Here is a 456767-nt window from a genome sequence, read left to right on the forward strand (position 1 = left end):
GATGGTCCCGGCGGTGCGCCCCGAGGACGACGGCGTCATCGGCTCCGGGGTCCAGGAGAAGGTCGGCAACGGGATCCCGGCCGTCCAGCGCGTCGAGTCCGACGGCCGCCCCTGGCTCGTCATCGGCCTGCCCGTCACCTACCAGAACAGCAGCACCACCTCCGGGCTGGAGGTCTACGCCCGCGTCCCGCTGCGCGAGGACGACGCCAACGTCGAGTCCCTGGTCAAGGCGGCGCAGAGCGGGGCGCTGCTGTCCGTCGGACTCGCCGTCGTCCCCGCCCTGTTCGCCGCCCGCAGCGTGCTGCGGCCCGTCCGCGAACTGCGCCGCGGCGCCCAGCAGATCACCGACGGCGCGCTCGACACCCGGCTGAAGATCACCGGCGGCGACGAACTCGCCGACCTCTCCCGGACGTTCAACGGCATGGCCGCCGCGCTGGAGAAGAACGTCGCCGAACTGCGGCGCATGGAGGCCAACTCGCGGCGCTTCGCCGCCGACGTCTCGCACGAACTGCGCACCCCGCTGGCCGCGATGACCGCCGTCGTCGACGTCCTCGACGAGGACGCCGGGACCCTCGACCCGGACACGGCCCACGCCGTGCGGCTCATCAGCGAGGAGACCGGAAAGCTGGCCCGCATGGTCGAGGACCTGATGGAGATATCCCGCTTCGACGCGGGCGCCGCGGCGCTGCACCTGGACGAGGTGGACGTCGCCGAGACGGTCCGCAAGACGCTGCAGGCCCGGGGCTGGCAGGACAAGGTCGCCGCGGACCTGGCGGAGGGCGTGCGCGCCCGGCTCGACACCCGGCGCATCGACGTCGTGGTCGCCAACCTCGTCGGCAACGCGCTGCGGCACGGCGGGGAGCCGGTACGGGTCTCGCTGCGCGCCGACGAAGAGCGTCTGTCCATCGAGGTCGCGGACCGCGGCCCCGGCATCGACCCCGAGGTCCTGCCGCACGTCTTCGACCGCTTCTACAAGGCCGACGCGGCCCGGACCCGCTCCGAGGGGAGCGGCCTCGGCCTCGCGATCACCCTGGAGAACGCGCGGCTGCACCACGGCACCGTGCGGGCGGCCAACGGCCCCGAGGGCGGGGCCGTGTTCACCGTGGAGCTGCCGCTCTGCGCCGGAGGTGAGGAGGAATGACGATGCGACGCGTGCTCGCCGCCGTGGGGCTGCTGGCACTGCCGGTGCTGCTCACCGGCTGCGGCATCGAGCGGACCGAGGCCATCGACTTCGGCCTGCCCGCGACCGGCGCCAAACGGCCCGGGGAGCGTGGATGGAGCGCCCGGCTCTACTTCGCCGTCGCCAACAACGTGGTCGGAGCGTCGCGCCCGGCGGACGGACCCGTGAGCGCGGAGGACGCGGTGAAGCTGATGCTGCAGGGACCCAACGAGCCGGAACGTGCCCGGCAGTTCGTCAGCGAGGTCATGCTGAAGTCGGGGGTCTCGGTGACGGCGGCGCGGGGCCAGGTGTCCATCCAACTGCCGCTGGATGTCAGTAAGTTGACGCGGACGGCGCGGACGCAGCTGGTGTGCACGGCGGCGCACAACGAGGTGCCGGGGGCTTCGCGGTGGCAGGACGTGAAGGTGACGTTGGTGGGGGACGGGAAGAAGCTGCCGGATTTGGTGTGTGATCGGTGGTAAGGGGGTGCAGGTTCCGCTTCGCGGGAGTTGTGCCCCGGTCCCGCCCTTTCACCGTTTCTTCCGGGGAGACCCCGGACCCCATTCGCCCTTCGGGCGAAGTCCTCAAACGCCGGACGGGCTGAATTTCAGCCCGTCCGGCGCTTGAGGACACCCGCGCGGAGCGCAAAGAAACGGTGAAAGGGCGGGCCAGGGGCAACACCCCATAAGGTGCCACGCATGATCGCACCGAACGCCTACCTCTCCCACCTCTTCTCCCTCGACGGCCGAGTCGCCCTCGTCACCGGCGGCAGCTCCGGCATCGGCCGCGCCATAGCCGGCGCCCTCGCCCGCGCCGGCGCCCGCGTCGTGGTCGTCGCCCGCGGCGAGGCCGCGCTCGCCGCGACCGTGGACGAGCTCACCGAGGACGGCTGCCGGGCCGCCTGGGTGAGCGGGGACCTCGGGAGCCGGGACGGCGTCCGTGAGGTCGCCGACCGTGCGGCGGAGGTCTACGGCGAGCCCGACATCCTCGTCAACTCGGCCGGGATCAACCTCCGTCCGCCCATGACCGACCTGGGCGAGGACGTCTGGGACGCCACCATGGCCGTGAACCTGGAGGCACCGTTCCTGCTGGGGCAGCGATTCGGGCCGGGCATGGCCGGACGGGGGTACGGGCGGATCATCCACGTCACGTCCCAGCAGGCCCACCGCGCGTTCGTGCAGAGCGGCGCGTACGGCGTCTCGAAGGGGGCGCTGGAGTCCCTGGCGCGTTCACAGGCCGAGGCGTGGTCCCCGCACGGGGTCACTTGCAACACGCTCGTGCCGGGGTTCGTGATGACGCCGCTCAACGAGCGGCTGTCGTCCGACCCGGCCAAGGTGGAGGCGCTGGCCGCGCGCACGCTCGTGGGGCGCAACGGGCTGGCGGAGGACTTCGCGGGGGCGGCGGTGTTCCTGGCGAGCGGGGCCTCGGCGTACGTCACCGGGCAGGCGGTCTTCGTGGACGGGGGCTTCTCCGTCCACTAGCTCCGTCCGTCGGCCTGTCGCCGTCAGCGGCCGGGGGCCTCGTCCACGACCTGGACGACGCCCCCGGCCGGCTGCTCGACCACCACCGGCGCGCTCGCGTCCGTCCCCCGGCCGACCGCGTCGGCGGTGACGGCGGCGGTGACGGTCCCCGCGAAGCCGAGCACCGTGGCCGTCACCAGTGCCGCGATCCTCTTCCTGTACAGCTGCGGCAGTGCCATGGTCCCGTCCTGCCTCTCGGTCGTGCGTTCATCCTTGCGTTGTCACAGGTGATGACGGGCCCGAGGTGACAGAAGATCCCGCTGTTACAGATTTCTCATGAAACCTGCCGGAGTTCTCATGACCGGATTTCTCATGAAGCCTGCGGCAGACCGATGGGATTCAGCTCGGGCAGCACCGCCGCGCACGCCCGCGACAGCGGCGCGAGGGCCGTCAGCAGCGCGTCGACGTCCTCCGGTGCCGGGCCCTGCCAGGGCCGGGACGCCGCCAGGTCCGTCGCCGCCTCGACCTCCGCGTACAGCCGGCGGCCCTCCTCCGTCGCTCTGCCGTCCGCGTCCAGCAGTCCGCGGTCCGCGAGGCGTCCGGCGGCGGCCTCCCACTCCTCGTCCGTCCATCCCCGGAAGGGCCGGAGCGCCTCGCGCGGCACGTCGATGCCGCTCCGCAGGACGAGCGACTCGCAGCCGTCGACACCGGCCGCGACCAGGGCCGCCACATGACCGTCGCCCCGGTGCTCGCGCAGCAGCGTCGCCGCGTGCCACAGCCGGTCCAGCGGGTCGACCGGGAGGCCCAGCGCCGCGTTGGCCGCGCCCAGCGCCCGCCCGGCGCAGTCGAGCCCTTCCAGGCGCCGGCCGAGCAGCTCCGCCGCCCGTGCGGCCTCCGTCTCCAGCCCCGCGAGCAGTCGGCGCAGCGCGGCATGTGCGCCCGCGCGCCGCAGTTCCAGCGCGCGGCCGGGGGAGACGATCTCCCACACCGACGGCAGGGCGCGGGCCACGGTGCCGGGGGCGAAGCCGAAGAACGTGGCCGTCACCAGCTCCGGGCCCACCGGGCCGAACGGTGCGGAGCGGCCCGCGAAGTAGGCGCGCCACCAGCCGCGCAGCCCGGCTTCCTCGAAGACGGCCCGCCCCTCCGGGGCGAAGTACGTGACGGCGTGGACCGGTTCGGTCAGCTGCCAGACGGTGCGGGCCGTGGCTGCTGCGTCCATGGTGCGAACCTCCGGGAGAGGGAGCTCGGTTGGGCGGCCAGCCTAAACGGTCGTCAGGACAGCATGCTTTTCAGGAGACGACATCTTTCAGGAGACGACATCCTTCGCCCGGAAGTGCCGGAAGGCGAGGGCGAACAGCACCAGCGCGTACGCCACCGACACCGCCGCTCCCTTGACGAGGCCGCCCCATTCGGCGTGCGGCTGGAGCACGTCCACCCACGCGTACTGCCAGTGCGCGGGCAGCAGATCGCGCCAGTGGCCCAGGGCCGTGACCGCGTCCAGGACGTTGCCGAGGATGGTCAGGCCCATCGCCCCGCCGACCGCGCCGAGCGGCGCGTCCGTCACCGTGGACAGCCAGAACGCCAGTGCCGCCGTGACCAGTTGGCTGACGAAGACATACGCCGCCACGGCCGCCAGCCGCTCCACCGCCGTGCCCGCCGGGAGCGTCCCGCCGGTGGGGATCTGCAGGGGCCCCCAGCCGTACGCGGCGGACCCCGCCGCGAGCGCCACCAGCGGCAGCAGCAGGATCGCCGCCGCGCTGAAGCCCAGCGCCACCGCCAGTTTGCTCAGCAGCAGCCGCGTCCGTGGCACGGGCGCCGCCAGCAGATAGCGCAGCGACGACCAGCTCGCCTCCGAGGCCACCGTGTCGCCGCAGAACAGGGCGACCGGCACCACCAGCAGGAAGCCCGCCGAGACGAACAGCGCCGTGGCGGCGAAGTTGACGCCGGAGGCCGTCGCGGTGTCCATCAGCGAGACGCGGCCGTCGCGGCCGCCCGACCGGCCGCCGATCGCGAACGCCGCGATCAGGACGAACGGCAGCACGGCCAGCACCCCGCCCACCACCAGCGTGCGCCGACGGCGCAGTTGGCGCGCCGCCTCGACGCGCAGCGGCAGGGTGCGGCCTGCCCGATAGCCCGGTGCGGCCGTGCTCATGTCGTGCCTCCGATCAGGGTCAGGAACGCGTCCTCCAGCCGCCGGTGCGGGCCCACGCCCGTCACCGGGATCTCCAGCCGGACCAGTTCCACGAGCAGTTGTGGAGCGGCCAGGCCGTCGAGCCGCACCAGCAGCCCCTCGTCGCCGCGCACGGCCGAGGCGACGCCGGACAGGGCGGCCACCTTCTCCGCGACGGCGTCGGTGACCCCGCCCGCCACGCCGACCAGCAGGGTGTCGCCGGAGCCCGTGATCTCCGCGACCGGCCCGGCGGTGACCAGCCGCCCCCGGTCCATGACGACCAGATGCGTACAGCTCTGCTCGACCTCGGCCAGCAGATGGCTGGAGACGATCACGGTGCGGCCGCCCGCCGCGTACCGGATCATCACCTCGCGCATCTCGCGGATCTGCGGCGGGTCGAGGCCGTTCGTCGGCTCGTCCAGGATCAGCAGGTCCGGCAGCCCGAGCATGGCCTGGGCGATGGCCAGGCGCTGGCGCATGCCCTGGGAGTAGGTGCGGACGGCGCGGTCCAGCGCGGAGCCGAGTCCGGCGATCTCCAGGGCTTCCTCGGCGTGCGCGTCCCCGGCCGGGCGGCCCGTGGCGCGCCAGTACAGGTCGAGGTTGGCCCGTCCCGACAGGTGCGGCAGGAAGCCCGCGCCCTCCACGAACGCGCCCACCCGGGAGAGGACGGGCGCGCCGGGGCGGATGGCGTGGCCGAAGACGCGCACCTCGCCGCCGTCGGGGCGGATGAGGCCCATGAGCATGCGCAGGGTCGTGGTCTTGCCCGCGCCGTTCGGCCCGAGCAGGCCCAGCACCTGGCCGCGCTCGACCCGGAAGGACAAGTCCCGTACGGCGTACCGGTTGTGGGACCCGGCATAGCGCTTGGTCAGCCCGCTGATCTGCAACGGGACGTCGGCGAGGGCGGGTTCGGGCGCGGGCGCGGAGGTCCGGCGGCGGCCGGTGAGCAGCAGCGCCAGCGCGACGGCGGCACCGGCGGCCGGCAGGCCCCAGGTCCACCAGGGGAGTCCGGACGAACCGGCCGTCACCCCGGGCGCGGTGGGCACGCCGATCGCGTCGTCCGCGAGGGAGACGGTGTAGGTGTCCGGGGCGGCGGGGGAGGCGTAGCCGAGGTCGGTGGCGGAGAGGACGAGGCGCATCCGGTGCCCCGCCTCGAAGGTGTGGTCGACGGCGGGGAGCCCGACCTCGACGGTCCGGCCGCCGCCCTCGGCGTCGTCCATGCGGAGCGGGGTGACCTGCTGGCCGGGCAACTGCCGCTTCCCGTCCGGCCCGACGTCGTAGAGCTTGGCGAAGAGCGTCGCCCCGCCGCTCTCCGAGGCCACCTTGACCTTCACGACCGGGCTGCCCGTGACGCGTACGCCCTCGGTGAGCCGGGCGGAGTCGAAGCGGGCGTACCGGCCCGGGATGTCCAGGGCCGGGCCGAGGCCGAGCCTTGACAGGCGCGCGGCCGCGCCGAGTCCGGGGACGGAAGAAATGGAAGGCGGCGCTCCGCCCGGGGGGTTGGCGAAGCGCTGCTCACGGCCGGTGAGGGCGACGGGACGGGGGGCGTTGCGCAGGCCCGGGTAGCGGTCGCCGCTCGCCCCGTGCAGCCGCTGCCTTCCGTCGGCGGAGTCCAGCCCTCCGGTCCTGCTGATGCGGAACGCCGGTCCGGTATCGGCGTCTTCGTCACCCTTGAGGTAGCGGTCGAACCAGGCGCGGGTGCGCTCCGCGATCCGGTCGTTCTCCTCCTCGGTCCCGGTGTCGTGGCCGCCGGCGATCCAGTCGACGGCGACGGGTGCGCCGTTGCGGCGGATCGCGTCGGCGGCCCGGTCGGCCTGGTCGAGCGGGAAGAGCGAGTCGCTCTGCCCCTGGACGAGCAGCGTCGGGACGTTGATGCGGTCCGCGAAGGCGGAGGGGCTGCGGCGTTCGAGCAGTTCGCGGGCCTCGGTGTCGGGGCGGCCGGCGGTGGCGACGCGCTCGTACATGGCGCAGACGGCGGGCTCGAAGCGGCCGCAGCGGGCCGCGGACCCGGTGCTGAAGAAGACGCCGGACCAGAGTTTCTTGAACACGCCGCCGGGGAAAAGGGAGTCGGCGAGGTTCCAGTAGGTGATGCTCGGGGCGATGGCGTCGACGCGCTTGTCGCGCCCGGCGGCGAGGAGGGCGGCCGCGCCGCCGTAGGAGGCGCCGGCGATCCCTACACGGGGATCGCCCTCGGCGTCGAGGCGGACCTCGGGGCGGGTGGCGAGCCAGTCGACGAGCCGGCCGACGTCGGCGATCTCACGGTCGGGGGCGTTGAGCCCGATCCTCCCGCCGGACTTCCCGAACCCGCGCGCCGACCAGGTCAGCACCGCGTACCCGTCCCGGGCCAGCTCCTCGGCCCGGCCGCGGAGTTCGTCCTTGCTGCCGCCGAAGCCGTGGGCGAGGAGGACGGCGGGTCTGCGGCGCCCGGCGTCACCGGCGGTGAAGAAGGACGTGTCGAGCCGGACGCCGCCCCCGGAGGCCGCGAGGAACCGGTCCTCGCGGTGGACCGGTGGATCGCCGCGGGTGGAGGCGGCCACGGTCCAGGTGCCGGTGCCGGCGAGCACGGCGAGGGCGGCGGTGGCCGCCGCGAGCCGGGTACGCCGATGGCGGGGCAGGCGGAGCTTCATGACGGCATGTTATGTGGGGGCTCGGGCGGATGTGCGGGCCGGTGGGGGAGGGGGTTCGCTCCCCGCCGAGAGGGTTTGCTCCCCGCCGCCCCGCCCCCTGGCCCCCCGAAGCGTCCTCCGGGCGCCGTCCTCAATCGCCGGACGGGCTGGGAGGGCCCGCCGATCCGCCCCCGTCTGTGCGCATACGCACCATCCGCACGTTAAGGAAGGGAATACTCCGAATAATCTTTCTATCGATCACTTGTTCCCTCTTCCGTGCGTACCCATAATGGCCTCTGCGCCACCGCGGCACATCCGCGACACGCGGGCGTCGCCGCGCCGACGGGCGCAGCGGATGTTTCACCGCTGTTGTTCCTGCACATGGCTGCCGTCCGTGACGGACGCGGCCTCAGAACCGTTCGGGGGAGAACCTGGTGACCCAGGCCACCAAGCCGTCCATCGCCACCGAAATACTCGATTACGTCTTCCAGTACCGCCGTTTAATCCCGGGAGCCGACGCCGACTGCGGCGGCAACACCCCCTGCGCGGAGTGCATGGCTCCGCAACAGGCCAAGCTGGAGAAGTTCATCCAGGCCGGTGAGCCCATCCACTTCGTCCTCCCGGCCTTCCCCGCGAAGTCGCCCAACATCCACAAGGTCCTCGGCGAACTGCCGGACCTCGCCGAGCGCCTGGCGCTGGAGTTCCTCCAGTCGTTCTGCGACCACCTGGGCCACTACTACGCGCCCGGAGCCCGTGTGACCGTCTGCTCCGACGGGCACACCTTCGCCGACGTGGTCGGCGTCTCCGACGAAGCGGCCACCCGCTACCGCGACGAACTCGAGCGCGTCGTCGACACCTTGGGCGCGGACGCCATCGGCTTCTACTCCCTCCAGGACGCCTTCGACAGCACCGACTACCCGGCCGTGCGCCGTACGCTGCTGGAGAAGTACGCCGAGTCGCTGGAGGACCTGCGCGGGCGCGCCGCCGGTGACGAGGGCCTGAAGGTGATGTTCAACGGCATGCACCGATTCATGTTCGAGGACCAGATCGCGGTGCGGCAGGACGCGAGCCGCAACCGCGTCCGCGAGGACGCCAAGGTCCTTGCCTGGCAGGTCATCCGGCACAGCAACGCCTGGAGCCGGCTGGTCGCGGACGAGTTCCCGGACGCGCTGCGGCTGTCCATCCACCCGCAGCACCCGCACTCCGAGAAGATCGGCCTGCACCTGATGCGGACCGGCAACCCGTGGCTGACCCCGTGGCACGGCGTCGCGCTCGAGGTGGCGGACGGCATGCTGCTGACCAAGCGCAGCCACGCCGAGGAGCTCAACGCCTCGCTGGTGTGGCGCAACGACCGCCCCAGCCACTTCGTCGCCCCGCACCTGACGGTGCAGCAGGTCATGGCGTGACGTCCAGGTGAGATGACGGCTCCCCCCGGCGCGGTCAGCGCACGGGGCGGGGGTCGCCGAAGACCTTGGGGAGCGAGCCCCGCGGACGCCAGACGGTGCCGCGGCGTTCGTACGCGAGCAGGATCTCGACGGAGTGGACGATACGGGGTCCGAGCTCGCGCTCCACCAGGTGCAGGGCCAGGTCCAGACCGGACGTCACCCCCGCGCTGGTGACCAGGTCCCCGTCGTCCACGACGCGGGCGGACACGACATGGACTCCTGCCGCGCCGAGAAGGTCCATGCCCAGGTGGTGGGTGGTGGCCCGCCTTCCCGACAGAAGACCGGTCATGGCGAGGAGAAGAGAGCCGCCGCACACGGCCGCGACCGTTGTCCCGGGTTGCCTCATGGAGTGGGTGAGAAGGGAGAGCAGGGTGCTCTGCGGGGCCTGTTCGCGCAGCGCCCTGGTGGCCGACGTCAACTGCCCGTAACCGCTGCTCTCGGCTGCCTCCAGTTCGTCGCCGGACGGGGCCGAGCCGGGGACGAGCACGAGATCGGCACGGTAGGGGTCGAGTCGCCCTGTCGCGTTCAGCGTCAGGCCTTCGATGCTGCTGGGCACCGGGCGGGCCCCTTCGGCCGAGACCAGTTCCGCGCTGACGGCCCCGCCCGAGACGATCCCCGCCGTGTGCAGCACCTCGTACGGCGCGATGACATCGAGAGGGTCGAAGCCATCGAACAGGACAAACTGGGCATGCATGGAAATCCTCGAATCGGTCATCTTCGCTGTCGGCTGTGATGACCACCACGCTATGAACCGCCGACCCCCCTCCCAAGGGGCCCGAGTGACAGGGGTCAACGGAATATCGCCATCCGACTCCGCCGTAGCGGGACTATGTTGTGCATATGCACACGGTTGCCGTCCTGGCTCCTGAACAGGTGGTCTCCTTTGATCTGGCCACACCCGTCGAGGTCTTCACCCGGACCCGGCTGCCCGACGGTGCACCGGCCTACCAGGTCCGCATCTGTGCCGAACGGGCCGAGACCGACGCGGGCCCCTTCACTCTCCAGGCCCCCTGGGGACTCGACGGTCTGAAGGGTGCCGACACGATCGTCGTCCCCGGCACCGCCACTCCCGCCACGCCCCTTCCGCCCACCATGTGCGAGGCGTTACGGACCGCTGCCGCGGACGGTGCCCGGATCGCCGCCATCTGCTCGGGCGCGCTCCCCCTCGCTTCCACGGGCCTGCTCGACGGGCTGCGGGCCACCACCCACTGGGCGGTGGCCGGTCTCCTGGCGGACACCTATCCGGACGTCGACGTCGACCCGGATGTGCTCTACGTGGACAACGGACAGATCCTCACGTCCGCCGGCGCCTCCGCCGGTCTCGACCTGTGCCTCCACATGATCCGTCGCGACTACGGATCCGCCGTGGCCGCCGACGCCGCCCGCATGGCGGTCATGCCCCTGGAACGCGAGGGCGGCCAGGCCCAGTTCATCGTCCAGCCCTGCATCCCGACCCCCCGGGGTTCGGTCCTGGAACCGGTCATGCTGTGGCTGCAGGACAACCTCGGCCACGACCTCACCCTGGCCGACATCGCCGCCCGGGCGGGCACCAGCCCCCGCACCCTCATACGTCGCTTCCGCGAACAGACGGGAAGCACCCCGCTGCAATGGCTCCACCGGGCCCGGGTCCGTCAGGCACAGCACCTGCTGGAGACGACCGATCACACCGTCGAACGCATCGGCGCCCAGGTCGGCTTCGGATCCCCGACCTCCTTCCGCGACCGCTTCAAGCGCGTCACCGGCGTCAGCCCCCACTCCTATCGCCGCAGTTTCGGGCGGACTCCGGTCTGATCCCGCGCCACCCGCAACGTCACGATCTCGAACGGCCGTAGCGCCAGCCCGATCGTCCCCTCCACGACCCGGACCGCCTCCGACGGGCGTTCCAGCAGGTCGCAACGGTGGGCCGACACGGCCTCGAAGCCCAGGGACAGTTGGGCATCCGCCCGGCCGCCCAGGGACTCGTACAGCCGCAGGACGACATCGCCGCTGCCGTCGTCGGCCAGCTTCACCGCCGAGATCACCACCGCCTCGTTCGCCGAGTGCACCAGTGAGCCCACGCCCCGGTCGCCCGGGACGCGCCGCTCCGGCAGGTTGATCCGGTAGCCCTCGCGCACCGCGTCGCCGATCCCCGCGCCCGGCACCAGCGCGTACCGGAAGCGGTGCACGCCCTGGTCCGTGCGCGGATCGGGGAAACGGGGGGCCCGGAGGAGGGAGAGGCGGACCGTGGTGGTCGTGCCGCCGTCGGCGGGACGGACGTCGCGCGTCACGTCGTAGCCGTACGTCGAGTCGTCGACCAGCGCCACGCCCCAGCCGTTCTCCTCCAGATGGACGAAACGGTGTGCGCACGCCTCGAACTTGGCGGCATCCCAGGTGGTGTTGGTGTGCGTGGGCCGGTGGAGGTGGCCGAACTGGGTCTCGGCGGCGATGCGGTCGCTGCGGATGTCCAGGGGGAAGGCCGCCTTGAGGAACTTCTCCGACTCGTGCCAGTCCACTTCCGTGTCGATGTCCACGCGCCGTACCCCGGCCGGGAGTCCGATGCGTTGTACGACGCGTGAGCTGCCGAAGGAGCGGACGATGCGCACCGCGCCGTCGTCCGTGAGCTCCACCGCGTCGGCCTCCACCAGATCCGTGACCGTGTTGCGGTAGAACTCGTCCACGTCCCAGGCGTCCCACATGTTCGGGAAGTCCTGGTGGAGCTGGAGGAGGTTGGCCGGCGCGCCCAGCGTCTCCCGGCCGCTCTCCGTCTCGCGTACGGACACCAGCAGGCCGCGCCCGTCGATCTCCACCCGCAGCAGGCCGTTGGCGAGGACGTACCCGCCGCCCTCCCGGGGCGCGGCCGTCGGAGGCTCGGGGGCCAGGGCGTCCGCGAGACGCGCCGACAGTGCCGCGGCCCCGCCGCGCCCGTGCGGCGCCGCGTTGAAGACCACCGTGCCGCCCGCCGTCCCGTCCCCGGCCAGCGCGGTCACGGCCGCCCCGATCAACTCCTCCAGCTCCGCCGCCACTTCCGTGTACGTCCGCGCGGCCTCCCGGTGCACCCAGGCGATCGACGTGCCCGGCAGGATGTCGTGGAACTGGTGGAGGAGCACCGTTTTCCAGAGGCGGTCCAGGCGCTCGTACGGATACGGGAAGCCGGTGCGCACCGCCGCCGTCGCCGACCACAACTCCGCCTCATGCAGCAGGTGTTCGGCCCAGCGGTTGCCCTGCTTGGTACGCGCCTGGCTGGTCAGCGTCGCCCGGTGCAGCTCCAGATACAGCTCGCCCGCCCACACCGGCGCGTCCTGCGCGTACTCCGCGTGCGCCTTCTCGAAGAACGCCGACGGCCGCTCGAAGACCACCCGCGCCGAACCCTCCAGATCCGCCAGGCGCTTGGCCCGCGCCACCATCTCCCGCGTCGTGCCCCCGCCCCCGTCGCCCCAGCCGGTCGGCGCCAGCGAGCGCGTCGCCCGGCCCTTCTCCCGGAAGTTGCGGACGGCGTGCGCCAGTTCCTCGCCCGACAGCTGCGCGTTGTAGGTGTCGATGGGAGGGAAGTGGGTGAACACGCGCGTCCCGTCCAGCCCTTCCCACCAGAACGTGTGGTGCGGGAACGTATTCGTCCGGCTCCATGAGATCTTCTGCGTCAGGAACCACTTCGAGCCCGACAGTCGCACCAGTTGCGGCAGCGCGGCCGAGTAGCCGAACGAGTCCGGCAGCCACACCTCCTCCGTCTCGATCCCGAACTCGTCCAGGAAGAACCGCTTCCCGTGCACGAACTGCCGAGCCAGCGCCTCCGACCCCGGCATATTGGTGTCCGACTCCACCCACATCCCCCCGACCGGCACGAACCGGCCCTCCGCCACCGCCTTCTTCACCCGCGCCCACACCTCGGGCCGGTGCTCCTTCACCCATGCGAACTGCTGCGCCTGCGACATGGCGTAGACGAAGTCCGGCTCGTCCTCCAGCAGCGCCGTCATGTTGGACGTCGTACGGGCCACCTTGCGCACCGTCTCCCGCAGCGGCCACAGCCACGCCGAGTCGATGTGCGCGTGCCCGACCGCGCTGATCCGGTGCGCGGAGGCGTGGGCGGGGGCGGTGAGGATGCCGGTCAGCCGTTCGCGGGCCCGGGCCGCCGTCCCGCCCACGTCCTGGAGGTCGAGGACGTCCAGCGCCCGCTCCACCGCCCGCAGCACCTCCCAGCGGCGCGGCGCCTCCTCCGGCAGGCCCTTCATCAGCCCCTCCAGCACCTCCAGATCCTGGACGAGCTCCCACACGGCCGTGTCGAACACGGCGAGGTCCATCCGCCCCAGCCGGTAGCGCGGCCGGTCGTCCGCCGTCTCCCGGTCGCCCAGCTCGGTCGGGACGAACGGGCGGTAGTCGAGGATCACCGGGTTCGAGGCGGCCTCGACATGGAGCTCGACCCGTTCGCCCCCGGCGGCCGGGGCGGCGACGCGCACCCAGTGGTTGCGCGGGTTGAGCCCCTTCACCGGCGAGCCGTCGCCCCGGTAGACCAGCCCTTCGCACTGGAAGCCGGTCATGTTCGGGTCGAAACCCAGATCGAGGACGGCCTCGACCGTCCGTCCCGCCCATTCCTCCGGCACCGCCCCCGACACCGTGAACCAGCTCGTCCCCCAGGCCGGACCCCACGCCGCGCCCGGCGCGACCGGTTCGCGCGGGGCCGCGATGCCCTCCGGCACGGGCACGGGCTCGCCGGGCGCCTGCCAGACGCCCACGTCGAGGGGGACGGACTCCGGGTACACGGCCGGCCGGATCCGTTCGTCCAGCACGCGCTTGAGACGGGCCTCGGTGAGCGAGCGGTCGTTGTGCATCACGTGTCCTTACGTGTCCTTACGCGGCCAGTGAAAAAGGAACGGAGCGGGGGCCGAGGAGGCGTACAACTCGTCCACGGCGCGCACCTCGATGCGCGTGACCGCCTCCCCGGCCGGACGGATCAGCGCCGGAACGTAGTAGGCATGCCCACAGGTGCCCCCGAGGAAGCGGGTCCCTCCGCCGGGGAGGGACTGGTGGAGCACGTAGTGGCGCACGCCCCGGGAACGGGAGGCGGGCCAGGTCACCCGCAGGGCGGCGGTGCCGTCCGGGGCGACGGCCGACGCGGTCACGGCCGGGGTCCCCGGCCGGGCCGGCGCCGCCGGAGCCGCGTCGCGCACGGCGAGCCGGCCGAGGCGCCAGCGGACGCGGCTGCCGCGGAGGCGGATGCCGAGGGCGTCGATCGTGCCGCCGCGTCGGCCGTCTGTGCCGCCTATGCGGAGGACCGCAGTGGTCCAGCCCGGCCCGGGCTCCGGTATGGGCAGGTACGAGGTGTGTCCCGCCACTGTGACCGCGAGCTCGGCCCGGACGGGGGACGCGCCGGGGTCGGCGCGGTGCGTCAGTTCGATGACGGTCGCGGGGGAGAGGGGCAGCCGGGCGGTGAACAGCCCGACCGTGTCCGTGTCCGCGTCCACGAGGAGACTGCTGCCACCGCGCCAGGCGTCGGCGAAGTCGAAGCGGACGGACCGGTCGCGGCGGGCGGGGAGCCTGTCCTGGAGCCCCGGGTGCGACCAGGGGCGGTCGGAGACGCGCCGGCCTTCCTCCCACCAGCCCAGGCCATGGCCGGTGTTGAAGGTGGTGGCGAAGGGGAGGGCGGTGAGCGTGGAACGGCCGGCGACGACGGCGGCGGGGGCGCGCCACGTGCCGTCCGACTCCAGCCAGAACCGGTCGTCGCGGGCGTGGAAGGCGGCGGGGTCGTCCCTCGGCGCGCTCTTCCACGTCCACTCCGGGCGGTAGAAGCCGTACGAGGTGACGTGCGGGGCGCCGTCGGGCGGGGCGATGGCGTCCCAGTCGACCGGGGTGTCCCGGCCGCGCGCCTCCACGTCGACGCCCGCCCACAGCTCGTAGCGGTCGCGGCCCAGGCGCTCGGCGAGTTCGCCGGAGGAACGCAGCCCCGAACGCGTCCAGTTGAAGTTAACGAACATCGAGTCGGCGGCGCGGAAGAAGGCGGCGTTGCGGTCGTCGAGCTCGTTCCGCCAGTCGATGTCGCCGGTGGTGGTCATGGCGTCGTACCAGGTGACGCGGAGGCCGTGGGGCCGCCCCCGCGCCTTCAGGTACGCGATGAAGTCCCGCATGTCCGTGCCGAGTCCGCGGTCGCCGCCGCCGGTCTCGGCGTTGACGAACCAGCCGTCGAAGCGGTGCGTGCGTGCGACGCGGACGAGCTGGTCGGCGAGCGGGAACCGGCCGTCCCGCGCTCTGCGGACGAGGTCCCGCGTCCACTCCAGACGCCCGCCGTAGGCGGTGGGCGGCAGGAAGACGGTGCCGAGGACGGGGACGCCGTTGCGGTGCGCGGCGTCCACGACGGGCGCGCTCGGCGCGACGACCAGCCCCTCGCCGGAGGACCCGCCCCAGAAGACGAGCTCGTCCAGATACGCCCAGTGCGTGAACGCGTACGAGTCCGCGGTGGGCGCCCCCTGGGAGGGGTTGCCGGAGGTGGGCGCGAAGGAGACGAGGGCGCTGATCTGGGCCTGGCGGAGGCCTGCCGGGAAGCGGTTCGCGAGGGGGACGGTGGAGGTGTTGAACGGGAGGTCCGCGTCGTCCTCCGGTCTCCACCGGGCGAGACTGCGCCAGGTGACGCCGGGCGGGGGAGCCCCTGGGGGGAGGGAGTCGGGGAACCAGTAGGGGGTGTGGGGTGGGAGGGCGCACGGGGTGTGGGCGTGGGCGGGTGCCAGGGGGCCGGTGACGGCGGCGGCTGTGGCGGTGAGGAGGATGTGGCGGCGGGTCGGGTTCATGGTGCGGCTCCTTTGGTGGTGGGTTTTTTGCCCCTGGCCCGCCCTTTCACCGTTTCTTCCGGGGAGACCCCGGACCCCATTCGCCCTTCGGGCGAAGTCCTCAAACGCCGGACGGGCTAAATAGCCCGTCCGGCGCTTGAGGACGAGCGGCGGAGCCGCGATACGGGGTCCGGGGCGGAGCCCCGAAGCGGGGTGCAGGGGGCGCAGCCCCCGCCCCACCGCGGCGCAGCCGCGGTGTCGGGCCCCGGGGCTTGCCCCGGAAGAAACGGTGAATCCCGAAGCTCGTAAGTGGGGGTTCTGAGGCTAACGCCTGGTCGTGGCATGCAAAAGACCCCGCCGAGCCGGAGTTGGCTGGGCGGGGCTGGTGGCCTTGCTGGGGTCTACCGGTCGTGCTCGGGGTGCTGCCGGGCCGGGACGTCGTCGGCGCCGGGGCGGTGGTTGCGGGGGTCGGGCGCGCAGGTCGGGCAGGCGTAGATGCCGGGGGCCGAGGCACTGGACCGTTCCTGGCACCCCACTTCTACGGGCGCGACGGTCGTTTCACCGCAGGCGTTGCAGCGGACGGCGGGACTGACGGCCGGGGCGTCCAGCGGGATGTAGTCGGCGATGTTCACGCGGAGTCCCCCGTCCGGCGGGCGCGCTCGTACTGCTCGAACTGATCGCCCTTGTACCGGTGGGGGTAGTCGTAGCCGCGTTCGGCCCACGCGGTGGCAAACCAGTGGTCGCGCTGCTCCGGAGTGCGCCCCCAAACCTCGGGCGACCGGAAGATCTCTCGGGCTTCCGCGCTGCTCGGAGTGCGCCACGGCTTCCGCCAGACGGAGATGCCCAGGGTGACGGGGACGAGCTCCGGGGCGGGTTCGGGCGTCGTCGGGGCGGTGGTGCGGTGCTCGCCGTGGGCGGGCAGCAGCAGCCGCAGGGCCCATCGGAGTACACGGAGGATACGATCACGCATACGTCGTTCAGCTCCTATGCAAGCTGGGTGGCGAAGCCCCGATGAACCGGTCCTAAGCGGTTTGTCGGGGCGCTTTCGTTTTCGACGGTAGACCCTTCCGGTATAGGTCCGTCTAGCCCTGTTCAACCCTGTCTAGATCTGTGGGGTGTATGGCCTGTTGTCTACGCTTCATCTATGGCAGCGCGCGAGATCGATCACCGGGCACCAAAGCCCCCGTACCAGCAGATCGCTGCTGATCTGAAGAAGCGGATCAGCAAGGGCGAATTGGAGCCGGGGAAGCCAGTCCCCTCCGAGAAAGAGCTTGTTGAGCTGTACGGCGTCGCGCGCAACACGGTCCGGTCGGCGCTCACGCTGCTCCGGGCTGACGGGCTGGTCTACACGGTGCCCGGTCGCGGCACCTACGTCGCCGACCGGAGCGCGCCCGCCGCCGATGAGTGACCCATCGCTCCGACTAAGGTGATAACGGCCCCGGTCTGCTGACTGTCGTCACCATCGGGCGCCGACTGGTGATGGTGGTTTCTGAGTACAGGCCGGGGCCGCCCTCCTAGCCGAGCAGGTGCCGATACCTGGTGTTGCTCCGGTGCGCGGCTTGTTCGCCGAGCTTTGCTGTCCAGCGTCGGCATGTGACGCCCACGAAGGTCTCTACCGCTTTCGGGTCCGCGTTCTGCCAACTGGTGAACCTGCCAAGCCACGCCAACGCGTCGGCAGGGTCCTGACCGCATTCCATGAGCCGTACGGACGTGCTCGCCGGGTCCACCCACGCGGGTCCGGTCGCGGGCATGGCCCAGTCCACGACATAGGCAACGCCGTCGTGGTTGTTGATCAGGATGTTGTGCGGGTTCGTGTCCGTGTGGAGCAAGGCGGTTCCGTTCAGGAACTCGGCTTCACCGGGCAGCAGGTATGACGTGAACCGGTCGGCGAGGGGCGGGGCGGGGAAGGCTGAACCACTGAACGTCTGCATGCGTTCTAGGGCGGATGTCACGGCTGGCAGATCGCTCGTTCCGGGGCCGAGGTCGGCGTGTCGGCCATCGATGAACGTGAAGGCGAGGCAGGACCACCCGCCGGTCCGGAAGCGGTGGTGGACCGTAGGGCAGACATCCTGCACTGCGCCGTTGATACGGGTCTCGCAGTTGAGTGCTGCGATGGCTGCAACGTCAGCTTCACGAGCGCCCTTGAAGAACAGGCGTCCGCTGCGTTCCGTGGTCAGGACAAGGGCGGTGGCGCAGTTGAGCCCTTCGGCGACGATCTCCGATCCGGTTACCCGCCCCGCACGTTCCTCCACTGCGTTGCGCAGTTCGGCGGGGAGCTCTTCCCAGCCGACTCGTTCGATCACAGGTTCTCCCTTCAACGCTGGGAAGGGGCACCGCGTGACCGGCACCCCTTCCTGCTCTCGGCGTTACTACTGTGTCTCGCCGCACTTACGGCAGCGGGTGGCTCCGCTCCACTGCACCCAATCGTGGTCGCATTCGTCGTTGCTCAACGTGTGCCACATAGCGAACTCCCTTTGTGTTGAGTTCTGTTGCACTTGCTGACCCGCCCGGCCATCTCCGCTTCACGGGGGCGTGCGACCGGGCGGGGGTCGTTCGCGTCCCGCCGAGGACCGGCTGTCACCCGGCGGGACGGAGTCGCGGTGCCCGTCCGGCCCTCCGGCGCATCGGAGGTTGCGGCCGGACGGGCTTGCCCGGTCCTCCGTGCATCGGAGGTTGCGTGACCGGGCGGGGTGCTCGCCGTTCCCATGGCCAAAGCCGGCGAGCGCCTGTCTCTCTGCGGAAAGGAGACACAGAGCGACAGGGGTCTAGGGGTCTAGAGGACGAGCGCAAGCAGCGTCACCAGGGCGACGACCCCGACGGCGACGAGGACCAGGGCGAGGATGAGCGGACCGGACCTCATCCCTGCTCCCCGTGGTCGCGTTTGCGGTGCTCGTTCAGCAACACCCTTGCGCATGCCGCGATTTCGGTCAGGCCGAGAAGTCGCGCCGCGCTGAGGACTGCAAGGATCTTGTAGCAGTCGTCGCAACTCAGGTCCCAGACGTACTGAACCTGCGGCTGCTGATCACTCGTTCCGGTGGTCACCACGCCCCCGGGTGCCGGGACCTGTGGTGCTTGACGTACGCGCCCGCGAACTTCTCCGCCGATGCCTGGTCGCCCCTCGCCCGCGCGGCTCGCCATGCGCTGTCGAGCCGGGTGCAGATCGCGCAGCCCTTGACCGGGGTCGGCATGGCCGGGGGTCCGCTGCTGTGCGGCAAGGGGATCACGGCGCGGCCCCCGTGGGGAGCCCGAGGCCCCGACGATCCGTCGAACTCGGCTCCATGAGCCGGTACTTCGGACACGTCCACTCTTCACCCGACTCCTCGCCCACGCCGCGCAACGTGACCTTGCCACCGTGGTCCTTGACGACGAGCCCCAACCGGTCCGTCTCGGCGTCCTTCAACAACTTGCCCCGCCTGTAAGTCACTTGTTCGAGCCTCCACGTGTCCCGACCATTCGGATCGGGCAACTCCCGTTGTGACACCAAGATTTGCTCCCGGCGCGCGCGGTCGCTAGACAGAAATCCATGACACGGCGACGGTCATAGGAGGAATCGAACGCATGCCTGAATCAAGTGAGGCCCCGGACCCGACGCGATCACTCCTCGCGTTCTTCGGCGCAGAGCTCACTCGGCTTCGCAATGAGGCAGGGTTGTCCCAACAGGAGGTAGCACGGCGGGCACTCAGCACACAGTCCATGATCAGTAAGGTGGAGAACGCTCAACGCGTGCCCTCCAAGGAGCTTGCTCACGCTCTGGATGAAGTGTTCAGCACTGGCGGGCACTTTCGGCGCCTCCATCCGTTGGTACTCACCTTTGCGTACCCCTCATGGTTTCTGCCCTTTGTTGAACTGGAACATGAGGCGACATCCATCCGGTCGTTTCAGGCCCAGATCATCCCCGGACTCCTTCAGACGGAGGGGTACGCAAGAGCGATGCTGGATGCCGTACGCGCAGTCAACCTAGAGGACCTGGTCGCGGCACGAATGTCCCGACAAGGCGTCTTCGAAAGGGAGACGCCGCCGGCGTGCTGGTTTGTCATGGACGAGCCAGTATTGCTGCGGCACATAGGAGGTCAGGGTGTGATGCGTGCGCAACTCCAACGCCTCTTGGACGCTGCGACGGATCCTCGGAACGTCGTGCAGGTCATCCCTCGGCGGGTCACCGCGCACCCGGGTCTAGCAGGCCCCTTCACCCTTCTAGGGTTCGACGACGGCGATGACGTCCTCTTCGTGGATGGTTTCTCCCAGGGGAGGTTGGCGCTCGAAGCGCGTGAAGTGACCGATGGGGCCCGAGCCTATGATCTTCTCCGGGCGGTGGCGCTGTCACCTGCGGACTCCGTTGTCTTGATTCACGAGCATTTGAAGGAGCTAGGCCCATGAACCCGAGCAGGCTGCCCGTCACGTGGCGCAAGAGCAGTTACAGCACTAACGGTGGGGACTGCGTAGAAGTGGGCATAGGTCCCGTGATCTCCACTCCTGTTCGCGACAGCAAGCGCCCCGATGGCCCCACGTTTGCGGTCTCGCCGTCCGCCTGGTCCGCGTTCGTGGCGACCGTCAAAGCCGGGGCGCACGCCCTGTAGCCTCGGGCTGTCACCAGTGGACCGGGGCGTCTCACTCTTGAACGCAACGAAGCCCCGCTAACCCAGGAGTATGGGCTAGCGGGGCTCGGTAGTGCGGGCACTCAGTCCCATATATCCGACTCGTCGTCCTCGGGATCTGGTGCAGTGATGGCGGTACGGGAACTCGGCGATAGCCCCAACTCGCGTATATAGCGGGAGAGTTGGGTTCGGTACTGTGCTGCAATGGTGGCCGCGCCGTTCTTCACCGTCCCTCGCTCGGCGGTCACCATCAACCCGCGCTCGGACAGGTCCCGCTCGGCCTGGTCGATACGGGCGACGCACACGCACAGATCCTTGACGGTCGCGTGGTCTACCTCGCCGATACCGGCCGTGACCTCCAGGACGGGGACGACGCGTCGCCACTCCTCCGAAGCCATGTCCCGGCACCGGGCGTTCGCCGCTTCGACGGCCGGATCCGGCGAGGACTTGAACACCTCGGACCAGTCCGGTTCCGTGAGGACTGCGCGCGGCACGATCACGCCTTCTTTGATCGCAGTCTTTGAGGGATTGCCCTCGCGGACCCGCTGAAATGCGGGTGTCGGCCGGTATCTGTCAGCCATGCAGCCTCCTCTTCATGCCATGGTCCTTTCGTTGGGGCCGCCAATAACGCCCACAGCCCCGGCGCGAGTTTCTTGCCTCCCTCTCGTGAAATCTCAGAGCGGATAGGGGGACGGGCCCTGGTCGGATCGGACTGTCACGACCGCTGCGGCTTGGCTCGCTCGGCAGCCCAACCACCAGGTTGGTGTTTTGCTGTCTCGCGGTTGTGGCACGACGTGCACAGCGGACGCAGACGCGACCATGCATCCGGATCAGAGACGCCACGAGCCAGCAGCGAACGCCGCGACTCCGGAAAATGGTCGGCAACGGTCGCTTGCTTACCGCACAGCACGCACCAGGGATGGGCGTACAGGAATCGCTTGCGGACCTTCGGCCACTGTTTCCCGTACGCGCCCGTTCCTGGTGTCTCCCGAAGTTTGGTTGCCTGTCGTTGGTGCGTCGGGCAGCGTCCGCCGGCTGTCAGTTCCGGGCAGCCGGGGACAGTGCAAGGGGTAGGGGGTTTCCTCGGCATGGGGGTTCCTGTCCAAAGCCGGGGGCTCATTGTGAACCCCCGGCTCTCTACGGCTACTTGGCTGCGTTCTGGATTCGGACGTGCGCAGCCTCAACAGGGAACGCGAACCCGATACGCATGGTGCCCCTGACCGCCACGCGGTCGCTGGTGAAGTGGACGGACTTGTCTACGTCCAGTCGTGTGCCGTCGCGGACGATGGTGAGCATGTCGTCCCGGCTGATGCCGTAGACCACATCGGCCGGGGCATACGGCGACACGAACACGGGGCGGCCGAGGATCTGCCGTCGCCCGTCGGCGGTCATGTCGGAGTTCAGCAGGCTTCGGTTCGAGTTCGCCTGGTCCTTCAGCTTGGCAAGCTCCAGCGCCGTTGCCGCGTCGGTCACCCATGCCGTGATGTTCCCGCCCGCAGCCTCGGACAGCGACAGGGCCTCTTCCAGCGGGTCGAGATCCTTGTAGGCGACGGGCGCTGTCACCTTCGATATCCCGGCGAGCGATGCGAGACCGGACGGGTTCGGCGCGGCAAGCGCGTTCAACAGGGCGTTGTCCACGCTGTTGGCTATCTGCCGGGCGATGGAACGGCCCACCTGCTCACCGGCGGACGGGGAACTGTCCTCGGCCATCTCGCGGCTGATGATGGTCAGTCCCGCAAACTTGGCCGGGGTCACTACGATTTCGTCGAACTTGACGTCAGACGGGGTAATTTCCGCGCCCTCGGCAACGGCTCCCACGGTGACGTCAGAGGCGAGCAGCGGGACCCGGTACCGCGTACTGCCCGTGTGGACGACGGTTCCGACCTGCATGGCGAGCGAGAGTTCCTTGACGGGCTTCTCGACCAACGCCCCGTACTCGTCGGGCAGGATGCTCTGCGCGCCGGTCGTGTTCGTGTAGATGCTCACGTGCTCTTCTATTCCTTTCGGGTGTGTCGGACCGTGTTAGCGGGTGCGTCCTCGAAGGGCGGTGTTCCAGTCGGGCGTGTCGTCGTCATCGTCGTCGTCATAGGTCCCGCGTCCGACCCCGACATCAGGCCATCGCATCCCCTGCGCCGCGAGATTGGGACGAGCCTTCAACAGCGCGTCAATGGCGGTCTTAATCTTTTCGCTGTCCACGTCTCCCGAGTCGTCCAGCAGATCGGCGACTTCATGCTTTCCCAAGTCGAAGAGATCAGAGGGCACCTCAAGCCGTTGCTTGACCTGATGCTCAATCTCCCGCGACAGCATCGCGTCAATGCGCTTCTGTGCCGCCTCCAAGCGGCTGTGCGCCTCTTCGAGCGCCGTACGGTCGTCATTGGGCGCAGACTGCCCGGGGTCGGCCACGGGGCTTTCAGCGGGCGGCGTGGCGGCTTCTCCGGTGGTCTGCTGTGGTGCGTCGTCAGTGCGGGCGTTCTCGGTGTTGTCCATGGCTAGTTGCCGCCCCGACCAACAGGTGTGCCGCGTGGGGGCGATGCTCCTCCCGATTGGCTTCGGATATCAAGAAATCCCCCTCCATGCGGAGAGGGATCTACTTACTGCGGGCGACGTTGGGGGGCCGTACGGCTTCAACCCCGTTCGGCGCGCCCCGAAGGGCGGGTTACTGATGGGCGGTACGGCCCCCGCGCGCTCCCCGGACCTCCGCAGACCACCCCGAGTAACGCAGGGCGCGTGATGCGCGAGGAACGCTGTTCCGAGACACGGGCACTCAGACCGCCGGATGCCCCCTCGGGGTGGGCGCGCGGTAACCCGGTCTCGGAAGTAGTAGGGAGCAGACCTTGCCCGCGCCCCCGGCGGGGCGGCAGCGGCTGGTCTTGCTTCCGGATGTAGTAGGGAGCAAGCCTTGCCCGTGCCGTTCAGCGAGCGGAGTGGAGCGGCTTCTCTCCCGGATGTAGTGGGGAGCAAACCTTGCCCGGGGCCCCGGCGGGCGGGGTCAGTCCCTCTCCCGGGTTTGGTGGGGAGCAGACCTTGCCCGAGGCCAGCCCCTGGCGGTCTGACGTTTGAGGGTGCTGGTTTGTTTTCTCTTAGGTTTTTTCTAGTGCATCAAAAAACATAGATAGAAACGTCAGTCCGCCAGGATCTTCCTGCTGTCCTGCCGACCGGCCGAGCCCTCGGTACGGAGCCTCAATCGGTCGTGTACGGGCGCGCGGAAGCCCGGACGACCAAAGGGGCATCCGAGGCTCCACGAAGGGCCTGATGCGCCGTCAAGCGGCTTGCGTGAGGCGCGTGCGGGCGCCCGGGGCGGGCAGGTGTTCGGGCTGGTTCTCCCGCTGGACGGCATCGGCGTTGCTCATGGCCTCTTCGATGGTGGGGTCAAGGTCACCCTTGACCGTGAAGTTCACGCGGCGTGTGTCGAGTCGGCGCCATCCGGCCCGGCTGCCCCGGCGGACCGTCAGCCGTGCCCCGGCCTCTATGAGCATCGTCCGGCGCCCGATGGTGTCGGCGTCCGTCCAGTCGTCGGCGTAGGTGCGGCCGGTGGGGATGACGATGCGCTGCGGCTCCGTCTTCTCGCGCGTCTCCAGTTCGGCGAGCCGTGCGTCAAGGGCGTCCGCCCTGCGCTGCCACTCGGCCTTGGCTGCCTTGGAGCGCTGCCGTCCCTTCTGTTCCTGGTGCTCGTGGAACTCTGCCGTGGTGGCGTCGATTTCGGGTTGGGGGTCGTAGCCGGGTATCTCGCGGGTGCGGGTGAACGGGACGGGGCCGACGAGCCGCAGGAACTCGGCGGTGACGTACTCGTCCACCCAGTCGGCGCGGATGGTGGACGGCTCCGGGCAAGGGGTCCCCTGGCTGTAGGAGTCGCACTCGTAGACGTTCTTGTGCCGCTTGAGATACATGCGGTGGCCGCACCCGGAACAGTGGATGACCCGCAGCAGCAAGGATGCGGAGTCCTTGCGTTCGGGGGCGCGTCGCTGCCCGCCGTCCTTGGGCGCCAACAGTGCGCCGATCTGGTCGAACTCCTCACGGGTCAGGACCGGCGTCGTGGTGATCATGACGGGGTTGCCCTCGGCGTCCCGGACGGGCTTGCCCTGGTGCATCTTCCATCCGAGCAGCGTTTCCCGCCGGAGCATGCGCGTGATGGTGGTCGCACGCCACTGCGCGGGGGTGGTGCGCTTCCTGCGGCGCCCGGTGGTGGCGGCCTGGTCGGCGTCATCGCCGTGCTTGAGCTTCCGCTTGAGCGCTGCCCAATGCTCGTTGGGGGACAGCACCCCCTCCGCGTTGAGGGTCTGCGCGATGATCTTGGGCGTCTTGCCCTCGATCAGCATCGAAACGATGCGCTTGATGACCTTGACGGCCTCGGGATCGGGGACGAGCGTCCAGCCGGACCCGCCGTGCTTCGCAGGCATGGGAGCGGGCATGTAGCCGTACGGGGCCTGACCGCCACCGCGCCACCGCAGGGGCATCGTGCGCATGGCTGCCTGTGCGCCGGTGACGCGTTCTTTGATGTTCTGGGCTTCGACCTGTGCCGCGAACGCGAGCATGACCATTTGCAGCTCGGCCATGGGGTCCATGGGGTTGCGGAAGTCGAAGATCAGACGGCCCCCGCCGACCCCTTCGGCGAACACAAGGATCTTGCGGTGAGCCTTGGCCCACTTCGCAAGCTCGTGCATATCCGCCATGGACCGGATAGCCCGGTCGAAGCGCCAGAACACCAGGGCGTCGAAGGTGTCGGGCAGGGACAGCCACATGCCGAGCTGCGGACGGTCGAACGGGCTGATCTTCGACGCCGACACGTCAAGGTCTACGGCTTCACGGAGGTCATCTCCGTCGCCGAAGTGGATGCCGAGAGCGGCAGCGGCAAGATCGGCCGCTTCGCGCTGCCGCTCCGGGCTCGTCGTCTCGTCGGTCCACACCGACAGACGGATGCAGCGGACCCCGCGCAGGGTCTCAGAGGAGAGGATCCCGGGGAGAGCATGGGTATTTTCCATGCCCTCTGTGGGGAGCGGACCTTGCCCAACCTCTATGACCTGCGACGATGCCGCCACGTGTGATCACTCCAGAACACCTAGTGTGATGCGCCAGAAATCAGAGGCGTAAGTGGCTAGGGTTTTCTCATGTCACCAGGGCCTCGTGCTGTTGAAATTGTGTTGTCCGCTGAGGAGTTCACGGAGCTGACGCGGTGGGCCGACGGGGCGGCAGGGGCGCGTCTGGCGGAACGGGCGCGGATTGTCCTGGCCTGCGCCGAGGGGCTGCCGACCGTGCGTGTGGCGGCGAAGCTCGGCGTGACGGCGGACACGGTCCGCAAGTGGCGAACACGGTTCGCTGAGCGGCGGATGGATGCTCTGACGGACGCGCCGCGGCCGGGCCGGCGCAAGGCGGGACTGGTCCTGACCGACGAGGAGCATGTCCAGCTGACGCGCTGGGCGAGGCGGGCGAAGACCGCGCAGTACCTCGCTCTGCGCGCGAAGATCGTGCTGCGGTGCGCGGAAGGCGGGACGAACAAGCAGGTCGCCGCCGAGCTGGGCATTGCCCATGCGACGGTGAACCGCTGGCGGTCCCGCTTCATCGCCCGCCGTCTGGACGGACTGGCGGACGAGCCGCGCGTGGGCCGTCCGCCGTCGATCCTGCTGGACCAGGTCGAGGACGTCCTCGTGGCGACGCTGGAGTCCACGCCCGGCCGGGACACGCACTGGTCGCGGGCCTCCATGGCGAAGCACTCGGGCCTGTCGAAGTCGACGGTCGGGCGGATCTGGAAGCGGTTCGATCTCAAGCCACACTTGCAGGACACCTTCAAGCTCTCCACCGACCCGCAGTTCGTCGCCAAGGTCGTCGACGTCGTCGGCCTGTACCACCACCCGCCCGAGAAGGCGGTAGTGCTGTGCGTGGACGAGAAGAGCCAGATCCAGGCTCTGGACCGTTCCCAGCCGGTCCTGCCGATGATGCCGGGGATGCCCGAGCGGCGTACCCACGACTACTTCCGGCACGGCATCACCAGCCTGTTCGCCGCCTTCAACATCGCCGACGGCACCGTCATATCGGAACTCCACCGCCGTCACCGGGCCATCGAGTTCAAGAAGTTCCTGGTCACGATCGACAAGGCAGTGCCGCGCGAACTCGATGTGCACCTGGTATGCGACAACTACGCCACCCACAACACCCCCGAGATCAGGACGTGGCTGGGCCGGCATCCCCGCTTCCACGTGCACTTCACCCCCACCGGTTCCTCCTGGCTCAACCAAGTGGAGCGGTGGTTCGGCCTGCTGACCGACAAACTCATCCGCCGCGGTGTCCACCGCTCTGTGAAGGCCCTGGAAGACGACATCAGGGCATGGATCGAGACGTGGAACGAGAACCCACGGCCCTTCACCTGGACCAAGACCGCCGACGAGATCCTCAACTCGCTCGCGGACTACCTCGCGAAGATCGCCCCGCCCGACACCAAGACTCCCTAGCCACTTACGCCTCTGATTTCTGGCGCATCACACTAGTCTGGAGCTTCGGTGAAAGGGCGGGACCGGGGCACAATCAACCACCTACAACACCTGCTCCACCGTCACCACCTCCTCAACCCCCCGCCCCACCAAATGCCCCGCCTCCCCCACCCGTTGCGCCAGCACCACCGCAGGGCGCGCCCCGTCCGACGCAAGCCGCATCCACGCCTCAAAATACGCACCCCCAGGCGCCAACATCGGCCGCAGCGGCGCGCTGACCACATCCCCCGCGTCCACGACCAGCGCCGTCCGCCGCGGCGCGGCAGCCGGAAGGGAATCCCGAGCCACCCCCGCCACCGCCTCCCCCACCGGCTTCACCTTCCTCCCCTGCGTGAACAACCCCAACTCGTACTCCAGCTCCGGGAAGTCCGCCAACGCCCGGTCCACATCATGCGAGCACCACCACGTCACCCCCCAAAGCCCCTCGCAGTCCAGCACGTTCAGCAGCGTCGTCCGAGCGAAGGACGCCGCCCGCTCCGGCGGGACGAACGGCGCGGGAGCGCCCACCTCCTGCAGCCACACCGGCCGCGCCGGATCCGTCGCCCACGCCTTGGACAGCTCGACGAGGTACGCCGCGTGCAGCCCCGTCGCCGCCCCGTCCGAACCGTGCCGCTGCGCCGTGCCGTTGAACACCCAGGAGTGCACCGCGGTCATGGCCCCGATGCGGGCGGCGTGCGCGGGGGTGAAGGGGTGCGTGCCGTCGTACCAGGCCGCGTCGTACGAGGCGTGCAGGTGCGCCCGCCCGGGGGCGGCGGCGTCGCAGGCCTCGATCATCCGCCGCGCCCAGCTCCCCGCCTCCCGGGCGTCCACCCGGTCCGGATCGGGATGCGGGTCGCCGGAGAACTGGTTGAATTCGTTCCCGACCGTCATGCCGAGGAAGTGGGGCCGTTCGGCCAACGCGCCTGCCAGCTCGGCCAGATAGCGGGCCTGGGCCTCGACGACGTCGGGGTCGGTGAAGAGGTTGCGCCGGTGCCAGGTGGTCACCCAGGACGGCAGGAAGTCGAAGCTCGACAGATGGCCCTGGAGCCCGTCCACCGCCACGTCCAGCCCGCGTTCGGCCGCCGCGTCCACGAGCCGCACGAGCTGCTCGACGGCGCGCGGCCGGATGAGCGTCCGGTTGGGCTGGAAGACCGGCCAGAGCGGGAACACCCGCACATGGTCCAGCCCGAGCGACGCGATGTCGTCGAAATCGGCGCGGACCTCGTCGAGATCGAAGTCGAGCCAGTGGTGGAACCATCCTTGCCGGGGGGTGTAGTTGACGCCGAAGCGCACGGTCATGAGCGAAAGTCCTCTCAGCCCTTGAGGGCGCCCTCCCCGACCCCGCGGAAGAAGTACCGCTGGAGGACGGCGAACATCACCAGGAGCGGGGCGACCGCGATGACGGTCCCGGCGGCGACGAGCCGCGGGTTCTGCTGGAACGTGCCGTGCAGGAAGTTGAGGCCGACGGTCAGGGTGAAGCGGTCGGAGTCCGAGAGCACGATCAGCGGCCACAGGAAGTCGTCCCACGCGCCCATGAACGCGAAGATCGCGACGACCGCGAGCGTCCCGCGCACCGAGGGCAGCGCGATCCGGGTGAAGCGCTGCCACACGTTCGCGCCGTCGATGATCGCGGCCTCCTCCAGCTCGTACGGGACGTTCGCGAACGCGTTGCGCATCAGCAGGACGTTGAGCGCGCCCACCGCACCGGGCAGGACGACGGCGACGAGGGTGTTGCCCAGCCCGAGATCCCGCACCATCGTCAACTGCGCGATGATCACGGACTCCAGCGGGACGAGCAGCGCCGCCACGAAGGCGAGCCCCGCCGCCCGCCGGCCCCGGAACCGCAGCCGGGCCAGCGCGTACCCGGCCGTCGACGCGCCGACGAGATTGGTGACGACGCTCGCCGCCGCGACCTTCAGCGAGTTCAGCGCGTAGTCCCAGACCGGGATGACGTCCGCGACCTCGGTGTAGTTGCCGCCGGTCGGGTGCTCGGGCAGGAAGCGCGGCGGAGAGGTGTAGACGTCCTCCGTCGCGCCTTTCAGGGAAGTGGAGAGCTGCCAGAGGAACGGGCCGACGGCGACGGCCAGTACGACGAGCATCAGTGCGTACCGCAGGACCGCCTCCCGGCGCCTCATCGGCCCTCGTCCTCCTTCCGGTTGGCCCGCAGGACCAGCAGCATCAGCAGCAGCGCGACGACGAAGACGACCAGCGAGATCGCCGAGGCGTAGCCGACGCGCCCGTTGAGACCGGTGCCGGTCCGCTGGACGAGCATGACCAGGGTGGTGTCGGCCCCGGCCGGCCCGCCGGTGGGACCGGCCAGCAGATAGACCTCGGAGAAGACCTTGAACGCCGCGACCGACGACAGGGCGCCCACCAGCACCATGGTGGAGCGCACGGCCAGGACGGTGACGCTGACGAAGCGGCGCAGGGCGCCCGCGCCGTCCACGGCGGCGGCCTCGTGCAGCTCGCGCGGGACGTTCGCGAGGGCGGCCAGATAGACGACCATGTAGTAGCCGAGGCCCTTCCACACCGTCAGCGCCATCGCGCTGAACAGCAGCAGCCATTGGTCGCCGAGGAAGTGCACGGGTCCCGCGCCGAGCACCCCCAGCATCCCGTTGACCAGCCCCCGGTCGTCGAGCATCCAGCCCCAGATGAGCGCCACCACGACGACGGAGGCGACGACGGGCGTGTAGAAGGCGGACCGGAAGAACGCCACGCCCGGCAGCCGCTTCTCCACCAGCAGCGCGAGCAGCAGCGGCAGCAGCACCGCGAACGGCACGACGACGAGCACGTACAGCCCGCTGTTGCGCAGCGCCACCCAGAACTGCTCGTCGTGCAGCATGTCGCGGAAGTTCCGGAGCCCGACCCACCCGCCGGGGTCGAGCGTACGGGCGTCGGTGAACGCGTGGTGGACGGTGGTGAGGAAGGGGTAGAGGGTGAAGGCGGTCACCACCGCGAGGCCCGGCAGGAGGAACAGCCAGGGGCTGACGGCCCGGTGGATGCGGACGTGTCCGGCCACGGCGAACCGTCAGCCCTGCCGCAGGAGTTCGTTGCTGCGCGCCACGGCATCGTCCAGCGCCCGCTGCGGCGACTTCTTGCCCTGGAGCGCCTTGGCGACCTCGTTCTTCAGCACGGTCTTCATCTCGTCGCTCATCACCACGGGGGTGTAATTGACCGCGCCCTTCAGCATCTTCGCCGAGGCGACGCGCACCCGGCCCTCGTCCGTGCCGTCGTCCTTCGTCCAGTACGGGGTGTCCAACGAGCCCTTGGTGCTGGGGAAGACGGCCACCCGGTGGGCGAACTCCTCCTGGTTCCTGCGCTCGGTCACGAAGTGCGCGAAGGCGACGGCCGCCGCCTTGTGCTTGCTCCGTGCGCTGATGCCGAGTCCCATCACATACATATTGGGCTTCCCGGTGTTGTTCGGCGCGTCGGTGATACCGAGACTGCGGTACAGACCCGGCGCGTTCTTCTTGAAGTTCGCCAGGTCGAGGGCGCTGCCGGGATTCATGGCCACCCGCTGTTCCAAGAATTTCTGGCCGACTTTCTCCGGGGTGTTGGTGAGCGCCTGCGGATCGAGCCCGCCGTGGTCGTAGAGCTCCTTGTACTTGCCGAGCAGTTCGACGCCCTTGGGCTCGTTGTAGGTGAATGCGGTGGCCTTGTCGTCCATCAGCCGGACGCCGTACCGGCCGAAGTCCTCGATGGACGGGGTGCCCGCCAGGGTGGCGACCTTGCCGCCGGACGCCCGGGCCATGGCCTCCGCCGCGCCGAACAACTCGTCGTAGGTCCTCGGCGGCTTCTCGGGATCCAGCCCGGATTCGGAGAAGAGCTTCTTGTTGTAGAAGAGCGGGCCGGTGTTGAGATACCACGGGAAGGCGTACGAACCGACCGGCCCCGGCCCCGGGAGGACGTTGCCCGCCCACGCCTCCGGCGTGTACTCGCCCTTGTACCGCGCCGTGGCCTTCTCCTCGTCGAGGTTGACCAGCATCCCCGCCCTGGCCAGCGGGTAGGAGAGGTCCGGGGAGACGTTGACGACGTCCGGCAGCGTGCCGCCCGCCGCATCGGCGCTCAGCTTGTCCGCGTAGTTGTCGGCGGGCTGGTCCAGCCAGGTCACCGTGACGCCGGGCTGCTGCTTCTCGAAGTCCCGTACCAGGCCCTCGAAGTAGTCCTTGTACTTCGCGCGCAGATTCCAGGTCTGGAAAGTGATCTTTCCTTCCGGCTTTCCGTCGGCGCTCGATCCGCTGCCACCGCCACCGCCTCCGTCCGCACCGCAGGCGGCCGTCAGGACGAGGGCGGCAGCCAGTAGCGGCACGGTGGCGAGGGCCGTTCCACGGGACAATGCCATGCCCGAAAAGGTGCACCCGGCAAGGGAGTTGCGTCAATACTTCCGTCAGGAACTAATGCGCTTTAGCTTGTTGGGGGATCGGACCGGACCGGGGAGGAGGAGCATATGACGCGCCGCCTCCCCGCCCGCCGTCCGACGATCAAGGACATCGCGCGCCGCGCGGGTGTCTCCGAGAGCGCGGTCTCCTTCGCCCTCAACGGCCGCCCCGGCGTCTCGGCCACGACGCGCGAGCGGGTCCGCCGCGTCGCCGAACAGCTCGGCTGGCGGCCCAGCACGGCCGCCCGCGCCCTGTCCGGGGAGGGCACGGCCACCGTCGGCCTGGTCCTCGCCCGCCCCGCCCGCACCCTCGGCGTCGAGTCGTTCTTCCTCCAGCTCGTCTCGGGCATCCAAGAGGCCCTGGCCGAGCGCTCCTTCGGGCTCCTCTTCCAGGTGGTGGAGGACGTCCGCGCCGAGTGCGCCGTCCACCGCCGCTGGTGGGCCGAGCGGAGGGTGGACGGCGTTCTCGTCGTCGACCCGCGCGAGGACGACCCCCGTTACGAACTGCTGGCCGCCCTCGGCCTCCCGGCCGTGATCGTCGGTGCTCCGGCCGGCCCGCTGCCGCCGACCGGGGCCGCGATCTCCACCCTCTGGGCGGACGACGCGGCCGCCATGGCCGCCGTCGTCGGCCACCTCCACGCGCTCGGCCACCGCCGCATCACCCACATCGCCGGGCTGCCCGGCCTCGCACACACCCGCCGCCGCATCGCCTCGCTGCGCGCCGAGGCCGACCGCCGGTGCCTGCGCCACACCGCCTCGGTGATCACCGACTACTCCGACGCCCAGGGCGCCGAGGCCACCCACCGGGTCCTCGCCGCCCCGCACCCGCCCACCGCGCTCGTCTACGACAACGACGTGATGGCCGTGGCCGGTCTGGCGGCAGCCGGTCGCCGCGGCCTGTCCGTCCCCGGCGACCTCTCGATCGTCGCCTGGGACGACTCGGTCCTCTGCCGCGCCACGCACCCGCCCCTGACGGCCCTCTCCCGGGACACGGCGGCGTTCGGCCGCCGCGCGGCCCGGCACCTCCTCGCCCTCCTGGACGGCGCGCCGCCGGTCTGCGTCCTGGCCGATCCGCTCCGGCTGGAGCCGCGGGGGAGCACGGCGGGCGTTCTCCAGGACGGATCCTGAGCAAGATCGCCGGATCCGGCGAACGCGGGCGAAATCGGAGAATGAATTTCAGGGAACCGGGCCTTCAGGGTGCTTCCCGGCCGCCCCGCCGGAGCGGGATCGGGCCAAGTCCCCTGGCTGATCGGCGCCTTGGCGGCTCGGCGGGATGCGGAGGCGTCGGACTCCGGGTCCGGGGGCGGACGAAGGTCACAGGCGCAGTCGAGTGATATGCCCCATTTCTTCGCTTTTTTGGTTACCTTGAAATGGCGGACGAGCGGTTTCCCGCGCCGTTCTCCGCGCTCGCGCCGATTGGGCAAAACCATGCGGGCGGCGTCAGCATGAGGTCCTCCCCCCCAACGGCCCTCCGTCCCGGAAGGAACACCCCCATGCGACCCCGCGCCCCCCGAGATCTGGCCGGACTGCCGTTCGCGGACCGCCTCGAACCCTTCACCGGCGAGATCGAGCGGGCGGGCAGCTACGAATGGGTTCACTTCGACGGCTCCGTCTTCGAGGACGTGGACGGCGGCAGCTCCCTCTTCAGCGAGTCGGCCTTCTCCTCCGTGACCTTCAACCGCGGCCGCTACCGGCGCTCCCGCTTCGACGACGTCTGGCTGCACAACATCCGGATGGTCGGCACCGACCTCGCGGAGAGCCGATGGCTGGACGGCGAGTGCATCGGCGGCGTCCTCGCCGGCACCGAGATCCACGGCGCCGAGATGTACCGAACGGTCTTCCATCAGTGCAAGCTCGACTCGGTCAACCTGCGCGCCACCCTGCTGAGGGACGTGACCTTCGTCGACTGCCTCCTGCGCGACGTGGACTTCGGCGGGGCGACGCTGAACGGGGTCACGTTCCCCGGCTCGACCCTGGACGGGGTCCGCTTCGACAGGGCCACGCTGAACAGGGTCGACCTGCGCGAGGCCGGCGCGCTGCGCATCGCCTCCGGGCTGGAGGGCCTCAAGGGCGCGATGATCAGCACGGGCCAGCTGTTCGACCTGGCGCCCGCGCTGGCGCAGTACGTCGGCCTCACGGTGAAGGACGACTGACGGGCAAGCTGACGGCCCGTCAGGCGACTGCCTCTCTCGTCTCGGGCCCTCCGGGCCCAAAGAAGCGGGCTACGGCGGGGGAGGGGGCGGGGCCGGCGTCCGTTGCCGGGCGCGGCCGCCGCCTCCCTGCAGCCGAAGGGCGGTGAGCGGAAGGTTGTAGTCATTGAAGGGGATGCGCCGTGCCCTAACCTTCCATAATTCAGCGTTCAATGACCACATGGTCAACAAGTGTCGCGCCTGACCCTCCTGGGGCGAGTCCAGGCCGCACTCGAACGCCGGCCCGGGCCCTCCCCTTCCGTAGCCGGCCGTCTTTGGGTCCGGAGGGCCCGAGGCGAAAGGGGTAGCCGGACGACGTCAATGCCGCGTGTGCCGGGCGTGGTGGGCGATGTAGGCCGCCGCCAACTTCTCGGCGTACGAGCCGAGTCCGGCCCTGCGGGCGGATCTCCACGCCGTGTCGAGCCGACGGCAGAGGGCGCAGCCGTCGATGGGGACGGGCATGGCGGGCGGGCCGCTGGAGTGGGGCAGCGGGATCATGAGTTATCCCAGAGGTCCGGGGCGGCGGCCTCTTCTTCCGTCACGACGGAAGGGCCGACCCAACTCACCCTGAAACGACGCTTGGTGAGCGGGTGCACCCCCGACCGGTGCCGCTCCTCGGGAGTGGCGAGGCGCAGCGCCTCGGCCCGGGCCTCCCACTCGCGGCCTCCTCCGGGCGGCCGGAGCCAGACGTTCTGGCCGTTCCTGTCCATGACTTGGCCGACCTTTTCGCGCCGCGTGTCCATCAGCCACGCACCTCGGGGGAACTCCGGTCCCGTTGTTCGCATGTTCGATCCTCTGGGTGTCCCGCCCGGGTCGGGAGGGAATCAACTGGGGAGGATCAGATTCCAGCCACGCGGCGCCGCTGACCAGGGTATTTTGCATGCCAAGTCCGCAGTGGAATGGGGGAATTGAACATATGGGCGAGGAGCGCGTGTCGCCTGCCGTGGAGTTCGGCAGGGAGATCAGGATCGCTCGCGGGGACCGTGGGTGGTCGCAGGAGCGGCTCGCTCATGAGATGCACTTCCAGCAGCCGTACGTCAGCAAGGTCGAGACGGGCCAGCAGCTGGCGAGCCCGCAGTTCGCGGAGCAGTGCGACCGGGTGTTCGGGACGCCGGGGGTGTACGCACGGATGCGGCAGAGGGCGGCGGATGCGGGGAGTCCTGTTTGGTTCATCCCATACCTGGAGTTGGAGCGGGAGGCGCTCGCCATCTGCGACTACTCAAGCGTGTTCGTCAAGGGCGTTCTGCAGACCCCCGAGTACGCGGAAGCTGTCTTTCGCGCCTGTCACCCACAGGAGTCGACAGAGCAGATCAAGGCGCGCGTTGCCCAACGCATGCGGCGCCGAGAAGTGTTCGACCGCACCAACCCGCCGAGGCTGTGGGTGATCTTCTACGAGTCGGTGCTGTGGTCCGGTTTGGGGGGACCCGCAGTTATGCGAGATCAACTGCGATTCCTGGCGGATGCCTCAGAGTCACCGAACATCACGCTCCAAGTGTTCCCGTTCGGATCGGGTGCTCCGGCTTGGGGTTTCCCCTTCAGCGTGATCACCCGCCGGAATGGAACCGATGTCCTGTACGAAGAGAGCTACACGCGAGGCCAGGTGACTGCCTCGGCGGAAGAGGTGAACGATGCGCGGTTGGCATACGAGCACCTACGTGCTGGCGCCTTGTCATGTGATGACTCGCTTTCACTTATCCGGAACATCATGGAGGCCCGTAGGCATGAGCAATATCCCCGACCTGTCCCGCTTGGAGTGGATCAAGTCGAGTCACAGCGCGGGAAACGGCGGCGACTGCCTCGAGTGGGCTCCCGGATCCATATCCGCCATCGCCCCCACCCGGAGTGAGTCGGAGTGGGCCAAGTCCAGCCACAGCGAGGGGAACGGAGGCATGTGCCTCGAATGGGCCCCCAGGTCCCTACCCGCCACCATCCCCCTCCGCGACAGCAAACGCCCCTACGCCCCCGGCCTCCTCATACCCGCCCCCTCCTGGTCCGCCTTCCTGGCCTACCTCAAGGCCGGGGCGTAACCGCGCCGCGTTCGAGCGGAAGTGCCCCCGCCAGCTCGCGCCACTGCCGCCGCAGCACGGCCAAGTCCTGCCCGTCCGCCACGACCTGCACGGCGACATGGTCGGCCCCTGCCGCCAGGTACTTCTCGACGCGCGCACGGATCCGCCCGGTGTCGCCGAGGGCGAAGAGCGTGTCGATGAGGCGGTCGCTGCCGCCGCCCGTGAAGTCGTCCTCCGTGAAGCCCAGTCGGGCGAAGTTCGCGGTGTAGTTCGGCAGGCCCAGGTAGGGGCGGAGGTGCCCGCGGGCCGTCTCCCGGGCGCGGGGCAGGTCGGTGTCGAGGACGACGGGCAGCTCCGGCGCGAGGAAGGGGCCGTCGCCGAGCAACGCGCGTGCTTCCGCGGTGTGTTGCTCGGTCGCGAGGTACGGGATGGCGCCGGCCGCGCGGTCGCGGGCGAGGTGGAGCATCTTGGGGCCGAGGGCGGCCAGGACGCGCCGGTCGGCCGGTACGGGCGTGGGCGCGTCGTCCAGGGCGGCCAGGTAGTCCCGCATGGCCGAGTACGGACGCGCGTACTGCGCGGCGAGCTTGGCGTGGCTGACGCCCAGCCCCAGGACGAAGCGCTCCCGCGCGGCGGTGTCGAGCGCCGCGTACCGGGCGGCGACGTCCGCCGCCTCGTGCTGCCAGATACTCAGGATGCTGGTGCCCACGACGGCGCGTCGGGTCGCCGCGAGGACGTGTGCGGCCTGCGCGGGGCTCGGACTGCCGCCGATCCACAGGGCGGTGAACCCCAACTCGTCCAGTTCCGCCGCCGCGTCCCGGATCTCCCCGGCCTGGTCGGCGTCGTCCGCGCGCAGCTGCATGCTCCAGATCCCGGTCGGGCCGAGTCCCTCGATGGGTGCCATGGTCTTTCTCGCCTGCCTTCCGCTCCGAGCCCCGGACATCATGATCCGACGGCCGGGGCCGTGCGGCACGCCGACGGTGGCGGGCGCCGCTCGTCCGACTCGCTGAGCGTGGGAGGCCGTGATGGAATACCGGTGCGGCCGGTCCTGCCGCCGGGGGGGGCGAAGGAGCCTCCATGAAGACTTCCCGATCCATATGCGCTGTGGTTCCCCTGACCCTCGCCCTGTGCTGCGTCGGCGCCCTTCCGGCCGGAGCCGGGCAACTCCCCGCGCCACGCGGCGGCGTGGACTGCGGCGGCTGGGAGCGGGAGTACGAGGACGCGACGATCCCCGCGGTCGGGCAGACGTGGACCCTGGACTTCGGCAGCAACACCCCCATCGGACCTGGTCCGTTCGTGGCCACGATCGCCTTCGCCTCGACGACCCAGGCGACGATCAAGGTGACCCAGGGGCCGGGGACCACCCAGGGCCTGACGCAGGACATCACGTACACCAGCACCCGGTTGCGGCCCTGCCAGTACGCCGTGACCTGGCACGAGCCCAAGACCGGCGTGTTCGTCACCCAGGTGGAGGACTTCGCCGAGCACCGGGCGTACGACACCATCGTCGACCCCGCCAAGGGCACGATGATCCATATGACGGCCACGTTCTTCCGCAGCCGGTAAGAGCCCCGCTCCCCGTCACTCCGCCGTCCGTCGTGGGCGGGCGGGAGCCGGGAGCGTGTGCGACGGTGAGGCCATGAGAGTGGGAATCATCGGTGCCGGCCGTGTCGGCACCGCTCTGGGAAGGCACTTCACCCGGGCCGGGCATCAAGTGATGCTGGCGAACTCCCGTGGTCCGCAGACCCTCGCCCAACTCCTGGACGAGCTGGGGGAGAAGGCGTCGGCGGGAACGCCGCAGGAGGCGGCGGACTTCGGGGAGGTCGTCGTCCTGGCGGTCCAGTGGGACCAGAAGGAGGGGGCGGTGGCCCTGGTCTCCTCCTGGGACGGGCGGATCGTGCTGGACCCGGTCAATCCCAGCCGGGAGACGGCGAACGGCCTGGAGCACATCGACACCGGAGGCCGTCGCACCAGTGACGTCGTGGCCTCGCTCGTGCCGGGAGCCCGCCTGGTGAAGGGCTTCAACACCTACCCCGCACAGACCCTCGCCCAGGACCCCGCCGTCGACGGCGGCCGCCGTGTCGTCCTCCTGGCCGGCGACGACCCCGAAGCCAAACGGAAGGTCGCCGAGCTGGCCGACAGTTCCGGCTTCCAGGCGGTCGGCACCGGACCGCTCGCCGAAGGCGGTGCCCTCTTCGAGACGGGCGGCCCGCTGAGCGGCCCGCACACCGCGCTGATCGCCCTCTGACACCCCCGCGGTACCCCGGCCGGTCGCCCGTTCGGGCCGCCCTGATGGCAGGGCGGGCTCCGAGCGCATCGAATGGACACCCGGAGGTGACGTGATGCCGGTCGTGAACACCGGATCCGGCCCGGTGCGCGGTGTCGAAGAGGGGCCGGTGGCCGCCTTCCGGGGCGTGCCATACGCGGCCTCCCCGGTGGGGGAGCTGCGGTTCGCCGCGCCGCAGCCGCACCCGGGCTGGAGCGGGGTGCGGGACGCGGCGCGTCCCGGTCCGGCCGTCCCTCAGGAGCACTCCCGGCTGGAGGCGGTCATGGGGGCGCGTCCGCCGGACTGGGACGAGGACGGGTGCCTCAACCTCAACGTCTGGACGCCCCTGACGGCCCTCGCCGGAACCGGGGCCGGGGCCGGGGCGGCGGAACCACGCCCCGTGCTGGTGTGGTTCCATGGCGGCGGCTGGTCCAGCGGTTCCGGTGGGTGGGACTGGTACGACGGCGGCCGTCTGGCCGCGCTCGGCGGGATCGTCGTGGTCACCGCCAACTACCGGATCGGCCCGCTCGGTTACCTCCACCTGCCCTCCATCGGCGCCGACAACCTCGGCCCCCAGGACCAAGGGGCCGTCCTGCGCTGGGTGCGCGACAACATCGCCGCGTTCGGCGGTGACCCCGGACTGGTCACCGTAGGCGGGCAGTCGGCCGGTGCGTACTCGTCCCTCCACCTCGCCATCGACCCCGGAACCAGCGGTCTCGTCCGCCGGATGATCGTCCAGAGCGGACCCCTGGGGCTGGCCCCGCAGGACCCCGTCGACGCGGACGGGAGCGCCGCCGCCTATCTGCGCGTCCTCGGTGTCGACCGGGCCGATGACCCCGGCAGGGCATTGCGCGCCCTGTCCATCGAGGAGTTGCTGGACGCGTACCAGCGACTGGCGGCCGTACTCGACCGTCCGCCCGGCGACATCGCGCCGCCCATGTGGCCCGTACTCGGCCACCCCGGCACACCCCGCACCTGGCAACAGGCCGTGGCCGACGGCGCTTTGGACGGCAAGGACGTCCTCATCGGCACGGTCGCGGACGAGATGACGGCCTTCCTCGCCTTCGACCCGCGCATGCGGGACCTCACCCGGGACGGTGCCCTCGGCCTGCTCGCCGGCCTGACAGGCAGGCTCGGCCCCGACGCCCCGGCCGCATACGAGCGCTACGAGGCCGAGCGCCCCGGCGCCGCACCCGACCGCGTCTACACCGACCTCGCCACCGACCGCGTCTTCCGCGACGGCGGTACGCGGATCGCCGCACACCGGGCCGCCCAGGGGGCCGCGTCCTACCTCTACCGCTTCACCCGCCGCCCGGACCCCGACGAGCACGGCCTGCGTGCCACACACTGCTGCGAACTCCCCTTCCTCTTCGGGACGTTCGAGACCTACCCGGACGCCCCCATGCTCGGCCCGGTCGGCGACCGGGACCGTACGCTGGGCCGCGCCTTCGGCGGCGCGCTCGCCGCCTTCGTCGCCACCGGATCCCCCAACGGCGACGGCCTCGCCCAGTGGCGTCCGTACGGCCCCGGGCCGGACACGAACGTCATGTGCTTCGGCCTGCCGTGACTCCGGCGTTCCGGCTCCCCGTCCACACGCGGCAACTCGCCGTCGCGGCCTATGCGGTGCTCGCCGCCGCCATCGGGTTCGACCTGAGCACCGGCCCGCACTGGACCATCTCGCCCGTGCTCGCCGCGGCGCCCGTGCTGGCCGGCGTCGGCACCCGGCGGGCCCGGATCCCGCTGGCGGTGGGGGCGGTCGCCCTGGTGCTGGTGGTGGTGCTGGGGGTGCACGACCGGGCCGTCGCGCTGCTGGACCAGGTCGCCTCCGGATTCGCGGTGCTGGCCACGACCTGTATCAGCGCCGCCAACGTCGTTCTGGTGGCGACGCGCGAGCGCGAGCTGGTGCACTCGCGCTCGGTGGCCGAGGCGGCCCAACTGGCCCTGCTGCGCCCGGTCCCGGAGCGGATCGGCGGGCTGCGGGTGGCGGTGCGGTATCTGGCGGCGGCCGCCGACGCCCGGGTGGGCGGGGATCTGTACGAGGTCCTGGAGACGCCTTGCGGCGCCCGGTTGATCATCGGTGATGTACGGGGCAAGGGCCTGCCCGCCGTCGAGACCGCGGCCGACGTCCTGGGCACGTTCCGGGAGGCCGCCCAGGTCGAGGCCGGCCTGGGCGACGTGGCGCGGCGGCTCGACGCCGCGGTACGGCGGCGCGGGGGCGGCGAGGAGTTCGTGACCGCCGCCCTGCTGCACATCGGGGAGCCGGACGCACCGGCGGAGATGGTGAACTGCGGCCATCCGCCACCGCTGTGCAAACAGGGCGATGCGGTCACCAGGATCGAGGCGCGGACGGCGGACGGCGATCCTCCGCTGGCGCTGCGGGAGTTGGACGAGCGGCCGTACCACACCGAGAGGTTCACGTTCGGCAGGGGCGACCTGCTGGTGCTCTACACGGACGGTGTGACCGAGGCACGGGACGCGGAGGGGCGGTTCTACCCGCTGGAGAGCCGGCTGGCGCGGATGCCGGAGAACTCTCCGGACGCGCTGGCCGACCGGCTGGTCGCGGATCTGCTGGCCCATGCCGGTGGGACGCTGTCGGACGACGCGGCGTTGCTGGTGGTCCGCCGCCAGCACTGAAGGGTCAACTGCGCGCCCGCAGATACGCGGTGACCCGCTCCACCTCGTGGTCGTCCGCGGCGGAGACCGCGCGCAGGATCTCCGGGGCGAGCGCCACGTCCCGGCCGAGCCGGTCGTACGCCCGCCGGGCGCGCCGCCGGTACAGGTCGGTGATCGGTGACGCGTCCAGGAGGGGATGCGGGATCCGGAGTTCGAACTCGGTGGCGGTGTCCAGCATTTCGGCGGCACTGAGCTCCGTCGCCTCCGCCGCGGTCATCGTCCCGATGGGTGCGCGGCCCGGCTCGAAGGCGGCGTACGGTCCGGGGTCGTACGCCGGATCCGTGATCAGACCGGCCAGCAGGTTCGCGATGACGGGGGAGGCGTGGAAGCCGTCCCGGTAGGTCCCGGTGGCGAAGAGGAGTCCCGGCAGCGGGGAACGGCCGAGGAGGGGGAAGGTGTCGAGGGGTCCACGCCCTACGGCCGGCAGAGCCTGTACATCGTCTGCTGAGCGGTACCGGCTCTACCGGCTCCGGGCCCCTGTCCGACGGGCGGGGGCCCGTACCCGCCGCGACCAGCCCATACGGTTTAATTGCGACTGATTCGCAACAGCAATGAACCGAGAGCAAGGGAGCGCGGCGCATGACGGCCCGATCCGCCCGATCGATTCGGGGAATGGCCGCCATGGCCATGGCAGGCGTCCTGGCCGCGGGAGCCGCCACCGCCTGTTCCAAGCCCTCCGACAAGGGGACGAAGGGCGGCAAGGACTCCCTCGTCGTCGGTCTCGCCAACGAGCCGGACACCCTCAGCCCGCTCCTCGGCTACGGCAAGGACGGCAACTCCAAGATCTTCGACGGGCTGCTGACCCGCGACGCGGACATGAAGCTCAAGCCGGCGCTGGCCGCCGCGCTGCCCGAGGTCGGGGACGGCGGCCGGACGTACACGTACAAGCTCCGCAAGAACGTGAAGTTCAGCGACGGCAAGCCGTTCACGGCCAAGGACGTCGTCTTCACCTACGAGACCATCCTCGACAAGAAGACCAACAACGAGGCCAAGGGCGAGCTCGACGCCATCGACGGGGTCACCGCGCGCGGGGACGACACCGTCGTCTTCAAGCTGAAGTACGCCTACGCGCCGTTCGCCGAGCGGACCGTGCTGCCGATCGTCCCCGAGCACGTGGCCAAGGGCCAGGACGTCAACACGGGCGCGTTCAACACCAAGCCCGTCGGCACCGGCCCGTACGTCCTCACCGGCTGGAGCAAGGGCGAGAAGCTGACCTTCACGGCCAACCCGGACTATTGGGCCGGCGAGCCGAAGATCAAGAAGCTCACCATGGCGATCATCAAGGACGACGACGTGCGCGCCACCCGGCTGCGCTCCGGCGACCTCGACGGCGCCATCCTGCCCCCGAACCTCGCGGACGGCTTCAAGAAGGACCCGGGCAAGAAGCTGATCACGGCCCGGACGACGGACTTCCGTGGTGTGACGCTGCCCACGGCCAACAAGGTCACCGGCGACCTCGCCGTCCGCCGCGCGCTCGACCTCGCCGTGGACCGCAAGGCCATGGTCGACAAGCTGCTGGAGGGCAAGGGCCACGAGGGCTACGGGCCGGTGCCGACCGACAGCCCGTGGTTCGCCAAGGGCACGGAGCGCCCGTACGACCCGGACAAGGCGGAGAAGCTGCTCGACGACGCCGGCTGGAAGGCCGGGGACGGCGGGATCCGCGAGAAGGACGGACAGAAGGCCGAGTTCACCCTCTGGTTCCCGGCGGGCGACAAGCTCCGCCAGGAGCACGCCCTCGCCTTCGCCTCCGACGCGAAGAAGATCGGCATCAAGGTCTCCGTGCAGAGCGGCACATGGGAGGTCATCGAGCCGAAGATGAAGAACGAGGCGGTCCTCGCGGGCGGCGGTAACCCGGCCGACCCCGACTTCGACCTCTACAACCTCCTCCACTCCTCCCTCGCCCTCGACGGCTTCAACAACATGGCCGCGTACGACAACCCCGAGGTCGACAAGGCCCTGGAGGACGGCCGGCACGCGAGCGACAAGGCCGCCCGCAAGGCCGCCTACGACAAGGTCCAGCGCGGCCTCGCCGACAACCCCGGCTATGTCTTCTTCACCCACGTCGACCACCTCTACGTCGTCGACGACGGCTGGCAGGACCTGACGACCCAGGTCGAGCCGCACGACCACGGCCTGGGCGCGGGCCCGTGGTGGAACGTCGAGGCGTGGCAGCCGAAGAAGTGACCGTTCCCTGGGCCCCCATGGCCCGCATGGCGGGACGGCGGCTGCTCGCCGCCGTCCCCGTGCTGGCCGTCGTCACCTTCGCCGTCTTCGCCGTCGCGGCGGCCTCGCCCTTCGACCCGGCCTACGCCGGCTCCTCCGGGCCGGTCGCCGGGCGGGGCGTGCTCGACCAGGTGCGCGAGAACCTGGGCGCCGACCGCCCGTTCGCCGTCCGCTGGTGGGAGTGGATCACCGGCGCCCTCACCGGCGACCTCGGCGACTCCACCAGCCTGCGGCAGCCCGTCGGGCAGGTCATCGGCGAGCGCATCGGCTGGTCGGTGCTGCTGTGCGCGGTCGCCTTCGCCCTCGCCGTGGCCGTGGGCACCGCCCTCGGCGTGCTCGCGGCCCGCCGCCGGGGCGGCTGGTTCGACCGGATCGTGACCTCGCTGGCGTACGCGCTGGAGGCCGCGCCCCCGTTCTGGCTCGGGCTGCTCGCCGTGTGGTTCTTCGCCCTCAAGCTGGACGCGCTGCCGGCCGGCGGGCTCACCGACACCGGCAGCGACGCCGTCACCGCCGGCCAGGTGCTCTCCCATCTGGTGCTGCCCGCCTGCGTCCTCGCGGTCACCCAGCTGCCGTGGTTCGTGCTCTACGTCCGCCAGGGCGTCGGCGACGCGCTCGCCGAGGACCCCGTGCGCGGCGCCCGGGCCCGCGGCCTGAGCGAGCGCACCGTCCTGCTCGGCCACGCCCTGCGCTCCGGCCTGCTGCCCGTCCTCACCCTGATCGGCTCCCGCGTGCCCGAACTGATCACCGGCGCCCTGCTCGTGGAGACCGTCTTCAGCTGGCCCGGCATCGCCTCGGCCACCGTCGAGGCGGCGACCTCCGTCGACTTCCCGCTGCTCGCCGCGCTCACCGTGCTGGCCACGGCGGCGGTGCTCGTCGGCAACCTGCTGTCCGACCTGCTCTACGGGCTGGCCGACCCGAGGGTGGGCTTCGATGGCTGACCGCCTGCGCCTGTCGGCCGCCGCTGTCGTGCTCGTCGTCCTGACGGCCGTCGTCGCCCCGCTCGTCTGGCCCTTGGACGAACAGGCCGTCGATCTCGCGGTCAAGCTCCAACCGCCCTCCTGGGCCCACCCGTTCGGCACCGACGAGGTCGGCCGTGACCTGCTCCTGCGCTGCGTCCACGGACTGCGCGTCTCGCTCCTCGTCGGCGTCGTCGCCGCGCTCGCCGCGACCGTCGCCGGCACGGCGGTGGGCACGCTCGCCGGGGCGCTGGGCGGGTGGACCGACCGCGTGGTGATGCGCGTCGTCGACCTCTTCTCGTCCGTGCCGCACCTGCTGCTCGGGATCTTCGTCGTCGCCATGTTCCGGCCCGGCGTCTGGCCGGTCGTCGCGTCCGTCGCCGTCACCCACTGGCTGTCCACCGCGCGCATCGTCCGCGCCGAACTGCTGTCGCTGCGCACCCGCCCCTACATCGACGCGGCGATATCCGGCGGCGCCTCGCGGTGGCGCGTGACCGTGCGGCACCTGCTGCCCGCGGTGCTGCCGCAGGCCGGGCTCGCGGCGGTGCTGATGATCCCGCACGCGATCTGGCACGAGTCCGCGCTGTCCTTCCTCGGCCTCGGCCTGCCCGCCCACACGGCCAGCCTCGGCTCGATGGCCCAGGCCGCGCGGGGCACGCTCCTCGCCGGCGACTGGTGGCCGACGCTCTTCCCCGGCCTGTTCATCGTCGTCCCCACGCTGGCCGTGGCGGGGCTGGCGGGGGCCTGGCGGGCACGCCTCGACCCCCGCCGCCGATCGGAGCTCGCGCTGTGACGTCCCCCGTCCTCGACGTACGCGGCCTGACCGTCCGCTTCCGCATGCCCGGCGGCGGGGAGGTCGCGGCCGTCACCGACGCCTCCTTCCGCCTCCGGCCCGGCGAGTGCCTCGCCCTCATCGGCGAGAGCGGCTGCGGAAAGTCCGTCCTCGCCTCGGCGCTGCTCGGCCTGCTGCCCGGCAACGCGCACGCGAGCGGGCAGGCGCTCCTCGGCGACCTGGACCTGCTGACGGCGGACGAACGCCTCCTCGCCCGCACCGTGCGCGGCCGGCGCATCGGCCTCGTCCCGCAGAGCCCGTCCGCGCACCTGACCCCGGTGCGCACCGTGCGCTCCCAACTCCGCGAGACCATCCGCGCGTTGACCGGCCGCCGCGGCGGCGAGGAGGCCGCCGCCGACCGGGCCGCGTTCCCCGCCGACCACCTCGACCGCCACCCCCACCAGCTCTCCGGCGGCCTCGCCCAGCGTGCGGCCACCGCGCTCGCGCTCGTCGGCGACGCGCCGCTGCTGCTCGCCGACGAGCCGACCACCGGGCTCGACCGGGACCTCGTCGAACGCACCGCGGACGAACTGCGCCGCCACGTGGACGAGGGACACGCCCTGCTGATGATCACGCACGACCTGGCGGCGGCCGAGCGGATCGCGGACCGCGTCGCGGTGATGTACGCGGGCCGGATCGTCGAACTCGCCGACGCGCGCGCCTTCTTCGGCCTGCCCGGCCCCCGCCACCCCTACGCGAGCGCCCTCCTCGACGCCCTCCCGGAGCGCTCCTTCACCCCCATCCCCGGCATGCCGCCCGAGCTCGGGTCCCTCCCCGACGGCTGCGCCTTCGCGGCGCGCTGCCCGTCGGCGACGGACGCCTGCGCCGCCGTGCCGGCCTTCGACGGCGCCGTCGCCTGCCACCATGCCCGGAGCCCCCGTGCTTGAACTGCACCACATCACCGCCGGATACGACCGTCGCGACCCGGTCGTCCGCGACGTCTCCCTGACCCTCGCCGACGGCGAGTCCGTCGGCCTGCTCGGCCCCAGCGGCTGCGGCAAGTCCACGCTCGCCCGGGTCGCGGCCCTGCTGCACCGCCCGGACGCGGGGACGGTCGTGATCGACGGGACCGAGGCCCGCGGCTGGCGCCACCGCGCCCCCCGCTCCCAACGCACCGCCTTCGGCGTCGTCTTCCAGCAACCCCGCCTCTCCGCCGACCCGCGCCTGCGCCTGCGCGACCTGATCGCCGAACCGCTGCGCGCCACCGGCGCCGCCCCGGACGTCGCCGAACTCGCCACGACCGTGGGCCTCTCGGACGAACTGCTCGCCCGCCGCCCCCACCAGGTCAGCGACGGCCAACTGCAAAGGGCCTGCCTGGCCCGGGCGCTGGCCCTGCGCCCGCGCTGGCTGATCTGCGACGAGATGACGGCGATGCTGGACGCGTCGACGACGGCGGCGCTGGTCTCCGTCGTCGAGGCGTACCGGGAGGAGAGCGGGGCGGGGTTGTTGGCGGTGGGGCATGATCCGGTGTTGTTGGGGCGGTGGTGTGATCGGGTGGTGCGGTGGGGGGAACTAGGGCGTGACGGAGCGGTGGAAGTGCCGTGACCTGACCGCATCGGCACGATCCTTCTGGCCTGTTGAGGCATTCCGCTCGAAGCTGCTGCGCTGTACTTTTTCCGGGTATTTCGTCAGGGCGGGGACGGCATGTGCGGCCGCCGGCCGCCTCCTTCGAGGAGGCAGGGTGAAACCTTCTTGGCGCAAGCCCGCGCCACTCGGCTGGTCGGCCGCGCGAGAGGGGCAGTACACGACCGCGGCGCCCCTCCTGGGCGGCGCGAGCATCACGCTGCTGGGGCTCGTCATCACGGACCGCGACAGGTTTCGCTGGCCGGACCCCACGCTGCTCGCGCTCGCGCTGACGGCGCTCTTCATGGTCATGGCGGTGGTATGGGGAGTGCGCTCCCGCCAGTATCTGTACTCGCGCGGCGATGTCGAAGCCTGGTGGGGTCCGCTTTCCGAGATGTCCGACGACCGCCACGAAGAGCTGATCCAGGATCAACGGATGCACTACTCCATGTGGTCCAGGCTGGCCGGTAGAGCAGACTTCTGCTACTCGTCGGGGCTCCTGTGCCTGGCGACAGCAAGCAGTCTTGCGCTGGTCCCTCCGGCTCACGCGGCGGCGCCCGCGTGGAGGTGGCTCGCCGCAGGAACTACGGCAGCCCCGGTCGTCGTTGTGCTGCTCGCCTGGGCGATGCCCTACTTGTGCAACGTGATTCGGAAATGGCAAGCCGACGACCACGGCTCGACGTGACGACAAGGAGCGCCATGCCTCCTCGACAGTGCCCCGGCTGCGACGCCGCTCCGAGCGAGAGGACCGACCACTACGCCGACTGCCCGCTGAAGGACATCCCGCTCGCGCAGGTCGCCGGACTGACGCTCAAGGAGGCCAAGGCGAAAGCGGAGCAGTGGCGATCGCAGAGCAAGTGACCCCCGAATGAACAGTGTCGGACAGGGCGACGGTACGGCCTGCGAGAAGGAAGCCGCTGACCGGCGGCACCAGGCGCTGCTCCGCGCCGGTCGGTGAGCCTGCTGATCCGTGAGTGCAGTGGTGTCTGCTTCGGCCCCCATGCGGATGCTGCGCGTCGCCGAACGCCGATATGGCCCATCGGTCTCGACATTATGTCGGTTCAGTGGCTGCTGCCTGCTGAGTTCCGAGGGCATCGAGGAGTTGTCCAAAGCTGATCATCTCGTCGTCGTGACTGAAGTCGAGGGCCTGCAGCAGGGCGTCCCACCGCTCAGGGGCACCACCGCACCGGGCGATCAGAATGGGCATGGGCAGGTTGGGCTCGTCCCAGGTGAGAACCCTGTCGGCGGGCATCTGGCGCAGATGGTCCATCGTGCGGTGCCGGGATCGCAGGACGGCGTGATACACGTCGTTGCGCGACAGCACGCCCTCCGTCTCGGGGGCGTCAAGCCAGGACTGCAGGACCGCGGCCGGGTCGGCGAGACGGTCGAGTTCGTCGTCGGTCAGCAGTCGCAGCACCCCGTCGCCTTCTTCGGCCGGAGTAAGGTCGGCCGCGGTTGTACGCAGCCAGTCCGGTGCGCCGTCCTGGTGGGAGATCCAGGCGAGTTCAAGTGGGTGCAGCGTCGGGAGTAGTTCGGTGACCGCGGTACGCGGAGTGCGTGGGTTGCCGGCGAGAGCGACGAGGGCTTCGGCCCGATGGTGCTGGTGATTTCGTTGCAGTAGCCGGGCCGGACTGTCGAGGTCGGCATCGTCGTTGATATGGGCCCAACGAGGGTCTGGCGGGACGGAGACGACTTTGGGCTGCTCCAGGACGGCCAGCAGGGCGCACGCCTTCGCCAGGTGCCCGGAATTGTTACTGAGGAGGGCCAAGTCCTCGACGAGAGAGAGTGTTTGGTGATCGGGCGTACTTTTCCGGGGTGAGGCCAGCAGTCGACCGCGGCGGACGCAGGCGTCGGCGACAGCATGCAGCTCTTCGGCTGCCATGTCGGCCAGGCGAGGGTTCCGGCGTACTCGTTCGGCGATGTGGTGCAGTCGATGGCGACCGGTCACGCTCGGTTTGGGCAGTTCGGTCAGCTCCGGCAGGCAGAGTGCCGGTAGACAAGCGCGCAGGAGGTCCTCGTCCAGTGCAGGAGGCGGCTCGGCCGGAATTCCGCGCTCACCCGTTTCATCGTCGGGAAAAACGCTGGTTGATGCCTGGAGATGCCGACGATGAGCCTCGAGTTCGGCCTGATCGAGCAGAAGGTGCCGTACCGCTGGGCCAAGGGTCGGGTGACCGATCAGCTCGTGCCACCGCTCCGGGCATGTGGCGAGAATGCGCCAGTCGAGGCCATCGCCCAATCGGCTGGACCAGCCGAACGGGCGTGTCCAGTCATCGCACTCCTCGGGGGTGAGAAGCGCGGAGGCCAAGGGTGTCAGCGAACGCTCCAGGACGGCGTCGAACAAGGCCCGGGGCATTGGCGGAACAGAACTCTTCTCCGAGCGATATTGATAGAGGTCCCAGCCGGTGACGATGTACTCGATATCGGTGTCGTTCAGCAGCGGCAGCAAGGAGATGGCGGCATCGACCTGTCCGGTATGGCGTGCCAGACCGACCACCAACTCCCGCGAGACGCGATGGGTGCGCAGGATCGCCGGGAGGTCACCAGCGGTCACCACGCCCGTCTCGACGAGGTCGGCCACCTGCTGGCCGTCGGTCTGTTCGAGCAGCCGTCCGCGCAATTCCGGGTCGGTTGTCCTGCTCAGCAGAGCGGGCACCGCTTCGCGGAGCGCCCGCTTGCGCCACTCCTCACCTTGACTGTCGGTGCCGTACCAGGAATGGGAGACCGCGCACAGTGCCTCGATCACTGAGGGCAGTGCCGCGTCCGGCAGTTCGTCGCTCACCGCCAGGTGCTGCCACAGTCGGTACGTTCGGGCGTTCACCATGCCCTGTCGCTCCCCACACTCCGACCATGCGTGACCGACCGGTCACGGCTCTCGAGGAAGGACCGTACGCGTCGACGGCCGTGTGGCGGGGTGGAACGGTGAAAGTCGTCGCACCCGTACCGTCCGGCGCGCGGCATCTCCCAAGTCAGGGCGGTGCGTTCCGGCTCGGGTGCAGATCTTCCTGAAGGGCCGTGCTGGTCCGGCGGTTGTCCTGGGCAACGTCGGAATGGACACGACGGGGTTCTTGGGCTGGGTGGTGTTCCCGGTAGGCGTCGAGGCCGTCGCTGCAGGGCGCCGGCCGGCCGACGCCGTGCCTGCGGCACCGACTCGGCGCGGTCGGTATCGGCCCTCCGGGCAGAGATAAATCGGTACGCTTCATGCTCCGTACGTCCGTAGGCTCTCCCCCATGGCAACGGACCCGAACCCTCAGGAAACGACCAAGCGCTCGGACCATCAGGACCAGGTGCGTCGCATCGCCAACGAACAAGCAGCGAAGTGGCACGCGCTTCTGGAGCGGCTCAAGTGACGCTTCATTACCTGAGTGCGGCTGACGTCCTCATCGTCGCAGAACCTGCCTGTGGTGAGACGGAGCTTGTGCTCCGTGACGTCAACTCGCTTGAATCCGCAGCGCATCGACCACTCGCGGAGATGTATGGGCAACAGGTCCATCCTGACCTTATCGGCAAAGCCGCAGCGTTGCTCCAAGCCATAGCTATCAACCATCCGCTTTTTGATGGCAACAAGCGCACGGCCTGGCTCTCCTGCGTCACCTTTCTGAAGTTGAACGGTATCGACTTGCGGCCGGACATCGATGCTGCAGAGCGTCTGGTGATCGCTGTGACAACCGGTGAAATACGCGATGCGCGCGACATCGCCCAGGGGCTGCGGGATCTGATGGAGGATCGCTCTTTGGGCGCGGCTCTTCCTGATGAATCGGACTGATCATGGTTCGGCGTTGTCGAGGCCCATCGGGCCGCGGGCATGAGCAGATGGGGAATGTCGCTGTGTGCGGGTGTCGGGCTTTGGCCGACGGCCGGCCCGGGTTGAGTGACCGGCCGTGCGGTCAGGGACGCAGCCGGCGGAGAGAAACCTCTTCGCTCACAGATGCCGCACCAGCGGAAACGGCAACGTCTCCCGAATCGACAACCCCGTCAGAAACATCACCAGCCGATCCACCCCCACCCCCAACCCACCCGTCGGCGGCATCGCATACTCCAGCGCCCGCAGGAAGTCCTCGTCCAGCTCCATCGCCTCCGGGTCACCGCCCGCCGCCAGCAGCGACTGCGCCGTCAGGCGGTTCCGCTGCTCGACGGGGTCGGTCAACTCCGAGTAGGCCGTGCCCAGTTCCGTGCCGAAGGCGACGAGGTCCCAGCGCTCGGCGAGCCGCGGGTCCACCCGGTGGGGGCGGGTCAGCGGGGAGACGTCCGTCGGGAAGTCCTTGTAGAAGACGGGAAGAGTCGTCCGTTCCTCCACCAGCCGCTCGTACATCTCCAGGACGATGTCGCCGCGTCCGTGCTCGGGACGGTGGGGGACGCCCGCCGCGTCGCAGAGCCGCCGCAGTTCCCGCTCCGGGGTGCCGGGGCCGATCTCCTCCCCGAGGGCCTCGGAGATCGCGCCGTGGACCGTACGCACCGGCCACTCGCCGGAGATGTCGTGCTCGACCGCCTTCCCGGAGGAAGGGTCCGTCCGCAGGGCGACCGGCGCGCCGTGGGCGGCGACGGCGGCCTCCTGGATCAGTTCGCGGGTCAGGTCCAGCATCACGTCGTAGTCGGCGAACGCCTGGTACGCCTCCAGCATGGTGAACTCGGGGTTGTGCTTGTAGGAGACGCCCTCGTTGCGGAAGGTGCGGCCGAGTTCGAAGACCTTCTCCAGGCCGCCGACGCACAGGCGCTTCAAGTAGAGCTCGGGGGCGATGCGCAGGTACAGGTCGAGGTCGTAGGCGTTGATGTGGGTGGTGAACGGGCGGGCGTTGGCGCCGCCGTGGACCTGCTGGAGCATCGGGGTCTCGACCTCCAGATAGCCGCGCTCCAGCAGACCGCGCCGCAGCGCCTGGACGGCGGCGCTGCGGGCCCGCACCGTGCGCCGGGCGTCCGGGGAGACGGCGAGGTCGACGTAGCGCATACGGACGCGGGCCTCGGGGTCGGTGAGGCCGTGGCGCTTGTCGGGCAGCGGGCGCAGGCACTTGGCGGTCAGCCGGGCGCGGGTGACGAAGAGGGTGAGTTCCCCCTTGTCGCTGGTGCCGACCTCGCCCTCGGCCTCGACGTGGTCGCCGAGGTCGAGGAGGGTGAAGCGGCGCAGCAGCTCGGGGCCGGACCCGTCGCGGGAGACGGCCAGTTGGATGTCGCCGGACCAGTCGCGCAGGACGGCGAAGGCGATCCCGCCGTGGTTGCGGAGCAGCAGGACGCGTCCGGCGACGGCGGCCCGGTCGCCGGTGCGGGTGCCCGCGGGGAGCGCTCCGTGCGCGGCGCGGACGGCGGCGCAGGTGTGGGTGCGGTGGGCGGTCGGCGGGTACGGGTCGACGCCTTCGCGGCGCAGCCGGTCCAGCTTGTGGCGGCGCACCCGCACCTGCTCGGGCAGGCTCTCGAGTTCGTCCTTGACCAGTTCCCCGGCGGTGTCGGTGCCGAGTTCGAGTTCGGAGAGCGGGGGCAGCCCGGCGGTGGAGGACGGGCGGGCGGAGCCCCGGGCCCGCCCGCGCCCCCACAGCTGGCCCAGGCTGGGCACGGAGACGAAGCCCTCTGCGATGCCGGAGGCCAGCCCGATCCGGGCGAGCGCGCCCGCGTCGGCGTAGCAGAGGAAGCGCGGGTGCCACTCGGGGTTGTACTTGACGTTGGAGCGGTAAAGGGCTTCCAGCTGCCACCACTTGGAGAAGAAGAGGAGCAGCTTGCGCCACAGCCGCAGCACCGGGCCCGCGCCGATGCGCGCGCCCTCCTCGAACGCGGCGCGGAACACGGCGAAGTTGAGCGAGATGCGCTTGATGCCGAACCGGCCGGCCTGGGCGCAGAGCCGGGCGACCATGAACTCCATGACGCCGTTGGGCGCGGCCCGGTCGCGGCGCATCACGTCCAGGGAGACGCCGTCCCGTCCCCAGGGCACGAAGGACAGCAGAGCGATCATGTTCCCGTCGCTGTCGAACGCCTCGACGAGCAGGCAGTCCCCGTCGGCGGGGTCGCCGAGGCGCCCCAGGGCCATGGAGAAGCCCCGCTCGGTCTCGGTGTCCCGCCAGGCGTCGGCGCGCCCGATGACCTCGCCCATCTCCTCGTCGGTGAGCGAGGCGTGCCGGCGGACGCGGACGGTGGCGCCGGTGCGCTCGACCCGGTTGACGGCCTGCCGGGTGACCCGCATCTCGCGGCCCTCCAGGTCGAACTGGGCGACCTGGAGGATCGCCTCGTCGCCGAGCTGGAGGGCGCCCAGTCCCGAGCGGGCGTACGCCCGGGCGCCGGCCTCGCTGGCGCCCATGACCGCGGGCTGCCAGCCGTAGCGGCCGGCCAGCTCCAGCCAGGCGTCGACGGCGGGCGTCCAGGCCTCGGGGTCGCCCAGCGGGTCGCCGGAGGCCAGGCAGACGCCCGCTTCGACCCGGTAGGTGACGGCCGCCTTGCCGCTGGGGGAGAAGACGACGGCCTTGTCCCGGCGCGTCGCGAAGTAGCCGAGCGAGTCCCCGCCGCCGTAGCGGGCGAGCAGGGCGCGGATGCGCGGCTCCTCGTCGTCGTGGAGGGCGGCCTCCAGGCGCTGCGAGCGGAACAGCGTCATGGTGGCGTTGATCAGGGCCAGCGCGCCGAACAGGCCGAGCAGGAAGTAGACCGGGTGCGGGGGGTGCCCGGTGAAGACGCGGTTGCTGACCAGTCCGCCGCACACCTTGTTGGCCACGAACATCAGCCGGTTCCCGCCGCCGCGCTCCAGGGAGCCGGGGAACAGCGTCACCAGGCCCCAGCCCGCCAGCGTGCCGGCTGCCAGCCCGGCGACCAGCACCAGCAGGGCGCGCAGGAAGGCGCCGCGCCGCACCTGCGCGCAGAACTCGCGGCGGGCCAGCACCAGCAGGGCCATCGCCGCGAGCGAGAGCACCAGCGAGGGGACGGTGTCCCAGTAGCCGGCGACCAGCAGCAGCGCGTCCGCGAGGACCAGCAGCGCCAGGTAGGCCAGGACGAACCAGAGGGCGACGCGCTTGCGGGCGGCCATCGCCGTGGCGAGCAGCAGCAGGAAGACGGCGTAGGCCAGGTTGGGGGCGGTGGGGACCGTCAGGGTGTCCAGGGCGTCGGTCACCGGGTGCGCGCCGCTCCGCAGCGGCGGGATCAGCGAGGTCAGGGCGCAGAAGACGCCGAGGAGGCCGAAGAAGAGCGCGAAGCCGTCGGGCACTCTGCGCAGGAACCGTTGCCCGGGTGAGTCCGGTTCGCCGTCCTCGGCCGTCCGGACCGCCGTCTTCTCCGTCGTGGTGCGCCCGCGCTCCCGGACTGTGCGGCTCATTCCGTCAGCCTAGGCAGGCCCGGCACCGTCCGCTCGTCGAACATCCCTAGAACGTAGGCGCGTGGAGTCACCCGTGCTGACGGGATCGTGGCGGCCACTCGGGCTCCCCTATCTGATGTGCCACCCGAAAGGAGCACATTCACTGTGAGAGGGGACATGGTGCGATACGCGACACTGAGCGGACGTCCGCAGCTGTGCCGAGGAGGTACGTCATGGCCGTTTCGATCTCCGTGATTGTGTTGCTCGTCGTCCTGGCAGTGGTGTTCCTCCGCAACGGCGGTATGCGGATGTCCCACGCACTGGTCTGCGTCCTGCTGGGCTTCATGCTCGCGAGCACCAGCATCGCGCCGACCATTCACCACGGCATCACCGCGACCACCAACCTCGTCGCGAGCGTCCGTCCCTGACCCCGGTACCGAGGCCGCCGGGGTCGCCGGGGTCGTCATCAGGCTCGCTGTCCGGGGTCGTCATCCGACGAAGACGCCGATCCCGTTGGCCACCGCCCGCTCCGCACCGCCCGACGGATGGTTGCGCACCGTGGCCCGGCCGCCGTGCGGATCGCGGGTGACCAGCGTGCTCGACCCTCCGCCGTCCAGGTTGAAGGCGTCGTCCGCACCCAGCCCGCGCATGGCGGAGGCCAGCTCGGCCAGGGTCAGGCCGCCGCGGTAGGCGGCCCGGCCGTCCAGCGCCAGCAGATACAGCCGGTGCCCGTGGTCGGCCACGCCCGCCGCCGTGCGCACCGCGCCCGTCGCCGCGTCCAGCCCGCCCAGGGCCCGGCCGTCGCGCAGGATCGGGAAGCCGCCCAGCGCGCACCGCAGCGCGCCCCCCTCGCGCGGCCGCAGCCGCTGCACCACGTCCACCTCCTCGCCGACCTCCAGCCGGCTCAGGTCCCGTGCGCCCCCCTCGCGCCCGACCAGCACCACCGTCCCCCGGGGCACCGCGCCCCGGCCCGGTCTGCGCGACACGGCCGTCACCCGCCCCCGCTTCACGGTCACCTCGTAGGTGGTGCGGCTGCACGGGGCGGCCCGGTCGCGGTCCGTCCCGCAGGTCGCGCGCAGCCGTGACGCGGAACCCCAGTCCGAGGTGTACGCGCCGACGCCGCCCACCGGCAGCGCGTACTGGTTGAAGCCGCTCAGCTCCAGCTCGTCCTCCCCGGCCCGGACCGTCCCGTCCAGCCGGAGCCGGTCCAGCCGCGCCACCCGGTCCGTGCCCACGCCCAGGACGTCCTCCGTCGAGACCCCGCGCGGTGTCTCCGGGCCGAAGCGCTGCCCGTACGGCACGGCCGCCTTCAGCGGCCGGCCGCCCGCCACCGCCGGGCCCACCGGGGCGCCGGTGGCCTCCACCCCCGGGTGCTGCTCCTCCGCGATGTTGAAGAAGTCCCCGTTGACCCCGCCCACCACGCCTCTGCGGTCGGCCAGTTGGGAGATCGGGGACCGTGCGCCCACCACGCCGGGGTACAACAGGTCCACCGACACCCGTCGCTCCCGGAGGTCCACCGTCAGCAGGTGGCCATGGGCCGGGCCGTGACGCCCCTTCAACGAGAACTCCCGGTAGCCCACGCCCGGGGCGACCGCCGACACCGCGCCCACGCGCAGCCCCGCGGCCTCCCGGCCGGGAGCGGCGGAGGCGGCCCGGGCCGCCCCCGCCGTGCCCCCGCCGACCAGCGAGACCCATGCCACCAGCACCGACAGCACCGCGCGTACGCGGCATCCGCGTCTGCTCACCCTGAACCCCAGAGAACTCGTCAACTCCACCACAACGCAGGGGCCTTATCCCTGCCCCGAAAGAACACCGGTGAAAGCACCGGCGTCGAACCGGGCAACTCTCGGCACGTCCCTGCCGAACGGCCCTTCGGGCCCCGATACTCACTCGCAGCGGCACGCACGCCGCGCGGCTATGCACCCGTCCCGCACCCGCACACCGGAGAGGCCGTGACCCCGATGACCCCTCGCACCGGACAGCCGCACCCCACGCGCCGGGCCGCCGTCGTCGCCCTGGCGGCAGCCCTCGCGGGCTCCTTCGCCGCACCCGCCCTCGCCGCGTCGGGCGGCGGCAGAGCGCCGCTGCGCCACGCGCACGCGCACAACGACTACGAGCACCCGCACCCGCTCACGGACGCCCTCGGCCACGGCTTCGACAGCGTGGAGGCCGACATCTGGTTCGTCGACGGACAGCTCCTCGTCGCCCACGACGCCGGCCGACTCGACCCGCGGCGCACCCTGGAGAGCCTCTACCTCGACCCGTTGCTGCGCCGCGTCCGCGCCAACCACGGCCGGGTGTACCGGGGATACGACCTGAGCCTGCAACTCCTCATCGACATCAAGACCCCCGGCGACCCCACCTACCGTGCCCTCTCCCGGCACTTGCAGCGCTACCACGAGATGCTCACCGTCGCCGCGGACGGCCGGGTGCGGCGCGGGGCGGTGACCGCCGTCGTCTCCGGGGACCGGGGCGCGCGGGCGCCCATGGCCGCCGAGCGGGTGCGGCACGCCTTCTACGACGGGCGCCTCGACGACCTCGGCACCGGTGTGCCCGCCTCGTTCATCCCGCTCGTCAGCGACGACTGGGGCCGGCACTTCGCCTGGCGGGGTGTGGGCCCGATCCCGGAGCACGAGCGGACGAGGCTCCGGCGGATCACCGCGACGGCGCGCCGCGAGGGCCGGCAGGTGCGCTTCTGGGCGACGCCCGACGCACCCGGCCCCGCGCGGGAGGCGCTGTGGCGGGAGCTGCTGGCGGCCGGGACCGGCTACCTCAACACGGACGACCTCGCGGGGCTGGAGGCGTTCCTCCGCGCAGGTCGAGGATGACGCGGCGCAGGTCCCGCTCGGGGACCAGAGGCAGCAGCCGGGCGACCGCGTCGAGCAGCTTGCCGAGCAGGAAGGTGGTGTCGGGCGTGGCGCGGACCAGCTCGCACACCGTCTCCGTGTCCTGCCGCCAGACGGATTCCAGGAGCAACGCGACATGGGGGGCCGCCTCCTCGTCGGTCGGGACCCAGCCCGGTTCGTCGGGCGACCGGCTGGCGAGCCGGCGCAGCACCCGGTCGGCGACGCCCGGCAAATACACTTTCCGGACCGCCTCGTTGGCGATCCAGACGAGCGCGCCGACCAGCTCGCGCGTCTCCTCGGCGGTCGCGTCCCCGGGCAGGGAGTCGTCGAAGGCCCGTTGATTGCCGTGCCGGAAGGCCAGCAGGAGGCGGGCGGCGCGGTCCTTGGCCTCGGTGACGCCGGCCCCGGTGATGCCGGCCTCGGTGACGTTCTGGTGCGTATCAACAGTCATCCGGCAAATCGTACGATCGGAGAATCGGTTCGCGCGGAGCGCCACACGGCCGGGGGAGTGACGGCGGACGGTGAGGGAATGTCAGGGTCCGGGGTGGAATGTGTACCGGTCCGGTCACCGCGCACCGGGCCGTGGGCCGGTGCGCACAGGCTGGGGCCATGGCCACCCCACCGCCGCCCCACGACCGCTCCTACGGACCGCCGCCCTATGGACCGCCGCCCCCGGGCGGCCGTCGGCGCCTGCTGTACGTCCTGGTCGCCCTGGTGGCGCTCGGCGGGATCGCGCTCGGGACGGCGCTGGTGACGAGGGGTGGCGGGCCGAAGGGCAGTACGGAACCGTCGGATCCGGCGGGCACCGGGCGGACGGTGTCGGGCGCGCCGTCCGTTCCCCGGTCGTCGCCGAGCGGGTTCCCCACCGGGCTCCCCTCCGGTCTTCCCAGTGGGTTGCCGACGAGTCTGCCGACCGCGCTGCCCACGGCGTTGCCGACCGCGCTGCCTACCGCGTTGCCGTCCGGGCTGTTGGGCGGTGGTGCGGGGTGACGCACGGCGGGTGCTGCGGTGGGCGGTTCAGGCGGCGCGGGTCAGGACGAAGCGGTCCTCGTGCTCGCCCCGTACGCGGCCCGGCGGCAGCCTGCGGCCGAAAGTGAGCAGCAGGAGGTCCTGGGCCGTGCCGTGCAGGGGCGCCCCGGTCCCGTAGGACCAGTCCAGGTCGTCGGCCCGCAGCGCGACGCCGTCGAGGGCCGCTCCGAAGAACCGCAGCGACCGGGGGGTCACACGCTGCAGGAGGACGAGCAGCCGGTCCTCCGGCACGCGGCGGTCGAGGCCCAGCGCGACCGTGATGTCCAGGCCGTGGACGACGTCGTGGCCGAGGGCCCCCTCGATGCCCTGGCCCGGCGGCTGCCAGGGGTGGCGGGCGTTGTCCCGGAGGGCCGCGGCCAGCTCGGCCGGTGCCATCGCGGCGGCATCGGACCGCGCGCACCGGTCGGTCATCCGGTGCAGACCGCCACGGGCCCTGACCAGCTCCAGGGCGACCCGGGGGAGCGAGTAACGGAAGCCGAGGGACATATGGGCCGCGACCTCGCGCACCCGCCACCCGGCGCACAGGCTCGGCGCGTCCCAGGCATCGGCCGGCAGGCCGTCCAACAGGTCGGCCAGCTCCCGGCGTTCGGCGGCGATCGCGGCGGTGATGTCCGTCATGTGCTCCCCTTCCGGCGTTTCCTGCCCGTGCTTCAAGGCTGTTGGCCGGGCCGTCATAAGTCCAAGAGGTTGTTTTTCTCGTCTCTAGAATCGAGATTTATGGAACTTCGCCAACTGCAGTACTTCGTGGCCGTCGTGGAGGAGGCCAACTTCACCCGCGCCGCAGCCCGGCTGCACCTGGCGCAGCCGGGGATCAGCGCACAGGTCCGGCAGCTCGAACGGGAGCTGGGCCAGCCGCTGCTCAACCGCTCCGGCCGGACGGTGACCCTCACCGGGGCGGGCCGGGCCGTCCTGCCGCACGTCCGCTCCATGCTCGCCACGGCGGAGGAGATACGGCGGACCGTGGACGAGATCACCGGGCTGCTGCGGGGCGATGTCAGGCTGGGCCTCGTCTCCGGGGCGGCGACCCACGAGTTCGACGTGGCCGACGTCCTGTCCGGCTTCCACGACGACCATCCCGGAGTGGACGTCTCCCTCACCGAGGACACCTCCGAGCGGATGGTCGCCGCAGTGCAGCGCGGCGAACTCGACATCGCCCTGGCCGGGTTGCCGGGGCCTGAGCTGCCGCCCGGCACCTGCGGCCGGATCGTCGTCGACGAGCCGCTGGCCGCCCTCGTCGCCCCGGGCGACCCCCTCGCCATGGACGGACGCGCGGCCGTACCGCTGGCCGCGCTCCGCGACCGGCCCCTGATCAGCCTGCCGCGCGGCAGCGGGCTGCGCGGGGTCCTCGACCGGGCCTGCGAGGAGGCCGGCATCCGGCCGCGCATCGTCTTCGAGGCGGCGGCCCCGCAGTTGCTCGTCCGGCTCGCCGAGCGGGGCCTCGGCGTGGCCGTCATGCCGCTGCCGCCGGCGGGCGCGCCGGAGGGTTTCCCCGGGAAATTGCGGACCGTTCGGCTCACCGGCCCCGAACCGAGGGGGCGGATCGCCCTGTTGTGGCAGGAGGGCGGGCCGGACGGGCCCGCGGGGCGCATGCTCCTGGAGCGGTTCCTGAAGGCCTTCGAGGGTGCCGAGGGTGCAGGAAATGCTTTGCCCGCGCCGCGGACGCCGTGAGATCCTCGGGGGGACATCGTTCGGTGAAAGGGCTGCTCGTGACACTCGGCATGGTGCTCGGCGATTCCCGCTCCCGCGCTTCGACGCGGCAGCGGTAGCCGGTCGGTCCGTCTCCTGCCCGCTCCCTGCCTCCTCGTCGAAGTGCGTTGCGCGTCCTGCACGTTCGACTCACGAGGAGCACCCGATGTCCGCCCGGACCGAACCTTCCGGAATCCTGACGTCCGCCCGCTGGCACTCCGAGAACGGTGCGCCGCCGCCGCGCCGCGTCGTCGTCGCCGACGACCGCACGAGGGCGGACACCGCCTTCCGGCTGGCCTGTGAGGGCACGGCCCTGCTGTGGCAGGGCGACTACCACAACGCGCGCCGGCTCCTCGCGGCGATGGGGCGGCGCGTCGACCGCACCCCGGCCCGCGTCGGCGACAGCCCCGCCGAAACCTTCCGTCTGCACCGCCGGGCCCGGGCGCACCGGGCCCGCGTCCTGGGCATGCTCCTCGTCCGCCTGGACGGGGACCACGCCCTGGACCTGCGCCGTGCACCCGACGTCCGTGCCGCGTGCGCGGAGGCGTACGGACCGGCCCAGGGGGCTTCGGTGGTCTCGCTGCGGGAACTGCTCGGGGTGCTCGGGGCGCACCAGTGGCGGGCCAAGGGCGTGCCCGTACCCGCGCTCGGTGCCCGGATCCATCCGCACTACGGGGTGTTCTCCCCTGTCAGGGGCGAGTATGTCGACCTCGTCGCCCGGGCGCCGCTGCCCGCCGCCGCCCGGCCCCCGCGCACGGCCTTCGACCTCGGCACCGGGACGGGCGTCCTCGCCGCGCTGCTGGCCCGCCGGGGTGTCGGACGGGTCGTGGCCACGGACGTCAGCGCACGGGCCGTGGAGTGCGCCCGGGACAACGCGGAACGCCTGGGGCTGGCCGGTCGCGTGAGGGTGACGGGGCCCGCGCTGTACCCCTCGGGGCGTGCCGGGCTGGTGGTCTGCAACCCGCCGTGGCTGCCCGGGCGTCCGACGTCCGCCGTCGAGCGCGGGGTCTACGACGCGGGGAGCGGCATGCTGTACGGCTTCCTCGACGGGCTGGCGGACCATCTGGAGCCGGGTGGGGAGGGGTGGTTGGTGTTGTCGGATCTGGCGGAGCGGTTGGGGTTGAGGACGCGGGAGGAGTTGTTGGGGGCGGTGGAGCGGGCGGGGTTGCGGGTGTTGGGGCGGGTGGGGGTGCGGCCGGGGCATGGGAGGGTGCGGGATGTGGGGGATGTGTTGCATGAGGTGAGGGTGGGGGAGGTTACGTCGTTGTGGCGGTTGGGGGTGAGGGGCGGGTGAGGTTGCCCCTGGCCCGCCCTTTCACCGTTTCTTCCGGGGGCTCCGCCCCCTCGGCCCGGCACCGCGCTGCCGCGCGGTGGGCGGGGGCTCCGCCCCTGCACCCCGGCGGGGGCTGCGCCCCCTGCACCCCTGCTCCCGGGGCTCCGCCCCTGGCCCCCTTTTTCGGGGCTCCGCCCCGGACCCCGTTTGTCGCGGCTTCGCCGCTCGTCCTCAAACGCCGGACGGGCTGGAGTGCGTGCCCGGGCGCGCACTTCAGCCCGTCCGGCGTTTGAGGACTCCGCCCGAAGGGCGGACGGGGTCCGGGGTCTCCCCGGAATGGGGGCACCCCCTCTGGGGGAGGTGAAAGGGCGGGACCGGGGCAAACACCCAGCCCGCCCAACCGCGCGCCACCGGGGTTACGAAGGGGCGCAGCCCCTGCGGGAAACGGCGAAAGGGCGGGGAGGGGCAGCTCACCCCTCCCAGGCCCCGAGCGCCGCCGCTCCGCCGTGGTGCCAGGCCCGGCCCGCCCGGGCCAGTTCCTCCGGTGTGCAGTCGCGCACCCGGGCGAGCCGCTCGGCGACCGGGGCGGGAGGGGACGAAGCCGCGAGGCGGGCGGCGTCCTGGTGGGGGGACAGGGTGATGTCCGGGGCGTCCGACAGGAGTTGTCGGGCCAGCGCCGCCGCGCCTGTCACCAGGAACTCCAGTGCCTCCGCGTCGAGTTCGGGCGTGTCGGTCAGGGCCGGCGGGTGGGCGGGGCCCGGGGTGGTGTCCGGTGTCGGAGGCAGTGGCGGGACCAGGGCGCGCAGTGCGAACGCCTCGCGCGCCGGGACCCCGGAGGGCGGCCCCGACGGCCGGAGCGCGGCGAGGACCTCGTCCTCGCCCCGGCCGCGCATCAGCAGCAGGACGAACGGGTCCCGGTCGAGCAGCCGGGCCACCTGGTGGCAGAGGGCGGTGGTGTGGGCGCAGTGGTCCCACGCGTCGCAGCCGCACTCCGGCTCGAAGTCGCCCACGCCGGGCAGCAGTTCGACCCCGGCCGCGGCCGCTTCCTCGGCGAGGTCCGGCGGCACGTCCCGGTCCAGCAGGGCCGCGGCGTGTCCGGCCCGGTCGGCGACCAGGCCGAGGAGACGGTCCCAGTCCGCGTCGGACAGCTGCTGGACCACCACATCGGCACGGACCTCGTCGACGACCGCGGTGATCCGGCCGGGGCGCACGGACACGGCGCCCACCGCGCCCGCCCGGGCGAGCCGGCGGCCCGCCTTGACCTGCGCGCCGTCCAGCGCGGTGTCCTCCAGGGCCTTGAGCCAGGCCCGGCCCCACCAGCTTTGGGTGAAAGCCTGGCCCCGGACGGGCGGCAGGGGCGCGAAGATGCGTTCGTTCATCGGTGTGTTCCCCCCAGGGCCACGAGCTCCGCCAGCTCGGCGTCGGTCAGTTCGGTGAGGCGGTCCAGCGCGCCGTCGTCCGTGGACGGGACCAGCACGGCGTCCGCGAGCGCCTGTTTGCGCGTGAGCATCTCCGCGATCCGGTCCTCGACCGTCCCCTCGGCGATCAGCCGGTGCACCTGGACGGGGCGCGTCTGGCCGATGCGGTGGGCGCGGTCGGTGGCCTGGGCCTCGACGGCCGGGTTCCACCAGCGGTCGAAGTGCACGACGTGTTCGGCACGGGTGAGGTTCAGCCCGGTGCCGGCCGCCTTCAGCGACAGGAGGAAGACAGGGACTTCGCCGTCCTGGAAGCGGCGTACCAGCTCCTCGCGGTGGGGCACCGGCGTGCCGCCGTGCAGCAGCTGGACGCCCACGCCCCGCTCGGTGAGGTGCCGTTCGAGCAGCCGGGCCATCTGGACGTACTGGGTGAACACCAGGACGCTCGCGTCCTCGGCGAGGATGGTGTCGAGGAGCTCGTCGAGCAGTTCCACCTTGCCGGACCGGCCGGGGATGCGGGGATCGTCCTCCTTGAGGAACTGCGCGGGGTGGTTGCAGACCTGCTTCAGCCCGGTGAGCAGTTTGACGATCAGGCCGCGCCGCTCCAGCCCGTCCGCCTCCGCGACCTGGGCGAGCAGCTCGCGCAGCACGGCCTCGTACAGGCCCGCCTGTTCGACGGTGAGCGCGACGGCCCGGTCCGTCTCGGTCTTGGGCGGCAGTTCGGGCGCGATGCCCGGGTCGGACTTGCGGCGGCGCAGCAGGAACGGGCGGACGAGCGCGGCGAGCCGGCGCGCGGCGTCGGGGTCCGCGCCGCCCTCGACGGCGTGGACGTAGCGCCGGCGGAAGGCGCTCAGGGAGCCGAGGAGGCCGGGGGTGGTCCAGTCGAGAATCGCCCACAGCTCGGAGAGGTTGTTCTCGACCGGTGTGCCGGTGAGCGCGACACGGGCCTTCGCGCCGATGGAGCGCAGTCCGCGGGCGGTCGCGGAGTGGGGGTTCTTGACGTGCTGGGCCTCGTCGGCGACGACCATGCCCCACCCGGCCTCCGCCAGCCGCGCCGCGTCCAGCCGCATCGTGCCATAGGTGGTGAGGACGAACTCGTCCTCCGCCAGGGCCTCCAGGGTCCGTGCGGAGCCGTGGAAGCGGCGGACGGGGATGCCGGGGGCGAAACGTTCGATCTCGCGCTGCCAGTTGCCCATGAGGGAGGCGGGACAGACGACCAGCGTCGGGCCGGCCGCGTCGGGCAGGGAACGGCGGTGCAGGTGCAGGGCGATGAGGGTGATGGTCTTGCCGAGGCCCATGTCGTCGGCGAGGCAGGCGCCCAGGCCGAGGGAGGTCATCCGGTGCAGCCAGCCGAGGCCGCGGAGTTGGTAGTCGCGGAGGGTGGCGGCGAGGGCCGGGGGCTGGGCGAGGGGCCCGTCCGCGGCCTCGGGGTCGGCGAGGCGGTCGCGGAGCTCGGCCAGCCAGCCGGTGGGGCGCACCTCGACGGTCCCGTCGTCGTCCCCGTCCCCGGCGGGGGCGTGGCCGGTGAGGGCGATGCCCAGTGCCTCGACGGGGGTGACCTTGCGGTCCGGCCGGTCGAGGGCGCGGCGCGCGGCGGCGGGGTCGACGAGCACCCACTGGTCGCGCAGCCGCACCACCGGGCGGCTCGCCTCGGCCAGCCGGTCCAGCTCGGCGCGGCTGAGCTCCCGGCCGCCCAGGGCGTGCCGCCAGCCGAACGCCAGCAGCGCGTCGGCGGACAGCAGCGACGGAGGACCGGACGGACGCTCCTCGTCGGGCGGGCCGACGACCGCGTGCGTGGTGAGCGTCCGGGCGAACTGCCGCGGCCAGTGCACCTCGACGCCGGCGGCGTCGAGCGCGGCGCCCGCCCGGCCGAGCAGCTCGACGACCTCCTCGTCGGCGAGGTCGAGGGCGTCCGGGGCGGCCGACGCGAGCAGCGGGGACAGCGCGGGCCACACGCGCGCGGCGCGGCGCAGGGCCAGCAGGGCGGTCCGCCGGACGTTCCGGCCGAAGCGGGCGGCGACGGGGGAGTCGCCCGGCCATACGTCGGCGGTGTTCGCGACCAGCGCGGGATCGGCCAGGCTGTGCACCTGGAGGACGGCCCGGAAGCGGGGGCCGGTCGCGTCCGGGTCCACGGCCTCCACGCGCAGGGACAGCCGTACGCCCGCGTCGTTCCCGGCGGCGACGGCGTCGGCCCACGGGCGCAGTTCGGGCCGTCTGCGCGGCTCCGGCGCGGCGAAGGCCGGGCCGCCCGCGGCGGCGGCCGCGGCGGGGGAGCGGGGCAGGGTGTCGGCGACGGCATCGAGGAACGAGCGCAGCAGCCGCACGGGTTCGGGCAGCAGCAGCGGATCGCTGCCGGGCACCGGGACGGCGTGCGCGGTGGGCGGCATCGCGTCGGCCAGCTCCTGGACGCGCCGCAGGTCCTGGGCGGTGAGCGGCCCGGCGTGCCAGGCGTCGTGGTCCATGGCGCTCAGGCCCGGCAACAGGCGCCCCTGGGCGGCCAGTTGGAGGGCGAACACGGCGGCGGCGCCCCAGAAGGCGGCCGCCTCGCCGGCCTGTCCGGCGCGGGCGCGGGTGAGGACGGGCAGGGCCGTGCGGACCGGCAGCAGAACGGCCCGTACGGTCGTGGTGGTGACGTCCCCGCCGTCCGGGACGACGACGGTCAGCTCCTCGACCCGGCCCCGGACGTCGGGGACTCGGCCGTCGGGAAGCCAGAAGGCGATCCGGCCCTCACGGGGCGGGTCGGCGGGGAGGTGGACGGCGGAGCAGCGGGAGAGCAGGGAGATCTCGGAGGGCGTCGCGGCAGGGTTCGGCGTCACAGCGCTGCGCATTCCTCAAATTTGACTAGTGGGAGTCGGAGTCGCCGAGGGTACAGGACGGGCGGCCGGGAAGGGCGTTTGTGCGGTGTGAGCCGCGCCACGGGTCCAGGGGCGACACTGGCAGTGACATCGGGTGGGGGAACCGGCCGCGGACGCCGGGCGTTGGAGGGGGACGGACGGAGGAGGTACGGAGATGAGCAACAGGGCCAAGGTCGCCGTGGGCGGTGTCGCGGTGGGAGCGCTGCTCCTGCTGGTGCTGCCGTTCTGGGCGGCGGTGCTGGTGATGGTGGGCGTGCCCGTCGGCGCGTACCTCCTGCTGGACCCCTCGCAGCGCAAGCGGCTGCGCCGCGTCTCGCGCAAGGAGCTGGGGCGCTGACTCCCTACTCCCCGAATTACTCCCCGAACACCGGCACCAGGGCGGCCTCCATCAGCACGCGCGGGGTGCCGGAGCCGTCGGCCGGGACGGTCCACAGGTCCGACCCGTAGTCGCCGGGCAGCGAGTACACCAGGGTGCGGGCGTCCCGCCAGACGGCCTGATCGTCCAGATTGCGCCGTTCCGCGGTCGCCGTCTCCCGCCCGGAGCGCAGGTCCAGTACGTACAGCCGCCAGGGCGCGTCCGACGACGCGCCCGCCACGCGCTTCTTGTAGGCGATGCGGGTGCCGTCGGGGGAGAGGGACGGGCACTCCACGTTGGCGTGCACCGACCGCAGCGTGCGCGTGCCCCGGTCGCCCGCGACCAGATAGGTGCGGCCGCCCGTCGCGGCCGTGGCGTAGAAGCGGTCGTCGTCGGCGAAGGTGACGCCCCAGACGTTCAGGTCGGCGGCCCGGTGCGGGTGCCCGTCCAGGACGAGGCGGTATGTCTCGATGTTCCGGTCCAGCTCCCCGGAGCGGATGTCGAGGATCGACGTCCGGGTGGAGAACGAACCGCCCGCGTACGAGTCGCCGCCGACGAAGACCGTCCACGCGGCGACGCGTCCGCCCGGCGCCACCCGCGCCCGGCTCGGCACGCCCGCCAGGTCGTAGCGGCTCCGCTCGCGCAGGCGCGCGTCCAGGACGACGGCGCGGTAGGCGTCCCGCAGCCCCCGGCGCACCGACCGCAGACAGATCCCGGTGCCGCCCGCGGAGTGGAAGCGCAGACAGCGCACGCCGGAGGCGGTGCGCGGTCCCGAGGGATCCCGGGCGTCGACGGAGGCGATCTCGTCGCGGTGCGGGCCCCAGGCCATGTTGCGGAAGACGTCGCGGCCCGCCGCGCCCAGCACCACCTCGCCGGAGCGCACTTGTGGTCCGCCGGCCCGCGGCCGGTCCTTCTCCGCGGCCCGCCCGGCCGCGTGCAGGACGACGCCGAGCGCGACCCCGCCCAGCACGAGGACGGCGACGAGCAGGACCAGGACGCGTCTCACCGCACGCCTTCCGGCGCCGGACGCAGCAGCACCGTGCTGACCAGGGCGGAGACGGCCAGTCCGGCGGCGGCCGTGCCCAGTGCCGTCCGGTCGCCCCAGGCCGTCCAGGCCGCGCCGAACGCCACCGAGCAGGTGAAGCGCGCCGCCGCCTGGCCGGTCTGCACCACGGCCAGGCCACTGCCGCGCATCTCCTCCGGCACCGCGTCCGCCGTCGCCGCGGCGAGGACGCCGTCCGTCGCCGCGTAGAAGCTCCCGTGCAGCGCCAGCACCGCGCCGGCGAGCACGGGGGAGGTGCCGGACACCGTGACGAGCAGCGCGTACGCCGCCAGCAGCGCCAGATGCCCGCAGAGGAACAGCCGCCGGCGGCCGAACCGGTCGGCGAGGACGCCCATCGGCAGGGCCAGCGCCAGGAACACCCCGGACGTGCCCAGCGGCAGCAGCGGGAACCAGGACTCGGACAGGTCCAGGCGGTGCTGGAGGGTGAGGTAGAGGAACGAGTCGCTCACCGTGGTCAGCCCCAGCAGCACCGCGCAGCCGGTCAGCCGCCGGAGCGCGGGACGGCGCAGCAGGGCGCGGACCGGCGTGCGCGACGCGGGAGTCGGTGCCTCGCCACGAGGGTCCGCGGGGACGAAGAGCAGCAGGACGAGTACGCCCAGCGCGGCCACGCAGCCGCTCACGGCGAACACCGCGTCGTAACCCCCGGCCGCTACCCGCAGGATGAGGAAGGCCGCCACCGGGCCGAGCAGCGCCCCCGCGGTGTCCATCGCGCGGTGCGCCCCGAACGCCCGCCCCCGTACGGCCGGTTCACTAGCCAGCGAGATCAGGGCGTCGCGCGGGGCGGTGCGCAGGCCCTTGCCGGTGCGGTCGGCGGCGAGCACGGCGCCGATCAGCGGCAGGCCGTGCACCGTGAGCAACAGCGGTTTGCAGAGGGCGGAGAGGCCGTAGCCGACCGCGGCGACCGTCTTGTGGCCGGCGCCGTGGTCGGCGAGACGGCCGCCGAGGAGCCGGACGAGGGCGCCGACGCCGTTGTACACGCCGTCCAACAGGCCGAAGCCGAGCGGCGAGAGGCCCAGTCCGGCCACGAGGTAGAGCGGCAGCACGGCGGTGACCATCTCCGAGGAGACGTCGGTGACCAGGCTGACCGTGCCCAGCACGAGGACCGTCGCGGGGACCGTGGCACCGCGCCGGCCGCGGCGGTGGCCACGGCCGGCGGGGGCGGCGGAACGGGGCGGCGGGGTGCGGCCGTCCGCGAGGTACACGGTCAGCTGTTCCAGACGCCGGTGATGTCCTTGCCGTTCGCGGCGTTCCCGGCGTGTTCCGTGCCGTACATGTCCTCGATCGTGCGCAGCACGTCGTAGTGGTTGTACGTGGCGCCGGAGCTCGAACCGGGCTTGACCGGCTGTCCGTAGAGGACAGTGGGGATGCGGTTGCCGCTGAGCCGGTTGTCCTCGTCGAAGGTGACGGCCAGCAGGCTGTTGTGGGAGGCGGCCCAGTCCGCGTAGCGCTTGAGGTTCTTCTTGAGCCAGGCGTCGCCCGTGGCGATCGAGCAGTCGTGCATGTCGCTGCACATGTTCGGGACGACGAAGGAGACGGTGGGCAGCGTGGTGTAGTCGGAGGGGAAGGCGGCGAAGGTGTGCGCGGTGCTCGTGGGCACGTTGCCGAAGCCGAACCACGGGTTGTGCTTCTGGCGGTAGTTGTCGCTGTCGCAGGTGGTGGAGCCCTCCGAGGGCAGGGACTCGTTGTAGCTCGCCCAGGTCCTGCCCTTGGCGGTCAGTTCGGTGGCCAGGTTGGGTGCGTCGAGGGCCCCGACGTCCACACAGCTGTCGTCGGTGATCCCCTGGGTGTCGCCGGAGAACAGCGCGTAGTAGTTGGGCTGGCTGGGGTGGGTCTCGGCGTAGGACGCGGTGAGGTTGGCGCCGCCCGCGGCCAGGGAGTTGAGGTAGGGGGCCGAGGAGGAGCCGATGACCTGGTCGTAGGCGCGGTTCTCGAAGACGACGACCACGACGTGGTCCGGCGTGGGGACCGCGGCCGCCGCCGGGCTCGCCGAGGAGTCGGCGACCCACAGGCCCAGGGAGCCCGCGACGACGGCGAACGCGGTGGCCAGGGCGAGGGGATGACCTCTGCGGGCGGTACGGGTGCGGGGGGTGCGCGGGCGTGACGGGGCGCTGGGCACGGGTCCTCCGAGGCATCGAGCGGGTATCGATACGGGCATCGAGTAGGCGTCGAGTAGGCATCGAGTGGGGGAAGGAATCGGTGACAGCGGTCCGGCGCGGGCCTGTTGGGGCGGGCCTGCTGCGCGGGGCGTATTCGCAGCCTAGGGCGCGTGCAGTGACATGTACACGGCTCAACGATGTCGGTCGGGGGAACACTTGCCGAGCGGCGCGTGGCCGGTGTGCGCGGCGGATGCCGGGTGGTTGGGCGGCCCGGACGGTCGGGAGGCCCGAGTGGTCAGGAGGCCCTGGCGGTCGGGAGGTCCGGGCGGTCAGGCGTCGGGCAGTCCGAGCAGGGTGCGGGCCACGGCCTGGGGCGACGTGCCGTGTTCGCGGGCGAGCGCGACGACCGCCCGGCAGGCGAGTTCGTTCACCCCGAAGCTGAGCGCCTCGGGGGAGACCCAACGGGCCGCCTCCGCGCCCCTGTCCGGGTCGTTCTCGGCGCACGCGACGATGTACGCGGCCGCGGCCTCGAACAGGTTCGGCTGCTTCCCCTGGCGTTGCGCCGGCCGTATCGGGGGCTCGTCGCCCGGGCCCGACCGTCGGCGAAGCCTGTCGAACACGCGGATCACCTGCCCTCGTGAGCGGCTCTTCCTGCGGTTGTCCAAGTGTGCCCCGTCGTCGGGAGATTGAACCCCCGGGGGACGAAGGCGGAGGAGAGGGTGACACCTTGGCGCCGGACGGCCGGTGTCGTGGCGCCGGCCGCGGGCGGCCGCGTGGTTGCCGACCGGACCGCGGGTGAGCAAGGCTGGCACGGCAGTGCCGGGAACAGCGGAACGGGGAGGCGACGCATGGGACTCGGCAAGGGGATCGACGCGATACTGGACGACCTGGCCCGCAGGGTGGCCGGTGTGCGGCACGCCCTGATGCTCTCGGGCGACGGGCTGGTGACCGGGACGGCCGAGGGCCTGGCGAGAGAGGACGCCGAGCACCTCGCCGCGGTCGCCTCCGGACTGCACAGCCTGGCCAGGGGTACCGGACGGCAGTTCCGGGCGGGGCAGGTGCGCCAGACGATGGTCGAATTCGACCGCGGCGTGCTGCTGGTGACCGCGGTGGACGAGAAGCGCTGCCTCTGCGTCCTGGGGGACGAGGGTGCCGATCTCGGGCAGGTCGCCTACGAGATGACGGCGCTGGCGGAGCGGATCGGGGGCGGGGACTGACGTTCCTCCCGCTCGCTCCCTGTGTGGCAGGGCCGTTGTCGTACCCCTCCTCTACAGTCGTCACTGTCAGTAGTTGATGCGTAACGGTCGATGCGTGACGGTCGACATGTGGCGGGAGGGGTGTGTCATGGCGGAGCGGTGTGTCCCGGTGCTGCGGGCGGCCAGGGAATTGGGGCTGAAGCCGGGGGAGTTCGAGCTGGCGGTCCAGTTGGGGGAGGTGCGGACGGTCGCGTCCGGCCCGGGTGGCGTACGGAGGGTGCCGGCCGGGGAGGTCGAGCGGCATGCGGGTGGGGAGTCCGCTCTGCGGGCGCGGTTGCGGGTCGTCGGCACGGCGGGGGCCGCGGAGCTCGCGGGCATCGGTCCGGACCGCTTCACCCGGCTCGCCCGGTGCGGTCTCCTCACTCCCGTGCGGTTCTTCCTCAACCGCTACCGGGTGGTGGTGTGGCTCTATCTGGCCAGGGACGTCGAGGAGTTCGCGGAGGGGCATCCGGAGCTGCTGAGCGGCCGACTGCCCGCCGAGCTGCGGGCGAGAGCGGCGGCGGGCGACGACGAGCGGGGTGCCAACTGGCGCCGACGGCGCGTCCGGCAGCTGACGGAGCAGGCGGACGGCCCCTGGCGGCGCGCCGCGGCGATGGCCGCGGTGCTCGCCCCCGGCCGGCTGGCCGACACCGTGCCGGACCCGGCGGAGCGGGCCCGGCTGGAGGCCCTGCGTCCGGCGCTGACGACGGTGCGTCCCGGTACGCCCGCCGGGCGGGCGGTGGTGGAGGCGCTGGTGCTGGCGGGGAGTGCCGAGGAGGCCCGGGGTTATCGGGAGGAGCTCGCCGGGCTGGTGGCGAGGGCGCGCGCGGAGGATCCGGTGCCGGGCGCGGGAGTCGTGCGCGGCGGGGCGCGGCGGCGGGCCCGCCGTCTGCTCGGCCGGGTGTGGGGGAGGGTGCGCCCGGGAGGGCGGGCGTGTGAGGGACCTCTCATCCCGTCCGGTTCGCGGTAGTTGAGGGCGGTTCGGTGTTGCCGGATGTTACGGGCGTGTTGACCCCCGAGGCGGCCTTGTAATCATCGGTAAATTGACCAAAGGACCTTGAATAAAGGAGGTTTGCCCGGGGCTTGCTCCTTGGATCTAATGATCCAACCGTTGGGCGCACCGCGCCGGAGCGATACAGGAGCACAGCACCACATGACCGATGTGCAGACAGCCGATGCGCAGTCAGGGCAGCACGCAGGGCACGCAGAGCACACGGGAAGCACGGCGCGCGCAGGGCACGCGACAGGGCACGCGGAAAACCCTCGCACCGCCTCCGCGCGCGGCCCCCGTGCCACCGCCCGGCACGCCTTCCGCCGCGACCGCACGGGCATGGCCGCGCTCACCGTCGTCCTCCTCTGTGCCGCACTGGCCGCCGCCGCCCCTCTGGTGACGGCCCTCTACGGCAAGAACCCCACCGAGCACTACGGGCAGAACCGCCCCGGGCTGCTCAGCGCCGAGGGGCTGCCCGTGCTGCCCAACGGGGGCATCTCGGGGGAGCACTGGTTCGGCATCGAACCCGGGCTCGGCCGCGACGTGTTCGCCCAGCTGCTGTACGGGATGCGCACCTCGCTGCTGGTCGCCCTCGCCTCCGTCGCGGTGATCGCCGTGACCGGGATCGTCCTCGGAGTGACCGTCGGCTACCTCGGCGGGCTCGCCGACCGGGCGTTCACCTTCGTGTGCAACGTCCTGCTCGGCTTCCCGACGCTGCTGCTCCTGCTCGCCCTCAGCCCGGTGATCCAGACCCGCTTCGTGGACCCGGGGGAGAACGAGCCGGTGTGGATGCAGTTCACCTCCCTCATCCTGGTCTTCTCCGCCTTCGGCTGGGTGCCGCTCGCGATGGTGCTGCGCACCGCCGTACGGTCCCTGCGCGAGCGGGAGTTCGTCCAGGCGGCCCGGGCCGTCGGCGCGAGCCGCCGGCACATCGTCCTGCGGGAGCTGCTGCCCAACGTCTGGGCCCCCGTCCTCGTCCACGTCACGCTCGCCGTCCCCGGCATCGTCACCGCCGAGGCCGCCCTGTCCTTCCTCGGCGTCGGCATCAACGAACCCGTCCCCGACTGGGGCCGCATGATCTCCCGCGGCTCCGAGGTGTTCTACGACGACCCGACCTACATGGTCTTCCCGGGCGTGGCGATCCTCGTGTTCGTCCTCGCCTTCAACCTCCTCGGCGACGCCGTGCGCGACGCGCTCGATCCCCGTACCGCCCGCTGACCCACGATTCCTCTCCCTTCCCCACCGTCCCACCCACACAACGGAGTTCGTCATGCCCCGATTCAGCACGCGCACGGCAGCCCTGCCGGCCCTCGCCACCGCCGCGGCCCTGCTGCTCTGCTCCTGCTCCGCGGGCGCCGGCGCGGACGGCGGGAAGGCGGGCGACGGCGCGACCGCGGCGAAGAGCGGCAAGCGGCTGACCGCCACCCTCGGCACCGCCGAGGACAGCAAGGGGCCCGCCCCCGCGGTCGAGGGCGCGCGGTCCGGCGGCACCGTCCGGATCGCCAACGCCAACGACTACGCGCACCTCGACCCGCAGAAGATCTACGCCGGCGAGTCCTACAGCACCTCCCTGCTGTGGGGGCGCCAACTCACCCAGTACCAGGTCGTGGACGGCAGGCCCAAGCTCGTCGGCGACCTCGCCACCGACACCGGCCGCTCCTCCGACGGCGGCCGCACCTGGACGTACACCCTCAAGGAGGGCATCGCCTGGGAGGACGGCAGACCCATCACCTCCGAGCACGTCAAGTACGGCATCGAGCGCACCTTCGCCCCCGGTTTCGAACTCGGCCCCGCCTACTGGCCCGAGTGGCTCACCGGCTCCGAGGACCGCACCGGTGCCGTCAAGAAGTACGGCGGTCCGAAGGACGGCGACCTCAAGGCCATCGAGACCCCCGACGAGCGCACCATCGTCCTGCACTTCCCCGAGCCGCAGTCCGACGTGCCCTACATGGCCGCCCAGTCCTCCTCGTCCCCCGTCCGCAAGGACAAGGACACCGGCACCGGCTACGACACCCACCCCTTCGCCAGCGGCCCCTACCGCATCGTCGAGCACAAGCAGAACCAGGGCCTGACCCTGGAGCGCAACCCGCACTGGAAGCCGGACACCGACCCCATCCGCCACCAGTACGCCGACCGCTTCGAGTTCACCTTCGGCAAGAAGATCCTCAACACCGCCCAGGAAGTCCTCAACGGGCGCGGCGACGGCGCCGACACCCTCTCCACCAAGAGCGAGATCCCGCCGGAGCTGTACGCCGAGGCCGCCCGCGACCCGAAGAAGAAGGAGCTTCTGGTCGCCGGCAGCCGCGGCGCCTACACCCAGGACCTCTACATCAAGAACAGCCGCGTCACCGACCCCGAGGTCCGCAAGGCCATCCACTACCTCTTCCCGCGCGAACAGGCCCGCCAGGTCCTCGGCGGCCCGCGGCTGGGCGACTTCGCCACCACGCTCTCCTCGCCCGCCGTCGTCGGCTGGAAGAAGTACGACCTCTACCCCGTCGGCCCCACCGGCGACACCGAGAAGGCCAAGGAGCACCTGGCCAGGGCGAAGACCAAGGTCGACACGCTCACCTACGCCTACGAGAGCGACGCCCCCGAGAACGACCGGCTCGCACAGGTCCTCGTCGAGGCCTTCGCCAAGGCCGGCATCAAGCTCGTCACCAGGCCCATGGACAAGGCCGCCTTCAACGACCAGGTCTTCCGCGGCGATGCCCCCTACGACCTGTGGATGTCCACCAACTCCGTGGACTGGCCCACCCCTTCCACCCTGCTGCCCGACAGCTACCACAGCAAGCTCGACGCCCTCTCCAACTCCATCCGCTACAGCAACCCCGTGGTCGACAAGGAGCTGGAGCGCATCGCGGGCATCGGCGACGCCCGCAAGAAGGCCGACGCCCTCATCGACCTGGAGCGGACCGTGATGAAGGACGTCCCCGTCGTCCCCTTCCTCTACAGCGCCGTCACCCAGTTCCGCGGCGCGAACGTCGGCGGCGCCGCCGTCCACCCCATCTACGGCAGCATCGCCGCCGCCGACCTCTACCTCAAGAAGCCTTGAGAAGCCTTGAGAAGCCTTGAGGAGACCTGAGAAGACCTGAGAAGACCTGACATGACCGGCTACATCCTGCGGCGCGCCCTCCAGGCCGCCGCGGTGCTCCTCGCGATCAGCGCCGCGGCCTTCGGGCTCTTCTACGCCATGCCCTCCGACCCCGCCCTCATCGCCTGCGGCCCCAAGTGCGACACCGCGCGCCTGGAGGCCGTGCGCCACAGCATGGGCCTCGACCGGCCCCTGGCCGACCAGTACCTCGACTACCTCCGCGGCCTCGTCGCCGGCCGCACCATCAGCGACGTCGACGGCACCCCCATCCCCTGCTCCGCCCCCTGCCTCGGCTACTCCTACACCCTCCACCAGCCCGTCCTCGACGCCATCGGCGACCGCCTCCCCGTGACGCTCTCGCTCGCCGGCGGCGCCCTCGCCGTCATCGCCGTCCTCGGCACCGGCGCCGGCTTCGCCGCCGCGCTCCGCCGGGGGAAGGCCACCGACCGGCTGCTGTCGGGCTTCACCCTGGTCGGCGCCAGCGTGCAGATCTACTTCCTCGGCTACGCCCTCCAGTACCTGCTGGTGTACGCGACCGGCCTGCTGCCGCTGCCCGGTTACGCGCCGCTCTCCGACGGGCCCGGCGCCTGGGCCGCCGGACTGCTGCTGCCCTGGCTCGTCCTCGGCTTCGTCAACGCCGCCGTCTTCACCCGCCTCACACGCTCCCAGACCCTGGAGACGCTGCACGAGGGCTATGTGCGCACCGCGCGCGGCAAGGGGCTCACCGCCCGGCGGACCCACCTCGGATACACGGCGCGCGGCGCCGCGGCACCCCTGGTGCAGCTGCTCGGGCTGGAGGCCGGGGCGCTGTTCGGCGGCGCGTTCATCACCGAGACCGTCTTCGGGCTCGGCGGCGTCGGCAAGCTCGCCGTCGACTCCGTCGTCCAGAACGACCTGCCGACCGTCGTCGGCACCGTGCTGCTCGCCGCGTTCTCCGTCGTCCTGTTCGTCGCCCTCGCCGACCTGGTGGTGGCCTGGCTCGACCCGAGGGTGAGGCTCGCATGAACCAATCCGCCTTGCGCGTACGCGACTTGACCGTCTCCTTCACCGGCCGCGGCCGGACCGTGACCGCCGTCGACGGCCTCTCCTTCGACCTCGCCCCCGGCGAAGTCCTCGGCCTGGTCGGCGAGTCGGGCTCCGGCAAGTCCACCGTCGGCCTCGCCGCCCTGGGGCTGCACGACCCGGCCCGCACCCGGATCACCGGCAGCATCGGGATCGGCGGCACCGAGGTCGTCGGCGCGCCGGAATCCGCCGTGCGGAAACTGCGCGGCGCGAAGGCAGCCATGGTCTTCCAGGACGCCCTCGCCGCGCTCTCGCCCTTCCACACGGTGGAGGCCCAACTCGCCGAGGCGTACCGGGTGCACGCCCCGGCCGGTACGGGCCGGGCCGCCGCCCGGGAGAAGGCCCGCGCGATGCTGGAGCGGGTCGGCATCCCGGCCGCCCGCGCCCGCGACTACCCGCACCAGTTCTCCGGCGGCATGCGGCAGCGCGTCGTCATCGCCATGGCGCTGATCAACGGCCCCGACGTACTGATCGCCGACGAGCCCACCACCGCGCTGGACGCCCGCGTCCAGCGCCAGGTGCTCGAACTCCTCACGGAGCTGAGGGAGGAGAGCGGAACCGCGGTGCTCCTGGTCACCCATGACGTCGGCGTGGTCGCCCGGACCTGCGACCGCATGCTCGTCCTGCGCGGCGGACGCGCCCTGGAGGAGGGACCCACGGCCAAGCTCCTGCACGACGCGGAGCACCCCTACACCCGCGCGCTCATCGGCGCGGCGCCGACGCTCGGCACGGTGCCGGGGACCCGGCTGCCCACGGTGGACGAACCGGCGCCCGCCCCCGTCGCCCGGGCCGCCGCCCCGGCCGCCGCGGGGGACGGCCGGCCCACCGGACACGCCCTGGCCGAAGTCGTCGGCCTGCACGTCGAGTTCGCCGGACGGCGCGCCGCCCCGTGGCGGCGCCGCGAGACCGTCCGGGCGGTGCGCGGGGTCAGCCTGAGCATCGCGGAGGGGGAGACGCTCGGGCTCGTCGGGGAGTCCGGCTCCGGGAAGTCCACCACCGCCCGCGTCCTGGCCGGGCTCCAGCGGCCCACCGCCGGAGCCGTGCGCTTCGACGGACGTGACATCGCCCGGGCCGCGGACGACACCCGGCTGCGCCGCGAACTGAGCCGGGACGTGCAGCTGGTCTTCCAGGACCCCTACGCCTCGCTCAACCCCCGGCGCACCGTCGAGGAGATCGTCACCACCCCGCTGCGGGTGCACACGACGCTTGACGCGGCCGCCCGCCGAGCCCGGGCGGCGGAGCTCCTGGAGCAGGTGGGCCTGGAGGAGGCCCATCTCGACCGCTATCCGCACGAGTTCTCCGGCGGCCAGCGCCAGCGCATCGGCATCGCCCGGGCCCTCGCCCCGCGGCCCCGGCTGGTCGTCGCCGACGAGCCCGTCTCCGCGCTCGACGTCTCCGTCCAGGCCCAGGTGCTCAACCTGCTGATGGACCTGCGCGACGAACTGGGCCTGTCCCTGCTCTTCGTCTCGCACGACCTCGCCGTCGTCCGGCACTTCTGCGACCGGGTGGCGGTGATGCGGGCCGGGGAGGTGGTGGAGAGCGGCCCGCGCGACCGGGTCTTCGGCGAGCCCGCGGCCGCGTACACGCGCGAGCTGCTCGCGGCCTCGATGTGAGGGCCTCGACGTGAGGGCAGGGGTGCCCCGCCCGGGGGCACCCCTGCCGTTCCTTACAGCTGGCCGACGTCCATGACGCGGACGACCGCCCGGCCCTCCTCGTCGGACGCCGCCAGGTCCACCTCCGCCGAAATGCCCCAGTCGTGGTCGCCGTTGGGGTCGGCGAACGTCTGGCGTACCCGCCACAGACCGTCCTCCGGCTTCTCCTCGATGCGCAGCAGCTTCGGGCCGCGCGCGTCGGGGCCGGTGCCCAGCTCCTCGTACTCGTCCCAGTAGGCGTCCATCGCCGCCGCCCAGCGGTCCTCGTCCCAGCCGGACTCGGCGTCCATCGCCCCCAGTTCGCCGACCTTGTCGAGCGCGGCCAGCTCGACCCGGCGGAACAGCGCGTTGCGCACCAGCACCCGGAAGGCCCGCGCGTTGGCCGTGACCGGCTTGACCTGGTCGGCGCGGTCCTGGGCCTCCTCGGCCGTCTCCTCCCCGGGGTTGGCCAGCTGCTCCCACTCGTCCAGCAGGCTGGAGTCCACCTGGCGCACCATCTCGCCGAGCCAGGCGACGATGTCCTCGAAGTCCTCGGACTTCAGGTCGTCCGGCACGGTGTGGTCCAGCGCCTTGAACGCGCTCGCCAGGTACCGCAGAACGATGCCCTCGGTGCGGGCGAGGTCGTAGAAGGAGGTGAACTCCGTGAAGGTCATGGCCCGTTCGTACATGTCACGGATGACCGACTTCGGCGACAGCGGGTGGTCGCCGACCCACGGGTGGCTCTTGCGGTAGACGTCGTAGGCGTGGGTGAGCAGCTCCTCCAGGGGCTTGGGATGACTGATGTCCATCAGCCGTTCCATGCGCTCCTCGTACTCGACACCGTCCGCCTTCATCTCCGCGACCGCCTCGCCGCGCGCCTTGTTCTGCTGCGCCACCAGGATCTGGCGCGGGTCGTCCAGCGTGGACTCCACGACCGAGACCATGTCGAGCGCGTACGACGGGGACTCCGGGTCGAGGAGTTCGAAGGCGGCCAGCGCGAAGGTGGAGAGCGGCTGGTTGAGGGCGAAGTCCGACTGGAGGTCCACCGTCAGGCGCACGATGCGGCCCTCGGCGTCGGGCTCGTCCAGCTGCTCCACGATCCCGCCGTCCAGCAGCGAGCGGTAGATGGCGATGGCCCGGCGGATGTGCCGGAGCTGGTTGCGGCGCGGCTCGTGGTTGTCCTCCAGGAGCCGGCGCATCGCCTCGAAGGCGTTGCCCGGACGGGCGATGACCGCCAGCAGCATCGCGTGCGTGACCCGGAAGCGCGAGGTGAGCTGCTCCGGCTCGGAGGCGATCAGCTTCTCGAAGGTGTTCTCGGTCCAGCCGACGAAGCCCTCGGGGGCCTTCTTGCGGACCACCTTGCGGCGCTTCTTCGGGTCGTCGCCCGCCTTGGCCAACGCCTTCTCGTTCTCGACGACGTGGTCCGGGGCCTGGGCGACGACGAACCCGGCCGTGTCGAAGCCGGCCCGCCCGGCCCGGCCGGCGATCTGGTGGAACTCCCGGGCCCGCAGCGTGCGCACCCGCTGCCCGTCGTACTTGGTCAGGGCGGTGAACAGCACCGTACGGATAGGCACGTTGACGCCCACGCCCAGGGTGTCCGTACCGCAGATCACCTTCAGCAGACCGGCCTGCGCCAGCCGCTCCACCAGCCGCCGGTACTTCGGCAGCATCCCGGCGTGGTGCACGCCGATGCCGTGCTTGACGAACCGCGCGAGGTTCCGGCCGAACTTGGTGGTGAAGCGGAAGTTGCCGATGAGCTTGGCGATCTCCTCCTTCTCCTCGCGCGAGCACATGTTGATGCTCATCAGCGCCTGCGCCCGCTCCACGGCCTGGGCCTGGGTGAAGTGGACGATGTAGACCGGCGCCTGGCGGGTCTGGAGGAGCTCGGTGAGCGTCTCCGTCAGCGGCGTGGAGCGGTACTCGTACGACAGCGGCACGGGCCGGGTCGCCGAGCGGACGACGGCGGTGGGCCGGCCGGTGCGCCGGGTGAGGTCCTCCTCGAACCGGGAGACGTCGCCGAGCGTCGCCGACATCAGCACGAACTGCGCCTGCGGGAGCTCCAGGATCGGGATCTGCCAGGCCCAGCCGCGGTCCGGCTCCGCGTAGAAGTGGAACTCGTCCATCACGACCTGGCCGATGTCGGCGTCCTTGCCGTCGCGCAGCGCGATCGAGGCGAGCACCTCGGCGGTGCAGCAGATCACCGGGGCGTCGGCGTTGACGGAGGCGTCGCCGGTCAGCATGCCGACGTTCTCGGTGCCGAACATCTTGCACAGGTCGAAGAACTTCTCCGACACCAGTGCCTTGATGGGTGCCGTGTAGAACGTGACCTTGTCGTTGGCGAGCGCCGTGAAGTGCGCACCGGCGGCGACGAGGCTCTTGCCCGAACCGGTCGGGGTCGAAAGGATCAGGTTCGCCCCGGAGACCACCTCGATCAGCGCCTCCTCCTGGGCGGGGTACAGCGTGATACCGCGCTCCTCGGCCCAGGTCGAGAAGGCCTCGAAGAGGGCGTCGGGGTCGGCATGGCTCGGCATCTGATCGATAAGGGTCACCCCTCCATACTGCCTGGCCCCGGGCCCGATCAGGGAACCGGGCGGTCGAACGATGATCATCCGGGCGTTACGCTGAGTGGCCGACGCGGCGTCAGGGCGGCGACCGTTCGATGCCGAGGGGTGAACGATCATGATGGGACCGGCACACTCGCTCTCCGGGGCGGCGGCCTGGCTGGGCGTGGGAGCGGCCGTGGCCGGGACCGAGTACGCGATGCCCTGGCCGGTGCTCACGGTCGGCGCGCTGATCTGCGCAGGGGCGGCCCTCGCCCCCGACCTGGACCACAAGTCGGCCACGATATCGCGGTCGTTCGGGCCGGTGTCGCGCCTGCTGTGCGGAATCATCGACGCGCTCTCCCACGCGGTCTACAAGGCGACCCGGGGCAAGAGCGACCCGCGCCGCAACGGCGGCCACCGTACGCTCACCCACACCGCGCTGTGGGCGGTGCTCATAGGGGCCGGTACGTCGGCGCTGGCGATGACCGGTGACCGCTGGGCCGTGCTCGGCATCCTCTTCGTGCACCTGGTGCTCGCGGTGGAGGGCCTGCTCTGGCGGGCGGCCCGGACGTCGAGCGATGTGCTGGTGTGGCTGCTGGGCGCGACGAGCGCGTGGATACTCGCCGGGGTGCTGGACGAGCCGGGGAACGGCTCCGACTGGCTGTTCACGGGGGCGGGGCATGAGTATCTGTGGCTGGGGGTGCCGATCGTGCTCGGCGCGCTCGTGCACGACATCGGGGACGCGTTGACGGTGTCGGGGTGCCCGATCCTGTGGCCGCTGCCGATCGCGCGGAAGCGGTGGTATCCGGTGGGGCCGCCGAAGGGGCTGCGCTTCCGCGCGGGGAGCCGGGTCGAGGTGAAGGTGTTGATGCCGGTGTTCATGGTGGTGGGGGGTGTGTGCGGGTTGGGGGCGCTGGGGGTGATTTGACCCCGCCCCGCCCTTTCACCTCCCCCAGAGGGGGTGCCCCCACGCAGCAGCACGCTGCCCCGCGCGGAGCGCGGTGAGAAACGGTGAAAGGGCGGGGCGGGGAGAAAACCCCTGCGGCGGCGCCGCAGCTCACCGCTGCCAGGAGCGCCACAGCGCCGCGTACGCCCCACCCGCCGCCACCAACTCCTCATGGCTGCCCAGCTCGCTGATCCGGCCCTCCTCCGCCACCGCGATCACATCCGCGTCGTGCGCCGTGTGCAGCCGATGCGCGATCGCCACCACCGTCCGCCCCTCCAGCACCTTCGCGAGCGACCGTTCCAGATGACGCGCCGCGCGCGGGTCGAGCAGCGAGGTCGCCTCGTCCAGGACGAGCGTGTGCGGGTCCGCCAGGACCAGCCGCGCCAGCGCGATCTGCTGGGCCTGGGCGGGGGTCAGGGCGAGCCCGCCCGAGCCCACCTCCGTGGACAGCCCGTCGGACAGCCCTCGCGCCCAGCCGTCCGCGTCCACCGCTCCCAGCGCCGCCCACAGCGCCTCGTCCGCCGCGTCCGGCCGGGCCAGCAGCAGGTTGTCGCGCAGCGATCCCACGAACACGTGGTGCTCCTGGTTGACCAGCGCCACATGCCGGCGCACCCGCTCCGTCGGCATCCGGGCCAGCTCCGCGCCGCCCAGCGTCACCGAGCCCGTCCGCGGCGCGTAGATCCCGGCGAGCAGCCGGCCCAGCGTGGACTTGCCGGCCCCGGACGGGCCGACGAGGGCCAGCCGCGTCCCCGGCGGCACGTCGAGGGAGACGCCGTGCAGAACATCCGCGTGCGGGCCGTAGCCGAAGCGGACGCCGTCCGCCCGGACGTCGCGGCCCGCCGGCCGGACCCGCTCGTCGCCGCCGTCGGGCTCGATCTCGCGCACCCCCACCAGCCGGCCCAGCGACACCTGGGCCACCTGTAGCTCGTCGTACCAGCGCAGCACGATTCCGACCGGCTCGGTCAGCATCTGTGCGAACAGGGCGCCGGTCGTCAGCTGTCCCACCGAGATCCAGCCGTGCAGCACGAAGATCCCGCCGAGGACCAGGACGGAGCCGATCACCAGCATGTGGGTCAGGTTGACCACGGGGTAGAAGACGGTGCGCAGCCAGAGCGTGTACCGCTCCCAGCTCGTCCACTCCTTGATCCGGCGGTCGGAGAGCGCGACGCGGCGCGCGCCGAGTCCGTGCGCCTCGACCGTCCGGCCCGCGTCCACCGTCTCCGCCAGCACCGCGGAGACCGCCGCGTACCCCGCGGCCTCGGACCGGTAGGCGCGCGGGGCGCGCGGGAAGTACCAGCGGCAGCCCCAGATCAGCAGCGGCAGCGCGACCAGGACGGACAGCGCCAGCGGTGGCGCGGTCGCCGTCAGCGCGCCGAGCAGCAGCAGGCCCCACACCACGCCGATGGCCAGCTCGGGCACGGCCTCGCGCATGGCGTTCGCCAGCCGGTCCACGTCGGTGGTGATCCGGGAGAGCAGATCACCGGTGCCGGCCCGCTCCAGCACGCCCGGCGGCAGCCGCACCGAACGGACGAGGAAGTCCTCCCGCAGGTCGGCGAGCATCTCCTCGCCGAGGACCGCGCCCCGCACCCGCACCAGCCGGGTGAAGAGCGTCTGTACGGCCAGGGCCACGGCGAACAGCGAGACGGCCCGGCCCAGTTGGACGTCCCGTCCGCCCGCGGACAGGTCCTCGACGAGCCGGCCCAGCAGATACGGGCCGACCATCGACGCGATCACGGCGACCGCGTTGACCGCGACCAGCACGACGAGCGCGCGGCGGTGGCGGCGCAGCAGCTCCCGTACGCAGCGGCGCACGGTGGCGGGCCCGCCGACGGGCAGGGTCGTCGCCGACTCAGGGGCGGCCGGGTCGAAGGACGGGGGCGGTACGCCGATCACGCGGGCTCTCCGATCTGCGACTCCGTCGCGGTCTCGCGGGTGACGGCCGCCCGGTACTCCCCGTCGGTGCGCAGCAGTTCGTCATGCCGCCCCGCCGCCACCGCCTTGCCGTCGCGCACCAGCACCACCCGGTCCGCCCGGTCGAGCAGCAGCGGGCTGGAGGTGAACACCACCGTCGTCCGGCCCGCGCGCACCTTCCGCAGACCGTCGGCGATCCGCGCCTCGGTATGGGCGTCCACCGCGGACGTCGGCTCGTCCAGGACCAGCACCTCCGGGTCCGTCACCAGCGAACGGGCCAGCGCCAGACGCTGCCGCTGGCCACCCGACAGGGAGCGGCCGCGCTCGGTGACGTGCGCGCCCATCGGGCCCGCCGACGGATCGGCCAGGGACCGCTCCAGGGAGGAGAGGACGTCCCCGCACTGCGCCGCCGTCAGCGCCTCCTCCGCCGTCACCCGGCCCGACGACGGGACGTCCAGCAGCTCCGCGAGCGTGCCGGAGAGCAACACCGGGTCCTTGTCCTGCACCAGCACCGCCGTGCGCGCGGCGGCCACCGGCACCCCGTCCAGCGCCACCCCGCCCAGCAGGGCCGACGGCACGCCCTCCGTGCCCTGCGGGGCGTGCCCGCCGAGCCGGTCGGCCAGCCGCCCTGCCGCGTCCGGGTCGCCGCAGACCACCGCCGTCAACTGCCCGTACGGCGCCTCCAGTCCGCTCTGCGGATCGTGCAGGTCGCCGGTCGGCACGGGGGCCGGGCCGTCCGGGACGGCGGCGGAGTCCGTGCGCCGCAGGGCCAGCAGCCGGGCCGCCCGCCGCGCCGACGGGCCGGCGAACGACCAGGACATCGCGAGCTCCTCCACCTGCCGGAGGGGATAGAGCAGGAAGGTGACCACGCCGTACACGGTCACCAACTCGCCCACCCCGACCCGGCCGTCGCGCACCAGCCCGACCCCGTACCAGACCACCGCGATCATCAACAGCCCCGGCAGCGCCACCTGCACCGCGGTGATCAGCGCCCACATCCGGGCGCTGCGCACCGCGGCCACCCGCACCTCCTGAGAGGCGCTGCGGTAGCGCGCGAGGAACAGCTCCTCGCCGCCGATGCCGCGCAGCACCCGCAGGCCCGCGACGGTGTCGGCGGCCAGCTCGGTGGCGCGTCCGGCCATCTCCCGCTGCTCGTCCGCCCGTCGGGTCGCACGCGGCAGCAACGGCAGGACGGCCAGGGCCAGTACGGGCACGCCGGCCGCCACGACCAGGCCGAGGGCGGGCTGGTAGACCAGCAGGGCGACGCAGACGGCCACCGAGGTGAACGCCGCGGACAGGAAGCGCGACTGGGTCTCGACGAACCAGCCGATCCGCTCCACGTCGCCCGCGCTCACGGCGACCACTTCGCCCGCGGCGACCCGCCGGGTCAGCGTGGACCCCAACTCGGCCGTCCGGCGGGCCAGGAGCTGCTGCACCCGGGCCGCCGCAGTGATCCAGTTGGTGACGGTCGTGCGGTGGAGCATCGTGTCGCCGAGCGCGGACAGCAGGGCCAGCGCGAGGATCAGCCCGCCGGCCGCCGTCAGCCGGGCGCCGGAGCGGTCCACCACGGCCTGCACGGTCATGCCCACCGCCAGCGGCAGTGCCGCCACGGCGGCCATGTGGAGCACGCCCCAGGCCAGGGCCTTGACCTGGCCCGCGAGTTGACGTCGGGAGAGCCAGTACAGAAGCCGCGGACCCGAGCGGACGTCGGGCACACCGGGGTCGGGATAGGGGAGATCACGGATTCGCATGGCGTCCCAGGGGAGGGGGAGCGGGCGGGAGCTGATCCAGCGTCGCGGGTCGGGGGGCCCGCGTTCAACCGGTTTTTCCCGCCCTCCGCGGGAAGCAGGCCAAAGGAGTACTGGTGCACTCCGGTCCGGCACGCTTCACTCCCACCTCATGAGACGACTGTTGCTCGCCCTGTGCGCCGCGGTCACCGCCCTTGCGCTGGGAGCGGTTCCCGCGACCGCCGCGGGGCCGACCACCGGATTCGGCGGACCGCCCGCCGAGTTCGGCACCGACTGGCACGACCCGATAACCGCCGGTCCTCCGGTGGCCACTCCCGACACCACTTCCTGCCACGTCACGGTCGCGGAGACCGAGTTCCGCGACTACACGCCCTACAAGAGCGCCTACACGCCCCCCGAGGGCTGCGGGAACCGCTGGAACAAGGTGGTCCTGCGCCTCGACGGCTCCGTGGCCGGCCGGCAGTACGACCGGCTGGGCTATCTGCGCATCGGCGGCGTCGAGGTCCTGCGCACCTCGACCCCCGAGCCCTCGCCCGGGGGCATCGCCTGGCACGTCGAGAAGGACGTCACACGCTACGCCGCCACCCTGCGCACCGCGCAGCCCGTCGAGATGCTCATCGGCAACACCGTCAACGAGACCTATACCGGCGTCATCAAGGTCAAGGCGACCCTGACCTTCTACGCCGCCGAGGGACGGGCGAAACCGGCCGACGCCCCGGACCGGGTGCTCACCCTGGACGGCGCGCACGAGGCGGGCACGGCGTACGAGGGCTCGCTGACCGTGCCGCGCAACAGCGAGCGGATCACGGCCGAGGTCTACGCGACCGGATCCGGCGGCGGCTGCGAGGAGTTCTGGTACCTCGCCGTCCCCGAGGCCGCGCCGTACTCGTGCAAGGCCGCCGCCGGACCGCACCGCGAGGTGCGGATCGCGGTGGACGGCAAGCTCGCCGGGATCGCCGCGCCCTATCCGACGGTGTGGACCGGCGGCTGGTCGAACCCGTTCCTGTGGTACGTGGTCCCGGGGCCGCGCGCCTTCGACGTCCGGCCCGTCGAGTACGATCTGACGCCGTTCGCCGGGCAGTTGAACGACGGGCGGCCGCACCGGATCACGGTGTCCGTCGCCGGCGTCCCCGAGGGGCAGAGCGGCTGGAGCACCCCCACCAACGTCCTGGTCTGGCAGGACGCCAAGGCGTCCCGCGTCACCGGCGCGCTCACCGCGCACCGGGAGGGCACACCCGGCGGCACCACCGCGTACCGGCCCGGCGCCGAGCACCGGGTCACCGCCGACGCCCACCACTCCCTGACGGTCTCCGGCTATCTGGACACCTCGCACGGCCGGGTCGCCACCACCGTCGCCCGGCGGGTCGACGCCTCCTCCGCGCACCGCTGGACCGCGGGCGAGGACACCGACGCGCTCGACGCCCGCTGGACCGACGACGAGAGCGTCACCGTGCACGGACGGGGACCCGCCACCACGCACCGCGTCCACCGCGCGTACACCATGGACGGCGAGATCACCGGCGCCGCCGGGCCGCGGCTGCGGACGGTCATGACCATGGGCGACCGGGCGGACTCCGTCACCCTGCGGGGCGGTGAACGGACCGGCTGGTCACGGCTGGACGACACCTGGACCGGCGACGCCGCGTACCACCAGAACGTCCCGCGCGACCAGCGGCACGCGACCGGGGTGTCGCGCGAGCGCTACCGCCTTCTGGGGCCGGGCAGTTGCTGGGACCGGACGCTGGCCACGGCCCAGGGGGAGCTGACGGAGGATCGTTTCCGCTGCTGACCCCGTCCGGCCCCCGTCCTCAGTGGCGGTGCGGGGGCGAGCCCTGCATGAGCTCGCCCAGCAGGCCGCCGAGCACCTCGCGCTGCTCGGCGGTCAGCGGCGAGAGGATCTCCTCGACCGCCGCGCGCCGCGCCTCGCGCAGCGCGCGCAGGGTCTCCCGGCCATGGTCGGTCAGCTCGATCCGGATCACCCGGCGATTGGCCGGGTCGGGCACCCGGCGCACCGCGCCGTTCGCCTCCAGGGCGTCGACCAGGGTGGTGACCGCCCGGGGGACCACCTCCAGCCGCTCGGCCAGGTCGGCCATGCGCGGCGGCGCCTCGCAGTGCGCGACGCTGCGCAGCAGCCGGGACTGGGCGGGCGTGATGCCGACCGGGTCCAAGTAACGCTTCTGCGCCCGGTTGAGCCTGCGGGTCAGCCGCAGCAACTGCTCGGCGAGCTGTCCGGACGTGTCGGGGACGGTCATCGGGACAGGTTATCAGGACTCCGTGCATTGTGAGCATAGGTAACAGTGAGCTATGCTCTGTTGAGCGGTCGGACCCGTCCGGCCGCGCAGCTCCGTCCTGCCGTTCCGACCTCCCACCTCCGGCCGCCACCGGGCGGCGGAGCCGACCGTGCCGAAGGAGCCCATGCGTCCCGACATGCGTCCCGATGAACCGGAGTGGACCCCGCCACCCGCCGACCCCGAGCGCCCCGCGCAAGTGCGCCGCATCCTGCGCCTCTTCCGTCCCTACCGCGGCCGGCTGGCCGTCGTCGGCCTGCTCGTGGCCGCCTCGTCCCTGGTCACCGTCGCCTCGCCGTTCCTGCTGCGCGAGGTGCTCGACGTCGCCATCCCCGGCCGCCGGACCGGGCTGCTGACCCTGCTCGCCCTCGGCATGATCGCCGCCGCCGTGGTCAACAGCGTCTTCGGCGTGCTCCAGACGCTGATCTCCACCACCGTCGGCCAGCGCGTCATGCACGACCTGCGGGCCTCGGTCTACGCCCGGCTCCAGAGCATGCCGCTGGCCTTCTTCACCCGGACCCGCACCGGCGAGGTCCAGTCCCGCATCGCCAACGACATCGGCGGCATGCAGGCCACCGTGACCTCCACCGCCACCTCGCTGGTCTCCAACCTCACCGGCGTCGTCGCCACGATCGTCGCCATGCTCGCCCTGGACTGGCGGCTCACCGTGGTCTCGCTGCTCCTGCTGCCGCTGTTCGTATGGATCAGCCACCGGGTGGGCCGCGAGCGGAAGAAGATCACCTCTCAGCGGCAGAAGCAGATGGCCGCCATGGCCACCATGGTCACCGAGTCGCTCTCCGTCAGCGGCATCCTGCTCGGCCGCACCATGGGCCGCGCCGACTCGCTGACCGCCGCCTTCTCGAAGGAGTCCGAGCGGCTGGTCGGGCTGGAGGTGCGGGCCAGCATGGCCGGACGCTGGCGGATGTCCACCATCGGCATCGTCATGGCCGCGATGCCCGCCGTCCTCTACTGGGCGGCAGGCGTCTCCCTGAAGACCGGCGGCCCGGAGATATCCCTGGGCACCATGGTCGCCTTCGTCTCCCTCCAGCAGGGCCTGCTGCGGCCCACCGTCTCCCTGCTGTCCACCGGCGTCCAGGTGCAGACCTCGCTCGCCCTCTTCCAGCGCATCTTCGAATACCTCGACCTCCCCGTGGAGATCGCCGAACCCGAGCGCCCCGTCCGCCTGGAGAAGATCCGCGGCGAGGTCCGCTTCGAGGACGTCACCTTCGCCTACGACGCCGCCCGCACCACCCTCGACGGCATCGACCTCACCGTCCCCGCCGGGAAGAGCCTCGCCGTCGTCGGCCCCACCGGCTCCGGCAAGAGCACCCTGGGCCACCTCGTCCCCCGGCTCTACGACGTCACCGGCGGCCGCGTCCTCATCGACGGCACGGACGTCCGCGACCTGGACTTCGACACCCTCTCCCGCGCCGTCGGCATCGTCTCCCAGGAGACCTACCTCTTCCACGCCTCCGTCGCCGACAACCTGCGCTTCGCCAAACCCGACGCCACCGACGAGGAGATCCGCGCCGCCGCCCGGGCCGCCCAGATCCACGACCACATCGCCGCCCTTCCCGATGGGTACGACACCGTGGTCGGCGAGCGCGGCCACCGCTTCTCCGGCGGCGAGAAGCAGCGCCTCGCCCTCGCGCGGACGATCCTGCGCGACCCGCCCGTCCTCATCCTGGACGAGGCCACCTCCGCGCTGGACACCCGCACGGAACACGCCGTGCAGCGGGCGATCGACGCGCTGTCCGCGGGGCGTACGACGATCACGATCGCTCATCGGCTCTCCACTGTGCGGAGTGCTGACGAGATCGTCGTCCTCGATGGAGGGCGGGTGGCGGAGCGGGGGACGCATGAGCAGCTTGTGGCTGCGGGGGGTCGGTATGCGGCGTTGGTGCGGCGTGATGTGCGGGCGGTGGTTGCGGTGTGAGGGGTGGGGGATTGTGCCCCGGTCCCGCCCTTTCACCGTTTCTCACCGCGCTCCGCGCGGGGCAACGCGGCTGCGCCGCGTTCGTCCTCAAGCGCCGGACGGGCTGAATAGCCTGTCCGGCGCTTGAGGACACCCGCGCGGAGCGCAAAGAAACGGTGAAATGGGGGTACCCCCTCTGGGGGAGGGTCAGGGGCACAACAACGCCGCCAAATCCACCACCCCCGCCATCACCCGATACCCCGCATCACCGGGATGCTTCCGGTCCCCCGAGTCAAAGGCAGGATGCAACACCTCCGCATCCCCCGGCGACACCAGCGCCGCCGAGAAGTCGGCCACCGCGTCGTACTCCCCGGAGTCGCGGATCCACGCATTGACCGCCGAACGCTTCGCCTCCGCCCGGGCGTTGTGGTACTCGGACCCCTTGAACGGCAGGATCGTTCCGCCGATGATCCGGATGCCCCGCTCATGGGCACGCCGGATCAGCTCCCGGTGCCCGGCCACCAACTCCTCCGCCGACACCGGGACATCCGGCTTGTACATCGGCAGGTCCACCTCGCTGAAGCCGATGTCGTTCAGGCCCACATGCACGATCACCGCCCGCACCCCGGGCCGGTCCAGCACGTCCCGATCGAAGCGGGACAGTGCCCGGTCGCCGAACCAGGGCGAGTCGTGGAGCAGCAGGTTCCCGCCGATGCCCGCGTTGAGGACGGTCAACGGCCGTCCCTCCGCGGCCAGTCGCCGCGCGAGCGCGTCCGGGTAGCGCCGGTCGGTGCCCGGTGTGGAGCCGAAGCCGTCGGTGATCGAGTCCCCGAAGGCCACGACCGCCCCCTCGTGCGTCCTCTCCCCGGCCACCTCGACGTCCGCGAGGTAGTACCAGGACTGGGTCGTGTCCCCGAATCCCTCGCCGCCGGCCTCCCGCGTACGGTCGCCCGACGCGCGGTAACTGGGCGTCCACGCCTGCGAGTGGAAGGTCGCGGGCCCCGTCGGGCCGGCGAAGTGCAGTGTCACCGCCACCGGGTCGAACGCCGCGGTCCGCAGCTCAACCGCGTCGCTCCACACCTCGCCGCCCGCCGGTATCCGCACCGTGGGCGCACCGCCGAAGGCGAGCGCGCGCACCGTGCCCGGCCGGACGGCCGCCCCCTCCGCGGCGAGGGCGACGGACGCCGCGCCCACCTCCAACGGCCGGGTGCCGTAGCGGTTCGACAGCCGCACCCGGGCCGTGGTGCCGCCGCCGGTGAGCCGGACGACCTGGCGCAGGCTCTGCCGGTCGAACCCGGACTCCGACCAGTTCTCCCCGAACCCGGCGCTCGGCCGCTGCATCGCCGTGGACCAGCCCGCCGACCAGCCCGCCGGCCGAGCGGCCCGCGTCCCGCCGCGCTCCGCCTCCGCCATCTCAACGCTCATGTCCTCGACTCCCCTTCGGACGATCTCTGTGCCGATGGGAACCAGCCTGTCGTCCGCCCGGGAAGTCACCCAGACCCCGGAGCTTCATATGCGCCCCGTGCGTATTACCGCCAGGGTCATCCAGGAGCGGGGGAGAACTCCAGCAACTTCCGTATCTCGCGCACCGCTTCGCGCCCCGCCCGGTTGGCGCCGATCGTGCTCGCCGACGGACCGTAGCCGACCAGGTGCACCCGGGGGTCACGGACCGCCCGTGTCCCCTCGACGCGGATGCCGCCGCCGGGCTCGCGCAGGTGCAGCGGCGCCAGGTGGTCGAGGGCGGCCCGGAAGCCGGTGGCCCACAGGACGGCGTCGGCGGCCGTCTCCGTGCCGTCGGCCCAGGCCGCACCGGTGGGGGTGAGGCGGTCGAACATCGGCAGCGGGCGGAGGACGCCCGCCTCCTCGGCCCGGCGCATCGCCTCCGTCATCGGCAGCCCCGTCACCGACACCACGCTCTGCGGAGGCAGTCCCCGGCGGACGCGTTCCTCGACGAGCGCCACCGCGTCCCGGCCGTGCGTCTCGTCGAAGGGGCCCGTGCGGAACACCGGGGGGCGGCGGGTCACCCAGGTCGTCGCGGCCGCGACCTCGGCGATCTCCAGCAGATGCTGCACGGCGGAGGTGCCGCCGCCGACGACCACGACCCGCTGTCCGGCGAACTCCCCCGGGCCCGGGTACTGCGCGGTGTGCAACTGGCGGCCGCGGAAGAGGTCCTGGCCAGGGTAGCGGGGCCAGAAGGGGCGGTCCCAGGTGCCGGTCGCGTTGATCAGGGCCCGCGTGGACCACACCCCCTGGGACGTCTCGACGCGCAGCCGCCCCCCGTCCCCCTCGCGCACCGCCCGTACCACGACGGGCCGGCGCACCCGCAGGCCGAAGGCGTCCTCGTAGTCGGCGAAGTAGCCGCCGATCACCTCGGAGGACGGGCGCGCGTCGTCCGCCCCGGTCAGGGGCATGCCGGGCAGCGCGTGCATGCCGTGGACCCTGCCGTACGTCAGCGTCGGCCAGCGGTGCTGCCAGGCGCCGCCGGGCCGTGGCGCACGGTCCAGGACGACGAAGTCCCGCTCCGGTGCGAATCCGTTGCGCCGCAGGTGGTAGGCGCTGGACAGGCCCGCCTGTCCGGCTCCGACGACCACTGCCTCCACTTTGTTCACGGTTCTACCAACCGGGGGGCGGCGGGGAATCTTCCCTCCGGCGCGGGCGATGATGGTGACATGAGCGACAGCTTCCGCACCCATGTACTCGACATCACCACCGGTTCCTCGGAGACCGTCTTCGACCTCACCCGCCACTGCGAGGCGTTCCTGCGGGAGGCGGCGGCAGGCCGCGACGGGCTGCTCAACGTCTTCGTCCCGCACGCGACGGCGGGGGTGGCGGTGCTGGAGACCGGCGCGGGCAGCGACGAGGACCTGCTCGCGGCCCTGCACGACCTGCTCCCGGCGGACGACCGCTGGCGTCACCGCCACGGCAGCCCGGGCCATGGACGCGACCACGTCCTGCCTGCCCTCGTCCCGCCGCACGCGACCCTGCCGGTGCTCGGCGGCCGGCTGGAGCTCGGGACCTGGCAGTCGGTGTGCCTGGTGGACACCAACAGGGACAATCCGCATCGCCAGGTGCGGCTGTCGTTCCTGGGCTGAAGGGTGGCCGAAGGTCGAAGGCCGAAGGGTGACTGCCTGACGTTCGGGTCCTTATAGTGACAAATGTGAGCACTGTGCCTGTGTAATCCGGGCCTGCGCAATCCGGGAGGCGGACCGTGGCTCGCATCGTCGACGTCGAGCAGACCGGGTGGGGCGACGTCCATGGCGGGGACGCCGGAGACGTCGCCCCCGCCCCACCTGACCGGCACAACGCCGCTGGGCTCTCCACGACTTCACCCTCGTGCGACAGGAGACGTCCCCATGCCTGGCAACAACCGACTGGACCAGATCGACCACATCGTGGTCCTGATGCAGGAAAACCGGTCCTTCGACCACATGTTGGGGTTTCTCTACCCCGACAAGCGGACTCCGTCCGGCAAGCCCTTCGAGGGCCTGAAGGGGGATGAGAGCGTCCCCTGGAACAACGGCCGGGTCGGGGTCTTCCCCATCGACGCGAGCGCGCCCGACGCGTACTTCATGCCGGGCGCGGACCCCGGAGAGGGCTACAAGGCGACCAACAACCAGCTGTTCGGGACGCTCACCCCGCCCACTCCCGCCCCCGTCCCGGCCATGGACGGCTTCGTGGCCGACTTCGCGGACGCCATACGGTTCGACACCCAGAGGGGCGACAAGATATATCCCGGCACCAAGCCGGAGAACATCATGGGCTGTTTCACCCCCGAGGCCCTGCCGGTCCTGTCCGGTCTGGCCCGCGGCTACGCGGTCTGCGACCAGTGGTACAGCTCGGTGCCGACCGAGACCCTTCCCAACCGGGCGTTCGCCCTCGCCGCCACCAGCCGGGGCCGCATGGACGACAAACACCAGAAAGGCGTTCCGCCCTTCCCGTATCCGAGCATCTTCGGCCTGCTCGACCACGCGAAGCCCCCCGTGGACTGGGCGATCTACAGCTGCCATCAGCAGCTGACCCGTCTCGACTTCCCCGACACCGTGGGAGCCGACCCCCGCCACTTCGGCTCCTTCGACGACTTCAAGGCCGCCGCCGCGAACGGCACTCTCCCCCGGGGGTTCGTCTTCCTCGAACCGGACTGGCGCCCGACGGGCAACGACCAGCACCCCAACTACGACGTGGCCAACGGCGACGCGCTCATGCGGGACGTCTACTCAGCACTGCGCGGCGGGCCGCACTGGAACAGGACCCTCCTGGTGATCACCTACGACGAGCACGGCGGCTGCTACGACCATGTGCCCCCGCCCTCCGGCGCGGTGCCTCCCGACGACGTCGCGAGCCCCACCGGCTTCGACTTCACCCGGTTCGGGGTGCGCGTGCCCACCGTGCTGGTCTCGCCGCTGATCGAGGCCGGGACCGTGTTCCGCGCCGGTGGCGGCACCCCGCTGGACCACACCTCGGTGCTGAAGACCGTCGAGCAGCGGTGGCAGCTCGGCCCGCTCACCCGCCGCGACGCGGCCGCCCCCGGCGTCGGGGACGTCCTCACCCTCGACGCGCCCCGCACGGACGACCCCCTCGAAGGCGTCGCCGCGCCCGTCTCCAGCGGCAACAACCCGGCAGCGGGCACGACTTCGCACCTCCAAGCGGTCTGCGAAGCCCTGGCCGCCCCCGCGGGGACCTGAGTCCCGCCCGGGCGCCCGGGCCGGGTGGACCCGCGCACACCGCGCGGGTCCACCCGGGATCGCGGGACGTCAGTCCCGCTGGGCGAAGCTGGGCAGCTGACGCAGCTTGACCTTGGGAGTGGACGTCTTGAACGACCAGTCCAGCATCTTGACCGCGTCGGGGTAGCGCTTGGCCGGGTCGTTGAGGATGACGCCGACGACCGTGCGCTTGCCGCGCTGGGCGGCGAACACCAGGCACGGCCCGGCGGCGGTGCCGGTGCCGGTCTTGACGCCGATGGCGCCCTTGTACGAGCCGAGCAGCTGGTTGGTGTTGTACCAGGTGTACAGCCGGTTGACGTTCGCCGCCTTCTGACGGGTGCTGGACGCCTTGACGACCGTGGCGAACGTGCTGTTCTGCATCGCGTGACGGGCCAGCGTGGCGATGTCGCGCGGCGTGGAGACGTTCCCGCCGGACTGCGATATGCCGTCGAACGAGTCGTACTTGGTGTTCTTCATGCCCAGCGCCTTGGCCTTCTTGTTCATCTGGGCGATGAACGACTTGGTGCGCTGGGCCTCGGTCTTGCCGGTGCCGAAGGTGTCGGCGAAGGCGTACGCCGCGTCGCAGCCGGAGGGCAGCATCATGCCGTAGAGCAGCTGACGGACCGTCAGCTTGTCGCCCACCTTGAGGTCGGCGGTGCTGCCCTTCTCGCGTGCGACGTAGTCGCGGTACGACTTCTTGACCGTGATCTGCTTGTTGAGGTTGACGCCCTTGGTGTCCAGCACCACGGCCGCAGTCATGATCTTGGTGGTGCTGGCCATCTGCCGCTTGGTGTCGGCGTCCTTGCCCCACAGCTGACGGTTGGCCCCGCTGTCGAGCAGGAAGGCGCCCTTGGCCGCGATCCCCGCCGGGCCGGTCGCCGCCTCGGCGGTCGTCGCGGGCAGCGCGACGGCCAGAGCGGCGGTCGACGCGGTCAGCCCGGCCCCCCACCGGCGGGCCCGTCTTCCCCCAATGTGCACCATATGCATCTCATTCCTCGGGTCAGTCCCGGTTCACTCGAAACCGGGTCGAACCCCCTGATCCTCCCACCCCTTTGCGGCTTTCCCGCAACCCGGGGTGTCAGACGCACGACGCTCCACCGGCGTTCGCCGCGGCACCTTTCAACTCACGGGGAACGGAGGCGGGTTCAGCTCCGGCGGTCCGCCGCGCGGCCCACCGCGTCCACCAGCGGCACCATGCGGTAGGGCACCCGCTCGCGCAGCACCATCTCCGTCCGGGTGCGCACCACGCCCGTCTGCCGCACCAGCCGCTGGATCACGTCCTCCAGGTGCGCCGCGTCCCGTGCCGCCACGCGGGCCATCAGGTCACCGCCACCGGTGATGGAGAACGCCTCGATGATCTCCGGCACCTCCGCCAGCGCGTCCGCGACCGGGTCGAGGTGCCCCTGGGTCACTTCGATGTGGACGAACGCCAGCACCGGGTGGCCGAGCGCGGCGGGGGAGAGCCGTGGCCCGGTCCCGGTGATCACGCCGGTGCGCTCCAGCCTGTCCAGGCGCGCCTGCAGGGTGCCCCGCGCGATGCCCAGCAGCCGGGCGTACTCGCGCGCGCTGGTGCGCGGCCGCTCCAGCAGCAGGCGCAGGATCTTCGCGTCCAGGGCGTCCACGGCCATGGGCCAACGGCTCCCTCGGGGTCGGGTGCGGGGCGCGGTCACTGTACCAATGGCCCGGTCCCGGCCGGGGTCCTCGTGGCCCTTGTGGCCTGGCCAATGGTCCCCTTCCGGACCGGAACGACCGGCATGTGCTGAGCCAATGGCCCAGCAAATGGAGTGACTGTTGAGCCACTGACGGCCGAGATGGTGTGATGGTGCCGTCGATGGCGCTGCGGATGCTTCCGCGGCGCCTTTTTCATGCCGAAATGTCTGAAGCTCGAATCTGGAGCTCGAAAGGGGCGGGTGCTGGTGCTGAAGAGGGTGTTCGTGGCCCCGGACCCGGGCCGGCTGCGGCTGCGCAGCGGCGCCCGGGCCGTCCTCGGCATCGGCGCGGCCGTCGCCGCCTGCGGGCTCGCCGGCCACTCGCTCGCCGCGGCCGTCGCCGGAGGGCTCGCCGCCCTGCTCGCCCTCTTCACCGTCACCGACGCGACGGTCCGCGGCCAGGCCGTCACCACCGCCCTGCTGCCGGTGGCCGGCCTGCCCGTGCTCGCTGCGGCGACGGCGCTGCACGGCCTGCCGTGGGCCAGGGACGCGGTCTTCCTCGCGGTCCTGGGCGCCGGGGTCTACGCCCGGCGCTGGGGGCCGCGCGGGCACGCCCTCGGGGTGTTCGCGTTCATGACCTTCTTCGAGACCCAGTTCCTGCACGCGGTGCCCGGGCAGCTGCCCGAGCTCTGCGCCGCGACGCTGCTCGCCCTGGCCGTCTCCTCGGCCGTGCGCTTCGGCCTGTGGTGCTACGAGCGGCGGCTCGCACCCGCCGCCGCCCCGGCCCCGCCGTCCGGGACCGGCCTGGCCCGCACCACCACCCGGCAGGCGGTCCAGGCCACCGCCGCGGGGGCGCTCGCGCTCGGCGCGGGGCAGCTGCTGTCCGAGCAGCGCTGGTACTGGGCCGTCGGCGCCGTGTGGTGGATCTTCGTCAACACCGCCTCCCGGGGCGACATCCTGGTACGCGGCTTCCGGCGGGTCCTCGGCACGGTGCTCGGCGTCGCCGTCGGGGCGGTCGTCGCCATCCCCCTGCACGGGGCCGGCCTCCCCACCGCCGTCCTGGTCGCGGCGTGCGTCTTCGGGATCTTCTACGCGGCGCCCGTCTCCTACACGTGGATGATGTTCGCCGTGACCGTCATGGCCGGGCTGCTCTACGGGCTCCTCGGCGTCCTCAGCCCCGGGCTGCTCGCCCTGCGCCTGGCCGAGACCGGCGTCGGCGCGCTCGGCGCGGCGCTGGCGGTCGTCCTCGTCCTGCCGGTCACCACCCACGCCACGACGGACGCCTGGGTCCGGCACGCCGTGCGCTGTGTCCACGCGTGCGCGGCGGAATCGGCCGCGCGGCTCGCGGGCTCGCCGGACGCGGACCCCGCACCGCGGGTGGCCGAACTGGAGGCACTGCTCGGCCGCGTACGCCTGTCCCTCGCCCCCCTGGTGCACCCGCTGAGCCCACTGCGCACCCGCAAGGCACGGGCCCGCCGGGTGCTGGCCCTCCTCGACGACTGCGCCCGCGAGGTGCGCGGGCTCGCCTCGATCTCCGCGGACCCGGAGGCGTCGCGGGACGACAGGCTGTCCGCGGCGTGTGCGCGGGTGGAGGTGGCGGTGGGGGCGCTGACGTCGCCGGGCGGCGGGTCGGTTTCGCCGTCGCCTTCGCTGTCGTCGCCGACCGTGTCTACGTCGGTGTCACCGTCGGTGGGGGAGGGGGCGCTGGCGCATCTGCAGGGGCTGGAGCGGGCGTTGGGGGAGTTGGCGGTGCCGTTGCGGGTGTGAGGGGGGTTTGCCCCTGGCCCGCCCTTTCACCGTTTCTTCCGGGGCTCCGCCCCGGGGGCCGGCACCGTGCTGCCGCGCGGTAGGGCGGGGGCTGCGCCCCCTGCGCCCCTGCTTCCGGGGCTCCGCCCCTGGCCCCTGTTGTCGCGGCTCCGCCGCTCGTCCTCAAGCGCCGGACGGGCTGAATTCAGCCCGTCCGGCGCTTGAGGACTGGGGGTGCCCCCTCCGGGGGAGCCCGCAGGGCGCTTCAGGGGGCGCAGGGGCGAAGCCCCGCCACCCGCGCGGCAGCACGAGCCCGGCGCGCCCCGCGCGCCACCGGGGTTCCGAAGGGGCGCAGCCCCTGCGAAGACGGATGAGGGCGGGCCAGGGGCACAACTCCCTCCCCTGTAGCGTCAGCCCATGGTCCCCACCCACCCCACCCGCGCCTACATCGGTTCCTTCACCACCGCCGGCGGCCCCGGCATCACCGTCGCCCGCCTCGACGCCCGCACCGGTGCCCTCACCGCACCCCACCCCGCCGTCGGCACCGTCGTCAACCCGTCCTTCCTCGCGGTCTCCCCCGTCCATGACGTGCTCTACGCGGTGAGCGAGACCGAGGAGGGCGCGCTCGCCGCCTTCTCGCTCGCCGGCGATCCGGACCGGCCGGAGCCCCTCCGTGAGCCCGTTCCCGTCGGTGGCGACGGGCCGACCCACCTCGCCGTCGGCCACGACGGGCGGCGGGTGTTCACCGCCAACTACGGCTCGGGCAGCGTCAGCGCGCTGCCGCTCGACGGCCCGGCGGGTGTCCCCGGCGCACCGACCGCGGTGCTGCCGCACCGCGGCAGCGGCCCGGTCCCGGACCGGCAGTCGGCCCCGCACGCGCACGCCGTCGTCCCCGACCCCTCAGGGCGCTGGCTGCTCTCCGTCGACCTGGGTACGGACTCCGTGTGGATCTCGGCGCTGGACGGGGCGACCGGCGACCCCGTGCCGTACCGCGAGACCGCCCTCGGCCCGGGCAGCGGCCCCCGGACGCTCGTCTTCCACCCGCGCGGCCACCGCGCGTACGTCCTGAACGAGCTCGACCCGACCCTGACGGTGTGCCGTTGGGACGCCGCGTCCGGCACGCTGGAGCCGCTGGAGGAGGTCCGCGTCGTGCCCCCGGGGGCACACGTGCCGACATATCCGTCCACGCCCGTGCTCTCGCCGGACGGCCGCTTCCTGTGGACGGCCAACCGCGGCGACGACACCCTCGCCGTCCTCGCTCTCGACGCCGACGGCGACCGGCCGGAGCTGCGCGCGACGGTGGACTGCGGAGGCCGTTGGCCGCGCCATCTGACGGCGCACGGCGGACTGCTCTACGTCGCCAACGAGCGCTCGGGCGACGTCACTTGGTTCACGGTCGAGCCCGGCATCGGGATGCCGCGGAAGGGCGGTGCGGTCGCCGTGCCCGCCGCCTCGTGCGTCGCCTTCGCGTGAGGGGAAACGCGGGAGGGGCCTCCATGGAGGCCCCTCCCGGCGATGACGACGACGCGGCTCAGCGCAGCGGCGACGGGGTGGCGATGCCCAGCAGCTCGGTGTACTTGGCGAGGACGAGCCGGCCGATCGCCGGGTAGGCGCCCAGCGGCTCGGCCGCCGCGCAGCCCGCCTCCTTGGCGGCCATGGACGGCAGCGCCTCGTCGGCCTCGGGGCCGATCAGGCAGGGTGCGAGGGCCAGGTTCCGCGAACCGGCGGCGCGCAGTTCGTCGGCGGCGCGGGCGACGGCGCCCTCCTCGTCGAGCGCGGCGGCCAGGACGGGCACGGCCAGGCGGGCGGACAGCAGCATGCCGGTGATGCCCGCGGCCTGCGCGGCCTCGGTGCCGCCGACCGTCGCCAGGACGATGCCGTCGGCGGCCGTCGTGACCGTGAACAGCCGGGCGCGGTCGGCACGCGAGAGCCCGCCCTCGGAGAGGCGCACGTGCAGGGCCTCGGCCAGCAGCGGGTGGGGACCGAGGGTGTCGGTCAGCTCGAAGGCCGAACCGCTGCTCACGACCGACCGGCGTATGCGGCGCAGCACGGCCGCGTCCGGGCCGGCCAGCAGCGGGACGACGACGGCGGCCGGGCTCCGGGACCAGTCCGGCGCGTCCTCCGCGTCGATGCCGGCCGCGGCGGCCGATGCGGCGGCTTCGCTGATGCGAGCGCTGTGCTGGGCGGCGGCGTAGCCGAGGACGGCGTCCAGCGGCGGGTACCCCTCCGCACCCCCTTCGGCGTCCGCGTAGCCGATGCGCGCGTCCAGGCCGGGCAGCTCGGAGCGGGCGATGCTGAGGATCTCCTCGGCGATCCGGCGCGCGGCGGGGCCCGGCGCGCCGGGAACCGCGAGCACCAGCGGGGGCGCACCCGTCGGCGCGGTCACGGGCTCCGGCCTCCGGTGCCGCCCGGACTGGCGGGGACGGGGCATTCGTACAGGCAGGCCGGACACGGGCCCTGTGGAGGAGCTCATGGCGCCGCATGTTATCCGGTCGGGAACTCCTCCGTTCGGGTGGGGGGAGGTTACGTCACTTCTGTCCGGATTTATTAGGTGGTTGCTCCAGCGGGTGGAGGGGGTGTCCGGTCAACTCGGAAGGAGTGTTCACCCGATGACGCGCAGCAGCGTCCCGTCGACGGGCAGCAGCAGACGATCCGTCAGCAGCGCTGCCGCCAGGCGCAATGCGCCGTCCAGCGGGGTGCCCTCGGCGTCGACCGGCCGGGCGTGCGGAAGTTGCAGCCGCAACTGTTCGAACAGCGGTACGAGCAGCGGTTCGCCGAGCTCCGGCAGTCCGCCCGTGACCGCCACGACGGGGGCCGGTGCGCCGGGCGCCGGCGGCCGGCAGACCGCGGCGGCGGCGTCGGCGATGTGGCGGGCGGCCGACCGCAGGATGTCCCGGGCGACCGGGCAGTCCCCGGCGCAGCGGGCGACCTCGGGGGCGAAGGAGGCCAGCAGGGCGGGCCGGTCCGGACGCGGGTAGAGCAGACCCGGCAGCTCCTCGGCCGGCCCCAGGACGGCCTCCAGCCGGGCCAGCAGGGCCGGTGAACCGCCGTCCCGGCCGTCGTGGGCCCGCAGCGCGGCCTCCAGCCCGGCCCGGCCGATCCACGCCCCGCCGCCGCAGTCGCCGAGCAGGTGCCCCCAGCCGTCCGCGCGCCGCCAGCCGGTGCCCGGGGCGAGATCGGCGCCGAGGGCGACCAGACCGGTGCCCGCGGCGACGACGGCGCCCGGAGCCTGGCCTATCGCCCCGGCGTAGGCGGTCACGGCGTCCGAGGCCAGCGCGAGCCGCCGGGTGCCCAGGGTCTCGCGCAGGGCGCCGGGCAGGACCGCCCGCAGCCCGTCGCCGAGCCCGGCCATGCCCGCGGCTCCCACACAGGCCGCCGCGCACTCCCGCGCGTCCGCCCGGCGCAGCAGCTCGCGGGCGGCGGGCAGGACGCGGCCGAGCAGCCCGCGGGCGTCGATCCCGCCGCTCGTGGTGCGTACCGGCTCGGGGGAGGACCAGACCAGCGGGGGGCCGCCGCCGTCCGCGGGGGCGACGGCGACGCGGATGCCCGAGCCCCCCGAGTCGACCGCCAGTACGTGAGCGGACGTCATGCCCGTGCCACCGCGAGGACGTTCACCGGGTCCGTCATGGCGGGCACCCTACCGCGCGGGGTCAGGGCAGCCGCCAGTCCACGGGCGCCGAACCCAGGCCCAGCAGAAGGTCGTTGGCCCGGCTGAACGGCCGCGAGCCGAAGAAGCCCCGGTCCGCGGACATGGGCGAGGGGTGCGCGGACTCCACGCACGGCACACCGCCCAGCAGCGGGCGCAGATTGCGCGCGTCGCGCCCCCACAGGATCGCGACCATCGGCTTGCCGCGGGCCACCAGGGCACGGATGGCCTGCTCGGTGACCTCCTCCCAGCCCTTGCCGCGGTGCGCGGCGGGCTTGCGCGGGGCGGTCGTCAGCGCCCTGTTGAGCAGCAGCACGCCCTGCCGCGTCCACGGCGTCAGATCGCCGTTGGAGGGCCGGGGCAGGCCGAGGTCGGTGTTGAGCTCGCGGTATATGTTCTCCAGGCTGCCCGGCAGCGGCCGCACCTCGGGGGCGACGGAGAAGCTCAGGCCGACCGCGTGGCCCGGCGTCGGATAGGGGTCCTGGCCGACGATGAGGACCCGGACGTCGTCGAACGGCTGCTGGAAGGCGCGCAACACGTTCGCGCCCGACGGCAGATAGGTACGGCCGGCCGCGATCTCGGCGCGCAGGAAGTCGCCCATCGCGGCGATCCGGCCCGCGACCGGGTCCAGCGCCTTGGCCCAGCCGGTTTCGACGATCTCGTGCAAGGGACGTGCAGCCACGGCTGCGACCCCTCCCTGTCAAAGAAGTTGCGGAGCGGTGTCGCAGGCGGGTGGGTACGCGGGCTCGCGGCCCGGTGCCTGCGTCGGTGCGTCGATCGTACGCGAGGGGGCGGGGGGCGGTTTTCGCCGGGTTGCCCGGCTGCGGGCGGGCGTGCGCGGTTCCGTCGGGCGGGGGTGGCGTGGAATTCACCCGTACGGGGTGGTTGAGGCGGGGGTTTCGATTCAACTGGCGTGCGGGTGGCGGTCTTTGGATGCGCCCCTGGCCCCCTACCCCCCACCCCGCGCCGCCACCAGCAACCCCTCCCAGTCCGGGATCTTCACCGTCCGCCGCCCCAGGCTCCGCCCCAGCTCCGTCTCCGCCGCCTCGATGCCGAGCCAGCCCGGCCACTCCACCGGCTCCGCCCCCGTCGCCCGCAAGGCGGCCCGCAGGGCCGCGCGCGGGTCGTCCGGCGGGCGCCGGGCCAGCAGTGGTCCGGCGTCGGCGAGGAGGGAGTGCACGGTCTCCTTCGCGCAGGGGCGGTTGGTGCCGATCACCCCGGTCGGGCCCCGCTTGATCCACCCGGCGACGTACTCCCCGGGCGAGGGCGCGCCGTCGCGCAGGACGCGGCCGGCGGCGTGCGGCACGGTCCCGCTCGCCGCGTCGAAGGGCAGGCCGGCGATCGGCACCCCGCGGTAGCCCACCGACCGCAGCACCAACTGGGCCTCGATGTCCTCGAATTCGCCGGTGCCGCGCACGCCCCCGGCCCCGTCCGGGACGGTCCGTTCGAAGCGCACCGCGCGTACGGCCCCGTCCCCGAGCAGGGCGACGGGCCGCAGGAAGAAGCGCACATGGATCCGCCGCCCGCGTGCGGGGTCGGGCTCGCGCGCCCAGCCGCGCAGCACTTCGACATTGCGCCGGGTGATGCCGGGGAGGCCCGAGGTGTCGTCCCAGGCCGGGTCCAGTGCCGCTTCCTCGGCGCGCACCAGCGCCGACGCCCCGGGCAGCGCGCCCAGTTCGCGCAGTTCCTTGGTGGTGAACTTGGCCTGCGCCGGGCCGCGCCGGCCCACCATGTGGATGTCGGTGACGCGGCTCTCGGCGAGCGCGGCCAGCGCCGCGTGCGGCACGTCGGTCGGCGCCAGTTCGTCGGCGCCGCGCGCCAGCACCCGGGCGACGTCGACGGCCACGTTGCCGACGCCGATCACGACGGCGGAGCGGGCGGGCAGGGCGAACCCGTCGGGCGGGGAGTCGGGATGGGCGCTGTACCAGGAGACGAAGTCCGTGGCCGAAAAGCTCCCCGGCAGATCCTCGCCGGGGATGCCCAGCCGCCGGGCGGAGGCCGCGCCCACGCAGTAGACGACCGCGTGGTAGAGCTCGCGCAGCCGGCCCGGGGCGATCTCCCCGGGAGCCTCGCCGACGGGGACGTTGCCCAGGAAGGTGATCCCGGGGTGCTCCAGGGACGTGCGCAGGGTGTTCTGCAGGGACTTGATCTTCTCGTGGTCGGGGGCGACGCCGTAGCGCACCAGACCGTAGGGGCAGGGCAGCCGGTCCAGGACGTCCACGGTCACTCCGGGGACGGTCTCCTGCTGCACCAGGGCCTGGGCGGTGAAGACCCCGCTCGGCCCCGATCCCACCACTGCGACGCGAAGCACGGAGGTTCTCTCCTTCCGGCGGATGCGACCCAGCATCCCACTGCCGTCGCGTCACGGCAGCACACCGGCTTCACTCAGACGCCGGGCGGCGGCGGTTTCGGGCCGGGCGGAACCCCCAGTTCCCAGGGGAGCCCGTACCGCTGGAACAACTCCGCCCTCAGCCGTTCCTCCGGCATCGGGATCCCCGGCATCAGCACTGCCACCACTGCCCCCATGAGCAACGCGCGCAGCAGCCGGTAGTCGGACTCGGGGTCGGTGGAGCCGTAGTGGACGACGGTGTCGCGCAGCAGGAGCGCCAGCTGCTGTTGCTCGGGGCACTGGATGAAGCCCTCCGCCTGGAGGATCCCGGCCATGTGCGTGCGCATCAGCCGGGGCCGCCGGACGGCGAGCCCGAGGATGGCGTCGATGGCGCGCGCCATGCGCTCGCGCCCGTCCTGGCTCGCCGGGTCGCGTTCGAGCGCCTCCGCCAGCTCCACATGCATCAGCCGGTGCACGGCCGACTGCAGCAGCTGCCGCTTCCCCGGGAAGTAGTACGAGACGAGGCCGCGGGCCGCGCCCGCCCGTCCCGCGATGTCCCCGAGGGTCGTCGCCTCGTAGCCGCGCTCGTCCACCAGCTCCACGGTTGCGTTCAGGAGCCGCTCACGGGACCTGCGGCGCAACTCCTCATTGACCGACGCGCTTCGGGGGGACATGCTGTAACTCCTGCGTTGACTGGCTCCGGGCCAATATACTCAGGAGGGTACCGGTTGTCCTGCCCTCTGAGCAGGGAGAATTCCGGTACGTCCGTCGATTTCGGGCGACGCGGGGGATCGTCCGAAATCGGCGGACTCTTTGCTTGCCGGGACGTGCCGGCCCCTTCCCCGCATGCCCCTTCCCCTCGTGGGTACCCGTGGACCTCCGCACCGGTGGCCGCGCGGCACACTGGAAGCAGCGGGAAGGGGAGCACGATGAGCGAGATCATCATGAGCGACACCACACCGTCCCAGGCCGAAGGCGAACGCGACGACGACCTCGGCGAGGAGCAGCACCCCCAGACGCCGCGCACCACGCCGTCGCAGGCCGAGGGCGAGCGGGACGAGGACGAGAACGACGGCCGCTGACGGCCCGGGACCTCAGGAGGGCCGCTGCCGGCCCGGCAGGACCGCCCGCCCCCGCCGCCGCCAGGCCACCAGCACCGCCGCCAGACCGGTGACCGCGAGGAAGGCCACGGCCGCCATGAACGCCGGGGACGTGGGCGACGCCGCATGGCTGCCGGCGATTACGTACGCCGTGGTGCTCGGTGCGCTGCCCAGGGCCGTGGCCAGCAGGAACGGCGCCCAGCCCAGCCGCGAGACCGCGGCGCAGTAGTTGGCCGCCGCGAACGGCACCCCGGGGAAGAGGCGCACCGCGAGCATCGACCGGAAGCCGTGCCGGCTCAGCTGGCGGTCGGCGGCCTTCAGCCACCGGGCGCGCAGCAGCGGGCGCAGCGCCTTCTGCCCGAGCAGCCGGGCCAGCCCGAAGGAGGCGGCCGAGCCGAGCACCGTGCCGGCCAGCGCCGCCAGCGAGCCGGCCTGGGTGCCGAAGAGCGTGCCGGCGGCGACGCTCAGGACCGGGCGGGGCACGAAGGCCGCGGTGCACAGCCCGTACGCGGCGGAGAACAGCAGGAAGACCACGCCGTACGGCATGCCCGTGGGCAGTCCCCCGGCGAGCAGCCGCTCGGGGTGGCAGGCGAGGACGGTGGCCACCGCGCCGCCGACGATCGCGACCAGCAGCCCCAGCCGGGCCCACGGGGAGAGCGCGGCGCGGGCGCGGCGCCCGTCCGGGGCGGGGGAGGGGGCGGCGGAATCGGGCACCGGAGGAGCGTAACCCGACATGGGGGCATCTGCGGTGTGATCTCAGGATCAAGTGAAGGGCGCGTCGGGCGCCGTTCCCGGACGAAAACCATTCGACGCGACCTCCGCGGTGAGCGAGCATCAGGAGCATGTGCCGGTACGCCCCTTGCGCGAAGCGGCCCGCGGCCGCGGGCCTGCTCGGGGCCGCCCACCCTGTGTCGTGCACTCCCGTGCCCTCCGGCATTCCCTGCCTCGTCCGAGGCTGACCCTTCCCGGATCGTTCCCGCGGCCCCGTACGGGGAGGGTCGGCCGGCCCCGGGGCCCACCGGCCGCCGCGCCGGGCCCGCGTACCGGAGAACCGGAGAACGCACATGTCCCAGCAGACCCATGTCACCCAGCAGACCCATGCCCCCGTCAAGCCGCACCTCAACATCGGCACCATCGGCCATGCCGGCCACGGCAAGACCACCCTGACCTCGGCCCTCACCAAGGTGCTCGGCGCCCGGGGCACGGCCGCCTTCGTCCCCGTCGGGCGCCTCGACCGGGCCCCCGGCCGGGGCGCCCGGGGCGGCACCGTCACCCCGGCGCACCTGGAGTACGAGACCGACACCCGCCGCTACGTCCACGCCGACCTGCCCGGGCACGCGGCCTACGTCAAGAACATGATCGCCGGCGTCGCCCGGCTCGACGGGGCGGTCCTCGTCGTCTCGGCACTCGACGGGGTCATGCCCCAGACCGTCGAACACCTCCTGCTCGCCCGGCAGATGGGCGTCACGGGCCTCGTCGTCGCCCTCAGCAAGGCCGACGCGGCCGAGCCGGAGCTCACCGCCCTCGCCGAACTCCAGGTCCGCGACCTGCTCTCCGCACACGGACAACCGGGCCAACTGACCCCGGTCGTACGGGTGTCGGCGCTCGGCGCGCTGGCCGGCGACCCCCGGTGGACCGGCAGCGTCGAGGCGCTGCTCGACGCCGTCGACACCTGTGTGCCCGCACCCCGGCGCCCCACCGGGGCACCCTTCCTGCTGCCGGTGGAGCGGGTCCGTGCCGTCCCCGGCACCGGCACCGTCGTCATCGGCACCGTGGAGCGCGGCACCCTGCGCCTCCTCGGCCTCGTCGAGGTGCCGGGGGTCATGGGGCCCACCCGGGTCACCGGCATGGAGACCTTCGGCCGGCCCATGGAGCGCGCGCGGGCGGGCGACCGGGTGGCGCTGCTGCTCCACGGGGCGCACGGACACGACCTGCGGCGCGGGGACGTGGTCGTGGCGCCGGGGAGCGCCGTCGCCCGCCGGCGCTTCGAGGCCAGCGTGCGGGTGCTCGGCCCGGCGGAGGGCGGCCGGCGCACTCCGGTCGCCACCGGCTTCCGCCCCCAGTTCCATCTGCGCACCGCCGACGTCCCCGGCGGCATCGACCTGGGCCCGCGCGCCGTCGCCCGCCCCGGCGAGACCGTGACGCTGACCGCCGTCCTCGACCGCGGCGTCCCGGTCGAACCCGGGCTCGGGTTCGCCCTCCGCGAGGGCGGCCGCACCGTCGGCGCCGGCCGGGTGACCGCCACGGACGGATGACGGCGTACGAGCGGTCACAATAGGGAGGTGGACGAACCGATACCCGTGACCCGCGATGTCGCCGGGGGCACCGCCAAGCTCCTGCCGGACGTGGACCGGGCGCGCGCCTGGCTCCTCACGGTGGACGGCGCGCCCCAGTCCTATGTCGACCTCGACGACCCGTCGTACCTCGAATTCGAGTACGCCCGGCGGATCGGGCACGTCCTCGACGCGGCCGCCGCCCCCGGCCGGCCGCTCACGGTGCTCCACCTCGGCGGCGGCGCCCTCACGCTGCCGCGCTATGTCGCCGCCACCCGCCCCGGCTCCCGGCAGCAGGTCGTCGAGGCCGACCGGGGGATCGTGGAGCTGGTGGCCGAGCACCTCCCGCTCCCCGCCGGGGCCGGGATCACGGTGCGGGCCGAGGACGCCCGCGCGGCCCTGGAGTCGGCCGCCGACGCCGGTGCCGACGTGATCGTCGCGGACGTCTTCGGCGGCTCCCGGGTGCCCGCGCACCTGACCTCCGTCGAGTACGCGCGCTCGGCCGCGCGCGTGCTGCGCCCCGGCGGCATCTATGTGGCCAACCTGGCCGACGGCGCCCCGTTCGACTTCCTGCGGGCGCAGGTGGCGACCCTCGCGTCCGTGCTGCCCGAGGTGTGCCTGATCGCCGAGGCGCCGGTGCTGCGCGGCCGGCGCTTCGGCAACGTCGTCCTGGTCGCCTCCACGGCGCCGCTGCCCACGGACGCGCTGGCCCGGCGCGCGGCGGCGGACGCCTTCCCCGCGCGGGTCGAGCACGGCGCCGCGCTCGCCCGCTTCGCCGCCGGGGCGGTCCCGGTGTCCGACGCGGAGGCGGTCGGCTCCCCGGAACCGCCGGCCGGGGCGTTCGGCGTGGGGTGAGCCCCTCGGCTCACGGGTGGCTCAGGAGTCCGACTCCAGCGGCCGCAGCGAGCTCATGATCTTCTTGATCGTGTCGTCCGGGATCTCGTCGTCGGTGCCCTTGACGCTGAAGAGCACCCAGGTGGCGAGGTCGCCGGCGGAGTCCTTGTAGGTGAGGGCGACGGCCTTGCCGTCGGTGGAGCACTTGCCCGTCTTCTTCACCCCGGTGACCGTGGCCGTGGCCATCTCGCCGGACAGCCCGTGGTCGCTGCGGAACGGCTTGGCGTCCGTCTTCTCGAACTTCCCCGTCTTCTTCTGGTCGAAGGCCGCCCACACCCAGTTGAGCGCCTCGGTCTCGGCCGCGCTGCCCAGGCTCTTGGCGCCCTGCGCGCCCTTGGTGCCCGCCGCACCCATCGCATCGTTGGCCTGGCACACCCCGTCCTTGTAGACGGCCGGGCCGGTCATCACCGCGGCGGGCTTGGGGAGGAGGTAGCGCTTGTCGTCCTTGGCGGCCTCGTCGCTGATGCTGTACTGCATCGACGGCCCGCTCGCCTTCCAGTCCGGCGGGACGTCGAAGACGTTGTGGCGCTTGAGGTTGACGACCGGCTTCCAGCCGGCGATCACCGGCTTGACGTCCTCGCCGCCGCCCCGGGGGTTGCTCCCGGGCGAGGGCGAGGAGGAGCCCGCGGTCGACGGGGCGGAGGCCGGGGCGGACGCCGGCGGCTTCGGGTCGTCCTGGGCGCGGGTCTGCTCGCCGTCGTCCTTGAGCAGCAGCACGCCGGTGACCACCGCGGCGGCGACCACGGCCAGGGCCGTGGAGACGGCGATCACCGTGGTGCGCCGTCCGCGGCCGCCGCCCGCCGGGGGCTGCGGTCCCCCGGGCGCGGCGGGCGGCGTCCATTGCGGGCCGCCGGGCTGCGGCTGCGCGTAGGGGTTGGGCTGTCCGTACCCCGGCTGCTGGTGTCCCGCCTGCTGGTGCCCTGCCTGCTGGTATCCCGGCTGCTGGTACGGGTTGGGCTGCTGGTAGGGGTTCGGTTGCTGCTGCGGGTTGTGCTCGCCCCCGTTGGCGGGCTGCTGTCCTGGCCACATGGCCGACAACGATAAGGGGCGGGTGTGACGGGCACGGCCGGTGGCCCTTCCCGAAGACTGCTACTGACTGGTAACTTCACATCCCATGTCTGAGACCCAGCCCTCGATCGGCGACATGCTCGCGGCCACCGTGCCCATGGTGCGCACCCTCAACCTCGCGTTCGGCGAGGTCACCGCCGAGCGGGCCGAGCTCCACCTGCCCGACCAGCCCGACTTCCACAACCACGTCGGCGGCCCGCACGCCGGCGCGATGTTCACCCTCGCCGAGTCCGCCAGCGGTGCGATCGTCCTCGCCGCCTTCGGCGACCAGCTGTCCCGCGCCGTGCCGCTCGCCGTACGGGCCGAGATCGGCTACAAGAAGCTCGCCATGGGCCCCGTCACCGCCACCGCCACCCTCGGCCGCCCGGCCGCCGACGTGGTCGCCGAACTGGACGCCGGCGGACGCCCGGAGTTCCCGGTGCGCGTCTCGATCACCCGCGGGGACGGCGCCGAGACCGGCGAGATGACCATCGTCTGGACGTTGCGCCCCAACGCGTAGCCCCTCGCGCGGCCGTGCCGCTCCCACCCGGAGGCCCCGGGGCGCAAGCGCGCCCGGGGCCTTTGGCGTTCCCCGCGAATTCCCCGGCGGAGCCCGGGCGGTGGCCCTCGGCGCGACCCGTGCCCCGGACTTCGCTCCCCTGCCCGGCGGCGCCGGGCAGGCGCTCTCGACGGTGGGCGTCCGGCCGTCCTCCCGGACGGGAACGGCGCAGGCGGAGAGGCGTAGCCTGGGTCCCAAGGGGTGCATGCGCCGACCTGCGGGCCGGTTCCCGACGGCCGGTGCCCGGCAGCCGGAACCCGGTGTCCGGTGGATGCGGAGGCCCGTCCCGGCGGTCAATTCCCGGCCGACGGGCGGAAGATGGCGGCGCGGCCCGCGCTGTGAGCCGCGACACATCCCCTACCGCGGCGGGACCTCTCCGGTGGATGGTGATCAACGGAATTCCGGAAACCCCTCGGAGGTAGCGCACATGATAGACATCGGCAAGCTCGCCCCGGCCGACCGCGAGGCGTGGGAGGCCCTGTTCCGCGCGTACATCGACTTCTACAAGCGGGACGAACCGCAGGAGATGTACGACACCGCGTGGAGCGCCTTCCAGGAGGACACGCGCGTGCACGCCCTCGGCGCGCGCATCGACGGCGAGCTCGTCGGCATCACGCACTTCCTCGTCCACCCCAACACCTCGGGCCCCGACGTCTGTTACCTCCAGGACCTCTACACCGACGGGCGGGCCCGCCGGAAGGGCGTCGGGGAGGCGCTGATCGCCGCCGTGGTCGAGTGGGCGAAGGAGCGCGGGTGCTCCCGGGTGTACTGGAGCACCCACGAGACCAACGCCACCGCGCGCAGCCTCTACGACCGGGTGGCCGACTACCGCGGGTTCATCCGCTACCAGATCGAACTGCCCCGCTGATCGGACCGTCTCTCTGATCGAACCGCCCCGCTGAGCCAACTGCCCCGCTGAGCCGGGGCCTTCCGCTCAGCCCGCGACCGGCACGGCCCGCTCCCGGCGCCGCTCGACGCGGAAGGTGCGCCGATAGGTGTCGGGGGGCACCCCGAAGGCCCGGTTGAAGTGCCGGCGCAGCGTGGTCGCGGTGCCCATCCCCACCCGGTCGGCGATCTGGTCGACGCTCTCGTCGGTGCTCTCCAGCAACTCCTGCGCGCGGTGCAGGCGCTGCGTCAGCAGCCACTGCAGCGGGGTGCTGCCGGTGACCGCGAGGAAGTGCCGGCCGAGGTTGCGCGGGCTCATATGGGCCCGGCGGGCCAGGTCCGTGACGGTCAGCGGTTCGTGGAGCCGCTCGAGCGCCCAGACCAGGACGTCCGTCAGGCTGTTCCCGGTGGCGGACGGCACGGGAGCGGCGACGAACTGGGCCTGGCCGCCCGAGCGGTGGGGCGCGACGACGAGCCGGCGGGCCACCGCGTTGGCGATGGCGGTCCCGTGGTCGGTGCGGACCATGTGGAGGCAGAGGTCGATCCCGGCGGCCCGGCCCGCGGACGTGAGGACCGACCCCTCGTCGATGTACAGGACCCGCGCGTCGACCTCGATCTCCGGATGGCGCTCGGCGAGCAGACCGGCGTGCATCCAGTGGGTCGTGGCGCGCCGCCCGTCGAGCAGCCCGGCCGCCGCCAGGGTGAACGCCCCCGTGCAGATGGAGGCCACCCGCGCCCCGCCCGCGTGGGCGGCCCGCACGGCCTCGACCAGGTCGGCGGGCGGGGGCCGGTCCACGTCGTCGCAGGGCGGGACGATGACGGTGTCGGCGGCCACCAGGTCGTCGAGTCCGTGCGGAGTGTCGGCGTGCAGCCAGCCCCCCACCTGTGCGCCGGCCGGGGCGCAGACCGTGAAGTCGTACCAGGAGTCCACCAGATCGGGCCGGTCGGTGCCGAAGATCGCGCAGGCCGCTGCCAGTTCGAGCAGCGGCATTCCGTCGGTGACGGCCAGGGCGACAGAAGCCATGTCCGTAATTGTACGCACCATGTCGTTCCGGACGCTCGTGGCGGGGGCCGGGAAGCGGCCAGCATGAGGACATGACCAAGACGACTGACCACGAGACCCCGGTGGCCTCCGGCCGGGCGGCCGGGACCGACCCCCGGGCCTGGCTGCGGGCCGGAGTCGCCGTGGCGGCGGTGGGCTGGGGCGCCAACCAGTTCGCGCCCCTGCTGCTGCTGTACCGCTCGGAGCTCGGCCTCTCCGCCGCCACCGTCCAGGCCACCTTCGGGCTGTACGCGATCGGACTGGTTCCCGGACTGCTGCTCGGCGGGCCGGTCTCCGACCGGTACGGCCGCCGCCGGCTGGTGCTCCCCGCCCTGTTCGTCTCGGTGCTCGCCAGCCTGCTGCTGATCGCCGGAAGTCAGGCGGAAGGGCTGCTGTTCGCGGGCCGGCTGGTCTCCGGCATCGCCAGTGGGGCGGCCTTCAGCTCCGGCACCGTCTGGATCAAGGAGCTCTCCCTCGCCGGCTCGGGCCGGGAGGCCAACCCCGGCCCCCGCCGCGCGACGATCACCATGACCACCGGCTTCGCCGTGGGCCCCCTGGTGGCCGGCCTCCTCGCCCAGTGGGCACCCTCCCCCATGGTGGTGGCGTACCTGCCCCACCTGGCCCTGACGCTCGTCGCCATCCCGCTCGTCCTGCGTGCCCCCGAGACGGGGGGCGGCGGGGTGGCGACGGGCAGCCTCCTGAACCAGATGCGCCTGCCCGGACTGCGCCAACCCCGGTTCCGCGGCGTGGTGTTGCCGCTGGCTCCCTGGGTCTTCGGCGCCGCGTCGGTCTCGCTCGCCTACCTGCCCGGTGTGGTCAGGGAGCGCATGGGCGGCAGCGCGCTGGTCTTCGGCGCCGTCGTCACCGCGCTGACGGGCTTCTCCGGAATCCTGGTGCAGCCGCTGGCCCGGCGGCTGGACGACCCGCACCGGCCGCGGCTGATCGTGCTGTCCATGTCGGCCGTGGTGGCCGGCATGCTCGTCGCCGCGGCGGCGGCGCACTGGACCCAGCCGGTGCTGGTGGTGGTCGCGTCGCTGGTGCTCGGCGCGGGGTACGGCTGGTGCCAGGTGACCGGGCTGCTGGAGGTGCAGCGCATGGCGCGTCCGGAGGAACTGGCCGGGCTGACCGCCGTGTACCAGGCGCTCTCCTACATCGGCTTCGCCGCCCCGTTCCTGCTGGCCGCGTTCCAGGACTCCGTGGGAGCAGGGGAGTTGCTGCTCATCACCGCCGGTCTCGCGGCCCTCACCCTGGTCTGGACGACCGTACGGGCCCGGAGCGGCCGGGGTGCGGCGGCCGGTCACGGCGAGGCCGCCGGTGTGCCCGTCGCGGCCACGGCCCGGTCCGAGGACAGCCGGGCCTGAGGCGGCCGGTGCCCCCGCCGCACCGCGGCAGTATTGTTCCGCATTATCGCTTCGCAGTTATCACCCCCTACTATCGCCCCTGCTATCACCACCGACTATCACCCCGACAAATACAGATCCCCTCCCCGCGAACCGCCGACCGGCCGGTGCGCGGGGAGTTTCTTATTGCATCCGCACTGCTGCGCAGAGTGATGTGTCCGACCCCACGTTTATTCCGGTTTCGGTGTGAAGCTAGTTGCGGAGCGGTGAACTCCGATCACATTTCCGCAGGTCGCCGCAGGTGCTATCGGCATACTCCAAGGAAGCCTGAATAAAAGCCTTGACCCACCGTGTTCGCCGGTGGAGTATTAATGGCGTCCTCGGAGAAGAGGGTCGAATCAGGGTCGGTGTGGCGACGGCGGACCGCTTTCGGTCGGCGTCCTCCGCCGGCGCCTGTGCCATGGGGAGGAGCCACGGATCGGGGTACGAATCGACGAGATGACGGCCGGTGGCCCCGGGGCGTTCTGACGCGTCCTGAACAGGCCCTGCCGTGCGGCACCGTATGACGGCAACGGCCGGACCGTCCTTCTGACGTCCTTCCGGGTGTGGTCGTCCCATCCCTTCGTCCTCTTTCCTCGCCGTTCCGGCATGGCGCTTTCCATTGCGTCTGCCGACAGAATCCCCATTGCTGATCACCGGTGAATTCCGGTATCCGCTCCATCGGCTTCCGGCATTTGCGCGTCCAGTTTTGCTCATTTTGCTCACCGGTTTTTCCCGTCGTTTTTCTCCTCTATTCAGAGGCGGAGTCCGACGGAAGAGCCCCCATGGAAACACCTCTGCCCCCGTCCGTTTCCGGTGAATTCCGGAAGGGCGGCCATCAGGAAAAGGAGTCGCCATGCACGTGCGCACCTCGGCCGAAGACGGCCATGTCCGCAAGAACGGGATCGACGTCCGCCAGCTCTACCCCTGGGACGGCGTCGTCGTGCCGCCCTGGAACAGCACCCTGTGCACGGTCCACCCGCACGAGTCGAGCACGGAGCACCACCACGACACCGACGAGACGTTCATCTTCACCGCCGGCTCGGGCACGGTCCGGGTCGGCGAGGAGCTGCGCGACGTCACCGTCGGCGACGTCATCTACATCCCGCACGGCAACGACCACGTCGTCACCAACACCCAGGACGACGCGCTGCTGACCTTCGTGAGCATCTACTGGCTCCAGCAGGCCCCGGCCGAGGAGCCCGCCCGTGGCTGAGCACGGCAGCGCCCCCGTCGCGCGGCGCGTCAACGTCTCGTTCTCCCCGCCCACGCCCAACGGCGACCTGCACCTGGGGCATTTGGCCGGGCCGGTCCTGGCCAGCGACGTATGCGCCCGCTCGCAGAAGATCCTGGGCAACGACGTGGTGTACGCGTGCAGCACGGACGACAACCAGACCTATGTGGTCACCACCGCGCAGCGGCTCGGCACGACGCCCGAGGCGCTGATCCAGGAGGCGCTCGACAGCGTCACCGCCTCCCTGGACCTGGCGGGCGTCGACGTCGACCTCTTCGAGCGGCCCGACGAGCAATACACCGCATTCGTCCGGGACTTCTTCACCCACCTGTGGAAGCACGGCGCTTTCGACCGGCGCGAGGTCGAGCTGCCGTACGACGCCGAGACCGGCGAGTACCGGGCCGAGGCCTTTGTGACCGGCCGCTGCCCGGTCTGCCTCGCCCACGCCCGGGCCGGCGTCTGCGAGGCCTGCGGCCTCTACAATCTGCCCGGCGCCCTGCTGCCGGGCGACACCGCGACGGCGCTGCCGACCCGGCCGGTCTCCATCTGGGTGCTCGACCTGGAACGCCACCGCTCGCTGCTGAGCAACTGGTACCGCACGTCCGACGTCCCGCTCCGGCCGGACCTGCGGGGGGTCGTCGAGCGCACGCTCGCCGCCCGGATGCCCTACATCCCCATCACCTACCCGGGGACCTGGGGCATCCCGGTGGACTGGGACGGCCCCGACGCCCTGCCGCAGACCATCAACGCCTGGCCGGAGATCTACGTCGGCCACCTGTACTGGCCGCAGCAGGTACGGGCGCGCGGCCGGGCCGGCTGCGACGAGTTCGTCCAGTTCATAGGGATCGACAACGGCTTCTACAACGCCTTCGTCTACCCCGCGCTGAAGCTGCTGGCCGCCCAGTACGGACGGTCCGTCGAACTCCCGAGGACGCGCACCCTCACCAACCAGTACTACCTGCTGGAGGGCCGCAAGTTCTCCACCAGCAAGGGCGACGTGCTCTGGGCGCGCGACTACCTGGAGAAGGCCGGCCGGGACCGGGCGCGGTTCGTCCTGTCGCTGACCAGCCCCGAACTCCAGCAGTCCGAATTCACCGAGCAGGTCGCCGAGTCCACGCTGCGGACCCGCTTCGACGCGCCGCTCGACACCATCGCGCAGGCCCTCGGCGAGAAGCTGGCCGGCCGGAGCGTCGACGCCCCGCCCTCGCAGTGGTGGGCCACGGCCATCGAGGCGTCCCAGCGGCGCTTCGCCGCCGCGTACGACCTGGACGGCTTCAGCATCCGCAAGGCGGCCGAGGCGCTCGCCCTCCACCTGGAGGTCCTGGCGCTGAAGGCCGGGCAGATCAGCACCGAGGACTCCGGCGACGTCTCCGGCGCCCTGCTGTTCCTGTGGACCCTGCGCACCCTCGCCTGGCCGGTCACCCCCGACCTGGCCGAGGCCGTGGCCCGGGCCTTCGGCTCCGGACCCGTCGGCGTCCCGCTCCTGAGCGACGCCGCCGTACCGCCCGCCGGTCCCTTCCGCACGCTCGACCGGTGAACACCCCCGCGTTCCGCGGGACTTCGCACCTTCGCCCCCACTTCCCCCGACACCGCTAAGGACTGCACCATGCTGCGCACCTTCATGCGTTCCAAGATCCACCGCGCCACCGTCACCGACAGCAACCTCAACTACGTGGGCTCGATCACCATTTCGCCGGAGCTGCTGGAGGCGTCCGACATCGGCGTCCACGAGCTGGTGCACGTCGTCAACGTCAACAACGGCGCGCGCTTCGAGACCTACACCATCCTCGGCGCCCCCGGCGCCAACGAGGTCTGCGTCAACGGTGCCGCCGCGCGCCTCGTGCACACCGGCGACAAGGTGATCATCATCGCCTACGGCCAGCTCTCCGACGACGAGGTGGCGGAGCACAAGCCCCGCGTCGTCCACGTGGACGAGGGCAACAAGATCCTTGAGACGGTCACCTCGGCGTGACCACGGTGTTACCCCCCTCGCGAGGCGCCTTCCCGGCGCCTCGCGTCCCCCATGATGATGCCGAAGGTGCGTGAGTCATGACGGACCAAAAGATCCACAACATCCTGGGCGTGGGATTCGGCCCGGCGAACCTCTCCCTCGCCGTGACGCTCGAGGAGCTCGGCTGGACCGGCGGGGCCCGGTACATCGAGCGGGCCGACGACTTCCAGTGGCAGGACGAACAACTGCTGGACGGCGCGGACATCCAGAACAACCCGTTCCGCGACCTCACCATGCCGCGCAACACCAGCAGCGCCTACACATTCGTCAACTACCTGGCCGCACAGGGCAGACTGACCGACTACCTGCACCTCAACGCCAAGTTCCCGCTCCGCCGCGAATACGCGGGATACCTGCGCTGGGTCGCCGACTCGTTCCACGACGCGGTCGACTACGGTCAGTCCGCGACCGGCCTGTCCGTGGTGGACACCCCGGACGGCGAGGTGTTCCGGCTGGAGACCGGCAACGGCCGGCAGTACCTGGGCGAGACCGTCGTCATCGGCACGGGCCGCTCCCCGCGGATCCCCGAGGTGTTCCGGCGGAGCCTGGGCGGCACGGTCTTCCACGCGACCCGCTACCTGAGCTCGCTGCGCCGCCACGAGGGACGCAGCCTCCGGGTCGCCGTCGTCGGCGGGAGCCAGAGCGCCATCGAGATCGTCCTCGACCTGCTCGGCCGCTCCAACGTCGAGCAGGTCGTCTCGATCCAGCGCGGCATCGGCTTCCGGCTGAAGGACACCAGCCCGTACAGCAGACAGGTGTTCCTCCCGGACTTCATCGACTACTTCTATCCGCTGCCCCCGGAGACGAAGCGGCGCCTGCGCGCCGAACTGCGGTCGGTGAACTACGCCGCCTGCGACCAGGACGTCATCGACCGGCTCGCGAGCGTCCAGCACGAGTACCGGCTGATGGGCTCCGACCGGCTGCTCCTCAAGCCGTTCAGCGAGGTCGCCGCGGTCGGCCGGGACGGCGGCGGGTCGGTCAACCGCCTCGTGCTGCGCGACGTCAACCACGGCACGCGGAGCGTCTACGACGCCGACGTCGTCGTCCTCGCCACCGGCTTCCGGGACTTCGGCCTGGGACCGGACGACGAGCCCTACCACCCCCTGCTGGCCGGCATCGCCGACCGGCTCGCCCTGACCGACGAGGGACTGCCGGACGTGGCCCGGGACTACTCGGTGCCCGTGGAACGCTCCTACGGCGGCCGCCCGTTGCGGCTCTACCTCAACGGTCTCTGCGAGGCCAGTCACGGCATGGGCGACGCCGGGGCCCTGGCGGTGCTCTCCGCCCGGTCCACGGACATCGTCGAGTCCCTCATGCTCGAACCGGAGGCGCTCGTCGGCGAGGAGCGGCTCAGGGACGAGGCCCTGCGGTGACGACACCCGCCGGCACCCCCGCCCGCACCGCCGACGTCGCCGTCGTCGGCGCCGGGATCATCGGCCTGGCCACGGCCGAACGCCTCTCCGCCCAGGGCCTGTCCGTGACCGTCGTCGACGGCCACGGGCCGGCCTCGGGCGCCACGGGGGCGTCCGGCGGGCTCGTCCGGGCGCTCGACCTCTCCACCTCCGCCGCCCTCTCCTGGGCGGCGGAGGGGCTCGACCGCTACCTCCGCCGCGGCCCGCACGGGCTGTGGCCGGAGGTCCGCGAACACGGCGCCCTCACCCTCTTCGGCCCGGACGATGCCGCGCGGGCGGAGGACGCCGCCGACCGCGTCCGGGCCGCGGGCCACACCGCGGACGTCCTCGACGCCAAGGAGATCGCCACGGCGTTCCCCGGAATCGCCCCGCCCGAGGACGGGTTCGGGGTCCACGAACCGCGCGCGGGCTGGCTGCCCGCCCGGGCCGTGGCCGAGGCGGTGCTCCGGGACGCCGACCGCGTCACGCTCCTCGCCCCGGCCCGCGCCCTGGAGATCACCACCGCGGGCTCCCGCGTCACCGGGGTCCGCACCACGGCCGGATTCGTCCGCGCCCGCGCGGTGCTCCTCGCCGCCGGCGTCCACAGCGCGGACCTCGCGCGCACGGCCGGAGTCGAACTCCGCCTGCGCACCCGGTCGGTGAGCTACTGCGTCTTCGCCCCGCGCACCCCCGTCACCGGCGCCCTCCCGACCGTGCTCGACACGACGACCGGGGCCTGGCTGCGCCGCTGGGACGACGGCACCGGCATCCTGGCCGGGGCCCCGTCGACCGTCCGCGACGTCCCGCCGGTGGTGACGCCGGGCGTCCCGGACGCCGAGGCGGAGCGCGTCCGCGGGGTCGTGCGCCACCGCTGCCCCGGCCTCGTCGGCGCGGAACTCGTGGGCGGGGTCACCGCCTTCGACGCGCTCGGCCCCGACGGGGGCGGAGAGGTGACCGCGTGGCCGGACCCCGCCGGGCTGGTGACCGCCACCGGATGGAACGGCGGCGGCTTCAAGAAGGCGCCCGCCGTCGGCCGGTACGCGGCGGAGCTCCTCCGCGAGGCCGCCTCATGACCGCGGACGTCCGGCTCAACCCCACCGACGAGATGCTCGTCGGCGCCGAACGCGCCCTGGGCTCCTCCCGGATCGTCCAGGTGCTGTGGCGCCTGGGCGCCCCGCTGCCGGCAGGGGCCCTGCGCAAGGAGTGGCGGCGGCTCGACCGCGGCCGGCTCAGCCGGCGGCCCGCCCCGGCCCGCGTCCCCGGCGCCCGCCGCGCCTGGGTCCCCGCGTCCAACGCCGAGCCGCCGCACGAGGACACCGTTCCGCTGACCGGCGACACGGCGCAGGACTGGATCGACGCCCAGGTCCGGGTGCCCCTGACGGTCGACTCCCCGGCACTGTGGCGCCTGGCGGCGGCACCGTACGGGGACGGCGCCCTCGTGTCGCTCACCGTCCCGCACTTCCGCGCCGACGGGCTGGGGATCTTCGCCGCCCTCGGGGAGGACGGCGTCCCGTCCGCACCGCCCGGCCCGGCCGGCGATCTCGCCGACGCCGTGGGCCAGTTGGCCCGGGCCGCCACGGGCACGGCGGGCTGGGCGGCCCATGTCCTGGCGGACCGGCGGGAGTTGGGGCGCCTCGCCACGGCCCTGCGCGGCCCGGCGGGACCGCCGCCGCCCGCGGCGGAGCCGCGGTTCTTCACCTCCGCGGTCTTCGACCTCGACGCGGACCAGTGGGAGGAGCGGGCCGAGGCCCACGGCGGCACGGCCAACAGCCTGTTCGTCGAGATCGCCGCCAACCTCGTCCGCGCCCGGCTGCCCTTGGACGGCCGCGACGCCGTCCGGGTCGGCATCCCGGTGAGCCTGCGCCACGGGCCCGCGGACCTGCGGGCCAACGCCCTGGTCGTCGTCCCGCTGTCCGTGCCCGCGGGCGGGCCCGCCCACGCCGACCTGCGGACCGTCCGCCGCGCCACCAAGGCCGTGCTCGACGGGACGGGCGCACACAGCGCGACCCTGGTCCCCGAACCGCTCTGGCATCTGCTGCCCGCCCGGTACGCGGGCCGCCTCAAGGCGCCCGGGGCCCAGGCCACCGACGTCGTCGCCTCCAACTTCGGCACCCTGCCGACGGCGGCGGCCCGCTTCGCGGGAGTGCCCGCGGACGGCGTCGCCCTGCGGACCATGAACGTGCCCGGCCTGGTGCCCGGACGCGCCGTCCTGCGGGCCTCGCTGTGCCTGGTGCGCGCCGGTGACCGGCTCACCGTGACCGTCACGGCGATGCCCGACCACTTCGGCGACGCCCGGGCCCTGCGGACGCTGGTCGCCGAGGAGTTCGCCGCCTGGGGGCTGCGGTCGCGCGCGTGGTGGCAGGGATGAACGACCCGGTGACGACCGGTACCGCGACAGAACGACGAGAACGACGAGAACGGAGAGAGACCATGCCAGGGAACCCGACGCCGGGGGCCGTCGCGCCGCGGCTCACCGACCCGCCGGCCGACCGCTGGTTCCGCACCCGCCCCGACTCCTCCGTGCTCGACCGGCCCCGGCTGCTCGCCCGGCTGCTGATCGACCTGGACGAACTGGACGACCGGATCGCGCTCTACGAACGCCTCCAGGGCGTGCCCGCCGACCTGCGCATGCCGATCCCCGACTTCGGGGGCCTCGAACTGGCCGCGGTGGGCGGCGTCCTGCTGATCGCCAGCGAGCGGCGCTTCACCCCCGTCCAGCGCCGGACCGCGTACTCGCTGATCGTCCCCTCCCTCGCCGCCCAGCTCGGCCTGCTGGCGCCCACCGGCACCACCGTCGTCGAGCCCACCGAGGAGATCGTCCCCGGGCGGCGGGCCCGCGTCCGCTACCCGGACGGCTCGCTCGCCGAGCTCGTCGAGCACCGCCCCCGGAGCGGGGAGCTCCCCGCCCCCCGCCCGGGCATCGCCGTCCGGGAGACGGCCGGCACCGGCGTCCGCCTGCTGGCCCGGCGGGCGGTCCCGGCGGACCGGCTGGAGGAGGCCGTCCGCTTCTACACCACGGCGCTGGGGACGACCGCCCACCGGGACGGCGACGCCCCGTCGGCGGTCGTCGGCAACCTGCTGCTGGCCGGCACCGACGGGCCGGACGACCCGCCCGTCGCGTTCGCCCTGCGGGCACCCTCCGTGGAGACGGTGACCCGGCTCGCCGGCTCCGGCCGGACGGCCGCCCGGGGCCCGGGCGGCCGCCCCGTCGTCACCCTCGCCGACGGGGCCCGGGCCGAGGTGTGGGAAGGATCTCCCCGCCCGGCCGCCCCGGGGGAGGACGGCGCGTGAGACCGTTCGCCCGGTGCGTTCCGCTCCCGCGCCGGGAGCCAACGGCGGGACCGGGACGCGCCGTTGGGTCCTCGACGCCGGAACGATGAGGAGAGCCATGGTGCCCGAGTCCTTCTACCGCGACGCGGGGGACGGCCGATACGAGAGCACATCCGCGACCGCGGGTCCCTGGAGCCCGAAGGCGCAGCACGCGGGACCGCCGTCCGCCCTCCTCGGGCGGGCGCTGGAGCGGCACGAGGCGCGGGAGGGGTTCAGGGTGGCCCGGGTCACGCTGGAGATACCGGCCCCCGTGCCCGTCGGCGACCTCCGCGTGCGGGTGCGCACGGTCCGGGCGGGGCGGCGCACGGAACTCGTCGAGGGCGAGATCCTCGCCGAGGACCGGCCGGTCATGCTGGCCCGGGCCTGGCGGGTCCTCACCGCCCCCGGGGACACACCGGCGCTGCGCCCGGAGCCGTCGCCGCCCGCCCTGCCCGGTCCGCAGGGCCCGCCCGTGATGGCCGGGGCGCACCTCGACGGCTACATCGCGGCCATGGAGTGGCGCTTCGCGTCCGGGGCGTTCGACGAACCGGGGCCCGGGGCGGCGTGGGCCCGGCAGCGGATCCCGCTGGTCGAGGGCGAGGAGGACACCCCGCTGACGCGCGCCCTGACCCTCGCGGACAGCAACTGGGCCGTCGGCTTCGCCCTCGACCACGTGCGGCGGCTCGTCATCAACACCGACATCACGCTGGCCCTGCACCGGGACCCGGTCGGGGAGTGGCTCTGCCTGACTGCCGCCACCGCGGCGAGCCCGGGCGGGACGGGACTCGCCTCCGGCCGTCTCGACGACGCGTCGGGCGACTGCGGACGGATCCTGCAGACGCTGCTGGTCGCCGAACGGTGAGCAACGGCCCTATGGCCTGTCGGTAACCGTTCGTAACAAATGGGCGTCCACGCTCAACCGGACGGCCCGGGGGCGAGTCCTACCTCGCGTAGGCTTCCCGGCGTGCGCCCCGATGGCGCACGCCGGGCATCAAGTCGTCAACCGGGGAGGAACCGGCGTTGCACGTTCAGGAATGGCTCGAATCGGTGCCGGCGGTCGCCGTCTACCTCTTGGTGGGCGGGGTCATCGGACTGGAGAGCCTGGGCATCCCGCTTCCCGGTGAGATCGTCCTCGTCAGCGCCACGCTGATGGCCGCGAGCCAGGACCACATCAACCCGTACATCCTGGGCGCCTGCGCCATCGCGGGCGCCATCATCGGCGACTCCATCGGGTATCTCATCGGCCGCAAGGGCGGGCAGCCGCTGCTGGACTGGCTGGGCCGCAAATTCCCCAAGCACTTCGGCCCCCACCACGTGGCCACCGCCGAGCGGTCGTTCAAGAAGTGGGGCATGTGGGCCGTCTTCGTCGGCCGCTTCATCGCGCTGCTGCGCATCTTCGCCGGCCCGCTGGCCGGTGTGCTGAAGATGCCGTACTGGAAGTTCCTCATCGCCAACGTGCTCGGCGGCATCGTCTGGGCCGGCGGCACCGTCGCCGTCATCTACTCGGTCGGCAAGGTCGCCGAGAAGTGGCTGAAGCAGTTCTCCTACCTGGGTCTGGTCGCCGCCGTCCTCTTCGGCCTCGGCTCCTTCGTCGTCATGCGGATCAAGGCCAAGAAGGCGCAGAAGAACGCCCCGGCCGAGGACGCCGAGCAGCCCCAGCCGGCCATCGCCGAGTAGCGACCGCCCGCCGCCCGGGGTGTGATCTTCGCCCCACCCCGGGCGTCCCGCCCCCGCCGTCGCCTACCGTGCCCGTCAGGACGGGGGCCGCGGCGGCGACGAGGAGCAGATCATGACGGACGACCGGGCGTTGATCGCGGGCGTGGGCGGCAAGGAGCCGTCGGTCGACCCCGGCGCCTTCACCGCACCCACCTCCGTCGTCCTCGGCGACGTCACCCTCGCCGCCGGCACCGGCGTCTGGTACCACGCCGTCCTGCGCGGCGACGGCGGCCCGATCACCATCGGCGCCGACAGCAACATCCAGGACAACTGCACCGTCCATGTGGACCCCGGCTTCCCCGTCACCGTCGGCGAGCGGGTCACCGTCGGCCACAACGCCGTTCTGCACGGCTGCACCGTCGAGGACGACGTCCTCGTCGGCATGGGTGCCACGGTCCTCAACGGCGCCCGGATCGGCGCCGGTTCGCTCGTCGCGGCCCAGGCGCTGGTGCCGCAGGGCATGCAGGTCCCGCCGGGCTCCCTGGTGGCCGGGGTCCCGGCCAAGGTCCGGCGCGAGCTGACCGAGGAGGAGCGCGAGCACGTCCGCGCCAACGCCGCGGCGTACGTGGAGCTCGCGAAGACCCACCGGGAGACCTTCGGCGGCGGAACCGGCTGAACCGGCTGAACCGGCTGAACCGGCTGAACCGGCTGAAACAAGCCGAGTCGGCTGAACGACCTTGTGGCTGTACGCGACTTCGCCCCCGGGAACGCCCCGTCGACACCGTGAAGAACACGGGCCATACCGCGCAACTGGCGTTCCCGGGAAGGGCGTTCATAGGAACATGCCGCCGTTCGGGTCAATTCCTGCAAGATCTGTATATGCCGGACGGACGTTGCGGTGTCATACCACTGTCCATCGCGGATGACCGGATGATCCGGACACCCGCTCGTCGCCCCCGTCAAGGGAAGGCAGGACCATGGGCAGATTCCAGTTCGCAACGATCGCATCGGCCCTGACACTGGCGGTCTCCGGGGCCCTCACCGTGGCAGCCGGAACGGCGCAGGCGGATTCCGCCTACGACGACATCACCATGTACAAGCAGGAGAAGACGCAGTGGTGCTGGGACGCCTCCGGGGTGACCATCGCCGCGTACCAGGGCTACAGCACCACGCAGACCGACTTCTGCAACCGGGCCGCCAAACACGACCCGTATCTGAGCTGCAACAACCAGCCCGCCACCCTCGATGACATGGCCTATGCCTGGGGCGACCTGGGCATGAGCCACACCGGTTCGGACCTGTACCGCGCGGCATCCTTCAACGAGGTGCTCACGGAGGTCAACGCCGCCCGGCCCCTCGGGGCGCGCATCGGCTGGACCTCCGGCGGCGGCCACATGAACGTGATCTACGGCTATGACACGTCGGACAACACCATCGCCGTGGGCGACCCGTGGCCGGACACCAACACCTACACGTGGTGGAACTACAACGACTACGTGAGCAACAGCTCGTTCAAGTGGACCCATTCCCGCATCGGCATCTCCGGTTGAGGCAGGCGACATGCGCGAGCACAGAACATCCACCACGCGGCGGGCCGCTCTTCTCTCCCGCCTGACCGTCACCCTGGCCCTCGGCGCGTCCGCGCTGCTCCCGGCGGCCGCCCCGGCCCTCGCCGCCAAGGCCCCGGCCGACCTGCCGAACCTGCAGGCCGCCCTCGACACCCTGAAGTCGACCGCCACCCGCGAGGCGATCTGCCGCTTCCTGAGCGCGCCGGTGCCCCAGGGCGGGTCGAAGGGCCCGGTGACGCTTCCCGCCAAGGCCGACCCGTGCGAGGGCCTGCCCTCCTTCACCATCAAGGATCCCGTGGCGCTGAACGAGATCACACCGGAGTTCGCCGCCGGGACGGCACAGCCGGTCCTCGCCGAGGCGGTCAAGCTCACCTACGCGGTGGCCGCGGTGAGCGTCACCGGCGGGCGCACCGCCACCGTCCTGCTCGCCCCGACCGACACGACCGGCTGGCACCTGGCCGCCGTCCGCGAGGGCGACACCGACGCCGGTTTCGCGGGCAAGGCCGACGCGACGACGACGGTGTTCTCCGAGCCGCAGATCCACGGCTTCTACAAGGCCGGTCTGACCACCGTCGAACCGCTCAACGACGCGGCGAAGCAGGGCCTCAACGGTCAGTCCTCGGTGTCCCTCGCGGACTACCAGAAGCTGGTCAAGGCCCGCTACGCCGACAAGCAGCCGGGCTCGGACTACGCCACGAAGGGATACTCCAGCGGCTACCGGACGGACACCGGGAAGGGGACGTCGCAGTCCCCGGCGCCGCTGCTCGCGGCCGGGTCGGGCGCTGCGCTGGCCCTGGCCGGCGGAGTCGTCACGGTCCGTCGCCGCAGGCGGGTCCGGGCCGGCTGACCCGAGCGGACGCCGCGCCACCCGCACCTTCGTCCCCGGGGCCAGGCCCCCACTCCCTCCCGGGGGCGAAGGCCCGGTGCCCGGAGCGCCCCTGGGGCCAAGATCACAGCACCCGGCCCGGGGTGCTCCGGGCGCCGCCGATTACGGTGAGCGGGTGCCGAAGTACCGCAACACGTTCCCGTCCGGCGCCGTCGGGGCCCTCGTGGCCTGGCGGCGCCGGGCGCTCTCGCGCGCCGTCCACCGGGGCCGGCGGTGGGTCCGGGAGGCCGGCTCGGTGACCGCCGAGCGGCCCGGACCGTACCGCTTCCGCCGGATCGGGGCGCACACCCGGCTCGCCTTTCCGCAGGGCACGGTGTTCGGCGAGGAGTGGATCGAGCTCGGCGAGCACTGCATCGTCGGCGAACAGGTCACGCTCACCGCCGGGATGATGCCCGGGCACGACCTCGGCCCCGACCCCGTGCTGCGGCTGGGCAACGGCGTCGTCCTCGGCCGCGGCAGCCATGTGATCGCCACCCGGGAGGTCACCATCGGCGACGACGTCTTCTGCGGCCCCTACGTCTACATCACCAGCGACAACCACTCCTACGAGGACCCGCACCAGCCCATAGGCCGCCAGTGGCCGCGCAGTTCGCCGGTCTCGATCGGCTCCGGCAGCTGGCTGGGCGCCGGGGCGGTGATCCTGCCCGGGGCACGGCTGGGGCGCAACGTCGTGGTGGCGGCCGGGGCGGTCGTGCGCGGGGAGGTGCCGGACCATGCGGTGGTGGCGGGGGTCCCCGCCAAGGTCGTCCGCCGCTGGGACGCGACGGAGGGCTGGACGCCGCCGCTGCGGGACTAGGGGGTATCCGGCCCCTGCGCGATCGGCAGATGCCGCGGGCCGCGCAGGACCGGGCTGGTCCGGTACGGGGGCGGGTCCTCCAGCAGCCGGGGGCTGTCCAGGCGGTGCAGGAGCGTGGTGAGCGCGATCTGCGTCTCCAGGCGGGCGAGGGGCGCGCCGAAGCAGTTGTGGACGCCGCTGCCGAAGCCGAGGTGGATGTTGTCCGGCCGGGTGGGGTCGAAGCGGTCGGGGTCGGCGAAGCGCAGCGGGTCGCGGTTGCCGGAGGCGAGGACCAGGATCAGCGGCGTGCCCTTGGGGACGGTGACGCCGCCGACCTCGATGTCGGCGAGCGGGGTGCGCTGCGGCAGCATCTGCACCGGGGGCTCGTAGCGCAGCAGTTCCTCGACGGCGGCGGGCATCAACTCCGGGTGCGCGCGCAGCCGTTCCAGCTCCTCGGGGTGGCGCAGCAGGGTGAGCATGCCGTTGGTGATGAGGTTGACGGTGGTCTCGTGCCCGGCGATCATCAACAGGACCGTGGTGACCATCAGTTCCGTGTCGGTGAGGCGGCCGTCCGGGCCGTCGTCGCCCGCGAGGCCGGAGAGCATGTCGCCGGTCGGGTGCGCGCGCCGCTTCTCGGCCAGTCCGGCGAAGTACAGGCCCATGGCCTTGCGCGCCTCCTGGGCGGCGCGGCGGCGCGGGCCCGGGTCCTCGCCGGGGGTGAAGTCCAGGTTCGCGACGACGGTGTCCGCCCAGAGGTGCATCTGGTGGACGTCCTCGTCCGGTACGCCGAGCAGGTCGCAGATGACGGTGACGGGGAGCGGGAAGGCGAAGTCGTCGACGAGGTCGAGGCGTTCCTTCCCCTTGAGCCCGTCGGCGAGCTTCGCGGCGATCCGCGTCATGCCGTCGCGGAGCGCGTCGACGCGGCCGGGGGAGTGGGGCGGGCCGAACTGCCGCATGGCCAGGCGGCGCAGCCGGTCGTGCTCGGGGTCGTCGGTCCCGATGAAGGACGGCGGCAGCCCCGCGGGCAGCTGGAGGTCCGGGTCCTGCTCGGTGCGGTTGCGGAGGTCCGAGCTGATGCGCGGGTCGTGCAGCAGCGCGTTGATCTCGTGGTAGGTGCCGACCAGGTACTGGCCGTCCTCCTGCCGGGTCACCCCGTGTTCGCGCAGCTCGGCGTAGAGGGGGTACGGGTCGGCGCGGGCGGCCGGATCGGTGATCCGGCGGAAGAGGGTTTCCGGGGACATGCGGGCTCCTGCCTGCGGATCGGTCGGGCCTGCGGATCAGTCGGCACCGGCCGGTTCGCCGACGAGGACGGCCCGCACCGGGCAGGCCGTCGCGGCGCGCAGCACGTGCTCGCGCTGGTCGTCGGGGACCTCCGGGAGGTACATCAGGGCCTCGTCGCCGTGCAGTTCGAACACCTTCGGTGCCAGGAACACGCACTGGGCGTATCCCTGGCACCGGTTGAGATCCACCACGACCTGCATCCGGTCCGTTCCTCTCGTACGTCTGCTCCCTTCCTACGCCCCTCCGGCCGCGGGCGCGGGCGGTGCTGCTCCGTACGGGTCCGGGCCCGGCTCAGCCCGACGCGAGCAGCACCGTTCCCACCAGGGCCAGCCCCGCCCCCGACGCCTGCACCGTGCGCAGCTTCTCGTCGAGCACCCCGCGCGCGGTCAGCGCCGTCACCACCGGGTAGAGCGAGGCGAGCACGGCGGCGACGGTGACCGGGCCGTGGTGGGCCGCCAGGCTGTACGTCCCGTTCGCGGCGACGTCCGCGAGGCCGACGAACGCCAGCGCCGGCAGCGCCGCGCGGACCTCGGCGAGGCCGCCCTCCGGCAGCACCGCCGCGCCCCGGCGCGCGGAGACGAACAGCGCGCCGCCGCCCACGAGCACATTGCACAGCCGCTGCACGAACAGGGCGAGGAACAGCCCGGTCAGGTTGTGCGAGGCCTCGGCGATCAGCACCATCACCGTGCCGAACCCGGCCGCCGCGCCGAGGGTGAGCAGCAGCGACTCGCGGCCGACGGAGCCGCCCCCGGGGCCGCTGGCCAGGACCACTCCGGCCACCGCCACCGCGATGCCCGCGACCTGGAGGAACCCCGGGCGTTCCCCGAGCACCAGCCCCACGCCGATCGGCACCAGCACCCCGCCGAGCGCCCCGAGCGGGGCGACCACGCCCATCGGGCCGAGCGCGAGCGCGCAGTAGAAGGCGAGCATCGCGGCGGGACCCACGACGCCGGCGGCCACGGCGTACCACAGCTGCGGGCCCAGCTCCGACCAGCCGCCCGTGGCGAGGACGACCGTGCCGAGCGTCGCCACGGCCAGCAGCTGGGAGACGAGGACCACCGTCAGGGCCGGCATGCGCCGGGTGAGCAGCCCGCCGCCGAAGTCGGCCAGCCCCCAGAGGAGGCTGGTGGCCAGGGCGAAGACCGGTGTCATGGGGTGAACCTCGCAGTACAGTGTGATGGATGGCGGGGGAGGGCCCCACCATAGTTCACTGCACTGCACCGGATCGACCTATATCTTGGATGGAATGTGACGGACCTCGACCGGCTCACCCAGTCGCTCGCCCGTAACCTCAAGCGCTGGCGCGCCGAGCGGAACTTCACCCTCGACGCCCTCGCGGCCCGCTCCGGCGTCAGCCGCGGCATGATCATCCAGATCGAGCAGGCCCGGACGAACCCCAGCGTCGGCACCACGGTGAAGCTCGCCGACGCCCTCGGCATCAGCATCACCACGCTCCTCGACCAGGAGCAGACCGAGCCCGTCCGCCTCGTCCCCGGGGACCAGGCGGTGCGGATGTGGTCCACGGACACCGGCAGCCACAACCTCCTCCTCGTCGGCGCCGAGGCTCCCGGTCCGCTGGAGCTGTGGGAGTGGCGGATCGCCCCCGGCGACAGCAGCGACTCGGATCCGCACCCGCCCGGGAGCGTGGAGATCGTGCGGGTGACGGCCGGCACGCTCACCCTGCTCGTGGACGGGCAGGAGTACGCCGTGCCCGCGGGCGGCGCGGCCACCTTCGACGCCGGGCTGGCCCACGGCTACCGCAACGACGGCACGGAACCGGTGGAGATGACGATGGTCGTCTCGGTCCCGCCCGCCCGCTGAGCCCGGTCCCGGTCGGTCAGGTTGACGGTCATGCCCACCGAACCGCCGGTCCCGATGGACGCCTTCGATGACGTACGGCCCGCCCTGGAGTACGTGCTCGTCGGCAGCGGCGGCCGGCGCGGCAAGCTCATCCTCCGGGCAAGGCCCTGGCCGAACTCCCGGGCGTCACGGTGCTGGAAGGACCGGCGGCCTGACCGTCCGGCCCAGGTCGAGCGAGAGGGCCGTCGAATGCTCGGTGAACCCGAGGCTCCGGTAGAGGCGTTCGGCGTCCGGCGTCGCGTGCAGATCGACGCGCGTGACACCGGACGCGGCGAACCAGTCCAGCAGCGCCTCCGTCGTCGCCCGGGCGAACCCCCGCCCCCGGTACCGGGGATCGGTGCTCACGGTGAAGACGAAGCCGAAGCGCCCGGTGGGATGCCCGGGCGCGGGCAGTCGCTGCTCGACCGTGCCCACCGCGCACGCCGCCAGGTGCGGGCCCTCGCCGTCCACGACGAACGCCCCCAGCCCCGCCCCCAGTTCCCGCGCCACGATCTCCTCGGCCGTGCGCTCCCACGCGCCCGGGGAGTCATGGCCGTCCATGGCGGCGAACATCAGCCGGCGCAGGCGCACTATCTCCGCCGCGTCCCCGGGCCCGGCGGTACGTGTCGTGATCATGGTCTCGACGTTAGTTGCCGGCCCCGCCCGCCGAGAAGGGGAAGCCGGGGCGCCTCGATGACCGGGCAGCGGTCCATGACCATCGTCAGCCCCGCCGCGCGCGTCCGGTCGTACGCCGCCTCGTCCACCACGCCCAGCTGGAACCAGACGGCCTTCGCGCCGACCGCCACCGCCTCGTCCGCGACGGCCCCGGCGAGCTCGGAGCGGACGAAGACGTCCACGACGTCGGCCGGGAACGGGACCTCGGCCAGCGACGCGTACCCCCGCTCGCCGAGGACCGTCTCCGCCCTCGGGTGCACCGGCACGATCCGCTTGCCGTGCCGCTGCAGCCAGGCCGCGACGTCGTACGCCGCGCGCCTCCGGTTGGCCGAGAGGCCGACCACCGCCCAGGTGTCGCCGCTCGCCTCGATGATCTTCCTGATGGTCCCCGGTTCCGCGTACATGCCCGCTCAACGGGCGGCCCGGCTCCGGGATTCCCGCTGGTCAACGTAGGGTGACGGGATGCAGGACGAATATCGCACGGTGGCCCGCGAAGGCGTCCACGAGATCGAGATCAGCAGGTCGCGCTTCCTCTGCGCGCTGGCGCCGGCCGCGACGGAGGAGGAGGCCCAGGCGTTCATCGCCCGCATCCGCGCGGAGCACCCCACCGCCCGGCACAACTGCTGGGCCTACGTCCTCGGCGCCGACGGCTCGGTGCAGCGGGCCAGCGACGACGGCGAGCCCGGCGGCACCGCCGGAGTGCCGATGCTCCAGATGCTGGTGCGCCGCGAGATGCGGTACACGGTGGCCGTCGTCACCCGCTACTTCGGCGGGATCAAGCTCGGCGCGGGCGGGCTGATCCGCGCCTACGGGGGAGTCGTCGGCGAGGCGCTCGACACCCTCGGCACGATCACCCGCCGCCGCTACCGGCTGGCCACCGTCACCGTCGACCACCAGCGCGCGGGCAAGCTGGAGAACGAACTCCGGGCGACGGGGCGGTCGGTGCGCGAGGTGACGTACGGGGCCGGGGTGCGGATCGAGATCGGCCTGCCCGACGCGGAGGTCGAGGACTTCCGCGCCTGGCTGGCGGACGCGACGGCCGGCACGGCCGGTTTCGAGCTCGGCGGGGAGGCGTACGGGGAGGTGTGACGGGCCGGGCGGGCATCACCGTCCGGGGCGGGTGCGAAAATGGTCGGCGCACGAGGCCCCGGTGTTCACGGGGCGGGACGAGAGACACCGACGGAGAGGCAAGGAATTGAGGTTCCTGCACACCTCGGACTGGCACCTCGGCCGGTCCTTCCACCGGGTGGACCTCCTCGGCGCCCAGCGCGCCTTCGTCGAGCACCTCGTGCGCACCGCGCGCGAGCACTCCGTGGACGCCGTCCTCGTCGCCGGTGACGTCTACGACCGGGCCGTCCCGCCGCTCGCCGCCGTCGAGCTCTTCGACGAGGCCCTGCACCGGCTCGCCGGCATCGGTGTGCCCACCGTGATGATCTCCGGCAACCACGACTCGGCCCGCCGCCTCGGCGTCGGCGCCGGGCTCATCGAACGGGCCGGGATACATCTGCGCACCGATCCGGCCGGCTGCGGTACCCCCGTCGTCCTCGCCGACGAGCACGGCGACGTCGCCTTCTACGGCCTGCCCTACCTCGAACCCGCGCTCGTCAAGGACACCCTCGGCGCCCGCGCCGCCGGTCACGCGGCCGTCCTGGAGGCCGCCATGGACCGGGTCCGCGCCGACCTCGCCGCACGGCCCCCCGGCACCCGCTCCGTCGTTCTCGCCCACGCCTTCGTCACCGGCGGGGCCGCCAGTGACAGCGAGCGCGACATCACCGTCGGCGGCGTCGCAGCCGTCCCGCCCGAGACCTTCGGCGGCGTCGACTACGCCGCCCTCGGCCACCTCCACGGCTGCCAGACGATCAACGACCGCGTCCGCTACTCCGGTTCGCCGCTCGCCTACTCCTTCTCCGAGGCCGACCACCGCAAGACGATGTGGCTCGTCGAGCTCGGAGCCGACGGCGGCGTCACCGCCGAGCGGGTCGACTGCCCGGTGCCCCGCCCCCTCGCCCGCCTCCGTGGCCGCCTCGACGAGCTGCTGGAGGACCCCGCCCTCGAACGGCACGAGGAGTCCTGGACCGAGGTCACCCTCACCGACTCCGTCCGCCCCCAGGAGCCCATGGCCCGGCTCGTCCGCCGCTTCCCGCACGTCCTGAGCCTGGTCTTCGAACCCGACCGGGCACCCGAGGACGCCCTCGCCTCCTACGCGCAGCGGCTGCGCGGCCGTTCCGACCAGCAGATCGCCGAGGACTTCGTCGCCCATGTCCGCGGCGGCCACGGACCCGACGAGCGCGAGCGGGCCGTGCTGACCGAGGCGCTCGACGCCGTCCGCGTGGAGCGGGCCGAGCGCGAGGGGGCGGGCCGATGAGGCTGCACCGGCTGGAGATCACCGCCTTCGGGCCCTTCGGCGGCACCCAGAAGATCGACTTCGACGATCTCTCCTCCGCCGGACTCTTCCTCCTCCACGGCCCCACCGGCGCGGGCAAGACCTCCGTCCTCGACGCCGTCTGCTACGCCCTCTACGGCGGGGTCCCCGGCGCCCGCCAGGGCAGCGGCAGCGGCGGCGGACTGCGCAGCGACCACGCCGCGCCCGACACCCTCACCGAGGTCGTCCTCGACCTCACCGTCGGCGGCCGCCGCCTGGAGATCACCCGCCGGCCCGAGCAGCTCCGCCCCAAGCGGCGCGGCACCGGCTCCACCCGGGAGCGCGCGTACAGCGCCCTGCGCGAGCACCGCGACGGCGAGTGGCAGGGACTCAGCCGCTCCCACCAGGAGATCGGCGAGGAGATCACCCAGCTGCTGGGGATGAGCCGCGAACAGTTCTGCCAGGTCGTCCTGTTGCCGCAGGGCGACTTCGCGCGCTTCCTGCGCGCCGAGGACACCGCGCGCGCCAAGCTGCTCGGCCGGCTCTTCGACACCGGCCGCTTCGCCGCCGTCGAGGAGCGCCTCGCGCAGCTGCGGCGCGCCGCCGAGGCGCGCGTGCGCACCGGCGACGAGCGGCTGCTCGCGCTCGGCCACCGCATGGGGCAGGCCGCGGACGACCCCGCGCTGCCGGAGCCCGGCACGCCGGCCATCCCGGTTCAGCGGTCCGCCGCGCCGCTGGCCCCCGGCGACCCCGGTCTCACCGAAGCCGTCCTGGAATGGGCCGCGTTGGCCCGCTCCGCCGCCCGCGAGCGCCGCGACATCGCCGCCGTCGCGCTCCGCGCCGCCGAGGAGCGGCACGAGGACGCGGTCCGGCGCGCCGCCGCCATCGCCGAACGCGCCCGTCTCCAGCGGCAGTACGCCGACGCCCGGCGCGCCGCGGACGAACTGGCCGCGAGCGCCGCCGAGTTCGACGCCCTGCGGGCCCGCCTGGAGCGCGCCGGGGCCGCCGCCGCGGTCGCCCCCGCGCTGGAGCTGCGCGACGGCGCCGACCGCGACCACGCCGCGGCCGCCGGGGACGAGCGCGCCGCCCGCGCCCGGCTCCCCCGCGAGCTCCACGAGGCCGGTGCCGAGCAGCTGTCGGCCCTGGAGCGCACCCACCGCGAGGAGCTCGGCTCCCTGGCCGCCGCCCGCCGCGCCGAGCGGCGCGCCGCCGCCGTCGCCGACGAGATCGCGGCCCTGGACCGCCAGGCCCGCTCCGACGGGCACGCCCTCGACGAGGACGCCGCCTGGCTCGACGCCTGGCCCGCCCTGCGCGACGGCCACCGGCGCCGGGTCGAGGCGGCCCAGGAGGCGGCCGCCCACGCCGAACGGCTCGCCGACCGCGTCGGCCCGGCGCGGGAGCGCCTGGACGCCGCGCGCCGCCGCGACACCCTGACCCGCGACGCCGATGCCGCCGCCGACGCGCTGGCCCGCGCCCGCGACGGGGCTGCCACCGCGCGCGAGCACTGGCTCGACACCAAGGAGCGCCGGCTGCGCGGCATCGCCGCCGAACTCGCCGCCGCCCTGCGGCCCGGCGAGTCCTGCGCCGTCTGCGGCTCCACCGAGCACCCCGCCCCCGCCCGCGCCGACGCCGGCCAGGTGGACCGTGCCGCCGAGGAGGCCGCCGAGGCCGCGTACCAGCGCGCCGACGCCGCCCGCGAGGCGGCCGACCGGCGCCTCCGCCCGCTGCGCGAGGCCCTCGCCGTCGCCACGGCCGCCGCCGGCGACACCCCGACCGCCGAACTGGCCGCAGATACGGACGAGTTGGAGCGCTCCGCCGCGCTCGCCCGCAGGGCCGCCGCCGACGCCCCCGCCGCACTCGCCGCCCTGGCGGAGGCCGAGCGCGAGTACGAACGCCGCGCCGCCGACCTCCAGGAGACCCGGCTGCGCGTCGCCGCCCGCGCCTCCCGCCGCGAGGACATCGAACGCGAACAGGGGTCACTGCGGGAGGAGTTGGAGCAGGCACGGGACGGCGCCGAGTCCGTCGCCCACCGCGCCGGTCTCCTGGAGCGGCGCGCCGGACTGCTGGCCGACGCCGCCCGGGCGGCCCGCGCCGCCGACGACGCGGCCGCCCGCCTGAAGGAGGCCGACGCCCGCCTGGCCGACGCGGCCTACCGGGCCGGCTTCGCCACGCCCGCCCTCGCCGCCGAAGCCCTCCTCGACGAGACCGCTCAACGCGCCCTGCGCGCACGGCTGGAGGCCCGCCGCGACGAGGAGGCCGCCGTCGCCGCCGCGCTCGCCGACCCCGACGCCGCCGACGCGGCCGCCCTGCCGCCCGCCGACCCGGAGGCCGCCCGTTCCGTGGCCGATGCCGCAACGCTCCATCTGCGCACCGCCTCCGCCCGCGACGCCGACGCCCGCGGCCGCTGCGAGGCCCTCGACCGGCTCTCCGCCGAGGCCGCCGCCGGCGCCCGCCGCCTCGCCCCGCTGCGCGCGGAGTACCACCGTGTGGCCGCGCTCGCCTCGCTCGCCGCCGGCACCTCCGTCCACAACGAACGGAAGATGCGCCTGGAGTCCTACGTCCTCGCAGCCCGCCTCGAACAGGTCGCCGCCGCCGCGACCGTCCGCCTGCACCGCATGTCCGGCGGCCGCTACACCCTCGTCCACTCCGACGCCCGCAGCGCCGGCGGCGGCCGCTCCGGCCTCGGCCTGCACGTCGTCGACGCCTGGACCGGACGCGAGCGCGACACCGCCACCCTCTCCGGCGGCGAGACCTTCTTCGCGTCCCTCGCGCTCGCCCTCGGCCTCGCCGACGTCGTCACCGACGAGGCGGGCGGCATGCGGCTGGACACCCTCTTCATCGACGAGGGCTTCGGCAGCCTGGACGAGCAGACCCTCGACGAGGTCCTCGACGTCCTCGACTCCCTGCGCGAACGCGACCGCACGGTCGGCATCGTCAGCCACGTCCCCGACCTGCGCCGCCGCATCCCGGCCCAACTCCGCGTCGTCAAGGACCCGTCGGGCTCGTCCGTCCGCCGGCGGACGGCGTCCGTCAGCCCCGACTGACCGCCCGCCGCGGCAGCGGGGAGGAGTACACGACGCTGGTGGTCACCGCCCCCAGCGCCCCGATCCGCCCGGCGACCTCCTCCAGGTGCCGCATCGACCGCGCCGCGACCTTCAGCACGAAGCAGTCGTCCCCGGTGACGTGGTGCGCCTCCAGCACCTCGGGCGTGGTGTCGAGGAGGTCGTGGAAGGGCTTGTAGTTCCCGTTGGGGTAGCGGAGCCGGACGAAGGCGAGGACGGGGAGCCCGAGCCGCTCGGGATTCACGACGGCCGCGTACCCCTCGATCACCCCCGCCTCCTCCAGCCGCCGCACCCGCTCGGTCACGGCGCTGGGGGACATGTTCACGATGCGGGCCAACTCGGCGTATCCGACGCGGCCGTTGGCCTGGAGGGCGTCGAGTATGTGCCAGTCGGTGGCGTCCGGGGAATGATCGGTCATGGGCGCTGTCTAACAGGGGAACACCCGGCAGATCAAGGGTTTCGCCGTGGGAAAACGTGCTGGGCGTCATCGATGTGCCCGGCCCGGGCCGGTTCGGCCCGCAGCGCAGGAGCCGTTCCACCGCCGGCCGGTGGCTACAGCTCGTCGTGCTTGTAGTGGCTTCCCGACGTCGACCCTCCGTCGAGCAGGTGCACGTCCGGCTGCTGGGGCAGCGCCGGCCTGGCGTTGGCGAGGTCGGTGCGGTTGGCCACGGCCAACAGGCGTCGCAGCTGATCGAGTTCGGTGACCTGGAGGTTGCCGATGCGGACGGGGTTGGTCACCGGCTGCCGGTTGCCCAGTTCGGCGAGTACCCGGGACAGGGCGCCCCAGTTGTTCTCCATGTCCAGGACGGCGGCATTCGGCTGCGTTCCCTCGTACCACCTCAGGTCCCGGGAACCGCCACGGCGCGGCGGTTCCGCCGAGGCGGCTCCGCTGATGGACTGGGCGATCCCGTTGAAGCGGGCGGCTTCGCTGACCATTTGGACCAGGACGGTCATGGCGTGGGCGCGGTCGCGGGTCGATGCGTTGTCCCGGGCCAGCGTGCGGACGGCGTCCTCCATCGCGGGCTGTCCGAGGCGGATCCCGCCGCGCCCCTGCCCGGCCGCGCCGGCGAGTTCGATATAGCTGCCGCCGAAGCCCGCGTCGGCGTATCCCGCGGGGCGGGGTGCGTGGTCGTCCTGGAGCCAGTAGCTCTGGTTTTGGGTGCGCCAGCCCACCACGTAGAGGTTGTCGGGCCGGATCATGAGGTCGATCGCCGCGGCGTCGGTGTTCCCGCCGGGGCTCAGCCGGACGGCGAGCGGATTCCGGTCCGCTCTGGTCCGGCGGATGCCGGAGCTGTCGGTGACGGTGCCGCGGGGTATCTCCTCGCTCACGGCATCCCGTACCTGGTTGACGAACGCCATGTACTGGTACGGGGTGTTGCTGCCGATGTCGGAGAACGTCACCTGCGGATCGGGGGCGAGGGACCGCTCGGCCCTCCGGTGCCCGGCGTCGTCCGAGACCTGGGCCGTCTGGTCCGCCGCCGACGGCGCGGCCCAGGCTGTCGGGACCGCAGCCGCCGAACCGAAGCCGGCTGCCAGGGCGGCGGTGGCGACAACGGTTCGCCAGGTACGTCGGTGAGTCGGGCCATGGTGCGTCATTGCTTCTCCTTTCGCGCACGTTCGGATGTTTCCGGGATGCCGAACGCTGCGGTGCAAGGATTTCTTTTCAGGAGAAACCGCACAATCCACCGAAGGGCATGGCCGTTGTTCACCGGGGACGACACGCTGTCGTCCCCGGTGAACGACGACCGCGCTTTTCAGGCCCGGCCCCGTGCCCGGCCGTACTCCGCCTGATCGCCGGTCAGTTCGTGGTCCCGGTGTCCTCGAAGTAGGAGTCCAGCACGGTGTCCAGTTCCGCCGCCCACTGCTTGGGCAGACTCCGGTTGGGCGCTTCGACGTCGGCGTCGTAGCTGCGACGCCTGGTGGTGTGGACGGTGACGGTGAACCGACGGCCGAACCGCGGGATGCCCGTCTCCACCGCGCCGATCTCCGCCCAGCCGAACTCGGCCGTCTCGTCGTCCAGCCGGAACGTGACGCCGGTGCTGTCGACGGTGATCGAACCACGCCGGTCGGACACCTCGAAGACCGGGCCGTCGGCCACCGGCTGCGGCTCCTCCTCGGCGGCAGCCTCCTCCGTTTCCGCTTCCGCCTTCGGTTCCGGTTCCGGTTCCGGTTCGGCGTGAGTATCCGGCACGGCGTCCGCCGCTACCGGGGGAGACTCCTCCACCTCGGCGGGGCGTGGCGGAGGCAGGCCGGGGATGAACGCCGGATCGGTCCCGGCGGCGTGTACGGGCGGGCTGTTCTGACCTGTGCGGTGCTCCACGGCGGCAGTATGGCCGATGAAGCTGTGCGAGCGGCAGCCGGGCCGGATCCGCAAGGCTGTGACCCCGCCCCTCGCCCCGATCCCCCTCCGAGAGGAACAGACGCTCATGGCCCAGCAGGCCCCGGTCATCGTTTCGAGCGAGTCGCCCTTCGCCAGGGACGTCTTCACCAAGCGGCATCCGGCGCTGATCGAACGGCTGCTGGAGGCCTGGCCTTTCGGCCCCGAGCAGCGCCGGGCGCTGTCCGTGCTCGTGGAGGAGAACGTCCACGGTGTGATCCGGCCGCTTCCGGAAGGCGCCGCCGACGCCCCGCTCTGGCGCGACCGGGGGAACGGCCTGTACGGCCGCCCATGGACGGAGGTGCCGTTCCTGTGGGCGGAGTCGTTCTTCTACCGACGCCTCCTGGAGGCCACCGGATACCTCAGGCCCGGGCCATGGCTGGGCGTCGATCCGTTCGCCCCTTTCAAGCAGGCCGAACTCGCCGGTGAGGCGGTATCGGCGGAGATCGCCGCGCTCGATGACGTCGTCGAACTGGCCGAGGAGGAACAGGGCCAGGCCCTGCTGCTGTCCAGCCTCTGGGGCAACCGTGCCGACCTGGGCTTCCAGATCACCGCGGGGCAGGGGATCGAAGCCTCAGGTCTGGTGGCCGACGACAGCGCACGCCTGTGGGAGCTGCTCCGGTCCGGGGCCGGCGGAACGGTTGCCGTGGTCGCCGACAACGCAGGCGGTGAGATGGTCGCGGACCTGGCCCTCGTCGATCATCTCCTCGCGCACGGTCTGGCCGACGAGGTCGTGCTGCACGTGAAGCCGTCGCCGTACTACGTCTCCGACGCCACGCTCGCGGACGTCGCCGACTGCCTGCGCGCGCTCCTGCGCGGCAAGGGCGAGGCCCGGGCCGCGGGGGAACGGTTGCGGGAGGCAGCCGCATTCGGGCGGTTGCGTGTGCGTGCGGACTCCTTCTTCTGCGCACCGTTCGACTACACCGCCCTGCCGGAAGCACTGCGGCAGGAGTTCGCATCGGCCGTGGTGACGATCCTGAAGGGCGACCTGAACTACCGTCGGCTGGTCGGCGACCGCTGGTGGGCCCCGACGACCCCGTTCGCCGCGGTCACCGGCCACTTCCCGGGCCGGATCGCGGCACTGCGCACGCTGAAGTCCGACGTCGTCGTCGGCCTCGGGACGGGAACTCTCGCGGAGCTCGACTCGACGCCGGACTGGCGGACTTCCGGCACGTACGCCGTAGTACAGGTCCGCCCGTGAAACGGCTGGCTGCTCAGCCGTGCGGCCGAAGTCGGGCCGGCATGCGCCGTGCGGCCTGCCGGACGAGGCAGGCGACCAGCGGGAGCGGGCCGACGCGCATCACGAGGAGGAAGGCGCCACCGGGGCCGATGCGTTCCCGGAAGAAGGCGTCGAGGCGTTCGTCCGTGCTGGCGGGGGGTTCGGCGTAGAGGCGGTCGGCGAGGCTGCGCAGGGCGTCGTCGATGACCAGCGTCCGCGGGTCGAACGAGTCCGCATGGCCGAGGTGGGCCGCGGCCTCTTCGCCGATCTGCTGGATCTTCGGGGGCACGGGCCGCCCGGGCTGCGGGAAGACACGCTGTGGGCCGAAGTGTTTGGTGAAGCCTGCATGGATGGCCGGGTTCTGGGTGCGCAGTACGAGATAGGTGGGACGCAGGGGATTGCGCAGGAGGATCTCGTACGTGAGGAAACTCTGCTGGAGCCGGGCCGCGAGCCTGTCGCGGCGGTACTCGGGGAGAACGCCGGCCACATCGAGATAGACGACGCGGCGCCCGGCGAACCGATGACGCTGGTAGCAGCCCCAGCCGACGATCTCCCCGTCGGGGGCGAGAATGAGGGAGAGGGCGGCGATCTGGTCGAAGAAGCGGTTCTCCTTGCGCGCCTTCCAGTAGGGGGCGTGGTCGGTGCCGAAGGCGCGTCCGGCGACATCGGTGAGCAGCCCGTACACGCGGTCGCGGCAGCTCGGGGAGAGCCGGTGCGGCGTGGTCCACGTCACCAGGCGGTATGCGGAGCGGACGCGCCGCACTTTGGGGGAGGCCGAGAACGCCGCCACATCGGTTTCGTGCAACTGTGCCGGACCCAATGCCAGTTACCTTTCGCTCCGCAGGAATTGCCGTTGTGTGGATACGGCTTGATCGTTCCGGGTCCGTCGGCGCGGTGCATCCGGAAAAACCCGCAGTGTCGTTGCGGTTCGGCCGCAGCGTCGGGGCGTCCGGGCCAGGTCAACCGGCCTGAACCGGACTTTGTTCACGTCACCGGAGAGGGGAATTCACCTGTTGGAAACCTTTCTCCGTCCACCATGGTCACCGGCTTACGGTGAACCTCGGAGCGTGAGTGATGGACGTGGCTGAGCATTTTCCGAGCCGGGTCCGGAATTCATTCGGCGGCCCGGCGGAAATCGCCTTCATCTCGGTGGGGATTCTCGCCGTCGCGGCGTTCCTCGAACCGCTGGGCGCCCCGGCGCCCCAGCTTCTCCTCGGGCTGCTCGCCGGTGCCGTGATCGCCCTGCGCGGCAGACAGCGGCGCCGCATATCGAAGACCGTCGACCGGAGCGTGCAGGCCCTCATCGGCGTCATGATCGGCGCCTGCCTCCAGGTCTCGGTCCTGCGCGACGCCGCCGGAGCCATGCTCCCGCTGGTGATGGTCACGCTGGTGACGACCGTCCTCAGCGTCGGAATCGCCCTGCTGGTCGCCCGGACCGGCCGGATGGACCGGCTCACCGCGACGCTCGGAATGATCGCCGGAGGGTCGGCGGCCGTGACGTCCTGCGCGAAGGACATGGGCGCGGATTCCCGGGTCGTGGCCTTTATGCAGTACCTGCGCGTCGCCATGATCTCGGCCGCCGCGCCCGTGGTCGCCCTGCTTCTCGCCGAGCCCGCGGCCGGCGGCGCGGGAGCGGACGGCGGTGCGAGCGCCGCCGGGTGGTCCTGGGCCCTGGTGCCCAGGGGCGACCAGCTGGCCGGGATCTCCATCACCCTCGTCCTGGCCGCCGCCGGTACGCGCCTGGCCCGGCGCGTCGGACTGCCCAGCGCGGTGCTCCTGGGGCCCATGCTGCTCTCCGCGCTCGTCACGGCACTCGGCCTGACCCACGGCTACTCGCCGACGGGCCTGTTCAAGCAGGCGCTGCTGGTGCTCGTCGGGCTGGAGGTGGGCCTGCGCTTCGACCGCGAGACCGTTCGGGCGCTGAAGCGCATGATCCCGCTGGTGCTCGGTGCGATCGTGCTGCTCACCGGCGTCATCGGGGGGATCGCCGTCGGCCTGGCCCCGCTGCTCGGGGTGAGCCGGGTCGACGCCTACCTGGCGACGACGCCCGGCGGCATCAACGCGGTTCTCGCCAGCGCTTCGACCGGGGATGCGCAGCTGGGGCTGATCTCCAGTGTGCAGACGCTGCGGTTGTTCCTCATGGTGCTTCTGCTGCCCCTGCTTCAGGGGTGGTTGTCACGGAGTCCAGCCCAGCAGTCCAAGGCCAAAGCCAAGTCCAAGGCCGACGCCGAGCCGGAGCCGGCAGCGTTGAACTGATGGCCCGGGCCGCTCAATCCGTCGTCTCCGCCGCCCAGGCGCGGGTCTGGTACTCCAGGGCCGGATCGGGCCGGCCGCAGCGGAGGATCTTCTCGACCGCGGGCCAGACGTCGAGGAGGACGGGGTAACAGTAGGCCCACATCCACGGGTCCTCGGGGTCCGGCGGGATCACCTCGCGGAGTTCCGCGAGCTGCGCGCGGCTGATGGGGAACGTGGTGCGGAGGAAGTCGTCCTCCTTGCTGTACCCGGCCAGGACCCAGATGACGTCGTGCGGTGCTTCTGCTGTGCTCACGGGGTGAGCTTAGGTCTCACGGACTCCGGTGGCGCGCCGCCCAGCCCCCGTCGTGATCCGACGATCTCCAACGCGCCGATCGGAAAAGGGCCTTGCGGGCGGAGCGCGGGGTAGTGCACAACGGGGAAGTTCCCGGGCCCGGTGGTGTACCGGTGCCCCTGCGCCGCTAGCTCTGGACCGCTGCGGCAGGGATGCGGACCATGGCGGTCATGACGGGGGCGTCGTCGAAGGGTTTGGTCCGGCCGACTGCTTCGTAGCCCCAGGTCTCGTACAGGGCGTGCACTCGGTGGTGTCGGCTGTCGACGAGCAGGGTGGCACGCTCTTCCGGCCGTTCCCGCAGCAGCTCTTCGTGGAGCAGCTCGGCGGTGCCCGTCTTGCGCCATGGCGGCCGGACCATGAGTTCGGAGACCGCGAACGTCCTCGTCCCGTTCTCGCGGGTGAAGACGTCGTCGACGCCGACGACGTGGTTCCACCAGGCCGTCCCTGCGGACAACGGGGCGCCATAGGCAAACCCCACCGGCTCCTCGCCAGGGCGGGCGCACTCAGGTCCTGCTCGGCCATCCACTCGATCAACGCCGTGTTCCGCTCGCGCCGGGGGCTCATGGGCGCACACGGTAGGCCCGGGCGGCACCGAAAAACGGTCAGGGGAGGGTCAAGACGATAGGGGCTGTGCATGAAGGGAAGCCCGCTCCGATAGGTCTGCTCCGGTCGCTGCGGCGGTTGCCTACGGAGTGCGGCGCGACTCCTTTTCCGGCCGCGCCGTCTCCCACCAGTCCACGTATCCGCGGAGGAACTCTCCTCATGGCTCCCTCTACGAACAACGGCGCGCCCGCGCCCACCTCCACCTCGGACGTCGGCCACGTCGAGCCCCGTCGGCACGATCTGACCTACGATCACCGAGCCGCCCAGGCGGCGTTGCCGGTCACGGTCCGGTACCGCAACGGCGCACTGGCGGACACGCTTCTGGTGCCCGATCCCGACCAGATGATGGTCCTGCTGTTCCAGCTGGAGCGGGCCGTCGAGAAGCGGCGCACCCTGCCGGCCGCCGAGGAGGGCCGGTGACCCGCCACGCCGCCGACGCGGGCCGCGAGCTGCCGGTCGTCGCCCCGATGATGACGGGCGACACGCTGCCCATCGACCTGGTGACGATCCGGGCGACGGCCGACCGTGCCCTTCAGGAGTGCGTGTCCGTCCCCCGGCGGGCGGAGGTGCGGGAGCTGACGTCCGCGTTGCACGGGCAGTTGGCGCTCCTGGCCGAGGAAGTCCGGCACCGGCACGAAGAGGCGGGCGGCATCGCCCGACGGCGGTGGGCGGCCGTGCTCAACCGCGCGGAGATGGACCTCGCTCGGAGCAGGGCCCCGGGGCAGTTGCCCGTGCAGTACATGCAGGAGATCGCCCGGACGTGCCGACACCTCGTTGACCTGCTCGTCCAGTAGTCGCCGTGCCTGCCCCGGGCGTTTTCGGACCACAGCCGTTCGGATGCGCTCGCGCGCGTTTCCCCGGCGGCTTTGGCTGCGACGGCGCGGGGTTCGGTGTCGAGTTCGCGCAGGCGGTCTGTGACACGGGTGGAGGTGACCTTGCCCGGCAGAGACCCTGGTCGTCCTGAGCGTCCACGAGCTCAAGCGGCTCGCACGCAACGCCGCCGAGCTGGTACCGCCGGCTGGGGAGGCGCCAGACCGTGAGGAGTGCCATGCACAAGAACGCCGACGTGGTGGTCATCGGTGCCGGGATGTTCGGCTCGGCGGCGGCCAAGTACCTCAGCCGCGCCGGGGCCGACACCGTGGTCGTCGGCCCCCCGGAGCCCACGCGCCCCGCGGTCGCCGGTCTGGCGGACATCGGGGCGTACCACGACGAGTCCCGGATCGCGCGCTGCCTGGGGTGGGACCGCTTCTGGGGGACCGTGGACACCCGTTCCACAGCGCGCTACCGGGAGATCGAGGCCGAGTCCGGAGTGGGCTTCTTCCGGGAATGCGGGGCGCTCGCCGTGATCTCCTTGTCTCTTCGGCAGCACACCGGGGCGATGCTGCGGGCAGGCGAGGACGACGGCGTGGCCGTGGAGCGGATGTCCGCGGCCGACCTCCGCCGCGCGTTCCCCGTCCTGCACGTACCCCCGATGGCCGGAGGCATCGAAGGTCTCCTGGAACGCAGGAACGCCGGCTATCTCGCCCCGCGGCAACTGGTGCGGGCCCAGCTGCGGTTGGCGGTGGCGTCGGGGGCCCGGCTGCTGCGCAGCACGGTGACATCACTCCGGCGCGACGAACGCGCGGGCCGGTGGCGGGTGCGTCTGGAGCCCGCCGAAGGCGGCAGCCCCGCGAGCGTGACGGCCGAGAGGGTTCTCGTGGCGGCGGGCTCCCTGGTCAACCACAGCCGTGCCCTTCCCCCGCCTCACCAGCTCGACCTGCGGGTCTTCACCGAACCCAACCTGCTCTTCGAAGTCGGGGGCGACCAGCTCCGGCAGCTCGAGGAGCTGCCCACCATCGTGACCATCGACTCCGAGGACACGGGCAACGACAACCACTCCGCCTACCTGATCCCGCCCGTCCGCTACCCCGACGGCCGGTGGTACCTGCGGATCGGCCCGGCGATGCAGCCCATCGTCCACGAACTGCGCACAGCACAGGACGCACACCGCTGGCACGCCTGCCAACGCACCACCCCCGAGCAGGCCGCCTTCCTCACCCGCATGACGCGTACGCTCCTCCCCGGCCTGGAACCGCTCCGCATCCGCGAGGCATGCTGCGTCGTCGACAAGACACCTTCGCGCTACCCGTACATCGGGCACCTGGACGACCGGACCCTGACCGTGGCCGTCGGCGGAAACGGCCACGGCGCCCGCGGATCCGACGAGATCGGACGCCTCGCCGCAACCACCGCCCTGAACCAGCCCTGGGACTTCCCCCTCCCACAGCAGACCTTCACCCCCACAACAACAACAGCAGCAGACGCGCCACCGGACCGCCCCGACTACCTTCGGCCGCCCTTCGGACTGTGCTGACACCAGCGGCCCGTGGACGCTGAGGAGCCCCACACGGGCCCCGGTCGGATACACATCGCCGTGCGGGCGTGGACCCCGTCGACCGGGGGATCCGTGAAGGCCAGGCCCTCAAGGCCCAGTGGAGGAGGGGGCGAGATCGCCGACCGGCGGTGCGCCAAACCCGGGAAGCGGAGCGGCCTTTGAGGTCGAGGGGCTGAACACCCTGTCCGAGTATCATCGGCCGCGCAGTTGTGGCCGGCGGTTCCGGTACGCGAACGGCGCCGCGAGCAGCAGGTGCTCGCGGCGCCGTCACGGCGGAGTCAGTTGCGGGCCTTGGTGCAGGCGCTGGAGGCGTTGGCCGCGCTGATCTGGGCGACATCGGTCAGTACGGTGTTGCACAACGTGCTGCCGACCACCGTCGGGAGTCCGGTGGCGCCGAGCCCGCAGGCGACGTTCGAGTCGACCGAGTTGTGGGCGGGGACGCCGTTCGCGAGGAAGTTGGCACAGGAGGGGCCGTCGGCATGGGCGGCGGGTGCTGCGATGACGGCGCCCGAGGCAGCCAGGGCGAGGGTGCCCAGGGCGGCGGCGAGACGGGTGCGGATGCTTCCGGTCATGGAGTGTCCTCACTTTCAGTGGGGGCAAGGCCGAAGCAGGTGACCGGATTATCTGCGTCCGGTCGCTTCGGCCTGGTAAACGGACTAGCGGACAGTCGGTCACGCCACGATGGGGTGAGGGCGGACCGACCGTTGTTGCCTTGTGTGGTGGGTCGGAGGGGCTGTCCCGGGGCCCGCCCGGCACTCTGTCCGTACCTCAACCGGTCGCGGTGGGCTCAGGATTCACAGTTCGGGGCGTCGGTCCCCGCGTCGAGGCAGAGGGTAACTCCCACGACACGGAGCTCCCCGGTGGTCGGCACGCAGGGCCCCAAGTCGCGTTCCGGGAACCGCTCATCCCATGGCGCGGAACATCACCGACTGGAAATGCAGATCATTGCCCCTGTAATCGTTGGGTGCGAGGGTGGTCTTGGTGCCCTTGCAGCCGTACTCCTCGTAGATATCGGCGTAGCTATTGCTGGCGACGTTACGCGGAGCGAACGCGTAAAACTCTTCGTGGCCGTTGAGTTCGGGGATGGGGATACATTCGTCCGTGGGCCGTTCCTGCAGATTTGCGCTGTGGTCGCCATCGTTGTCGTGGTAGGAGTACGAGATGCCGGTCTCGGTCTGTGCGTGCGCGGAGGTGGAGACCGAGAAGGTCAGGGTGAGGGCGCTCGCGAGGGCGAGCAGCGCGGGACGCAGACGCATGGGGATCCCCTTCGGCGGTGGCACGGGCGGGTTGTGCCCCATGATGCTGGCATCCGGGCCGGAAATACGCCGATGGCGCCGTTGGTGGGAATCAATCCCCTCGCCGGAGTGAACTCACGGACATTTGGCGTGAGTTGCCGCCGTATGGCTTTGGCCAATACGCGGCACTCTCCGACACGAACGGGTGGTCCAGCGGCGGATGCCGTCACCGCCTCGACCGCCTTCGCCGGCCAAGTGGGCCATGGACGCTCCTCGTTCCGCATGGCCACAGGCGGGGCGGGCTCGCTGCCGCCCGCCGGATTGTCAGTGGGGCGTGCTTGGGTGGTGTCCATGAGCGACACGAACGCGGCGCCCGCCCGCTTCAAGGATCTTGCCCTGGACGCCACCGATCATCGGGCCCTGGCCGACTGGTGGTGCAGGGCGCTCGGTTACGTACTCCGCCCAGTGCCCGACGGCACCGAGTGGCGGGAGGAGTGGCCGGTGCCGATCGTCGATCCGGCGGGAGCCGGACCGACGATCTGGATCGTCCCCGTGCCCGAGCCCAAGACGGTCAAGAACCGCATGCACCTTGACGTATGGGGAGATACGGAGCGGCTCGTCGGGCTCGGGGCGACGGTGATACGCCGGCGCGACGACGAGATCGAGTGGGACGTCCTCGCGGACCCCGAGGGGAACGAGTTCTGTGTGTTCACTCCTCGGGATCGGGAGGGGTGACCGGTTCGCCGGGGTCGGGAAGGGGCGGGGGTGCGGCGGCGGGGCCCAGGTCCGTGAGATCCACGGCCTGTTCCCATACGACTTGGGCCAAGCCCTCGTCCGTGGCGACGGGGTCCAGGTCCACCGGGCGTTCGCAGTCGAAGTAGCGGCCGGAGGGGCCGTCGGCGGGGGCGAAGGTGAGGCGGACGACGGGGAGGGCGGCGATCTCCGGTGGGGCCCAGGCGCGTTTGACCCCCTTCAGGACCAGGCCGCGGACGCCGCCCCGGTCGCCCAGACCCGTGTTGGTCACGCCCGGGTGGATCGCGTCGATACGGATGCCGGTCTCCTCCCAACGGCGGGCGAACAGCGGCACGGTGAGGAGATTGGCGAGCTTGGTGGTGGCGTAGGTGCGGATGCGGTGGAAGTCGGCGCCCGTGGGCGTACGGCGCAGGTCCAGCTGGCCCTTGGCGTAGAGGCCCGCGGTGAGCTGGACGATGCGCGTGCGGTCCGCGACGAGACGTTCCTCCAGGAGGTGGTTGAGGAGGAAGGGGGCCAGGTGGTTCACCGTGAAGGATTCCTCCAGGGCGTCCGCGGTGCGCACCAGCCGCGTCGGCCACACCCCCGCGTTGTGCACCAGGACGTCGATCCGGTCGCACCGCTCCAGCAGCCGGTCCGCGACCGCGCGGACGTCGGAGAGGAGGGAGAGGTCGCCGGTCACCAGGTCCGCCCCGCCGCCCAGTTCCGCGACCGTCCGTTCGCCGGCCTCCCGGTTCCGGGCCACGACCACGACCCGTACCCCTCGCCGCGCGAACTCCGCCGCCACCGCCCGGCCGATGCCGCGCGTGCCTCCGGTGACGACCGCCGTGATGTTGTCCGCCATGAGGGCACCTTAACCCCGGTACGTGGTCGCGCCGTTACGCCCCCGGAATCGGCGGCGGCAGGCGTTGTGGACCGGGGAATCGGCGGTGGAATGTCTGATTCTCCGGGGATCAGCCGTTCCCGGCCGGAAGGGAGCCGCATAGATTTCCGGGCATGACGATCACCGCCTTCGCCGAACCCGCCGACTCCGCCGCCTACTTCGCCACCCGCCTCGCCTTCCACACCGATGTCGCCGATGTGCATACCGCGCTCGCCGCCGGCACCGCCGACTTCACGGTCGTCGACTCGCGGTCCACCCGGGCGTGGGACCAGGGCCATGTGCCCGGTGCCGTCCATCTGCCCACGGCGCACATACCGGAGCTGGCCGCCGAGTTCCTCGACCCGGCGCGGCCGGTCGTCGTCCACTGCTGGGGGCCGGGGTGCGACGGGGCCACGAAAGCGGCGCTGGAGCTGGCGCGGCGGGGATACCGGGTGAAGGAGATGCTGGGCGGGATCGAGTACTGGATCCGGGAGGGGTACGAGGTCGAGACCTGGGAGGGCCGGCGGCGTACCCCCGCCGACCCCCTGACGGCGCCGGTGGACGGCGGCGACTGCGGCTGCTGAGTCACCCCCCGCCCCGGACCGGCTCAGAGCGCCGAGAGCTCGTCCACCAGGTCGTCCAGGCCCAGCGAACCCTGCGACAGCGCCGCCATGTGCCACGCCTTCGCGTCGAACGCGTCCCCGTGCCGCTTCCGCGCCGCCTCCCGGCCCGTCAGCCACGCCCGTTCGCCGAGCTTGTAGCCGATGGCCTGGCCCGGCATGCCCAGGTAGCGCACCAGCTCGCTCTCCACGAAGTCCGCCGGGCGGCTGCTGTGCGACCCGAAGAACTCCTGCGCCAGCGCGGGCGTCCAGCGCTCGCCGGGGTGGAACGGGGAATCGGCCGGGATCTCCAGCTCCAGGTGCATGCCGATGTCGATGATGACGCGGGCGGCGCGCATCATCTGGGCGTCGAGGTAGCCCAGCCGCCGCTCCGGGTCGGTGAGGAAGCCCAGTTCGTCCATGAGCCGCTCCGCGTAGAGCGCCCAGCCCTCGGCGTTGGCGCTCACCATGCCGACCGTGGCCTGGTAGCGGGAGAGCCGGTCCGCCACGTGCGTCCACTGGGCGAGCTGGAGGTGGTGGCCGGGCACGCCCTCGTGGTACCAGGTCGACACCAGGTCGTAGACCGGGAAGCGGGTGTGGCCCATCGTCGGCAGCCAGGTGCGGCCGGGGCGGGAGAAGTCCTCCGACGGCTGGGTGTAGTACGGCGCCGCCGCGCCGCCGGGCGGGGCGATGCGGGACTCGACGCGCTTGACGCGCTCGGCGAGTTCGAAGTGCGTGCCGTCCAGGGCCTCGATGGCCTCGTCCATCAGGCCCTGGAGCCACTCCCGGACCTCCTCGACGCCCTCGATGTGGGTGCCGTGCTCGTCCAGGTGCGCCAGCGCCTCCCAGGGGGTGCGGGCGCCCGGGAGGATCTTCTCGGCCTCGGCGCGCATCTCGCCCAGCAGCCGGTGGTACTCGGACCAGCCGTAGGCGTACGCCTCGTCCAGGTCGAGGTCCGTGCCGTTCCAGTAGCGCGACCAGCGCGCGTACCGCTCGCGGCCCACGACGTCCGGGGCGCCCTCGACGCCGGGGGCGTAGACGTCCCGCAGCCAGTCGCGCACCGCGACGAGGGCGCCGGTCGCCGCCGCGGCGGCCCCGTCCAGCTCCGCCCGCAGCTCCTCGGGGCCCTCGGCGGTGAAGTCGGCGAACCATCCGCCGTCCGTGCCGATCCACTCGGCGAGTTGCTCCAGCACCGTCGCCACCTGGCGCGGACCACCCTTGAGACCGCGCTCCAGGCCCTCGGCGAGCGAGGCCCGCCAGCCCTCCAGCGCCGCCGGGACCGCGCGCAGCCGCTCGGCGACCGCGGCCCAGTCGTCGGCGGTGTCCAGCGGCATCAGCGTGAAGACCTCGCGCACCGCGTGCAGCGGCGAGTGCATGTTGCTGACCGCGCGCAGGTGCTCGTCCGCCTCGTGCACCGCGAGCTCGGCGGTGAGCCGCTCGCGCAGCAGCCGGGCGCAGCGCCGCTCGGCGTCGCTGTCCCCGCCCTCCCGCTTCTCCGCCTCGGCCAGCCGCTCCAGCGTGGTGCGCGCCAGGTCGGCCAGCTCCTGCGCTCCCCGGGGGGAGAAGTCGGGCAGCCGGCGGGCGCTGGCCGCGACGCCCAGATAGGTGCCGGTGATGGGGTCGAGTTCGGTGAGGGCGTCGACGTAGGCGTCGGCGACCTGGCGGGGCAGGGATTGAGGCGTGGTGTTCGGCATGCGCCCATCCTCGTATGCCGGGACTGTCCGCGTCACGCGTGTTTCGCCGGTTCCACGGCCGCCCGGGCGAGACGGGCCGTGACGACGAGGGTGCCCTCCTCTATCTGGTAGTCCAGCGGGAGGCCCAGGGAGCGCATCGTCGCCACCATGCCCGTGTTGGACGCCTGCGTCACGGCGTAGACACTCTCGCATCCCGCTTCGCGGGCCAAGTCCGTCAGGCGGCCGAGGAGTTCGCCGCCGACGCCGCGGTGCTGCCACTCGTCCTCCACGAGCAGCGCGACCTCCGTCTCCTCGCCGTCCCACAGCAGATGGCCGAGCGCGACGAGACGGCCGGAGGCGGTGTACGCGGCCAGGGTGCGGCCGAAGCGCGGGCTCAGCAGGTGGGCGAGGTAGCGGTCGGCGGTGGCCGGGTCGCGGACCGGGCCGTGGTAGCGCAGGGCGAGCGTCGACGGGGAGCAGCGCTCGTGCATGGCGCGGGCGGCGGCGAGGTCGTCGGCGCCCGCCCGGCGGACGGTCACCTCCTCGCCCTCCGGCAGCGTCAGGACGTCGTCGCCGCGCTGCGGGACGCGCGGCCCCAGGCAGGTGTCGAGCTCGACGAGCGCGCGGGCGCGGGCGAACTCGGCGGGGGTGAAGGGGAGGTACGGGCGCTCGACGGTGATCGTGCCGCCGGACGGGTCGCGCAGCCGGATCGTGGTCCCGGCGCCGTCGTCCTCCGCCTGTGCCCCCGCACCGGCGGGCGTCGAGCGGATCGTGCAGCGTCCGAGCAACTGGCGCAGGGCGAGCGGGAGTTCGGCGGTGTCCAGGGCGGTGCGGGTGGCGAGGCGCAGCACCCTCGTCGGGGCGTCGACGAGGTCGTGGGCGTCGGCCCGTTCGAGCCAGACGTCGCTGCCGCCGCCCTCGCCGGCGGCGCGCGTCAGCTCGGCGGGGGCGAGGCCGTCCGGGGCGCGGAGCAGCAGTTCGTCCACGGTGCCGGTGGCGAGCGGGTGGGTCTGGAGGGCGAGGATGTCCACCTGCCGGGCGGCGAGGGCCCGGCAGAGGGCGGCGAGGGTGCCGGGCTCGTCGCGGACGGTGGTGCGCATGCGCCAGAGGGTGGTGCGGGTGGGGTCGGCCGTGTCTCCCGTCGGGCCGGCCTTCCGCCGGCGCCTGCCGCGCCGGTGCCACCAGGTGTGGAACGCGGCCGTGGCCAGGAGCGCCGCCGCGGAACCGATCAGGAGGGGCGGGCCCTCGGGACCGTGGACGACCGTGTCGGCCACACAGTCGGCGATGGCCACGGCCGTGAACAGGCCGGCCACCTCCGCCAGGTCGCGGCGCCAGGGGTGGGTCGTGTCGTCGGTCATGGGCTCCACGCTGGCGGAGCGGTGTTGCGCGATCACGAACTGGTTGTGTCCGGTGGGTTAAGGAGAGCCCGATGGAGGAAATGGGCTGTTTGCCCGGGAATCTCCTTGAGGTGATTCGGATACGGGCCGGCTCCGACGGGGTGGCCCACGCACCGCCGAAGGCGGCTCCGGAACAGCCCCGGCCGGGAAGGACTTTCGACCGGGGCTGCAACGTCCCCTGCTCCGCGGGGCGTTCACGGAAGGCGGGCCGGTGGGCTATCCGGCGTCGGCCGACAGCATCTTCTCCACCCGGGTCTGCCACTGGAAGTACTTCTGGATCTTGTGGTACTCGCCCTTGGGCGTCACCGTGACACCGTAGACGTACCGGTGACCGGCGCTGCCGAGGGGCGCGTCCTGCACGAGCTTCACGAACGCCGGGTCGACGGAGACCGGAAGCGCCAGCGGGTCGGTCGTGTTCACCGAGTAGGTAACCCGCTCGATCTTCGGGGAATCCCAGTTCAGGGTGGCGTACAGGGCGAACGCCCCCTCACCGAACTTCAGCATCTCCGCGCTCGGTTCGGGCAGCCCGGCATCGTCGAGAAGCGACCGGATACCTTCTGCCTCGAAGCAGTGTGCCGGTACGTTGCCGAAGTACACATTCACCGATCGCTTCGCGTAATCGAACCCGATCACGCTGACCTTGTCGCCCAGGCCGTACCGCTCGAAGAGACCGAGGTTCCCGGACACGCCGGCCGGCATCGACGGAAGCCCGGCGAGCCCGGCGAGCGACTGTCCGCCCGGAGGGAAGAAGGACCAGGCCTTCTTGAATCCGCCGACGACCCCGAAGTCGATGCCGTAGCAGAAGACCGGGAACCGGTCGTGGACCTCCTGCAACAGGTTGCCGATGGCATGGTCCGTCTCCGGCGTGAGGCCGCTCGCCACCGCTCTGGCATAGGGATCCATGTCCCCGGGGAGCAGGGTGATGCGGCAGTCCAGGTCCCCCGCGCCGCGCGGGCCGGTCTGCGCCCGGAAGGAGATCACGGACTGCTCGATCGCATCCTGGTACGCGGCCAGGACGGGCCGGACCGTCTCGTGCGACGCGGACACGCCGATCGTCCGGGCCGATGCCTCGATGGCCGAGTGGAGCTCCGTCAAGGCAGGGGTTTCCGACATGCTTCCTCCAGAGAATTTTTGGCGTCCGGTCGGGACGCCGAATGGCGCTGGTGGGACGGGAAATGGCGCTGGTGGGACGCGAAATGGAGAACCGCGGCAGCCAAGGGCACGATGTTCTCTCGGCCCGGATGCTGGAGAGCGCGCGGTCAACTCGCCTTGGTCAGGCGGTGCTTGGTCGAATCCGCCACCCGGAGGCCGTGCGCGATGCGGGCGCTATGAGGGCAGGGTGGGCGTGGGAAAAGAGTGACATGGGTGGCGTCCCACTCCAAGACTCCTTCGAGGTGACCCGGATCACCCCCTCCGGGGGGTGGGGTCAACTACCCCTCCGTGAGGGCGCGCAGCGCGTCCTCCACCCCGCGATGGAACGTCGGATACGCGTAGATCATGTGCCGCAACCGATCCACCGGCACCTCCGCCTGCACCGCCACCGCCAGCCCGTACAGCACCTCGCCGCCCATCGGCCCCGCCGTCGTCGCGCCGACGAGCACCCCCCGCTCCGCGTCCTCGACGAGCTTGACGAAGCCCTCGTTGCCCGCCTTGTGGATCCAGCCGCGGGACGAGGAGGGGACGCGGGAGAGACCCGTCCGGACGGTCAACCCCTGCTCGCGGGCGGCGCGTTCGGTGAGGCCGACCGCGCCGATCTCGGGGTCGGTGAAGGTCACCCGCGGCAGGGCCCGGTAGTCCGCCTCGGGGCCCGGCTCGCCGAGCACGGCCCGGATCACGATGTCCGCCTCGTACATGGCGACATGGGTGAAGGCGCCGTGCCCGGTGACGTCCCCGGCGGCCCACAGCGCGTGCCCCGCGTGCATCAGGCCGTCCGTCCGCAGGGACCGGGCCTGCGGGTCCAGACCCACGGTCTCCAGCCCCAGGTCGGAGAGGTCGGCGCGGCGGCCGGTGGCCACCAGCAGCCGGTCGCCGGTGAGTTCGCCGCCGCCGTCCAGAGCGAGGGTGAACGCGTCGTCCGTGTACCGCACCGAGGCGGCCCGCGCGCCGGTCCGTACGGTCAGCCCCTCCGCGGCCAGCACTCCGGCGAGCAGCTCGCCGGCCTCGGGCTCCTCCATGGGGACCAGGGCGTCCGTCGCCTCGACGATCGTCACGTCCGTGCCGAACCGGGCGTAGACCTGGGCGAGTTCGACGCCGATCGAGCCGCCGCCGAGGACCAGCAGCGACCGCGGCGCCTCCTTGGCGGCGATCGCGTCCCGGTTGGTCCAGAACGGCACGTCGGCGAGGCCGGGCACCGGCGGTATCTGCGGCCGGGAACCGGTGGCGACCACCACGCCGCGGATCGCCTCGAAGGTGCGGCGGCCGTCCGGCCCGTCCACCGTGACCCGGCCGGGCCCGGCCAGCCGCCCTCGGCCGCGTACGAGGAGGCCGCCCTTGCCGGTGAAGCGGTCGGCGGCGACCCGGTCGTCCCAGTCGTCGGTGGCCTCGTCCCGGATCCGGGCGGCGACCGGCGCCCAGTCGGGCACGACCTGCGAGGTCCCGGCCAGGCCGGGGATCCGCCGGGCCTCGGCCAGCAGGTTTCCGGCGCGGATCATCATCTTGCTGGGCACACAGCCCCAGTACGGGCACTCGCCGCCGACGAGCTCCGCCTCCACGCCGACCACCCGCAGCCCGGTCTCCGCCAGGCTCCCGGCGATGTGCTCGCCGCCCGGGCCCATGCCGATGACGACGACGTCCACCTGCTCGGCCTGTTCGGTCCGCTCGGTTCGCTCGGTCATGACACCGCACCCCGCTTCCGTCGCGTACACCGACGTCCGGTCCACCCTCCCAGGCGCGGGATGCGCCCGCCACACGGCCGGACCGGGGCCGGGGATACAGCCGGGGATACATTGGGCCAATGGGCCATGACCGTTACATCGTGGTGACCGGAGGGCCGGGGGCCGGGAAGAGCACCCTGATCGACGCCCTGCAGGAGGCGGGGTATGCGCGCTCGCAGGAGGCCGGCCGCGGCGTCATCCGGGACCAGGCGGCGCTCGGCGGCCGCGCCCTGCCGTGGACGGATCCGGAGCTCTTCGCCGAGCTGATGCTCTGCTGGGAGCTGCGCTCCCACCACGAGGCGGCCACCTGGCCGGGCACGGTCTTCTTCGACCGGGGTGTGCCCGACATCGTGGGGTATCTGCGGCTGGAGGGGCGCCCGGTGCCGGAGCATCTGCGGGAGGCGGTGCGGCGGTTCCGCTACCACCGGCGGGTGCTCGCCGCCCCGCCGTGGCCGGAGATCTACGAGCGCGACGCCGAGCGGCGGCAGTCCTTCACGGAGGCGGTACGGACGTACGAGGCGGTGGCCGCGGCGTACCGGGAGTCCGGGTACGAGCTGGTGGAGCTGCCACGCGGGTCCGTGACGGAACGGGTGCGCTTCGCGGCCCGGTTCCGCCACGGACCGACGGTGGCCCGGGGCGTGTCCGATGGGTCGGCACGGGCCACCGACCCATCGGGCATTCCCTAGCCCTTGGCGAAGACGAACACGCCCTCGTCCACGGCGACCGCCCCGTGACCGTCGGCGCTGAAGACCGGGATGCGGTCCGCCTCGAAGCCCCGGGCGAGGACCTTCTTGGTCTTCACGTCGACGGCGATGGGCTTGGAGAAGTCCTGTACGTAGCGGTCGGTGAAGCCGTACACGACGCCGTTGCCGGAGGCCACCGGCGCGAAGAGGTTCTCGTCGTCGGCCTGCGTCCACAGCTGCTTGCCGGACTTCAGATCCCAGGCGGTGGCCTGCCACTTGGAGTCGCGCTCGCCGGAGACGGTGAGGACATCCGTGGACGGGTCGTGCGTCACGTAGAAGACCGGCTTGTCGTCCGACTGCATGATCTCGGCCATGTTGTCGGAGGCGGCGGCCCTGACGACGGGGCCGGTGGTGAGGAGACGGCCGGTCCTGAGGTCGTTCACCGACAGCAGCCAGGGCTCGGTGCCCCCGTCCTTGCCCTCGGTCTGCCAGGCGAGGACGACGCGGTCGCCGAGCACGGTGACGGGGACGACGTTGGTGGCCTTGGACCTGTCCTCCGGGATCGCCTTGTCGGGCCGGCCCGCCTCGCTGGAGGTCCAGACCTTCCTGCCGGTGCTCAGCTCGGTGACCACCAGGCGCTTGGTGTGGCTGTAGGGGCCCGTCTTCGCCTCCTCGCGGGAGAAGCCGTAGCCGCCGCCGAACCGGGGGCCGGGCAGCTCGCGGCCCTTCTCCGGATTCCTGGGTGCCTGGAGGGAGCGGAGCTCCTTGCCGCCCTCGAAGGACTTCGCCTCCCCGCCCTCGGCCGGGGCGACCTTCCCGCCGCCGTCGGTGGCGACCCAGCCGTCCGACAGCTCGTGGTCCTTGTCGTCCGGCACGCTGCCGAGCTTCCTGCCCCGGGCGTCGTAGACCTCGGAGACGGTGGAGCTCCTGGCCGAGGTCATGCCGTCGGACGCCTTCGTGCTGACGACGTCGACGCGCAGCGACGGGGCGCCGTGCCAGGTCGTCGCGTACACCCGGGCGTCGTCCCGCTCCACCGTCGCGCGCAGCCTGCCGGTGCCGGCGTCGCGGAACTGGACGACCTTGGCGCCCGCGCGCTCGGCGGGCGGGGCGTCGGCGTCCGCGGTCCCGGACGCGGGGCGGGTGGCCTTCGGTCCGCCGCTGACAACGGCGAAGGCGTCGCCCAGGGCGAACACCGAGGCGCCGCCCGGCGTCGCGGGCACGGTCCAGGACAGGGCCTTGGCCAGGCCGGGTATCGGCCCGCCGGGGAGGCCCGCGGCCCGCGGCGAAGAGCTCGACTTCGCCTCGGACGGACCGTCCGGGGACGAGGAGCCGGAGCCGCAGGCCGTGAGGCCGGCGAGGAGCGTCACGACCGTCGCGGCCGGGACGAGGACGGTGCGGGCGGTGGAACCCACGGCGAAATCCCCCATGATCGAAAGTGCTGGTCCGGGGGATCCTATGTGCTCGGCGGGGCATCCCCGCCGGTCAGCGGGGTGCGCCCGGCCGACCGGCGGGGGCGCCCGTCCGCCGTCCCGGCGCCGGGTCAGCGCGCGGTGTCGAGAATGACCCGGGCCGTCAGGGCGGGGTCGTCGTTCATGGGGACGTGCCCGCAGCCGGGCAGCCGGACCAGCCGGGCGCCCGGGACGACCTTCTTGGCGCGGACGCCCTGCCGGGGCAGCAGCAGCCGGTCGCGGGTGCCCCAGGCGACGGTGACCGGCAGATCGGCGACCTCATGGGTGAAGAGCACGGAGCGCCCGGCCGCGAGGGTGGCCTCGAAACCCGTGGCGCCGCGCAGCGCCTCGGTCTCGGCGATCAGGGCCTCGGGGGTGCGCCGCGCGGGACGGGCGTAGATCCAGCAGCCCATCGCCGTGCGGCCGGCGGGAGTGGCGGCGAGCCGGGCCAGCCGCTCCGGCGGCACCCGGCGGGCGGTGGCCCGCATGCCGCGCAGCACGGCGTAGGCCCAGCGCCGCTCGGCCTCCGTCCAGAATCCGGCGGGCGAGAGGGCCGTGACGGACCGTACGAGCTTGTCCTGGCCCAGTTGCAGGGCGAGCACCCCGCCCAGGGAGTTGCCCGCGACGTGCGGGCGGTCCAGCTCCAGGGCCTCGAAGAAGGCGCGCAGGGACGAGGTCATGCTCGGCAGGTCGTAGGGGTGGCCGGCGGGCAGGGCGGGGGAGCGGCCGAAGCCGGGCAGGTCGAGGGCGATGACGTCGTGCTCGACCGCGAGGATCCCCAGCACCGGGTCCCAGGCCTGGAGGTGGTGACCGATGCCGTGCAGCAGCACGAGCGGCTCGCCCGCGCCGGTCCGCCGGTAGGTCACCTCGGTTCTGCGCGGCCCGGAGGGGGTGTCGACGGGGAAGGACACGGTCTGCGCGGTCTCGGCCACGATGCGGCTCCTGATCGTCCTCGGAGGGCTTCCTTAGACAGGATGTCAGTAATGGTTACCCGAGGGTAGACCCGGGACGGGCGCGACGGGACGGGCACCGCCCGCAACGGCGGGTCCGTGCGCGGGGGTTCCGTACGACGACCCCCAACTCGCCGTGGCCGCAAGGGAGTGCGCCGACGCGGCGCGCCCTTCCGTGCGCCCCGCACCCCGGGTGCGTACGCCAGGTGTGCTGCATTGGTCTTGACCAAGTCCGCACACCGTCCTATGGTCACAGGCATACTGCAACAACCTTTAATAAAGAAGCGCGCGAAAAGCCTGCGGAGGATGAGGGTGGGGACGACGCAGCTGGAAACGGTGCCGGAACCGAAGTACTGGCACCTGAAGACGGTCCTCGGCGACGCGCTCGACTCGGAGTTCGCGGTGGGGGAGATCCTGCCCAACGAGCGGGAACTCGCCGCCCGTTTCGGGGTCGCCCGCGCCACGCTCCGCCAGGCGCTCGAGCAACTCGAGCTCGAAGGACGGCTCCAGCGCCGCCGCGGCGTCGGCACCACCGTCGCGCCGCCCCGCATGGGCGTCGCCGTCGCCGACGCCGGGCACACCCGCCCCGGCGGCACCGAGGGCGACTGGCAGCCGGTGGACACCGGCCTCGCCGCCCCGCCCGCGGCCGTCGCCCTGCTCCTGGGCACCGCCCCCGACGAGGCCGTGCACACCGTGCGCCGCACCCGCAGCAGCCACGGCCAGCCCGTCGCCGCCGAGTCGCTGTACGTGCCGGTCCCCCGCCTCCCCGCCCTGGCGCTGCCCGCGACGGCCTCCGGGCCCGCCCGCGCCCGGGCCGTCCTGCGCGAGCTGCAGGAGCTGCGGCCGGCGGACCGGGACCGCGCGGTGGAGCTGGGCTCGGCCCGCGCCGACGAGGCCAGGCAGCTGGAGCGGCTGCCCGGCTCGCCCGTGCTCCTCGTCACCACCCGCTACGTCGTGGACGGTGCCACCGTCGCCGTGGCCGTGGCCACCTACCGGGCCGACACCTGCCGGCTCACCTTCGGCGACGCGGACCCCGTGGGGCTGCCGGCGGCCTGACGGCCCGTCGGTCCGTCAAGTACGGCTCTCCGCAGGCGGGTTCACCGCGAAGAGCTCCTCCTCCACGTGGTTCAGCGCCAGTCGCAGCGCCCCCGTCGCCACCGCGGAGTCGCCCAGCAGGGACAGGGCGACCCGCGGCGGGCGCAGACAGTACCGCGCCAGCTCGCTGCGCAGCGGCTCCAGGATGCCCGTCAGCCCCGCCGCCCAGCCGCCGACCACCACCAGCTCCGGGTCGAGCGCCAGCACCAGCGCCGCCACGTCGTGCACCAGCCGCCGCAGATAGCGGTCCACTGCGGCGCGTGCCCGTTCGTCGCCCTCCCTGGCCAGCGCGAACACCCGGACCACCTGGGCCTCGTCCAGCGGCTGCAACGGCACGTCGGTGGGCGAGAGCACCTCCTCCGGCGTGGCCTCCCGTCCCAGCAGGTGCAGCGCTCCGATCTCGCCGGCCGCGCCGCCGAACCCGCGGTGCAGCCGCCCGCCGATCAGTGAACCGGCACCCGGGCTCAGGCCCGCCAGGACGAACACCACGTCGCCGGACTCCCGGGCCGCGCCCTTCCAGTGCTCCGCCACGGCGGCCGCGTTCGCGTCGTTCTCCACCAGCACCGGGCAGGGGAACGAGCGGCGCAGCCGGTCGCCCAGCGGCAGCCCCGTCCACCCCGGCAGGGCCGTGCCCAGCCGAATCGTTCCGTCGGCCTCCACGATGCCCGGGCTCGCCACGCCGACCGCGCGCAGCGCGTCCCGCGGCACGCCCGAGCGGCGCAGGACGTCCGCGACGGCGGTGCGCGCCTGCGCCAGCCGCTCGTCGGCCGACGCCGTCTCGGCGACCTCCGCCGACGCCGCGCCCGTCACCCGGCCGCTGAGATCGGCCAGCAGCACCGCGACCCGGTGCGCGCCGATCTCGATGCCCAGCAGATGGCCGGCCTCGACCCGGAAGCGGAAGCGCCGCGCCGGGCGGCCCTGACGCCGCGCCGCGTTCTGCTCGGCCGCGGCCTCCTCGACGAGCCCGGACTCGATCAGGCCCTCCACCACGCCCTCGACGGTCGGCCGGGACAGCCCCGTGACCTTCACCAGGTCGGTGAGCGTGGGGGACGCGGGGGGCGCGGAGGCGCGCAGGGCGTGCAGGACCACGGCCGAATTGATCCGCCGCAACAGGGACGGATCCCCGCCGGTGAGCCGCCCCAACGTCGCCGCCTCCTCGGTGTGCCGTGGCGGCGGGGTGCCTGCCGCGGCTTTTACGTGCCTTTTACCGCACCGGATGGTAGCCGGTGGGGGTGGGGAGGGGGAGGGGTGCTTTGCCCCTGGCCCGCCCTTTCACCGTTTCTTCCGGGGCAAGCCCCGGGCCCGGTACCGCGGCTTCGCCGCGGTGGGGCGGGGGCTGCGCCCCCTGCACCCCTGCTTCGGGGCTCCGCCCCGGACCCCGTTGTCGCGGCTCCGCCGCTCGTCCTCAAACGCCGGACAGGCTGAATTTCGCGCCCGGGCCGGAATCCAAAGCCCGGGCGCGCACTCCAGCCCGTCCGGCGTTTGAGGACAGCGCCCGCAGGGCGCTTCGGGGGGCCAGGGGGCGCAGCCCCCGGTGGGGCGCAGGGGCGAAGCCCCGCCACCGCCCGGAGGGCGGTCCGGGCCCGGGGCTCCGCCCCGGAAGAAACGGTGAAAGGGCGGGTCAGGGGCAAAACACCCCCTACACCCCCGCCGCCTCCCGCAACCGCGCAAACTCCTCCGCCATCCGCGGCAGCGTCCACTGCGCGTTCAACCCGCTCGGATTGGGCAGCGCCCAGATCCGCGTCCCGCCTATCGTCCGCTCCTGCGGGCCGATTTGGGCCCGCTTGTCGCCGAAGGCGACGCGGTACGCCGTCACCCCGGCCACCGCCAGCCACCGCGGCCGCAGTTGCCCCACCTTCTCGACGAGGACGCGGCCGCCGTCGCGGAACTCCTCGTCGGACAGCTCGTCCGCCCGCGCCGTCGCGCGCGCCACCACGTTGGTGATGCCGAGCCCGTACGACGGCAGGAGCCCCTGCTCCGACGGGTGCAGCCGGCGAGGGGTGAAGCCCGAGGCGTGCAGGGCGGGCCTGGGGGCACCCCCAGCGGTAGCTGGGGGAGGTTGCCGGGGCGGGCGAAGTGATGGCCCGTCGCGGCCGTCATCAGGCCGGGGTTGATGCCGCAGAAGAGGACGCGCAGGCCGTCCGCGACCACGTCGGGGACGAGTCGGTCGCGGGGGGCCTCCAGCTCCTCGGGGGACAGGCGCGTCAGAGGATCGCCCCCGGCGCGTAACCGGCGGCCTCCGGGCGGGACTTGACGATCTCCTCGATCCGCGCGACCACCGACGCGACCTGGTCGGCGGCGGCACCGGTGAAGGAGAGCTTGTCGGCCATCAGCGCGTCGAGCGCGGCGCGGTCCAGCGGGATCCGCTCGTCGGCGGCCAGCTTGTCGAGCAGCTCGTTGCGCTCGGCGCCCTGCTCGCGCATGGCCAGCGCGGAGGCCACCGCGTGCTCCTTGATCGCCTCGTGGGCGACCTCGCGGCCGACCCCGGCCCGTACCGCGCCCATCAGCACCTTGGTGGTGGCGAGGAAGGGGAGGTAGCGGTCCAGTTCGCGGGCGAAGACGGCGGGGAAGGCGCCGAACTCGTCCAGGACGGTCAGGAAGGTCTCCAGCAGGCCGTCGAGCGCGAAGAACGCGTCCGGCAGCGCCACGCGGCGCACGACCGAGCAGGAGACGTCGCCCTCGTTCCACTGGTCGCCGGCCAGCTCGCCGGTCATCGAGGCGTAGCCGCGCAGGATGACCATCAGGCCGTTGACGCGCTCGCAGGAGCGGGTGTTCATCTTGTGCGGCATGGCGGACGAACCGACCTGGCCGGGCTTGAAGCCCTCGGTCACCAGCTCGTGCCCGGCCATCAGCCGGACGGTCTTGGCCAGCGAGGACGGCGCGGCGGCGAGCTGCACCAGCGCGGTGACCACGTCGTAGTCCAGCGAGCGCGGGTAGACCTGGCCGACGGAGGTGAAGGCGTGCGCGAAGCCGAGGTGTCCGGCGATCCGCTGCTCCAGCTCGGCCAGCTTCGCGGCGTCGCCGCCGAGCAGGTCCAGCATGTCCTGGGCGGTGCCGACCGGGCCCTTGATGCCGCGCAGCGGGTAGCGGGCCAGCAGCTCCTCCACCCGGCCGTAGGCGACGAGGAGTTCGTCGGCGGTGGTGGCGAAGCGCTTGCCGAGCGTGGTGGCCTGGGCGGCGACGTTGTGCGAGCGGCCGGCCATGACCAGCTCGGCGTGGTCGGCGGCCAGCTTGCCCAGCCGGGCGAGGACGGCGACGGCGCGGTCGCGGACCAGCTCCAGGGAGAGCCGGATCTGCAGCTGCTCGACGTTCTCCGTCAGGTCGCGGGAGGTCATGCCCTTGTGCACGTGCTCGTGCCCGGCCAGCGCGTTGAACTCCTCGATCCGCGCCTTCACATCGTGGCGCGTGACCTTCTCGCGCTCGGCGATCGAGGCGAGGTCCACCTGGTCGAGCACGCGCTCGTAGTCGGCGAGGGCGGCGTCCGGCACCTCGATCCCCAGGTCCTTCTGGGCGCGGAGCACGGCGAGCCACAGCTTCCGCTCCAGCTTGACCTTGTACTCGGGGGACCACAGCACGGCGAGCTCGGCGGAGGCGTAGCGGCCGGCCAGGACGTTGGGGATACGAGGCTTTGCAGTCACGTGACCGAAGTCTACTGGCGGTTCGCGCAGCTCCGCGCCGCGGTGCGGATCGTGCGTTCCTACGACGGCGCTGTCAGGAGACCTGCCGCCACCCGGTCACGCACCCCGGCGGGTCCGTCACCGGGGTGACGAAGAACGCCTCGCCCCGCTCGGCGCTGAAGTGGGCGCCGACCCGGCCGTCCCCGGAGGACCGGCCGGTGAGCCGCCGGCCGATCCACGGGCCCAGGTGCTCGCGGGCGAAGCGCAGGTCGGAGCCGCGCCGGGCGGTCCAGCCGGGGCGCGCCGACGGGGGCAGCGGCGCGCGCCAGTCGGACTCGGCGGGGTGGCCGAGCGCCTGCCAGACCGCCTCGGCCACCCGGCGGTGGCCCTCGGCGTTGAGGTGCAGACGGTCCTCGGCCCACATCCGCGGGTCGCCCAGCGCCTCGGAGCCGAAGAGGTCGACGAGCACGGCGTCGTGCCGCGCGGCCAGTTCCTCGACGAAGCCGAAGAGCTTCTCCATCCGCGGGCGGACCCGCTCCAGCACCGGCCCGCGCCGCCCCGGGCTGCGCATCAGCACCAGCCGCCCGGAGCCCGCGGCCAGCCGGTCCGCGGTCGCGGCCAGCCGGGCGCAGACCAGGTCCACGTCGCAGTTGGGCCGCAGGACGTCGTTGAGCCCGCCGACCAGGGTCACCAGGTCCGCGCCCAGCCCGGCCGCGGGGGCGGCCTGCTCGTCGGCGATCTGCGCGATGAGCTTGCCGCGCACGGCCAGGTTCGCGTAGCGGAAGCCGGGCGTGCGGGCGGCGAGCCGGGTGGCGAGCAGGTCGGCCCAGCCGCGGTACGAGCCGTCCGGGAGCGCGTCGGACATCCCCTCGGTGAAGGAGTCCCCGACCGCGACGAAACTGGTGTACGTGTACGTGGCATTCATCGGCATGGCGCGGCGATCCTACTCCCCGTCCGCCGGAGGGCTCACAGCCGCTGCCCGACGAGCTGGCGCAGCACGTCCTCCAGGGTGACCAGCCCGGCGAGCCGGTCGTCCGCCCCGACCACGGCCGCCAGGTGGGCGCCGGTGCCGCTCATCGCCGTGATGACGTCGTCGAGCGGGGTGTCGGCCCGGACCCGGGCGATGGGGCGCATGGCCTCCGTGGGGAACGGGACGTCGCGCGGGCTCGCGTCCAGCGCGTCCTTGACGTGCAGATAGCCGAGGATGCGGCCGGTGTCGTCGACGACGGGGAAGCGGGAGAAGCCCGATCCGGCCGACAGCCGCTCCAGGCCCTCCGGGGTCACGCCGATGCGGGCCGAGACCACCCGGCCGACCGGCAGCACCACATCCGCGACCGGACGCTTGCCCAGCTCCAGGGCGTCGCGCAGCCGCTCCGTGGACCGCTCGTCGAGCAGTCCGGCGGCGCTGGAGTCGGCCACCATCCGGGCCAGCTGGTCGTCGGAGAAGACCGCTGTCACCTCGTCCTTGGGCTCGACCCGCAGCAGCCGCAGCACCCCGTTGGCCAGCCGGTTGATGGTGAAGACCACCGGGCGCAGGGCGCGGGAGAGCGCGACCAGCGGTGGGCCGAGGCGGAGCGCGGTGCGCACCGGCTCGGCGAGGGCGATGTTCTTGGGCACCATCTCGCCGAAGAGCATGTGCAGATAGGTGGCGACGGCCAGCGCGAGGGCGAACGAGATGGCGTGGATGCCGCCGGAGGGCACCCCGGCCGCGTGCAGCACGGGCTCCAGCAGCGTGGCGAAGGCCGGTTCGGCGACCACGCCGAGGACCAGGGTGCACAGCGTGATGCCGAGCTGGGCCGCGGCCATCAGCGCCGAGATGTGCTCCAGTCCCCACAGCACCGCGCGGGCGCGCCGGTCGCCCCGCTCGGCGTGCGGCTCGACCTGGTCGCGGCGCACGGAGATCAGGGCGAACTCGGCGCCGACGAAGAAGGCGTTGGCGACCAGGGTCGCCAGGCCGATCAGCAGCTGGACGGCGGTCATCGGCCGGCCTCCTGCCCGGTGCTCCCGGCGGGGGCGGTCAGACGCACCCGGGCCGCGCGCCGTCCGGAGGCGTCGGTCACCTCGATGTGCCAGCCCGCCACCTCCAGCACGTCCCCGGCGACGGGGATGCGGCCGAGCTCGGTGGCGATCAGGCCGGCGAGCGTCTCGTACGGGCCCTCGGGCGCCCGCAGGCCGATGGCCTCCAGCTGGTCGTCGGTGCGGGCGGCGCCGTCGGCGTCGTAGACCCGCCGGCCGTCGGCGTCGGTGCCGGCCGGGGCCAGGCCGGGCCGCTCGGCCGGGTCGTGCTCGTCGCGGACCTCGCCGACGACCTCCTCGACGATGTCCTCCAGGGTCACCACGCCCGCGGTGCCGCCGTACTCGTCGATGACCACGGCCATGCTGCGCTTGGCGGACAGCCGGTCCAGCAGCCGGTCCACGGTCAGCGACTGGGGGACGAACAGCGGCTCGCGCAGCAGCGCGGTGACGGGCTGCTGCGGGCGTTCGTCGGCCGGGACGGCGAGGACGTCCTTGATGTGGGCGATGCCGATGACGGAGTCCGGGCTGCCCCGGTAGACGGGGAAGCGGGACAGGCCGGTCGCCCGGGTGGCGTTGGCCACGTCCTCGACGGTGGCCCGGTCGTCGAGGAGGGTGACCTGGACGCGCGGGGTCATCACATGCCCCGCGGTGAGGTCGGCGAGGCTGAGCGTGCGGATGAACAGATCGGCGGTGTCCGCCTCCAGCGCGCCCTGCCGGGCGGAGTGCCGGGCGAGCGCGGCCAGCTCGCGGGGGCCGCGGGCGGTGGCCAGTTCCTCGGCGGGCTCGATGCCCATGCGGTGCAGCATGCGGTTGGCGGTGTTGTTCAGATGCCGGATCAGCGGCCGGAAGAGGCGGGAGAAGGCGCGCTGCGGCCCGGCGACGGCGCGGGCCACCGGCAGGGGCCGGGAGATCGCCCAGTTCTTCGGCACCAGTTCGCCGACGACCATCAGCACCACGGTGGACAGGATCGTTCCCAGGGCCAGTGCCACCGAGGACGCCACGGGGCGCGGCAGCCCGACGGCCTCGACGGGTCCGGTGAGGAGCTTGGCCAGGGACGGCTTGGAGATCATGCCGATCACCAGGCCGGTGACGGTGATGCCGAGCTGGGCGCCGGACAGCTGGAAGGTCAGCCCCTTGACGGCCCGCAGCGCGCCGCGGGCGCGCCGGTCCCCGGCCTCGGCGGCGCGTTCGAGCTCGCCGCGCTCCACGGTGGTGAGCGAGAACTCGGCCGCGACGAAGACGGCGCAGGCGAGCGTCAGCAGCACGGTCAGTGCCAGCAGGAGCGCTTCGGTCATCGGGGGGTCACCTCCGTCCCATGGTCGTGCACGGGCCGCAGCGGCGCGCGGTGCCGGCGGGGACGGAGGGGGCTACTGGGAGGCTCGCCCATGGAGGACGTTCACACCTTTCGTCGGGGAGGCGGGTGGGCCACCCATAGTAAAGGAACGGCAAAGCGATGCAGTCCTCCCCGTCGTCGGCCCCCGCCGTCAGGCCCCGCGCAGCTCCTCCATCACCGGTGCGAAGGCCTCCAGGGCCGGGTCCAGCACCGTGAAGTAGGTGAAGCCGTAGCGCTCGCGGTGGGCCAGGATCTGCTCGGCCATGTCCCGCACGGTGCCCGTCAGCAGGGCCGGGTGGTTCAGGAGATCGTCCTCGGAGAGCCCGAGGGACTTCGGGGCGAGGTCGCGCACGATCGCCCGGCGGTCCTTCCCCGGCAGCACCATCTGGACGAGGTAGTTGAGCTCCGCCGGGGTCTCCCGGTCCGCCGCGAAGCCCCGGTAGGCGGCGACGCGCTCCTCCAGGGCGTCGGGCGTGATCAGGCTCAGGTTGCCCCCGGCGTCGGCGGTCGCGCCCGTGAAGGCCGCCGTATCCGCGTGGCGCGCCGTCAGCCGCAGCACCCGGTTGCCGTTCCCGCCGAGCAGCAGGGGGACGTGCGGGAACTGCCCGGCGCGCGGCGTGTGTCCGGGGTCGGCCAGCAGCCGGCCCAGTTCGGTGACGGTGCGCTCCAGGTGGTCGACGCGCTCGCGCGGAGTGCCGAACGGCAGCCCCGCGCGGTCGTGTTCGTCCTTGACGTAGCCGGTGCCCAGCCCCAACTCCAGCCTGCCGCCGGTGAGCTGGTCGGTGGCGGCCACGTCGCGGGCCAGGAGCGCGGGGTTGTAGAACCCGGCGTTGAGGACGAAGGTCCCCAGCCGTGGCCGCTCGGTCGCCTCCGCGGCGGCGACCAGGGCGGGGAAGGGGGCGGGCATGCCCAGATGGTCGGGGACGAGGATCACGTCGTAGCCCAGGGCCTCGGCCCTGCGGCACTTCTCGCGCCATTCGGCTGCCGTGCCGCTGGTGAGCATGTTGACGGCGAATCGGAACGGACGGAACAAGGATCCCCCTCGGTCTGGGCCTGCGGCGGTCTGCGCCTGCGGCGGTCCGGGCCTGTGGCGCCCGGATATCCGGAGGATACCTCCGTTTAAGGTGTCCGGACAGCCACTCCCGTCACACACGGCGAGGTCGGCAGCCGCACCGGCCCCTCCGGCACGCTCAGCCGCCGCCACGCGCCGAGCGTGAAGCCCGCCGCGCCGATCGCGGCCAGCGGGTCGCGGGCCGTGTGGCAGCCGCCGAAGAGCGGCGGCCACACGGTGCGGTCCAGCGCCCGCTGCACGAGGGGCAACACACCGCCCTCGGCGGCCCCGTGCTCGAAGAAGCGCAGCTCGCCACCCGGCCGCAGGACGCGCCGCAGCTCCGCGAGCGCCCTCGGGACGTCCCGCACGGAACACAGCACCAGCGACACCGCGGCCGCGTCGAACGCCTCGCTCTTGACCGGCAGCGCCTCGGCCACCGCCGGGACGACGTCCACCGGCACGCCGCAGCGCACCGCGGCCTGCGCCGCCTGCCGGCGCAGCAGCCGCTCGGGCTCGACGGCCACGACCTCGGAGACGGCGTCGGGGTAGTGGGGGAAGTTGAGCCCCTGCCCGGCCCCGATCTCGATCACCCGCCCGGACAGCCCGGCCAGCAGCTCTCTGCGGTGGGCGGCCATCCCGGCCCTGCGGTCCAGAACCGGGCCGGTCCTCATGTAGAAGCGGGCGAAGAGGGGGTGGTGGACGGGGGAGGAGTGAAGCGGCATGGCACGGGCCCCTTTCCTGGGGACGGCGGCTACCGCGATTGTTCCCCGCGGCGGGGCCGTTGCCCCTTCTACGCCTTCGTGAACGCCTGCGCGTCCCATGTGCCCGACAGCTCCGGCGCCAGCCAACTCGCCGCCCGGGCACGGAACTCCTCCGGGGCCAGGGCCCCCGCCCCTTCGGGCAGCGCGCCCAGCAGCGGGGCCTGTGCCGACTCCGGGAAGTCCGCCAGGTTGCAGCGCATCGCCAGGTCCGGCTCCGCCGGCCAACTGCCGATCACCACGCCCGGGCTGCGCAGGCCGCGCGCGCGGAGCGCCTCCGCGGTGAGGGCGGTCGCGTTGAGCGTGCCCAGGCCCGCGGCGGCGACGACCAGGACCGGGGCGTCCAGGAGGGCGGCCGCGTCGGCGAGGGTGCTGCCCGCGTCGTCGAGCCGTACGAGCAGGCCGCCCGCGCCCTCGACGAGGACGAGGTCGTGCTCCTTCGCCAGCCGGGTCGCCTCCCGGGCGATCTCCCGGGGACGCACCGGGGCGCGGCCGGCCCGGCGGGCGGCCGTGGCCGGGGCCAACGGCTCGGGGAACCGGGCGAGTTCGACGGCGGTGACGGCGGGCCCGGCCAGCCGCTGCACTTCCGCGACGTCTCCCGGCTCGCCCGGGGCGATGCCGGTCTGGGCCGGTTTGAGGACGGCGACGGAGTGGCCCCGGGCGAGGGTGGCGGCGGCGAGGGCGGCGGTGGTGAGGGTTTTGCCGATGTCGGTTCCGGTGCCGGAGATGAGGAGGATGGGCATGGGGTTCCTTCGGTGTCGTGGGTTGTCGTCGGCGGGGTGGGATTTGCCCCTGCCCCGCCCTTTCGCCGTTTCCCGCAGGGGCTGCCGCCCCTGCACCACCCCGCTGCGCGCTGCCGCGCGCGGTGGGGGCGGTTCCGCGCTGCCGCGCGGGTGGGCGGGGCTTCGCCCCTGCGCCCCACCGGGGGCTTCGCCCCCTGGACCCCGCTCGGGTTGCGCCCGCCGGGCCCTGACCGGCTTTGCCCCTGCGCCCCTGAAGCGCCCTTCGGGCTCCCCCAGAGGGGGCACCCCCAGTCCTCAAACGCCGGATGGGCTGGGTGTGTGCCCCGGTCCCGCCCTTTCACCTCCCCCAGAGGGGGTGCCCCCATTCCGGGGAGACCCCGGGCCCCGTCCGCCCTTCGGGCGGAGTCCTCAAGCGCCGGACGGGCTGGATCGGCGCGCCATTTCAGCCCGTCCGGTGCTTGAGGACGAGCGGCGTAGCCGCGACAAACGGGGGCCAGGGGCGCAGCCCCCGCCCACCGCGCGGCAGCGCGGTGCCGGGCCGGGGGGGGGCGGAGCCCCGGAAGAAACGGTGAAAGGGCGGGGCAGGGGCAAACCCAGCCCGTCCGGCGCCTGAGGACGACGCGGCACCGCCGCGTTGCAGCGACGCCCAAGCCGCAGCCCGCCGCCCCGCGCCACCGCAGCACCAGGCCCCGGGGCAGAGCCCCGGAGCGAGGGACGAAGGGCCCCGCTACCCGCCCGCCACAGCCCCCGCCACCGCACACACCGCCCCACAGATCCGCGCCACATCCTCATCCCCCGTCACAAACGGCGGCATCGTGTACACCAGCCGCCCGAACGGCCGCAGCCACACCCCGGCCCGCACCGCCGCCTCCGTCGCCGACGCCATCCCTGCCGCGTCCAGCGGACGCTCCAGCTCGACCGCGCCGATCGCACCCAGCACCCGCACCTCGCGCACGCCCGGTAGCTCCGCCGCCGGAGCGAGCCCGTCCAGCAACCCGGCCTCGATCCGCTTCACTTCCCCCGCCCAGTCCTGCCCCAGCAGCAGGTCGATCGAGGCGTTGGCGACGGCGGCCGCGAGCGGGTTGCCCATGAACGTCGGGCCGTGCGCCAGGACCGGCACCTCCCCGCGGGAGATCCCCTCCGCCACCCGGGACGTGCACAGCGCGGCCGCCATCGTCAGATAGCCGCCCGTCAACGCCTTGCCCACGCACATCACATCGGGTGTCACCCCGGCGTGGTCCGCCGCGAACAGCGCACCCGTCCGCCCGAACCCCGTGGCGATCTCGTCGAAGACCAGCAGCACGTCGTACTCGTCGCACAGCCGCCGCAGCAGCCGCAGATACGCGGGGGAGTGGAAGCGCATCCCGCCCGCGTTCTGCACCACCGGCTCCACGACGACCGCGGCCAGCTCATGGGCGTGACGTTCCAGGAGGTCCCGGAGGTGCGCCGCGTACGCGGGGTCCTCCTCCGCGGTGAAGCCGGTCGGCGGGGCGTCCGCGAAGACCTGCTCCGGCAGCACTCCGGCCCACAGGCCGTGCATCCCGCCGTCCGGGTCGCAGACCGACATCGGCATCCAGGTGTCCCCGTGGTAGCCGCCGCGCCAGGTCATCAGCCGCCGCTTCTCCGGCCGCCCGGACGAACGCCAGTACTGCAGGCACATCTTGGTGGCCACCTCGACCGACACCGAGCCGGAGTCGGCGAGGAAGACGTGTTCCAGCCCCTCGGGGGTGATCTCCACCAGCCGGGCGGCCAGCCGGACGGCCGGCTCATGGGTGAGACCGCCGAACATCACATGGCTCATCCGGTCCAGCTGGCTGCGCGCCGCCTCGTTGAGCACCGGGTGGTTGTAGCCGTGCAGCGCCGACCACCACGAGGCCATGCCGTCCACCAACTCGCGCACGCCGTGGACCGGTTCGGCCAGCCGCAGCCGGACGCCGGAGGCCGACGCGACGACCAGCGGCTCCCGTCCGCCGGGCATCGGCCCGTACGGGTGCCACACATGCTGCCGGTCGAGCGCCAACAGCCGTTCCAGGGTGAGGTGTTCAGGCATTGGGCGGCAGGTCCGTTCCCGCGCCCCGGCGGCGCACGGCGACCAGGTCGGTACGGGCCGCGGCGGGACCCTCGTCCGCGGTGGGGCCCTCGTCCGCGGCGGCCCCGTCGCCGCCGCAGGGCCCGCAGCCGCCCCCGCGCCGGTGCTCCGGCAGCGTGCTGGTCTCCACGCCCTCGACCTCGAAGCCCGCGTCGGTGATCATGTCGAGGTCGGCCCGGCCCTCCTGGCCCTCGCTGGTCAGATAGTCGCCCAGGAAGATGGAGTTGGCCAGGTGCAGGGCCAGCGGCTGGAGCGAGCGCAGATGGATCTCCCGGCCGCCGGCCAGCCGCACCTCCGCGTCCGGGTGGACGAAGCGGACCATCGCCAGGATGCGCAGCGCGCGCTGCGGCGTGAGGTTCCACTCCTTGGCCAGCGGCGTCCCCTCGAAGGGGATGAGGAAGTTGACCGGCACCGAGTCCACGTCCAGCCCGCGCAGCGCGAAGACCACGTCGACGAGGTCCTCGTCGCTCTCGCCCATGCCCGCGATCAGCCCGGAGCAGGCGGACATGCCCGCCTCCTGCGTGCGGCGCACGGTGTCGACGCGGTCCTGGTAGGTGTGGGTGGTGGTGATGTCCGCGTACGTGGCCTCGGAGGTGTTGAGGTTGTTGCTGTAGGCGTACACCCCCGCGTCGCGCAGCCGCTCGGCCTGGCCGTCGGAGAGCAGGCCCAGACAGGCGCAGACCTCGACCTCGGCGTTCTCCTCCTTGATCGCCTCGATGGTGCGCGCCACCCGGTCGATGTCCCGGTCCGTCGGACCGCGCCCGCTCGCGACCAGGCAGACCCGCTTGGCGCCGCCCGCCACCCCCGCCGAGGCCGCCTTCGAGGCGTCCTCCGGCTTGAGCCAGGTGTACTTGAGGATCCCGGTGTCGGCGCCGAGCCGCTGGGAGCAGTACGAGCAGTCCTCGGGGCAGAGACCGGACTTGAGGTTGACCAGGTAGTTGAGCTTGACCCGCCGCCCGAACCACTGGCGGCGCACCTTCCCGGCCGCGGCCACCACATCGAGCAGGTCGTCGTCGGAGGTCGACAGGACGGCCAGCGCCTCGTCGCGGGTGGGCAGCTCGCGCCTCAGCCCCTTGGCCACCAATGTGTTCAACAGGTCCATGGCCCATGATCCTCGCCTACCCGGTCACCCTGGGCCAAGGTCGAGATCTCACAACACCGGCCCGATGACGTGGGTGGATCACGACATGCAGTTCAGGGGCCCTTCGCCGCTAGTTTGGGGGGCAGGCTGTCCGTGCCCGTACCGGAGGGACCCGTGCACGGATTTATGTGAACCCCACAGATCGTCCTGCCAAGGACCCCTGACAGGAACCGGAACGGCCGATGCCCCACAACGCGGTTTCCCCATCCAGCCCGGCCACCCGGACCGGTGCGACCCGTTCGACCACCTTCGACTGGCTCGACGAACAGCACCGGCTGCGCCGCGAGGCCGGGCTCGTCCGGACGCTGCGTCCCCGCCCCGAGCCCGGCGCCGGGGAGCCGGCCGTGCTCGACCTGGCGGGCAACGACTATCTGGGGCTCTCCCGCCACCCGGAGGTCACCCGCGCCGCCGCCGACGCCGCGCACCGCTGGGGCGCCGGGTCCACCGGCTCGCGCCTGGTCTCCGGGAGCACCGCGCTGCACACCCGGCTGGAGGAGGCCCTGGCCGAGTTCTGCGGTTTCGAGGCCGCCCTCGTCTTCTCCTCCGGGTATGCCGCCAACCTCGCCGCCGTCACCGCCCTCGCCCCGCCCCCCGAACTCTCCGGTGCTCGTGGCCTGCTGGTCTCCGACGAGGGCAACCATGCCTCACTGATCGACGGCTGCCGTCTCGCGCGCGCCGGCCGGGCCGTCGTCCCGCACGCCGACCCCGAGGCGGCCGGCAAGGCGCTGGCCGCCCACCCGGGGCGGGGCCTCGTGGTGACCGACTCGGTCTTCTCGGTGGACGGCGACGCCGCCCCGCTCGCCGCCCTCGCCCGGCAGTGCCGCCGCCACGGCGCCGGGCTGCTGGTGGACGACGCCCACGGGCTCGGCGTGCTGGGCGACGGCGGACGCGGCGCCGTGCACGCCGCCGGACTCGCCGGCGCCCCCGACGTCGTGTCCACCGTCACCCTCTCCAAGTCCCTCGGCGCCCAGGGCGGAGTGGTCCTCGGCCCCGCCCGGGTCATCGCCCATCTGGTCAGCAGCGCCCGTACGTTCATCTTCGACACCGGCCTCGCCCCCGCCGCGGCCGCCGCCGCCCTCGCGGCCCTGGAGGTGCTGCGCCGTGAACCCGGGCGCGCGGCCAGGGTCCGCGCCGTGGCCGGCGACCTGCACGCCCGGCTGACCGGCGCGGGCCTCACGGCCGTACGCCCCGACGCGGCCGTCGTCTCGGTACGGGCCCCCTCGCCGCGGGCGGCGGTGCGCTGGCAGGCCGACTGCCGGGCGGCGGGGATCGAAGTGGGCTGCTTCCGGCCGCCGTCGGTGCCGGACGGCGTCTCCCGGCTGCGGCTGACCGCCCGCGCGGACCTCACGGACGCACAGGTGGAACGGGCGGCCGGCACGGTGGTGGGCACGGCCGCGGCGGAGGGGTTCCTCAACGCCCGTCGAGCGCACGGGTGATGCCGAACGCCCGGGTGATGCCCCCCCTTCACCGGAGGCCCGGGCCGCCCCGCCGCACCAGGGCGACGAACGGGCACCAGGCCGTGGACGGCAGCAACAGGGCCGGTCCCGCCGCCCACTTGGAGTCGCGCACCGCCAGCAGGCCCGCGCCGAGGGAGGCCGCCTCGACGCAGTTGTTCATCCCCGTGCTGTGACTGCTGCGCCTCCATCGGGCGACACACAGCGCCGGAAGGACCGGAAGAGCCGGACGAAAGGGTACGGACCGCGGCGGTGCGGACATGGCGCCTCCCTGAGCGTCACTGCGTACCGTGATGGATCCCTGCGATGTAGTCCAAGGACTTCTCGTGCGGGAGGGCGTGCGCCCGGAGTATGGCGAACGCGGAGGCGTACGCCCGGAGGTCTTCTTTCCGTTCCAAGTAGAGGCTACTCGTCAAGTGGTCGAGCACGACCACGTCCAGATCGGCGATGCGCGGAAAGGAGAAGATGACGAAAGGCCCGGTGATACCGATGTGGTTGCCCCGGGAGAAGGGGAGGACGTGCAGCCGTACGTTCGGCAGGGCGGCCGTTGCCAGCAGATGTCCCAGCTGTCCCGCCATCACCTCGGGACTGCCCACTTCATGGCGGAGCACCGCCTCGTCCAGGACCGCGCACAACTCCAGCGGCTTTCCGGGCTGCTCGCGGTGGAGCACCGCCTGCCGGGCCATGCGCACCCGGACCAGCTCGTCGACCTGGTGGTCGGGCGGGTCGGCGAGCGCGGCCCGGGTCACCGCGCGCGCGTACTCCGGGGTCTGCAACAGGCCCGGCACCACGGTGGTCTCCAGGGTGCGCGAGCGCGAGGCCTCCGACTCCAGGCTGATGAAGTCCAGATAGGCGGAGGGCAGCAGATCGCGGTAGGCGTACCACCAGCCGCGCCGGGCCCCCGTCCGCCCGTCCCCCGGACCCGTGGTGTCCGCCCCGCACAACGCCCCGAGCAGCGCGCGCAGTTCGGGATCGGCGACCCGATAGGCGTCCAGCAGCCGGGCGACGTCGGAGGGTTTGGCGCCGCTGCTGCCCGTCTCGATCCGGCTCACCTTCGACTGGTGCCAGCCGACCACGTCGGCGGCCTGCCGGCTGGTCATTCCGGTGAGTTCGCGCTGGCGGCGCAGCTCGGCGCCGAGTTTGCGGCGGCGCACCGCGGGTCCGTACCGCATCGGCCGTCCCTCCCCTCGCGCGTGCCCACGCCTCTGTGCCGGCGCATGAGAGCCGGCCGGCCCATGAGAGCCACTCGTGCCTGCCCACGAGAGTCAATAGACCATGACGCCGACCGCATGCGGTCTCCCGTCGCAGAGTTCACCGCTTCGAGCGACAGATATATGCATATCCCGGTCCATCGCTCCCATCCCGGTCGTTATCAGTGGCACCCTGTCCTGCAGAGCCGCCCGGGGTTCCTTCCGTGAACGGCACCGGCGGGAAAGGGGCAGCGCCATGGCAGACCACCAGGAAGCATCCGTCACCCTGCCGAGCACCCCGGCCTCGGTCGCCACGGCCCGCCGCTACGTCGCGTCCGTGCTCGCGGAGTGGGGGCTGCCGGACGGCACCGAGGAGGCGGAGGCGGTACGGCTGATCGTCTCCGAACTCGCCACCAACGCCGTGCTGCACACCCGTGGCCAGTCGCCCGTCTTCACCGTGGATATGTATCTGGAGCGGGACGAGGAGCTGAGCATCGGGGTCACCGACAGCCACCCCCGTTACCCCCGGCGGCTTCCGGCGGCCGTCCAGCAGGACAACGGGCGGGGGTTGGTGATCGTCCGCTGGCTCGCCGCCGAGCGGGGCGGCCGGCTCTGGTTCACTCCGGCCGAGGACGGCGGCAAGACGGTGTGGATCCGCCTGCCGTGGACCGTCCCCGTGTGCTGAGGCCCTTGCGCCGGCCCCCGCGCACCGGTGCCGGGCGGCGCGGGATCCCGCACCGCCCGGCAGACGCTCCCTCCCCCGGGGGAACGCCGTCAGTCGCCCACCCGGCCGTACCAGACGTTGTTCGTCCAGATCCGCTCGAAGCGGACCACGGAACCGGTCTTGGGGGCGTGCAGGATCTTGCCGTTCCCCGCGTATATCCCGACGTGGTAGACGCCCCGTCCGGAGTGGAAGAACACCAGGTCGCCGCGCTCACGCGCCGAACGCGGAATATGGCGGGTGCGGTTGTACTGGGCAGCGGCCGTGCGGGGCAGCTGCTTGCCGGCCCGCTTGAAGGAGTAGAGGGTCAGGCCCGAGCAGTCGAAGCTGTACGGGCCCGTCGCGCCCCATTGATAAGGCGAGCCCTGCTTGGATACGGCGATCTGCAGGGCCCTGACCGAGACGGACGCCGCTTCCGCCTTGGAGGTTCCGGCCGGCGTCAGCACCGTGACGCCGACTGCGGCGAGGGTCAGGGCCGATGCGGCCTTGGCTTTGGACAGCCTTGCGGGACGTTTGTGCGCGCCCATGTCGCATACCCTTCGTCAGCCGCCTGTGAAGGATTGCCTGTCGGGTTCGGGCAGGCGAAGAATGCCCGGCCGCCAAGGGCGGCTTCACCCCAAGGGCCGGCTCCGGAGAGCCGTCCCGCCGTGCTCGGGTCCTCCATCCCTGCCGATCACTCCCTGTGTCGACCCGTCGTCCCGGCGGCGGCAGGGTTCGGCGTCCGCCCGGACCGCCCCGCCGTGTGGCGGGGTCTTGTCGTCCCGAGGATCTTGGCGCAGCCGCGGCGCCGAAGCCGAGGGGAACTCTCGTTATGTGAGCCTCGTCACCTGTGGGCAATTCAGGTGGACGCGCGGCGATTTGACCGTCATCGGCGGCCCGGGGTGAGTCCGTCACCTGCGCCGGTTAGCGATCACTCGCGCGCCGTGTGCGCGTTCCGCGCAGAGTGATCACTGCGCGGTGTCCACGATCGCGTCCGCCGTCTGACGGAATCCAGATGAAAAGCGTTTCCGTTCCTCAACTCGCGGACGACGGCGGCAACATCAGCCGCGTGGTGCGCCGCTCCCCGTCCAGAACACGCATCGCACGCGCCATTGTCCCCGTGTACACCTCGCGTTCACCTCGCTCGAACATGACGGTCAGGGCGTCCCGCAGACCGGTGGCCGCGACCACCAGAGCCTGCGCGGCTCGTAGCCCTCCGTACGTGTCGCGCCCGCGGGCGGGATTGATCCGGCCGAGGAGATCCAGTACCTCGAGATAGCGGTCCACCAGCTCGCCCTCGGCGCGGGTCAGGGCGGGCAGCGGCGGGAGTTCGGGCAGCATCGCAGGTCACCCCCCGTTCCCGGCGCGGTGGCCGACGATCCGGTCGGCGAGCCCGTAGGCCACGGCCCCGGCCGCGTCGAGGACGACGTCCCGCCCGGTCTCCTCCCGTACCCGCTCGGCGCTCCGCCCCGTGTACCGGGCCAGCAGCTCCGTCTGGAGGTCCCGCTGCCGCAGCAACTCCTCGGCGTGCAGGGCCAGATCGGAGGGCTGTCCCTGGACGGGCCCGGGCAGCCCGGGCGGCCCGACGACCACCCGCGCGTGCGGCAGCACCGACCGCTTCCCCGGTGTCCCGGCCGCCAGCAGCAGTGCGGCCGCGGGCCCGGCCCGGCCCAGACAGACCGTCTCGACGTCGCAGTCGATGTAGCGCATCGTGTCGTGCACGGCGCACAGCGCGGCGAAGGAGCCGCCGGGGGAGTTGAGGTAGAGCGCGATGTCCTGCCCGGGCGCCGCGTGCTCCAACTGCATCAACTGCGCGATCACATCGGTGGCCGCGGTGTCGTCGACCGCCGTCCCCAGCATGACGATCCGCCCCTCCAGGAGTTTGGAGTAGGGGTCGAGGGTGCGGTGGCCGTAGGCGGTGCGCTCGGTGAACTCGGGGAGGACGTGGCGGGCGGTGGGGCGGAGGGTCATGGGTGTGCTCCTCGCATGGGTACGGGCCCGTCCGTGAGGCGGGCCGTCTGTAAAAAATGTACAGTACGTACGTTTGTCTGTGAGGGGGGACCGCTCCGCGAAGGGTTCGTGAGGGCTTCCGCACGACGGTGGCGGGCGAGGACTCCGGCAGGAGCGTGGGAGAAAGTAGGGTCTGTATCAAGGGGATTCGGCGTGATGGGCCGCCGAAGGGAGCGACTGCATGGACGACCCGACGACGGTGACCGTCATCAAGGAGGCCCACTCGGCCGAACTCGCCTTCCGCGACCCGCACCCCCTGCTGGCCGGCCATGTCCTGGGATACACGGGGGCGGACTTCTCGCTGCCCCGGCCGCAGGTGCGGCAGGTGACGGCGCTGGCGGCGGTGATGCTCCTCATCGACTTCGAGACACCGGTCCGGAGCCTTGTCACCGACGCCCCGGGGCCGCCGCGGAGCCTCGTGCTCTCTCCGGTGTCCGGGCTGAGCGACCGCCCCTTCGCCATCCGGCAGTCCGGACGGGAGTACGGCCTGGTGGCGCTCCTCACGCCCCTGGGGGCCCGTGCGCTGTTCGGTTTCCCCCTGTGGGAACTGGCCCGCAGGAGAGTGCACTTCACCGATCTCCTGGGCCCGGACGGCCGACGGCTCACCGAACGGCTCGCCGAGGCCCCGGACTGGCCCACCCGGTTCCGGATCACCGATGATTTCCTGCTGGCCCGCATCGGCGCGGGGCCGGAGCTGCCGCCCCAGGTCGACTGGGTCTGGAGACGGCTGACCGGCCCGGCGGCCGTGCCGATCGGCGTGGTGGCGGACGAAGTGGGCTGGTCCCGGCAGCACTTGACCGCCCGCTTCCACCACGAGGTCGGGCTGCCGCCCAAGACCGTGGCCCGCATCGCCCGGCTGCAGCGCGTCATGTCCCTCATGCGCGGCGCCCGTCCGCCCTCCTGGGCCGACGCCGCCGCGATGTGCGGTTACGCCGACCAGTCCCACCTCAACCGCGACTTCCGCCTGCTGACCGGCTGCACCCCGGCCGGTTTCCACACCCTCACCGACGACTGGTCCAGCGTCTACATCGGCAATCCGCGGGTGTACTCGGCCCTCAGCTCGGCTCCGGGCCGCCGTCGCCGGCATTCGGATCTGGTGCCGCTCTGACGCCGCCGCCCCGGCAGCCCCCCTTGGACGAGGGATTTCTCCCCTTCCTCCCGGACCGTGTGCACCTCATGGACGCCGCCTAAGCTGGAGGCATGACCTACGAAATTCCTGTGACGCAAGCCCGGGCCGAGCTCGCGGACCTGATCAACCGCGTCGTCTACGGCGGCGAGCGGGTCGTCGTCACGCGGCACGGGAAGCCGCTGGTCGCCCTGGTGTCCGCCGCCGACCTGCAGCGGCTGGAGCAGGACGGGGGAGCGGAGGACGAGACGGTGATCAGTACGGTCTCGACGGCGCACCCGCTGTCGTCCGCCCCCGGCGAACGCCGGCGCTTCGGCATCGCGGCGGAACACCGGGAACGGCACTGATGGCGTCCGACGCGTTCGATGCGTCCGTCGCGTCCGACGCGTCCGTCGCCTGGGTGGACGGGCTGGCGGCGCGGGCGCACGCGGGACAGACCGACCGGATCGGCGTCCCGTACGTCGAGCATGTGCGGGCGGTGGCGGCGGGACTGGCCCCCTTCGGGCCCGAACTGCGGATGGCCGGGCTGCTGCACGACGTCGTCGAGGACACGGAGTGGACGGCGGAGCGGCTGCTGGCCGCGGGCGTCCCGGCCCGGGTGGTCGGCATCGTGGAACAGGTCACCAATCGGCCGGGGGTGCCCTACGAGGAGATGATCCGGCGGATCGCCGACGACGGGGGCGACGCCGTCCTCGTCAAGATCTCGGACAACGCGCACAACTGTCACCCCGCGCGCCTCGCACGGCTCCCCGAGGAGCAGCGGGCCCGGCTGGCCGCGAAGTACCGTGCCGCACGGGACGTGTTGTGGGCCGCGGCCGAGCCCGGGCGGATCGAGGCGATCGTGACCATCGTCAATCCGGCGCTGCTCGACGAGCTGCGGGAGCGGGTGGCCGCGGAGGCCGGACAGGCGCGGCGGTAGAGAAATAGCTCCGAGAGGGAGATCACTGCCGTAACTCTTGTGTTGGCATGGGCATGTCGTCATCGTGTTGCCTGGCACTCACCCCCCATTCATCGAGCGCCAGCAATCTGATGCCTCGTCAGACCCCCGACCCCACCAGGAGAGTTGCGCATGAGCGTCTACGCGCGTCGCATATCCGTGGCCGCCGGCCTCACCGCCCTCGTCGGCACGATCGTCCTCACCGGCCCCACCGCCCAGGCCGCGCCGCCCGCCCCGGTGGACGCCGCCACCGCCCGCGCCTACGTCGGGACGCTGACCGTCCGGGCCGAGGGCACCCTCGACGGGTACAGCCGGGCCCAGTTCCCGCACTGGATCACGCAGCACGGGGAGTGCAACACCCGCGAGGTCGTCCTCCAGCGGGACGGCGAGGACGTCGGGCAGAACGGCAAGTGCGCCGCCGTCTCCGGCACGTGGTACTCGCCCTACGACGGCGCCACCTGGAAAGACGCCTCCGACATCGACATCGACCACGTCGTCCCCCTCGCCGAGGCCTGGCGCTCCGGCGCCGACAAGTGGACCAGGGCCGACCGGCAGAAGTACGCCAACGACCTGACCCGCTCTCAGCTGATCGCCGTCACCGACCGCGTCAACCAGGCCAAGGGCGACAAGGATCCGGCGAAGTGGATGCCGCCGCTGAAGGGTTACGCCTGTACGTACGCGCAGATGTGGGTCACGGTGAAGCACGACTACGGGCTGAGCGTCGACACGGCGGAGAAGGACAAGCTCACCGGCATCCTGGCCGGCTGCTGACCGGGCCGGACACCGCCCCGCCCGGTCCGCGCCCTGTGGTCCGTCACCGCGGGGCGGCGCAATGGACGGAACGGATCACTCGGGCCGTACGGCGCGGTCGAAGAGCGCGACCAACTCGTCCGCGCACGCCCCGGGATCGTGCCCGGCGGACAGCAGCGGGGCCGTGGCGTCGATCGATGCGCGCAGCGCCGCCGCCATGACCCGGGGGTCGAAGGGGCGGAAGGCTCCCGCGCGCTGCCCGTCGGCGAGCATGCGGGCCAGCCGGTCCAACGCCTCGGCGTGGTGCTGCTCGTAGTGGCTCAGGCCCTCGTGGAGCAGGAGTTGCTGGAGGGCCCGGACCTGCTGCGGGCGGCCGGCGATGAACCCCACGTTCGCGCGGATGGCGGCGGCGAGCAGTTCGCGGTGACCGGTCGCGGCGTCGAGCGCGGGCCGCATGAAGGTCTCGGCGTCGGCGACGACCTGGTCGGCGACGGCCGCGAACAGTTCGTCCTTGCTGGAGAAGTGGTACGTGATGAGCCGCTTGCTGCTGAGTCCGGCCTCCTTGCAGATGGCGTCGAAGGTGGTGCCCTGAGGGCCGCGCGCGGCCAGCAGGGCGATCGCGGCCCGGGTGATCTGTTCCTTGCGGGCGGCGGTGGCGGTCTGCCGGTCGGTCATGGGCGTCACACCCCCCGGCCGGGGGCGGTCCTGGGGTAGGCCCGGCGGACGTCCTTGCGGCCGGTCATGACCGACACCGCCGCCAACAGGAGGCCGACGAAGGACTGTTCCGCCTTCATCCACACCGGGAAGCCGTCGTGCGGCAGCGCGACGATGACCACGATGGCGAGCGGGGCGACCGTGGACATCACGCGCATGCGCAGATAGGCGGAGCGGCTGCCGCGGAAGGCCCGCCCGGCCAGCGCGATGAGTACGGCGGAGATCGCCACGACGATGACGCCGCGGACCCACACGGCGGAGTTGCCGCCCAGGACCGCCGCCGCGCCGAGCGTGGCGACCGAGACGACCAGGACGGTGGTGAACAGGGCGCGCACCCGCCCGTAGAGTTTGTTATCCACGCGGATAAGATTATCCGGCTGGATAACGTTTGCGTCTGTGGCGTTGGCCACGGCCTGGCAAAGCGTCAGTTAACGCGGTGGAAAAGCTTGCGCCCTAATCTGCAATCACCGGTCCCCGGGGGGACTCCACCGGCTCGGCACCGTGCTGAACTGGGGTAATGTCCCGCTGCGTTCGGACGACAGTGAGGTGGGACGCGTGCAACTGACCCCGCACGAGCAGGAACGCCTGCTCATCCACGTGGCCGCCGACGTCGCCGAGAAACGCCGGGCGCGCGGGCTGCTGCTCAACCACCCCGAGGCCGTGGCGCTGATCACCGTGCACATCCTCGAAGGCGCCCGGGACGGCCGCACCGTGGCCGAGTTGATGTCCTCGGGACGCAAGGTCCTCACCCGCGACGAGGTCATGACGGGCATCCCCGAGATGATCCACGACGTCCAGGTCGAGGCCACCTTCCCGGACGGGACCAAGCTCGTGACCGTCCACGAGCCCATCGCGTGAAGGGGGAGCAGCAATGATTCCCGGAGAAGTCCTGTACGCAGAGGCTCCCGTCCGGCTCAACGAAGGGCTGCACCGCACCCGGTTGACCGTGCTCAACACCGCCGACCGGCCCGTCCAGGTCGGCTCCCACTACCACTTCGCCGAGGCCAACCCCGGCCTGGACTTCGACCGCGCGGCCGCCCGCGGCAAACGGCTGGACGTCGCGGCCGGAACCGCCGTCCGCTTCGAACCCGGCATCCCGGCCGAGGTGGACCTCGTCCCGATCGCCGGCAAGCGGATCGTCGAGGGGCTGCGCGGGGAGTGCGGGGGACAGCTCGATGCGTGAGCTCGAACGGGGTGCCTACGCCGGGCTGTACGGGCCCACCACCGGCGACCGGGTCCGCCTCGCCGACACCGATCTGCTGATCGAGGTGGAGGAGGACCGCTGCGGGGGACCGGGGCACGCGGGGGACGAGGCCGTCTTCGGCGGCGGCAAGGTCATCCGCGAGTCCATGGGCCAGTCCCGGGTCACCCGGGCCGAGGGCGCCCCCGACACCGTGATCACCGGCGCCCTGATCCTCGACCACTGGGGCATAGTCAAGGCGGACGTCGGCATCCGCGACGGCCGGATCACCGGCATCGGGAAGGCGGGCAACCCCGACACGATGGACGGGGTCCACCCCGACCTGGTGATCGGCCCCGAGACCGAGATCATCGCGGGGAACGGACGGATCCTCACCGCCGGAGCCATCGACGCCCACGTCCACTTCATCTGCCCGCAGGCCGCCGAGACCGCCCTCGCCTCCGGCGTCACCACCCTCGTCGGCGGCGGCACCGGACCGGCCGAGGGCAGCAAGGCCACCACCATCACCCCCGGATCCTGGCACCTTGCCCGGATGTTCGAGGCGCTGGAGGCGTACCCCGTCAACATCGGCCTGCTGGGGAAGGGCAACACCGTCTCGCGCGACGCGATGCGCGCCCAACTGCGGGGCGGCGCGGTGGGGTTCAAGATCCATGAGGACTGGGGGGCGACGCCCGCCGTCATCGACGCCTGCCTGTCCGTCTGCGAGGAGAGCGGCGCCCAGCTCGCCATCCACACCGACACCCTCAACGAGGCGGGCTTCGTCGGCGACACCCTCGCCGCCATCGGCGGCCGCTCCATCCACGCGTACCACACCGAAGGCGCCGGCGGAGGGCACGCACCCGACATCATCACCGTCGTCTCCGAGGCCAACGTCCTTCCCAGCTCCACCAATCCGACGCGGCCGCACACGGTCAACACGGTCGAGGAACACCTCGACATGCTGATGGTGTGCCACCACCTCAACCCCACGGTCCCCGAGGACCTCGCCTTCGCCGAGTCCCGCATCCGGCCCGGCACCATCGCCGCCGAGGACGTCCTGCACGACCTCGGGGCCATCTCCATCATCTCCTCGGACTCCCAGGCCATGGGACGGATCGGCGAGACCGTCCTGCGCACCTGGCAGACGGCCCACGTCATGAAGCGGCGGCGCGGACCGCTGCCGGGGGACGGGGCGGCGGACAACCGGCGCGCCCGGCGGTACGTCGCGAAGTACACCGTCAACCCGGCCGTCGCCCAGGGACTCGACGGCGAGATCGGCTCCGTGGAGGAGGGCAAGCTCGCCGACCTGGTGCTGTGGGACCCCGCCTTCTTCGGGGTCAAGCCGCTGCTCGTGCTCAAGGGCGGACAGATCGCATGGGCGCAGATGGGCGACGCGAACGCGTCCATCCCCACGCCGCAACCGGTGCTGCCGCGGCCGATGTTCGGCGCGCTCGGACGGGCCCCCGCCGCCAACTCCCTCAACTTCGTGACGCAGTGGGCGCTGGACGACGGGCTGCCCGAGCGGCTCGGGCTCGGCAAGCGCTTCGTGCCGATCCGCGACACCCGTGGGGTGACCAAGGCGGAGATGCGCAACAACGACGCCCGGCCGCGGGTCGAGGTCGACCCCGACACGTTCACCGTGATGATCGACGGTGTCCCCGTCGAGCCGCGGCCCGCGGCGGAACTGCCCATGACCCAGCGGTACTTCCTCTTCTGATGGCCGTGACCGCCGGACTGGCACCGCTGCTCGTCCTCGCCGACGGACGCTTCCCCGCCGGCGGGCACGCCCACTCCGGCGGCGCGGAGGCCGCCGTCGAGGCCGGACGGATCCGGGACGCGGCCTCGCTGGAGGCCTTCTGCCGGGGGCGGTTGCACACGGCCGGGCTGACCGCCGCCGCCCTCGCGGCCGCGGCGGCGGCCGGGGCCGACCCGCTGCTGCTGGACGAGGCCGCGGACGCGCGCACGCCCTCGGCGGTGCTGCGCGCCTCCGCCCGCCGCCTCGGCCGCCAGATGATGCGCGCCGCGCGGGCCGCGTGGCCGTGCACCGCCCTGGACGAACTCGCGGCCGCCCGGCCGCGGGGTGTGCACCAGCCCGTCGTCCTGGGAGTGACGGCGCGTGCCGCCGGACTCGGGCCGCTGGAGGCGGCGTACGTGGTCGCGTACGAGGCGGTGAGCGGCCCGGCGACGGCGGTGGTGCGGCTGGTGGGGCTCGATCCGTTCGAGGCGACGGGGGTGTTGGCGCGGTTGGCGGCGGATATGGACGGGGTCGCGGCGGAGGCGGCGGAGGTGGCGGGGCGGGCGCTTGTCGAGGGGGCCGAGGTGCTGCCGGCGGCGTCGGGGCCGTTGTTGGATGTGATGGCGGAGGGGCATGCGGCGTGGTCGGTGCGGTTGTTTGCTTCGTGAGGGTTTGCTCCCCGCCCCGCCCTAATCCGTTTTCGCAGGGGCTGCCGCCCCTGCGTCACCCCGCTGCGCGCTGCCGCGCGCGGGGGTCGCGCTGCGCGCGGTGGGGGCGGTTCCGCGCTGCCGCGCGGGTGGGCGGGGCTTCGCCCCTGCGCCCCACCGGGGGCTGCGCCCCCTGGACCCCGCTCGGGTTGCGCCCGCCGGGCCCCTGCTCGGTTATGCCCGCTGGGCCCTGACCGGGGCTGCGCCCCTGGCCCCCCGAAGCGCCCTGCGGGCGCTGTCCTCAAGCGCCGGACGGGCTGGTTGTGCGCCCGGGCCGGGTTTCCAGCGTGAGGTTTTCCGGCGTGATTTCCGGCGTGAGGTTTTCAGGCGCGGGCGCGCACTCCAGCCTGTCCGGCGTTTGAGGACGAGCGGCGGAGCCGCGACAACGGGGTCCGGGGCGGAGCCCCGAAAAGGGGGCCAGGGGCGAAGCCCCGGAAGCAGGGGTGCAGGGGGCGCAGCCCCCGCCGGGGCGCAGGGGCGCAGCCCCGCCCACCGCGCGGCAGCGCGGTGCCGGGCCCCGGGGCTCCGCCCCGGAAGAAACGGTGAAAGGGCGGGACCGGGGCACAACCCCCTCCCCCCACCCACCGCCCCCAACCAACCAAACCACCACCCAGGAGCACCCCATGCACCTCGACCACTCCTCCAACACATTCCCCCACCGCCACACCTACAGCACAACACCCCCCTCCCCCCTCCGCCCCGACGGCACCCGCCGCGCCCTCCGCATCGGCCTCGGCGGCCCCGTCGGGTCGGGCAAGACGGCGACCGTCGCCGCCCTCTGCCGCGCCCTGCGCGACGAGTTGTCGATCGCGGTCGTGACCAACGACATCTACACCCGCGAGGACGCCGAGTTCCTGCTGCGGAACGCCGTTCTCCCGGCGGAGCGGATCACCGCGGTGGAGACGGGCGCCTGCCCGCACACCGCGATCAGGGACGACATCTCCGCGAACCTGGAGGCGGTGGAGGACCTGGAGGACGGCGTCGGCCCGCTCGACCTCGTCCTCGTCGAGTCCGGCGGCGACAACCTCACCGCCACCTTCTCCAAGGGGCTCGTCGACGCCCAGATCTTCGTCATCGACGTGGCGGCCGGGGACGACATCCCGCGCAAGGGCGGCCCGGGCATCACCACCGCCGACCTGCTGGTGGTCAACAAGACCGACCTCGCCCCGTACGTCGGCGTGGACCTGGAGGGCATGGCCCGCGACGCCAAGGCGCAGCGCGGCGACCTGCCGGTGGCCTTCACGTCGCTGGCGGCCGAGGACGGCGTGGCACCGGTGCGCGCGTGGGTGCGCGAGCGTCTCGCGCAGTGGACCGCGTGAGCGTTCGCGCCGCCGCCCGTGTCGTCGCCGCTCCGGACGGCCGCGGTGGCACGGCGTTGCCGGTCCTGGCGGGGGAGGGGCCGTTCGCCCTCCGCCGGACCGGCCCCCGGGGCGGCCCGGAGGCGAGCGTGGCGCTCGTCGGCGCGATGAGCGCCCCGCTCGGCGGCGACCGGCTGACGCTGACCGTCACGGTCGAGGCGGGCGCCGCGCTGCGCTTCACCACCACCGCCGCCACCCTCGCGCTGCCCGGCCGGACGGGCGCGCAGGCCACGTACGACACCCGGATCACCGTCGGCGAGGGCGCCGTCCTGCACTGGCTGCCCGAGCCGCTGATCTCCGCGCACGGCAGCGACCTGCGCATGACGACGCGGGTCGAACTCGCTCCCACCGCCCGGCTGGTGCTGCGCGAGGAGCAGGTGCTGGGCCGGACGGGCGAGCGGCCGGGCCGGCTGACGACCCGGCTGACCGTGTGCCGCGCGGGCCGGCCGCTCTACGACCAGGAGCTGCGCTACGGGCCGGGCGCGCCGGGCTGGGACGGCGGCGCCGTCCTCGGCGGCCACCGGGCCGTGGGACAACTTCTCGTCGTGGACCCGGCCTTGGCGGACTTCCCCGAGGAGTCCCGGACGGTCGGACGGACGGCGGCCGTGATGGCGCTCGCCGGCCCCGGGGCGGTCCTCACGGCCGTCGCCCCGGACGCTCTGGAACTGCGCAGACTGCTGCGACCAGAGGAAATCCGGGCGAGTCGGGTAAAGAGGGCAACTGTCGATGCCGCGCATGTCGTCATCCTTACGGATTAGTAAAGAAGTGACCGCACAGCCTGTCCATGACAGCAGGTGAGGAGGAAGGATCCCTCCCAGCAGCTCTGTGATCATCGCCGCCCGGGACCGAGGCGGCGTTCCCAGCAGGGGGATTCCCACGTGAGACCAAAAGCGATACTCGGTGCGGCGACCGGCACCGTGATGACCGGTGCCCTCGTCGCGGGCTTCCTGGCCGCCCCGTCGGCCGGAGCCACCGAGCGCGTGCCCGGCGGCGCGGCCGAGGCCAAGGGCGTGCAGGTCGCCGCCGAGCAGGCGGCGAAGACGGGCATCAAGTGGCAGGACTGTCCTGCCACCTGGGGCCTGGAGAAGCCCATCCAGTGCGGTTCGGTGATCGTCCCGATCGACTACGCCAAGCCCAACGGGCCGAAGATCAAGATCGCTGTGAGCCGGGTGCACTCCACCGGCACCGCCAAGGAGCACCAGGGTTCCCTGGTCTACAACCCGGGCGGCCCGGGCGGCTCCGGCCTGCCGTTCCCGCGCAAGGTCACCGCCAAGAACCCCCTCTACACGAAGATCGCCAAGGCGTACGACTTCGTCGGGTTCGACCCGCGCGGTGTGGGCAAGTCCGCCCCCATCTCCTGTGTGGACCCCAAGGAGTTCGTGGCGGCCCCCAAGGCCGACCCGGTCCCGGCCAACGAGGCGGAGAAGCGCGCCCAGCGCAAGCTCGCCAAGCAGTACGCGGACGGCTGCGCCAAGCACAGCGGCAAGATGCTGCCGTACATGACGACGATGAACACCGCCCGTGACGTCGACGTCGTGCGCGCCGCCCTCGGCGAGAAGAAGCTCAACTACCTGGGCGTCTCCTACGGCACCTACCTCGGCGCCGTCTACGGCACCCTCTTCCCGAACCACGTCCGCCGCATGATCGTGGACAGCGTCGTCAACCCGGCGCAGGAGAACGTGTGGTACCAGGCCAACCTGGACCAGGACATCGCGTTCGAGGGCCGCTTCAAGGACTGGGAGACCTGGGTCGCCAAGCACGACTCCGTCTACCACATCGGCAACTCGCAGGCCAAGGTGCACGCCCAGTGGCTGAAGCTGCGCGCCGAGGCCAAGAAGAAGCCGATCGGCGGGCTCGTCGGCCCGGCCGAGCTCATCAACTTCTTCCAGAGCGCCGCCTACTACGACCGCTCCTGGATCCCGGTCGCCGACGCCTGGTCGAAGTACCGCGCCGGTGACACGAAGGCCCTCGTCGAGGCCGCCGGCCCGGACGTGGCCGGTGCCGTCTCCGCCGAGAACGGCAACGCCGTCTACACCGCCGTCGAGTGCGCCGACGCCAAGTGGCCCACCAGCTGGGCGAAGTGGGACCGGGACAACACCGCCGTCCACCGCAAGGCCCCCTTCATGACCTGGGCCAACGCCTGGATGAACCTCCCCTGCGCCACCTGGAAGGGCCCGCAGGGCACCCCGCTGGAGGTCAAGACCCACAAGGGCCTGCCCCAGACCCTCATCATCCAGTCCACCCGTGACGCGGCCACCCCCTTCGAGGGCGCGGTCGAGCTGCACAAGCGCTTCAAGGGCTCGCGTCTGATCGTCGAGCAGGGCGCCGGCTCGCACGGTGTCACCGGCCTGGTGAACCCCTGCATCAACAGCCGCGTCGACGCCTACCTGCTCTCCGGCAAGGTCGACGCCAAGGACGTCACGTGCACCCCGCACGCCGTCCCGGAGCCGAAGGCCGCCAAGTAGGCGGGTAAAGCCCCCTGGTATCGCAGGTCAGCGCCCCGGAGCCGCGGCTCCGGGGCGCTGCTGCGTGCAGGCCCAGGACGCGGGCGGGCGGTGAACGAGGCGCCGGACCGTGCGGCTGGGACCCTGACGGACAAGTAGTGGTTGCTGGCATTGCCCGGCTGCTTCCAGCACTACTGGGCGGGGAAGCCTCGGCGTGCGGCCCGATTCTCCGAACCCGACTGACACAGGCTCGTCAGTGCGACAGGATGTCCGTTTGCCGTACTGGCAAATGAAAGGCAGTCCGCATGCCGCACCCTGCACCGCAACCGGCTGCCGAGCCGCCCGACTTGCTCACCGCAGAACTGGTGGTGGACATGGCCGTCCCCGTGGCACCGGCCATTTCGCCGGACGGCCGCCTGGTCGCCTACAGCGTGGTCGCGAACAGCGGAAGGGACGGACGTCCGCACAGCTCTGTATGGGTCGCCGCCGCCGACGGCAGCGCAGCCCCGCGCAGGCTGACCGACGGCACGGCCCGCGACGCCGCCCCCAAATGGGCGCCGGACTCGGCTTTTCTGTTTCTCACCTCCGACCGCGAGGAGCGGGGCATCGCTCAACTCCGGCGGATCCCTCTGGACGGCAGCGAGGACATCGCCAAGGCGGAGTCCCTGACCAGGTGGCGCGGTGGCATCTGCGACTACTACCCGCTCGCCGACGGCCGCACCGTCGCGCTGCTCGCCGAGGACGAGCCCACCGCGGAGGACGAACGCCGGGAGGCCGAGGGCGACGACGCGAAGGTCTGGGGCCGGCACCTCCCGGTCACCCGGCTGCGCCTGCTCGACCTGGCGACCGGCGAGGTCCGCACCGTGAACGGACTCGGGGACCGCCATGTAGTGGAGGTGATCCAGCGTCCGGACGGCGGCCCGCTGGCCGTGCTGAGCTGGGCCACCCCCGAACCCGACCCCGGCGTCACGACGGCAGGACTGCATCTGGTCGCCCCGGAGACGGAAGCCGTTCAGGACCTGGGCCCGGTCGGAGTCGAGGCCCGGTCCCCGGTCTGGTGGAATCACGACGGGATATGGCATCTGGCCCACCTGGCGGTGCCCCGTGGGCACTTGGTGGGTGCGCCGGCCGTGCTCGACACGGTCCCGCCGGCGACCGGCCCGACCGTCGAACAGCGTCATCTCACGGTCGGCATGTCCGTCTGCCCCACCGAGCTGGTGCAGGTCGCCGACGGGCCGCCCCTGGCGCTGTTCGCCGACGGGCTGGACACCGCGCTGTACCGGCTCGATCCGCAGTCGCTACGGTTCCACCGGTTGTCCTGCGCGACCGGCACGCTCGCCGGGCTCACTGCGAGTCGCTCCGGAGAGACCCTGGCTGTGCTGGCGAGCACTGCGTACGAGCCCAGGAACGTCCACGCGGGACCCACGGGCGGGCCGCTGGCCCGGCTCAGCGACACCAGTCCCGAACTCCGCAGGATCCGCTGGGGTGTCCAGGAACGGCTCGGCTACCGGGCGTCCGACGGACTCCCGTTGGACGGCCTGCTGATCCTGCCTGCGGGCCGGACTCGGGACGACGGTCCCTTCCCTCTTGTCACCCTGGTCCACGGAGGCCCTTACTTCCGCTCCGCCGACGAGTTCGCACTCACCGTGGTCGACTGCGGCCAGTGGCTGGCGACGGCCGGATACGCGGTCTTCCTGCCCAACCCCCGGGGCGGGTCGGGCCATGGCCATGAGTTCGCCGCCGCGGTGGCGGGCGCGGTGGGCGGCGACGAGTGGACCGACATCCTCGCCGGGATCGACCTGCTGGTCGCCGGGGGAGTCGCCGATCCCGGACGCCTGGGCATCTCCGGCTGGAGCCACGGCGGTTTCATGGCGGCCTGGGCCATCGGCCGGACCGAGCGGTTCAAGGCCGCCATCATGGGCGCCGGCATCAGCGACTGGGGCATGCAGGCCGGGACCGGCGACGACGGAATCCTGGACGCGGCGCTCGGTGGCAGCACCGGCTGGAAAGGGCCGGGACCGCACATCCACGACCGGAACAGCCCGATCTCCTATGTGTCCCGGATCCGCACCCCGGTCCTGATCCTGCACGGCGAGCAGGACACCAACGTCCCACTCGGCCAGGCGATCCACTTCCATCGCGCACTGCGCCACTTCGGCGTCGAGCACGAGTTCGTCGTCTACCCCCGAGAGGGCCACGGGCTTCACGAGCGCGCCCATCAACTCGACGCCCTCCGGCGCATCCGCGCCTGGTACGACCGCTGGCTGTAGGCCCTGCCGGATGTTCCGGGACACGTTCCGGCCTCGCCGCGGCGCGCGTCACCCCAGCAGCGCGGCCGCGCACTCCTCCGCCAAGTCCTCGGCGTGCGGCGGCAGTACCTCGCCGGCGCGGTAGTGGCGGCGGACCAGGGAGACCGGGAGGTCGACGAGGGCCAGGGTGACGCGTTCGACGGCCTGCGGGGTGTCCTCGCCGAGGGACTTCGCGAGGGCGGTGAGGGTGCCCAGGACGCGGCGGTTGCCCTCGTCGGCGCGGCGGACGTATTCGTCGGGCCAGTCGGCCCGGCCGAACTCCTCGGCGCCGTGCAGCAGCAGCGCCGCCTCGTCCGGGTGTGCCCGGCACCAGGCGACGACCTGCCGGGCGGCGGCCCGGCCCGCCCGGCGGGGGTCGTCCTCGCCGGTGAGCGCCGCGTGGTAGCGCTCCTGGAAGCGTTCGGTCGTGCGCAGCCACACCTCGGCCAGCAGCGCCGTCCGGTTCGGGAAGCGGTGATAGACGGAGCCGCTCGGCGCGCCGGTCCGCTTGGCCACCGCGGACATGGTCACGCCCGACGGACCGGCCGTGGCGGCCAGTCGTACGGCGGCGTCGAGGAGGAGCGGGGTCTCGAAACGGGGTGGCCTCGGCATGTATTGGAGGGTACCCTCCAATTAATTGGAGAGGCTTCTCTAAAACTGGTGCGGCAAGGGAGAGGTGTGCCTGTGGGGGTCTTTAATGTGCACGAACGCGTTTTGGATGCGCCGCCGGACAAGGCCGGCGCGCTGATCGACACCCTGGCCGGGCAGGAGGACCTGCTGTGGCCCCACGGGGGCTGGCCGTCGATGGCCTTCGACCGCCCGCTCTCCAGAGGCGCCAAGGGCGGCCACGGGCCGGTGCGTTACACCGTCGTCGCCCATGTCCCGTCCACCTGGGTGCGCTTCGCCTTCCGTGCGCCGCGCGGCTTCGACGGCTTCCATGAGTTCGCCGTGCTGCCGCTCGGCGACGGGCGGACGGTGCTGCGCCACACCCTTGCCATGAACGCCCGCGGTCCGGCCCGCCTGACCTGGCCGCTCGCCTGGCGGCCGCTGCACGACGCCTGCCTGGAGGACGCCCTCGACCGGGCTCAGCTGGCCTGTACGGGGGCGGTCGCCCGGCCCGCGCGGTGGAGCCCGTACGTACGGCTGCTGCGTGCCGCCCGGGTCCGCGGCGTGCGTTGAGACGGGAGCGGGGAGCGCCGGGCACGGGGGTGTCGGCGCTCTCCGCCCGGTCGTAGGACGGCGCCGGGACCCTGGACAGGAGACGGGTGTTGCCGGGCGTTGCCAATGAGCCGGCAACGCCCGGCCCTGCGGAAAGAGCCAAGTCCGCGCTACCGGCCCGTCGGTGGCCGGTCCGTGGCCAGCCTCGCGTGCAGATGGCGGTCGCGGTACGCGTCCCTGCGCCCGTCCCGGTAGAGGGCGCCGCGCTGGATCCCCTCGACCGCGTAGCCGACGCGTGCGGCGATGCGGCAGGACGCCTCGTGCCCGACGGCGTGGCCCAGTTCGATCCGGTGCAGGCCGACGGAGTCGAAACCCCAGCGGGTGATCAGTTCGAGCGCGTGCCGGGCGACACCGCGCCCGCGGGCCTCGGGCAGGACCCAGTAACCGACACCGCCGATGCGCTGGAGGGGGTTGAGGAGGTTGAGGAAGACGTCGCCGAGCGGCGCGTCCGTCGACCCGTCCGCGATGCAGTACGCGCCGAAGGCGTTCCGCTCCCAGCCCTCCGCGCGGGCGCGGATCCACTGTGCGGCGTCGGCGGCGTCCTTCACCGGGAGGCGGGGGACGTTCCAGCGGAGGAAATCGGGGTCGGTGACGCCGCGCAGGACGGCGTCCGTCTCGTGGGGGTACCAGGTGCGCAGGCGCAGGCCGTGGCCCCGGAGATCCCCGGGGGTCAGCGGAGCGGATTCGGGGCTCATCCCGGTATGACCTCCTCGGTCGTTGTGGTGCGGCAGGACGGGGCCGGGGCCGGCGGCAGCGCCCTGAGCGTGCGCAAGGGGGAGCAGAAGACCGGGAGGAAGGCCGCCGCCAGGCAGACCGCTCCCGTCCATATGGCGGCGCGTACGCCGAGGGTCTGCCCCAGCAGGCCGGCCAGGGCCGAACCGACGGCCACCGCACCGGTCAGCAGGAAACGGAAGGTGGCGTTCATCCGGCCGAGCAGGGCGTCGGGCGTGAGGCGTTGGCGCAGGCTGACGCCGAGTACGTTGTCGATGCCCGTCTTCGCCGTGACGACGAGCCAGCAGACGCCCGCCGTCCACAGCCACGGCCCGTTCCCGACCAGCGCCACGCCCAGTCCGGCCGGTGCGCACCACAGCCCGGCCAGCGCCGGTGCGCGGCCGTGGCCGACGCGGGCGGCGAGGCGGCGGGCCGCGGCGGCACCGAGCAGCAGGCCCAGGCCGCCGGCCGCCCAGTAGATCCCCAGCGCCCCGGCGGGCAGCCCGAGTTCACGGGTGAACAGGACCGGCAGCATGACATTGACCATCTGCGCCCCGAGGTTGCCCAGCGCGGCGGTGAGCGCCAGCGCCCGCAGCTCGCGGCTGCCGAGAACGTGCCGCAGCCCCTCCGCCACCTCGGTCCGCAGCCGCCGGGCGGCCGGCCGCCGGAGGGGGCCGTCGCGCCGGCGGATCCGGGTGAGGCCCACGGCGGAGGCGAGGTAGGCGGCGGCGCCGCCCGCGACGGCCGACGGGGCCGTGCACAGCTGCACCAGGAAACCGCCCGCGCCGCGGCCGGCGACGGTGGCGCCGGCCATGAGGCCGACGATCGCGGCGTTCGCCGGCACCAGCCGCTCGCGGCCGACGAGTTCGGGCAGGACGCTCTGCGAACCGACGTCGAAGAACACCGTCGCGCAGCCGCCCAGCAGCAGCACCACGTACAACTGCGGCAGCGACAGCCGGTCCAGCCACCACGCGACGGGGACCGAGGCGAACAGCACGGCGCGCGCGGCATCGGCGGCCACGAGCACCCGGCGCGCCGGAAGCCGGTCCACCCACGCGCCCGCGGGCAGGCCGATCAGCAGGAACGCCGCGGTGGACAGCGCCGCCAGCACGCCCGCCTGCCCGGGGCCCGCGTCGAGGACGGTGACGGCGAGCAGCGGGACGGCCACATAGCCGACGTTGCCGCCGAGGTGGCTCAGGACGCCGGCGGCGAACAGCAGGCGGAAGTCGCGGAGGCGCCAGGGGGAAGCGGGTACTTCGGTCATGCGCGACAGAGTGCGCGGCCGTCGGCGGGCCGCCCTACTGATTTAGCCTGTGCTGAATGATCGAGGTCGAGTTCGGGCTGGAGGACGTCGCGCGGACCCGGTTCGCGCTCTCCCCGCTGTGGGAGGTGGTGGCGAGCGTGCGGGTGCTGAAGGGCGCGGACGAACAGGGCCTGCACCACCCCTGGGCCGAGCGGGTGCGCCCGCGACTGGCGGCCGCGGACGCCGACTTGGCCCCGCTGTTCGACCTCGTTCCCGTCCCGGCCCGCTCGCCCTGGTCCGGGCGGGTCCCGGGGTTCATCTGCCCGGCCCCCGCGACACCGTTGCCGTCCCTCGCGGTGGAACTGGAGGCGGTGAAGGCCACTCCGCCGGTGCTGCTGCACACGACGGCCGAGGTGCCGCCGGCCCGGATGGCCGCGCTCCGCGCCGACCCCAGAAGGGAACTCGGCCGGCTCGCGGAGGCGATCGAGGCGTACTGGGAGCTGGCCCTGGCCCCGTACTGGCCGCGCGTCCTCACCCTGCTGGAGAACGACATCCGTTACCGCGCCGGCCGCCTGGTGGAGGGCGGCGCCCAGCACCTCTTCGCCGACCTCGACCCGCAGGTGTGCTGGGCCGACGGCACCCTGCACCTGGAGCACCGCACCTTCCACGGAATGCGCCGGCTCGACGGCCGGGGCCTGCTCCTGGTGCCGTCCGCGTTCGTCTGGCCGCGGGTCTTCTCGGTGCTGAACGAGCCGTGGCAGCCCTCCCTGCGCTACCCGCCGCGCGGCGTCGGCACCCTGTGGCACACCCGTCCCGCACCGGTCTCCGAAGCGCTCGCGGGCGTGGTCGGCCGCTCCCGCGCGGCCATCCTGGCCCAACTGGCCGCCCCGGCCTCGACCACCGACCTCGCCCACCGCACCGGTCTGACCCCCGGAGGCGTCTCCCAGCACCTGGCCGCCCTGCGCGCGGCCGGACTGGTCGGCGCCCACCGCGCCGGCCGCCATGTGCTGTACGCACGCACCCGCGCGGGGGAGACGCTGGTGACGGCGGCGGGGGCGTGACGGCAAGTGACCTGCCCACAGCTCCCGTTCGGGCGGGCGCCCGCACCGTCGGGTCCGGGGTGCCCTGCCTGTACGGTGGTATCGATCATGACGGGACCGTGACGGGGATCATGACGGGGGAACGAGAAGGCATGGCCAGGGTCGTCGAGTTGCTGTACTACCCCATCAAGGGGTGCGCCGGGACGTCCGTCGCCGAGGCGGTGCTGACGCCCGCCGGGCTCGCGCACGACCGCAGCTTCATGGTGACCGACGACAACGGCGTCTTCCGCTCCCAACGCCGCGACCCCCGGCTCGCGTTGATCCGCCCCGCCGTCGACGCCGACGGCACCGTGCTCACCCTCCGGATGCCCGGCGCGGACGCGCTGGACGTCACCGTGGACACCACCGGCCCGCGGAGGGGTGTGGAGCTGTTCGGGAACCCGTACCGGGGCATCGACCAGGGCGACGCGGCCGCCGCCTGGCTCACCGGGGCGCTCGGCGCGCCCAGCCGCCTCGTCCGCGTCCCGCCGGAACACGGCCGCGTCACCGACGGCCTGACCCCCGGCACCTCCGGCTGGGCCGACAGCTCCGCGCTGCACCTCCTCTCCCGCTCCAGCCTGGACCTGCTGGGCCGCAGGCTCGCCGAAGGCGGCGCCGAGCCGCTGCCGATGAGCCGGTTCCGGCCCAACGTCGTCGTGGACGGCTGGGACGAGCCGCACACCGAGGACCGGCTGCGCCGGGCCGCCGTCGGCGACGCCGTGCTGGGCTACACCAAGCTCGCCGTCCGCTGCGCGGTGACGACGGTCGACCAGGAGGCCGGCGCCAAGGCGGGGCCCGAGCCGCTGCGCACCCTGGCCGCCTACCGGCGGGCCAGGGGCGGGGGCGTCGTCTTCGGCGCGAAGTTCTCCGTCGTACGCGGCGGGAAGCTCTCCGTCGGCGACGAGGTGGTCGTCGGGGAGTGGGGGCCCTCCGAGCGGTGACGCCGCCGTCGCGGAGGCGGCGGGCGGTGCCAACTGCCCTTGTGGCAGGCCGGTTTCGCCGGGCGCGGCGGGAAACCGCCCTCCGTCCCCGGGGCCTTGCCGCCGCCCGCCGCCTCCGCGACCATGCCCCCATGAGCCTGACCACCGAGGGGCGCGCACCCGGCCCCGTCCGGTACCGCCTCGCCTGCGACCGGGGCGGCTGCACGGAGCGGGTGAGCTTCGACCTGGTCATCGCCGAGCCGCCGCCGGACCGGGAGACGGACTTCCTCGGCCACCTGCTCCACGAGGCCCACCAGGCCATCGGGTACATCGGCGGCCTGGGGTGGGTGTTCGTCGAGGGCGGCGAGGGCTACTGGTGCCCCGGCTGCTCCGCACCGTCGCGGACGCGGCCCGCGGACGCGTCCTGAGCGTGGGGCTGTTCCGACGTCCGCCGGGCCGGGCGGGTGGCGGGGCGCGGCCGGGCGGGCGACACGGACGGTGTGCTCCCTTGCGGGCGCGGGCCGTGCGCGGTGCCCTGACCGGCGCACCGCGCACCCATGCCCTTACGCCCCAGGAGGCTCAGCGATGTCCGTACGCACCACCACCGCCGCCGCGGCGACCGTCGTCACCGCAGCCCTGCTCGTCCCGCCGCCCGCCCCGGCGGCCGCCGTCGCCCCGGAGCAGCGGGGACGGCTCCTGCTCACCCTGTCGGGGACGGAGCACACCTGGATCCGCGGCGTGCGGCTGGTGTGCCCCGCGTCGGGCGGACGGCAGCATCCGCACGCCGCGGAGGCGTGCGCCGGGCTGGCCGCGGCGGGGGGCCGGCCCGATGCCCTGCCGCGCACGGAGCGGTTGTGTCCCGCGGAGGAGGAGCCGGTGGAGGCGTCGGCGGAGGGGGACTGGGGTGGGGCGCCGGTGCGCTGGAAGCGGACGTTCCGGGGGGCGTGTGCGCTGGACGCGGCGACGGGGGCGGTGTTCCGGTTCTGAGGGGCGGGCGGGACCGGGGCACCCCCCCCGCGTAGCAACCGACACGCCCCCTCACGTCCCCTTCGCCACCACCGCCCCTATCGTTGCCAGCCCCAGCAGCACCCAGGTGAACCAGAGCCAGCCGTTGCTGCCCAGCACCACCGTGTAGGCGGTCACGGCCACCAGGCCGCCCACCGTGAGCCATGCCATCGTCCTCGTCGATCCGGGCATCCCGCACCTCCTCACGACGGCCGTACGGGCCCGTACATATGCGCGGGCCGCGGCCGGAGACCATCGTCTCCCGGCCGCGGCCCGGGTGCTACAGCGCTGAAGGAAGGAAAGGAACTACTGTCCGCGCGCCTGGAGCGAGGCCAGGTAGGCGTTGTAGTCCGACAGCTCCTTGTCGTTGTCGCGTTCCGCCTGGCGGTCGCTGCGCCGCGCCTGGCGCTGCTCCGAGCGGTACCACTGGTACGCCAGCGCCAGCAGCACCACGACCGAGGGGATCTCGCTGAAGGCCCAGGCGATGCCGCCGCCCGCCTTCTGGTCCTCCAGCGCGTCGATGCCCAGCGAGGCCATCGGGTTCTTGTACGTGCCGATCATCGGCTCCGAGGCCATCATCAGTGCGATGCCGAAGAACGCGTGGAACGGCATGCCCGCGAACAGCTCCAGCATCCGCATCACATAGCCCGGCCGGTGCGGGCCCGGGTCCACACCCATGATCGGCCAGAAGAACACCAGGCCCACCGCGAGGAAGTGGACCATCATCGCGATGTGGCCGGTCCGGCTCTCCATCAGGAAGTCGAAGAGCGGCGTGAAGTACAGGGCGTACAGGCTCGCGATGAACATCGGGATCGTGAACGCCGCGTGCGTGATGACCCGCATGTAGCGGCTGTGCAGCAGCGCGATCAGCCACTCCCGCGGGCCCTTGCGTCCGCGCCCGGCGGTCGGGAGGGCCCGCAGGGTCAGCGTCACCGGGGCGCCGAGGAGGACCAGGATGGGGGAGAGCATGCTGATCACCATGTGCTGCACCATGTGCACGCTAAACATGACCATGCCGTAGTCGTTCAGCTTGGTGTTCATCACCAGCCACACGGTGGCCACGCCGAGGACGAACGCCACCGTCCGGCCGACGGGCCACTGGTCACCGCGGCGCCGCAGCCGCACCACGGCCCAGCCGTAGAGGAAGAGGGCCAGCAGACAGCCGGTGATGAAGAACCAGTCGCCGCTGAACGCCAGGCCACGGCTCAGGGTGAACGGTGGCATGTTCATATCCATGTCCATGCCGTGCATGCCATGCATGCCGCCCATGTCATGCCCGCCGTCGTGATCCATCCGCTCTCTCCCATATCGCACCAATAGCGCCGGGACAAGAGTAGAGGCGTCCGGGTTTCCGGCTATGGGCGGGGCGGGTGCGGGCAGCGGACGGCGGTGTGCTCAGAGCGGTGTGCTCGGCGCGATGTGTTCGGAGCGATGTGCTCAGAGAACGCACTCGCTCTCGGCGTAGCGCTCGTCCGGCACGGTCTTGAGCCGGGCCACGGCCTCGGCCAGCGGCACCAGCGTGATCCCCGTCCCGCGCAGCGCGGTCATCATCCCGAACTCCCCCTGGTGCGCGGCCTCGACCGCGCGCCGCCCGAAGCGGGTGGCCAGCACCCGGTCGTACGCGGTGGGCGTGCCGCCGCGCTGGACGTGGCCCAGGATCACCGGGCGGGCCTCCTTGCCGAGGCGCCGCTCCAGTTCGACGGCGAGCTGGCGGGCCACTCCGGCGAAGCGCTCGTGCCCGTAGACGTCCGTGCCGCCGGTCTCGAAGTCCATCGAGCCCCGCCGCGGCTTGGCGCCCTCCGCGACCACCACGATCGCGAAGCGCTTGCCCATCTCGAAGCGCTTGCCGACCACCGCGGTCAGTTCGTCGATGTCGAAGGGGCGCTCGGGCACCACGATCGCGTGGGCGCCGGCGGCCATGCCCGCGTGCAGGGCGATCCAGCCGGTGTGCCGTCCCATCACCTCGACGATCAGCACCCGCTGGTGGGACTCGGCGGTGGTCTTGAGACGGTCCAGGGCCTCGGTGGCCACGCCCACCGCCGTGTCGAAACCGAAGGTCACATCGGTGGCGGCGATGTCGTTGTCGATCGTCTTGGGCACGCCCACGATCGGCAGACCGGCGTCCGACAGCAGCCGGGCCGCCTTGAGGGTGCCCTCGCCGCCGATCGGGATCACGGCGTCCAGCCCCAGCTCCGCGACGTGCTCGCGGGCGCGCCCGACGCCGTCCCGCAGCTGTTCGGGGCGGACGCGGGAGGAACCGAGGATCGTGCCGCCGGTGGCGAGGATGTGGGCCACCGCGTCGAGGTCGAGGGGGCGGTGGTCGCCCTCCAGCAGACCGCGCCAGCCGTCGTGGAAGCCGATGACCTCGTCGCCGTGGTCGGCGACGGCGCGGTGGACGACGGAGCGTATGACGGCGTTGAGACCGGGGCAGTCGCCGCCGGAGGTGAGGACACCGATGCGCATGACAGGGAACCTTCGCGACAGGGCCGGGAACCGGACCCCGTCGTCCGGTGGAATCCCCGTCACCCTACCCATGGGAGGTGACGGGGAACACCGGCGTCCGAAAAGACGTACGTCAAACGCGCGTCAAACGGACATCGGGCGGGCATCAGGCGGGCTGGGAGGCCGCCGCGATCCGCTCGTTGCGCAGCGCCTCGTACCAGCGGTCGTCGACCGGCGGCAGGGCGTTGACGTCCAGCGCCAGCTTGATCAGCAGGTCCGCGATGTGCGGGTTGCGGGCCATGACCGGGCCGTGCATATACGTACCGAAGACGGTCTCGTTGAACGCGCCCTCGGTGCCGTCGCCGGTGCCGTTGCCCTTGCCGAAGCGGACCCGGGCGAACGGGCGGGCGGTCGGGCCGAGATGGGTGACGCCCTGGTGGTTCTCGAAGCCCGTCAGGGGCGGCAGCCCGAGCTGGGGGTCGATGTCGCCGAGCACGTCGCCGACGCAGCGCTCGCCCTCGCCACGGGTGCTGATCACGTCCAGCAGGCCCAGGCCCTGCTCGCGCTGGCCCAGGTCGTTGATGAACTCGTGGCCCAGGATCTGGTAGCCGGCGCAGACCGAGAAGACGATGGCGCCGTTGGCCACGGCCCGGTTGAGACCGCCGTCGCGGCGCAGCCGCTCGGCGGCCAGCCGCTGGGGACGGTCCTCGCCGCCGCCGATCAGGTAGATGTCACCGGAGGTGGGGATCTGCTGGTCGGAGCGGACGTCCAGGCGCTGGACGTCGAGGCGCCGCTGGTGGGCGCGGCGCTCCAGGACCAGGACGTTGCCCTGGTCCCCGTAGGTGCTGAGCAGGTCGGGGTAGACCCACACCACACGCAGACTGTTCTGGCTCATGCTGATGGTCCTTCGTGGGTCAGTTGCCGACGCGGCGGCGGAGGTCCTGGAACGCGGTGTAGTTGGCGATGACCTCGATCCGGCCGGGCGGGGCCTTCTGCACGACCTCGTCCACCGACTCGCAGACCTGGAAGTTCTGGCCCGCGACCTCCAGGCGCACCGCCAGGTCCAGCTTGCGGTCGCCGATGACGAAGATCGGGTGACCGGTGAGGCGGGTGTAGTCCACGTCCCACAGCCAGGAGGTGTCCGTGCCGTCCGCGCCGCGGGCGTTGACCGACAGCAGCACCGGCGCCGGCGGGCCGTCGATCAGGGAGAAGGTCTCCAGCCAGCCGGCCGGGTTCTTCGCCAGCAGCAGCCGCATCTCACGGTTCATGAACGTGATCACGTCGTAGCGGCCGGCGACCGCCTGCACCTGGTACATCCGCTCCAGCGCGACCTGCGGCGGCACCCCGAAGGTGGCGGCCACGGCGGCGGAGCTGGTGGCGTTGGCCTTGTTGGCCCGGCCCGGCAGCTGGAGGCGGATCGGCCACGCCGAGCCGTGCGGGTCCAGCACATAGTCGCCCGACAGCGCCCAGCTCGGGGTCGGCCGGCGGAAGCCGCACTCGCCGCAGAACCAGTCGTCGCCCGGGCGCTGCATCACACCGCCGCAGGACGGGCAGGACCAGGCGTCGTCCTTCCACTCCTGGCCCGCGGCCACCCACACCACATTGGGGGAGGAGGAGGCGGCCCACACGATCAGCGGGTCGTCGGCGTTGGCGATGATCACAGCCTTGGTGCCGGCCAGGCCCTCGCGCCACTTCTCGGCCAGCATGCGGGTCTCCGCGGCGCGGTCGAGCTGGTCGCGCGAGAGGTTGAGCAGCGCTATCGCCTTGGGCGAGACGTCCCGGGCGACCATCGCCAGGTACTTCTCGTCCACCTCGATCACGCCGTACCGGGCGTCCGAGCCGCCGGCCAGGGCGGAGGTGATGCCCGCGGGCATGTTGGCGCCCAGCGCGTTCGACACCACCGGGCCGCTGGCGCGCAGTGCCTCCGCGATCAGCCGCGTCGTGGTCGTCTTGCCGTTGGTGGCGGAGACGAGGACCACGTCGAGGTGGGTCGCCAGCCGGGCCAGCAGGTCAGGGTCGAGCCTGAGCGCGACCTTGCCGCCGATCACCGATCCGCTGCCACGCCCCGCGGCCCGCGACACCGCCGCCGCGGCCTTGCCCGCCGTCACGGCCAGCTTGGCCCGTGGGGACAGCGGCCCCGAGTTGCCTGCCATCGTCCTAGATCCTCCTTGTTCCGGCGCCGTCGCCTGTCGCCCTGGTCCGCCGGTGGAACGCCCCCTCCGTGCCGGGTCGCCGGCCAGGAGGCTACGGTCGGGGATCAGCCTATCGAGATCCGCCCGTGGGCCCGAAACCCGTCGTCGTGACCCCCGTACGCTGGGCACATGCGCAGAAGTGTCATTCCCGGAAGTTCTGGACGCGTGCGGCCCGTGCGGCTGCTCGGCGACCCCGTCCTGGCGGCGCCGTGCGCCGAGGTCACGGATTTCTCCGCGGCCGTGGAGCTTGACGGAGGATGCACCGACCTCGCGGGGCTCGTCGAGTCGATGTTCGCCACCATGTACGCCTTCGACGGGGTGGGCCTCGCGGCCAACCAGATCGGCGTCCCGCTGCGGGTCTTCGTCTACGACTGCCCCGACGACGAGGACGTCCGGCACCTGGGGCACATCGTCAATCCCCGGCTGGTGGAGACCGGGGGCCCCGAGGCGCGCGGCCCGGAGGGCTGTCTGTCGCTGCCCCGTCTGGAGGGCCCGACCCCGCGCTTCGACGAGGCGGTGGTCGAGGGCTTCACGGTGGACGGGGCGCCGGTGCGGGCCGCCGGGAGCGGGTTCTTCGCCCGCTGCCTGCAGCACGAGTGCGACCACCTCCAGGGGGGTCTGTTCGTGGACCGGCTTACCGGGCTGCGGCGCGGTCGCGTGCTGCGGGCGGCGCGGCGGGCGCCTTGGGCGGGGGCGGGGGTGCGCACCGCGCCGTAGGCGCGGGTTTGTTGGGTTTGCCCCGGTCCCGCCCTTTCGCCTCCCCCAGAGGGGGTGCCCCCATTCCGGGGGAGACCCCCGGACTCCCATTCGCCCTTCGGGCGAAGTCCTCAAGCGCCGGACGGGCTGTTCAGCCCGTCCGGCGCTTCGGGCGCGCCGCCGCGCCCCCGCGCTAGAACCCCGGCCCGTCCGCCCGGTCCCCCGCCGTCGCCAGCCTGCCCCACAGCAGGTCCGCGAGGTGGCGGACCAGGTGCTCGCGGGGGAACGGGCGTTCGCGCAGCCACCAGTCGCCCGCGGCGTGCATCATCCCGACGATGCCGTGCCCCCAGGCCCGGGCCGCTTCCGTGCCGTCCGGCCCGAGCTCGACCCGCTCGGCCACCACGACGGCCAGTTCCTCGCCGAGCCGCCGCAGGAGCGGGGCGGAGTGCCGTCCCACGTCGAAGCCCTGCTCGGAGGGGGCGGGGCCCGCCGGGCCGTTCTCCTCGGCGGGGTGCATCAGGAACCGGTACACCTGAGGGCGGGCCTCTATGGCGGCGAGGTAGGTGTCCAGCGTGCGCTCGACGCGCTCGCGCCGTTCGGACGGCGCGTCCAGGGCGGCCCGCAGCCCCTCCAGCAGGGCGTCCGTGTGCCGGGCGGCGAGCGCCCGGTAGAGGCCCCCCTTGTCGCCGAAGTGCCGGTAGAGGATCGGCTTGGTGATCCCCGCCTCGGCCGCGATGGCGTTCATCGACGCCTGCGGCCCGTCCCTGAGCACCACCCGGTCCGCGGCCTCCAGCAGCTCCCGGCGCCGCTGTTCGGCCGCGCGCTGCTGGTCTTCCCGCTGACTGGTCGTCATGACTGGGCCTCCCCGCCCCTCGTTGTGCGCACTGCCTGCGCAACGTAACACCCGGGGTACGCACCGGAGGGACGGGGAGAAGGGAGTTGACACCCTTACTGGCCGGTAACAGACTCGTGTTACCGCAAGTAAGCGACGCCGGGAGGGGACTGTGGCGGAGTTCACGATGGAGCTCGACGATGATCAGAAGGCCGTGCGGGACTGGATCCACGGCTTCGCCGCCGACGTCATGCGCCCCGCGGCGGCGGAGTGGGACGAGCGCGAGGAGTTCCCCTGGCCGGTCGTCCAGGAAGCGGCGAAAATCGGCCTGTATTCGCTGGACTTCTACGCGAAACAGTTCTTCGACCCCACCGGGCTCGGCATTCCCATGGCGATCGAGGAGCTCTTCTGGGGCGACGCCGGACTGGGCCTGGCCATCACCGGCACCGGACTCGCCGCCGTCGGCGTTCTCACCAACGGCACGCAGGAGCAGATCGGGACCTGGATCCCGCAGATGTACGGCGACGCGCAGGACGTGAAGATCGCCGCCTTCTGCTCCTCCGAGCCCGACGCCGGCTCCGACGTCTCCGCCATGCGCACCCGCGCGGTGTACGACGGGGCCAAGGGCGAGTGGGTCATCGACGGCACCAAGACCTGGGCCACCAACGGCGGCATCGCCGACGTCCACGTCGTCGTCGCCGTCGTCGAACCCGGCCTCGGCGCCCGCGGGCACGCCTCCTTCGTGATCCCGCCCGGCACCCCCGGGCTCTCCCAGGGCCAGAAGTTCAAGAAGCACGGCATCCGCACCTCGCACACCGCCGAGGTCGTCCTGGACGGCGTCCGCGTGCCGGGCCACTGCCTGCTCGGCGGCAAGGAGAAGCTCGACGAACGCCTGGCCCGCGCCCGCGAGGGCACCAGGAGATCCGGCAACGCCGCGATGGCCACCTTCGAGGCGTCCCGTCCCGCCGTCGGCGCCCAGGCGGTCGGTCTCGCCCGCGCCGCGTACGAGACGGCGCTCGACTACGCCCGCACCCGCGTCCAGTTCGGCCGCCCGATCATCGACAACCAGGGCATCGCCTTCCAACTGGCCGACATGCGCACCCGTATCGACGCCGCCCGCCTGCTGGTGTGGCGCGCCTCCTGGATGGCCGCGACGGGCAAGCCCTTCACCTCGGCCGAGGGCTCCATGTCCAAGCTCTTCGCGGGCGAGACGGCCCGCGACGTCACCGCCCGGGCGATGCAGATCCTCGGCGGCAACGGCTACACCCGGGAGTACCCCGTGGAACGCATGCACCGCGACGCCGCCATCTACACGATCTTCGAGGGGACGAGCGAGATCCAGCGGCTGGTGATCGCGCGGGCGGTCTCGGGCATGCCGATCCGCTGAGCAAGTGCGCAGGTGAGGAGGCCGAGTTGGCAGTGGGCGAGGGCAAACCCCTCGCCACTGCTCCACGGTGTCGGGTCCCTTCTATGACGTCTCTGGGAGAATCCTGGGAGATCGTTTTCTGCGAGAGGGCTGCAAGTCCGGGTACGGGCCGAACTCACGCCGATCGACCACCGGCCTCAACGACTCCTCCCAAAGGGCCTGCAGATGGTCGGCGATTGCCAGCTCCATGGCGAGCGTCACATGGGAGTAGGTCCCCTCAACCCCCGGGAGTTCGTGCCCCATCCGGGCCTCTACAGCGACCCGGGGGAGGTTCCCTTCGTCAAGCCACGCCTTCTGGCTGTGACGGAGACCGTGCGGCGTCAGGCCGCTGACCCCCAGCACGGGGCGTACCCCGACCCGTGCCCTCGCCCTACGGACCACGCCTCGCGGAGCTCTGCCCTCCACCATGGGGTGGAAGGTCTCGCTGTACCAGTCGCCCCCGCGCAGGAGCCGTCCCCCCTTGGGCGCAGTGAAGACCCACGGGGAGTCCGGCCTTGAGCCCATGAGCTCCTGAAGGAGATCGGCCAAGAAGAAGGGGATGATCAAACCCCGCCCGGAGTCGTACTTGTTGTCGATCTCAGTGAACGCACCGTCGACGTACTGCGACTGCTGCTGTGAGTGCAGGCGTGGACCTTCTCCGTCGTGGCCGATGGACACCTGGTCCCGGTGCAGGCCGGCGGCCTCACCGATCCGCAGGCCGGTGTAGGCCGTTGTGAGGATCAACGCGTACTCGTTCAGACCTCGCATGATGAGTGCGTTGCGGGCTATGAGAAGTGCTTGCCGAGGTGTGGCGAGCACCTTCGCTTCCTTGGGCTTCGGCGTGTACCGACCGCGGCGTCCGCTCTTCCGCGACGGGAGAGGGTTGTCCGGGCGGATCTTCTCGGTGACCGCGTCGTCCAGCAGGGTGTGGAAGGTCGATCGGATGCCGTCGACGTAGTTCTGGGAGAGCTGCTGGCGGAGCCGCTTCCCCCATGCCATGAGTGCCAGAGGGGAGAGGTCGCCTACGGCGACGGCGCCCCACTCCGGAAGGATCTGGTTCTTGAGGCGGAGCCGGTAGCGCGTCAGAGACGGGCGGGGAGTCTGGTGGCTCCTCCCCGAGCAGCGGGCAGAAGAGGTCCCCGGCCCTTCGTAGGGCAATGCCGCGTAGTTAAGAAACGGCGAGGATTTTGATGTCCGGTGGGTCTGGGTGGTGGACTGTGGTTTCGGTGCGCTTCTTTTTCCTGTAGGCGTGGACGTGGATGCGTTTGACGGCTCGTGGGCTGGTGCGGTGGCGCCGGCTGGGGTTGGGCCTCTCCAGAATTTCTGTGAAAGCTGATTCAAGAGCTTTCGCGAGACGGTGAGGGGGAAAAGCCCGCCTGGTCAGTGATCTGACGGCGGATGATGCGCAGTGAGCGGATGAAAGATAGCCGGTCGGGGTCGATATCGGCTTGGTCGGCGGCTTCGCACATCAGGTGCCGGACCGCATAGTGGGTGAGCAGGAGCGCCCAGATCTCCTGCTCGATCATGTCCGGGGATTTTGAACGCAGTACGGCGCCGCGGCCGCGTTGATGGGTTTTGATCTCGTCGAGGCCGGACTCGAATTCCCAGCGTTCCGCGTACGCCGCCGCGAGCTCGGCAGCACTGGCGTCGTCCGGGTCCATGATGGTGGTGATCAGGCAGAAGATTTCTCCTTTGCCTTCACGGTTGGTCACCTCGTACTCGACGACCCGGACCGGGATGCCGGACGGCTCTTCGATGTGTGCTGCCCCTCGGTGACGCTGGACGGCACGCCGGCGGCGTACTTTCGGGTCCAGCAGAAATGACTCGTACGAGCCGTCCTTGAGCGGTCGGACCACCGGCAGATGAGGTCCGTCGGGCATCCGCCACAGAAGATCCGCCCCCGCGGCCGCAGCAGCTTCCCACAGCCGGTAGGCGTAAAATCCCCGGTCAGCAGTGATGAGCATGCCCGGCTCGAAATCCGCCACGAGATCCCGGGCCAGTGTCCCTTCATCCGTACGCCAGGGCCCCAGCCGTGCAGCCACAACGGCATGCGTGCCGCATTCTCCCAGCCCGACAATCTTCACCTGTGGAAACGGGGCAGGATTCTTCTCCCCGCCGGAACGCCCGAACTCCGCGTCATTCGCGGGCGTGTCGGGGAGGTCCAGTACGAAACCGTCAATAGCCATCAGCCGAAAATTCCCCAGCCATGCCCCTTGCGTACCGCGCTGGGCACACGGCAGCGCCACCCGCTCGAACAGCGCTTTCAGCGGCTCAGGCCCCAGACGCCGGCGCGCCTGGGAGACCGCGCTGGACGTGGGAACCGTCCATTCCTTCCGCCATGTCCCCAGGAACCGCAGGCCGTTGACGAGCAGACGGGTCACTTCCTCATACGACTCGCCGAAGAACAGGCACATGGCCATCACGTAATACACAACGACACGTGCAGGCAGCAGACGAGATCTCTTCTCCGTCCGCCCCGTCTCCGCGAGAACCTCATCGACCAGGTCACGGTGCACCAGACGCGTCAGAACCCCGATACCCACCCGGTCAGTCAAACGCTCGCCGGAGATGGCCCCTTCATCTCGAATCCCACCCATGAACGAGAAACATAACCAGATTCGTGGCCACAGCGAAAGAGCAGAACCGCCCCAGGTTGACTGTCCACAACCATCCCCGGCGTGTCGCTGTGAAAATGTGGACACGGAACGCCGAGTTTCTTAACTACGCGGCATTGCTTCGTAGGGAGCCTCAACGTCCGGACTCTACAGGCGATTTGCCGCAGAAGTTCGTTCCGCCTGCAAGGACTTCTGCCGGAGCGGTCGACGGCCGTACGGTCGGCACTGACCATCCCTGTGGGCTGAAGGGAGCGCCGAGGTGCCGGAGCCGTCGGAGTTCGAGAAGGCGTGGGAGTGGCGGGAGCTGATCGGCATACAGCAGCGCATGCTCGGGATCTCGCTGGCGACGATCCGCGACCCGGCCGCCGAGCATGACGGTGGCGAGGACGTCGACGTCGCCGAGTTCGCGATCGATTGGGTGGACGAAGTCGCGCGACGGTACGGTCACGACGGGCTGCGGGCCCTCGCGGTGCGCCTGGCCGGTGGCTGGTGGGAGCAGGCCCGTCGGCACGCAGCCATGTACGGGGGCCGATGGTCCAGACCGTTGACGGGATCGTCCCGTCGTTCCTGAAGGGGCCCATCCCGCAGGACGATGACATGCCCAGGCTCCGCGACGGCAGCCTGCTGGACTACGAGACCATCGACGCCATGGAAGCCACACTGGTGGGCCTCGACGAGGACAACGGCACGCCGGACCCGTAGGCCGGAGCCGGGAGAGACAAGCGGTAGTGGAGAATACCGGATGCGCGCCTCGTAATGGCTGGTGGTCGACGGGAGGTGTTGGTGGAGAACTGCGGCGCAGTTGCCGAGGCGGCACGAACCCGATCCTGGATCGCCGCCCGGGTCGGGGGGAGCTTCAGGGGAGCACTCAGATAACGGTCGCATTTGTGGCCGTTGCCTGGCTGTGATGACTGGCGCTGGAGGTGCTCGCCGACATCGAGCGCTCTACGTTAAAGCGATGCAATATAGGGCCAGGTGGCGTCTCTAAGGGCAAGAGCCCGCAGAGACGCCACCTGACGGCACAAGGCCGTATCACCTACGGTGGTTGCGGCTCACTCGAGCCACTCGATAACCCACTGGGATGATTCGACGAACGATTCGAGTGCCGCGAAGTCCTCTACCCAGTAATCGCCGCCGTCCGTCGGCTCAGATAGATCATTGACGAGGAAGATATAATACCCACCCGTGACATCTGAATCGTCATGGAGTTTCACAAAGTGTCCTTCGTGAAATCCCGACAGGATACGCCCGTGTTGCTCCAGTTTGATGCTCGTCATTTTTTGCCCAATGAGAGTGGCACGTGGTTGTTGGCCAAGGGCTTTCCTGCTTCGTCGAAAATCTCGAAGTGCACATGCGGTACATCAGGCCAGTGGCCTCCCACAAGGGAATCCGGATCGACGCGGAATCCGCTGCGATTGTCGGCGCTCCGGAAGATTCCTCTGCCCTTGCTCACGTCGCGCGCACCTGGGCCAAGGAATTTGTACCCGGTCGCCATAGCGTCCTCCAAGGTGATCGTGTACTTGCTGATGAGGCTCGACTTCCGCTTATGGAAGACAATGCCGACATTGCTCTTCGCGGTCGCCTTCGTCTCTTCGAGTATATCGTCTCGGACGTTGCCGACGTCGCAATTAAACGCCGGGATGGACGGCGGGTTTGCCGCCGCTGCATTGTGCGCGTTAACGCCTATAGCAGGGCTGGAGGCCAGGGGTCGCGGTCCACCCTGGGTGGGCGTGAAGCCAGCGCGCTTGAGCGTCTTCAGCTTCTTGGGCTTGTCCTTGTCGCGATCAGATCTGTCGTCACAGTCGGGGATTCGCTTCCGGATCTTCTCCAGAGCTTCCTCGTATTTCTTGATCCGCTTCCTTGCGGCGGCGGTCTTTTCGAGGAACTTGTCGATACCCCAAACGGTTTTAAATAGCTTGGGGATCGTCTTCCAGCCGATCTTGGCCAGTTTGGCGACCGGAAGGTTCTCCAGTATGGCTGTGATGCAGGTTTGGACGTCGCCTGTGTCTATGCACTCCTCGATCTCTTTGTAGAAGAGGTCCACAAGGATCTGGGCGCCATTTTCTTTCAGGTAGTCGAAGACGTCCTTGTCCGCGAGTTCTTGATCCTCCTTGAACTCGTCGGGCGAGATGCCGGCCTCTTTGAGCGCCTCTTCTTCCTCGGAACTCGCTTCAGGCGCGCCGCTGTTGGTGGAACGCTTGGCGGCTTCTGCGAGCTCCTTGAGCTTCGCCGCGCGCTCTTCCGCCTCTGCCTTCTTGGCCGCTATGTCGGCTTCGCGGGCATATTTGTCTGCGTTCTTGGCTGCGTCTTCTGCCGACTTGGCGTGGGCCTCGGCGGAGTCGGCGAGTTTACGGGCGTCCTCAGCGTCCTTCGCGGCCTGGGTCGCGGCGCTCTGGGCGACTGAAGCTTCTTTCTCCGCCTGGGTAGCGGCGCTGACGGCAGCAGCGGCCTGGTTCTCGGCCTCGGTGGCGGCACCGCGGGCTCGTTCTGCTTCGGCCTCGGCCTGAGTTGCGGCCTGGCGCGCTGCTGCGGCGTCCGCGTAGGCCTGGTTGGCAGCCTGGCGAGCGTCCTTGGCGTCGGCCTGGGCCTGGGAGTCGGCCTGGTTGGCACGGGTTGCGGCGGCTCTGGCCTTGACGGCTTCCGCCGAGGCTTCGGCGGCGGACTTCATCGCTGCGGCTGACGAGCGGGCTGCGCTTGCCGAGGACCGTGCCGCGTCGGCTGCGGCCTTGAACGCCGGGGCGACCTGGGCGTTGGCGCGCTTCGCTGCGGCATCGGCAGCGTCGGCGGCCTTGTCCGCCTCGTTGGCCCTGGCCTCGGCTGTGGCGACCTCCTTCTCGCCCATTTCCTGGGCGGCCTTGGCGACTTCGGCGGCGAAGTCGGCGTCGACGTCGGTGCCGGAGAAGGGGGCGGTCAGCTGGATGGCGGTGTTGGCGGGGTCGGCGATGCCGGCCGCGGTGGAGCGGGCGGCCATGGACGCCTGGACGGCGACGGTGGCCTGGACTCGTGCGGTGGCGGCTTCGCGGACCGCTCCGTCGGCCTCGTCCCGGGTGCGGTTGGCCGCCTGCAAGGACTGGCCGGCCTCGACGGCGGCGAGTCCGGCCAGGCGGGCGGCTTCGTGGGCGGCGATGCCGGCGCGGGCTTCCTGGGCGGTGGCCTCGGACGCCTTGGAATTAGCACGCTGTGCTGCGGCGTGGGTGGCGGCGGCTTCCGACTGGGCCTTGTTCGCGGCGGCGTTGGCGGCGGACGCGGCGGCCTCGGCCTTGTTCGCCGCGGCGTTGGCCTGCGCGGCATGCGCGGTGGCTTCCGAGGCTGCTGCTCGTGCCCGGGCAGCAGCTCCCGCCGCCTCGGTGGCGGCAGCCCGTGACCGCATCGCGGCTGCGCTGGCCTCATCGGCAGCACTTCGTGCCCGGTCGGCTGCCTCACCGGCCTTCTTGGCATCCAGATGTGCGACCGTGGCATAGGCCTCGGCCTGCGCAGCGTCCTCGGTGCCCTTGAGAGAGGCCGCTATCGCGTCAGCAGCCCGCGCCTTGGCCTCATCGGCTTTGTGCGCTCGCTCCGCCTCATACGCTTTGTCCCGGGCCTCGCGGGCCTTGGCCTCTTCACCGCGCGCTGATTCCTCTGCCGCGCCAGCGTTGGATTCCTGCTCGGCTGCGCGGGAACGCTTCTCAGCCGCATCAGCAGCGGCAGCCTGAGCATCCGCCCGCTTCGCCGCAGCATCACGGGCTTCGGCCTCGGCGCGTGCCTTTGCTTCCGCCGCGTTGTCCCGTTCCCGTTCGGCGCGGGCCCGGGCCTCGGCGGCGAGGGCGCGCTCGTGTTCGGCGATGGCGCGCTGTTCGGCGGCGATCTTCGCCTGCCGTTGTGCTTCGACGCGTGCCTCGCGGGTCTTGCGGGCGTGGTCCCAGGCGGCTGCCTCGGCCTTTTCGGCGTCGATGCGGGCTTGCTTGCTCCGGCCGGCGGCGTTCGCGGCGATCTTCGCCTGCTTGTCGGCGGCCGCGGCCAGCTTGGCTGCTGCCTTGGAGTGCTGTTCGGCGTTGGCGCGCCACTGCTTGGCCTGCTGCTCGTGCAACTGGGCCTGGTTCTTGGCCTTGAGGCCGGCGGCGTCGGCGGCGGTGGCGTCGACCGCGTGCTGGGCGGTCTCGCTCGCCTTGAGGGCCGCGTCGGCCGCTTCCTTGATGCCTGCGGCGACTTCGGCCCACTCGACGCCGTGCGTCAGCCCGGTCTCGACCAGGACGTCGGCCTGGGTCTTGGCCTGCCGCGCCGCGACGTCGGCGGCCTTGGCCGCCCAGCCGGCGTATTCGACCTGGCGGGCGACCTCGGTCTTGACCGGGTCGTATTCGGACAGGCGCTTGCCGGCACGGTCTGCCGCGAGCATCCGGTCGGCCTGGCGCGATGCAGCGGCGGCCGAATTCATGGCGTTGGACGCCATCTTGAGTGCCTTGACGGCGTCGCCGTGGGCGTTGATCAGTTTGGTGCGGGCCTCGGCCGCGCGGGCGGTTTTCTCCGCCAGTTCGCGCAGTTTCTCGGCGGCCTCGCGGGCTTCCTTCTCGGCCTTCTCGTGGGCCGCCTGGGCGTCGGCGTCCTTCTGCGCGGCCTCGAGGTAGCCCTTTGCCAGGAACTCCGCGATTGCCTTGTCGTCGTTGGTCGCCAGTGCCACCTGGGCGGCCCTCTTGACCTCGGGTCCGCCGACGGCGGCGAGCATTTCCACCCGCTTGCGGTTCTCCGCCGCCCGCTGCTTCTCGTTGTCCTCGGTCTTCTTGTCCCGCTGCCGGGCTATGTCCGCGCCGAACGCAAGGAAGTCGGCCCGGTCCCGCGCCGAACCCTTGAGGACCCGGTCGACCTCCTTCTCGAAGTTCGGGCCGCCGGTCCCGCGCATCGCCTCGATCTTGCGCCGGCTCTCGGCGTCGGCGGCGTCCTTCTTCTCCTGGGCGCGCTTGTGGGCCTCGGCCTGGCCGTGTTCCAGGAACTCCCGGATCGCGTTGGGGTCGCTGCTGGCCAGGGCCTTCTTCGCGGCCTCGCGGACTTCCTCTTCCTCAGCCAACTCGGCGATGTCCTCGACGAGTTTCCGGTCACTGTCCGCAATAAGTGCGGCCAGCCGCGACTGTTTCGGAGGGGCCGCCGGCCCGGTGGCCGGAACGGACGACAGCGCCCGGAGGACGGAGGCCCGTCTTCCGACTGAGGACTCGTCGACGGCGGCCGCCGGCCCCACAAAGCCGCCCAGCAGTGCCACGACCACCGCCGCGGACACGGTTTTGCCCAGCGTTCCTGTCGTACTTCTGCGCATTCTTCCGGCCCGTGGCCGGAATCTGCTCACCATGGAATCTCCTTTGGGGAAAGGGAAAAAAGATCCCCTGCCCTCCGTGTGTGGGCAGGGGATCGGATGAGGGAGAGAGCGGACGGGAAAGTGAGCGATCAGCTCTTCACGCGCTTCTCATGGCCCTGGGCCCGGTCGGACATGTCCTTCCAGAAGGCAGCCGACTGGGCTGCCTCCGACTGTTCCTTGGCCCAGGAATCCTGGTTAGCCGCTGCGGACTGGCCGATAGTCTTCCGAAGCTGGTCTGCGGATTCCTCCGAAAGCCTGGCGATCTTCCGCCAGTTGTCCGCCTGTGCTTCGGCCCTCTGCTGCTCGGCCAGCCATGCTCTCCGTGAAGCCTCAGCATGGTCGGCCACGTCCCGCCAGGCCCGTTCGGCCTCGGCCCGTGCCTTGGCAGCGTCAACGGCGCCCTTCAGGGCCTGTTCCGCGGCTGTGGCCCGCGTGATCAGAACGGACAGTGTGCGGTGCCGGGCCACCTCGGCCTCCGTGGCCCGCATGCGGTAACCCTCCAGGTCCAACGACGCGCCGGCAGCCCAGCCGTAGCCGTAGAACTCCTCGATGTCCGCGTCGGAGGTCCCCGGCCGCAGTGCCCATTGCGCCGCGACCCGCACCTGCTCACCCGGATCGCGCTCGGCGAGCTCGCGCACGTAGTCCCGTTCGCTGTCGGCCACTTCGCGCTGGTGCTGCTTCTCGGTCTCCCTGGCCGTGCGATCGCGCTTCTGCGCTTCGGCGTAACCGCTCCTGGCGAACGCCGCTTGGTCGGCCGCACTGCCGTTGAAAGCGCGCTCGGCCGCGTCATGTGTTGCGGGGTAGAGCGACGCGATATGGGTGCGCATCACCCGTTCACAGAACGACTTGTTCCGGGCCCGGGTGTCCAGAGCCCGTTGCCTGGCGGCATCGAATCCGCCCCCGGGGGCCAGCCATTCGCTGATGGCCGCATCGCCCCGGCTGCTGCGCAAGGCGTTCCATGCCGATACCCGGATCTCGGCGGGCAGATATGACTTGGCTATCTTGAGTACGCGGTTCCGGGCGTCCTCGGCCGCTGTGGCGGCGATAACCTCGTCCTGGTCGGTCGGCTGGTCCGAGGGAGCAGCAGCCACGCTCGAGGCTCCGGCCCAGGCAGGGGTCGCACCCGTACCAGTTCCTGCGACCATAAGCCCTAAAGTCAATACCGGTACGGACCATGCTTGGCGGCTCAAGACGCGAACCCGACGAGCGGCTTGATCTGCCACAGCTGGGCCTTGCTCTGGTTGCAGGCCCACTGCCACAGCGGCATACTCTGGGAAATATTGCTGTTCGGCACGTCAAGGCAGCGGTTCTGGGCGTGTGTCGGACGTATCTGGTAGAGATTGCGGTTGGGGATCACAAGATCGACTTGCCAGCGCATCTGCTTACCACCATTGCAATCCCAAACCTGGACAGCGGCTCCCTCTTTGCTGCCACTGTTCTCTACCTCAAGGCATTTATCGCCATTCCATGAGCGGAACTCGACAGCGGAGTTGGCGGTGGGGTTCACTCGCCAGAGGGTGCCTTCGCTGTCGGTGTCGCAGTAATCCAGGTGTGCTCGTTCTCCGTTTCTCGTCTTGGGGCCAGTGGTGACAGCCACACACTGGTTGCTGCTCCCCGCCTGGATCTGGACGACCCCTGCCAGATCTGCACGGGCGGGGGCTGCAGCTCCCCGTGCGTGTGCGGTGGTTGTGCCAGCGGCCAGTGCGGCGAGGCCGGCGCTGAGGGCCAGTGCGGCTCGGGCGATGCGTGCCATGGTGAAATCCATTTCTGTCGACAGCGGACGGTCAGGAAGCAGGCAGCAGACGCCAGCGCTGGTCAGTCGCTCCAATGCAACTGAGGAGCATGGACTTCGCGCCGTCGTCGTAACTGTGATTGGGGATGGTGAGGCAGAACGCGGTGTCACTGACTGGACGCAGCTCGTAGAGCCCCTCTTCCACCTCGACCAACATCACCTTCCATCGTTGGTTGTCGTTGTCGAAACACCACTGCTGCGCGGCGTTCCCCTTGTACTCGCCACCGATAGTGAGACATTTACCGCTGTGCTTGGCCCGTACCTGAAGGGCGCCTGAACCAGCAGGCCTCAGCTCGAAAAGCTGGTTGTCCAGGTTGCGGTCGCAAGACGACTGAACCGCATATGCGTTGTCGCCGATGCGACCGCCGTCGATGGTGAGGCACTTGTAGCTGTGTTCTGCCTGGAGTCTCACGTACGACGGTGCATCTGCGTGTGCAGTGGCGGTGCCGCCGCACAATGCGGCAAGACCGGCACCGATGGCCGCTACGGTTCGGACGGTCCGGGACATCATGGGATCCGTTCTGTTCACGGGAATAACCGATGGGAAGGTCAGGGGGCCAGCGGGGGAGCGATCTTCCATGAAGCCGTTTGGCCTGTGGTCCGGGCGTCGTAGTACTGGGACGCGAAGAGTTCTCCCGACAAGTGCCGCAGCCAGCGTTCCTCCGACCTCTCTCCCCATACGAAGGACGTCGTCCCGGACCCGGTCAGACCCTTGCGTGCACACCAGGTCGCCCGGTTACGGAAGTCTGCGGTGCGGTCGTCGCCGGCCATCTTCACCCGGAGGTCCTTCTCCGCCATCAGGTACGAACCCGGCTTCCGCACGGACTCGAAGGAGAAACATCCAGGCCGGCCCACGAGGGAGGGCACGATGACCCAGGTGGCATCCTCACGATCGGGCCGGGGGCTCTGGCTGTCGACCGGCGTGACAAACGCCTTCCCGCCATCAGCGCCCGACTGCCGCGCGTACCAGCCGGACGCCTTGGGGTCGGTCATCTGAAGGGACTGACGCTTCAACCGGCGCTGAGTGCCCTCCTCGAGGAAGTTCGCGACATCTTTAGGGCTGCCGGCCAGCACCTTCCGGGCCGCGGCCACCAGCTGCGGATGTACCCCGCCCCTCTCGGCCGCGCCCTGGATCTGCCGTACGAGCTGACGGTTGGCCTCATTCAACTTTTCCAGGCGTGCCGCGTCGTCCCTCTTGTACGCTTCCTCAGCTCCAATGAGGATGAACGTCTTCCACCCCGCCGGGTCGGAGCTCGTGACCGCTCGTTGAGCAGCGGTGTAGAGCTGGGAGTTGTGCAGGTCGCCGGGGGCGAGTCTCAGGAGTTCACGGATAAAGTTGTCGTCGCCCAAGGCAAGCATCGGCTCGGTCGCTTCGACTCCGAAGAGTGCTGCCGTTTTGGTCCGGGCACCCCGTTCCCTAAGGCGCGCGGCTTCCGCACGATCCTTCTCCTCCGACTCCTTGAGCTTGTTCGCCAGATCGCGCTGGTGAGCCTCGCGGGCACCATTGACGATGAACTCCCGCCGGACAGACGCGTCCCCGGCCAGCGCCCGCCTGGCCGCGGCTCTCACCTCGGGGCCGGCGGCGCGCTCCGCGATGGCAAGGATGAAGTTGTCATCGCTCAGCTCCAGAAGCTCCGGACTGCTCGGTATGCCGACAGCAAGCAGCGCCTGGGACTTGGCGAACTGGGCTGCGCGCTCGGCCTCGGCCCGGTCCTGCTCCCGCTTCGCATCAAGCTTGTCCGCGTCAAATATGCCCGTGATGATGAACCGCACATGATCCTCGGCGGAATCGCTGGCCATGGCTTCCTCGGCCGCCGTACGCACCGCGGTCCGCTTCTCGCCTGCGCCATTGGCCTTCTGCCACAGCGCGCGGATGAAGCTGTAATCGCTGAGCAGAAGTACGTCCGGAGTCGGATCGAGCCCAACCAGCCCTGCGGCAGCGATGCGTTGGGGCTCGGTCGTTCCGATACTGTCCGCCGCGGCGGCCGCGTTCAACGGTTCGGCAACGGCAGCACCGGGCGTGAAGCCTCCGGCGACGGCTGCTGCCGCGAAAGTAACCACCAGGCTACTTTTGACGACGCCGTGCAGGCGCGCGAAACCGACACGTCTCGTGCTCAACTGTTATTCCCTCCAGCGGTGCATGGGACTTGGCGGCGTCACGATCCGACGTCCCATGGTGTGCTCTTCGCTGGGGTCCGCTCAGGGCGTGTGGACATGACGGAGCCTCAGCTCAGGCTGCTGACAGTCCCCCCAGGCGTGCGGCGTCCGGCGCGCACGGCTCGATGACTGTATGTACTTGGCAAGTTACTTGTAAAGAGAGTGTGTGGAGTTGCTATGGGGTTTGTGTGTGACGAATGGGGTGGATGGGGGTTAAGTGGTCGTTCGGGTCTGAGTGGAGAGGGGGTCAGCGCGTGAATGGGACCGTGGGGAGGCCTGGCTGTTGCCTCCGGGTAACAGCCAGGTCAGCTGTTTACCAACTCCCTTGACTGGGAGTCACCTATGGTCCTGTAACAGCCAATCGGTCCAGTATCTGTGGAGGGCCTGGGCCCGGCCGCTCGATGTCTGGATCAGTTGCAGGTGGTGGAGTGGGTGATGGACTGCCGGCGCACGCACTGCTGGCTGGCGACCTCGCCCCACGGGTCCAGAAGTACGTACCGGGCGTCCGTGGCGGTGATCCGGAGCCGGAGGCTGCAGACCTCGCAAGGGCAAGGCTGGGCGAGGTAGAGGCCGTGGGCGTTGGTGAGGCTGCCGTGGTAGCGGACGAGGTCGCCGGGCTCGATGAGGTCGAGGGTTCGGAAGAGGGTGTCTTCGCCCATGACGTTCTTGCTCCTTGAGGCAGGTGGGGCGGTGGCCACGCTGGGTCCGGCGGCCGGATTCTGGCCGCCGGGTGGGATGTGGGTCAGGGGCAGTGGGCGGTGGCGGCCTGCATGATGGGCAGGTGGTGGCTGCCGTTCTCCGGATCCCAGTCGGTGAAGTCTGCACATGGCCGATGGTCGGGAGCGCGACGGCGACGGTGATCTCGTAGGCGGAGTAGTTGATGCCGTCGCTCAGCGTGCGCTCGACCGGTAGCGGCTTCGTCAGCCGGTGAGCCCCAGCGCGCTGCGTCGCCGAAGCAGTCGGCCGTCACGCCGCCCACGGATCTCGGCCTGTCGCCGGCCGTGGACGCGCTCTCCGAGGATCAAGTCCGGCTGCTGTGCGGCCAGGTTGAAGCGCAGCATCCGGACTGGGGCCGCGAGATTCGCCGGGAGCTACGCGGAACGGATCCTCGGTGGATGCGGTACGCGATCGTCGAGGCCGCTGTCCAGGGCCGATCCGCTGAGCGGGCTCATGGAAGTCCGGTGCGGTATCGCACCCCCGTAAGGGAGCGCGGGGCTGTTTCGGTGTGCGGCTCCGCCGCGTGGGCGTGACCGGCCCGCAGCCGACCGGCCGCGCATCCGGCGGAGCGCCCGGCGGCGTTCACTCGCACCCCCGTCGCGAGTGGGCGCCGCCGCCTCGGCCCGCGGAGGGCCGACGACAGCAGCGTGCCGTGGGGCCGTCCGTCCGGTCGAGGGGTTTTCCGTCGCCCATGGCGGAGGGAAACCGGGAAACCCCCTCCTACCAGGGCCGTATGACGCCCTTGAACGCGTGTGCGCCAGGTGGAACAGTGGCCCGCACACCGGGAGGAGTGGCCTGATGGTCGGCGGGCGGACTTCAGCCGGGCGCGGGGAACCGGCGGCCGAACCCGAGGACGCCGGACGGGAGTTGCGGCGGCTGCGGCGGGAGCGGGGCATGTCGCTGGCGGCCCTGGCCCGGACGGCCTTCTACAGCAAGGGGCACCTCAGCAAGGTCGAGAACGGCGAGAAACCACTGACCCCCGCCCTCGCCCGGGCCTGCGACCGGGCGCTGGACACCGGTGGACTGCTGGAGAAGGCGCTCGCCGCCCCCGACGGCCGGGGCGGCCCGGCCGACGAGACGTGCCCCTACCGGGGGTTGGCGTCCTACGGCCCGGACGACGCCCGCTGGTTCTTCGGACGTGCCCGTGCCACCGCCGCCCTCGTCGGCCGGACGGTCGAGAGCCGGGGGACCGGGCCGCTGCTGGTCGTCGCCCCCTCGGGGGCCGGGAAGTCCTCCCTGCTGAGAGCGGGGCTCCTGCCGGCCCTCGTCCGCGGGGCCCTCCCCATCGAAGGGGCCGGTCCGGTCGTGCTGCTGACGCCGGGCGAGGACCCCGTCGCCCACCTGCTCTCCCGGCTCGCCGGGGCCACGGCCGTGCCGCGCGACGTCCTCGCGCAGGCCCTCGGGCGCTCCGCCGCCGACTTCGCCGACGCGGCCGGCCGGCCGGTCCTGGTGGTGGACCAGTTCGAGGAGACCTTCACCCTCTGCCGGGACACGCGTGAACGCCGCGTTTTCGTCCGGGCGCTGCATGCTCTGGCCACGCGCGGCGCATCGGTCGTCCTGGGCGTCCGGGCCGACTTCTACGGCCAGTGCCTCGCCCACCCCGAGCTGGTCGCCGCGCTCCGGGACGGCCATCTCCCGCTCGGGCCGATGAACCTCGCGCAGCTGCGGGAGGCCATCACCGGCCCCGCCCGGGAAGCGGGCCTCACCATCGAGCCGGGGCTGGTGGAGATCCTCCTCCGCGACGCCGCGATGACCACCGACACCACCGGCGCTGCCGGGGACACCGCGACGCCGCTGCGTCCGGGGATCCTGCCCCTGCTCTCGCACGCCCTCCTGGCCACCTGGCAGCACCGCGAGAACGGCGCCCTGACCGTGGCCGGTTACCAGCTCACCGGCGGTATCTCCGGCGCGGTGGCCGCCACCGCGGAACGCGCGTACACCGGCCTGTCGCCCCAGCGGCAGTCCGCGGCACGGCAGTTGCTGCTCCACCTCGTCCAGGTCAACGAGACCGGCGAGACGGGCCGCCGCATGGAACGTCACAGGCTGCTGGAGCGCGCCGGCGACCCGGGCACCGCCGTGGCGGTCCTCGACGCGTTCGCCGACGCACGGTTGGTGACGCTGGACGCCGACCATGTCGAGCTCGCCCACGAGGCGCTGCTGCGCGCCTGGCCCCGGCTGCGCGAGTGGATCGACGAGGACCGCGCCGGACTGCGCACCCGCCAGGCGCTCTTGGAGGCCGCCGAGGCCTGGGCCCGCGAGGACCGCGACCCGGGCCTGCTCTACCGGGGCACGCGCCTGGCCGTCGCCCGCGAATGGGCCGCGGACCCCGTACGCCGGGCGGCTCTCGGCCAGTTGGCCCGGGAATTCCTCGACGGGGCGGCGGCGCAGGAGGCGGCGGAGCGGCAACGGGAGCAGCGACGGACCCGGCGGCTGCGCTGGCTGGTCGCGAGCCTCGTGGTGCTGTTGGCCCTGTCACTGGTCACCGGCGGGCTCGCCCTCCGGCAGAACAGGGCCTCGGAGAAGCAGCGACGTCTGGTCGCGTCACGGGAGTTCGCCCTCCAGGCGGAGTCGATGGTCGAACGTGACCCGCAGCGTGCGGTGGAGCAGGCGGTGGAGGCATACCGCGCGTACCCGACCGTACAGGCCCGCAGCGCGCTCCTCACCGCCGACGGCGAACTGCGGCACCGCATCCCGGACATGCGGGCCTTCGAGAGCTCCGACTTCGACGACGGCGGCCGGCTTCCGGCCCTGCTGGCCGCGGACCGGGATCTGCTGGACCGCTACGACAGAGGGGACGGGGCCGTCTCCGCCGACGGACGGAGCGTGGCCGTACGGAGGATCGCCACCGTGGAGGTCCGGGACACGGCCACCCGGCGCACCGTGGCGACCCTGTCCCGGGTCGCCTCCGTCGGGCCCATGGCGCTGTCGCCCGACGGCCGGACCCTCGTGACCGTGGACGGGCGGCTCGCCCATGTGTGGGACGTGAACGCGCGGCGCGAGATCACGACCGTCCAGGGGCCCCACGGCTCGAACGCGGCACTGTTCTCGCCCAACGGCCGCACCCTCGCCGTGGCGGGTCACGGCCACGGCGTCGCGCTCTGGGACGTGGCCCGCCGCCGGGAGCTGGCCACCCTGGAGGACAGCGCCTCCTCCTCGTGGGCGGCCATGGCGTTCTCCCCCGACGGCCGCACGCTGGCCATCAGCGACTTCTTCACCCCCTCGATCAGGGTCTGGGACACCGTCGCGCGCCGCGCGACGGACATCCGCCCGGGGGACTCCCCGCGCGGCTACACCCGGCTCGCGTTCTCGCCCGACGGCGGGACGCTGGCCGGCGCCCGGGCGGACGGCGCCGTCGGAGCCTGGGACGTGCGCACCCGGCGCAAGGCGCTCACCCTGATCGGCGGCCCGGCCAGACGGCGCGTCCCGCAGCCGGTCCTGGCCCTGGCATTCACCCGGCACGATGGTCTCGCGGCCGTCTACGCCTCCGGCGAATGGCGGTTGTGGGACCTGGACGCGCGGGGACTGGAGGCCTCGTACTGCGATCTGCCGCTCGGCCCCTACCCGACCTTCCCCTGCGACTAGGCGGCCGACGGCCGGGGCCCGGTACGGGACGTCACTGTGCCGTCACTGCGTCGTCCCGCACTTGCGGCACCGGTTCGCCCCGCTCCACAGCACCCACTCGTGGTCGCACTCGTCGTTCACGTCCACCCTCCGATCTTCCTGGAATGTCCGGTTCCTTGCGCCGCGCATACCCGGCCCCCTCCACGGACTCCCGCGGATGCCCCGGGGGTTGATCCGTTTCCGCCCGGCGTACGGCTCGTTGCTCCGAACAGCGCACGAGCCGGTGGGCGAACAGGAGGAAAGGCCAAGGTGTTTCAAGTACCGATCGAGGAAACGGAGATCGCGCCGGGGCGCGTCTTCGTGTGGAACCTCGTCTCCACGAGGACGAACCGCCCGGCGGGGCCGGTCCCGCCACCGCGCGAGGCCACCACGTACAACCAGGTGCGGCACTTCACCGTCGCCCGGGACGCCCGGGACACGGACGACGCGTTCTCCTCCTACGTGGCGGGGACGTTCGAGATCCCCGGGCAGGTGGACCTGCGCGCCCTGGAGTCCGCGCTCCTGCACGTCGTACGCCGCCACGAGGTGCTGCGCTGCACCTTCGGGGAGCTCGCCGGCGACGTCTCCTGCGGGCCCCTGGACCCGGACGCGGTCGGGCTCAGCATCGCCGAGGTGGGGCACATCGAAAGCCCGGCGCGCATCCGGTCGTACCTGCACGAGTTCTTCCGGGGGATCGACACGCTGTCCTGGCCGCTGATCGGCATGGGCGCCGTGGTCAGGGACGACTCCACGACGGTGTTCTTCTCCTGCGACCACCTCGTCTCCGACGGCCTGTCGACGCCGATCGCCGTGCACGACATCGCCACCGTCTACGCGGCGCTGGCCCGCGGGCGGCGGCCCGACCTGCCCGAGGTGGGCAGTTACCTCGGCTACAGCCGCGAACAGCGGCGGCGTTACCGGGAGATGGACGCCGACGACGGCCGACTCGACCACTGGAAGGGGTTCATGGAGCGCAACGGCGACTTCTTCCCGCCGTTCCCGCTGGACCTCGGGCTCGAACCGGGCCGTCTGTACCCCACGGTCAACGAGCTGGACCCGCTGCTGTCCGCGGACGGGACCGAGGCGCTGGAGGCCCGCTGCCGCAAGGCGGAGGGCAGGCTGTTCATGGGGCTGCTGGCCGCCGTGGGGGTCTCGTTGCGGAAGGAGGGCGGGCCCGACGTCTACCGCGGGCTGATGCCCGTCAACGAACGCGGCCGCGGCGCCTACGCGCACACCATGGGCTGGTTCATCAACACCCTGCCCGTCGAGTTCCCCGTCGGCGAGGGCCGGGGGCTCGACGAGACGATGGCCGGCGTCTCGGCCGGGCTCGACGAGATGTGGCGCCACGTCGACGTGCCGTTCGTCAAGGCGTGGAGCCTGCTGGCGCCGGAGCACTTCTCCCTGCGCACCTGGCCGTTCGCGGTGAACTTCTTCTCCTACCTGGACTTCCGGAAGGTGCCGGGAGCGCGGCACCACTCCGCCTGGCGGGCGCGCAAGCACATCTGGTCGTCGCGGACCAACGGCATCTGCTTCTGGTTCCACCGCAACGACACCGGGCTGTACATGAACTCGATCTACGCGGACACCGCCGAGGCCCGCCGTACCAAGGCCGCGCTCGGCCGCACCCTGGTGCGGACGATGGAGAACATGGCGCACCACGGGACGTTCTGATGTGACGTCCGGCGTGCTACTGCAACGGACCGAGCCGCGTCAAGCGATATGGGAGAAACCGGGGAAGTGAAGGGTGAACTCGGCCTCCCCGCCCGTCACTTCTGTTTCCATGACCGCCGGGCCCCGGAGATCGTCCCACCCCCTGGGGGCCCGGAGAGGTCAGGTAGACCATGTCGGCACACCACCCCCCGTCCCGCCGCCGGGTGCTCGGCGCCCTCGCCCTCGGGGCGGCCGCGCTCGCCGGGGAGACCGTCGTCGGACCCGCTCCCCGCGCGGACGCCGCGGATGCCGCGCACGTCGCGGACCCTGCGGACCGGGTCCGCGACGGCGCGTACGTCCCCGCCCTCGTCATCGGCACCGGCTACGGCGCCGCCGTGACGGCGCTGCGCCTCGCGGAGGCCGGGGTCCGCACGCTGATGCTGGAGACGGGACAGCTGTGGACGCGCCCGGGGCCGGACGGCAAGGTCTTCTGCGGGATGCTCACCCCCGACCGGCGGTCCACCTGGTTCCGCCGGCGCACCGCGGCGCCCATGGCGTCGTTCCTCTGGCTCGACGTGGTCAACCGGCCCGTCGAGCCGTACGCGGGGATCCTGGACCGCGTCGACTTCGGCCCGATGGCCGTGTACGCGGGCCGGGGCGTCGGCGGCGGCTCGCTGGTCAACGGCGGGATGGCGGTGACGCCCCGGCGCTCCTACTTCCGCGAGATGCTGCCGCGGGTGGACGCGGAGGAGATGTACCGGCGGTACTTCCCCCGGGCCCGGGCCGGGCTCCGGGTCAACGGCGTCGACCGCGGCTGGTTCGAGGGGACCGAGTGGTACCGCTACTCCCGCGTCGCGCGCGAGGAGGCGGGGCGGGCCGGGCACGGGACCGTCTTCCTCGACAACATCTACGACTTCCGGCACATGCGCCGCGAGGCGGCCGGGAAGGCCCCGAAGTCCGCGCTGGCCGGCGAGCTGATCTACGGCAACAACCACGGCCGGATGTCCCTGGACAAGACCTATCTCGCCGCCGCGCTCGGCACCGGCCGCGTCACGATCGCCGCGCTGCACAAGGCCGTCGCGATCCGTCCGCACGCGGGCGGCTATGTGGTGACCGTCGAACGGTCGGACGCGTCCGGCCGGCCGCTCGGCACCAAGGAGATCGCCTGCCGCCACCTGTTCCTCGGCGGCGGCAGCCTCGGCACCACCGAACTGCTGCTGCGGGCGCGGGAGACGGGCACCCTGCCCCGGCTCGGCCGGGAGATCGGCCGGGGCTGGGGACCCAACGGCAATGTGATGACCGCCCGCGCCAACCGGCCCGTGCATCCCACGGGCTGCCACCAGTCGACCGTCCCCGTCCTCGGCATCGACGCCTGGGACGATCCGCGGCACCCCGTCTTCGCGGAGATCACCCCCGTGCCGGCGGGCATCGAGACCTGGATCAGCCTCTATCTGGCGATCACCCGCAACCCCGAGCGCGGCACGTTCACCTACGACCGGGGCACGGGCCGGATGGGGCTGCGCTGGGACCGCGGGCAGAGCGCGCCCGGAGTCCGCTCGGCGCGGGCGTTCTTCGACCGGATGAACCGGGCCAACGGCACCGACTACCGCTACGACCTCTTCGGCCCCGAACCCCGGGCGTTCGCCGACGACTTCACCTACCATCCGCTCGGCGGCTGCGTCCTCGGCCGGGCCACCGACGACTACGGCAGGGTGAAGGGGTACCGCGGGCTGTACGTCACCGACGGCGCGCTGATCCCGGGATCGCTGGGCGTCAACCCCTTCGTGACCATCACGGCCCTCGCCGAGCGCAACGTCGAACGCGTCCTGCGGCAGGACGTCCTGACCGGACGGACGTGATGCCCGCCGCATCGCGCGGGGCGCGCGTGTGAGGCGGTGCTTCCCGGGGCACGGCTGATCACGCCGTCACCGGACATGGTGACCCCATCGGGAAGGAAACACCGCTCGTGAACGACAACCGAGGCACCGACGACAACGGCCTGTGGATACGCCGGTTCCAGCCGCGCCCGGACGCCGGCGTCCGGCTGGTCTGCCTGCCGCACGCGGGCGGCTCGGCCAGCTTCTTCTTCCCCATGGCCAAGGCGATGCCCGAAGGCGTCGACGTCCTGAGCGTCCAGTACCCCGGGCGCCAGGACCGCCGCAGCGAGCCGCTCATCGACAACATCCCCGACCTCGCCGACCAGGTGTACGCCGCCCTGCTGCCCTGGACCGACCGGCCGCTCGCCTTCTTCGGCCACAGCATGGGCGCCACACTCGCCTTCGAGGTGGCCCGGCGGCTGGAGCGGGAGAAGGACATCGTCCTGACCGCCCTCTTCGCCTCCGCCCGCCGGGCCCCGTCCGTGGTGCGCGCCGAGAACGTCCACGAGCGGGACGACGACGGCATCGTCCGCGAGATGCAGCGGCTGAGCGGCACGGACGCGCAGCTGCTCGGGGACGAGGAGATCCTGCGGATGATCCTTCCGGCCATCCGCGCCGACTACCGGGCGGCGGAGACGTACCGCTACGAGCCGGGGCCGGCGCTGCGATGCCCGGTCGTGGGGCTGGCGGGGGACGCGGATCCCAAGGTGGGGGTGGACGACGTCGCCGCGTGGGGGCGGCATACGGAGGGGTCCTTCGACCTCGGGGTGTATGCCGGGGGGCACTTCTATCTGACGCAGCATCAGGGGGCGGTGGTGGGGGAGGTTGCGCGGCGTTTGTGCTGACGCGGGGGTTTGCCCCTGGCCCGCCCTTTCACCGTTTCTTCCGGGGCTCCGCCCCGGACCCCGTTTGTCGCGGCTCCGCCGCTCGTCCTCAAGCGCCGGACGGGCTGAATTCAGCCCGTCCGGCGCTTGAGGACAGCGCCCGCAGGGCGCTTCAGGGGGTCCGGGGCGGAGCCCCGGAAGAAACGGTGAAAGGGCGGGCCAGGGGCAAAAACCACCCCTACGAAACGCGCACGCTCCCCGGCGCCCCGTCCATCCCCAGCACAACCGCCACAACACGCCCCTTCGCATCCTTCGCCACCGCCGGCGTGAACCGGTGCGGCACACCCCCCGCCTGCCACGGCCCCGGCCGCCCGGAGCCCTTCGAGACGCGGACCCGCCCCGCGTCGTCCCGCGCGGCGAGGGCGACGGTCCGGCCGTCCTGGGCCAGGGCCACCCGCCCGTACCCGCCGATCGGCGCGCACTCGGACGTCACCCGCCACTTCCCGTTGTCCGGACGGTCCGCGACGATCACCCGGGCCGTGCCGGGCTGGCGCATGGCGAGCCGGACGCCCCCGCCGGAGAGCGGGGCGAGCGACAGCGGGCCGCTCGCGGTGGGCAGCCGGGTCGCGCCGGCCGGCTGGGGCGGTTCGCCCTCGGACTCGGAGACCCAGTGGTGGACGGTCTTCGTGTCGGCGGCGACGACGTGGAGGCGGCCCTTGTCGTCCAGGACGGCGTCCATCCCGTCCAGCACGCTCACCGGCTCGTCCTCGACGGACAGCCGCTCCCAGTCGGTCCAGTCCCGGCCGCCCTCGCCGGTGCGGAACAGCAGGTTGCCCGCCCAGTCGCGGACGAGGACGTACACCTTGCCGTCCTTGTCGGCGACGGCCAGCGGGTGGCCGACCTCCATCGACCGCTCCGGGTCGGCCTCGGGGGAGCCGAGGGACTCCCAGCCGCCGAAGGCGGGCGTGCCGCCGCGGGGCGTCCGGCCGGTCTGCCGGGCGGTGACGACGTCCCGGCGGTGCTCCTTGCCGCGCGCCGGCAGCTGGGTGCGCACGGAGAACAGCTGGAGCGTGCCGTCGGGGTGCCGCAGGACCTGCACCTGGCCCTCCAGCATCGAGCCGCCGACACTCGCCGGACGGGACCAGGTGCCGCTGCCCGGCCGGGTCTCCGTCCAGCAGTGCACCGCGCCGTCGAGGAGGCCGAAGGCCGCGAGCCGCCCGTCGGGCAGCGGCTGTACCCAGCGCTGGGTGCCCGGCGCCCGGTGCCGGCAGTTGTTCGACCAGCGGACGTCCTTGGAGCGCTTGCCGACCTTGCGGTCGCCGCAGCCCGCCGCGTCGCCGCAGTCCTTGCCGTCGGCCCAGCCGTAGGTGTCGAGGATCTTCACCTTGTGCCGGGTCGTGGCGGCGTCGAGGTTCGAGGGGAGGAGGGAGACCTCGTAGCCGACGAAGCTCTCGACCGCCGTGGGGCGGGCGTGCCCGCGGCCCCAGTACTCGGCGAGCGCGGCCTGGGCGAAGTAGGCGGAGGTGGTGTGGTCTTGGTGGTCGTAATGGGATATACCGGTCAATTCGGGCGGGGAGCCCGGGAACTGCTGCTGGACCGCCCGGTGCGTGGGGCTGGGGTCCAGCGTGCGCACGACCGTGGGCCGGTAGCGGTCGAAGACGGCCACGAGGGAGTCGATGACCTGCTGCCGGGTGTACAGGAAGCCGCGCTTGACCGGGCTGTGCGCCGGGACGAGCGTCGGCAGCTTCGGCGTGGCGCCCAGCCACAGCCCGCGCAGGCTCTCCCTGCGCGGGACGCGGATGAAGCGCGCCTCCACCAGCTCCATGAAGATCAGTTGGACCTGCGGCGCCGCCTTCAGCGTCTGCAGCTCGACCTGGAGGCCGGGCAGCAGGCTCAGCGTCTCCACCTTCCACGGGCTCAGCCAGTCGCCGGTCGCCATCTGGGCCGTCGCCTCGCGCAGGCCGTTGATGCGCGCCCGGACGAACTCCGGCCGCCGCTCGGGAAGTTTGGGGTAACCGGGCGTGTTGGCGAGCGCGTTGCGGCCGTCCGACTCGCCTCCGGTCAGACATACCGTGATCGTCGGGGCGCCGCTGCGGATCGACTGTTCCAGCTCCGGGTTCATGAAGTACAGGGAGTCGTCCGGGTGCGCGATGACGTGGACGAACGACTGGTTCGTGACCGCCTTCGCCGGCTGTGCCGGGAACTCCTGCGCGTGCCCCCCGTGGGCCTCCCCGGGTGCCAGCCACTGCCAGGCGCCGACCGTGCCGGTCCCCGCGACCAGGCCCGCGCACGCGACCTGGAGCACCCGACGGCGTGGAAGCTGTGATATTCGCCCCGGCACAGGGGTCTCCCATCTCCCGCGCCCGAAGCGCGGTAGATCAAACACGGACATGGTGGACAAAACCGATTCAACCCCCCTTAGTTGACCGTAAGATCTTACGACTCGTGGCGCGCGGTTTTCCGTCTGTCATGTAACAGCCGTGCCTCGGCGAGCCGTAGATTGCGATGCGGTCGGGCAACGCGAGGGCCAACGGTGCTTGTGGGACGCGTGCGAGGCCGTGAGGTCACTGTGGAGCGCTGTCGTTGAGAATCCTCTGAAAGAGGTAGTGGTCCCGCCAGGCACCGTCGATGTGCAGATAGCGCGGAGCGGTCCCGATCCGCTCGAACCCGCACTTCTCCAGCACGCGCTGGGAGGGCGTGTTGGACGTCACCGTCCCCGCCTCGATCCGGTGCAGCCCCAGCCGCTCCCCGGCCAGTTGGCACACCGCCTCCACCGCGGCGGTGGCCAGGCCCCGGCCGGTGCGCGCGGCGGCCACCCAGTAGCCGAGCTGGGCGCTGTGGAAGGCGCCCCGCACCATGTTGTTGAGGTTGACGATGCCGGCGATGCCCTCGCCTCCGGCGTCCAGCACCCAGGGCATCATCCGCCCCGCGTCCCGTAGTTCGAGCAGTTCCGCCAGCCGGGCCGCCTGTCCCTCCGGAGTGCGGAAGGCGTCGCGTCCCCGGGGCTCCCAGGGACGCAGGTGGTCGCGGTTGGCCTCGTACGCCGCGGCCAGGGCGGCCGCGTCCGCGAGGGCCGCGGGGCGCAGGGCGACGCCGGGGGCGACGGTGCGGGGTTCGATGATCATCCCCGTAGCCTAGGGCGGCCGGCGGACCGCGGCGAACAGGCGTCCGCCCGGCCCACCCCCTACCCCGGTATGACCCGCGGTTTGGCCCCGTGGTGGGACGTCCCACCGGCCACCGCGTTCCTACGTTCCTCCCCGTCACCGCAGCAGGCGGTCACCGCACAGGACGAGGGAGAGACCAACCATGCGCCGCTTCAAGCGCACGCTGGCCGCCGCCGCGCTCATCACCACCGTGGTCACGGGGACGGCGGGATGGGCCACCGCCCACCAGCAGACCGCCGTCACCGGCCCGCCCGCCGGCACCGCGGCCTGGCGCGCGGACCACTCCCTGCACCGGGCCCTGCCCGACCCCGCCACCGCCGCCCCGGCGGAGGTCGCCCGCTTCTTCGCCGCCCTCCCCGAGGACGCCCGGCAGCGGCTGGCGGCGCGTCACCCGCTGGTCGTCGGGAACCTGGACGGCGTGCCGCCGGCCCTGCGGTACGAGGCCAACCGGCGCGCGCTGACCGTCGAACGCACCGCGCAGCGGGCCCGGGCCGCCGACGCGTCGCTGCCCCGGTACGAGCGCGAGGAGGCCCGCGACCTCGCCGGCCGCTACGACGAGCTGCTGGCGCCCGGCCGGCAGATCCTCGCCTTCGACCCGCGCGGCCGCGGGCAGCTCGCCGAGGTGTACGGGGACCTCGCCGCCGCCCGGCGCACCGCCGTCGTCGTCCCCGGCTCCGACACCGACCTCTCCTCCTTCGACCGCGACCGGGACCCGTACGGCACCCCGGCCGGCATGGCGAAGTCGCTGCGGGCCGAGATGCGCCGCCAGGACCCCCGAACCCCCACCGCCGTCATCGCGTGGGCGGGCTACACCACCCCCGTCGGCGTCGGCCTCGACGCGGCCACCGGCCGGCTGGCCGAGGCCGGCGCCCCCCGCCTCGGACGCTTCCTCGACGGACTGGCCGCCTCCGGCACCGCCGCGCCCGCCGTCCTCTGCCACAGCTACGGCTCGGTCGTCTGCGGGCTGGCCGCCCATGAACTCCGCGCCCGCGACCTCGTCGTGCTCGGCAGCCCCGGCGTGCACGCCGACTCGGCGGAGGAACTGGACACCCGGGCCCGGGTCTGGGCGGTCCGCCGCAACGACGCGGACTGGATAGGCAACGTCCCGAACGTGGAGCTCTTCGGCCTCGGCCACGGCACGGACCCCACCTCGGCGGAGTTCGGCGCCCGCCCCGTGCCCTCGGACGGCGCCCACGGCCACACCGGATACTTCGCCCCCGGCACCGCCTCGCTGCGCAACCTCGCGCGCATCGCGCTCGGGGCGTACGCGGCGGTGCGGTGATCCGGGGCGCCCGGGACCTGCGGGCGGCGTGGGCGGGGACGGAGGGCGAGCCCCGCGCGCTACGGTCGAGGATCGGCGGCCTGCTCAACGAGCCGCTCGCGCGGTGGAGTTCACCGGCCCGGTGCAGCGGGGCGACGGCCTCCCCGCCACGGCGTCCGCGCAGGCACGACAGCGCGTACGCGGCCACGGCCGCCGCCCAGGCCGCCCCGGCCGAGGCCGCGTCGGGCCACTGCCATGTGTCCGGGCGCGGGACGAGGGCCTACCGCCCCCCGACCCGTCGCAGCTTGAGGACGTGGTCCGTCCGGAGGCCGGACCGCCCGTCCGGACCGGACACCTCGCGTCGTACGGACTCGCGCACCACCACCCGCCAGTCCGGCGACGCCGTCGCCCCCACCGCGTCCAGCACGTCCTCCGGCGTCGGGAAGCGCATCGCCGGGTTCACGTCCACCCACGGCGGCAGCCCCGCGTGCCCCACCACCAGCAGCACACCCCGGGGTGCCACCGCCTCCGCCGCCGCCCGCAGGATGCGTTCCGTGGGCAACTCCACCGGGGAGTGCAGGAATTGGGTGGAGACGAGGTCGTACGTCCCGCCGGGGAAGGAGCGGGTCAGGTCCTCCTGGCGCCAGTCGACGCGGTCGGCGACGCCGGAGGCCGTCGCATGGGCGGCGGCGCGGCCGAGGGCGGTGGGGGAGACGTCGACGGCGGTGACCCGCCACCCCCGTCCCGCGAGCCACACCGCGTCGGCGCCCTCGCCGCAGCCGAGGTCCAGGGCCGTGCCCGCGGGGAGCGCGGACGTCTCGCGGACGAGGAGCGGATTGGGCTCGCCGCTCCAGACGCGCCCGTCGCGCCGGTAGAAGTCCTCCCAGAAGGCGCGGGTCACGGGGCAGTGGCGTTCGTGGTTCATGGGGCCGTCCTCGGGCGGTGCGTGTGCCGATGGTGAGGGGCATGCTGGGGCCGTTCCGGATCACCGGGCAAAAACCATTGCCGCTACGGCAAGCCGGGGCCAAGGCGCCGCGGAGTGTGGCTATAACGAACGCTTCTGGCAACCATCTTGACGGGCTCTTGGACTTATGGGACGTACGCGAGCATCGTGGTCGCCATGGAGAGAAGCACACAGACACTCACCGGCCTGACGGGACCGGTGCTCCGCCCCGGGGACCCGGGCTTCGAGGAGGAACTCGCCGGCTATCAGGCCGCCTACGCCCACCGCCCGTCCGTGGTCGTCGGCGCGGCCGACGCCGAGGATGTGCGCCGGGCCGTGGCGTACGCGGCCGCCGAGGGACTTCCCGTGGGCGTTCAACTCACCGGGCACGGGCTGTCGGTGGCCGCCGACGGCGGAGTGCTCGTCAGCACCCGGCGGATGGCGGGCGTGCACGTGGACCCCGAGGCGCGTACCGCCCGGGTCGCCGCCGGTGCGCGCTGGGGGGACGTGATCGACGCGGCCGGAGCGTACGGCCTGGCACCGCTGAGCGGTTCGACGCCCACCATCGGCGTGGTCGGCTACACCCTCGGCGGCGGCCTCGGCCTGCTCGCCCGGCAGTACGGCTACGCCGCCGACCATGTGCGCTCGCTGGAGGTCGTCACCGCCGACGGCCGGCTGCGCGAAGTCGGCCCGGGCGACGAGCTGTACGGGGCCCTGCTGGGCGGCGGCGGCAATTTCGGCGTCGTGACGTCACTGGTGCTGGACCTCTTCCCGGTGGCCACCCTCTACGGCGGGCAGCTCGTCTTCGACACCCCGCTCGTCGAGGAGGCCCTGGAGGTCTGGCGCCGCTGGACCACCGGTGTGCCCGAGGAGATGACCTCCTCCGTCACCCTGATCCCCTTCCCGGACATCCCGCAGCTGCCCGAGTTCCTCCGCGGCCGCTACGTCGCCTCCTTCCGCATCGCCTTCAACGGCCCCGCCGAGGAGGGCGAGCGCCTGGTCGCGCCGCTGCGCGCGATCGGCCCGCGGCTGGACGACAGCCTGCGTGTGCTGCCGTACACCGAGTCCGGCACCATCCACAACGACCCCGACGAGCCCAACGCCTACGCCGGCACCAGCGCGTTCCTCGACGAGCTGCCGCCGGAGGCCCTGAAGGCCCTGCTGGGGGCCGTCGGCCCGGACTCCCCGGTGCCGGCCTTCACCGACATCCGCCACCTGGGCGGGGCCCTGCGCCGGGGCGCCCGGGGGACCGCCGTGGACCACCGCGGGGCGGAGTTCCTCGTGGCCGCCGTCTCCGGCTTCTTCCCCGGCGTCGGCCCGGACGAGGTCCGCGCCCGGCACGGCCTGCTGCGCGAGGCCCTCGCGCCCTGGACGGTCGGACACTCCCTCAACTTCCTCTACGGCGACGGCGAACACGCCGACGAGGTCCAGGTCAGGGCCGGGTACGAGGCCGGGACCTATGAGCGCCTCGCCGCCCTGAAGGCAACTTACGATCCGTCAAACCTCTTCCGCCTCAACCGAAACGTACGCCCGGCCTAGCCGCCGCCCCGGTCCGCCGCGGCCACCCCCTGCCGCGGCGCCACGGCACCTGGTAACTTCTGCGCAGTTGATCATCCGCGCGACGAACAGACGTCCGGGATTCAACGGATCACCCCGCACAGTTCATCATTTGCCAAAGGATGCGCCTTGCTCCGCGACCGGCTCAGCCGATTGAACCGATTTGCCCGCCATGCGACGGCGTCCGCCGTCGCCCTCGCCGTCCTCCCCGCCGCCCCGGCGCTCGCCGACGGCAGGGCCCCGGCCACCCCGCACCTCGACGCGGTCGAACGGACGCTCCGTCAGGTCTCGCCGGGCCTGGAGGGCGAGATCTGGCAGCGCACCGAGGGCAACAAGCTGGACGCCTCGGCCGCGGACGCCTCCGACTGGCTGCTGCAGACGCCCGGTTGCTGGGGTGACGACACCTGTGCCCAACGCCCGGGTACGAAGCGGCTGCTGGCGAAGATGACCGAGAACATCGCGGCGGCGAAGCGCACCGTGGACATCTCCACGCTGGCGCCCTTCCCCGACGGCGCGTTCCAGGACGCGATAGCCGACGGCCTCAAGGCGTCCGTCGAGGCCGGCAACAAGCCCACGGTCCGCGTCCTGGTCGGCGCCGCGCCCGTCTACCACCTCAACGTGCGCCCCGGGGCCTACGTCGACGACCTGCGCAAGAAGCTGGGCAAGGCGGCCGGTTCCGTCACGCTCACCGCCGCGTCGATGACGACCTCCAAGACGGCGTTCTCCTGGAACCACTCCAAGCTGCTGGTCGTGGACGGCCGTTCGGCCATCACCGGCGGCATCAACAACTGGAAGGGCGACTACCTCGACACCGCCCACCCGGTCACGGACGTCGACCTGGCCCTGACCGGCCCGGCCGCCTCCTCGGCGGGCCGCTACCTCGACGCCCTGTGGGGCTGGACCTGCAAGAACAAGGGCAACGTCGCCAGCGTGTGGTTCGCGGCCTCCGACGGGGCGTCCTGCACGCCGGACCTGGAGAAGCGGGCCAACCCGGAGCCCGCGGGGCCGACGGGGAACGTGCCGGTCATCGCCGTGGGCGGACTGGGCGTCGGCATCCGGGACAAGGACGCCGCCTCGAAGTTCGACCCGCAGCTGCCGTCCGCCACGGACACCAAGTGCGTCGTCGGCGTGCACGACAACACCAACGCCGACCGCGACTACGACACGGTCAACCCCGAGGAGAGCGCCCTGCGCGAGCTGGTGCGCAGCGCGGACAAGCACGTCGAGATCTCGCAGCAGGACCTCAACGCGACCTGCCCGCCGCTCCCCAAGTACGACGTCCGGCTCTACGACACCCTGGCGCAGAAGCTCGCCTCCGGGGTGAAGGTCCGCATTGTCGTCAGTGACCCGGAGAACCGGGGCACGGTCGGCAGCGGCGGCTACTCGCAGATCAAGTCCCTCTCGGAGATCAGCGACGTGCTCCGGGCCCGGCTCGCCAAGGTCGTCGGCGACGACGGCAAGGCGAAGTCGGCGATGTGCTCCAACCTCCAGCTCGCGAGCTTCCGCAGCTCGAAGAGCGGCAAGTGGGCCGACGGGCACGCCTACCCGCTGCACCACAAGATGGTGTCGGTGGACGGCTCGGCGTTCTACATCGGTTCGAAGAACCTCTACCCGTCCTGGCTCCAGGACTTCGGCTACATCGTCGAGAGCCCCGAGGCGGCCGCGCAGCTGAAGGAGAAGCTGCTCGACCCGGAGTGGGAGTTCTCGAAGGCGACGGCGACCGTCGACCACGAGCGGGGCGTCTGCTCGCTCTGACCGCGTCCCGGCCTCACCGCACCGAAGCGGCGCCCCTTTCCGGGGGCGCCGCTTCTCCCTTTCTTCATAAGGGAGTTCGGGGGTCGAACGGCCTCGTGCACCATTCCCTCACCCGTTCGTGAAGCGATTTCCCGACCCGTGCGCGGGGGTGCGACCATGCGCTGGCCCATCCCGACACGCAAGGAACTCTGGAGACTTCATGGACCGAAGTGGGGGAAGCACGGCCCGCCGCTGGGGAGCGGCGCTGACCGCGTCCGCCGCGGCCCTGGCCGTCGCACTCCCGTCCACCGCCGAGGCCGCCGACGGGCCTTCGGGGATCGGCGCCAAGGGCGCCTATCTGCTCGACAGCGGTGCGAACAGGGCGCTGTGGGGCAAGGACGCCGACGTCGCCCGGCCGATCGCCAGCACCACCAAGATCATGACAGCCGTCGTGGCGCTCGCGGGCCGCCCGTCCGATCTGGACAAGCAGGTCACCGTCAAGCAGTCCTACCGCGACTATGTGACGCGCCACGGGGCGAGCACCGCCGACCTGCGCACCGGCGACCGGCTCACCGTCCGGCAGCTCCTGTACGCGCTGATGCTCCCCTCCGGATGCGACGCCGCCTACGCCCTGGCCGACGCGCTGGGCAGCGGCGGCGGCGAGACCGAGCGGACGGCGTCGTTCGTCGCACGGATGAACCGCGAGGCGGCCCTGCTGGGCATGCGCAACACCCACTTCGACTCCTTCGACGGCATCACCACCGGCGGCAACCACTCCACCCCCCGTGACCTGGCGAAGCTCGCCCGGCACGCGCTGGGCAACAGCACGCTCGTCACCGTCACCAAGGCGATGAGCACCCAGCAGAAGGCGCAGAACGTCAACCGCCGCTACACCTGGTACAACACCAACAAGCTGCTGGGCTCGTACGACGGCGTCCTCGGCGTCAAGACCGGGTCGACCCGCGCCTCGGGCCCCTGCCTGGTCTTCGCGGCCCGGCGCGGCGGCCGCACCGTCGTCGGTGTGCTCCTCAACGACGCGCCGAACCGCTATCCCGACGCGGCGAGGATGCTCGACTACGCCTACCACACGCACACGCGCTTCAAGGCGCGCCAACTGCCCGCCGCGGCGCACGAGGACTGAGCGGGACGGCGGTCCGGCCCCCGCGCCGGACCGCCTCAGCGCCGCCCGCCGGCGCGGGGCGACGGGACCGGCAGCCGCTGCCCCGGGTGCTCGACCGGGTGGCAGTAGTCGAGACCGGTCAGCGGCTCGTCGGCGAGGAACTTCAGCAGCAGGTCGATCAGTTCCACCGGACGCTCCAGGTGGACGAGGTGGTCCGCGTCCTTGAACATCGCGAACCGGGCGTCGGTGAACCGGGCGGACGCCTCGCGGCTCAGCGTCGGCGTCGTCAGCGGGTCGTGCTCACCGGTGGCCACCAGCACCGGGATCCGCACCGCCGGCCCGCCGGACGGCGCGGTGTGGTCGAGCAACCGCCGGGTGTTCTCCCGGTACTTGATCTTCTCGTCGGCGGTCATCTCGTTGAGGGCGCGGGTGAGGCAGCGGACGACCGTGTCCCGCCGGGCCACGTGGACGTGCGGGGCGCGGCAGATCATGGTGTCGAGGATCTGGTCCACGAACTCCTCGTGGCTGCCCCGCTCCAGCATGCGGAGGGTGAGCTCCACCCGGGCCCGGACATGGTCGGTCAGCCGCGCCATGGTCCCCACCAGCACCAGCCGTTCGGCCCGGCCGGGGTGGCGGCGCACCCACTCGTGGGCCACGGCGCTCCCGTAGGACGCGCCCATCATGTTGACCGTGTGCGGCGCGGTCCTCGCCAGCAACTGGTCGAGCGCACCGCAGAGGAAGTCGATGCCGTAGCGGGCCGGTAGGGGGTCCGCCGCGCCCCAGCCCGGGAGATCGACGGTGATCACGCTCGTCGCCTCCAGGAGCATCCGTTCCAGCCGGCCCCAGGCGCCCTGGTGCTGGAACGCGCCGCCGACGAGGACGATCGGGGCCAGCCGCGCGTCCGGCCGGTGGACGATCCGCCCGCTGTAGGAGAAACCGCCGTAAGTGAGCGGAATGACCTCTTCCGAGAGGGTGGTGGACGTCATCAGAAGGAGTCTCCGTTTCACGGTCGCGCCGCGCGGTCGGAGTGCCGTCCCCGTGACCGCGCGGCCGGGGTCTGGTGGGGTGCCGTCATCAGTGGAACGACAGGCGGCGGTGGGACGTTACTGCGCACGGCGGCGACGGGAGCCGGTCATGGGCCCAGTGCGCGGATCTCCTCGCGGAGGAGGGCGGAGAGCCGTCCGGCCAGCACCCGGCGGGCATGATCGGTCACCACCGTCAGCGTCGCCGCACCGGTCGCGTCCCGCACCATGGTCACCGCCAGGGGATGGCCCGGGCTGAGCGAGGGCAGCAACGCAAGACCGGTCAGGGCGGCGGGCCCCAGGGTCCGCGGGCCCCCGCGGTCCGCGAGACTGCTGCACAGCAGCGACGAGTACAGCGACGAGTCCACGTACCGCCCGAGGGCCTCGGTCAGCGCCCCGCGGCGCCCGGCCATCCCGGCCACCGCGCGCGCCTGGGCCCGGGCGCGCTCGTGCAGCGCCACGCGGCGGGTGAAACGGTCCACGGCGGCGAGGCGGCGGCGGGCCCGGCCGTGCGACGGGAGTGGGACGCGGACGGTGGCGTAGTGGTTGCCGAGCAACGCCCCGTCGTCGTCCGGGCGGACGTCGACGGGGACCATCGCGCACACGCCGGGCAGGAACGGCAGCCGCCCGGTGGCCCCGGCCCCGCGCAGGGCCCCGGCCGTGGCCGCCAGGAAGACCGCGTTGGCGGAGGCCCGCCCCGAGGGCAGCGCGTCCCGGGCGGCGGCCAGCTCCCCCGCGGTCACCGTGCTCCAGGCGACGGCCCGCCGGGAGTCCACGGGCCCGTGGAGGGGGAGGGGGCGCCCGGCGGGAAGGAGGTCCGTGAGGCCAGGCCTCCGGCGGGGCGGGGCCTGGCTCCCCGCCCGCTGCCCCGGCAGGGCCGCCGGCCCGTCCAGCAGTTCCTGGACGAGGACGAGGGCCGACCGGCCGTCGAGCAGGGCGTGATGGGCGCGGAGGAGGAGGGCGAACCCGCCGTCCGGTCCGGGCAGCAGGTGCAACTGCCAGGGCGGGCGCGGGGGTCCGAAGGGGCGGGCGATGAGGTGTGCCGTGTGTTCGTCGGGGGAGGCCCGACGGGCAGGGGTGCCGACGTGGTGCACGGGGTCGAAGGGAGGCCCGGGAATCCACCGGAGTCCGGTGCCGGAGCTCATCCGGAGACGGTCGTGGTGCGCCCAGCGGTGCGCGGCGCGGTCGCGGAGGGCGTCGAGGGCGGGTGGTTCTCCGACGAAGCGGGCGACGAGCCCGAAGGTCATGCAGAGCGATCCGCCGGCCTGGTGGCTGTGCAGCCAGGCGTCCAGGGGGGACATGGGGGTCGGGGGCATCGTGTTCCTCCTCCGATTCAGCCCGTCTGGGGGTTGCCCCCTCCGGGGAGTTTGAGGACTTCGCCCGAAGGGCGGATGGGGGTCCGGGGGTCTCCCCCGGGGAAACGGTGAAAGGGCAGGACCGGGGCAAACCCCCCGCGGCGCAAGCGCCGCGTCACGGCTCCATCGCCGCCACCGCCCGCGCCACCGCCCCCGCCCCGTCCTCCCGGGCCAGCCGGCCGGCCACCTCCGCCGCCCGCTCCGCGAAGCGCCGTTCGCCGGTCGCGCGCAGCAGCGCCGCCGCCAGGCGGTCCGCGGTGAGCGAGGCGTGCGGCAGTACGCCGGGGCTCACCCCGAGCCGTACCAGCCGGGCCGCCCACCAGGGCTGGTCGGTCAGGAGCGGCACCGGGACCGCGGGCACGCCCGCCCGCAGCCCGGCCGCCGTCGTCCCGGCACCCGCGTGGTGCACCACCGCCGCCGTGCGCGGGAGCAGCCAGCCGTGCGGGAGGGTCCCGACGGTGATGACGTCGTCGCCGGTCACCGACAGCCCGGCCCACCCCGCCTGGACGATGCCGCGCAGCCCGGCCTTGCGCAGCGCACGGGCCGTCAGTTCGCCCAGCCGTTCCGGGGCTTCCGGCATCATGCTGCCGAAGCCGACGAACACCGGCGGGGGCCCGGCCTCGAGGAAGTCGGTGACCAGGGAAGGGGGTTGCCAGGACGGACACTCGTGCGGCCACCAGTAGCCGGCCACCCGCAGCCCGGGCCGCCAGTCGGGCGGCCGGGGCACGACGGTGCGGCTGTAGCCGTGCCAGATGGGCCAGCGGCTCTTCTCCCGTTCCCGGCGCAGCAGATGGACGCCGCGGTGGCGGATGCCGAGGCGTGCGTGGAGCCGCCGGTTGGCGGCCGAGTAGAGGGCGTCGGTCAGGGCGTTGACCGCGCGGGCGCGCAGCCGGTTGCCGTACCCGGGCGGCTGCCAGGGCAGCACGCAGGGCGGGAACGCCGAGGTGGGGACGTCGGGTTGGAGGAAGACGCCCATGCTGCGCACCCGGTGGTAGCGGGCCACGACGCGGCCGATGGGCGCGACGATGGTGGACAGCAGGACGAGGTCGGCCTTGGGGTCCACGGCGGTGAGCAGCCCGTCCACGAGCCGTACGGCGGCCCGTTCGGTGGCGCGGGCGATCTCGTGGAGGGCGCGGGGCGAACGTCCGGCGTTCCGGAAGCGGTTGTGGGCGGCGATGAGTTCCTCGAAGGGGTCGGCCTCCAGCGGCCGGGTGCGCAGCCCGCAGCAGGTGACCGTGTCGGCGAACTTGGTGTGGGTGACGATCTCCACATCGTGCCCCTCGGCGGCCAGCCGGTGGCCGAGGCCGGTGTAGGGGGCGACGGAGCCCGTGGTGCCCGCGGTGATGATGTCGATGCGCATGTTCCGCCTTCCCGGTCCCGGCCCGTCCCGCCCGCGGGTCGTGTGCCTGCCGGAAACAACGACGCGGCACCCGGCCGGATACGGCACGGGTGCCAACCTGGGCGCATGTGTACGGTTCGGCGGCGTCCGGCTTACGCGGCGGGGACGGGCAGCGGCTTGCCGGGGCACGTCATGTCCCGTGCGGGGGCGCGGCCGTCGAGCAGGTAGCGGTCGACGACGCCGTCCACGCAGGGGTTCCCGGCCGCGTACTGTCCGTGGTCCCCGTCGCCGGTCACGGTCACCAGGCGCGAGCCGCGCAGCGCGCGGTGGGCCCGTTCGGCCGCCTCGTAATAAGTGGCGGGATCGTGAACGGAGTTGAGCATCAGTACGGTCGGCAGGCCGGCGCCGGTCACCGTCACCTTCGGGGCCGCCGGTGCGGGCCAGGAGGCGCAGACGGCGGCGAAGGCCAGGGCCCGGGCCCCGACGAGCGGCCGCTTCGCCGCGTCGTCGGCGGTCCGGCGCACCCAGGCCCGGGCGTCGCGGTCCCACGGGGAGTCGGCACAGGTGACGGAGAAGTACTCGGCGTAGAAGGCCGGGTCGGGGGCGCGGCCGAGGAGGCCGGCGGCCCGGGCGCGCTCGGTTTCGCCCGCCCGGTCCCAGTGGTCGAGCGTCGCCAGCGCGGAGGCCAGGACGGGGAACCGGTCCGCGCTGTAGAGCGCGTCGGAGGTGCCGTTGTCGAAGCGGTCCGGGCCGATGACGGCCTTGCCGAAGGTCACCGGGTGCGCGCGCAGGGCGCGTCGCTGCCGCTCCCACTTCGCCTGTGCGGCGGCCGCGGTGCGTCCGTAGTGGTAGACGTCGTCGTACCGGGCGAGCCAGGGCAGGAAGTCCTGTTCGAAGCGGCGCTGGAAGCTCTTCGGCTGCCCCAGCCCGAACCGCTGCCAGGAGCCGTCGAAGCCCACGTTGCTGTCGAGGACCGCGCGCTCGACGCGGTGCGGGAAGAGCGTCGCGTAATAGGCGCCGACCGCCGTGGCGTAGGAGGCGCCGTAGTACGAGACGGTCCGCGCGCCCAGCAGCGAGCGGAACAGGTCCATGTCGCGGACGGTCTGTTCGGTCGTCAGGTACGGCAGCAGCGCGCCGTCGCGCCGTCCGCAGTCCTCGGCGAAGGAGCGGGCGGTCGCCAGCGTGCGGCGCAGCGCGGCGGGCGACCGGTCCCGGGCGTCGCCGGTGAGGAACCCGGCGAACTCCTCCGGCGTCTGGCACCGCACCCGGGTGCTCCGCCCGACCCCGCGCTGGTCGAAGCTCACGATGTCGTAGGCGGTGGCCACGGCGGGAGAGCGGCGGGCGAGGTCCGCCGGCCGGGCCAGCCCCGAACCACCGGGGCCGCCGGCAGCCATCATCAGCACGCCGCGCCCGCCCGCGCCGGCCGCCCGGTGCCGGGAGACGGCGATGTCCAGGTCCGGCCCGGCGCCCGGGTGGTGCCAGTCGCGGGGGACGGCCATCCGCGCGCACTCCAGCCCGGCCGGTCCGTCGCAGGGATGCCAGTCCAGGTGCTGCCGGGCGTACCGGCCGGGCACGGCCGGGCCCGCCTCGGGGGCCGCGGCCGCCGGAAGGGCGGTGGCGGCACAGACGGCGGCCACCAGACCGGCCACGGCGGCGGCCGCGCGGCGGGGCGTTCTGAACGGGGGCATTCGGTCCTCCTGAAGGGGTGGGCTTCGAGGACGATCCTCCGGGCCCGCGGATGCCGGATCGATCCCACGGGGTTCCGTCTTCGTGGTGGTGCTGGTGCCACCTCGGGATGGCCGGAATGCGACCCTCCGTTCGCATTCCGGAACAGGATGTTCGAACTGTCATGTTTGCATGACCTCATGCAAGAGACTCAGGCTCCATCCAACGAAGAGCGCACCTATATCGAACACATCCTGGAGGCGTGGGACCGGGATCCGGAGGCGGAGGCGCTCGTCCAGGGGACGGTGCGGATCAGCCGCGCCGAGGCCCGCGACGCCCTGTTCCGCATCGGCAACGCCCTGCGTGCCGAGGGCCTGGTGCCCGGCGACGCGGTGGGTCTGTTTCTGGCCAACCGCCCCGAAGGAGTGCTCGCCCAGCTCGCGGTCCACCTCATCGGCTGCCACGTCGTCTTCCTGCCCCCGGAGCCGGGTCAGGGCGAACTCGCCGCACTGGCAGGCCAGGCCGAGGTCCGGGCCATCGTCTTCGACCCGCTCTTCGCGCTGCACGCCACCGCGCTGCCCGGCCTGATGGAACGCCCGCCCCGGCTGCTGTCCCTCGGCCCCGTGGAGGGCGTCACCGACCTGCTGGCCGCGGCCCGCGAGCTGCCCGCGGAGCGCCCCACGGCCCCGCCCCTCGCGACGGACGAGCCGGTCACCATCTTCTACACCGGCGGCACCCTCGGCAACCCCAAACTCGCCGCGCAGGGCAGGTCCTTGTACGACCGCATGGTCGACGCGACGCACAACGCGCCCTGGATGCGCGGGCAGCGCGCCCTGGCGGCCACGCTGATCACCCACGGCAGCGGGCATCTGGTCTCGGTCCAGGGCCTCGTCGCGGGGGCGACCGTCGTGCTGCTGCCCTCGTTCGAGGCCGGCCACGCGCTGTCCGTGCTGCGCGAGGAACGCATCAACTCCGCCATGTTCGTACCGCCCATGCTCTACGAACTGCTCGACCACCCCGACTGCCGGCCCGGGGACTTCCCGCACCTGGAGTCCGTGTTCGTGGGCGGCGCCGCGTCGGCGCCCGAGCGGCTGCGCCAGGCCTGCGCCGTCTTCGGCCAGGTGATCGGCCAGGGCTACGGCCAGTCCGAGGCCCTCGGCATCTCCGTCATGATGCCCGAGGAGTACGACGACGAGCACCCCGAGCGGTGGGCCAGCGTCGGCCGGGCCATCGACGGCGTGGAGGTGGAGATCCGCGACGAGGACGGCACCGCGCTCCCCGACGGGGAGACCGGCGAACTCCACGTCCGCGGCGAGACCAGGATGCTGGGCTACTACCGCGACCCTGAGCGCACGGCCGCCGCGCTGAGCGACGGGTGGCTGGCCACCGGGGACGTGGGCTACCGCGACGCGGACGGCTTCCTCTACCTGGTGGACCGGGCCAAGGACATCATCGTCACCGGACGCACCAGCGACAACGTCTACTCCAAGGTCCTGGAGGACTTCCTGCTCACCCTGGACGGGGTGCGCAACGCCGCCGCGGTGGGCGTCCCGGACGAGCGCTACGGCGAGGCCGTCCACGTCTTCCTGGCCACCGACAAGGACGACTCCGTGGACCCGGCGGCCGTGACCGCCGCCGTCGTCGCCGAACTGGGCGAGCTCTACGAGCCGCGCGGCATCACCCAGTTGAGGTCCCTGCCGGTCACCCGCATAGGCAAGGTGGACAAGAAGGCGCTGCGCGCCACCTTCACCGGCTGACCCCGCCGGTGCCGAGCACCCCGGCGCACCGTCGGCGCGGCCAGGCCCTCCTCGTCGGCGATGCGCCGGGCCTCGCCGACGATCAGGGCCCGGGACAGGGTGCGCGGACGTCCGGGCGCCTCGGGGTTCACCGCCTCCGTTCCGGACGGGTGCCGCCATCGCCGCCCGCGGGGCGCTGCCGGTCTCCGTCGCCCCGCGCCGCCGCGGACCGGCCGCGCCCGGTCCCCGGGAATCCGCTCACACCCCGGCCGCACCGTCCGTCCGCCCCAGCCCGTAGACCCGCCGGGCGTTGCCCGACCCGATCAGGTCGGCCACGCGCGCGGCGTCGCCCGCCGACCAGGCACCGTCGCTCACCCAGCCGTCCAGCAGCCGCGCCAGGCCCCGGCGGAACAGCTCGGCGCCCACCACGTACAGCTCCGCGAGCCCGGCCGCGTCCGTGGAGAACATCAGCTTCCCGAACGGGGCCAGCTCCAGCGCCTCCGCCAGCACCGCCTCGGCGCGCGCCCCGCTGTAGGACAGGGCCAGCCCGAGGTCCGCGTAGACGTGCGGGAAGGCGTGGGCGAGGTAGGCGGCGCTGCGGTGGTACGGGTAGCAGTGCAGCAGCACCAGCGCCGAGCCCGTGGGTCGCACGGCCCGGGCGAAGTCGGTGAGCAGCGCCGGGTCGCAGCGGTGCAGGGTGAGGTCCGGGTCGCCGAAGCCGGTGTGCAGTTGGAGCGGCAGCCCGGTCTCGGCTGCCGACCACAGCAGATGACGCAGCAGCACCGGGTCGGTCAGCCGGCCGCCCGGCGTACGGCAGGCCAGCCACCGGTCCGCCGCGGCGCGCACCTCGGCCTGGCCGGGCGGGTTGGGCTCGAAGTCGAGCCCGTAACGGTAGGCCGCGACGGACTTGAAGGCCACGGCCGTCGTGGCGGCCTTCCGCACGGCGTCGGAGAGCCCGCCGAGGAACTCCGCCCGGTCGCCGGACCCGTCCGCGATCCGCTCGGCCAGCGGCTCCAGGCGCACCACCTCGTGCCAGGCGGCGCCGCCCGCCGTGCGGGCGAGCTCCTCGGGGCCCGTGAGGTCGCCCGCGAGGCCCGTGTCCACCAGATAGTCGGTGATCCCGGTGGCGCCCAGCAGCCGCCGGGCCGTCTCGGACGGGCCCAGCTCCCGCCGCCGTTCGAGGTACTCGGCGGGGGTGCAGTGCGGGTCGAGGCCGAGCAGCGGCGGGCACCAGCGGCGGACGGCGTACCCGAGCTGGCTGTCGAGGAAGGAGGTGCCGGGCGCGGCGGGCGCGTCGGACTCGCTGAGGAGCGCGCCGAAGGCGTCGGGCCCCAGCTCGGTGCGGACGAGGCCGTGGCAGTGGTGGTCCACCAGCGCCGGCGGGGACGGCTTCGCGTGCGCCCCCATGTCAGTACCGCCGCCGCGTCGCGTCGGCGATGTCCTGCGGGGCCGCGCCCGCGTACTGCCGGACCTCCGCGCGCCGGACCGCCGCGACGGCCTCGAACAGGGGGTCGCCGAGCGCGGTCCGCAGCAGGTCCGAGCGGGTGAAGCGGTCCAGGACGTCGGCCGGCGAGGCGGGCAGGCGCCGCTGCCCGCCGGTGACGGCCGGGTCGCCCGTCACCGGTGGCGGCAGCGTCAGCCCGGCCTCGATCCCGGCGAGCCCGGCGGCGATCACGGCCCCGGCCGCCAGATACGGATTCGCCGCCCCGTCGAAGCACTTGACCTCGGCGTTGGCCTGGCCCTTCGCGTCCGGTGGACCCGGGACGAAACGGATGGCGGCCTCCCGGTTCTCCGGACCCCAGCAGGCGAAGACGCCGGCCCAGTGCGAGGGCTTGAACCGCAGATGGCTGGCGGGGGAGGGGGCGCCCAGGGCGAGCAGCGCGGGCAGCTCCCGCAGCACACCGGCGAGGAACGCCGCGCACTCCGCCGTCATCCCCGACGGGCCGTCGCCGTCCCGGCACAGGTTCCGCTCCCCGCGCAGCAGGCTCAGATGCAGATGGGCGCCGTTGCCCACGCCGCCGGCGTCCACGACCGGCCCGAACTGGGCCTCCAGACCGTGCCGTCGGGACACCGCGCGGACCGTCTCGCGGACGAGCACGACCAGGTCCGCCGCGCCGACCGGGTCCGTGGCGGCCACCGAGACCTCGAACTGCCCCGGCGCGTACTCGGGATGGATCTGGAGGACCTCGATCTCCTGGGCGGTGAGGGCGTCGAGGACGTCCCGCAGATAGTCGGAGAGCTCCACCAGCCGCGTCATCCCGTAGGCCGGTCCCGAACAGGCGTAGAGCGGAGGGCCGTTGGACCCCTCGTCCCGGGTGACGATCCACTCCGTCTCGAAGCCCATGCGCAGCCGCAGACCGTGGTCCGCCGCGGCCCGTTCGGCCATGCGGCGGACGAACCGCCGCTGGCAGGCGGCGTACGGGCGGCCGTCCTGCTCGTGGCGGTCGGCCGGCGCCCAGGCCCAGCCCGGCTGCGCGGCCAGGACGGTCAGCCGGCCGAGGTCGGGGATCAGGCGCAGATCGCCGTCGGGCCCGCCGAGGTGCGTACCGGTGACGGCGGAGTCGTCCGTGAGGAAGACGTCGAACACCGGCGACGCCCCCACCCCCCAGCGCGCGGCGTGTGCCAGCCGGGCGGTGGGCACGCCCTTGACGCGGGTGATGCCCGCGTTGTCCACCCAGGTCAGGGCCACGGCCCGGACGTCCCGCGCGGTGAGCTGCGCGGCCTCCTGCCGGGCCGCCGACTCCGCGCGCTCCCGTTCCGGCCTGTGCATGCGGTCTCCTCCGGCGGGGTGCGGTGGACGGCGAGGACGGCGGCGGCGCCGGGAAAACCGCGCCGCCCAGAGATTCTGGTCCGGATTCCACCGCGCGACACCTCGTACCGGGGCCTTTCGGCGGAATCGGGGACGGCGCCGCCAAGGCGCCCTGCTCCGGCCCGTGTTCGGCCCCGATGTCCGAACTGCGGTTCTCCGCACGGCGGGTGGGCGAAGGAGTGGAATCCCGGCGGCGCGTGTGCGCGGTGCGCGGCACCGGGGGCGGAACCGGACGGCGGACCCTCGGTTGCGGGAGTGCGGACCTGCCCCGAGGCTGGTGTCAAGATCGGCGACGTCGAGGAGTCAGCATGTCGGAATTCCGTGGCGTCCTGCGGCCCGGCCGCGGACGCCACCGGCGCCGCAGAAGGGCTCCGCTGAAGGCCGCCGCCGCGGCCGCGGTGCTCGTCGCCGGCTCGGCGTTCGCCGTGACCTCGATGGACGACCAGCCGGAGTGCGACGCCCGGGCGGGACACGGCGGGACGCACGACGACCACCGGCACGGCTCCTCGACGGCCGTGGGAGCCTGCGCCCCCCGCCCGGCCGGCGGCGCGCAGCAGCACCGGCCGGCCGAGGGGCACGGCGCCGGGCACGGCGCCCCGGAGGGCGCCAACCACCGTCCCGCGGGCGGCAGACCGGCCCAGGTCGGAGTGCCGGACCCGGAGTCCGGCTACGACCGGGAACGCTGCGGCAACGCCTCCGGCCGGGTGCTGCTGTCGCTGGACGACTGGCCGTACAACGACCCCGAACGCGCCGTCCGCATCGGTGCGCAGCTCCAGTCCCAGGGAGTCCGGGCGGCCTTCTTCCTCATCAACAAGTACGCCTCCCAGTACCCCCAGATCACCACCACCCTGCGCCGGCAAGGCCATTGGGTCGGCAGCCACACCTGGTCCCACCAGCAGCTCACCCGGCTGACGGACCAGGAGCTCCAGGACGAGCTGCGCAACGGAGTGCCCGGCAACTTCCTGCGCCCGCCCTACGGGGACGTCGGCCAGCGGGAGACGGAGATGGCCGCGAGCCTGGGGCAGCGGGTCTGCAACTGGACGATCGACACGTACGACTGGCAGCAGGTCGGCGGGGCGTTCCGGGACGTGGACGCGATCCGGGCGAGCGTCCGGGAGGCGTCGGCGGAGGAGAAGACGAACGGGGTGATCCTCGGACATCTGTTCAGCCACTTCCCGGAGGCGTTGCCGGGGATCATCGGGGATCTGCGGGAGCAGGGGTATTTGATGTGTCGGAATACGGGGCCGGTGACGGAGCAGGTGCCGTATCCGTTGGCGTGCTGAAACGTTTCTGTAGGTGGGGTGGGGGGTTGCCCCTGGCCCGCCCTTTCACCGTTTCTTCCGGGGCTCCGCCCCGGGGCCCGGCACCGCGGCTTCGCCGCGGTGGGCGGGGCTCCGCCCCTGCGCCCCGGCGGGGGCTGCGCCCCCTGCACCCCTGCTTCCGGGGCTCCGCCCCTGGCCCCGTTACCTTTTTCGTGGCCCCGCAACGGGGTTCCCGGCCTCTGGTCCCGGCATGACTTGCAGCCCCTGTCGATCATGATCGAAAAGGTGGTGTCACCGGGTACCGGAGGCATTGGCAGACCGCTGATTAGGGGCACGAGCGCCGATCCTGTTCCGGGTGAGGCAGTCTCTTCGTAACGTGGATGCCGGCACGCTGATGCCGCAGGTGAGGCCGGGGAGGGCGCGACCGCTGTGGAGAGTGCACGTGATCGACACGGGTGACATCGACGTCTACCTGGGCCTGGACGTGGGCAAGGGCGAGCACCATGCCACCGCCCTGACTCCGGTGGGCAAGCGGGTCTTCGACAAGCGGCTGCCCAACACCGAGCCGAAACTGCGTGAGGTGTTCGCCAAGCTCCAGGCCAAGCACGGCACTGTGCTGGTGGTGGTCGACCAGCCGGCTTCGATCGGAGCTCTGCCGCTGGCGGTGGCCCGTGACATGGGCTGCAGCGTCGCCTACTTGCCCGGCCTGACGATGCGACGGATCGCCGATCTGTACGCCGGTGAGGCCAAGACCGATGCCCGGGACGCGGCGATCATCGCCGATGCCGCGCGGACGATGCCGCACACGCTGCGAAACCTGGCGCCGTCCGACGAGACCATTGCCGAGCTGGAGATGATCGTCGGCTTCGACGACGACCTGGCTACCGAGTCCACGCGGATCAAGAACCGTCTGCGTGGCCTGCTCACCCAGATCCACCCGTCGTTGGAGCGGGTCCTCGGTCCCAGGCTGGATCATCCCGCCGTCCTGACACTCCTCGAACGTCACGGATCCCCGGCCCAGTTGAGGAAAGCCGGGCGACGCCGACTGGTGACCCTGCTCAGACCCAAGGCCCCGCGGCTGGCCGAGCGCCTGGTCGAGGACGTCTTCGACGCCCTCGACGAGCAGAGCGTCGTCGTGCCCGGCACCGACGCAGCCTCGCTGATCGTCCCCAGCCTCGCCGGCTCACTCACCTCCGTGCTCGACCAGCGCAAACTCCTCGCCGCCCGCATCGAGGAACTGCTGGAGGCCCACCCTCTTTCCCCGGTCCTGACCTCCATGCCCGGCATCGGGGTCAGGACCGGAGCCCGCATCCTCATCGACGTCGGCGACGCCAGCGCTTTCCCCACGGCCGGCCACCTGGCCGCCTACGCCGGACTGGCACCCGTGACCAGGAGCTCCGGCTCCTCCATACGCGGCGAGCATCCCTCCCGACGAGGCAACAAACAGCTCAAACGAGCCTTCTACCTCGCTGCGTTCGCATCGCTGTCCCAGCCCGAATCACGCACCTACTACGACAAGAAGCGACGGCAGGGAAAGCACCACGTCGCCGCCCTCGTCTGCCTCGCCCGGCGGCGCATCGACGTGCTCTTCGCCATGCTCCGCGACGGCACCTTCTACGCGCCCCCTACCGCCATCGCCGCTTGACGAAAACCATAGGGGCACCTTTTCGGGCTCCGCCCCGGACCCCGTTGTCGCGGCTCCGCCGCTCGTCCTCAAGCGCCGGACGGGCTGAATTCAGCCCGTCCGGCGCTTGAGGACTCCGCCCGGAGGGCGGACGGGGTCCGGGGTCTCCCCGGAAGAAACGGCGAAAGGGCGGGCCAGGGGCAACCCCCCTCACCGCCCCACCCGCTCCCGCTGACGCCGACGCCCCCGCACCACCTCCACCCCCAACGGCAACAACGACACCAACACCACCACCCCCACCACCGGCAGCAGATACCGGTCCACATTCGGCACCACAGCCCCCAGCGCATCCCCGGCCAGCACCAGCCCCGCCGTCCACACCACCCCTCCCGCCACCTGCCAGATCGTGAATTCGCGGCGCGGCACGCCCAGCGCCCCCGCGAGCGGGTTGAGCACCGTGCGCACCACCGGCACGAAGCGGGCCAGGACGATCGCGCGCGCATGCCCGTAGCGGTCGAGCAACTCCTCGGCGCGCTGGGCTCCTTCGAGCAGCCGCCTGTTGCGGGAGCGGGCCAGCAGGGTGCGGCCCCCGCGGCGGCCGAGCACGTACCCGCACTGCGAGCCGGCCAGCGCGCCGGTCACGGCCGCGGCCAGGACCTGGGCGAGGTCGAGGTGCGGCCCGGAGTGCGCTCCCGGCCGGCAGAGGAGGCCGGCGGTGAACAGCAGGGAGTCCCCGGGCAGGAAGAAGCCGATCAGCAGACCGGTCTCGGCGAAGAGCACGACGGCGATGCCGAGCGCCCCGAACGACGACAGCAGCGAGGACGCGTCGAGCGGGTTGACGGCGAGTGCGGCGAAGGGGAGAGGTGGCGATGACACGGGAGCACGGCCTCCGGCGGTCGTTGTCTACACAGGAGTAGACGGTCTACACGACTGTAGACGATCGGGCGGGGCGCGTCTCCTCCCGCATGCCGCCCCACCGGACCCAAAGCCCGAAACCCAAGGCCCGAAACCCAGAACCCAGAACCCAGAACCCAAAGCCCGAACCCGAAACCCAAAGCCCGGAACTCAACCGCTCCGCGGCCGCCGCGAATCCGCATGCACCCCCTGGAGGATGCCCATCGCGGCGCACACGGCGAACATCGAGGACCCGCCGTAGGAGACGAACGGCAGCGGGATCCCGGCCACGGGCATGATGCCCAGCGTCATCCCGACGTTCTCGAAGGACTGGAAGGTCAGCCAGCACACCACCCCGCCGGCCAGCAGCGTGGCGAACATGTCGTCCGCCCGCCGGGCGATGCCCAGGGCCCGCCACAGCACCACGCCGAGCAGGGCGATGACGGTGCCGGCGCCGAGGAAGCCCAGTTCCTCGCCGGCGACGGTGAAGACGAAGTCGGTCTGCTGCTCGGGCACGAAGCCCCCACTGGTCTGGAAACCGTGGAAGAGCCCCTGGCCGAGCAGCCCGCCGGAGCCGATGGCGATCCGCGCCTGGTGGGTGTTGTAGCCGACGCCGGACGGGTCCAGATGCGGATCGGCGAACGCGGCGAAGCGGTTGATCTGGTACGCGCTGAGCAGGTGGAGCCCGAACACCGCGACGACCGCGGTCGCCGCCACCCCGGCGAGGACGCCGAGCGTGCGGCCGGAGACGCCGGAGAGGAAGAGCAGCCCGGCGGTGACGGCGGCGAGGACCAGGCTCGTGCCCAGCTCGTGGCTGGCCATGATCACCAGGGCGGGCACGGCGAACAGCGCGAGCGCGATCAGGGTCTGCCGCCCGCCCGGTACGCTCCCGCGCCGGGTCTCGCGCTCCTCGGCGAGCAGCGCGGCCAGCATCACGACGAGGGCCGGTTTGACGAACTCGGAGGGCTGGAGCGAGAAGCCGCCGCCGAGCACGATCCACGAGTGGGCGCCGTTGATGGTGCTGGCGAGCGGGGTCAGCACGGTGGCCAGGAACAGCAGCGACGCGCCGTAGAACACCGGCGCGTAGCCGCGCAGCCGGCGGTGGCCCAGGAAGGCGAGCGCCAGGCACAGGGCGAGCCCCAGCACCAGATTGAGTATGTGGCGCTTGAGGTAGGAGTGGGGGTCGGCGCCGGCCGCGTCCTGCCGGTGCACCGTGGCCGACCAGGTGAGCAGCCCCCCGATGCAGCCCAGGGCCACCATGGCGCCCAGCAGGACCCAGTCCAGGCGCCACAGCGGGGAGGAGCGGCCGAAGGCCCTGAGCAGCGGGCGGCGGGCCTGGGGCCGGACGAGTGCGATACCCACGGGTGATCCTCCGGGACGGCGGGCGACGGCCGGGAGGAGTCGCTGTGCGGCACCGGCCGGGGAGGGTCCTTCCCCGGCCGGGCCCGGTCCTCCCGTCGTTTCACCCGATCGTGAGGTCGTCCGCGAGAACGGCGCCCTGGCCGTACCAGCCGTGGACGTAGACGGTGACCTTCCCGGAGGAGTCGGTGGTGAAGGGGACCGAGAGCTTCGTCCAGTCGCCGGACGTCGACCACTTGCTCGCCGTCGCCCCGCCCGAGACGCCGAGGAAGGCGTAGTCGCCGCGGACCCAGCCGCCGAGCGTGTAGGACGTGCCGGGCGCGAGCGTCAGCGTCTGCCGGCACTCGCCGGTGCCGGACGCCGTGGGGGCGGTCCGCAGCGCGTACGAGCCGCCGTGCACCGGGGAGTTGACCACCGTCGCGCCCTCGTCGCAGCTCCAGGGAGCGAGGGCGCCGGTCTCGAAGTCGCCGTTGACGACGCGGCCCGGGGTGCCGGCGCCCGGGACGGTCAGGGTGTACGCCGCCGTGTGGCTGCCGGAGGGCGCCGTGCCCGTCACGGTGAGCGGATAGCTGCCGGGCGGGACGTCGGAGGCGACGGAGACGGCCAGCCGGGCGGAGTCGCCCGCGGTCACGGAGGAGGGGGAGACCTCGGCGGTCACCCCGCGCGGGGCACCGTCTACCGCGAGCCGGACGGTCTGGGCCGGGCCGGAGACGGCGGCCGTGCCGACGGCGGCCGTCGCGGAGCCGCCCGGGGGCACGGAGGACCCGCCGGGCGTGACGGATATCGAGAAGTCCGGCCGCGTGGGCCCGCCTCCTCCGGTGAACGGGGCGAACGCGCGGCTGAAGTCCCAGGTCTCCTGGGCGAGTCCGGAACAGGTGTCGGACCCTTTGGTGCCCGGGCAGCCGCCGTTGTCGCGCTGGAGCGCCCAGAACGAGAGGGTGTTGATGTTCCTGGAGACCGCCCATTGGTAGACCTTGGCCGCGTCCTGGGTGGTGAACGTCTCGGCCGGGCCGTAGTCGTCGATGCCCGGCATCTCGGTGATGCCCGTCATCGCCCACAGCTGTGCGTCGCTCTTCGCCGGGTAGAGCCGGGCCAGTTGGGCGTGCAGTCCCTCGGCGGCGCTGATGGTGTCGGCGGCCATGTCGTGCTGGGCCCCGTCGTAGTAGTCGAACGTCATGATGTTGACGACGTCGACCCGGGTGCCGTTGGCGACGGCGTTGCGCAGGACGGCGAGCCCGCTGTCGGCGAGGCCGTGGGTGGTGGTGGGCAGGGTGTAGGAGATCTGCAGCGGGCGACCCTGGGCGGCGGCCCGGTCCTGGACCTTCTTGACCGCCTTGTTGCGGCGGTCGATCCCGGCGCTGTTGGTCAGCGAGTTGTCCTCGATGTCCAGGTCGATGCGGCTGATGTCGTAGGTCGTGATGACGTTCTCGAAGGCGTCGGCGACCTTGTCGGTGTCGGTGCAGCTGTCGGCCAGTTCGGTGCCGCCGTTGTCGGCCGCGTAGCCGCCGAAGGACGGTATGACGTCGCCGCCGCGGGAGCGGATGGTGCCGAAGTCGGCGCCGAACACGGACGGGGAGACCGGCTTGCTCTTGTCGCCGTTCCAGTACGGCGTGCAGGAGCCCTTGGCCTCGGTCTGGAGGAAGGCCATCGTCAGGTGCTTGGCGCCCGACTGCGCGGAGAGCTCGGCCGGGCCGCCGCCGGGGAGCCAGCTCTCGAAGTAGGGCGCGAAGACCCGCGGGGGAAGGGGGGTGGCGGCCGTCGCCGGCCCGCCGTGGCCCAGGGCCACGGCCGCGCCCGCCAGCGCGGTGGCCAGGGCGGTGACCGCGGTGCGGACGGTGGGGCGTCGTCGTCTCACGGATGCTCCCGGTGACTGGGGTGTGCACGGGGTGGGGGCGGTTGCGCGGTGAACATCGTTGGACTGGACCAGAGTTGAGTCAAGAGTCCCGGCAGCGGGAAAAATTTCCCCGGCCAACCACGCGGAATTACCGACCACTTGGCAGCACTCGCACACGGGCACAGAGAAATCCCCCCGCACCGGGCGCGATGCCCGGTGCGGAGGGATTTCCGCGGAACCGCGAGGCTTTCGTCAGCCGTTGGCGGATCCGTTGCCCGAGATGATCGGGAAGTCGTCGAGGATGTGCGACAGCGGGTCGTCGCCGTCGTTGATCGTCGAGTTGTCGGTGCACTGCTGCTGCTGCTCCGAGGTGAGGACCGGCACGTCCTGGACGCCGACGTTGATCAGCGCGATGAGGGACTGGATACCGGCCTTCCCGACACCGATGCACACCTTGTTCAGCGAGCCCTGGACCAGGCTCATCTGCGGGCTTTCCTTGCCGCCGGTGTGGGTGTTGCCGTAACCGGTCTTGGCGCCGTTCGCGTTGTAGACGTCTTCGTCGTCCCCGAACGCCATCGCTGGGGTGGCCATGGCGCCGATCGCGGAAGCCGACACCGCGGCCGTGGCGATTGCCTTCTTGAGCACGTCTATGCCTTTCGATCGAAGAGGGTTTTCCCGCTCGGGAAGCGAACTGAGTAACTCTGACCCTTTTGGGAAGTTCCGGGATTTCACTCATTCGAGCCATCGATGCCGGTGGGAGCCGGTCCGGAGCCGGTCCGTATCCGTACGGAAGCGCCGCGCGGCATCTCCGGAGGGTTTATCGGGCTCCCTGTCCGGGGTGGTCGGGCATATGGGTGACGCGGGCGGAAGGGCGTCCGCCCGGCTGGTACGGTGCGGTCCGCGGCGGGCCTCCCGCCGCCGGTCCGCCCGGACGGCGCCCCCACGCGACGCGTCCGGGCGGGCCCTCGGCCTTCCGTACGGCCTCCCGTGCTGGGCATCGACGGCCGGGACGGGTGTGACGAGGGGGACACCGTCATCGCGCACCGGGTCGTATACCCTCGTCCGTGTGAATCTGCTTGTAAAGCGACGCCACGTGGACTTCCTGCGCGTCACGAGCATGTCCTGTCGCCGCTCCGGCTGACCAGCGCCCCCTGCTGCCCGACGTCTTCTCCGGGCCGGGGCGCACACCGCGCTGACCTCGCGTTTCTTTAGCTCTCTTCAGCTGTTCCCCGGCTCTTCCTGCTTTTTCGCACAGCCTGCCGCCCTGTCCCGTTCCGTCCGCGCACCCTCGCGGCGGCGCGGGCCGCCCGGTGATCCCGGGGGCGGACGGGCCCCTCACGCACGTTGTGGACACCTCATGAACGACAAGCTCCCCGTCATCGACCTCTCCGCCGCCTCCGGCACCCCCGACGAGCGCGCCCGCTTCCACGAGACGCTGCACGCCGCCGCCCGCGACGTCGGCTTCTTCCACCTGACGGGCCACGGCATCAGCGATGACGAGACCGCCGGACTGATGCGCACCATGCGGGCCTTCTTCGCCCTCCCGGAGGCCGACCGGCTCGCCGTCTCCAACCTCAACTCGCCCCACTTCCGCGGCTACACCCGCATCGGCGACGAGCGCACCGGCGGCAGCCAGGACTGGCGGGACCAGCTCGACATCGGCGCCGAGCGTGCCCCGCACGTCCCGGCCCCCGGGGAGCCCGGCTACTGGTGGCTGGACGGCCCCAACCAGTGGCCCGCCGCCCTCCCCGAGCTGCGCACCGCCGCCCTGGGCTGGATCGACCGGCTCGGCGCGGTCGCCGAGCGGCTGCTGCACGAGCTGCTCACCGCGATCGGGGCGCCCGCCGACTTCTACGACGAGGCCTTCGCCGACCGCCCCCACCTGCACCTCAAGCTCGTCCGCTACCCCGGCAGCGCCCCCGACGGGGCCGGTCAGGGCGTCGGCTGGCACAAGGACTACGGCTTCCTGACCCTGCTGCTGACGGACGAGGTCGGCGGGCTCCAGGTCGAGGGCCCCGGCGGGTCCCTGATCGACGTGCCGCCGCTGCCCGGCGCCTTCGTGATCAACCTGGGCGAGCTGCTGGAAGTGGCCACCGACGGCTACCTCAAGGCCACCAACCACCGCGTGGTCAGCCCGCCCGGCACCCGGGAGCGCTACTCCGTGCCCTTCTTCTACAACCCGCGCCTCGACGCCCGGATCGCGCCCGTGCCCTTCCCGTACGCCGACCGGGCCCCGGGCGTCACCCAGGACGCGGCCAACCCGCTGTTCGCCGAGTACGGCCGCAACGAGATCAAGGGCTGGCTCCGGGCACACCCCGCCGTGGCGCAGCGCCACCACCGGGACCTGCTGGAGGCCGCACCCGTCGGCTGAGACCGGCATCACCACCCCGCCCCCTCGGTCACCCGTCAAGAATTTGTAAAGTGAACGGGCGTCAACACCTCGGGATCGCAGGCCCGAGGGCATGGGGGGTGGGGTTGTGCAGGAACAGGCTGTTCGAAAACTGGGGACCGGGATCGGCTGGCGGCCGGAGATCGCCGACGCGATCGCGGGGCTGACCGGGCTCGACTGGGTGGAGGTCGTGGCGGAGAACATCTGCCCCGGCCACCTCCCCGACGCCCTGCGCCGGCTGCTCGACGCCGGCACGACCGTCGTCCCGCACGGCGTCTCGCTCGGCCTCGGCGGTGCCGAACGCCCCGACCTCGCCCGCCTCATGGCCCTCGCCGAACGCGCCGAGGCCCTGGGATCCCCGCTGGTCAGCGAGCACATCGCGTTCGTGCGCTCCTCCGGCGGGCCCGGACCCCGGCTGGAGGCCGGGCACCTGCTGCCCGTGCCCCGCACCCGGGACGCGCTCGACGTCCTCTGCGAGAACGTGCGCATCGCCCAGGACGCGCTGCCCGTACCCCTCGCACTGGAGAACATCGCGGCCCTCATCGCCTGGCCCGACGAGGAGTTGACGGAGGGTCAGTTCCTCGCGGAGCTCGTCGCACGCACCGGGGTGCGGCTCCTCGTGGACGTCGCCAACCTTCACACCAACCACGTCAACCGGGGCGAGGACCCGGCCCGCGCGCTCGACGAACTGCCCGTCGAGGCCATCGCCTACGTCCACGTCGCCGGCGGGTACGAACGCGACGGGCTGTGGTACGACAGCCACGCCCACCCCGTCACCCGGCCCGTGCTCGACGTCCTCGCCGAGCTCCGCGCCCGCGTCGCCCCGCCCGGCGTCCTGCTGGAGCGCGACGACGACTTCCCCTCCGGGGCCGCGCTGGCCGCCGAACTGGACGCGATACGTGGTGTGATGGCGGGGGCCCGGCATGGCTGAGACCTCCGGCACCGACGCCGCCCGCGAGCGGCTCGCCCGCGCCCAGTACGCCCTGCTCGCCGCGCTTGTCACCGACGCCCCGCCGCCGCCCGGCTTCGACCCGCGCCGTGTGGCGGTGCAGCGCCGGGCGCTGCACGCCAAGCGCGCCGGCGTCGTCGCCAAGGTGGCGCCCGAACTGCCCGCGCTCCTCGGGGACGACTACCGCCGGCTCTTCCTCGGCTACGCGGGGAAGCGGGCCATGACGGACGGCGGTTACCGGCGGGACGCCCTCGACTTCGCCCGCCACCTGATCGGCGTACGGGCCGTGCCCGAGCCCCAAATGGACCGCCTGGCGGCCTGGTTGGCGGGGGAGACCGCGCCGCCCGCCGGGCCCTTCCGCCGGTTGGTGACCGCCCTGCGCGGTGGACGAAAGGCAGTGAACCGATGATCGTCGTCGTACTGGTGACGCTGGTCGCCGTCGTCGCCCCCGCCCTGGGGACCCTGTGGCTGTGGTGGCGGGCCCGCCATCCCTCGGGAGCCGTGTCCCTACTGAAGCCTGATCTGCTGCGGGCCGCCTATCTCCAGGGCGGCGCGGGCCGGGTCGCGGACGCCGTGATCACCAGGATGTGGCAGGACAAGCGCGTCAGGGTGCGCAGCGGCCGGGTCACCGTGAAACGCCCCGTCGCCGACGACGCCGTGGAGCGCGCGCTGCTCGCACAGTGCGGCGCGGACTGGGCCGAGTCGCTGAACTGGCTGCGCGTCGGCCTGCGCAGAGACGCCGCCATGGAGGCACTGCACCACGACCTCGTCGCCCAGGGCCTGTTGACGGCCCCGCGCATCTGGCGGCTGTGGCGCACGTCCGTCGTCGTCCAGCGCGTGGGCCTGCCCGTCGCCCTGGTCGCGACGCTGATCGCGGACGCCTCGCTGTTCCCCGGCGTGCTGGTCGTCGCCGCCCTCGGACTGACGGTCTCGATCGTCTGCCGGCGGGGCAAGCGCCGTATCCCCTACACCGCTTCGGGCGAGGACCTCGCCCGGCGGATGCGGACATACGGCCCCTGGAGCACCACCGACCCCGCCGAACACCCGGAGAAGCACGCCGGGGTGGTCGCCGTGCACGGCACGGAGGCGCTGACGGGTACGGCGCTCCGCCACGAGTTCCGGAACGCGAACGAGAAGGACCGGAAGCGCCGCAGCAGCGGCTCTTCTTCCTCCTCCTCCGCTTCCTCTTCCTGGGCGGGCTCGACGTCGTCCGGCTCCGTCGTGGTGGGCGCCTCCTGCGACGGCGGCTGGAGCGAGGCGGGGTGGGGCGACGGGGGCTCGTCGTCCGGCGACTCGGGAGACTCGGGCGGTTCGAGCTGCTCCTCGGGGTCGAGCTGCTCCAGCTGTTCCTCGTCGAGCTGCAGTAGCAGCAGCTGCTCGTAGCGGCCGGGCCGCCGGCCTTCACCGGCGGCCCAGTCCCACCACCGCCGCGCAGGTGACGACGGCCAGTACCGCTCCCGCGCCCATCAGGGACGCCGCCCTGAACGCCCCGGAGAGCAGGGTGACCGCGTAGGGCGCGAACATCCCCGTGTACGCGGCCGTCCAGAACAGTGCCGTCACCCGTGCCAGCCGCTCCGGCGGGGCGAGTGCCGCCACCTCCGTCAGGCCGAAGGACAGCAGCAGGCCGTAGCCCGCGCCGAGGACGGCCGCCGTGCCGAGGGCGGGCAGCGGCCGGGCGTCGGGGACCACCACGGCGGCGAGGACGAAACCGGACGTGACGACGGCCAGTCCGGTGGCCGCGGTGGCCAGGCGGTGGCGGGCGGCCAGCCGCCGGGCCACCGGCTGCACCAGCAGGCCCGCGCCGGGCACGACCGCGGTGGCGACCCCCGCGTAGACGGTGTGCCGGCCGGACAGACCGTGCACCAGGCCGGGCAGGGTGACGAAGCCGACGGTCGGCGCCGCGAACACCCAGGGCGCGAGCGGGAGTACGGTACGGCGGAAGCGCGCCCGGTCCCAGCCGGACGGGGACGGGGAGGGCGCCGGGCCGCCACCCGTCTCGGGCGCTCCGTACGCCGCAGCCCAGGCCCCGCCCGCCAGCAGCAGGTGCGGGACGTAGGCGAGCACCGTCGGGTGCGGCGCCCACTGGGCGATCAGCGCCGAGACCAGGCCGCCGGCGGCGAAGCCGGCGGAGACGAACAGCCCGGGCCGGCGGGCCGCGACGCCCGGCGCCGCGCCCGGGGCGAACGGCGGGCCCGACAGCTCCTTGACCCAGGCGCTGCCCGCCGCCAGCAGGGCACCGGCCCCGAGCCCGGTGAGCAGCCGGCCGGGCAGCAGCCACCGGGCGTCCGCCGTCCCCGCCATCAGGACGCCGGTCGAGACGAGGTTGACGGCCAGCGCCGTCAGCGCGACCCGCCGCCGGCCCAGCCGGTCCGCCAGCGGCCCGCCCGCCAGCAGCCCGGGGACCAGCCCGAGGACGTACACCGCGACCAGCCCGGTGGCCGCGGACTCGGACAGGCCCAGCTCGGAGCGGTAGACGCCGAGGAGGGAGGAGAACTGGTTGGCGCTCCAGCCCGAGGCCGTCATCATCCAGGCCGTCCGCAGCCCGGGACGGGACACGGGCCGGACCGGCGGGGCGGGTGGTGCGGTGGGTGCTATGGCGGTGCGTGAAGGGGTGGTGCGTGAAGTGGTGGTGCTCATGGCGGCAGTTGTACGGGCCGGCGGCCCGCCCCCGCCGCCCGCGTTCACGAATCGTGAACGCCCCCGCGGGACGCGCACCCGGCCCGCCTAGGCTGGACGGCATGGATCTCCGGCTGCTGTCCTCCTTCCTGGCCGTGGCCGAGGAAGGCCACTTCGGCCGGGCCGCCGCACGGCTCTTCCTGTCCCCGCCCGCCGTCACCGGGCACATCCGCCGGCTGGAGACCGAGCTGGGCACCCGGCTCCTGCACCGCGCCCCGGTCTCCCTCACCCCGGCCGGGGAGCGGCTGGCCGTCCACGCCCGGGCGCTGCTCGCCGCCGCGAACGCCGCCCTGGACGACGTCGCGGACGCCGCGGAGGACCGCCCGGCCGTGCGTCCGCTGCGCATCGGCATCATGGGCCACGGCTCGGCGGAGCTGACCCCGGCCGCCATCAACGCCTACCGCCGCGCCCGTCCGGAGGTCCCGGTCGAGACGCGGGAGCTCGACTACACCGAGCACGTCAGCGCCCTGCTCGGGGACCGTGTCGACGTGGCGTTCGTCCGGCCCGCCCCCGACGACGAACGGATCGTCTGCGACGTGCTGACCACCGAGCGGCGCATCGTCGCGGTCCCCGAGCGCTCGCCGCTCGCCGACGCCCGCGGCACCGGGGTGCACCTGGCGGACGTCGCCGAACTGCCGTACTTCCGGCTGCCCGGGCACACGCCGAGGGTCTTCACCGACTACCTCTACTTCGGCGGCGACGCCCCGCGCCTCAGCGCGCACACCGCGCTCACCCCGCACGAGGTGCTCACCGCGGTCGTCACCGGCCGCGCGGCCGGCAGCGGACTGGAGTCCTTCGCGCGCTACTACTCCTGGCCCGGGGCGGTCTTCGTCCCGGTGCTCGACGCCCCCTGGGAGAGCAGCTACCTGGCCGTGCGCGCGGACGACACCGGCCCCGAGGTCAGGATCTTCCGCGCGCTGGCCCGGGCGCTGGCGGGGGACCGGGGAGCCGCGGCTCACCCCACCCGGTAGGCGCTGTCCGGCACGTCCGTGACGAACATGTGCCCCGGCGCGTGCGTGATGGCGAACGGCGGCGCCGAGGCCATCAGGGCGGCCTGGGGGGTGACGCCGCAGGCCCAGAAGACGGGGACGTCGCCGGGGTGCGCCTCGACGGGGTCGCCGAAGTCCGGGCGGGCGAGGTCCTCGATGCCCAGTTCCGCCGGGTCGCCGGCGTGGACGGGGGCGCCGTGGACGGCGGGCATCAGGGCGGTGAGCCGGTGGGCGGTGTCCACGAGGCCGGCGGGGACGGGGCGCATGGAGACGACCAGCGGGCCGTGGAGGCGGCCCGCCGGGCGGCACTGCCGGCCGGTCACATACATGGACACGTTGCGGCCCTGCTCGATGTGGCGCAGCGGGACGCCGGCCCCGCGCAGGGCGCCCTCGAAGGTGAAGCTGCAGCCGATGAGGAAGGCGACGAGGTCGTCCCGCCACACGCGGGTGACGTCGGTGGGCTCGTCGACGAACCGCCCGTCGCGCCAGACGCGGTAGCGCGGGAGGTCGGTGCGCAGGTCGGCGCCGGGGGCGAGGGCGGTGGTGACGCCGCCGGGTTCGGTGACGTCCAGGACCGGGCAGGGCCGCGGGTTGCGCTGGGCGAACAGCAGCACGTCGTAGGCCCAGTCGGCCGGTACGGCGATCAGGTTGGCCTGGGTGCGGCCGTCCGACCAGCCGGCGGTGGGCCCGTCGAGGCCGGCGCGGAAGGCGGCCCGGGCGTCCGCCGGAGGGACGGACGCCCGGGGGCTCGTGGCACGTGCGGTGGTTCCCATGGGCACCTCGTGAGGTGAGGAGGAGAGGACCGTGGCACCGCGACGATAGGGATTGTTGAACAACGCCCGCAAGGGGGTGGGCGGTAAAGGGAGTCGGCCCTCCCCACGTCCGGCCCGCCTCCGGTCAGGGCCGGATCAGCTGCGTCGCCTGTTCGTCCACTCCCAGTGCGGGCTCGGGCGCGGGCCTGCGCGCGGAGTCGCTGATCTTGAGCAGAAGCCCGATGAGGACCCACGTCGCCACCTGGGACGAGCCGCCCGCGGCCAGGAACGGCAGGGCCTTGCCGGTGAGCGGGATCAGACCCGTGACACCGCCGCCCACCACGAACACCTGGAGCGCGAGGGCGCCGGCCAGCCCGGTGGCCAGCAGCTTGCCGAAGGCGTCCCGGGCGTCGAGGGCGGTGCGCAGACCGCGTTCGACGAGCAGGGCGTAGAGCAGGATGACGGCCATCATGCCGGTGAGGCCGAGCTCCTCGCCCACGCTGGTGAGGATGAAGTCGCTGCGGCCCGCGAAGCCCAGCAGGTCGGAGTGGCCGTGGCCGAGGCCGGTGCCCAGGACCCCGCCGCTGCCGAAGCTGAACAGCGCCTGGGCCGACTGGTCGGAGATGATGCCGGGCGGGCGGGGGGTGTCCCAGTACGACATCGGGTGCAGCCAGGCGGAGACGCGGCCCTTGACGTGCGGCTCCAGGGAGCCGACCACGGCCGCGCCCACGACGAACATCAGCACGCCCGAGATGACCCAGCTGCCGCGCTCGGTGGCGGCGTAGAGCATGATCACGAACAGCCCGAAGAAGATCAGCGAGGTGCCGAGGTCCCGTTCGAAGATCAGCACCAGCAGGCTGAGCAGCCACACCGCGGCGATCGGGCCGAACTGCCGTCCGCGCGGCAGGTAGAAGCCCAGCACCCGGCGGCTGGCCAGGGCGAGCGCGTCCTTGTACAGCGTCAGATAGCCGGCGAAGAAGACCGCGATGCCGATCTTCACAAACTCGCCGGGCTGGAACGACAGCGCGCCCAGCCGGATCCAGCGCTTGGCGCCGTAGGAGTCCTGGCCGAAGAAGGCCGGGGCCATCAGCAGCACCAGGGCGCCGAAGATCATCACGTACATGTACCGCTGGAGATGGCGGTGGTCCTTGAGGAGCACCAGGATCGCCAGGCAGACGGCCAGTCCGATGCCGCTCCACATCAGCTGGTTGGGCTCGGAGGGGGAGGCGTGGAACCTGGTCCCGTACGAGATGTCGAGCCGGTGCAGCAGGACCAGCCCCAGCCCGCTGAGCGTCACCGCGAGCGGCAGGATCAGCGGATCCGCGTACGGGGCGAATCTGCGCACCGCGAGGTGCGCGGCCCCGGCGACCGCCGAGAACCCGGCGGCGTACCACAGCAGATCGCCCGGCACCTCCCCGTCGACGGCCAGCCCCACGCAGGCATAGCCGAACAGCGTGAGCACCACTGCGAAGCCCAGCATCAGCAGCTCGGCGTTGCGTGCCCGCGGCGCGCTCCTGCGCACCGGCGTCCCGTCTCCCGCGCCCATGAATCCCTCGGTTCCCGTACGCGCCGTCACCGGCGCGACCCATAGCTCGCATGTGCGGCCCCGCCGCACCTCCTTGAAGGAGTGCCGGGAGCCGGGAAAGGTTGCGTTGTTTCGCAAGTGTGCGCAAGAGGGGTCCCGTACCGGCCATTTGTGACCGCCTCCGACCGGGGCCGGACGTCTGCCGGAGGTCTGTGCCAGTGGCGGTGTCCGGGCGGGCGCGGGCGTGTGACCTTGGCGGGGACGAAGGGGCGGGCCGGGCGGGGAGCGGGGACGGGTCTCCGGAGCGGACCCGTATGACTGAAGGTTGGCCTGGCGATTTTCCCGTGGTTTCGGAGGTGTTGCGGGGGCATTGGTCTTGTTCGCTGTCGAGTGACGGTCGGATACTCGGTGAACGCGTTTGGCATGAACGCGACGTCCTGGTGGTGCTCCGCCGTGATGCTCCGTCATGGTGCTCCGCCGGTGTCGCGTCCGGTCCTTGCGTCCTCCGGGCCCGCCTCACGGGGCGGGCACACCCCCCTCACAGGAGGTCACGAGTTGACATCAGCACGGATAACCGGACGGCGTGCGGCCCTGGCCGGGGTCGGCGCCGTGGTTCTGGCGGCCACCGCACTCAGTACCCAGGGAGCCGGCGCGGCGCCGCCGGAGCCCCGGCATCTGACGGCGGTTCAGGCGGGACAGCTCGCCCAGCGCATCGGCGCCGACCTCAAGGGCGCCTCGCCCGGCGCCTACTACGACGCCGCGGCGAAGAAGCTCGTCGTCGACGTGGTGGACCCCGCGTCCGCCGCCACGGTGCGGGCGGCCGGGGCCGAACCCCGTACCGTCGGCCGCACCGCCGCGCAGCTCGCGTCGGCCAGACGGACCCTCGACGCCCAGGCCCGCATCCCGGGCACCGCCTGGTCGGTCGACCCCAAGACGAACAAGGTCGTCGTCAAGGCCGACAGCACCGTGCGCGGCGCGAAGCTGGACAGGCTCAACAAGGTGATCGCCTCGCTCGGGGACAGCGTCGTCCTCAAGCACACCGCGGGCACCTTCCGGCCCACCATCGCCGGCGGCGACGCCATCTGGGCGCCCTCCGCCCGCTGTTCCCTGGGCTTCAACGTCACCAAGGACGGACAGCCGTACTTCCTGACCGCCGGACACTGCGGCAACATCTCCAACACCTGGTCCGACCAGCAGGGCGGCTCCCAGATCGGACAGACGGCCCAGTCCGTCTTCCCCGGCCACGACTACGCCCTCGTCCAGTACACCGGGGGCACCGACCACCCCAGCGCCGTGGACCTCTACAGCGGCGGCCAGCAGCAGATCACCCAGGCCGCCGAGGCGACCGTGGGCGAGAACGTACAGCGCAGCGGCAGCACCACCCAGGTGCACGGCGGCCAGGTCACCGGCCTCAACGCGACCGTGAACTACTCGGAGGGCACGGTCACCGGGATGATCGACACCTCCGTCTGCGCCGAGCCCGGCGACAGCGGCGGCGCCCTCTTCGACGGCACCTCGGCCATCGGTCTGACCTCCGGCGGCAGCGGTGACTGTTCGTCGGGCGGCGAGACGTTCTTCCAGCCCGTCACCAACGCGCTCGGCGACCTCGGGGCCCAGATTCCCTGACGGTCCCGCCCGGACGTGGCTCCCGGACCCACCCCTTCCGGCGGTCCGGGAGCCGCTTCGCGCGCCCGTGAAATCCCTGGCGGGACGGGCCTGCGGGCTGTAACGATCGGCCGCATGCTCGCGTATCCCGTACCGCCCCCGTCCGAAGCGGCCGTCCGCCGGCTGCTCGACGCCGTCCTCGGGGCGGACCCCGCCCGGAGTGTGCGGCCCGTGGCCGAGGGCGGCGAGCACGCCACCTGGTGGGCCGGCCCGCACCACGTCGTACGGTTCGCGCTCGACCCGGACACCGGCGTGCGCCAGCGGCGCGAGAGGGCCCTGCGCGACCTGGTGCGCGACCGCGTCGGCGTCGCCGTGCCCGCGAGCGCGGCGGCGGGGGAGTGGGCGGACGGGCTCGCCTTCACCGTCGACACCCGGCTGCCCGGGGTCTCCGGCGAGCTGCGCCGCGTGTCGCGGCGGGGCGAGGCACGGCTCGCGCGGATGCTGCGCGGACTCGCGGGCGTCACGCCGCGGGAGGCCGCGGCGATCGGTCTGCCGGAGCAACCGCCGCGCTCCATGGGGGAGTTGCGGGCGCGCGCGGAGGCGGCCGCCCGACGGCTCGCGGCCGACGGCGAGTTCGACGGATCGCCGCTGCCCCGTCCGGTCCCGGACACGGGCGCGCGCGCCGTCCTGCACAACGACCTCAAGGGCGAACACCTGAGGATCGGCAGCGGCGGCCGGGTCCTGGGCGTCCTCGACTGGACGGACGCCGCCGTCGGCGACCCGGCGGAGGACATCGCGGGCCTCGCCCTCGCGATCGGCGCGGCGGCGGCCGCCCGGGTGGCCGCCGCGGCCGGTCACGGGCCGGTGCTGCGGGCCAGGGGCATCGCCCTCGCCCGGCACGACACCCTGATCCGGCTCGCGGACCGGCTGTACGGGGACGACGACAGCCCGGTCCCGCTGCTGCGCGCGCAGCGGGACCGGGCCTGGGAGCGGTCGTGAGGACCGCGCGGGGTCAGATCGTCGCCGTGTCGATGACGAAGCGGTAGCGCACGTCGCTGGCGACGACGCGCTCGTACGCCTCGTTGATCTGCTCGGCGCGGATCAGCTCGATCTCCGCGGCGATGCCGTGCTCGCCGCAGAAGTCCAGCATCTCCTGGGTCTCGGCGATGCCGCCGATCATCGACCCGGAGTAGGACTTCCGCCGGGCGACGAGGGCGAACGGCGAGATGGACTGCGGCTTCTCGGGGGCGCCCAGCTGGACCATGGTGCCGCCGGTGCGCAGCAGGCCCAGGTAGGCGTCCAGGTCGAGGTCGGCCGAGACGGTGTTGAGGATCAGGTCGAAGCTGTCCGCCAGCTCCTCGAACGTGGCCGGGTCGGAGGTGGCCCGGTAGTGGTCGGCGCCCAGCCGCAGCCCGTCGTCCTTCTTGCGCAGCGACTGGCTGAGGACGGTGACCTCGGCGCCCATCGCGTGCGCGATCTTCACCCCGAGGTGGCCCAGGCCGCCCAGGCCGACGATCGCGACCTTCTTGCCGGGGCCCGCCTGCCAGTGGCTGAGCGGGGAGTAGAGGGTGATGCCGGCGCACAGCAGCGGGGCGGCGACGTCCAGCGGGATGCTCTCGGGGATGCGCAGCGCGTAGTTCTCGTCCACGACGACGGCCTGGGAGTAGCCGCCCTGGGTCTGCTCGCCGTCCCGGCCGGTGGCGGCGTAGGTGCCGACCATGCCGAGCTCGCCGGTGCAGTACTGCTGGAGCCCGGCGAGGCAGTTGTCGCACTCCCGGCAGGAGTCGACGATGCAGCCGATGCCGGCCCGGTCGCCGACGGCGTACCGGGTGACCTCCGCGCCGACCGCCGTGACCACACCGGCGATCTCGTGGCCGGGGACGATCGGGTACTGGCGGTCGCCCCAGTCGCCCTGGACGGTGTGGATGTCGGAGTGGCAGATGCCGGCGTACTTGATGTCGATGAGGATGTCGTGCGGGCCGAGCTCACGACGGGTGATCGTGGTCTTCTCCAGCGGGGCCTTGGGGGCCGGAGCGGCGTACGCGGCGACGGTGTTCTGGGTCATGCCATCGATCGTGCGCCGGTGCCGGGCCGCCAGCCAGATCCCCGTCCAACCTACGCTTGCCTGTCCTACCACTGGCAGGACCACCTTCCGCCGCAGGTCAGCCCTGCATACTGGTCGGCATGGACCGGTGCACCGAACTGAGCGAGTTCCTCCGATCCCGCCGTGCCCGGCTGCGGCCGGAGGACGTCGGGCTCACCCCCTTCGGCGGGCGCCGCAGGGTGCCGGGGCTGCGCCGGGAGGAACTGGCCCAGGTCGCGGGGGTGAGCGTCGCCTACTACACTCGGCTCGAACAGGGCCGGGGGCAGAACGTGTCGGACGCCGTGCTCGACGCGATCGCCGGTGCGCTGCGGCTGACCGAGGCGGAGCGCTCCCACCTGGTCAAGCTGGCCCGCCCGGCCGCCCGGAGCGGGCGCGGGGCCGCCCGCCCGCAGCGCGTCCGGCCCGCGGTGCGGAACCTGCTGGACACGATGGACAACGTCCCCGCGTACGTCCTCGGCCGGCGCATGGACATCCTGGCCTGGAACCCGCTCGCGGCCGCGCTGCTGGGCGACTTCGCCGCCGTCCCGGCCGCGCGGCGCAACATGGCCTGGATGATCTTCCTCGACCCCGCCAGCCGGGAGCTGTACGCGGAGTGGGACCGCAAGGCGGCCGACATCGTCGCCCTGCTGCGCACGCACGCCGGCTCGTACCCGGACGACCCCGCGCTGGCCTCGCTGATCGGCGAGCTGTCCATGAAGAGCGAGGAGTTCCGCAGGCTGTGGGCCGCGCACGACGTGCGGGACAAGTGCTACGGGGTCAAGAAGTTCCACCACCCGGTGGTGGGCGGGCTGACCCTGAACTGCGAGACGCTGCTCCTGCCCCAGGACCCGGACCAGAGCGTCGTCACCTACCACGCCGAGCCCGGCTCCCCGTCGGCCGAGTCGCTGCGGCTGCTGGCCAGCTGGAGCCTGGACGCGGCGGGCGAGCGGCGCGAGGCGGCCCGGGAACGGCAGTGATCCGTCAGCCGGCCCACTTGCCCGAGGTGAAGGCCAGGGCCAGGACCGTGGCCAGCGGAGCGGCCACGCACAGATAGGTGCTGCGGATCCACGGCCGGCGCACGCTGGCCACCGCGAGCATGGTCCACAGCGGCCACCACAGCAGGGTGGCCCGGGGGATGGACTGATACCAGAACGATGTGCCCAGCGCCCACAGGCTCAGCCCCATGTAGAGGGCCTCGGGCCACTGTCGGCGCACCACCAGGAAGGCCAGCAGCAGCAGCCCGACGACCATGGCGAGCAGCTCCGCCTGGAACATCACGGCGTAGTCGGTGGTGGTGGCGTCGGCGAAGGCCCCGTCCCAGGTGTGCTTCCACGCCTCCCACGGCGCGTGGAACTGCCGATACCAGCCGCGTTCCTGGGCGTGCTTCCAGGCCATCCAGTCACCGGTGCCGCTGTGCAGGTACCAGCTGTAGGCCAGGGCCGGCAGCGCAGGGACGGCCAGCCACCCGGCCGGACGCCACTGACGCCCGCGGGGCCGGGAGAGCAGGAACTGCGCGGCGAGCGCCGCCGCCACGAACAGACCGCTGATGCGGACGGTGGTGGCCGCCGCGCCGAGAAGCCCCGCGAGCGCCCACCGGTCGCGGCGGGCGGCGAGCCAGGCGGGCAGCGCGAAGGCGAGGAAGAGCGCCTCGGTGTAGCCGGCGGCCAGGAAGACCGCGCACGGCGAGGCCAGCAGGAACAGCGCCGCACGCGGCCCGGCCCGCTCGCCGGTCTCCGCCGGCAGATGCAGCCGGGTGATCCGGGAGAGCGCGACCACGGCCACCGCCCCGGCGACGAGGGAGATCAGCAGCCCGGCCGCCGTCCAGCTCGGGACCACGGTGTGCACGGTACGCAGGACGAAGGGGAAGCCGGGGAAGAACGCCTCGCGGTTGTCGGGCCGCGCCGAGCCGATCCCGCCGAACCCGCCGGGCTCGGTGGGATCGGCGAAGTAGCCGTTCTCGGCGATCTTCCGGAAGAAATCCGCGTCCCAGCGGTACCAGAGGGACAGGTACGGAGCCGGGTGCTTGGCATCGGGCCCGGCGGCGAAGAGCCAGGCCGAGCCGTATGTGGTGATCGCGACGGCGATCCGGGTCAGCGCGTAGATCCCCAGGACCGCCCGGTCCGTGGCGTCGAGGGAGGAGAGGCCCGGGAGCCGGGAGAGGCGGACGTTTCTACGGCGTGCGGGAGGACCGTCCGAAGGCACCGCCTTCGGGGCACGCTGCTGCCCCTGCGACGGTGCCTTCGGTATCGGTATGCGGGCCATGCTGCGGCGCCTCCCTGACGTGCGGATACGGGCGGATGATGGTGAGAGGGGACGCCACAGCACATCACACGGTTCCCTCGCATCCCAAGCGGCGGCCGTCGGCCGGCCGGCTCGACCGGATGCGGATACCGGTCGGCAGGCAGCCGGGCCGGCCGCTCCCGTGTTTCGGCGGTATCGGCCGGGCCGGAACCGGCGCGGCGCGGCAGCCCGAGCGTCTCCGTTCCGGACGTGTCCGTACGAGGAGGCGGCCCGCACGCCGACCTCGGCGGCGACCTTGCGCAGGGAGAGGCCCTCGGGGCCTTCGCGCTCCAGGAGCAGCAGTGCGGTGTCCGTGCGGAGCGGACAGGTCGTCAACAGCGCCTTGGCGGCCGGGCTGCACGCCGCCTGCCTGGCCGCGGCCGGGCTTCTCGTGGTCGTCGCGGCGGCCGTCCCGGTGTTCGTGCGGCGGCCCCGGTCGGCGGGCCCGGACGAAGTGGCCGGGGCGCTGGTGCGCCGTTCCTGACGGCCCGCTAGTGTTCCCCGAACGGAAGCCGGAACCACATGCGTTCACCCGTTCTTGGGGCGAGGGGAAGAACACGTGGGATCCGGCCGCGGCGGAGGGAACCCTCAGCGGGGGTACTCCCTCTCCCCAGCCGAGATGCGAGCAGAGGCGGACACAACCCGAATGCGGGGGCAGTTGATGACAGGAAGAGTCGCACAGCGACGGTCGTCGGTCGTGCGGAAGACGGCCAGGAGCGCGGCGGTGGCGCTCACGGCCGGGGTCGTGCTGGCGGGTACCGCGGCGCAGGCCGCCCCCGCGGCACCCGCCGCCCCGGCCACACCCGGATGCGGTCCGCTGCGCGCGGCGGCCGCCCCCAAGGCGGTGCCGGGCGCCGCGGTCCCGGACGACGGGCAGGTGTCCGGGGCGTCGTACACGGCGGCCGGCGCCCGCAAGGTCTCCTTCACCGTCGCCTCCGCCCAGGCGCCCATCGGCCTGTGGTCGAAGGCGGCCCTGACCCTGCGCACCCCCGTCGCCAAGGGCACGGCGCGCCTCGACCTCGCCAGCCGCGGCTTCAGCACCGACTCGGTGACGGTCCAGCGCTACGTGCCCGCCAAGCACGCCTGGGTGGACCTCGACTCCCGCCCCGGCAGCGGCAGTTGGCCGCAGCGCGGCACGCTCTCCTTCCCGGTCTCGGCCAAGGGGGCGAGCCCCCGCCACCCGTACTCCGTGGCGCTGCGCTTCCAGGATCTCGACCGCCCCGGCAGCCTCACCGTCAACGCCTCCGTCACGGACGGCCGCGGCCGCACCCTCCGGGCCCACGCCCGTACGGTGACCGCGACCCGGCCCCAGGTGAGCGTGAGCGGCTGGCAGGGCACCCCGTCCCTGGTGCGCGGCGGGGCGGCGCAGGCCTTCACCCTCAAGGTCCGCAACACCACCAACCGCGCATACCCCGCGCTGAGCGTCAACTACTTCGCCTACGGCGCGGGCAAGCAGCACACGCTCACCCCCAAGGACCTGCTGCTCCAGCAGTACCGCCCCGGCCGCGGCTGGGAGAAGGTCGACCTGACCGCCGGCGGCTGCGACCCGGGCATGGGCGCCGCGCTGCGCCCGGGGAAGGCGAACCTGGCGCCGGGCGCCACGGCCGTCTACCGGCTCCGGCTGTCCGTGGCCAAGTCCGCGCCGCGCGACGTGGTCAAGGCCGACAGCGGGGTCTCGGTGAACAACGCCGACCAGTCCTTCTTCTCCCGCCGGCTGCTCTTCACGGTCCGCGGCGGCGGCAAGTAGGCGGACGGGCGTCGGGAATCGTCAGGAGCCGTCCGGGGCGACCCGGGCGGCTCCTTCCGTCGGTGACGGGGGAAAGGCGGGGGAAAGCGGCAGCGGAACGGTACGGTTCGGTGGAATTCGTCCGAAATGCCTGACACCAGGAACCGTCATGTTCAAGGGATTCAAGAACTTCGTCATGCGCGGCGACATCGTCACCGTCGCAGTGGGCCTGATCATCGCGCTGGCCCTGAGCACCCTCATCAAGGCCTTCACGGACTCCGTGATCAACCCGATCATCGCCAGCGCCCAGGGCGGCCACGCCTTCGGGCTCGGCTGGCAGCTCGGCCGGACCGGGAACAAGGCCACCTACCTCGACCTCGGCTCGTTCATCTCGGCGGCGATCTACTTCGTCATCTTCATGGCCGTCGTCTACTTCCTCATCGTCGTGCCGTACCGGCACGTCCAGGCGCGGCGCGGCGTGACCGTCTTCTCGGAGCCGCTGCCCGTCAGGACCTGCCCGGCCTGTCTCTCGGAGGACGTGCCGACGGCGGCGACCCGGTGCCGCTACTGCTGCACCGACCTGCCGCCGGTGGGCACGATGCCGCACCACTGAGGGACGCCACCGGACCAGGCGGGGCGTCACCCCGCCCGGGAGGCGCTCATGACCCGCTCCTCCGGCAGCGCCGAGCGCACCCGGTGCGCCGTGCCCCTGGCCCAGGACCCCGTGACCACCGCGCCCAGCACCAGCACCAGCGCCCCGCACCCGGTCAGCAGCCACCACGCCGGACCCGCCGCCGCCGTGAAGGCCGCGACCCCCGGCGCGGTGCCGCCCGGCAGGGACGCCGCCAGGACCGCTCCCGCCAGCGCCACGCCGAGGGACAGGCCCACCCGGCAGCTCGTCGTGCTGACCGCCGACGCCACGCCCGCCCGGTCGCGCGGCATGCCCGCGACCGCGAGGTGCGTGGCCGGTACGTCCACCAGTCCGACGCCCGCGCCCACGCACGCCGAGCCGGCCAGGAACGGCAAGGCGTCCGAGCCCGCCCCGAACAGGGCGATCAGCAGCGCGCCCGCCGCGAGCGCGGCGCCCGCGAGGACCAGCGGCGGCCGCGGGCCGCGCCGCGCCAGCAGCCGCCCCGCCAGCGGTGCGCACACCACCGTCGCCAGCGGCATCGGCAGCGTCCACACCCCGGCGGCCAGTGCGGACAGGCCCCGGGCGTCCTGGAGGTAGAGCGTGCTGAGGAAGAGGTACCCGCCCAGCACCGCGAAGGCCCCCAGCGAGATGACCACCGCGCCGCCGAACGGCGCGCTGCGGAAGAACCGCGGGTCGATCAGCGGGTCCGCGCGGCGGCGCTCGTACACCACCAGCCCGGCCAGCGCGGCGGCGGCGACCGCCGCGGCCGCCAGGACCGCGGGCGCGTGGAACCCCCGGTGCGGGGCGTCGATGATCGCGTAGGTGAGCGGGCCCAGCAGGGCGACCACCAGCAGCTGGCCCACCGCGTCGAAGCGGCGCCGTACGGCGGCCCGGGACTCCGGCAGCCGCCGCGCCGCCAGGGCCAGTACGGCCAGCCCCACCGGCACATTGATCCAGAAGACCGACCGCCAGCCGGCCGCCGACACCAGGACGCCGCCCAGCAGCGGCCCCGCCGCCATACCGACGGCGAACGAGGCCGTCCACACGCCGATGGCCCGGGCCCGGTGCGCCCGGTCCGGCGCGACATGGCTGATGACCGAGAGGGAGACCGGGCCGAGCGCCGCTCCGCCCAGCCCCTGCACCGCCCGGAACGCGACCAGCCCGCCGGTGGAGGACGCCAGGCCGCACAGCGCCGAACCGGCCGCGAACAGGGCGAAGCCGGCCAGCAGGACCCGCCGCCGGCCGACCCGGTCGGCCACCGAGCCGGCGAGCATGATCAGCGAGGCCACCAGCATGTTGTAGGCGTCGAGCGTCCACTGCATGCCGGTGACGGAGGCGTGCAGCTCGCGCTGGATCGCGGGCAGGGCGACATTGAGCGCCGTCGAGTCCAGACCCACCATGAACACGGCCGTGCAGCACACGGCCAGCGCCAGGCGGAAGCGTCGGTCGGCCATGGTCACCGCTCCCGGACGACGGGCCCCGGCACCGGACGGGCCGGTGGGTCCCCCGGGGCCCCGAGGTACAGCACGTACAGGACCAGCGGCTCCGTGCCCTCGTTGACCCCGATGTGCGCGGTGTCCGGGCCGCTCGGCTCGACGAGCGCCTGCCCGGCCGCGTACCGCACCGGGCCCCCGCCGGACGCCTCGTAGCGGGTGAGCGTGCCCTCGCCGACCACCGCGAGCAGCCGCCCGTCGTGGTAGTGCCAGCCGGTCGAGCCGCCCGGAAGAATCGTGATCCGCCGGAACCCGAAGACCTCCGGACCCCGGAATCCCAGCTCCGCGCCCGTGCCGCAGCACCCCGTCGAGAGTTCTTCCACGAGCGGTTCCGCACCGTGCCCGGTGCCGTTCACCCGGACCCGCCGTGGATTCGCCCGGCAGCGCGTCGCGGCGATTGTCCTGGCTCGGCGTACGGAATTCATCGGCGAAGTCACGGTATCTCCCGGTGTGTTGGTGCGAAACGTGCGGAATACGCGGCGAATTCCGTCCCAGGCTAGGTCGGGGCCCGGCGTCGCCCCGTCCCCCGATAGGGGGTCGGACCAGCGGAAACGCCATCCACCGATCGGAGGGCGAACGGGCTGCGGGACCGGCCGCGACGATTGGCCCGAGGGCCGGGCGGGAACAACCAAGAAGGCCCGGATTACGGGCGGCAGCAGCATGCCGTCCGACCGCCCCGGCCGCAGAGCGAGAAACGGGAAGAACCTCATGGACACGCACGCCGGGCAGGATCCCCAGGGCAAGCGGTACGACCCGGCCGCATTCGGGGAATGGGCCTTCGTCCAGTTCCCGATCGGCATCGCGGTCTACGACCGGGACAACCGGCTCGTGCGGGTCAACGACGAAATGATCCGGCTCGTCGGCATGACGGAGGAGGAGATGCGCGGCCGCCGCATGACCGAATTCCTCAGCGGCCGTCCCTTCGAGGAATTCGCGGCCGTCGCGGCCCGGGTCCTGCGCACCGGCGTCCCCGTCCGCACCGACGACTACTTCCCCGCCCCCGCCGACGGCCGCGAACGGGCCACGGCCTGCTTCTTCACCCCTCTCACCGACCCGGACGGCACCGTCCAGGGCGTGTCCATCGCCGCCCTCGACATCACCGAGGAGTACCGCGCCCAGCAGCGGCTGGCCCTGGTCGGCGACGTGTCCGCGCGCATCGGCACCACCCTGGACGCCGGACGCACCGCGGTGGAGCTGGCCGAGGCGACGGTCGGCCGCTTCGCCGACGCCGTCGGCGTGGACCTGCTGGAGCCCGGCGCCCCGGAGGGCGCCCTCACCCTGCGCCGCACCGCGTGGCGCACGGTCACCGACGGCGAGGCGCCCGGGCCGCCCGGAGGCACCGCGCCGTACGCCGTTCCGCCCGGCTCGCCGCCCGCCCTCGCCCTGGCCTCCGGGAAGCCCTCCCTGCACCGCATCGACGAACCGGGCGTGCGCGAGTGGGCCCGGGCGTGCGGCATCCCGCCGGACGGCGCGCGCTCCCTGCTCCTGGTGCCGATGAACGCCCGCGACTCCGTCCTGGGCCTCGCGCTGTTCGTCCGAGCCGGCACCACCGAGCCCTTCGACGCCCACGACCTGCCGCTCGCCGAGGAGATCGGCACCCGCACCGCGGTCTGCATCGACAACGCCCGCCGCTACGCCCGCGAGCGCTCGGTCGCGCTCACCCTCCAGCGCAGTCTGCTGCCGGCCCGGCTGCCCAGCCACAGCGCCGTCGACGTCACCTCCCGCTATCTGCCCGCCACTTCGCAGGCCGGGATCGGCGGCGACTGGTACGACGTGATCCCGCTCTCCGGCGCGCGGGTGGCGCTCGTCGTCGGCGACATCGTCGGGCACGGCCTCCAGGCGTCCGCCACCATGGGACGGCTGCGGGCGGCCGTGCGGACCCTCGCCGACATCGACCTGCCCCCCGACGAACTCCTCACCCACCTCGACGACCTCGTCGTCCAGCTCAGCCAGGACCGCGCCGCGGAGGGCGACGAGCCGCGCGAGATGGGCGCGTCCTGTCTGTACGCGGTCTACGACCCGGTCACCCGCCGCTGTGTGATGGCCCGGGCCGGTCACCCGCCCCCGGTGCTGGTCACCCCCGACGGCCCCGCCCGCTTCGTGGACCTGCCGGAGGGTCCGCACCTGGGCGTCGGCGGGCTGCCCTTCGAGTCGCTGGAGCTCGAACTCCCCGAGGGGAGCCTGCTCGCCCTCTACACCGACGGCCTCGTCGGCGGCGACGGGCCGGCGCCGGGTGCGGGGTCGGAGACGCTGCGGGAGCTGCTGGGGCGCTCGACGGGATCGCTGGACCGCACCTGCGACCAGCTGCTGGGAGCGCTGCTCCCGGAGCGGCCCGCCGACGACATCGCGCTGCTGCTGGCCCGTACCCGGGCGCTGGACCGGGGGCAGGTCGCCGGCTGGGAGCTGACGCCCCACCCGTCCTCGGTCGCCGACGCGCGCAAGCGTGTCCTGGCGCAGCTGGGGGAGTGGGGGCTGGAGGAACTCGCCTTCACCACCGAGCTCGTGGTCAGCGAGCTGGTGACCAACGCCATCCGGCACGCCGAACCGCCCGTCCAGCTAAGGCTGATCCGCAACGGCGCGCTGATCTGCGAGGTTTCGGACGGCAGCAGCACCTCGCCGCGGATGCGGCGGGCCCGGGCGTTCGACGAGGGGGGCCGGGGCCTGCTGCTGGTGGCCCAGCTGTGCCGGCGCTGGGGGACGCGGTTCACGGCGGGCGGCAAGACGATCTGGGCCGAACAGCCGCTGACGGAGGTGACGGGGGTGACGGAGGCGGCGTGACCCTTCTCTTCTCGCATGCGCGTGAACCCGGCCCGGCGGGGGTGAGCGGCCCCGCCGGGCCGGGAGCCGGTCAGTGCTTGGCCGACGGGGTGTTGGCCTCGGTCACGTTGACCGCCGCCCACGCCTTGTCCACCGTCTTGTACTCCGTGCCGCCGGAGCCGTAGATGTCCGCGGCCGCCTGGAGGGTGGCGGTACGGGCCTGGTGGAAGTCGGTCGTGGAGACCATGTAGCGGGTGAGCGCCCGGTAGAAGATCTGCTCCGCCTTCTCGCGGCCGATCCCGGTCACCGTCGAGCCGTCGGACGTGGGGGAGTCGTAGGAGACCTTGCCGATGGTCTTCTTGCCGCTGCCCTCGGCGAGCAGGTAGAAGGCGTGCGAGGAGACGCCGGAACCGGCGTGCACCTCACGGTCGTAGGAGCCCTTGTCCCAGTAGTCGACCGTGCCCTCCAGCTTGTCGAGCGAGGGCTTGTCCAGCCGGCGCAGGAACTGCTGGTCGAGGCCGAGCTTCTCGCCCAGCAGGTAGTTGGGCGGGTTCTCCGGGTTGTTGGTCTTGAACTCCATGCCGGAGCCGAAGATGTCGGCGAGCGACTCGTTGAGGGAGCCCGCCTCGCCGAACTGGTTGCCGGCCGCGTCCACCCGGGTCGGCTGGAAGTTGGCGGTCGCGCCGATCACGCCGTGGGAGAGCTCGTGTCCGGTGACGTCGAGGGCCACCAGCGGCTGCTTGAACGTTTCGCCGTCACCGTCGCCGTAGAGCATGCAGCCGCAGTCCGGGGACCAGAAGGCGTTGCCCACCTTGTCGCCGAAGTGCACCAGGGCACCGGGGCCCTTGCCGTCGTTGGTGATGCCGTTGCGGCCGAACACGCTCTTGTAGTAGTCGAACGTGCTGGTGATGCCGTACTGGGCGTCCACGGCGGCGCTCACCGGGTCGGACGCGGTGCCGTTGCCCCAGCGGTTGGTGCTGTTGGTCAGCGCCTTGCCGTCCGCGAACTTCTCCAGCTCCTTGCCGCCCGCGTCACGGGTCTCGGCGTCGCCGCGGCTGGGGTCCTTGAGGGTGAAGGAGTCCTGCGCGGTCTGCGTGGTGGTGAGCTTGAGCGAGCCGTCGAAGATCGAGGCGCCGGTGCCGTCGGCCTGGGCGGGGAAGCCCGCCGCGGGCTTGGTGCCGGGGGCCTTCGGGGTGCGGGTGGCGCCCGTACGCGGGGTGGCCGTACGGCCCTTGGCGCGCAGGGCGGCCTTGAGCTTCGGGGAGATGAACGCGTCGGTCAGCGGGGTGGTGGCGATGACCTCGCCGGAGGTGGCGTCCACGGTCACGGCGCGCAGGGCGCCCTTCTCGGCCGCGTGGCCGCCGGTGACGGTCACCCGGTAGGCCAGGACGGCCTTGCCGGCGGTGGCGTCCACCACCAGCTCCGTTCTGCCGGCCTCGCCCTTGGCCGACTCGGCGGCCTTCGCGGCTGCCTGACGCTCCGTCAGCTTCGGCGCGATGCTGGGGACGGAGACCTGGTGACGGACGGCCTTGGTCGTGCCCACGTAGCCGTTCTTGGCGTCGAGGTGGACGACGAGGTCGCCGCCGACGACCGGGACGCCCCGGTAGGCCCGCTCGAAGCGGACGTGGCGCTTGCCCTCCGGGTCGACGAGGGAGTCCTTGACGACGAGCGTCTCCTTCGCGCCGATGCCGGTGTCCTTGGCGTGGGCCGTGGCGGCGGCGCGGGCCGCCTTCACCACATCGGCGCCGGCGGCCTGGCTCGCTCCGGTGCCCGTGGCCTTCACGGAGGAGAGAGCCTCGGTCGAGGAGGCGACGGCGCCGCGTGCGGACGGGCCCGCCGGGGCGGCCGTGGCCACGCCGGCCATGGTCGCCGCCGCTGCCACCGCGACGGCGACAGTCAGTATTCGTCCGCGAGTTGTGGGGGATGTACGCACTTTTGGCGCCCTTTGCGTAACGGCGGCCCGGCGCGCGGCCGGGCCGTCTGGCTTCGGGCGGTGCTGTCACTTGTGCACCGCGGGAACCTGTGGTCCCGCGCCGACCGTGCCAGCTTTGGCATGCGCATGGAAAGTGAGTTCACCTGGAGTTAACACAGGTGATCGACTTCTTTACAAGAGATCGACTGTGCGTGAACGATGCGCAACTTCCTGTCCACTTGACCACGATGACGGGTCAAATCGCTTCGGAGTTGCCTTAGTTCGCTTCGGTTCACGATGTGAGACGAGCGGTGACGCGGTGCGCGGCTGCGATCACCCGGGCGTGATCGGTCGGGTGTGGTCGGTCAGGCGTGATCGGTCGGGGGTGGTCGCTCAGCCGCGGGTGGTGCCGGCCGGCACCACCCGGGCGAGCACGCCGCCCAGCAGACCGGCCGCCAGTCCCCACAGCGCGCCCAGCCCGGTCAGCCGCGGCAGCAGCGCGTACAGGCGCACCTCGTGCCCGAAGGCGTCGAGTTCGCCGATGCCCAGCAGCGAGAGGCCGTAGCGGGCCGAGAGACCGGTGGCGGCCCCGGCGGCCCACAGGCCCAACGCCAGGACCACGGCGAGCCGGACGCCCTGCCACCACAGCGGGGCGGGAAAGGCACGGGCCGTCAGGAAACCCGCGGCGACCAGGGCGACCGCCGCGACGGCCACCAGCACCCAGGTCCGGCCGTCGTGCCGGGACAGCGACGTGAGGTCCACCGTCGCCTCCCCGCCGCCCTCCTGGAGCACCGCGGCGAGCGCCCGTGGCATCGGCAGCCCGATGCCGCCGCCGGGCACGCTGCCCTTCCACGCCCCGCCGAGGCCCACGCCCAGCGCGAGCCACGCCAGATTGGGCAGCCCCAGCAGCAGCACGGCAGCCGTCCGGGCCGTGTGCCCCCTGGTGCACAGCACCACCACCCCGACCACCAGCCCGAGCAGCACGTACCCCAGCAGTAGTCCGGCCACCGCGCGCACCGCGGGCCCGGCCACGGCCCGGAGCCGCAGCAGCGGTGCGGGCAGGGGCGTACGGCCCGAGACGCAGACGGCCACGGCGCACACCACCAGCAGCCACACCAGCCCCCAGCCGAGCGTGGCCCCCACGTCCGCCCGGAACCCCACCGTGGGCTCCGCGCCCAGCGCCGCCCCGAGCTCGTCGAGGAGCGAACTGCCCAGGCCGATGCGGAAGGTGTGCCGCGCGGCGCGAGCGACCGGCAGCAGGGCGAGCAGCCACAGGACCGCGGCGCGGGCCGCGCGGGCCGGCAGCTCCGCCGGGCCCGACGGCGGACCGTGCCGCGGCGGCCGCAGCAGTGCCGCGCCCGCGGCGAGCGCCCCGGCCAGCGTCACCGAGAGCGGCACGGCGGCGAGCGTCGCCCCCGTCCGGCCGAGGACGCCCGCGCCGCCGGTGACATCCACCGTCCCGCCCACGGCCGCCGCCACCGTGGCCGCGAGGACCGCCGGGAAGGCGCCCGACGGCAGGTCGGCCGCGCCCGCCGCCCACAGGCCCAGCGCGCCGACCGCGCCCATGGCGGCCAGCGCCGCCACGACCACCGTCAGGGCCTCGGCCCAGGCGCGCGCCGACGGCCGGGGGAGAGACCCGGAGAGCTGGCTCACGGCTCCAACGTACGTTCCGGCGGCGGTGGTCACCCGCCTGCCGGGGCAGCCGGGGGAAGGGCGGCCGTCCGCTTGCGGGGGGTGCGGGTCCGGTACACACAATGACCTCTGGGGTGGGACGTTCCGAGGCCGACACCGCAGTCGCCCCCGACCACAGGAGGGACGCCCCCTGCCGCCCGAACCGCCGTCCGCCGCTCCTGCGGGGCGTCGGCAGGCACCGCTGCTGCTGGTCACGGCCGCCGTCGTCTACAACGACTGGCTGCTGGAACTCGTCCTGCCGACGGGACTCGACCCGCGCCACTCCTACGTCAGCGAGCTCTACGCCGCGGACCAGCGCTTCCGGCTGCTGTTCGCCGCGCTCGAACTCGCCGCCGCGGCACTGGTGGTGGCCGCGGCGCTGCCGGCGGCCCGCCGCCGGGGCGCGGAGCGCGGGGAGCGGGCGGGGTGGTGGTGCCAGGTCGCGTTCGGGGTGTTCTCCGTGGCCGACGTGATTGTGCCGATGCGGTGCGCTCCTTCGGCGGAGCCGGGGTGCGAGGCGGTCAATCCCTGGCATACGGCGACGAGTGCGCTGGTGCACGCGGCGCTGTTCGCGTCGATGGCCCTGCTGGTGCTGGGCACGGACCGGTCCGTGCGGCGCCGGGGCGGCTGGGGTGGCCGGGGCGGCTGGGTGCCGGTGGTGGTGCCGGTGGCGGCGTTGGTGACGGCGGTCTGCACGGTGGGGCCGTTGTTCGGGCATCCGGGGTGGCATGGGGTGGCGCAGCGGGCGCATTTGGTGCTGGTGGGGGTGTGGTTTGTGGTGGTGGGGGTGGGGGAGTGGGGGCGGCGGCCGGTGCGGGTGCGGGTGGGTTGAGGGGTTTTGTGCCCCGGTCCCTCCCCCAGAGGGGGTACCCCCTCTGGGGGAGGGACCGGGGCACAAAACCCGCGCAGCAACCAGCCCTCACCCGGACGCCCCGCAACAAGCGCGCGCCCCCGGCCCCCGGGGTCTGATGGGCCATATGTCATCGCCCCACCCGCCGCAGCCACCCCACTGGCCGCCCCGGACACCACCACCTCCGCCACCAGCGCCTCCGACGCCCCCGTCCCCACCCGCCCACCCCGTCTCCCACCTGTGGCTGCGGTGTCTGCTCGGGGGGCTGGCGCTCTGGGCGCTGGCCGTCGTCGTCACCGTCACCACCCAGAACACCAACCTGCTGCCCACCCTCATCCTGCTCGGCAGCTTCCTCACCCCGGGCTGCTTCGCGCTGTGGGCCGCGGAGCGGTACGGGCGGGAGCTCGGGGCGGGCCTGCTGATCAGCTGCTTCGTGGTGGGCGGGGTGCTCGGCGTGCTCGGCGCGTCCGTCCTGGAGTACTACCTGCTCCACCCCTCCGTATGGCTCTTCCTCGGCGTGGGTCTCATCGAGGAGGCCGTCAAGGCGGCCGCCCTGGTCCTGCTGGTGCGCCGGCGCCGGGAGATCCGCGGGGTGCGCGCGGGCCTGGTGCTGGGCGCGGCGGTCGGCTTCGGCTTCGCGGCCTTCGAGAGCTCGGGCTACGCGTTCAACGCGCTGTTCACCGTACGCGGCACCATCTCGCTGCGCGGCCTGGTCGAGACGGAGGTCCTGCGCGGGCTGCTGGCCCCGTTCGGGCACGGGCTGTGGACCGCGATCCTCGGCGGCGCCCTGTTCGGCTGCCGCCGCGACGGCCGCTTCCACCTCACCGGCCGGGTATGGGCCACTTATCTGGGCGTGTCCGTCCTGCACGCGCTGTGGGACTCGGTGAACGGCATCGCTGTCTGGCTGGTGTACCAGCTGACGGCGACCGGCTACGAGCGCACCCTGTTCGAGTACGGCTATCTGCCGCGTCCGACGGTCGAGCAGAAGCACCTCTACACCCTCTTCTCCGACGGCGGCCTGGTGGTCGTCGGCCTGCTCGGCATCGGCTGGCTGCTGGCGACGGCCCGCGCGGCCCGCAGACCGGGTCCGTAGCCGCGGACCGCATCCGTGGCCGCCGTCCACCGTCCGGAGCAACCGGCCGGGGCGGCCCCGCGACCGCGTCCGCCAAGCCCGCGGCCCCGCGCCCGGGCGGCACCGGCCCCCGAGCAGTGGCGGACACCCTTCCCCCGCGCGAGAGTCGACCCGCGGGGAGCCGATCCGGAGCGAGAGGTGCGGGCATGGCGGACGCGATCACACAGGTGCTGGCCGGTCTCGACGAGGCCCGTCGCAGGGAGCTCGCGGCGCTCTACCGCGACCTGCACACCCATCCCGAGCTGTCGTTCGCCGAGCACCGGACGGCCGCGGAGGTCGCCCGCAAGGTCCGTTCCTACGGCTACGACGTCACCGAGAGCGTGGGCCGGACCGGAGTGGTGGCCGTCCTCAAGCGCGGCGCCGGTCCCACGGTGCTGCTGCGGGCCGACTTCGACGCCGTCCCCGTGCAGGAGCGCACCGGTCTGCCGCACGCGTCGGCGGCCGACGGCGTGATGCACGCCTGCGGCCACGACATGCACGCCAGCTGCCTGGTGGGGGCGCTGCGGCTGCTGGCGGAGGGGCGCGAGCACTGGTCCGGCACCGTCGTCGCCGTCTTCCAGCCCGCGCAGGAGACCGGCGAGGGCGCGAAGGCGATGGTCGAGGACGGGCTCTTCAAGCGGTTCGGCCGGCCGAAGGCCGTGCTCGGACAGCGGATGGCGGCGCTGCCCGCCGGGACGGTCGGCTGCCACGCGGGCCCGGCGTTCGCGGCGGCCGACTCCCTGCATGTGCGGCTGACCGGGCGGGGCGGGCACGGCTCCGTGCCGGAGGCCGCCGTGGACCCGGTGGTGATGGCCGCGGCCGCGGTGCTCAGGCTCCAGACGGTCGTCTCGCGGGAGGTGGCCGGCCGCGACACCGCGATCGTCACCGTCGGCTCGCTGCGCGCCGGCGCCGACGACGGCCTGATCCCGGACGAGGCCGAGATGCGGCTGGACGTGCGCACCTACGACCGCCGGGTGCGCAAGCGCGTCCTCGCGGCGATCGAGCGGATCGTCCGGGCCGAGGCCGCCGCGTCCGGTGCCGACAGGCCCCCGGAGGTCACCCCGCTCGACTCCTGCCCGGTCCTGGTCAACGACCCGGACGCGGCGGAGCGCACCATGGCCGCCGTCGGGTCCGTCCTCGGCCTGGAGAACGTGACCGACCCCGGGCCGCTGCCCGCCGGTGACGACCTCGGGGTCCTCGGCGCCGCCGCCCGTGCCCCTGTCTGCCACTGGCTCCTGGGCGGCAGCGACCCCGAGGCGTACGCCCGGGCGGAGAAGGCCGGCACCACGGCCCGCGACATCCCCGCCCCGCACTCCCCGTACTTCGCACCGGTCGTCGAGCCCACCCTGGCCACCGGGGTGACCGCCCTCGTCGCGGGCGCCCTGGCCTGGCTGGGCGGTCCCCCGCGCGGGCGCCGCTGACCCCGGCGTACGACCCCGGCGTACGACTTTCGTGGAACGGCCCCGCGACCTTCGGCGCACGCCGGGACCGGGCGGGCCTGCTTAGGCTGCACCTTATGGGTGTGACGCATGGGGCTCGTGATCTTTGGGCGCGGTGGATCGATCCGGCTCAGTGGTCACGCCGGCGGGTGGTGGGCGAGACCGCCCTGGCCGCCGGGCTCGCCCTGCTCACCGGCTCCGCGGAGTACCTGACCGGTGAGGGCCTCCTCAGGACGCTGCTGTTCGCCCTCGCCATCGCTGTGCTCTCCCTGGTGCGGCGCACGCTGCCCGCGACCGTGCTGATCGCCGCCGGGGCGCTGGACGCGGCGACGAGCGGCGGCCTCCTGCTGATCGTGGCCGCCTGGTCCGCGGGCCGCCGGATCAAGGGGGTGCTGCGGGCGTCGGCGGCCTTCACCGCGTCCTTCGTGGCGTTCGAGGCCATCAACCTCCTTGAGAACAGGTCGGCGGTGGCGATCGCCTTCTCCGTCCTCCTCTTCCTGGTGATGGCGGTCGTCCCGGGCATCACCGGCCGCTACTGGAGCCAGCGGCGGGCCCTGATGCGGACCCTGCACGAGCGCAACGCCCAGCTGCTGCGCGAGCGCCAGATGATCGCCCGCCAGGCGCGGATGCGCGAGCGGCAGCGGATCGCCCAGGACATGCACGACAGCCTCGGCCACCAGCTGGCGCTGATCGCCGTGCAGACGGGCGCCCTGGAGGTGTCCCGGGGGCTGAGCGAGCAGCAGCGCGAGGCGGTCGGGGTGCTGCGCGAGGCGTCGGTGGCCGCCATGCACGAACTGCGCGCGGTGGTCGGCGTCCTCAAGGACGGCACGGTGGACGACGGCGCGGTGGAGGAGGCGCGTGCCGAATCCGGGGTGGTGGCCGGCATCGACGGGCTCGTGGAGTCGGCGGCCGCCGCGGGGACGGACATACGGCTCGTCCGCTCCGGCGAGCCCCGGCCGCTGGGCGCTCCGGCCGACCACGCGGCGTACCGCATCGTCCAGGAGGGGCTGACCAACGCCTTCAAGCACGCTTCCGGTGCGCGGATCGCCGTCGGCCTGTACTACGAGGCGGACTCGCTGGTGGTGGAGGTCGTCAACGGGCCGGTGCCCAAGGGCGGCGCCGCGGGAACGGCCGCCGTGAGCGGCGGCCAGGGGCTCACGGGGCTGCGGGAACGCGCCCGGCTGGCCGGCGGGATGGTGCGCTCCGGGCCGGTGGAGGACGGCGGCTTCCGGCTCGCGGGAGTGCTCCCGTACGGCGCGGGGCCGGGGACGACCTTGGTCGGGGCGGGCGACGACCTTCGGCGGCAGCCTCCGGCGACGGCTCCGGGCGACGGTCAACGGGTCGGTGACGAACCGGTTATCGACCCGCTCGATCCGCGTGAGGAGTTCAAGAACATCATGAGTGTCAGGAGGAGCCGGGGTTGCCTGGTCGGCTGCGGGGTGGGTCTGCTGATCCTCGCCGGTCTGGCCGTGCTGGCCGTGCTGGGGGTCGGCAAGCTCTTCGACGAGATGAAGAAGGCGTCCATCGACCCGGGGGTCTACCGCTCCATCACCGTGGGCACGTCCGAGGACGCCGTGCGCAAGAAGCTGCCCTCCGGGGAGTCGTTCCTGACCTCCGGGGTCAAGGGCAAGGGGCCCGCCGAGCCCGCCGGGGCGCAGTGCCTCTCGCTGCTGTCCACGGACTCCCCGGACGACATCGACCGGGACCGCGTGTACCGCTTCTGCTTCAAGGGCGGGAAACTGATCGAAAAGCGTGAGTTCGTCGTCAGGAACGACTAGCCGTCGTCAACAACGATCGGCCGACAGACGCTCAGCAGACATCAGTTATCAGGAGACCCCCGTGATCCGCGTCCTCATCGCCGACGACGAGCCGCTCATCCGGGCCGGCATCAGGATGATCCTGACCTCGGCCGACGACATCGAAGTGGTGGCCGAGGCGGCGAACGGGCACGAGGCGGTCGAGCTGGCGCGGCGGCACCTGGTGGACGTCGCGCTGCTCGACATCCAGATGCCGGTCATGGACGGGCTCACCGCACTCGCCGAACTGGGCCGGACGGCCCCGGGCGTCCGGGTCCTGATCCTCACCACCTTCGGCGAGCGCGAGAACGTGCTGCGCGCCCTGCGGCACGGCGGGGCCGGCTTCCTCCTCAAGGACTCGGCCCCCGGCGAACTGATGGGCGCGGTCCGCGCCGCCGCGGCGGGCAACGCGTATCTGTCGCCCGCGGCCACCCGGCACGTCGCGGACTCCCTCGCCGCCGGTCCCGCCGAGGACCGGGGCGAGGAGGCGCGGGCGCGGGTGGCGGGGCTGAGCGGCCGGGAGCGGGAGGTGCTGGAGCTGCTCGGCGAGGGGCTCTCCAACGCCGACGCGGGGCGGCGGCTGCACATGAGCGAGGCCACGGTGAAGACGTACGTCAGCCGGATCCTGGCCAAGCTCGACTGCGAGAACCGGGTCCAGGCCGCCCTGTTGGCGCGGGACGCCGGGCTGGGGCGGTGACGGACGGGGTGCGTATCGCGCGGCGGCGCGGGTCGTTGAGTGCGTGAAGGCCCTTTTCGGGCCGAACGTCCTCGTACGACCGCACGAGAAATGGATCAATGATGCGTCTTGTCCGTCCGGTCCTCACCGCTCTCGCCGGGCTCGCCCTCGTCCTGACCCTCCCCATGGACGCCTCCGCCGCCAAGGGGCCGTTCACCTTCCAGTCCGGCGGCCGGCCGTTCTTCGTCCAGGACCCGCCGGACGGCAAGTGCTTCGACATGAGCCAGGGGGCGAAGAGCCCGCACAACGGGACGGGCGGTCCGGCCACGGTCTTCAGCGGCAAGAAGTGCAGCGGGAAGGCGACCCGCCTCGCCCCGGGGAAGGAGGGCCCGAAGGGCCTGAACTTCTCCAGCGTCCGCTTCGGCTGACCTCCCGGGCGGCCCGTCTCACGCGGGCGGCGGGCCGCCCATCCCGCGCAGCATGCCCGCGCCCCCCGTCGCCAGGAAGCGGACCACGAGCACGGCGGCGAGCAGCAGGAAGCCGATATTGAGGAACGTCGTGTAGCCCCAGGTGACGCCGGACCCGGCGACCGCGGCCCCGCCGCGGCCCGGCACCAGGCCCAGGCCCGCGAAGACGGCCTCCACCAGCCACCCCGCGACGGCCATGGCCGGGTAGAAGGTGGCGAGCAGGAACAGCGCCGTGCGCGTCCCGTAGTACTTCCGGTAGATGCCCAGGATCGGCAGGATCAGCAGGTCGGCGAAGACGAACGAGACGACGCCGCCGAAGCTGATGCCGCCCTTCCACAGCACCACCGCCAGCGGCACATTGCCGATGGAGCAGACGAACGAGAGCATCGCCACCACGGGCCCGATCAGCGGCCCCCACACCCGGGCGGCCAGCAGGTGGCCGTCGAAGAAGAAGGCCCGCCAGAAGGAGTCGGGCACCCATGCGGCGACCGCCCCGGCGGCCAGCAGGCCCAGCACCAGGTCGCGCAGGACCGCCGCCCACTCCATGACGAAGACGTGCGCGGTGGCCGTGAGGCCCGCGGGGGACAGCAGCCGACGGACGAACGGCCCCTCGCCGCGCACGGACATGTCCATCGCCGCGTGTCCCTCCATCGCCCCCGCCAGCCCCCGGTCCGCCTGGGCCCGGGCCTCCGCCAGCAGGTTCTCGCGCAGGAACGCCCGGAACAGCAGCGCGAGTACGGCGATCATCACTGTGCCCCCGGCGTACTCGGCCACCGTGAACTGCCAGCCCATCAGGAGGGCCAGGAGCACGCCGAGTTCGACGACCAGATTGGTCGAGGCCACCTCGAAGGCCATGCAGGCGGTGAAGTCGGCACCCTTGCGGAACAGCGAACGCGCCAGCGCCACCGCCGCGTACGAGCACGACGACGAGGCCGCGCCCAGTCCGGCCGCCAGCGCGAGGGTGCGCGGACGGGCGTTCCCGAGCGCTCCGGCGACCGTGGCGGGGCGGACGACGGCCTGCACCACGGCGGAGAGCGCGAAGCCGAGCACCAGGGCCCAGGTGATCTCCCAGGCCATCGAACCGGCGACCGTGAGGGCATGCGTGAGGGCAAGGGCGAGGGCCTGCATGGGGGTCACGTTAGCCACCGGTGCCCGGCCGGAGGGGGAGGACAGGGCGGAGGGGCGCCCGGCGCTCGCCGGACGCCCCTCCGCCCTGTGCCGCTCTACTTCTCCTCGACGACGCAGGTGGTGTGGTTGAGAACACCGATGGTGTCGCTGCCGCAGTTGTTGCTGTAGCCGGAGGCGTTGCGCGAGTCGATGTTGGACAGCAGACCGCCGCTCGGGCCGGTCAGCTGGCGGCCGCCGTGGTGGGAGCTGTGCCGGGTGACACACGTCCGCTCGTTGAGCACGCTGACCCGGCCGGTGCCGCACAGGTTGGCGTGGCCCGAGGAGTTCCTGCCGTCGATGTTGGACAGCAGGCCGCCCGCCCCCAGGTCGATCGTGTCGGCGCTCGCGGCCCCGAGGCCGGCGGGGGAGGCCAGAACCGCCACGGCCAGGCCGGAAAGAACCGCGAATCGCTTCAGTGCACCCACTGGTTGCCCTGTCTCTTCGAAGGATGCGGCGTACCGTTGTGGACGCCGCCCGTCATTCATATGGCCTAACGGGGCGGAGTGGTCGCGGTTACGGCTACCGTCCGATGAACGGGAATTCAGTTTTCGTGGACTGGTGGACTTGTGGACTAACGGACTTCTTCGGCCAGGTCGATCAACGCCCAGAGATTCCGCCACCATTGCTCCAGGAATCCGTAGTGGCGGACCGTGTGCGCCACGAAGTAGAGCCCGAAGCGATTCACCGCCAGATCCCTGAGGGCGAGCCGGTACCCGGATTCCCACATGTTCCGGTCGATGACGGTGCGCGCCTGCGTCTCCAGGGACTTCCGGTGGATTTCCGAAAGCTCCCTGACAACCGTGCCGTTGATGTCGGCGGGGTCCAGAGCGGTACAGAGCAGCTCCGCCAGATCGTGCTGGGGAATGTGCAGGGTGGCGAGTTCCCAGTCGAAGGCGCACAGCCTGCCGTCCGGCCTGATGGCCAGATTGCGGGGATTGAAGTCGTTGTGCACGAGCGTTCTCGGCATCGCCTCGATCCTCGGCCACCAGCGGTCGGCCGTCGCGACGTAGGAGACGATCCGGTCGTGGTGGTGCCCGTCGACGAGTTCGGGGAACTCCTCCGCGGAGTGGTCGGCCAGGGCCAGCCACAGGTCCCGCATCCCGACCATGTCCGCGGCGTTCGGCACGTGCCCGATCCATGGCATCCGGCCCAGCGCGGATTCCCTGCCGTACCAGACGGAGTGGAGCTGCCCGAGGTCGCGCAGCGCGATCCCGAGGTGCCGGCGCGACCACCCGCGCGCACGGTCCGACGTCTCCATCAGCTCCATGCCGTCGAGGCACTCCATCACGATGACGTAGGTCTCCCGCCGGTCGTCGCGGAGCGTCCGGTGGAGCCCGGGCACCAGGCGGGTGAAGCGGGGATCCGTCTGCTCGTACAGGGCCAACTCCCGTACGTCGCAGCCGACGAAGCCGAGGCGCCGGTCGAATCTGCGGTAGTGGGTCGCCACCGGCCCGCCGCAGTGGGCGGCCGCCAGGCCGGCCATCTTGATGACCTCCCGGTCGGTGGGCTTGACCTTGACCATGACGTCGACCTTCTCCTCCGTTCCGCCGCGGTCGACCCTGATCTGCATCGGGAAGAGCCCGACGGACTTGTTCACGGTCCGGGAGGTCAGCTCCGACAGGACGCTGGGGCCCATGGGGATCTCGATCGTCGCGACGTCCTTCACGGTGACGTCCGGCGCCGCGGCGTGCCCCAGGGCGGACTCGAAGAAGGGGGCGTCGAGTTCGTCGAGCCGGAACCAGTCGACGGGCCTGTTGCGCCCGAGGCGCTCATGGGCACTGGCGAACTGCCCGGAGACGGCCGCGGAGACGGTGGAGAGGTCCAGGGCGAGGGCGAAGCCGGCGATGATCTCGGCCAGGCGTGCCGTGCCTCCCTGTCCCGCGCAGCCCATGACCTCCAGGAGTTCGCGCTGCACCGGAAGGTGGGTGCCGCCGCCGACCGTGCCGATCGCCAGGCCGGGGAGGGTGATGCTCGCATGGACGCCGTCCGCCGTCCGTTCCAGGATGAACTGGGACGCGCCGGACTCGTGGACGCAGGCGATGTCCTGGCCCGTCGCGGCGAAGACGGCCGCGACGATGTTGGCGGTGTTGGCGTGGGAGCCGATCACGCCGCTGTGGACGGCCCCGGCCGCGATGTGGTGGTAGCCCCGGACCAGTTCGTCGGGTGTGGTCTTCAGGACGCGTTCGACGACGCCGCCCGGCAGGACGCAGTCCGCCGTCGCCCTGATGCCGCGGCCGGCCGCCATGGCCTGGTACGACGCCTTCTTGTCGCCGGAGGTGTTCCCTTCGACGATGAACGACTCCAGGTCCGGCCCGGCCAGTTCGGGGCGGTCCAGGATCCACCGGCACGCGTGCCAGGTGCAGGCGGTGGTCATGTTCTGGCCCGCCGCGTCCCCGGTCGTGTAGGTGAACCGCAGGTGGACGGTCCTGCCCAGCACCGCGGGTTCGAGCGAGACGAGTTGGGCGTGCCGCGAGACCTCCCGGACGACGCCGCGGAGTTCGTCCAGGCGCCCGCGGACCGCCGAGGCGAAGCGGACGGCGCCCGTCATCCTGGAGAAGGCGAACACCGGCGCACGCGTCATGCTCTGTGAGACGGCGTGGGTGCTCACTCCGCCCGCCATGCTGACGGCCAGGGCCCCGCGGGTCGCCGACGAGACCAGCGCGCCCTCCGACGTCGCCATGGGCGCGTAGATCTCTCCCCGGACGTTCGTCCCGAGGAACAGCAGCGGTCCGGCGATGCCGACGGGGATCTCGACGCCGCCGACGAACCCCTCGACGTTCCCGGTCAGTCTCCCGGCGTCGAGCCCGGTGTGCTGGAGGGAGTCCAGGTCCAGCCGGGTCGTGGCGCGGAGCCAGTCGAGCCGCTGGAGGCGGGCCGACTCCGTGTAGATCCCCCTGGCGGGAACGTACTTGCCGGTGGAGCGGGACCGGCGTGCTGGCCCGGGGTTTTCCCCTGGACTCATACGGCATCACTTTTCTTCTGTGCGATCGAGTGCGTATCGAAGGCGTATCGAGGGTTCTGGACGAGGGCTTCGCGGATCCGGGGATTCACGGGTGTACGAGGTCCGGGCGCAGGGTCCGGACCGAGGAGGCGAACAGGACCGGGAACGGGACGGCCAGGGCGAGCGTGCCGAGGGCCAGGGCGTTCCACAGGCCGAGCCAGGTCCCGCAGGCTCCGGCGAGAAGGGCGGCCAGGGGCTGGGATCCGTAGATGACCCACCGGCTCGTGGCGAACGCCCGGCCCTGCAGGGCCGGGTCGCAGACGGCCTGCCGGATGCTGCGCTGGGTCGAGCCCTGGGCGACGGCGCACCCCAGCTGCACGAACAGCCCCAGTCCGATGGCGAGTTGTCCCGCGCGGCCGGGTGCGGCGAGCAGGAGCGGCACCTCGGTGAGCGGGGCCAGGGCCAGGGAGGTGAGCATCACGCGGGCCGGGCCGTACCGGGCGACGAGCGGCCGGACCACGAGCGCTCCGCAGAAGCCGCCGAGCGCGGCCACGCCGAGCGTCGTGCCCAGCGCCTCCCCGGAGTAGCGCAGGTCGCGCAGCAGGTAGACGGACCACAGCGTGGTGAGGAAGGCGACGACGGTGACGTACGCCGTGCCGGCCAGCACCAGCGGCCGGATTGTGGGGTGGGACCACAGGTAACGCAGTCCTTCGCCGATCTCGGCGCGGAACGTGGTGGTGCCCGCGGGCCGTGCGGCGGCCGGTTCGGGGTTCCGGATGCGGGCGAGGAGGAGGGCGCAGGCCAGGAAGGAGGCGACGTCCAGGCATACGGACCGGGCGGCGCCGAGGGCGGTGACGAGGGCGGCGCCGAGCTGGGATCCGGCGCTGTCCGCCAGGGAGCTGACGCCGCCGAGCTTGGAGTTGGCCTCCAGCAGCAGCCGGCGCGGGAGCAGCGAGGGGAGGAAGCTGATGCGGGCGGTGGAGCCGAAGACCTCCGCGGTCGCGCTCACCAGCGCCACCGCGTACAGCTGCCCCAGCGACAGCCGGCCCAGGGCGTCGGCCAGGGGGACGGTGGCGAACGCGGCGCCGCTCACCAGGGCCGCGCCCACCATCACGGGATGTTTGCGGTACCGGTCGGCCAGGGCTCCGGCGGGGAGCGACACCAGCAGGGGCGGGAGCTTCTGGGCGCACGACAACAGCGCGACCTGCCAGACGGAGGCGTGCAGGGTCACGACCGCGATCAGCGGGAGTGCCACCTGGGTGACGCCACTGCCGACGAGGTCGACGGCGTTGGCGCTCCAGTAGTGGAGGAAGTCCCGGTGCCGCCACAGGCTGCCGCCCGCCGGGGTGTCGTGCGCCACGTCCGGCTCCCCTCCCGGTACGCGATGCGACCGGACTTGACATTCCGCGGACGCTCCCCACGCCGCGGCGTACCCACAAGAACGATCACTGGCGGAAAGGGTTCCGGTGACGGGGACGTCATCCTGCCCTGAGCGCAGGGGAGTTGGGCGAAGGGCGCGGATATGTGCAGTGATGTCGCATGCCACGTGGCCCGGAATATTCGGTTGGTCAAGAACTGGTCAATCTATACTGCGTGGGCCTGTGATCATTGCTGAGCCACTCAACCTGTGGTGCTTTTGAGGGGATTTACATGCGGAAACTCTCACTCCGTATACGGGGCAGGGCGCTTGGCCTCACCGCCGCGCTCGTGGTCGGCGCGGTCGCCCTGGCCGGGCCCGCTACCGCGGCGCCGGTCGCCGCGAAGGGGGCGCACCAGCGGACGCAGGAGGCCCTCGACGGGCTCGTCGCGGCCGGCATGCCGGGCGTCGCGGCCCAGACCTCGTCCCCCGACGGGGAGTGGTTCGGATCCGCCGGCCACGCCGACACCAAGACGAAGACCAAGCGCACCGACCGGGACCACATCCGCGCGGGCAGCATCACCAAGACCTTCGTCACCACCGTCATCCTCCAGCTGGAGGCCGAGGGCAAGCTGTGCCTCGACGACTCCGTGGAGCGCTGGCTGCCGGGGCTGCTGAAGGGCAACGGCTACGACGGCAACAAGGTGACGCTCCGTCAGCTCCTCAACCACACCAGCGGCATCCACGACATGGTCGAGACGCCGGAGTGGAACGCCTACATGAACGGGCCGGGCTTCCTGGAGCACCGCTACGAGTACCGTTCGCCCGAGCAGATCGTGGCCATGGGCCTCAAGTACCCGCCCTACTGGGCGCCGGGCACCGCATGGCACTACTCCAACACCAACTTCGTGATCGCCGGCATGGTCATCGAGAAGGTCACCGGCAACGCCTGGGCCCGCGAGGCCGAGAAGCGGATCGTCAAGCCGCTCGGCCTGCGGCAGACGACCTTCCCCGGCACCGACCCCACGATGCCCGCCCCGCACCCCGTCGGCTACTCCAAGCTCTACGCCGCGAACCCCGGCCCGGAGATCTACGACGCCACCGAGTACAACCCGGCCTGGTCCGGCGCCACGGGCGAGATGATCAGCACCACCGGTGACCTCAACCGCTTCTTCGGCGCCCTGCTCGGCGGCAGGCTCTTCCCCAAGAAGCAGCTCGACGCGATGCTCACCACCGTCCCGGCCGAGGACGGGACCAACAACGACGTCCCGTTCGACTACGGCCTGGGCCTGATCGTCCGCTCGCTGCCCTGCGGTGTTAAGGTCTACGGCCACGACGGCATCGTCTGGGGCTCGCTGACCAGCACCGCGGTCACGCGGGACGGCAAGCACGCGCTGACCTTCCAGATCAACGGCGACTGGCTGGACTCCACCAAGCCCTACAACGACGTCTTCCGGGGCGAGTTCTGCCCCAAGTAGGCACCCCGGCGCACCCGGACCCGGCGTGGGCCGCCCCTACGCCGGGTCCGACCGGTCGCCCGCCAGCAGCAGCTGTGGCACCTGCTGGAAGCGCCACCCCTTGCCCTCCCGGGTGAACACCCACACCAGGTCGAAGCGGTCGTCCGGCCAGGCGTCGGGCGGTGCGGGACGGACCGTCCCCAGCTTCTTGACGATGTGCGATATCCGGTGGTGCTCCCAGGAGACGAGGGTGGCCCCGTGCCGTCCGGAGACCTCCTTGACCAGGGCGGACTCGTCCCCCTGGCCGTAGTCCGTGTTCACCCGCAGCCCCAGCTTCGCCGCGAGCGGGGCGACCGTCTCGGCGGGCCGCAGGCCCTTGCCGCCGTCGTGGCCGTCGGCGGCGTAGACCGCGGACGGGCGCCGCAGGCCCGGGCGCGGCGACGCCCCGCCGTCCGGGGCGAACAGGCCGGTCAGCGCGCCGGCCCGCTGCCAGCCGCGCACCACCAGGGCGTGCTCGTTCTGCTCGCCGTCCTCGGTCACGCCGAACGGCGGCTTCTTCCCGTCGTCCTTCTCGCGCGGTTTCTCCGCATGACGAATGATCATCAGGGTGTCCGCACCGGGCGCGGCGGAGGCGGCCGCCGCGGAGTCGGCCGCGGCCCGTGCGTCGTCGCGCCCGTCGGAACCGCTGTCGCAGGAACTCACCATCGCCGCACAGACCCCCGCAGCCACGATCGCCCGCACCACGGCACGTCGTCGCACCGCGCAGGGAGGAGAACTCATCCGTTCCTTATAGCGGAGCCACCCCGGCGGGGAGAAGACCCGGGAGAAGACCCGGGAGGGACCGGAAGGTCAGACCCGCCGCCCCAGCCGGGCCAGCAGCGCCGTCCACGCGTCCGCGCCCTCCGGCACCGGCACCGGGGCGGCGAACAGGCCCGTCGGGGACATGTCGTCCCCGTACGCCCCGAACACCCGCCCCGCCGCCCCCACCAGCTCGTCCGGCATTCGCTCCGGGGCGCCGATCGCCCGTGACAGGTCCCAGGTGTGCACCACGGCGTCGGCGGTCATCTCCGCGCAGTACGCGTCCGCGCCCGTCTCGCCGTAGGAGAGCGGCACGCTGCGGCGCAGCGCGCCCCGCCGGGCGAACGCCTCCACGGCGGCCCCGGCGGCCGCGTCCCAGGCGCCGGCGGGATCGTCGCCCAGCACGTCCCCGTCCAGCTCGTCGCCGACGTCCTCGATCGTCGCGCCGTCCAACAGCCGTGGCACCCACAGCTGTTCGGCGGTCAGATGGTTCACCAGGTCGCGCACCGTCCACTCGGTGCACGGCGTCGGCCCGTCCCACTGGCGCGGGCGGACGGCGTGCACCCGCTCCCCGAACAGGGCGAGCGACTCCTGATGCCGGGCGAGGAGCTCGCCCCGGGTCTCCTTGGCCATGACCCCATGCTCCCCGTGCGCCGCGGCCGCCGCGAGCGCGCGAGCGGGTCCGGGCCGGGCGCGACCGGTCGCACAAGTCGCACCGGTCGCGCCCGGTCCCGGGCGGTGCGAAGGTGGTGCAGTACCGGGCAGTCCGCGAGGCGGTGAGAGGCGATGGAGCTCCCCCTGGTCGTGGGGGTCGACGGATCCCCCGGCAGCCTGACGGCACTGGACTGGGCCGTGGACGAGGCGGCCCGCCACGACGTGCGGCTGCGCGTCCTCTACGCCTCCCTGTGGGAGCGCTACGAGGGCCGCCTCCCGCCCGCCGACGGTCCCTCCCCCGAGACGCTGGCCGAGGAGGCCGTCACCGTCGCCGCCGCCCGCCGCGCCCAGCAGCGGGACCCCGCCCTGCGCGTCCACGCGGACACCGCGCCCGAGGAGGCCGTCAACGCCCTGGTGGAGGCCAGCCGCCATGCGTTCTTCCTGGTGACCGGCCCCTCCGGCCGGGGTGCCCTGGCCGGGATCCTGCTCGGCTCGGTCAGCCTGGCCGTCGCCGGGCGCGCCCACTGCCCCGTGGTCGTCGTCCGCGGCGACGACGTCGCCGTCGGCGGGGGGCACGGCCGCGTCCTGCTCGGCGTCGGCGACGCGGAGGAGGCCCCCGCCGCCGTCCGGTTCGCCTTCCGCGAGGCCGCCGCGCGCGGCTGCGAGGTACGCGCCCTGCGCGCCTGGCGCCACCCCGTGCGGCAGTCGGTCGACCACTATCCACTGCCCAGCGGCGCCACCCTCGACGCCGAGGAGCGGGCCGGACGCGAACTGGACGACGCGCTGCGCCCCGAGGCGGAGCGGCATCCGGAGGTCGTCGTGCACGCCGTCACGGTCGAGGGGGCGCCGCGCAAGGCGCTCGTCGAGGCCTCGGCCGACGCTGATCTGCTCGTCGTCGGCGCCGTGCGCCGGCACCACGGCCTCGGCCTCCAGCTCGGCCGGGTCAGCCATGCGGCACTGCACCACGCGCGGTGTCCCGTCGCGGTGGTGCCGGCCCCGTAACCGGGGCGTGCCAAGTCCCTTGAGGGCGCGTTCCTTCGCTTGCGCGCCGACTGCTTTCCGGGCGAGCGCTCCTGCAACAACAGGTGGAAGTTGCCACTCCGGTAATGATTCATCGGCTGTTCGCCGTTTTTGCTGCACAAATATCGCTTTCTCCAGGAACCACGGCCGCCCTCAGATCATCTGTTAAGGGTGGCGGGGGGATGCGTGCCCGCCATGGAGCCGCAGTTCTTGGAGGTTGTTCTCGTGCACGTCGGATCGGGCCGTCGTCCCGTCCTGTTGATGTCCGCCCTGGTGGGTTCGCTGGCGCTCAGCGCCTGTTCGGGAGGTTCCGGGGGGTCCTCCGAGGACGCGGGGGCCGCGGCGAAGGTGACCGTCAGCCCGGGCGGCGGCAAGGAGGTCAAGCTCGGCTCGCCGATCTCGGTCAAGGCCGACGGCGGCAAGCTGACCTCCGTCGAGGTCAAGGACGACAAGGGGGAGAAGGTCGACGGCAAGCTGGCCGCCGACGGCACCTCCTGGCAGTCGTCCGGCAAGGTCAAGCCCAAGACCACCTACACGGTGAAGACCGCGGCCGAGGGGACGAAGGGCCGCAAGTCCTCGTCGACGGCCTCCTTCACCACCGAGCAGCCGGAGAAGGTCAACAAGCTCACCAACACCCCGCAGAACGGCCAGACCGTCGGCACCGGCATGCCGGTCTCGATCCTCTTCGACCACAAGATCGACAAGGACAAGCGGGCCGAGGTCGAGAAGAACTTCAAGGTCTCCACCAGCACCCCGGTGGAGGGCGCCTGGGGCTGGGTGACCGACTACAGCGGCAACGACCGGCTCGACTGGCGGCCCAAGACCTACTGGCCCAGCGGCACCAAGGTCTCCGTCAAGGGCTCGCTCGCCGGTGTCAACTCCGGTGAGGGCGGCTGGTTCGCCCGTGACTACGACTACTCGTTCACGATAGGCGCCGACCACAAGGCCGTCATCGACGTCCCCGGCCACACGCTGACGATGCTCGAGAACGGCAAGCCGGTCGGCAGCGTCAAGGGCTCCGCCGGCTCCCCCGAGGCCCCCACCCGCGGCGGCATCCACACCGTGCGCAGCAAGAACGCCGACGAGGTCATGGACTCCTCGACCATCGGCTACGGCAACCAGTGGATGCTGCCCGCCAAGTGGGTCACCCACATGACCGCCTCCGGCACCTTCCTGCACTCCGCGCCCTGGAACAACCAGATCGGTGTGGTCAACAACAGCCACGGCTGCTTCGGCATGACCACCGAGGACGCCAAGACCGTCTACGACTTCCTGCCGATCGGCTCCACCGTCGAGGTCAAGGGCACCTCCAACACGGAGAAGACGGATGTTGGCAACGGGCTCGAGGTCTGGCAGGAGACCTGGGACCAGTGGCAGAAGCGCAGTGCGCTGAAGAACTGAGGCCTGAGCGAAGGTCGTTCACCGGGGCCGCCGGGAGGGAACCCCTCCCGGCGGCCCCGGCCGTTCGGGCACCGGCGCGAGTGCCGGGACGACGCGCCGCCACGTCCCCCCGCACGCCGCGGCGACGGCGCAGCCCGCCGCGCAACAGCCCGACGCCAGCAGGAACCCGGCGCCCGGGTCCGGCCCCGGGCCCGCCACCGCCCCCGCCGCGGCCGCCCCGGCCGACGAACCCGCCGCGCCGAGGGAGTTGAGCCAGCCGAACGCCTCCGTCAGCGCGTCCCGCGGCGCGACCTCGTCCAGCGTGCGGAACTGCGCCGTGACCGCCGCGTTCAGCAACAGGCCCGTCGGTACGAGGACGGCGACCGGCTGCCAGAGGCCGTGACAGGCCGCCAGCGCCGCCCAGCCCGCCGCCAGCAGGACCGTCAACCGCCGGGCGTGCGCGCCCTCTTGGCGCCGTCCCCCCTGGCAGAGGCCGCCGAGCACACCGCCCGCGGCCAGTGCCGCGATCAGCGGCCCCGCGGCGTCGCGCCGGTCCGCCCCGTCGGCGAACGCCACCAGCGACACCTCGGCCGCGCTGACGCTGCCCAGCAGCAGGAAACCGACCGGCAGCACGCCCAGCACCGCGGGGCGGCGCAGCGGCCGCGGCCGGTTCCGGCCGGCACCGTCCGGGACGACCGCTGCGCCGAGGTGCGGGCTCGCGGCCACCGGCAGACAGCCCGCGGCGGTGGCGACCGCCGCACAGAACAGCGCCAGCGGAGGACCGCCGAGCGCGGCCAGCCCGGCGACCAGGGACGGCCCCAGCACGAACACGACGTCCACGACGACGGACTCGTACGCGAACGCCGCCGCCTTGGCCCCGGGATCGTCCGCCAGCGTCCTCGACCACAGGGCCCGCATGATCGCCCCGAGCGGGGGCGCCAGGACTCCGCTCGCCGCCGCGAGCGCGACGAGCGCCGGACCGCTCTCCGTCCGGGCCGCCAGCCCGGCGACCGCCGTCAGCACCAGCGCCTGGCCCGTGCCCGTCACCACCAGGACGGTCCGCGGCCCCGCGCGGTCCGCGGCCCGGCTCCACAGCGGCCCCGACACGGCGGCGGTCAGCGTGTGCAGACCGGCCGCGGCGCCGCCCGCCGCGCAGGAGCCGGTGTCCCGGAGGAGGACGAGGAGGAACGCGAGCCCGAGCATTCCGTTGGGCAGTCGGCCCAGGAGGCCGGCTGCGGCGAGACGGGCCGTGCCGGGGCGGCGGAAGAGGGCGCGGTAGCCGTCTGTCACGTGGGGGTCCTCCTTGTGGCTCGGCGCGCCCTGGTGCCCGGGGGGATTTTGCCCCCGCCCCGCCCTTTCACCGTTTCTTCCGGGGAGACCCCGGGCCCCGTCCGCCCTTCGGGCGGAGTCCTCAAGCGCCGGACGGGCTGAAGTGTGCGCCCGGGCCGGATTTCCGGCGTGAGGTTTTCAGGCGCAAGGTTTTCAGACGCGAGGTTTTCAGGCGCGGGCGCGAAATCCAGCCCGTCCGGCGCTTGAGGACGAGCGGCGGAGCCGCGACAAACGGGGGCCAGGGGCGGAGCCCCGGAAGCAGGGGTGCAGGGGGCGCAGCCCCCGCCCACCGCGGCGAAGCCGCGGTGCCGGGCCCCGGGGCTCCGCCCCGGAAGAAACGGTGAAAGGGCGGGACTGGGGCACAACCCTTCCCCCCACCCCCACCCGCTACGATCAATTGTTCGAACAAAAAGACTCACGGGGGCACCAGAACAGCCATGCAAGGCACCCACCGCATCCGCAACGCCCACAGCGGACTCCTGCTGGAGGTCGCCGGCGCCCGCAAAGGCAGCGGCGCCAACGTCCAGCAGGGCAAGGACACCGGCACCCCCGCCCAGCTCTGGCACATCACCCCGGTCCACCCCGGCAGCGGCGTGCACCACATCGTGAACGTCAACAGCGGCAAGCGCCTGGACGTCGCCGGTGCCTCCGTCGAGAACGGGGCCAACGTCCAGCAGTGGAAGGCCAACGGCTACGGCGCCCAGGAGTGGCTCGTCGAGCGGCTGCTGGACCCCGAGGGCGCGGTCGCGCTCGTCGCCCAGATCAGCGGGCTGCTGCTGGAGGTCGCGGACGCGTCGACGGACGACGGGGCCAATGTCCGCCAGGGCGAGGACCTCGACAGCCCCGCCCAGTGGTGGTATCTGGAGGCCTGCGAATGATCTTCGGCGGGAACGGGAGCAGGAGCAGGAGCACCGAACCGCCGCTCGACATCGTCGACTGGCGGGACGTCCGGCGGTTCACGATCGGCACCGTGGAACGGGAGCAGGGGCCGGGAGCCAAACGCCCGGTGTTCGGGGACGACGCCGTCCGCGTGCCCCGGCGCGACGGGCAGCGCCGGGTCAACCCGCCCTGCGCCTTCGTCGTCGGCACGAGCGCGCTCTACGAGGACCGGGATCGGCAGCGGCTGCTCTGCACGGTCGGCGGCGCCGAGGGCGACGGGGGCGAACGCCGCCATGTGGTGCGGGACGCCGACGAACGGGAGATCGGTGTCGTCCGCCGCGTGCCTCCGTCGAGGAAGGTGTTCCGCCACACCTGGCGCATCGAGCAGCCGGGGAGGCCGGAGATCGTCGGGCGCAACAAGTGGGCCGCGGTGTCCCCGCAGGACGCCGTGTTCCGCGCGGCGGGCAAGTTCCTGGAGGGAGTGGTCGATTCGGCGCTGTCCTTCGGTGCCGAGGACACCGACGGGGCGCGCGAGCGGACGCTGCTGTGGCTGGCGGACGGGTCCGAGGTGATGCAGTCCGTGGGATCCGGGTTCGACATCAGGGCGGACTGGCTGGACCGCCGGCTGGCGTTCGCCGTGGCGCTTCTGGGCGACCGCTGAGGAAGGACGGGAGCAGAGGGGGCAGCGGGGCGCGTGTCACGCGGGGGACCGTAAGATTCTGACGCCGGTGCAAGGATCGACCCCGGGGGAAGAGACCGTGCGGATCGGGGAGTTGTCCCGCAGGACCAAGGTCAGTGAGCGCGCCCTGCGCTACTACGAGCAGCAGGGCCTGCTGACGGCGGAGCGCACGGCCGGCGGCCACCGGTGCTTCGGCGAGGCGGCCGTCGCCCGCGTCGGGTGCATCCAGGAGCTGTTCGCCGCCGGCCTGTGCAGCGGAAAGATCGCCCAGGTGCTGCCCTGCATGCCCGGCCACGGCGGACACGGGACGGCCCCGCAGGAGCTGGTGGACGGTCTGCGGGGCGAACTCGACCGGCTCGACCGGGAGATCCGGGGCCTGTACCGCTCGCGCGAGGTCCTCGACACCGTCATCCGTGAGGTGACGCGGGCGCGGCCGTAGCCGCGAACCCCGCCAGCAACGCCTCCACCGCGAAGGCGAACCGCTCCCCGTCGTCCGTCCCAGCCCCGCTCCGTGCCGCCTCCGTGACCAGGGGATACCGCCCGGCTTCCAGCGTGCGCAGCCAGGCCGCCGACCCCGCGCCCTCGACGGCGCCGACGGTGTCCTCGGCCGCGGTGTGGGCGATCACCAGCAGGGACAGCGTGTTGAGCGCGTGCACCGCCCCTCCCAGCGGGAAGCCGGCGCCCGTCAGCACCCCCAGCCCGCGCTCCACCGCGTCCAGCGTCGCGGGCGTGACGGCGGGCCGGGACGCCGCCAGCGGCAGTACGCCGGGGTGGCGCAGCAGCGTCGTGCGCAGCGATCCGGCGTAGGCGCGCAGCCAGTCGCGCCAGCCGGTGTCCTCGGCGGCGACCGGGAGGGCCCGGCCGAAGACCCGTTCCACCAGGCCGTCCAGCAGCGCGTCCTTGTTCGGGACATGGTGGTAGAGCGTCATCGCCTCCACCCCCAGGGCGGCACCCAGTCGGCGCATGGTCAGGGCCTTGACGCCCTCCCGGTCCACCAGGTCCAGGGCCGCGTCCAGGATCTGGTCCCGGGTCAGCCCGGCGCGCTCGCCCCGGGTCCGCTTGGCCGTCACATCGTTCTCCCGCCGCCACTTGACTTTCTTACATCGTAAGGCCAGGCTGAGGCCCGTCAAACTTACGTAGTAAGAATGGGGAGCGGTCATGAAGCAGGTCGTCGCGGGTTTCTTCCAGGCGGTCAACGAGCGCAGGCTCGAGGACCTGCCCCGGCACGTGGCGGCGGACGTCGTCGACCACAACAAGATCATTTTTGGCGAGCCGGACGAGCCGGGCGCCGCCTTCGAAGGGTTCCGTCAACAGCTGGCCGCCTTCGGTGAGTTCGCGATGCGGGTGGACGCGCTCGTCGCCGAGGGCGACACCGTCGTGGCCCGGGTGGCGGCCATCGGCAGGCACACCGGGTTCCATCCCCGGATGCCGCAGCCCACCGGCCGCTCCTTCGAGGTGGAACAGATGTGGTGGTTCACGGTGGCGGGGGAGCGGATCACGGAAATACGTGCCGTCAGCGACCGCCTCGGAATGTTCGTCCAGGCCGGCTGGGACTGGCCGGAGGTCGCCTGACCTGCCGGGAAAGGGAATGGCAATTCCCCGGGAGAGAACGTCTATTCGTCGCGTCCGATGGTGAACCCGGCCACGTCACATGGTCTTTGCCTGGAATTGGTGTCATCCGTGCGAACGCGCCCCGCATCGTGGGCCGTGCGGAAAGGAACCGCAAATTCCGGACACCGGCTGAAAGGTCAAGGTGCACCATGGCGAACATCCGGATGAAGAAAGGCGGGCGCGTCCTGCTCGTGGGAGCGGCCGCGTCCGTCGCACTGGGCGCGGCGGCCCTCCCCGCCTCCGCGGCGAGCGAGCCGACCGTCAAGGAGCTGATGGCCGACTGCGCCAGCGGCACCGGCAAATGCACGTTCAACGACCCGCAGGTCGACAAGGCATACCTGGGGAATTACCACCAGGTCTCCGACACGCTCTACAACTGCAGCACGTCGGACGCCACTCAGGGGCTGAACTGGTCCGACAAGGTCGGTTCCAGCGACACCGCGGAATTCTCCATCACCACCGGCGGGAAGATCGCCGGAATCGTCGATCTCAGTGTCACCGCGAAGTACGGTCACACCTGGACGACCGAGCACTCCGACGGCGGCAGCATGGGAATGACCATCAAGCCCGGTGAGGTCGGCTGGATTTCCCGGGCCCAGGTCATGCGCCAGGTCACCGGAACGTGGCAGACCCACTACGACGATCCGCACTGGGGCCACTACTACTGGTTCTGGAAGGACACCATTACCAGCCCGGCGCCCAACGACACCGACGGTGTCAAGAGCGTGGTGGTCATGAAGACCCGGCCCATGACCGCCGAGGAGAAGGCGTCCTGCGGCGCCCACAACGGCAAGACCTTCCTCTCCAAGACCAAGGTCGAGGTCCCGAAGGCCGACAACGCGCCCCGCAAGGGAACCCCGGACAAGCCCACCCCGGGCGACGACGGCAAGCCCCCGGCCCGGGAGGAGAAGACCGGCGAGAAGTGAGAAACGATCGCGCCCGTGCCGTCGGCGTTCCGCGACAGCACGGGCGCGCTCGGTGTCACGGGCACGGATTCCGGTACGGCGTGCCCGGCGCGTACTTCTTCCACTGCTCGGCGGTGATCGAGCTTCCGGTGGAGGAGCAGAGCAGGTCGGCGACCTCGGAGGGGTCGGTGTCGAAGGAGAGGACCGAGCCTCCCCCCGCCACGAGGATCGTGCGGTCCCCCGGGAACGCGACCGCCGAGCTCGCGATCGCCGAGCTCGGGTCCCTTTGCGCGAGGGTCGCGGTGAGCGTGGGCGCGGCCGGGTTGCCGATGTCCCAGAGCTGGACGTCGCTGTGCCAGACGGCCATGTGCCGGTTGTCCGGATCGATGGCGATGCCCCGGATGTCCTGGAGCGTGCGGATGGCGACGGGTGCGCCCGGGTGGGCGGGATCGCCGATGTCCCACAGGGTGGCGGTGTTGCCGTTGGTGCCGCCGGCGACCAGGCGGCGGCCGTCGTTGCTGATGTTCAGCTCACCGCCGTAGGTCCCCGGCAGGGTGGCCGACGAACGCGCCTTGCCGGCAGCGACGTTGAACACGTGCAGGGTTCTGTCGATGTCGAATCCGCGTTTGGTCATGACGGCCACGGTGCCGCGGGCGGACACCACGGTGCCGCCGTTCGCATCAGGGAGCTTCGTGGTCTCTCCGCGCACCGGATGCGCCGGGTCACCGACGTTCCACCAGTCGATCCCGGATGCCGTCACGACCATGGCCGTGTCTCCGCTCTGCAGGATGACGCCGAAGCCGGCTCTGGGGGCCGGGAGGGGGAGCGAGCCGACCTCGGTGGCCCCGCCGGAACCGGTGACGTGCCACAGATGCATTCTGCGGTCGTCGCCCTGGACCGACACCAGATCACCGGCGGTGGTCGTGCTGACGCCTGTGCCGACGATCCAGTCGGCTCCCGGATCCCGGGCGAGGAGGGCGAAAACGGTGGTACCCAGTGATGCCGCTCGGACAGGGTGGCGGGGATCGCGGAGGTTCCACAGCTGCACCGCTCCGTTGTGCGCGATGCTGAGCAGAACCGCCCGGCCGAGGAAGGTCACTTCCTGCACTACGTCGGGCAGGGTGACCGTGGCCACACGTACGGGCCCGCCGGGCGCGGAACGGTCCCAGACGCCCAGTGGGGAAGGGGAGGGGTTCTTGTACGCGCTGAAATCGGTGGTGACGGGTGCCGCCATCAGGCGTCCGTCAGGGCTGAAGGCCCATGTCCCGTAGCCGCTGAGCACCTGCGCGGAATCGCCCTCCGGCACGGGCGACCGCCACGATCGGACCACGCCGTCGAACCCACCGCTCAGCACGGCGCCGCCGGCTGCGGGCGCCAGGGCTACGGTGCTGTAGCCGGTCTTCGTGCACTTGGGAGAGGCCCTGCTCCTCGGGCCCGGGGGAATGGCCAGCAGACACAGCTCACCGTTGCTGTCGTCGGGATTCACGCCGCCCATCGCGAGCCTGTGACCGTCCCTGGCGAAGGCCACCGCCATCAGGTCCGTCCTGATGCCGAAGCCGTCCACCTTGATCGCCTCGGGTCTGGACGGATCCTTGGTGTTCCAGAGCCCGATGTCATTGTGCTTGACCGCCGCGAGCAGGTTTCCGTCGGGGGCGAAGGCCACGGCGGAGTATCCGGTCCCGATCGAGGCCGTCTTCTTCGGGGCGGACGGGGCGGAGAGGTCCCACACCTGCGTCCTGCCGTTGAGGATGGTGGCGGCGAGCGTGTTGCCGCGCGGCGAGAAGGCGACCGCGGCGAGACCGGACGACGACGGGGGATTCTGAAGTTCGGCCACCAGACGCGGACTTGTGGGGGATGCGACCGACCACACCGCCACCGGGCCCTGTTCCGTCGCGGCGGCCAGCAGGGTTCCGTCCGCGTTGAAGGCCATCGAGCTGACCTGGAAGCCCTTCTTCGAGGCGCCGAGAGCGGGCCAGGGCAACTGGGCCGCGACGGTGGGGTGCCGGGGGACGCCCAGGTCCCACAGACAGAAGCTCCGGCCCTGGCAGGCGGCGGCCAACAGCCCTCTGCCGTGCGGCCCGAGAGCGATCCCGGTGGCATTCGTACGGAGCGTGGCCCGCAGCACCGGGGCGACCGGTTCGGTGAGGTCCCAGATCCGCAGCTCCCCGCCCTTGTCGACGGCGGCGGCCAAGGGGCCGTCCGGCTCCGCCGCGACCCGCAGCACCCCCTTGCCGGTGCTGCCGACGACGCTGTCCAGCGGAGTGCGCAGCGCGGTGTACAGCTCGGTGGAGGTCTCCTGGGTCCGGGCGGAGCGGTACGCGGCGACCGCGAGCTGCGCCGCGAGGCCGGGGTCGGTGGGCCTGACCGCCTCCGCGTCGGCGACCAGCCGGGACGACCGGACGACCGCCGCCTTCCGGTCGGCGTCCTCGCTCAGCCGCATCGCCAGCACGCTGAAGGCGGTGGCCACCAGCGCCAGGACGCAGATCACGGCGAGGACCGCGCGCCGGCGCCGGGTGCGGCGCCGGCGATGGACGCGTCCCCGCCGCAGATAGTCGCGTTCGGCGTCGCTCAGGTCGGCGGCGCGCTCGCGCAGCCACGGCCGGGCACCGTCCAGGGCCACGGAGGTCGGCAGCAGGTCCGCGGCGCGCCCGCCGTCCTCCCAGCGGTCCATGTCGTGGCGCAGGGACTCGCGCCAGACCAGGAACGAGCGGTCCTCGCCGGTCCGGTCCCGCAGCCGGTCCCAGCCGGTGATCAGGGCCTCGTGGGCGAGTTCCACGGTCTCGTGGCCCTCCGGGCCGCGGTCGGTGACCAGCAGCCGGGTGCGGGCGAGTTCCTGCGCGATCCGCCACTGGGCCGCATCCAGCTCGGGGCGGGAGACGGTCCGGCGGGTGGCGGCCGCCGACCCCAGGGGCACCCGGACGAGCTGGGTGAACAGCCGGTGGGCCGTCGCCTCGTCCTGCGGCGGCACGTACTCCGCCCAGACCCGGTCTGCGTGGAGTCCCAAGGCACCCGAAACACCGCCGAGTTCCTCGTAGGCCCGGTGTGTCAGCAGTCCGCCGGTCTGGCGCCGCCAGAGCAGGTCGAGGGTGAAGCCGAGCAGGGCCAGGGCGCCCGGCTCGCCGCCGGTGTCGGCCAGGATGCGGTCGACCAGGTGGGGTTCGTAGCGCACGCCGGGGACGGCGTCGACCGGCACGGTGATGATTTCCCTCAACTGCCGGGCGTCCATGGGACCGAGCGCGTAGATCTGTCGGCCGCACAGCGGGCCGAGGCCCGGGTGGGCGAGCGCCGTTTCGAGGAAGTCGGCCCGCAGCGTGGTCAGTACCCTGACGCTGTGCGGCAAGGTGTCCTGGAACAGGACGCCGGCGAGTTCGTCGACGGCCGCCGGGGTGAGGGTGAGCAGCTCCTCGAACTGGTCGACCACGATGAGGAGTTTGCTGCCGTCGTGCCGGTGCAGGAGCCGGGGGACGATGTCCGCCAGCCCCTGTCCGCGCAGCAGGGCGGCCAGCTCGGGGGTGCGTTCCAGCTGCTGGATCGGGGTCAGCCCGGGCTCCAGCAGGGGCACCAGCGAGGCGGCCAGGGCGGACACCGGGCTGCGGCCGGAGGCCGGCCGTACGACGGCGGCGAGGGTGCCGGCCGCCCGCAGCCGCGGGACGACTCCGGCCAGGGCGAGCGAGGACTTGCCCGAGCCCGAGGGGCCGACGAGGGTGGTCCACCGCTCATGGGCGAGCATGCCGACGAGTTCCCCGGTCTCGGTGCGCCGGCCGTGGAAGACCGCCGCGTCGGACTCCTGGAACGGCACCAGGCCGCGGAAGGGCGAAGGGGGCAGGGCCAGTTCGCGCAGCGGGGGCCAGGCCGCCAGCAGCCCGTCGGTGGGGATCAGATAGCCGGCCGGGGGGTCCCCCGCCTCGGCCACCGTCACCATGCCGATCACGCCGACGAGTCCGTCGTCCCAGACCGGGCCGCCGCTGAAGCCCCGTGTGATCCGGTAGCCGTTCGCGGCCAGGTCGGCCTGGATCCATCCGTTGGCCTGACGGCCCCTCAGGATGCCGGAGTGCCACACTCCTCCGGGACGTCCGGCCGGAAAGCCGAAGGCCCGTACCCGGTGCTCCCACACGTCCTGGGCCTCGGCCAGCCTGATCGGCCGGGAGCCGGGCAGGGGAGCGGTCAGCCGCAGGACGGCCACGTCGCCGGCGCCGGACGGGTGCGGCGCGACCCAGTGTTCCACCACCGCCTCGGCGCGGTGCTCCCCGTCCCGCGCGGAACCGGACAGCAGCGGCAGGTCCACCCCGACGCGCGCGGCGGCGTCCGGAGAGTCGTGCGCGGGCAGGCCGAGCGCGGCGGAGACCACATGGGCACAGGTCAGCGCCCGGTCCTCGGTCACCAGGAAGCCCAGGCCCACGGCGCCGCCCTGCGCGTCGTGGATCCGCAGCACGGCCGCGTCCAGGGTTTTGGGGCCGGTTCCCTCCGTGGGTCCCGGAGGTAACGGCATCAGCGTGCGCCGTCCGGGGCCGGATCGGGTGCGGCCGGATCCGGCCCGTCGGCGGGCGGCCGGTTCCAGGTGAGCGAGACCTTGAAGTTGGCCTGGGCCGCGGTGCTGGAGATGACCACATCGGCCTCGGCGGAGAGCGACACCCCGAACTCGACGCCGATCTCGTCCGGCGCGTCGGCCATGCTGCGGAAGCCCTCGACGAAGTGTTCGGCCACCGGCCGGATCCCGGCCAGCATCTCGCCCAGGGACCGCGACGCCCGCGCCACGACCCGGCCCGGCCGGGCGACCTGGACCAGGCCCTCCCCGACCTCCTCGATCTCGACCTTCACCACGTCCGGCGCACCGCCTGCCGCGTCCACGTCGGTCGGCAACTCCACCAGATAGACCATGGCTCCCCCGCTTCGGACCCCAACCCCATGTTTTCGCGCGGAGTTTAGCGCGCATCCGTCTCTTCAGCCTCTCAGTGGACGCCCTGGCACAGGGAGATGAGAACCGGCCGGGGCCCAGGCGCGTGCGACGCTGGTGGCATCAGTGACGCAGGAGTGACTCAGGAGGGGAAAAACGATGGACCATCAGGAACTCCGGCAGCGCTTCACCGCGTTGACCACCGCCCACGTCGCCGACGCCTGCATCCGGGCCGGCGTGCCGGTCCGCTGCGGACCGGCCGCCCTCGCCGCCGTGGAACCCGGCGGCCGGCTGGCGGGACGGGTGCGCCCCGCCCGGCACGTCGGCAGCGTCGACGTCTTCCTGGAGGCGTACGAGGCGGCCGAGGCGGCCGGGCCCGGTGAGGTCCTCGTGGTCGACAACGGGGGCCGCCTCGACGAGGCGTGCGTCGGCGACCTCGCCGTACTGGAGGCCCGGGCGGCCGGGATCCAGGGCCTGGTCGTGTGGGGCCTGCACCGCGACACCGCCGACGTCCGGGACATCGGCCTTCCGGTCTTCAGCCTGGGCGCGATCCCCACCGGCCCCCTCCACCTCGGCGAGCGCCCCGACGACGCGCTGACCTCGGCCCGGGTGGGCGAATGGACGGTCACCACGGCCGACGTCGTCCTCGGCGACGACGACGGCGTCCTCTTCGTCCCCGCCGGCCGGACGGCCGAACTCCTCGCCCTGGCCGAGTCGATCCGCGACACGGAACGCCACCAGGCCGAGCTCATCCGCTCCGGCCGCACCCTCCGCGACCAGGTCGACTTCGCCGGCTACCTCGCCCGCCGCCGCGAGGCGCCGTCCCTGACCTTCCGAGAGCACCTGCGGTCGGTGGGCGGGGCGATCGAGGAGTGAGCGGACGGTGCCCCGCCGCCGACGTCGGAACCCAGGACGGGGCGGCGGGGCACCGCCGTTCAGCCGCCGTCCCCGGCCGCCCGCCGCCGGGCCACCGCCCGCCGTACCGCCCGGTCCACGGCCGGCAGCGCCTCCGCGACGTCGGCGTACATGACGTACTCCACCGTGGCCACGGTGTGCAGGCCCCGCACCAGGAAGGTGTAGTCCCGGCCCCGTTCCAGCAGCAGCACGATCGGTTTGCCGAAGGCGCTGGCCCAGCCCACCTCGATGTGGGTGCCGGGCGACGCCGGCGATCCGGGGAGCGCCACGAGGACGTCCGCCCTGCGGATCTCCTCCTGGTCGAGCCGGGTGCACTCCTCGGGCTGCATCAGGGCCGCGCCCCACGCCTCCCGGCGGTGCGCGTTGTGGACGGACACGCCCTGCGACTCGAAGTGTTTGATCAGGAGGTCGAAGGGCGCGCGCTCCTGCTCGGGCATCTCGCCGGTCTCCGGGTCCAGGAGCCCGAGGAACGGACCGGCGAGGAACAGGGAACGGACTTCGGCCCCCTCGGTCTCATCAATGATGCTGGTCATGGAAGGCCCCTCAGTCCTCGTCCTTGCGGAAGCACTGGATGTAGGCGTCACCGCTGGTGCCGTACGTGTACGCGGTGGTGTCGTAGGCCGTGAACGGACGCCGCTCGACGCGGATCGTGCGGAAGTGCGGCAGGTACTGCCAGCGCAGCTCGGGCCGGGTGCTGAAGAACGGGATGAACACCCCGCCCGGGCGCAGCACCCGGACCACCTCCGGCATCGTCCGCTCCCACAGCTCCCGGTCCGCCCAGACCTCCATGTCCAGGGCCGGGTCGAAGAACATGCCGTCGACGCTCTCCGAGGGCAGCTCGAAGATCCGCTGGAAGAAATCGCCGCGCTCGATGGCGAGGGTGTCCGGCAGGTCGGGGTTCCGGGCCCGGAACAAGTCCTCGACCTCGCCGAAGAGTTCGAGGACGGTGTGGCGTCGGGTGGCCGGGTTCCGCGCGATGCGCAGCGCCGACAGGCCCAGGCCGAGCCCCACTTCGTAGAACTCGCCGCCGTGCTTGCCGCCGTACTCGCACAGCATGTCGGCGCTCGCCCACATCAGGTCCCGTTCCCAGGCCTGCATGGCCTGCTCGCCGCCGATGCTGAGGGTCACCTCCCCGTCCTGCTCGACGAGTTCGATGGCGGGTGCGGGTGCGGGTGCGGGTGCGGTCGGTCGGTCCATGGATGCTCCTCCGTCCTCCGGTGATCGGTCACGTGCGGTGGGGCACGACTCCGAAGTGCCGCCTGGCCGTCGAGACGGCCAGGTCCTGCACGGCGAAGACCGTGAAGTAGTAGGCCTGCGGCGCGGTGTCCGGCGCGAACCGCACCCGGAAGAACACCTCCTCGACCCGCCGTTGCGAGACCTTCACACGGGTCGTGGCCGGCTCGACGACGGTGTCCGCGCGCAGATAGGCGGGGACGAACAGGCCCAGCCGCACCGGCCCGGGACGCGCGGCCGTCAGCTCCGCGCGGACCTCCAGCACCCCGCCCCGGACGACCTCGTCGTCGGCGTACGCGAGCAGGCGCGGCGCGTCGGGGACGCGGAAGGTCACGTCTCCGCAGCGCATGCAGACCGCGCATGTGGTGTCCAGGACGTACGGGACCAGTCCCCGGCGGGTGAACTCCTGCGCCGGGCGGCCGCAGTGGCAGACGACCTCGTGGACCTCCGGGTCGAGACGGCTGCGGTCGCCGAAGTGGGCCGGATAGTTCATGATCTCGTTCTCGGGGTTCGCCGCGACCTGCCCGGCGATCGCATGGTCCAGGGACTGGAGGTCGGCGGCGAGCGAGGCGCGGATCTCCTCCGGGGCCTGGTCGGCCGGGTGCGTGGGGCGTGCCGCCCACAGATCCGTCTTGCGGGCCAGCCTGGTCAGCCGGGGACGCAGCGGGTGCCGCTCCGGCAGCAGCCCCGAGGCCAGCAGTGCGGTGAGCCGGCGGGCGGTGGTGAGGACGAGCGGGTCGGGGGAGTGGTCGGACGCGACGGCGACGGCGACGGCGGCGGGGGACGGGGTGTGCGGCACTCCGAAGCGCATGAACGCCGGATACGGATGGGAGCCGGCCAGGCTGGAGTTGAGCGCGTCCACGGAGTCCTCGCCGGCGAGCGCGGCCCGCATCCACGCCACGTTCTCCGGCCGGTCGGAGTCGTGGACGGAGACGGCGGAGGCGATCGTGCGGGCGGGCCCGTCCAGGGCGTTGAGGAGCAACTGGTACTTGGGGTCGTACAGGGCCAGGTCGGCCAGCGGCCCGCTGTTGCAGGCGCTCAGCACCAGCTCTACGGCGGGCACCCGGTGCAGCGGGACGAGCTTGTCCTCGGGCTTGTAGCAGGGCAGGCCGTAGGAGCACCGGGGGCCGAGCAGCCCGGGGCGGGCGGCCGCGGCCGGGCTCAGACCGCAGATCGTGAACTCGCCGAGGTTGACGCTGTCGTCCTTGCCGTGGCCCTGGAAGACGACGCGCCGCCAGTGGGTGCCGAGGATCTCGGCCCGGATGTCGGCCCGTTCGAAGTCCCGGTCGTCGAAGACGCGGACGCCCGGCGGGCGGGGCGGCCGGTCCGTGTCCGTGAACAGCCCGACCGCGTCCGCGCCGGCGCCCGGCACGGCGTACTGCTTGGCGATGTTCCAGGCGACGGACGCGGCGTCCCGGCCGCTGAGGAAGCTCAGCGCGTGCGGCGCGCCGCGGTAGGAACGGAGGAGGAGGGAACGGAGCGGGTCGAGGGTGAGCCGGTCGTAGCAGCCGATGACGAGCAGTCCGCCGGTGCCGGTGCCGGTGCCGGTGCCGTGGCCGGCCAGGTCGTCCTCGTCGAGCCACTCGTGCGCGAGGGGGCGCGCGAGGGCGGCGACGCCGTCGGGGAGGTCTGCCGCGCCGAGGACGACTCCGGTGGGGACGGGTTCGGGTGTGCGGGTGCCGGAGTAGAGGCGGGTTGCCAGTTCGATGGCTGTGGTGAGGTCGTCGCGGCCTTCGACGGGGACGGGGATGGGTGTCCGGTCCGGGCTTTCGGCGAATTCCTTGACGGTGCAGGGGAGTTGTCGCCAGGTGACCGCTTGGAAGGGGGGTGTGGTGGCGTTCATGGTGGGGTGACCTCGTGTTCTGGGCGGGGTGGGCGGGGGATCGGTGGGCGCGGTGGTGACCGCGCGGGGGGTTTGCCCCTGGCCCGCCCTTCAGCCCGTCCGGCGTTTGAGGACGAACGCGGCGCAGCCGCGTTGCCCCGCGCGGAGCGCGGCGAGAAACGGTGAAAGGGCGGGCCAGGGGCAAACCCCACCCACCGCAGTGCGAACGTCACCGCACCGCCCCCGACCGTCCCGCCACCGACCCCGCCCCCAGCAACCCCCCACACCCGAACGCCACCCCCGCCGCCCCCAACGCCACCACGAACGCCACCGCGAACACCCCCTGCGCACCCACCCGTTCCACCAGCAGCCCCCCGGCCTGCTGGCCCACCGCGTCCCCCGCGACCGTCGCCAGCGACGCCCAGGTGAACGCCTCCGTCAGCAGCCGCCCGTCGGCCAGTTGCCCGACCAGCGTCATCTCGCTCGCCGACACCAGCGCGATCGGCGCACCGCCCACCGCGAGGGCCGCCGCCAGCGTCACCTGGTCCGTGGCGGCCAGCGGCAGGGACGAGCCCAGCGCGTAGGCGAGGACGAGCCGGGGGAAACGGCGGTGCACCGGGGTCCGGGAAGGGGACCGGCCCAGCCACAGCGCCCCCGCCGCGCTGCCCACGCCCCAGCAGGCGTAGACGAATCCGGTGCCGCCCCGCGCACCGTGCGCGTCCGCGAACGCCGGGATGGCCAGCGTCATCAGTCCGACCGGCACGGCGCAGGCGGCCATCACCCCGAGCAGCACCGCCAGCGCGGGGGACCGCAGCGGACCCAGCGGATCGCGCACACCGTCCGGGGGCTCCGCCCCGTCCACCGGCAGCCGGACGAAGGCCAGCCCCAGCGCCCCGAGCCCCCCGACCGCGGAGGCCGCCGTCAGCGCCGCCCCGGCGGAGCCGGTGAGCATCAGCACGGCGAGCATCAACGGCGCCCCGACGACCAGGACTTCGGTGAGCAGCGCCTCCCACAGGTAGGCGGTCTCCCGCTCCGCGTCCGCCAGCGGCAGCCGCGCCCACAGCGAGCGCATGACCGCGTTGGCCGGCGGCAGCGAGGCCCCGGCGAGGACGGCCGCGGCCGGCTGGAGCCAGCCGTCGGGGCGCGCGGCCCACACCAGGACGGCGACCGACGCCGGGCAGACGACCGCGGTGACGGCCAGGACAGCGCGCCGCCCGTGCCGGTCCACGCGCCGGGCGACCAGCGGCCCGCCGGCCGCCAGCCCGAGTGTGTACAGGGCGGCGACCAGCCCGGCCCGGGCGTACCCGCCGCCCTGCTCGCGGACCACCAGGATCAGGGCCAGCGACATCAGGTACACGGGCAGCCGGGCGACGACGCTCCACCAGGCCGCGCCCGCCACGTGCCGGCGGGTGAGCAGGGCCAGGAAGCGGCGGGGCAGTCCGTTCGTCAAATCCGTTCCTCCGAAAGGGCCGTCGGCACGAGCTCGATGGCGAACGCGGACAGCACCTCGCGCATACGACGTTCCACCTCCCCGACCGACGCTCCCGCGACATGGACGTATCCGGACGCGTTGTGCGAGGCGCGGCGGGCCGCGACGACGTCACCGGCGCCCACCTTGAGAACGGCGTCGAGGACCCCGGGGATGCGCAGCAGCTCCTCCCGGGAGGTGACGGAGCGGACCGTCCCCGACCCGGGCAGCGGCAGCAGCAGGTCGCCCGCGCAGCGGCGCTCGCCGTAGTCGAGCGCCGGGCGGCGGCCCCGGTAGACGTCGAGCGTGGCGCCGAAGACGTCGAACCCGTAGGCGTGGCCGTGGTTGGCGGGGATCTCGCACCCGGCCAGCCGCACCCCGATCTCGCTCGCGTACACCACGCCGTCCACCAGGAAGAACTCCATGTGCGCATAGCCGTGGTCGATGCCCATCCCGGTGACGATGCGCTGGAGCATCCCGCGCAGGTCCACCGTTGGGCCCTCGCCGCTGCCGACGCTGATGTTGGCGTTCATCGCGCCGTCGACGATGTCCAGCGGGCGGCAGGGCATCGCGCTCGGCCAGGCGTCCAGCACCCGTCCGCCGTGGATCAGTGCGCACACCTCCCACTCCGTCCCGCCGATGTGCTCCTCGGCCAGCCACTCCCGCCCCTCCATGCGGAGGTGTGCGGGCGGGCCGGTCAGCCGGTGGGTGTCCACACAGGCGAAGGAGTCCACCGGCTTGAGGACGACGGGCCAGCCGTGCCGCGCCGCGAACCGCTCGACGTGCGCGGGGGTGCGCACCCGCGCCCAGCGGGCGGTGCGCAGCCCCAGCTCCCGGAAGCGCTCCTTCATCGCGGCCTTGTCCCGCACCCAGCGCACCTGCCGGCGCGACAGGTGCGGCAGCCCGGCCAGCCCCGCGAACCGCTGGGCGACGGACTGGCGCGGCTCGGAGGGGTTGCAGAACCGGGACGGCGGCCTCGGCAGCCGGGCCGCCCACTCCTTGTAGCGCCGCGCCTCGTCCCGCAGTGGCACCCCGTCGCGCACCCAGAACGCCGGCAGGTGCGCGGTGGCGTCCAGGTGTTCCGGCGACAGGTCCCGGTGCAGGGCCGCGAACCGCAGCAGCACCAGCCGGCCGTCGAGCGCCCGGGCCGCGTACCGGGTGAACGTCGAGGGGCGGTCGTCGACCAGCAGGAGCACGGGATCCTCGGTCACACCGCCTCCAGCGCCTGGCGCACGGCCTTGACCGCGAGGACCTGTTCGGCCTCCGGCAGCTCCGGGGAGAGCGGGACGCACAGGGTGCGGTCCAGCAGGTCCCGGGTGCGGGCGAAGCCGTCGCGGCTGAGGGCGAGCGGCCGGTTGCCGGGGGCGTGGTTCCACGGGAAGCCGTCGGCGTACAGCGAGCGGCGGCCGGTGAGCACCGGATGATCCGTCAACAGGTATTTGTTGAGCGTCCAGTTGGCGATGCCCCGGGCGGTCAGGCAGGCCACCGCGGCGTCGCGGAGCTCCCGGGACTCCCACCGGAAGCGCAGGCTGACCTTGACGTCGCCCGCGGAGCGCGGCAGCAGTGCGAGGTCGGTGCGCGAGGGCAGTCCGTCCAGGGCGACGGCGTACATCCGCTCCAGCCCGGCCAGCAGCTCGTCCAGGTGCCGGAACTGCTGGCACTGGATCGCCGCCACCTCCTCGCTGGTGACCATGTTCTCGCCGAAGTGCGCGTCCTCGTCCCATGTCGGATAGCGCCCGGGCACCCGGGCCGAACCGTGGTCGTGGTAGCGGCGCATCGTCGCCCACGCCCCGGCGTCGCCGGTGACGAGCAGCCCGCCCTCGCCCGAGGTGAGCACCTTGTTGTGATGGAAGCTGAACACCCCGGCCCAGCCGGCCGTCCCGGCGTGCCGCCCGTCCGGCAGCCGCGCGCCGAGCGCCTGGGCGCAGTCCTCGATCACATACGGCACGCTGTACGGCACGGGCGCCACCACGCCCTCCATGTGCGCCACGACCACCCGCCGGGCGTCCGCCGGCAGCAGCGTCGGGTCGAGGGAGAGCGACTCGTCCGCGTCCACCAGCACGGGGACCAGCCCGCTGGAGAGCACCGCCCCCGCCACCGCGACGAAGGTGACGGCCGGGATGTACACCAGGTCGCCCACCCGCGGCCGGGTGGAGATCAGCGCCAGCCGCAGTGCCTCGGTGGCGTTGTGCACGGCCAACGCGTGCCCGGCGCCCAGCCGTTCGGCCACCCGGCGCTCCAGCCGCGAGGCCATGCTCTCGCCCTCCGTCTGGTAGCGGAACAGCACCCGGTGCCCGATCACCTCCTCCAGCTCGGTCATGTCGGACCAGTCGAGGTAGTTCGCTCCGTAGGGCAGGAAGCGCTGCCCCAGCCGCTTGTCGAGGGTCATGGGACGTCCGCCTCCGTGATCGGGTGCACCCTCCGGTCGACGACCATCTCCTGGCCCCGGTGGTTGCGGAGCAGCAGGCCGTCCGGGACATGGCTGAAGTACGGCGGTGCGACGGGGATCTTGCCGAGCGTGGTCGTCAGGACGTACTGCGGCACCCCGAAACCGGTGATGTGGCCCTGGAGGCCCTCCATGATCTCCCAGCCCTTCTCCACGGAGGTCATGAAGTGCGAGACGCCGGTGACGTTGTCGCAGTGGTAGAGGTAGTACGGCCGCACCCGGATCGCGAGCAGCCCTGTCATCAGGGCGCGCATCGTGGCGACGTCGTCGTTGACGCCGCGCAGCAGGACGGTCTGGTTGCCCACGGGGATGCCGTGCCGCAGGAGCCGGTCCACCGCCGCCGCGGACTCCTCGGTGATCTCCTTGGGGTGGTTGAAGTGGGTGTTCAGCCACACCGGGTGGTAACGGGCGAGCATCGCGCACAGCTCGTCCGTGATGCGCTGCGGCAGCAGCACCGGGAAGCGGCTCCCGATGCGGATGATCTCCACGCTGGGGATCGCGCGGAGCGCCGAGACGATCTTCTCCAGCCGGCCGTCGGGATAGGACAGCGGATCGCCCCCGGTGAGCAACACGTCCCGGATCTCCGGGTGTTCGGCGATGTAGCGCAGATCCTCGTCGTAGTCGCCGCCCTCGTCGTCGCGGAAGTACGTGCCGTCGAGGTCGGTGGTGTGGAACTTGCGTGTGCAGTGCCGGCAGTAGACCGGGCACGCCTCGGTGACCAGCAGGATCACCCGGTCCCGGTACTTGTGCACGACCCGGTTGGTCTTGCGGTAAAGCATGTCGCCGACCGGGTCCACCTCGGAGCCCGGGTGCGGGGCGAGCTCGGCCGGCGAGGGCACGGCCTGCAGACGCACCGGGCAGGTGGGGTCGTCGGGGTCCATGAGCGAGGCGTAGTACGGGGTGACGCTCCAGCGGTACTTGCCGGCCGTCCCCGCCACGGCCTTCTCCTCCTCGGGGGTGAGCCGGATCCACTGGCGGGCCTTGTCGAGGCTGGTGATCCGTTTGCGCATGTGCCAGCGCCAGTCGTTCCACTGTTCGGGCGGGACGTGGGGGCGGAACGGGCTTTCGGGGCTCGTGCTGCCGGGCATGACGGCTCCAGGGTCCGGGGTTCGGATCTACCAAGGGGCAAGGGTGAGTTGGCGTAGCGAGCGGGCGACGCGCTGGGCGCCGCGCAGATCGTCCAGGGACGGGTCGAGCGCGGCCCAGGGGTTGTCGTCGGGCGGTCCCCACGCACCGCCCGGGTCCAGCGCCCATGGCAGGGAGACGGCGCTCAATACCAGCTCTGCCAGGTCGCGTTGGGTGTCACCGAGCGATGGGAGCAGGGCGGCGGGGGAGCGGCGGGCGTGGGCGAGCGTCAGGGCGCCCAGGGTGGGCGAGGCGAGGAGGACGGCGCAGGAGGCGTGGAGGGCGTCCACGTCCGCCTCCGTGACGTGCAGCGCGCCGTCCAGGCGGGCATCGGACACCACCGTGCAACTCCCGGTCCGGCGGACCGCCTCCCGTACGAGCCCGGGCAGCGGGCCGGAGACGAAGGCACCGGCCTCGCCGTCGGGAACGCCCCACAGGGACAGCAGGAGCAGCGTCCCCGAGCGGGAACGGTGCTGGGCCGGGCGGGCGGGGGCGAGCGCCCCGGTGGGCCGCCCGGTGGTGGGTCCTGGTAGCCAGCCGGGCCGATGCGCCCAGCTCAACACCCCTTCAGGAGGCGGTGGTTCGTCCTTGGCGGGGTGCCCCGAACGGAGATGGACGACCGGGACGCCCGCCGCGAGGAGCCGGCGGGCCGCGTCGGCATCGTCGCAGACGAGGGCGGCATCGGCAGGCGCGTCCCCGACGAGGTCGAGGCCCCCGAGGTGGGCGGCGATCCGGCGCAGCGCGAGCACCGAGTCCAACTCGTCGTCACGACTCAGGAGAAGGGTGCGACGGGGAGTGGTCAGTACTGCCACGGCGCCGCCGTTCCGAGCCGGGCGACGTCGTCGCTGTAGCCGGCGGCCGTGGTGGAGCAGCCGGAGCACAGGTCGGGCCCGCGGTCGCGGAAGAAGTCCGCGTGGGAGCGGAACGCCGGGGTGTCCAGCCGGATGCTGCCGCTGTCGTTATCGCTGTCGCGGAGTGGCGCTCCGCCCCCGTCGCGGTGCGGAAGGCAACTGCACGCGTACATCCGCCCGTACTTGCCGTCGACGTAGATGACGTCGTCGACGACATGGCACAGCGGACGGGACGCCCGCGGGGTCTCGGACCGGGTGAAATAGCGCTCCTGCTCCTCGGGCGTGTCCCCGTAGAACCGCTTCCCGAGCGGGACCAGCAGCTGCGCCGGATCGGCGTTGTAGACCCGGTCGCCGACCCGGCGCACATCGTCCGGGTCGGGATAGGCGATGACCCGCTCCAGCTTGAGTGCGGACAGCTCCCACTGCCGGACCCCGGCCTCGGTGAGCACCTCCTGGAGCAGCGGCATCTCTGCGTAATTGTGCGGCCCCACGACGGAGTTGACCCGGGGCAGCACGCCGAGCGCGGCGGCCGCGCGCAGCCCGCGCAGAGCGTTGTCGAACATCCCGGGGGAGCGCCGGTAGAGGTCGTGGGTGGCGGCCGACGCGCCGTCGACGCTGACGACCACCTGGGCGAGCCCGGCGTCGGCGAGGCGCCCGACCATCCTCGGCAGCAGCGCCCCGTTGGTGATCAGCGACATCCGCATCCCGGCGTCCGTGCCGGTGCGGACGAGTTCCACGACGTCCCGGTGCATCAGCGGCTCGCCGCCGGTGAACCGTACGTACCCGACACCCGCCCGGCGGGCCTCGGGGAGGATCTCGGCGAAGTCCTCGGCCGAGAAGCGGAAGGTGTCGCGGGAGAGTGCGAACTCGCACATGAAGCAGTCGGCGTTGCAGGCTTCCAGGATGCGGATGAAGAGGTAGCGTTCGCGCTTGCTCATGCTCATGGACGGGTTGAGCCCTCCGGGCCGTTCGAGCGGAAGTTGACGCGGTATCAGCTGCGGATTAATGCCAGCAGCTCATCGGCCACCTGCGCCGCGCCGCCGGTCCCGACGGCAGCGGTGAGAGCTCCCCACGAGGCGCCGTCCTGTGCGCGGCGAAGGGCGGCCCCCAGTGCCTCGGTGAGCCCCGCACCCCGGGCGCGGGCGATCCCGCCGTAGATCAGCTTCAGTGCGCAGTCCTCCCCTTGCGCACGAAGTCGCAACGCCTCCTCCTCCCGGAAGACATCCTCGGGCCAGGCGACGCGGACGTCGGCACCGACGGCCTCGGCGTGGAAGCGCCCGTTGAAGATCTGGCTGAGGTTCTGCGGCGGCAGACAGACGGCGGGGACGCCGAGGGAGCCGGCTTCGAGGAGGGTGGTCAGGCCGGGGGAGGCGAGGAGGACGTCGCAGCCGGCGAGGCGCTTGAGGAACTCGCCGTGGGGGAGAGCGCCGAAGGTCGTACGCGCCGGAGCGCTCGACACCCAACTCGCGCACTCATCAGGAAGATTACCCGCCACATGCACCTCCTCCACCCCATACTCGGCGAGGGCCGCGAGCGTGGCGGGCACAACGAGCCGCGGGTACCGCGTCCAGTCACCGAGCTTGGGCGCCTTGAGCCCGCCGAGGCTGACGAGGGCGGTACGGAACGCCCCGCCGTGCCGCGCGCCGCCCTCCGTCTTCCCGATGACGGCCTCGACCCATCGCAGTCGGCGCACGGAGCCGAGGACGCCGCGGCTCTCGGCAGGCAACTCCCCGCACCGCTGGGCGCAGTACACCGTTGCCTCCAACGGCAGTGCCCCCCGATCCCCTTCGGTCCAGAGAAAAGGCAGACTGTCGACGAAAACAGTCGGCACCCCGGCCTTCTCCAGACCTTGCGCAGCCGCCCCATCGAGCACGACCACGGCCGCACTCACCTGCTCCCGGACCTGGTCGCCCGAGTCGTACCACCGCTCGACGGGCTGATCCGCCAACAACGGCCGCCCGAGCCCCGATCCGATCCCCACGAACCGCACCGACACGCCGGCCCGCTCCCGCACCGCCTCCATCACGGCCCGCAACTTCCCCGAACTACCCCACCCGAACTCGGCACCCGCGACGGCGACGGTCACCCGCTGACTGCCTGCTCCGGACCGTGCCCCGGGAATGAAGTTCATGCCTCAACGGTCACGTGCGCCGACGGGGCGACACAAGACCGGTACCGATCGGTTCCGGCCGTCGATGAACAACTGACGATCCGATGGATCGGGGTGGATGGGCTGGTGGGGCGGGGGAGGTGGTTGCTGGGGGCTCCCAATGGGGTGTGTGCGGGGGCGCGTCGGGGGACGGAGCGCAACTCGGTGGCTGGAAAAGAGGAGTTGCCGAGGCGGTAGCGGTCAGGGGATGGAGAGGGGAAGGGTGCACAGCTTGGTGCCCCCTTCCGCTTTCATCGAGGAGCGATTACGCCCAGGTGTGCGCGAGCGGAACGCGACAAGCTGTCCAGCAGCGCTTTGCCCTTGGCTGCTGAGGCCAACGACGGGCGCCCGATCACGCCGTTGGCCGTGTAGCCGGCCATGCCGAGGGTGAGGAGGTGCGGGCGGCTGGGCGCCGAGTGATCGTCCGCTGCGATGCCCTCGCGTACGAGGTCCGGGGCTCCGTGGAGCAGGAGCGAGACCTCGAACTCGCCGCCGTGCATGTCCTCGGCGCTGCTGCTCTCCAGCCCGGCATCCGCCCGGGCCTTGGCGCGGTCTTCGCGGACGGGAAAGAGCGCGATGCGTGGGTTGCCGACGTTGAGCTCCTGAACGACGTTCTGGAGGACGTAGTTGCCGCCGTGGCCGTTGACGATCAGCAGGCCCGGGACGCCGGAGGCTTCGAGCGAGCGCCAGATGTCGTTCACCATCGCGTACAAGGTGCCGGCGGTGATGCTGACCGTGCCGGCCTTGAAGGCATGCTCGTGGGAGCAGGAGATGGTGATCGGAGGCAGGAGGAAGAGCCCGTGGTCGTCGGCCACGCGGCGGGCGATGAGGCAGGCGATCGCCGTGTCCGTGATCAGGGGAAGATGATCGCCATGCTGTTCGAAGCTTCCCACCGGCAAGACGGCCACGGCGGAGCCGAGTTCGCTCACGTCCTTGGTGGTGGCGTGGGTGATCAAGTCGTCCATGGTTTCAGCGTTTCGCATCACCTCTGATCCCGTCAGGTCGTGAACCGGCCTTCAGCCGCTTCGAACCGGTCCAAGAAGGATGGGACTTCGGATACTGCCCGGTACCTGCTGGAGCTGGAGTTCGCGTCCGGGAGTGTTCGGTGCGAGAGCGGGGGCGATGGCGATCTGCGCATCTTGGCCGCCCGACCATTACCGCGAGGTAAGTGCTAACAAAAGAGTGGGTACTTGTGGGGGCCCGAGCCGGTGAGCGAGTCTGGAGAAGCCCCGGGAGGAAACCGGGGCGGAAATACCGCACGGCTCACAGATCTCACAGGCAAGGAATTCCAATGAAGCACGGGCACGTTGTCGCCAATGGCATCGACATCTCCTATGTGGAGGAGGGCGAGGGCCCGCTCGCGCTCCTGCTCCATGGATTCCCGGAATCCGGGGAATCCACTTACCGGCACCTGATACCGGCGCTCGCCGCGGCCGGATACCGGGCCGTCGCCCCGAACATCCGCGGGTTCGCCCCGTCCGCCCTGCCGGCCGACGGCAGCATGCGTCTGGCCGATCTCGTGGCCGACACGAACGCTCTGCACGAGGAGTTGGGCGGTGACGGGAATGCGGTGCTCGTCGGCCACGACTGGGGTGCGGCGACCGCCTGGGGCGCGGCCCACACCGAGCCGGGGCGCTGGTCGCGGGTGGTGGTCAGCGATGTCCCGCCGCTCGCGTTCTTCGGGGAGTACGCGAGCACCTACGAGGGCATCGAGCGGCTGAACCACTTCTGGTTCTTCCAGATGGCCATGGCCGACGAGGTGCTGGCCGCGAACGGCATGGCATGGGTGCGCCAGGTCATGCAGGACAAGTGGACCGCGGACGACTACGACGCCACGGAGGACTTCGAGGCGGCCAGGAAGGCCCTCGGAGAGCCGGCGCGGCTGCGCGCCGCGATCGATCTGTACCGGATGAATTTCGCCCCGCAGGAGATGGGAACGCCGGAATGGGCGGCTCGGCACGCCGAGCTCTGGGGCGAGGTGCCGACCCAGCCGACGCTGTATCTGCACGGGACGGAGGACAGGAGCGTCGTCCTGGACGCGGAGGGGCTCGCGGCGATCGGTGCGTCGCTGTCGGCCGGATCCGAGGCCGCGTTCGTCGAAGGTGCCGGGCACATCGTGCCCGCGGAGAAGCCCGTCGAGTACAACGAGCGGGTTCTCCGGTTCCTGGGTGCGAAGCACTGAAAGATAGTCGTCGGATTATCTGTCTAGTGGTGAAGTAATTGCCGTACGGTCCTCGAATCTCCCATCCTGGTGGCCCTTGATCTGCCCGGCCGCGCCCCGGAGGGGGACGAGTTCGCATGAATTGGCGAGTGGAAGAGGGCGACCCTCGGTACGAGACGCTCAGCCAGGGATTCAACCAGCGCTGGGTCGGCAGACCGAGTTACATCCAGCTGATCCACGACGACGCGTCGGCCGTGGCGGCGGTGCGCGAGGCCGTGGAGAACGGTCTCCGTCCCACCGTTCGCAGCGGCGGGCACTGCTACGAGGACTTCGTGGCCAACACGGGCGGGGTCGTTCTCGACCTGAGCCTGATGAACGGTGTCCGGAAGGGCACCGACAACCGGGGAGAGGCCGCCTACGTCGTCGAGGCCGGGGCCACCAACTGGGATGTCATCACCACCCTCTTCCGGCGGTTCGGCAAGGCGGTCCCCGGCGGATCCTGCTACTCGGTCGGTTCGGGCGGCCATGTCGCGGGCGGCGGGTTCGGGTTCCTCTCCCGCCGCCACGGGCTGGTGGTCGACCACCTGGTGCAGGTGGACGTGGTGACGGTGCGGGGCGGGCCCGACGAGCCGCCCGTGGTCGAGGTGATCGGCGCCCACCGCGAGGACGACGGCCCCGAAGGCGACCTCTTCTGGGCCCATACGGGCGGCGGCGGTGGGAACTTCGGCGTCGTCCTGCGGTACTACTTCGCGGACGACATCCCCGAACCCCCGGCGCGCGTATGGCTCAGCAGCATCGCCTGGCCCTGGAAGGACGGTCTCCTGGAGCGCCCGGAGGACTTCGAGCGGCTGGTGAAGAACTTCGGCACCTTCTTCGCCGAGCACAGCGCGAAGGACGAGAGGCTCTATCCGGGGCTGTTCAGCATCCTCAAACTCACCCACAAGGCCAATGGGAACGTCGTTCTGCTGAGCCAGTGGGACGAGGAGGACCCGGAGCTGCTCGACGCCTACGTCCGCGCCATGGAGGCGGGAGTGGCGACGAGTTCGACCGCGCAGCTGTTCAGCGTCGGCGGCATCGCGGTGCATCTCCCCGAGAAGCGCCGCCAGATGCCGTGGTTCCAGGCCACCCAGACCCTGAACGGCTCCGGCGACAACCAGCGGGGCAAGTACAAGTCGGCTTATCACCGGCACCCCTTCACGCAGGAGCAGATCGACTCCCTCTACTCCTGGCTGACCCTGGACGTCCCGGGGGCGGACATGTCGAAGACCCTGGTCCAGGCGGATTCCTACGGGTGCCGGATCAACCGCCCGCACCCGGGCGACACGGCCGTCCCCCAGCGGGACTCCATCTTCAAGCTCCAGTTCCAGTCGTACTGGACCGACCGCGCCGAGGACGACCTCCACACCGGCTTCATGCGGGACTGGTACGCGGACCTGTACCGGGCGACCGGCGGCGTACCGGAGATCAGCGACGAGCTGAACGACCGTGTCACGGACGGCGCGTACGTGAACTACCCCGACACCGACCTGGGCATCGCCACCGACCGGGACCCCGCCTACCCCCGGCTCTACTACAAGGACAACTACCGCCGCCTGCAGGACGCGAAGCGCCATTGGGACCCGCGGAACGTCTTCCACCACAGGCAGTCCGTCCAGCTTCCGTAGGACGGCCCCGTGATCGGTGGCGCCCGTCGAGCCCCGTGTGCTCGTCCGCGGCGACTCCCACTGGGCGGAGTCCGAACTCCGCCACCAGACTTGGAGCATGACCGCGCCCCTAGCACTCGTCGCCGCGCTCACCCTCACCCTCGTGCCCGCCGCTGCCGAATCCCCTCGTCCCTACACCTACACCTGCGACCGCTTCGTCCCCCACCCACACGGAACCGCCGCCGAAGGGCACTGTGAGGCACCCTTCGAGGCGGCCTCGCTCGGGATGATCCGGGGGCGGTTCGTGCTCAAGGCGCGGGACGGGGGCGGTGGTTCCGTGGTGTGCGAGGGCGCCGGCCCCGATGCGGCTTCCGGGTTTGCGGAGTTGCCGGAGAGGGTGATCGGGGAGCCGTGTCGGCGGTCGGCTTGACGGTCAAGTCGGCGACCTCGCGCGCACTCACCCCGGCAACGGACCGCGTATCGCGGCCGCCTCCATGACCTCGGCCGCCTTTGGGGCGGTCGGTCGACTCACCGGCTTGCCGATGTCATGAAGATTCATCGTGGTGCAGACGGGGCCGCGAGGGGGTCAGACCAGGCCGATACCGGCCTGGGCCTTGATGGTGCCCACCGCGTCGTTGGTGAGCCACCGAAGCGGAACGACGGTCCAGCGGTCGCCCTTGCGCATGATCACGGCGTTGCCGTCCTTCTTGCCCATGTGCGCGCTCCTTCCGGTCAAGGCTGTTCAGACGCGGACCGTTCCTGTGCTGTCGCGCGATGGTGCGACCCGCTCTGGGCCTGCCTGTCCGGGCGTCCACGGTGGTGCCCCCTGGAGTGGTGCAGCAGCGATCACTTCTCGCGACTTGCTGCTACCACATCGCGCTACTGCACCGCTCTGGGCGACGGCGGTCGACGGCAGTCACCCCCAGCCCGGGCAGTCAGCCGACCCTGTTTATGCTCACGCCCATGGCACTTGAATGGGAACAGATCATCGTCGACTCCTCCGACCCCATCGCTCTGGGGCGCTGGTGGGCCGAGGCTCTCGGCTGGGTGGTGGTCGACGAAACCGAGGAGATCATCGAGATCCGGCCCGAGCCGGACCGGATGCCGGGGTTGCTCTTCGTGCCTGTCCCCGAGGGCAAGACGGCGAAGAACCGGCTCCACCCCGACTTCCGCCCCGACGACCAGGAGGCCGAGGTCGCCCGGCTGCTCTCCCTCGGTGCCCGGCCCGCCGACACCGTGCAGGACGAGCAGCACTGGGTGACCCTCCTCGACCCGGAGGGCAACGAATTCTGTGTCCTGGGCGAGCGGAAGAGCTGAGCGGGGCCGGGCAGCCGTTCGAGGTTCGGATGGGACGAGGAAGGAGTAGCTGCGTCGTGCTGGGTCGGTCACCACGGCGCTGGTGATGCCGTACTCGGTGATGAGGGCGCGGACGCGGTCGCAACTCGCGCTGCCCGCGGCGCGGTGGACGAACGCGGACGGGACGCGCAGGGTGGCGAATCGGGGTCCGGTTCCGAGGACGAGCGCCGGCTTTCCGTCGGCCCAGGCGCGGTGGACGCCGGTCGGGTCGCCGCTCTGTGCTGCCAGCCAGTCGGTCGTCGTCGCGGGGTCGGCGGGTTGGAGGCGGCAGGGATTCTGCCGGGGTGGGTTCATGGCCGGTGCATCCCCTCGTAGGCGCAGAGGAGGCCGCTGACGGCCATGTAGAGGCCGAAGACGTAGTCCTGCAGCGCCCGTACGCCCTCGGGCACCTTCTGTTCGGTCACCCTGCGGGCGCGTGCCAGCGCCTTCTCCTGCACTGCGTACCCGGCGCTTCCGGGGGTGCCCGTGGCCAGTTGAGTCTCGGACCAGGCCATGAGCCTCTCCAGATCACGGGACAGACGGGGGACGAGATTCTCGTCGTGGCGGCAGGGGTTGATGGAGAAGCGGATGCCCTGCTCGATGTCCTCGCGGATGCGCTCGATGTCGATGCGGCCGACGATGGGTCGGGGCTTGCGGTGGGTCACGCTGCGGTCCTCCACATGGTGCTGGGGCGATAGGGAAGGCCGGGTACGGCGGGGTCGTTGGCCTGGGCGAGGGTGGCGGCGAGATGGTGCGGGTCGGTGAGGTGCCCGGTGCCGTCCGGCTTCTCCAACCAGCCGTGCCCACACAGCGGTTCATCGACCGGCGGGCAGGGCAACGCCCAGTCGGCCGGGCGCACGACTGCTCCGGGGAACCCGTCGAACGCGGCGGCCTGGCCGGGTGGTAGGAGCCACCAGATGCGGCGGCCCTCGGGGTGGGCGAGGACGGGCCCGGGGCGCCAGGTTCGCCGGAGGGCGAGGAGCGCGTCCGCGGCCTGGACTACGTCATGCGTCTCGACGACGGACCACGCGGTTGTGCGGATGGGGGCCAACTCGCCTGCACACCACTGTGTTCGCACCGTCGTCGGTGAAAGGGCACAGTGGGCGAGCCAGTCTGCGCCGGCGGCGGTCATCTGCTCACCGCCTGGTGGCAAGAGCAGGTGCAGATCAGGCGCTCGGCGCGGTCGGCGGTGATCTCGCCGGAGATCCGACGGATTACCGTCGCGCCGGGGCAACTGCTGTGGTGGCCCATCCGGCATCGCTCGGTTGTGTGGCGTAGGACGTCCTGGGTCATGGGCATGCGAGGCTCTAGAGATCTTTAATGGCTGGGGTTACGGAGGGCTGAAGTCCAGCTGGGTCTTGGCGATGAAGCCGTCGATGAGGCCGGGACGGTACTGCATCCGCTTGAGCCGGGTCTTCACCAGCGCGGTGAGCTGGTCGATGCCGTGCTTGGCGAGGTTGGCCAGTGATCGTTTCAGGTGGGACCACACCGCCTCGACCGGGTTGAAGTCCGGTGCGTAGGCGGGCAGCTGGTAGACGGTAAGCCATGACCGTTGCGCGATCAGTTGTCTCATCCGGGCGCTGACGTGGGTGTTCAAGTTGTCCCAGACGAGAACGACCGGTCCGCCCAGCTGCTGGTGGGCGGCGTCCAGGAGTCGCGCGTAGTCGGTTTCGTCGAAGCCTTTGCGCCGGCCCCGGCGAGGGCCGCGGTCCACCAGGGTGCGGTAGATCAGCCGGGGCCGCTGGCCCGGCTTCGTGCAGACCAGCGCGGCCATGGACACACGCCGGGTCCCGGCAGCAGTCACCCGCACCACGGGGGTGTGACCCTTCCGGCCCCAGGTCCGGCCCTTGGGCGGCCTCAGCCCCTGGCCCGCCTCGTCCTCGAAGCACAGCCAGGCACCCAGGTCCGCCGCCGTCCTTTTATGACGGGCCACTGCTCGTCCTTCCACTGGGCGATCTTTGCCTCGTCGCGCTCGGCGGCCCGGCGGGCGGGCATCTGCACGCTCCAGCCGATCCGGTGCAGCAGCAGGTCGGCCCCGGCCAGGGTGTAACCGACACCGAACTCCTTGCGGATCACCTCGGCGATCCGGGCCAGGGTCCAGCACTGGTCCTCGGCCCAGCCGTGCGCGGCAGGGCCGGCATCCAGCAGGCCCTCCAGTTCCCGCAGCTGGCCGGGGGTGAGACGGCATCGGGCGCCACCGGGACCCTTCGATGCCAGGGCCTGCCTCCCGCCCACCGCAAGAGCCCGGCGCCAGCGGTTCGCGGACATCCGCGTCACCCGAAAACGCCGGGCCACCTCACCATCGCTGGCCCCGGCCTCGATCAAATCAGCTGCGGCAAGCCGCACTTGCTCACGCCGAGCCCGTTCCTCAGCGGTCAGTCCACCGCCGTCGGGATACCTCATCCTCCCGGCATAGCGAACACCGTGTCAGATGTCAGCAGGCCGGGTAACCCTCACCGTTAAAGATCTCTAGAGGGCTTCGGAGAACGCAGCGAGCAGGGCTTGAGGGTTGGTGAGCCTCTGTCCCGGCGGTCGATGACTCGGCCAGTACGGGCCAGGCGGTGAGGTGAAGCTCCGCTTCGGCAAGGCAAGGCGGGAACCATCTCCGACCACCCGGGTGCCGGAGAGGTTCCAGTGGGGAGCCGTCACGGTGGTGTTCATGTCGCGTCCTCGTTGTCGGGCAGTAAGTGACGAGGACGGTATGGATCAGGGCGGGGGGCTACCCGGTCTGAGAGACCGGGTAGCTCAAGAGACCGGACGCCGGTCGATTCCCAAGCGGTCGGCAAGGTCTTCGACTTGGCGTCGGTACGTCGGCCGGGCTCTGCGGCGCAGGTCGCCGACCATCTGTCGGGCGAGTGTGCTGCGTGCCAGGTCCTCGGGGGCGATCTGTTCAAGGTCAAGGAGGTGAACGAGGACAGCGGCGTCCTCGCGTCGGAGGTCGTAGCATCTGGCCACATCAAGGAGGAAGGTGAACTGTCGCTCCACTGAGGGGGCTTGAGTGATATTGATCCGATTCGCTCGGCGGAGCCCTTCGCCGGCCTCTCCCGCGAGCATTTCGATGCTGAGAGCGTGCAGGAGGACGTTGGTCGGCCCGAAGACGGTCCAGTGGACGTTCCCTTCGCCAACCCTTCGCGCCTTGGGCCCGGCATGATTCTCGATGCGGTCGCGAGCAGCCCACCAATCCCTGCGGCGTGCTTCAGCGGTCGACCGGACGAGTTCAAGCGCGCCGGTCAGGGCATCGGTCTCGCTGTTGGAGGGAGCGCCGGCGAGCTTTTCGGCGGCCAGTGCAGCGATGTGTTCGGCACCGTCCGGGTCGTCCTGAGCCAGGAGCACATGACCGAGATTCCATTGAGCTGCCGCGATACGCAGAGGATCGTCCGCGTCTTCGGCGGCGCGGAGTGCCCGGTCGGCCACGAGGAGGGAGAGGTCGACACGCCCGATGCGTCGGCAGTACGAGCGCAGCAGGCCGTACAAGTCGGCGGCGACTCGGAGGGTCTCTCTTCGTGCTCGTGCGTCCGTACCCGAACGGCAGGTCCGCACCGCGTGCTCCACGTCGGACAGTAGGCCTGGCAACAGACTGGAGGTATCGGTGTAACGCTGCTGGGACGTCTGCCAGGTGCGCCAGGCCTCCTTGACCCGTTCGCGAAGAGACTCGGGAGGTTCGGGAGCAGACGCGCTGGGAGGGGTGCAGCCCATCAGGACGCGTGTGACATCCGAGGGGAGACATCGGGCAGGCTGCTCAGGGGGCAGCTGGTCGTCGAGGAGGGTTGCGGTCGGCACCCCGAGTTCGCGCGCCAGGGCCACGAGCACCTCCAGGGTGGGGGTTCTGCGCCCTCGTTCGATCTGCGAGAGGTAGTCCTCGGTGATCCCGCACAACCCGGCGACGGCTGCCTGGGAGCGGTTGCCGTTCCGGCGGCGCCAGTAGCGGATTCGTTCGCCCACCCGAAGTTCACTCGCCATCGTCATCCCTTTGCTGGACAGCGAGTTCACCGTACGCCGTGGATGCGGAGGCGGGGAGGGGATCTTGGCCAAGCGTGTGACAGCCTGTTGACCTCGGACTCGGGTGGGGGGAGCCGCATGGGCTTGCGCCGGATCGTGCTGTGGGACATCGACCACACCTTGATCGATACGCGTGGAGTGGGCCGGGAGCTGTCGGAGCTGGCATTCGAGCGGGCGACAGGGCTGCGGATGCATCGGCAAGCCAAAATTGACGGGATCACTGAATCGGTGATCTTCCGGGAAACGGCCAGGCTTCACGGACTCCGGACCGACCGCGACGATTTCGGACGGTTCGCTCAAGCATTGACCGAAGCGCACGCGCAGCGAGCGGCCGACCTGCGCGAGCGAGGCTACGCCCTGCCCGGAGCTGCGAAAGCGCTGGATGCTGTGGCTGCTCAGAGGGGTTGGGTGCAGACCGTAGTTTCCGGAAACGTGCGGGCGGTCGCCGAAATCAAGCTCCGGACGTTCGGCCTCGACAGCCACATGCTTTGGGAGGCCGGGGCGTTCGGGGAGGACGCTGATGAACGATCCGACCTCGTCGCCCTGTCTCTGGAACGGGCTGGAGTCCAGGCACAGGATGCCGTGATCGTCGACGACACTCCGGCAGGGGCAGAAGCCGGAGCAGCCAACGGAGTTCGAGTGGTCGCGGTGGCGACCGGTCGTAGCAGTATGGAGGAACTGCGTAAGGCCGGAGCCAACGTTGTTCTGTCAGATCTCACGGACACCCAGCGGCTGATGGCCGCTTTGCGCCGATACGCAGGTGATCGGTAGACCGCCCCGGCGGTGTGGTGCCTACGGCACTTGACCGGAGTACACAGGCCGGTGGGTCGGCAGGGCCTTTTGTTCGGCTTCTAGGCTGGCGCCATGAACAACAGGCTCGCTCACGAGGAAAGCACCCTCATCAATTTTCGGCACTATGCCCCGGATCCGAAGGAGCACGGGTTTCGATGGGTTGACATCAAGCAGCTCCGCTTCTCTGCGGAGTCCGTGGACGATAGAGAGCTGCTCGCCGCCCTGATTGGGCACGAGCAGTTCCGGGACGACTATGCAGGTGGTGGAGTGCTGCCGGACGGGCCCCGGCACGGTCCGTATTGGCTGCGGCTGATCACTCCCGCCCTCTACGAGTCGATCGGCGAGGAGAAGGCTGTGCAGATCCTGCAGAACTGGTCGGATTTGCTCCGGGACGTACCCACCGAACTGGAGGCAGATCTGCAGCAGGAGGTGTTCGCCCGCCTGGCCGCAGCCGACAGCATCCACTACCTCGGCGAGCTCGGTGATGAAGCGATTCATGACTGGGGACGCGTGCACGACTACTTCCACGAGTTCGTGCTCATCGATCGCTCGGCTGGGCGGATCACGCTCATCGTCGCCGCCGATGACTGAGGCCACCACCAAGGCATCCGCTGCGGTTGTCACTCCGGCGACCCCGACGGAGACATCAAATTGACCCAGCACACCAGCTCGTGGCAGAACGTGAGCCTGGACAGCCGGGGTTCCTGCTGTACGCCACGTACTCGCCTGCCCAATCGGGTCCGATTCTGGGCGACTGCGGGTAAGCGCCATGGCGAATCATGGCGATGGACGGCGAGGGTGCACGCGGGAAGTGATGCGCGAGCGGACAGCGGAGCATGAGCCGTCACGGACGAGGCCGGGCGTCAGACCGCGTGGCGCTGACCCGGCGGAACAGCATCACGTGGCACAGGGATCCGATCCCGCTCCGGCGGGTCGTCGGCTCCGGGAGGGACCGGTCGCCGTAAAGCAGAGGGGCGAGGTCCTCCCGGAGCCGTGGCACGCGCGGCGTTCACCTCACCGGTGCTCCCCCTCCGGCAGCGCGTGGAGCGCCTCGGCGATCCGGGTGGCGGCGTCGGCGACCTGCTTCGCCTCGAAGGCGGTGAAGCAGAGCCGGAAGTATCCGGGGTCGGGGCAGGAGAGGGTCTGGCCGGGGAGCAGTTGCACCTTGGCCGTCGTCTGGAGGTAGGCGCGGAGCCGTTCCTCGCGGGGGTCGATTTCCGGGAAGAGGGCGGGGGAGGTGGCGTCGGGGGCCCGGTCGAGGAATGCGCGCAGGTCGAGGAAGAAGAACTGGGCGGAGTTGCCGGTGGCGACGTAGGGGACGTCCCCGTCGAGGAGCGCCCGTCGTACGATCCGGTGGCTTTCGGTGAGTGCTTGGGGGTACGCCTCGTGCATCAACTGCGAGGGATACCAGGAGGGTTCGCCGGACCGGTGTTCGAAGAGCTTTCCGACGACCACGTTCTTGAGGGAGTCGAGCGGGGTGAACCATGACATCGTCTTCCGCTCGTGGCCGCCCTCCATCGCGGCGCGGACGACCGCGGACCGGGAGACGACGAACCCGACGCGGAAGCCGGAGATGCCGAAGTCCTTGCCCAGTCCCCACACCACGTGGACGCGGTCGGGGTGCCGCGCGGTGGCCCGCAGCGCGAGGGCGCTGGTGAAGCGGGGGGCGGCCGTGGTGAGTTGGCTGTGGGCGTAGATCTCGTCGGAGATGACGTGCATGGGCGTCTCTTCGAGCGCCCAGGTGTAGATCTCCTCCAGCAGGCTCTCGTCGTAGTTGACGCCCAGGGGGTTGTTGGGGTTCGTCAGGACCAGCAGCTTCGGGGGCGAGTAGGCGGTGCGGTAGGCGTTCTGGAGGTCGCGGAGCGTGAGCTGGAACGCGTCGCCGCGCTCGCGCAGCGGGGCGAACACGCACTTGAGGCCCGGCCGTTGGCCGAAGGACCACTTGAACCCCTGCCAGGACGGGGCCGGCAGGAGGACCCGGTCGCCGGGGGCCAGTTCGCCGGCTTCCTCCAGGGTGAACGCCAGGCACTCCAGGGCGGCGGAGACCCCGGCGGTGGCGTAGACGTCGGTGGGCCGGATGTCGTGCGACATCGTACGGCTCAGCAACTCGGCGACGCGGGCGCGCAGTTCGGGGACCCCGTACGGGGCCTTGTAGCGGATGTCGTTCTCGCCGATCTCGGTGTGCCGGAAGACGTGTTCGTTGAGCGAGCCGTAGAGGAGTACGTTCTCGGCCACGGACAGGTCCAGCGGGGGTTCCGCCAGGCCCGCGTGGTAGGCGGCGAGGCGTTCCTCCGGGTCGGCGATCCCGTAGAGCGCGTGGAACGCGGTGTTCGGCTCGGTTTCCATCAGGGTCCCTTCGAGGGTGAAGTCCTGGGTGGCGCCGTGTCGTTATGAATTATGAGCGCGTTGTGTTCCGGGTGAAGGGGGGAATAAGCCGATATATGTTGGCGGAAGGGAGAAGGCGGAACGATTCTCGGAGTCGGGGGCGCCTCGTGCGGGGCGCATGAGAGATTGCCCAGGCATGGTCGTCGTAAGACCTTGGGAAAGGACGGATTTCGTGTCGGCCCACCGGCCCCGCTCGTTCCACCCGCCCCTGCTTGTTGCTGCCGTCACCGCCTTGCTCGTCGGGAGCGTTGTCGCGCCCGCCTCGGCCACTGCTGCTCAGGGTCGCGATCCCGCCCATACCGACGTTCTGTTCGTCGGCGCCCATCCCGACGACGAGTTCCAGTCGCTGGCCACCTTCGGGCAGTGGAAGGAGCGGCGGGGGATCAGCGCCGGGGTTGTCACGATCACCCGGGGGGAGGGCGGCGGGAACGCCGTCGGGACCGAGGAAGGGCCGCCGCTCGGGATGATCCGGGAGGGAGAGGAGCGGTCGGCGGTCGCGCTCGCCGGGGTCCGGAACGTTTTCTACCTGGATAAGCCGGACTTCTGGTACACGCTGTCCGCTCCGCTGACGGGCACGGCATGGAACAGACCTCCGCAGCGGGGCGACGACACCCTGGAGCGGCTCGTACGCATCATCCGCGCGACGACGCCGCGCACCGTCGTCACCATGGATCCGCGGCCCTTCGGCCAGCACGGCGGACACCAGCAGGCCGGCCGGCTGGCAGCCGACGCGTTCCGGCTGGCGGCCGATCCGAAGGCATTCCCCCGGCAGATCGCCGTCGAGAAGTACAAGCCCTGGAAGCCGGATCGGTTGCTGGCACAGAACTGGGGGTTCGACGGCCCGGTCGGGCGGCAGTGCGCGGCGCGGCCCGCGAAGGATCCGCGCACCGGGCTGCCCGTCGTCGGCGTCTGGCCGGGCGCCCGCTCCCGTGCGAACGGCAGGACCTGGGCGCAGATCGAGCGGGACGCGGCCCGCCGCTACGTCACCCAGGGCTTCGGCTCGCTGCCGGCGAAGGTCACCACGCCGCCGGACCAAATGCCCTGCGAGTGGTTGACCGTCCTGGCGCGCGGCGGGAAGCCGGTCCCGGCGCCCGTCCGCGGGCAGGGTCAACTGCGGCCCGTCTACGCCGAGTTCCGCGACTGGACGCGGAAGGCCGGTATGCCCTGGCTCGCGAACGACGCGCAGCCCGCCTATCCGGCCCGTCCCTCCACCGCGGCCCCCGAGGTGGCCAAGGCGCCCGTCGTGGACGGGGTGGCGGGGCCGGGGGAGTACCCGGGGCCGGAGCTGAGGCTCTCCCACTGGGAGGGGAAGAGGTGCGACGGTCCCGCCGACTGCTCCGCCACCGCCCGCATCGCGCGCCACCGCGACGACCTCTACGTCCTCGTCGAGGTGACCGACGACCGGCAGGGTGCCGTGCTCGACGCGCGCAACGACTGCAAACGGCACTGGCGTACGGACTCCGTGGAGATCGCCCTCGACCCGCGCGGGCGTTCCGACGACACGTCGACCACCTTCAAGGCGGGGATTCTTCCGTACACTTCGCGCGGCGGTCCCTGCGTCGCGCGCGACGCCGACAATCATCAGGGCCCGGCGCGGGGGGTGACCGTCGCGTCCACGGTGACGTCCCGGCCGTACGCCGGCTACACGGTCGAGGCGAAGATCCCGCTCTCGCTGCTCCCGGCGGCGGTTGATCCGGAGCGGCTGACCGCCAACGTCATGGTCTACGACTCCGATAGCCCGGATAAAACGGGCAAGTCCCGTCTGGCGTGGGCTCCGTACACCGGTGCGCAGGCCGATCCGTATGTGTGGGGCACCGTGCGCCTGCCGGGCTACGTGCCGCCCTCGGGGCGTCCGCCGCGCTCCGCGACGCTTCCGTTGGACGCGGCGCGGAGCGCGGACTCCCGGGCCTCCGTCGAGCAGTCCCGCCGCACCGGAGTGCCGCTCGCCGGAGGCCCACGGGCCTGACCCTGAGGAGGTGCCGGCCGATGAGGAGGCCTCGGCCCCGGCACCTCCTCACAGGGGTGCCCCCGCTCCCGACACCCCGTCCCCCGTACGGGGTGTCGAGCTGCCATCCTGACGCGATGCCGGCCCCGAACGCTTGTAACCTCTTGCTCATTCGCTTTCGGCCCTGCCAAGGGATTACTTAATTTTGGCGCGTCCCCTGCGTACAGTGCAGGTGTGGCACTGGAACGGCACAGTCATCTGAGCACCGACGACGTCTTTGTGGCGGACGTGCGGTGCGGGGACCCCCCGCACGGCTGGAGCGAGGTGCGCCCGGCCGCGGTCTTCGGGCTGCTGCTGGTCAGACGCGGGGTGGTGCGCGGCCGCATCGAGGGCGTCGAGCAGTTGCTGGACCCGACGACCGTCTTCGTGGAGCGGCTGGGCAGCGAGCGGCAGTTCGCGCATCCGTGCTGCGGCGTGGCCTACACCGAGATCGTGCTGTCCGAGCCGAGCATGGCCGACGTCCTGGGCGGCGACCCGGTCGTCCCCGAGGGGTCGGCCTACACCACCACCCAAGTCGACGTGATGCACCGGCTGTTACTGGCCCGGATCCGCGCAGGGGACGGCGATCCCTTCGAACTCGCCGAGCGCACCGTCGAACTCGTCAGCACCGTCTTCGGGCAGCTGGCCCCGGCCAGGGTGGCCAGCGGGCAGCCGGCCACGGTCGCCGCCCGCAAACAGGTGGTGGACGACACCCGGGAGGTCCTCGGCAAGAACCCGCTCATCGGGCTCGACGGGCTGAGCCGGGCGGTGGGGTGTTCGCCCCACCACCTCAGCCGGGTCTTCTCCGCCGTCACCGGCTCGACCCTCACCCACTACCGCAACCGGCTGCGCGTCGCCGGTGCGATGGACCGGCTCAGCGAAGGCGAGACCGATCTGCGGCTGCTGGCCAACGACCTCGGCTTCACCGACCAGGCCCATATGACGCACGTCGTGCGCAAGACCGCCGGGTTTCCCCCGGGCCGGCTGCGCTCCCTGCTCGGGACGGGCGGCGGCCGGTAGCCCACGGGCATGACGGTGGTCACGCGGCGTCGGCGCCGGCCCAGACCTCGGGGACGCGGCCGTTCCACGGTCGCGCCCGCTCCAGCTGGCCGGCCAGCCGGAAGAGGACGTCGTCCTGCCCGTATCCGGCGGCGAACTGCATGCCGACCGGCAGCCCGGTCGCCGGGTCCGACTCCAGGGGGACGGACATCGCCGGTGTCCCCGTGATGTTGAACACCGCCGCGAACGGCGCCCGGTCGAAGAGCCGGTCCAGCCAGCCGGGGGCGTCCAGTTTGTCGATGCCCCCGTCGTACACGCCCAGCGGCAGCGGGAGTTCGGGCAGCGTCGGGGTCAGCAGGACGTCGTACTCGGTGAAGTGCCGGCCCAGGGTGCGGGAGACCCTGTTGCGCACCGCGAACGCGTTGACCAGGTCCGCGCCGGTGACCTGCCGGCCGTAGGCGTAGCAGGTGAGGAGTACGGGTTCGAGGGTGCTGGAGTCGATGGGGCGGCCGAGGGCGGCGGCCAGCTCGACCGCCGACGCGGCCAGGTGCGCGCACCACAGCCGGGCGTTGGCGACGACGAACTCCTCCCAGCTCACCCCGAGTTCCGCCTCGGCCTCCTCCACCCGGTGGCCCAGGTGCTCCAGCAGTGCCACCGTGCGACTGACGGCCCCGGCGACGGGCGGCGTCGTGGCGCGGCCGCCCCAGGGGCGGGTGAGGACGCCGATGCGCAGGGAGCCCGGGTGCCGGGACACCTCGTCGAGGTAGGGGCGTACGGGCCGCGGGGCGACATAGGCGTCGCCGGGCTCCGGGCCCTGGATGCGGTCGAGCAGCGCGGCGCTGTCGCGCACGGTGCGGCTGACGCTGCCGTGCACGGCCAGGCCGCTGTACGCCTCGTCCACGTCGGGGCCCGGGGAGACCCGGGCGCGCGTCGACTTGAGCCCGAACAGGCCGTTGTAGGCGGCCGGTACGCGGATCGAGCCGCCGGCGTCGGTGGCGTGGGCGACCGGGACGATCCCGGCGGCGACGGCCGCCGCGGCGCCGCCGCTGGAGCCGCCGGCGCTGAGACCGGTGTTCCAGGGGTTGCGGGTGGCGCCGTGGAGAACGGGTTCGGTGGTGAGGCTGAAGCCCATCTCGGGCGAGGAGGTGCGGCCGATCGTCACCAGGCCGGCCCGGCGGAATCGTCGCATCAGGGACGAATCGGTGCGGGCGGGGACGCCGGCCGCGAGACGGCTGCCGAACTCGGCCCGCTTGCCCGCCATGGTGACGCCCAGGTCCTTGATCAGGAACGGCACCCCGGCCAGCGGGCCGCTGCCCGGGACCGGGACGTCCTCGCCCGGCCAGGTCTCCACGACGGCGTTGAGCCGCGGGTTGACCGCGTCCGCCGCGGCGAGCGCCGCCTCCTCCAGCTCTGTTGGGCTCACTTCCCCGCGGGCGACCAGCCCCGCCAGGCCGACCGCATCGAAGCTCACGTACTCGGACCGTTTCATGACGCCCCCGTTGTCTGTCCTGCGAGTTCCGCGTGAGTGGGTGGGTTGGTGGGATCGGTATCGCACGGAATTCGGGGTGCCACAAGAAGTTGGCAGGATGATGCAGGAAGAATGAAATTGAAGCGTCATCAAAATGGGTCGGAGGGGATCGATCCGAATTCCTTCGCTGCTGTGCTGACTTGGGTGAACGCGCGGAATCGGAAATTCGTTTCGCCGGGTTCTGCAAGGGAATCCGACCGGTCGGTCCCGGTTGTCGTCGCCGGGGGGCGGGCCCTTGGCGGGTGGGGGAGGGGGCGGTCTTCCGGGGGATTTCTGGAAGGGGTGGTCCCTCCTCCTGGGGGTTCGGTGCGGGGTGGTGTGTGGGGCGGCGGCGTCGGTGGAATTTTGAATTCCGGGTTCGGGTTCGGGTGGTTCCGTTATGGGGGAGCGCTCGGTGGAGCCGGGTCCGGGAAAGTCCTTCGGGGTGGTGTTGGGTGGTGTTGGGGGAGGGGGTCGGTGAATCGCTTCGAGGGGATTTCTCGGGGGGGGCTTCCGGGGTGACGTCGGGGGGCTCGGGGTGGGTGCTTGGTGCGGGGCGTGGTGAGTTTGCCCCTGGCCCGCCCTTTCACCGTTTCTTCCGGGGCGGAGCCCCGGGCCCGGCACCGCGCTGCCGCGCGGTGGGCGGGGCTCCGCCCCTGCGCCCCGGCGGGGGCTGCGCCCCCTGCCCCCCTGCTCCCGGGGCTCCGCCCCTGGCCCCCTTTTTCGGGGCTCCGCCCCGGACCCCGTTGTCGCGGCTCCGCCGCTCGTCCTCAAGCGCCGGACAGGCTGGAGTGCGCGCCCGCGCCTGAAAACCTCACGCCGGAAATCACGCCGGAAAACCTCACGCTGGAAATCCGGCCCGGGCGCACAACCAGCCCGTCTGGGGGTTGCCCCCTCCGGGGAGCTTGAGGACTCCGCTCGGAGGGCGGACGGGGCCCGGGGTCTCCCCGGAAGAAACGGTGAAAGGGCGGGACCGGGGCACACACCCAGCCCGTCCGGCACCTGAGGACAGCGCCCGAAGGGCGCTTCAGGGGCGCAGGGGCGCAGCCCCGCCCACCCGCGCGGAGCGCGGTGCCGGGTCCGGGGTCTCCCCGGAAGAAACGGTGAAAGGGTGGGGCAGGGGCACACACCCAACTCGTCCGACGCTCCAGGGGCCCAGCGGGGTCCAGGGGGCGCAGCCCCCAGTGGGGCACAGGGACGAAGCCCCGCCACCCGCGCCGCGCCCCACCACTGGCCGGAATACGCGCGGTTCCACCCGCGCTTCCGCCCCCTCGCGGCATTGCTCCCACTTCGTACGCCACAGAAGCGACGTCAATTGGCCATTGACACGGTTTGCCACCTCGACAATGATCGATGTGTCGCACACGTGATCCGTGCGAGCAAGGAAGTGAGTGCGCGTCATGACCAGTTGAGGCGGTGGCGAACCGACGCCCGCCGATGACGACGCCACTGCAGCCGTTCGTGGATCCGGCCTTCCGGCGTGCCCGCCGTCCCTCCCGCCGAACATTCCGTCGTCACCCGTACCCACAGGAAAGACTCCCGCCAAGGGAAGGGCGAGCTTTGCCGGCCAATCCAGCGTTCCACCGTTCCACCTCCGAGCCGTCCGCCGAACCGCCGGCGGACCGCACCGCGCCGGTGCGCGCGCCGGGCGGGCTCGCCGCGGCCGTGCTCGACCAGGCGCGCCACACCCCGGAGGCGATCGCCGTCCGCGACGGCGGCCACACCCTGGACTACGCCGCCCTCGACGCCGCTTCCGCCGCCGTCGCCCGCGCCCTGCGCCACCGGGGCGTCCGCCCCGGCCAGGCCGTGGCCGTGTGCCTGCCCCGCTCCCGGCATCTCGTCTGCGCCATGCTCGGCGTCCTGCGGCTCGGCGCCGTCGTCGTCCCCCTCGATGCCCAGAGCCCGGCCGACCGCCGCGCCCACATCCTGGCCGACGCCGGCTGCACGGTCCTGCTCCACGACGGCACGCCGCCCGCCGAACTGCCGGACGGCATCCCGCCGTTGGCGATCACCGAGCTGCTCGCGGCCGGGAGCGCCGACGACACCCCGCTCCCCGAGCCCGCCCCCGGAGCGGACGCCGAAGTCGAAGTCGACGCCGACGCCGTGTCGTTCGTCTTCTACACCTCCGGCACCACCGGCCGCCCCAAGGGCGTCGAGGTCCGCGACGCCGGCATCCTGCGCCTGGCCCGGCCGGGCTGGCTGCGCCCCGGCCCGCCGGGCCGCCAGGCCTGCCTGTCCAACCCGGCGTTCGACGCCATCAGCTTCGAGGTCTGGGTGCCGTTGCTGACGGGCGGCTGCTGTGTCGTCCTCGGCGACGAGGACGTCCAGACCCCCGAGCGGCTGGCCGCCGCGCTGCGCCGCGAGCGTGTCGACACGGTCTTCCTCACCGTCGCCCTCTTCAACGCGGTCGTCGACAAGGTGCCGGACTGCTTCGCCGACGCCGCCCGGGTGCTGGTCGGCGGCGAACAGCTCAACGCCCCGCTCATCCGCGCCTGGTACCGGCACAACGCCACCGCCGGCACCCAGCTGTACAACGTCTACGGCCCCACCGAGGCCACCACCTTCGCCCTGATCCACCCCATACCGCGCGACTTCGACGGCGACGTGGTGCCCATCGGGCGCGAACTTCCCGGCACCGAAGCCCTGTTGGCAATCGAGGCCGCCCGCGCCGCCGCCCCCGGCGAGCTCGCCGAACTCCTCCTCGCCGGCGAGGCGCTGGCCGTCGGCTACCGCAACCTGCCCGAGGAGACCGGGCGCCGTTTCGTCCGCCTGCCCTGGCACGACGGCGGCGAGCGGATCTGGTACCGCACCGGCGACCTCGTACGTCTCGACGCCGCGGGACGGGTCGTCCACGTCGGACGCGCCGACCGGCAGGTCAAGGTCCGCGGCTTCCGCATCGAACCCGGCGAGCTGGAACGGCAGCTCCTCGCCCACCCCGCCGTGCGCCAGGCCTATGTCTGCGCCCATCGCGACGAGACGCACGGCGTCAACGAACTCGTCGCGTACGTCGTCCTCGCCGACGGCCTCCCGTACGAGGAGTACGAGCGGCACCTGGCCGCCACCCTGCCCTCCTATATGCGCCCGCACCGCACCCACCTGGTCGGGGCGCTGCCGCTCACCGGCAACGGCAAGGTCGACCAGAAGGCGCTGCTCGCCGGCGCCGGCGAGCCTTGGCGGCCCGCCGACAGCACCGGCCCGGCCGCCACCGTCGTCCAGCGCGAACTGCTCGCCCTGGCCGGCGGGATCCTGGGCGGAACGGAACCCCGGCTCGGCGACCGCTGGATCGCCTGCGGCGGCGACTCGCTCAAGGCCCTGCGCCTGCGCTTCGAGATACGCCGACGCTGGGGCCGTGATGTGCCCCAATCCCTCGTCCTGGAAGCCGACTTCGCCCGTCTCGCGGAGGAGGTCGAGGCAGGGCGCGGGGTCGCCGCCCATCCGCCGGTGCCCGCCCCCACCGACGCGCGCACCGCGCCCGCCACCTCCGAGCAGCAGCGCCTCTGGCTCCTCCAGCAGCGCTCCCCGCGCTCCCGCGCCTACAACGTCGGACAGGCTTTCCGTATCGACGGTGCCGTGGACCCGGCCGCACTGCGTGCAGCCCTCCGTCGGCTCGTGGAACGCCACGCGGCGCTGCGCACCGGCTTCACCACCGGCCCCGAGGGCCTGCTGCAGACCGTCGGTGACCCCTACGACCCCTGGACCGGTACCGAACAGGGGGACGGCGACTGGCGCGAGGCCGCCGGGCGCTTCTTCGCCGAACCCTTCGACCTGGCGCTGCCCCGGATGCTGCGGGCCCGCTGGCTGGAATCCGCCGACGGCGGCGGCCACCTGCTGCTGCACCTGCACCACATAGCCGTCGACGGCTGGTCGCTGAGCGTCCTCTTCGGCGAACTCTCCGCCGACTACACGGCGTTGGTGAACGGAACCGAACCGCCGCACCACGCCCCCGTGCCCACCCCGCTCGACCACGCGGCCTGGCAGAGCGCCTGGTCCGCCCACCCCGCCTACGCGGAGCAACGCGCCGCGCTGCACGCCCACTTCGACGATTCGGACGGATCCGACGAGGCGGAAACGCCGCTGGAGCCCGCCCGGCCGGATGCCGGCCCCGAAGGGCGGCTGCTGCACGTCCCGCTCGACGCCGGACTGCGCGTCACGCTCGACCGACTCGGTGCCGAACTCGGCCTGACCCGCTTCCAGTTGCTGCTCGGCGTCTTCGCCTGGAGCCTGTACGGCGTCACCGGCCGCGCCCGGCCGCGCGTCGCGGCCCCCGTGGCGGGCCGTCCCGTGCAGGAATTCGAGCGCAGCGTCGGCATGTTCGCCAACACCGTGCTGCTCCCGCTCGGCCTGCGGCCCGACGAGGACCTGCGCGCCCAGCTGCTGCGTCTGGCGGACGGCGCCCGCGCGGTGCTCGAACGGCAGGACGTGGCGCTCGCCGACGTCCTCGCCGACCGGCGGTTCGCTGCCGGACGGAGCCCGTTCGACGTGCTGTTCGTCCTGGAGAACACCGACTTCGCCGCCCTCGACCTGCCCGGCTGCCGCACCCGCCCCGTCTGGCTCGCCCCGGCCGAGGCGAAGTGCCCGCTGACGCTCTCGGTGATCGAGCACGAGGCCGGCCTCGACTGCCTGTGGGAGTACGCCGCCGACCACTTCACGGCCGCGGAGGCCGAGGCCCTGGCCGGTCTGTTCCGGCAGGGGCTGGACCGCCTCGCCGACGGCGGCACCGCCACCCTGGCCGGGCTCGTCGCCCCCCACCGCGCATCCCTGCCCGACCCCGGCCGCGGCGAGGCCGTGGAGCCCGCCTTCACCACCGTCGCCGAGGGCTTCGCCCGCCAGGCGCGCACCACCCCCGACGCCCCCGCGCTCGCCTGGGACGGCCGTACCCTCACCTACGCCGAACTCGACGCGCATGCCGCGGCGTTGGCGCAGGAGATGGCCGGTCTTGTGCCGGACGGCGGCCCGCGCCGCGTCGCCCTGCTCCTGGAGCCCTCGCCCGAGCACGTGGTGGCCCTGCTGGCGCTGGCCCGCCTCAACCTCACCGTCGTCCCCCTCGACCCCGCCTACCCCCCGGCCCTGCTCCGGCAGATCCTGGACCGGGCGCGGCCGCTGTGCGTCCTGGTGCCGCCCGGCGGGACGGGCGTACCGGAGGACGAAGTCGTCCCGGACGGGCTGCCGCGCCACCGCGTCGTCCTCGCCGACGCACCGGCACCCGCCCCCGCCTTCGTCCCGCACGACGCCGCCGAGCCGCTCTACCTGCTCTTCACCTCCGGCTCCACCGGCACCCCCAAGGGCGTCCAGGTGCCCGACCGCACCCTGTGCGACCTGCTGCACTGGCAGGCCACGGACGGCTCCCTCGCGCCCGGCGCGGTCACCCAACAGTTCTCCGCGCTCTCCTTCGACGTCTCCTTCCAGGAGATCTTCTCCACGCTGTGCGGCGGCGGCCTGCTGCACCTGGCCCGCCCCGGCTGGCGGCAGGACGCGCCCGCGCTCCTCGAGCAGCTCGAAACCGCCGGTGTCGAGCGGCTCTTCCTGCCCTACGTCGCCCTGCAACTGCTCGCCGAGCACGCCGTGCGCCGCGGCGTGTACCCCGGCAAGCTCCGCGAAGTGGTCACCGCGGGCGAGCAGTTGGTGTGCACCGACGCCATCCGCCGCTGGTTCGCCGGGCTGCCCGGGGCGCGGCTCTTCAACCACTACGGGCCGACCGAGACCCATGTGGTCAGCAGCCTGTGCCTGGACGGCGACCCCGCGGGCTGGCCGGAGCGTCCGGCCATCGGGCGGCCCGCCGCCGGCGCCCGGCTGCGCGTCGTCGACGACGCCGGGCAGCCCGTACCGCCCGGCTGCCCCGGCGACCTGCTCATCGGCGGACCCATGGTTACCCCCTGCTACGCGGACGACGAGGAGCTCAACCGCACCCGGTTCACCGAACTCCCCGGCGCCGGGCTCTTCTACCGCACCGGCGACCGGGCCCGCTTCGACCACGACGGGCTGCTGCACTTCCTGGGCCGCGACGACCAGCAGGTCAAACTCAGCGGCCACCGGCTGGAACTGGGCCAGATCGAGGCCGCGCTGCTGCGCCACCCCGCGGTCGTCAACGCCGTCGTCGTCCTCGACGACGGCCGGCTGACCGCCTGCCTCGAATGCCGGGACGCGGCCCCCACCCCCGGCCCCGACGAACTCACCGCCCACCTCGCCGCGTTGCTCCCCGGCTACGTCCGCATCGCCCGCTACCGCCGCCTCGCCGCCCTGCCGCTGACCCCCAGCGGCAAGCTCGACCGGCGGCGCGCCCTGGCCGCGCCCGGCGAGGACCTGGTGCCGCCGCACGACACGGCGCCCGCCCCCGCCCCGCGGCTCACCCCGCGCGAGGCGCAGCTGTCCAGGCTGTTCGAGGAGGTGATCGGCCGGCCCGTCGGCCCCGACGAGCGCTTCTTCGACGCGGGCGCCACCAGCCTCGGCCTGATGCGCTTCCATCTGCGCTGCACCACCGAACTCGGCCTGGACATCGGCATCCCCGACCTGTTCGAGCACGTCACGGTCCGCCGCCTCGCCGCCTTCGTAGACGGAAGCCCCGCGGCGGACCCCGCGGCGGATCCCACGGCGGAACCGGCCGTCGCGGCCGGTGCGGGGACGGCCGACGAGCCGATCGCCGTCGTCGGCATGGCCGTACGGCTGCCCGGCGCCGACGACCTGGCCGCCTTCTGGTCCCTCGTGGAATCCGGCGGCCGCGGCATCGAGCACTTCGACGCCGCCGACGGCCTGATCGGCGCCCGCAGCCAGATGTCCGGCCTGCTCGGCTTCGACCCCGAGCACTTCGGCATCAGCCGCCACGAGGCCCGGCTCATGGACCCGCAGCAGCGCCACCTGCTGATGACCTGCGTCCAGGCCCTCGCCCACGCCGGCATCGCCGACCCGGCCGCGAGCCGCGTCGGCCTGGTCGCCGGCTGCGGCGAGAACACCTACTTCCAGTCCATGCTGCGCGAGGCCGACCCGGCCCTGCTGCCGGACACCTTCCAGATGGCCCTCCACCACGACAAGGACTACCTCGCCACCAAGGCCGCCTTCCATCTCGGCCTGACCGGACCGGCGTTCACCGTCCAGGCCGCCTGCGCCAGTTCCCTCGTGGCCGTCCACGTCGGCGCCGGACTGCTGCGCCAGGGTGACGCCGACGTCGTCATCGCCGGCGGCGTCCTCGTCGACACCCTGCTCACCGGCGGCTACCGCTACCGGCCGCAGCACATCTTCTCCAAGGACGGCCACTGCCGGCCCTTCAGCGACGACGCCAGCGGCACCATCGGCGCCAGCGGCGTCGGCGCCGTCGTCCTCAAACCGCTGCGCCTGGCGCAGCGCGACGGCGACACCGTCTACGCCGTCGTCACCGGCTCCGCCCTCAACAACGACGGCTCCAGGAAGGTCGGTTACAGCGCTCCCTCCGTCGCCGGACAGCGCGAGGTCATCCGCACCGCGCTCCGCCGCAGCGGCCGCACCGCCGCCGACCTCGGCTACGTCGAGGCCCACGGCACCGGCACCCAGCTCGGCGACCCGATCGAAGTCGCCGCGCTGCGCCAGGCGTTCGGCCCCGACACGCCCGACGACTGCGCCCTGGCCTCGGTCAAGAGCCAGATCGGCCACCTCGGCGCCGCGGCCGGCGTCGTCGGCATGGTCCGGGCCGCACTCTCCGTCCACCACGGCGTCGTCCCGCCCAACATCGACTTCAACCGCCTCAACCCGCGGATCGACGCAGGCCCGTTCGTCTTCCCCACCGAGGCCCGCTCCTGGCCCGTCGGCCGCCCGGCGCGGGTGGCCGCGGTGAGCAGCTTCGGCATCGGAGGCACCAACGCCCACCTGGTGCTGGAGGAGGGCAACGGCGGCGCCCTCGCGGCTCCGTCCGTGTCCGTGCCCTGCCTGACGCTGTCCAGCAGCAGCGAGCGGGCCCTGCGCACCGACGCCGCCCGCATCGCCGACTACCTGACCGCCCGCCCCGAGGCGTACGGGCAGGTGCTGCGGCACCTCCAGGCCGGACGCCCGGCACGTCGCCGACGCGTCGCCGCGGTGTGTGCCGACGCGGCCGCGGCGGTGGCGTGGCTGCGCACCGTCGCCGGGAACGAGGTCGCTCCGGCCGGGGTCACCCCGATCGAGGAGGAGGTCGCCGCGGAAGGCCGCACGGCGGAGGAACTGGCCGCCGCCTTCACGGCGGGCCGCACCGTCCGCTGGCCCGCCGGACCCGCGCAGGCCCCGTGGGACTTCCCGCCGCCCGCCTTCGACCTGGCCGACTACGACTTCGAACGCGCCGTCGTGGCCGCGGAGTTGCCCGCACCGTCCGAGCTGCCCGAGCGGCTCCCCGAGTCCGCGTGGCTCCACCAGCCGCAGTGGGTACGGCTGTACCGCGCCGCCCGCGGCGACGTGCCCCCGCGGCGCGGCACACTCGTCGTCCTGACCGACACGCCGCTGCCGACCGAGGCCCTGCGCCCGCTGACGTCCGCCTGGGACCGGGTGGTGCGCGTCACCGCCGCGGACGCCTTCGCGCGGGTGGCCGACGACGCCTACGAGGCCGACCCGGCGGACGCCTCGTCCCTCCGCCGCGTGCTCGACGCCCTCCCCGGCGACGACACCGTCGACTGGCTCCACGCCCTGCCCCTCACCGTGACCGGCACCGTCGGCGAGGAGTCCGTCGAACGCGCCCGGTGGGCCTGCCTCGACACACCGGCCGCCCTGCTCCGGGCCGTCACCGGCACCCCGCTGGCCGCCCGGCTGCGTCCCTGGTGGCTCTCGTACGGCGCCCAGCCCGTCGAGGGCACCGTCCACCGGCCCGAACTCGCCCTGCTGGCGGGCGTCGCCGAGGTCGCGCCGCAGGAGTGCGGCGTGGACGGCCACTGGCTCGACCTGCCCGACACCGATCCGGCCGGCTGGGTGTCCTCCCTCCCCGGCCTGCTCGCCCGGGCCGACGGCGACGAGGAGATCCCCCGGCGGCTCGCGCTGCGCCAGGGCTTCTGGTGGCGGCAGGCCCTGCTGCCCGTCCCCGCCCCGGCCGCGACGGCCCCCTCCGTCCTGCCCGAGGGGCCGGCCGTCCACCTCGTCCTCGGCGGCACCGGCGGCATCGGCTCCAGCATCGCCGCGTGGCTGCTGGAGCACTCCGACTGCCGGGTCGTCCTGCTGGCCCGCCGCCCCCGGCTGCCGGAGGAACTGTCCCCCTGGGCGGACCGCGTCGCCCTGGTCGAGGCCGACCTCGCCGAGGAGACGACCGACGCGATTCTCGACCGGATCGCCGGGCATGCCCCGCGCATCGACGGCGTCGTCCACGCGGCGGGCGTGGCGGCCGGCGGGCTGATCGCCCGGCGCGACGCGGCCGCGATGCGGCACGCCTCGGCGGCGAAGACACGCGGCGCCCTGCTCGTCGAGCGGATCGTCGAGCGCGACGCACCGGCCTTCGCGGCGTACTGCTCGTCCATGTCCGCCCTCTTCGGCGGCATCGGCCAGCTCGACTACGCGGCCGCGAACGCCCTGTTGGACGGCTTCGCCCGGCACCGCGCCGACGGGGCCACGGTGCGCATCGGCATCGACTGGGACATCTGGAGCGAGGCGGGCATGGCCCGCGAGGCGCTGACGACCGACGCACGCCACCAGGCCCACCTCGCCGTCGGCCTGGCGGTGAAGGAGGGGCGGCGGCTCTTCGGCCGCGCGCTGCAACTGCAACTGCCGCAGCTGCTCGTCTCCACGACCGACATCGACCGCGCCCGGGAGTTCTACGCGGGACCCGCCGGGGGAGCGGCCGGGACGGCGGACATCGCCGATGACATTACCGATGACATCGCCGATGACGCCGCCGAACAGCTCACCGAATGGCTCTGCCGCTGGCTGGAGCTGGACGAGCTCGACCCGGCCGCCTCGCTCTACGACCTGGGCGCCGACTCGCTGACGATGATCGACCTGATCAGCACGGTGGAGGACCGCTTCGGCGTCGAGCTGGAGCTCTCGCGGCTGAGCCACCGCGTCAGCCTGGAGGAGATCCTCTCCCACCTGGACGAGGCCCGGACCCCGGCCGCCTCCGACGAAGGCCCCGTCTCCGTCGAGGTCTGGCAACAGGGCACGGGCCGCGACGTCCTCTGCCTGGTCCACCCGGTCGGCGGCGACATCCAGGCGTACCGCGCGCTGGTCGCGGAACTCGACCCGGCCCTGACCGTCTGCCTGATCGCCGACCCGGCGCTCTCACGGACGGACGCGCCCGCCTGGACGCTGGCCGAGCGGGCACGCGCCTACGAGGCGGCACTGGAGGCCCGCTTCCCGCACGGCAGTTGGCGCCGCAGGCTGGCGGGCTGGTCCTTCGGCGCGTGGGTGGCGCTGGGCATGGCCGCCGAGGCGGAGCGCGCGGGCCGCCCCGCCGCGGGCCTCCACCTCGTCGACCCGCCGCCGCCGGGCGCCGGACGGCTCTTCCGCACGTACGACGACGGGCACCTCGAAGCCGTCTTCGCCCATGAGCTGGGCCAGGACGGCACGAGCTGCGAGGCGACGGCCTACGCCGAACGCCTGGCCCACTGCTGCCGGGCCAACCTGGCCGCGATGACGGACCACGAGCTGCCTTCGCTGAGCGCGACCCCGAGCCGGGTGTGGCTGGCGGAGCGGCCGGTGGACGACCTGCCGGCGCCGGTGCCGGTGGCCGAGCAACAGCTGCTGTGGGAGCGTCAGTTGCCGGGCCTGCGGGCCTGTGAGCTCCTGGATACGACGCACTACGGCATCGTGCGCGTACCGCATGTGCGTGCGGTGACGGAGGCGGTCAACGGGGAGGTGGGGGAGATGGCGGGTGAGTGACGCCGTGGTCCTGTGAGCCGGTGCCGGAAGGGCAAGCGCCCTTCCGGCACCGGCTTGTTCGGGATCCGGCGGTGGCGCCGCGCTGGTGGATGTGTGTGAACACTGTTCAAGAAGTGGCCTTGAGTTGCTACGTTCTGCCCGTCGTGACAGCGGCATGAGCCGCCGTCCTTGCAGGGAGGGCATGCATGAGCATCGGAGAACGGCGTGGTGTGCCAGGGCGGGCACAGAGCTGTGAATCGGCCGGCGCCTTCCGCGGGGTGGGGAGAAGACGTACGGGGGCGGCGGGCGTCAGAGGCAGAGTCGCGGCGGTGATCGGAGCGATCGCGCTGATCGCCGCCGCGGTGCTCGCCGGTACGGCGGGGACGGCCGCCGCTGCGGAACGGGGGTCGCAGGCCGCGGCAGCCGGGTGGGCCTGCTCCGGGACGCCCGTTCCGCCCGGGTACGTCACCACCAACTACGACCGTAACGGCTGCAACGGCATGGGCGCCTGGTACCAGGAGCCCGTCCACGATGGCATATGGGCTTGCTCGGGTTCGACTCTCGCGCCCGGGTACGTCTACACGGACCTCAACCGTATCGGCTGTAACGGGCAGGGTGCGTGGTACCACCAGCTGGTCCGTGACGGCATATGGGCCTGCTCGGGTTCGACCCTCGCGCCCGGGTACGTCTACACCGATCTCAACCGTATCGGCTGTAACGGGCAGGGGGCGTGGTACCACCAGCTGGTCCGTGACGGCATATGGGCCTGCTCGGGTTCGACCCTCGCGCCCGGGTACGTCTACACGGACCTCAACCGTATCGGCTGCAACGGCCAAGGCGCGTGGTACCACCAACTGCCCCACGACCACGTATGGGCCTGCTCGGGCTCACCCGTCCCGCCCGGCTACCGCACCACCAACCACGACAGTAACGGCTGCAACGGTCAGGGCGCGTGGTACCTCGTGCGCGCCTGACCGACCCGACCCCGACCCCGATCGCGTAGGCCGGAGGCACCGCGCACCCTGCGGCGCCTTCGATCTACGAAGGCGGCCTGGCGCATCTCGTGCCTGAACCGTTCCTCCCCGTGCCGCCACCTTCCCGACCAGGCCGAACCGGCCTGACCTGGCCTGCCGTCAGGCCCGTTCCCCTGCCAGACTGGGACCGTGATGGAACTCAACGGCCGCCCCGCCGACCCCGATGCCCTCGCCACCCTCGCGCTGACCAACTACGGTCACTTCACGACCATGCGCGTAGACGACGGCCGCGTACGCGGCCTCGGGCTCCACATGGAGCGGCTGGCGGGCAACTGCCGGGCGCTGTTCGGCGCCGAGCTCGACATCGACCGCGTCCGGGCGTACGTCGCCCGGGCCGTGCCCGCCACCGCCGGGTCCCTCGTGGTCCGGGTGACGGTCTTCGACCCGTCCCTGGACCTCGGTCACCCCTCGGCCGCCTCCACCCCGCACATCCTGGTGACCACCCGCCCGGCCGGTCCCGCGACCGTGCCCCCGTTCCGGGTGCGGACGGTGCCCCACGTGCGGGACGCGCCGACGGTCAAGAACGTCGGGCTCTTCGGCCTGCTGAACGCCCGCCGTGAGGCACAACTCGCGGGCTTCGACGACGCGTTGTTCGTCGGACCCGACGGCGGCATCTCGGAGGGCGGCACCTGGAACGTGGCCTTCGTCGATGCCCGGGGAACGGTCGTGTGGCCCGAGGCGGAGGTGCTGCCGGGCATCACGATGGCGCTGGTGCGGCGGGACGACCACGTCGTCGCGAGGGTCACGACCGACGATCTGCCGTCGATGAAGGCCGCGTTCGCCACGAACGCGGCGATCGGGGTGCGCGCGATCGCCGCGGTGGACGACGTACAGCTGGACGCCGGGCACCCCGTCGTCAAGGCCCTGCAGGACGCGTACCTCGGGCTGGCGGGGGAGCCTGTGTGACGCCCTGTTAGTTACACCAGACCGCGCAGGATCTCCCCGGCGTGCGTCCACAGCACCGAGCCCCCGGCGCCGGGGACGACGTGCCGCACCGCGCCGGGGATGCGCGACGCCAGGCCCGCTCCCTGGTCGGGGGAGTGGGCCGTGTCCTCCGCCCCGTACCACAGCGCGACCGGGGTCGTGATCGACGCGAGATCGATGCCCCAACGGCCCATGGCCAGCACGGTGTCGCGCGCATAGCCCGCCGGGCCCTGCGCGAACGCCTCGTCCAGCGCGGTGCGGTACGCGGAGGCGAACGGCTCCCGTGAGTAGACGGCGACGTCGCAGGCCGGACTTCTCGCCATCACCAGGTCCCACATCGCCCCCGGGGAGAACCCCGCGAAGACCTCCTCGGCGGCGGCCGGATCCGCGACCGCGAGGTCCACCAGGCGCCGTAGCTCCGGCGGCAGCGCCTCCGCGAAGCGGGGGTCGGCGACCTCGTCCGCCGCCGAGACCAGCGACAGCGCGCCGATCACCCCGTCCGCCGCGGCGCAGGCCAGCGCGAACGGTGCCCCCTGCGAGTTGCCGACCATGGCGGGCCGCCCCAGCCCCCGGAGCCCGGCGAACGCGCGGACGTCCGCCGCGAAGTCCGCGAGGGTGCGCCCGGGTACGGGGGAGGAGGCGCCCAGCCCCGGGCGGTCGAGCGAGATCAGCCGCACACCGAGCCCGTCGAGGACGTCCGCACCGAAGCCGAGCCGGCGGCTCGTGGCCGCCCCGGGCGAGAGCAGCACCGGCCGCCCGTCGTCCGGACCCCACTCGGCCCAGCCGAGGAGCCGCCCATCGGGCAGGCGTTGTTCACCGGTGCGGACGGGGGCGGGGGTGTCGATGATCATGAACCTCATCATGCCGTTCGGCCCGGCGCGGGGCATCCGGATTTCATCCGGCCGCGTGCAGCGCCTACCGTGCCCTCCTGGGCCCGTTCGATGCGGCAGCCGCTGCACAGCACTTCTTCGGCCACGGGCCGGAAGAGGTAGGGCTGTAGGTGGTCGCCCGCGCATTCGCGCATCTGGGCGACGCGGGGTTGTGGCGGGGCCGGGCGGATCGGTGGCGCCTCGGGGAGTTTGCGGGTCAGTCGGTCGCGGATGAGGGATGCGGCGTGGTGGACGGGTTCGGGGAGGCCGTTGCGGAGTTCTTCGCGGAGGTCGCGGCCGGTCGCCCCGCGCAGCAGCCAGTCCGCCGCGAGCGGTGCCAGCTCCTTGAGCTCTCGTCCGGTGAGACGGAGTCGGCGTTCGGTGTGGGAGACGGAGGTGAGGACGAGGGCGGCGTGTTCGACGAGGTCGTCGGGGATGAGTTCGCGCGGCGTCGGTGGCACGGGAGGTGGGGAAGTGTTCTTCACCGTGTTTGTCTTTGGGTGACGGCCGACGGGCCGGGGGGTCGGCTCACCGACGGCCGGTTTCACGGCAGTCGGAGCCGGACGCCCGTCCCTGGCGGCCCGCGCTTCCTCGGCGCTGATCGGGTGCCCGGAGAACAACTGCGCGGTCGACCACCGCCCGTCGGGCCCCTGGCTGCGCCACTCGTGTGCGTAACCCTCCTGCTTCAGCTGCTCCTTGGCGCGTTTGAAGGCGGAGCTTTTGAGCCCAGCCCGGGCTGCGGCTTCGGAGAAGGACAGGCGTGCGACGTCGGGGGCGTACAGCAGCCAGAGATACAGGCGTACGGCCTCGTGGGAGAGGCGGGTGTTGGTGATGACGTCGTTCGGTACTTGAGTGAACCGACGCTCGGGCGCGATAACATGGCGCAGCATCCCAGGGTTTCCTTACAACCGTGGTGGTGTAGGCCCCTGCGGTGTCCTGCCAGACACGTGGGGGCCGCTTTATGTGGCCGAGCGTACAGCCAACTGCGCGCGACACGCGGGCCGTTGGACCCTACGAACACCAGTCCTGAATCAGGCTGCGGATGCGGTCGGGGGAGCAGGGGCTCTGCTCCTCGCCGGGAGGGGAAAGCAGCGGCCGGTCAGTGGCTGCTGATCCGCGCGGCTACGCAGGGGTCCTCGTTGCGGTAGCCGAGGCGGGTGTAGAGCCGGTCCGCAGGGGTGTTGTCGGCGAGCTGCCACAGCGTGCAGAAGCCGTACCGGCGGACGGCGTACCGGGTCAGCCATGAGGTGAGTGCCGCGCCGAGCCCCTGGCCGCGCAGGGCCGCGTCGGTCGCGACGGACGCCATCAGGGGCGCGCCGCTGTCCCGCAGACTGCTCATGGCGCCGCACGCCACCAGCCGCCCGCCCGCGTCACGGATCCCCGCCCAGAGACTGACGTCCGAGGAGCCGGGCCCGGTCGAGTGGGCCGGGCTGTGCTCGCCGAGGAAGGCGAGCAGTTCGCCGTGGTGCGCTGCGTTCAGCTCCGTCACGCGCTCCTCCGCCGGATGGAGCGGCGGCTCGTCGAGCGTCCAACGGAAGATCCAGGCGACAGGGTCGGTCACCGGGAGATGGCGGCCGAGCAGTGTGTCGGTGCCCTGCGGTCCGGTGAACTCTCTTATGGTTCCGGGGAATTGGTGGGCCGCGCAGAGGGCGAGACCGGCTGCGGCGGTCGGTTCGCCGACGCTCCACAGGTGGCCGCGCGGCTCGTCGAGCCAGGCCACCGCGCCGTCGCCGGACCAGCCGATCCGGTCGGCCGGGCGCGGCCGTGCGGCGCCGAAGCGCAGCAGGGCCGATCCGGTCTGCAGTTCCAGGCCCTGGGTGAACAGGTCCGCGGTCCGGGTGGGAAGGGTCGTCGCCTGCATCGTTTTCTGGGGAAGGATTCCTCTGTGGAGGAGGGCGGAAGGGCGGGCGGACGGTCCGGATCCGCGCAGGGCAGGGCCGGAACCGTCGTTCGGTGATGGGAGATGTGGGGAATTCCGGCGGCCTCCGCGCACAGGGCGGAGCGCCTGGCGAACCGGAATATCCACTGTCGCATACCGCCCCCGGCCCGGTGCAAATCTGCACCCTGACCTGTGACGCCCTGACCTGTGATGGGATGGACCGATGCGTACAACCACCCGTGCCGTCGTCCCCGCCGCCCTCGTCGGCGCCCTGCTGCTGACCGCGTGCGGGACGGAGAACGCGGGCACGCCGGGTGCGTCGAGGTCTCCGGTCCTGCGCGGGGACGCCGGCGACCTGGAGAAGGACGGTGTGCGCATCACCGGGATGGGCGGTGAACGATCCGAGGTTCCGGTCGAGTTCGAGGTCACCAACCGCGAGGGCCAGCCCTTCACCTACACCGTCACCGTCGACGTGCTCTCCGGTTCCGGAGAGGTGTTGGCCAACGGGAAGGAGACGGTGGCGTCCGTCCCCTCCGGGCGGGCCGTGCGGCGGACCGTCCGCATCGGGACGATGACGGCCGGTGCGGAGCGGGCACGGGTCGCCAAGGTCAGGCGTGTTCCCGCGGACGAGGCCCCGGCCGGGGCGGAGGACTGCCCGGCCTCCGGATTCCGGCTCACGGCGGACGACGGCGACGCCGCCATGGGGCTCCGCGTGGTGGGGCTCCATCTGCAGAACTGCGGGGACCGGGCCCGGCGGCTCGACGGCTACCCGCTTCTGGAGCTTCTGGACGAGGGCAGGAAGCCGGTTCACGGTGTGGAGGTCCTGCGCGGCGGTGGTGACATCGCCGGCGTGACCGGGTTCGATGCCGCGCCGCAGCCCGTCGCTCTGGAGCCGGGCGAGAGCGCGCTCGCTCGGCTGATGTGGCGCAACACCACCGGTGCGGGCGATGCCGTGAACGCTCCCTACGTCCGGGTGCGGACCGGGGCCGGGGCCCGCCCCATGACGGTGATCCCCGAACTCGACCTCGGCACCACGGGGAAGCTCGGCGTCAGCGCGTGGACGAAGGCCCCCGGGCCGCGCTGATCAGCAGCCCCGGACCCGCGCCACCGTCCGCATCGGCAGCTCCTGCGGGCTCAACGCCAGCCGGGGCACGGGCCGGACGGGCCGGTCGTCCACCGGGTGCAGCTCCCAGCCGGCGGTGATCGTCGCCAGGACCAGGGTGGCCTCGGTGAGCGCGAAGACGTCCCCGATGCATTTGCGCGGCCCGCCGCCGAACGGCACGAACGCGGTGCGGTGCGGGGCGTCCCCGGTCAACCACCGGTCGGGATCGAAGCGTTCGGGATCGGGGAACAGGTCGGGGCGGCGGTGCAGGAGGTACGCGCTGTAGACGATGGCCGTGCCGGCGGGGATGGTGTGGCCGCCGAGCCGGGTGTCGTCGGTGGTGGTGCGGGTGAGCACCCAGGCGGGCGGGTAGAGGCGCAGGGCCTCGGTGACCACGGCCGTGGTGAGCTTCAGGGCGGGCAGGTGCTCCAGGGACGCGGCCGGTTCGCCGTCGAGGACGGCGTCCACCTCGGCACGCATCCGGCGGGCCACGCGGGGGTTGCGGGCCAGCAGGTGCAGGGCCCAGGCCAGGGTGGTGCCGGTGTTCTCGGTGCCGGCGGCGAAGAAGGTGACGAGCTGGTCGGCGATCTCCTCGTCGGTCAGGCCCCGGCCGTCGGGGCCGCCGTCCCCCGGCGGGTCGTGTCCGGCCGACAGCAGCATGGACAGCAGGTCGCCGTCGTGGAGTTCGCCGGAGCGGTGGTCGATGACGATCCGGTCGATCGCGGCGCGCAGGCGGGCGCGGGCCCGGTCGTAGCGGCGGTTGGCGGGGGTGGGCAGCCGGTCGGCCGGCGGGGGCGTCAGGGCGCGCCGGGGGATGCCCGCCACGACGACGGTGAAGTCGTCCATGAGCCGGGAGAGGGCGTGGTCGTCGAGGGCGGCCGGGTCGCGGCCGAACATCGTGGTGATCGTGGTCCGGGCGCTGATCAGGTGCATCTGCCCGAGGGCGTCCACCGTCTCCCCGTCGGTCCACACGCCGGTGACGGCCATCGCCTGGCGGCGCATCGTCCCGGCGTAGCCCGGCATGCGGGCCGGGTGGAACGCGGGCTGCAGCAGCCGCCGTTGCCGGCGGTGGTCGCTGTACGGGCAGCTGGCCAGCCCGTTGCCGGTCAGCTCGCGGATGCGGTCGTACAGCGGCCCGCCCTTGTCGAAGGTGCGGTCGTCGCGCAGGACTTGGCGGGTCAGCTCGGGGTCGCAGACCACCACGGCCCGGTACGGGCCGACGCGGACCCGGACGAGGTCGCCGTGGCCGGGAAGGGCTGCCAGGAAGCCCAGGGGATCCCTGAGCAGGGGGAGGGCGTGGCCGATGACGGGGAGCGCGCGGGGGGCGACGCCGAAGGCGCAGATGCTCTTCATGCTCTCCCCGTGCCCGGGCGGTATCGGAAGAATCCCCGGCAAGTGGGGTGTGTGGGGGCAAATTGGAGGCGAAGTGGAGGACCTGAGCGGGATTTTGCGCCCTTCGGCGGATGAACGAAGGTGCCACCGGCGGAAGCGTGTGATGGACACCATGCACCGGATGATGCTGAACGGACTGTTCCGTTCACACCTCGCCATGCAATGATCCAGCCAGGCCCGCCGGGGAAGCGGGCCGCGTCCTCTCCGTCGCCGCGCCTGTGGCCCGGCGGCGCCTGCCTACGGACATCCACCCTTGTCCGCCCGCACCTCGTGGTCCGGAAACACACCGTTTCCCGCCCCGGGCCGTGCGACCGCACCCTGACGACCCTCACCCGGCCGGTCCTCCGTCCCGACGGACCCCTCCGTCACGGCCGTTGACCGGTACCTCTCCCCCCACACATCACCGAGCACCGAGCACCGGGCGCCACGCGTCCGTGATCGCGGCGTTCCACGGTCCGTCGGACGCCCCGGCGCGGCCGCGCGCTCCCGTGCTCGTGAGCGAACCCCTCCCGGAGTGTCCGTGGCCACAGAAATCATCCTGGGCGTCAGCCCGTTCGGCGAACCCGACCCACGCCTGGCAGCGGCGGTCTGCCGGGCCGGCGGACTCGGCGTACTCGATCTCGGGAGGGGCCCGCGCCGAGCGGCGCACGAGGCCCTCCGCCTGCTGCGGCAGTGGGTGCCGGGGCCCTTCGGGGTACGTGTCGGGGCGGGCTGCGCGCTCGGGCCGGACGACCTGGCGGCCGACGGCGGCGTGCACACCGTACTGCTCGGCGCGGACGCCGAGTTGACCCCCGGGGACCTCGCGGCCGGCCGGCACCGCGTCCTGGCCGAGGTCACCTGTCACCAGGAGGCCCTGGCGGCCGTGCGCGCCGGGGCGCACGGCCTCGTCGCCCGCGGGAACGAGGCCGGCGGGCGGGTCGGCGAGCTGACCACCTTCGTCCTCCTCCAGCAGCTGGTGGCGGACCCGGAGCTCGGCCTGCCCGTCTGGGCCTGCGGGGGCATCGGCCCGCACACCGCCGCGGCCGCCGTCGTCGGCGGTGCGGCCGGGGTCGTCCTGGACACCCAGCTGGCGCTGCTCGACGAATCCGGCGTCGGGGAGGAGGTGGCGGCGGTCCTGCGGACCATGGACGGCTCGGAGACCGTGCTGGCCGCCGGCCATCGCGTGCTGCGCCGCCGGGGGCCGGACGCACCGCCCCTGCCGGACGAGCCCGGCGAGGTCGCCCGGCTGCTGGGCGCGGGCGATCTGCGGAACCGACTGCTCCCCGTGGGCCAGGACGGCTTCCTGGCCTCCTCGTTCGCCCGGCGCTGGGGCGACGTGGGCACGGCCGTCCGGGGCGTCACCGCCGCGATCCAGGAGGCCGTGCGCGACGACACCGCCGCGGAGGCGCTGCTCCGCGGCTCCCCGATGAGCCGCGCGCTGGGCACCGTCCTGCCCGTGGCGCAGGGGCCCATGACCCGGGTCAGCGACCAGGCGCGGTTCGCCGTCGCCGTCGCCGACCACGGCGGGCTGCCCTTCCTCGCGCTGGCCCTCGCCGGGCCGCTGGAGACCCGGATCCTGCTGGAGCAGACCCGCGACGAACTGGGCGAACGCCCCTGGGGCGTGGGCATCCTGGGCTTCGCGCCCGTACAGGTCAAGGCCGCGCAACTGGAACTCGTCCGGGAGGTCCGGCCGTCCTGCGCCATCATCGCGGGCGGCCGGCCCGCCCAGGCGGCCGAGCTGGAGGAGGCCGGCGTCGAGGCCTTCCTGCACGCGCCCTCGCCGGGGCTGCTCCGGCAGTTCCTGGAGGCGGGGGCGCGCAAGTTCGTGTTCGAGGGATCGGAGTGCGGGGGACACGTCGGGCCGCGCAGCAGCTTCGCGCTGTGGGAGGCGCAGGCTGCGGTGCTGGAGGAGTTCCTGGACACGGCCGAGGACGCGGACCCCGCCGAGCTGCGGGTGTTCTTCGCCGGGGGCGTGCACGACAAGCGGTCCGCGGCGATGGTGGCCGCGCTCGCCGCACCGCTGACCGCCCGCGGGGTGGCCGTCGGTGTGCTCATGGGCACCGCCTACCTGTTCACCGAGGAGGCGGTGGACCGCGGCGCGGTACGGCCGCTGTTCCAGCGGCAGATGGTGGCGGCGCGGCGGACCGAGCTGCTGGAGACGGCGCCCGGGCACGCCACGCGCTGTGTGCACAGCCCGTTCACCGACGAATTCCAGCGCGTCAAGGAGGAGTTGCGGACGCAGGGCGTCCCGGAGCGGCAGGTGTGGGAGCAGCTGGAACGGCTCAACGTCGGGCGGCTGAGGGTCGCCAGCAAGGGGATCGAGCGGTCCGGCGACTCCCTGGCCGGGGCCGACGAGGACCGTCAGCTGGACCGGGGGATGTTCATGGCCGGGCAGGTGGCCGTGGTGCGGTCCGCGGTCACCACGGTTCCCGCGCTGCACGCGGCGGTCAGCGCGGAGGCGGCAGGCTTCTACGCCGCGCGCGCCCGGTGGCTGCGCGAGGGACCCCGCGAGGAAGCCCCGGACCGCGTCCCGGCCCCGCTCGACATCGCCGTCGTCGGCATGGCCTGCATGTTCCCCGACGCGCCCGACCTGCCCGCCTACTGGGCGAACGTGCTCGCGGGCCACGACGCCGTCGGCGAGGTGCCCGCGGAGCGCTGGGACCCGGAGCTGCACTACGCGCCCGACGGGGACGGCGACCGCACCGGGTCGAAGTGGGGCGGCTTCCTCCCGGACATCCCCTTCGACCCGCTGCGCTACGGCATCCCGCCCTCCTCGCTCGGCAGCATCGAGCCCGTGCAGCTGCTCGCCCTGGAGGCCGCACGGCGGGCGCTGCGCGACGCCGGCTACGACGAGCGTCCCTTCGACCGCTCCCGGGCCTCGGTGGTGTTCGGGGCCGAGGCGGGCAGCGACCTGGCGAACGCCACCACCCTGCGCACGGTGCTGCCCGCCTACCTGGGGGAGCTGCCGCCCGGACTGGACGAGCAACTGCCGCGGCTGACCGAGGACTCGTTCCCGGGAATGCTGGCCAACGTCATCTCCGGACGGATCGCCAACCGGCTCGACCTGGGCGGCGCCAACTTCACCGTGGACGCGGCCTGCGCCTCCTCGCTGGCGGCGCTGGACGTGGCCTGCAAGGAACTGTCCGCCGGCACCAGCGACATCGCCCTGTGCGGGGCCGCCGACCTCCACAACGGCATCAACGACTATCTGCTGTTCTCCTCGGTGCACGCGCTCTCCCCGACCGGCCGCTCCCGCACCTTCGACAGCGCGGCCGACGGGATCGCGCTCGGCGAGGGCGTCGCCTGCGTCGTCCTCAAGCGGCTGGCGGACGCGGAGCGGGACGGCGACCGGGTCTACGCGGTCGTCAAGGGAGTCGGCAGCTCCAGCGACGGCAGGTCCCTGGGGCTGACGGCCCCCCGCGCGGAGGGGCAGCGGGCGGCGCTGGAGCGGGCCTACCGCCACGCGGGGATCTCACCCGCGGAGGTGGGCCTGGTGGAGGCCCACGGCACCGGGACCGTGGTCGGCGACCGGACCGAACTCGCCGTGCTCACCGAGGTGTTCACCGAGGCCGGGGCCGCGCCGGGCCGGTGCGCGCTCGGCTCGGTGAAGTCGCAGATCGGGCACACCAAGTGCGCGGCCGGACTGGCCGGTCTCATCAAGACGGCCATGGCCCTGCACACCGGGGTCAGGCCGCCCACGGCACAGCTGACCCGGCCCGACCCGGCCTGGGAGGAGGGGAGCAGCCCGTTCGCCTTCCACACCGTGGCGCGCCCCTGGGCCGAGGACCCGGCCGAACGGGTCGCCGGAGTCAGTGCGTTCGGCTTCGGAGGGACCAACTTCCATGTGGTGCTGCGCGGTCACGAGGCGGGTCCCCCGCCCCGGCACGGACTCGACGCCTGGCCGGCCGAGTTGTTCGTCTTCCACGGCGCCGACCGGGCGGAGGCGGGCCGGTCCGTCGGCCGGCTGCTGGAGCTGGCCGGGGAGAACGACCGGCAGGGCCGCCCCTGGCGGCTGCGCGACCTGGCGCTGAGCGCCGCCCGGCGTGGCGACGCGACGGGGAAACCGGCCCGGGCGGCGGTCGTGGCCCGGGATCTGGACGAGCTGCCCGGGCTGCTGGAACGGGCCCTGGCGGGCGAGCACGATCCCCGGGCGGGGGTCTTCGGCGCGGGGCCGGACGGGCCGGAGGGCGGTGAACCGGGCGGCAGTGAACCGGGCGGCGGCGAAGTGGGCGGCGGCGAGGTGGCGTTCCTCTTCCCCGGTCAGGGGAGCCAGCGCCCGGACATGCTCGCCGAGCTGTTCATCGCCTTCCCGGAGGTCCAGCGCCACCTGCGGACCGGCCGCGAATGGGCGGACATCGTCTTCCCGCCGACCGCCTTCGACCCCGCTGTCGCGGAGGGGCAGCGCGCCCGGATCACCGACACCAGGACCGCCCAGCCCGCGCTGGGCGTCATGGGGCTGACCGTGGCCGAGCTGCTGGGCCGGGCCGGTGTCCGCCCCGGCATGGCGGCCGGGCACAGCTACGGCGAACTGGTCGCGCTGTGCGCGGCCGGGGCGTTCGGGCCGAAGACCCTGCTGGAGCTGAGCACGGCGCGCGCGGAGGCGATCCTGGCCGCCGCGGGCGAGGAGCCGGGGACCATGGCCGCCGTGGCGGCCGGGCGCCAGGACGTCGCCGAGGAGCTGTCGGCGGCCGGACTCGCCGGCCGGGTGGTGGTCGCGAACCACAACGCGCCGCGGCAGACGGTGATTTCGGGTCCCGCCGAGGCGGTCGAGGCCGCGGTGCACCGGCTGCGCGGGCGGGGGCTGGGCGCCAAGCCGGTCCCGGTGGCGTGTGCCTTCCACAGCCCCCTGGTGGCGCCGGCCGGCGAGCGGTTCGCCGAGGTCCTCGCCGGGCGGCGGGTGACCGCGCCGGAGATCCCGGTCTGGGCGAACCGGACGGCCGCCGCCTATCCGGAACAACCGGACGGCGTACGGGCCGAGTTGGCGGAACAGATCGGTTCCCCGGTGCGCTTCGCCGAACAGATCGAGCGGATGTACGAGGCCGGGGCCCGGGTCTTCGTCGAGGCCGGTCCGGGCTCGGTGCTGACCGGCCTGGTGGGCCGGATCCTCGGCGACCGTCCGCACGCCGCGGTGGCGTGCGAGGGCCCCGACGGCCCCGGACTGCGCGGCTTCCTGGGCATGCTCGCCCGGCTCGCCGTCGCCGGCGTCCCCGTCCGCACCGGCTGGCTGCACCGGGGGCGCGACACCGTCGAGGCCGCCCCCGGGGCCTGCCCCGCACCACCCGGCTGGATCGTCAACGGGCAGCGGACACGCACCCGCGACGGCGCCTCGCTGCCCGGATCGCTCGCACCGGCCCGACGTATTCGCATGGAGGAGATGACCGTGACCCAGGCCGACCGGACCGACCGGACCGACGGCGCGGCGGCGGACGCCGACCGGATGGTGCGGGAATTCCTGCGCACCAGCCGGGAGTTGGTCGCCGCGCAGCGCGATGTGCTGCTGACGTACCTCGGCGGCGCGGCAGGGGTTCCGGCGGTCGCGCCGGTGCCGGTGCCGGTGCCTGTGCCTGTGCCTGCCGCGCCGCCCCAGGACGCGGCGGAGGCGCCTGCTGCGCCCGAGGCGCCTTCGGCACCCGCGGCGTCACCGGCGCCGACGGACGTGCTGGCGACCGTTCTGGACATCATCGGCGAACGCACCGGCTATCCCCTCGACATGATCGAGCCGAATCTCGACCTGGAAGCCGACCTGAGCATCGACTCCATCAAGAGGGTCGAGATCGTCGGGGAGCTGGCCGCCCGGCTCGGCTTCGGCGGCGGCGGGACGGAGCTGCCCCGGCTCGACGACGCGGAGCTGGAGGTGCTGTCCAAGGCCCGTACCGCGTCCGGCATCGCCGGTCTGCTGAAGGAGCGGCTGCCGCACGGGGACGCGGCTCCCGGCCTCCCGTCTCCTACCCCGGCGGCGGACGCCGGCCCCGGCGTCGCAGGCGAGGCACCCGCCAGAATGGTCCTGCGCAGAGTCGGACTCCCGGCCCCGGCAGGGGAGTTCACGGTGCTGGAGGGCAAGCGCTTCGCCCTGCTGGGCGGGGCGGGGCCGGTGCCCGAGGCGCTGGCCGCACGGCTGGGCGCCCATGGCGCGCAGGCGGTCCTCCTGCCGCCGGACCGTCGATTCGCCGACGAGGACGGCCCCTGGGACGGCGTCCTCCATCTGGAGGCGCTGGCGCGCGACGGCGGCGGACCGCTCCTGCCGGAGTCCTTCCCGGTGTTCCGGGCCGCGTTGCGGCAGGGGCCCCGCTGGCTGCTCGCGGCCGCGCCCGCCGAGGGCGGGGACGTCCCCGCCGCGACCGTCGGACGGGCGGACGGGCTGCGGGGCTTCTTCCGGACCGTCGTGCGGGAGCACCCGGACGTCCTCGCCCGGCTCGTCGAGGCCGCCCCGGAGATGACGGCCGACGAGGTGGCGGCGGCACTGGTGGGCGAGTTGACGGCCGGGGAACCGGCCCCGGTGGTGCTGCGGTCGCCGGACGGCGGCCGGTCCGGCCTCGAACCGGTGGCCGCCGGCCTCGGCGCCCTGGGCGGCCGCGGCGCGGGCCCGGCCGGGGACGGTGCGGCCGAGGCGGCCGCCGCCGGTCTGGACCGGGACGCCGTGGTGCTGCTGATCGGCGGGGCCCGGGGCATCACCGCACGGTTCGCCGCGACCCTGGCGGCGGCCTCCCGCTGCCGGATCGAGCTGGCCGGCCGGACCACGACGCCGGACGCCCCCGAGGACGAGGACACCCGGCGGGCGCCGGACCGGGCGGCGCTGCGGGCCGTGCTGGCCGCGCGGGGGGAACGCTCCCCGGCCGCCATCGAACGGGAGGTCTCGCAGATCCTGGCCCGGCGGGAGATCCGCCACACCCTAGGCACGCTGCGGGACCTGGGCAGCCCGGTGCGCTACCACGCGGTGGACGTCCGGGATCCCGAGGCGGTCCGGCGCCTGGTGGCGGACGTCCACGCCGAGCACGGCCGGCTGGACGGCGTGGTGTACGCGGCCGGGGTGATCGAGGACCGGGTCCTTACGGAGAAGGAACCCGACTCCTTCCGCCGGGTGTTCGGCACCAAGGTCGACGGTGCGCGCACCCTGCTCGGAGCGCTGGACGAACTGCCGCGGACCCCCCGCTTCGCCGTGTTCTTCGGCAGCATCGCGGCCGTCCTCGGCAACCGCGGCCAGGCGGACTACGCGGCGGCCAACGACGCCCTCCAGTCCCTGGGCGCCCGATGGGCGGCCCGCTCCGGCTGCCGGACGCTGACGGTGCACTGGGGGCCGTGGGCGCCGGCCGGGGAGCACACCGGCATGGTGACCCCGGAACTCGCCCGCGAGTACGCGCGCCGCGGCGTGAAGCTCATCGACCCCGAGGAGGGGGCGCTGTGCCTGCTGCGCGAGCTCGCCTGGGGCGGGGAGCCGTCCGACGCCGTCGTCTACACCGCATCGGGCTGGTGAGATGAGCACGACGCACACACCGCCCGGCCGGCCCCCCGTCGCCATCATCGGCATGGCGGTCCTCTTCCCCGGCGCGCCGGACCTCGGGACGTACTGGCGGAACCTGACGGCCGGGGTCGACGCGATCACCGAGGTCCCGCCCGGGCGCTGGGACCCCTCCTTCTACGACCCGGCGGCCGCCCGCGACCGCGCGGACCGGGTGTACTGCCGCCGCGGCGGCTTCGTCGACGACCTGGCCGAGGTGGAGGTGACCCGGTTCGGGATCATGCCCAGCTCGGTGCCGGGCACCGAGCCCGAGCAGCTCATCGCGCTGCACGTGGCCGCCGGGGCGATCGAGGACGCGGGCGGCGCGGCACGGCTGCCGGACCGGGACCGGGTCGGGGTGATCCTGGGCCGGGGCGGCTATCTGTCCCCCGGGATGGCCCGGGGCACCCAGTCCGTCCGGACGTCCGCCCAACTGGTGCGCACACTCTCGGAGTTGCTGCCCGAGCTGGACGCGGGGCTGCTGGACCGGGTCCGGCGGGCGTACACGGAACAACTGGGCCCGGACGAGCCGGAGCAGGCCATCGGCCTCGTCCCCAACCTGACCGCCTCCCGGGTGGCCAACCGGCTCGACCTGCGCGGCCCGGCCTACACGGTGGACGCCGCCTGTGCGTCCTCGCTGGTCGCGGTCGACCAGGCGGTCGGTGAACTGGCCACGGGCCGCTGCGATCTGGTGCTCGCCGGCGGGGTCCACCACTGCCACGACATCACGCTGTGGTCGTTGTTCTCCCGGCTGCGCGCGATGTCGCCGAGCCAGCGGATCCGCCCGTTCCACCGGGACGCGGACGGGCTGCTGATCGGCGAGGGCACCGGTGTGGTGGCGCTCAAGCGGCTCGATGACGCGCTGCGCGACGGGGACCGGGTCTACGCCGTCGTCCGCGGCACCGGGGTGGCGAGCGACGGCCGCAGCGGCAGCCTGGTCAACCCCGACCCCTCGGGCCAGGTGAAGGCCGTACGGGCCGCCTGGCGCGAGGCGGGACTCGATCCCGCCGCACCGGGGTCCGTCGGACTGCTGGAGGCGCACGGGACCGCCACCCCTTCGGGCGATGCCGCCGAACTCGCCACCCTGGCCGAGGTGTTCGGCCCTCCCGGGGGCCATCCCGGCGGTCCTTCCGGCGGCGAGGACCGGCCGGTGATCGGGTCGGTGAAGTCGATGATCGGCCACACCATGCCGGCCGCGGGCGTGGCCGGTCTGGTCAAGGCGGCGCTCGCCGTGCACCACGGCGTGCTGCCGCCGACCCTGCACTGCGAGGAACCGCACCCGGCCCTGGACCGCACCCGGTTCCGGCCGATCGCCACGGCGCGGGACTGGGCGACCGGCGACGGAGGGACCCGCCGGGCGGGCGTCAACGCGTTCGGCTTCGGCGGCATCAACGCCCATGTGGTGCTGGAGGAGACGCCCGCCCCGCCCGGCCGTCCGGCCCGTCCGGCGGTGGCCGTCCGCGAGCCGGAGCAGGTGCTGCGGCTGGCCGCCGACAGCCCGGAGAAGCTCGCCGCGTGCCTGGACGCCGAGGACACCGCCGTGCGCCGGGCGGGACTTGCCGCCCCGGGCGCCGGACGCGTCCGGCTGGGCATCGTGGACCCCACCGCCAAGCGCCTGGCCCTGGCCCGGAAGGCGGTGGCCGGGGGCCGTCCCTGGCGGGGGCGCGGCGACGTCTGGTTCGCCCCCGAGCCGCTGCTCGGCGGGCCCGGCGGCGGGCGGCTGGCCTTCGTCTTCCCCGGGCTGGAGGCCGAGTTCCGGCCCCGGGCCGATGACGTCGCCGCCCACTTCGGTCTGTCCGCGCTGCTGACCGGCGGATACGCGGGGCCCGGGGCCGATGTGGCGGACGTCGGCCGGCACGGCGCCGGGGTGATCGCGGTGGGGCGGGTGCTGGACGCCGCGCTGCGCCGGATGGGCATCGTGCCGGACGCCGTCGCGGGCCACAGCATCGGCGAGTGGACCGCCATGGCCACCTCCGGGCTGTATGCCGGAAGCGCGGTGGACGAGTTCGCCCGGGCCTTCGACCCGGACCGGGTGCGGGTGGCCGGGGGACTGGCCTTCGCCGCGCTCGGCGCCCCCGCCGGGCGGGTCGCCGCCGCTCTCGCGGACCACCCCGGGGTGGTGCTGTCGCACGACAACGCGCCGGATCAGTCGATGGTCTGCGGGCCGCCCGGCCAAGTGGAGGAACTGGTACGGAGCTTCCGGGCACGCGGGGTCATCGGCCAGGTCCTGCCGTTCCAATCGGGCTTCCACACCCCGATGCTGGCCCCTCACCTCGGCCAGATCCGGCACTACGCAGGCCTGTTCGAGCTGCGCCGGCCGACGGTGCCGGTCTGGTCGGCGACCACCGCCGCGACGTACCCGGACGCCGAGCAGGAGGTGCGCGAGCTCTTCGTCCGTCACCTGCTGGAACCCGTGCGCTTCCGGCCCCTGATCGAGGCCATGTACACGGCCGGCTTCCGGGTGTTCGTCCAGGCCGGTACGGGCCAGGTGGGCTCGCTGGTCGAGAACACCCTGCGGGGCCGTCCGCACCTGGTGGTGGCCGCCAACTCGCCGCACCGGCAAGGGATGGCGCAGCTCCTCCGGGTCGCCACGGCCCTGTGGGCGGACGGCGGCGAACCGGACGCCGGGGTCCTCGTACCCACCGGCGGCACGGCCCGCCGGATGCCGCCGTCGAGGCTGGACCTGGGCGGGGGACTGGTGTCCCTGGACCGGGAGACCGTGGCCGAGGTGCGCTCGGCCCTGGGCGCACGGGGGTGCGCGGACAACGGTGCGCCGTCGTCCGGTGATTCACCGCTGGCCGCCGAGCTGCGGGCGCTGCTGGCGGACACCGCCGACACGGCCGTGGCGGTGTCCCGCGCCGCAGCGGCCCGTACGGCCCGTACGGCCCGCACTGTTCGTACGGTGCTGCGGGTGTCCACGGACACCATGCCGTACCTGCGCGACCACTGCTTCTTCGGGCAGCGCCCCGGCTGGCCGGACGAGGCCGACCGGTGGCCGGTGGTCCCGGCCACGACGGTGGTGCACCACATGACGGAACACGCGGAACGGGCCCGGCCCGGGGCGACGGCGGTGGCGGTGCACGACGTGCGGTTCGACCGCTGGGTCGCCGCGGCACCCGCCGTCGAGGTGCCCGTGACCGTCGAGGCACGGGGCACCGGCCGGGCCGCGGTGACGTTCGGCGCATACGCGCACGGCGAGGTGGAACTCGCGGACCGGTATCCCGGCGACGCGCCCCGGCCCTGGCGGTGGCGGCCGGAGGAGGAACGGCCCCCGCAGATCACGGCCGGGCAACTGTACCGGGACGGCTGGATGTTCCACGGCCCCGCCTTCCAGGGCGTCACCGAGCTGACCGCGACCGGCGACGCGCATGTGCGCGGCGTGCTCACGACGCCGTCCGCGCCCGGTGCGCTGCTGGACAACGTGGGCCAGCTGCTCGGCTACTGGATCCTGGCCACGCTGACCGAGCGGACCCTGGTGTTCCCCGTCCGCGTCCGGCACATCCGGTTCTTCGGTCCGCACCCGCCGCCCGGCACCCGGGTCGAGTGCCTCGTCAGGATCGTCTCGGTCACCGACGCCACGGTGGAGGCGGACGTGCAACTCCTCACGGACGGGGCCGTCTGGGCGGAGATCGGCGGCTGGCAGGACCACCGGTTCGACAGCAGTACGGAGACCAAGGCGCAGGAGCGCTTCCCCGAACGGCACACCCTCTCCGCCGCTCAACCGGGCGGCTGGGTGCTCCTCTTCGACCGGTGCCACGACCTCGCCTCCCGCGACCTCGTGATGCGGCGCCACCTCGGCACCGCCGAGCGCGAGGACCACGGGAGGAGACCGCCGGCCGGCCGCCGCCCGTGGCTGCTCGGCCGCATCGCGGCCAAGGACGCGGTCCGCCGGTGGCTGTGGGAGCACGGCGAGGGTCCGGTCTTCCCCGCCGAGATCCGGGTGGACAACGACGCGTCCGGCCGGCCGCGGGTGACCGGAGCGCACGGCCGGGCGCTCCCCGGGCTCGACGTCTCGCTGGCGCACCGGGCCGAGGCCGCCGTCGCCCTGGTCCGGCCGCGCGGCACCGACGGACGTCCGGCGGCGGTCGGCATCGACATCGAGGAGGTCGCCGAGCGGCCTTCCACGACCCTCGCCGCCGCTCTCGGCCCCGCCGAGCGCGAGCTCCTCGCCGCGCTGTGCGTCCGCACCGGAGAACCGGAAGCCCTGTGGTTCACCCGGTTCTGGGCGGCGAAGGAGGCGGTGGCCAAGGCCGAGGGCACCGGACTGCGCGGCCGCCCACGGGACTTCGCGGTGATCGAGGCCCGGCCGGACGACCTGCTGGTGGCCGTCGACGGCCACCGCTACCCGGTGCGTTGCCGCGGCGTCGGCAACCCGGAGGGCCTGCCCGAACGCGAGTACGTGGTCGCCTGGACCACGGGCCCGGCCGCCGAAGGCGACCCGGAAGACGAACGACAGGAGAGTCAGCAGTGAACAGCAGTCAGGCGGCGCCGGACACCCGGGACCGTGAAGTGGCCGTGGAGGAGGCCGTGTTCGAGGAGGTCGGCGGCATGCTCCGCGCCGTCCTCGGCGAGTACGGCGGTGTGGACGACGCGGAGATCACCATGGGGACCCGGTTCCACGACGACCTGGACCTGGAGAGCATCGACCTGGTCACCCTCGGCGGGCACCTCCAGGCGCGGTACGGGGAGCGGGTGAACTTCGCCGAGTACCTGGCCGCACTCGGGCTGGAGGAGATCATCGGCCTGACGATCGGACAGCTCGTCGAGCACATCGCCGGCTGCCTCCGCGACCCCGGGGAGCGGTGACCCATGGCCATGATCGACGCCAACGGCCTCGCGGTGCACGTGGAGCGGATGCCCGCCCGGACGACGGCCGGCACGGCCCCGCCGCCCACGGTCGTACTCATCCACGGCATGCTCATCGACAGCCTCGTCAGCCACTACTTCACCCTGGCGCCCCGGTTCGCCGCCGCCGGACTCGACGTGATCATGTACGACCTGCGGGGGCACGGCCACAGCGAACGGCCGCCCGACGGCTACCGGTTGGAGGACCACCTCGACGACCTCGAAGCCCTGCTCGACCTGCTCGGCCCGCCCGGCCCCGTCCACCTGGTGGGCAACTCCTACGGCGGCACCATCGCGTTCGGATACGCGGCACGCCACCCCGGCAGGGTGGCCAGCGTCTCGCTGATCGAGTCGGAGCCGGCGACCGGCGCCTGGTCCCGCAAGATGGCGGCCAACCTCGCGCGGGGGGCGGAGGAACTCGCCCGCGACGGGCTCTTCGAGGAACTGACCGAGCGACACGGCAAGCACGTGACCAAACGGATCCGGTCCGCCGCCCGGCTGCTGCACACCACCACCATGGCGCGGGACGTCCCCGCCAGCCGGGTGCTCGACGAGGACGGCATCCGCGCGGTGGGCTGCCCGGTGCTCGCCCTCTACGGTGCCGAGTCGGAACTCGCCGCCCAGGAAGCCTGGTTGGGCTCCCTGCTGCCCCGCTGCCGCACCGTCGTGGTGCCGGACCAGGAGCACTGGGTCCTGGTCGGCGCGACGGAGCTGACCGGCGACCTGATCCTCGACTGGATCCGTACGCACACACCGGCCCCTGCCACCCGGGATGCGATCCGGTGAGCCGCTTCCTGTTCGTGGTGCCGCCCCTGGTCGGGCACATCAACCCCACGGTCGGGGTCGCCGCCGAACTGTCCCGGCGCGGGCACGAGGTGGCCTGGGCCGGGCTGCCCGACATCGTGGCCCCGCTGGTGGGCGACGGCGCGACCGTCTTCCGCTGCTCCTCCCCGGACCTGGCCGACCCCGCCCTGCTGCGCCCGCCCTCGCTCCGCGGCCCGGCGGCGCTGGAATTCCTCTGGCGGCGCTTCCTCGGGCCGCTCGCGGAGCACATGGCGCCCGGAGTGCGCGCGGCCGTCCGGCAGTTCCGCCCGGACGTCCTGGTGGCCGACCAGCAGGCCGTCGCCGGGGGCCTCACGGCCGAGCGGCTGGGCGTGGTGTGGGCCACCTCGGCCACCACCTCGGCGGGCCTCGCCCCGCTGTCCGGCCTGCCCGGCGTCGACTCCTGGATCGCCGGGCGGATCGAGGAGCTGCGGCACCGGATCGGCAACCCGAGGGGCACCGCGGACCCGCGGCTGTCCGGCCGGCTGGTGCTGGCCTTCAGCACCGAGGCGCTGGCCGGTCCGGCCGCGTCCGCCGCCGGACCGGTGCGGTACGTCGGCCCGTCGCTCGCCTCGCGTCCGGCCGCGGACGACTTCCCCTGGCACCGGCTGGACCCCCGGACGCCCACCGTGCTGATCACCCTCGGCACGGCCAACGCCGAGGCGGGGTCCCGTTTCCTCGCCGCCTGCGCCGAGGCGGTGCGCGGACGCCCGGACCGGGCGCAGGCGGTGGTCGTGGATCCCGCGGGCACGGTGCCGGAGTTCGCCGACCGGGTGCTGGTCCGGCCGCACGTCCCCCAACTGGCGCTGCTGGAACGCTGCGACGCGGTGATCTGTCACGGCGGGCACAACACCGTGTGCGAGGCGCTGTGGTACGGCCTCCCCCTGGTCGTCGCGCCCATCCGGGACGACCAGCCCGTGATCGCCGCCCAGGTGACGGACGCCGGGGCGGGCGTACGGGTCCGGTTCAACCGGGCGACCGCCGGTGCGCTGGGCGCGGCGCTCGACACCGTCCTCCACGAGCCCTCCTACCGGGAGGCGGCCGGGCGGGTGCGCGAGTCCTTCCGCGCCGCGGGAGGCGCGGCGGCCGCCGCCACGCACCTCGAAGCCCTGCTGGTCCCCCGTCCCCGGGCGTGAGCGGCCGGTTCCGGAGAACGAGGTGCACCCCATGCCCTGACCTGACATGAGCCCGACAGTCCCTATCCCGCATCACACCCAGAGGACCGCCATGCGCAACCTCCACAGGAGAGCACTGGTGCCAGTGCTGCTCACCTCCTTCTCCCTCGCCCTCGCCGGCTGCTCGACGTCCGGCGGCGGATCCACCGCCGCCTCGGACGAGGTGGCGAACGTGGGCGAGAACAGCGCCCCCAAGGTCGACTTCAGCCTCCAGCCGCCCTCCCCCGGGGAAGCCGCGCCCAGCGCGGTGGCCGTTCCGGCCGGGGGCGGCGTCACGGCGCAGAAGCCACCGGTGAAGATCGACTCGATCGACGAGGGGAGCGGCCGCGCCGTCATCTCCCAGGGCATCGACCCGAAGTCGTCCAGCAAGTCAGGAAAGTCCGGCACGTCTGCCACGTCCGGTCCGTCGGCGACGCCCAAGGCCGACAAGCCCGTCGCCGTGGGCGACATCATCGCCAGCAAGCCCGTGCCCGGCGCCCCCAAGGGCGTCCTGGCCAAGGTCACGAAGGTGGAGAAGAAGACCTCGAAGGGCACCGAGGTCCGTACCGCCCCGGCCGATCTCTCCACGGTGCTGGGCGACTCCAAGGTCAAGAGCAAGCTGCCCGTCGACCCGTCCGGGTTCAAGGCCCAACCGCTCCTCCCGGGAGTGAAGTTCTCCTGGGCCAAGCGCGGCAACGTCCACGCCGGACCCGAGGGGCTCAAACTCCCCTTCGGCAGCCTGCGCGTCGACGTCGACACCACGCTCGACACGGAGAAGGACGCGAAGAAGGAGGGGGTGGAAAGCCCCACCAAGGCGGCGTTCAAGGGCTTCGTCCAGCTCGCGCCGCAGGTCGACTTCTCCTACTACGGACGCGGTTCCGGCGACGGCCCGTCCGGGGCCGGTCTGCGGCTGACCGGCGACTGGTCCTCGGGATTCCACTTCAAGGGGCGGACGTCGCCCACGACCAACGGCAAGCCGGTGCGGGTGCCGTTCGTCGTCCTGCACGCCAACCCGACCTTCTACATCGGCGAGCTTCCGGTGACCGTCAACATCGACCTCACCTGCTACGTCCTGATCGACGCCGACGGCAAGGTGAGCCTCGACGTCCAACAGGACCCGGTCAAGGGCGACTTCACCCTCGGCTCGGCCTTCAGCCTGAAGGAGGGATGGCAGCCGGAGGCCAAGGCGAACGTCACTCCCGCCACGCTCAGGGCGAGCACCTCCGCCGCGGCGAACGTGAAGGTCCGGTTCGGCACGGAGGCCAACCTCGGCCTGTACGGCAGCGTGGGGGTGAAGGGCGATGTCGCCGCGCCCTATGTGCGCACCGAGGTCAAGGGCAAGGCCAGTGGATCGACCGAGGGCAAGGCCGCGGCCGACGTCGACTGGAGACTGTTCGCGGGAGTCGACCTGGAGGGATGGGTCATGCCGTATCTGAAGATCGGCGGCGTGCAGGCGTTCGCGGTGCGCCTCCCGATGCCGAAGGTACAGCGCGAGGTGCAACTCGCCCACGGCAAGGGGGCGATACGCATCCCCCAGCCGCGCACCCCGCAGGACGACACGGACGCCGGCAGGTCCGGCGGCAAGCCCGCGCGGGGCTGACAATGATGCGGGGCTGACAAAGATGACGCCTTCCCTCCCCTTCGACGACGGGGAGGGAAGGCGTCATCGGCCGGTGCCGCCCTTCGTACCGTGCTGGTAGGGGTCGTCGGGCGGGGGAATGCGGGTGACGGCGGAGGCGTCCAGGGCCGGGCGTGCGGTGTTCGTACCCGGCTCGCCGGTCGGGTGCCATGTGCCGGTGACCGCCACCCAGGTGTCGGGGGGCGGGGGCTGGGCCCCGTGGATCCGGACCTTGACCACCCGGGCGTCGGCCGCGCAGCAGGTGATGACCAGGCGGCTGAGGTACCAGGTCCCGTTCTCCCCCGGGGCGGCGAACCCGGTGAGCCGGAGCGTGCGCCCGGCCAGCGGCCTGCTGGTGCCCCAGGTCGCCAGCGAGCCGAACTCCGGCAGCGAGAGCTCGATCGTCGGGCGCGCCGGGAGGGGGCGCGGGCGGCCGTCCGCCGCGGCGGGGGCGACACGGCCGTCGTCCCGTGCGGCGGTGTACGCGCCGAGGGCCGCGGGCGGGGCGAGGAGGAGGGCGAGCGCCGGCGCGTACAACAGCCAGGCGGCCCACGCGCCGTGGCCGTGCTCGTGGCCGTGCCCGTGCCCGTGGTCCGCGACCGGGCGCCGGACGGCGCCGAGGACGCCGAGCAGGATCAGCAGGACGCCGGAGGCGACGAGATACGGGCGCAGGCCGGGCTGGACATACCGCAGGTAGAGATCGGTCAGCAGCGAGATGCGCAGCAGACCGGCGCCGGTCAGCACGAGCAGTACCGCCTGCGTGCCGCGCCTCACAGGAGCCACCACCCTGTCAGGGCGCTGCAGAGAACGGCCATGAGCCAGGTGGCCGTCGAGAATCGCAGCGCGAAGGCGCGGCCGAAAGTCCCCGACTGCAGGGCGACGAGCTTCAGGTCGACCATCGGCCCGACGACCATGAAGGCCAGCCGGGCGGTGGGGGAGAATCCGGCGAGCGAGGCGGCGACGAACGCGTCGGCCTCCGAGCAGACCGCGAGGATCACCGCGAGCAGTCCCAGCAACGGGACCGAGAGCCAAGGGGAGTCGGAGAACGTCCTCAGCACGGAGTGCGGCACCGCGATGTTGAAGGTCGCGGCGGCCGCGGCCCCGATGACGAGGAAGCCCCCGGCGGTCAGGAAGTCGTGCTGGAGGGACGCCCGGAACTCCTCCAGGCGGCCGGCCCCCGGAGCGTGCCCGGGGTGCCGGCGGGGGAGGCGCAGCCATTCCTCACGGCCCAGCCCCGCCCACAGCCAGCCCATGACGACGGACGTGGCCAGCGAGGCGACCAGCCGGGCGAGCACCATCCGGGGATTTCCGGGAAAGGCGACCGAAGTCGCCACGAGCACCATCGGATTGATGGCCGGCGCGGACAGCAGGAACGCCAGCGCCGCGGCCGGGGTGACTCCTCGTCGCATCAGGCTCCCCGCCACGGGGACCGAGGCGCACTCGCAGCCGGGCAGGACCACCCCCGCGGCGCCCGCCACGGGTACGGCGAGCGCCGGGCTGCGCGGCAGCAGCCGGGCGAACACCCGTGTCGGCACGAGGGAGTTGATCGCCGCCGACACCAGGGTGCCGAGCAGGAGGAACGGGATTCCCTGCACCACGATGGCGGTGAGGACCGTCCGCCACGCCGCCACGGCCGGACTCGGGAACGCGCCGCCGACGGCGAACGCAGCCACCGCGGCGGTCAGCGCGCAGAGGGCGGCGCGGACGGGGGCCGTGGTGACGCGTTCGACGGTCAAGTTTTCCACGATCGTGGAGCATACATGGAAGTGGAAATCGTTTTACTTTGCGGGTGGCCTCTCTTTACCGTGCGAGCGGTCTTTTTACCGTGCGAGCGGTCCCCCGGCGGCGAACGCCAGCCCGGCGAAGCGCTCGCCGATGCGCAGATGCGCGGCGGCGTCCGGGTGGAGCGCGTCGGGCAGCGGCAGTTCGGCGAAGTCCGCCTCGCCGTAGAGGTCGCGGCCGTCCAGGTAGTGCAGGTTCGGGTCGTCCGCCGCGCGCTGCGCGACGATGCGGGAGAGCTCCTCCCGTACGACGTTGAGCGTCAGCTTGCCGCTCGCGGCCTCCGCGGGGTCGCCCGCGGCCTTGAACCGGAGCGTTCCGGCCTTCATGGCCTCGAAGTCCGGGACGGACGGGCCGGGGGTGTCCTCGTGGACGGGGCAGTGGATCGGCGAGACGACCAGCAGCGGAGTGGCCGGGTGACCCTCGCGGACGGTGTCGAGGAAGCCGTGCACCGCCGGACCGAAGGCGCGCCGCCGCATCAGATCGATGTTGACCAGATTGATGCCGATCTTGAGGCTGATCAGGTCGGCCGGGGTGTCCCGCAGGGTGCGGGCGGTGAACGGGTCGAGCAGGGCGCTGCCGCCCAGGCCCAGGTTGACCAGCTCGACGCCGCCGAGCGAGGCGGCGCGCGCGGGCCAGATGGTGGTGGGGCTCGCGGCGTCGGTGCCGTGGCTGATCGAACTGCCGTGGTGCAGCCACACCTTGCGGCCCCGGTCCGGTGCGGGCTCCACGGGGGCGTCGGTGCGCAGGGCGACGAGCTCGGTGGTCTCGTTGTACGGCAGCCAGATCTCGACGTCCTTCACGCCCTCCGGCAGGCCGGAGAAGCGGACGGTGCCGGCCGGGCCGGGCCGGTGCTCGGCGGTGCCGGTGGCCATGTCGATGGTCAGGGTGTTGCCGCCGGTCACGCTCGCCCGCCCGGCGAGGCGGCCGTCGACGAGCAGGTCGTACACCCCGTCCGGGCGGGGCGGGACGCCCACGAAGACCCGCTTGGTGGCCAGGACGTCCAGCTCGACGGCGGTGGCCCCGGTGCGGAGCGCCAGCCGTACGCCGGAGGGCTGGGACTCCACCATGGCGAGCTGTCCGTCGGCGCACTGGGCGCGGGCCCGGGCGGGCAGCCGGTGCGGCAGTACGCCGTGCGCGGTGTGCTCCAGTTCGAGGGCGCCGCGCAGGAGGTCCGCGGTGATGGGGGTGGATATGGGGGTGGGTGTGCGGTCGTGCTCGGTGCTCATTGCCTCAGCCAGTCGGTCGGGGTGTCCGGAGGGTTCAGGCCGCGGGCCAGTTCCGCAGCAGGGCGTCGAGGGCGTCGATGGCGCGGGACCAGGACTCCTGGGAGTCGGGGGCGCTGTGGCTGAAGCCCCCGCCCGCCTCCAGGTCGACGTAACCGTGGAAGACGCTGCCCAGGAGCCGGACCGCATGGGTCCGGTCCGGCTCCTCCAGGTCGTAGCCGCGCAGGATCGCCCGCATCATCTCCGCGTGCCGACGGCCGGCGCTCGCGGCGGCTGTCTCCGGGTCGAGCCGGAACCGGGTCGCCGCGTAACGGCCGGGGTGCTCCCGGGCGTAGTCGCGGTAGACGTTCGCGAAGGCGGTCAGGGCGTCCTTGCCGGCCCGCCCGGCGAGCGCGGAGGCCCCCCGGTCGGCGAGTTCCTCCAGGGCCAGCAGGGCGATCCGGGTCTTGAGGTCCTGGGTGTTCCTGATGTGCGAGTACAGGCTCGCGACCTTGACGTCGAAGCGCCGGGCGAGCGCGGAGGCGGTCACCTGGTCGAAGCCGGCCTCGTCGGCGAGCTCGGCTCCCGCCTCGACCAGGCGTTGTGCGGTCAGTCCGGCGCGTGCCACGGTCTCTCCCCTCGGTTGCCTGAACCGATTATGGAGTTACCTAAAGGGTTTAGGCAAGTGGGAAAGAGGTCCAGCGCCCTAAGCCCAGTGCCCCGGCCGGGACAGCCCCTCCGGCAGGCGCGTCCGGGCGTCCCCCTTGGCCGAGTTGACCTGGGGCTGGGTGAGGAAGACGGCACCCGTCAGATCGGCACCGGACAGATTCGCGTCGCGCAGGTCCGCGCCGATCAGATCGGCCGACCGCAGGTCCGCGTCGCGCAGGTCCGCCGCGATGAGGTAAGCGCCGCGCAGGTTCGCGCCGTTGAGGTCGGCGCCCCGCAGCTTGGCGCCCATCAGGTTCGCGCCCCGGCGCTCCTTCTTCTTCCCGCCCTTGCCGCCCCGCACCAGCTCACTGGCGCGCAGCAGCACGACGTTGACGTCCTGGCGCAGCGCCACTACGTCCAGCTCCAGGATTTCCTCCGGCGCGGACTCCGTGAGGCGCTCGGTGCGGCCGAGCAGCCGGCGCGCGTCGCGGTGGACCGGACGGGCCTGCGGCAGGGTCAGCACCTCGGTCAAGTACCAGAGCAGCTCGTGCAGTTGCCGCACCACGGGGAACACCTCGAACATCTGCCGCGCCGTGGCCGGGTCCTCCCGCCAGCTGCGGCCGCCGAAGGTGACCTGGGAGACCTTCTGGCCGGCGCCGAAGCAGTCGTAGACGGTGCAGCCGGAGAAGCCCTTCTCGCGGAGCGTGGTGTGCGTGCCGCAGCGGAAGTCGTCCCGCAGGTTGCGGCAGGGCTTTCCCGCGTCCTTGTCGATCGCGAAGTCGGCCGACTTCGCGAAGGGCAGGGCCACGCAGCACAGCGCGAAGCAGCTCCCGCAGTCGGCGCGCAGGGCGCGGTTGTCGGGGGCGGGGGCTTCGCTGGTGTCGGGCACGGTGCGCGTGTTCCTCATCGTCGACGTCTTGAGCGGTTTCAACAGTGCAGGTCAGCGGTCCATGTTAGCCGGGCGACGGGCGCAGGAACCTGCGCAGCCGCTGCAGCGGCCAGGCATTGATCACATCGTCCTTCGTGAGCCCGCCGCGCTGGGCGGTGCCCACGCCGAACCGCATGTAGGGCAGGTGCGTCACGGAGTGCGCGTCGGTGTTCACGGCGAACTTCACACCGTGCCGCCTGGCCCGCAGGATCTCCTCGTCGCCCAGGTCGAGCCGCTCCGGATGCCCGTTGATCTCCAGGGCGGTCCCGGTCCGGGCGCAGGCCGCGAAGACCGCGTCGAAGTCGGCGTCGATCGGCGGCCGTCTGCCGATCAGCCGGGTCGTGGGGTGCCCGATGATCGCGACGTGGGGGTTCTCACAGGCGCGGACGAGCCGGCGGGTGAGCTCCTCGCGGGACTGGCGGAAGTGCGAGTGCACGGAGGCGACGCAGAGGTCGAAGCCGGCGAGGAAGTCGTCGGGCCAGTCCACCCCGCCGTCCGGCCCGATGTTGAGCTCGGTCCCGTGCAGCAGCCGCGTCCGGCCGTGCCTGCCCTCCAGCGCGCGCAGTTCCTCCCGCTGCGCCAGGATCTTCTCCCGGGTCATGCGCTGCATGGCGAGGTCGGGGGCGTGGTCGGTGACGGCGTAGTAGGCGTAGCCGCGTCCGGCGGCCGCGGCGACCATGTCCTCCAGCGGGGCCAGTCCGTCGGTGAGGTCGGTGTGGGTGTGCAGGTCGCCGCGGATCGCGTCCTCGGTGACCAGGTCCGGGAGGTCGTCCGCGAGCCCCGCCGCGATCTCGCCGCGGTCCTCGCGGAGCGTCGGGGGGATCCACGGCAGCCCGAGCCGGGCGTAGATCTCCTCCTCGGTCCGGGAGGCGACCTTGCGGCCGCTCTTGACGCGGAAGAGCCCGTACTCGGAGAGCTTGAGCCCGTGGCGCACCGCGATCTCGCGGACGCGGATGTTGTGCGCCCTGGAGCCGGTGAAATACAGCAGCCCCGCGCCCCAGGCGTCGGGCGGCAGCACCCGCAGGTCGATCTGGAGCCCGTCGACGGTGCGGACGGACGTCTTCTTCGGGCCCCGGGCGATGACCTCCGCGGTGTACGGGAGAGTGCTGATCGCCTCCATGAACGGCTCGGCGCGGCCGGCGGCCACGAGGACGTCGATGTCCCCGATGGTCTCCCGCATGCGGCGCAACGAACCGGCGAAGGCGCAGCGTTCGCAGCCCTCGATCCGCGAGAGGTCGGCGACGATCCGCTCGGCGGCGTCCATGGCGGCGGACAGCAGGATCCGGCCGCCGGCCTTCTTCATCAGCTCGATGCCGTGGAGGATGTTCTGCTCGGTCTTCTCGCCGAACCCCTTGAGGTCGCGCAGCCGTTCCTGGTGGATGGCGTCGAGGAGTTCGTCGACGGAGGAGACGCGCAGCTCCTCGTAGAGGGTGAGGGCCTTGCGGGGCCCGAGGGTCGGGATGGCGAGCAGCTCGCGGACGCCCGCCGGGACGGACGCCCGGGTCTCCTCGAAGGCGGCGACCCGGCCGGTGCCCAGGTACTCGACGACCTTCTCGGCGATCGACTTCCCCACGTTCGGGATCTCGCGCAGGCCCTGGAGGTCCAGCTTCGAGACGTCGGACGGATGGCCGCCGATGGCGCGCGCGGCCTTCTCGTAGGCACGGGCCTTGAAGGCGTCGCCGCCGGTGATGGCGACGAGGTCGGCGTACTCCTGGAGCACCGCAGCGACCTCTTCGTTGGGCCGGGCCATGGCTTCAGCCTGCCACCGGGGCGGTACGGGGGCGAGGCGAGGGGCGATGTCAGACCCTGCTGCGAGACTGCGGACGTGAGATGGGCAGTGGCGGAGACGGGGGACGGGACGGTCCGGATTTGCCCGGTCGGGCCCGGGGGCGACCCGGCCGGTCCGGTGGTCGCCGAGCGGAGCCTGGCCGAGGCGGTCCGGTCGCGGCCGGAGGCGGGCCGGTGGGTGTGGCGTGCGACGGCGCAGACGTACGGGCGGCTGCTGGAGGAGGGCGTCCGCGTCGAGCGGTGCTACGACGTGGAGGCCGCCGAGGCGCTGATCGTGGGCCACGAGGAGGGCCAGTACGGCCAGCCGCGCTCGCTCGCGGCCGCGTGGGCCCGGCTGAAGGGGCTGCCGGTGCCGGAGGATCCGCCGCCGCGTGCGGCCGGCGGCCAGCCGTCGCTCTTCGAGCCGGGCCCGGTGCCGCTGCCGCCCGGGACGGACCCACTGACCGCTCTCCTTGAGGTGTACGCGGACCAGCAGGCCCGGATAAAGGACATGACGCACCCCGGCCGCATGCGGCTGCTCACGGCCGCCGAGTCCGCGGGCACGCTGATCGCGGCCGAGCTGGGCCGGGCCGGGCTGCCCTGGCGGGCCGATGTGCACCGGGAGCTGCTCACGGCGCTGCTGGGGGAGCGCTATCCCGGCGGCCAGGAGACCCGGCGGCTGGCGGAGCTGGCCGACGAGGTCTCGCGGGCCTTCGGCGACGGCGTGCGGGTGCGGCCCGATCTCCCCGCCGACATCGTCCGCGCCTTCGCCCGGGAGGGCATCGCCCTGTCCTCGACGCGCGCCTGGGAGCTGCGGGAGCTCGACCACCCCGCCGTCGCGCCCCTCCTGGAGTACAAGAAGCTCTACCGGCTGCACACCGCGCACGGCTGGGCCTGGCTGCAGAGCTGGGTCCGCGACGGCCGCTTCCGCCCGGAATACCTCCCGGCCGGCACGGTCACCGGCCGGTGGACCACCAACGGCGGCGGGGCGCTGCAGATCCCCAAGGTCGTCCGGCGCGCGGTGGTGGCCGACCCGGGCTGGCGGCTGGTGGTCGCCGACGCCGACCAGATCGAGCCCCGGGTGCTCGCCGCCGTCTCCCGGGACCCGGGCCTGATGGAGGTCGCGGGCAGCGGCCTCGACCTCTACGCGGACCTGGCCGAGCGGCTGTTCTCCGGCGACCGGGAGCGGGCCAAACTGGCCGTGCTGGGCGCGGTCTACGGACAGACCTCGGGCGACGGCCTCAAGCACCTGGCCGACCTGCGCCGCCGCTACCCCCGGGCGGTCGCGTATGTCGACGACGCGGCGCGCGCGGGGGAGGAGGGCCGCCTGGTGCGGACGTGGCTGGGCCGTACGTGCCCGCCCGTCTCCACCTCCGTCCCCGACGAGGCGGGCCTGCCGCAGGAGGAGCCGGAGGCGGCCGGGTCCGGCGGCCCGGCGCGGGCGCGGGCCCGGGGGCGCTTCACCCGCAACTTCGTGGTGCAGGGCAGCGCCGCGGACTGGGCGTTGATCGTGCTGGCACTGGTCCGGCGGCGCATCGCCGGGCTCCGGGCCGAGCTGGTCTTCTTCCAGCACGACGAGCTGATCGTGCACTGCCCGGAGGAGGAGGCCGAAGAGGTGGCGGAGGCGGTGCGGTGGGCCGGGGACGAGGCGGGACGGCTCGCGTTCGGGGACACCCCGGCGCGGTTCCCGTTCACCACGGCCGTGGTGGAGTGCTACGCGGACGCGAAGTGAGCCCTCAGCGGCCGCGCCGGCGGTACTCCCGGGCGAGCACGCCCAGCGCCCCGGCGAGCGGCGGCCCGGCCGGGCGGCGCAGCAGGCCCGTCCCGGCGGCCAGGGCGCGCTCCGCCGTGAGCGTCTCCAGCGCGATGACCGCCCGGGTGAAGGCCCGGTGCCCGGGCGGCGCGAAGGCCACCAGCCGGCGGGCGGCGAGCAGGTCGCGGCGGGCCTGTCCGAGCTCGGCGCGCAGGAGGGCGCGGGTGCCGGTGGTGTCGCGGGCCCGTTCCAGGTCGCGGCGGGTGGTGCCGTGCCGCTCCAGCGCCTCGTCGGAGAGGCCGAGCCGGCCGTCGCGCAGGTCCTCCGACAGGTCGTTGACGAAGTCGAGCCGCTGGCTGCCGTCGATGTAGGTGCGGCAGACCTCGCGGGAGGCGCCGGGATCCGCGTCCGGGGAGAGGAGGAGGGACGCGATCAGCATGAACGCGGGGAGGGAGTAGGCGTCGACGTACTTCTGGTAGGCGGACTCGGTCGCGAAACCGGTGGACTCGCGTTCCAGGGGTGCGCCGTCGAGGAAGTCCGCGACGTGGGTGCGCAGTTGGGGGTGGGACGTGATGGTCCGCAGCAGCGGCCGCAGCACCGGGTGGGCGCCGGTCCCGCTCTCCAGACCGGTCCGGACCTCCGTCTCCCATGCGGGCCAGCCGTCGTGACCGCCAGTCGTCGTGTCCAGGACCGTGTCCGTGTGGTGCATAAACGCGGTCGCGGCGATGACGTGCGGGACGAGGGCGGGAGGGAGGAGGAGCCGGACGGCGAGGTAGGCGTGGCGGCGGTAGCCGGCGACGGTTGCCCGCTGGCGGGTGTAGGCGTGGCGGAGCGCGGGCTCGTTGATGCCGGCGGTGGTGAGGGTGGTGTCCCAGGTGTGCATGCGGCTTCCTGTGGGTGGGGGTGGCCGTTGGGGGATCTTTGCCCCGGACCCGCCCTTTCACCGTTTCCGCAGCAGCACGCTGCGCGCGCTGTCCTCAAGCGCCGGACGGGCTGAACAGCCCGTCCGGCGCTTGAGGACACCCGCGCGGAGCGCGAAGAAACGGTGAAAGGGCGGGTCCGGGGCAAAGATCCCCCCTGCCGCACCCTAGCGATACGTGGAGACCAGCCGAGCCAAATGCTCCCCCGCGGAGCGCAACGGCTCCGCGTCCCGCGACACCTGGGCCGCCAGCTCCGCCCCCTCCAGCGTGGAGATCACCGTGTGCGCGAGTGCCCGGGCCTCGTCCTCCCCGATCCCCGACCCGCTCAGCTTCGCGAAGACGAGCTCGCGCCAGCGGGCGAACGCCTCGGCCGCGGCCTGCTGGATGTCGGGGGCGCGGCCCGCCGTGCCCAGGGCGGTGGCGGTGACCGGGCAGCCCTCGGTCCAGTCCGACGCGCTCAGTTCCTCCGCGAGGGTCCGGGCGCAGGCGACGAGTGCGGCGGCCGGGTCCGGGTCGCTGTCCAGCGCCCGGCGCAGCATGTCGGCGAACTCCTCGTCGCCGCGCCGGATCGCCGCGACGGCCAGCTCCTGCTTCCCGCCCGGGAAGAAGTGGTACAGCGACCCGAGGGTCGCCTCCGCCTCCTGGGAGATCTGCTTGATCCCCGTGCCGTCGTAGCCCTGCCGCTGCATCAGCCGCGAGGCCGCCCGGACGATCCGTTCGCGGGTGTCCGGCGCGGGCTTCTCTGACGTGGTCTTCATCCTCCGAGCCTACCTGAGTAGAGCGTTCGTTCTGGAGTCGTGCTACGGTGATCACTAAGTAGAGCGTTCGTTCTAGGGGGGTCTTGTGAACAGCACGAGCAAGCAGTCCGTGACCGTCATCGGCCTCGGCCCGATGGGCCGGGCGATGGTCCGCGCGTACCTCGGCAAGGGCTACGACGTCACCGTGTGGAACCGCACGGCCTCCCGCGCCGGCGAACTCGTCACGGAGGGAGCGACCCTGGTGCCCTCGGTCGAGGCGGCGCTGACCGCCAACGAACTGGTCGTGCTGAGCATGACGGACTACGACGCGGTCCGCGCCGTCCTGGAGCAGGCGCCGCACGCCCTGCGCGGCCGCGTCGTCGCCAACCTGAGTTCGGACACCCCCGAGAAGGCCCGCGAGGCGGCGAAGTGGGTGGCCGGGCACGGCGGAACGCACCTCACGGGCGGCGTCCAGTGCCCGCCCTCCGGCATCGGCGACCCGGACTCGGCCACCTTCTACAGCGGTTCCGAGGAGGCGTTCGAGCGGCACCGCGCGGCACTCGAGGTGCTCACCGGCACCGACTTCCGCGGCGAGGACCCGGGGCTGGCGGCGCTCTACTACCAGATCATGATGGACATCTTCTGGACCGGTGTGGTCAGTTACGTACACGCCCTGGCCGTGGCGGACAAACACGGCATCTCCGCTGCGGAGTTCCTGCCCTACGCCCAGTCCACGGCCGCGTCACTGCCGAACTTCTACGCCTTCTACGCCCCGCGCATCGACGCGGGCGAGCACCCGGGAGACGTGGACCGGCTCGCCATGGGCGTCGCCAGCGTCGAGCACATCGTCCACACCACGCGCGACTCCGGCATCGACAGCACGCTGCCCGGCGCGGTGCTGGACCTCTTCCGCCGCGCCGTCGAGGACGGTCACGCCGAGGACAGCTTCACCAGCGTGACCGACGTCTTCCGCAACCCGGTCGTGTAAGGCGGCCGGCCGAGGCGGACACAGAGCTGCCCGCGGGGGCGGAGGGGGAGCGGTGGGGCTCCTCCCGCCGCCCCCGCGGGCGCATCACTCCGCGGACAGGTGGTGGTCGACGCTCACCACGCCGTCCACGCTGCGGCACAGCCGCACCAGCACCGGGACCAGGGCCTCGTCCCGCACCGAACCGCTCAGCCGCACCTGGCCGTTGGCCACCTCGACCCCGATGCCCGACGGCGGCTCGTGCAAGGTGCGCACCAGCACGTCCTCGATGATCTCCTGCCGGATGGCGCGGTCGTCCCGCAGGAACACCCGCAGCAGATCGCTGCGGCTCACCAGCCCCACCAGCCGGCCCGCCGCATCCACCACCGGCAGCCGCTTGACGTGCCGTTCCTCCATGGTGCGGGCGGCCTCCACCACGCTCCACTCCGGCCGCGCGCACACCGCCGGACTGGTCATCAGCCCCTCGGCCGTCGTCGCGTCGTGCTTCGCGGGCATCCCCGACGGACCGGACTCCTCCATCCGCTGGGCCGCCTTCGCCAGCAGATCGGCCTCCGAGACGACGCCCACCGGACGGTCGTCGGCGTCCACCACCGGAACCGCCGTGATGTCGTGCTCGTGGAGAACGTGCACGATCTCCGTGAACAGGGTGCCCCGCTGCACCCTGACCACCGAGTGGGTCATCAGGTCACCGACGGTTCTGTGCTGCAACATGTCCCAGTCCCTTCAGGTACGCACCCGGGGGCCGGGCGCGCGGCCACGATGACCACCGGGATCACCTCCAGCGTCGCATATGCGCCGACGGTCCGGAGCCGGGGCCTCCGCGGTCCACACCGCAGGGTGAGACGGCGGCCCGCGGTGACCGCCCGGCGGGCGGCCTGGCACGCCGCCGCGGCCGCGGCCGTCGCGGAGAACGCCTCCGCCCCGGCGGCCGCCGCAGGGCCACCGGGGCGGAAGGGGCAGGGCGTCAGCCGCCCTGCTGCGCCACGTACTTGACGAGGTTCCCGGCCTCGGCCCGGCGCGCCGGGGCCGCGCCCTCCTCCTCGTCGCCGTACTCCGCGGCCACGGCGCGGGCCCGGGCCGCGGCCTCCTCGGCCCGGCCCAGGTCGGCCTCCAGCCAGGCGGCCATCAGCTGCGCGGCGGTGCGCTGGTCGCGCAGGGCCGGGCCGCACGCGGCGAAGGCGGCGACGGCCCGCTCGGCATGGGCCAGCCCCTCCTCGTACGCCGCCCGCGCCGTGCCGTCGCCGTCCTCGTCGCCCGGCTCGCCCGGGCAGGAGCGGACGACCAACTCGCCGAACTGACGGTGGGTCTGCGCCAGCTCGGCGCGCAGCGACGCGAGCCGCTCCTCGTCGCCCGCCGCCCCCAGCGCGGCCGTGCACTCCCGCACGGCCGCGGCCATCAGCTCCCGGGCGGCCGGCAGACCGTCCTCCCCGCGCGCGGCCACCCAGGCCCGGGCGCGCAGCACACGGACGGCGGCCTCCGGGCGGTCCAGGCCGCGCCACAGCTCCCCGGCCCGCTCGTAGGCCCGCTCCGCCTCGTCGTCCAGCCCGGCCCGGTCCAGGCAGTCCGCCGCCAGGTTGGCCAGGACGGCGTGGTCCTCCTGGTCGTCCCAGCCCTGGGCGACGCCCGCCGCGCGCAGGAACTGCTCGGCCGCCTGCCGGTGGTCGCGCAGCGCGGCCAGGCACTCGCCGAGCCACCAGCGGGCCCGGACGACCTGGCCCTCGTCGTCCTGGCGCTCCAGATCGGGAAGGACCGTCTCCAGCACCGACGCCGCCTCGTCCGCCCGGCCGAGGCCGTGCAGCGCTCCGCCGAGCGCGAGCCGGGCCCAGGCGCCCAGCGTTTCGCCCTGCCCCGCCCGGTCCGCCCAGTGCGCGGCCTCCAGGGCGTGCTCGACCGCCGTCTCCCGCTCCCCGACGGCCGACAGCGCGTCGGAGAGGATCAGATGCAGTCGCGCGGCCGTGGTGTCGGCCAGGAGCCCCGCGCCGTGCTCCAGCGCGGAACGCGCCGCGCCGATCGCCGACTTGGGGTCGCCGCAGGCCATCGCGGCCCGCGCCAGCTCCTCCCGGGCCCCGGCCGCGTACCAGGACAGGCCCGCCCCGTCCGCGACCTCCGCCGCGCGCGCGAAGGCGGCCGCGGCCCGCGCGGGGTCGCCCGCGGCCGAGGCGGCCGCGCCGCGCAGCTCGAAGGCGTCGGCGACCCGGGCCCGCAGCGCGCGCCCCGACGCCGAGTGCTCCTCGTGCTCCGCGTGCTCCTCGGCGTAGGCCAGCACCTCGTCGATCGCGCGCTCCAACTCGGCCGGGGAAACCGCTGCTTCGGACCCCTCGGGCAGCCGGTGCAGCAGCACCCGGCAGCGGTGGAGCATGACCGAGGCGATCCGGCGGGGCGGCGCGTCCAGCTCGCGCAGCCGCGCCCACTCCGCGTCGACCAGGGCCGGCGCATCGGCCTCGTCGCCGTCGCCCAGGAGCGCGAGGGCGAGCGCATGACGTGCCCGCGCGCCTGCTGCCTCCACGGGCCGGCCCGCCTCCTCGTACAGCGCCGCCGCCTCCCGGAAGCGGGCGGCGCGCTCCTCCGGACCGCCGGTCCCGCGCAGTGCGGCGTGGCCGGCGAGCTCGGCGCGGGCCAGCGCGTCCAGGCCGGCCCCGTCGCCGGCGGCCCGGGCGGCCGCGTCCCACGCCCCGCGCGAGCCCGGATCGAACTCCTCGGTGAGCCGGCGGGCCGTGGCCAGCAGCGTCCCGACGTCCTCCCCCGGAGGGGCTTCGGCGACCGGGGCCGGGCGCGGCCCGGTGGTCAGACGCTCCGCCCGGACGCCCAGCGGCAGCCGCTCCAGCAGCGGCGCGGCGTCCATCCGGGCAGTGACCCGGGCGCCGACGACGGTGCTGCCGTTGCGGGCGTCGAAGCGGGCGGCCAGGGCCAGCGCCTCGGCGCGGGCGTGCGCGTGGAGCGCGTCGGCGGTCCAGACGCGCCCGGCCGGACCGGGCATCTCCCGCTCGCCGAGCCCCAGTTCGCCCAGGCGCCGGGCGAGCAGCGCGGCGGCGGCGAGGAAGCCGAGCAGGGTGTCGGGGTCGCCGGACGGCGCGAAGTGGCCCGTGTGCTCGGCCAGGAGCTCCAGGCCGCGGGCCTCGTTGCCGGTCAGCGCGCAGAACTCGATGTGGTCGGCGACGGTGGAGCGCATCGACTCCATGTCGCGGATCATCCGGTAGCCGCGCAGATGGTGCGTACGCGCCTCCTCGGTGCGCCCGAGCCGCACCAGCGGGAGCAGCGAGGACGCCAGGACGACATGCGGCTCGTGGGCGCAGGTGAACTCGCCGGCCAGGACCGGCGCCCAGGTCTCCAGCGCTTCGGCCGGGCGGCCGAGCTGGTCCAGCCACGCGCCCTGCGCGTTGAGCTCGCAGGCGTGGCAGTCGCTCATCCCGTCGCGGTCGGCGGCGAGCCAGGCCGCGAAGGCCCGCTCGGCGCGGGGGAGGTCGCCGGTGTCCCGGGCGATGCGGAACTCGCCCTGGCGCACGGCCCGTTCGCTGTGCCCGGCGAGCCGGTAGCGGTGCTCCATCTCCGCCTGCCACTTCTCGACGGAGGCCAGGGGGATGCCCGGCTGGTCGAGCATGCCGCTGGAGACCCACTTGAACATCCAGTGCAGCCGGTGGGCGGCGAACTCGTCGAAGTCGCCCGGACGCTCGTCCCACATGCGCAGTACGCGGGCGAACGGCACGAACATCTTCTCCGACTCGGAGCTGAAGTTGTAGGCGGACAGCAGGTTGAAGAGGGCGTCGATCAGCAGGGCGGTGTCACCGGTGTGCCCGGCCTCCTCGACCAGCTGCTCGGCACGGGCGTTGCGCGCGGGGCCCTCGGGCTCGCGCCCGTTCTCCTGGAGCGCCAGGCGGACGGCGGCGGTCGTGTTCACCGGCCCTCCTCGGATGCGGCGGAGGGGTGGGCGGCCCACTCCAGGAGGCCGAGGAAGGCGCGGTTGAGCAGGGCCGAGTCGGCCGGCCGCAGCGGGCGCTGGGCCATCAGCAGGGCCTGCCCGTACAGCGCCTCGGCGGCGGTGCCCGCCAGGTCGCGGTCCTCCAGGGCGCCCAGGCGGCGCACCAGGGGGCTGAGGTGGTTGAGGACGAGCCGGGCGCGCGGGGTCTCCTCGCGCAGCGAACCCAGGATGGACGTCCACAGGTCGTCGGCCCTGGACTCCTCCTCCGCGCGGGCCCGTTCGTGGCGGGCGGCCCGGTCGTCCAGGTGCAGCGCGGGGACGGTGACGGGCAGGAACGCCCGGACGGCCACGTCGCAGCCGAGCGCGTCGAGGCGGGTGCGGGCGGCCGACAGGAAGCCGGACAGGGCCAGTTCGTCGGCGGCGTCGACATGGTCGAGGTGCGCGGTGACGGTCTCGGCGTCCAGCTCGGCGACGGAGGTGCCCGGGCGCACCCGGGGCAGCAGCCGGACGAGGTCGGCGTCGAAGGTGTAGCCGCCGTTGACCACGCCGATGCCCTGGGCGGCGGCGATCGGCGCCACCTGCCGGAACTCCTCGACGCTCTCGGTGAAGTGGACGACCGGGTGGCGCTGGGCGAACTCCTCCAGCGACAGATGCCCGTCGCTGGTCTCGAAGGGCAGCCACGGCAGCATGGTGCGCAGCATCTCCGCGTCGTGCCGGGCCAGCGACTTGACGCCGAGGTGGTGGACGGCGAGGAACTGGCGCAGCCGCTCCTGATCGCCTGCGGCGAGCTCGGCGAGCCACCCGCGTATGCGCTCGCCCAGGGCCTCGCGGACGGCGGCGAGCCGCTCGTCGTCGTAGAGGCTCTCGCGGGAGGCGGTCGGGCGCAGGCTGTCGGTGTCGATGACGCAGCGGACGAAGAACGCCCAGTCGGGCAGCAGGTCGTCGGCGCGGTCGGTCAGCAGCATGCCCTTGAGGTGGACGCGGTGGCCCGCGCGCTGCGCCGGGCTGACGGCCTGCGGCAGGACATAGGCGACGCCCCGGACGCCGGCCGCCGGCACGTCGAGGTCGATGCTGTCGAGCGGGGCGAAGCCGAACAGCTCCCGGCAGTGGCGGGCCAGCGCGGAACGGCGGGCGGCGGGGCCCGGATGGACGCGCTCCCATACGGCGGGCCGGTCGGTGACCGGGGTGTCGCCCACGCGCACGTCATAGGGCAGGAGCGCGCCGAAGTCCTTGGCGAGGGCGGTGACGCGCTCCTCGGACAGCCAGTCCGCCGTCCCCCGGCGGGCGTTCAGATGGACGGTGGTGCCGGGCTCGGGGCGGGCCCCGCCGGGCAGGGTCCGGACGGTGTACGAACCGTCGTCGCGGGCCGTCCATTCGACCGGCAGCGCGTCGGGCGCCCCGGCGGAGCGGCTGACGACCCGTATCTCCTCGGCGACGACGAAGCAGGCGAGCAGGCCGATGCCGAACTGGCCGAGGAACTCCGAGCGTGTCGACTCCAGTTGGTTCCGCTTGGAGCTCCGGCCGATCGTGGCCAGCAGCTCGTGGACGTCGCTCTCCGTCAGCCCGATGCCACTGTCCTCGACGCGCAGCCGGCCGTCCCCGGCGACCAGGCGGACGGTCGCGGGTGCCGCGGGGTCGGTGGCGCGGCGGGCGGTGATCGCGTCGACGGCGTTCTGCAGCAGCTCGCGCAGGTAGACCTTGGGGCTGGAGTAGAGGTGGTGGGACAACAGGTCCACGAGGCCGCGCAGGTCGACCTGGAAGGCGTGCGGTATCTGGTCGTCAGTCATCGTCGAGCAGACTACTTCGTGGGTCGGACCGTGTGCGGGGCATTAACGGTGCGGGCCGGTTTGCCGGGGGAGTTGTGCCCCTGTCCCGCCCTTTCACCGTTTCTCACGCGCTCCCGCGCAGGGCAACGCGGCTGCGCCGCGTTCGTCCTCAAACGCCGGACGGGCTGAATAGCCCGTCCGGCGCTTGAGGACCGGGGCTGCGCCCCGCCAACCTCAGCCGCGGCCTCCGCGCCGCCCCGGCGCCTCCGCCAGCATCAGCGAACGCACCATCCGACACGTCGCGTTGGACGGCGTACGCACCCCGATCCGCTCCGCGGTGCGCCGTATGCGGCGGTTGGTGGCCTGCTCCGGGCGGTAGGCGCCGCTGTGGAGCAGGGCGATGGCCAGGCGCATGGCCTTCAGCCGGCGGTTGTGGGACTCGTACCAGTCGCGCGGACGGCCCGCGGGAAGGCGCTTCGTCGGCAGGGTGGGAAGGGCGGGCAGGTCGGGGAACGGGCGTACTGCTGCGGTCATTGGCGGCCTCCGGATCAGGGGTCGTTGCGACCTCTTCACTACCCTTCGATTTTACCGCCGGGCACTGACAATCGCCCCAGCTCAGGAGGGATTTGACCGGGTCCGCAGGTACGCTGGGCGGCATGGAGATCTGGATCAACCCCGCCTGCTCGAAGTGCCGCTCGGCGATCGGCCTGCTGGACGCCGAGGGCGCCGGCTACACCGTCCGCCGGTACCTGGAGGACGTGCCCGGCGAGGCCGACATCCGCGCCGTGCTCGGCCGGCTCGGCCTGGAGCCCTGGGACATCACCCGCACCCAGGAGGCGGAGGCGAAGGAGCTGGGCCTGAAGGAGTGGCCGCGCGACGCCGGCGCGCGCGACCGCTGGATCGCCGCGCTCGCCCGCCATCCGAAGCTCATCCAGCGGCCCATCATCACGGCCGACGACGGGACGGCCCTGGTGGCGCGCACGGAGGAGGCGGTGCGCGAGGCGCTGGCGCGCTCGCGGCGCTCGAAGAAGTGAGGCGATGAAGCGGAAGCAGAGGTGCGGGGCCGGACGGGGGCGCCGGCCCCGCACCGGCCCGGTCAGCCGCCGGGGGTCAGGGAGGCACGCTCGTTGAGGACGTGCACTTCGGCGCCGGTCTCGCGCCGGTAGGTGTCGGTGATGCGGCCGAAGTCCCGGCGGGCGAGCCGGGCCTTCTCGGCGGCCTTGTTCATGTTCCGGTTGGCCAGGACGACGTTGGCGGTCGCCTCGACCCGGACGGCCTCGTACGCGGCCAGCCCGGCCGGCACGTCGGCGGCCCGGGCCAGTTCGGCGGCCAGCGTCCGGGCGTCCAGGACGGACTGCGAGGCGCCGTTGGCCCCCACCGGCCACATCGGATGGGCGGCGTCGCCGAGCAGCGTCACCCGGCCGCGGCCCCAGGACGACAGCGGCTCGCGGTCGGCCATCGGGTACTCCAGCAGCACGTCGCTGCCGGAGAGCAGGGCCGGCACGTCGAGGTAGCCCAGGTTCCAGTCCCGGTAGTAGGGGAGCAGGTCCTCCAGCCGGCCGGGGCGGTTCCAGCCCGCTTCCTCCTCGACCAGCGGGCCGGGCTCGGACATCCGTACCAGGCACACCCAGTTGACGTGCCGGGGGCTGATCGGATACGCGATGATCTCCACGCCGCCCTCGCGGACGATGACCATCGAGCGGCCGGTGAGGAACGGCTCGGTCTCCGTGACGCCGCGCCACATCCGGATACCGGAGTACCGCAGCGGCCCCTCGCCGGGGTGCAGCTTCGCCCTGACCACCGAGTGGATCCCGTCCGCGCCGATCAGGGCGGACGCCTCGACGGTTTCGGTCCGGCCCGTCCCGCGGTCGGACAGCTCGGCCCGTACCGCGTCCCCGGTGTCGGTGAAGTCCGTCAGGCGCACCCCGGTGCGGACCGCGTCCGGACCCAGCCGCTCGCGGACGGCGTCGAACAGCATCGTCTGGAGCCTGCCCCGGTGGACCGAGTACTGCGGCCACTTGTAGCCCTGGGCGATGCCGCGCGGCTCGGTGTAGATCTCGTTGCCGAACCGGTCCGCGTAGACGTTCTCGGCCGTGGCCACGCCGATCGCGGCGAGCTCGTCGCCGAGTCCGAGCTCGATGAGCTCGCGGACGGAGTGCGGAAGCAGATTGATGCCGACGCCCAGCGGGCGGATCTCCCGCACGCTCTCCACCACGCGCGCCTCGATCCCCACGGCGTGCAGGCTCAGGGCGGCGGTCAGCCCGCCGATGCCTCCTCCGGCGATGAGCACGGTCATCCGGGAACTCCTTGCTCGGGACGGTCGGTCGGTGCTGCCTCCACCCTCGCCCACCAGCGAAAAGAAGTCCAAGACATGGTAGGTCTGACTGCTAGCATCGCTGGTTATGGAACTGCGGCAGCTCGAGTACTTCGTGACGGTGGCCGAGGAGCGGAACTTCACCCGCGCCGCCGAGAAGGTCCGGGTGGCCCAGCCCGGGGTGAGCGCGCAGATCCGCAAGCTGGAGCGCGAGCTCGGCCAGGAGCTGCTGGACCGCTCCGGCCGCAGCGTGGACCTCACCGAGGTCGGCGCCGCCTTCCTCCCGCACGCCCGCGCCGCCCTCGCCGCGGTCGAGCGCGCCCGCCTCGTCGTCGACGAACTGGCCGGACTCGTCCGCGGCCATGTCGCCCTGGGCACCGTCACCTCGCACCGCGCCGACCTGCCCGGCCTGCTCGTGGGCTTCCACGAGGACCACCCCGCCGTCGAGATCACCCTCGCCGAGGACAGCACCGACCAGCTCGTCGAGGGGCTGCGCACCGGCCGGTTCGACGCGGCCCTCATCAGCGTCGGCGCCACCGGGCCCCACGGCATCGAGCTGCATGTGATCGAGGACCAGCCGGTCGTCGCCGCCGTCGCCCCCGGCCACGAGCTCGCCCGCCACCCCGCCATCTCCCTCGACGCCCTCCGCGGCCGGCCGCTGATCAGCCTGCCGCGCGGCACGGGCCTGCGCACCCGGCTCGACGAGGCCTGCGCCGCCGCCGGGTTCCGGCCGCACATCGCCTTCGAGGCGGGCGACCCCGGCGTCCTCGCCCGGCTCGCCGCCCACGGGCTCGGCGCCGCCATCCTGCCCCGGGGCTTCGCCGAGGAACGCGCCGACATCCTGCGGGTCCTGACCGTCGACCCGCCCGCGCTGCGTGTCCGCCTGGCCCTGGCCTGGCGCTCCGGAGGCCCGTCCGGCCCGGCCGGCCGGGCGCTGGTGGCCCGGGCGCGGGAGGAACTGCCCAGCGTGGACTGACCGTTCCGGCAAGAAACCGGCCAATGTGCCCGCGGGGCGGGACGCCCGGCGGTCCGCTGCCGGATGATCCCGTCATGACGATCGCAACCACGGGACAGGACGTGGTCGAGGAAACCCGGGCGTTCAACGCGAGGATGGCCCGCATCCTCGGCCGCTTCCCCCCGCTCCACAAGATCGACGACGTGGCCCTCGCCCGCTCCGGCGACGGCCCCTATCCGTCGCCGCCCCTCCTCGCCGAGGGCCGCGACCGCACGCTGCCCGGCCGCGCTGGCGGCGTCCCCGTACGGGTCTTCACCCCGCCCGCCGTACGCGGTGTCTACCTCTTCCTCCACGCCGGCGGCCGGGTCGTGGGCTCGGCCGCGCACCAGGACCAGCAGCTGTGGGACCTGGCCCGCGGCGCGGGCGTCGCCGTGGTCGCCGTCGACTACCGCCTGGCGCCCGAGAACCCCCACCCCGCCGCCCCCGACGACTGCGAGGACGCGGCCCGCTGGCTCGTCGAGCACGCCCGCAGCGAGTTCGGCACCGACCGCCTCGTGATCGGCGGGGAGTCCTCCGGCGCCGAACTCGCCGTCCGCACCCTGCTGCGCCTGCGCGACACCGACGGCTCCCACCGGGCCTTCTGCGGCGCGTACCTGGCCTACGGCTTCTACGACGCGTCCCTGACGCCGAGCGCCCGTTCGTACGGCGAGGACGGCCCGCTGCTCACGACTCCGGTGATCCGCTGGATGGTCGGCCATGCCTTCCCCGGCATGTCCCCGGAGGAGCTCCGCGACCCCGCCGTCTCCCCCCTCTACGCCGACCTCCACGACCTCCCGCGGGCCCGCTTCGTCGTCGGCACCCGGGACCCCGCCCTCGACGACACGACCTTCATGGCCGCCCGGTGGGGCGCCGCGGGCAACAAGACGGATCTGGAGGTGGTGGCGGAGGCCGTGCACGGCTTCACGATGTTCCCGATCAAGGTGGCGGAGAGGGAGCTGGAGCGGGGGCGGGAGTTCGTGGCGGGGGTGGTGGGGTAGCGACCGGTCTGCCCCGGAGGGGGAACCCCCTCCGGGGCAGGTGAAAGGGCGGGCCAGGGGCACCCCCCATACCCTCGAACCATGCCGACCCCTTACACGATCGCCGGCCCCGACGGCACCCCCACCGACGACGCCTGCGAGCACGCCGCCGAGATCAAGGACGTCGTCCCCAGCACCACCGAAGGCTGCGAGGACTGCCTGCGCGAGGGCACCAGCTGGGTGCACCTGCGCATATGCCTCACCTGCGGGCACGTGGGGTGCTGCGACAGCTCCCCGCGCCGCCACGCACGGGCGCACTGGAACGCCACCGAGCACCCGGTCATGGCGTCCCGGGAGCCCGGCGAGGACTGGGCCTGGTGCTTCCCGGAGGAGACGCTGCTCCTGCCGCGGAAGGGATGACCGCGCGGGTCAGCCGTCCACCGGCAGCCCCTTCGGCTCCTTGATCCGCTTCATGACGATCTGCGAGTTCACCTCGGTGACCCCGGAGAGCGTCGTGAGGCGCTCGATCCACAGCCGCTCGTACGACGTGAGGTCGGCGACGGCGATCCGCAGCAGACAGCCGGGGCTGCCGAAGAGGCGGTACGCCTCGACGACGTCCGGGATGTCCTGGAGCGCCGCCTCGAACGCCTCGACCGCCTCCCGGTCGCGCCGGACCTCGACGGAGACGAGCACCTCGAAGCCCCGCCCGACGGCCTCGGGGTCGATGACCGCCCGGTAGCCCCGGATCACCCCGTCCTGCTCCAGCTGGCGCACCCGGCGCATGCACGGCGACGATGTGAGGCCGACCCGCTGGGCGAGTTCCTGGATGGTCAGGCGGCCGTCGGCCTGGAGCTCGCGCAAGATATTTCTGTCGATCTCGTCCACTGCGCGATTATCCACCACGTTTCCGGCATTAGCCCGCCGGAATCGGCAACCCGATTGCGCGCGATTTGTCCTACGGTTGCTCCCGGCCCGGCGCACGGGCCGCGTTCGTCAGGGATCGGCAAGGGAGCGAGCACACGTGGGACAGGTCGTCGTCATCAGCACCGGCGGGACCATAGCCAGCCGCTGGCAGGGTTCCGGGTACGCCGCCGACGCCGCGGGCGGGGACGTCCTCGCCACGGCCGCCGTGCCCGAGGGCGTGAGCGTCCGGGTCGTCGACCTGATGAGCGTCAACAGCGCCCGGATCACCACCGCGCACCAGATCGCCCTCCTGCGCACCGTGCGCGAGGTGCTGGCCGACCCGGCCGTCGACGGCATCGTCGTCACGCACGGCACGGACACCCTTGAGGAGTCCGCCTTCTTCCTCGACCTCCACCACGACGACCCCCGCCCGGTCGTCCTCACCGGCGCCCAGCGCCCGCTGGAGGACCCGGAGGGCGACGGGCCGCGCAACCTCCACGACGCGCTGCTGACCGCCGCCACGGTGCGCGACCTCGGCGTTCTGGTCGTCTTCGACGGGCAGGCGCACGCCGCCCGCGGCACGGTCAAGGTGCAGACGCTGGCCGCCGACGCCTTCGCCGACCCGTCCGGCACGCCGGTCGCGGACGTGAGCGCCGACGGGGTCCGCATCCACCACCGCCCCGCGCGCCCGGCACCGCTCCCCGTGCCGTCGGCCGACGCGCCGCTGCCCCGGATCGACGTCGTCATGCACCACTGCGACGCGGACCCGACGCTGTTCGAGGCCGCCGTCGCGGCGGGCGCCCAGGGCATCGTCCTGGTCGCGACCGGGGCGGGCAACGCCACCCCCGAGATATGCGCAGCCGTCGAGGCGGCCGTCTCCCGCGGCGTCCTCGTCGCCCTGACCACGCGCGTGTCCACCGGGCCGGTCGCCGAGATCTACACCCACGGCGGAGCCGTCGACCTCGTGGCCGCCGGAGCGGTGCTGACCGGCACCCTGCGCGCCGGCCAGGCCCGGATCGCCGTCCTCTCCGCGGCCCTCGCCACCACCGACCCGGCCGGACGCGTCGACGCACTGCGCCACGCGCTCGCCGCCCCCGTGCCCGCCGCGTCGGTCTGACCCTTTCCGTCCCAACTCCCCCCACACACCTGATCGGAACCCCCTCCGCCATGCCGGCATCCGCCCCCTCCCACGACAGCCCGCGGACCCGCACCGAGCACGACCTCCTCGGCGACCGGGACGTCCCCGCGGACGCGTACTACGGCGTCCACACCCTCCGGGCCGTCGAGAACTTCCCCATCACCGGCACCCCTGTCGCCGCCCACCCCGACCTCGTCACCGCCCTGGCCTGCGTCAAGCAGGCCGCCGCGCAGGCCAACCGCGACCTGGGGATGCTGGACGCGCACAAGGCGGACGCCGTCGTGACCGCCTGCGAGGAGATCCGCGCGGGACAGCTGCACGACCAGTTCGTCGTGGACGTCATCCAGGGCGGCGCCGGCACCTCCACCAACATGAACGCCAACGAGGTCGTCGCCAACCGGGCGTTGGAACTCCTCGGCCACGCCAAGGGCGACTACCGCCACCTCCACCCGCTGGAGGACGTCAACGCCGGCCAGAGCACCAACGACGTCTACCCGACCGCCGTCCGGCTCTCCCTCCAACTCGCCGCCGCCCGGCTGTCGGAGGCCATGGCGGTGCTGCGCGAGGCGTTCGCCGCCAAGGCCGAGGAGTTCGCGGACGTCCTGAAGATGGGGCGCACCCAGCTCCAGGACGCGGTGCCCATGACGCTCGGCCAGGAGTTCGCGGCCTACGCCGTGATGCTGGACGAGGACCGGGCACGCCTGGAGGAGGCGAGCGCACTGCTGCGCGAGATCAACCTCGGCGGCACCGCCATCGGCACCGGCCTCAACGCCCATCCCCGGTACGCCGCGACGGCCTGCGAGCACCTCGGCGCGATCACCGGCATCCCGTTCACCGTCGCCGGCGACCTCGTCGAAGCCACCCAGGACATGGGCGCGTTCGTCCAGCTCTCCGGCGTCCTCAAGCGGATCGCCGTCAAGCTCTCCAAGACCTGCAACGACCTCCGGCTGCTCTCCTGCGGGCCGCGCGCCGGCCTCGCCGAGATCAACCTGCCGCCCGTGCAGGCGGGTTCGAGCATCATGCCGGGCAAGGTGAACCCGGTGATCCCCGAGGTGGTCAACCAGATCGCCTACGAGGTCATCGGCAACGACGTGACCGTCACCATGGCCGCCGAGTCCGGCCAGCTCCAGCTCAACGCCTTCGAACCGGTCATCGCGCACAGCCTGCTGAAGAGCCTGACCCACCTGCGGTCCGGCTGCCTGACGCTCGCCGAGCGCTGTGTCGTCGGCATCACCGCCAACCGCGAGCACCTGGCACGGCTCGTCGCACAGTCCATAGGCCTGGCCACCGCGCTCAACCCGCACATCGGCTACGAACAGGCCACCGCCGTCGCACAGGAGGCCCTGACCACGGGCGCCTCGGTGCACGACCTGGTCCTGGCCAAGGGCCTGCTCACCCCGGAGCGGCTGAGCGAGATCCTCCACCCGGACAACCTCGCCCGCCCGCACGCCCGGGCCGCCGCGGTCTGATTCCCCCACCACCAGAAGCAGAAGAAGGAAGTAACACCCCGATGGCAACGGCGCCCAGCGTCTCGTACTCGATGACCGTCCGGCTGGAGGTCCCCGCAGGCGGGACAGCCGTCAGCCAGCTCACCAGAGCCGTGGAGTCCTCCGGCGGCTCGGTGACCGGCCTGGACGTCACCGCGTCCGGCCACGAGCGGCTGCGCATCGACGTGACGATCGCCGCCACCTCCACCGCGCACGTCGACGAGATCGTGGACGAGCTCCGCGGCATCGAGGGTGTGACGGTCGGGAAGGTGTCGGACCGTACGTTCCTGATGCACCTGGGCGGCAAGATCGAGATGGCGTCGAAGCATCCGATCCGCAACCGTGACGATCTGTCGATGATCTACACCCCTGGTGTGGCGCGTGTGTGCATGGCGATCGCGGAGAATCCGGAGGATGCGCGGCGTCTGACGATCAAGCGGAATTCGGTGGCGGTGGTCACGGATGGTTCGGCGGTGCTGGGGCTGGGGAACATCGGGCCGAAGGCGGCGCTGCCGGTGATGGAGGGCAAGGCGGCCCTCTTCAAGCGGTTCGCGGGCATCGACGCGTGGCCGATCTGTCTGGACACGCAGGACGCGGACGCGATCGTGGAGATCGTCAAGGCCATCGCGCCGGGGTTCGCGGGCATCAACCTGGAGGACATCTCCGCCCCGCGCTGCTTCGAGATCGAGGCGCGCCTGCGGGAGGCGCTGGACATTCCGGTCTTCCACGACGACCAGCACGGTACGGCGATCGTGGTGCTGGCGGCGCTGACGAACGCGCTGCGTGTGGTGGGCAAGGGCATCGGTGACGTACGGGTCGTCATGTCCGGTGCGGGTGCGGCCGGTACGGCGATCCTGAAGCTGCTGCTGGCGGCGGGGGTGAAGCACGCGGTCGTGGCGGACATCCACGGTGTGGTGCACGCAGGCCGTGAGGACCTGGTCTCGGCCGATCCGCAGTCCGCGCTGCGGTGGATCGCCGACAACACCAACCCCGAGGGCATCACGGGCTCCTTGAAGGAGGCGGTGCGGGGGGCCGATGTGTTCATCGGTGTTTCGGCGCCGAATGTGCTGGGTGCCGAGGATGTGGCGGCGATGGCGGAGGGTGCGATCGTGTTCGCGCTGGCCAACCCGGATCCGGAGGTGGATCCGGCGATCGCGCGTCAGACGGCGTCGGTGGTGGCGACGGGGCGTTCGGACTTCCCGAACCAGATCAACAATGTGCTGGTGTTCCCGGGGGTGTTCCGGGGGTTGCTGGACGCGCAGTCGCGGACGGTGAACACGGAGATGATGCTGGCGGCGGCCGAGGCGCTCGCGGACGTCGTCACCGAGGACGAGCTCAACGCGAACTACATCATCCCCAGCGTCTTCAACGAGAAGGCGACGCAGGCCGTGGCGTCGGCGGTCAAGCGGGCGGCGGCCGCGCTGCGCGACCCTGCCTGATCCCCGCCGTCACTCCCCGTCCGGGACGGACCCGGACGGGGGCGCCTCGTCGTCCCCCGTCCCCTCCGGCAGCATCCCGCTCGCCCGCGCGATGGCCTCCGTCTCCGCCAGGTCCTGGGAGCGCTGCTTCTGCACCGCGTCCACCTTGTCGCGCATCGCGCGGAGCTTGACGTCGTCCCGGGCCACGTCCGGGGGGACCAGGGACATCACGCCCTTGGCGTGCTCGCCGTCGCCGAGGCGGGCCACGACGTGGTCGGCGCGGTCCTCGTGGCCGGGGACCTGGGCGCCGATCAGACCCATGAGGACGAGGAGTTCGTGCTGCACCTCCTGGGTGAACAGCTCGCGCTCCTCGTCGTCCATCTTCAGCCGTATCGTGCCGCCGCCGGCCTCCGCCCACATGCGCAGGACCTCGGTGAGCAGCTCGTACTGGGCCCGCGGCATACGGGCCCGGAGCGATTCCAGATACACCGAGAGGCGCATCCGGGCCAGGTCGCCGGGGGTCTCTCCGTCGGTCATGCCCTTCTCCCTCCGCCCGGGTCTCTGGTTCCCTTTCCACTCGGGTGCCCGGGGAACCGTCGGCCTTCGGGCGGGTTCGACGGGGGAGGGGCGGAGCCGCCGGCCGGGAAATAAAATGGACCCGTGACGGGCGGGGGCACACCGGGGCGCGGAAGGGAGCGCGACATGACCATCGCCTGCCGACGGGTCTACGAGGAGACCTCCGCCGCCGACGGCACCCGCGTCCTCGTCGACCGCGTCTGGCCGCGCGGCATGCGCAAGGAGGACGCGCACCTGGACGAATGGCTGCGCGACGTCGCCCCGTCCACGGAACTGCGCCGCTGGTACGGACACCGGCCGGACCGCTTCCCGGAGTTCCGCCGCCGCTACCTGGCCGAACTCCGCGCCCCCGGACGCCGGCAGGCCATGGCGCACCTGCGCGAGCTGGCCGCCGGGCACGACGTCACCCTGCTCACGGCCACGAAGGACGTCGAGCACAGCCAGGCGGCGGTGCTGGTGGAACGGCTGACCGGCTGATCACCACAGCCTTTTCGTCACCACATCTCTTTGATCACCACAGGTCGTGCCGCGCCCGGATCGGATCGCCCTCGTACGGGAGGAAGCGCATCGACGGCGCCACCGGAGTGTGACCCGGCGGCGCCGGTGCACCGGCCGAGCGGCCCCCCCGGGCGTTCAGCGCCGGGGCCCGGACGCGGTCGCCGGTGCGAAGTCCAGCGGGTGGCGGACCGACTCCGGGCCGCGGACGCGGGTGCCGAAGACCACCAGCTCGCAGGCGTCCTCGGCGCGGCAGTCGATGGTGCGCTTGTCGATGCTGGTGAACGTCGCCGAGACGGTGACGGTCTCGTCCACCCGGCCGTCGTCGGTCGTGGCGGGCGGCCGGGTGCGGGGGCGGCAGCCGGAGGTGTCGGCGGAGCCGGTGGCGCACTGCATGACCAGGACGTGGTACTGCGGTTCGTAGCCCTTGCCCGTCGCGTGCACCGACTGGCCGTCCACCAGGCCCTCGTCCGGGTCCACGGCGAAGGTCGGCCGCGGTTCCGGGCGGCCGTCCGGGCGGAAGTGCAGCGGGACGGTGGTGAGCAGGGCCCCGGTGTTGTCGGTGAGGGCCAGGGAGCACGGGGTGGCGGCCGGTGCCGTGCGGCAGTCGAACTTCCCGGCCGGTGTGTCGAGTTGGGCGTACAGCTTCTTCGGGGAGGGGTAGTACGTGCCGTCCGGGAGGACGCGGAACTGACGGCCCGTGGCGTCGTCACAGGTGGTCGCGGACGCCGAGGGGCCGCACAGCTTGACCCAGACGCGCTCCTTGGGCGGGCCGCCCGCGATCGTGAACGTGGCGATATCGCCGTCCAGGAGACCCGTGGTGCGGTTCACCTTCAGCTGCGGTCCGGCGGCGGCGACGGCGCGCCGGGCCGGTGCGGTCCCGGGGGAGAGCAGCTGCCACGGGCCCCAGTCGCCGCCCGGTGCCGACTGCCGGACCTCCCAGGTGCGGTCCCTGTTCCACTCGCGTGCCGTCAGGCGGAGCCTGCCGTCCGGGAGTTGCTCCACGGTGCCCGGCTGGCTCAGGCCCACGTTCGGGTCCGGGACCCGGCCCATGGACTGCACCGGGCCCCAGCCGGAGTCGGCGTCCCGCTGGTGCCGCAGCTCCATCGAGCCGCCGCCGTACGACCCCGAGGCGAACGCGTCGATGCTGCCGTCCCGTTCCTTGAACAGCACGACTCCGCCGTGGTACGGCGTCGGCGCGAGGCCGAAGGCGTCCGGGGCGCTCCAGTCGCCCTCGTCGTTCTCCACGGTGTGACAGAAGGCGCCGAAGGTGGAGAACAGCAGCTCCAGATCGCCCGCCGAGTTCTCGACCGCCGTGGCGGCGTAGCTCTTCGGGCCGACGGTCGCCGCGCTCACCCGCTTCCACGGCCCGTACGCCCCGTTCGGCGCGTCCTGTTCGCGGTGCCAGACGAAGGGCAGGCCCCGGGTCGCCGTGGTGTCGTAGAAGAGCTGGAACTGGGCGATCCGGCCGTCCGCCCGGTCCACGGACACCAGGCTGCCGGACACCGGACTGCTGGCCAGGCCCTTGGCCCCGGTGTCCGTACTGCACGCCGCGGTGGCCGACCCGGCCGGGGCGGCCGCCGCCGACGCCACGGCGGGAGCCAGGCCCGCGCCCGCTCCGGCGAGCACGACGGCCAGCGCACCGCTCACCCACCTTCCAACATGTCTCCTGCGTATCCCTCTTCGCCGCAGATCCATCCGTTCCCGCCTCTCCGATAGGCCCCTTCAGCCAGGGGAGCATCCTCGCGGCGCGCGGCGGCGTCGGCCAGCCCTCATTTTCGGCCAGTGCGCCGGCCGGTGCGTCGTCCGGGGCGCCGAGTCGTGGAGTATGACGGAACGCACTCGCCCAACTCCGCCACTCAGGGAGCCCGATGATGGACCGCACGGAGTCGATCGAATCGATGGAGCAGCTCGCCGTGGTCTGGCGTGCCATGGTGCTCGACCGCGACCCGGACGCCGACGTACGGGATCTCCCGGGCGTCGCCGTCCGCTGGGCCGACTGCCGGTTCCCCTTCTGGAACTGCGTCACGCTGACCGACGTCGACGCCGACCCGGACCTCGTCGAGCGGCGCCTGGTGCAGGCGGCCGACATCATGCGCTCGAAGCGGTACCCCGGATTCCTCTGGCTCTTCGAAGGTCTTCTCGGCGACGAGGCCCGCGCGGGAGTACGAACGGCCGCAGAGAAGGCGGGCTTCGAGTTCTCCTTCCCCGGCACCGGCATGGCCGGAGACTTCCTCCCCCTCCCCGAGCCGTCCCACCCCGACCTGACGTTCGTCCGCGTGACCACCGACGAGCATCTGCGGGCCTACGCGGACCTGAACTCGCGCGCCTACGGATTCCCGCTGGAAGCCGGCCGCGACGGCCTCCTCGGCTCCACGCTGTGGAAGAACGGGGTGCATGCCTACCTGGGCGTACGGGAGGGCGTCCCGGTGACGTGCGCCGGAACGGTGGAAGCGGAGGGCCGCCTGTTCGTCGTCCTCGTCGCCACCGCCCCGGAATGGGAACGCAGGGGCTACGGAGAGGCGGTGACCCGGAAGGCCCTCCACGAGGGCGCCCGCGCCACCGGCCTGACGCGCGCCACCCTGCACGCGACGGCGGCGGGGGCGCCCGTGTACCCCCGCATCGGCTTCCGGCCGAATTCGCCGGTGCACTTCTACGCGTTGAAGGGGTGAGCCGCCGGCCACGCCCTGTCGGGTCGCCGTCGGTTCACGGGCCCGTGCCGTCACTCGTCGCGCAGCAACCGCACCGCCTGCTCGGTGATCCGGGCGTCCGTCTCCTCCGACCGCCTCCCGGCGATCCCCGACCGCATCAGCGCCGCCCCCTCGACCAGCGCCACGAACGTCTCGGCCCGGGCCCGGCAGTGCGCGGCCGTCCGCTCCGGCCGCATCTGCCGCAGGAACGCCTCCACTTGGGCGACGTACGTCCGGTAGAACGCGCGGACCACCTCGGCGACGTCGTCGTCCCTGGCCGCCAGGGCCCAGATCTCGACGTACAGCCGCACCAGCCGCGGGTCCTCCTGCTCGGCCAGGACGACCGCCACCACGTCCGCGGGGTCCGCCCGCGGCCCGGTGGCGGCGGCCAGCCGCTCCAGGGAGCGGTCCAGGGCCCGCTCCAGCACGGCCTTGACCAGGTCGGCGCGGGCCGGGAAGTAGTGCTGGAGGTGTCCGACCCGTACGCCCGCCTCCTCGGCGATGGCCCGCAGAGAGGCGTCCGCGTTGCCCCGGGCGACGAGCACGGTCTCGGCGGCGTCGAGCAGGCTCGCCCGGCGGGCGTCGCCCCGCCGGGTCAGCTTCGTGCCGCTCATGACACCGTGACCGTGACCCCCGCCTCCTCAAGGGCCCAGAGGACGAGGCGCGGTTCCGGCACCGATTCGGGGAAGGACGCCCCGGCGGACGCGGCGGCGCCGTCCTCGCCGAGCACCCGGCGCAGGCCCAACAGGGCGCCGACCGCGGTGAGATGGGCCTGGCCGGCGGGGTCCCGGACCACCGCGGTGCGGCGTTGCCCGTTCCGGCCGCGCACGTCGACCCGCATCAGCGCGGTGCCTCCCTCGCCGGGCGAGTGCAGCAGCGATCTCCGCAGCGACCGGAATCTGTCGCCCCGTCCCCAGCGGAAGAATCCGGTCTGCTTGAGCGCGAGCAGCGCGGCCGTCGACGTGTTGGTGCTGAAGCCGATGCGGGTGACCGCCGTGTCGGCGCCGAGGGCCAGCGGCAGGGTGAACTGCTCGGGGGTGTCGATCCGGGCGACCATGGTGCGGTGCCCGCCGATGGTGACGCGCCCGGCGCCGCTCAACGGCGTGACCAACCGCCGCCGTCCGCCCTCGGTCACCTCGTAGTCCAGCCCCAGCCGGTCCATGAACTCCACGGAGTCGGCGCCGGCGCGGTCCCGGAGGTCGTACCGGACGGCGATCTCCACCGCCGCCGCCCCTCCGACACGGTCCGCCAGCGCGGCGGCGACGAGCGAGCCGATCCCGCCCATCCAGCCGGAGGACAGCAGCACCGGGGCTGTGGGCGGCGTCACGGCCGTGAGCGCGAGTGCCCGCTGGAGGCGGGCGGTCCACCGGGTGATGTCGACGTACGGCACCCCGCCGCGGAGGGCGGCGCGCAGCACGCGGTCGTCGGGGTCGTTCACCGTGCCGACGACCGCCCGGGGCTTCGCGGAGAAAGGCTCCGGGGCGTCCAGGTCCCAGCGGCGTACGGCCGCCCCGACCTCGTTGGCCAGGGCGCGCCCCCGCCCGGGCGTGCGCCCGGCGAGCAGCAACGGCCAGGAGCGCGCGGCGAGTCGGGTCAGCTCGGTGCCGACGGTCCCGTACCCGCCGACGATCAGTACCGGGCCGTCCGGATCATGATGAAGATCATCGTCCATGGCGGCGAGACTAGGTCACGCGACCTGGAAAACTCAATGCCCTTGGATACCCCACGCCCTTGGATGCCCCACGCCCTTGGACATTCCATGCCCTTGGATGTCCTATGCCCTTCGGCCGCTTCATAAATGCGTTGACCGGCCTTCCCGCGGCCTCCTACGGTGTTCACCGCCCCTGTTGCCGCCGATCGGAGAAGGCCGTTGCTCGTCTGAGGTCCTGAGACACCGCGCCGTCGCAGCCGTGCCGCCCTCGCGTGCCGCTGCCCGTGCCCCGTGTGCGACCTCGACGCATCGAGCCGTCCTCCCGCAGGTCCGGGGATCCCCGACGATCCCTCGCGGTGTCCTCCCGTGCAGTCCCCCCATCCGCCACCGTGCGACGGAACCGACGGAGACGACGGAACCGACGGAAAACGAGGCCCTCATGACCGCACCCACCGCATCGATCACCTGTACCTCCCTCTCCTACGCCTGGCCCGACGGCACCACCGTCTTCGACGGCCTCACCCTGGCCTTCGGCCCCGGAAGGTCCGGTCTCATCGGCCTCAACGGCTCGGGAAAATCCACCCTGGTGAAGCTGATCACCGGTGAACTCGCCCCGGCCGAGGGCGTGATCCGCGTGGCCGGCGAGATCGGCCACCTGCCGCAGGGCGCCGCCCTGGACACCGCGCGCCGCGTCGACGACGTCCTCGGCATCGCCGCCACCCGCGCGGCGCTGCACGCCATCGAGGCGGGCGACGCGCGCGAGGAGCACTTCGCCGCCGTCGGCGACGACTGGGACGTCGAGGAGCGCGCCCTGGCCGTGCTCGACGGGCTCGGGCTGGGCCGCATCGGCCTGGACCGCACCGTCGGCGAGGTCTCCGGCGGCGAGTCCGTCCTGCTGCGGCTGGCCGCGCTGCTGCTGCGCAGGCCCGACGTCCTCCTGCTCGACGAGCCCACCAACAACCTCGACCTGTCCGCGCGCCGCCGCCTGTACGCCGCCGTCGAGGCGTGGACCGGCGTCATGGTCGTGGTCAGCCACGACCGCGAACTCCTGGAGCGCGTCGACCGGATCGCCGAGCTCCGCTCCGGCGGCGTCGCCTGGTACGGGGGCAACTTCTCCGCCTACGAGGAGCAGCTCGCCGCCGAGCAGGAGGCGGCCGAACGCCTGGTGCGCGCCGCCGGGTCCGACCTGCGCAAGCAACAGCGCGAACTGGCCGACGCCCACGTCAAACTGGCCCGCCGCAAGCGCTACGGCCAGAAGATGTGGGACAGCAAACGCGAACCCAAGGTCGTCATGGGGGAGCGCAAACGGCAGGCGCAGGTCTCCGCCGGCAAGCACCGCCTCCTGCACGAGGAGCGGCTCGCCGGGGCGAGGGAGCGGCTCGACGAGGCGGTGGAGGCCGTCCGCGACGACGACGAGATCCGCGTCGACCTGCCGTCCACGGCCGTGCCCCCGGGCCGTGCCGTCCTCACCCTCTCCGGCCTCCGGCTGGCCCACGGGGCCCGGGTGGAGGGCGAGTTCACGCTGCACGGGCCCGAGCGGGTCGCCCTCGTCGGCCGCAACGGCGCGGGCAAGTCCACCCTCCTGCGCACCGTCGCCGGAGAGCTGGCCCCGCCGGCCGGCGAGGCCGCGGTGCACGTCCCGGCGAGGTTCCTGCCCCAGCGGCTGGACCTCCTCGACGGGGACCTGTCCGTCGCCGCCAACGTGGCGCGCTTCGCACCCGCGACGACCGACAACCAGATCCGGGCCCGCCTGGCCCGCTTCCTGTTCAAGGGTGCCCGCGCCGACCGGGCGGCCGCGACCCTCTCCGGCGGTGAGCGCTTCCGGGCCACCCTGGCCGCCCTGATGCTCGCCGACCCCGCCCCGCAGCTCCTGATGCTCGACGAGCCCACCAACAACCTGGACATGGCGAGCGTCCGCCAACTGACGACGGCCCTGGAGTCCTACGAGGGGGCACTGATCGTGGCCGGCCACGACATCCGCTTCCTGGAGTCCCTCGGCATCACGCGCTGGCTGCGCCTGGACGGCTGTCTGCGGGAGACGACGGCGGAGGAGGTGCGGGCGGAGGCGGACGGCGGCTGAACGGGCCGGACCGGCCTCACGCGCAGAGACCGGCCCACGCGTAGAGACCGGCCCACGCGTAGATTGGGGCATCACACCCGTGACCAGGAAAGGCCTTCATGAACCCCACGGCAGCCGCCGCCACCGAGGAGCGTCTCGCCGCACACCGGCGCCGCTTCGACGCCGCCTTCGAGGCGTACTTCACCCGCCTCGCCGCGACGTTCGACGCCCCGCCGCACGGCCGCTTCACCCCCGAATGCCTGCAACTCCTGCGGGAGTTGTCCCTGCGGGGCGGCAAGCGGCTGCGCGTGGTCCTGCTGTACGAGGCGGCCCGCCTGGTGAGCACCGACGACGGCCTCCCGGGCCTCGCGGAGGCCGCCCTGAGCGTCGAACTGCTCCAGACGCACCTGCTCGTCCACGACGACATCATCGACGACTCGCCCGTGCGCCGCGGCGGCCCCACCACGTACCACGCCTACCGCCACGCGTTCCCCGGCCACGACCGCACCGCCCTGGGCCTGGCCCTCCTGGCCGGGGACCTTGCCGCCTTCCTGTCCCTGCGCGTCCTGCTGGAGGCGGACGTCCCGGCCGCGCTGCGCCAGGCCATGCTGGAGGTGCAGACGCGCGCGGCCACGGACACGATCGCCGGCCAGATCCTCGACCTGGAGCGGGACTTCCACGACCTGCCGGACGAAGAACTCCTGCACACCGTCACCGAGTACAAGTCGGCCCGCTACTCCATCCTCGCCCCGATGCGCCTCGGCCTCCTCGCCGCCGGCGAGGACCTCGCGCCCCACGACGCGCACCTGCGCCGCTACGCCACCCTGGTCGGCATCTGCGGTCAGCTGCGCGACGACTACCTCGACCTCTTCGGCGACGACAGCGCCCTGAGCAAGCCCCCGGGCGGCGACCTGCGCGCGGGCCGCCGCACCTACGCCCTCCGCGCGATCCTCGCCCGCGCCGGAACGGCGGACCGCGCCGTCGTCGAAGCCGCCCTCGGCGACCCTCACTGCCCGCCCGGAACCGTCGAACGCGTCCGGGACATCGCCCGCCGCCAGGGCACCGACGCCCGGCTGCGCGCGGACCTGCGCCGCTACGCCGAGCAGGCGGCGGCCGAGGCGGCCACCTGGTCCGGACGGTGGCGCGAGGAGGCCGTGGCCCTCTTCACCCACCTGCCGCTGCGCCTGGCGAAGGGGACCGGGTGATCCCCGCGAACGATGAGTCACCGTCAGAAGGCCCGCACATGCTGCCGGTCCGCGTCGAAGGCGGGCCACGGGGCCCGGCCGTCGACGAACGCGGCGACGGCACCGGCGAAGGAGCGGGACAGCGCGCGGTCGGCCTCCGTCACCGGACCCAGCACGGGTGCGCCCGCGAAGGCGTCGAACGTGCCGAAGAGGAACGGCAGATCGGCACAGTGCGTGGCACCCAGGTCCATCGGGTCCGGGTCGGGGCGCCGGCCGAAGCGGTAGACGAACGTCTCCGCGCCCTGCGCGGCGGAGTGCCGCGCGATCTCGTCGGAGGGCGTGCCGAACAGCCGGTCCCCGGCCGCCGCTCCACGGAGGCCGAACGCCGTCATCTCGTCGGTGGTGGTGCCGATCAGCAGTGGACGCCCGCCCAGCGCGCCGTCCCGCACCGCGTCGAGCGGTGACCGCGCATAGCCGGGCGCGCCCAGCACCGGCATCAGCGACGGCGCGACCTCGCCCGGCCGGACGGTCCCTTCGGTCAGCCGGGTGGCGGCGTCCAGCAGCGCTTCGACCGGCAGCGAGCGCAGGTGCTCCGGCGTGCCGGGGGAGTCCAGGAGGCGCAGCAGCCCGCGCGCCGTCGCACCGGCCTCGTCCGGGTCCAGCGGCGACAGCCCGAACGGGCCCGACTGGGCCAGGACTTGGTGCACCATCCCGGCCGTCGCGGGATCCACGGCGAGCGCCAGGGCGGAGTACGCGCCGGCCGACTGCCCGCCGACGGTGACGCGGGAGGGGTCGCCGCCGAACGCCCCGATCGTCTCGTGGACCCAGCGCAGTGCCGCCGCCTGGTCGAGGAAGCCGAGGTTGGCGATGCCGTCGTCCGGGAGGTGGAGCCAGCCCAGCGCGCCCAGCCGGTAGTTGGCCGTGACGACGACCATGTCGCCGAGCGCCGCGAGACAGGCGCCGTCGTACCAGTCCCAGCCGCCGGAACCGCTGGTGAAGCTGCCGCCGTGGAACCACAGCAGGACCGGCCGGGGCGGCGCGCCGTCCGCCGGGGCCGGAACCGGCGTCCAGACATTGAGGTTGAGGCAGCCGTCCTCGTCCCCGTCCGGGACGCGGTCGCCCAGCAGGTACGCCAGCCGCGAGGGGCTCTGCGGCACGGACGGGCCCGCCGTGGCCGCGTCCCGCTCGCCGTCCCGGCCGGGGTGCGGCCGGGGCGGGGCGAACCGCAGCGCGCCGGCGGGCGACGCGGCGTAGGGGATGCCGCGGAACGCGGCGACCGTGCCGTCACCGTCGACGGTCCCGTGCAGCCGGCCCGCCGGGACGGTGACCACCGGCCTTTTCTCCTGCGCCCCACGGCTGTTGGTCATGCGTATGTGCCTCCGTCGCCTCGGAACCGATCGTTGTATGGACCATCTTCGTATGGGTCCGGCGATCAGGGCCAGGGCGGTACGGGGCAGGGCGGTATGGGGCAGGAGGGTACGGGGCATGCCTGCGCGGCGCCGGTGGAGACGGCGCCGCGCGGGGCGGTGGGCCCGGTCGGCGTCAGAAGCTGATGGAGCTGGCCTGGTCGTTCATGGCGTCGCCGACGTAGGGGACGGCGCCGCGGTAGGTCTGGCTGAAGCCGAGGAAGTTGGCGTGCTGGAAGAGGGTGATGTCGCACTGGCCGGAGGCGGTGGAGCTGATCGAGTCGTTCCAGCCGTCGTACAGGTTGGCGAAGTAGTCGTAGCGGTGGCAGCCGGAACTGCCCAGGAGGCTGAGCGAGTTGCCGCCGAAGTCCTTGTCGCTGTAGATCGTGGCGAGGACGCGGTTCTCGGCGGCGGCGGAGCGGGCGTTCTTGGCGAGCTTGGCACCGTGCTGGCTGCGCGGACCGCTCAGGCGCTCCTGGAGCTTCTTGTCGTGCGCGGCGGCCCGGGTGTCGTCGGGGGCGTCGGTGACGCGGCCCTTGGTGGCGGCCGAGATGGCCGCTCTGTAGCTGGAGAAGCAGGACTTGCTGTTGTTGTCGGTGTTGATCACACAGTGCTGGGCGGTCGTGGCGCGGGCGGGCTTGGCGTCCTGGGCGATGGCGGGCGAGGCGACGGCGGACAGGGCGGCCAGGGTGCCGAGGCCGAGGGCGGCGAGGGCGCGAACGGGCTTCATGGGATTTCCTCCTGGGGGACGGGTGGTGTATGTGGGGGGTGGCGGTTGCCGTGCCGCAGAGACTGCCGCCCCGCGTTCACCGCGCGATAAACGGCACCGCTGCCCGCTCGTCCAGCAGCCCGCGGACCTGCTCGGCGTCCTCCTCGAACCGCAGGCCCTCGAAGAGTCCCAGGGCGCTCCGCAGACAGGCCTCGGCGCGGGCCCGCTGCCCCAGCCGGCCGAGACTGACGCCGAGGGTCCTGAGCAGCCCGCTCTCCAATATCGCGCCGATCTTGCGGGCCGGCGGCAGGAACGTCTCGGCGACCCGCGCCGCGAGCGCGTACCGCCCCTCCTCCGCGTGGATCTCGGCGATCAGGCCGCCGGACGCGGCCTCGAAGGAGGTCACATGCAGCGAACGGAAGAGGGCCAGGCCCTCGTCGGCCCACCGCAGGGCCTCGTCCCGCTCCCCGCACAGCCGCAGGACCCGGGCCATGTAGTACAGCCCGACGGCCGTCGACAGCGACTCCCGGTCGCCGAGCAGCCCGACGCCGCGCTCGGCCGCCGCCCGCGCCTCCGCGAGGCGGCCCTGGCGGGCGTAGTTGAAGGCCAGCTCGCCCAGCGCGGTGCCCTCCGCGGTCGTCTCGCCCAGTGAGCGGAAGAGCCGCACCGACGCCTCGCCGTGCACGACCGCGTCCTCGGGCCGGCCGCAGACCCGGACCTGGGCGCACAGCATGAGCCGGATCCAGGCGCACAGCGGCAGGTCGGCGTCGTGGTCGCAGAGTTCGAGGCCGCGCCGGAGCTGGGTACCGGCCTCGGTGAACGCGCTGGCGTGCCACAGCGCGTTCCCCAGCACGTAGCGGGCCAGGGCCTCGGACCGGCGGTCGCGGCGCCGGGCGGCGACCTCGGCGACCTGCCGGGCCTGTTCCGTCACCGCCGCGAGGTGGGCCATGCCGAAGAGGGCGGTGTTCAGCCGGTCGACGAGGTCGGCGGCCCGGGCGAGCGGCAGGCCGTCGTCGGCGCAGGCGCGGTCGACCAGCGCGCGTTGCAGGGCGGCTTCCTCGCGCATCCAGTCGGCGGCCTCCCGCGCGGTGGCGAAGCCGAGGCCGGGGGAGTCCAGGGGGGCGTCGATGAGCGTCCGTTCGCCGGGCTCCGCCGAGTGCGCGACGACATCGGCGTTGCGGGCGGTGGCCAGACAGAAGTCGAGGAGGCCGGCGACGGCGCGGGAGGTCGTCGCGGGGGAGTCCTCGCGGGCGTTCCTGGCCCGGGCGAAGACGCGGACGAGGTCGTGGAAGTGGTAGCGGTCCAGGCGGTGGGACTCCAGGAGGTTGCGTTCGACGAGGGATTCCAGCAGCTCCTCGGCCTCCTCGACGCCGAGGCCCAGCAGCGCCGCGGCGCTCGGCAGGGCGAGGTCCGGCACGTCCAGGGCGGACAACAGCCGGAAGGCGCGGGCCTGTTCGGCGCCGAGAGTGGCGTAGGAGAGCTCGAAGGCGGCGTCCACGGCCGCGTCACCGGTGCGCAGTTCGGCCAGGCGGCCGCGTTCGTCGGCCAGCCGGCGGACCATGTCCGCGAGCGGCCGGCCGGGTTCCGCCGCCAGGCGGGAGGCGACGATCCGCAGGGCCAGCGGCAGATATCCGCAGGCGGCCACGAGCGCGGTGGCGGCCTCGGGCTCCGCGTCCACGGCGCGTCGGCCGACGGTCCGGCGCAGCAGGTCGAGGGCCTCGGCCTGGGGCATGACGTCCAGTCGCAGGTGCCGTGCCCCGGCCAGCCCGGTGAGCCAGGCGCGGCTGGTGGCCAGCACGGTGCAGTGGGCGGTGCCGGGGATCAGCGGGCGGAGCTGCTCGGAGGAGGCCGCGTTGTCCAGCAGCAGGAGTACCCGGCGGTCGGCCAGCAGCGAGCGGTAGAGGGCCGTCCGTTCGCCGGCGTCCTCCGGGACGTCCTCGTCCGCGGTGCCCAACTGGCGCAGGAGCTCGGCCAGTACGGTGTGCGGGTCCGCCGGGTCGGGGTCGGCGCCGCGCAGGTCGGCGTAGAGGCGCCCGTCCGGGAAGGCGTCGGCGCCGAGGCCGTGGACGGTGTGGACGGCGAGCGTGGTCTTGCCGATGCCGGCCATGCCGTTGACCGCCGAGACGACGACGGCCGAGGCGTCCGGCCGGGTCAGCATCCCGGTGAGCTCGCGGAGCTGTTCGTCGCGCCCGGTGAAGCCGGCGACGGGGGAGGGGAAGACGCCGCCGACCGTGGGCGGGAGCTGCCGGTGGTCCGGCTCGGGCAGGCGCAGGGTGGGGTCGGAGGCGAGGATCCGCCGGTGCAGCGCGGTCAGTTCGGCGCCGGGCGCACGCTCCGCGGGCGGCAGATGGCGGAGTTCGGTGCCGAGATACCGGCGCGTGTCCTCGTACACGCCCAGGGCCTCGGCCTGGCGGCCGGCGCGGTACAGCGCCAGCATCTGCACCGCGCGCAGCCGTTGGCTCGCCGGGTACTCCATGACCAGGGCGCCCGCCTCGGCCACGAGACGGTGCCGGTCGCCGAGTTCGGCGTCGAGTTCGATCCGGGCCTCCAGCAGGGACTGCCGCATCCGGTCGCAGCGGGTGCGCAGCGCCCGGGCGTGGGGGCCGTGGAGGCCGGCCAGCGGTTCGCCGGTCCATAATTCCAGGGCGCCGTCGAGGACGTCGCGGGCCTGTCCGGCGGTGCCGCCCGCGGCCCGGATCTCCCCGGCCCGCGCCAGGGCGCGCTCGAAGGCCCAGGTGTCCACGGCGCGGGCGGGCACGCGCAGCGCGTAGCCGTCCCCGACGGTGACGATCAGCGGCTCGGCGGTGTGCCGGGCGAGGGCCCGGCGCAGCCGCCACACATGGGTGCGGACGGAGTGCTCGGGCCGGGACGGGCGGTCGGCCTCGTCCCACACCCCCTCCACGAGCAGCGGCAGCGCCACGGCCCGGCCGGCGGCGGCCAGCAGGACCGCGAGCACCTCGTGCGACCTGGACTGGCCGAGATCCACCGGCGTGCCGTCGTACCAGGCCCGCACCGGGCCGAGCAGGGCGAACTCCGGTCCTGGGGCTGGGGGGTTCACCGGGCGGCCGTGGGCGCGGCGTGGGCCGGACGGTTCGTTCTCATCGACAATGCGAGACCTTTCCGGTGGGGTGGTCCATCCTTTACGGACCTTTACGGACAGGTCTCGACCATCACGGGCGCCGCTGTACAAACGATCAACGACCCATAAACGGAAATGTGGGCCGAAAGCACGGTGAGCCGGTGGGGGAGCCGGGACCTATCGGAAGACGGGTGCCTGGTACGGGGCGACGGGCCCCTGATGGGCCTTCTCGTGCTGGAGGGCCGTCAGCCGGCGCACGAAGAGCACGGCGACGACGGCGGCCACGATGTCGAGGACGTCGGAGACCATCAGCGCGACGACGGCCTGGCGGATCTCCTCGGGGGACTCGGCCCTGATGTACATCCGCCCGCTCGCGCGGCCGAGGACCAGGGTGGCGATCCACAGGCCCCACCACCAGTTCATGACCGTGCGCGGGGCGCGGCGGGGTGAGCCGTCGGGCCCGTACGGCAGGCTCGCCGCCCAGACGTCGTTCGCCATCTTCTTCGGGAACCAGAGGCAGACCGCGGGGGTGATCCATGCCCACACGGCCCAGCCCCGGCGCATCCGGTGCCCGTCCGGCCGGAAGACCTCGGCGTTGATCCGCACGCGGCGGAACCAGATGACGAAGACGACGGCGGAGGCCAGCAGCGCGAGGGTCTGCACGAGCCCGGAGCCGGCCTCCAGCAGGTCGGCCCGGTCGACCTCGTCCTGGGTGACGAAACCGGGGTTGTCGACCATCCTGTTCGCCACCCCGAGCATGGTGTACCCGGCGAAGAGCGAGAGGACGTCGGTGAGTGCGCAGACCCCCAGCAGCACGACCGCCGCCCGCGCGAGCCCCTCGGGGGAGGCGAGGTGTGCGGGCAGGCGCGGGGCGGGGGCGTACGGCGGGGCCGCGTGAGCGGGCGGTGCGGGCTGCGCGTACGGGTACGGCTGCGGCGCCGCCGGAGGGGCGCCGGCGACGCCGCCCGCCTCGCAGGCGACGCAGAGCCCGGATTCACTCACCGCCGGGTTCGACCGGCATCGTGAACACAACATGAAACAACCTCTTTGTCCTGATCCGGTGCACAGATGTGCCTGTGCACCGGATTGGAGACGCCTATGAGGGCCATAAGGTTGTACGGGCAGTAGCGCGGCCATTACCTGCCGCACAGGCGGACCCGGCATATGTGCTTCAGCGGCCCGGCAATTCCCGGTAATTCAGCGGAACACTCCCCGGTCAGCAGGAGAGGTTTCCGCCCGGCGCCACGCCGAGGATTTGGGTGAAGCGCTGATAGCTCGCCACCCGGCTCTGCACCTGGCCGGGATTGCGGCCGTTGCACTCCATGGCCCCGTTGATGCTGCGAATGGTCTCGCCGAAGCCCCGGCCGTTGACGATGGCCTCGTGCGGCGTCATGGTCCCGGGTCCGCGCTGGGTGTTCCAGTACCACAGCGCGGCCTTCCAGGAGACGGCCGCGTCGTTCTGCACCAGCGAGGGGTTGTGGAGCAGGTCGATGCCGAGGGCGTCGCCCGCCGCCTTGTAGTTGTAGTTCCAGCTGAGCTGGAGGGGGCCGCGGCCGTAGTACGCGGCCTGGCCGGCCGGGCAGCCGTAGGGCCGGTTCGCCTCGCAGTAGTGCGGGTAGTTGGCGGTGTTCTGCTCCACGATGTGGACCAGCCCGCCGGTCTCGTGGTCCACGTTGGCCAGGAAGGCGGCGGCCTCCTGCTGCCGGACCTCCCTGCTGCCGGTGCCGGCGAAGCCCGGGTACGCGCCCAGCGCGGCGACCAGGCCGTTGTACGTGTAGAAGGCGTTCCGCCTCGGGAACATCTGCTGGAACTGGGCCTCGCTCACCGGGAAGGCGCCGGGCCGGGTGTCGCCGCCGTCCTGGCAGGTGTACGGGTCCCAGTACCAGGTGCTGATGACCGGGTCGTAGCCGGGATTGTCGTGCTCGGCGACGTAGTACCGCCCGTCCGTGTACCGGACGACCGTCCCCGCCGAATACCAGCTGCCGGCGGCCCAGTTGGGCGCGCTGTCGCAGACCCCGGCGGTGCTCGCCGTGGCCGAGGGGGCGGCGGTGACGAGGGCCGTGCCGATCAGGGCCAGTACGGCCAGCAGCAGGGCGGCGATGCGATGTCTTCTCACGGCGGCTCCTGTGGGGAGTTGGCGAGGTGCGCTCGCTGACGGGCGAACAGGACGGATCCGACGTGCCGGACCTGTCGCCATCGCGCAGTGAATATCCCCCGCGACTTTGCTGTCAATAGCACACGCGAAATCCGTCCCAACTCATTTCACCAGCCAACGACTTCAGGACAATCGCGGCCTACAGGTCTTGCGGGCGGGTCGGTGGACATGACATTCATAGGTCCGAAGCCGGACATGCGCCGATGGGTCGACGTTGTCCCCTTGGCTTCGTGCGCCGGCGAGCCGCTCCGGCTCCGCCATGCCGGCGTTCCCTTCCTTTCCGGTCATGCGATCCGCTCCGGACAACCCCTCACAAGGAGAGTTCATGCGTGCGTTGAAGCCTGCGCGATTCGCGGTCACCGCCCTGGTGGCCGCCGTCACCGGAATCGCCATTGCGGCAGGACCGGCGTCCGCCGACGTACCGATCGGCCAGCCGCAGAACGGCAAGATGACCTACTACAACGACAAGGGCTACGGCGCCTGCGGGACGCCCATCGACGCCTCCTCCCAGGACCTGGTCGCGGTCCCGGCCGCCTGGTGGACCTCCGCCAACCCCAACAACGACCAGCTCTGCAAGGGCATATCGGTCGAGGTCAGCTACAACGGCAGGACCATCAGAGTCCCGGTCAGGGACAAGTGCCCCTCGTGCGACCGGACCCACATCGACCTCAGCCAGACGGCCTTCCAGAAGCTGGCGCCGCTCGACCGGGGCGTGGTCAACGGCATCACCTGGAAGTTCGTGCGCTGACAACGGCGGTGGGCCGGGACGACCGCGCAGGCGGCGGGGTCCCGGCCCGCTCCCCCGTGGGGTACCGAGGGTACCGACGTGCGTGCATCGCACCCGCGTTCGGTCAACGTGCCTTACTCTGCTCCCTCGTACGAGCACTTCCTCGTAACTCCCTCGTACAAGCAGCAGAACCAGGAGCCCCCCATGCCCTCCATATCCAGACGAATATCCCTGCGCCGCACGGCAGGTACGGCCGCCACGGCCGCCGCCCTGGCCGCCGTGCTCACCGCTCCGCCGGCCCTCGCCGCGGCCCCCCAGCCGCCGGCCCAACGCACCCAGCACGTCGAGTACTTCACCGGACCCGACGGACACCCCCGCCACACCACCGTCCCCGCGTCGCCCGCACCGTCCGCAACGCTGCGCCCCTCCGTGCGCGGTGACGGCGACGTCCTGCCGATCGTGCGGAACGGACCGGTCCAGGACAAGCTGGACGTCGTCTTCATCGGCGACGGCTACACCGCGGACCAGCAGGGCGACTTCCACACCGCCGTCCGTGCCAAGTGGGCGAAGATGTCCGCCGTCGAGCCCTACGCCTCGTACCGCGGCCTCTTCAATGTCTGGGCGGTCGACGCAGTGTCCCGGGATTCGGGGGTCTCCGGAGACCCGGGCAAGGACGTCGTCAAGGACACCGCACTGCGCTCCGCCTTCTTCTGCGACGGGATCGAGCGGCTGCTGTGCGTCGACACCGGCCGGGTGGAGGCGTATGCGGCGAAGGCCCCCGCCGCCGACCTCGTCGTGGTGCTGTCCCACTCCGCCAAGTACGGCGGCGCGGGCTACAACGACGTGGTGTCCAAGGTGGGTTACGAGGGGATCGCCACGGCGTCCTCCGACGACCCGAGGTCCGATCAGATAGCCGTCCACGAGACCGGCCACTCCCTCGGCAAGCTCGCCGACGAGTACCAGTACGACGACTACGGCACCTACACCGGCGGCGAACCGGGCAACGTCAACATCAGCACGCTCACCGCCGAGGACATGAGGAACCGGCGGAGCAAGTGGTACCGCTGGATCGGCCGAACCTCCCCGGACGGCGGCACGGTCGGCACGTACGAGGGCGGAGGCTACTACCCCAAGGGTCTCTTCCGTCCCACCAAGAACTCGATCATGCGCACCCTGGGCCGGGAGTTCAACCTGCCGGGCAGTGAGGCCATGATCGCCGGCTTCCACCGTCATGCGAGCGTGCTGACGAGCGACCTCGGCCCGGCCACCCGGCTCGGCCGGAACGACCGCGTCACCGTACGGACGAGCGCCGCCACCGTCACGGTGCGCTGGTACGTCGACGGACGCGAGGTCCGCGACGCCCGGGGCCGCGCGTCGGTCACCCCGCGCTCCCTCGGCGTCCCGGCCGACGGCCGCGGGCACCGCGTGACCGCGCAGGCCGCCGACACCACCGAGGCCGTGCGCGACCCCCAGGTGCGCAAGCTCCTGCGCGGCTCGCTCAGTTGGGAGACGGCAATGCGCTGATCCGTCCGGGAGCCGGGGCCCTTGCGGCGGGGTGGCGCGGTGCGGTGGGCTGTTCGTCATGGAGAAGATCCGTATGACGAAGAGGAGCACGCTCGCGCTGGTCGCCCTTCTTATCGCGGGGGCCCTCGCCCCGGGCGCGCCGGGCCCGTACGCGCAGGCCGCCGGACGCGGTGCCGCCGGCGCGTCCCCGTCGGCCGTCCCGTTCCCGGACCCGGGGGTGGACCTGGACACGGTGACGATCCCGGAACTGCAGGCCCGCATGGCGGACGGTGCGCTGACCTCGTCGGCCCTGACCGCCGCGTACCTGTGGCGCATCAGGACGGTCGATCCCCGGATCAACGCCGTCCTGCGCGTCGACCCGACGGCCCCGCGCCAGGCGGCCGCCAGCGATGACCGCCACCGGCGGGGCGCCGTCCGCGGACCGCTCGACGGCATCCCGGTCCTGCTCAAGGACAATGTGGACACCCGTTCCATGCCGACCACGGCCGGGTCGCTGGCCCTGGCAGGGAGACCCCCGGCCACCGACGCGGCCCTGGTGACCCGGCTGCGGGACGCCGGGGCGGTGATCCTCGGCAAGACCAATCTGTCCGAGTGGGCGAACTTCCGCGCGGCGAAGCCGACATCGGGGTGGTCGGCGGTGGGCGGCCAGACCCGTAACCCTTATGTGCTGGACCGCAACCCGTGCGGGTCGTCCGCCGGCTCGGCCGCCGCGCTCGCCGCGTCGCTGGCCCAGGTGGCCATCGGCACCGAGACGGACGGGTCCATCGTCTGCCCGGCCGGGATGAACGGGGTGGTCGGCCACAAGCCCAGCCTCGGACTGGTCGACCGGGCCGGTGTGGTGCCGATCTCCGCCGAGCAGGACACCGCGGGGCCCATGGCCCGCAACGTGACCGACGCGGCGCTCACCCTCTCGGTGATCGGCGGGGGCGCGGCCCCGCCGGTCCGCCCCGGCGGCCTGCGGGGCAAGCGGATCGGCCTGTGGCGGCTGCCCGAACTCGGGCCGGAGGTGGACGCGTTGATGACCCGCACCGCCGACAGCCTCCGCGGCGCGGGGGCCGAGGTCGTCGAGGTGACACCCCCGTACCAGCGCAGGCTCGCCGAACTCGAATTCCCGGCGCTCCTGAGCGAGTTCCACCGGGACATCGACGCCTACCTCGCCACCCGTGACGGCCCCCGCGACCTCGCCCGGCTGATCGCGTTCAACCGGGCCCATCCCGGGGAGCGGACCTGCTTCGCCGGTCAGGAACTGTTCGAACAGGCCCTCTCCGCGCCCGCCACCACCGATCCGGCGTACCGGGCCCGACGCGCCGAGCTGAGGACCCTCTCCCGGCGGTCCATCGACGAGACCCTGGCCGCCCACCGGCTCGACGCCATCGCCGCACCGGCCAACCCGCCCGCCTGGACGACCGATTGCGCACGGGGCGACAACGACATCGTCCCGTCCTCCACCCCCGCGGCCGTGGCGGGCTACCCCTCGCTGTCGTTGCCCGCCGGCTTCGTCGGCCGGCTCCCCGTCGGACTGCTCCTGACGGCCGGTGACCACCAGGACGCCGGACTGCTGTCCCTGGGGGCCGCGGTGGAGCACCGGCTGGATGCCCGGCGGGCGCCGCGCTATCTGCCGTCGGTGGGTCCGGACACGCCTAGGTGAACAACTGAGTGAACAACCGAGTGAACAACTAGGTGAGCAACTGGGTGAGCAACTCCGCCATATGATCGGCGAACGCGGTGAGCCCGTCCAGCCGCGGTCCGTCGCGGGCGATCCGGAATCCGTGGCGGCGGCCCCAGAACGCGGCCTGGACGGCGTGCAACTGGGCCCACCGCAGGACGCGTTCGCGATCGACCTCCGCGGCGTCGGCGAACGCGTCCACGACGCGGTGGACGGCCCCGAGCAGATCGTCCGCTTCCAGCAGCGCCGGCGCACGGGACTTGAGGAGTGTGCCCGCGTCGTAGGCGCGGTCCCCCACGAGTCTCTTCGGGTCGACGGCCAGCCACGGTTCGCGTTCCGCGCGCAGGATGTTCCCGGCGTGCAGGTCGCCGTGGACGAGGGTGTCCGGCTGGACGCGGCCCAGCTCGCGGACGGTCGCCACGGCGGCGTCCACCGTGCGGCGCGGCAGCGTGTGCGTCAACTCCGCACTGTCCTTGAGGAGTTGTTCCTCCCAGGCGTCGGCCAGGCCGCTCAGCCGGGGCAGGCCGGGCGGCGCGGGGACGCCCAGCCGGTGGCTGAGCCGTCCCGCGACGGCCACCACCGTGTCGCCGTCGGCGACCTCCGCCAGGGAGGAGGGCCGGACCCGTTCCAGCAGCATGGCGAACCGGTCGTCGTCGCGCTCGTACAGCAGGACGGCCCCGCGCCCGCCCCAGGCCGCGAACGCGTCCGGCTCATGACGGTTGCCGGGATGCGGGAACGACACCTTCAGCACCGCCGCACCCGCCCCGCGCCGGCGCACCGGGACGACGACGCCGACACCCCCGTGCGCGATCTCGCCGTCCGGTACACAACTCCACTGCTCCAGCAGCCCGTTCACGATCGCCGGCAGCTCCGCGAGCCATGCGGCCCCCGTGTCGCCCTCGCGCTCGATCGTGCCCCGCGCGAACTCCCTCGGAATCCCGGTCATCCGGGCACCCTACGTGCCGGAGAGGTCGCTCAGGCGTTCCCCGGTGCGGTGGAGTTCGACGAGCAGGGGCCGCAGGGCCCGTCCGGCCGGGGTGAGGGTGTAGCGGGTGCGGACGGGGAATCCGGGGAGGCGCTCCTGGGTGAGCAGGCCGCGTTCGCGGAGGGCGTGCAGCCGGTCGGTGAGCACCTTGGGACTGATCTCGGGGAGCCGTTCGCGCAGCGTGCCGAAGGAGTGCGGGGAGTGCATCAGCTCGCGCAGGACGAGGGTGGTCCAGCGCCCGGCGACCGCCGCCAGGGCGATCTCGACCGGGCAGCCCGTCTCCGGCCGGGCGGTGCGGCCGGGTCCGGGCGGCACCAGACCGGCGTCCCAGGCGTGGCTTTCCGTTTGGTGAGCCACGTCGGGACCGGTTTGGCTGACGTCATGAGCATCGATACGCATTCCGGGCACGACCACGACCCTACCGGCGCCTCCGCGACTTCTGTCACCCTCGGCACTTCTGTCACCCTCGCCTCGGAGGCCCGGCTGCACCCCGAAGCGTTCGCCGCCGCGTTCAACTCGGGCAGCCCCCGGGACCTCGCCCGGGTCTACGACGAGGGGGCGGTCTTCGTGCCCCGTCCCGGCGAGACGGTCACGGGACCGGAACTGGCGGCCGCCAACGCCCGGTTCCAGGGGCTCGGGCTGCCCATCGACGTCCGCCCGCGGCACACATACGTCGCCGACGACATCGCGCTGCTGATCGTCGACTGGGTCATCGACGGCCGTCGTCCGGACGGTGAGCACGTCCGTATCGAGGGCACGGCCACCGACGTGGCCCGGCGCGGGCCGGACGGCCTGTGGCGGTATGTCATCGACAACCCCTTCGGCACGGCGGACCGTTGAGGACGCCTCCTGTCCGCAGGGGCCAGTAGGGTCGGCCGCATGACCCTCTCCCCGCAAGAACGCGAGCGGTTCCTGGCCGAACCGCATGTCGGTGCGCTGTCGGTCGTCGAACGACCGGACCGCGCCCCGCTGACGGTCCCGATCTGGTACCAGTACACGCCGGGCGGCGAACTGTGGGTGCGCACCGGCCCCGATTCCCGGAAGGCGCGGGCGATCCGGTCCGCGGGGCGCTTCGCCCTGATGGTGCAGCGGACCGAACCGACCGTGCGCTACGTATCGGTGGAGGGGCCGGTGACCCGGACGGCACCGGACAGCGAGGAGCGGTCCCGGGAACTGGCCGCCCGCTACCTCCCGGAGGACAAGGTCGCCGACTACGTCGCCTACGACCGGGCCCGGCTCGGCGGCCATGTCCTCGTCTTCATGCGGCCGGAGCACTGGGTGTCGGCCGACCTGGGGGCCTTCTGACCCGTCCCGGGCGGTCGTTCAGACGACGGTGCTCAGGGCCGCCGCGACCGCGAAGCCGGTGACGGAGAGGACGGACTCCAGGACCGTCCACGACCGGAGGGTGTCGCGCTCCGGGATGCCGAAGTATTTCGCCACGATCCAGAAGCCGCCGTCGTTGACGTGCGAGGCGAAGATCGAGCCGGCCGAGATCGCCGTGATGACCAGCGCGAGAAAGGCCCGGGAGTGACCGGCGCCCTCGACCAGCGGGACCGTGATGCCCGCGGTGGCGACGATCGCGACGGTGGCCGAGCCCTGGGCCACGCGCAGGACCAGGGAGATCAGATAGGCGAGGACGATCACGGGCAGGCCCATGCCGTCGAAGGCGTCCGCGAGGGCACCGGCGATGCCGGAGCCCTTGAGGACGGCGCCGAAGACACCACCGGCGCCCACCACGAGGAGGATGTTGCCGACGGGCTTCAGCGAGGAGGCCGAGACCCTCTCCAGCGACCTGCGGGACCAGCCGCGGCGGATGCCGAGCAGGCAGTACGCCATGAGCAGGGCGATCGTCAGGGCCACGAACGGGTTGCCGAAGAACTCGACGACGGACCGCGGCGCCGACGGGGCGAACATGACGGAGGAGAAGGTGGCGGCCAGGATCAGCAGCAGCGGCGTGCCGATGATGACGAGCACGGTGGCGAGGGAGACGGGGGCCTCGCTGCGCGTACCGCCCGCCGCCCGCTGCTCGGCGGCGACCGCGGCCCTGGCCTCCTCGGCGGCCTCGGCCATGTCCCGGGGGACGGGGACGAAGACGCGCCCGCCGATCCAGTTCGCGTAGACCCAGGCCGCGAGCACGGCGGGGAGGCCGCAGACGGCGCCCATGACGACGACCCAGCCCAGCGGGACGTCGAACAGGCCGGCCGCGGCGACCGGGCCGGGGTGCGGCGGCAGGAACGCGTGGGTCATCGACAGCCCCGCCAGCAGCGGCATCGCGTACAACAGGACCGATTTTCCCGAGCGCTTGGCGGCGGCGTAGACGATCGGCGCGAGGACGAGGACGCCGACGTCGAAGAAGACGGGGATGCCGAGGACCAGGCCGGTGAGGCCCATGGCGACGGGGGCGCGGCGCTCCCCGAAGAGGTCCAGCAGCCGGCGGGAGAGGACCTCGGCGCCGCCCGACACCTCCAGGATCGAGCCGAGCATCGTGCCGAGACCGATGATGATCGCGACGTGTCCGAGGATGCCGCCCATCCCGCTCTCGATCATCGGGACGGCGGCGGACTTCTGCACGGTGCCGAAGAGTTCGGTGACCGGGATCCCCGCGGACAGGCCGACCGCGACGGAGACCGCGAGGAGGGCCACGAACGGCTGCAGCCTGACCTTGATGATGAGGAGGAGCAGGAGGGCGATGCCGAGGACGGCGACGGTCAGCAGCCCGCCCGTACCGCCGACGATGGCCAACAGGCCACCGGTGCGGGGAGTTTCGGGGGGTGCGGCAGCGGCGTACAACAGGGGAACTCCCTAGCGGCTCGAACGACTGGATCCGATGGGCCGGTTCTGTTGACCTGGTGCTGGCCGGGATGTTAGGCACGGTGCAGCGAAGTACGCAACGAACATTGCGCAGGATGCAACGATCGCCCAAAGCAAGGGAGTTGCCGCCATGGCCCTGGTCTTCCGCAACGCCCGTGTCGTCGACGGCTCCGGAGGTGCCTCCTACCGCGCCGACGTCGCCGTCCGGGACGGCCGCATTCATGAGATCCGCAGGGAGGGGGAGGGCAGGAGGCCCTCCGCCCGGAGGGTCCTCGACGCCGACGGCCTCGCCCTGGCCCCCGGTTTCATCGACATGCACGCGCACAGCGACCTCGCGCTGCTGCGCGACCCGGACCACAGCGCGAAGGCCGCCCAGGGCGTGACCCTGGAAGTGCTGGGCCAGGACGGCCTGTCCTACGCGCCCGTCGACGACCGCACCCTCGCGGACGTACGGCGGGCCATCACCGGGTGGAACGGTGACGGCTCCGACATCGACTTCGACTGGCGGAGCGTCGGCGAGTACCTGGACCGGCTCGACCGCGGCCACGGCGGCCGGGGCATCGCGGTGAACGCCGCGTACCTCGTCCCCCAGGGGACGGTCCGCATGCACGTCATGGGCTGGGAGGACCGCGACCCGAGGCCCGAAGAGCTCGACCGGATGCGCGAGTTGGTCGCCGAGGGCCTCCGGCAGGGCGCGGTCGGCATGTCGTCGGGCCTGACCTACACCCCCGGCATGTACGCCGGGGACGGCGAACTGGCCGAACTGTGCCGGGTGGTGGCCTCGTACGGCGGCTACTACTGCCCGCACCACCGCTCGTACGGCGCGGGGGCCCTCCGGGCGTACCAGGAGATGATCGACCTCACCCGGGAGGCCGGCTGTGCGCTCCACCTCGCCCACGCGACCATGAACTTCGGTGTGAACAAGGGCAGGGCGCCCGAGCTGCTGGAGCTCCTGGACCGGGCGCTGGAGCGGGGCGCCGACATCACCCTGGACACCTATCCCTACACCCCGGGGTGCACCACCCTCGTCGCCGTGCTGCCGAGCTGGGCGAGCGAGGGCGGACCGCAGGCGGTGCTGGACCGCCTCGCGGACGACGACACCGCGGAACGCATCCGGCACGAACTGGAGGACGTCGGCTCCGACGGCTGCCACGGCGTGCCCGTCGCGTGGGACACCATCGAGATCTCCGGCGTCTCCGACCCCGGTCTGGCCTCCTTCGTCGGCAGGACGATCGAGGAGACCGCCCGGACGAGGGGAGAGACCCCCTGGGCCACGGCGCGGCGGCTCCTGACCGACGACCGGCTCGGATCGACGATCCTGCAGCACGTCGGCCACGAGGAGAACGTCCGCCTCATCATGAAGCACCGTACGCACACGGCCGGTTCGGACGGCATCCTCCAGGGGCACAAGCCCCACCCCCGCGCCTACGGCACCTTCCCCCACTACCTCGGGACGTACGTCCGCGAGCTCGGCGAGCTCTCCCTGGAGGAGTGCGTGGCGCACCTGACCTCGCGGCCGGCGGCCCGGCTGCGGCTGGCGGACCGGGGCCTGGTCCGCGAGGGGTACGTCGCCGACCTGGTCCTCTTCGACCCCGGGACGGTGGCCGCGGGCTCGTCGTTCGAGGCGCCGCGGACCCTGCCGGCCGGCATCCCCCATGTCCTGGTCGACGGGCGCTTCGTCATCGAGGACGGCCGGCGCACCCAGGTGCTCGCGGGGAGGTCGGTCCGCCGCACCCCGCGGGAGCCGTGAGCGGCCCCGTACCATCCCCCGCACCACCGACCGAAAGGCTCCACTCCATGATCATCGTCGCCGGGGAAGCCCTTATCGACCTCGTTCCCACGGGCCTCCGGGACGTCGACGGGCTCGACGCCGGACCCGACGACGGCCTTCCCGCCCTGCTGCCCAGGCGCGGCGGCGGCCCCTACAACACGGCCGTCGCCCTGGCCCGTCTCGGCACCCCCACCGCGTTCTGCTCCCGGCTGTCCACCGACCGCTTCGGACAGGCCCTGATGAGCGGCCTGAGGGCGGACGGCGTGGACACCTCCCTGGTCCGTCGCGGCCCCGAACCCACCGCCCTGGCCGTGGCACACGTCGGCGACGACGGCTCGGCCGCGTACTCCTTCCACGTCGAGGGCACCGCGGACCGCCTGTTCACCGCCCCGGACGCCCTTCCCGGAGCGGCCCGCGCCGTCTCCTTCGGCACCTGCTCCCTGGCCCTCGAACCGGGCGCGAGCGCCTACGAGGACCTGATGCGACGCGCGTCCGCCCGCGGCCTGTTCACGGCCCTCGACCCGAACGTCCGCCCCGGCATCGTCCCCGACGCGGACGCCTACCGGGCCCGCTTCCGTTCCTGGCTCCCGCACGTCACCCTCCTCAAGCTCTCGGAGGAGGACGCGGCCTGGCTCACGGGCGGGGAGGGCGACCCGGCGGACGCGGCCCGGGAGTGGCTGGCCGCGGGCCCGTACGCCGTCGTCCTCACCCGCGGCGGCGCGGGGCTGACGGTCCTCACCCGCGACGGCCTCGAACTGTCCGTCCCCGGCGAGCCGGTGACCGTCGTGGACACCATCGGCGCGGGCGACACCGTCAACGCCGCGCTGCTGCACCGGCTCGACGGCCACGGCGCCCTCACCGCGTCCCCCGCCCTCGACGCCCGCCAGTGGCGCGACATCCTGGCCTTCGCGGCCCGCGCGGCCGCGGTCACCTGCTCGCGGGCCGGCGCCCGGCCCCCGCACGCCGGCGAACTCGCCGTGTCTCCCGTCGGCTGAGGCGGCCGGGGCCGGTCACGGAACCGGCGTCCCGGCCTGCCGGACGAGTCCCCGGACGGACTCCTCCGGCCGTTCCATGGTGAACGGGATGGCCCCGGCGGCCAGCGCCCCCCGTCCGGCAGCGGCGGCCAGCCCCTCGAAGTCGTCCGCGGGCTCCGGGCCCTCCGGCAGCCCGAGCCCGAGGTCGTCGGCCACGAACAGCACCATCACCCCCGCGCTCCGCGCGGTTTCGCACCAGCCCGGGGGAATCGGCAACGGCATCGGGCCGACGAACGGCCGGGGGAGTCCGGACGACCCGGCCGTGAAACACCCCTCGCGGTAGGACGCCCGCCAGGTCGGCACCCGGTGGATGGTCTGCCGCCCCAGGGCGACCGGGCGGAGGCCGGCACCGAGCGCCGCCGACACCATCCCGCCGGGCGGACGGCGGCCTCCTCGCCGCGCCGGGAGGTTCTCCTCCACCATGACGTAGGCCATCCCCACACCCTGGCCCCGCAGGGCCAGTGCTGCTCGCACCCGAATCCTCATACGCCGTTCAACGAATGTGACGGTCCGGCGTGGTCTGCTCCCTTTGTCTTGGGACAGAGACGTGACACGGCCGTGCCGGTCACCGCCGGCGGGAGACCACGATGCGTGCCCCGCGTGCCGGGACATGGGTGACCTGGCGGGAGCACGACGCCTCCGGACGGGGGCGGTCGGGGTGCAGGTCGTAGCGGGTGAGCACCTCGCGCAGCACGACCGTCGCCTCCAGCAGGGCGAAGCCCGCACCGGGGCAGCGGCGTGCCCCGCCCCCGAAGGGGATCCACGCCGGGGACGGGGACCGGCCGTCCAGGAACCGTTCCGGACGGAAGGCGTCCGGTCGTTCCTGGCGTGCCGGGTCGTCGTGCACCAGGCCGATGGCGGGCATGACCGTCGTCCCCCGGGGAAGCCGGTACCCCGCGACGGTGAACGGTTCGGTGAGGCACCGGGCCACCTGGTAGACCACCGGCCTGCGGCGCAGCGTCTCCTTGACGACCGCGGTGAGGTGGGCGTCGTCGCCCTCGTCGGCGGCCCGCTGCGCCCTGCGCAACTGCTCGGGGTGGCGGCTGAGTTCATGGAGGACCCAGGCCAGCCCGGTCGCGGTGGTCTCGTGACCGGCGAGGAGGAGCGTGACGAGCTGGTCGCGCAGCTCCGCGTCGCCGAAGCCGCCGCCGTCCGGCGACGCGGTCGCCCGCAGCAGGTGGGCGAGCACATCGTTCCCGTCGTCCGGTGCCGCCCGCCGGTCGGCCGCCTGGGCGTCGATCAGGGCGTCCAGCCTGCGCCGGACGTCCAGGTACCGGCGCCAGGGGCGCAGCCGCGACAGGTACGGGTGGGACAGCCCGAGCATGGTGAGCTGGCCCATGTCGGTGAGCCGGCGGGTCAGCGGCCGCAGTTCGGCCAGTCGCTCCTGCGCGGTCACGCCGAGGACCAGCCGGCTGATGACCTCCAGCGTCAGGTCCCGCATGCGCCGATGGGCGCCGAACACCTGGCCCACCGGCCACCGTTCGACCTCCGCGACGGCCGCGGTCCGCATCGTGTCCTCGTAGGCGCGCAGGGCCGGTCCGCTGAAGGCGGGGAGCAACAGCCGCCGTGCCCTGCGGTGTTCGTCCCCGTCGGCGAGGAGCAGCGAACGGTCGCCCATGACGGGCCGCAGCACGGCGTTGCCCTCGCCCGCGTGCAGGACGCCGACCGGCCCGCCGAAGATCTCGTCGACGTCCTCCTGCCGGGCCAGGATCACGACCGGGCGCCGGACCGGCGCCGCCAGGTCGAGCGAGAACACGTCACCGTACGTGCGCCGCAGGCGGGGGAACCAGCGGTCCCGGCAGCGGACGAACAACAGGGTCTGCACGAGGGGAGGCAGACGCGGCCCGGGCGGCCGGGCGGGCCGGTGCGAGGAGGTGGACTTTCCCGGCATGGTGACCCCCGCGGTCGCGCGACGCTGATGTCCTGCCGGACAGTAGTCTTCCCGGCCCGCGCCCGGGTCCACCCCCGGGGCGCCCGGCGCGGCGGCCCGGCTACGCAGGTCCCGGCGGCAGGGTGAGAGTGCTGACCGCGCCGCCGTCGGGGGCGTTGGAGAACTCCAGCCGGGCACCGATCGTCCGGGCCTGCCCGGCGGCGATCGTCAGCCCCAGGCCGTGTCCCTTGTGGCCCGCGGCCGGTTCCGTGCGGAACCGCTGAGGTCCCTGGTCCAGCAGGTACGCGGGGTATCCGGCGCCGTGGTCGCGGATCGTGATCACCGGTCCGTCCACGGTCAGGGTGACCGGCGGGCGGCCGTGGCGATGGGCGTTGAGCAGCAGATTGCCCAACACCCGCTCCAGGCGCCGCCGGTCGGTGTCCACGCACGCGTCCCGGACGACATGGACCTCCGCCTCCTGGCCGGGGACGCGCGCCGCGCTCCGGACCAGCGGGCCGAGCAGATACGAGTCGAGGTCCGCCCGTTCGGTCGCCGAGTCCAGCCGGGATATCTCCAGCAGGTCGTCGGTGAGCCGGCACAGATGGTGCACCCGGTCGCGGACCAGCTCCGTGGGCCGTCCGTCCGGCAGCAGGTCCGCGGACGCGCGCAGACCCGCGAGCGGGGTGCGCAGCTCATGGGCGACGTCGGCGGTGAACCGCTGCTCGGTGCGCAGCCGTTCCTGCAGCGCGGACGCCATGGCGTCCAGCGCGGCGGCCACGTCCGCGACCTCGTCCCGTCCCCGTGCGGCGTTCCCGTCCGCCGGGCCGTCGTCCGGTGCGGTGAGGTCGCCCGCCGTGAGATCGCCCGTGCTGATGCGGCGGGCCACGGCGGCCGTCCGGCGCAGCCGCCGCGTGACGCGCGAGACCGCGAACGAGCCGGCCAGCAGCGCGCACACGATGGCCACGCCCCCGGAGATCACCATGGCGTGGTCCAGGCCGGCGAGGGTCTCGGACCCCTGGCCGTAGTCGGCCCGCGCCGCCAGCACGGTGCCGTCCGCCGGGCGGGCCGCCCACATGACCGGCCGGCCCTCGAAGGAGCCCAGCACGGTGCCGCGCTCTCCGCGCAGCGCCATGTCCCGCAGGGCTGCGGGGAGTTCCGGCGGGTCCAGCCGGCCGCAGGGCGGCAGCGGGTTCCCGGCGACGTAGGCGTCGGTGGTGTCGTCCAGCTTGGCCAGGGCGGCGGCCCGGGCCTGCTGCACGGTCTGGTCGCGGACGTCGCCGTGCACCAGGACGCCGATCACCACGGCGACCGTGCAGCAGGCGGCGACCAGCAGGAGGGCGAACTTGGCGTGCAGCGTCCCGGTCCAGGCGCGCAGCTTCCGCAGCGCGGTCACGGTGCCCCCTTCGCGGGCGGCGAGGCGGAGCCGCCCCGTGTCCGGCGGTACTCCTGGGACTGGAACTCCATGGACTTCTGCGCCGCGTCCCACGAGTACACGGTGCGCTGCTGGTAGTCGGGGGTGGCCGTGTCCTCCCAGAGGATCAGGTCGCGGCCGGACACCTGGACCGAGCGGACGGCGGCGGGGTAGGCCATCACGCGGACGGGCTTGCCGTCGCGCAGGGTGTAGGCGCGCAGCGAGGTGAAGCCGTCGCCCATGTCGATGCCGATGATCAACTCGTCCCGGCCGTCACCGGTCAGGTCGTGGTACTCGGGCCTGCGCACCGGGCAGCCCGCCCCGATCGCCGTGCAGCGCAGCACTTTGGCACGGGTCGCCGCGTCCAGTGCCTCCGGCCCGTCGGCCTTGGCCGGGGCGGAGCCGATGTCGGCCTTGACCGTGGCCAGCGGGTCCGCTGCGCGGATGTCCCCGGCGGGCGGGGGCGCGGTCCGGTTCCGCGGGCCGGGCCCCGGCGTGGCGGTCCACAGGGTCCGCGGTGCGGCGACGGCCGGCACGGGGCCGGTGCTCACCGGGTCCGAGCGGTCGGCGCAGCCGGCCAGCGGCAGCGCCACGGCCAGGGCGGCCGTGGCGAGCAGGGCGCGACGGCGGGTCCGCCGTACCGGGCGGGGCCGCTCGGCGACGGCCGCGAGGCGTCGATGACGCGGCGTGCGGGGCTGGTTGCTGTGTGAAGTCGGCATAGGGGGTGGTGGCCGGTGGCCGGTGGCTGTCCGCGGGCCCGGACGGCCGGGTCTTCTGCCTGCCGAGCATGCGGGATGCGGTGAACCGTGGGGTGGATGGTAGCCTATCTTCCTTTTGTCGCATTCCCAATGCTGATCTTTGCGGGGTGCGGGGCGGCGCGGCTCCCGATGGGGCGCGCCTGCGCCAACTCCCGCTCGCCGCCCGGGGGATCGCCCCACCGCCCGTCGGTAATCCCATGGCGTGGGACGCGGCCGCGCGTCTAGGTTGAAGCCTTCCGCCGCGAAGGAGCGAACGTGTCCACCACGCCCCACCGCCAAGCACTGATCATCGGAGCCTCCCGGGGGTTGGGGCTCGTCCTTGCCGACGAGCTCGCCCGGCGCGGCTGGCGGGTCATCGCCACGACGCGCCGGACCGGAGGCGAGTTGCAGGCCGGGGCCGCCGCCCGGAATGGCCAACTGAGGGTCGAATCCCTGGAGATGACGAGCCCCGAACAGCTCGCCGCCCTGCGCGGGCGCCTGGAGGGCTGCCGGCTCGATCTGCTCTTCGTCAACGCCGCGATCGACCGGGGCGACCTGCCGATCTCCGAGGTCCCGGCCGAGATGTTCACCGAGGTGATGATCACCAACGCGTTGAGCCCGCTGCGTGCCCTGGAGGCCCTCCGCGGGCTCGTCGCGCCCGGCGGGACCGTCGCGGTCATGTCCTCCGAGCAGGGCAGCATCTCGCGCAACACCGAGGGCGGATACGAGCTCTACAAGGCCAGCAAGGCGGCGCTCAACCAGCTGATGCGCAGCTACGCCACCCGCCATGCCGACGACGGTCACGCCAAGCTGCTCATCGACCCCGGCCACAACCGGACCCGGCTCGGCGGCCCCGACGCGCCGCTCGCTCCCGAGGAGAGCATCCCGGCCGTCGTCGACGTCCTCGAAGCCCAGGCCGGCTCCCCCGGCCTGCAGTTCCTGGACCGCCACGGCGAGACCGTCCCCTGGTAGGGCCCCGGCCCGGCCGCGCCGTCGTCACGGAGCCGTACGGCCGAGGTCCCGGGCGAGGTCGAGGGCGAGGACGCGGTCCAGGTGGGCGAACGTCTCGAACCGGGAGCCGTCGGGAAGGGCGGCGTCCTGTTCGGCCCGGCCGAGGGCCCGCAGGACCGACGGGGTGTCGAGACCGTCGGCCAGCGCGTCGAGGGACCGGCCCAGGGTCTCGGCGCACATCGCTCTGGACGGGGACCGCGCCCAGAGCGCCATGGCGCGCCGCCACCGGGTCAACGTGCCCTGGGCCCAGTCGAGTTCCTCGGGCGCGAGGGTGACGGGCTCGTGGTGGGGGTGGTTCAGCAGGGCCAGCCGCAGGGCCCGCGCGTCCAGTCCGGCGGGGCCCGGCCGGTCGTAGGGGAGCAGCGCGCCGACCTCGACGACGATCCCCCGCGCCGCCCCGTCCCGCCGGCCGGTGAGGTGGACGTGGGGCGGGCCGCCGAGGGCGGCGGCCAGGTCGTCCGGGGTGCCGGCCGCGGCGGGCGGGCGGATGCCGAGCGTGGCCGCCCTCGCCTCGAAGGAGCGGGCGTTGTCGCCGGAGGGCCCCGCCACCCCGAGCAGCGCCTGCCCGCCGAGCAGTTCCGCCGTGCGGACCAGGACGTCGGCGACCAGGCGGACCCGCAGGGCGGAGGGTTCCGCGGCGCTGCCGGCCCCGGCCGACGGGACGGAGATCCGCAGCGGGTGCCTGCGGCCCGGGTCGATCTTCGCCGGGTTGCCGGAGCGGGCGTCGACGAGCCGCAGGGCGACGGCCGCGGGCCCGCCGGACCGGTCGAGGGGCTCCACGTGCAGACCGTCTGTTCCAGACATCCGGTGGGTCTCCTGTACGGGCCGGCCGATGGCGGACGGTTCCAGTGTCCCGCCCCCGGCGGACCGGGGACAACCGCGTGCCGTCGCGGGCTCAGCCGAGGAGGGCCCGGATGTGCTCCGGCAGGACGCAGGCCCGCTCCGCGACGAGATCGGCGAAGGCCGTGGTCAGCGGGTCGGGGCGGGCGCGGGTCCAGGCGGCCAGGGGGCGGCGGAGCGGAGGGTCCGGACGGAGCACCGCGCCGTCGAAGCCCGGCGGGACGATATTGGCGGGGACGAGGGCGGGGCCCAGACCGGCGGCGGCCAGGAGGGGGACGGCCGCGGTCTGTTCGGCGCGCACGGCGGACCGCGGCGTGAAACCGGCCGCCGCACAGGCCCGGTCGAGGATCTCGCCGAGGCCGTTGCCGGGGGCGTAGTGCACCCAGGGGCGGTCGGCGAGGGCGTGGAGCGGCAGGGGGCCCGTCGCCGCCCGGGGGTCGTCGGCGGCGAGGACGACGACGAACTCCTCGACGCCCAGCTCCCGTACGGGGCCGTCCCAGTCCTCCGGGAGCGGGCCGACGGCCAGGTCCGCCTGGCCGGCCGCCATCGCGGCGCGCAACTCGTCGGCGTGCCGGAACTCGCGCAACCGGACGCGTACGCCCGGGTGTTGACGGTGCCAGGCGCGCAGGACGGGCGGGAGGACGCCGAGCCCGATCGAGTAGACCGTGGCCACCTCCAGCTCCCCGCAGTCCAGGCCCGTGGTGCGGCGGGCCGCGGAGCGCAGCCGCTCGGCGTCGGCGAGGGTGGCGCGGGCGTGCGGCAGGACCGCGCGGCCCAGCGGGGTGGGCCGGATCGAGCGCGGCAACCGCTCGACCAACGGGCCGCCCATGGTGCGTTCCAGCGCCCGGATCTGATGGGAGAGCGCCGGCTGGGTGACGTGGAGGAGCTCGGCGGCCCGGGTGAAGGAGCCGGTATCGATCACGGTGACCAGGTATTCGAGCTGCCGCAGCGTTGCCATGAGCAGAGTTTATGGCAGCGGTAGAAAGCATGCCTTGGACTCATTATCCCTGGTGGAGGGAGGGTCGATGGCGGAAGCCCCCGATCGATGACACGAACGACGACAAGGAACCGCCGCCATGACTGCCGCCGCTATGACTGCCGCCCCCACGACGCCGGTCCCGATGCCCGACCTGACGTCCGTCCCGGCGTCCGCCCTCGAAGGACGCCGGCTGGTGGTCGTCGGCGCCGGGTCGCACACCGGGCGCCTGCTCGCCTGCGCCGCCTCCCGGGCCGGGGCGGGCCTGGTGCTCGCCGGTCCCGACCCGCGCAAGCTGGAGTGGACCGCGGGCGAACTGACCGGCCCCGCCGAAGTGGTGCCCGTCGACCTCGCCGACGAGTCCACGATCGCCGAACTGGCCCGCAGGACGGGCCCGTTCGACCACCTCGTCTCCACCGCGGCGATGCCGGCCAACGGGCCGCTCGCCGAGCTCGACCGGGCCGCCGTCCAACGGGCCTTCGACGCCAAGGTCGTCGGGCCGCTGCTGCTCGCGAAGCACCTGGCCGGACAGGCCGCCGAGGGCGGCTCGTTCACCTTCTTCTCCGGCGTGGCCGCCTGGCGCCCCGCCCCCGCCCGCACGGTGATGGCCACCACCAACGGCGCGCTGGCCTTCCTGGTGCAGGCGCTGGCCGTGGAGATCGCCCCGGTACGGGTCAACGCCGTCTCGCCCGGCATCGTCGACACCGGCTCCTGGGACGGGCTCGGCGCCGACAAGGACGCGTTCCTGCGCGCCGTCGCCGAACGCAACCCCGCCCGCCGCGTCGGCACGCCCGACGACCTCGTCCAGGCCGTCTTCTTCGCCCTGGCCAACCCCTACGTCACCGGCACCGTGCTGCACGTCGACGGCGGCGGCCGGCTCGTCTGACCCCTGTTCCGCCCCCCCCATTCGCCCACCCGCCCTGGAAGGACACCCGATGGATCTGCAGCTCAAGGACAAGATCGTCATCGTGACCGGCGCGTCCGCCGGCATCGGCGAGGCCACGGCGCGCCTGCTCGCCGAGGAGGGCGCCACCGTCGTCGGCGTGGCCCGCCGCCCCGACGGCCTGACGGCCCTCGGCCCGAACGCCGACGCCGTCGCGGCCGACCTCACCGACCCCGACGCCCCCGCCGCGGTGGTCCGCGAGGCCGTCGCCCGGCACGGGCGCGTCGACGCCCTGGTCAACAACGTCGGCGGCCTCAACGCCCGCACCGGCTTCCTGGACGTGGACGACGCGCAGTGGCACGCCGCGTTCGACCTCAACTTCCACTCCGCGGTCCGCATGACCCGGGCCGTCCTGCCCGAACTGCTGAGGAACGGCGGGTCGCTCGTGCACGTCACCAGCGAGGCGGCCCGGATGCCGGACGTCCCGCTGGTGGACTACGCGGCCGCGAAGGCGGCCCTGCTGTCCGTCTCCAAGACGCTGGCCGTCGAATTCGGCGGGCGCGGGGTGCGGTCCAACGTGGTCTCGCCCGGGCCCACGCGCACCCGGCTGTGGGACGCGCCCGGCGGCTTCGCCGAGGAACTCGCCGAACAGTTCGGCATGCCGGTCGAGGAGGCGGTCGAGCACTTCGTCCGCGAGGTGCGACGCCTGCCCACCGCGCGGCTGGGCAGCCCCGACGACGTCGCCCGCGTCATCGCGTACCTCGTCTCCCCGCTCGCCGCACAGGTCACCGGGGCGGAGTGGGCCGTCGACGGCGGCGCGCTGCGCCAGATCTGACCCCCCTTCCGCCCGATCCTCCCGAGGAAACCCCATGTTCACCCGCACCATCGCCCTCGGTGCCGCGGTCGCCTGCCTCGTGGCCGGCGGCATCGCGACGGCCGCCGTACGGACCACTCCCGTACGGACCACTCCCGCACGGACGACGGACACCTGGCCCGGACGCCTCGTCGACCCGTCGCCCGGCCTCGTCCGCCCCCGCGCGCTGACCGTGGACCGCTCCCTCGGCGAACGCCGCGCGGCCCTCGAAGTCCGGCTCGCACAGCGGCTCTACACCTTCTGGAACACCGGGGACCGGACCTACCTCCGCGCGGCGATCAGCCCGCACTTCAAGGACAACACCCTCCCCGCCGGCCGCCCGCAGGGCCCCGCCGGACCGGTCTTCGCCTCGAAGCGCTTCCGTACCGCCGTCCCCGACCTGACCTGTGAACTCTCCGACGTCCTGATCACCGGTGACAAGATCACGGCCCGGCTGGTCTTCCGCGGCCACTTCACCGGAACCCTCGACGGGGTCCGCGGCAGGGGCCAGAAGATCGGCTTCAACGCCCTCGACATCCAGCACGTCGGCACGGACAGGATCACCGAGGACTGGCACATCGAGGACAACGGGACGCTGTCACGGCAGATGAACAACGGCGGGGTGAATAAAGGAGGGTGAAACGGGTGGGACAGCCGCACGCCCGCACACCATTCGCATCTCCGGCCGCCCACACGCACCCTCACGAGTGAGAGTGCGTGTGGGCGGCGGGAAGGCGGAGCAGCCTGAAGGCATGAACACCCCCAGACCGTGGCCCGTGTTGGCGGCCGCCGCACTCGGCGCGGGTCTCCTCGTCGGTCCCGTGCACGCTGCGACGGCCGCGCCCCCGGGCAGCCTCTACTGCTGCGACAAGGCCGTATGGTCGACCGAGAAGGCGGCCGAACCGCTGCTCCGGCTGGCGGGGGTCTCGAAGGAGAAGGGCGGCTTGCTCGGCGCCCATTGCCAACAGGCCACCGGACCCGGCACGGGCGGGACGGGCAGCTGCTCCGGGAAGACCCTGCGCTGCACGGGCCCCGAGGTGGTCCAGGCCATGGTCGTCGTCGGGTGCAAGCCCGAACACGCCCGGTGAGCCCGGACAGCCCTGGCGGATCAGAGGTTGGTGACCTTCTCGCCCTTGAGGTCCTGGAGGGTGTGGTCCACGCACACCGCCAGGACGAGCAGCAGCAACGTGTCCTGCTCCGCCATCACATCGACCGCATAGGCGTCCCGGAAGCTGAACCAGCGCCGGGAGACGTGGGCCAACGTGGTACCCCGGTCCTGGATGTCGAACTCCCTGTCCCAGAAGTTGCCGACGACCCGCAGCCGCCGCCCGTCCCGTAGAACGACCTTGAAACGGTCCCCGAAGAAGGTGAAGGCCCGCTTGCTGATGCGGGCCACCGTCGTGCCGTCCTCCTTCACCAGGATGGTGTGGTGGAGGGTGAGGGCCTTCTTCACGATGGTCGCCACTTGGTCGCCCTCGGTGTTCACGAGGGCGAACGTGCTGCGCGGACGGAAGAGCTTCCGGTCGACCCGGTAGACCTTCTCCCGGTGCTCGGTCTCGATCCACGCCTCCTCGTGGAAGGCGAGCATGCGGTCGCGCACCAGATAGCGCATGGTGTCCCCCTGTCCGGCTCGCCCCCCGCCGCCGCGGTCGCAGGGCATCGCCCCGAGCGTAGTGCGTCGTGGTCCACATCCCGGCCTATCCGGACATATTCCCGTAACGCGGAGCGGCTATGGTCCCTTGTCCCACCGCCGAAAAGCGCCGCCGAAAAGGGAGCGACTCCATGGACCAGACCACCACCGCGGTGAGCGCCGGAATACGTATCCGGGCGGGGGAGGAGCGCGACCTGGAACAGCTCACCGACCTCTACAACCACTACGTGACCAGCACCCCCATCACCTTCGACATCGAGCCCGTCCACCCCCGGGACCGCCGCCCATGGCTGGCCGGCCACCCGGACACCGGCCGGCACCGGCTGCTCGTCGCGGAGGAGGCGGACACCGTGCTCGGCTACGCCACCAGCAGCCCGCTGCGCCCCAAGCAGGCCTACGAGACGTCGGTGGAGACCAGCATCTACCTGGCCCCCGGCCACGGCGGCCGGGGCCTCGGCAGCCGGCTGTACCGGGCGCTCTTCGAGGCCCTGGCCGGGGAGGACGTCCACCGGGCCTACGCCGCGATCACCCTGCCCAACGAGGCGTCCCTGCGCCTCCACGAGCGCTTCGGCTTCCGCCCCGCGGGCATCCACCGGGAGGTCGGCCGCAAGTTCGGCGCGTACTGGGACGTCGCGTGGATGGAGAAGGCCCTCCCGGAGGATGGCCTGCCCGCCGCTGCTCGCCCATAGGGGCGCAGCACGGACAGCCGTCCCCACGCCGGCACGCGGGCGCGGGCCCGCCCTCCGCGAGGAGGCGACGGACACCGGCCGCGCTCTCCACACCGTCACCGCCGTTACCGTGCCGTCCGGGTGAAGCGGACGTCTTTCCCCTCCCGCCTCCCGCAGAACCCGTCACGAAGCGACCACTGAATCGTCCAGAGGGTATGGGCGACAACTCTCGACGCGTGTGCCTCGTGTTCCTCCTGATCTACGCGGCCTTCACGGGGCTCTGGGCCTACTGCGCGCCTCACTCCCGGTCGCGGCGCCGTTCGGTCCGCGCCCGCCGTCGGCGGCGCACCGTTTCGTGCAGAGTGAAGGGAGAACTCGCCCGGATCAAGCGGCAGCGACCGCCGAGGCGGTCGGAGGCAGTTGAGTGCGTCTCACAACTCCCGCAGCGCAGGCAACAGTTCGTCCTTCGCCCATTTCAGGAACGGCTCCTGGCGGGCGCCGCCGATCTGGACGAGGGCGATCTCGCCGAAGCCGGCCTCGGCGCAGGGACGGACGGCCGCGACGAAGTCCTCGACCTTCGCGCCGCAGGGAATGCTCCCGGCGACCTCGTCCTTGCCGACGGATGCGCCGGCTGCAGCGAACGAACGGTCGTGCGGCAGCTCGGCGTTGACCTGCCGGTATCTTCCTGGGAGCCGGGCAGGCGCCCCGTACAACACAACCGGAGACCCGGGGCGACGAGGAACCCGAGACCGCGCGGCCGGTGTGCCGACCGCCCCGGCCGATGGTGACAGTAGCGGCGCTGCTGCTCACCGACTTCCTGGCGGTGGGCATGGTCCCCGTACTCGCCCGGGGAGTCGGTGGTGCGGCGCAGGCGTTCACCGACCACGGGGGCTACGCCGCTGTCGTCCTGGACGGCCGGACTGCCGCGCCTGACGGCGTGGCGGCATGGTGGTCCTGGTCCGGTGCCGGGGTCGGTCTGCTGTCCGCCGTACTCGCCGCCGGCGTCGCGGCAGTGGCTGTGCGCCGAGCCCTGGCGGCCGGGCGCTGGAGTGCCCCGCTGCGCCGTCTCCACTCGGGCCACCTCGGCGACTATGTGGCCTGGACGGCGGCCGGGGCCGGGCTGCCGGCAGGCCTTGTGCTGTGGCCGGGCGGCTGACCCGATCGGCGGCCCCTGCCCTGCAGGCCCATACCTGCGGTGACACGGTGAGTCACGTACCCGTGCGGAGGAGAACGGCGATGCCCAGAGGATCCAGCCCCAAGCGCGAGCGACAGTACGAACACATCAAGGACAGCGCGCTCGACCGTGGTGAAAGCGAGCGGCGGGCCGAGGAGATCGCGGCCCGCACCGTCAACAAGGAGCGCGCCCGCGCGGGCGAGTCGAAGACGGCCAGCCGGACCTCGCTGCAGGACATGTCGTCCTCGAAACGGGGCGGGCAGCGGTCCCACTCCGGCGCCCAGGGGCCCACGAGGGACCAGCTCTACAACGAAGCGAGGCAGAAGAACATCGAGGGCCGCTCGCACATGAACAAGGCCGAGCTGAAACGGGCACTGGGGCGGGGCTGAACCCCGCTGCTCATGCAGTGCCCCAGGTGACCGGCCACCGGACCGAGACGCGAGGGCCACATGCCGACCGATGGGGAACCCGGCGCACGGCAGCAGGCCGAGGCCGGGGACAGGGATCGCGATCAGCGCCATGAAACCCCCGCCCAGCGGGCGGACCGGCGCTGGGGCGAGCTGCTCCAGGAAGTACGCGTGACGCAGACCGGGGTGCAGATCCTGTTCGGGTTCCTGCTGACCGTGGTGTTCACCCCGCGGTTCGCCGCCCTGGGCACTGTCGACCGCGTCATCTACATCGTCACGGTGATGCTGGGCGCGGCGACCACCGGGGCGCTGGTCGGCCCGGTCGCCTTCCACCGCATCGTCACCGGGCACCGGCTGAAGCCGCAGACCGTCGCCTGGGCAGCGCGTCTCACCCTGTCGGGCGTGGTCCTGCTCCTCGCCACGGTCGCCGCGGCGCTGCTGCTGATCCTGCGGATCGCGCTGCACAACGCGGCAGTGCCGTGGCTGCTCGCCGCAGTGGTCGCCTGGCTGGTGCTGTGCTGGTTCGCGCTGCCCTGGTGGGCTCTTCGACGCTACGAACACAAAGGAGGCCACGAACACAAAGAGTGAGATGAGAGGGGAACCATGGCGATGAAGGTGTCCGACCATCTCCTGCAGCGCCTGCGCGACTGAGGTGTCGAGCGGGTCTTCGCCTACCCCGGGGACGGCATCAACGGGCTGCTCGCCGCCTGGGGCCGGGCCGATGACGAGCCGCGGTTCGTCCAGGCGCGGCACGAGGAGATGGCCGCCTTCGAGGCGGTGGGCCACGCGAAGTTCTCCGGGAAGGTCGGGGTGTGCGCGGCGACGTCGGGCCCGGGGGCGATCCATCTGCTCAACGGCCTGTACGACGCCAAGCTCGACCACGTCCCCGTCGTGGCCGTCGTCGGCCAGACCAACCGCAGTGCCATGGGCGGCTCCTACAAGACGGTCCCCTCCAGCCTGGGCACGCCCGTGTACGCACCGGTGCCGGCGGACGACGAGATCGCGCGCGCGGCGGAGGTCGTCAACGCGGGGAAGAAGGTGGCGGTCCTGGTCGGCCAGGGTGCCCGCGGGGCGCGGGCCGAAGTCGAGCGGCTCGCCGACCAGTTGGGCGCGGGCTGGTCAACCTGGTCGGGGACGTCTGCCGGACCTTGACCCGGCTGCTGTCGCTGCTGAAGCCCAGGAAACATGACGACTGGCGGGCCACCATCGAGAAGAACACCGCCCGTTGGTGGGAGGTGATGGAGCGGCGCGCCGCGATGGAGGCCGAACCCGTCAACCCCGAGTACGTCGTCCACCCAGGACGACTGTGCGGACAGCCTCCCGGGCACGGTCGACGACGGCTGCGAACGGCCCGAGCGCGACGTTCCGGTGGGCGCCCCGGCCCACTCCCTCACACTGCGTCGATCTCACACCGCGTCGATCCGCGGGAAGACGGACTCCTCGAGCACGATGCCAATGCCGACCGCGACCGGGATGGCGATGAGCGCACCGACGACTCCCAACAGCGCGCCGCCGATCACGATGGCGACGACCGTGACGATGGGGTGCACATTGACGGCGTAGGCCATGGCCTTCGGCATGATCAGGTAGTCCTCTGCCAGCCGGAAGCCGATGTAGAAACCCGCCGTGCCCAGGGCGACCGGGAAGGACACCGCGAGGGCGACCAGGCTGACCACCACGCCGCCGATGGTGGAGCCGACCACCGGCACCATGTCCATCAGGGCGACGAACATGCCGAGCACGGCCGCGTACGGCACGCCCAGCCCCACGCACCACAGGAATGTGGCCAGGCCGGCGATGGCCGACGTGACCACATTGCCCAGCATGTACCGTCCGACCCGCAGCATGATCCTTTCGCTGAGATCGACAGCACCGGCCCGTCGGCTGAGTGGGATGAAACGGTGGACGAAGTGCTTCAACTGCTCCATGCCGACCATGAGGTAGACGGTCACCACGACCACCAGGGCGGTGCCCATCATGGCGTTGATGACGATGTGCCCGGCTCCGAGAAGCCCACCGATCACCGCCTGGCCGGTGCCCGGGCCGAGTTGTTCACGGGCCTTGGAGATCAAGTGGTAGCGGTCCTCCAGCCGGCCGAGGGTGGAATGGTGGTCGTGGAGCTGCCCGAGCCACTTCGGCACGGCGTCCACGAGAGCGGAGATCTCGTCGGAGAGCACGGGGACGACGAGCGCCAGGAAGCCGGCCAGCACTCCCAGCAGGCCGATGACCACGACGGCCACTGCCGGGCCCCGGCCGAGCCGGCGTCGCGCGAGCCAGGCCACCACCGGCTCCAGGCTGATCGCCACGAACAGCGCGAGCAGCAGGAGGGTGAGGATGCCGCTGATCCGCAGCACGGTCTGCAGCGTCGTGTAGGCCAGGGCCAGCCCCAGTCCGATGCTGAAAGCGGTGGCGAACCATGACGACGTCGGCCGTACCCGCAGGCCGGACCCGGCACGCGGCCGACGCGGGCCGCGGCGCCCCCCACCGGGCACCTCACCACCGCTTGGGGAACCGTTCCCGGCCAGCGCTTCCGCCCTTTCCGCCGCCGGCAGTCCGATCGGTCGTCGGCTCCGGAGTCCTGGTCCGTGGGTACCACGCTGTCGCGCCGCCGCACCGGCGTGGCACGCATGATCACCTACAGGGACGAGAAGGGGAACTCTTCCGCGGGCGCTTCGACCGCAAGCCGGCGGGCACGAGCGCGAACCTCAGGGCCCACGGGAAGCGCTGCACCGCTCACCAGTAATGCCGCCGACCTCCGACTGCGTGCCCTGCTGCACCCAGGATCCAGAGAATCGCTCCGATGACGAGCAGAACGATTCCAATGGTCCACAGGATGGAGATTCCGGTCACGAATCCGATGACGAGAAGAATGATTCCGAGGACGAGCATGGTGTCCTCCGATTTGACAGAAAAGGTCCCTTTTCACTGTCTCCCTCACCCGGGGGCCGCGCCAGTCGACACCATTTGAGTTGCATGGCCGGCCAGGAAAGCCACGGCACCAGCCGTGGTGCGAGCCGACAGACGCGCAGTTTGGTGCTCGGAAAGGGACGAAGCGCGTGCCCGTTTCCAGCGTGGTCGTCGCGGCCGGGCCCGCAACCAGGGCCGCTTTGAGTGCGTGTGCCGGGCGCGAACAGCACCCGGCACGGTCCGGAGCCCGTCGAGCGGGGCTCGGAAGGCGCTGCTAGCTCGGCGGTCGGGTGGGGCCTGGGCGGCCTGGCCGCTGTTGCCGGCGGCGGCGCGGAACTGCGGCCCGTGCGGCACCCATTGCGGAGTCGGGATCGGCGCCGACGGTCCCTCCACCGTGCTTGCTCCGCCCCAGCGGCGCCACCTCGGCCACGGCCCTGACGGTGGCCATGGCCGATCTGCCCGGCATCTCCTGCCGCCGCGCTCCCGAGCGGGGCCGTCGGGCCCGTCCCTGCCGCGGTTGTCCGCGTCGTTGCCCGGGCAACCAGTGAGGGGCGGTGCGGGAATCCTGTCCGCCCGTGATGCGGGAGGTGGCGCACATGAAGCAATCCCCGGGGGACGTACCCCCGATGGCACCGGTGGTCCAGGAGGCCTACGGCCCGGCGGACCTCGGGGCGATGCCCCTGTTCGCCGGGGGGTTCATCAACTTCGGCCACTGGCAGGGCATCGACCTCGACCGGCCGCTGGGCGAGGACGACCGGATCCGCAGCCAGCGGGCGATGTACCGGCATGTGCTCGGTTCCGTGGCGCCGGGGGAGGGGCTGGAGGCCCTGGAGGTCGGCTGCGGGCGGGGGTTGGGCTGCGCGGTGGCGCTGGAGGAGTACGGCTACGCGCGGGTCACCGGCATGGACATCCATCCGCAGCAGCTCGAACGGGCCCGCGCGGGCAGACCGGCCGGACGGGACGGGCAGATGCGGTTCGCGAGGGGCGCGGCCGAGCACATGCCGTTCGGCGACGCGGAGTTCGACCGGGTGTACAGCGTCGAGGCCGCCCAGCACTTCCGCGACCTCGGCGCGTTCGCCCACGAGACCGCCCGGGTCCTCAGGCCCGGCGGACGGGCCGCCGTCACCAGCTTCTTCGTCCCGGACGACGACCCCGCCCGGGCCGGTCAACTCGCGGGCCTGCTCGACAGTTTCGCCACCGGCCTGGACGTCGCCCACAGCATCCCGGAGCTGACCGGGAGCCTGGAGCGGGCGGGGCTGACGGGGGTCCGGGTCACCTCGATCGGCGCGTCGGTGTGGCCCGGCTGGGACCGCTGGCTGTCCACGATGTGGGAACCCGGGGCGTGGCCCCGCAACTTCCTGCGGGCCTACGAGGGCGGCATCCTCGACTACTTCACGGTCACGGCACACCGGCCCGCGTGACCACCCGGTCGGGCGGAGCCGCGACGGCCGGCGGCGGACCCGGTCATCCGACAGATGCGGCCGTCTCCGCCCGGCGCCTACGTTCTTCCCATCGACGCCGAACAGCCCGACCCCGGGCATCGGGTCCCCGGAACGGAGAAGAACATGAAGGTCCGCATCGTCCTCGACATCGCCTGCGCCTGGTCCGCCCTCGGCTACACCCGCTTCGGGCACGCGGTCGAGCGGTTCCGGGCCGAAGGGGGCGAGGCCGACGTCGAGTTCCTGCCCTTCCAGGTCGCCCCCACGGCCCCGGTCGAGGGGGAACTCCTCAGCGAGGTGCACCGCCGCGTCTTCGGCCCGTCCGTGGAGGCCAAGACGGCCCGGATGGCGGCGCTGGCCGCCCGCAGCGGCCTGGAGATGAACTTCGACAGGGCGGTCTTCGCCAACACCCTGGACGCGCACCGGCTCATCGCCCGCGCCACCGCGCAGGGCCGCGGCGAGCAGATCGTCCACCGGCTGTTCCGCGCCTACTTCACCGAGGGCCTCAACGTCGCCGACCCCGCCGTTCTCGAGCGCCTCGCTCTTGAGGCCGGGGTCGGGGCCGGCGGCCGGGCACCGGCCGCGGAATCCGACCCGGTGTCGGCCGGGCAGCGCGTGGTGCGGGAACTGGGCGTCACCAGCGTGCCGGTGTTCCTGTTCGACGGCGGCGAGACCCTGGTCGGAGCGCAGTCCGAGGAGGGTTTTCTCGCCGCGCTGCGGAATGCCGCGGTCATGGTCGGCGCACCGGCCGGGGTGGCGCCGTCGACGGCGGGCTGAACGGAATTCCGTCATCCATTTCCGAGGGGATCCGGATCGCTCTTCCCACGGAAAGGAAATGCGGGACGTTCCCGGCGGCCCGCCGCCGTCAACGGATCGGTGCGGTCCCGATCAGCAGCTGCCGGCCTGGACCTTGGCGAACGGGCGGCACTTGCCGATCGGGTAGGGACCGGCGAGGGGCACGTACTTCCACAGCGTGTGGTTCTCGCACTGCATCACCTGGCTGAGGTCGAGGCAGGCGTTCGGGTCGAACTCCAGGGCCCGTGCCTGGTTGTGGTTGGCCGGGAGGGCGGCGAAAAGGGTGAGGCTGAAAAGGCCGGTCATAACGGCGGTCAATGCCTTGCGCACGGGAAGTCTCCTGTATTGCCTGTGGTGCTCGTTCTGTAAACCAGGGGGATCATCCGTTCGGGATGATCGCTGTGTCAAGGCTGGTTAAAAGACTTCGGGAGGTCCGCCCGAAATCGGAATCCAGCTGAAAGAAGGGCGTAGTTGAAGGATTCCGGCGCAATGCCGTGATCGGGGGGAAGCGGGCGGGCGGGATGACCGGTTCCCGACTGTGGAGACGGCGTGAAGGGCGTACAGAATGCTCGCCCGACAAGCGAACCGACACCGCGAACCCTGCGAACGGCGCCGGACATCCACCCCGACCACCGTGAGGATCCGTCATGCGCTCCGTCACACCCGTCTCCCTGGCCGCCGCTGCCCTCCTGGCCGCCACCGCGCTCCTCGCCGCGCCCGCCACCGCGCAGGCCGCGCCCCCGGCCACCCACCCCGGAATGACCTGGGCCAAGATGGCCGACGGCCCCGACGGCACCGTACGGGTCGGTGGCCCGGGCGGCAGCCCGAGCAACCCCTACCAGGGGGACACCCCGGCGAGCGCCGTCCTGCCCGTCCTCTGCCTGAAGGCCGACGGCAGCCCCGTCCCCGACGGCATCACCCCCGACTTCTACGCGGGTTGGGCCCAGGGCACGGTGGCCGCCAGCAGACCCGTGCGCGGCTCACGGCTCAACAGCAGGAACGCCGCGGACAGCGTCTGCCAGGCACAGTTCGGCGCGGGCTGGCGGATGGCCGAGTTCCACGACGGCCACTACGGCCCCGACCTCGGCGCGACCGGCGGCTGGACCTTCTGGGCCTACGGCACGCTGCCCGCCGGCACCCGGCTGTGGACCGCCATCGACGACCAGCGCGCCAACCCCTGGGACTGATCCGCCCCGTAACCCTGCACAACCCTCCATGGGACGATCATGGCGCGGCCCGCCGGGCCGGTATCGACCGTGGAAGGTGACGATGTACGCGATATCCCTGGGTGACGACGGCGCGGAGCTGCGCCCCCTGGAGCCGTGGCAGGCCGGGGAGTTCCTGGCCCACATGGACCGGGGGCGGGAGTTCGTCGGGCAGTGGAACGAACTGCCGGACGTCGTCACGGACCTGGAGTCGAGCCGGGCGTACCTGCGGGCGTACGCGGAGAAGGCCGCCGCCGACTCCGGGCGGATCTACGGCATTTACCTGGACGGCGGGCTGGTCGGCGGGTTCCTGCTGCGCAGGATGGACGTCGGGCAGGGCACCGCCGAGGCGGGCTGCTGGCTGGAGCCGTCGGCGGTGGGCAGGGGCCTGGTGACCCGGGCCGCGCGGGCGGTCATCGACTGGGCGGTCGAAGAGCGGGGCATCCACCGTGTGGAGTGGTGGTGTTCGTCGGGCAACGAGCCGAGCATCGCCGTGGCCCGGCGGCTGGGGATGACGAGGGACGGCGTGCTGCGGGAGAGCTACCTGTACCGGGGCAAGCGGTACGACGAGGAGATCTGGTCGGTGCTGGCGCCGGCGTGGCGGGCGGCGAGGCGGACGGCGTTCGGCTCAAGGTGAGTCGAGGCCGACCGCCTTGAGGACCTCGGCCAGCCACACCAGGTGGTGACCGACGGCGTCCTCCGGTTCCGCGGCCAGACCGTCGAGGTGGTCCAGGCACTCCGACAGCTGCCCGATCGTCAGCTCGGTCGGCTCCTGCCGCACGTCGTACAGCTGGTCCGGCGGGACGGACCAGAAGTAGTCCTCGTCCAGGGTGACGGCGTCGCCGTGTACCGCCTCGGCGTGACGCAGGGCCGCGTCGAAGGACCGGCGGAGCTGGTCGAACCGGATCTGCACCGGCCGGGCGCTCATGCGGCGGCCTCCGCGTCCGGCATGCGGGTGTGGGTCATGGGTCTGGTGCGCATACCGGGACACTACGTCGTCGGGCGCGCCCGAGTGCCCCGCAGCCGCGGTCGGCTGTTCGCATTCGGCCGCCAATTCCTCGGTCCACCTCATACCGCAAAGGCAAGTCCGCTATCCGGAGCGGTAATTCGGAATTCAATCGAGCCGGTTTTCAACGATCCGCCGGCCATGCGGTTCGGACAGCAATCGGAGGGACTCGACATCACTTCTGTGGAAGTGATTGACCCTGCTCACCGGGCACTGCTACCAACAAGTGGCACGTGTCCCCCAGCAGTTGAGGAGTATCGGCATGCTGCGCGTCGACGTGAGCATTTTCTCCGGCCGCCCCGACCCGTCCTGGATCATCACCGACGAGAGTGCGGTGAGAAGTCTGCTGTCGGATGCGGCCGATGCGGCGGAAGAAGCGGTGGGGATACCCGGGGCGGGGTATGACGGTCTGGGGTATCGCGAGGTCGTGGTCTCCGCCGTCGGCGACGACGAACCCTGGCCCGAGTCCGTACCCCGCAGTTTCGCCCTGGGCACCCTGGGCGCCCGCGACGTCGGCCGCTCGGCCGAGCTGGCCCGCCGCGTCGTGGAGGGCATGACCCGCCACGCGGACACCCGACTGGCCGAGCACGAGCGGACGCCGCTCGGCGACGACCTGCGCGAGCTGGTGCTCGGCGAGATCGACGCCTTCGCGGCCGAGCCGCCCGCCTGGACCCGGTCCCCGGCGCTCCCCGCCCACCCCCTGCGCACGACGGCCCAGGAGGCCGGACCGTCCGTCACCTGCTACATCGAATACGGCCAGTTCAACCCCGGCTTCTGGAACACGCCGCAGGTCCAGCCCAAGAACAACTGCTACAACTACGCGCGCAACCTCCGCACCGACACCTTCGCCCAGCCCGGCCGGGCGCACGGCGCCCAGACCGGGACCATGGCCTGTCCGAACGTCACCCAGGCCGCCTTCGCCGACGGCTTCGTCCGGCGCTTCCAGTGCCTGCCGGACAGCGAGAAGCCCCGCTGGCTCACCGCGCTGGTCGTCTGGCCGGGGCAGGACTACCACTGGTACCGGTTGCAGAGCGGCAATTTCTGGGGCCACAAGCCCGGCCAGACGGCGGCCCGGGACTACGACAACAGCGGCAACCGGATCACGAACCCGGAAACCTGCAACCGCGGCGGTTACCGTGATTTCTGCGGGTACTTCTACGCCGGACGCTCGGTCGTCATCAGGTGACGCCGAAGAGCGTGAAGAACGCGAAGAACGTGAAGAGGGACCGATGCTGGTGGAACTGGACCTGTTCAGCGGCCGCCCCAATCCGCGGTGGCGCCTCGGTCCCGGGGCCGCCGAGGAATTCCGTGCGCTGACGGCCGGTCTCCCGTCCGCAGGCCCGGTGGCCCGGACCCCGTCCCCGGGGCTGGGCTACCGCGGCTTCACGGTCAGGGACGCCGACCGGGTGGTCCATGTCTTCGCCGGCCGAGTGACCGAAGGGGACGCGTCCCGGACCGACCCGGACCGGTCCCTGGAGCGCTGGCTGCTGGCCCGACTGCCTTTGTCGTTGGGGCACTTGCGCTCGGTGGTGGCGGAGGCACTCGACGGCGACGACGGCTGACGAGGCGTACGGGCGGCGGGGCGTACGGGCGGCGGCGCGCGTCCTCCACCGCCGTGGCCCGGCGGCCGTACGACGGGCCCGCGTCAGCCGCCCGTGCGCCGCCCGGCGGCCCGGCCGCGGCCCCTCAGGAGACCGCGCACCCGGCCCACGAGGCCCGCGCCGGGGGACGGCAGCCGGGCGGCGGGTCCGGAGTGCGGACGCGCGGGCAGCCGCCGCCGGCGCACCGCGTCCCCCAGCGCGTCCAGGGTCCGCGCCGGGCACGCGGCCTGCAGGCGGGGGAAGAGCCGCTGTTCCTCGTCCAGGAAGTCGTCCGTGACGCGGGCGATCAGCTCGACGAGCAGCGGTGTGAAGGCGGGGTCGTCCGCCTCCCTGCCCTCCAGTTCTCCCAGGACGCGCGCGACGCCGTGGTGCGCGGCGACGCTCCGTTCCACCCGGGCCGCCCCGTCGGCGACGCGGTCGCGCACGACGGGGTGCAGATGTTCCCGGACGGCGACGGCGTGCCGGGCGAACGCGTCGGCCACCTCGTCGGCCAGCTCCTTCCGCTCGGGGCTGCCCGGCGCCGTGGCGCGGAGGGCGTCGAACAGCCGGTACACCGCCCGGTGGCCGGCGGACAGCTCGCCGATGATGTCCGGTTCGTGGGGCACGGCCGCCCTCCGTGGGTCCGCGGGGTCGTCCCGATCCTCGTCCGGTGCCCCGCCCCCGGCCACCCGCCTGCGCCGCTCGGAGCAACCGGCCGGTAGCCCGTCCACCCGCCGGGTACAGCGCAGTGACGGTCACAGCCACGGGGACGGAGAGGAGCGGGGTCGGATGCTGTTCGCCCGCCGTACGGTACGGCTGAGGGCCCGGGCCCGGCAGGCCGGTGTCCTCGGGTACGCGGTGGCGGACCGCCGCGCCCCGGTGTCCGAGGCGGCCCGGGCGCTGCTGCGCAAGGCCTTCCCCGACCACTGGTCCTTCCTGCTGGGGGAGATCGCCCTGTACAGCGTTCTGGTCCTGCTGCTGACGGGCGGATATCTGACGCTGTTCTTCGAACCGGGCATGACGGAGCAGCCCTATACGGGCGCGTACGGGCCGCTGCGCGGTCGGCCCGTCACCGACGCCTACGCCTCGGTCCTGCGGATCAGCTTCGAGGTGCGGGGCGGTCTGCTCATCCGGCAGATGCACCACTGGGCGGCCCTGGTCTTCGTCGCCGCGCTCGGGGTGCACATGTTCCGGGTCTTCTTCACCGGAGCCTTCCGCCGGCCGCGGGAGCTGAACTGGGTGATCGGGGCGACGCTCTTCCTCCTCGGTCTGATGGAGGGCTTCTGCGGCTACTCGCTGCCGGACGATCTGCTGTCGGGGACGGGGATGCGGACGGCGAACACGATCGTGATGTCCATCCCGGTCGTCGGCACCTATCTGAGCTTCGCGCTGTGGAGCGGTCCCTTCCCGGGCCGCCTGATCATTCCGCGGCTCTACATCGTCCATGTGCTGTTCGTTCCCGGCCTGTTGCTCGCCCTGATCGGGGCGCACCTGCTGATGGTCGTCTACCTCAAGCACACGCAGTGGGCGGGCCGGGGGAGGACCAACCGCAATGCGGTGGGCAGCCCGATGTTCCCCCAGTTCGCCGCGCGTTCGGCCGGACTGGGCCTGATGGTGTCCGGCGTCCTCGCGGCCCTCGGCGGGCTGGCCCAGATCAACCCGGTGTGGGACTTCGGCCCTTACCGCCCCGACCATGTCTCGACGGACGCCCAGCCGGACTGGTACATGGGTTTCCTGGAGGGCGCCCTGCGGCTGATGCCGCCCTGGGAGAACGCCGTCGCGGGGCACACTGTGATGTGGAACGTCCTCCTTCCGGCCGTGGTGCTGCCCGGGCTGCTCTTCCTGGGCCTGGTCCTCTACCCGGTCTTCGAGCGGTGGGTGACCGGCGACCTGATGGAGCACCACCTGTGCGACCGTCCCCGGGACCGGCCCACCCGCACCGCCCTGGGGGTGGCGGTCGTCGTCTTCTACGCGGTGCTGCTGGCGGCGGGCGGCGACGACGTGATCGCGTTCGTCTTCCGCGCCTCCCTGGAGACCCTGACGCGGATCTTCCAGGTGACGCTCCTCGCGGGGCCGGTCCTCGCGTTCCTCCTCACCAAGCGGCTCTGCCTCGCCCTGCAGGCCCGGGACGCGCGGCTGCTGGCGGAGGGCGAGGAGAGCGGGCTGGTCGGCCAGAACGCCTACGGCGGCATCGGCGAGAAGCGCCACCCGCTGCCCGCCGGCCGGCGCCGGTACCTGCTGGCGCGGGAGATGCCGCTGCCGGCGGCCCGCCCGGGCGCCGGGGCACCGCGCCGGGAGCGGATCCGGGCGGCCCTGAGCGCCTGGTACTACCGGGACCGGGTCCCGATGCCGGCGGACGCGGAGGAGCTCCTCCGGGCCACGGGAACGACCGCCGCCCCGCTCCCGCGCGACCGCGAGGAGTAGGAAGGCCAAGGGCGTCCTCAGGCCTCCACGTCAGGCTTCCACGTCGGTGAACTGGAAGACCATGCCGAGGACCCCGCCGGCCGTCACCCCGGCGCCGACGAGGAAGAGCCAGAGCCCGTACACCACGCCGAGGGCCATCAGCGCCATGCCGAGGGCCGTGACCACCGGGTATGTGCTGTGCGGCGGGAAGAAGTCGATCGCTCCCGACCGTTCGTGGATCTCCGACTGCGAGCGGTCCTCGGGTCTGCCGCCCTTCCTGCGGTAATTCACGGCGCAGAAGAAGGAGATGACCGCCGACATGCCGAAGGAGACGGTCAGCGCGGCGCCGCCGGCCGGCTCCCGGGCCAGCCAGATGTAGACCGCGTCGGTGACCAGGAAGAACGCGGCCATGCCCGCGAAGAGATACGCCTCCGCCTTCACCGCCCCTGCTCCTGCGGGGCGTTGAGGGCCGGCGCGCCGTGCCCTGTCACGGAGGGCACCTCGGGATGGTGGAGGTCGAAGGCGGGCGAGTCCGAGCGGATGCGGGGGAGGGAGGTGAAGTTGTGCCGCGGCGGAGGGCACGAGGTCGCCCACTCCAGTGATCTCCCGTATCCCCAGGGGTCGTCGACCTCCACAGGGGTGCCGTACTGCGCCGTCCTCCAGACGTTGTAGAGGAACGGCAGCGTCGACAGGCCGAGCAGGAACGCGCCGATCGACGACACGGTGTTGAGGGTGGTGAAGCCGTCGGCCGCCAGGTAGTCGGCGTACCGCCGGGGCATGCCCATCCCGCCGAGCCAGTGCTGCACCAGGAAGGTCGTCTGGAAGCCGACGAAGAGGGTCCAGAAGTGGATTTTCCCCAGGCGCTCGTCGAGCATCTTCCCGGTCAGCTTGGGCCACCAGAAGTAGAAGCCCCCGAACATCGAGAAGACGATGGTGCCGAACAGCACGTAATGGAGGTGCGCGACGATGAAGTAGGAATCGGTGAGGTGGAAGTCCAGGGGAGGGGACGCGATGAGGACTCCGCTGAGCCCCCCGGCGAGGAAGGTGACGAGGAATCCGATCGCCCACATCATCGGCGTCTCGAAGGAGAGGCTGCCCCGCCACATCGTGCCGATCCAGTTGAAGAACTTGACCCCCGTCGGCACCGCGATCAGGAACGACATGAGGGAGAAGAAGGGGAGCAGCACGGCCCCCGTCGCGAACATGTGATGGGCCCACACGGAGGCGGACAGCATCGTGATGGCGATGGTCGCCCCCACCATGCCCATGTAGCCGAAGACGGGTTTGCGGCTGAACACCGGGATGATCTCGGTGACCACGCCGAAGAACGGCAGCGCGACGATGTACACCTCCGGATGTCCGAAGAACCAGAAGAGGTGCTGCCACAGCAGGGCCCCGCCGGTGGCCGGGTCGTACACGTGCGCCCCGTACTTCCGGTCCGCCTCCAGGGCGAGCAGGGCGGCGGTCAGGACCGGGAACGCCAGCAGCACCAGGATCGAGGTGAACAGGACGTTCCAGGTGAAGACGGGCATGCGGAACATGGTCATACCCGGCGCCCGCAGGCAGACGATGGTCGCGATGAAGTTGACCGAGCCCAGGGTGGTGCTGATGCCGGTGAGCACCAGGCCCATGGCCCAGAGGTCCCCGCCCGCCCCGGGGGAGAACTCGCTCCTGTTCAGCGGCGCGTAGGCGAACCACCCGAAGGCGGCCGGGCCCCCGGGGACGACCAGGCCCGAGAGCACCACCAGCCCGCCGAGGAGGAACAGCCAGTAGGTCAGCGCGTTCAGCCGGGGGAAGGCGACGTCGGGGGCGCCGATCTGCAACGGCATGACGGCGTTGGCGAATCCGGTGAACGTCGGCGTCGCGAACAGCAGCATCATGATGGTGCCGTGCAGGGTGAAGAGCTGGTTGTACTGCGTCGTGCTGACGATCTGCAGCCCGGGGCGGGCCAGTTCCGCCCGCATCACCATCGCCAGGAGCCCGCCCGCCAGGAAGAATCCGAAGGCCGTGGCCAGGTACATGTTGCCGATCGTCTTGTGGTCCGTGGTCGTCAGATAGCCGTGGAGGCGCAGGCCCGCCCGTACGCGCGGATTTCCGGCGGGATCGAGGGGCGTCCGGTACCGGCGTTCGTCCAGCTGCGGCATCGCTTCTCCGAGATCGTGGTTCATCGGGCGGCGATCTCCTCGGCCGGCCGGGTACGCGATCACCGTGGCACTGCGGGTGGCCCCCCGCAGGGCGGGGGCGGCCGATCGGGTCAGCCGCACGCCCGGCCGAGGCCGTGGGCGACCATGGGCGGGGGCGCCGCCCGGCGCCGGGGAGGGAAAGAACGCCATGGTGGAAAGCCGGCTGAGCGGCGGCTATCGCGGGCTGCTGCCCGAAGTGGTGGCGGTGCGGCCGCCGCACCCCCGGCTCACGGGACACGTGATGGCCTACATCGGCCTGGATCTGCGCCTGAGTTCCCCGTTGCGCCGGCGCAGCGTGGCCAGCGCGACGCCGATGCTCATGATGGACTTCGAGGTGGCCGGCCGCCGGATCTCGCGGCTCGACGGCACCACGGGAGTGGCATCCGTCCCGTCACCGGTCAGCGGCGTGCTGGACACGCCCGTCGACGTCGAGCTCTCGGGGCACCAGTTCGGCGTCGGTGTATGTCTGACGCCGCCGGGAGTCTTCGCCCTGCTGGACCTTCCCCTCCATGAACTCGCCAACACCCCGGTGCGATTGGGGGACATCCTCGGGCAGCACCGGGAGCAGCGGCTCGTCGACCGGCTCGCCTCCGTACCCCGCTGGTCCGACCGCTTCCACCTGCTCGACCGGCTGCTCCCCGCCCTCCTGGCGGCGGGCCCGGCCCCGTCCGAGGCCGTCCTCCACGCCTGGCGGCGGCTGAACGCGGCCTCCGGGCGGACGACGATCGCCGCCCTCGCCGACGACGTCGGAGTGCGCAGGCGCCGCCTGGAGACGCTGTTCCGCGAGCAAGTCGGCGCCACGCCCAAGGCGTTGGCCCGCATCCTCCGCTTCCACCGGGCGTTCCGTCTCCTCACCGACGGGACGGGGAGCACCGGCCTCGCCGCTGTCGCGGCCGCCTGCGGCTACTCCGACCAGGCCCACCTCACCCGTGAGGTGCGTGCCCTCTCGGGCAGTACCCCGCGTGGCCTGCGTTCCGGACACCACCAAGCGGAATGACGCATTCCTTCAAGAGCGCCGACCAGGCACCCCCGTAGCGTCCTCCCTGGTCGACGCACCGGCGGTACGGGCTCCTGCCGGTGCGTCGACGGGCCTGCCCCGCCCGGCGACGGGGGTGCCGGGCGAGGCGCAGGCCCCTCGGGTCCCGGCCATCGGCCGGGGCCTCAGCGCCTGCCGCCGAAGCGTTCCAGGGCCGCGGCGATATCCGGCGGCACCAGCGGTCTGTAGTGGGTCGGCAGCACCAGGTACCAGCCCTCCTTGCCGCGGAAGCGGCGGGGCGGCCCGGCGCGGTGCGGATCGGGCCGCAACCGCACATGCGGCCCGAAGTACTTGCTGTCCCTGCCGCGTACGGTGACCGGGCGGACGGCGACGTCGGTGATCTCGTCCCAGCGGTACGTGACGCTGTGGCGCCCGATCGTGCTGCGGATGCCGTACCCGTCGATGCGCAGCAGCATGCGCTGACGCGGCAGGCACAGCGCCACCAGGTTGAGGAGCAGCCCGAGGGCGGGCCACACGAGGAGCATGCCGAGCCCCGGCCAGGTGAACAACTGGCCCTGCACGGCGGTCCGGATCGCCACCAGCGAGCCCGCCGCGCCCACCACCTTCCAGTGCGCGAGCGGATAACGGCGCGTCCTGCCGTCCATGAGGTACTGCTCGTCGGTGTCGATCACCGTCCAGCCGCGCAGGGTGTGCATCGGGGGCGCGGTGGTGGGATCCGGGGCCGGACGCCGGGTGCGGGGCGTCGCGCTCCTGCCGCGGTCGACGGGCTGGAGGGGGAGGTTGGGCAGCGCGGGCCCGGGAGTTGAGGGAGTCACGGCCATCGGGGTCCCGGACGGTGCCATGCCCGCGAGGTGTTCCTGGAGCCGCAGATGGCGGAACCGGTAGACGCCGCCGTGGCGTTGGAGCAGCCCGGCCGCGTGTCCGTCGCGGAGGAACTCCATCAGGGACCAGGGCACACGCCCGGCCAGCGCGAGCCAGCCCTTCGCGACGGTCCACAGCGCCCAGGGGCTGAGCAGGACGAGGACGGCGGCGGCGCCGATGAACGCCTGGGCACCCGCGATCCAGCCGTCGACCGCATCGCCCAGCGCGATCCTCGTCCACACCAGGTCGCCGAGGCCGATGAGGGGCGCGAGCACGCCGAGGGTCAGCAGGGCCGTGCGCCGTTCGCCCGCCAGCAGCGCGTCCGGGGTCGCCGCGTCCACGGTGTCCGAGGGCGCCGCGAGCACGGTCATGAGCAGGCAGGGGAGTACGAAGCCGATCAGCACCCACCAGGTGAACGCGGCGGGCTCGTGCGTCCCCTGCACCAACAGCACGAGCAGCGCCGCGGGGACGACGAGGACGGCGGCGGCCCGCAGACCGCGCCGCGCGGAGGCCGCGCGGGAAGCGGAGCGCAGGGCGGCGCCCGCCCTGAGCGGGTTGGCCCTGCGGCGCGGCTCCCACAACCGGTCGCCGTACCAGCTCTGCGCGGCGGTCCTCAGCCCCCACGCCCACATGACCCCGCCCAGCAGATGCTGCCGGGGGAAGAAGACCGGCCGCCCGCCGGAGCCGCCCCGGGCCCACTCCGTGCCGGCCAGGACCGCCTCCCCGCACAGGGCCGCGACGGCGGCGAGCGTGAGCACGGCGAGCGGCCGGAGCCGGGCCAGCTTCGCCAGGTGCCACCAGGCGAACTCCGTGATGCCGCGTCCGGACAGCCGCCGGGCCAGATACCCGAGCCAGGTGCGGGCACGGACGTGGTTCCAGTGGCCCGGGGCGTGCAGCCGGTCCGGGTCGTGCGGGGTCGCCGGGAAGGCGGCGGGTACGGCGCCGTCCAGCAGCCGGGCCTCGACGGCGGTACGGGAGGGCAGGCGGACGCGGTCCGTCAGCTCGGCGGGGTCGGTCCCCGGTCCCGCGTACACGCGACGGGCCAGCCAGATCATCAGCGGTGTGGAGAGGGCCTGCGCGAGCGGCCCTTCGGGACGGGCGTTGATCTCCCGCTCGACCGGGTACCAGCGCCGGGCGTCCCCGGTGCGGGCGAGGTGGTCGGCCGCGTCCTCGGGGGCGACCGGCCGGGCGGTGAGCGTGGAGGCCGCCGGCAGGGGCTGCGCCAGGCGCGCGTACGCCGCGGTGCGGGCGGCGAGGACGACGCCGGGCCCCCGGCCGCCGAGCGCGGCGCCCAACTGGGCGATCGCATGGCCCCGCCGGTGCTCGGGCAGTTCGTCGAGGCCGTCCAGGACGGGCAGGACGCGGTACTCGCGGAGGAGCCGCTCGGCGGGGTGCGCCCCGTCGACGCGCGGCAGCCCCGGATGGTCCTCGGCGATCCGTGCGGTCAGCCACTCCTTGAAGGGCGTGGTCTCGGCCCGCCACGTCTCCAGCGTGAGGAACACGGGCACCGGCAGGCTCCGGTCGCCGGCCCGGTGCCGGGTCAGGTCGCCGAGGTGGCCGTCGGCGAGCGCCAGCACGAGCAGGGCGAGAAACGTGGACTTGCCGGAGCCCGGGTCCCCGAGCACCACCAGGCGGCGGTGCCTGCGGGACAGCAGCGTGGCGACGACGTCGGCGACCCGGTCGCTCCCGGCGGGCGACACGGCGGCCCCGTCGCCCTCCCCCCACTCGGCACACCACCGCACCGCGAGCGGCGCACTCGCCTCGCCCAGCTGCCAGGCGCCCACCTCCGCCGACCACTGGGCCCGCACGGCGCGTGCCAGCGCCTCGGCCGCCTCGTCCAGCGGGCCGGGCCGGGGCGGCAGGTTGACCGTGATGTCGCCGTGGACGTACCCGGCCTGGATCAGGTACTCGACGGTGCTGTCGCGGACGACGTTGTACACCGAGCGCGGGCCCTGCGCGGGCGTCCGCGGGTGTTCCGGCGTGCTCCCCATGGCGGGGATTCTCCACCACGCCCGCCCCGCGTGCACCAGAACTTCCTTGGTGATCAGGAAAGTTGAGCGGTGGCGCGGACGGGAGCCGCGCGACGCGAGCCCGGCTGTTGCGGCCGGCACCTTTTGCGCCTCTCTGTCTTTCGGCAGAGCGACGGATCGGCCGTGAGGCGCATGCCTCGGCGCCTTTCCGTATCGATACTGGTCAGCGTGGTACGCACTAGTCTTTTTCGCCGTTCTGTCCTCAGCCGTCCGCCCGTACGCGTGGCGGCGGGGACGGCCGCTGCGGTGCTCGCGGGCCTCGGCGTGTGGGCGGCGGTCGCGGAAATCGGGATTCTGTCGCGCCCGTATCCGCAGTTGGCGGCACTGGCCGCCGCCGCCGTGCTCCACCCGCTACGGCGCCGCTTCCCCGAGGCCGTGCTCCTGCTCCTCGCCGCGCTGACGGGGCTGGCGTTCTGCGTCGGGCCGGTGACGGCGGCGGCCGCGTACACGGTGGCGCGGCGGACGGTCCGGGCGCGGCAGCGCGCCCGGCTGCTGGTCGCGGCGGCCGCCGTGGTCGTGGCGGGGGCGACGGCGGCCGGGCCCTGGCCCGGTCCGGGGTCGGCGCCGTACGGGCTGGCGCTCGGCCTGGTCCTCATGCCGACCGCGGTGATCGTCCCCGGCCTGGCCGGCACAGTGCACGGGCAGCAGCGGCGTCTGGTGCGGGCGCTGCGCGAGCGCGGGGACGCGGCGGAGCGGGCCCGCCGCTCCGCCGACAGCGAGGCCCGCACCCAGGAGCGGTCCCGCATCGCCGCCGAGATGCACGACCTGGTGGGACACCGGCTCAGTCTCGTCTCGCTGCACGCCGGCGGGCTGGAGCTGGCCCTGGAGCGGGCCGACCCGGAGCTGCGCGAGGAGGCCGTCCTGGTGCGGCGGACCACCCGGGACGCGATGCGCGAACTGCGGCAGGCCCTCGGCGTACTCGGTCCGCTGGGCCGGGACACCGGGCCCGAGGCGCTCACCGACGCCACCGGTACCCGCGCCGACATCGAGTCGCTGGTGGCGGAGTCCCGCGCCGGAGGGGTCGCCGTACGGCTGGACTGGACGGGGCCGGACCTCGACGCCCGCCCGGCGCCGGTGCGCCGGGCGGTGCACCGCGTGGTGCGGGAGTCCCTGACCAATGTGCACCGGTACGCGAGCGCGGCGCACGTCACCGTGACGGTGGTGCACGGCGAGGGGACGGTGCGGGTCACCGTCCGCAACGGCGCCCCGCCCGGGCCCGCCGCCCCCGCCGCGGACATCGGCACCGGCCGCGGTCTGGCCGGTCTCCGGGAGCGGGTGGAGCTGCTGGGCGGGACGTTCGACGCCGCCCCGCTGCCGTCCGGCGGCTTCCGGGTGGACGCGGCCGTGCCGGCCGAGCCCGGCGACGCCCCCGTCCCCCGGCGCCCCGGAGCCGTACCGGAGGGAGCGGACGAGGCGCCCGGCGCGGGCGGCGGCGCCGATGTGTCCGGACGCACCGGCGCCGCACAGACGCTGGCGCTCGCCCTCGGGCTGGGGGCGCTGAGCGTACTGATGGCCCTCGGAACCCTCTTCGTATACGCCACCGCACCGCACCGGCACGCCGGTCCGCGCCCGCTGCCCCGGGTCGGCATGACCTACGGTGAGGTGGCGGCGGCGGGCGTCCAGGACAACAAGGCGGTCCGGGCCGCGGCCACCGGTCACGAACCGCCGCGCCCCGCCGGCACGGCCGGCTGCGTCTATCCGTTCAACGGCGCCACCGAGACCCGCCCCGGCGCCCTGACCATCGCCCGCTACTGCTTCGACGCCTCACAACGCCTCATCGCCATCGACCGTTTCACCGTCCCGTCGGTCCGGGACGCCACACCCTGGGAGATCCCGTGACCGAGCCCGCCCGCCCGATCCGCGTCCTGCTCGCCGACGACGAGACGATGATCCGGCACGGGGTGTGCCTGATCCTCCGGCACGCCGACGGCATCGAGGTCGTCGCCGAGGCTCCGGACGGACGGCAGGCCGTCGAGCTGGCCGCCGCGCACCGCCCCGACGTGGTGCTGCTGGACATCCGGATGCCGGTGTACGACGGGCTGGCCGCGATCGCCCCGTTGCTCGCCCTCGACCCCGCGCCGCGCGTGGTGATGCTGACGACCTTCGGCGACGACGACAACGTCGTCCGGGCATTGCGGGAGGGCGCCGCCGGGTTCCTGCTGAAGGACGAGGGTCCGCAGGAGCTGATCAGCGCGGTGCGGGCGGCCGACGCCGGGGACGCCGTGCTCTCCCCGGGCGTGACCGGGGCGGTGATCTCCCGGATGCTGCGGGCCGGTGAGCCGTGCGACGCCGACGGCGCGTTCGCGGACGGGCGGATCGCCCGGCTCACCGGCCGGGAGCGGGAGGTCCTGGCGATGCTCGGCGAGGGCCTGTCGAACCAGGACATCGTCGCGCGGCTCGGTATCGGGATCGGCACGGTGAAGTCCCATGTGAGCGCGATCCTGGACAAGACCGGTTCGACGAGCCGAGTCCAGGCCGCTCTGCTGGCCCACCGGACCGGTCTGGCCTCCTGACGGAACCGGACCGTCTGCCGGCCGGGTCTCCGACCTTCGGCAGAGAGGAGCCCGGTGCCGCTGTCCTTTCGGCAGAGGTCAACTCCGGCCTTCAGGGCGATGTTTCGGCGGTCGGTGGCGGCGAGGATGGACGCGTCCCCCCGGCCCGCGAACTCTTCGCGGGCCGCCTCACGCCAGGCGGAGCAGCCATGTCCCAGACCTTCCCTTCCCCCAGCACACCTCTCACGGAGCCCGCCGCCCGCGCGTCCGGCCTGACCAAGACGTACGGGAAGGGTGAGACCCGGGTCACCGCGCTGGACGCGGTGTCCGTGGAGTTCGCCCGGGGCCGGTTCACCGCCGTCATGGGACCCTCCGGCTCGGGCAAGTCCACGCTGATGCACTGCATGGCCGGGCTGGACCCCGTGACCTCCGGGTCGGCCCGGATCGGCGGTGTCGAGCTGTCCGACCTGAACGACCGTCAGCTCACCCAACTGCGGCGGGAGAAGGTCGGGTTCGTCTTCCAGGGCTTCAACCTGCTGCCGACCCTCACCGCGCTGGAGAACATCACCCTGCCCCTGCGGCTGGCCGGCCGGCAGCCCGACGCCGCGTGGCTGGACACCGTCGTCGCCACCGTCGGCCTCGCGGGCCGGCTCGCGCACCGCCCCGCCGAGCTCTCCGGCGGTCAGCAGCAGCGCGTCGCCGTGGCCCGCGCCCTGGCCTCCCGCCCGGAGATCGTGTTCGCCGACGAGCCGACGGGCAACCTCGACTCCCGCTCCGGCGCCGAGGTCCTCGGGTTCCTGCGCGACTCGGTGCGGGAACTGGGCCAGACCGTGGTGATGGTCACCCACGACCCGGTGGCCGCCGCCCACGCCGACCGCGTGGTGTTCCTCGCCGACGGCCGCCTGGTGGACGAGCTCCACGCGCCGACCTCCGGCGCCGTCCTGGACCGGATGCTCGCGTTCGAGGCGCGGGGCCGCACTTCCTGACCGCCCACGCCCACCCACCTTTCCGAAAGCCCACCATGCTGCGAACAGCCCTGCGCAACGTCCTCGCGCACAAGGCCCGTCTGGTCATGACCGTCCTCGCGGTCTGCCTCGGGGTCGCGTTCATCTCCGGCTCGCTCGTCTTCGCCGACTCCACCACCGCCGCCTACCGCGCCTCCCTGTCGAAGGACTACGCTGGCATCGCGGTCACCGTGGAGCCGAAATCTCCCCCGGGCGCCCCCGTCGGCGGGCGCGCCAACGTCCTCGACGACGCGCTCGTGGCCAAGCTGGCCGCCATGCCCGGCGTCGCCGCGGCCCGTCCGGTGGTCGACGGTTCGGTCACCCTGGCCGCCAAGGACGGCTCCCCGATGCGTGCCGACAACGCGATGGGCAAGCTGGCCGCCGCCTACCTCCCCGGCGCCGACGGCAAGGACGGCCGCCACCCGCTGACCGCCGGCCGCGCCCCGCGCAACGGCGGCGAAGTGGCCCTGGACCGCGGCACCGCTGCAGCCGGCTCGTACTCCCTCGGCGACACCGTCACCCTGGCCACCGACGGCCCCGTCCTGAAGATGCGGCTGGTCGGCCTCGTCTCGACCCACGACACCCGGGTCACCTCCGGCGGCACCCTCGCGGTGTTCGACAAGGCCACCGCGCAGAGGCTGTTCGCCGCCCCGGGCCGCTACACCGGGATCGACCTGTCCGCCGCTCCCGGCACCAGCGCGTACGAACTCGCCCGGAATGCCGACGCGTTGCTGCCGAAGGGCCGTGCCGAGGCGGTCACCGCGACCGCGAAGGCCGCCCAGCAGTCGGTCTTCATCGACACCAAGACCAGCAGCTACTCCCGGCTGCCCCTGATCTTCGCCGTGGTGTCGCTCTTCATCGGCTCGTTCCTCATCGTCAATACCTTCACCATGCTCATCACGCGGCGCTCCCGGGAGATCGCGCTGCTCCGTGCCATCGGTGCCACCCGCCGCCAGGTGGTCGGCTCCGTGCTCGCCGAGGCGGCCCTGGTCGGCCTCGTCGCCTCCGCGCTCGGATTCGTCCTCGGGCTCGGTGTCGCCACCGTCCTGCCCGACGTGCTCGGCACCGCCGACGACCTGCTGCCCCGGGGGCCGTTGGTGGTCGGCCCCCTCCCGGTGCTCGCCTCCCTCGTCGTGGGTGTCGGCGTGACCGTCCTCGCCGCCTGGCTGCCCTCCCGCCGCGCGGCCGGGATCGCGCCCGTCGAGGCGATGCGCACCGCCGAGCAGCCGCCCTCCGCGGCACTGTCCCGGATCCGGGGCGCGGTCGGCGCGGTCCTGCTCGTCCTCGGCGCCGGTCTGCTGGTCTCGCTGAGCGGCGCGAAGGACGCCTCGGACGAGAACCTGCGGACGGCGATGCTCGGTTGCGGTGTCCTCGTGACCGCTGTGATCGTGCTGGCCCCGCTGCTGGCGGGCCCGGTGATCCGTCTCCTCGGCCGGCTCACCACCCGGTTCGGTGTCGTGGGCGACCTCGCGAAGGACAACGCCCTGCGGGATCCCCGCCGCACCGCCGCCACCGCCGTCGCCCTGATGATCAGCACCGCGCTGGTCTCCGGACTCGCCGTCATCGACCACGCCTCCAGCCGGGCCCTGGACTCCCAGGCCGCCGCCGGTCTGAGTGCCGACTACATCATCGGCACCCGCAACACCACCACCGCCATCGACCCGGCCGCCGTCCGGCGGGTCGCCGCCGTCCCCGGCGTGGCGACCGCCTCCGCCGTCGCGGACTCCACCATCTCCACCGGCACGTTCGCCCGGACGGTCTCCGGCGTCGACCCCAGGACCGTGGGGGCCGTCATGAAGCTCCGCTTCACCAGCGGCTCCGCCACCGGCATCGGACCGGGCCGGATCGCCGTCTCCAGCAGCTTCGCCCGCGAGAACCGGATCAGCACCGGCGGACGGATCGACGCGAGCATCGGACCCGGCCGGGGTGACCGCTCCCGGCCCTACACCGTCGTCGGGATCTACCAGGACAACCCCACCGCCCAGGACGTGCTCGCCTACCGCGGCGACGTCCAACAGCACAGTTATCTGCGCGACTCCGTCCAGCGCGTCCTTGTGGCCACCGACCACGGGACCACCTCCCCGGACCTGGCGAAGCGGCTGCGCGGCGCCGTCGACGACAGCCCGCTGCTGAAGGTCCAGACGCGTGCCCAGCTCGTCCGGGAGCAGGCCGGCACCGCCGGCGACCTGATCACCCTGGTCTTCGGACTGCTCGCCATCGGCGTGATCATCTCCGCCCTCGGCATGGTCAACACGCTCGCCATGTCGGTCGCCGAACGCACCCGGGAGATCGGGGTCCTGCGCGCCATCGGCATGGACCGCACCGGCATCCGTCGCATGATCCGCCTCGAATCCCTCGCCGTCGCCGCCTACGGCACCCTGCTGGGCCTGACCGTCGGCCTGTTCGGAGCGTGGAAGGTCGGCGGACTCGCCAACGGGGCCATCCCCCAGTACACCTTCTCCGTCCCCTGGGGCACTCTCGCCCTGGTCGTCGCCCTCTCCCTCGCCGTCGGCGCCGCGGCGGCCGCGCTCCCGGCCCGCCGGGCCGCGGCGCTCGGCCCGCTGCGGGCCGTCGCGGACGCCTGACGTTCCGACGGGACCGTCCGTACGACGGTCCGTGCCCGGGCCGCGCACCTGCCGGAGCGCGGCCCGGCCCCGTGGCGAGCGTCACAGGCCGCCCTGCGCGGTCCCCGGACCGGGCCCGGCCACGATGGGGATCATGCAGATCGGTATCGCCCTGCCCCAGTACGGAACACACGCCCGCGCCGCGGCGATCGCCGGGTTCGCCCGGGACGCCGAGGCCGCGGGCTTCGACTCGCTGTGGGTCGGGGACCGTTCCCTGACCCCCGTCGCCCCCAGCGACCTCTATCCGGGACACACCCCCGAGAACCCGTACCCGCCCGAGTACAAGACCTTCCTCGATCCGCTCACCGTCCTGACCGTCGCCGCCACCGCCACCGGCCGCGCACGGCTCGGCACCAGCACCCTCAACGCCCCCTGGTACCCGCCGCTGTTGCTCGCCCGCTCCCTCACCTCGCTCGACCAGGTCAGCGGCGGCCGCCTGGACGCCGGGCTCGGCATCGGCTGGATGCGGGACGAATACGCCGCCGTCAACGCCGACTTCGGCCGCCGCGGCGCCCTCCTCGACGAGACCCTCGACATCCTCCAGGGCATGTGGACCGAGGAGACCTTCGCCCACGAGGGCCGCCAGTGGACGATCCCGCCGTCCCGCGTCGGCCTCCGCCCCGTCCAACGGCCCGGCCCGCCCGTCCTCCTGGGCGGCTTCAGCCCCGCCGCGATGCGCCGCGTCGGCCGTCGCGCCGACGGCTGGGTCGGCGTCGTCCTGCCGCCCGAGGCCCACACCGCCCTGTGGGCCACGGCCCGCCGCGCCGCCGAGGAGGCCGGCCGCGACCCGGACGCCCTCCGCCGGTGCCTCCGCCACAACCCCCGGCCGGGCACCTCGGCCGAGGACATCGCCACCGTGCTGAGGGGCATACGCGCCACCGGGGCGGACGGCTGCTTCATCGACCTCCAGCAGTGCGTGACGGAACCGGAGGAAGCCCTGGAACTGGGCATCGAGGTGCTGGAGCGCGTACGGGCCGGCTAGCGCCCCTCGTCCGGCCCGTCCAGGCGGACGCGTTCCCCCGACGCCGCCGCGCGCTCGATCGCGGCGAGGACGCGCTGGTGCCGGGCGGCATGGGCGAAGTCCGGTACGTGCGCGGTGCCCCGGGTCAGGTCGGCGTGGATCCGGGCGTACTGCGCGCCCATGGCGTGGAGGGGCCCGCCCCGCAGGTCCGCCAGGGCCGGGACGTCGTCGTAGCGGGCGGGCACGGGCAGTTCGGCGAGGCCGGTGTCCGGGCCGCGGCCGCCGCGGAGCGTGAGGGACGCCTGCTGCAGATGGCCCGAGTCGCCGGTGACGACGAGGTCGCCGTCGGTCCCGTTGATCTCCCAGCGGAAGTTGGTGCCGCGCGACAGCCCGCCGCGGAAGTGCACCGACGCCACGGCGCCCGAGGCGGTCCGGCCGCTGACGGCGATCTGGTCCTCCACCGTCATGGCCGCGGCGCGCCCGGTGCCCTCCTCGTGCACGACGGGGCGCCGCGTCGCCGTGGTCGCGGAGACCTCGGTGAACTCGCCCAGCACCATGGACACGGCGTCCAGGGTGTGCCCGAAGGGGATGGTGAGCATCGTGCCGCCGTTGGCGCGGTCGAGCAGATAGGCGCCGCCGGGCTCGAACGTGGGACCCCAGCGGCGGCCGGAGGCCACCAGGCTGGTCGACAGCACCTCGCCGACGTAGCCGTCGGCGACCAGGTCGCGCAGATGACGGACCGCCGGGGCGTTGCGCGCCTGCAGCCCGGCGAACGTACGGACGCCCGCCGCCGCGGCGGCCCCCGCCAACTCGTCCGCCTCCGCGGCCCCGTTGCCCAGCGGCCACTCGGAGAGCACCGCCTTGCCCGCCTCCAGGGCCGCCAGCACCACCTCCCGGTGCAGCGGCACCCGTACGCTCACGACGACGAGGTCGACGTCCTCGCTGCGGACGAGCTCCCCGGTGCTGCCGAAGGCGGCCGGAACGCCGTACTTCGCCCCCGCCTCCCGGGCGGAGGCGGCGCTGCTCGCGGACAGGGCGCGGACGTCGAAGCCGTCCAGCCGCCGGAGAACGGGCAGATGGGCCTGGGCGGCCCAGCCGCCGCGCGCGGAGAGGCCGACGATGCCGACCCGGACCGGTGCCGTGGTGTCGTGGAGGTTCATGCCCAGGACGGTAGGAGGACCGGGGTGGTTACCCGCAAGGGACCTTGGTATCTAATGGAAACCATGGCGCACGACAACCACGGCAACCACGACATCTACGCCCTCCTGTGCCCCGGCAGAGCCGTCTACGAACTCCTGGCCAACAAATGGACGGGACTTGCGGTCACCGCCCTGGAGGACGGCCCGCGCCGCTTCGGCGACCTCCGCCGCAAGCTGGAGGGCATCAGCCCGAAGGTGCTGACCCAGACGCTGCGGAGACTGGAGGACAACGGCCTCGTCCTGCGCACGGTGTACCCCGAGGTGCCGCCGCGCGTCGAGTACGAGCTCACCGCGCTGGGCCGCAGCGCGCTGGAGCCGCTGGCGCACCTGCGCGGCTGGGTCCGGGCGAACACCGGCAACTTCGCGGTGGGGGCGGGGGGATGAGCCCGTAACGGCGGGCGGAGCGGCGTCCGTTACGCGGCTGCGTCGCGGGGGACCGCTCCCGCCGCGACGAGGAGGGCGACGGTCCCGGGATGAGGACCCTCGGTCGCCCAGTCCAGGGGGGAACGGCCCGTGCCGTGGTCCTCGCGGAGGTTCGGGTCGGCGCCGTGCGCCAGCAGCTCGCGCACGGCCGGGGCGTGACCCCAGCACGCGGCCGCGCACAACGGCGTTCCCTCCGAGCCGAGTCCGGAGCTCTCGGCGTCGGGGGAGGCCCCGGCCGCCAGGAGGAAACGGACGATGCCGGCCGCCCCGTTCACCGATGCCAGATACAGCGGGGTGGTGCCGTAGGTGTCGGCCCGCTCCGGGTCGGCCCCGGCCCGCAGGGCCGCCTTCGCGCCGACGGCGTCGTCCATCAGGATCGCCACGAAGAGACGACGGGTGAGTTTCTTCCGCTGCCGTTGGTTCATGGGTGCCGATGGTAGCGACCGCCCGCGGTCCGGAGTGGACACCCCCTACGCCCCCAGCTCCTTCCGGTAGCGCCCCGGCGCCGTCCCGTACGCCCGCCGGAACGCCTCCGCGAAGGCGAACTGCGAGGCGTAGCCGATGCGTTGGGCTATGGCCGCCAGTGGGGCGTCGGAGCTCCGGAGGAGCTGGGCCGCGAGGGTCAGGCGCCACCACGTCAGATACGTCAGCGGCGGCCGGCCCACCAAGGAGGTGAACCGGCGGGCGAAAGCGGCACGGGACAGACCCGCCACCGCCGCGAGATCGGCCACCGTCCACGCGCGGGACGGGTGGTCGTGCATCGCGTGCACGGCACGGCCGACGGCCGGGTCGGCGAGCGCGCGGCACCAGCCCGTGCCGCCGCCGTGCGGGCGTTCGTACCAGACGCGCATCAGATAGAGCAGAAGGAGGTCCAGGAGGAGCGGAACCGCCGCGTCCGTGCCCGGGAGCGGTGCGCGGAACTCGTCGCCGAGCAGGGCGACGACCGCGTGCAGGGACGGGTGCGGGCCCTGCCGCGACGGGACGTGGACGAGCTCGGGGAAGCCGGCCAGCAGCGGGTGCGCCCGGGCCATGTCCAGCTCGTAGGAGCCGGAGAGCAGCACGGTGCTGTCCCCGTCCAGGACGTGGGCGCTGCCGTGCGGCAGGAACACGGCGTCCCCCGCGGACAGTTCCGCCTCCTCGCCGGGCAGGGTCAGCCGGCAGGTGCCCCGCAGCACCACGTGGAACGCCGCGCCGGGGAAGTCCGCCGCCTCCGTCCGCCACGGCCCCCGGCGCTCGGTGAGCGCGGAACGGGGGCGTCCCGTCCGCAGGGCGGCGATCACATCGCTGAACACGTCCATGGGGCATGAGTATCCATGGACGAGACGCTCGCGTATACAACGAGGACGATCACCTATGGGGCGTCTCGTTCTGCTCGCCTAAGGTCGTGATCATGCAGACGATCACCTTCGGCGGCGTGGAGATCACCCGCCTCGTGGAGTGGCAGGCCCCGCTGGCCCCCGCCACCGCCGTGTTCCCCGACAGCACCCCGCGCATGTGGCAGGAGAACGCCTCCTGGCTCGCCCCCGGCTTCTGGGACCCGGAGTCCGACCTGGTGGTGTGCGCCGTACAGACGTGGATCCTGCGCAGCGAGGGGCGCACGATCCTCGTCGACACCGGCGTCGGCAACGACAAGGACCGGCCGCGCGCTCCCCACTGGAACCGGCTGAACGGCGACTTCCTGGAGCGCCTGGCCGCCGCCGGGATCCGTCCCGAGGACGTCGACACCGTCGTCAACACCCATCTGCACGGCGACCACGTCGGCTGGAACACCCGCCTGGTGGACGGCGCGTGGGTGCCCACCTTCCCCAACGCCCGCTACCTCATACCCCGCGCCGACTTCGCGTACTTCGACCCGGCCGCCGGCACCCGGCTGCGCGGCGGCTTCGGCGGCGTCCCGTCGCCCGGGAGCGCGGCGGCCATGTTCGAGGACAGCGTCGCGCCCGTGCACCGGGCCGGGCTCGCGGAGCTGTGGGAGGACGGGTACCGCATCGACTCCCGGCTGACCCTGGAGCCCGCCCCCGGGCACACGCCCGGCTCGTCCGTCCTGCGGCTCGAATCGGGCACCGAGCGGGCCTTGTTCATCGGCGACCTCGTCCACAGCCCCCTCCAGTTCGCCGAACCCGGCTGCGACACCTGCCTGAGCGAGGATCAGGAACAGGCCACGCGATCCCGCCGCCGCATCCTCGAACAGGCCGCCGAGACCCGCGCCCTGGTGTTCCCGGCGCACCTTCCCGGCCATGGGGCGGCCGAGGTGCGCCGGAAGGGGAGCGGCTACGAAGTGGTGAGGTGGGCGGGGTTCGACGCGTCCGTGAATGTCGCCTGATGCGCCTGCCCGGCCGGTCCTTCGGGGGGAAGGGAACGTACCCGCCGCCCACCACGTAGGGTTGGCGGAATGACGACCCACCCCTTTGACGCGGCCGTGACCGCCCTCAGCCGGAACGCTTGGCTCCCTTCCGCTGAAGAGGTGGCCCTCGGCAAGGACTTCTTCGCCCGCCGCGACGCCCTGCAGCAGCGTCTGCTGCCCGGCATGCCCGCCTGCCCCTCCCCGCAGGGCTGGGTGACCCAGCACGTCTTCTGGCTGGAGGACGTCGTCGGCGTCGTCGACGGCCTCCTCGCCGCCTGGCGCGGCTACCTGCCGGACAGCCACATGATGGCCCTCCTCGACCAGTACGCCCACCAGGCCCGCCCCGCCGTGCCCTACGCGGCCGACCTGCGCCGGGCCTGGGAGGCCGAGGACTTCACGTCCTGCTCGGTGGAGGAGGCCGGCTGGTGGGAGGAGTGGCATGTCCCCGAGACCGAGCGCCAGGCGCTCGACGCGCTGACCCAGCGGATGATCCCCATCGGGGCGATGGTGGTGGCGGCCGTGGACCGGGGGCAGGCGGCGACCTGAGCGGTCGAGCGGTCGCGTTCAGCCGACCGGGATCCCCGGCAGGGCCGACCTCGTCGCCCGCAGCTCGAAGAGCTCGTACGTCGCCGCGCCCGTGCTGACGAACGGGTCCTCGGCGAGGATGGCCTCCAGCCGGGCGCGGTCCACGCCATGGGCGAGGAACGCCCCGCCGGTGCGCGGCAGCCGGCGCGCGGCCAGGACGAAGACCCCGGCCTCGAAGTACGGGTCCACATGGGCGTAGTGGGCGGGCAGCAGGGCGTCGATGCGGTCGAGCGGCACCCGGTAGGTCAGGAGGACGAAGAAC

Annotated in this window: 405 protein-coding genes, 4 pseudogenes and 1 riboswitch (2 of these 410 only partly in view); of the genes and pseudogenes, 200 read left to right on the forward strand and 209 right to left on the reverse strand. The window is 72.7% G+C overall.

What is annotated here, in order from left to right; all coding sequences use genetic code 11:
- From AB8735_RS31665 to AB8735_RS31675, 3 genes are all read left to right on the forward strand, one after another.
- Positions 1–1141, forward strand: partial view of a HAMP domain-containing sensor histidine kinase gene (locus AB8735_RS31665; protein ID WP_344022261.1) — the 3' portion only. The gene continues 293 nt to the left of window position 1, outside the view; 1141 of the gene's 1434 nt are visible here — the last part of the coding sequence; its start codon lies beyond the left edge, outside the window; the stop codon is at positions 1139–1141.
- The gene (locus AB8735_RS31670) at positions 1138–1641 is read left to right on the forward strand and encodes a hypothetical protein (protein WP_372411056.1); all 504 of its coding nucleotides are present in this window, start codon (positions 1138–1140) and stop codon (positions 1639–1641) included. Before AB8735_RS31665 ends, AB8735_RS31670 begins: the two co-directional genes overlap by 4 nt.
- A gap of 216 nt (positions 1642–1857) precedes the next feature.
- Positions 1858–2640, forward strand: coding sequence for an SDR family oxidoreductase (locus tag AB8735_RS31675; protein WP_344022265.1), 783 nt, complete (start codon positions 1858–1860; stop codon positions 2638–2640).
- Between the two features lie 23 nt (positions 2641–2663).
- Here AB8735_RS31675 and AB8735_RS31680 read toward each other — a convergent pair whose 3' ends face one another.
- The 4 genes from AB8735_RS31680 to AB8735_RS31695 form a co-directional block, all read right to left on the reverse strand.
- A complete protein-coding gene (locus AB8735_RS31680) occupies positions 2664–2858 on the reverse strand; it encodes a hypothetical protein (RefSeq protein WP_344022267.1) in 195 nt (64 codons plus the stop codon).
- Positions 2859–2989: 131 nt separating this feature from the next.
- Complete coding sequence (locus AB8735_RS31685) at positions 2990–3838, reverse strand: hypothetical protein (RefSeq protein WP_372411059.1); 849 nt, start codon at positions 3836–3838, stop codon at positions 2990–2992.
- A gap of 87 nt (positions 3839–3925) precedes the next feature.
- Positions 3926–4771: an ABC transporter permease gene (locus tag AB8735_RS31690; RefSeq protein ID WP_372411060.1), complete on the reverse strand. Its 846-nt coding sequence runs from the start codon at positions 4769–4771 to the stop codon at positions 3926–3928.
- Positions 4768–7413, reverse strand: a complete 2646-nt coding sequence (locus AB8735_RS31695; RefSeq protein ID WP_372411061.1) for an alpha/beta fold hydrolase — start codon at positions 7411–7413, stop codon at positions 4768–4770. The genes AB8735_RS31690 and AB8735_RS31695 overlap by 4 nt, the downstream gene beginning before the upstream one ends.
- A gap of 413 nt (positions 7414–7826) precedes the next feature.
- Here AB8735_RS31695 and AB8735_RS31700 point away from each other — a divergent pair, with 413 nt between their 5' ends.
- Positions 7827–8798 carry an isocyanide synthase family protein gene (locus tag AB8735_RS31700; RefSeq protein ID WP_344022276.1) on the forward strand — a complete coding sequence of 324 codons (972 nt, stop codon included), beginning with the start codon at positions 7827–7829 and terminating at the stop codon, positions 8796–8798.
- A 34-nt stretch (positions 8799–8832) separates the two neighbouring features.
- Here AB8735_RS31700 and AB8735_RS31705 read toward each other — a convergent pair whose 3' ends face one another.
- Entirely contained in the window at positions 8833–9531 is a 699-nt protein-coding gene (locus AB8735_RS31705) for a DJ-1/PfpI family protein (RefSeq protein ID WP_344022278.1), read from the reverse strand.
- Positions 9532–9677: 146 nt separating this feature from the next.
- Between AB8735_RS31705 and AB8735_RS31710 the strand changes: the two genes are divergently transcribed.
- On the forward strand, positions 9678–10628 hold the full coding sequence (locus AB8735_RS31710) for a GlxA family transcriptional regulator (RefSeq protein ID WP_372411062.1): 951 nt from the start codon (positions 9678–9680) through the stop codon (positions 10626–10628).
- Here AB8735_RS31710 and AB8735_RS31715 read toward each other — a convergent pair.
- From AB8735_RS31715 to AB8735_RS31730, 4 genes are all read right to left on the reverse strand, one after another.
- Positions 10595–13639 (reverse strand): alpha-mannosidase, encoded by a 3045-nt coding sequence (locus tag AB8735_RS31715; RefSeq protein WP_372411063.1) that lies wholly within the window; start codon positions 13637–13639, stop codon positions 10595–10597. The genes AB8735_RS31710 and AB8735_RS31715 overlap by 34 nt on opposite strands.
- 9 nt (positions 13640–13648) lie before the next feature.
- Complete coding sequence (locus AB8735_RS31720; RefSeq protein ID WP_372411065.1) at positions 13649–15589, reverse strand: endo-beta-N-acetylglucosaminidase; 1941 nt, start codon at positions 15587–15589, stop codon at positions 13649–13651.
- Between the two features lie 380 nt (positions 15590–15969).
- Positions 15970–16200, reverse strand: a complete 231-nt coding sequence (locus tag AB8735_RS31725; RefSeq protein ID WP_372411066.1) for a hypothetical protein — start codon at positions 16198–16200, stop codon at positions 15970–15972.
- On the reverse strand, positions 16197–16538 hold the full coding sequence (locus AB8735_RS31730) for a hypothetical protein (protein WP_372411068.1): 342 nt from the start codon (positions 16536–16538) through the stop codon (positions 16197–16199). Before AB8735_RS31730 ends, AB8735_RS31725 begins: the two co-directional genes overlap by 4 nt.
- Positions 16539–16712: 174 nt before the next feature.
- Here AB8735_RS31730 and AB8735_RS31735 point away from each other — a divergent pair, with 174 nt between their 5' ends.
- Entirely contained in the window at positions 16713–16976 is a 264-nt protein-coding gene (locus AB8735_RS31735) for a GntR family transcriptional regulator (protein ID WP_372411070.1), read from the forward strand.
- Between the two features lie 106 nt (positions 16977–17082).
- Here the strand turns inward: AB8735_RS31735 and AB8735_RS31740 are convergent, their stop codons facing one another.
- The 4 genes from AB8735_RS31740 to AB8735_RS31755 all read right to left on the reverse strand — a co-directional run bounded on the left by AB8735_RS31740 (position 17083) and on the right by AB8735_RS31755 (position 18992).
- Positions 17083–17871: a phosphotransferase gene (locus tag AB8735_RS31740; RefSeq protein ID WP_372411071.1), complete on the reverse strand. Its 789-nt coding sequence runs from the start codon at positions 17869–17871 to the stop codon at positions 17083–17085.
- A 553-nt stretch (positions 17872–18424) separates the two neighbouring features.
- Positions 18425–18610, reverse strand: a complete 186-nt coding sequence (locus tag AB8735_RS31745; RefSeq protein ID WP_372411073.1) for a hypothetical protein — start codon at positions 18608–18610, stop codon at positions 18425–18427.
- Positions 18607–18756: a hypothetical protein gene (locus tag AB8735_RS31750; RefSeq protein ID WP_372411074.1), complete on the reverse strand. Its 150-nt coding sequence runs from the start codon at positions 18754–18756 to the stop codon at positions 18607–18609. The genes AB8735_RS31745 and AB8735_RS31750 overlap by 4 nt, the downstream gene beginning before the upstream one ends.
- A 32-nt stretch (positions 18757–18788) precedes the next feature.
- Complete coding sequence (locus tag AB8735_RS31755) at positions 18789–18992, reverse strand: hypothetical protein (RefSeq protein WP_372411076.1); 204 nt, start codon at positions 18990–18992, stop codon at positions 18789–18791.
- A gap of 134 nt (positions 18993–19126) precedes the next feature.
- Here AB8735_RS31755 and AB8735_RS31760 point away from each other — a divergent pair, with 134 nt between their 5' ends.
- Both AB8735_RS31760 and AB8735_RS31765 read left to right on the forward strand, forming a co-directional pair.
- The gene (locus tag AB8735_RS31760; RefSeq protein ID WP_372411077.1) at positions 19127–19945 is read left to right on the forward strand and encodes a helix-turn-helix domain-containing protein; all 819 of its coding nucleotides are present in this window, start codon (positions 19127–19129) and stop codon (positions 19943–19945) included.
- Positions 19942–20145, forward strand: coding sequence for a DUF397 domain-containing protein (locus tag AB8735_RS31765; RefSeq protein WP_372411079.1), 204 nt, complete (start codon positions 19942–19944; stop codon positions 20143–20145). Before AB8735_RS31760 ends, AB8735_RS31765 begins: the two co-directional genes overlap by 4 nt.
- Before the next feature lie 101 nt (positions 20146–20246).
- On the opposite strand, the gene AB8735_RS31770 is transcribed toward AB8735_RS31765, so the two are convergent.
- The 4 genes from AB8735_RS31770 to AB8735_RS31785 form a co-directional block, all read right to left on the reverse strand.
- Entirely contained in the window at positions 20247–20744 is a 498-nt protein-coding gene (locus AB8735_RS31770) for a phage terminase small subunit P27 family (protein WP_372411080.1), read from the reverse strand.
- Between the two features lie 562 nt (positions 20745–21306).
- Positions 21307–22149, reverse strand: coding sequence for a phage major capsid protein (locus AB8735_RS31775; protein WP_372411081.1), 843 nt, complete (start codon positions 22147–22149; stop codon positions 21307–21309).
- A gap of 36 nt (positions 22150–22185) precedes the next feature.
- A complete protein-coding gene (locus AB8735_RS31780) occupies positions 22186–22650 on the reverse strand; it encodes a hypothetical protein (RefSeq protein ID WP_372411082.1) in 465 nt (154 codons plus the stop codon).
- A 773-nt stretch (positions 22651–23423) separates the two neighbouring features.
- Positions 23424–25142: a recombinase family protein gene (locus tag AB8735_RS31785; protein ID WP_372411084.1), complete on the reverse strand. Its 1719-nt coding sequence runs from the start codon at positions 25140–25142 to the stop codon at positions 23424–23426.
- 126 nt (positions 25143–25268) lie between these two features.
- On the opposite strand from AB8735_RS31785, the gene AB8735_RS31790 reads away from it, so the two are divergent.
- Entirely contained in the window at positions 25269–26606 is a 1338-nt protein-coding gene (locus AB8735_RS31790) for an IS630 family transposase (protein ID WP_372406756.1), read from the forward strand.
- Positions 26607–26687: 81 nt separating this feature from the next.
- Here AB8735_RS31790 and AB8735_RS31795 read toward each other — a convergent pair whose 3' ends face one another.
- Genes AB8735_RS31795 through AB8735_RS31810 form a run of 4 tightly spaced genes read right to left on the reverse strand, consistent with a single transcriptional unit; the run spans position 26688 to position 30966 of the window.
- A complete protein-coding gene (locus AB8735_RS31795) occupies positions 26688–27923 on the reverse strand; it encodes a glycosyl hydrolase (protein ID WP_372411086.1) in 1236 nt (411 codons plus the stop codon).
- A gap of 14 nt (positions 27924–27937) precedes the next feature.
- A complete protein-coding gene (locus tag AB8735_RS31800; protein ID WP_372411087.1) occupies positions 27938–28759 on the reverse strand; it encodes a carbohydrate ABC transporter permease in 822 nt (273 codons plus the stop codon).
- Complete coding sequence (locus AB8735_RS31805; RefSeq protein WP_372411089.1) at positions 28756–29643, reverse strand: carbohydrate ABC transporter permease; 888 nt, start codon at positions 29641–29643, stop codon at positions 28756–28758. Before AB8735_RS31805 ends, AB8735_RS31800 begins: the two co-directional genes overlap by 4 nt.
- Positions 29644–29652: 9 nt before the next feature.
- On the reverse strand, positions 29653–30966 hold the full coding sequence (locus AB8735_RS31810) for an ABC transporter substrate-binding protein (RefSeq protein ID WP_372411090.1): 1314 nt from the start codon (positions 30964–30966) through the stop codon (positions 29653–29655).
- 105 nt (positions 30967–31071) lie between these two features.
- Between AB8735_RS31810 and AB8735_RS31815 the strand changes: the two genes are divergently transcribed.
- Positions 31072–32130: a LacI family DNA-binding transcriptional regulator gene (locus AB8735_RS31815; protein WP_372411091.1), complete on the forward strand. Its 1059-nt coding sequence runs from the start codon at positions 31072–31074 to the stop codon at positions 32128–32130.
- A gap of 365 nt (positions 32131–32495) precedes the next feature.
- Positions 32496–33155, forward strand: coding sequence for a pentapeptide repeat-containing protein (locus AB8735_RS31820; RefSeq protein ID WP_372411093.1), 660 nt, complete (start codon positions 32496–32498; stop codon positions 33153–33155).
- A 354-nt stretch (positions 33156–33509) separates the two neighbouring features.
- Here the strand turns inward: AB8735_RS31820 and AB8735_RS31825 are convergent, their stop codons facing one another.
- A complete protein-coding gene (locus AB8735_RS31825; protein ID WP_372411094.1) occupies positions 33510–33689 on the reverse strand; it encodes a hypothetical protein in 180 nt (59 codons plus the stop codon).
- Complete coding sequence (locus AB8735_RS31830; RefSeq protein WP_344023428.1) at positions 33686–33934, reverse strand: hypothetical protein; 249 nt, start codon at positions 33932–33934, stop codon at positions 33686–33688. Before AB8735_RS31830 ends, AB8735_RS31825 begins: the two co-directional genes overlap by 4 nt.
- Before the next feature lie 173 nt (positions 33935–34107).
- Between AB8735_RS31830 and AB8735_RS31835 the strand changes: the two genes are divergently transcribed.
- Both AB8735_RS31835 and AB8735_RS31840 read left to right on the forward strand, forming a co-directional pair.
- Positions 34108–35037 carry a Scr1 family TA system antitoxin-like transcriptional regulator gene (locus AB8735_RS31835; RefSeq protein WP_372411096.1) on the forward strand — a complete coding sequence of 310 codons (930 nt, stop codon included), beginning with the start codon at positions 34108–34110 and terminating at the stop codon, positions 35035–35037.
- The gene (locus AB8735_RS31840; protein WP_372411098.1) at positions 34940–35218 is read left to right on the forward strand and encodes a DUF397 domain-containing protein; all 279 of its coding nucleotides are present in this window, start codon (positions 34940–34942) and stop codon (positions 35216–35218) included. Before AB8735_RS31835 ends, AB8735_RS31840 begins: the two co-directional genes overlap by 98 nt.
- Here the strand turns inward: AB8735_RS31840 and AB8735_RS31845 are convergent.
- Positions 35202–36098, reverse strand: a complete 897-nt coding sequence (locus AB8735_RS31845; protein ID WP_372411099.1) for a TIGR03620 family F420-dependent LLM class oxidoreductase — start codon at positions 36096–36098, stop codon at positions 35202–35204. The genes AB8735_RS31840 and AB8735_RS31845 overlap by 17 nt on opposite strands.
- 173 nt (positions 36099–36271) lie before the next feature.
- On the opposite strand from AB8735_RS31845, the gene AB8735_RS31850 reads away from it, so the two are divergent.
- From AB8735_RS31850 to AB8735_RS31865, 4 genes are all read left to right on the forward strand, one after another.
- Positions 36272–36760, forward strand: coding sequence for a hypothetical protein (locus AB8735_RS31850; protein WP_344023434.1), 489 nt, complete (start codon positions 36272–36274; stop codon positions 36758–36760).
- A 73-nt stretch (positions 36761–36833) separates the two neighbouring features.
- Positions 36834–37442, forward strand: coding sequence for an NADPH-dependent F420 reductase (locus tag AB8735_RS31855; RefSeq protein ID WP_372411100.1), 609 nt, complete (start codon positions 36834–36836; stop codon positions 37440–37442).
- A 94-nt stretch (positions 37443–37536) separates the two neighbouring features.
- The gene (locus tag AB8735_RS31860) at positions 37537–39027 is read left to right on the forward strand and encodes a carboxylesterase/lipase family protein (RefSeq protein ID WP_372411102.1); all 1491 of its coding nucleotides are present in this window, start codon (positions 37537–37539) and stop codon (positions 39025–39027) included.
- Entirely contained in the window at positions 39024–40094 is a 1071-nt protein-coding gene (locus tag AB8735_RS31865; protein ID WP_372411103.1) for a PP2C family protein-serine/threonine phosphatase, read from the forward strand. The genes AB8735_RS31860 and AB8735_RS31865 overlap by 4 nt, the downstream gene beginning before the upstream one ends.
- A gap of 4 nt (positions 40095–40098) precedes the next feature.
- On the opposite strand, the gene AB8735_RS31870 is transcribed toward AB8735_RS31865, so the two are convergent.
- Positions 40099–40350 (reverse strand): hypothetical protein, encoded by a 252-nt coding sequence (locus AB8735_RS31870; protein ID WP_372411104.1) that lies wholly within the window; start codon positions 40348–40350, stop codon positions 40099–40101.
- Between the two features lie 362 nt (positions 40351–40712).
- Between AB8735_RS31870 and AB8735_RS31875 the strand changes: the two genes are divergently transcribed.
- The 7 genes from AB8735_RS31875 (at position 40713) to AB8735_RS31905 (ending at position 46568) form a co-directional block, all read left to right on the forward strand.
- Positions 40713–42317, forward strand: a complete 1605-nt coding sequence (locus AB8735_RS31875; RefSeq protein WP_372411106.1) for an ABC transporter substrate-binding protein — start codon at positions 40713–40715, stop codon at positions 42315–42317.
- A 17-nt stretch (positions 42318–42334) separates the two neighbouring features.
- Positions 42335–43294, forward strand: coding sequence for an ABC transporter permease (locus tag AB8735_RS31880; RefSeq protein WP_344023595.1), 960 nt, complete (start codon positions 42335–42337; stop codon positions 43292–43294).
- On the forward strand, positions 43287–44105 hold the full coding sequence (locus AB8735_RS31885) for an ABC transporter permease (protein ID WP_372411107.1): 819 nt from the start codon (positions 43287–43289) through the stop codon (positions 44103–44105). Before AB8735_RS31880 ends, AB8735_RS31885 begins: the two co-directional genes overlap by 8 nt.
- A gap of 44 nt (positions 44106–44149) precedes the next feature.
- Positions 44150–45031 (forward strand): ABC transporter ATP-binding protein, encoded by an 882-nt coding sequence (locus tag AB8735_RS31890; protein ID WP_372411949.1) that lies wholly within the window; start codon positions 44150–44152, stop codon positions 45029–45031.
- Positions 45024–45689: an ABC transporter ATP-binding protein gene (locus AB8735_RS31895; RefSeq protein ID WP_372411108.1), complete on the forward strand. Its 666-nt coding sequence runs from the start codon at positions 45024–45026 to the stop codon at positions 45687–45689. The genes AB8735_RS31890 and AB8735_RS31895 overlap by 8 nt, the downstream gene beginning before the upstream one ends.
- A gap of 136 nt (positions 45690–45825) precedes the next feature.
- Complete coding sequence (locus tag AB8735_RS31900) at positions 45826–46392, forward strand: hypothetical protein (RefSeq protein ID WP_372411110.1); 567 nt, start codon at positions 45826–45828, stop codon at positions 46390–46392.
- 14 nt (positions 46393–46406) lie between these two features.
- Positions 46407–46568 carry a hypothetical protein gene (locus AB8735_RS31905; RefSeq protein WP_372411112.1) on the forward strand — a complete coding sequence of 54 codons (162 nt, stop codon included), beginning with the start codon at positions 46407–46409 and terminating at the stop codon, positions 46566–46568.
- 190 nt (positions 46569–46758) lie between these two features.
- Here AB8735_RS31905 and AB8735_RS31910 read toward each other — a convergent pair whose 3' ends face one another.
- On the reverse strand, positions 46759–48486 hold the full coding sequence (locus AB8735_RS31910) for a hypothetical protein (RefSeq protein WP_372411113.1): 1728 nt from the start codon (positions 48484–48486) through the stop codon (positions 46759–46761).
- A 564-nt stretch (positions 48487–49050) separates the two neighbouring features.
- Here AB8735_RS31910 and AB8735_RS31915 point away from each other — a divergent pair.
- Positions 49051–49470 (forward strand): type II toxin-antitoxin system death-on-curing family toxin, encoded by a 420-nt coding sequence (locus AB8735_RS31915; protein WP_372411115.1) that lies wholly within the window; start codon positions 49051–49053, stop codon positions 49468–49470.
- Positions 49471–49626: 156 nt separating this feature from the next.
- Here AB8735_RS31915 and lysX read toward each other — a convergent pair whose 3' ends face one another.
- Positions 49627–52986 (reverse strand): bifunctional lysylphosphatidylglycerol synthetase/lysine--tRNA ligase LysX, encoded by a 3360-nt coding sequence (lysX, locus tag AB8735_RS31920; RefSeq protein ID WP_372411116.1) that lies wholly within the window; start codon positions 52984–52986, stop codon positions 49627–49629.
- A 212-nt stretch (positions 52987–53198) separates the two neighbouring features.
- On the opposite strand from lysX, the gene AB8735_RS31925 reads away from it, so the two are divergent.
- Complete coding sequence (locus AB8735_RS31925) at positions 53199–53393, forward strand: hypothetical protein (protein WP_344023450.1); 195 nt, start codon at positions 53199–53201, stop codon at positions 53391–53393.
- Between the two features lie 60 nt (positions 53394–53453).
- Here the strand turns inward: AB8735_RS31925 and AB8735_RS31930 are convergent, their stop codons facing one another.
- Positions 53454–54710, reverse strand: a complete 1257-nt coding sequence (locus AB8735_RS31930) for a phosphodiester glycosidase family protein (protein WP_344023452.1) — start codon at positions 54708–54710, stop codon at positions 53454–53456.
- A gap of 216 nt (positions 54711–54926) precedes the next feature.
- Here AB8735_RS31930 and AB8735_RS31935 point away from each other — a divergent pair, with 216 nt between their 5' ends.
- Positions 54927–55793 (forward strand): phosphatidylinositol-specific phospholipase C/glycerophosphodiester phosphodiesterase family protein, encoded by an 867-nt coding sequence (locus AB8735_RS31935; RefSeq protein ID WP_372411117.1) that lies wholly within the window; start codon positions 54927–54929, stop codon positions 55791–55793.
- On the opposite strand, the gene AB8735_RS31940 is transcribed toward AB8735_RS31935, so the two are convergent.
- Positions 55738–56262, reverse strand: coding sequence for a hypothetical protein (locus tag AB8735_RS31940; RefSeq protein ID WP_372411118.1), 525 nt, complete (start codon positions 56260–56262; stop codon positions 55738–55740). The genes AB8735_RS31935 and AB8735_RS31940 overlap by 56 nt on opposite strands.
- A gap of 158 nt (positions 56263–56420) precedes the next feature.
- On the opposite strand from AB8735_RS31940, the gene AB8735_RS31945 reads away from it, so the two are divergent.
- The gene (locus AB8735_RS31945; protein WP_372411120.1) at positions 56421–56801 is read left to right on the forward strand and encodes a hypothetical protein; all 381 of its coding nucleotides are present in this window, start codon (positions 56421–56423) and stop codon (positions 56799–56801) included.
- A 27-nt stretch (positions 56802–56828) separates the two neighbouring features.
- Here AB8735_RS31945 and AB8735_RS31950 read toward each other — a convergent pair whose 3' ends face one another.
- Positions 56829–57458, reverse strand: a complete 630-nt coding sequence (locus AB8735_RS31950; protein ID WP_372411121.1) for a maleylpyruvate isomerase family mycothiol-dependent enzyme — start codon at positions 57456–57458, stop codon at positions 56829–56831.
- A gap of 99 nt (positions 57459–57557) precedes the next feature.
- Between AB8735_RS31950 and AB8735_RS31955 the strand changes: the two genes are divergently transcribed.
- Both AB8735_RS31955 and AB8735_RS31960 read left to right on the forward strand, forming a co-directional pair.
- A complete protein-coding gene (locus AB8735_RS31955) occupies positions 57558–58508 on the forward strand; it encodes a LysR family transcriptional regulator (RefSeq protein WP_372411123.1) in 951 nt (316 codons plus the stop codon).
- 184 nt (positions 58509–58692) lie between these two features.
- Complete coding sequence (locus tag AB8735_RS31960; RefSeq protein WP_372411124.1) at positions 58693–59820, forward strand: methyltransferase; 1128 nt, start codon at positions 58693–58695, stop codon at positions 59818–59820.
- 449 nt (positions 59821–60269) lie between these two features.
- On the opposite strand, the gene AB8735_RS31965 is transcribed toward AB8735_RS31960, so the two are convergent.
- Both AB8735_RS31965 and AB8735_RS31970 read right to left on the reverse strand, forming a co-directional pair.
- Positions 60270–61178, reverse strand: coding sequence for an SWF or SNF family helicase (locus AB8735_RS31965; RefSeq protein WP_372411126.1), 909 nt, complete (start codon positions 61176–61178; stop codon positions 60270–60272).
- A complete protein-coding gene (locus AB8735_RS31970) occupies positions 61175–64030 on the reverse strand; it encodes a DEAD/DEAH box helicase (RefSeq protein WP_372411128.1) in 2856 nt (951 codons plus the stop codon). The genes AB8735_RS31965 and AB8735_RS31970 overlap by 4 nt, the downstream gene beginning before the upstream one ends.
- 193 nt (positions 64031–64223) lie before the next feature.
- On the opposite strand from AB8735_RS31970, the gene AB8735_RS31975 reads away from it, so the two are divergent.
- Positions 64224–64406: a hypothetical protein gene (locus AB8735_RS31975; protein ID WP_344023465.1), complete on the forward strand. Its 183-nt coding sequence runs from the start codon at positions 64224–64226 to the stop codon at positions 64404–64406.
- A gap of 16 nt (positions 64407–64422) precedes the next feature.
- Here the strand turns inward: AB8735_RS31975 and AB8735_RS31980 are convergent, their stop codons facing one another.
- The 4 genes from AB8735_RS31980 to AB8735_RS31995 form a co-directional block, all read right to left on the reverse strand.
- The gene (locus AB8735_RS31980) at positions 64423–65430 is read right to left on the reverse strand and encodes a TolB-like translocation protein (RefSeq protein ID WP_344023467.1); all 1008 of its coding nucleotides are present in this window, start codon (positions 65428–65430) and stop codon (positions 64423–64425) included.
- Complete coding sequence (locus AB8735_RS31985; protein WP_372411129.1) at positions 65427–66689, reverse strand: MFS transporter; 1263 nt, start codon at positions 66687–66689, stop codon at positions 65427–65429. Before AB8735_RS31985 ends, AB8735_RS31980 begins: the two co-directional genes overlap by 4 nt.
- 2 nt (positions 66690–66691) lie before the next feature.
- Positions 66692–67534, reverse strand: coding sequence for an alkaline phosphatase family protein (locus AB8735_RS31990; RefSeq protein WP_372411950.1), 843 nt, complete (start codon positions 67532–67534; stop codon positions 66692–66694).
- 378 nt (positions 67535–67912) lie between these two features.
- Entirely contained in the window at positions 67913–68203 is a 291-nt protein-coding gene (locus AB8735_RS31995) for a hypothetical protein (protein ID WP_344023471.1), read from the reverse strand.
- 228 nt (positions 68204–68431) lie between these two features.
- Between AB8735_RS31995 and AB8735_RS32000 the strand changes: the two genes are divergently transcribed.
- The 6 genes from AB8735_RS32000 to AB8735_RS32025 all read left to right on the forward strand — a co-directional run bounded on the left by AB8735_RS32000 (position 68432) and on the right by AB8735_RS32025 (position 75575).
- On the forward strand, positions 68432–68800 hold the full coding sequence (locus tag AB8735_RS32000; RefSeq protein ID WP_344023473.1) for a roadblock/LC7 domain-containing protein: 369 nt from the start codon (positions 68432–68434) through the stop codon (positions 68798–68800).
- Between the two features lie 127 nt (positions 68801–68927).
- Positions 68928–69788, forward strand: a complete 861-nt coding sequence (locus AB8735_RS32005; protein ID WP_372411132.1) for a DUF6397 family protein — start codon at positions 68928–68930, stop codon at positions 69786–69788.
- A 360-nt stretch (positions 69789–70148) separates the two neighbouring features.
- The gene (locus tag AB8735_RS32010) at positions 70149–71027 is read left to right on the forward strand and encodes an ABC transporter permease (RefSeq protein ID WP_372411134.1); all 879 of its coding nucleotides are present in this window, start codon (positions 70149–70151) and stop codon (positions 71025–71027) included.
- 52 nt (positions 71028–71079) lie between these two features.
- Complete coding sequence (locus tag AB8735_RS32015) at positions 71080–72861, forward strand: ABC transporter substrate-binding protein (protein WP_372411136.1); 1782 nt, start codon at positions 71080–71082, stop codon at positions 72859–72861.
- 51 nt (positions 72862–72912) lie between these two features.
- A complete protein-coding gene (locus AB8735_RS32020) occupies positions 72913–73905 on the forward strand; it encodes an ABC transporter permease (protein WP_372411138.1) in 993 nt (330 codons plus the stop codon).
- Positions 73902–75575 (forward strand): dipeptide ABC transporter ATP-binding protein, encoded by a 1674-nt coding sequence (locus AB8735_RS32025; RefSeq protein WP_372411140.1) that lies wholly within the window; start codon positions 73902–73904, stop codon positions 75573–75575. The genes AB8735_RS32020 and AB8735_RS32025 overlap by 4 nt, the downstream gene beginning before the upstream one ends.
- A 53-nt stretch (positions 75576–75628) precedes the next feature.
- On the opposite strand, the gene AB8735_RS32030 is transcribed toward AB8735_RS32025, so the two are convergent.
- Positions 75629–78142, reverse strand: coding sequence for a DUF3516 domain-containing protein (locus AB8735_RS32030; protein WP_344023483.1), 2514 nt, complete (start codon positions 78140–78142; stop codon positions 75629–75631).
- Between the two features lie 130 nt (positions 78143–78272).
- Between AB8735_RS32030 and AB8735_RS32035 the strand changes: the two genes are divergently transcribed.
- Entirely contained in the window at positions 78273–79064 is a 792-nt protein-coding gene (locus tag AB8735_RS32035) for a metal-dependent hydrolase (RefSeq protein WP_344023485.1), read from the forward strand.
- 129 nt (positions 79065–79193) lie between these two features.
- On the opposite strand, the gene AB8735_RS32040 is transcribed toward AB8735_RS32035, so the two are convergent.
- Both AB8735_RS32040 and AB8735_RS32045 read right to left on the reverse strand, forming a co-directional pair.
- Complete coding sequence (locus AB8735_RS32040) at positions 79194–80975, reverse strand: ABC transporter ATP-binding protein (protein WP_372411142.1); 1782 nt, start codon at positions 80973–80975, stop codon at positions 79194–79196.
- Entirely contained in the window at positions 80972–82744 is a 1773-nt protein-coding gene (locus tag AB8735_RS32045) for an ABC transporter ATP-binding protein (protein ID WP_344023490.1), read from the reverse strand. The genes AB8735_RS32040 and AB8735_RS32045 overlap by 4 nt, the downstream gene beginning before the upstream one ends.
- 148 nt (positions 82745–82892) lie before the next feature.
- Between AB8735_RS32045 and AB8735_RS32050 the strand changes: the two genes are divergently transcribed.
- Positions 82893–84530 carry a peptide-N4-asparagine amidase gene (locus AB8735_RS32050; RefSeq protein ID WP_372411144.1) on the forward strand — a complete coding sequence of 546 codons (1638 nt, stop codon included), beginning with the start codon at positions 82893–82895 and terminating at the stop codon, positions 84528–84530.
- Between the two features lie 19 nt (positions 84531–84549).
- Here the strand turns inward: AB8735_RS32050 and AB8735_RS32055 are convergent, their stop codons facing one another.
- Positions 84550–84993, reverse strand: coding sequence for a MarR family transcriptional regulator (locus AB8735_RS32055; protein WP_344023494.1), 444 nt, complete (start codon positions 84991–84993; stop codon positions 84550–84552).
- Positions 84994–85168: 175 nt separating this feature from the next.
- Between AB8735_RS32055 and AB8735_RS32060 the strand changes: the two genes are divergently transcribed.
- Positions 85169–86965: an ABC transporter ATP-binding protein gene (locus AB8735_RS32060; RefSeq protein WP_372411951.1), complete on the forward strand. Its 1797-nt coding sequence runs from the start codon at positions 85169–85171 to the stop codon at positions 86963–86965.
- 186 nt (positions 86966–87151) lie between these two features.
- On the opposite strand, the gene AB8735_RS32065 is transcribed toward AB8735_RS32060, so the two are convergent.
- Complete coding sequence (locus AB8735_RS32065; RefSeq protein WP_372411146.1) at positions 87152–88369, reverse strand: SGNH/GDSL hydrolase family protein; 1218 nt, start codon at positions 88367–88369, stop codon at positions 87152–87154.
- 116 nt (positions 88370–88485) lie between these two features.
- Entirely contained in the window at positions 88486–89553 is a 1068-nt protein-coding gene (locus tag AB8735_RS32070; RefSeq protein WP_372411147.1) for an NAD(P)-binding domain-containing protein, read from the reverse strand.
- A gap of 60 nt (positions 89554–89613) precedes the next feature.
- Between AB8735_RS32070 and AB8735_RS32075 the strand changes: the two genes are divergently transcribed.
- Together AB8735_RS32075 and AB8735_RS32080 are read left to right on the forward strand one after the other, a co-directional pair.
- Positions 89614–90036: a YjbQ family protein gene (locus AB8735_RS32075; protein WP_344023500.1), complete on the forward strand. Its 423-nt coding sequence runs from the start codon at positions 89614–89616 to the stop codon at positions 90034–90036.
- A 261-nt stretch (positions 90037–90297) separates the two neighbouring features.
- Positions 90298–91626, forward strand: a complete 1329-nt coding sequence (locus tag AB8735_RS32080; protein ID WP_372411148.1) for an alkaline phosphatase family protein — start codon at positions 90298–90300, stop codon at positions 91624–91626.
- A gap of 69 nt (positions 91627–91695) precedes the next feature.
- Here the strand turns inward: AB8735_RS32080 and AB8735_RS32085 are convergent, their stop codons facing one another.
- Both AB8735_RS32085 and AB8735_RS32090 read right to left on the reverse strand, forming a co-directional pair.
- Positions 91696–92625, reverse strand: a complete 930-nt coding sequence (locus tag AB8735_RS32085) for a serine hydrolase (protein WP_344023504.1) — start codon at positions 92623–92625, stop codon at positions 91696–91698.
- Positions 92626–92789: 164 nt separating this feature from the next.
- Positions 92790–93272 carry an Lrp/AsnC family transcriptional regulator gene (locus tag AB8735_RS32090; protein ID WP_344023506.1) on the reverse strand — a complete coding sequence of 161 codons (483 nt, stop codon included), beginning with the start codon at positions 93270–93272 and terminating at the stop codon, positions 92790–92792.
- Between the two features lie 288 nt (positions 93273–93560).
- On the opposite strand from AB8735_RS32090, the gene AB8735_RS32095 reads away from it, so the two are divergent.
- Complete coding sequence (locus tag AB8735_RS32095; RefSeq protein ID WP_372411151.1) at positions 93561–95060, forward strand: FUSC family protein; 1500 nt, start codon at positions 93561–93563, stop codon at positions 95058–95060.
- Between the two features lie 396 nt (positions 95061–95456).
- Positions 95457–96512: a lactonase family protein gene (locus AB8735_RS32100; protein WP_372411153.1), complete on the forward strand. Its 1056-nt coding sequence runs from the start codon at positions 95457–95459 to the stop codon at positions 96510–96512.
- A gap of 58 nt (positions 96513–96570) precedes the next feature.
- Here AB8735_RS32100 and AB8735_RS32105 read toward each other — a convergent pair whose 3' ends face one another.
- The 5 genes from AB8735_RS32105 to AB8735_RS32125 form a co-directional block, all read right to left on the reverse strand.
- On the reverse strand, positions 96571–97512 hold the full coding sequence (locus tag AB8735_RS32105) for a hypothetical protein (protein ID WP_372411154.1): 942 nt from the start codon (positions 97510–97512) through the stop codon (positions 96571–96573).
- Between the two features lie 129 nt (positions 97513–97641).
- Positions 97642–98628 carry an N-acetylglucosamine kinase gene (locus AB8735_RS32110; RefSeq protein ID WP_372411155.1) on the reverse strand — a complete coding sequence of 329 codons (987 nt, stop codon included), beginning with the start codon at positions 98626–98628 and terminating at the stop codon, positions 97642–97644.
- Positions 98629–98689: 61 nt separating this feature from the next.
- Positions 98690–99367, reverse strand: coding sequence for a uracil-DNA glycosylase (locus AB8735_RS32115; protein WP_344023516.1), 678 nt, complete (start codon positions 99365–99367; stop codon positions 98690–98692).
- A gap of 267 nt (positions 99368–99634) precedes the next feature.
- Positions 99635–100996 (reverse strand): FAD-dependent oxidoreductase, encoded by a 1362-nt coding sequence (locus tag AB8735_RS32120; RefSeq protein ID WP_372411157.1) that lies wholly within the window; start codon positions 100994–100996, stop codon positions 99635–99637.
- 74 nt (positions 100997–101070) lie between these two features.
- Positions 101071–101688 carry a helix-turn-helix domain-containing protein gene (locus AB8735_RS32125; RefSeq protein WP_344023520.1) on the reverse strand — a complete coding sequence of 206 codons (618 nt, stop codon included), beginning with the start codon at positions 101686–101688 and terminating at the stop codon, positions 101071–101073.
- Positions 101689–101943: 255 nt separating this feature from the next.
- Here AB8735_RS32125 and AB8735_RS32130 point away from each other — a divergent pair, with 255 nt between their 5' ends.
- Positions 101944–102096: a hypothetical protein gene (locus AB8735_RS32130; protein ID WP_344023612.1), complete on the forward strand. Its 153-nt coding sequence runs from the start codon at positions 101944–101946 to the stop codon at positions 102094–102096.
- A 12-nt stretch (positions 102097–102108) separates the two neighbouring features.
- Here the strand turns inward: AB8735_RS32130 and AB8735_RS32135 are convergent, their stop codons facing one another.
- Positions 102109–102849: a TVP38/TMEM64 family protein gene (locus tag AB8735_RS32135; protein ID WP_344023523.1), complete on the reverse strand. Its 741-nt coding sequence runs from the start codon at positions 102847–102849 to the stop codon at positions 102109–102111.
- Positions 102850–103178: 329 nt separating this feature from the next.
- On the opposite strand from AB8735_RS32135, the gene AB8735_RS32140 reads away from it, so the two are divergent.
- Both AB8735_RS32140 and AB8735_RS32145 read left to right on the forward strand, forming a co-directional pair.
- On the forward strand, positions 103179–104369 hold the full coding sequence (locus AB8735_RS32140) for a GTP-binding protein (RefSeq protein WP_372411158.1): 1191 nt from the start codon (positions 103179–103181) through the stop codon (positions 104367–104369).
- Between the two features lie 27 nt (positions 104370–104396).
- Complete coding sequence (locus tag AB8735_RS32145) at positions 104397–105242, forward strand: spermidine synthase (RefSeq protein ID WP_372411160.1); 846 nt, start codon at positions 104397–104399, stop codon at positions 105240–105242.
- Positions 105243–105263: 21 nt separating this feature from the next.
- Here the strand turns inward: AB8735_RS32145 and AB8735_RS32150 are convergent, their stop codons facing one another.
- A complete protein-coding gene (locus tag AB8735_RS32150; RefSeq protein ID WP_372411161.1) occupies positions 105264–106310 on the reverse strand; it encodes a hypothetical protein in 1047 nt (348 codons plus the stop codon).
- 85 nt (positions 106311–106395) lie between these two features.
- Here AB8735_RS32150 and AB8735_RS32155 point away from each other — a divergent pair, with 85 nt between their 5' ends.
- Positions 106396–106848 carry a DUF4442 domain-containing protein gene (locus tag AB8735_RS32155; protein WP_372411162.1) on the forward strand — a complete coding sequence of 151 codons (453 nt, stop codon included), beginning with the start codon at positions 106396–106398 and terminating at the stop codon, positions 106846–106848.
- Between the two features lie 466 nt (positions 106849–107314).
- A complete protein-coding gene (locus AB8735_RS32160; protein WP_344023536.1) occupies positions 107315–107755 on the forward strand; it encodes a GNAT family N-acetyltransferase in 441 nt (146 codons plus the stop codon).
- A gap of 66 nt (positions 107756–107821) precedes the next feature.
- Here AB8735_RS32160 and AB8735_RS32165 read toward each other — a convergent pair whose 3' ends face one another.
- Positions 107822–108796 (reverse strand): helix-turn-helix domain-containing protein, encoded by a 975-nt coding sequence (locus AB8735_RS32165; RefSeq protein ID WP_344023538.1) that lies wholly within the window; start codon positions 108794–108796, stop codon positions 107822–107824.
- A 71-nt stretch (positions 108797–108867) separates the two neighbouring features.
- Between AB8735_RS32165 and AB8735_RS32170 the strand changes: the two genes are divergently transcribed.
- From AB8735_RS32170 to AB8735_RS32235, 14 genes are all read left to right on the forward strand, one after another.
- Complete coding sequence (locus AB8735_RS32170; protein WP_372411165.1) at positions 108868–110175, forward strand: MFS transporter; 1308 nt, start codon at positions 108868–108870, stop codon at positions 110173–110175.
- An 874-nt stretch (positions 110176–111049) separates the two neighbouring features.
- Complete coding sequence (locus tag AB8735_RS32175; RefSeq protein WP_372411166.1) at positions 111050–111409, forward strand: cupin domain-containing protein; 360 nt, start codon at positions 111050–111052, stop codon at positions 111407–111409.
- Positions 111402–112964: a class I tRNA ligase family protein gene (locus AB8735_RS32180; protein WP_372411168.1), complete on the forward strand. Its 1563-nt coding sequence runs from the start codon at positions 111402–111404 to the stop codon at positions 112962–112964. Before AB8735_RS32175 ends, AB8735_RS32180 begins: the two co-directional genes overlap by 8 nt.
- Before the next feature lie 69 nt (positions 112965–113033).
- Entirely contained in the window at positions 113034–113399 is a 366-nt protein-coding gene (gene panD, locus AB8735_RS32185) for an aspartate 1-decarboxylase (RefSeq protein WP_344023547.1), read from the forward strand.
- A 77-nt stretch (positions 113400–113476) separates the two neighbouring features.
- Positions 113477–114811, forward strand: coding sequence for a SidA/IucD/PvdA family monooxygenase (locus AB8735_RS32190; RefSeq protein ID WP_372411169.1), 1335 nt, complete (start codon positions 113477–113479; stop codon positions 114809–114811).
- Positions 114808–115902: an NAD(P)/FAD-dependent oxidoreductase gene (locus AB8735_RS32195; protein ID WP_372411170.1), complete on the forward strand. Its 1095-nt coding sequence runs from the start codon at positions 114808–114810 to the stop codon at positions 115900–115902. The genes AB8735_RS32190 and AB8735_RS32195 overlap by 4 nt, the downstream gene beginning before the upstream one ends.
- Positions 115899–117197: a hypothetical protein gene (locus AB8735_RS32200; protein WP_372411171.1), complete on the forward strand. Its 1299-nt coding sequence runs from the start codon at positions 115899–115901 to the stop codon at positions 117195–117197. The genes AB8735_RS32195 and AB8735_RS32200 overlap by 4 nt, the downstream gene beginning before the upstream one ends.
- A 62-nt stretch (positions 117198–117259) precedes the next feature.
- Positions 117260–118120, forward strand: coding sequence for a lactoylglutathione lyase (locus tag AB8735_RS32205; protein WP_372411173.1), 861 nt, complete (start codon positions 117260–117262; stop codon positions 118118–118120).
- A 97-nt stretch (positions 118121–118217) separates the two neighbouring features.
- A complete protein-coding gene (locus AB8735_RS32210) occupies positions 118218–119000 on the forward strand; it encodes a thioesterase family protein (RefSeq protein WP_372411174.1) in 783 nt (260 codons plus the stop codon).
- Between the two features lie 158 nt (positions 119001–119158).
- Complete coding sequence (locus tag AB8735_RS32215; protein WP_372411175.1) at positions 119159–119815, forward strand: DedA family protein; 657 nt, start codon at positions 119159–119161, stop codon at positions 119813–119815.
- 112 nt (positions 119816–119927) lie between these two features.
- Positions 119928–120470, forward strand: a complete 543-nt coding sequence (locus AB8735_RS32220) for a gamma carbonic anhydrase family protein (protein ID WP_372411176.1) — start codon at positions 119928–119930, stop codon at positions 120468–120470.
- A gap of 301 nt (positions 120471–120771) precedes the next feature.
- Complete coding sequence (locus AB8735_RS32225; RefSeq protein WP_344023563.1) at positions 120772–121344, forward strand: papain-like cysteine protease family protein; 573 nt, start codon at positions 120772–120774, stop codon at positions 121342–121344.
- Between the two features lie 10 nt (positions 121345–121354).
- Positions 121355–122209, forward strand: coding sequence for a hypothetical protein (locus AB8735_RS32230; protein WP_372411179.1), 855 nt, complete (start codon positions 121355–121357; stop codon positions 122207–122209).
- A gap of 154 nt (positions 122210–122363) precedes the next feature.
- Positions 122364–123044, forward strand: a complete 681-nt coding sequence (locus AB8735_RS32235; protein WP_372411181.1) for a DapH/DapD/GlmU-related protein — start codon at positions 122364–122366, stop codon at positions 123042–123044.
- Here the strand turns inward: AB8735_RS32235 and AB8735_RS32240 are convergent.
- From AB8735_RS32240 to AB8735_RS32250, 3 genes are all read right to left on the reverse strand, one after another.
- Positions 123041–124264, reverse strand: a complete 1224-nt coding sequence (locus tag AB8735_RS32240; RefSeq protein WP_372411182.1) for a cytochrome P450 — start codon at positions 124262–124264, stop codon at positions 123041–123043. The genes AB8735_RS32235 and AB8735_RS32240 overlap by 4 nt on opposite strands.
- A gap of 36 nt (positions 124265–124300) precedes the next feature.
- On the reverse strand, positions 124301–124504 hold the full coding sequence (locus tag AB8735_RS32245) for a ferredoxin (RefSeq protein WP_344023571.1): 204 nt from the start codon (positions 124502–124504) through the stop codon (positions 124301–124303).
- 91 nt (positions 124505–124595) lie between these two features.
- Positions 124596–125456, reverse strand: coding sequence for an EamA family transporter (locus AB8735_RS32250; RefSeq protein ID WP_372411184.1), 861 nt, complete (start codon positions 125454–125456; stop codon positions 124596–124598).
- A gap of 96 nt (positions 125457–125552) precedes the next feature.
- Here AB8735_RS32250 and AB8735_RS32255 point away from each other — a divergent pair, with 96 nt between their 5' ends.
- On the forward strand, positions 125553–126125 hold the full coding sequence (locus AB8735_RS32255) for a helix-turn-helix domain-containing protein (RefSeq protein WP_372411185.1): 573 nt from the start codon (positions 125553–125555) through the stop codon (positions 126123–126125).
- 165 nt (positions 126126–126290) lie between these two features.
- Here AB8735_RS32255 and AB8735_RS32260 read toward each other — a convergent pair whose 3' ends face one another.
- Complete coding sequence (locus AB8735_RS32260) at positions 126291–126779, reverse strand: GNAT family N-acetyltransferase (RefSeq protein WP_372411187.1); 489 nt, start codon at positions 126777–126779, stop codon at positions 126291–126293.
- Entirely contained in the window at positions 126776–127222 is a 447-nt protein-coding gene (locus AB8735_RS32265) for a CoA-binding protein (protein ID WP_372411188.1), read from the reverse strand. The genes AB8735_RS32260 and AB8735_RS32265 overlap by 4 nt, the downstream gene beginning before the upstream one ends.
- Before the next feature lie 58 nt (positions 127223–127280).
- Here AB8735_RS32265 and AB8735_RS32270 point away from each other — a divergent pair, with 58 nt between their 5' ends.
- From AB8735_RS32270 to AB8735_RS32280, 3 genes are all read left to right on the forward strand, one after another.
- The gene (locus AB8735_RS32270) at positions 127281–127907 is read left to right on the forward strand and encodes a YigZ family protein (RefSeq protein WP_344023581.1); all 627 of its coding nucleotides are present in this window, start codon (positions 127281–127283) and stop codon (positions 127905–127907) included.
- 106 nt (positions 127908–128013) lie between these two features.
- On the forward strand, positions 128014–129183 hold the full coding sequence (locus AB8735_RS32275; protein WP_372411189.1) for an exonuclease SbcCD subunit D: 1170 nt from the start codon (positions 128014–128016) through the stop codon (positions 129181–129183).
- Positions 129180–132224 (forward strand): AAA family ATPase, encoded by a 3045-nt coding sequence (locus AB8735_RS32280; RefSeq protein WP_372411191.1) that lies wholly within the window; start codon positions 129180–129182, stop codon positions 132222–132224. The genes AB8735_RS32275 and AB8735_RS32280 overlap by 4 nt, the downstream gene beginning before the upstream one ends.
- Here AB8735_RS32280 and AB8735_RS32285 read toward each other — a convergent pair.
- From AB8735_RS32285 to AB8735_RS32295, 3 genes are all read right to left on the reverse strand, one after another.
- Entirely contained in the window at positions 132211–132660 is a 450-nt protein-coding gene (locus AB8735_RS32285; RefSeq protein WP_372411192.1) for an Lrp/AsnC family transcriptional regulator, read from the reverse strand. The two genes, AB8735_RS32280 and AB8735_RS32285, sit on opposite strands and share 14 nt — an antisense overlap.
- A 134-nt stretch (positions 132661–132794) precedes the next feature.
- Positions 132795–133838: a ribosome-inactivating family protein gene (locus AB8735_RS32290; RefSeq protein ID WP_372411193.1), complete on the reverse strand. Its 1044-nt coding sequence runs from the start codon at positions 133836–133838 to the stop codon at positions 132795–132797.
- 202 nt (positions 133839–134040) lie between these two features.
- Positions 134041–134562 (reverse strand): hypothetical protein, encoded by a 522-nt coding sequence (locus AB8735_RS32295; protein ID WP_372411195.1) that lies wholly within the window; start codon positions 134560–134562, stop codon positions 134041–134043.
- Between the two features lie 106 nt (positions 134563–134668).
- Here AB8735_RS32295 and AB8735_RS32300 point away from each other — a divergent pair, with 106 nt between their 5' ends.
- On the forward strand, positions 134669–135820 hold the full coding sequence (locus AB8735_RS32300; protein ID WP_372411196.1) for a damage-control phosphatase ARMT1 family protein: 1152 nt from the start codon (positions 134669–134671) through the stop codon (positions 135818–135820).
- A 13-nt stretch (positions 135821–135833) separates the two neighbouring features.
- Here AB8735_RS32300 and AB8735_RS32305 read toward each other — a convergent pair whose 3' ends face one another.
- Positions 135834–136628, reverse strand: a complete 795-nt coding sequence (locus AB8735_RS32305; RefSeq protein WP_372411197.1) for a GNAT family N-acetyltransferase — start codon at positions 136626–136628, stop codon at positions 135834–135836.
- Between the two features lie 290 nt (positions 136629–136918).
- Between AB8735_RS32305 and AB8735_RS32310 the strand changes: the two genes are divergently transcribed.
- A complete protein-coding gene (locus AB8735_RS32310; RefSeq protein ID WP_372411199.1) occupies positions 136919–138094 on the forward strand; it encodes an AbrB family transcriptional regulator in 1176 nt (391 codons plus the stop codon).
- A 13-nt stretch (positions 138095–138107) separates the two neighbouring features.
- Here the strand turns inward: AB8735_RS32310 and AB8735_RS32315 are convergent, their stop codons facing one another.
- Together AB8735_RS32315 and AB8735_RS32320 are read right to left on the reverse strand one after the other, a co-directional pair.
- On the reverse strand, positions 138108–138386 hold the full coding sequence (locus tag AB8735_RS32315; RefSeq protein ID WP_344028125.1) for a hypothetical protein: 279 nt from the start codon (positions 138384–138386) through the stop codon (positions 138108–138110).
- A 166-nt stretch (positions 138387–138552) separates the two neighbouring features.
- Entirely contained in the window at positions 138553–138879 is a 327-nt protein-coding gene (locus AB8735_RS32320) for a GNAT family N-acetyltransferase (protein ID WP_372411202.1), read from the reverse strand.
- Positions 138880–139187: 308 nt separating this feature from the next.
- Here AB8735_RS32320 and AB8735_RS32325 point away from each other — a divergent pair, with 308 nt between their 5' ends.
- From AB8735_RS32325 to AB8735_RS32340, 4 genes and pseudogenes are all read left to right on the forward strand, one after another.
- Positions 139188–139448: a hypothetical protein gene (locus AB8735_RS32325; protein ID WP_372411204.1), complete on the forward strand. Its 261-nt coding sequence runs from the start codon at positions 139188–139190 to the stop codon at positions 139446–139448.
- Complete coding sequence (locus AB8735_RS32330; RefSeq protein ID WP_372411206.1) at positions 139445–139822, forward strand: DUF6415 family natural product biosynthesis protein; 378 nt, start codon at positions 139445–139447, stop codon at positions 139820–139822. The genes AB8735_RS32325 and AB8735_RS32330 overlap by 4 nt, the downstream gene beginning before the upstream one ends.
- Positions 139823–140076: 254 nt before the next feature.
- Positions 140077–141381, forward strand: coding sequence for an NAD(P)/FAD-dependent oxidoreductase (locus AB8735_RS32335; RefSeq protein ID WP_372411207.1), 1305 nt, complete (start codon positions 140077–140079; stop codon positions 141379–141381).
- Between the two features lie 12 nt (positions 141382–141393).
- Positions 141394–141497: pseudogene (locus AB8735_RS32340) on the forward strand (NADP-dependent oxidoreductase); the annotation flags it as partial.
- A gap of 183 nt (positions 141498–141680) precedes the next feature.
- Here AB8735_RS32340 and AB8735_RS32345 read toward each other — a convergent pair.
- Both AB8735_RS32345 and AB8735_RS32350 read right to left on the reverse strand, forming a co-directional pair.
- The gene (locus tag AB8735_RS32345) at positions 141681–141974 is read right to left on the reverse strand and encodes a hypothetical protein (RefSeq protein ID WP_372411208.1); all 294 of its coding nucleotides are present in this window, start codon (positions 141972–141974) and stop codon (positions 141681–141683) included.
- A 330-nt stretch (positions 141975–142304) separates the two neighbouring features.
- Positions 142305–142658, reverse strand: coding sequence for a hypothetical protein (locus AB8735_RS32350; RefSeq protein WP_372411210.1), 354 nt, complete (start codon positions 142656–142658; stop codon positions 142305–142307).
- Between the two features lie 330 nt (positions 142659–142988).
- Here AB8735_RS32350 and AB8735_RS32355 point away from each other — a divergent pair, with 330 nt between their 5' ends.
- Positions 142989–143372, forward strand: a complete 384-nt coding sequence (locus tag AB8735_RS32355; protein WP_372411211.1) for a VOC family protein — start codon at positions 142989–142991, stop codon at positions 143370–143372.
- On the opposite strand, the gene AB8735_RS32360 is transcribed toward AB8735_RS32355, so the two are convergent.
- A complete protein-coding gene (locus AB8735_RS32360; RefSeq protein WP_372411213.1) occupies positions 143347–144231 on the reverse strand; it encodes an SDR family NAD(P)-dependent oxidoreductase in 885 nt (294 codons plus the stop codon). The genes AB8735_RS32355 and AB8735_RS32360 overlap by 26 nt on opposite strands.
- Positions 144232–144383: 152 nt before the next feature.
- Here AB8735_RS32360 and AB8735_RS32365 point away from each other — a divergent pair, with 152 nt between their 5' ends.
- Entirely contained in the window at positions 144384–144833 is a 450-nt protein-coding gene (locus AB8735_RS32365; protein ID WP_372411215.1) for a rhodanese-like domain-containing protein, read from the forward strand.
- 23 nt (positions 144834–144856) lie between these two features.
- Here the strand turns inward: AB8735_RS32365 and AB8735_RS32370 are convergent, their stop codons facing one another.
- From AB8735_RS32370 to AB8735_RS32385, 4 genes are all read right to left on the reverse strand, one after another.
- Positions 144857–146542 (reverse strand): DUF885 domain-containing protein, encoded by a 1686-nt coding sequence (locus AB8735_RS32370; protein WP_372411216.1) that lies wholly within the window; start codon positions 146540–146542, stop codon positions 144857–144859.
- A gap of 32 nt (positions 146543–146574) precedes the next feature.
- Positions 146575–147879: an N-acetyltransferase family protein gene (locus AB8735_RS32375; RefSeq protein ID WP_372411217.1), complete on the reverse strand. Its 1305-nt coding sequence runs from the start codon at positions 147877–147879 to the stop codon at positions 146575–146577.
- Positions 147880–148134: 255 nt separating this feature from the next.
- Entirely contained in the window at positions 148135–149031 is an 897-nt protein-coding gene (locus AB8735_RS32380; RefSeq protein WP_372411218.1) for an aromatic prenyltransferase, read from the reverse strand.
- A 317-nt stretch (positions 149032–149348) separates the two neighbouring features.
- Complete coding sequence (locus tag AB8735_RS32385; protein ID WP_372411220.1) at positions 149349–150752, reverse strand: NAD(P)/FAD-dependent oxidoreductase; 1404 nt, start codon at positions 150750–150752, stop codon at positions 149349–149351.
- A gap of 119 nt (positions 150753–150871) precedes the next feature.
- Here AB8735_RS32385 and AB8735_RS32390 point away from each other — a divergent pair, with 119 nt between their 5' ends.
- Complete coding sequence (locus tag AB8735_RS32390) at positions 150872–151477, forward strand: AAA family ATPase (protein ID WP_372411222.1); 606 nt, start codon at positions 150872–150874, stop codon at positions 151475–151477.
- Here AB8735_RS32390 and AB8735_RS32395 read toward each other — a convergent pair.
- Positions 151474–152886, reverse strand: a complete 1413-nt coding sequence (locus AB8735_RS32395; protein ID WP_372411224.1) for a hypothetical protein — start codon at positions 152884–152886, stop codon at positions 151474–151476. The genes AB8735_RS32390 and AB8735_RS32395 overlap by 4 nt on opposite strands.
- 128 nt (positions 152887–153014) lie before the next feature.
- Positions 153015–153854, reverse strand: a complete 840-nt coding sequence (locus AB8735_RS32400; RefSeq protein WP_372411226.1) for an alpha/beta fold hydrolase — start codon at positions 153852–153854, stop codon at positions 153015–153017.
- Between the two features lie 330 nt (positions 153855–154184).
- Here AB8735_RS32400 and AB8735_RS32405 point away from each other — a divergent pair, with 330 nt between their 5' ends.
- A complete protein-coding gene (locus tag AB8735_RS32405) occupies positions 154185–154928 on the forward strand; it encodes a GntR family transcriptional regulator (protein WP_344028085.1) in 744 nt (247 codons plus the stop codon).
- 15 nt (positions 154929–154943) lie between these two features.
- Here the strand turns inward: AB8735_RS32405 and AB8735_RS32410 are convergent, their stop codons facing one another.
- From AB8735_RS32410 to bioB, 11 genes and pseudogenes are all read right to left on the reverse strand, one after another.
- Positions 154944–156110: an ROK family protein gene (locus AB8735_RS32410; RefSeq protein WP_344028082.1), complete on the reverse strand. Its 1167-nt coding sequence runs from the start codon at positions 156108–156110 to the stop codon at positions 154944–154946.
- A gap of 496 nt (positions 156111–156606) precedes the next feature.
- A pseudogene (gene mug / locus AB8735_RS32415) lies at positions 156607–157166 on the reverse strand (G/U mismatch-specific DNA glycosylase).
- A gap of 5 nt (positions 157167–157171) precedes the next feature.
- Complete coding sequence (purB, locus tag AB8735_RS32420) at positions 157172–158605, reverse strand: adenylosuccinate lyase (RefSeq protein WP_372411228.1); 1434 nt, start codon at positions 158603–158605, stop codon at positions 157172–157174.
- A 73-nt stretch (positions 158606–158678) separates the two neighbouring features.
- Positions 158679–159509: an SGNH/GDSL hydrolase family protein gene (locus AB8735_RS32425; protein WP_344028230.1), complete on the reverse strand. Its 831-nt coding sequence runs from the start codon at positions 159507–159509 to the stop codon at positions 158679–158681.
- 41 nt (positions 159510–159550) lie between these two features.
- On the reverse strand, positions 159551–160564 hold the full coding sequence (locus AB8735_RS32430; RefSeq protein ID WP_372411229.1) for a hemolysin family protein: 1014 nt from the start codon (positions 160562–160564) through the stop codon (positions 159551–159553).
- Positions 160561–161895 (reverse strand): hemolysin family protein, encoded by a 1335-nt coding sequence (locus AB8735_RS32435; RefSeq protein ID WP_372411231.1) that lies wholly within the window; start codon positions 161893–161895, stop codon positions 160561–160563. Before AB8735_RS32435 ends, AB8735_RS32430 begins: the two co-directional genes overlap by 4 nt.
- A 189-nt stretch (positions 161896–162084) precedes the next feature.
- Positions 162085–162966, reverse strand: coding sequence for an LLM class F420-dependent oxidoreductase (locus AB8735_RS32440; RefSeq protein ID WP_372411232.1), 882 nt, complete (start codon positions 162964–162966; stop codon positions 162085–162087).
- 86 nt (positions 162967–163052) lie between these two features.
- The gene (locus AB8735_RS32445; RefSeq protein WP_372411234.1) at positions 163053–163706 is read right to left on the reverse strand and encodes a class I SAM-dependent methyltransferase; all 654 of its coding nucleotides are present in this window, start codon (positions 163704–163706) and stop codon (positions 163053–163055) included.
- A gap of 68 nt (positions 163707–163774) precedes the next feature.
- Positions 163775–164485, reverse strand: coding sequence for a dethiobiotin synthase (bioD, locus tag AB8735_RS32450; RefSeq protein WP_372411236.1), 711 nt, complete (start codon positions 164483–164485; stop codon positions 163775–163777).
- Between the two features lie 727 nt (positions 164486–165212).
- On the reverse strand, positions 165213–166535 hold the full coding sequence (locus AB8735_RS32455) for an adenosylmethionine--8-amino-7-oxononanoate transaminase (RefSeq protein ID WP_372411238.1): 1323 nt from the start codon (positions 166533–166535) through the stop codon (positions 165213–165215).
- The gene (gene bioB, locus AB8735_RS32460; RefSeq protein ID WP_372411239.1) at positions 166528–167676 is read right to left on the reverse strand and encodes a biotin synthase BioB; all 1149 of its coding nucleotides are present in this window, start codon (positions 167674–167676) and stop codon (positions 166528–166530) included. The genes AB8735_RS32455 and bioB overlap by 8 nt, the downstream gene beginning before the upstream one ends.
- Positions 167677–167897: 221 nt before the next feature.
- Between bioB and AB8735_RS32465 the strand changes: the two genes are divergently transcribed.
- Complete coding sequence (locus AB8735_RS32465) at positions 167898–169151, forward strand: 8-amino-7-oxononanoate synthase (RefSeq protein WP_372411240.1); 1254 nt, start codon at positions 167898–167900, stop codon at positions 169149–169151.
- Between the two features lie 28 nt (positions 169152–169179).
- On the opposite strand, the gene AB8735_RS32470 is transcribed toward AB8735_RS32465, so the two are convergent.
- Both AB8735_RS32470 and AB8735_RS32475 read right to left on the reverse strand, forming a co-directional pair.
- On the reverse strand, positions 169180–169431 hold the full coding sequence (locus AB8735_RS32470; protein ID WP_344028053.1) for a DUF397 domain-containing protein: 252 nt from the start codon (positions 169429–169431) through the stop codon (positions 169180–169182).
- A gap of 16 nt (positions 169432–169447) precedes the next feature.
- Positions 169448–170341: a helix-turn-helix domain-containing protein gene (locus tag AB8735_RS32475; protein ID WP_372411241.1), complete on the reverse strand. Its 894-nt coding sequence runs from the start codon at positions 170339–170341 to the stop codon at positions 169448–169450.
- 274 nt (positions 170342–170615) lie between these two features.
- Between AB8735_RS32475 and AB8735_RS32480 the strand changes: the two genes are divergently transcribed.
- Positions 170616–171044 (forward strand): ATP-binding protein, encoded by a 429-nt coding sequence (locus AB8735_RS32480; protein ID WP_344028048.1) that lies wholly within the window; start codon positions 170616–170618, stop codon positions 171042–171044.
- Between the two features lie 89 nt (positions 171045–171133).
- Here AB8735_RS32480 and AB8735_RS32485 read toward each other — a convergent pair whose 3' ends face one another.
- The 3 genes from AB8735_RS32485 to AB8735_RS32495 all read right to left on the reverse strand — a co-directional run bounded on the left by AB8735_RS32485 (position 171134) and on the right by AB8735_RS32495 (position 173030).
- A complete protein-coding gene (locus tag AB8735_RS32485) occupies positions 171134–171607 on the reverse strand; it encodes a C40 family peptidase (RefSeq protein ID WP_344028045.1) in 474 nt (157 codons plus the stop codon).
- A 5-nt stretch (positions 171608–171612) separates the two neighbouring features.
- A riboswitch (cyclic di-AMP (ydaO/yuaA leader) is annotated at positions 171613–171810 on the reverse strand.
- A gap of 284 nt (positions 171811–172094) precedes the next feature.
- A complete protein-coding gene (locus AB8735_RS32490; RefSeq protein WP_372411242.1) occupies positions 172095–172400 on the reverse strand; it encodes a hypothetical protein in 306 nt (101 codons plus the stop codon).
- 6 nt (positions 172401–172406) lie between these two features.
- Positions 172407–173030: an ATP-dependent Clp protease proteolytic subunit gene (locus AB8735_RS32495; RefSeq protein ID WP_344028039.1), complete on the reverse strand. Its 624-nt coding sequence runs from the start codon at positions 173028–173030 to the stop codon at positions 172407–172409.
- Between the two features lie 220 nt (positions 173031–173250).
- Here AB8735_RS32495 and AB8735_RS32500 point away from each other — a divergent pair, with 220 nt between their 5' ends.
- The 4 genes from AB8735_RS32500 (at position 173251) to AB8735_RS32515 (ending at position 175903) form a co-directional block, all read left to right on the forward strand.
- Positions 173251–174177, forward strand: coding sequence for a helix-turn-helix domain-containing protein (locus AB8735_RS32500; RefSeq protein ID WP_344028036.1), 927 nt, complete (start codon positions 173251–173253; stop codon positions 174175–174177).
- A 92-nt stretch (positions 174178–174269) separates the two neighbouring features.
- Positions 174270–174542 carry a type II toxin-antitoxin system Phd/YefM family antitoxin gene (locus AB8735_RS32505; RefSeq protein ID WP_344028033.1) on the forward strand — a complete coding sequence of 91 codons (273 nt, stop codon included), beginning with the start codon at positions 174270–174272 and terminating at the stop codon, positions 174540–174542.
- Complete coding sequence (locus AB8735_RS32510) at positions 174542–175114, forward strand: HD domain-containing protein (protein WP_372411244.1); 573 nt, start codon at positions 174542–174544, stop codon at positions 175112–175114. Before AB8735_RS32505 ends, AB8735_RS32510 begins: the two co-directional genes overlap by 1 nt.
- A 150-nt stretch (positions 175115–175264) precedes the next feature.
- Complete coding sequence (locus AB8735_RS32515) at positions 175265–175903, forward strand: HNH endonuclease family protein (RefSeq protein WP_372411245.1); 639 nt, start codon at positions 175265–175267, stop codon at positions 175901–175903.
- Between the two features lie 75 nt (positions 175904–175978).
- Here the strand turns inward: AB8735_RS32515 and AB8735_RS32520 are convergent, their stop codons facing one another.
- Together AB8735_RS32520 and AB8735_RS32525 are read right to left on the reverse strand one after the other, a co-directional pair.
- On the reverse strand, positions 175979–176557 hold the full coding sequence (locus AB8735_RS32520; protein ID WP_344028014.1) for a TetR/AcrR family transcriptional regulator: 579 nt from the start codon (positions 176555–176557) through the stop codon (positions 175979–175981).
- A gap of 5 nt (positions 176558–176562) precedes the next feature.
- A complete protein-coding gene (locus tag AB8735_RS32525) occupies positions 176563–176955 on the reverse strand; it encodes a hypothetical protein (RefSeq protein WP_372411246.1) in 393 nt (130 codons plus the stop codon).
- A gap of 196 nt (positions 176956–177151) precedes the next feature.
- Here AB8735_RS32525 and AB8735_RS32530 point away from each other — a divergent pair, with 196 nt between their 5' ends.
- The 8 genes from AB8735_RS32530 (at position 177152) to AB8735_RS32565 (ending at position 186290) form a co-directional block, all read left to right on the forward strand.
- Positions 177152–177454, forward strand: a complete 303-nt coding sequence (locus tag AB8735_RS32530; RefSeq protein WP_344028008.1) for an urease subunit gamma — start codon at positions 177152–177154, stop codon at positions 177452–177454.
- A 13-nt stretch (positions 177455–177467) separates the two neighbouring features.
- A complete protein-coding gene (locus AB8735_RS32535) occupies positions 177468–177779 on the forward strand; it encodes an urease subunit beta (protein ID WP_344028003.1) in 312 nt (103 codons plus the stop codon).
- Complete coding sequence (locus AB8735_RS32540; protein WP_372411247.1) at positions 177772–179493, forward strand: urease subunit alpha; 1722 nt, start codon at positions 177772–177774, stop codon at positions 179491–179493. Before AB8735_RS32535 ends, AB8735_RS32540 begins: the two co-directional genes overlap by 8 nt.
- Positions 179493–180179 (forward strand): urease accessory UreF family protein, encoded by a 687-nt coding sequence (locus tag AB8735_RS32545; RefSeq protein WP_344027998.1) that lies wholly within the window; start codon positions 179493–179495, stop codon positions 180177–180179. The genes AB8735_RS32540 and AB8735_RS32545 overlap by 1 nt, the downstream gene beginning before the upstream one ends.
- Before the next feature lie 662 nt (positions 180180–180841).
- Positions 180842–181537, forward strand: coding sequence for an urease accessory protein UreG (ureG, locus tag AB8735_RS32550; protein ID WP_344027995.1), 696 nt, complete (start codon positions 180842–180844; stop codon positions 181535–181537).
- Positions 181534–182334: an urease accessory protein UreD gene (locus AB8735_RS32555; RefSeq protein WP_344027992.1), complete on the forward strand. Its 801-nt coding sequence runs from the start codon at positions 181534–181536 to the stop codon at positions 182332–182334. Before ureG ends, AB8735_RS32555 begins: the two co-directional genes overlap by 4 nt.
- Before the next feature lie 162 nt (positions 182335–182496).
- On the forward strand, positions 182497–184041 hold the full coding sequence (locus AB8735_RS32560) for an alpha/beta hydrolase (protein ID WP_344028227.1): 1545 nt from the start codon (positions 182497–182499) through the stop codon (positions 184039–184041).
- A 284-nt stretch (positions 184042–184325) separates the two neighbouring features.
- On the forward strand, positions 184326–186290 hold the full coding sequence (locus AB8735_RS32565; RefSeq protein WP_372411250.1) for a prolyl oligopeptidase family serine peptidase: 1965 nt from the start codon (positions 184326–184328) through the stop codon (positions 186288–186290).
- 48 nt (positions 186291–186338) lie between these two features.
- Here the strand turns inward: AB8735_RS32565 and AB8735_RS32570 are convergent, their stop codons facing one another.
- Positions 186339–186920, reverse strand: coding sequence for a TetR/AcrR family transcriptional regulator (locus AB8735_RS32570; RefSeq protein ID WP_372411251.1), 582 nt, complete (start codon positions 186918–186920; stop codon positions 186339–186341).
- Positions 186921–186992: 72 nt separating this feature from the next.
- Between AB8735_RS32570 and AB8735_RS32575 the strand changes: the two genes are divergently transcribed.
- Positions 186993–187487 carry an SRPBCC family protein gene (locus tag AB8735_RS32575; RefSeq protein WP_372411252.1) on the forward strand — a complete coding sequence of 165 codons (495 nt, stop codon included), beginning with the start codon at positions 186993–186995 and terminating at the stop codon, positions 187485–187487.
- Between the two features lie 149 nt (positions 187488–187636).
- Here the strand turns inward: AB8735_RS32575 and AB8735_RS32580 are convergent, their stop codons facing one another.
- The gene (locus AB8735_RS32580) at positions 187637–188221 is read right to left on the reverse strand and encodes a GNAT family N-acetyltransferase (RefSeq protein WP_372411254.1); all 585 of its coding nucleotides are present in this window, start codon (positions 188219–188221) and stop codon (positions 187637–187639) included.
- Entirely contained in the window at positions 188218–189501 is a 1284-nt protein-coding gene (locus AB8735_RS32585; RefSeq protein ID WP_372411255.1) for an MFS transporter, read from the reverse strand. Before AB8735_RS32585 ends, AB8735_RS32580 begins: the two co-directional genes overlap by 4 nt.
- Before the next feature lie 56 nt (positions 189502–189557).
- Here AB8735_RS32585 and AB8735_RS32590 point away from each other — a divergent pair, with 56 nt between their 5' ends.
- From AB8735_RS32590 to AB8735_RS32605, 4 genes are all read left to right on the forward strand, one after another.
- Positions 189558–190541 (forward strand): DUF5937 family protein, encoded by a 984-nt coding sequence (locus tag AB8735_RS32590; RefSeq protein WP_372411256.1) that lies wholly within the window; start codon positions 189558–189560, stop codon positions 190539–190541.
- A 131-nt stretch (positions 190542–190672) separates the two neighbouring features.
- Entirely contained in the window at positions 190673–191500 is an 828-nt protein-coding gene (locus tag AB8735_RS32595; RefSeq protein WP_372411258.1) for an MOSC domain-containing protein, read from the forward strand.
- Positions 191501–191631: 131 nt separating this feature from the next.
- The gene (locus tag AB8735_RS32600) at positions 191632–191907 is read left to right on the forward strand and encodes a hypothetical protein (protein WP_344027971.1); all 276 of its coding nucleotides are present in this window, start codon (positions 191632–191634) and stop codon (positions 191905–191907) included.
- A gap of 157 nt (positions 191908–192064) precedes the next feature.
- Positions 192065–192466: an SSI family serine proteinase inhibitor gene (locus AB8735_RS32605; RefSeq protein WP_372411259.1), complete on the forward strand. Its 402-nt coding sequence runs from the start codon at positions 192065–192067 to the stop codon at positions 192464–192466.
- 51 nt (positions 192467–192517) lie between these two features.
- Here AB8735_RS32605 and AB8735_RS32610 read toward each other — a convergent pair whose 3' ends face one another.
- The 5 genes from AB8735_RS32610 to AB8735_RS32630 all read right to left on the reverse strand — a co-directional run bounded on the left by AB8735_RS32610 (position 192518) and on the right by AB8735_RS32630 (position 197079).
- Positions 192518–192676 carry a hypothetical protein gene (locus AB8735_RS32610; protein ID WP_344027966.1) on the reverse strand — a complete coding sequence of 53 codons (159 nt, stop codon included), beginning with the start codon at positions 192674–192676 and terminating at the stop codon, positions 192518–192520.
- Between the two features lie 114 nt (positions 192677–192790).
- Complete coding sequence (locus tag AB8735_RS32615) at positions 192791–193777, reverse strand: cytochrome c oxidase assembly protein (RefSeq protein ID WP_344027964.1); 987 nt, start codon at positions 193775–193777, stop codon at positions 192791–192793.
- A gap of 144 nt (positions 193778–193921) precedes the next feature.
- The gene (locus tag AB8735_RS32620) at positions 193922–194947 is read right to left on the reverse strand and encodes a 6-phosphofructokinase (RefSeq protein WP_344027962.1); all 1026 of its coding nucleotides are present in this window, start codon (positions 194945–194947) and stop codon (positions 193922–193924) included.
- Between the two features lie 145 nt (positions 194948–195092).
- Entirely contained in the window at positions 195093–195821 is a 729-nt protein-coding gene (locus tag AB8735_RS32625; protein WP_344027959.1) for a glutamine amidotransferase, read from the reverse strand.
- A gap of 19 nt (positions 195822–195840) precedes the next feature.
- Entirely contained in the window at positions 195841–197079 is a 1239-nt protein-coding gene (locus AB8735_RS32630; RefSeq protein ID WP_344027956.1) for a MurT ligase domain-containing protein, read from the reverse strand.
- A 168-nt stretch (positions 197080–197247) separates the two neighbouring features.
- Between AB8735_RS32630 and def the strand changes: the two genes are divergently transcribed.
- The gene (def, locus tag AB8735_RS32635) at positions 197248–197835 is read left to right on the forward strand and encodes a peptide deformylase (protein ID WP_372411261.1); all 588 of its coding nucleotides are present in this window, start codon (positions 197248–197250) and stop codon (positions 197833–197835) included.
- Positions 197836–198007: 172 nt separating this feature from the next.
- Here the strand turns inward: def and AB8735_RS32640 are convergent, their stop codons facing one another.
- On the reverse strand, positions 198008–198667 hold the full coding sequence (locus AB8735_RS32640; RefSeq protein WP_344027950.1) for a TetR family transcriptional regulator: 660 nt from the start codon (positions 198665–198667) through the stop codon (positions 198008–198010).
- Positions 198668–198818: 151 nt separating this feature from the next.
- Between AB8735_RS32640 and AB8735_RS32645 the strand changes: the two genes are divergently transcribed.
- Complete coding sequence (locus AB8735_RS32645; RefSeq protein ID WP_372411262.1) at positions 198819–200033, forward strand: acyl-CoA dehydrogenase family protein; 1215 nt, start codon at positions 198819–198821, stop codon at positions 200031–200033.
- Between the two features lie 81 nt (positions 200034–200114).
- Here the strand turns inward: AB8735_RS32645 and AB8735_RS32650 are convergent, their stop codons facing one another.
- The gene (locus tag AB8735_RS32650) at positions 200115–201050 is read right to left on the reverse strand and encodes a tyrosine-type recombinase/integrase (protein WP_372411263.1); all 936 of its coding nucleotides are present in this window, start codon (positions 201048–201050) and stop codon (positions 200115–200117) included.
- A 338-nt stretch (positions 201051–201388) separates the two neighbouring features.
- Positions 201389–202648, reverse strand: a complete 1260-nt coding sequence (locus AB8735_RS32655) for an IS4 family transposase (protein ID WP_372405003.1) — start codon at positions 202646–202648, stop codon at positions 201389–201391.
- Positions 202649–202925: 277 nt separating this feature from the next.
- Here AB8735_RS32655 and AB8735_RS32660 point away from each other — a divergent pair, with 277 nt between their 5' ends.
- Positions 202926–203237, forward strand: a complete 312-nt coding sequence (locus tag AB8735_RS32660) for a hypothetical protein (protein ID WP_372411264.1) — start codon at positions 202926–202928, stop codon at positions 203235–203237.
- Positions 203238–203718: 481 nt separating this feature from the next.
- On the opposite strand, the gene AB8735_RS32665 is transcribed toward AB8735_RS32660, so the two are convergent.
- The 7 genes from AB8735_RS32665 to AB8735_RS32695 form a co-directional block, all read right to left on the reverse strand.
- Positions 203719–203943, reverse strand: coding sequence for a hypothetical protein (locus AB8735_RS32665; protein WP_372411265.1), 225 nt, complete (start codon positions 203941–203943; stop codon positions 203719–203721).
- Positions 203940–207911: a hypothetical protein gene (locus AB8735_RS32670; protein WP_372411267.1), complete on the reverse strand. Its 3972-nt coding sequence runs from the start codon at positions 207909–207911 to the stop codon at positions 203940–203942. Before AB8735_RS32670 ends, AB8735_RS32665 begins: the two co-directional genes overlap by 4 nt.
- A 164-nt stretch (positions 207912–208075) precedes the next feature.
- A complete protein-coding gene (locus tag AB8735_RS32675; RefSeq protein WP_372411268.1) occupies positions 208076–209077 on the reverse strand; it encodes a hypothetical protein in 1002 nt (333 codons plus the stop codon).
- Positions 209078–209172: 95 nt separating this feature from the next.
- On the reverse strand, positions 209173–209739 hold the full coding sequence (locus AB8735_RS32680; RefSeq protein WP_372411269.1) for an RICIN domain-containing protein: 567 nt from the start codon (positions 209737–209739) through the stop codon (positions 209173–209175).
- A 31-nt stretch (positions 209740–209770) separates the two neighbouring features.
- Entirely contained in the window at positions 209771–210289 is a 519-nt protein-coding gene (locus AB8735_RS32685; protein ID WP_372411270.1) for an RICIN domain-containing protein, read from the reverse strand.
- 38 nt (positions 210290–210327) lie between these two features.
- A complete protein-coding gene (locus tag AB8735_RS32690; protein WP_372411271.1) occupies positions 210328–211896 on the reverse strand; it encodes an AbfB domain-containing protein in 1569 nt (522 codons plus the stop codon).
- Positions 211897–212345: 449 nt separating this feature from the next.
- Positions 212346–212594, reverse strand: coding sequence for a hypothetical protein (locus AB8735_RS32695; protein WP_372411272.1), 249 nt, complete (start codon positions 212592–212594; stop codon positions 212346–212348).
- Between the two features lie 856 nt (positions 212595–213450).
- Between AB8735_RS32695 and AB8735_RS32700 the strand changes: the two genes are divergently transcribed.
- The 4 genes from AB8735_RS32700 to AB8735_RS32715 all read left to right on the forward strand — a co-directional run bounded on the left by AB8735_RS32700 (position 213451) and on the right by AB8735_RS32715 (position 220624).
- On the forward strand, positions 213451–216234 hold the full coding sequence (locus AB8735_RS32700) for a helix-turn-helix domain-containing protein (protein ID WP_372411273.1): 2784 nt from the start codon (positions 213451–213453) through the stop codon (positions 216232–216234).
- A 288-nt stretch (positions 216235–216522) separates the two neighbouring features.
- The gene (locus AB8735_RS32705; RefSeq protein WP_344027941.1) at positions 216523–217923 is read left to right on the forward strand and encodes a condensation domain-containing protein; all 1401 of its coding nucleotides are present in this window, start codon (positions 216523–216525) and stop codon (positions 217921–217923) included.
- A gap of 170 nt (positions 217924–218093) precedes the next feature.
- The gene (locus AB8735_RS32710; protein ID WP_372411274.1) at positions 218094–219761 is read left to right on the forward strand and encodes a GMC oxidoreductase; all 1668 of its coding nucleotides are present in this window, start codon (positions 218094–218096) and stop codon (positions 219759–219761) included.
- A gap of 107 nt (positions 219762–219868) precedes the next feature.
- Entirely contained in the window at positions 219869–220624 is a 756-nt protein-coding gene (locus tag AB8735_RS32715; RefSeq protein WP_344027935.1) for an alpha/beta fold hydrolase, read from the forward strand.
- A 217-nt stretch (positions 220625–220841) separates the two neighbouring features.
- On the opposite strand, the gene AB8735_RS32720 is transcribed toward AB8735_RS32715, so the two are convergent.
- Both AB8735_RS32720 and AB8735_RS32725 read right to left on the reverse strand, forming a co-directional pair.
- The gene (locus AB8735_RS32720; protein WP_372411275.1) at positions 220842–222908 is read right to left on the reverse strand and encodes a PIG-L family deacetylase; all 2067 of its coding nucleotides are present in this window, start codon (positions 222906–222908) and stop codon (positions 220842–220844) included.
- 259 nt (positions 222909–223167) lie between these two features.
- Complete coding sequence (locus AB8735_RS32725) at positions 223168–223728, reverse strand: GNAT family protein (RefSeq protein ID WP_344027930.1); 561 nt, start codon at positions 223726–223728, stop codon at positions 223168–223170.
- A gap of 181 nt (positions 223729–223909) precedes the next feature.
- Between AB8735_RS32725 and AB8735_RS32730 the strand changes: the two genes are divergently transcribed.
- Positions 223910–225049, forward strand: a complete 1140-nt coding sequence (locus AB8735_RS32730; protein ID WP_372411276.1) for an alpha/beta hydrolase — start codon at positions 223910–223912, stop codon at positions 225047–225049.
- A 259-nt stretch (positions 225050–225308) separates the two neighbouring features.
- Here AB8735_RS32730 and AB8735_RS32735 read toward each other — a convergent pair whose 3' ends face one another.
- Complete coding sequence (locus AB8735_RS32735; protein ID WP_372411277.1) at positions 225309–225953, reverse strand: class I SAM-dependent methyltransferase; 645 nt, start codon at positions 225951–225953, stop codon at positions 225309–225311.
- Positions 225954–226148: 195 nt separating this feature from the next.
- Here AB8735_RS32735 and AB8735_RS32740 point away from each other — a divergent pair, with 195 nt between their 5' ends.
- From AB8735_RS32740 to AB8735_RS32750, 3 genes are all read left to right on the forward strand, one after another.
- Positions 226149–227510 carry an FAD-binding oxidoreductase gene (locus tag AB8735_RS32740; RefSeq protein ID WP_372411278.1) on the forward strand — a complete coding sequence of 454 codons (1362 nt, stop codon included), beginning with the start codon at positions 226149–226151 and terminating at the stop codon, positions 227508–227510.
- A gap of 171 nt (positions 227511–227681) precedes the next feature.
- Positions 227682–229283: a phospholipase D-like domain-containing protein gene (locus tag AB8735_RS32745; RefSeq protein ID WP_372411280.1), complete on the forward strand. Its 1602-nt coding sequence runs from the start codon at positions 227682–227684 to the stop codon at positions 229281–229283.
- Between the two features lie 199 nt (positions 229284–229482).
- A complete protein-coding gene (locus tag AB8735_RS32750; protein WP_344027917.1) occupies positions 229483–230403 on the forward strand; it encodes a serine hydrolase in 921 nt (306 codons plus the stop codon).
- A gap of 35 nt (positions 230404–230438) precedes the next feature.
- On the opposite strand, the gene AB8735_RS32755 is transcribed toward AB8735_RS32750, so the two are convergent.
- The 4 genes from AB8735_RS32755 to AB8735_RS32770 all read right to left on the reverse strand — a co-directional run bounded on the left by AB8735_RS32755 (position 230439) and on the right by AB8735_RS32770 (position 235786).
- Positions 230439–231368 (reverse strand): alpha/beta fold hydrolase, encoded by a 930-nt coding sequence (locus AB8735_RS32755; protein WP_372411281.1) that lies wholly within the window; start codon positions 231366–231368, stop codon positions 230439–230441.
- A gap of 146 nt (positions 231369–231514) precedes the next feature.
- Entirely contained in the window at positions 231515–232720 is a 1206-nt protein-coding gene (locus AB8735_RS32760) for a wax ester/triacylglycerol synthase domain-containing protein (protein WP_372411283.1), read from the reverse strand.
- A 154-nt stretch (positions 232721–232874) separates the two neighbouring features.
- Positions 232875–234119, reverse strand: coding sequence for a glycosyltransferase (locus AB8735_RS32765; RefSeq protein ID WP_372411284.1), 1245 nt, complete (start codon positions 234117–234119; stop codon positions 232875–232877).
- Positions 234120–234250: 131 nt separating this feature from the next.
- The gene (locus AB8735_RS32770) at positions 234251–235786 is read right to left on the reverse strand and encodes an alpha/beta hydrolase (protein ID WP_372411285.1); all 1536 of its coding nucleotides are present in this window, start codon (positions 235784–235786) and stop codon (positions 234251–234253) included.
- A gap of 177 nt (positions 235787–235963) precedes the next feature.
- On the opposite strand from AB8735_RS32770, the gene AB8735_RS32775 reads away from it, so the two are divergent.
- Entirely contained in the window at positions 235964–237520 is a 1557-nt protein-coding gene (locus AB8735_RS32775; protein WP_372411287.1) for an AMP-binding protein, read from the forward strand.
- Positions 237521–237757: 237 nt separating this feature from the next.
- Here the strand turns inward: AB8735_RS32775 and AB8735_RS32780 are convergent, their stop codons facing one another.
- Together AB8735_RS32780 and AB8735_RS32785 are read right to left on the reverse strand one after the other, a co-directional pair.
- On the reverse strand, positions 237758–238906 hold the full coding sequence (locus AB8735_RS32780) for an amidohydrolase family protein (protein ID WP_372411289.1): 1149 nt from the start codon (positions 238904–238906) through the stop codon (positions 237758–237760).
- 1 nt (position 238907) lies between these two features.
- Entirely contained in the window at positions 238908–240269 is a 1362-nt protein-coding gene (locus AB8735_RS32785) for a glutamine synthetase (RefSeq protein WP_372411290.1), read from the reverse strand.
- 347 nt (positions 240270–240616) lie between these two features.
- Between AB8735_RS32785 and AB8735_RS32790 the strand changes: the two genes are divergently transcribed.
- Both AB8735_RS32790 and AB8735_RS32795 read left to right on the forward strand, forming a co-directional pair.
- Entirely contained in the window at positions 240617–241591 is a 975-nt protein-coding gene (locus AB8735_RS32790) for a polysaccharide deacetylase family protein (RefSeq protein ID WP_372411292.1), read from the forward strand.
- Between the two features lie 373 nt (positions 241592–241964).
- The gene (locus AB8735_RS32795) at positions 241965–243215 is read left to right on the forward strand and encodes an IS110 family transposase (protein WP_372411747.1); all 1251 of its coding nucleotides are present in this window, start codon (positions 241965–241967) and stop codon (positions 243213–243215) included.
- Between the two features lie 189 nt (positions 243216–243404).
- On the opposite strand, the gene AB8735_RS32800 is transcribed toward AB8735_RS32795, so the two are convergent.
- The 4 genes from AB8735_RS32800 to AB8735_RS32815 all read right to left on the reverse strand — a co-directional run bounded on the left by AB8735_RS32800 (position 243405) and on the right by AB8735_RS32815 (position 247926).
- Positions 243405–244070 carry a DedA family protein gene (locus AB8735_RS32800; RefSeq protein WP_344027891.1) on the reverse strand — a complete coding sequence of 222 codons (666 nt, stop codon included), beginning with the start codon at positions 244068–244070 and terminating at the stop codon, positions 243405–243407.
- Positions 244071–244259: 189 nt separating this feature from the next.
- On the reverse strand, positions 244260–245450 hold the full coding sequence (rodA, locus tag AB8735_RS32805) for a rod shape-determining protein RodA (protein ID WP_344027888.1): 1191 nt from the start codon (positions 245448–245450) through the stop codon (positions 244260–244262).
- A gap of 100 nt (positions 245451–245550) precedes the next feature.
- Positions 245551–247302, reverse strand: a complete 1752-nt coding sequence (locus tag AB8735_RS32810) for a carbohydrate binding domain-containing protein (RefSeq protein ID WP_372411293.1) — start codon at positions 247300–247302, stop codon at positions 245551–245553.
- Positions 247303–247533: 231 nt separating this feature from the next.
- Positions 247534–247926 carry a rodlin gene (locus tag AB8735_RS32815; RefSeq protein ID WP_372411295.1) on the reverse strand — a complete coding sequence of 131 codons (393 nt, stop codon included), beginning with the start codon at positions 247924–247926 and terminating at the stop codon, positions 247534–247536.
- Positions 247927–248638: 712 nt separating this feature from the next.
- Between AB8735_RS32815 and AB8735_RS32820 the strand changes: the two genes are divergently transcribed.
- The 3 genes and pseudogenes from AB8735_RS32820 (at position 248639) to AB8735_RS32830 (ending at position 252002) form a co-directional block, all read left to right on the forward strand.
- Positions 248639–249652 (forward strand): isopenicillin N synthase family dioxygenase, encoded by a 1014-nt coding sequence (locus AB8735_RS32820; RefSeq protein ID WP_372411296.1) that lies wholly within the window; start codon positions 248639–248641, stop codon positions 249650–249652.
- A 91-nt stretch (positions 249653–249743) separates the two neighbouring features.
- A pseudogene (locus tag AB8735_RS32825) lies at positions 249744–251028 on the forward strand (DUF692 family multinuclear iron-containing protein).
- A complete protein-coding gene (locus tag AB8735_RS32830) occupies positions 251025–252002 on the forward strand; it encodes a TIGR04222 domain-containing membrane protein (protein WP_372411298.1) in 978 nt (325 codons plus the stop codon). The pseudogene AB8735_RS32825 and the gene AB8735_RS32830 overlap by 4 nt, the downstream one beginning before the upstream one ends.
- 18 nt (positions 252003–252020) lie before the next feature.
- Here AB8735_RS32830 and AB8735_RS32835 read toward each other — a convergent pair whose 3' ends face one another.
- On the reverse strand, positions 252021–253256 hold the full coding sequence (locus tag AB8735_RS32835) for an MFS transporter (protein WP_372411299.1): 1236 nt from the start codon (positions 253254–253256) through the stop codon (positions 252021–252023).
- A 101-nt stretch (positions 253257–253357) separates the two neighbouring features.
- Here AB8735_RS32835 and AB8735_RS32840 point away from each other — a divergent pair, with 101 nt between their 5' ends.
- Positions 253358–254266 carry a LysR family transcriptional regulator gene (locus tag AB8735_RS32840; RefSeq protein WP_344027869.1) on the forward strand — a complete coding sequence of 303 codons (909 nt, stop codon included), beginning with the start codon at positions 253358–253360 and terminating at the stop codon, positions 254264–254266.
- Here the strand turns inward: AB8735_RS32840 and AB8735_RS32845 are convergent.
- Both AB8735_RS32845 and AB8735_RS32850 read right to left on the reverse strand, forming a co-directional pair.
- Positions 254251–255057 carry a putative hydro-lyase gene (locus tag AB8735_RS32845; protein WP_372411301.1) on the reverse strand — a complete coding sequence of 269 codons (807 nt, stop codon included), beginning with the start codon at positions 255055–255057 and terminating at the stop codon, positions 254251–254253. The two genes, AB8735_RS32840 and AB8735_RS32845, sit on opposite strands and share 16 nt — an antisense overlap.
- A gap of 124 nt (positions 255058–255181) precedes the next feature.
- Positions 255182–256582, reverse strand: a complete 1401-nt coding sequence (locus AB8735_RS32850) for an FtsW/RodA/SpoVE family cell cycle protein (RefSeq protein WP_344027864.1) — start codon at positions 256580–256582, stop codon at positions 255182–255184.
- A 534-nt stretch (positions 256583–257116) separates the two neighbouring features.
- Between AB8735_RS32850 and AB8735_RS32855 the strand changes: the two genes are divergently transcribed.
- Both AB8735_RS32855 and AB8735_RS32860 read left to right on the forward strand, forming a co-directional pair.
- On the forward strand, positions 257117–258187 hold the full coding sequence (locus AB8735_RS32855) for a S1 family peptidase (RefSeq protein ID WP_372411303.1): 1071 nt from the start codon (positions 257117–257119) through the stop codon (positions 258185–258187).
- Positions 258188–258301: 114 nt separating this feature from the next.
- Entirely contained in the window at positions 258302–259165 is an 864-nt protein-coding gene (locus tag AB8735_RS32860; RefSeq protein WP_372411305.1) for a phosphotransferase family protein, read from the forward strand.
- Between the two features lie 13 nt (positions 259166–259178).
- Here the strand turns inward: AB8735_RS32860 and AB8735_RS32865 are convergent, their stop codons facing one another.
- Positions 259179–260231 (reverse strand): NAD(P)-dependent alcohol dehydrogenase, encoded by a 1053-nt coding sequence (locus AB8735_RS32865; protein ID WP_372411307.1) that lies wholly within the window; start codon positions 260229–260231, stop codon positions 259179–259181.
- A gap of 119 nt (positions 260232–260350) precedes the next feature.
- On the opposite strand from AB8735_RS32865, the gene AB8735_RS32870 reads away from it, so the two are divergent.
- A complete protein-coding gene (locus tag AB8735_RS32870; protein ID WP_344027852.1) occupies positions 260351–261226 on the forward strand; it encodes a helix-turn-helix transcriptional regulator in 876 nt (291 codons plus the stop codon).
- A 4-nt stretch (positions 261227–261230) separates the two neighbouring features.
- Here the strand turns inward: AB8735_RS32870 and AB8735_RS32875 are convergent, their stop codons facing one another.
- Entirely contained in the window at positions 261231–262511 is a 1281-nt protein-coding gene (locus tag AB8735_RS32875) for a mannosyltransferase family protein (RefSeq protein ID WP_372411309.1), read from the reverse strand.
- 325 nt (positions 262512–262836) lie between these two features.
- Here AB8735_RS32875 and AB8735_RS32880 point away from each other — a divergent pair, with 325 nt between their 5' ends.
- The 3 genes from AB8735_RS32880 (at position 262837) to AB8735_RS32890 (ending at position 264868) form a co-directional block, all read left to right on the forward strand.
- Complete coding sequence (locus tag AB8735_RS32880; RefSeq protein WP_372411311.1) at positions 262837–263013, forward strand: hypothetical protein; 177 nt, start codon at positions 262837–262839, stop codon at positions 263011–263013.
- Positions 263014–263226: 213 nt separating this feature from the next.
- Positions 263227–264276: a hypothetical protein gene (locus AB8735_RS32885; RefSeq protein WP_372411313.1), complete on the forward strand. Its 1050-nt coding sequence runs from the start codon at positions 263227–263229 to the stop codon at positions 264274–264276.
- Between the two features lie 148 nt (positions 264277–264424).
- Entirely contained in the window at positions 264425–264868 is a 444-nt protein-coding gene (locus AB8735_RS32890) for an MscL family protein (RefSeq protein WP_372411315.1), read from the forward strand.
- Positions 264869–264894: 26 nt separating this feature from the next.
- On the opposite strand, the gene AB8735_RS32895 is transcribed toward AB8735_RS32890, so the two are convergent.
- The gene (locus AB8735_RS32895) at positions 264895–266340 is read right to left on the reverse strand and encodes an MFS transporter (protein WP_372411317.1); all 1446 of its coding nucleotides are present in this window, start codon (positions 266338–266340) and stop codon (positions 264895–264897) included.
- A 2-nt stretch (positions 266341–266342) separates the two neighbouring features.
- Positions 266343–266702, reverse strand: coding sequence for a cupin domain-containing protein (locus tag AB8735_RS32900; protein ID WP_344027831.1), 360 nt, complete (start codon positions 266700–266702; stop codon positions 266343–266345).
- Positions 266703–267087: 385 nt separating this feature from the next.
- Here AB8735_RS32900 and AB8735_RS32905 point away from each other — a divergent pair, with 385 nt between their 5' ends.
- Positions 267088–269157, forward strand: a complete 2070-nt coding sequence (locus AB8735_RS32905) for a SpoIIE family protein phosphatase (RefSeq protein ID WP_372411320.1) — start codon at positions 267088–267090, stop codon at positions 269155–269157.
- A gap of 70 nt (positions 269158–269227) precedes the next feature.
- Here the strand turns inward: AB8735_RS32905 and AB8735_RS32910 are convergent, their stop codons facing one another.
- Together AB8735_RS32910 and AB8735_RS32915 are read right to left on the reverse strand one after the other, a co-directional pair.
- On the reverse strand, positions 269228–271000 hold the full coding sequence (locus AB8735_RS32910) for a M4 family metallopeptidase (RefSeq protein WP_372411952.1): 1773 nt from the start codon (positions 270998–271000) through the stop codon (positions 269228–269230).
- Positions 271001–271441: 441 nt separating this feature from the next.
- The gene (locus tag AB8735_RS32915) at positions 271442–272701 is read right to left on the reverse strand and encodes a streptophobe family protein (RefSeq protein WP_344027825.1); all 1260 of its coding nucleotides are present in this window, start codon (positions 272699–272701) and stop codon (positions 271442–271444) included.
- A gap of 25 nt (positions 272702–272726) precedes the next feature.
- Here AB8735_RS32915 and AB8735_RS32920 point away from each other — a divergent pair, with 25 nt between their 5' ends.
- The 6 genes from AB8735_RS32920 to AB8735_RS32945 all read left to right on the forward strand — a co-directional run bounded on the left by AB8735_RS32920 (position 272727) and on the right by AB8735_RS32945 (position 279019).
- Positions 272727–273551, forward strand: coding sequence for a DUF998 domain-containing protein (locus tag AB8735_RS32920; RefSeq protein WP_372411322.1), 825 nt, complete (start codon positions 272727–272729; stop codon positions 273549–273551).
- 145 nt (positions 273552–273696) lie between these two features.
- On the forward strand, positions 273697–274662 hold the full coding sequence (locus AB8735_RS32925) for a PrsW family glutamic-type intramembrane protease (RefSeq protein ID WP_372411325.1): 966 nt from the start codon (positions 273697–273699) through the stop codon (positions 274660–274662).
- Between the two features lie 185 nt (positions 274663–274847).
- The gene (locus AB8735_RS32930; RefSeq protein ID WP_372411327.1) at positions 274848–276101 is read left to right on the forward strand and encodes an amidohydrolase; all 1254 of its coding nucleotides are present in this window, start codon (positions 274848–274850) and stop codon (positions 276099–276101) included.
- A gap of 170 nt (positions 276102–276271) precedes the next feature.
- A complete protein-coding gene (locus AB8735_RS32935) occupies positions 276272–277897 on the forward strand; it encodes a sensor histidine kinase (RefSeq protein ID WP_372411329.1) in 1626 nt (541 codons plus the stop codon).
- A 61-nt stretch (positions 277898–277958) separates the two neighbouring features.
- Positions 277959–278612: a response regulator gene (locus AB8735_RS32940; RefSeq protein ID WP_372411330.1), complete on the forward strand. Its 654-nt coding sequence runs from the start codon at positions 277959–277961 to the stop codon at positions 278610–278612.
- 98 nt (positions 278613–278710) lie between these two features.
- Positions 278711–279019 carry a hypothetical protein gene (locus tag AB8735_RS32945; RefSeq protein ID WP_344027812.1) on the forward strand — a complete coding sequence of 103 codons (309 nt, stop codon included), beginning with the start codon at positions 278711–278713 and terminating at the stop codon, positions 279017–279019.
- 18 nt (positions 279020–279037) lie between these two features.
- Here AB8735_RS32945 and AB8735_RS32950 read toward each other — a convergent pair whose 3' ends face one another.
- The 4 genes from AB8735_RS32950 to AB8735_RS32965 form a co-directional block, all read right to left on the reverse strand.
- Positions 279038–280186 carry a permease gene (locus AB8735_RS32950; RefSeq protein WP_372411331.1) on the reverse strand — a complete coding sequence of 383 codons (1149 nt, stop codon included), beginning with the start codon at positions 280184–280186 and terminating at the stop codon, positions 279038–279040.
- Positions 280187–280281: 95 nt separating this feature from the next.
- Complete coding sequence (locus AB8735_RS32955; protein ID WP_344027810.1) at positions 280282–280650, reverse strand: hypothetical protein; 369 nt, start codon at positions 280648–280650, stop codon at positions 280282–280284.
- Between the two features lie 146 nt (positions 280651–280796).
- Positions 280797–283187 carry a phosphotransferase gene (locus AB8735_RS32960; protein ID WP_372411332.1) on the reverse strand — a complete coding sequence of 797 codons (2391 nt, stop codon included), beginning with the start codon at positions 283185–283187 and terminating at the stop codon, positions 280797–280799.
- An 85-nt stretch (positions 283188–283272) separates the two neighbouring features.
- A complete protein-coding gene (locus AB8735_RS32965; RefSeq protein ID WP_372411333.1) occupies positions 283273–284526 on the reverse strand; it encodes an MFS transporter in 1254 nt (417 codons plus the stop codon).
- Positions 284527–284816: 290 nt separating this feature from the next.
- Between AB8735_RS32965 and AB8735_RS32970 the strand changes: the two genes are divergently transcribed.
- Positions 284817–286001 carry a serine hydrolase domain-containing protein gene (locus AB8735_RS32970; protein ID WP_372411334.1) on the forward strand — a complete coding sequence of 395 codons (1185 nt, stop codon included), beginning with the start codon at positions 284817–284819 and terminating at the stop codon, positions 285999–286001.
- 36 nt (positions 286002–286037) lie between these two features.
- Here AB8735_RS32970 and AB8735_RS32975 read toward each other — a convergent pair whose 3' ends face one another.
- Both AB8735_RS32975 and AB8735_RS32980 read right to left on the reverse strand, forming a co-directional pair.
- Entirely contained in the window at positions 286038–286760 is a 723-nt protein-coding gene (locus AB8735_RS32975; RefSeq protein ID WP_372411335.1) for a hypothetical protein, read from the reverse strand.
- Positions 286761–286829: 69 nt separating this feature from the next.
- The gene (locus tag AB8735_RS32980; protein WP_344027798.1) at positions 286830–287411 is read right to left on the reverse strand and encodes a TIGR03086 family metal-binding protein; all 582 of its coding nucleotides are present in this window, start codon (positions 287409–287411) and stop codon (positions 286830–286832) included.
- Positions 287412–287564: 153 nt separating this feature from the next.
- Between AB8735_RS32980 and AB8735_RS32985 the strand changes: the two genes are divergently transcribed.
- Together AB8735_RS32985 and AB8735_RS32990 are read left to right on the forward strand one after the other, a co-directional pair.
- On the forward strand, positions 287565–288434 hold the full coding sequence (locus AB8735_RS32985) for a universal stress protein (protein ID WP_372411336.1): 870 nt from the start codon (positions 287565–287567) through the stop codon (positions 288432–288434).
- A 228-nt stretch (positions 288435–288662) separates the two neighbouring features.
- Entirely contained in the window at positions 288663–289853 is a 1191-nt protein-coding gene (locus tag AB8735_RS32990) for an Ig-like domain-containing protein (protein ID WP_372411337.1), read from the forward strand.
- Between the two features lie 18 nt (positions 289854–289871).
- Here the strand turns inward: AB8735_RS32990 and AB8735_RS32995 are convergent, their stop codons facing one another.
- The gene (locus tag AB8735_RS32995) at positions 289872–291122 is read right to left on the reverse strand and encodes an MFS transporter (RefSeq protein WP_372411338.1); all 1251 of its coding nucleotides are present in this window, start codon (positions 291120–291122) and stop codon (positions 289872–289874) included.
- A gap of 476 nt (positions 291123–291598) precedes the next feature.
- Between AB8735_RS32995 and AB8735_RS33000 the strand changes: the two genes are divergently transcribed.
- The 3 genes from AB8735_RS33000 (at position 291599) to AB8735_RS33010 (ending at position 293158) form a co-directional block, all read left to right on the forward strand.
- Positions 291599–292039 (forward strand): RICIN domain-containing protein, encoded by a 441-nt coding sequence (locus tag AB8735_RS33000; protein ID WP_344027786.1) that lies wholly within the window; start codon positions 291599–291601, stop codon positions 292037–292039.
- Complete coding sequence (locus AB8735_RS33005; RefSeq protein ID WP_372411339.1) at positions 292036–292701, forward strand: hypothetical protein; 666 nt, start codon at positions 292036–292038, stop codon at positions 292699–292701. The genes AB8735_RS33000 and AB8735_RS33005 overlap by 4 nt, the downstream gene beginning before the upstream one ends.
- Before the next feature lie 97 nt (positions 292702–292798).
- Complete coding sequence (locus tag AB8735_RS33010; RefSeq protein ID WP_344028219.1) at positions 292799–293158, forward strand: MerR family transcriptional regulator; 360 nt, start codon at positions 292799–292801, stop codon at positions 293156–293158.
- Here AB8735_RS33010 and AB8735_RS33015 read toward each other — a convergent pair.
- A complete protein-coding gene (locus AB8735_RS33015) occupies positions 293127–293789 on the reverse strand; it encodes a TetR/AcrR family transcriptional regulator C-terminal domain-containing protein (RefSeq protein ID WP_372411340.1) in 663 nt (220 codons plus the stop codon). The genes AB8735_RS33010 and AB8735_RS33015 overlap by 32 nt on opposite strands.
- An 88-nt stretch (positions 293790–293877) precedes the next feature.
- On the opposite strand from AB8735_RS33015, the gene AB8735_RS33020 reads away from it, so the two are divergent.
- Both AB8735_RS33020 and AB8735_RS33025 read left to right on the forward strand, forming a co-directional pair.
- The gene (locus AB8735_RS33020) at positions 293878–294291 is read left to right on the forward strand and encodes an ester cyclase (protein ID WP_372411341.1); all 414 of its coding nucleotides are present in this window, start codon (positions 293878–293880) and stop codon (positions 294289–294291) included.
- 188 nt (positions 294292–294479) lie between these two features.
- Positions 294480–295256, forward strand: a complete 777-nt coding sequence (locus AB8735_RS33025) for a hypothetical protein (protein WP_344027776.1) — start codon at positions 294480–294482, stop codon at positions 295254–295256.
- Between the two features lie 55 nt (positions 295257–295311).
- Here the strand turns inward: AB8735_RS33025 and AB8735_RS33030 are convergent, their stop codons facing one another.
- Together AB8735_RS33030 and AB8735_RS33035 are read right to left on the reverse strand one after the other, a co-directional pair.
- Entirely contained in the window at positions 295312–299724 is a 4413-nt protein-coding gene (locus AB8735_RS33030) for a trypsin-like peptidase domain-containing protein (RefSeq protein WP_372411342.1), read from the reverse strand.
- Positions 299724–300113 (reverse strand): CU044_2847 family protein, encoded by a 390-nt coding sequence (locus tag AB8735_RS33035; protein ID WP_344027770.1) that lies wholly within the window; start codon positions 300111–300113, stop codon positions 299724–299726. Before AB8735_RS33035 ends, AB8735_RS33030 begins: the two co-directional genes overlap by 1 nt.
- Before the next feature lie 175 nt (positions 300114–300288).
- On the opposite strand from AB8735_RS33035, the gene AB8735_RS33040 reads away from it, so the two are divergent.
- Entirely contained in the window at positions 300289–301005 is a 717-nt protein-coding gene (locus AB8735_RS33040) for an RraA family protein (RefSeq protein WP_372411343.1), read from the forward strand.
- A gap of 59 nt (positions 301006–301064) precedes the next feature.
- Here the strand turns inward: AB8735_RS33040 and AB8735_RS33045 are convergent, their stop codons facing one another.
- The 11 genes from AB8735_RS33045 to AB8735_RS33095 all read right to left on the reverse strand — a co-directional run bounded on the left by AB8735_RS33045 (position 301065) and on the right by AB8735_RS33095 (position 313103).
- On the reverse strand, positions 301065–301577 hold the full coding sequence (locus AB8735_RS33045; protein ID WP_372411344.1) for a nucleoside 2-deoxyribosyltransferase: 513 nt from the start codon (positions 301575–301577) through the stop codon (positions 301065–301067).
- A 10-nt stretch (positions 301578–301587) separates the two neighbouring features.
- Complete coding sequence (locus AB8735_RS33050; protein ID WP_372411345.1) at positions 301588–302241, reverse strand: class I SAM-dependent methyltransferase; 654 nt, start codon at positions 302239–302241, stop codon at positions 301588–301590.
- A gap of 28 nt (positions 302242–302269) precedes the next feature.
- Complete coding sequence (locus tag AB8735_RS33055; RefSeq protein ID WP_372411346.1) at positions 302270–304120, reverse strand: hypothetical protein; 1851 nt, start codon at positions 304118–304120, stop codon at positions 302270–302272.
- Between the two features lie 208 nt (positions 304121–304328).
- Entirely contained in the window at positions 304329–305549 is a 1221-nt protein-coding gene (locus tag AB8735_RS33060; RefSeq protein ID WP_372411347.1) for an MFS transporter, read from the reverse strand.
- A complete protein-coding gene (locus AB8735_RS33065) occupies positions 305546–306778 on the reverse strand; it encodes an ATP-dependent carboxylate-amine ligase (protein ID WP_372411348.1) in 1233 nt (410 codons plus the stop codon). The genes AB8735_RS33060 and AB8735_RS33065 overlap by 4 nt, the downstream gene beginning before the upstream one ends.
- The gene (locus AB8735_RS33070; RefSeq protein WP_372411349.1) at positions 306775–307956 is read right to left on the reverse strand and encodes a DegT/DnrJ/EryC1/StrS family aminotransferase; all 1182 of its coding nucleotides are present in this window, start codon (positions 307954–307956) and stop codon (positions 306775–306777) included. The genes AB8735_RS33065 and AB8735_RS33070 overlap by 4 nt, the downstream gene beginning before the upstream one ends.
- Positions 307953–309101 carry an arginine 2,3-aminomutase gene (gene blsG, locus AB8735_RS33075; protein ID WP_372411350.1) on the reverse strand — a complete coding sequence of 383 codons (1149 nt, stop codon included), beginning with the start codon at positions 309099–309101 and terminating at the stop codon, positions 307953–307955. The genes AB8735_RS33070 and blsG overlap by 4 nt, the downstream gene beginning before the upstream one ends.
- A gap of 27 nt (positions 309102–309128) precedes the next feature.
- Positions 309129–309950 (reverse strand): CGA synthase-related protein, encoded by an 822-nt coding sequence (gene blsF / locus AB8735_RS33080; protein ID WP_372411351.1) that lies wholly within the window; start codon positions 309948–309950, stop codon positions 309129–309131.
- Positions 309938–310933, reverse strand: a complete 996-nt coding sequence (gene blsE / locus AB8735_RS33085) for a cytosylglucuronate decarboxylase (RefSeq protein ID WP_372411352.1) — start codon at positions 310931–310933, stop codon at positions 309938–309940. Before blsE ends, blsF begins: the two co-directional genes overlap by 13 nt.
- A 47-nt stretch (positions 310934–310980) precedes the next feature.
- On the reverse strand, positions 310981–312120 hold the full coding sequence (locus AB8735_RS33090; protein WP_372411353.1) for a hydroxymethylcytosylglucuronate/cytosylglucuronate synthase: 1140 nt from the start codon (positions 312118–312120) through the stop codon (positions 310981–310983).
- Positions 312121–312389: 269 nt separating this feature from the next.
- Positions 312390–313103 carry a creatininase family protein gene (locus AB8735_RS33095; RefSeq protein ID WP_372411354.1) on the reverse strand — a complete coding sequence of 238 codons (714 nt, stop codon included), beginning with the start codon at positions 313101–313103 and terminating at the stop codon, positions 312390–312392.
- A gap of 326 nt (positions 313104–313429) precedes the next feature.
- Here AB8735_RS33095 and AB8735_RS33100 point away from each other — a divergent pair, with 326 nt between their 5' ends.
- The 3 genes from AB8735_RS33100 to AB8735_RS33110 all read left to right on the forward strand — a co-directional run bounded on the left by AB8735_RS33100 (position 313430) and on the right by AB8735_RS33110 (position 316372).
- Entirely contained in the window at positions 313430–314320 is an 891-nt protein-coding gene (locus AB8735_RS33100; protein WP_372411355.1) for an alpha/beta fold hydrolase, read from the forward strand.
- 116 nt (positions 314321–314436) lie between these two features.
- Entirely contained in the window at positions 314437–315963 is a 1527-nt protein-coding gene (locus AB8735_RS33105) for an FAD-binding oxidoreductase (protein ID WP_372411356.1), read from the forward strand.
- Between the two features lie 97 nt (positions 315964–316060).
- Positions 316061–316372 carry a hypothetical protein gene (locus AB8735_RS33110; protein ID WP_372411357.1) on the forward strand — a complete coding sequence of 104 codons (312 nt, stop codon included), beginning with the start codon at positions 316061–316063 and terminating at the stop codon, positions 316370–316372.
- Between the two features lie 156 nt (positions 316373–316528).
- Here the strand turns inward: AB8735_RS33110 and AB8735_RS33115 are convergent, their stop codons facing one another.
- On the reverse strand, positions 316529–316657 hold the full coding sequence (locus tag AB8735_RS33115) for a hypothetical protein (protein WP_372411358.1): 129 nt from the start codon (positions 316655–316657) through the stop codon (positions 316529–316531).
- 248 nt (positions 316658–316905) lie between these two features.
- Between AB8735_RS33115 and AB8735_RS33120 the strand changes: the two genes are divergently transcribed.
- The gene (locus AB8735_RS33120; RefSeq protein ID WP_344027719.1) at positions 316906–317259 is read left to right on the forward strand and encodes a VOC family protein; all 354 of its coding nucleotides are present in this window, start codon (positions 316906–316908) and stop codon (positions 317257–317259) included.
- Between the two features lie 329 nt (positions 317260–317588).
- On the opposite strand, the gene AB8735_RS33125 is transcribed toward AB8735_RS33120, so the two are convergent.
- The 5 genes from AB8735_RS33125 to AB8735_RS33145 all read right to left on the reverse strand — a co-directional run bounded on the left by AB8735_RS33125 (position 317589) and on the right by AB8735_RS33145 (position 321267).
- A complete protein-coding gene (locus AB8735_RS33125; protein WP_372411359.1) occupies positions 317589–317942 on the reverse strand; it encodes a hypothetical protein in 354 nt (117 codons plus the stop codon).
- Positions 317939–318328, reverse strand: a complete 390-nt coding sequence (locus tag AB8735_RS33130) for a hypothetical protein (protein ID WP_372411360.1) — start codon at positions 318326–318328, stop codon at positions 317939–317941. Before AB8735_RS33130 ends, AB8735_RS33125 begins: the two co-directional genes overlap by 4 nt.
- 279 nt (positions 318329–318607) lie before the next feature.
- Entirely contained in the window at positions 318608–319210 is a 603-nt protein-coding gene (locus AB8735_RS33135) for a transposase (protein ID WP_372411361.1), read from the reverse strand.
- Positions 319135–319680, reverse strand: coding sequence for a winged helix-turn-helix domain-containing protein (locus tag AB8735_RS33140; protein WP_372411362.1), 546 nt, complete (start codon positions 319678–319680; stop codon positions 319135–319137). The genes AB8735_RS33135 and AB8735_RS33140 overlap by 76 nt, the downstream gene beginning before the upstream one ends.
- A gap of 342 nt (positions 319681–320022) precedes the next feature.
- Positions 320023–321267 carry a helix-turn-helix domain-containing protein gene (locus AB8735_RS33145; protein WP_372411363.1) on the reverse strand — a complete coding sequence of 415 codons (1245 nt, stop codon included), beginning with the start codon at positions 321265–321267 and terminating at the stop codon, positions 320023–320025.
- Positions 321268–321354: 87 nt separating this feature from the next.
- On the opposite strand from AB8735_RS33145, the gene AB8735_RS33150 reads away from it, so the two are divergent.
- Both AB8735_RS33150 and AB8735_RS33155 read left to right on the forward strand, forming a co-directional pair.
- Positions 321355–322047, forward strand: coding sequence for an HAD family hydrolase (locus AB8735_RS33150; protein ID WP_372411364.1), 693 nt, complete (start codon positions 321355–321357; stop codon positions 322045–322047).
- Between the two features lie 93 nt (positions 322048–322140).
- The gene (locus AB8735_RS33155; protein ID WP_372411365.1) at positions 322141–322659 is read left to right on the forward strand and encodes a hypothetical protein; all 519 of its coding nucleotides are present in this window, start codon (positions 322141–322143) and stop codon (positions 322657–322659) included.
- A 423-nt stretch (positions 322660–323082) separates the two neighbouring features.
- Here AB8735_RS33155 and AB8735_RS33160 read toward each other — a convergent pair whose 3' ends face one another.
- The gene (locus AB8735_RS33160; RefSeq protein ID WP_372411366.1) at positions 323083–324414 is read right to left on the reverse strand and encodes a pyridoxal phosphate-dependent aminotransferase; all 1332 of its coding nucleotides are present in this window, start codon (positions 324412–324414) and stop codon (positions 323083–323085) included.
- 211 nt (positions 324415–324625) lie between these two features.
- Here AB8735_RS33160 and AB8735_RS33165 point away from each other — a divergent pair, with 211 nt between their 5' ends.
- Both AB8735_RS33165 and AB8735_RS33170 read left to right on the forward strand, forming a co-directional pair.
- A complete protein-coding gene (locus AB8735_RS33165; RefSeq protein WP_372411367.1) occupies positions 324626–326419 on the forward strand; it encodes a sugar-binding protein in 1794 nt (597 codons plus the stop codon).
- Between the two features lie 213 nt (positions 326420–326632).
- A complete protein-coding gene (locus AB8735_RS33170) occupies positions 326633–327457 on the forward strand; it encodes a helix-turn-helix domain-containing protein (protein WP_372411368.1) in 825 nt (274 codons plus the stop codon).
- A 19-nt stretch (positions 327458–327476) separates the two neighbouring features.
- Here AB8735_RS33170 and AB8735_RS33175 read toward each other — a convergent pair whose 3' ends face one another.
- Positions 327477–328925 (reverse strand): amidase, encoded by a 1449-nt coding sequence (locus AB8735_RS33175; protein ID WP_372411369.1) that lies wholly within the window; start codon positions 328923–328925, stop codon positions 327477–327479.
- 1653 nt (positions 328926–330578) lie between these two features.
- Between AB8735_RS33175 and AB8735_RS33180 the strand changes: the two genes are divergently transcribed.
- The 3 genes from AB8735_RS33180 (at position 330579) to AB8735_RS33190 (ending at position 341656) form a co-directional block, all read left to right on the forward strand.
- Positions 330579–339737 (forward strand): amino acid adenylation domain-containing protein, encoded by a 9159-nt coding sequence (locus AB8735_RS33180; RefSeq protein WP_372411953.1) that lies wholly within the window; start codon positions 330579–330581, stop codon positions 339735–339737.
- 308 nt (positions 339738–340045) lie between these two features.
- Positions 340046–340690, forward strand: a complete 645-nt coding sequence (locus tag AB8735_RS33185; protein ID WP_372411370.1) for a hypothetical protein — start codon at positions 340046–340048, stop codon at positions 340688–340690.
- Positions 340691–340882: 192 nt separating this feature from the next.
- Positions 340883–341656, forward strand: a complete 774-nt coding sequence (locus tag AB8735_RS33190; RefSeq protein WP_372411954.1) for an aminotransferase class IV family protein — start codon at positions 340883–340885, stop codon at positions 341654–341656.
- 11 nt (positions 341657–341667) lie between these two features.
- Here the strand turns inward: AB8735_RS33190 and AB8735_RS33195 are convergent, their stop codons facing one another.
- The 3 genes from AB8735_RS33195 to AB8735_RS33205 form a co-directional block, all read right to left on the reverse strand.
- The gene (locus tag AB8735_RS33195) at positions 341668–342525 is read right to left on the reverse strand and encodes an alpha/beta fold hydrolase (protein ID WP_372411371.1); all 858 of its coding nucleotides are present in this window, start codon (positions 342523–342525) and stop codon (positions 341668–341670) included.
- Positions 342526–342533: 8 nt separating this feature from the next.
- Positions 342534–343433: a hypothetical protein gene (locus tag AB8735_RS33200; RefSeq protein ID WP_372411372.1), complete on the reverse strand. Its 900-nt coding sequence runs from the start codon at positions 343431–343433 to the stop codon at positions 342534–342536.
- A 209-nt stretch (positions 343434–343642) separates the two neighbouring features.
- Entirely contained in the window at positions 343643–344404 is a 762-nt protein-coding gene (locus AB8735_RS33205; RefSeq protein WP_372411373.1) for a GNAT family N-acetyltransferase, read from the reverse strand.
- A 241-nt stretch (positions 344405–344645) separates the two neighbouring features.
- On the opposite strand from AB8735_RS33205, the gene AB8735_RS33210 reads away from it, so the two are divergent.
- Complete coding sequence (locus tag AB8735_RS33210; RefSeq protein ID WP_372411374.1) at positions 344646–345506, forward strand: DUF4232 domain-containing protein; 861 nt, start codon at positions 344646–344648, stop codon at positions 345504–345506.
- Here AB8735_RS33210 and AB8735_RS33215 read toward each other — a convergent pair whose 3' ends face one another.
- Entirely contained in the window at positions 345507–346877 is a 1371-nt protein-coding gene (locus AB8735_RS33215) for a cytochrome P450 (RefSeq protein WP_372411375.1), read from the reverse strand. It abuts the gene before it with no gap.
- Positions 346878–347436: 559 nt separating this feature from the next.
- Here AB8735_RS33215 and AB8735_RS33220 point away from each other — a divergent pair.
- The 6 genes from AB8735_RS33220 (at position 347437) to AB8735_RS33245 (ending at position 362811) form a co-directional block, all read left to right on the forward strand.
- Entirely contained in the window at positions 347437–354366 is a 6930-nt protein-coding gene (locus AB8735_RS33220; protein WP_372411376.1) for an SDR family NAD(P)-dependent oxidoreductase, read from the forward strand.
- 1 nt (position 354367) lies between these two features.
- On the forward strand, positions 354368–358861 hold the full coding sequence (locus AB8735_RS33225; RefSeq protein WP_372411377.1) for a beta-ketoacyl synthase N-terminal-like domain-containing protein: 4494 nt from the start codon (positions 354368–354370) through the stop codon (positions 358859–358861).
- A 77-nt stretch (positions 358862–358938) separates the two neighbouring features.
- Complete coding sequence (locus tag AB8735_RS33230) at positions 358939–359196, forward strand: phosphopantetheine-binding protein (RefSeq protein ID WP_344028207.1); 258 nt, start codon at positions 358939–358941, stop codon at positions 359194–359196.
- 3 nt (positions 359197–359199) lie between these two features.
- Complete coding sequence (locus AB8735_RS33235; protein ID WP_372411378.1) at positions 359200–360021, forward strand: alpha/beta fold hydrolase; 822 nt, start codon at positions 359200–359202, stop codon at positions 360019–360021.
- Positions 360018–361193 (forward strand): glycosyltransferase, encoded by a 1176-nt coding sequence (locus AB8735_RS33240; RefSeq protein ID WP_372411379.1) that lies wholly within the window; start codon positions 360018–360020, stop codon positions 361191–361193. Before AB8735_RS33235 ends, AB8735_RS33240 begins: the two co-directional genes overlap by 4 nt.
- Before the next feature lie 118 nt (positions 361194–361311).
- Positions 361312–362811: a hypothetical protein gene (locus AB8735_RS33245; RefSeq protein ID WP_372411380.1), complete on the forward strand. Its 1500-nt coding sequence runs from the start codon at positions 361312–361314 to the stop codon at positions 362809–362811.
- Positions 362812–362874: 63 nt separating this feature from the next.
- Here the strand turns inward: AB8735_RS33245 and AB8735_RS33250 are convergent, their stop codons facing one another.
- From AB8735_RS33250 to polX, 6 genes are all read right to left on the reverse strand, one after another.
- The gene (locus AB8735_RS33250; RefSeq protein WP_372411381.1) at positions 362875–363603 is read right to left on the reverse strand and encodes a TIGR03943 family protein; all 729 of its coding nucleotides are present in this window, start codon (positions 363601–363603) and stop codon (positions 362875–362877) included.
- Positions 363600–364514 carry a permease gene (locus AB8735_RS33255; RefSeq protein WP_372411955.1) on the reverse strand — a complete coding sequence of 305 codons (915 nt, stop codon included), beginning with the start codon at positions 364512–364514 and terminating at the stop codon, positions 363600–363602. Before AB8735_RS33255 ends, AB8735_RS33250 begins: the two co-directional genes overlap by 4 nt.
- Before the next feature lie 135 nt (positions 364515–364649).
- Entirely contained in the window at positions 364650–365837 is a 1188-nt protein-coding gene (locus tag AB8735_RS33260) for a GDSL-type esterase/lipase family protein (protein WP_372411382.1), read from the reverse strand.
- 34 nt (positions 365838–365871) lie between these two features.
- On the reverse strand, positions 365872–366441 hold the full coding sequence (locus AB8735_RS33265) for a TetR/AcrR family transcriptional regulator (protein WP_372411383.1): 570 nt from the start codon (positions 366439–366441) through the stop codon (positions 365872–365874).
- 78 nt (positions 366442–366519) lie between these two features.
- Positions 366520–367368 carry a pentapeptide repeat-containing protein gene (locus tag AB8735_RS33270; RefSeq protein WP_372411384.1) on the reverse strand — a complete coding sequence of 283 codons (849 nt, stop codon included), beginning with the start codon at positions 367366–367368 and terminating at the stop codon, positions 366520–366522.
- Between the two features lie 46 nt (positions 367369–367414).
- A complete protein-coding gene (gene polX / locus AB8735_RS33275; RefSeq protein WP_372411385.1) occupies positions 367415–369139 on the reverse strand; it encodes a DNA polymerase/3'-5' exonuclease PolX in 1725 nt (574 codons plus the stop codon).
- Between the two features lie 75 nt (positions 369140–369214).
- Between polX and AB8735_RS33280 the strand changes: the two genes are divergently transcribed.
- Complete coding sequence (locus AB8735_RS33280) at positions 369215–370888, forward strand: bifunctional 3'-5' exonuclease/DNA polymerase (protein ID WP_372411386.1); 1674 nt, start codon at positions 369215–369217, stop codon at positions 370886–370888.
- Between the two features lie 4 nt (positions 370889–370892).
- Here the strand turns inward: AB8735_RS33280 and AB8735_RS33285 are convergent, their stop codons facing one another.
- A complete protein-coding gene (locus tag AB8735_RS33285; protein WP_372411387.1) occupies positions 370893–371792 on the reverse strand; it encodes a phytoene/squalene synthase family protein in 900 nt (299 codons plus the stop codon).
- A 204-nt stretch (positions 371793–371996) separates the two neighbouring features.
- On the reverse strand, positions 371997–372587 hold the full coding sequence (locus AB8735_RS33290; RefSeq protein ID WP_372411388.1) for a TetR/AcrR family transcriptional regulator: 591 nt from the start codon (positions 372585–372587) through the stop codon (positions 371997–371999).
- An 85-nt stretch (positions 372588–372672) separates the two neighbouring features.
- Between AB8735_RS33290 and AB8735_RS33295 the strand changes: the two genes are divergently transcribed.
- Positions 372673–373554, forward strand: a complete 882-nt coding sequence (locus tag AB8735_RS33295) for an NAD(P)-dependent oxidoreductase (protein WP_372411389.1) — start codon at positions 372673–372675, stop codon at positions 373552–373554.
- A gap of 84 nt (positions 373555–373638) precedes the next feature.
- Here AB8735_RS33295 and AB8735_RS33300 read toward each other — a convergent pair whose 3' ends face one another.
- The 4 genes from AB8735_RS33300 to AB8735_RS33315 form a co-directional block, all read right to left on the reverse strand.
- Positions 373639–374259, reverse strand: a complete 621-nt coding sequence (locus AB8735_RS33300; RefSeq protein ID WP_344028199.1) for a CBS domain-containing protein — start codon at positions 374257–374259, stop codon at positions 373639–373641.
- 256 nt (positions 374260–374515) lie between these two features.
- The gene (locus tag AB8735_RS33305) at positions 374516–377446 is read right to left on the reverse strand and encodes a tetratricopeptide repeat protein (protein ID WP_372411390.1); all 2931 of its coding nucleotides are present in this window, start codon (positions 377444–377446) and stop codon (positions 374516–374518) included.
- Entirely contained in the window at positions 377443–379254 is a 1812-nt protein-coding gene (locus AB8735_RS33310; protein ID WP_372411391.1) for an HSP90 family protein, read from the reverse strand. The genes AB8735_RS33305 and AB8735_RS33310 overlap by 4 nt, the downstream gene beginning before the upstream one ends.
- Positions 379255–379467: 213 nt before the next feature.
- Positions 379468–379767, reverse strand: coding sequence for a hypothetical protein (locus tag AB8735_RS33315; protein ID WP_372411392.1), 300 nt, complete (start codon positions 379765–379767; stop codon positions 379468–379470).
- Positions 379768–379889: 122 nt separating this feature from the next.
- On the opposite strand from AB8735_RS33315, the gene AB8735_RS33320 reads away from it, so the two are divergent.
- Positions 379890–380267, forward strand: coding sequence for an ArsC/Spx/MgsR family protein (locus AB8735_RS33320; RefSeq protein WP_344023106.1), 378 nt, complete (start codon positions 379890–379892; stop codon positions 380265–380267).
- Between the two features lie 62 nt (positions 380268–380329).
- On the opposite strand, the gene AB8735_RS33325 is transcribed toward AB8735_RS33320, so the two are convergent.
- Positions 380330–381529 carry a flavin-dependent oxidoreductase gene (locus AB8735_RS33325; protein ID WP_344023108.1) on the reverse strand — a complete coding sequence of 400 codons (1200 nt, stop codon included), beginning with the start codon at positions 381527–381529 and terminating at the stop codon, positions 380330–380332.
- A gap of 106 nt (positions 381530–381635) precedes the next feature.
- Here AB8735_RS33325 and AB8735_RS33330 point away from each other — a divergent pair, with 106 nt between their 5' ends.
- The 3 genes from AB8735_RS33330 (at position 381636) to AB8735_RS33340 (ending at position 383938) form a co-directional block, all read left to right on the forward strand.
- A complete protein-coding gene (locus AB8735_RS33330; RefSeq protein WP_344023110.1) occupies positions 381636–382523 on the forward strand; it encodes a LysR substrate-binding domain-containing protein in 888 nt (295 codons plus the stop codon).
- 74 nt (positions 382524–382597) lie between these two features.
- The gene (locus tag AB8735_RS33335) at positions 382598–383539 is read left to right on the forward strand and encodes an alpha/beta hydrolase (protein ID WP_372411393.1); all 942 of its coding nucleotides are present in this window, start codon (positions 382598–382600) and stop codon (positions 383537–383539) included.
- Between the two features lie 81 nt (positions 383540–383620).
- Positions 383621–383938, forward strand: coding sequence for a UBP-type zinc finger domain-containing protein (locus tag AB8735_RS33340; protein ID WP_344023114.1), 318 nt, complete (start codon positions 383621–383623; stop codon positions 383936–383938).
- A 9-nt stretch (positions 383939–383947) separates the two neighbouring features.
- On the opposite strand, the gene AB8735_RS33345 is transcribed toward AB8735_RS33340, so the two are convergent.
- Positions 383948–384403, reverse strand: a complete 456-nt coding sequence (locus AB8735_RS33345) for an Lrp/AsnC family transcriptional regulator (RefSeq protein WP_344023116.1) — start codon at positions 384401–384403, stop codon at positions 383948–383950.
- Between the two features lie 136 nt (positions 384404–384539).
- Here AB8735_RS33345 and AB8735_RS33350 point away from each other — a divergent pair, with 136 nt between their 5' ends.
- From AB8735_RS33350 to AB8735_RS33360, 3 genes are read left to right on the forward strand one after another with little or no spacing between them, the layout of a single operon-like run.
- Entirely contained in the window at positions 384540–385538 is a 999-nt protein-coding gene (locus AB8735_RS33350; RefSeq protein ID WP_372411394.1) for an asparaginase, read from the forward strand.
- A gap of 50 nt (positions 385539–385588) precedes the next feature.
- Positions 385589–387028 (forward strand): aspartate ammonia-lyase, encoded by a 1440-nt coding sequence (gene aspA, locus AB8735_RS33355; RefSeq protein WP_372411395.1) that lies wholly within the window; start codon positions 385589–385591, stop codon positions 387026–387028.
- A 41-nt stretch (positions 387029–387069) separates the two neighbouring features.
- Entirely contained in the window at positions 387070–388485 is a 1416-nt protein-coding gene (locus AB8735_RS33360) for an NAD-dependent malic enzyme (protein WP_372411396.1), read from the forward strand.
- 9 nt (positions 388486–388494) lie between these two features.
- Here the strand turns inward: AB8735_RS33360 and AB8735_RS33365 are convergent, their stop codons facing one another.
- On the reverse strand, positions 388495–389001 hold the full coding sequence (locus tag AB8735_RS33365; protein WP_344031629.1) for a hypothetical protein: 507 nt from the start codon (positions 388999–389001) through the stop codon (positions 388495–388497).
- Between the two features lie 165 nt (positions 389002–389166).
- Between AB8735_RS33365 and AB8735_RS33370 the strand changes: the two genes are divergently transcribed.
- Complete coding sequence (locus AB8735_RS33370; RefSeq protein ID WP_344031631.1) at positions 389167–389517, forward strand: DUF488 family protein; 351 nt, start codon at positions 389167–389169, stop codon at positions 389515–389517.
- Positions 389518–389673: 156 nt separating this feature from the next.
- Here AB8735_RS33370 and AB8735_RS33375 read toward each other — a convergent pair whose 3' ends face one another.
- Complete coding sequence (locus tag AB8735_RS33375; RefSeq protein ID WP_372411397.1) at positions 389674–391185, reverse strand: neocarzinostatin apoprotein domain-containing protein; 1512 nt, start codon at positions 391183–391185, stop codon at positions 389674–389676.
- A gap of 221 nt (positions 391186–391406) precedes the next feature.
- Between AB8735_RS33375 and AB8735_RS33380 the strand changes: the two genes are divergently transcribed.
- Complete coding sequence (locus AB8735_RS33380) at positions 391407–392207, forward strand: GNAT family N-acetyltransferase (RefSeq protein WP_344031635.1); 801 nt, start codon at positions 391407–391409, stop codon at positions 392205–392207.
- Positions 392208–392257: 50 nt separating this feature from the next.
- Here the strand turns inward: AB8735_RS33380 and AB8735_RS33385 are convergent, their stop codons facing one another.
- A complete protein-coding gene (locus AB8735_RS33385; protein ID WP_372411398.1) occupies positions 392258–392839 on the reverse strand; it encodes a TetR/AcrR family transcriptional regulator in 582 nt (193 codons plus the stop codon).
- Positions 392836–393897, reverse strand: coding sequence for a saccharopine dehydrogenase (locus AB8735_RS33390; RefSeq protein ID WP_372411399.1), 1062 nt, complete (start codon positions 393895–393897; stop codon positions 392836–392838). Before AB8735_RS33390 ends, AB8735_RS33385 begins: the two co-directional genes overlap by 4 nt.
- A 418-nt stretch (positions 393898–394315) precedes the next feature.
- Between AB8735_RS33390 and AB8735_RS33395 the strand changes: the two genes are divergently transcribed.
- Together AB8735_RS33395 and AB8735_RS33400 are read left to right on the forward strand one after the other, a co-directional pair.
- Positions 394316–395956 (forward strand): ABC-F family ATP-binding cassette domain-containing protein, encoded by a 1641-nt coding sequence (locus AB8735_RS33395; RefSeq protein WP_372411400.1) that lies wholly within the window; start codon positions 394316–394318, stop codon positions 395954–395956.
- A 98-nt stretch (positions 395957–396054) separates the two neighbouring features.
- A complete protein-coding gene (locus tag AB8735_RS33400; RefSeq protein ID WP_372411401.1) occupies positions 396055–397140 on the forward strand; it encodes a polyprenyl synthetase family protein in 1086 nt (361 codons plus the stop codon).
- 23 nt (positions 397141–397163) lie between these two features.
- Here AB8735_RS33400 and AB8735_RS33405 read toward each other — a convergent pair whose 3' ends face one another.
- From AB8735_RS33405 to AB8735_RS33425, 5 genes are all read right to left on the reverse strand, one after another.
- Positions 397164–398486: a carboxylesterase family protein gene (locus AB8735_RS33405; protein ID WP_372411402.1), complete on the reverse strand. Its 1323-nt coding sequence runs from the start codon at positions 398484–398486 to the stop codon at positions 397164–397166.
- Positions 398487–398661: 175 nt separating this feature from the next.
- Complete coding sequence (locus AB8735_RS33410) at positions 398662–399255, reverse strand: hypothetical protein (RefSeq protein ID WP_372411403.1); 594 nt, start codon at positions 399253–399255, stop codon at positions 398662–398664.
- Between the two features lie 76 nt (positions 399256–399331).
- A complete protein-coding gene (locus AB8735_RS33415; RefSeq protein WP_372411404.1) occupies positions 399332–402292 on the reverse strand; it encodes a BTAD domain-containing putative transcriptional regulator in 2961 nt (986 codons plus the stop codon).
- A gap of 198 nt (positions 402293–402490) precedes the next feature.
- Positions 402491–403315, reverse strand: a complete 825-nt coding sequence (locus AB8735_RS33420; protein ID WP_372411405.1) for a DUF4328 domain-containing protein — start codon at positions 403313–403315, stop codon at positions 402491–402493.
- Between the two features lie 214 nt (positions 403316–403529).
- The gene (locus AB8735_RS33425; RefSeq protein WP_372411406.1) at positions 403530–404429 is read right to left on the reverse strand and encodes a glycoside hydrolase family 19 protein; all 900 of its coding nucleotides are present in this window, start codon (positions 404427–404429) and stop codon (positions 403530–403532) included.
- Positions 404430–404793: 364 nt separating this feature from the next.
- On the opposite strand from AB8735_RS33425, the gene AB8735_RS33430 reads away from it, so the two are divergent.
- The 3 genes from AB8735_RS33430 (at position 404794) to AB8735_RS33440 (ending at position 408367) form a co-directional block, all read left to right on the forward strand.
- Entirely contained in the window at positions 404794–405216 is a 423-nt protein-coding gene (locus AB8735_RS33430) for a cysteine/serine endopeptidase inhibitor (protein WP_344031654.1), read from the forward strand.
- 183 nt (positions 405217–405399) lie between these two features.
- Complete coding sequence (locus tag AB8735_RS33435; RefSeq protein ID WP_372411407.1) at positions 405400–406719, forward strand: M64 family metallopeptidase; 1320 nt, start codon at positions 405400–405402, stop codon at positions 406717–406719.
- Positions 406720–406792: 73 nt separating this feature from the next.
- Positions 406793–408367, forward strand: a complete 1575-nt coding sequence (locus AB8735_RS33440; RefSeq protein ID WP_372411408.1) for an amidase family protein — start codon at positions 406793–406795, stop codon at positions 408365–408367.
- Positions 408368–408395: 28 nt separating this feature from the next.
- Here AB8735_RS33440 and AB8735_RS33445 read toward each other — a convergent pair whose 3' ends face one another.
- Together AB8735_RS33445 and AB8735_RS33450 are read right to left on the reverse strand one after the other, a co-directional pair.
- Positions 408396–409331 (reverse strand): aminoglycoside phosphotransferase family protein, encoded by a 936-nt coding sequence (locus tag AB8735_RS33445; RefSeq protein ID WP_372411409.1) that lies wholly within the window; start codon positions 409329–409331, stop codon positions 408396–408398.
- Positions 409332–409340: 9 nt separating this feature from the next.
- Positions 409341–409727, reverse strand: a complete 387-nt coding sequence (locus tag AB8735_RS33450; protein WP_372411410.1) for a winged helix-turn-helix transcriptional regulator — start codon at positions 409725–409727, stop codon at positions 409341–409343.
- 24 nt (positions 409728–409751) lie between these two features.
- Between AB8735_RS33450 and AB8735_RS33455 the strand changes: the two genes are divergently transcribed.
- Positions 409752–410210, forward strand: coding sequence for a DUF4440 domain-containing protein (locus tag AB8735_RS33455; RefSeq protein WP_372411411.1), 459 nt, complete (start codon positions 409752–409754; stop codon positions 410208–410210).
- A 39-nt stretch (positions 410211–410249) separates the two neighbouring features.
- Positions 410250–410675, forward strand: coding sequence for a pyridoxamine 5'-phosphate oxidase family protein (locus AB8735_RS33460; protein WP_372411412.1), 426 nt, complete (start codon positions 410250–410252; stop codon positions 410673–410675).
- 18 nt (positions 410676–410693) lie between these two features.
- On the opposite strand, the gene AB8735_RS33465 is transcribed toward AB8735_RS33460, so the two are convergent.
- On the reverse strand, positions 410694–412163 hold the full coding sequence (locus AB8735_RS33465; RefSeq protein WP_344031749.1) for a gluconate:H+ symporter: 1470 nt from the start codon (positions 412161–412163) through the stop codon (positions 410694–410696).
- A 148-nt stretch (positions 412164–412311) separates the two neighbouring features.
- Here AB8735_RS33465 and AB8735_RS33470 point away from each other — a divergent pair, with 148 nt between their 5' ends.
- Positions 412312–413931 (forward strand): amidohydrolase family protein, encoded by a 1620-nt coding sequence (locus AB8735_RS33470; protein WP_372411413.1) that lies wholly within the window; start codon positions 412312–412314, stop codon positions 413929–413931.
- A 47-nt stretch (positions 413932–413978) separates the two neighbouring features.
- On the forward strand, positions 413979–414947 hold the full coding sequence (locus tag AB8735_RS33475) for a carbohydrate kinase (protein ID WP_372411414.1): 969 nt from the start codon (positions 413979–413981) through the stop codon (positions 414945–414947).
- Positions 414948–414962: 15 nt separating this feature from the next.
- Here the strand turns inward: AB8735_RS33475 and AB8735_RS33480 are convergent, their stop codons facing one another.
- From AB8735_RS33480 to AB8735_RS33495, 4 genes are all read right to left on the reverse strand, one after another.
- Positions 414963–415460 (reverse strand): hypothetical protein, encoded by a 498-nt coding sequence (locus tag AB8735_RS33480; protein WP_372411415.1) that lies wholly within the window; start codon positions 415458–415460, stop codon positions 414963–414965.
- A gap of 91 nt (positions 415461–415551) precedes the next feature.
- Positions 415552–416877 carry a cytochrome P450 gene (locus tag AB8735_RS33485; RefSeq protein WP_372411416.1) on the reverse strand — a complete coding sequence of 442 codons (1326 nt, stop codon included), beginning with the start codon at positions 416875–416877 and terminating at the stop codon, positions 415552–415554.
- A gap of 100 nt (positions 416878–416977) precedes the next feature.
- Positions 416978–418249: a sensor histidine kinase gene (locus tag AB8735_RS33490; protein WP_372411417.1), complete on the reverse strand. Its 1272-nt coding sequence runs from the start codon at positions 418247–418249 to the stop codon at positions 416978–416980.
- Entirely contained in the window at positions 418246–418986 is a 741-nt protein-coding gene (locus tag AB8735_RS33495) for a hypothetical protein (protein WP_372411418.1), read from the reverse strand. Before AB8735_RS33495 ends, AB8735_RS33490 begins: the two co-directional genes overlap by 4 nt.
- 294 nt (positions 418987–419280) lie before the next feature.
- Between AB8735_RS33495 and AB8735_RS33500 the strand changes: the two genes are divergently transcribed.
- Entirely contained in the window at positions 419281–419976 is a 696-nt protein-coding gene (locus AB8735_RS33500) for an SDR family NAD(P)-dependent oxidoreductase (RefSeq protein ID WP_372411419.1), read from the forward strand.
- A 24-nt stretch (positions 419977–420000) separates the two neighbouring features.
- Here the strand turns inward: AB8735_RS33500 and AB8735_RS33505 are convergent, their stop codons facing one another.
- Positions 420001–420819, reverse strand: a complete 819-nt coding sequence (locus AB8735_RS33505) for a hypothetical protein (RefSeq protein ID WP_372411420.1) — start codon at positions 420817–420819, stop codon at positions 420001–420003.
- A gap of 91 nt (positions 420820–420910) precedes the next feature.
- Positions 420911–421813: a LysR family transcriptional regulator gene (locus tag AB8735_RS33510; protein ID WP_372411421.1), complete on the reverse strand. Its 903-nt coding sequence runs from the start codon at positions 421811–421813 to the stop codon at positions 420911–420913.
- Positions 421814–421931: 118 nt separating this feature from the next.
- Here AB8735_RS33510 and AB8735_RS33515 point away from each other — a divergent pair, with 118 nt between their 5' ends.
- The 4 genes from AB8735_RS33515 (at position 421932) to AB8735_RS33530 (ending at position 424655) form a co-directional block, all read left to right on the forward strand.
- Positions 421932–422717: an SDR family oxidoreductase gene (locus AB8735_RS33515; RefSeq protein ID WP_372411422.1), complete on the forward strand. Its 786-nt coding sequence runs from the start codon at positions 421932–421934 to the stop codon at positions 422715–422717.
- A gap of 49 nt (positions 422718–422766) precedes the next feature.
- Positions 422767–423549 carry an SDR family NAD(P)-dependent oxidoreductase gene (locus AB8735_RS33520; RefSeq protein WP_372411423.1) on the forward strand — a complete coding sequence of 261 codons (783 nt, stop codon included), beginning with the start codon at positions 422767–422769 and terminating at the stop codon, positions 423547–423549.
- 34 nt (positions 423550–423583) lie between these two features.
- Positions 423584–424207: an ester cyclase gene (locus AB8735_RS33525; protein WP_344031680.1), complete on the forward strand. Its 624-nt coding sequence runs from the start codon at positions 423584–423586 to the stop codon at positions 424205–424207.
- A gap of 112 nt (positions 424208–424319) precedes the next feature.
- Positions 424320–424655 carry a hypothetical protein gene (locus AB8735_RS33530; RefSeq protein ID WP_372411424.1) on the forward strand — a complete coding sequence of 112 codons (336 nt, stop codon included), beginning with the start codon at positions 424320–424322 and terminating at the stop codon, positions 424653–424655.
- Positions 424656–424675: 20 nt separating this feature from the next.
- Here AB8735_RS33530 and AB8735_RS33535 read toward each other — a convergent pair whose 3' ends face one another.
- A complete protein-coding gene (locus AB8735_RS33535) occupies positions 424676–425227 on the reverse strand; it encodes an LURP-one-related/scramblase family protein (RefSeq protein WP_372411425.1) in 552 nt (183 codons plus the stop codon).
- Between the two features lie 122 nt (positions 425228–425349).
- Between AB8735_RS33535 and AB8735_RS33540 the strand changes: the two genes are divergently transcribed.
- The gene (locus AB8735_RS33540; protein WP_344031684.1) at positions 425350–425907 is read left to right on the forward strand and encodes an N-acetyltransferase family protein; all 558 of its coding nucleotides are present in this window, start codon (positions 425350–425352) and stop codon (positions 425905–425907) included.
- Between the two features lie 410 nt (positions 425908–426317).
- Here AB8735_RS33540 and AB8735_RS33545 read toward each other — a convergent pair whose 3' ends face one another.
- Entirely contained in the window at positions 426318–426602 is a 285-nt protein-coding gene (locus AB8735_RS33545; RefSeq protein ID WP_372411426.1) for a hypothetical protein, read from the reverse strand.
- A gap of 65 nt (positions 426603–426667) precedes the next feature.
- On the opposite strand from AB8735_RS33545, the gene AB8735_RS33550 reads away from it, so the two are divergent.
- The 4 genes and pseudogenes from AB8735_RS33550 to AB8735_RS33565 all read left to right on the forward strand — a co-directional run.
- Positions 426668–427042 carry a hypothetical protein gene (locus AB8735_RS33550; protein ID WP_372411427.1) on the forward strand — a complete coding sequence of 125 codons (375 nt, stop codon included), beginning with the start codon at positions 426668–426670 and terminating at the stop codon, positions 427040–427042.
- An 80-nt stretch (positions 427043–427122) separates the two neighbouring features.
- Positions 427123–427449, forward strand: coding sequence for a plasmid stabilization protein (locus AB8735_RS33555; RefSeq protein ID WP_344031688.1), 327 nt, complete (start codon positions 427123–427125; stop codon positions 427447–427449).
- 60 nt (positions 427450–427509) lie between these two features.
- Positions 427510–428055, forward strand: a complete 546-nt coding sequence (locus AB8735_RS33560) for a DUF6328 family protein (protein ID WP_372411428.1) — start codon at positions 427510–427512, stop codon at positions 428053–428055.
- A gap of 15 nt (positions 428056–428070) precedes the next feature.
- A pseudogene (locus AB8735_RS33565) lies at positions 428071–428762 on the forward strand (thiamine pyrophosphate-binding protein); the annotation flags it as partial.
- A 111-nt stretch (positions 428763–428873) separates the two neighbouring features.
- Here AB8735_RS33565 and AB8735_RS33570 read toward each other — a convergent pair.
- A complete protein-coding gene (locus AB8735_RS33570) occupies positions 428874–429959 on the reverse strand; it encodes an AI-2E family transporter (protein ID WP_372411429.1) in 1086 nt (361 codons plus the stop codon).
- A gap of 241 nt (positions 429960–430200) precedes the next feature.
- Complete coding sequence (locus tag AB8735_RS33575; RefSeq protein ID WP_344031694.1) at positions 430201–430356, reverse strand: DUF6131 family protein; 156 nt, start codon at positions 430354–430356, stop codon at positions 430201–430203.
- 614 nt (positions 430357–430970) lie between these two features.
- On the opposite strand from AB8735_RS33575, the gene AB8735_RS33580 reads away from it, so the two are divergent.
- Positions 430971–431795 carry a class I SAM-dependent methyltransferase gene (locus tag AB8735_RS33580; protein ID WP_372411430.1) on the forward strand — a complete coding sequence of 275 codons (825 nt, stop codon included), beginning with the start codon at positions 430971–430973 and terminating at the stop codon, positions 431793–431795.
- A gap of 144 nt (positions 431796–431939) precedes the next feature.
- On the forward strand, positions 431940–432590 hold the full coding sequence (locus AB8735_RS33585; RefSeq protein ID WP_372411431.1) for a DsbA family protein: 651 nt from the start codon (positions 431940–431942) through the stop codon (positions 432588–432590).
- Positions 432591–432701: 111 nt separating this feature from the next.
- Here AB8735_RS33585 and AB8735_RS33590 read toward each other — a convergent pair whose 3' ends face one another.
- Entirely contained in the window at positions 432702–432938 is a 237-nt protein-coding gene (locus tag AB8735_RS33590) for a hypothetical protein (RefSeq protein ID WP_344031701.1), read from the reverse strand.
- Positions 432939–433255: 317 nt separating this feature from the next.
- Here AB8735_RS33590 and AB8735_RS33595 point away from each other — a divergent pair, with 317 nt between their 5' ends.
- Both AB8735_RS33595 and AB8735_RS33600 read left to right on the forward strand, forming a co-directional pair.
- Positions 433256–433795, forward strand: coding sequence for a hypothetical protein (locus AB8735_RS33595; RefSeq protein ID WP_372411432.1), 540 nt, complete (start codon positions 433256–433258; stop codon positions 433793–433795).
- Positions 433796–433877: 82 nt separating this feature from the next.
- Positions 433878–434450, forward strand: a complete 573-nt coding sequence (locus AB8735_RS33600; RefSeq protein WP_372411433.1) for a GNAT family N-acetyltransferase — start codon at positions 433878–433880, stop codon at positions 434448–434450.
- On the opposite strand, the gene AB8735_RS33605 is transcribed toward AB8735_RS33600, so the two are convergent.
- Positions 434442–434741 (reverse strand): hypothetical protein, encoded by a 300-nt coding sequence (locus AB8735_RS33605; protein ID WP_344031707.1) that lies wholly within the window; start codon positions 434739–434741, stop codon positions 434442–434444. The two genes, AB8735_RS33600 and AB8735_RS33605, sit on opposite strands and share 9 nt — an antisense overlap.
- A 340-nt stretch (positions 434742–435081) precedes the next feature.
- Here AB8735_RS33605 and AB8735_RS33610 point away from each other — a divergent pair, with 340 nt between their 5' ends.
- Together AB8735_RS33610 and AB8735_RS33615 are read left to right on the forward strand one after the other, a co-directional pair.
- A complete protein-coding gene (locus AB8735_RS33610; RefSeq protein ID WP_372411434.1) occupies positions 435082–436005 on the forward strand; it encodes a hypothetical protein in 924 nt (307 codons plus the stop codon).
- A gap of 43 nt (positions 436006–436048) precedes the next feature.
- Entirely contained in the window at positions 436049–436381 is a 333-nt protein-coding gene (locus AB8735_RS33615; protein ID WP_372411436.1) for a hypothetical protein, read from the forward strand.
- 83 nt (positions 436382–436464) lie between these two features.
- Here the strand turns inward: AB8735_RS33615 and AB8735_RS33620 are convergent, their stop codons facing one another.
- Entirely contained in the window at positions 436465–437025 is a 561-nt protein-coding gene (locus tag AB8735_RS33620; RefSeq protein ID WP_372411437.1) for a hemerythrin domain-containing protein, read from the reverse strand.
- A 163-nt stretch (positions 437026–437188) separates the two neighbouring features.
- Between AB8735_RS33620 and AB8735_RS33625 the strand changes: the two genes are divergently transcribed.
- Positions 437189–438823 carry a cytochrome bc complex cytochrome b subunit gene (locus tag AB8735_RS33625; RefSeq protein ID WP_372411438.1) on the forward strand — a complete coding sequence of 545 codons (1635 nt, stop codon included), beginning with the start codon at positions 437189–437191 and terminating at the stop codon, positions 438821–438823.
- A gap of 30 nt (positions 438824–438853) precedes the next feature.
- Here the strand turns inward: AB8735_RS33625 and AB8735_RS33630 are convergent, their stop codons facing one another.
- Complete coding sequence (locus AB8735_RS33630) at positions 438854–439243, reverse strand: cytochrome c oxidase subunit 4 (protein WP_372411439.1); 390 nt, start codon at positions 439241–439243, stop codon at positions 438854–438856.
- Positions 439240–440946, reverse strand: coding sequence for a cytochrome c oxidase subunit I (gene ctaD / locus AB8735_RS33635; RefSeq protein ID WP_372411956.1), 1707 nt, complete (start codon positions 440944–440946; stop codon positions 439240–439242). The genes AB8735_RS33630 and ctaD overlap by 4 nt, the downstream gene beginning before the upstream one ends.
- A 187-nt stretch (positions 440947–441133) precedes the next feature.
- Between ctaD and AB8735_RS33640 the strand changes: the two genes are divergently transcribed.
- Positions 441134–441982 (forward strand): helix-turn-helix domain-containing protein, encoded by an 849-nt coding sequence (locus AB8735_RS33640; protein WP_372411440.1) that lies wholly within the window; start codon positions 441134–441136, stop codon positions 441980–441982.
- 164 nt (positions 441983–442146) lie between these two features.
- Here AB8735_RS33640 and AB8735_RS33645 read toward each other — a convergent pair whose 3' ends face one another.
- Complete coding sequence (locus AB8735_RS33645) at positions 442147–444834, reverse strand: NACHT domain-containing protein (RefSeq protein WP_372411441.1); 2688 nt, start codon at positions 444832–444834, stop codon at positions 442147–442149.
- 171 nt (positions 444835–445005) lie between these two features.
- Here AB8735_RS33645 and AB8735_RS33650 point away from each other — a divergent pair, with 171 nt between their 5' ends.
- From AB8735_RS33650 to AB8735_RS33670, 5 genes are all read left to right on the forward strand, one after another.
- Entirely contained in the window at positions 445006–446712 is a 1707-nt protein-coding gene (locus tag AB8735_RS33650; protein ID WP_372411442.1) for a sensor histidine kinase, read from the forward strand.
- Positions 446709–447386 (forward strand): response regulator, encoded by a 678-nt coding sequence (locus AB8735_RS33655; RefSeq protein ID WP_372411443.1) that lies wholly within the window; start codon positions 446709–446711, stop codon positions 447384–447386. Before AB8735_RS33650 ends, AB8735_RS33655 begins: the two co-directional genes overlap by 4 nt.
- Before the next feature lie 188 nt (positions 447387–447574).
- The gene (locus tag AB8735_RS33660) at positions 447575–448351 is read left to right on the forward strand and encodes an ABC transporter ATP-binding protein (protein WP_372411444.1); all 777 of its coding nucleotides are present in this window, start codon (positions 447575–447577) and stop codon (positions 448349–448351) included.
- Between the two features lie 35 nt (positions 448352–448386).
- Positions 448387–450954, forward strand: coding sequence for an ABC transporter permease (locus AB8735_RS33665; protein ID WP_372411445.1), 2568 nt, complete (start codon positions 448387–448389; stop codon positions 450952–450954).
- 133 nt (positions 450955–451087) lie between these two features.
- Positions 451088–451975 carry a TIGR03619 family F420-dependent LLM class oxidoreductase gene (locus tag AB8735_RS33670; protein WP_372411446.1) on the forward strand — a complete coding sequence of 296 codons (888 nt, stop codon included), beginning with the start codon at positions 451088–451090 and terminating at the stop codon, positions 451973–451975.
- Here the strand turns inward: AB8735_RS33670 and AB8735_RS33675 are convergent.
- The gene (locus tag AB8735_RS33675; RefSeq protein WP_372411447.1) at positions 451972–453114 is read right to left on the reverse strand and encodes a Gfo/Idh/MocA family protein; all 1143 of its coding nucleotides are present in this window, start codon (positions 453112–453114) and stop codon (positions 451972–451974) included. The two genes, AB8735_RS33670 and AB8735_RS33675, sit on opposite strands and share 4 nt — an antisense overlap.
- Positions 453115–453177: 63 nt before the next feature.
- On the opposite strand from AB8735_RS33675, the gene AB8735_RS33680 reads away from it, so the two are divergent.
- Positions 453178–453537 (forward strand): winged helix-turn-helix transcriptional regulator, encoded by a 360-nt coding sequence (locus AB8735_RS33680; protein WP_372411448.1) that lies wholly within the window; start codon positions 453178–453180, stop codon positions 453535–453537.
- A 29-nt stretch (positions 453538–453566) separates the two neighbouring features.
- Here AB8735_RS33680 and AB8735_RS33685 read toward each other — a convergent pair whose 3' ends face one another.
- The gene (locus AB8735_RS33685) at positions 453567–454001 is read right to left on the reverse strand and encodes an ankyrin repeat domain-containing protein (protein ID WP_372411449.1); all 435 of its coding nucleotides are present in this window, start codon (positions 453999–454001) and stop codon (positions 453567–453569) included.
- Between the two features lie 45 nt (positions 454002–454046).
- Positions 454047–454874 carry an AraC family transcriptional regulator gene (locus AB8735_RS33690; protein WP_372411451.1) on the reverse strand — a complete coding sequence of 276 codons (828 nt, stop codon included), beginning with the start codon at positions 454872–454874 and terminating at the stop codon, positions 454047–454049.
- Positions 454875–454966: 92 nt separating this feature from the next.
- Here AB8735_RS33690 and AB8735_RS33695 point away from each other — a divergent pair, with 92 nt between their 5' ends.
- Both AB8735_RS33695 and AB8735_RS33700 read left to right on the forward strand, forming a co-directional pair.
- A complete protein-coding gene (locus AB8735_RS33695; protein WP_372411452.1) occupies positions 454967–455899 on the forward strand; it encodes an MBL fold metallo-hydrolase in 933 nt (310 codons plus the stop codon).
- A gap of 69 nt (positions 455900–455968) precedes the next feature.
- Positions 455969–456466, forward strand: coding sequence for a hypothetical protein (locus tag AB8735_RS33700; RefSeq protein ID WP_372411453.1), 498 nt, complete (start codon positions 455969–455971; stop codon positions 456464–456466).
- An 18-nt stretch (positions 456467–456484) separates the two neighbouring features.
- Here the strand turns inward: AB8735_RS33700 and AB8735_RS33705 are convergent, their stop codons facing one another.
- A protein-coding gene (locus AB8735_RS33705; protein ID WP_344031745.1) for a YciI family protein crosses the window boundary here: on the reverse strand, positions 456485–456767 show its 3' portion. It continues 2 nt past the right edge of the window; only the last 283 of its 285 coding nucleotides appear in the window; only part of the start codon is in view: it crosses the right edge, with 1 base visible at position 456767; the stop codon is at positions 456485–456487.

Origin of the sequence: Streptomyces luteireticuli, from assembly GCF_041519305.1 — a bacterium.
Lineage (GTDB): Bacteria > Actinomycetota > Actinomycetes > Streptomycetales > Streptomycetaceae > Streptomyces > Streptomyces luteireticuli.

Coding starts and splice junctions, on each gene's coding strand:
- AB8735_RS32025 (WP_372411140.1), top strand. CDS start 73,902: ATGAACCAATCCGCCTTGCGCGTACGCGACTTGACCGTCTCCTTCACC.
- AB8735_RS32270 (WP_344023581.1), top strand. CDS start 127,281: ATGCAGGACGAATATCGCACGGTGGCCCGCGAAGGCGTCCACGAGATC.
- AB8735_RS33610 (WP_372411434.1), top strand. CDS start 435,082: ATGCTGCGCGTCGACGTGAGCATTTTCTCCGGCCGCCCCGACCCGTCC.
- AB8735_RS33195 (WP_372411371.1), bottom strand. CDS start 342,525: ATGATCATCGACACCCCCGCCCCCGTCCGCACCGGTGAACAACGCCTG.
- AB8735_RS31780 (WP_372411082.1), bottom strand. CDS start 22,650: ATGGACAACACCGAGAACGCCCGCACTGACGACGCACCACAGCAGACC.
- AB8735_RS31875 (WP_372411106.1), top strand. CDS start 40,713: ATGACGGCCCGATCCGCCCGATCGATTCGGGGAATGGCCGCCATGGCC.
- AB8735_RS32490 (WP_372411242.1), bottom strand. CDS start 172,400: ATGCTGCCCGAACTCCCGCCGCTGCCCGCCCTGACCCGCGCCGAGGGC.
- bioB (WP_372411239.1), bottom strand. CDS start 167,676: ATGGACCTGTTGAACACATTGGTGGCCAAGGGGCTGAGGCGCGAGCTG.
- AB8735_RS32445 (WP_372411234.1), bottom strand. CDS start 163,706: ATGCCGCTTCACTCCTCCCCCGTCCACCACCCCCTCTTCGCCCGCTTC.
- AB8735_RS31860 (WP_372411102.1), top strand. CDS start 37,537: ATGCCGGTCGTGAACACCGGATCCGGCCCGGTGCGCGGTGTCGAAGAG.
- AB8735_RS32905 (WP_372411320.1), top strand. CDS start 267,088: ATGGACACGCACGCCGGGCAGGATCCCCAGGGCAAGCGGTACGACCCG.
- AB8735_RS32775 (WP_372411287.1), top strand. CDS start 235,964: ATGCAAGAGACTCAGGCTCCATCCAACGAAGAGCGCACCTATATCGAA.
- AB8735_RS33675 (WP_372411447.1), bottom strand. CDS start 453,114: ATGAACCTCCACGACACCACGGCACCGGTCCGGGTCGGCATCGTCGGC.
- polX (WP_372411385.1), bottom strand. CDS start 369,139: ATGGCCCGGCCCAACGAAGAGGTCGCTGCGGTGCTCCAGGAGTACGCC.
- AB8735_RS32540 (WP_372411247.1), top strand. CDS start 177,772: ATGCGTGAGCTCGAACGGGGTGCCTACGCCGGGCTGTACGGGCCCACC.
- AB8735_RS32725 (WP_344027930.1), bottom strand. CDS start 223,728: ATGATCATCGAACCCCGCACCGTCGCCCCCGGCGTCGCCCTGCGCCCC.
- AB8735_RS32170 (WP_372411165.1), top strand. CDS start 108,868: ATGACCAAGACGACTGACCACGAGACCCCGGTGGCCTCCGGCCGGGCG.
- AB8735_RS31680 (WP_344022267.1), bottom strand. CDS start 2,858: ATGGCACTGCCGCAGCTGTACAGGAAGAGGATCGCGGCACTGGTGACG.
- AB8735_RS32735 (WP_372411277.1), bottom strand. CDS start 225,953: ATGAACCACGAACGCCACTGCCCCGTGACCCGCGCCTTCTGGGAGGAC.
- AB8735_RS33370 (WP_344031631.1), top strand. CDS start 389,167: ATGACCATCGCCTGCCGACGGGTCTACGAGGAGACCTCCGCCGCCGAC.
- AB8735_RS31975 (WP_344023465.1), top strand. CDS start 64,224: ATGAGCAACAGGGCCAAGGTCGCCGTGGGCGGTGTCGCGGTGGGAGCG.
- AB8735_RS31795 (WP_372411086.1), bottom strand. CDS start 27,923: ATGACCGTGCGCTTCGGCGTCAACTACACCCCCCGGCAAGGATGGTTC.
- AB8735_RS32220 (WP_372411176.1), top strand. CDS start 119,928: ATGACGGACGACCGGGCGTTGATCGCGGGCGTGGGCGGCAAGGAGCCG.
- AB8735_RS33550 (WP_372411427.1), top strand. CDS start 426,668: ATGGTGACAGTAGCGGCGCTGCTGCTCACCGACTTCCTGGCGGTGGGC.
- AB8735_RS32930 (WP_372411327.1), top strand. CDS start 274,848: ATGGCGGACGCGATCACACAGGTGCTGGCCGGTCTCGACGAGGCCCGT.
- AB8735_RS32580 (WP_372411254.1), bottom strand. CDS start 188,221: ATGAGCCCCGAATCCGCTCCGCTGACCCCCGGGGATCTCCGGGGCCAC.
- AB8735_RS31845 (WP_372411099.1), bottom strand. CDS start 36,098: ATGGCACCCATCGAGGGACTCGGCCCGACCGGGATCTGGAGCATGCAG.
- AB8735_RS33605 (WP_344031707.1), bottom strand. CDS start 434,741: ATGAGCGCCCGGCCGGTGCAGATCCGGTTCGACCAGCTCCGCCGGTCC.
- AB8735_RS32140 (WP_372411158.1), top strand. CDS start 103,179: ATGTCCCAGCAGACCCATGTCACCCAGCAGACCCATGCCCCCGTCAAG.
- AB8735_RS32005 (WP_372411132.1), top strand. CDS start 68,928: ATGGCGGAGCGGTGTGTCCCGGTGCTGCGGGCGGCCAGGGAATTGGGG.
- AB8735_RS33455 (WP_372411411.1), top strand. CDS start 409,752: ATGAGCATCGATACGCATTCCGGGCACGACCACGACCCTACCGGCGCC.
- AB8735_RS32570 (WP_372411251.1), bottom strand. CDS start 186,920: ATGCCGAGGCCACCCCGTTTCGAGACCCCGCTCCTCCTCGACGCCGCC.
- AB8735_RS33360 (WP_372411396.1), top strand. CDS start 387,070: ATGGCAACGGCGCCCAGCGTCTCGTACTCGATGACCGTCCGGCTGGAG.
- AB8735_RS32080 (WP_372411148.1), top strand. CDS start 90,298: ATGCCTGGCAACAACCGACTGGACCAGATCGACCACATCGTGGTCCTG.
- AB8735_RS32455 (WP_372411238.1), bottom strand. CDS start 166,535: ATGCCTGAACACCTCACCCTGGAACGGCTGTTGGCGCTCGACCGGCAG.
- AB8735_RS32345 (WP_372411208.1), bottom strand. CDS start 141,974: ATGACCGGAAGCATCCGCACCCGTCTCGCCGCCGCCCTGGGCACCCTC.
- AB8735_RS31765 (WP_372411079.1), top strand. CDS start 19,942: ATGAACCCGAGCAGGCTGCCCGTCACGTGGCGCAAGAGCAGTTACAGC.
- AB8735_RS32300 (WP_372411196.1), top strand. CDS start 134,669: ATGGCCCAGCAGGCCCCGGTCATCGTTTCGAGCGAGTCGCCCTTCGCC.
- AB8735_RS31855 (WP_372411100.1), top strand. CDS start 36,834: ATGAGAGTGGGAATCATCGGTGCCGGCCGTGTCGGCACCGCTCTGGGA.
- AB8735_RS31710 (WP_372411062.1), top strand. CDS start 9,678: ATGCACACGGTTGCCGTCCTGGCTCCTGAACAGGTGGTCTCCTTTGAT.
- AB8735_RS33045 (WP_372411344.1), bottom strand. CDS start 301,577: ATGACCAGCATCATTGATGAGACCGAGGGGGCCGAAGTCCGTTCCCTG.
- AB8735_RS32325 (WP_372411204.1), top strand. CDS start 139,188: ATGGCTCCCTCTACGAACAACGGCGCGCCCGCGCCCACCTCCACCTCG.
- AB8735_RS33155 (WP_372411365.1), top strand. CDS start 322,141: ATGAACAACAGGCTCGCTCACGAGGAAAGCACCCTCATCAATTTTCGG.
- AB8735_RS32240 (WP_372411182.1), bottom strand. CDS start 124,264: ATGTCCCCGGAAACCCTCTTCCGCCGGATCACCGATCCGGCCGCCCGC.
- AB8735_RS33140 (WP_372411362.1), bottom strand. CDS start 319,680: ATGAGGTATCCCGACGGCGGTGGACTGACCGCTGAGGAACGGGCTCGG.
- AB8735_RS32000 (WP_344023473.1), top strand. CDS start 68,432: ATGGGACTCGGCAAGGGGATCGACGCGATACTGGACGACCTGGCCCGC.
- AB8735_RS32840 (WP_344027869.1), top strand. CDS start 253,358: ATGGATCTCCGGCTGCTGTCCTCCTTCCTGGCCGTGGCCGAGGAAGGC.
- AB8735_RS33600 (WP_372411433.1), top strand. CDS start 433,878: ATGTACGCGATATCCCTGGGTGACGACGGCGCGGAGCTGCGCCCCCTG.
- AB8735_RS32495 (WP_344028039.1), bottom strand. CDS start 173,030: ATGACCCTCCGCCCCACCGCCCGCCACGTCCTCCCCGAGTTCACCGAG.
- AB8735_RS33040 (WP_372411343.1), top strand. CDS start 300,289: ATGGACCATCAGGAACTCCGGCAGCGCTTCACCGCGTTGACCACCGCC.
- AB8735_RS31950 (WP_372411121.1), bottom strand. CDS start 57,458: ATGACGGACATCACCGCCGCGATCGCCGCCGAACGCCGGGAGCTGGCC.
- AB8735_RS33660 (WP_372411444.1), top strand. CDS start 447,575: ATGTCCCAGACCTTCCCTTCCCCCAGCACACCTCTCACGGAGCCCGCC.
- AB8735_RS32600 (WP_344027971.1), top strand. CDS start 191,632: ATGAGCCTGACCACCGAGGGGCGCGCACCCGGCCCCGTCCGGTACCGC.
- AB8735_RS33435 (WP_372411407.1), top strand. CDS start 405,400: ATGCCCTCCATATCCAGACGAATATCCCTGCGCCGCACGGCAGGTACG.
- AB8735_RS33580 (WP_372411430.1), top strand. CDS start 430,971: ATGAAGCAATCCCCGGGGGACGTACCCCCGATGGCACCGGTGGTCCAG.
- AB8735_RS33210 (WP_372411374.1), top strand. CDS start 344,646: ATGCGTACAACCACCCGTGCCGTCGTCCCCGCCGCCCTCGTCGGCGCC.
- AB8735_RS33475 (WP_372411414.1), top strand. CDS start 413,979: ATGATCATCGTCGCCGGGGAAGCCCTTATCGACCTCGTTCCCACGGGC.
- AB8735_RS33310 (WP_372411391.1), bottom strand. CDS start 379,254: ATGACTGACGACCAGATACCGCACGCCTTCCAGGTCGACCTGCGCGGC.
- AB8735_RS33160 (WP_372411366.1), bottom strand. CDS start 324,414: ATGGAAACCGAGCCGAACACCGCGTTCCACGCGCTCTACGGGATCGCC.
- AB8735_RS32605 (WP_372411259.1), top strand. CDS start 192,065: ATGTCCGTACGCACCACCACCGCCGCCGCGGCGACCGTCGTCACCGCA.
- AB8735_RS32640 (WP_344027950.1), bottom strand. CDS start 198,667: ATGACGACCAGTCAGCGGGAAGACCAGCAGCGCGCGGCCGAACAGCGG.
- AB8735_RS32545 (WP_344027998.1), top strand. CDS start 179,493: ATGGCCGTGACCGCCGGACTGGCACCGCTGCTCGTCCTCGCCGACGGA.
- AB8735_RS32595 (WP_372411258.1), top strand. CDS start 190,673: ATGGCCAGGGTCGTCGAGTTGCTGTACTACCCCATCAAGGGGTGCGCC.
- ctaD (WP_372411956.1), bottom strand. CDS start 440,946: ATGCCGCAGCTGGACGAACGCCGGTACCGGACGCCCCTCGATCCCGCC.
- AB8735_RS31715 (WP_372411063.1), bottom strand. CDS start 13,639: ATGCACAACGACCGCTCGCTCACCGAGGCCCGTCTCAAGCGCGTGCTG.
- AB8735_RS31760 (WP_372411077.1), top strand. CDS start 19,127: ATGCCTGAATCAAGTGAGGCCCCGGACCCGACGCGATCACTCCTCGCG.
- AB8735_RS32585 (WP_372411255.1), bottom strand. CDS start 189,501: ATGACCGAAGTACCCGCTTCCCCCTGGCGCCTCCGCGACTTCCGCCTG.
- AB8735_RS32765 (WP_372411284.1), bottom strand. CDS start 234,119: ATGCGCATCGACATCATCACCGCGGGCACCACGGGCTCCGTCGCCCCC.
- AB8735_RS32210 (WP_372411174.1), top strand. CDS start 118,218: ATGGTGCCCGAGTCCTTCTACCGCGACGCGGGGGACGGCCGATACGAG.
- AB8735_RS32755 (WP_372411281.1), bottom strand. CDS start 231,368: ATGACGTCCACCACCCTCTCGGAAGAGGTCATTCCGCTCACTTACGGC.
- AB8735_RS33430 (WP_344031654.1), top strand. CDS start 404,794: ATGCGTGCGTTGAAGCCTGCGCGATTCGCGGTCACCGCCCTGGTGGCC.
- AB8735_RS32015 (WP_372411136.1), top strand. CDS start 71,080: ATGCCCCGATTCAGCACGCGCACGGCAGCCCTGCCGGCCCTCGCCACC.
- AB8735_RS32970 (WP_372411334.1), top strand. CDS start 284,817: ATGCGGAAACTCTCACTCCGTATACGGGGCAGGGCGCTTGGCCTCACC.
- AB8735_RS32770 (WP_372411285.1), bottom strand. CDS start 235,786: ATGCCCCCGTTCAGAACGCCCCGCCGCGCGGCCGCCGCCGTGGCCGGT.
- AB8735_RS32060 (WP_372411951.1), top strand. CDS start 85,169: ATGCGTCCCGATGAACCGGAGTGGACCCCGCCACCCGCCGACCCCGAG.
- AB8735_RS32750 (WP_344027917.1), top strand. CDS start 229,483: ATGGACCGAAGTGGGGGAAGCACGGCCCGCCGCTGGGGAGCGGCGCTG.
- AB8735_RS33225 (WP_372411377.1), top strand. CDS start 354,368: ATGAGCACGACGCACACACCGCCCGGCCGGCCCCCCGTCGCCATCATC.
- AB8735_RS31705 (WP_344022278.1), bottom strand. CDS start 9,531: ATGCATGCCCAGTTTGTCCTGTTCGATGGCTTCGACCCTCTCGATGTC.
- AB8735_RS31815 (WP_372411091.1), top strand. CDS start 31,072: ATGACGCGCCGCCTCCCCGCCCGCCGTCCGACGATCAAGGACATCGCG.
- AB8735_RS32160 (WP_344023536.1), top strand. CDS start 107,315: ATGATAGACATCGGCAAGCTCGCCCCGGCCGACCGCGAGGCGTGGGAG.
- AB8735_RS32730 (WP_372411276.1), top strand. CDS start 223,910: ATGCGCCGCTTCAAGCGCACGCTGGCCGCCGCCGCGCTCATCACCACC.
- AB8735_RS33670 (WP_372411446.1), top strand. CDS start 451,088: ATGCAGATCGGTATCGCCCTGCCCCAGTACGGAACACACGCCCGCGCC.
- AB8735_RS31830 (WP_344023428.1), bottom strand. CDS start 33,934: ATGGACACGCGGCGCGAAAAGGTCGGCCAAGTCATGGACAGGAACGGC.
- AB8735_RS33340 (WP_344023114.1), top strand. CDS start 383,621: ATGCCGACCCCTTACACGATCGCCGGCCCCGACGGCACCCCCACCGAC.
- AB8735_RS31850 (WP_344023434.1), top strand. CDS start 36,272: ATGAAGACTTCCCGATCCATATGCGCTGTGGTTCCCCTGACCCTCGCC.
- AB8735_RS32165 (WP_344023538.1), bottom strand. CDS start 108,796: ATGGCTTCTGTCGCCCTGGCCGTCACCGACGGAATGCCGCTGCTCGAA.
- AB8735_RS32520 (WP_344028014.1), bottom strand. CDS start 176,557: ATGACCGACCGGCAGACCGCCACCGCCGCCCGCAAGGAACAGATCACC.
- AB8735_RS33470 (WP_372411413.1), top strand. CDS start 412,312: ATGGCCCTGGTCTTCCGCAACGCCCGTGTCGTCGACGGCTCCGGAGGT.
- AB8735_RS32035 (WP_344023485.1), top strand. CDS start 78,273: ATGATGGGACCGGCACACTCGCTCTCCGGGGCGGCGGCCTGGCTGGGC.
- AB8735_RS33230 (WP_344028207.1), top strand. CDS start 358,939: ATGCTCCGCGCCGTCCTCGGCGAGTACGGCGGTGTGGACGACGCGGAG.
- AB8735_RS32560 (WP_344028227.1), top strand. CDS start 182,497: ATGACCGGTGCCCTCGTCGCGGGCTTCCTGGCCGCCCCGTCGGCCGGA.
- AB8735_RS31685 (WP_372411059.1), bottom strand. CDS start 3,838: ATGGACGCAGCAGCCACGGCCCGCACCGTCTGGCAGCTGACCGAACCG.
- AB8735_RS33575 (WP_344031694.1), bottom strand. CDS start 430,356: ATGCTCGTCCTCGGAATCATTCTTCTCGTCATCGGATTCGTGACCGGA.
- AB8735_RS33030 (WP_372411342.1), bottom strand. CDS start 299,724: ATGCCGTTACCTCCGGGACCCACGGAGGGAACCGGCCCCAAAACCCTG.
- AB8735_RS33110 (WP_372411357.1), top strand. CDS start 316,061: ATGACCGCGCCCCTAGCACTCGTCGCCGCGCTCACCCTCACCCTCGTG.
- AB8735_RS32245 (WP_344023571.1), bottom strand. CDS start 124,504: ATGCAGGTCGTGGTGGATCTCAACCGGTGCCAGGGATACGCCCAGTGC.
- AB8735_RS32870 (WP_344027852.1), top strand. CDS start 260,351: ATGGACCGGTGCACCGAACTGAGCGAGTTCCTCCGATCCCGCCGTGCC.
- AB8735_RS33270 (WP_372411384.1), bottom strand. CDS start 367,368: ATGAGGAACACGCGCACCGTGCCCGACACCAGCGAAGCCCCCGCCCCC.
- AB8735_RS32230 (WP_372411179.1), top strand. CDS start 121,355: ATGCGCGAGCACAGAACATCCACCACGCGGCGGGCCGCTCTTCTCTCC.
- AB8735_RS33405 (WP_372411402.1), bottom strand. CDS start 398,486: ATGACCAACAGCCGTGGGGCGCAGGAGAAAAGGCCGGTGGTCACCGTC.
- AB8735_RS32680 (WP_372411269.1), bottom strand. CDS start 209,739: ATGGCACGCATCGCCCGAGCCGCACTGGCCCTCAGCGCCGGCCTCGCC.
- AB8735_RS32500 (WP_344028036.1), top strand. CDS start 173,251: ATGGACGACCCGACGACGGTGACCGTCATCAAGGAGGCCCACTCGGCC.
- AB8735_RS32225 (WP_344023563.1), top strand. CDS start 120,772: ATGGGCAGATTCCAGTTCGCAACGATCGCATCGGCCCTGACACTGGCG.
- AB8735_RS31890 (WP_372411949.1), top strand. CDS start 44,150: ATGCCCGGCGGCGGGGAGGTCGCGGCCGTCACCGACGCCTCCTTCCGC.
- AB8735_RS33515 (WP_372411422.1), top strand. CDS start 421,932: ATGACTGCCGCCGCTATGACTGCCGCCCCCACGACGCCGGTCCCGATG.
- AB8735_RS33380 (WP_344031635.1), top strand. CDS start 391,407: ATGATGGACCGCACGGAGTCGATCGAATCGATGGAGCAGCTCGCCGTG.
- AB8735_RS31835 (WP_372411096.1), top strand. CDS start 34,108: ATGGGCGAGGAGCGCGTGTCGCCTGCCGTGGAGTTCGGCAGGGAGATC.
- AB8735_RS32265 (WP_372411188.1), bottom strand. CDS start 127,222: ATGTACGCGGAACCGGGGACCATCAGGAAGATCATCGAGGCGAGCGGC.
- aspA (WP_372411395.1), top strand. CDS start 385,589: ATGCCGGCATCCGCCCCCTCCCACGACAGCCCGCGGACCCGCACCGAG.
- AB8735_RS32835 (WP_372411299.1), bottom strand. CDS start 253,256: ATGAGCACCACCACTTCACGCACCACCCCTTCACGCACCGCCATAGCA.
- AB8735_RS33560 (WP_372411428.1), top strand. CDS start 427,510: ATGCCGACCGATGGGGAACCCGGCGCACGGCAGCAGGCCGAGGCCGGG.
- AB8735_RS32190 (WP_372411169.1), top strand. CDS start 113,477: ATGACGGACCAAAAGATCCACAACATCCTGGGCGTGGGATTCGGCCCG.
- def (WP_372411261.1), top strand. CDS start 197,248: ATGCGCAGAAGTGTCATTCCCGGAAGTTCTGGACGCGTGCGGCCCGTG.
- AB8735_RS33020 (WP_372411341.1), top strand. CDS start 293,878: ATGAAGCAGGTCGTCGCGGGTTTCTTCCAGGCGGTCAACGAGCGCAGG.
- AB8735_RS33650 (WP_372411442.1), top strand. CDS start 445,006: ATGCCTCGGCGCCTTTCCGTATCGATACTGGTCAGCGTGGTACGCACT.
- AB8735_RS32790 (WP_372411292.1), top strand. CDS start 240,617: ATGTCGGAATTCCGTGGCGTCCTGCGGCCCGGCCGCGGACGCCACCGG.
- AB8735_RS33665 (WP_372411445.1), top strand. CDS start 448,387: ATGCTGCGAACAGCCCTGCGCAACGTCCTCGCGCACAAGGCCCGTCTG.
- AB8735_RS32425 (WP_344028230.1), bottom strand. CDS start 159,509: ATGAATGCCACGTACACGTACACCAGTTTCGTCGCGGTCGGGGACTCC.
- AB8735_RS32945 (WP_344027812.1), top strand. CDS start 278,711: ATGATGCGTCTTGTCCGTCCGGTCCTCACCGCTCTCGCCGGGCTCGCC.
- AB8735_RS33540 (WP_344031684.1), top strand. CDS start 425,350: ATGGACCAGACCACCACCGCGGTGAGCGCCGGAATACGTATCCGGGCG.
- AB8735_RS33460 (WP_372411412.1), top strand. CDS start 410,250: ATGACCCTCTCCCCGCAAGAACGCGAGCGGTTCCTGGCCGAACCGCAT.
- AB8735_RS33645 (WP_372411441.1), bottom strand. CDS start 444,834: ATGGGGAGCACGCCGGAACACCCGCGGACGCCCGCGCAGGGCCCGCGC.
- AB8735_RS31800 (WP_372411087.1), bottom strand. CDS start 28,759: ATGAGGCGCCGGGAGGCGGTCCTGCGGTACGCACTGATGCTCGTCGTA.
- AB8735_RS33050 (WP_372411345.1), bottom strand. CDS start 302,241: ATGGACCGACCGACCGCACCCGCACCCGCACCCGCACCCGCCATCGAA.
- AB8735_RS32480 (WP_344028048.1), top strand. CDS start 170,616: ATGGCAGACCACCAGGAAGCATCCGTCACCCTGCCGAGCACCCCGGCC.
- AB8735_RS31690 (WP_372411060.1), bottom strand. CDS start 4,771: ATGAGCACGGCCGCACCGGGCTATCGGGCAGGCCGCACCCTGCCGCTG.
- AB8735_RS33285 (WP_372411387.1), bottom strand. CDS start 371,792: ATGCACACCTGGGACACCACCCTCACCACCGCCGGCATCAACGAGCCC.
- AB8735_RS33150 (WP_372411364.1), top strand. CDS start 321,355: ATGGGCTTGCGCCGGATCGTGCTGTGGGACATCGACCACACCTTGATC.
- AB8735_RS32055 (WP_344023494.1), bottom strand. CDS start 84,993: ATGACCGTCCCCGACACGTCCGGACAGCTCGCCGAGCAGTTGCTGCGG.
- AB8735_RS32470 (WP_344028053.1), bottom strand. CDS start 169,431: ATGTCCGCACCGCCGCGGTCCGTACCCTTTCGTCCGGCTCTTCCGGTC.
- AB8735_RS32795 (WP_372411747.1), top strand. CDS start 241,965: ATGCCGCAGGTGAGGCCGGGGAGGGCGCGACCGCTGTGGAGAGTGCAC.
- AB8735_RS33120 (WP_344027719.1), top strand. CDS start 316,906: ATGGCACTTGAATGGGAACAGATCATCGTCGACTCCTCCGACCCCATC.
- AB8735_RS32760 (WP_372411283.1), bottom strand. CDS start 232,720: ATGCCCCCGACCCCCATGTCCCCCCTGGACGCCTGGCTGCACAGCCAC.
- AB8735_RS31695 (WP_372411061.1), bottom strand. CDS start 7,413: ATGAAGCTCCGCCTGCCCCGCCATCGGCGTACCCGGCTCGCGGCGGCC.
- AB8735_RS33095 (WP_372411354.1), bottom strand. CDS start 313,103: ATGGACGACTTGATCACCCACGCCACCACCAAGGACGTGAGCGAACTC.
- AB8735_RS32780 (WP_372411289.1), bottom strand. CDS start 238,906: ATGGGGGCGCACGCGAAGCCGTCCCCGCCGGCGCTGGTGGACCACCAC.
- AB8735_RS32925 (WP_372411325.1), top strand. CDS start 273,697: ATGTCATCGCCCCACCCGCCGCAGCCACCCCACTGGCCGCCCCGGACA.
- AB8735_RS33000 (WP_344027786.1), top strand. CDS start 291,599: ATGCAAGGCACCCACCGCATCCGCAACGCCCACAGCGGACTCCTGCTG.
- AB8735_RS33700 (WP_372411453.1), top strand. CDS start 455,969: ATGACGACCCACCCCTTTGACGCGGCCGTGACCGCCCTCAGCCGGAAC.
- AB8735_RS33530 (WP_372411424.1), top strand. CDS start 424,320: ATGAACACCCCCAGACCGTGGCCCGTGTTGGCGGCCGCCGCACTCGGC.
- AB8735_RS32975 (WP_372411335.1), bottom strand. CDS start 286,760: ATGAGTTCTCCTCCCTGCGCGGTGCGACGACGTGCCGTGGTGCGGGCG.
- AB8735_RS32370 (WP_372411216.1), bottom strand. CDS start 146,542: ATGCCGAACACCACGCCTCAATCCCTGCCCCGCCAGGTCGCCGACGCC.
- AB8735_RS32910 (WP_372411952.1), bottom strand. CDS start 271,000: ATGGCCGGCGTGGCCACGGCCGCCCCGGCGGGCCCGTCCGCACGCGGC.
- AB8735_RS31870 (WP_372411104.1), bottom strand. CDS start 40,350: ATGACCGCGGCGGAGGCGACGGAGCTCAGTGCCGCCGAAATGCTGGAC.
- AB8735_RS33235 (WP_372411378.1), top strand. CDS start 359,200: ATGGCCATGATCGACGCCAACGGCCTCGCGGTGCACGTGGAGCGGATG.
- AB8735_RS31730 (WP_372411068.1), bottom strand. CDS start 16,538: ATGCGTGATCGTATCCTCCGTGTACTCCGATGGGCCCTGCGGCTGCTG.
- AB8735_RS32865 (WP_372411307.1), bottom strand. CDS start 260,231: ATGACCCAGAACACCGTCGCCGCGTACGCCGCTCCGGCCCCCAAGGCC.
- AB8735_RS33440 (WP_372411408.1), top strand. CDS start 406,793: ATGACGAAGAGGAGCACGCTCGCGCTGGTCGCCCTTCTTATCGCGGGG.
- AB8735_RS33200 (WP_372411372.1), bottom strand. CDS start 343,433: ATGCTGCGCCATGTTATCGCGCCCGAGCGTCGGTTCACTCAAGTACCG.
- AB8735_RS32610 (WP_344027966.1), bottom strand. CDS start 192,676: ATGCCCGGATCGACGAGGACGATGGCATGGCTCACGGTGGGCGGCCTG.
- AB8735_RS33395 (WP_372411400.1), top strand. CDS start 394,316: ATGACCGCACCCACCGCATCGATCACCTGTACCTCCCTCTCCTACGCC.
- AB8735_RS32360 (WP_372411213.1), bottom strand. CDS start 144,231: ATGGCGGACAACATCACGGCGGTCGTCACCGGAGGCACGCGCGGCATC.
- AB8735_RS32655 (WP_372405003.1), bottom strand. CDS start 202,648: ATGGGTGGGATTCGAGATGAAGGGGCCATCTCCGGCGAGCGTTTGACT.
- AB8735_RS32130 (WP_344023612.1), top strand. CDS start 101,944: ATGAGCGAGATCATCATGAGCGACACCACACCGTCCCAGGCCGAAGGC.
- AB8735_RS33615 (WP_372411436.1), top strand. CDS start 436,049: ATGCTGGTGGAACTGGACCTGTTCAGCGGCCGCCCCAATCCGCGGTGG.
- AB8735_RS33205 (WP_372411373.1), bottom strand. CDS start 344,404: ATGCAGGCGACGACCCTTCCCACCCGGACCGCGGACCTGTTCACCCAG.
- AB8735_RS32980 (WP_344027798.1), bottom strand. CDS start 287,411: ATGGCCAAGGAGACCCGGGGCGAGCTCCTCGCCCGGCATCAGGAGTCG.
- AB8735_RS31955 (WP_372411123.1), top strand. CDS start 57,558: ATGGAACTTCGCCAACTGCAGTACTTCGTGGCCGTCGTGGAGGAGGCC.
- AB8735_RS33175 (WP_372411369.1), bottom strand. CDS start 328,925: ATGAAACGGTCCGAGTACGTGAGCTTCGATGCGGTCGGCCTGGCGGGG.
- AB8735_RS32010 (WP_372411134.1), top strand. CDS start 70,149: ATGGCCGCGCTCACCGTCGTCCTCCTCTGTGCCGCACTGGCCGCCGCC.
- AB8735_RS31885 (WP_372411107.1), top strand. CDS start 43,287: ATGGCTGACCGCCTGCGCCTGTCGGCCGCCGCTGTCGTGCTCGTCGTC.
- AB8735_RS32290 (WP_372411193.1), bottom strand. CDS start 133,838: ATGACGCACCATGGCCCGACTCACCGACGTACCTGGCGAACCGTTGTC.
- AB8735_RS32590 (WP_372411256.1), top strand. CDS start 189,558: ATGATCGAGGTCGAGTTCGGGCTGGAGGACGTCGCGCGGACCCGGTTC.
- AB8735_RS33495 (WP_372411418.1), bottom strand. CDS start 418,986: ATGCCGACTTCACACAGCAACCAGCCCCGCACGCCGCGTCATCGACGC.
- AB8735_RS32710 (WP_372411274.1), top strand. CDS start 218,094: ATGTCGGCACACCACCCCCCGTCCCGCCGCCGGGTGCTCGGCGCCCTC.
- AB8735_RS31945 (WP_372411120.1), top strand. CDS start 56,421: ATGGCCACCCCACCGCCGCCCCACGACCGCTCCTACGGACCGCCGCCC.
- AB8735_RS32075 (WP_344023500.1), top strand. CDS start 89,614: ATGAGCGACAGCTTCCGCACCCATGTACTCGACATCACCACCGGTTCC.
- AB8735_RS33385 (WP_372411398.1), bottom strand. CDS start 392,839: ATGAGCGGCACGAAGCTGACCCGGCGGGGCGACGCCCGCCGGGCGAGC.
- AB8735_RS32355 (WP_372411211.1), top strand. CDS start 142,989: ATGAGCGACACGAACGCGGCGCCCGCCCGCTTCAAGGATCTTGCCCTG.
- AB8735_RS33525 (WP_344031680.1), top strand. CDS start 423,584: ATGTTCACCCGCACCATCGCCCTCGGTGCCGCGGTCGCCTGCCTCGTG.
- AB8735_RS32665 (WP_372411265.1), bottom strand. CDS start 203,943: ATGACGAGCATCAAACTGGAGCAACACGGGCGTATCCTGTCGGGATTT.
- AB8735_RS31940 (WP_372411118.1), bottom strand. CDS start 56,262: ATGACTGTTGATACGCACCAGAACGTCACCGAGGCCGGCATCACCGGG.
- AB8735_RS32125 (WP_344023520.1), bottom strand. CDS start 101,688: ATGTCCCCCCGAAGCGCGTCGGTCAATGAGGAGTTGCGCCGCAGGTCC.
- AB8735_RS32740 (WP_372411278.1), top strand. CDS start 226,149: ATGGAGAGAAGCACACAGACACTCACCGGCCTGACGGGACCGGTGCTC.
- AB8735_RS33365 (WP_344031629.1), bottom strand. CDS start 389,001: ATGACCGACGGAGAGACCCCCGGCGACCTGGCCCGGATGCGCCTCTCG.
- AB8735_RS33510 (WP_372411421.1), bottom strand. CDS start 421,813: ATGGCAACGCTGCGGCAGCTCGAATACCTGGTCACCGTGATCGATACC.
- AB8735_RS32620 (WP_344027962.1), bottom strand. CDS start 194,947: ATGCGCATCGGTGTCCTCACCTCCGGCGGCGACTGCCCCGGTCTCAAC.
- AB8735_RS31810 (WP_372411090.1), bottom strand. CDS start 30,966: ATGGCATTGTCCCGTGGAACGGCCCTCGCCACCGTGCCGCTACTGGCT.
- AB8735_RS32375 (WP_372411217.1), bottom strand. CDS start 147,879: ATGACCGACGACACGACCCACCCCTGGCGCCGCGACCTGGCGGAGGTG.
- AB8735_RS32135 (WP_344023523.1), bottom strand. CDS start 102,849: ATGTCGGGTTACGCTCCTCCGGTGCCCGATTCCGCCGCCCCCTCCCCC.
- AB8735_RS32045 (WP_344023490.1), bottom strand. CDS start 82,744: ATGCGAATCCGTGATCTCCCCTATCCCGACCCCGGTGTGCCCGACGTC.
- AB8735_RS32950 (WP_372411331.1), bottom strand. CDS start 280,186: ATGCAGGCCCTCGCCCTTGCCCTCACGCATGCCCTCACGGTCGCCGGT.
- AB8735_RS33320 (WP_344023106.1), top strand. CDS start 379,890: ATGGAGATCTGGATCAACCCCGCCTGCTCGAAGTGCCGCTCGGCGATC.
- AB8735_RS32785 (WP_372411290.1), bottom strand. CDS start 240,269: ATGCACAGGCCGGAACGGGAGCGCGCGGAGTCGGCGGCCCGGCAGGAG.
- AB8735_RS31770 (WP_372411080.1), bottom strand. CDS start 20,744: ATGGCTGACAGATACCGGCCGACACCCGCATTTCAGCGGGTCCGCGAG.
- lysX (WP_372411116.1), bottom strand. CDS start 52,986: ATGAGCCGCACAGTCCGGGAGCGCGGGCGCACCACGACGGAGAAGACG.
- AB8735_RS31785 (WP_372411084.1), bottom strand. CDS start 25,142: ATGGAAAATACCCATGCTCTCCCCGGGATCCTCTCCTCTGAGACCCTG.
- AB8735_RS32820 (WP_372411296.1), top strand. CDS start 248,639: ATGAACGACAAGCTCCCCGTCATCGACCTCTCCGCCGCCTCCGGCACC.
- blsE (WP_372411352.1), bottom strand. CDS start 310,933: ATGAGCATGAGCAAGCGCGAACGCTACCTCTTCATCCGCATCCTGGAA.
- AB8735_RS32335 (WP_372411207.1), top strand. CDS start 140,077: ATGCACAAGAACGCCGACGTGGTGGTCATCGGTGCCGGGATGTTCGGC.
- AB8735_RS32430 (WP_372411229.1), bottom strand. CDS start 160,564: ATGACCGCCGTCCAGCTGCTGATCGGCCTGGCGACCCTGGTCGCCAAC.
- AB8735_RS32065 (WP_372411146.1), bottom strand. CDS start 88,369: ATGAGCGTTGAGATGGCGGAGGCGGAGCGCGGCGGGACGCGGGCCGCT.
- AB8735_RS32695 (WP_372411272.1), bottom strand. CDS start 212,594: ATGGGCGAAGACACCCTCTTCCGAACCCTCGACCTCATCGAGCCCGGC.
- AB8735_RS32485 (WP_344028045.1), bottom strand. CDS start 171,607: ATGGGCGCGCACAAACGTCCCGCAAGGCTGTCCAAAGCCAAGGCCGCA.
- AB8735_RS31880 (WP_344023595.1), top strand. CDS start 42,335: ATGGCCCGCATGGCGGGACGGCGGCTGCTCGCCGCCGTCCCCGTGCTG.
- AB8735_RS32985 (WP_372411336.1), top strand. CDS start 287,565: ATGGAGCTCCCCCTGGTCGTGGGGGTCGACGGATCCCCCGGCAGCCTG.
- AB8735_RS32200 (WP_372411171.1), top strand. CDS start 115,899: ATGACCGCGGACGTCCGGCTCAACCCCACCGACGAGATGCTCGTCGGC.
- AB8735_RS32105 (WP_372411154.1), bottom strand. CDS start 97,512: ATGAGCTCCTCCACAGGGCCCGTGTCCGGCCTGCCTGTACGAATGCCC.
- AB8735_RS32465 (WP_372411240.1), top strand. CDS start 167,898: ATGCCCCACAACGCGGTTTCCCCATCCAGCCCGGCCACCCGGACCGGT.
- AB8735_RS33070 (WP_372411349.1), bottom strand. CDS start 307,956: ATGACCCTCGACAAGCGGCTGGGGCAGCGCTTCCTGCCCTACGGAGCG.
- AB8735_RS32385 (WP_372411220.1), bottom strand. CDS start 150,752: ATGACCGAGCGAACCGAGCGGACCGAACAGGCCGAGCAGGTGGACGTC.
- AB8735_RS31735 (WP_372411070.1), top strand. CDS start 16,713: ATGGCAGCGCGCGAGATCGATCACCGGGCACCAAAGCCCCCGTACCAG.
- AB8735_RS31675 (WP_344022265.1), top strand. CDS start 1,858: ATGATCGCACCGAACGCCTACCTCTCCCACCTCTTCTCCCTCGACGGC.
- AB8735_RS32895 (WP_372411317.1), bottom strand. CDS start 266,340: ATGGCCGACCGACGCTTCCGCCTGGCGCTGGCCGTGTGCTGCACGGCC.
- AB8735_RS33680 (WP_372411448.1), top strand. CDS start 453,178: ATGGCGCACGACAACCACGGCAACCACGACATCTACGCCCTCCTGTGC.
- AB8735_RS33260 (WP_372411382.1), bottom strand. CDS start 365,837: ATGAGCACCGAGCACGACCGCACACCCACCCCCATATCCACCCCCATC.
- AB8735_RS33520 (WP_372411423.1), top strand. CDS start 422,767: ATGGATCTGCAGCTCAAGGACAAGATCGTCATCGTGACCGGCGCGTCC.
- AB8735_RS33625 (WP_372411438.1), top strand. CDS start 437,189: ATGCTGTTCGCCCGCCGTACGGTACGGCTGAGGGCCCGGGCCCGGCAG.
- AB8735_RS32435 (WP_372411231.1), bottom strand. CDS start 161,895: ATGACCGAAGCGCTCCTGCTGGCACTGACCGTGCTGCTGACGCTCGCC.
- AB8735_RS33330 (WP_344023110.1), top strand. CDS start 381,636: ATGGAACTGCGGCAGCTCGAGTACTTCGTGACGGTGGCCGAGGAGCGG.
- AB8735_RS33685 (WP_372411449.1), bottom strand. CDS start 454,001: ATGAACCAACGGCAGCGGAAGAAACTCACCCGTCGTCTCTTCGTGGCG.
- AB8735_RS32050 (WP_372411144.1), top strand. CDS start 82,893: ATGAGACGACTGTTGCTCGCCCTGTGCGCCGCGGTCACCGCCCTTGCG.
- AB8735_RS32860 (WP_372411305.1), top strand. CDS start 258,302: ATGCTCGCGTATCCCGTACCGCCCCCGTCCGAAGCGGCCGTCCGCCGG.
- AB8735_RS31670 (WP_372411056.1), top strand. CDS start 1,138: ATGACGATGCGACGCGTGCTCGCCGCCGTGGGGCTGCTGGCACTGCCG.
- AB8735_RS31820 (WP_372411093.1), top strand. CDS start 32,496: ATGCGACCCCGCGCCCCCCGAGATCTGGCCGGACTGCCGTTCGCGGAC.
- AB8735_RS32365 (WP_372411215.1), top strand. CDS start 144,384: ATGACGATCACCGCCTTCGCCGAACCCGCCGACTCCGCCGCCTACTTC.
- AB8735_RS33005 (WP_372411339.1), top strand. CDS start 292,036: ATGATCTTCGGCGGGAACGGGAGCAGGAGCAGGAGCACCGAACCGCCG.
- AB8735_RS31905 (WP_372411112.1), top strand. CDS start 46,407: ATGCCTCCTCGACAGTGCCCCGGCTGCGACGCCGCTCCGAGCGAGAGG.
- AB8735_RS33025 (WP_344027776.1), top strand. CDS start 294,480: ATGGCGAACATCCGGATGAAGAAAGGCGGGCGCGTCCTGCTCGTGGGA.
- AB8735_RS33485 (WP_372411416.1), bottom strand. CDS start 416,877: ATGCCGGGAAAGTCCACCTCCTCGCACCGGCCCGCCCGGCCGCCCGGG.
- ureG (WP_344027995.1), top strand. CDS start 180,842: ATGCACCTCGACCACTCCTCCAACACATTCCCCCACCGCCACACCTAC.
- AB8735_RS32625 (WP_344027959.1), bottom strand. CDS start 195,821: ATGAGCCAGAACAGTCTGCGTGTGGTGTGGGTCTACCCCGACCTGCTC.
- AB8735_RS33390 (WP_372411399.1), bottom strand. CDS start 393,897: ATGGACGATGATCTTCATCATGATCCGGACGGCCCGGTACTGATCGTC.
- AB8735_RS32615 (WP_344027964.1), bottom strand. CDS start 193,777: ATGGATCACGACGGCGGGCATGACATGGGCGGCATGCATGGCATGCAC.
- AB8735_RS32515 (WP_372411245.1), top strand. CDS start 175,265: ATGAGCGTCTACGCGCGTCGCATATCCGTGGCCGCCGGCCTCACCGCC.
- AB8735_RS31825 (WP_372411094.1), bottom strand. CDS start 33,689: ATGATCCCGCTGCCCCACTCCAGCGGCCCGCCCGCCATGCCCGTCCCC.
- AB8735_RS31935 (WP_372411117.1), top strand. CDS start 54,927: ATGACCCCTCGCACCGGACAGCCGCACCCCACGCGCCGGGCCGCCGTC.
- AB8735_RS32380 (WP_372411218.1), bottom strand. CDS start 149,031: ATGTCGGAAACCCCTGCCTTGACGGAGCTCCACTCGGCCATCGAGGCA.
- AB8735_RS33555 (WP_344031688.1), top strand. CDS start 427,123: ATGCCCAGAGGATCCAGCCCCAAGCGCGAGCGACAGTACGAACACATC.
- AB8735_RS32285 (WP_372411192.1), bottom strand. CDS start 132,660: ATGACCGATCATTCCCCGGACGCCACCGACTGGCACATACTCGACGCC.
- AB8735_RS32475 (WP_372411241.1), bottom strand. CDS start 170,341: ATGCGGTACGGACCCGCGGTGCGCCGCCGCAAACTCGGCGCCGAGCTG.
- AB8735_RS33505 (WP_372411420.1), bottom strand. CDS start 420,819: ATGTCTGGAACAGACGGTCTGCACGTGGAGCCCCTCGACCGGTCCGGC.
- AB8735_RS33315 (WP_372411392.1), bottom strand. CDS start 379,767: ATGACCGCAGCAGTACGCCCGTTCCCCGACCTGCCCGCCCTTCCCACC.
- AB8735_RS32505 (WP_344028033.1), top strand. CDS start 174,270: ATGACCTACGAAATTCCTGTGACGCAAGCCCGGGCCGAGCTCGCGGAC.
- AB8735_RS32250 (WP_372411184.1), bottom strand. CDS start 125,456: ATGACACCGGTCTTCGCCCTGGCCACCAGCCTCCTCTGGGGGCTGGCC.
- AB8735_RS32205 (WP_372411173.1), top strand. CDS start 117,260: ATGCCAGGGAACCCGACGCCGGGGGCCGTCGCGCCGCGGCTCACCGAC.
- AB8735_RS31720 (WP_372411065.1), bottom strand. CDS start 15,589: ATGAACCCGACCCGCCGCCACATCCTCCTCACCGCCACAGCCGCCGCC.
- AB8735_RS32020 (WP_372411138.1), top strand. CDS start 72,913: ATGACCGGCTACATCCTGCGGCGCGCCCTCCAGGCCGCCGCGGTGCTC.
- AB8735_RS31925 (WP_344023450.1), top strand. CDS start 53,199: ATGGCCGTTTCGATCTCCGTGATTGTGTTGCTCGTCGTCCTGGCAGTG.
- AB8735_RS32630 (WP_344027956.1), bottom strand. CDS start 197,079: ATGGCAGGCAACTCGGGGCCGCTGTCCCCACGGGCCAAGCTGGCCGTG.
- AB8735_RS33335 (WP_372411393.1), top strand. CDS start 382,598: ATGACGATCGCAACCACGGGACAGGACGTGGTCGAGGAAACCCGGGCG.
- AB8735_RS33115 (WP_372411358.1), bottom strand. CDS start 316,657: ATGGGCAAGAAGGACGGCAACGCCGTGATCATGCGCAAGGGCGACCGC.
- AB8735_RS32085 (WP_344023504.1), bottom strand. CDS start 92,625: ATGGTGCACATTGGGGGAAGACGGGCCCGCCGGTGGGGGGCCGGGCTG.
- AB8735_RS32100 (WP_372411153.1), top strand. CDS start 95,457: ATGGTCCCCACCCACCCCACCCGCGCCTACATCGGTTCCTTCACCACC.
- AB8735_RS32850 (WP_344027864.1), bottom strand. CDS start 256,582: ATGGGCGCGGGAGACGGGACGCCGGTGCGCAGGAGCGCGCCGCGGGCA.
- AB8735_RS32890 (WP_372411315.1), top strand. CDS start 264,425: ATGTTCAAGGGATTCAAGAACTTCGTCATGCGCGGCGACATCGTCACC.
- AB8735_RS33400 (WP_372411401.1), top strand. CDS start 396,055: ATGAACCCCACGGCAGCCGCCGCCACCGAGGAGCGTCTCGCCGCACAC.
- AB8735_RS33640 (WP_372411440.1), top strand. CDS start 441,134: ATGGTGGAAAGCCGGCTGAGCGGCGGCTATCGCGGGCTGCTGCCCGAA.
- AB8735_RS33290 (WP_372411388.1), bottom strand. CDS start 372,587: ATGAAGACCACGTCAGAGAAGCCCGCGCCGGACACCCGCGAACGGATC.
- AB8735_RS32280 (WP_372411191.1), top strand. CDS start 129,180: ATGAGGCTGCACCGGCTGGAGATCACCGCCTTCGGGCCCTTCGGCGGC.
- AB8735_RS33105 (WP_372411356.1), top strand. CDS start 314,437: ATGAATTGGCGAGTGGAAGAGGGCGACCCTCGGTACGAGACGCTCAGC.
- AB8735_RS32535 (WP_344028003.1), top strand. CDS start 177,468: ATGATTCCCGGAGAAGTCCTGTACGCAGAGGCTCCCGTCCGGCTCAAC.
- blsG (WP_372411350.1), bottom strand. CDS start 309,101: ATGCCCGGCAGCACGAGCCCCGAAAGCCCGTTCCGCCCCCACGTCCCG.
- AB8735_RS32090 (WP_344023506.1), bottom strand. CDS start 93,272: ATGGCCGTGGACGCCCTGGACGCGAAGATCCTGCGCCTGCTGCTGGAG.
- AB8735_RS33535 (WP_372411425.1), bottom strand. CDS start 425,227: ATGCCCTGCGACCGCGGCGGCGGGGGGCGAGCCGGACAGGGGGACACC.
- AB8735_RS32510 (WP_372411244.1), top strand. CDS start 174,542: ATGGCGTCCGACGCGTTCGATGCGTCCGTCGCGTCCGACGCGTCCGTC.
- AB8735_RS32685 (WP_372411270.1), bottom strand. CDS start 210,289: ATGATGTCCCGGACCGTCCGAACCGTAGCGGCCATCGGTGCCGGTCTT.
- AB8735_RS32845 (WP_372411301.1), bottom strand. CDS start 255,057: ATGGGAACCACCGCACGTGCCACGAGCCCCCGGGCGTCCGTCCCTCCG.
- panD (WP_344023547.1), top strand. CDS start 113,034: ATGCTGCGCACCTTCATGCGTTCCAAGATCCACCGCGCCACCGTCACC.
- AB8735_RS33035 (WP_344027770.1), bottom strand. CDS start 300,113: ATGGTCTATCTGGTGGAGTTGCCGACCGACGTGGACGCGGCAGGCGGT.
- AB8735_RS32350 (WP_372411210.1), bottom strand. CDS start 142,658: ATGCGTCTGCGTCCCGCGCTGCTCGCCCTCGCGAGCGCCCTCACCCTG.
- AB8735_RS33410 (WP_372411403.1), bottom strand. CDS start 399,255: ATGAAGCCCGTTCGCGCCCTCGCCGCCCTCGGCCTCGGCACCCTGGCC.
- AB8735_RS32175 (WP_372411166.1), top strand. CDS start 111,050: ATGCACGTGCGCACCTCGGCCGAAGACGGCCATGTCCGCAAGAACGGG.
- AB8735_RS32390 (WP_372411222.1), top strand. CDS start 150,872: ATGGGCCATGACCGTTACATCGTGGTGACCGGAGGGCCGGGGGCCGGG.
- AB8735_RS33325 (WP_344023108.1), bottom strand. CDS start 381,529: ATGACCGTGCTCATCGCCGGAGGAGGCATCGGCGGGCTGACCGCCGCC.
- AB8735_RS32830 (WP_372411298.1), top strand. CDS start 251,025: ATGATCGTCGTCGTACTGGTGACGCTGGTCGCCGTCGTCGCCCCCGCC.
- AB8735_RS33585 (WP_372411431.1), top strand. CDS start 431,940: ATGAAGGTCCGCATCGTCCTCGACATCGCCTGCGCCTGGTCCGCCCTC.
- AB8735_RS33055 (WP_372411346.1), bottom strand. CDS start 304,120: ATGAACGCCACCACACCCCCCTTCCAAGCGGTCACCTGGCGACAACTC.
- AB8735_RS32700 (WP_372411273.1), top strand. CDS start 213,451: ATGGTCGGCGGGCGGACTTCAGCCGGGCGCGGGGAACCGGCGGCCGAA.
- AB8735_RS31790 (WP_372406756.1), top strand. CDS start 25,269: ATGTCACCAGGGCCTCGTGCTGTTGAAATTGTGTTGTCCGCTGAGGAG.
- AB8735_RS33690 (WP_372411451.1), bottom strand. CDS start 454,874: ATGGACGTGTTCAGCGATGTGATCGCCGCCCTGCGGACGGGACGCCCC.
- AB8735_RS32155 (WP_372411162.1), top strand. CDS start 106,396: ATGTCTGAGACCCAGCCCTCGATCGGCGACATGCTCGCGGCCACCGTG.
- AB8735_RS32875 (WP_372411309.1), bottom strand. CDS start 262,511: ATGGCCCGCATACCGATACCGAAGGCACCGTCGCAGGGGCAGCAGCGT.
- AB8735_RS33215 (WP_372411375.1), bottom strand. CDS start 346,877: ATGAAGAGCATCTGCGCCTTCGGCGTCGCCCCCCGCGCGCTCCCCGTC.
- AB8735_RS33695 (WP_372411452.1), top strand. CDS start 454,967: ATGCAGACGATCACCTTCGGCGGCGTGGAGATCACCCGCCTCGTGGAG.
- AB8735_RS33445 (WP_372411409.1), bottom strand. CDS start 409,331: ATGACCGGGATTCCGAGGGAGTTCGCGCGGGGCACGATCGAGCGCGAG.
- AB8735_RS33595 (WP_372411432.1), top strand. CDS start 433,256: ATGCGCTCCGTCACACCCGTCTCCCTGGCCGCCGCTGCCCTCCTGGCC.
- bioD (WP_372411236.1), bottom strand. CDS start 164,485: ATGCCCATCCTCCTCATCTCCGGCACCGGAACCGACATCGGCAAAACC.
- AB8735_RS31960 (WP_372411124.1), top strand. CDS start 58,693: ATGTCCGCCCGGACCGAACCTTCCGGAATCCTGACGTCCGCCCGCTGG.
- AB8735_RS32260 (WP_372411187.1), bottom strand. CDS start 126,779: ATGATCACGACACGTACCGCCGGGCCCGGGGACGCGGCGGAGATAGTG.
- AB8735_RS31965 (WP_372411126.1), bottom strand. CDS start 61,178: ATGAACGAACGCATCTTCGCGCCCCTGCCGCCCGTCCGGGGCCAGGCT.
- AB8735_RS32960 (WP_372411332.1), bottom strand. CDS start 283,187: ATGAGTCCAGGGGAAAACCCCGGGCCAGCACGCCGGTCCCGCTCCACC.
- AB8735_RS32110 (WP_372411155.1), bottom strand. CDS start 98,628: ATGACGTCCGCTCACGTACTGGCGGTCGACTCGGGGGGCTCGGGCATC.
- AB8735_RS33190 (WP_372411954.1), top strand. CDS start 340,883: ATGGAACTCAACGGCCGCCCCGCCGACCCCGATGCCCTCGCCACCCTC.
- AB8735_RS31750 (WP_372411074.1), bottom strand. CDS start 18,756: ATGCCGACCCCGGTCAAGGGCTGCGCGATCTGCACCCGGCTCGACAGC.
- AB8735_RS33090 (WP_372411353.1), bottom strand. CDS start 312,120: ATGAACTTCATTCCCGGGGCACGGTCCGGAGCAGGCAGTCAGCGGGTG.
- AB8735_RS32150 (WP_372411161.1), bottom strand. CDS start 106,310: ATGTGGCCAGGACAGCAGCCCGCCAACGGGGGCGAGCACAACCCGCAG.
- AB8735_RS33100 (WP_372411355.1), top strand. CDS start 313,430: ATGAAGCACGGGCACGTTGTCGCCAATGGCATCGACATCTCCTATGTG.
- AB8735_RS32650 (WP_372411263.1), bottom strand. CDS start 201,050: ATGGCATGGGGGAAGCGGCTCCGCCAGCAGCTCTCCCAGAACTACGTC.
- AB8735_RS32565 (WP_372411250.1), top strand. CDS start 184,326: ATGCCGCACCCTGCACCGCAACCGGCTGCCGAGCCGCCCGACTTGCTC.